This window comes from Corynebacterium sp. ES2794-CONJ1, assembly GCF_025660615.1.
GTDB lineage: Bacteria > Actinomycetota > Actinomycetes > Mycobacteriales > Mycobacteriaceae > Corynebacterium.
On the sequence record NZ_JAOTIM010000002.1, the window covers coordinates 1 to 411,084 of the forward strand.

General features: G+C 53.4%; 354 protein-coding genes, 6 tRNA genes, 1 other RNA gene, 1 pseudogene and 1 CRISPR repeat array. Of the genes and pseudogenes, 102 read left to right on the plus strand and 260 right to left on the minus strand.

What is annotated here, in order from left to right; all coding sequences use genetic code 11:
* Positions 1-690: 690 nt before the first annotated feature.
* From N7326_RS02370 to N7326_RS02385, 4 genes are all read right to left on the minus strand, one after another.
* Positions 691-1,446: an iron ABC transporter ATP-binding protein gene (locus N7326_RS02370; protein ID WP_259077112.1), complete on the minus strand. Its 756-nt coding sequence runs from the start codon at positions 1,444-1,446 to the stop codon at positions 691-693.
* Positions 1,443-2,414: an iron chelate uptake ABC transporter family permease subunit gene (locus N7326_RS02375; protein ID WP_259077113.1), complete on the minus strand. Its 972-nt coding sequence runs from the start codon at positions 2,412-2,414 to the stop codon at positions 1,443-1,445. The genes N7326_RS02370 and N7326_RS02375 overlap by 4 nt, the downstream gene beginning before the upstream one ends.
* Positions 2,404-3,369 carry an ABC transporter permease gene (locus N7326_RS02380; protein WP_259077114.1) on the minus strand — a complete coding sequence of 322 codons (966 nt, stop codon included), beginning with the start codon at positions 3,367-3,369 and terminating at the stop codon, positions 2,404-2,406. The genes N7326_RS02375 and N7326_RS02380 overlap by 11 nt, the downstream gene beginning before the upstream one ends.
* Before the next feature lie 82 nt (positions 3,370-3,451).
* A complete protein-coding gene (locus N7326_RS02385; RefSeq protein ID WP_263088098.1) occupies positions 3,452-4,489 on the minus strand; it encodes a siderophore ABC transporter substrate-binding protein in 1,038 nt (345 codons plus the stop codon).
* A 783-nt stretch (positions 4,490-5,272) separates the two neighbouring features.
* Here N7326_RS02385 and N7326_RS02390 point away from each other — a divergent pair.
* Both N7326_RS02390 and N7326_RS02395 read left to right on the plus strand, forming a co-directional pair.
* Positions 5,273-5,491 (plus strand): hypothetical protein, encoded by a 219-nt coding sequence (locus tag N7326_RS02390; protein ID WP_259077116.1) that lies wholly within the window; start codon positions 5,273-5,275, stop codon positions 5,489-5,491.
* Complete coding sequence (locus N7326_RS02395; protein WP_259289288.1) at positions 5,488-5,913, plus strand: hypothetical protein; 426 nt, start codon at positions 5,488-5,490, stop codon at positions 5,911-5,913. The genes N7326_RS02390 and N7326_RS02395 overlap by 4 nt, the downstream gene beginning before the upstream one ends.
* Positions 5,914-6,506: 593 nt before the next feature.
* Here N7326_RS02395 and N7326_RS02400 read toward each other — a convergent pair.
* The 12 genes from N7326_RS02400 to prfB form a co-directional block, all read right to left on the minus strand.
* Positions 6,507-8,024: a DNA primase family protein gene (locus N7326_RS02400; RefSeq protein ID WP_263088099.1), complete on the minus strand. Its 1,518-nt coding sequence runs from the start codon at positions 8,022-8,024 to the stop codon at positions 6,507-6,509.
* 1 nt (position 8,025) lies between these two features.
* Positions 8,026-8,898, minus strand: a complete 873-nt coding sequence (locus tag N7326_RS02405) for a bifunctional DNA primase/polymerase (protein ID WP_263088100.1) — start codon at positions 8,896-8,898, stop codon at positions 8,026-8,028.
* 3 nt (positions 8,899-8,901) lie between these two features.
* Positions 8,902-9,165, minus strand: coding sequence for a hypothetical protein (locus N7326_RS02410; RefSeq protein ID WP_259289290.1), 264 nt, complete (start codon positions 9,163-9,165; stop codon positions 8,902-8,904).
* 3 nt (positions 9,166-9,168) lie between these two features.
* Positions 9,169-9,498 (minus strand): hypothetical protein, encoded by a 330-nt coding sequence (locus tag N7326_RS02415; RefSeq protein ID WP_259289291.1) that lies wholly within the window; start codon positions 9,496-9,498, stop codon positions 9,169-9,171.
* Entirely contained in the window at positions 9,498-9,704 is a 207-nt protein-coding gene (locus tag N7326_RS02420; protein WP_259289292.1) for an excisionase family DNA-binding protein, read from the minus strand. The genes N7326_RS02415 and N7326_RS02420 overlap by 1 nt, the downstream gene beginning before the upstream one ends.
* 135 nt (positions 9,705-9,839) lie before the next feature.
* Positions 9,840-10,355, minus strand: a complete 516-nt coding sequence (locus tag N7326_RS02425; protein ID WP_259289293.1) for a hypothetical protein — start codon at positions 10,353-10,355, stop codon at positions 9,840-9,842.
* The gene (locus tag N7326_RS02430; protein ID WP_263088101.1) at positions 10,345-11,628 is read right to left on the minus strand and encodes a tyrosine-type recombinase/integrase; all 1,284 of its coding nucleotides are present in this window, start codon (positions 11,626-11,628) and stop codon (positions 10,345-10,347) included. The genes N7326_RS02425 and N7326_RS02430 overlap by 11 nt, the downstream gene beginning before the upstream one ends.
* A gap of 179 nt (positions 11,629-11,807) precedes the next feature.
* Positions 11,808-12,198, minus strand: a transfer-messenger RNA (tmRNA) gene (ssrA, locus tag N7326_RS02435).
* An 82-nt stretch (positions 12,199-12,280) separates the two neighbouring features.
* Entirely contained in the window at positions 12,281-12,775 is a 495-nt protein-coding gene (gene smpB, locus N7326_RS02440) for an SsrA-binding protein SmpB (protein ID WP_259158163.1), read from the minus strand.
* 29 nt (positions 12,776-12,804) lie between these two features.
* Positions 12,805-13,701 (minus strand): permease-like cell division protein FtsX, encoded by an 897-nt coding sequence (gene ftsX / locus N7326_RS02445; protein ID WP_259077124.1) that lies wholly within the window; start codon positions 13,699-13,701, stop codon positions 12,805-12,807.
* Positions 13,702-13,710: 9 nt separating this feature from the next.
* Positions 13,711-14,400 (minus strand): cell division ATP-binding protein FtsE, encoded by a 690-nt coding sequence (ftsE, locus tag N7326_RS02450; protein WP_259077125.1) that lies wholly within the window; start codon positions 14,398-14,400, stop codon positions 13,711-13,713.
* 58 nt (positions 14,401-14,458) lie between these two features.
* Positions 14,459-15,553 carry a peptide chain release factor 2 gene (gene prfB, locus N7326_RS02455; RefSeq protein ID WP_259077126.1) on the minus strand — a complete coding sequence of 365 codons (1,095 nt, stop codon included), beginning with the start codon at positions 15,551-15,553 and terminating at the stop codon, positions 14,459-14,461.
* 47 nt (positions 15,554-15,600) lie between these two features.
* Between prfB and N7326_RS02460 the strand changes: the two genes are divergently transcribed.
* Positions 15,601-16,428: an inositol monophosphatase family protein gene (locus N7326_RS02460; protein WP_259158161.1), complete on the plus strand. Its 828-nt coding sequence runs from the start codon at positions 15,601-15,603 to the stop codon at positions 16,426-16,428.
* A 52-nt stretch (positions 16,429-16,480) separates the two neighbouring features.
* Here the strand turns inward: N7326_RS02460 and N7326_RS02465 are convergent, their stop codons facing one another.
* The 5 genes from N7326_RS02465 to N7326_RS02485 form a co-directional block, all read right to left on the minus strand.
* On the minus strand, positions 16,481-17,605 hold the full coding sequence (locus N7326_RS02465; RefSeq protein ID WP_263088102.1) for a S1 family peptidase: 1,125 nt from the start codon (positions 17,603-17,605) through the stop codon (positions 16,481-16,483).
* Positions 17,606-17,735: 130 nt separating this feature from the next.
* Positions 17,736-18,098 (minus strand): biotin/lipoyl-containing protein, encoded by a 363-nt coding sequence (locus tag N7326_RS02470; RefSeq protein ID WP_259077129.1) that lies wholly within the window; start codon positions 18,096-18,098, stop codon positions 17,736-17,738.
* A gap of 20 nt (positions 18,099-18,118) precedes the next feature.
* Positions 18,119-18,382, minus strand: a complete 264-nt coding sequence (locus tag N7326_RS02475) for a hypothetical protein (protein WP_259077130.1) — start codon at positions 18,380-18,382, stop codon at positions 18,119-18,121.
* A gap of 24 nt (positions 18,383-18,406) precedes the next feature.
* Positions 18,407-19,963 carry an acyl-CoA carboxylase subunit beta gene (locus tag N7326_RS02480; RefSeq protein WP_259077131.1) on the minus strand — a complete coding sequence of 519 codons (1,557 nt, stop codon included), beginning with the start codon at positions 19,961-19,963 and terminating at the stop codon, positions 18,407-18,409.
* A 15-nt stretch (positions 19,964-19,978) separates the two neighbouring features.
* Positions 19,979-21,460 (minus strand): methylmalonyl-CoA carboxytransferase subunit 5S, encoded by a 1,482-nt coding sequence (locus tag N7326_RS02485; protein WP_259077132.1) that lies wholly within the window; start codon positions 21,458-21,460, stop codon positions 19,979-19,981.
* Between the two features lie 332 nt (positions 21,461-21,792).
* Here N7326_RS02485 and N7326_RS02490 point away from each other — a divergent pair, with 332 nt between their 5' ends.
* Positions 21,793-23,412 (plus strand): hypothetical protein, encoded by a 1,620-nt coding sequence (locus N7326_RS02490; protein ID WP_259158160.1) that lies wholly within the window; start codon positions 21,793-21,795, stop codon positions 23,410-23,412.
* Positions 23,413-23,584: 172 nt separating this feature from the next.
* Here the strand turns inward: N7326_RS02490 and N7326_RS02495 are convergent, their stop codons facing one another.
* The gene (locus N7326_RS02495) at positions 23,585-25,048 is read right to left on the minus strand and encodes a hypothetical protein (RefSeq protein ID WP_259289296.1); all 1,464 of its coding nucleotides are present in this window, start codon (positions 25,046-25,048) and stop codon (positions 23,585-23,587) included.
* Between the two features lie 688 nt (positions 25,049-25,736).
* The gene (locus tag N7326_RS02500) at positions 25,737-26,099 is read right to left on the minus strand and encodes a hypothetical protein (protein ID WP_259289297.1); all 363 of its coding nucleotides are present in this window, start codon (positions 26,097-26,099) and stop codon (positions 25,737-25,739) included.
* 304 nt (positions 26,100-26,403) lie between these two features.
* Here N7326_RS02500 and N7326_RS02505 point away from each other — a divergent pair, with 304 nt between their 5' ends.
* From N7326_RS02505 to N7326_RS02520, 4 genes are all read left to right on the plus strand, one after another.
* Entirely contained in the window at positions 26,404-28,338 is a 1,935-nt protein-coding gene (locus N7326_RS02505) for a type I restriction-modification system subunit M (RefSeq protein ID WP_263088103.1), read from the plus strand.
* Positions 28,335-29,543: a type I restriction endonuclease subunit S gene (locus N7326_RS02510; RefSeq protein ID WP_263088104.1), complete on the plus strand. Its 1,209-nt coding sequence runs from the start codon at positions 28,335-28,337 to the stop codon at positions 29,541-29,543. Before N7326_RS02505 ends, N7326_RS02510 begins: the two co-directional genes overlap by 4 nt.
* Positions 29,544-29,545: 2 nt before the next feature.
* Positions 29,546-32,677 carry a type I restriction endonuclease subunit R gene (locus tag N7326_RS02515; protein WP_263088105.1) on the plus strand — a complete coding sequence of 1,044 codons (3,132 nt, stop codon included), beginning with the start codon at positions 29,546-29,548 and terminating at the stop codon, positions 32,675-32,677.
* 493 nt (positions 32,678-33,170) lie between these two features.
* A complete protein-coding gene (locus N7326_RS02520; protein ID WP_259077141.1) occupies positions 33,171-33,341 on the plus strand; it encodes a hypothetical protein in 171 nt (56 codons plus the stop codon).
* A 267-nt stretch (positions 33,342-33,608) separates the two neighbouring features.
* Here N7326_RS02520 and N7326_RS02525 read toward each other — a convergent pair.
* Both N7326_RS02525 and N7326_RS02530 read right to left on the minus strand, forming a co-directional pair.
* Positions 33,609-33,682 (minus strand) — tRNA-Met (locus N7326_RS02525).
* A 124-nt stretch (positions 33,683-33,806) separates the two neighbouring features.
* Positions 33,807-36,782, minus strand: coding sequence for a UPF0182 family protein (locus N7326_RS02530; protein WP_259077142.1), 2,976 nt, complete (start codon positions 36,780-36,782; stop codon positions 33,807-33,809).
* A 249-nt stretch (positions 36,783-37,031) separates the two neighbouring features.
* Here N7326_RS02530 and N7326_RS02535 point away from each other — a divergent pair, with 249 nt between their 5' ends.
* Positions 37,032-37,556: a PPA1309 family protein gene (locus N7326_RS02535; protein ID WP_259289302.1), complete on the plus strand. Its 525-nt coding sequence runs from the start codon at positions 37,032-37,034 to the stop codon at positions 37,554-37,556.
* Positions 37,557-37,583: 27 nt separating this feature from the next.
* A complete protein-coding gene (locus N7326_RS02540) occupies positions 37,584-38,354 on the plus strand; it encodes a hypothetical protein (RefSeq protein ID WP_259289303.1) in 771 nt (256 codons plus the stop codon).
* Positions 38,355-38,370: 16 nt separating this feature from the next.
* Here the strand turns inward: N7326_RS02540 and N7326_RS02545 are convergent, their stop codons facing one another.
* Positions 38,371-39,432, minus strand: coding sequence for a YlbL family protein (locus N7326_RS02545; RefSeq protein WP_259289304.1), 1,062 nt, complete (start codon positions 39,430-39,432; stop codon positions 38,371-38,373).
* Between the two features lie 92 nt (positions 39,433-39,524).
* On the opposite strand from N7326_RS02545, the gene N7326_RS02550 reads away from it, so the two are divergent.
* From N7326_RS02550 to N7326_RS02560, 3 genes are all read left to right on the plus strand, one after another.
* Positions 39,525-40,892: a zinc-dependent metalloprotease gene (locus N7326_RS02550; protein WP_259289305.1), complete on the plus strand. Its 1,368-nt coding sequence runs from the start codon at positions 39,525-39,527 to the stop codon at positions 40,890-40,892.
* A 204-nt stretch (positions 40,893-41,096) separates the two neighbouring features.
* On the plus strand, positions 41,097-42,599 hold the full coding sequence (locus tag N7326_RS02555; protein WP_259077147.1) for an ABC transporter permease/substrate-binding protein: 1,503 nt from the start codon (positions 41,097-41,099) through the stop codon (positions 42,597-42,599).
* Positions 42,600-42,604: 5 nt separating this feature from the next.
* Entirely contained in the window at positions 42,605-43,330 is a 726-nt protein-coding gene (locus N7326_RS02560; RefSeq protein WP_259077148.1) for an ATP-binding cassette domain-containing protein, read from the plus strand.
* Here N7326_RS02560 and N7326_RS02565 read toward each other — a convergent pair.
* Entirely contained in the window at positions 43,311-43,829 is a 519-nt protein-coding gene (locus N7326_RS02565) for a SprT-like domain-containing protein (protein ID WP_259289306.1), read from the minus strand. The genes N7326_RS02560 and N7326_RS02565 overlap by 20 nt on opposite strands.
* An 82-nt stretch (positions 43,830-43,911) precedes the next feature.
* Between N7326_RS02565 and N7326_RS02570 the strand changes: the two genes are divergently transcribed.
* On the plus strand, positions 43,912-44,796 hold the full coding sequence (locus N7326_RS02570) for a hypothetical protein (RefSeq protein WP_259289307.1): 885 nt from the start codon (positions 43,912-43,914) through the stop codon (positions 44,794-44,796).
* A gap of 1 nt (position 44,797) precedes the next feature.
* Here N7326_RS02570 and N7326_RS02575 read toward each other — a convergent pair whose 3' ends face one another.
* From N7326_RS02575 to N7326_RS02610, 8 genes are all read right to left on the minus strand, one after another.
* Positions 44,798-46,846 (minus strand): ATP-dependent DNA helicase UvrD2, encoded by a 2,049-nt coding sequence (locus N7326_RS02575; protein WP_259289308.1) that lies wholly within the window; start codon positions 46,844-46,846, stop codon positions 44,798-44,800.
* Positions 46,839-47,621, minus strand: a complete 783-nt coding sequence (locus N7326_RS02580) for an NUDIX domain-containing protein (protein WP_259289309.1) — start codon at positions 47,619-47,621, stop codon at positions 46,839-46,841. The genes N7326_RS02575 and N7326_RS02580 overlap by 8 nt, the downstream gene beginning before the upstream one ends.
* Positions 47,581-48,657 (minus strand): potassium channel family protein, encoded by a 1,077-nt coding sequence (locus N7326_RS02585; protein WP_259077153.1) that lies wholly within the window; start codon positions 48,655-48,657, stop codon positions 47,581-47,583. Before N7326_RS02585 ends, N7326_RS02580 begins: the two co-directional genes overlap by 41 nt.
* Before the next feature lie 79 nt (positions 48,658-48,736).
* Positions 48,737-52,069 (minus strand): ATP-dependent helicase, encoded by a 3,333-nt coding sequence (locus N7326_RS02590; RefSeq protein ID WP_259289310.1) that lies wholly within the window; start codon positions 52,067-52,069, stop codon positions 48,737-48,739.
* Positions 52,070-52,141: 72 nt separating this feature from the next.
* On the minus strand, positions 52,142-55,390 hold the full coding sequence (locus tag N7326_RS02595; protein ID WP_259289311.1) for an ATP-dependent DNA helicase: 3,249 nt from the start codon (positions 55,388-55,390) through the stop codon (positions 52,142-52,144).
* Between the two features lie 50 nt (positions 55,391-55,440).
* Positions 55,441-56,502, minus strand: a complete 1,062-nt coding sequence (locus N7326_RS02600; protein ID WP_259289312.1) for a TIGR02569 family protein — start codon at positions 56,500-56,502, stop codon at positions 55,441-55,443.
* A 189-nt stretch (positions 56,503-56,691) separates the two neighbouring features.
* Positions 56,692-57,555, minus strand: a complete 864-nt coding sequence (locus N7326_RS02605) for a DUF3152 domain-containing protein (protein ID WP_259077723.1) — start codon at positions 57,553-57,555, stop codon at positions 56,692-56,694.
* A 158-nt stretch (positions 57,556-57,713) separates the two neighbouring features.
* Positions 57,714-57,941: a DUF3107 domain-containing protein gene (locus tag N7326_RS02610; protein WP_259077157.1), complete on the minus strand. Its 228-nt coding sequence runs from the start codon at positions 57,939-57,941 to the stop codon at positions 57,714-57,716.
* 213 nt (positions 57,942-58,154) lie between these two features.
* Between N7326_RS02610 and N7326_RS02615 the strand changes: the two genes are divergently transcribed.
* Both N7326_RS02615 and N7326_RS02620 read left to right on the plus strand, forming a co-directional pair.
* Entirely contained in the window at positions 58,155-59,525 is a 1,371-nt protein-coding gene (locus tag N7326_RS02615; RefSeq protein ID WP_396124721.1) for a DEAD/DEAH box helicase, read from the plus strand.
* 31 nt (positions 59,526-59,556) lie between these two features.
* Entirely contained in the window at positions 59,557-60,849 is a 1,293-nt protein-coding gene (locus N7326_RS02620; protein ID WP_259289313.1) for an Rv3212 family protein, read from the plus strand.
* A 22-nt stretch (positions 60,850-60,871) separates the two neighbouring features.
* On the opposite strand, the gene N7326_RS02625 is transcribed toward N7326_RS02620, so the two are convergent.
* Entirely contained in the window at positions 60,872-61,303 is a 432-nt protein-coding gene (locus tag N7326_RS02625) for a hypothetical protein (RefSeq protein ID WP_259077160.1), read from the minus strand.
* Between the two features lie 719 nt (positions 61,304-62,022).
* Between N7326_RS02625 and N7326_RS02630 the strand changes: the two genes are divergently transcribed.
* The 3 genes from N7326_RS02630 to ybaK all read left to right on the plus strand — a co-directional run bounded on the left by N7326_RS02630 (position 62,023) and on the right by ybaK (position 63,354).
* Positions 62,023-62,283, plus strand: a complete 261-nt coding sequence (locus N7326_RS02630; protein WP_259077161.1) for a WhiB family transcriptional regulator — start codon at positions 62,023-62,025, stop codon at positions 62,281-62,283.
* A 287-nt stretch (positions 62,284-62,570) separates the two neighbouring features.
* Positions 62,571-62,645 carry a 50S ribosomal protein bL37 gene (locus tag N7326_RS09395; RefSeq protein WP_396124722.1) on the plus strand — a complete coding sequence of 25 codons (75 nt, stop codon included), beginning with the start codon at positions 62,571-62,573 and terminating at the stop codon, positions 62,643-62,645.
* Between the two features lie 208 nt (positions 62,646-62,853).
* Positions 62,854-63,354, plus strand: a complete 501-nt coding sequence (gene ybaK / locus N7326_RS02635) for a Cys-tRNA(Pro) deacylase (protein ID WP_259289314.1) — start codon at positions 62,854-62,856, stop codon at positions 63,352-63,354.
* A gap of 45 nt (positions 63,355-63,399) precedes the next feature.
* Here the strand turns inward: ybaK and N7326_RS02640 are convergent, their stop codons facing one another.
* Entirely contained in the window at positions 63,400-64,149 is a 750-nt protein-coding gene (locus tag N7326_RS02640) for an SOS response-associated peptidase (RefSeq protein ID WP_259289315.1), read from the minus strand.
* An 18-nt stretch (positions 64,150-64,167) separates the two neighbouring features.
* On the opposite strand from N7326_RS02640, the gene aroA reads away from it, so the two are divergent.
* Positions 64,168-65,493: a 3-phosphoshikimate 1-carboxyvinyltransferase gene (gene aroA, locus N7326_RS02645; protein WP_259289316.1), complete on the plus strand. Its 1,326-nt coding sequence runs from the start codon at positions 64,168-64,170 to the stop codon at positions 65,491-65,493.
* Between the two features lie 8 nt (positions 65,494-65,501).
* Positions 65,502-66,521: a ribosome small subunit-dependent GTPase A gene (rsgA, locus tag N7326_RS02650; RefSeq protein WP_259077165.1), complete on the plus strand. Its 1,020-nt coding sequence runs from the start codon at positions 65,502-65,504 to the stop codon at positions 66,519-66,521.
* 16 nt (positions 66,522-66,537) lie between these two features.
* Here the strand turns inward: rsgA and N7326_RS02655 are convergent, their stop codons facing one another.
* From N7326_RS02655 to N7326_RS02670, 4 genes are all read right to left on the minus strand, one after another.
* Positions 66,538-67,824, minus strand: coding sequence for a fatty acid desaturase family protein (locus tag N7326_RS02655; protein ID WP_259077166.1), 1,287 nt, complete (start codon positions 67,822-67,824; stop codon positions 66,538-66,540).
* Between the two features lie 19 nt (positions 67,825-67,843).
* Positions 67,844-68,935, minus strand: a complete 1,092-nt coding sequence (locus tag N7326_RS02660; protein ID WP_259077167.1) for a ferredoxin reductase — start codon at positions 68,933-68,935, stop codon at positions 67,844-67,846.
* Positions 68,936-69,152: 217 nt separating this feature from the next.
* Positions 69,153-69,659 (minus strand): DUF6912 family protein, encoded by a 507-nt coding sequence (locus N7326_RS02665; protein WP_259077168.1) that lies wholly within the window; start codon positions 69,657-69,659, stop codon positions 69,153-69,155.
* On the minus strand, positions 69,659-70,069 hold the full coding sequence (locus tag N7326_RS02670) for an HAD family hydrolase (RefSeq protein WP_259077169.1): 411 nt from the start codon (positions 70,067-70,069) through the stop codon (positions 69,659-69,661). The genes N7326_RS02665 and N7326_RS02670 overlap by 1 nt, the downstream gene beginning before the upstream one ends.
* 223 nt (positions 70,070-70,292) lie before the next feature.
* Here N7326_RS02670 and N7326_RS02675 point away from each other — a divergent pair, with 223 nt between their 5' ends.
* The gene (locus N7326_RS02675) at positions 70,293-70,736 is read left to right on the plus strand and encodes a hypothetical protein (RefSeq protein WP_259158103.1); all 444 of its coding nucleotides are present in this window, start codon (positions 70,293-70,295) and stop codon (positions 70,734-70,736) included.
* A gap of 102 nt (positions 70,737-70,838) precedes the next feature.
* Here N7326_RS02675 and secA read toward each other — a convergent pair whose 3' ends face one another.
* From secA to N7326_RS02735, 12 genes are all read right to left on the minus strand, one after another.
* Complete coding sequence (secA, locus tag N7326_RS02680) at positions 70,839-73,409, minus strand: preprotein translocase subunit SecA (RefSeq protein WP_259077171.1); 2,571 nt, start codon at positions 73,407-73,409, stop codon at positions 70,839-70,841.
* 289 nt (positions 73,410-73,698) lie between these two features.
* Positions 73,699-74,364, minus strand: a complete 666-nt coding sequence (gene hpf, locus N7326_RS02685; RefSeq protein ID WP_263088208.1) for a ribosome hibernation-promoting factor, HPF/YfiA family — start codon at positions 74,362-74,364, stop codon at positions 73,699-73,701.
* 141 nt (positions 74,365-74,505) lie between these two features.
* Positions 74,506-75,009 carry a ComF family protein gene (locus tag N7326_RS02690; protein ID WP_259077172.1) on the minus strand — a complete coding sequence of 168 codons (504 nt, stop codon included), beginning with the start codon at positions 75,007-75,009 and terminating at the stop codon, positions 74,506-74,508.
* Positions 75,010-75,285: 276 nt separating this feature from the next.
* On the minus strand, positions 75,286-77,013 hold the full coding sequence (gene lpqB, locus N7326_RS02695) for an MtrAB system accessory lipoprotein LpqB (protein ID WP_263088106.1): 1,728 nt from the start codon (positions 77,011-77,013) through the stop codon (positions 75,286-75,288).
* A 17-nt stretch (positions 77,014-77,030) separates the two neighbouring features.
* Positions 77,031-78,644, minus strand: coding sequence for an MtrAB system histidine kinase MtrB (gene mtrB / locus N7326_RS02700; protein ID WP_396124706.1), 1,614 nt, complete (start codon positions 78,642-78,644; stop codon positions 77,031-77,033).
* The gene (gene mtrA, locus N7326_RS02705; RefSeq protein ID WP_259077174.1) at positions 78,644-79,318 is read right to left on the minus strand and encodes an MtrAB system response regulator MtrA; all 675 of its coding nucleotides are present in this window, start codon (positions 79,316-79,318) and stop codon (positions 78,644-78,646) included. Before mtrA ends, mtrB begins: the two co-directional genes overlap by 1 nt.
* A gap of 119 nt (positions 79,319-79,437) precedes the next feature.
* On the minus strand, positions 79,438-80,106 hold the full coding sequence (locus tag N7326_RS02710) for a dTMP kinase (RefSeq protein ID WP_263088107.1): 669 nt from the start codon (positions 80,104-80,106) through the stop codon (positions 79,438-79,440).
* Positions 80,107-80,134: 28 nt separating this feature from the next.
* On the minus strand, positions 80,135-80,485 hold the full coding sequence (locus N7326_RS02715; RefSeq protein ID WP_259077762.1) for a hypothetical protein: 351 nt from the start codon (positions 80,483-80,485) through the stop codon (positions 80,135-80,137).
* A gap of 79 nt (positions 80,486-80,564) precedes the next feature.
* The gene (manA, locus tag N7326_RS02720) at positions 80,565-81,761 is read right to left on the minus strand and encodes a mannose-6-phosphate isomerase, class I (RefSeq protein ID WP_259077763.1); all 1,197 of its coding nucleotides are present in this window, start codon (positions 81,759-81,761) and stop codon (positions 80,565-80,567) included.
* A gap of 43 nt (positions 81,762-81,804) precedes the next feature.
* Positions 81,805-82,797, minus strand: coding sequence for a hypothetical protein (locus N7326_RS02725; RefSeq protein WP_259077176.1), 993 nt, complete (start codon positions 82,795-82,797; stop codon positions 81,805-81,807).
* A gap of 3 nt (positions 82,798-82,800) precedes the next feature.
* Positions 82,801-84,177 carry a phosphomannomutase/phosphoglucomutase gene (locus N7326_RS02730; RefSeq protein ID WP_259077177.1) on the minus strand — a complete coding sequence of 459 codons (1,377 nt, stop codon included), beginning with the start codon at positions 84,175-84,177 and terminating at the stop codon, positions 82,801-82,803.
* Positions 84,178-84,307: 130 nt separating this feature from the next.
* Entirely contained in the window at positions 84,308-84,736 is a 429-nt protein-coding gene (locus tag N7326_RS02735) for a DUF3499 domain-containing protein (protein ID WP_263088108.1), read from the minus strand.
* 89 nt (positions 84,737-84,825) lie between these two features.
* Between N7326_RS02735 and N7326_RS02740 the strand changes: the two genes are divergently transcribed.
* A complete protein-coding gene (locus tag N7326_RS02740; RefSeq protein ID WP_259077766.1) occupies positions 84,826-85,272 on the plus strand; it encodes a metallopeptidase family protein in 447 nt (148 codons plus the stop codon).
* Positions 85,273-85,445: 173 nt separating this feature from the next.
* On the opposite strand, the gene N7326_RS02745 is transcribed toward N7326_RS02740, so the two are convergent.
* The 3 genes from N7326_RS02745 to N7326_RS02755 all read right to left on the minus strand — a co-directional run bounded on the left by N7326_RS02745 (position 85,446) and on the right by N7326_RS02755 (position 88,363).
* Positions 85,446-85,745: a WhiB family transcriptional regulator gene (locus tag N7326_RS02745; RefSeq protein WP_310470282.1), complete on the minus strand. Its 300-nt coding sequence runs from the start codon at positions 85,743-85,745 to the stop codon at positions 85,446-85,448.
* A gap of 398 nt (positions 85,746-86,143) precedes the next feature.
* The gene (locus N7326_RS02750; protein ID WP_259077179.1) at positions 86,144-87,235 is read right to left on the minus strand and encodes an NDP-sugar synthase; all 1,092 of its coding nucleotides are present in this window, start codon (positions 87,233-87,235) and stop codon (positions 86,144-86,146) included.
* A 165-nt stretch (positions 87,236-87,400) separates the two neighbouring features.
* On the minus strand, positions 87,401-88,363 hold the full coding sequence (locus N7326_RS02755; RefSeq protein WP_263088109.1) for a glycosyltransferase family 2 protein: 963 nt from the start codon (positions 88,361-88,363) through the stop codon (positions 87,401-87,403).
* 108 nt (positions 88,364-88,471) lie between these two features.
* Between N7326_RS02755 and N7326_RS02760 the strand changes: the two genes are divergently transcribed.
* The 6 genes from N7326_RS02760 to N7326_RS02785 all read left to right on the plus strand — a co-directional run bounded on the left by N7326_RS02760 (position 88,472) and on the right by N7326_RS02785 (position 94,425).
* The gene (locus N7326_RS02760; RefSeq protein WP_263088110.1) at positions 88,472-90,049 is read left to right on the plus strand and encodes an LCP family protein; all 1,578 of its coding nucleotides are present in this window, start codon (positions 88,472-88,474) and stop codon (positions 90,047-90,049) included.
* A gap of 31 nt (positions 90,050-90,080) precedes the next feature.
* Positions 90,081-90,752, plus strand: a complete 672-nt coding sequence (locus tag N7326_RS02765) for a TIGR03089 family protein (RefSeq protein ID WP_263088111.1) — start codon at positions 90,081-90,083, stop codon at positions 90,750-90,752.
* Positions 90,753-90,991: 239 nt separating this feature from the next.
* Entirely contained in the window at positions 90,992-92,269 is a 1,278-nt protein-coding gene (locus N7326_RS02770; protein WP_263088112.1) for an ABC transporter substrate-binding protein, read from the plus strand.
* A 119-nt stretch (positions 92,270-92,388) separates the two neighbouring features.
* Positions 92,389-93,411, plus strand: coding sequence for a carbohydrate ABC transporter permease (locus N7326_RS02775; protein WP_259077184.1), 1,023 nt, complete (start codon positions 92,389-92,391; stop codon positions 93,409-93,411).
* Positions 93,404-94,225 carry a carbohydrate ABC transporter permease gene (locus N7326_RS02780; protein WP_259289320.1) on the plus strand — a complete coding sequence of 274 codons (822 nt, stop codon included), beginning with the start codon at positions 93,404-93,406 and terminating at the stop codon, positions 94,223-94,225. Before N7326_RS02775 ends, N7326_RS02780 begins: the two co-directional genes overlap by 8 nt.
* A gap of 5 nt (positions 94,226-94,230) precedes the next feature.
* Complete coding sequence (locus tag N7326_RS02785) at positions 94,231-94,425, plus strand: hypothetical protein (protein WP_259289321.1); 195 nt, start codon at positions 94,231-94,233, stop codon at positions 94,423-94,425.
* A 21-nt stretch (positions 94,426-94,446) separates the two neighbouring features.
* Here the strand turns inward: N7326_RS02785 and N7326_RS02790 are convergent, their stop codons facing one another.
* The 6 genes from N7326_RS02790 to N7326_RS02815 form a co-directional block, all read right to left on the minus strand.
* Positions 94,447-95,682: an HNH endonuclease signature motif containing protein gene (locus tag N7326_RS02790; RefSeq protein WP_259077187.1), complete on the minus strand. Its 1,236-nt coding sequence runs from the start codon at positions 95,680-95,682 to the stop codon at positions 94,447-94,449.
* 137 nt (positions 95,683-95,819) lie between these two features.
* Entirely contained in the window at positions 95,820-96,191 is a 372-nt protein-coding gene (locus N7326_RS02795; protein ID WP_259077189.1) for a hydrogenase maturation nickel metallochaperone HypA, read from the minus strand.
* Between the two features lie 80 nt (positions 96,192-96,271).
* Positions 96,272-96,772 carry a 5-(carboxyamino)imidazole ribonucleotide mutase gene (gene purE / locus N7326_RS02800; RefSeq protein WP_259077190.1) on the minus strand — a complete coding sequence of 167 codons (501 nt, stop codon included), beginning with the start codon at positions 96,770-96,772 and terminating at the stop codon, positions 96,272-96,274.
* Positions 96,773-96,822: 50 nt separating this feature from the next.
* Positions 96,823-98,040, minus strand: a complete 1,218-nt coding sequence (locus N7326_RS02805; RefSeq protein ID WP_259077191.1) for a 5-(carboxyamino)imidazole ribonucleotide synthase — start codon at positions 98,038-98,040, stop codon at positions 96,823-96,825.
* A gap of 56 nt (positions 98,041-98,096) precedes the next feature.
* Entirely contained in the window at positions 98,097-98,558 is a 462-nt protein-coding gene (locus N7326_RS02810; protein ID WP_263088113.1) for a hypothetical protein, read from the minus strand.
* Positions 98,559-98,586: 28 nt separating this feature from the next.
* On the minus strand, positions 98,587-99,561 hold the full coding sequence (locus tag N7326_RS02815) for a biotin--[acetyl-CoA-carboxylase] ligase (RefSeq protein ID WP_263088114.1): 975 nt from the start codon (positions 99,559-99,561) through the stop codon (positions 98,587-98,589).
* A 181-nt stretch (positions 99,562-99,742) separates the two neighbouring features.
* Between N7326_RS02815 and N7326_RS02820 the strand changes: the two genes are divergently transcribed.
* The 6 genes from N7326_RS02820 to N7326_RS02845 all read left to right on the plus strand — a co-directional run bounded on the left by N7326_RS02820 (position 99,743) and on the right by N7326_RS02845 (position 105,613).
* The gene (locus N7326_RS02820; RefSeq protein WP_259077195.1) at positions 99,743-101,383 is read left to right on the plus strand and encodes an acyl-CoA carboxylase subunit beta; all 1,641 of its coding nucleotides are present in this window, start codon (positions 99,743-99,745) and stop codon (positions 101,381-101,383) included.
* 137 nt (positions 101,384-101,520) lie between these two features.
* A complete protein-coding gene (locus N7326_RS02825; RefSeq protein WP_259077196.1) occupies positions 101,521-103,152 on the plus strand; it encodes an acyl-CoA carboxylase subunit beta in 1,632 nt (543 codons plus the stop codon).
* A gap of 44 nt (positions 103,153-103,196) precedes the next feature.
* Positions 103,197-103,418, plus strand: a complete 222-nt coding sequence (locus N7326_RS02830; protein WP_259077198.1) for an acyl-CoA carboxylase subunit epsilon — start codon at positions 103,197-103,199, stop codon at positions 103,416-103,418.
* An 81-nt stretch (positions 103,419-103,499) separates the two neighbouring features.
* Positions 103,500-104,420 (plus strand): ribokinase, encoded by a 921-nt coding sequence (locus N7326_RS02835; RefSeq protein ID WP_259077200.1) that lies wholly within the window; start codon positions 103,500-103,502, stop codon positions 104,418-104,420.
* A 19-nt stretch (positions 104,421-104,439) separates the two neighbouring features.
* The gene (locus N7326_RS02840; protein WP_259077201.1) at positions 104,440-105,072 is read left to right on the plus strand and encodes a Maf family protein; all 633 of its coding nucleotides are present in this window, start codon (positions 104,440-104,442) and stop codon (positions 105,070-105,072) included.
* Positions 105,053-105,613, plus strand: coding sequence for a DUF3151 family protein (locus N7326_RS02845; RefSeq protein WP_259077203.1), 561 nt, complete (start codon positions 105,053-105,055; stop codon positions 105,611-105,613). The genes N7326_RS02840 and N7326_RS02845 overlap by 20 nt, the downstream gene beginning before the upstream one ends.
* Here N7326_RS02845 and N7326_RS02850 read toward each other — a convergent pair.
* Together N7326_RS02850 and N7326_RS02855 are read right to left on the minus strand one after the other, a co-directional pair.
* Positions 105,597-107,942, minus strand: coding sequence for an acyltransferase family protein (locus tag N7326_RS02850; RefSeq protein WP_396124911.1), 2,346 nt, complete (start codon positions 107,940-107,942; stop codon positions 105,597-105,599). The two genes, N7326_RS02845 and N7326_RS02850, sit on opposite strands and share 17 nt — an antisense overlap.
* 187 nt (positions 107,943-108,129) lie before the next feature.
* Complete coding sequence (locus tag N7326_RS02855) at positions 108,130-109,188, minus strand: Cj0069 family protein (RefSeq protein ID WP_263088115.1); 1,059 nt, start codon at positions 109,186-109,188, stop codon at positions 108,130-108,132.
* A 534-nt stretch (positions 109,189-109,722) separates the two neighbouring features.
* Here N7326_RS02855 and N7326_RS02860 point away from each other — a divergent pair.
* The 3 genes from N7326_RS02860 to N7326_RS02870 all read left to right on the plus strand — a co-directional run bounded on the left by N7326_RS02860 (position 109,723) and on the right by N7326_RS02870 (position 113,112).
* Positions 109,723-110,622 carry a sulfurtransferase gene (locus N7326_RS02860; RefSeq protein ID WP_259077206.1) on the plus strand — a complete coding sequence of 300 codons (900 nt, stop codon included), beginning with the start codon at positions 109,723-109,725 and terminating at the stop codon, positions 110,620-110,622.
* Positions 110,623-110,914: 292 nt separating this feature from the next.
* Positions 110,915-112,687, plus strand: a complete 1,773-nt coding sequence (locus N7326_RS02865) for an acetyl/propionyl/methylcrotonyl-CoA carboxylase subunit alpha (protein ID WP_263088116.1) — start codon at positions 110,915-110,917, stop codon at positions 112,685-112,687.
* 71 nt (positions 112,688-112,758) lie between these two features.
* Positions 112,759-113,112, plus strand: coding sequence for a hypothetical protein (locus N7326_RS02870; protein WP_259077207.1), 354 nt, complete (start codon positions 112,759-112,761; stop codon positions 113,110-113,112).
* A gap of 73 nt (positions 113,113-113,185) precedes the next feature.
* Here the strand turns inward: N7326_RS02870 and N7326_RS02875 are convergent, their stop codons facing one another.
* From N7326_RS02875 to upp, 4 genes are all read right to left on the minus strand, one after another.
* Positions 113,186-114,973, minus strand: a complete 1,788-nt coding sequence (locus N7326_RS02875; RefSeq protein ID WP_259077208.1) for an HSP90 family protein — start codon at positions 114,971-114,973, stop codon at positions 113,186-113,188.
* A gap of 49 nt (positions 114,974-115,022) precedes the next feature.
* On the minus strand, positions 115,023-116,438 hold the full coding sequence (locus N7326_RS02880) for an NAD(P)H-quinone dehydrogenase (RefSeq protein WP_259077209.1): 1,416 nt from the start codon (positions 116,436-116,438) through the stop codon (positions 115,023-115,025).
* Positions 116,439-116,574: 136 nt separating this feature from the next.
* Positions 116,575-117,738 carry an amidohydrolase gene (locus tag N7326_RS02885; protein WP_259077783.1) on the minus strand — a complete coding sequence of 388 codons (1,164 nt, stop codon included), beginning with the start codon at positions 117,736-117,738 and terminating at the stop codon, positions 116,575-116,577.
* A gap of 258 nt (positions 117,739-117,996) precedes the next feature.
* On the minus strand, positions 117,997-118,632 hold the full coding sequence (upp, locus tag N7326_RS02890) for a uracil phosphoribosyltransferase (protein ID WP_259158080.1): 636 nt from the start codon (positions 118,630-118,632) through the stop codon (positions 117,997-117,999).
* A gap of 95 nt (positions 118,633-118,727) precedes the next feature.
* On the opposite strand from upp, the gene N7326_RS02895 reads away from it, so the two are divergent.
* The 3 genes from N7326_RS02895 to N7326_RS02905 are packed head-to-tail and all read left to right on the plus strand — an operon-like array spanning position 118,728 to position 121,218.
* A complete protein-coding gene (locus tag N7326_RS02895; RefSeq protein ID WP_259077211.1) occupies positions 118,728-119,009 on the plus strand; it encodes a hypothetical protein in 282 nt (93 codons plus the stop codon).
* Positions 119,006-119,947 (plus strand): C40 family peptidase, encoded by a 942-nt coding sequence (locus N7326_RS02900; RefSeq protein WP_263088117.1) that lies wholly within the window; start codon positions 119,006-119,008, stop codon positions 119,945-119,947. Before N7326_RS02895 ends, N7326_RS02900 begins: the two co-directional genes overlap by 4 nt.
* Positions 119,948-119,985: 38 nt before the next feature.
* Complete coding sequence (locus N7326_RS02905) at positions 119,986-121,218, plus strand: hypothetical protein (RefSeq protein WP_259158077.1); 1,233 nt, start codon at positions 119,986-119,988, stop codon at positions 121,216-121,218.
* Between the two features lie 214 nt (positions 121,219-121,432).
* Here the strand turns inward: N7326_RS02905 and yhjD are convergent, their stop codons facing one another.
* The 4 genes from yhjD to N7326_RS02925 form a co-directional block, all read right to left on the minus strand.
* Positions 121,433-122,518 carry an inner membrane protein YhjD gene (gene yhjD, locus N7326_RS02910; RefSeq protein WP_259077217.1) on the minus strand — a complete coding sequence of 362 codons (1,086 nt, stop codon included), beginning with the start codon at positions 122,516-122,518 and terminating at the stop codon, positions 121,433-121,435.
* Positions 122,519-122,611: 93 nt separating this feature from the next.
* Positions 122,612-123,640 (minus strand): tryptophan--tRNA ligase, encoded by a 1,029-nt coding sequence (gene trpS, locus N7326_RS02915; protein ID WP_259077218.1) that lies wholly within the window; start codon positions 123,638-123,640, stop codon positions 122,612-122,614.
* 82 nt (positions 123,641-123,722) lie between these two features.
* A complete protein-coding gene (locus N7326_RS02920; RefSeq protein ID WP_259077219.1) occupies positions 123,723-123,911 on the minus strand; it encodes a hypothetical protein in 189 nt (62 codons plus the stop codon).
* A gap of 116 nt (positions 123,912-124,027) precedes the next feature.
* Positions 124,028-125,275, minus strand: a complete 1,248-nt coding sequence (locus N7326_RS02925; protein WP_259077221.1) for an MFS transporter — start codon at positions 125,273-125,275, stop codon at positions 124,028-124,030.
* 323 nt (positions 125,276-125,598) lie between these two features.
* On the opposite strand from N7326_RS02925, the gene N7326_RS02930 reads away from it, so the two are divergent.
* The gene (locus N7326_RS02930; RefSeq protein WP_263088118.1) at positions 125,599-127,818 is read left to right on the plus strand and encodes an NADP-dependent isocitrate dehydrogenase; all 2,220 of its coding nucleotides are present in this window, start codon (positions 125,599-125,601) and stop codon (positions 127,816-127,818) included.
* A gap of 60 nt (positions 127,819-127,878) precedes the next feature.
* Here N7326_RS02930 and N7326_RS02935 read toward each other — a convergent pair whose 3' ends face one another.
* The 7 genes from N7326_RS02935 to N7326_RS02965 form a co-directional block, all read right to left on the minus strand.
* On the minus strand, positions 127,879-128,742 hold the full coding sequence (locus N7326_RS02935) for an HtaA domain-containing protein (RefSeq protein ID WP_259077226.1): 864 nt from the start codon (positions 128,740-128,742) through the stop codon (positions 127,879-127,881).
* A gap of 34 nt (positions 128,743-128,776) precedes the next feature.
* Entirely contained in the window at positions 128,777-129,736 is a 960-nt protein-coding gene (locus N7326_RS02940) for an HtaA domain-containing protein (RefSeq protein WP_259077227.1), read from the minus strand.
* 161 nt (positions 129,737-129,897) lie between these two features.
* Positions 129,898-131,079, minus strand: a complete 1,182-nt coding sequence (locus tag N7326_RS02945; RefSeq protein ID WP_259289330.1) for an HtaA domain-containing protein — start codon at positions 131,077-131,079, stop codon at positions 129,898-129,900.
* 42 nt (positions 131,080-131,121) lie between these two features.
* A complete protein-coding gene (locus N7326_RS02950) occupies positions 131,122-131,925 on the minus strand; it encodes a heme ABC transporter ATP-binding protein (RefSeq protein WP_259077229.1) in 804 nt (267 codons plus the stop codon).
* Positions 131,922-132,995, minus strand: coding sequence for a FecCD family ABC transporter permease (locus N7326_RS02955; protein WP_259289331.1), 1,074 nt, complete (start codon positions 132,993-132,995; stop codon positions 131,922-131,924). Before N7326_RS02955 ends, N7326_RS02950 begins: the two co-directional genes overlap by 4 nt.
* Positions 132,979-133,992, minus strand: coding sequence for a heme/hemin ABC transporter substrate-binding protein (locus tag N7326_RS02960; RefSeq protein ID WP_259158177.1), 1,014 nt, complete (start codon positions 133,990-133,992; stop codon positions 132,979-132,981). The genes N7326_RS02955 and N7326_RS02960 overlap by 17 nt, the downstream gene beginning before the upstream one ends.
* Positions 133,993-134,101: 109 nt before the next feature.
* Entirely contained in the window at positions 134,102-136,024 is a 1,923-nt protein-coding gene (locus N7326_RS02965) for an HtaA domain-containing protein (RefSeq protein WP_259289412.1), read from the minus strand.
* Between the two features lie 173 nt (positions 136,025-136,197).
* Here N7326_RS02965 and N7326_RS02970 point away from each other — a divergent pair, with 173 nt between their 5' ends.
* Entirely contained in the window at positions 136,198-136,773 is a 576-nt protein-coding gene (locus N7326_RS02970; protein WP_259077232.1) for a hemin receptor, read from the plus strand.
* Between the two features lie 222 nt (positions 136,774-136,995).
* Here the strand turns inward: N7326_RS02970 and N7326_RS02975 are convergent, their stop codons facing one another.
* The 3 genes from N7326_RS02975 to N7326_RS02985 form a co-directional block, all read right to left on the minus strand.
* Positions 136,996-137,358 carry a DUF3017 domain-containing protein gene (locus N7326_RS02975; RefSeq protein WP_259077233.1) on the minus strand — a complete coding sequence of 121 codons (363 nt, stop codon included), beginning with the start codon at positions 137,356-137,358 and terminating at the stop codon, positions 136,996-136,998.
* A gap of 295 nt (positions 137,359-137,653) precedes the next feature.
* Positions 137,654-138,511, minus strand: coding sequence for a bifunctional methylenetetrahydrofolate dehydrogenase/methenyltetrahydrofolate cyclohydrolase (locus tag N7326_RS02980; protein ID WP_259077234.1), 858 nt, complete (start codon positions 138,509-138,511; stop codon positions 137,654-137,656).
* Between the two features lie 48 nt (positions 138,512-138,559).
* Positions 138,560-140,197, minus strand: a complete 1,638-nt coding sequence (locus tag N7326_RS02985; RefSeq protein ID WP_259077235.1) for a cation:proton antiporter family protein — start codon at positions 140,195-140,197, stop codon at positions 138,560-138,562.
* A 32-nt stretch (positions 140,198-140,229) separates the two neighbouring features.
* On the opposite strand from N7326_RS02985, the gene N7326_RS02990 reads away from it, so the two are divergent.
* Positions 140,230-140,706, plus strand: a complete 477-nt coding sequence (locus tag N7326_RS02990) for a tRNA (cytidine(34)-2'-O)-methyltransferase (RefSeq protein ID WP_259077236.1) — start codon at positions 140,230-140,232, stop codon at positions 140,704-140,706.
* Between the two features lie 58 nt (positions 140,707-140,764).
* Here N7326_RS02990 and N7326_RS02995 read toward each other — a convergent pair whose 3' ends face one another.
* From N7326_RS02995 to N7326_RS03005, 3 genes are all read right to left on the minus strand, one after another.
* Positions 140,765-142,192: a PH domain-containing protein gene (locus N7326_RS02995; RefSeq protein WP_259289332.1), complete on the minus strand. Its 1,428-nt coding sequence runs from the start codon at positions 142,190-142,192 to the stop codon at positions 140,765-140,767.
* Positions 142,189-142,653, minus strand: a complete 465-nt coding sequence (locus N7326_RS03000) for a PH domain-containing protein (RefSeq protein WP_259077238.1) — start codon at positions 142,651-142,653, stop codon at positions 142,189-142,191. Before N7326_RS03000 ends, N7326_RS02995 begins: the two co-directional genes overlap by 4 nt.
* 66 nt (positions 142,654-142,719) lie before the next feature.
* The gene (locus tag N7326_RS03005; protein ID WP_259289333.1) at positions 142,720-145,875 is read right to left on the minus strand and encodes an error-prone DNA polymerase; all 3,156 of its coding nucleotides are present in this window, start codon (positions 145,873-145,875) and stop codon (positions 142,720-142,722) included.
* A gap of 311 nt (positions 145,876-146,186) precedes the next feature.
* On the opposite strand from N7326_RS03005, the gene N7326_RS03010 reads away from it, so the two are divergent.
* The 3 genes from N7326_RS03010 (at position 146,187) to N7326_RS03020 (ending at position 148,952) form a co-directional block, all read left to right on the plus strand.
* Entirely contained in the window at positions 146,187-147,074 is an 888-nt protein-coding gene (locus N7326_RS03010; RefSeq protein WP_259077240.1) for a MetQ/NlpA family ABC transporter substrate-binding protein, read from the plus strand.
* A gap of 172 nt (positions 147,075-147,246) precedes the next feature.
* Positions 147,247-148,278 carry a methionine ABC transporter ATP-binding protein gene (locus N7326_RS03015; RefSeq protein ID WP_259077241.1) on the plus strand — a complete coding sequence of 344 codons (1,032 nt, stop codon included), beginning with the start codon at positions 147,247-147,249 and terminating at the stop codon, positions 148,276-148,278.
* A complete protein-coding gene (locus tag N7326_RS03020) occupies positions 148,275-148,952 on the plus strand; it encodes a methionine ABC transporter permease (RefSeq protein WP_259077242.1) in 678 nt (225 codons plus the stop codon). The genes N7326_RS03015 and N7326_RS03020 overlap by 4 nt, the downstream gene beginning before the upstream one ends.
* 68 nt (positions 148,953-149,020) lie before the next feature.
* On the opposite strand, the gene N7326_RS03025 is transcribed toward N7326_RS03020, so the two are convergent.
* The 4 genes from N7326_RS03025 to N7326_RS03040 form a co-directional block, all read right to left on the minus strand.
* Positions 149,021-149,920 carry a sucrase ferredoxin gene (locus N7326_RS03025; RefSeq protein ID WP_263088119.1) on the minus strand — a complete coding sequence of 300 codons (900 nt, stop codon included), beginning with the start codon at positions 149,918-149,920 and terminating at the stop codon, positions 149,021-149,023.
* A gap of 147 nt (positions 149,921-150,067) precedes the next feature.
* Positions 150,068-150,391: a hypothetical protein gene (locus N7326_RS03030; RefSeq protein ID WP_259289335.1), complete on the minus strand. Its 324-nt coding sequence runs from the start codon at positions 150,389-150,391 to the stop codon at positions 150,068-150,070.
* 1,048 nt (positions 150,392-151,439) lie between these two features.
* Positions 151,440-151,640, minus strand: coding sequence for a type II toxin-antitoxin system RelE family toxin (locus N7326_RS03035; RefSeq protein WP_263088120.1), 201 nt, complete (start codon positions 151,638-151,640; stop codon positions 151,440-151,442).
* Between the two features lie 363 nt (positions 151,641-152,003).
* Positions 152,004-152,171 carry a hypothetical protein gene (locus N7326_RS03040; RefSeq protein ID WP_263088121.1) on the minus strand — a complete coding sequence of 56 codons (168 nt, stop codon included), beginning with the start codon at positions 152,169-152,171 and terminating at the stop codon, positions 152,004-152,006.
* 331 nt (positions 152,172-152,502) lie between these two features.
* On the opposite strand from N7326_RS03040, the gene N7326_RS03045 reads away from it, so the two are divergent.
* Entirely contained in the window at positions 152,503-153,132 is a 630-nt protein-coding gene (locus N7326_RS03045) for an AMIN-like domain-containing (lipo)protein (protein ID WP_259158054.1), read from the plus strand.
* 3 nt (positions 153,133-153,135) lie between these two features.
* Here N7326_RS03045 and N7326_RS03050 read toward each other — a convergent pair whose 3' ends face one another.
* The 4 genes from N7326_RS03050 to N7326_RS03065 all read right to left on the minus strand — a co-directional run bounded on the left by N7326_RS03050 (position 153,136) and on the right by N7326_RS03065 (position 157,446).
* Complete coding sequence (locus tag N7326_RS03050) at positions 153,136-154,677, minus strand: Y-family DNA polymerase (protein ID WP_259077248.1); 1,542 nt, start codon at positions 154,675-154,677, stop codon at positions 153,136-153,138.
* On the minus strand, positions 154,677-155,399 hold the full coding sequence (locus tag N7326_RS03055; protein ID WP_263088122.1) for a hypothetical protein: 723 nt from the start codon (positions 155,397-155,399) through the stop codon (positions 154,677-154,679). Before N7326_RS03055 ends, N7326_RS03050 begins: the two co-directional genes overlap by 1 nt.
* Positions 155,400-155,554: 155 nt before the next feature.
* Complete coding sequence (locus tag N7326_RS03060) at positions 155,555-156,277, minus strand: response regulator (protein ID WP_259158050.1); 723 nt, start codon at positions 156,275-156,277, stop codon at positions 155,555-155,557.
* A gap of 44 nt (positions 156,278-156,321) precedes the next feature.
* Positions 156,322-157,446 carry an ATP-binding protein gene (locus tag N7326_RS03065; RefSeq protein WP_259077251.1) on the minus strand — a complete coding sequence of 375 codons (1,125 nt, stop codon included), beginning with the start codon at positions 157,444-157,446 and terminating at the stop codon, positions 156,322-156,324.
* A gap of 158 nt (positions 157,447-157,604) precedes the next feature.
* Here N7326_RS03065 and N7326_RS03070 point away from each other — a divergent pair, with 158 nt between their 5' ends.
* Positions 157,605-158,696, plus strand: coding sequence for a PspC domain-containing protein (locus N7326_RS03070; protein ID WP_259077252.1), 1,092 nt, complete (start codon positions 157,605-157,607; stop codon positions 158,694-158,696).
* A 79-nt stretch (positions 158,697-158,775) separates the two neighbouring features.
* On the opposite strand, the gene guaA is transcribed toward N7326_RS03070, so the two are convergent.
* Both guaA and N7326_RS03080 read right to left on the minus strand, forming a co-directional pair.
* On the minus strand, positions 158,776-160,353 hold the full coding sequence (guaA, locus tag N7326_RS03075; RefSeq protein WP_259077253.1) for a glutamine-hydrolyzing GMP synthase: 1,578 nt from the start codon (positions 160,351-160,353) through the stop codon (positions 158,776-158,778).
* An 88-nt stretch (positions 160,354-160,441) separates the two neighbouring features.
* Positions 160,442-161,386 (minus strand): LysR family transcriptional regulator, encoded by a 945-nt coding sequence (locus N7326_RS03080; protein WP_259077254.1) that lies wholly within the window; start codon positions 161,384-161,386, stop codon positions 160,442-160,444.
* Positions 161,387-161,585: 199 nt separating this feature from the next.
* On the opposite strand from N7326_RS03080, the gene N7326_RS03085 reads away from it, so the two are divergent.
* The gene (locus tag N7326_RS03085) at positions 161,586-162,557 is read left to right on the plus strand and encodes an EamA family transporter (RefSeq protein WP_259158047.1); all 972 of its coding nucleotides are present in this window, start codon (positions 161,586-161,588) and stop codon (positions 162,555-162,557) included.
* A gap of 117 nt (positions 162,558-162,674) precedes the next feature.
* On the opposite strand, the gene N7326_RS03090 is transcribed toward N7326_RS03085, so the two are convergent.
* Positions 162,675-163,808 carry a GuaB3 family IMP dehydrogenase-related protein gene (locus N7326_RS03090; protein ID WP_259289343.1) on the minus strand — a complete coding sequence of 378 codons (1,134 nt, stop codon included), beginning with the start codon at positions 163,806-163,808 and terminating at the stop codon, positions 162,675-162,677.
* Between the two features lie 79 nt (positions 163,809-163,887).
* Complete coding sequence (guaB, locus tag N7326_RS03095) at positions 163,888-165,405, minus strand: IMP dehydrogenase (protein WP_259158044.1); 1,518 nt, start codon at positions 165,403-165,405, stop codon at positions 163,888-163,890.
* A 322-nt stretch (positions 165,406-165,727) separates the two neighbouring features.
* Between guaB and N7326_RS03100 the strand changes: the two genes are divergently transcribed.
* Positions 165,728-166,093 (plus strand): DUF5319 domain-containing protein, encoded by a 366-nt coding sequence (locus N7326_RS03100; protein WP_396124723.1) that lies wholly within the window; start codon positions 165,728-165,730, stop codon positions 166,091-166,093.
* Between the two features lie 114 nt (positions 166,094-166,207).
* Here the strand turns inward: N7326_RS03100 and N7326_RS03105 are convergent, their stop codons facing one another.
* Both N7326_RS03105 and N7326_RS03110 read right to left on the minus strand, forming a co-directional pair.
* The gene (locus N7326_RS03105) at positions 166,208-167,101 is read right to left on the minus strand and encodes a hypothetical protein (RefSeq protein WP_263088123.1); all 894 of its coding nucleotides are present in this window, start codon (positions 167,099-167,101) and stop codon (positions 166,208-166,210) included.
* The gene (locus N7326_RS03110) at positions 167,102-167,665 is read right to left on the minus strand and encodes a sigma-70 family RNA polymerase sigma factor (protein WP_259077260.1); all 564 of its coding nucleotides are present in this window, start codon (positions 167,663-167,665) and stop codon (positions 167,102-167,104) included. It abuts the gene before it with no gap.
* A 223-nt stretch (positions 167,666-167,888) separates the two neighbouring features.
* Between N7326_RS03110 and N7326_RS03115 the strand changes: the two genes are divergently transcribed.
* Positions 167,889-168,209, plus strand: a complete 321-nt coding sequence (locus N7326_RS03115; RefSeq protein ID WP_259077261.1) for a WhiB family transcriptional regulator — start codon at positions 167,889-167,891, stop codon at positions 168,207-168,209.
* A gap of 43 nt (positions 168,210-168,252) precedes the next feature.
* On the opposite strand, the gene groL is transcribed toward N7326_RS03115, so the two are convergent.
* The 8 genes from groL to alr all read right to left on the minus strand — a co-directional run bounded on the left by groL (position 168,253) and on the right by alr (position 175,079).
* Positions 168,253-169,860, minus strand: coding sequence for a chaperonin GroEL (groL, locus tag N7326_RS03120; protein ID WP_259158036.1), 1,608 nt, complete (start codon positions 169,858-169,860; stop codon positions 168,253-168,255).
* Between the two features lie 33 nt (positions 169,861-169,893).
* Positions 169,894-170,187 (minus strand): co-chaperone GroES, encoded by a 294-nt coding sequence (gene groES / locus N7326_RS03125; RefSeq protein WP_259077265.1) that lies wholly within the window; start codon positions 170,185-170,187, stop codon positions 169,894-169,896.
* A gap of 157 nt (positions 170,188-170,344) precedes the next feature.
* Positions 170,345-171,394 (minus strand): tRNA (adenosine(37)-N6)-threonylcarbamoyltransferase complex transferase subunit TsaD, encoded by a 1,050-nt coding sequence (gene tsaD, locus N7326_RS03130; protein ID WP_259077266.1) that lies wholly within the window; start codon positions 171,392-171,394, stop codon positions 170,345-170,347.
* Positions 171,391-171,867 (minus strand): ribosomal protein S18-alanine N-acetyltransferase, encoded by a 477-nt coding sequence (rimI, locus tag N7326_RS03135; RefSeq protein ID WP_263088124.1) that lies wholly within the window; start codon positions 171,865-171,867, stop codon positions 171,391-171,393. The genes tsaD and rimI overlap by 4 nt, the downstream gene beginning before the upstream one ends.
* A gap of 41 nt (positions 171,868-171,908) precedes the next feature.
* Entirely contained in the window at positions 171,909-172,664 is a 756-nt protein-coding gene (gene tsaB / locus N7326_RS03140) for a tRNA (adenosine(37)-N6)-threonylcarbamoyltransferase complex dimerization subunit type 1 TsaB (RefSeq protein ID WP_259077270.1), read from the minus strand.
* Positions 172,665-172,783: 119 nt separating this feature from the next.
* Positions 172,784-173,260, minus strand: coding sequence for a hypothetical protein (locus tag N7326_RS03145; RefSeq protein WP_259077271.1), 477 nt, complete (start codon positions 173,258-173,260; stop codon positions 172,784-172,786).
* 166 nt (positions 173,261-173,426) lie between these two features.
* Positions 173,427-173,918 (minus strand): tRNA (adenosine(37)-N6)-threonylcarbamoyltransferase complex ATPase subunit type 1 TsaE, encoded by a 492-nt coding sequence (gene tsaE / locus N7326_RS03150; RefSeq protein ID WP_259077276.1) that lies wholly within the window; start codon positions 173,916-173,918, stop codon positions 173,427-173,429.
* Positions 173,919-173,960: 42 nt separating this feature from the next.
* Positions 173,961-175,079, minus strand: a complete 1,119-nt coding sequence (alr, locus tag N7326_RS03155) for an alanine racemase (protein ID WP_259077278.1) — start codon at positions 175,077-175,079, stop codon at positions 173,961-173,963.
* A 189-nt stretch (positions 175,080-175,268) separates the two neighbouring features.
* Here alr and N7326_RS03160 point away from each other — a divergent pair, with 189 nt between their 5' ends.
* Entirely contained in the window at positions 175,269-176,117 is an 849-nt protein-coding gene (locus N7326_RS03160; protein WP_259077279.1) for a dienelactone hydrolase family protein, read from the plus strand.
* Here the strand turns inward: N7326_RS03160 and N7326_RS03165 are convergent.
* From N7326_RS03165 to eccCa, 11 genes are all read right to left on the minus strand, one after another.
* On the minus strand, positions 176,114-176,278 hold the full coding sequence (locus tag N7326_RS03165; protein ID WP_259077280.1) for a hypothetical protein: 165 nt from the start codon (positions 176,276-176,278) through the stop codon (positions 176,114-176,116). The two genes, N7326_RS03160 and N7326_RS03165, sit on opposite strands and share 4 nt — an antisense overlap.
* A 56-nt stretch (positions 176,279-176,334) precedes the next feature.
* On the minus strand, positions 176,335-177,426 hold the full coding sequence (locus N7326_RS03170) for a hypothetical protein (RefSeq protein WP_259077281.1): 1,092 nt from the start codon (positions 177,424-177,426) through the stop codon (positions 176,335-176,337).
* Positions 177,416-177,721 carry a hypothetical protein gene (locus tag N7326_RS03175; RefSeq protein WP_259077282.1) on the minus strand — a complete coding sequence of 102 codons (306 nt, stop codon included), beginning with the start codon at positions 177,719-177,721 and terminating at the stop codon, positions 177,416-177,418. The genes N7326_RS03170 and N7326_RS03175 overlap by 11 nt, the downstream gene beginning before the upstream one ends.
* A 224-nt stretch (positions 177,722-177,945) precedes the next feature.
* Positions 177,946-179,292 carry a phosphoglucosamine mutase gene (gene glmM, locus N7326_RS03180; protein WP_259158031.1) on the minus strand — a complete coding sequence of 449 codons (1,347 nt, stop codon included), beginning with the start codon at positions 179,290-179,292 and terminating at the stop codon, positions 177,946-177,948.
* A 217-nt stretch (positions 179,293-179,509) separates the two neighbouring features.
* Positions 179,510-180,034 carry a 30S ribosomal protein S9 gene (rpsI, locus tag N7326_RS03185; RefSeq protein ID WP_259077286.1) on the minus strand — a complete coding sequence of 175 codons (525 nt, stop codon included), beginning with the start codon at positions 180,032-180,034 and terminating at the stop codon, positions 179,510-179,512.
* The gene (gene rplM, locus N7326_RS03190; protein WP_259077288.1) at positions 180,031-180,474 is read right to left on the minus strand and encodes a 50S ribosomal protein L13; all 444 of its coding nucleotides are present in this window, start codon (positions 180,472-180,474) and stop codon (positions 180,031-180,033) included. Before rplM ends, rpsI begins: the two co-directional genes overlap by 4 nt.
* 331 nt (positions 180,475-180,805) lie before the next feature.
* Entirely contained in the window at positions 180,806-180,943 is a 138-nt protein-coding gene (locus N7326_RS03195) for a hypothetical protein (RefSeq protein WP_259077289.1), read from the minus strand.
* Positions 180,944-180,986: 43 nt separating this feature from the next.
* Complete coding sequence (locus N7326_RS03200) at positions 180,987-181,274, minus strand: WXG100 family type VII secretion target (protein WP_259077291.1); 288 nt, start codon at positions 181,272-181,274, stop codon at positions 180,987-180,989.
* A gap of 794 nt (positions 181,275-182,068) precedes the next feature.
* Entirely contained in the window at positions 182,069-182,383 is a 315-nt protein-coding gene (locus N7326_RS03205) for a WXG100 family type VII secretion target (protein WP_263088125.1), read from the minus strand.
* Positions 182,384-182,500: 117 nt separating this feature from the next.
* Positions 182,501-183,580: a type VII secretion-associated protein gene (locus N7326_RS03210; RefSeq protein WP_263088126.1), complete on the minus strand. Its 1,080-nt coding sequence runs from the start codon at positions 183,578-183,580 to the stop codon at positions 182,501-182,503.
* Positions 183,580-187,227 carry a type VII secretion protein EccCa gene (gene eccCa, locus N7326_RS03215; RefSeq protein WP_263088127.1) on the minus strand — a complete coding sequence of 1,216 codons (3,648 nt, stop codon included), beginning with the start codon at positions 187,225-187,227 and terminating at the stop codon, positions 183,580-183,582. Before eccCa ends, N7326_RS03210 begins: the two co-directional genes overlap by 1 nt.
* Positions 187,228-187,634: 407 nt before the next feature.
* On the opposite strand from eccCa, the gene eccD reads away from it, so the two are divergent.
* On the plus strand, positions 187,635-189,059 hold the full coding sequence (gene eccD / locus N7326_RS03220; protein ID WP_259158023.1) for a type VII secretion integral membrane protein EccD: 1,425 nt from the start codon (positions 187,635-187,637) through the stop codon (positions 189,057-189,059).
* Positions 189,056-190,207 carry a S8 family serine peptidase gene (locus N7326_RS03225; RefSeq protein WP_263088128.1) on the plus strand — a complete coding sequence of 384 codons (1,152 nt, stop codon included), beginning with the start codon at positions 189,056-189,058 and terminating at the stop codon, positions 190,205-190,207. Before eccD ends, N7326_RS03225 begins: the two co-directional genes overlap by 4 nt.
* Here N7326_RS03225 and N7326_RS03230 read toward each other — a convergent pair.
* From N7326_RS03230 to rpsH, 20 genes are all read right to left on the minus strand, one after another.
* Entirely contained in the window at positions 190,204-190,662 is a 459-nt protein-coding gene (locus N7326_RS03230; RefSeq protein WP_263088129.1) for a TIGR02611 family protein, read from the minus strand. The two genes, N7326_RS03225 and N7326_RS03230, sit on opposite strands and share 4 nt — an antisense overlap.
* Before the next feature lie 125 nt (positions 190,663-190,787).
* Positions 190,788-192,107 (minus strand): type VII secretion protein EccB, encoded by a 1,320-nt coding sequence (gene eccB / locus N7326_RS03235; RefSeq protein ID WP_263088130.1) that lies wholly within the window; start codon positions 192,105-192,107, stop codon positions 190,788-190,790.
* Between the two features lie 173 nt (positions 192,108-192,280).
* Positions 192,281-193,135, minus strand: a complete 855-nt coding sequence (truA, locus tag N7326_RS03240; protein ID WP_259077789.1) for a tRNA pseudouridine(38-40) synthase TruA — start codon at positions 193,133-193,135, stop codon at positions 192,281-192,283.
* Positions 193,136-193,233: 98 nt separating this feature from the next.
* On the minus strand, positions 193,234-193,674 hold the full coding sequence (gene rplQ, locus N7326_RS03245; protein WP_259077301.1) for a 50S ribosomal protein L17: 441 nt from the start codon (positions 193,672-193,674) through the stop codon (positions 193,234-193,236).
* Positions 193,675-193,749: 75 nt separating this feature from the next.
* A complete protein-coding gene (locus N7326_RS03250; protein WP_259158020.1) occupies positions 193,750-194,766 on the minus strand; it encodes a DNA-directed RNA polymerase subunit alpha in 1,017 nt (338 codons plus the stop codon).
* A gap of 124 nt (positions 194,767-194,890) precedes the next feature.
* A complete protein-coding gene (rpsD, locus tag N7326_RS03255) occupies positions 194,891-195,496 on the minus strand; it encodes a 30S ribosomal protein S4 (protein ID WP_259077303.1) in 606 nt (201 codons plus the stop codon).
* Positions 195,497-195,519: 23 nt separating this feature from the next.
* On the minus strand, positions 195,520-195,924 hold the full coding sequence (gene rpsK, locus N7326_RS03260; RefSeq protein ID WP_259077304.1) for a 30S ribosomal protein S11: 405 nt from the start codon (positions 195,922-195,924) through the stop codon (positions 195,520-195,522).
* Between the two features lie 3 nt (positions 195,925-195,927).
* Entirely contained in the window at positions 195,928-196,296 is a 369-nt protein-coding gene (gene rpsM / locus N7326_RS03265) for a 30S ribosomal protein S13 (RefSeq protein WP_259077305.1), read from the minus strand.
* 250 nt (positions 196,297-196,546) lie between these two features.
* Positions 196,547-196,768, minus strand: a complete 222-nt coding sequence (gene infA / locus N7326_RS03270) for a translation initiation factor IF-1 (protein ID WP_005519800.1) — start codon at positions 196,766-196,768, stop codon at positions 196,547-196,549.
* A 267-nt stretch (positions 196,769-197,035) separates the two neighbouring features.
* A complete protein-coding gene (locus N7326_RS03275) occupies positions 197,036-197,692 on the minus strand; it encodes a L,D-transpeptidase (RefSeq protein WP_259077306.1) in 657 nt (218 codons plus the stop codon).
* A 161-nt stretch (positions 197,693-197,853) separates the two neighbouring features.
* Positions 197,854-198,648, minus strand: coding sequence for a type I methionyl aminopeptidase (gene map / locus N7326_RS03280; protein ID WP_263088134.1), 795 nt, complete (start codon positions 198,646-198,648; stop codon positions 197,854-197,856).
* 265 nt (positions 198,649-198,913) lie between these two features.
* Positions 198,914-199,459: an adenylate kinase gene (locus N7326_RS03285; protein ID WP_259077308.1), complete on the minus strand. Its 546-nt coding sequence runs from the start codon at positions 199,457-199,459 to the stop codon at positions 198,914-198,916.
* The gene (gene secY / locus N7326_RS03290) at positions 199,459-200,778 is read right to left on the minus strand and encodes a preprotein translocase subunit SecY (protein WP_259077310.1); all 1,320 of its coding nucleotides are present in this window, start codon (positions 200,776-200,778) and stop codon (positions 199,459-199,461) included. Before secY ends, N7326_RS03285 begins: the two co-directional genes overlap by 1 nt.
* A 419-nt stretch (positions 200,779-201,197) precedes the next feature.
* Positions 201,198-201,992, minus strand: a complete 795-nt coding sequence (locus tag N7326_RS03295; protein WP_259077311.1) for a formate/nitrite transporter family protein — start codon at positions 201,990-201,992, stop codon at positions 201,198-201,200.
* A gap of 378 nt (positions 201,993-202,370) precedes the next feature.
* Entirely contained in the window at positions 202,371-202,817 is a 447-nt protein-coding gene (gene rplO / locus N7326_RS03300) for a 50S ribosomal protein L15 (protein WP_259077312.1), read from the minus strand.
* A gap of 3 nt (positions 202,818-202,820) precedes the next feature.
* Complete coding sequence (gene rpmD / locus N7326_RS03305) at positions 202,821-203,006, minus strand: 50S ribosomal protein L30 (RefSeq protein ID WP_259077313.1); 186 nt, start codon at positions 203,004-203,006, stop codon at positions 202,821-202,823.
* A gap of 3 nt (positions 203,007-203,009) precedes the next feature.
* The gene (rpsE, locus tag N7326_RS03310; RefSeq protein ID WP_259077314.1) at positions 203,010-203,627 is read right to left on the minus strand and encodes a 30S ribosomal protein S5; all 618 of its coding nucleotides are present in this window, start codon (positions 203,625-203,627) and stop codon (positions 203,010-203,012) included.
* A 38-nt stretch (positions 203,628-203,665) separates the two neighbouring features.
* Positions 203,666-204,070, minus strand: coding sequence for a 50S ribosomal protein L18 (rplR, locus tag N7326_RS03315; RefSeq protein WP_259077315.1), 405 nt, complete (start codon positions 204,068-204,070; stop codon positions 203,666-203,668).
* A 3-nt stretch (positions 204,071-204,073) separates the two neighbouring features.
* Positions 204,074-204,610 carry a 50S ribosomal protein L6 gene (gene rplF / locus N7326_RS03320; protein WP_259077317.1) on the minus strand — a complete coding sequence of 179 codons (537 nt, stop codon included), beginning with the start codon at positions 204,608-204,610 and terminating at the stop codon, positions 204,074-204,076.
* A gap of 15 nt (positions 204,611-204,625) precedes the next feature.
* Positions 204,626-205,024: a 30S ribosomal protein S8 gene (rpsH, locus tag N7326_RS03325; RefSeq protein WP_259077320.1), complete on the minus strand. Its 399-nt coding sequence runs from the start codon at positions 205,022-205,024 to the stop codon at positions 204,626-204,628.
* Positions 205,025-205,773: 749 nt separating this feature from the next.
* Here rpsH and N7326_RS03330 point away from each other — a divergent pair.
* The gene (locus tag N7326_RS03330) at positions 205,774-208,032 is read left to right on the plus strand and encodes an HtaA domain-containing protein (protein ID WP_263088136.1); all 2,259 of its coding nucleotides are present in this window, start codon (positions 205,774-205,776) and stop codon (positions 208,030-208,032) included.
* Positions 208,033-208,843: 811 nt separating this feature from the next.
* Here the strand turns inward: N7326_RS03330 and N7326_RS03335 are convergent.
* Positions 208,844-209,368 carry a hypothetical protein gene (locus tag N7326_RS03335; RefSeq protein WP_263088137.1) on the minus strand — a complete coding sequence of 175 codons (525 nt, stop codon included), beginning with the start codon at positions 209,366-209,368 and terminating at the stop codon, positions 208,844-208,846.
* Positions 209,365-210,060 carry a DUF3800 domain-containing protein gene (locus N7326_RS03340; RefSeq protein WP_259077324.1) on the minus strand — a complete coding sequence of 232 codons (696 nt, stop codon included), beginning with the start codon at positions 210,058-210,060 and terminating at the stop codon, positions 209,365-209,367. The genes N7326_RS03335 and N7326_RS03340 overlap by 4 nt, the downstream gene beginning before the upstream one ends.
* Positions 210,061-211,876: 1,816 nt before the next feature.
* Between N7326_RS03340 and N7326_RS03345 the strand changes: the two genes are divergently transcribed.
* Together N7326_RS03345 and N7326_RS03350 are read left to right on the plus strand one after the other, a co-directional pair.
* Positions 211,877-214,114 carry an HtaA domain-containing protein gene (locus tag N7326_RS03345; RefSeq protein WP_263088138.1) on the plus strand — a complete coding sequence of 746 codons (2,238 nt, stop codon included), beginning with the start codon at positions 211,877-211,879 and terminating at the stop codon, positions 214,112-214,114.
* Positions 214,115-214,138: 24 nt separating this feature from the next.
* Complete coding sequence (locus N7326_RS03350; RefSeq protein WP_263088139.1) at positions 214,139-215,263, plus strand: hypothetical protein; 1,125 nt, start codon at positions 214,139-214,141, stop codon at positions 215,261-215,263.
* Positions 215,264-215,324: 61 nt separating this feature from the next.
* On the opposite strand, the gene N7326_RS03355 is transcribed toward N7326_RS03350, so the two are convergent.
* The 7 genes from N7326_RS03355 to rplN all read right to left on the minus strand — a co-directional run bounded on the left by N7326_RS03355 (position 215,325) and on the right by rplN (position 221,665).
* Entirely contained in the window at positions 215,325-216,605 is a 1,281-nt protein-coding gene (locus N7326_RS03355; RefSeq protein WP_259077329.1) for an ABC transporter permease, read from the minus strand.
* Entirely contained in the window at positions 216,602-217,351 is a 750-nt protein-coding gene (locus N7326_RS03360) for an ABC transporter ATP-binding protein (RefSeq protein ID WP_310470301.1), read from the minus strand. Before N7326_RS03360 ends, N7326_RS03355 begins: the two co-directional genes overlap by 4 nt.
* A gap of 17 nt (positions 217,352-217,368) precedes the next feature.
* Complete coding sequence (locus N7326_RS03365) at positions 217,369-219,210, minus strand: efflux RND transporter periplasmic adaptor subunit (protein ID WP_263088140.1); 1,842 nt, start codon at positions 219,208-219,210, stop codon at positions 217,369-217,371.
* A 202-nt stretch (positions 219,211-219,412) separates the two neighbouring features.
* A complete protein-coding gene (locus N7326_RS03370; RefSeq protein WP_259158007.1) occupies positions 219,413-220,186 on the minus strand; it encodes an enoyl-CoA hydratase in 774 nt (257 codons plus the stop codon).
* Positions 220,187-220,423: 237 nt separating this feature from the next.
* Entirely contained in the window at positions 220,424-220,978 is a 555-nt protein-coding gene (gene rplE, locus N7326_RS03375; RefSeq protein WP_259077794.1) for a 50S ribosomal protein L5, read from the minus strand.
* Positions 220,978-221,292 carry a 50S ribosomal protein L24 gene (rplX, locus tag N7326_RS03380; RefSeq protein ID WP_263088141.1) on the minus strand — a complete coding sequence of 105 codons (315 nt, stop codon included), beginning with the start codon at positions 221,290-221,292 and terminating at the stop codon, positions 220,978-220,980. Before rplX ends, rplE begins: the two co-directional genes overlap by 1 nt.
* 4 nt (positions 221,293-221,296) lie before the next feature.
* Positions 221,297-221,665 carry a 50S ribosomal protein L14 gene (rplN, locus tag N7326_RS03385; protein ID WP_263088142.1) on the minus strand — a complete coding sequence of 123 codons (369 nt, stop codon included), beginning with the start codon at positions 221,663-221,665 and terminating at the stop codon, positions 221,297-221,299.
* 2,520 nt (positions 221,666-224,185) lie between these two features.
* A CRISPR array of direct repeats spans positions 224,186-225,111; the repeat unit is 37 nt; unit sequence GTTGCAATCCACCTGTCGCTATGAAGCGAATTGAAAC.
* A gap of 253 nt (positions 225,112-225,364) precedes the next feature.
* Between rplN and cas1 the strand changes: the two genes are divergently transcribed.
* Together cas1 and cas2 are read left to right on the plus strand one after the other, a co-directional pair.
* Positions 225,365-226,477: a CRISPR-associated endonuclease Cas1 gene (gene cas1 / locus N7326_RS03390; protein ID WP_263088143.1), complete on the plus strand. Its 1,113-nt coding sequence runs from the start codon at positions 225,365-225,367 to the stop codon at positions 226,475-226,477.
* On the plus strand, positions 226,474-226,752 hold the full coding sequence (cas2, locus tag N7326_RS03395) for a CRISPR-associated endonuclease Cas2 (RefSeq protein ID WP_263088144.1): 279 nt from the start codon (positions 226,474-226,476) through the stop codon (positions 226,750-226,752). The genes cas1 and cas2 overlap by 4 nt, the downstream gene beginning before the upstream one ends.
* Positions 226,753-226,933: 181 nt before the next feature.
* Here the strand turns inward: cas2 and cas6 are convergent, their stop codons facing one another.
* The 20 genes from cas6 to N7326_RS03495 all read right to left on the minus strand — a co-directional run bounded on the left by cas6 (position 226,934) and on the right by N7326_RS03495 (position 256,914).
* Entirely contained in the window at positions 226,934-227,701 is a 768-nt protein-coding gene (cas6, locus tag N7326_RS03400; protein ID WP_263088145.1) for a CRISPR system precrRNA processing endoribonuclease RAMP protein Cas6, read from the minus strand.
* A complete protein-coding gene (locus tag N7326_RS03405; RefSeq protein WP_263088146.1) occupies positions 227,698-228,042 on the minus strand; it encodes a hypothetical protein in 345 nt (114 codons plus the stop codon). The genes cas6 and N7326_RS03405 overlap by 4 nt, the downstream gene beginning before the upstream one ends.
* Positions 228,043-228,110: 68 nt before the next feature.
* Positions 228,111-229,319 carry an RAMP superfamily CRISPR-associated protein gene (locus tag N7326_RS03410; protein WP_263088147.1) on the minus strand — a complete coding sequence of 403 codons (1,209 nt, stop codon included), beginning with the start codon at positions 229,317-229,319 and terminating at the stop codon, positions 228,111-228,113.
* Positions 229,320-229,324: 5 nt separating this feature from the next.
* On the minus strand, positions 229,325-229,867 hold the full coding sequence (gene csx19 / locus N7326_RS03415) for a type III-D CRISPR-associated protein Csx19 (protein ID WP_263088148.1): 543 nt from the start codon (positions 229,865-229,867) through the stop codon (positions 229,325-229,327).
* Positions 229,864-231,450: an RAMP superfamily CRISPR-associated protein gene (locus tag N7326_RS03420; RefSeq protein WP_263088149.1), complete on the minus strand. Its 1,587-nt coding sequence runs from the start codon at positions 231,448-231,450 to the stop codon at positions 229,864-229,866. The genes csx19 and N7326_RS03420 overlap by 4 nt, the downstream gene beginning before the upstream one ends.
* Before the next feature lies 1 nt (position 231,451).
* Positions 231,452-233,836, minus strand: a complete 2,385-nt coding sequence (locus N7326_RS03425; protein WP_263088150.1) for an RAMP superfamily CRISPR-associated protein — start codon at positions 233,834-233,836, stop codon at positions 231,452-231,454.
* On the minus strand, positions 233,836-235,716 hold the full coding sequence (locus N7326_RS03430; RefSeq protein WP_263088151.1) for a hypothetical protein: 1,881 nt from the start codon (positions 235,714-235,716) through the stop codon (positions 233,836-233,838). Before N7326_RS03430 ends, N7326_RS03425 begins: the two co-directional genes overlap by 1 nt.
* A 367-nt stretch (positions 235,717-236,083) precedes the next feature.
* Entirely contained in the window at positions 236,084-237,568 is a 1,485-nt protein-coding gene (locus N7326_RS03435; RefSeq protein ID WP_263088152.1) for a hypothetical protein, read from the minus strand.
* An 848-nt stretch (positions 237,569-238,416) separates the two neighbouring features.
* Positions 238,417-238,797: a siderophore-interacting protein gene (locus tag N7326_RS03440; protein ID WP_259289357.1), complete on the minus strand. Its 381-nt coding sequence runs from the start codon at positions 238,795-238,797 to the stop codon at positions 238,417-238,419.
* A gap of 356 nt (positions 238,798-239,153) precedes the next feature.
* A complete protein-coding gene (locus N7326_RS03445) occupies positions 239,154-241,193 on the minus strand; it encodes a pentapeptide repeat-containing protein (RefSeq protein WP_263088153.1) in 2,040 nt (679 codons plus the stop codon).
* 328 nt (positions 241,194-241,521) lie between these two features.
* Positions 241,522-243,429, minus strand: coding sequence for a Rib/alpha-like domain-containing protein (locus N7326_RS03450; RefSeq protein ID WP_263088154.1), 1,908 nt, complete (start codon positions 243,427-243,429; stop codon positions 241,522-241,524).
* Between the two features lie 318 nt (positions 243,430-243,747).
* Positions 243,748-244,368 carry a DUF4230 domain-containing protein gene (locus N7326_RS03455; RefSeq protein WP_259077351.1) on the minus strand — a complete coding sequence of 207 codons (621 nt, stop codon included), beginning with the start codon at positions 244,366-244,368 and terminating at the stop codon, positions 243,748-243,750.
* Positions 244,369-244,610: 242 nt separating this feature from the next.
* Positions 244,611-245,438 carry an ABC transporter ATP-binding protein gene (locus N7326_RS03460; RefSeq protein ID WP_259158000.1) on the minus strand — a complete coding sequence of 276 codons (828 nt, stop codon included), beginning with the start codon at positions 245,436-245,438 and terminating at the stop codon, positions 244,611-244,613.
* Positions 245,439-245,497: 59 nt separating this feature from the next.
* Entirely contained in the window at positions 245,498-246,550 is a 1,053-nt protein-coding gene (locus N7326_RS03465) for a FecCD family ABC transporter permease (protein WP_259077357.1), read from the minus strand.
* Complete coding sequence (locus tag N7326_RS03470; RefSeq protein WP_259157999.1) at positions 246,547-247,548, minus strand: FecCD family ABC transporter permease; 1,002 nt, start codon at positions 247,546-247,548, stop codon at positions 246,547-246,549. Before N7326_RS03470 ends, N7326_RS03465 begins: the two co-directional genes overlap by 4 nt.
* Before the next feature lie 42 nt (positions 247,549-247,590).
* Positions 247,591-248,538 carry a hypothetical protein gene (locus N7326_RS03475; protein ID WP_259289362.1) on the minus strand — a complete coding sequence of 316 codons (948 nt, stop codon included), beginning with the start codon at positions 248,536-248,538 and terminating at the stop codon, positions 247,591-247,593.
* 52 nt (positions 248,539-248,590) lie between these two features.
* Entirely contained in the window at positions 248,591-250,717 is a 2,127-nt protein-coding gene (locus N7326_RS03480; RefSeq protein ID WP_263088156.1) for a hypothetical protein, read from the minus strand.
* A gap of 24 nt (positions 250,718-250,741) precedes the next feature.
* Positions 250,742-251,746, minus strand: a complete 1,005-nt coding sequence (locus N7326_RS03485) for an iron-siderophore ABC transporter substrate-binding protein (protein WP_259077377.1) — start codon at positions 251,744-251,746, stop codon at positions 250,742-250,744.
* A 203-nt stretch (positions 251,747-251,949) separates the two neighbouring features.
* Positions 251,950-254,232: a YncE family protein gene (locus N7326_RS03490; RefSeq protein WP_263088157.1), complete on the minus strand. Its 2,283-nt coding sequence runs from the start codon at positions 254,230-254,232 to the stop codon at positions 251,950-251,952.
* A 429-nt stretch (positions 254,233-254,661) separates the two neighbouring features.
* A complete protein-coding gene (locus N7326_RS03495) occupies positions 254,662-256,914 on the minus strand; it encodes a YncE family protein (protein ID WP_263088159.1) in 2,253 nt (750 codons plus the stop codon).
* Positions 256,915-257,761: 847 nt separating this feature from the next.
* Between N7326_RS03495 and N7326_RS03500 the strand changes: the two genes are divergently transcribed.
* From N7326_RS03500 to N7326_RS03530, 7 genes are all read left to right on the plus strand, one after another.
* The gene (locus tag N7326_RS03500) at positions 257,762-258,481 is read left to right on the plus strand and encodes an SDR family oxidoreductase (RefSeq protein ID WP_259077383.1); all 720 of its coding nucleotides are present in this window, start codon (positions 257,762-257,764) and stop codon (positions 258,479-258,481) included.
* Positions 258,482-258,513: 32 nt separating this feature from the next.
* A complete protein-coding gene (locus tag N7326_RS03505) occupies positions 258,514-259,155 on the plus strand; it encodes an isochorismatase family protein (protein ID WP_263088160.1) in 642 nt (213 codons plus the stop codon).
* 1 nt (position 259,156) lies between these two features.
* Positions 259,157-260,269 (plus strand): isochorismate synthase, encoded by a 1,113-nt coding sequence (locus N7326_RS03510; protein ID WP_263088161.1) that lies wholly within the window; start codon positions 259,157-259,159, stop codon positions 260,267-260,269.
* Positions 260,266-261,975, plus strand: coding sequence for a (2,3-dihydroxybenzoyl)adenylate synthase (locus tag N7326_RS03515; RefSeq protein ID WP_263088162.1), 1,710 nt, complete (start codon positions 260,266-260,268; stop codon positions 261,973-261,975). Before N7326_RS03510 ends, N7326_RS03515 begins: the two co-directional genes overlap by 4 nt.
* 11 nt (positions 261,976-261,986) lie before the next feature.
* Entirely contained in the window at positions 261,987-262,208 is a 222-nt protein-coding gene (locus tag N7326_RS03520; RefSeq protein WP_259077398.1) for a phosphopantetheine-binding protein, read from the plus strand.
* A 63-nt stretch (positions 262,209-262,271) separates the two neighbouring features.
* On the plus strand, positions 262,272-263,510 hold the full coding sequence (locus N7326_RS03525; RefSeq protein ID WP_259157985.1) for an alpha/beta hydrolase-fold protein: 1,239 nt from the start codon (positions 262,272-262,274) through the stop codon (positions 263,508-263,510).
* Positions 263,511-263,519: 9 nt separating this feature from the next.
* Positions 263,520-267,380 carry an AMP-binding protein gene (locus N7326_RS03530; RefSeq protein WP_263088163.1) on the plus strand — a complete coding sequence of 1,287 codons (3,861 nt, stop codon included), beginning with the start codon at positions 263,520-263,522 and terminating at the stop codon, positions 267,378-267,380.
* Positions 267,381-267,432: 52 nt separating this feature from the next.
* On the opposite strand, the gene rpsQ is transcribed toward N7326_RS03530, so the two are convergent.
* The 12 genes from rpsQ to N7326_RS03590 all read right to left on the minus strand — a co-directional run bounded on the left by rpsQ (position 267,433) and on the right by N7326_RS03590 (position 274,369).
* Positions 267,433-267,711, minus strand: a complete 279-nt coding sequence (gene rpsQ, locus N7326_RS03535; protein WP_259077418.1) for a 30S ribosomal protein S17 — start codon at positions 267,709-267,711, stop codon at positions 267,433-267,435.
* Between the two features lie 2 nt (positions 267,712-267,713).
* The gene (gene rpmC, locus N7326_RS03540; RefSeq protein WP_259077419.1) at positions 267,714-267,944 is read right to left on the minus strand and encodes a 50S ribosomal protein L29; all 231 of its coding nucleotides are present in this window, start codon (positions 267,942-267,944) and stop codon (positions 267,714-267,716) included.
* Positions 267,944-268,360, minus strand: a complete 417-nt coding sequence (rplP, locus tag N7326_RS03545) for a 50S ribosomal protein L16 (RefSeq protein WP_259077427.1) — start codon at positions 268,358-268,360, stop codon at positions 267,944-267,946. Before rplP ends, rpmC begins: the two co-directional genes overlap by 1 nt.
* A gap of 5 nt (positions 268,361-268,365) precedes the next feature.
* Positions 268,366-269,112, minus strand: a complete 747-nt coding sequence (gene rpsC / locus N7326_RS03550; RefSeq protein WP_259077429.1) for a 30S ribosomal protein S3 — start codon at positions 269,110-269,112, stop codon at positions 268,366-268,368.
* Between the two features lie 2 nt (positions 269,113-269,114).
* A complete protein-coding gene (gene rplV / locus N7326_RS03555; RefSeq protein WP_259077431.1) occupies positions 269,115-269,471 on the minus strand; it encodes a 50S ribosomal protein L22 in 357 nt (118 codons plus the stop codon).
* A 3-nt stretch (positions 269,472-269,474) separates the two neighbouring features.
* The gene (gene rpsS / locus N7326_RS03560; RefSeq protein WP_207118735.1) at positions 269,475-269,756 is read right to left on the minus strand and encodes a 30S ribosomal protein S19; all 282 of its coding nucleotides are present in this window, start codon (positions 269,754-269,756) and stop codon (positions 269,475-269,477) included.
* Positions 269,757-269,772: 16 nt separating this feature from the next.
* Complete coding sequence (rplB, locus tag N7326_RS03565) at positions 269,773-270,615, minus strand: 50S ribosomal protein L2 (protein WP_259077437.1); 843 nt, start codon at positions 270,613-270,615, stop codon at positions 269,773-269,775.
* Between the two features lie 23 nt (positions 270,616-270,638).
* Positions 270,639-270,941, minus strand: coding sequence for a 50S ribosomal protein L23 (gene rplW, locus N7326_RS03570; protein WP_259077439.1), 303 nt, complete (start codon positions 270,939-270,941; stop codon positions 270,639-270,641).
* Positions 270,941-271,594 (minus strand): 50S ribosomal protein L4, encoded by a 654-nt coding sequence (rplD, locus tag N7326_RS03575; protein ID WP_259077441.1) that lies wholly within the window; start codon positions 271,592-271,594, stop codon positions 270,941-270,943. Before rplD ends, rplW begins: the two co-directional genes overlap by 1 nt.
* Positions 271,591-272,247, minus strand: coding sequence for a 50S ribosomal protein L3 (gene rplC / locus N7326_RS03580; protein WP_259077442.1), 657 nt, complete (start codon positions 272,245-272,247; stop codon positions 271,591-271,593). Before rplC ends, rplD begins: the two co-directional genes overlap by 4 nt.
* A gap of 33 nt (positions 272,248-272,280) precedes the next feature.
* Complete coding sequence (gene rpsJ, locus N7326_RS03585) at positions 272,281-272,586, minus strand: 30S ribosomal protein S10 (RefSeq protein ID WP_259077445.1); 306 nt, start codon at positions 272,584-272,586, stop codon at positions 272,281-272,283.
* A gap of 817 nt (positions 272,587-273,403) precedes the next feature.
* Positions 273,404-274,369, minus strand: a complete 966-nt coding sequence (locus N7326_RS03590) for a DUF5996 family protein (RefSeq protein ID WP_263088165.1) — start codon at positions 274,367-274,369, stop codon at positions 273,404-273,406.
* Between the two features lie 635 nt (positions 274,370-275,004).
* On the opposite strand from N7326_RS03590, the gene N7326_RS03595 reads away from it, so the two are divergent.
* From N7326_RS03595 to N7326_RS03610, 4 genes are all read left to right on the plus strand, one after another.
* Positions 275,005-275,988 (plus strand): ABC transporter permease, encoded by a 984-nt coding sequence (locus N7326_RS03595; protein ID WP_259077448.1) that lies wholly within the window; start codon positions 275,005-275,007, stop codon positions 275,986-275,988.
* A gap of 4 nt (positions 275,989-275,992) precedes the next feature.
* Positions 275,993-277,015, plus strand: a complete 1,023-nt coding sequence (locus tag N7326_RS03600) for an ABC transporter permease (protein ID WP_263088166.1) — start codon at positions 275,993-275,995, stop codon at positions 277,013-277,015.
* Entirely contained in the window at positions 277,012-278,913 is a 1,902-nt protein-coding gene (locus N7326_RS03605; RefSeq protein ID WP_259077454.1) for a dipeptide ABC transporter ATP-binding protein, read from the plus strand. The genes N7326_RS03600 and N7326_RS03605 overlap by 4 nt, the downstream gene beginning before the upstream one ends.
* Before the next feature lie 266 nt (positions 278,914-279,179).
* The gene (locus N7326_RS03610) at positions 279,180-280,880 is read left to right on the plus strand and encodes an ABC transporter family substrate-binding protein (RefSeq protein WP_259077457.1); all 1,701 of its coding nucleotides are present in this window, start codon (positions 279,180-279,182) and stop codon (positions 280,878-280,880) included.
* Positions 280,881-280,938: 58 nt separating this feature from the next.
* On the opposite strand, the gene N7326_RS03615 is transcribed toward N7326_RS03610, so the two are convergent.
* The 11 genes from N7326_RS03615 to N7326_RS03665 form a co-directional block, all read right to left on the minus strand.
* Positions 280,939-281,490: a DUF421 domain-containing protein gene (locus tag N7326_RS03615; RefSeq protein ID WP_259077460.1), complete on the minus strand. Its 552-nt coding sequence runs from the start codon at positions 281,488-281,490 to the stop codon at positions 280,939-280,941.
* A 230-nt stretch (positions 281,491-281,720) separates the two neighbouring features.
* On the minus strand, positions 281,721-282,911 hold the full coding sequence (tuf, locus tag N7326_RS03620) for an elongation factor Tu (RefSeq protein ID WP_259077461.1): 1,191 nt from the start codon (positions 282,909-282,911) through the stop codon (positions 281,721-281,723).
* A 316-nt stretch (positions 282,912-283,227) separates the two neighbouring features.
* A complete protein-coding gene (gene fusA / locus N7326_RS03625; protein WP_259077795.1) occupies positions 283,228-285,300 on the minus strand; it encodes an elongation factor G in 2,073 nt (690 codons plus the stop codon).
* Between the two features lie 143 nt (positions 285,301-285,443).
* Positions 285,444-285,911 carry a 30S ribosomal protein S7 gene (gene rpsG / locus N7326_RS03630; protein WP_263088167.1) on the minus strand — a complete coding sequence of 156 codons (468 nt, stop codon included), beginning with the start codon at positions 285,909-285,911 and terminating at the stop codon, positions 285,444-285,446.
* 3 nt (positions 285,912-285,914) lie between these two features.
* Entirely contained in the window at positions 285,915-286,286 is a 372-nt protein-coding gene (gene rpsL / locus N7326_RS03635) for a 30S ribosomal protein S12 (RefSeq protein WP_025251882.1), read from the minus strand.
* Positions 286,287-286,563: 277 nt separating this feature from the next.
* Positions 286,564-287,283, minus strand: coding sequence for a hypothetical protein (locus N7326_RS03640; protein WP_259077465.1), 720 nt, complete (start codon positions 287,281-287,283; stop codon positions 286,564-286,566).
* 75 nt (positions 287,284-287,358) lie between these two features.
* Positions 287,359-288,213 (minus strand): sugar ABC transporter permease, encoded by an 855-nt coding sequence (locus tag N7326_RS03645; RefSeq protein WP_396124724.1) that lies wholly within the window; start codon positions 288,211-288,213, stop codon positions 287,359-287,361.
* 29 nt (positions 288,214-288,242) lie between these two features.
* The gene (locus tag N7326_RS03650; RefSeq protein WP_259077469.1) at positions 288,243-289,598 is read right to left on the minus strand and encodes a carbohydrate ABC transporter permease; all 1,356 of its coding nucleotides are present in this window, start codon (positions 289,596-289,598) and stop codon (positions 288,243-288,245) included.
* Between the two features lie 158 nt (positions 289,599-289,756).
* Positions 289,757-291,001, minus strand: coding sequence for an extracellular solute-binding protein (locus N7326_RS03655; protein ID WP_259077472.1), 1,245 nt, complete (start codon positions 290,999-291,001; stop codon positions 289,757-289,759).
* A 319-nt stretch (positions 291,002-291,320) separates the two neighbouring features.
* Positions 291,321-291,971: a potassium channel family protein gene (locus tag N7326_RS03660; RefSeq protein WP_259077474.1), complete on the minus strand. Its 651-nt coding sequence runs from the start codon at positions 291,969-291,971 to the stop codon at positions 291,321-291,323.
* Positions 291,964-293,289: a TrkH family potassium uptake protein gene (locus tag N7326_RS03665; protein ID WP_259289369.1), complete on the minus strand. Its 1,326-nt coding sequence runs from the start codon at positions 293,287-293,289 to the stop codon at positions 291,964-291,966. The genes N7326_RS03660 and N7326_RS03665 overlap by 8 nt, the downstream gene beginning before the upstream one ends.
* Positions 293,290-293,323: 34 nt before the next feature.
* On the opposite strand from N7326_RS03665, the gene N7326_RS03670 reads away from it, so the two are divergent.
* Positions 293,324-294,841 carry an alpha-amylase family glycosyl hydrolase gene (locus tag N7326_RS03670; protein ID WP_259289370.1) on the plus strand — a complete coding sequence of 506 codons (1,518 nt, stop codon included), beginning with the start codon at positions 293,324-293,326 and terminating at the stop codon, positions 294,839-294,841.
* 89 nt (positions 294,842-294,930) lie between these two features.
* Entirely contained in the window at positions 294,931-296,070 is a 1,140-nt protein-coding gene (locus N7326_RS03675) for an HNH endonuclease signature motif containing protein (protein WP_259077480.1), read from the plus strand.
* A 29-nt stretch (positions 296,071-296,099) separates the two neighbouring features.
* On the opposite strand, the gene pulA is transcribed toward N7326_RS03675, so the two are convergent.
* From pulA to N7326_RS03690, 3 genes are all read right to left on the minus strand, one after another.
* A complete protein-coding gene (gene pulA / locus N7326_RS03680) occupies positions 296,100-297,911 on the minus strand; it encodes a type I pullulanase (RefSeq protein ID WP_259289371.1) in 1,812 nt (603 codons plus the stop codon).
* Positions 297,912-297,961: 50 nt separating this feature from the next.
* Complete coding sequence (locus N7326_RS03685) at positions 297,962-299,242, minus strand: DUF4032 domain-containing protein (RefSeq protein ID WP_259077483.1); 1,281 nt, start codon at positions 299,240-299,242, stop codon at positions 297,962-297,964.
* Between the two features lie 90 nt (positions 299,243-299,332).
* On the minus strand, positions 299,333-300,424 hold the full coding sequence (locus tag N7326_RS03690) for an ABC transporter ATP-binding protein (protein WP_259077484.1): 1,092 nt from the start codon (positions 300,422-300,424) through the stop codon (positions 299,333-299,335).
* Positions 300,425-300,700: 276 nt separating this feature from the next.
* On the opposite strand from N7326_RS03690, the gene N7326_RS03695 reads away from it, so the two are divergent.
* The 3 genes from N7326_RS03695 (at position 300,701) to N7326_RS03705 (ending at position 304,499) form a co-directional block, all read left to right on the plus strand.
* Positions 300,701-301,957, plus strand: coding sequence for an ammonium transporter (locus tag N7326_RS03695; RefSeq protein WP_263088169.1), 1,257 nt, complete (start codon positions 300,701-300,703; stop codon positions 301,955-301,957).
* Between the two features lie 168 nt (positions 301,958-302,125).
* Positions 302,126-303,880, plus strand: a complete 1,755-nt coding sequence (locus tag N7326_RS03700) for a ribonucleoside triphosphate reductase (RefSeq protein ID WP_259289373.1) — start codon at positions 302,126-302,128, stop codon at positions 303,878-303,880.
* Positions 303,846-304,499 (plus strand): anaerobic ribonucleoside-triphosphate reductase activating protein, encoded by a 654-nt coding sequence (locus N7326_RS03705; RefSeq protein ID WP_259289374.1) that lies wholly within the window; start codon positions 303,846-303,848, stop codon positions 304,497-304,499. The genes N7326_RS03700 and N7326_RS03705 overlap by 35 nt, the downstream gene beginning before the upstream one ends.
* A gap of 77 nt (positions 304,500-304,576) precedes the next feature.
* Here the strand turns inward: N7326_RS03705 and N7326_RS03710 are convergent, their stop codons facing one another.
* The 13 genes from N7326_RS03710 to N7326_RS03770 all read right to left on the minus strand — a co-directional run bounded on the left by N7326_RS03710 (position 304,577) and on the right by N7326_RS03770 (position 329,741).
* Positions 304,577-308,584 carry a DNA-directed RNA polymerase subunit beta' gene (locus N7326_RS03710; protein ID WP_259077508.1) on the minus strand — a complete coding sequence of 1,336 codons (4,008 nt, stop codon included), beginning with the start codon at positions 308,582-308,584 and terminating at the stop codon, positions 304,577-304,579.
* A 113-nt stretch (positions 308,585-308,697) separates the two neighbouring features.
* A complete protein-coding gene (gene rpoB / locus N7326_RS03715) occupies positions 308,698-312,192 on the minus strand; it encodes a DNA-directed RNA polymerase subunit beta (protein ID WP_259158171.1) in 3,495 nt (1,164 codons plus the stop codon).
* A 276-nt stretch (positions 312,193-312,468) separates the two neighbouring features.
* Positions 312,469-313,395, minus strand: coding sequence for a DUF3068 domain-containing protein (locus N7326_RS03720; protein ID WP_259289375.1), 927 nt, complete (start codon positions 313,393-313,395; stop codon positions 312,469-312,471).
* 110 nt (positions 313,396-313,505) lie between these two features.
* Positions 313,506-317,564 carry a SpaA isopeptide-forming pilin-related protein gene (locus tag N7326_RS03725; RefSeq protein ID WP_263088171.1) on the minus strand — a complete coding sequence of 1,353 codons (4,059 nt, stop codon included), beginning with the start codon at positions 317,562-317,564 and terminating at the stop codon, positions 313,506-313,508.
* A gap of 3 nt (positions 317,565-317,567) precedes the next feature.
* The gene (locus N7326_RS03730) at positions 317,568-318,878 is read right to left on the minus strand and encodes a SpaH/EbpB family LPXTG-anchored major pilin (protein ID WP_263088172.1); all 1,311 of its coding nucleotides are present in this window, start codon (positions 318,876-318,878) and stop codon (positions 317,568-317,570) included.
* Between the two features lie 9 nt (positions 318,879-318,887).
* Positions 318,888-319,808: a class C sortase gene (locus tag N7326_RS03735; RefSeq protein ID WP_263088173.1), complete on the minus strand. Its 921-nt coding sequence runs from the start codon at positions 319,806-319,808 to the stop codon at positions 318,888-318,890.
* Positions 319,809-319,937: 129 nt separating this feature from the next.
* Complete coding sequence (locus N7326_RS03740) at positions 319,938-321,446, minus strand: SpaH/EbpB family LPXTG-anchored major pilin (protein ID WP_263088174.1); 1,509 nt, start codon at positions 321,444-321,446, stop codon at positions 319,938-319,940.
* A gap of 426 nt (positions 321,447-321,872) precedes the next feature.
* Complete coding sequence (gene rplL, locus N7326_RS03745) at positions 321,873-322,259, minus strand: 50S ribosomal protein L7/L12 (RefSeq protein WP_259157964.1); 387 nt, start codon at positions 322,257-322,259, stop codon at positions 321,873-321,875.
* A 100-nt stretch (positions 322,260-322,359) separates the two neighbouring features.
* A complete protein-coding gene (gene rplJ, locus N7326_RS03750; protein WP_259077522.1) occupies positions 322,360-322,875 on the minus strand; it encodes a 50S ribosomal protein L10 in 516 nt (171 codons plus the stop codon).
* 759 nt (positions 322,876-323,634) lie between these two features.
* Entirely contained in the window at positions 323,635-326,163 is a 2,529-nt protein-coding gene (locus tag N7326_RS03755) for a VWA domain-containing protein (protein ID WP_263088175.1), read from the minus strand.
* Positions 326,164-326,288: 125 nt separating this feature from the next.
* Entirely contained in the window at positions 326,289-327,089 is an 801-nt protein-coding gene (locus tag N7326_RS03760; RefSeq protein ID WP_259077525.1) for an LPXTG cell wall anchor domain-containing protein, read from the minus strand.
* Entirely contained in the window at positions 327,089-328,015 is a 927-nt protein-coding gene (locus tag N7326_RS03765) for a class C sortase (protein WP_259077526.1), read from the minus strand. Before N7326_RS03765 ends, N7326_RS03760 begins: the two co-directional genes overlap by 1 nt.
* A 175-nt stretch (positions 328,016-328,190) precedes the next feature.
* On the minus strand, positions 328,191-329,741 hold the full coding sequence (locus N7326_RS03770; RefSeq protein WP_259077527.1) for a SpaH/EbpB family LPXTG-anchored major pilin: 1,551 nt from the start codon (positions 329,739-329,741) through the stop codon (positions 328,191-328,193).
* A 992-nt stretch (positions 329,742-330,733) separates the two neighbouring features.
* Between N7326_RS03770 and N7326_RS03775 the strand changes: the two genes are divergently transcribed.
* The gene (locus tag N7326_RS03775; protein WP_411512287.1) at positions 330,734-331,651 is read left to right on the plus strand and encodes a class C sortase; all 918 of its coding nucleotides are present in this window, start codon (positions 330,734-330,736) and stop codon (positions 331,649-331,651) included.
* 428 nt (positions 331,652-332,079) lie between these two features.
* Here N7326_RS03775 and rplA read toward each other — a convergent pair whose 3' ends face one another.
* The 10 genes from rplA to N7326_RS03825 all read right to left on the minus strand — a co-directional run bounded on the left by rplA (position 332,080) and on the right by N7326_RS03825 (position 337,347).
* A complete protein-coding gene (gene rplA / locus N7326_RS03780; protein ID WP_259077530.1) occupies positions 332,080-332,784 on the minus strand; it encodes a 50S ribosomal protein L1 in 705 nt (234 codons plus the stop codon).
* 172 nt (positions 332,785-332,956) lie between these two features.
* The gene (gene rplK / locus N7326_RS03785) at positions 332,957-333,391 is read right to left on the minus strand and encodes a 50S ribosomal protein L11 (RefSeq protein ID WP_259077532.1); all 435 of its coding nucleotides are present in this window, start codon (positions 333,389-333,391) and stop codon (positions 332,957-332,959) included.
* 407 nt (positions 333,392-333,798) lie between these two features.
* Positions 333,799-334,605, minus strand: coding sequence for a transcription termination/antitermination protein NusG (gene nusG, locus N7326_RS03790; protein WP_259077538.1), 807 nt, complete (start codon positions 334,603-334,605; stop codon positions 333,799-333,801).
* A gap of 240 nt (positions 334,606-334,845) precedes the next feature.
* The gene (gene secE, locus N7326_RS03795; protein WP_259077539.1) at positions 334,846-335,181 is read right to left on the minus strand and encodes a preprotein translocase subunit SecE; all 336 of its coding nucleotides are present in this window, start codon (positions 335,179-335,181) and stop codon (positions 334,846-334,848) included.
* A 210-nt stretch (positions 335,182-335,391) separates the two neighbouring features.
* Positions 335,392-335,464 (minus strand) — tRNA-Thr (locus tag N7326_RS03800).
* Between the two features lie 173 nt (positions 335,465-335,637).
* Positions 335,638-335,710 (minus strand) — tRNA-Trp (locus tag N7326_RS03805).
* A gap of 58 nt (positions 335,711-335,768) precedes the next feature.
* Positions 335,769-335,840: transfer RNA gene (locus tag N7326_RS03810), tRNA-Met, on the minus strand.
* Between the two features lie 34 nt (positions 335,841-335,874).
* A tRNA-Thr gene (locus N7326_RS03815) sits at positions 335,875-335,947 on the minus strand.
* Positions 335,948-336,122: 175 nt separating this feature from the next.
* A tRNA-Tyr gene (locus N7326_RS03820) sits at positions 336,123-336,204 on the minus strand.
* A gap of 111 nt (positions 336,205-336,315) precedes the next feature.
* Complete coding sequence (locus tag N7326_RS03825) at positions 336,316-337,347, minus strand: polyprenyl synthetase family protein (RefSeq protein ID WP_259077540.1); 1,032 nt, start codon at positions 337,345-337,347, stop codon at positions 336,316-336,318.
* Between the two features lie 180 nt (positions 337,348-337,527).
* On the opposite strand from N7326_RS03825, the gene N7326_RS03830 reads away from it, so the two are divergent.
* Positions 337,528-338,787 carry a geranylgeranyl reductase family protein gene (locus tag N7326_RS03830; RefSeq protein WP_263088177.1) on the plus strand — a complete coding sequence of 420 codons (1,260 nt, stop codon included), beginning with the start codon at positions 337,528-337,530 and terminating at the stop codon, positions 338,785-338,787.
* A 106-nt stretch (positions 338,788-338,893) separates the two neighbouring features.
* Here N7326_RS03830 and N7326_RS03835 read toward each other — a convergent pair.
* From N7326_RS03835 to menD, 3 genes and pseudogenes are all read right to left on the minus strand, one after another.
* Positions 338,894-339,591 (minus strand): annotated as a pseudogene (locus tag N7326_RS03835) (demethylmenaquinone methyltransferase).
* Positions 339,592-339,635: 44 nt separating this feature from the next.
* A complete protein-coding gene (locus N7326_RS03840; protein ID WP_259077544.1) occupies positions 339,636-340,100 on the minus strand; it encodes a DUF3592 domain-containing protein in 465 nt (154 codons plus the stop codon).
* Between the two features lie 11 nt (positions 340,101-340,111).
* Positions 340,112-341,743 (minus strand): 2-succinyl-5-enolpyruvyl-6-hydroxy-3-cyclohexene-1-carboxylic-acid synthase, encoded by a 1,632-nt coding sequence (gene menD / locus N7326_RS03845; RefSeq protein ID WP_259158168.1) that lies wholly within the window; start codon positions 341,741-341,743, stop codon positions 340,112-340,114.
* A gap of 175 nt (positions 341,744-341,918) precedes the next feature.
* Here menD and N7326_RS03850 point away from each other — a divergent pair, with 175 nt between their 5' ends.
* Complete coding sequence (locus N7326_RS03850) at positions 341,919-343,868, plus strand: MMPL family transporter (protein ID WP_263088178.1); 1,950 nt, start codon at positions 341,919-341,921, stop codon at positions 343,866-343,868.
* On the opposite strand, the gene N7326_RS03855 is transcribed toward N7326_RS03850, so the two are convergent.
* Positions 343,834-344,856, minus strand: a complete 1,023-nt coding sequence (locus N7326_RS03855; RefSeq protein ID WP_263088180.1) for an o-succinylbenzoate synthase — start codon at positions 344,854-344,856, stop codon at positions 343,834-343,836. The genes N7326_RS03850 and N7326_RS03855 overlap by 35 nt on opposite strands.
* A gap of 45 nt (positions 344,857-344,901) precedes the next feature.
* Positions 344,902-345,045 (minus strand): hypothetical protein, encoded by a 144-nt coding sequence (locus N7326_RS03860; protein WP_263088181.1) that lies wholly within the window; start codon positions 345,043-345,045, stop codon positions 344,902-344,904.
* 223 nt (positions 345,046-345,268) lie between these two features.
* Between N7326_RS03860 and N7326_RS03865 the strand changes: the two genes are divergently transcribed.
* Genes N7326_RS03865 through N7326_RS03875 form a run of 3 tightly spaced genes read left to right on the plus strand, consistent with a single transcriptional unit; the run spans position 345,269 to position 348,302 of the window.
* The gene (locus N7326_RS03865; protein WP_259077548.1) at positions 345,269-346,216 is read left to right on the plus strand and encodes a 1,4-dihydroxy-2-naphthoyl-CoA synthase; all 948 of its coding nucleotides are present in this window, start codon (positions 345,269-345,271) and stop codon (positions 346,214-346,216) included.
* A gap of 13 nt (positions 346,217-346,229) precedes the next feature.
* On the plus strand, positions 346,230-347,372 hold the full coding sequence (gene menE / locus N7326_RS03870) for an o-succinylbenzoate--CoA ligase (protein ID WP_263088183.1): 1,143 nt from the start codon (positions 346,230-346,232) through the stop codon (positions 347,370-347,372).
* A gap of 42 nt (positions 347,373-347,414) precedes the next feature.
* Positions 347,415-348,302: a 1,4-dihydroxy-2-naphthoate polyprenyltransferase gene (locus tag N7326_RS03875; RefSeq protein ID WP_259077555.1), complete on the plus strand. Its 888-nt coding sequence runs from the start codon at positions 347,415-347,417 to the stop codon at positions 348,300-348,302.
* A 5-nt stretch (positions 348,303-348,307) separates the two neighbouring features.
* Here N7326_RS03875 and N7326_RS03880 read toward each other — a convergent pair whose 3' ends face one another.
* Complete coding sequence (locus tag N7326_RS03880; RefSeq protein WP_259077557.1) at positions 348,308-348,607, minus strand: DUF4229 domain-containing protein; 300 nt, start codon at positions 348,605-348,607, stop codon at positions 348,308-348,310.
* Positions 348,608-348,708: 101 nt separating this feature from the next.
* Here N7326_RS03880 and N7326_RS03885 point away from each other — a divergent pair, with 101 nt between their 5' ends.
* Complete coding sequence (locus tag N7326_RS03885; protein WP_259077560.1) at positions 348,709-348,981, plus strand: hypothetical protein; 273 nt, start codon at positions 348,709-348,711, stop codon at positions 348,979-348,981.
* A 40-nt stretch (positions 348,982-349,021) separates the two neighbouring features.
* Positions 349,022-349,351 carry an ArsR/SmtB family transcription factor gene (locus tag N7326_RS03890; RefSeq protein WP_259077565.1) on the plus strand — a complete coding sequence of 110 codons (330 nt, stop codon included), beginning with the start codon at positions 349,022-349,024 and terminating at the stop codon, positions 349,349-349,351.
* Here N7326_RS03890 and ccsB read toward each other — a convergent pair.
* The 16 genes from ccsB to N7326_RS03970 form a co-directional block, all read right to left on the minus strand.
* Positions 349,348-350,271, minus strand: a complete 924-nt coding sequence (gene ccsB, locus N7326_RS03895) for a c-type cytochrome biogenesis protein CcsB (protein WP_263088185.1) — start codon at positions 350,269-350,271, stop codon at positions 349,348-349,350. The genes N7326_RS03890 and ccsB overlap by 4 nt on opposite strands.
* A gap of 70 nt (positions 350,272-350,341) precedes the next feature.
* Entirely contained in the window at positions 350,342-351,925 is a 1,584-nt protein-coding gene (locus N7326_RS03900; protein ID WP_259077571.1) for a cytochrome c biogenesis protein ResB, read from the minus strand.
* 31 nt (positions 351,926-351,956) lie between these two features.
* Complete coding sequence (locus N7326_RS03905; protein WP_263088186.1) at positions 351,957-352,766, minus strand: cytochrome c biogenesis CcdA family protein; 810 nt, start codon at positions 352,764-352,766, stop codon at positions 351,957-351,959.
* Entirely contained in the window at positions 352,766-353,371 is a 606-nt protein-coding gene (locus tag N7326_RS03910) for a TlpA family protein disulfide reductase (protein WP_259077575.1), read from the minus strand. Before N7326_RS03910 ends, N7326_RS03905 begins: the two co-directional genes overlap by 1 nt.
* Positions 353,361-353,969 carry a histidine phosphatase family protein gene (locus N7326_RS03915; RefSeq protein ID WP_259077576.1) on the minus strand — a complete coding sequence of 203 codons (609 nt, stop codon included), beginning with the start codon at positions 353,967-353,969 and terminating at the stop codon, positions 353,361-353,363. The genes N7326_RS03910 and N7326_RS03915 overlap by 11 nt, the downstream gene beginning before the upstream one ends.
* A gap of 34 nt (positions 353,970-354,003) precedes the next feature.
* Positions 354,004-355,311 carry a glutamate-1-semialdehyde 2,1-aminomutase gene (gene hemL / locus N7326_RS03920; RefSeq protein WP_259077577.1) on the minus strand — a complete coding sequence of 436 codons (1,308 nt, stop codon included), beginning with the start codon at positions 355,309-355,311 and terminating at the stop codon, positions 354,004-354,006.
* 77 nt (positions 355,312-355,388) lie between these two features.
* On the minus strand, positions 355,389-356,828 hold the full coding sequence (locus N7326_RS03925; protein ID WP_263088187.1) for a protoporphyrinogen oxidase: 1,440 nt from the start codon (positions 356,826-356,828) through the stop codon (positions 355,389-355,391).
* Between the two features lie 297 nt (positions 356,829-357,125).
* Entirely contained in the window at positions 357,126-358,187 is a 1,062-nt protein-coding gene (gene hemE, locus N7326_RS03930) for a uroporphyrinogen decarboxylase (RefSeq protein ID WP_259077579.1), read from the minus strand.
* A gap of 47 nt (positions 358,188-358,234) precedes the next feature.
* Positions 358,235-360,850: a heavy metal translocating P-type ATPase gene (locus tag N7326_RS03935; protein ID WP_259077582.1), complete on the minus strand. Its 2,616-nt coding sequence runs from the start codon at positions 360,848-360,850 to the stop codon at positions 358,235-358,237.
* A 292-nt stretch (positions 360,851-361,142) separates the two neighbouring features.
* Positions 361,143-363,530, minus strand: coding sequence for a hypothetical protein (locus N7326_RS03940; RefSeq protein WP_259077583.1), 2,388 nt, complete (start codon positions 363,528-363,530; stop codon positions 361,143-361,145).
* 523 nt (positions 363,531-364,053) lie between these two features.
* Positions 364,054-364,596, minus strand: a complete 543-nt coding sequence (locus N7326_RS03945) for a hypothetical protein (protein WP_259077584.1) — start codon at positions 364,594-364,596, stop codon at positions 364,054-364,056.
* 56 nt (positions 364,597-364,652) lie between these two features.
* Positions 364,653-365,657: a porphobilinogen synthase gene (gene hemB / locus N7326_RS03950; RefSeq protein ID WP_259289392.1), complete on the minus strand. Its 1,005-nt coding sequence runs from the start codon at positions 365,655-365,657 to the stop codon at positions 364,653-364,655.
* A 16-nt stretch (positions 365,658-365,673) separates the two neighbouring features.
* Positions 365,674-366,435, minus strand: a complete 762-nt coding sequence (locus N7326_RS03955) for a uroporphyrinogen-III synthase (protein WP_263088189.1) — start codon at positions 366,433-366,435, stop codon at positions 365,674-365,676.
* 14 nt (positions 366,436-366,449) lie between these two features.
* Positions 366,450-367,337, minus strand: a complete 888-nt coding sequence (hemC, locus tag N7326_RS03960) for a hydroxymethylbilane synthase (protein WP_263088190.1) — start codon at positions 367,335-367,337, stop codon at positions 366,450-366,452.
* Between the two features lie 2 nt (positions 367,338-367,339).
* Positions 367,340-368,671 (minus strand): glutamyl-tRNA reductase, encoded by a 1,332-nt coding sequence (locus tag N7326_RS03965; protein ID WP_259077596.1) that lies wholly within the window; start codon positions 368,669-368,671, stop codon positions 367,340-367,342.
* Positions 368,672-368,816: 145 nt separating this feature from the next.
* Positions 368,817-369,053: a glutaredoxin family protein gene (locus tag N7326_RS03970; protein ID WP_259157931.1), complete on the minus strand. Its 237-nt coding sequence runs from the start codon at positions 369,051-369,053 to the stop codon at positions 368,817-368,819.
* 254 nt (positions 369,054-369,307) lie between these two features.
* On the opposite strand from N7326_RS03970, the gene N7326_RS03975 reads away from it, so the two are divergent.
* Entirely contained in the window at positions 369,308-370,396 is a 1,089-nt protein-coding gene (locus N7326_RS03975) for an HAD-IB family hydrolase (RefSeq protein WP_259157927.1), read from the plus strand.
* Positions 370,397-370,484: 88 nt separating this feature from the next.
* Here N7326_RS03975 and N7326_RS03980 read toward each other — a convergent pair whose 3' ends face one another.
* The 4 genes from N7326_RS03980 to N7326_RS03995 all read right to left on the minus strand — a co-directional run bounded on the left by N7326_RS03980 (position 370,485) and on the right by N7326_RS03995 (position 373,203).
* A complete protein-coding gene (locus N7326_RS03980; protein ID WP_003402602.1) occupies positions 370,485-370,586 on the minus strand; it encodes a 30S ribosomal protein bS22 in 102 nt (33 codons plus the stop codon).
* A gap of 554 nt (positions 370,587-371,140) precedes the next feature.
* The gene (locus tag N7326_RS03985) at positions 371,141-371,332 is read right to left on the minus strand and encodes a helix-turn-helix domain-containing protein (RefSeq protein WP_259077602.1); all 192 of its coding nucleotides are present in this window, start codon (positions 371,330-371,332) and stop codon (positions 371,141-371,143) included.
* A gap of 210 nt (positions 371,333-371,542) precedes the next feature.
* Positions 371,543-372,346, minus strand: a complete 804-nt coding sequence (gene proC, locus N7326_RS03990) for a pyrroline-5-carboxylate reductase (RefSeq protein ID WP_259077603.1) — start codon at positions 372,344-372,346, stop codon at positions 371,543-371,545.
* 77 nt (positions 372,347-372,423) lie between these two features.
* Entirely contained in the window at positions 372,424-373,203 is a 780-nt protein-coding gene (locus N7326_RS03995) for a hypothetical protein (RefSeq protein ID WP_263088191.1), read from the minus strand.
* A 212-nt stretch (positions 373,204-373,415) separates the two neighbouring features.
* Between N7326_RS03995 and N7326_RS04000 the strand changes: the two genes are divergently transcribed.
* Positions 373,416-374,366, plus strand: coding sequence for a hypothetical protein (locus N7326_RS04000; protein WP_263088192.1), 951 nt, complete (start codon positions 373,416-373,418; stop codon positions 374,364-374,366).
* On the opposite strand, the gene N7326_RS04005 is transcribed toward N7326_RS04000, so the two are convergent.
* The 3 genes from N7326_RS04005 to N7326_RS04015 are packed head-to-tail and all read right to left on the minus strand — an operon-like array spanning position 374,326 to position 376,836.
* On the minus strand, positions 374,326-375,036 hold the full coding sequence (locus N7326_RS04005) for a response regulator transcription factor (protein WP_259077609.1): 711 nt from the start codon (positions 375,034-375,036) through the stop codon (positions 374,326-374,328). The genes N7326_RS04000 and N7326_RS04005 overlap by 41 nt on opposite strands.
* Complete coding sequence (locus N7326_RS04010) at positions 375,036-376,058, minus strand: sensor histidine kinase (protein WP_263088194.1); 1,023 nt, start codon at positions 376,056-376,058, stop codon at positions 375,036-375,038. The genes N7326_RS04005 and N7326_RS04010 overlap by 1 nt, the downstream gene beginning before the upstream one ends.
* Positions 376,059-376,089: 31 nt before the next feature.
* Positions 376,090-376,836, minus strand: a complete 747-nt coding sequence (locus N7326_RS04015; protein ID WP_259077613.1) for a phosphoglyceromutase — start codon at positions 376,834-376,836, stop codon at positions 376,090-376,092.
* Positions 376,837-377,068: 232 nt separating this feature from the next.
* Here N7326_RS04015 and N7326_RS04020 point away from each other — a divergent pair, with 232 nt between their 5' ends.
* Entirely contained in the window at positions 377,069-378,013 is a 945-nt protein-coding gene (locus N7326_RS04020; RefSeq protein WP_259077616.1) for a S1 family peptidase, read from the plus strand.
* Here the strand turns inward: N7326_RS04020 and N7326_RS04025 are convergent.
* Complete coding sequence (locus N7326_RS04025; protein ID WP_259077618.1) at positions 378,005-379,573, minus strand: DUF885 domain-containing protein; 1,569 nt, start codon at positions 379,571-379,573, stop codon at positions 378,005-378,007. The two genes, N7326_RS04020 and N7326_RS04025, sit on opposite strands and share 9 nt — an antisense overlap.
* A 145-nt stretch (positions 379,574-379,718) precedes the next feature.
* On the opposite strand from N7326_RS04025, the gene N7326_RS04030 reads away from it, so the two are divergent.
* Positions 379,719-380,948, plus strand: a complete 1,230-nt coding sequence (locus tag N7326_RS04030) for a hypothetical protein (protein WP_259077630.1) — start codon at positions 379,719-379,721, stop codon at positions 380,946-380,948.
* Here N7326_RS04030 and N7326_RS04035 read toward each other — a convergent pair.
* Together N7326_RS04035 and mshA are read right to left on the minus strand one after the other, a co-directional pair.
* Entirely contained in the window at positions 380,945-382,414 is a 1,470-nt protein-coding gene (locus N7326_RS04035; protein WP_259077633.1) for a succinic semialdehyde dehydrogenase, read from the minus strand. The two genes, N7326_RS04030 and N7326_RS04035, sit on opposite strands and share 4 nt — an antisense overlap.
* A gap of 5 nt (positions 382,415-382,419) precedes the next feature.
* Entirely contained in the window at positions 382,420-383,637 is a 1,218-nt protein-coding gene (mshA, locus tag N7326_RS04040; protein WP_263088196.1) for a D-inositol-3-phosphate glycosyltransferase, read from the minus strand.
* A gap of 178 nt (positions 383,638-383,815) precedes the next feature.
* On the opposite strand from mshA, the gene N7326_RS04045 reads away from it, so the two are divergent.
* Positions 383,816-385,519 carry a long-chain-fatty-acid--CoA ligase gene (locus N7326_RS04045; protein ID WP_259077639.1) on the plus strand — a complete coding sequence of 568 codons (1,704 nt, stop codon included), beginning with the start codon at positions 383,816-383,818 and terminating at the stop codon, positions 385,517-385,519.
* On the opposite strand, the gene N7326_RS04050 is transcribed toward N7326_RS04045, so the two are convergent.
* Positions 385,516-386,607 (minus strand): UDP-N-acetylmuramate dehydrogenase, encoded by a 1,092-nt coding sequence (locus tag N7326_RS04050; RefSeq protein WP_259289415.1) that lies wholly within the window; start codon positions 386,605-386,607, stop codon positions 385,516-385,518. The genes N7326_RS04045 and N7326_RS04050 overlap by 4 nt on opposite strands.
* A 30-nt stretch (positions 386,608-386,637) precedes the next feature.
* Here N7326_RS04050 and N7326_RS04055 point away from each other — a divergent pair, with 30 nt between their 5' ends.
* Genes N7326_RS04055 through N7326_RS04065 form a run of 3 tightly spaced genes read left to right on the plus strand, consistent with a single transcriptional unit; the run spans position 386,638 to position 388,808 of the window.
* Positions 386,638-387,141, plus strand: a complete 504-nt coding sequence (locus N7326_RS04055) for a DUF2505 domain-containing protein (RefSeq protein ID WP_259077642.1) — start codon at positions 386,638-386,640, stop codon at positions 387,139-387,141.
* Positions 387,142-387,155: 14 nt separating this feature from the next.
* On the plus strand, positions 387,156-387,962 hold the full coding sequence (locus tag N7326_RS04060; protein WP_259077643.1) for a class I SAM-dependent methyltransferase: 807 nt from the start codon (positions 387,156-387,158) through the stop codon (positions 387,960-387,962).
* 45 nt (positions 387,963-388,007) lie between these two features.
* Entirely contained in the window at positions 388,008-388,808 is an 801-nt protein-coding gene (locus N7326_RS04065; protein ID WP_259157910.1) for an LmeA family phospholipid-binding protein, read from the plus strand.
* A 180-nt stretch (positions 388,809-388,988) separates the two neighbouring features.
* Here the strand turns inward: N7326_RS04065 and N7326_RS04070 are convergent, their stop codons facing one another.
* The 8 genes from N7326_RS04070 to lpdA form a co-directional block, all read right to left on the minus strand.
* Positions 388,989-389,516, minus strand: a complete 528-nt coding sequence (locus N7326_RS04070; protein WP_263088197.1) for a hypothetical protein — start codon at positions 389,514-389,516, stop codon at positions 388,989-388,991.
* Positions 389,517-389,783, minus strand: coding sequence for a DUF2516 family protein (locus N7326_RS04075; protein ID WP_259158167.1), 267 nt, complete (start codon positions 389,781-389,783; stop codon positions 389,517-389,519).
* A 98-nt stretch (positions 389,784-389,881) separates the two neighbouring features.
* Positions 389,882-391,177 carry a DUF445 domain-containing protein gene (locus tag N7326_RS04080; protein ID WP_259289401.1) on the minus strand — a complete coding sequence of 432 codons (1,296 nt, stop codon included), beginning with the start codon at positions 391,175-391,177 and terminating at the stop codon, positions 389,882-389,884.
* Positions 391,178-391,421: 244 nt separating this feature from the next.
* Entirely contained in the window at positions 391,422-391,772 is a 351-nt protein-coding gene (locus N7326_RS04085) for a hypothetical protein (protein WP_259077655.1), read from the minus strand.
* A 109-nt stretch (positions 391,773-391,881) separates the two neighbouring features.
* On the minus strand, positions 391,882-392,631 hold the full coding sequence (locus tag N7326_RS04090) for a succinate dehydrogenase/fumarate reductase iron-sulfur subunit (RefSeq protein ID WP_259077657.1): 750 nt from the start codon (positions 392,629-392,631) through the stop codon (positions 391,882-391,884).
* A complete protein-coding gene (locus N7326_RS04095; RefSeq protein ID WP_259157903.1) occupies positions 392,631-394,646 on the minus strand; it encodes a fumarate reductase/succinate dehydrogenase flavoprotein subunit in 2,016 nt (671 codons plus the stop codon). The genes N7326_RS04090 and N7326_RS04095 overlap by 1 nt, the downstream gene beginning before the upstream one ends.
* Before the next feature lie 22 nt (positions 394,647-394,668).
* Complete coding sequence (locus tag N7326_RS04100; RefSeq protein ID WP_259077664.1) at positions 394,669-395,436, minus strand: succinate dehydrogenase cytochrome b subunit; 768 nt, start codon at positions 395,434-395,436, stop codon at positions 394,669-394,671.
* A gap of 375 nt (positions 395,437-395,811) precedes the next feature.
* Entirely contained in the window at positions 395,812-397,227 is a 1,416-nt protein-coding gene (gene lpdA / locus N7326_RS04105; protein WP_259157902.1) for a dihydrolipoyl dehydrogenase, read from the minus strand.
* A 636-nt stretch (positions 397,228-397,863) separates the two neighbouring features.
* On the opposite strand from lpdA, the gene N7326_RS04110 reads away from it, so the two are divergent.
* The 7 genes from N7326_RS04110 to N7326_RS04140 all read left to right on the plus strand — a co-directional run bounded on the left by N7326_RS04110 (position 397,864) and on the right by N7326_RS04140 (position 406,083).
* Complete coding sequence (locus N7326_RS04110) at positions 397,864-398,928, plus strand: alpha/beta hydrolase (RefSeq protein ID WP_259077677.1); 1,065 nt, start codon at positions 397,864-397,866, stop codon at positions 398,926-398,928.
* Between the two features lie 147 nt (positions 398,929-399,075).
* The gene (locus N7326_RS04115; protein ID WP_263088199.1) at positions 399,076-401,082 is read left to right on the plus strand and encodes a prolyl oligopeptidase family serine peptidase; all 2,007 of its coding nucleotides are present in this window, start codon (positions 399,076-399,078) and stop codon (positions 401,080-401,082) included.
* 11 nt (positions 401,083-401,093) lie between these two features.
* Positions 401,094-402,089, plus strand: coding sequence for a dTDP-glucose 4,6-dehydratase (gene rfbB / locus N7326_RS04120; RefSeq protein ID WP_259077815.1), 996 nt, complete (start codon positions 401,094-401,096; stop codon positions 402,087-402,089).
* The gene (gene rfbD, locus N7326_RS04125) at positions 402,086-403,432 is read left to right on the plus strand and encodes a dTDP-4-dehydrorhamnose reductase (RefSeq protein WP_259289402.1); all 1,347 of its coding nucleotides are present in this window, start codon (positions 402,086-402,088) and stop codon (positions 403,430-403,432) included. Before rfbB ends, rfbD begins: the two co-directional genes overlap by 4 nt.
* On the plus strand, positions 403,433-404,296 hold the full coding sequence (rfbA, locus tag N7326_RS04130; protein ID WP_259289403.1) for a glucose-1-phosphate thymidylyltransferase RfbA: 864 nt from the start codon (positions 403,433-403,435) through the stop codon (positions 404,294-404,296).
* Positions 404,297-404,343: 47 nt separating this feature from the next.
* Positions 404,344-405,243 (plus strand): DsbA family protein, encoded by a 900-nt coding sequence (locus N7326_RS04135; RefSeq protein ID WP_259289404.1) that lies wholly within the window; start codon positions 404,344-404,346, stop codon positions 405,241-405,243.
* A 6-nt stretch (positions 405,244-405,249) separates the two neighbouring features.
* Complete coding sequence (locus N7326_RS04140) at positions 405,250-406,083, plus strand: cytochrome c biogenesis CcdA family protein (RefSeq protein ID WP_259077697.1); 834 nt, start codon at positions 405,250-405,252, stop codon at positions 406,081-406,083.
* Positions 406,084-406,267: 184 nt separating this feature from the next.
* On the opposite strand, the gene N7326_RS04145 is transcribed toward N7326_RS04140, so the two are convergent.
* The 3 genes from N7326_RS04145 to N7326_RS04155 form a co-directional block, all read right to left on the minus strand.
* Positions 406,268-406,447 carry a hypothetical protein gene (locus N7326_RS04145; protein WP_259077700.1) on the minus strand — a complete coding sequence of 60 codons (180 nt, stop codon included), beginning with the start codon at positions 406,445-406,447 and terminating at the stop codon, positions 406,268-406,270.
* Between the two features lie 65 nt (positions 406,448-406,512).
* Positions 406,513-407,016 carry a DUF421 domain-containing protein gene (locus N7326_RS04150; RefSeq protein ID WP_259157893.1) on the minus strand — a complete coding sequence of 168 codons (504 nt, stop codon included), beginning with the start codon at positions 407,014-407,016 and terminating at the stop codon, positions 406,513-406,515.
* A 92-nt stretch (positions 407,017-407,108) separates the two neighbouring features.
* Positions 407,109-408,473 carry an MFS transporter gene (locus tag N7326_RS04155; RefSeq protein ID WP_263088200.1) on the minus strand — a complete coding sequence of 455 codons (1,365 nt, stop codon included), beginning with the start codon at positions 408,471-408,473 and terminating at the stop codon, positions 407,109-407,111.
* Between the two features lie 383 nt (positions 408,474-408,856).
* On the opposite strand from N7326_RS04155, the gene N7326_RS04160 reads away from it, so the two are divergent.
* The 3 genes from N7326_RS04160 to N7326_RS04170 form a co-directional block, all read left to right on the plus strand.
* Positions 408,857-410,083: a hypothetical protein gene (locus tag N7326_RS04160; protein WP_263088201.1), complete on the plus strand. Its 1,227-nt coding sequence runs from the start codon at positions 408,857-408,859 to the stop codon at positions 410,081-410,083.
* Positions 410,084-410,144: 61 nt separating this feature from the next.
* Positions 410,145-410,867, plus strand: coding sequence for a hypothetical protein (locus N7326_RS04165; RefSeq protein WP_263088202.1), 723 nt, complete (start codon positions 410,145-410,147; stop codon positions 410,865-410,867).
* A partial coding sequence (locus N7326_RS04170) for a hypothetical protein (RefSeq protein ID WP_263088203.1) occupies positions 410,858-411,084 on the plus strand: 227 nt, incomplete at its 3' end. The genes N7326_RS04165 and N7326_RS04170, both read left to right, overlap by 10 nt.

The following is a 411,084-nucleotide window of genomic DNA, read 5'->3' on the forward strand; positions in this document are numbered from 1 at the left end:
GGTCAAAAACCAAGCAAGCCACACTCACCGGCCACCAAAAACACCACACCATTCACCAACACAACCCAACTGCAATCAAAAAAACAAAAAAACAATTGGCACACTATTGAGTTCTCAAACAACACACGTACGCTCACCAAGAGATATTGGAACCACTGGCTGAAGCGACTCGCTTAAACTTAATAACTTCCTCCGATTTTGTCAAATCGACAGAGTCAAAGTTATTTGCATCTACGCTAAGCTCCTTCAGTTAGGCTCTCGCGCTGACTGTGGATACTTTAGAACACGATGCACTATGGTGCAAATCTGGTCGTCTGTCACCGTAATAAATCGATTTCGTACAGGCCTTTTGCCCCTTTTGGGAAATTGAATACCACCGCATCGACGGGGACTAATTGGCCTGGTTTTTTAGAGGGACTATAGACTATTGAACCCACACATTGACCACTCCGAGGCTCCCCTTTTACCTTCTCCTTCATCGACCGTTGCAAACCTGATCCTCTCCGGCTTCGAGGTTCAACTTATTCAACACCAGGCGGCTCGTGCCGGTAAACACCCTTGTCTCCTACCTGATCTGACGCTAAGAATGAACATACAAGATCTACCTCAGTTAGTCCGGCTCTTCATTACTATCCTCACCAGCCTTATGTCGGGGTGGTTCAGGAATCACGTATGCCTCGAACTCGTGGTCTAGTGATAACAGGCCAAGCGCCCGTCTGGCCCATCTATAACAGTAACTTGAGTATTGAAAATGGAACTGAGAATATCACTGTTAATGACCTCGTCGACTGACCCAAACGCAACAATTTTTCCGCTCTTACAGGCCACCACATAGTCCGCGTAGCGGGCGGCAAAGTTTATATCATGCAGGACAACGATAATGGTCCTCCCTAAAGATTTAGCAGCCCGGTGTAAGTGGCGCATCATATCGACAGAGTGAGCAATATCCAGGTTATTCAAGGGTTCATCCAGCAGAACATACTCTGTCTCCTGCGCCAAAACCATTGCCACATAGGCCCGCTGGCGCTGGCCGCCTGATAGTTGATCCAGGTACCGATTTTGAAGATCCTTGAGGTGAAAAAACTCGATATATTTTGTGATTATCTTTTCGTCGTCAGAGTTTAGCCGACCTTGGGAGTAAGGAAAGCGCCCAAAGCCCACTAGTTGGCGCACCGTGAGTTTGGTGACAAAGTGGTTTTCTTGACGCAGGACAGAAAGGATTTTCGCCAAATCTTTCGACTTAGTGGTGTGGACGTCACAACCACCGACGGTGATCTGGCCAGCATCGCAGTCTAAGAGCCTGCCGATCATTGTCATGATCGTGGACTTTCCCGCTCCATTGGGGCCGATAAGGGCGGTTATCCCGTGCGCTGGAATTTTAGCGGTGATGGGGCCAATAGTGGTTTCCCCCGCGTAGCTTTTGACAACATCTTTTAGCTCAATCACAGCCGACCTCTTCTTAGGATTACTAATAGGAAAACGGAGCCACCCACCAACTCGATGATGATGGAAACTACCCCCTGGGCATTGAAAATATGGCGCAAAATAAAATAAGCACTGGTCAAAACTAGGAAGCTGATACCAATGGCCATAGGATAGATGAGCCGATGATCATAGGTATCTGTGGCCTGATACGCCAACGTTGCTACCAGGAAACCGAGGAAAGTCATTGGCCCCACCAATGCGGTTGTACACGCCATCAGAATTGCTACCAGAACTAGAGTGTAGATAGCGTTTGCCTTATGATTTACCCCTAAGTTTCGGGCCATATCCGGGCCTAAGGATATGACGTTCAAGCGACGCGCGTTGAAAAAGAGCATTCCCGTAGCTACAACGACCAAAGGAATGGCCACCGGGTAAAATTCCGTCTCAGCATTACTAACCGAACCGAAGAGGCGCGCGGTGAGAACATCGAATTCACTGGGAGTTAACATGCGCTGCATGAAGGCGGAGAGGGAACCAAGGCCGCCTCCGATAACCACACCAACTAAGAGCATGGCGTGCATATTGTGGGTACTCCGGGTCAATAGCCAGCTATAAAGCAGTAAACACAGTGCTACCATCACAGCCATTTGCAAGAGGAAATTAGACATAGTCCGAGCTTGGTTGAGCCCGGCTGAGCCTAAGAAGAAAATAGTCGCCGTGTGAATAGTTACGTAAAGAGATTCGAACCCCATTATTGAGGGGGTGAGAATTCGGTTATTGGTCACCGTCTGGAAGGACACCGTAGCCATAGCCTGACACACTGCAACTATGGCCATAGCAATAACGGACTCAAGACGTCGGTTAGCAATGAGCCAAAACTTCTCCGAGCCAAAGGGCATGGGGTTGTTGTAGGCCAATAGACCAAAGGCGCTCGATAAAGCCAATGCCCACACGATTATAAGGACGACTAAGTATCGCTTAGTTGGCACGGGTCGACCTCACGATCAAGATGACAAAGACAACCGCGCCCACCAGTCCGAGGATGACAGCAACGGGCATTTCGAATGGCGCAATGATTGTCCGACCCACCAGGTCACAGAGCGTGACAATGCCAATTCCCAGAAGGCACACCCAGGGCAAGTTGGAACGCAAATCGTCACCTCGGATGAGGGATACAACGTTGGGGACGATCAGCCCGATAAAAGGGAGGGCTCCTACAACTACTGTCACTACGCCGGTGGCTACCGCGATCAGGCCCGTACCGATCAGGAGTAAGCGGTTGTAATCTATCCCCACATTTGTAGCGACGTCTTGACCAAGCCCCACCACTGTGAGCCGGTCCGCGTAGTAGAAAACTCCGATGAGCACGAATAAGACAACCCACAAAACCTCATACTGGCCACTATAAACTGAGGTAAAAGATCCCATGAACCAAATGCCAAGCTGCTGCAGCATCTGCATGGTTAGGGCGAAGAAGCTAGAAACCGCAGACACCACCGCCCCCAGCATGATGCCAATAATGGGAACGATGAGGCTGGAGCGCAGCTGCACCTTGCGCAAAAAGGCAAAGAAAATCATGGTGCCTACAAAGGCAAAGAGTACCGCTACCATCATGCGGGTGAGAACGTTGGCATTGGGGAAGAAAGCGAATGTAGTCAACAACCCCAGCCCCGCCCATTCGGTGGTCCCAGTGGTGGTAGGTTCTACAAAGCGATTTTGAGTGAGAAGCTGCATGACCAGTCCCCCCATGGCCATTGCCGCTCCGGAGAGAACTAGGGCTACGGTTCGAGGCACGCGGGTGGTCATAAACATTTCTCGACCATCGTCATTGCCTAAGATGTCGTACTGCCCCGTACTAAGAGAGAGAACCAAAAGAGCTAATACGACCACTAGGCCAATAAGCAGCTTCATATCAAAAAGCTTGGGGCGGGTTATTGTATCCATTATCTTCAAATCCCGTTGGATAAAAATAAGGCCGGAACTGCCAACGTGGGCATATCCGGCCTTAGCAGCTTATAAAGGTGACTTACTTCTGTGCAGCTTCAAGAGCGTCTGCAATAGCGTTGAGAGTCTCCGTATAAGTAATGATATTTTCGTTGTAGTAGGTATCCTCAGGGGCAACTACTATATGGCCGTTCTTCACAGCTTTTACGTTGTTTAGTGCGGCATTTTCAAGGATGAGCTTCTCGCCGTGAGCAACACCCTCATCAGCACCCACCACCGCGTCACGGTCCATGACGAAGATCCAATCGGGGTTAGATTCCGCGATGGCTTCAACAGAAATGTCATCGCCCTGGTGGTCGTCGGTCGCATTTTCCACCTGAAGCGCAGGGGTTAGGCCTAACCACTCGAATACTGGCCCGAAGTAGCGGCCTTTACCGGGTGCTATATAGCCAATCTCTCCACCGGAGGTGTTAGCAGCCATAACGGTCATGGCAGGGTCATAAGCATCCTTTGCGCGCTTGAGGGCTGCTTTGAAGTCATCAACCAGCTTGGCGGCATCGTCTTCGTGTCCGAAGAGAGTCCCCAGCGCGAGGGTTTGGCGAATGAGTTCTTCATCGAAGGGTTTGCCGTCCCGAGGCTCGAAATCAAGAATCGGAACATCCCCTACTAGACCCTGCATAGCTTCCTGATGCTGCTGGAAGCGCTGGCCGTTGATGACCACATCAGGGCTTGCGACCACAAAGGCCTCTAGGTCCGGCTCCCGGTGTACCTTCAAGTCGGCTTCAACGGTGTCTTTATTAATCTTCCCTTGAAGCGGTTTAGGAATGAGCCCTAGGGGTGCGGCCACGATGGGAACGCCCCAGTTGTCAAGGATTTCAAAGGAGCGGTTGTCCGTCACTGCTACCCGCTTGAAGGGCAGGCTCAGGGTGTGCTCGCCGTTGTTGTCCTCGATGGTGAGAGTGCCCATAGCTTGTTCGTTGGCGCCCTGAGCAACTGAGGCAACTCCGGAGGTAGCGGAACCAGCACCATCTGAGGCATCGTCAGCTGATGAGCATGACGCTACCAACATTGATGCTGATACTGCCGCAGCCACAGCTGCTTTGCGGAAATGTATAGCCATAAAAAAGCTCCTAAGAATCATGCGAAAGTATGCCAAAAGGAGTTTAACTAAAGTTTGGCTTAGTTTCAAAACTTTAGGAAATCCTTACCTATCAAACAAAGGCAGTCCTATGTTAAACAGGTACTAGTTCGCTGTCTCGTACCGCCGGGATCTGCCGCAAGTACGCACGCGAGTCACCTTGCCCCCTTTTTCTATCCCCCGTATCTTTCGTCCTACCGCCTCGACCAGCAGATAAGCTGCAGGGCGCTCCAGGCACCCCTCCACCTCAAAAGCCATCATGATTGGTGCGGTTCGACGGTGGTGTCCGCATTCACTCGTTGCGTATGCCTTCCCCACCTCTTGCTAACCAACCTCTTGTATTTGGGCGGGGGGTAACGGTGTCAGCAATTTAGTTCCACACTGCCTCCCCCGCATATTGGGTAGTGGGTATATACCAAGTTTTGTGTATCGTTACCCAGTCGCCGCGCTCGCGCCATGGTTGATGTGAAAAATAGTCGGCTGTTTTAATGGAGGGACACCAAGACCATTTTAGAGCCATTTTAGGGCCATTTTTGGGACGAATCGGGACGGATTGGGACAATCCCTAAGAGACCATAACCGCAGCTAAAAAGCAAAAAACCCAGCTACTCAAGGTAACTGGGTTTTTCTCCGGTGGAGCCGCCGGGAACTGAACTCCCTCACCACTAAACACCAGGTTAAATGCACAAAATCAGAAACTCCATCCGCTGGTGTTGCGTAACTGTTGCGTAACTCGCGGTAAACACCTCACAGGAAGGCCGCCCAATGACCACCCAACCAAGGGACACAACAACCCTGCAGCGCACTACCAAGCGCCCCAACCTCAAACACAAGATACACCACATCGAACCCAACGGAACAGTGCACGCCCTATGTGGTCGCACCTGGAACCAAGGCAATGGATGCGTGATAGCTGGGCACCAAGAAAAGCTACCGTGCCCCGCCTGCATTGCTGCCCAACACCTCCTAAAGGTCACAGCATGAGCACCGTACCCCTACCAAGACCAGACCAGCCAGACCACTACACCGGAACATGGAACCGCGTGCACGTCCACACCCTTTACCCAGACACAAGTGCTGGAGTCTGGCACTTGTCACTGCCAGATGTTCAAGCAGGAAGCTACTGCACCCAGTTCAACCCTGTAGCGGCCTGTCCGCTCCCCGGGAAAACTCTCCGACTGCGCACCGGAGGGTATTTCATTGTCGAACGTAAAGGCATAACCGTAGGCCGCCTCATGCGCTACCACCAGTTAATTGAGCTGGGTTACCACGAAACCGCGCTACAACCATGCCCAGACTGCCTAACCATGGCCGGGGTTGCTGCTGAGATGATCGGGCAGTCACAATACCCCGTTAAAACACTGTTAAAGCAAATGAAGACACTACCACCCCAACCAGTGCAATAAAACGCCTCAAATCGCGAAATTGAACAGGCAAAACACACCCCGCCCCTAACGCAATCACCGGTGGCGGGGTGTTCTTGCCCCAGCGTTAGACGACACCACTGCGCCCCTGGGGATTTTTGAACCCTAAAAACCTCTTGCACACCTTCCCCACGGCTACGCAGAGCAATGTGCATTGGTGCCCACCCCCAACCCCCAAATACTGGTGCGCGGGCACTGTGAGCTAAGGCCACCTCTCTGGGTAATAGTGCTTTTTCTGTAACCCGTACAGTCTGGGGGACTCTATGCCTTCCGGGGGCTTCAACGCAGAGGGTGGGGGGCACCCCCTCCCCCACCTTCCTGGCACCACAGTGGGCGATGCTGCTGGGTGTGTGTACGGGTCTGGGGTTTTTAGAGACTCACGTCTAAATGTTTTTTACGTCTGACCGTAAAGAACACTGTTCCACCGTTCCGCCTGGTAGTGGTATGTTTTTAACGTGTTCCGGAACTGTTCCAAGTTGTGATCCTTTCTTCTTGGAACAGATGAGGAACAGATGAGGAACAGTTAAAAGATACTCTTTAACCTGGTGGAACACTGGAACATTGTTCCTTTAAGGTTAGTAGTAAAAATCTACAGGCCTTAACTTGATTCCAAGAACAAACCTTGCCCTTTTGCGCTCCTTCTTGGTGCTGTCTGGCAAATCTCGTAGACGGTCATTAATCCGTTGTCCACTAGCCGCGCGCAAATTCCTGCACATCGTGGCTTGGTTAGGCGTATTCCTATAGCCATTCTCCTGGTGCCACCTTGTCCACATTTTGTAGACCTCTGGTGTTCGGACTCTGTCGTTTTCGTTTCCCGTCACCTCCAAACAGTCTTCAATGAATTGGTGTGCTGTGGAGGCGGCATCATGCATGTGGTTAGTCATTTCCGCCATCGTGGTAGGCACTGTAAACCGGCCTGCCTCCTCCAGTCGTTTCAACCCCTCCAGTGCCCAGTTAAAGATGCCGGGCATCTCCTTGGAAAGCTTTGCCCCTAGGTGAGTGTCCTCATTGCCCTCCACGCTGCGTTGTAGTTCGAACATCATAAAGCGGGACACAATAGCCCCGGATGCGTCTACAAAGCGCGGTAGCTCATTGGAGGCGATAACGAACCGGTTGGATAGTTTCCCACTCCAGGGGCTAATACCCTTGCGGTCTACGGTTATTGAGTCTTCCCCAATGATGCCCAACAGCCTTTCTGTCATTACCTGGTTGTTTCCTGGTTTGGCTTCCCTGGCGTCTCCAATAACGACTAAGGGCTTGCCAATGAGTGACCAGGCACCAAAATCACCGCCCAATGAATTGAGCGTGGGGGCAACTGTATTGTTCTTCCCTACCAGTTGTGTAAGTACTCGCTGGATGGTGCCCTTGCCCGCCCTTCGAGGCCCTACCATTAGTAGTGCTTTGTGCATGTCGGTGCGGCCTGAAATGATATACCCGGCAAATTCCTGTAGGCATTTTTCCGCATTGGGGTCATGGGCAAAGGTCTCTGCAAGGAACTGTGACCACACCGGGGTACTGGCATTGGGGTCGTATGCGTAGGGCAGGCAATAGGTGTTGAACAGACGTGGGGTATGCGGGTGCATCTTCCCTGTGGGGATGTGGAATAGCCCATTTTCCATTGCTACGAACTCCCCCGGTTTGCCTGGTAGTTCTCCTGTATCCCCTGCCAGCATGGGCGGGGTGGCGTTATCGGGTACCACGTAATCCACCAGCGACATAAGGGCATCGATGGTGTTATTTAGCTTAGATGACGTTGGTTTCCAGTCCACAAGGGTGGCTTTACCATCGCCCTGGTGTTTTTCATATACAGCGGCGTCTAACACTCTGTATAGGTCGTTCTTGAGTTTTATATGCGGGTTACGACCAAGGACACTTCTTAGCTCCCAGTGTGTGCCTTCGTGTCGCCAAAAATCACCGCGCCAATAGGCAAGTGTAGGAAGGCCGTTTGCTGTGTACAACTCTCTATTTAAGCACTTGGCTACGCGATATGGCTCACTAGGTGATGGGACTTCAAGCGCCCCGGGTTTAGCCTCTATTTCCCTGCGTGCAATGAGTTGCATATCAGTTGGGGCGGGTCTGCTTTGTGCGTTCATATTAGGCCACCTCCTTAGCTACTGCCCTTTGTGCGCTGGTAACTGTGCGCCGCGCCTCCAGCTCTGAGAGTCCAACACCCATTGCGGCGTTGATTAGCTCATCTTCGATACTGTGCCCATCTTCTAGTGCCTTGCGAGCTGCCCAATACAGCGCCTTGTTGCGGTTACCTTCAACAGCCTTAGTAACCACATCTACAAGCCCCTTATGTGATTTATCGCCCTTGTACACGCCCCGGCGCGCCGGGCTGGTGTGGGATGGTTTTAGCGGTTTGAATACGTGGGGTCTTAGCCAGGTGGGCAGTTCTGGCAGTGCTGTTAGTGGGTGCCAGTGGTGGATGTGGTACATCCCGCCGGTGGTGGGGTGAACGCTGGGTGGCATGACCAGATAACCGGCGTGGGTTTTAAGGTCGATGCCTGATGTTGTGGCACCTAGTTGGCCGCGTAAGTCTCTGAGGTAAGGCAGGGTGAACCAAAGGTGCCAGCCACCGGAGCCGGTAGAGATGGTTAGTGTTTCCGGCACATGTCTACCGGCGCATAAGTCTTTCCAGTACTGTATGCCGCCGTTTTTAACGTCAATGTCGATAACGATTACATCAGCTGGGGGACGTGCCCCAATGTTGGCGGTTGGGTGGGCAGTCCACCAGTTAGCTACTTTCTTTGGGTCACTGGTGAAACTTTTGAACCCATTGGGCACAGCTTGCGTTAGGGGGCGTTTACCATCTAGTGGGCCTACTTCCAGCCCGGCGCGTGCCCACCGGAGTGCGCCTACTTTCGGCCATTGTGAGCGTTCCACCTGCCCGAACATGGTAGTATTAGGGTAGCTTTTTATGGCCCCCGCGTATGTCCCTACTGTGGGGGTTTTCTTGTTGCTCATTGTCTATGCACCACCCTGTTGGTGGTTGTGGTCGTGCAGTAGCCAGTGGGCCAACTTCACCAGTTGATCTCTGTCGACCATTGCGCCAACAGTCTTGGTGGTGGACCCGTGCTTAACCAACTCAATTTCTAGCACTTCATCACCTGGGAAGGCGTTGAGCGAGTAGTGCTTGACTGCGATAGTTGCGGTTATTTCGCGCTTATCTCCCCGGTTGAAAGTCAGTGCGAGGGTGTCCCGTTGTACCAGTATTGGTGCTTGGCTTGCCATTGTTTATTCACCCCCTTGAATGCTTGTAAGGCGCGCTGGGTTGTTGAGTCTTAGCCCTCCGGTGTTTGTTGTGGAATACACGGGCATGCCAGTTGTGTAGGTATCCCTGCCTGTGGGCAGTAAAGGGCGGGTGCCGTTTACTTCAACCGGGGCGGGGTGCATCTCCATTAGCCCTGCGTCTAGCAGTTGAGTTTCCACCGCGTCTTGCAGCTCCCCTAGGACGGTAGATAGGGACTCCTGGTTTTCGGTGGTGTCACCAAAGTAACTAACGTCTGTGTATATGCGCACCAGCTCACGGATGTAGATTAAGCGGTCTGCGTTCGTTGTGACCATTAGGCTGCATCCCCCCATGAGTCGGTAGGGATGAGTAGGGCATCTACATCAGCGGGTTTGAGGCGTATCATGCGCCCGTTGCGGTAGGCACGTAGCTTACCCTCAGCGATGTATTTACGCAGTGTGCGTTCTGCTATGTTCACGCGGGCTGATGCCTCTTTGAGCGTGATGAAAACCGCTGCTATAGCGGGTATTTTTTCAAACAAGTTGCGTCTCCTTTGAGATAGCTATGACAAACTATCCCCGGACGCAACTCGCAGGTCTACCGGCCTTTATCTGCATTACACAGTTGATGGTAATAACCGCTTACCACAGCACCATGCGGCCGCTAAGCGCATACTCTAGCACATTGCTGCGCGCTCACAAGCTTGACGCAAGGTCCTGGAATCTATCTCGGTAATCCCGGCGCGCCGCAATTTCACCAGCACGGGAGCCAGCTTAGAGACCCGAACCTTGAACGAGTCGTGACAGCCTAAATTAAAATCACACAGGTAGTCTCCATCCCTCAGGGGAGATGACCGCTTTAGCTTTTCCAGACCTTCGTATCCAAGCATTCCCTCTCCGTATTTTCCGACATCACGGGGATATCTAGCATCATCGGGGTGCATCCAGCATTCCCCCCAGATGTGCCCATATGGGGGGTGGGGAACGTCACTGCCGGGGACCCAGCACAGTGCTCGATTGATATACCGCCCTTCTTCATCTTGGGCTAACCAATGGCGAGGGCTAACACTTGGATCAATCCCTATGAGTTGCACACATTCTTCCCCTGATGCTGCTAACACGAAGCGCACCAGAGGGGTGTCATCTGGCTCTTTAACTAAAATTTCTACCGTCTCAATCCGTTCATCGTTCACTGCTCGCTCCTCCATTAGTATTCATTTCTCCTATCGTGGCACTAACTTTATCCATGAGTGAATCAGTGCGCCCGGCTCTGACTTTCATATACACACCCAAGATGACGGACACATCTTCTTGCCCCAACAGCTTGCCAATCTCTTTCAAGTGCGCGCCCTGTTCTGCCAGCCGGGTAATCAACCAGTTGCGCCCGTTATGGGGCTTAATCTCTGGACTAGCCCCGGCGCGTTCCACAGCACGTTTCAAGATACTTCTAAAACTGGTGTCCATGACCATGGCACCCGTGGTAGTAGTGGTCAGTAGCCGCGCTTTGCGGGTGCCCTTACCCTCCACCAATAGCGTGGGCTGGGTAGGTGCATACTTCTCCAGGTGCTCTACAAACAGTGGCACATCAGTAGCCAAGATAGGCACCTCTCTGAACCCGGCTTGCGTCTTAGGTGGTTGCACAACCATGTGAGTATTGCCGCCGTCTGCAAGACGCCCGGCATTCTGCTTGACTGCCACCACTACCCTAGGCAAGGCACCACCGGGCTGGGCTATGACCTTCACACTATCGAGTTCAACCGCTAGCGCCTCACCAATGCGCAACCCGTGGTGCAACATTAAAGATGCAAGGACGCGATAACGCGCGGGCATGTTGTCGATAATCGCGTTAATCTCCCAGTCTTGCGGCAAGTACTTTTCATTGGGCTTAATCTTCTTCCCTGCCTCTGGAATATCCACCGGGTTGGCGTCCAACAGCTCACGCCTTACAGCCTCAGCACACGCCGCCTTTAACTGCTTATAGGCTTGCTGGTTAATCGTGTGCGCATCTGGGTAGCACCGTTGCACACCATCCCACCAGCGGTACACGTCCTTCTTGGTAAGCTCTGCCAGCCTTATCCCTCTCAAAGAACACACATCCGCATCTGTGGCACCAGCATCACACGGACGGGTTATGCGCACTCGCACCACCCGTCGGTAATTCTGCATAGTCGTGGCGCGCCGGGCTGTTGCGCCCTGTTCTAGTGAGTCGTGGAACTTATCTAGCCACTGCCCAACTGTTTCAGATGCCGCCGCCTCTTTCGCCGCGCGTTGCTCTGGTGGTGTCCATGTCCCTAGTTCGATGAGCCTACGCTCTGCAGCTAACCAGCCCCGGGCGTCTGTACGAGTGGGGAATGAACGGCCGGGGGTATGTCGTTTGCCGTCTGCCCCCGTGTATTGAGCGGTAAACCGGTTGCGGGTTTTGCGCACCGTGCCCCAATCACTACGCGCGCGCCGGGTACCTGCCATGTCTGCCCTTCTTCACTGGGTAATCCATGCGGCAAGCGTTGCGTATCTGTTGCGTAACTGTTGCGTAAACAAGTCGTTTCCTTGCCACTCAATGCCGCTTATGGCAACATAGTATCATGCCTTTAACCAGCCCGGATACAACAAAACCCCCGGTAAATACTTACCAGGGATTTTGCTATCAGTGGAGCCGCCGGGAATCGAACCCGGGTCCTACGTCACCGTATCAGGGCTTCTCCGTGCGCAGTTCGCGCGAGGATCTTTTCTCTGACTCTCCGGCTGTGACGAACAATTCCGGATGATGAGCCGCAGTTACAAGTGAAAGTCCTTATTCACCCCTTGTAACCAAGGGAATAAGCAAGTCTCTCTAGTCGATGCCGGGGTCTGGAACGGAGACGATTCCAGTCCGACAGACACGCAGGTCGCTGGCTATTCTAATTAGGCAGCGAGGGCGTAGTCACGCTGAGAATTCTCGGCGCTTATCAAGTTGCTACGACGCTTACGGTGGTCTCTAGCCTGCACCGGCACGCTTCCCCTGACGTAATGAACGCAGTCGAAACCAAAATCGACCCCGTCGCCCGCTACTTGGGATTGATGCATAATAACTAGCGGGTAGGGTCAATGTTAACCGATCCGTTCCCTAAAGGCTAGCCAGCTAACCCTGAATCCCTTTGATTCGGCGGCCCAAATCGCGCACGATCTCTCGCTCTTCGGTGCGCCGCTTAATATCCTGGCGCTTGTCGTAGGCCTGCTTACCTTGGGCTAGACCCAGCTCTACTTTGAGCCGACCGTCCTTGAAGTACATGCTGAGCGGGATAAGGGTTTTCTTACCATCACGCACTTTGCCCATCAACGAGTCTATTTCACGTCGATGCATGAGCAGTTTTCGGGTGCGTCTGGGCGTGTGGTTGGTCCAATGACCCGCAGAATATTCAGGGATGTGAAGATTGCGCAGCCACACTTCTCCATCGTCAATGGTGGCAAAAGCATCAAGAAGAGAACATTTACCTTCCCGCAACGACTTCACCTCGGTACCAACGAGCACAATGCCGCACTCATAGGTATCTAGGATGGTGTAATCGTGCCGCGCCTTGCGATTGGTAGCGATAACGGGCTGGGTCTGCGACTTCTTCTTATTCTTTTTCGCCATAGTTCACCTATTCTAACGTGTTATGAGTGCTAACTGCGCACATACCAACGCAAGGTAATTTGCGCCGTAATGGCCGCAAAAAGGATACCCAAAAGGCCCACGATTGGCGTAATAGCCCAGATATCGGCGCTCGTGACTCGGGCAATGAGTTGGGCATCGTAAAGCCCTGCCAAAGTGCGATCGACCACCCACACTTTGCCCAAAATAAGCGCAAGCCCCGAAAGGACAGCACCGAAGATAACGGCCACGATCGCTTCGAGAACAAAGGGCGCTTGGGTGTACCAGCGCGATGCTCCCACCATACGCATAATCGAGATCTCCTCCCTGCGGTTGAAGGCGGCGATTTGAACCATATTTACAATAAGGAATATGGCTGCGAGAGCTTGGATGCCCGCAAAGAGGAAGGTTGCATTTCTAATCGCGTCGAGGCTATCGGTTGCTCCACGCAGATCATCGACCTGATCGATGACACCGGCAACTTGAGGAAGCTCACGAACGGGGTCCAAGGGAGTGGTGTCAAGGGGATCGACAAGGCGTATATGTAGTGCTGCGGGTAGCGCGTCGGGGCTCGTTTCCTCAACAAGGAGTGGATCCGAATCCTTAAATAGCTCCACGTAGCGCTTATAGGATTCCTCGCGGGATCGGAAAATCACCGACTCAACCCCCGAGGATTTCTCCAGTTTCTTAAGTACCTGCTGGCAGTTGGGGGAACTGCAGGTGGTATCGGTTGCGGATAATTCATCATCGAACTGCACCATAACTTCCACACGGTCGAGATAAATCTCCTTTGTGCGCTCAGTCATATTGGTTACTAGAAAGCCTGTGGCTAATAGTGCTAGCGAAATAGCAGTGGTGATTATCAGCGCCAAGGTCATCGTAATATTGCGGCCAAGACCGCGGACGGCTTCTCGTAGTACAAATTTCATTGTCGTCTCCTACTGCGCTTCCCCATAGACCCCATGGGCGTCATCGCGTACTAGTGTGCCGAGCCGCAATTCGATGACGCGCCGGCGCATATCGTTGACTGCTTTGGCATTGTGGGTGGACATAACCACTGTGGTTCCCATCCGATTGATTTGATTGAGCAGTACCATAATCCCGTCTGCCGTATCGGGGTCGAGGTTGCCGGTTGGCTCGTCGGCAAGGAGGACCAAGGGCCGGTTGACAAAGGCGCGGGCGATAGCGACCCGCTGTTGTTCTCCGCCAGATAATTCTCCGGGTAATCTGTCCGATTTTGCTGCGAGTCCCACCATTTCCAAGGTTTCAGGTACCAGTTGGCGAATTTTTGCTGGCTTGGCACCGATCACCTCGAGGGCAAATGCGACATTATCGTAGACGGTTTTTTGTTTGAGCAACCTAAAATCTTGAAAGACATAGCCGATCTTCTGGCGCAGTTTGTTGATCTGGGATCCCTTGAGCTTATTCACCTCGAGATCAGCTATTTTGATGGAGCCCGAGCTCACATTAGTTTCGCGGATCATCAATTCTAAAAAGGTTGATTTTCCGGATCCCGAGGGGCCGATCAGGAAGACGAAATCTCCCTTGTGGATATGCACCGATACCCGATCAAGCGCAGGTCTCGTGGACGTTTTATAGGATTTGGTGACGTTATCGAATGTGATCACATGCTCAGCCTACCGAAAGGCCTGTTATTTTTGTAGCCCAGTGAGGTTGATGTGACTCTTATTCGGCCGCCATTCGCCACCGAATCCCCTCCTCGAGGAATTTATCAATATCGCCGTCGAGAACTTTCGAGGGGTCGTTGACCTCAAAATTATTACGCAGGTCCTTGACCATTTGATAGGGATGCAGCACATAAGATCGCATCTGATTTCCCCAACTGGCGTTACCACCAGCGCCGAGAGCATTCATTTCATCGCGCTCTTCTTGACGTTTCAGCTCGAGTAGTTTGGCTTGAAGTACTCGCATAGCTGAGGCTTTATTTTGGATCTGGGATTTCTCATTCTGGCAGGTCACCACGATGCCAGTGGGGATGTGGGTCAGGCGCACCGCAGAATCGGTGGTATTCACGGACTGCCCACCAGGCCCTGAAGAGCGATAAACATCCACGCGTACCTCAGCGTCAGGAATGTCAATATGGTCCGTGGTCTCCACCACGGGAAGAACTTCTACCTCGGCGAAAGAAGTTTGGCGGCGGGCCTGATTATCGAAAGGGGAAATCCGCACCAAACGATGTGCTCCTTGCTCGACCGAGAGCGTTCCATACATATACTCCCCGTGGATGACGAAAGTCGCCGATTTGATACCGGCTTCTTCGGCATAGGATATATCGTATATATCCACGCGATGATCCTTCTTTTCAGCCCACCGGATATACATACGCATCAACATCTCGGCCCAGTCCGCAGCATCAACACCACCGGCTCCCGAGCGGATATTGATCAGTGCCTCGCGCTTGTCATATTCCCCCGATAGCATGGTCTTCACCTCAAGCGAAGCTATTTCTTCACCGAGCGAGTCGAGATCTGCTTGGAGCGCTCCTAGATCCTCACCCTCTTCTTCCATGAGTTCATACATCACCGGGAATTCCTCGAGGCGAGTGCGCAAAGATTCTATTTTTTTAAGCTGACTTTGCACATGCGATAGCGAGGACGTGACCCGCTGTGCCACCTCCGCGTCATCCCACAAGCTCGGGTCGGAGGCCTGCTGCTCCAGTTCGCGCACCCTAGCCGCCATCTCGTCGAGATCCATCACTTTTTCGATCGTCGTTAGGGTGGTCTCGAGCTGAGCCAGTTGAGAGACAATATCAGGGTGCATAAGCAGATAGTTTAACGCGCCTAGCAAAACAAGGCACAATGGGACTTATGACGGATCACAAGAATATGGCCGAGATGATTCCCGCCATCACCAAAACCTTTTGCTTGAGTCACGACACCGATAGCGATCCCACTCTGGCTCAAGCCTTGGTTTATAACGCCGGGCGACTCGCGTGGCGTATCCGAGAAACGGGCCTAAGCATTGGATATAAAAGCAATATCACCGATGTGGTCACCCAAGCCGATCGCGCAGCTGAAGATTTTATCGCGGGCGCTCTGAGCATTTTGCGTCCCGACGACGGTATCCTCGGCGAGGAAGGGAGCAATCGCGTATCGACGAGCGGGAAAACATGGGTGATTGATCCTGTTGATGGTACCTATAATTTCACCTCCAATAGTGATTATTTCTGCTCCGCCTTGGCCCTTAAGGAGGGCGATCGACTCCACTTCGGAGCGGTTCATCGCCCCGCTATGGGATATACCTGGATTGGCGGTAAAGATATTCCGACCAAACGCGATGGACAAGAATTATCTCCTCTTGGGCCTCACCCGCTCCCCGAGCTCAGTTTAGGAACTTATATCCACCCCACCTATCTCGCAGATGACGCGGTGCGAGATAGATGGTTGAAAGTTGCAACCGAGGTAGCCACTATACGAATCCTCGGGGCAGCCTCAATCGACCTTGCTACTGTCGCCGAGGGGGGCCTGGGGTTGTGGATGCAGCATAGCGTGCACGAATGGGATTGGTTACCTGGACTTGCCTTGATCCACGGAGTCGGTGGCACTGGAGTCACCGTCGACGCAGGTGGAGTACTATGGTCGATCGCCGGGCATAGCGAGGCAGTTGCAGCTGCTCAGGCGTTATTGAGCGATTGATAATAGCTGATAAGAAAAAGGGAGCACATAGAATATGTGCTCCCTTTTTAACCTAGGCATTAGGTAGTGTGAAGCCTCGGCCGACCCCGCCTCGGACATTGAGGTCATTGAGAACCGCGTCCATATTGGTAGTAATTGTGGGCTGGAAGAATGGACCTTGGATGGGGGTGTGGCAAGAGAGTTGGTATTGCGGAACTACTCCGCCGGAGACCAAGCCCACGACAGCACCGCCGGCGATCACCGGGGCGCCAGAGTCACCTACGGTGGCACATACCTGACTCATCGAGGTTCTACTATCAGAAACCCATACCCGTCCGCACGTGGTGCCGGTTGCCACACCTGATTTACACACCATCTCGTAGTGCCCAGGTTGCCCGCCCAGACGCTGGGCAGTAACGCCATTATAGGAACGAGTAATTTTGGCGTTTGAGCCGAGCTCAATGACTGAATAATCCAATCCCTTCGAACCATGGGCCACCACGGTCCCAGATCGTCCTACGCGCCACGAGTCGGCATTAACTACCTGGTCACCTACCTTGCCACAGTGGCCTGCGGTCAACGCCACCTGGTGGCCCTTCTCATCGACCCCACTGGCGGTAATCGTGCACATTTGACTCTCGCCAATATATACCGGAGTGGAGGGCCCGTAGAGGGAAAAGCCCTCGCGCTCTGTAAATAAGGAAGCCAAGGGTGTTGCTGGCTGGTCGAACCATGAATTATTAATGCGGTTGAGCACTGGGTGAGGTTTTAAAGCCAGGAACATTGAGAGAGGATCGGAGCGCCAATGGTAATTAGGGCCATCGACTATGGGGCGAAACTCATCCCCCGTGCGTTTTAGGGTCTCATCCCCTAGCTTAAAATCTGGTTGCGGTTGGGCTTGCGGATTCAAATTTTTGGGAATGCCCTTACCGAGAGAATCCATCGCCGCTTGAAAATCTTGAGCCGCGTATTCCGCCTGTTTAAGTTCCCTATTGAGATTGTCCACCGCGCGATCGATATCGGCAACGATAACAGGGTCAATGGGAGGGAGTTCAAGACCGTGAACCTTTAAGTCGGATTGCACCTGCCGCAGGGTCTCCGAAGCTGTGGGGATCACAGCAGCTCCAGCGGGGGCAGTGAGGCCTCCCTGGATTCCCAGGGCTAGGGCCGAGGCTAGAACGAAACGGAAAGCGCGCATAGTGACAAAGATCTCTTTTCGGGGCGGTATGGATACAGGTGAAGCTAAAGAAGTAGGGAAGCTTCGCGGCATTTTCTATCATGCCACGAAACTTCCCTAACTTTCGTATCAACTACCTCAACAGGGGTGACTAGTTGATTTCGACCAGCGGCTGTCCACCTTGGACTGAATCTCCGACTTCTACGCGCACAGCGCCGACCACGCCAGCATTCGGAGCGGTGATCTCTGTCTCCATCTTCATCGCCTCAAGGATGAGCAAAACTTGCCCTTGCTCGATCTCGTCGCCTGGTTCAACCAGAACCTTGAAAACGCTACCGGCAAGAGGGGCCACCACGGCATTAGCGGAGACACCCTGAACAGAAGCATTGGACGGCTCGTTGTGTGCCGTAGCTTGGGAGCCACCAAATACGATGGGGCTCAGGGTGCGCTTCTCTTCTTCAACTTCGACTTCAACGGCATAAGTAATGCCATTGACGGTCACATTCAATTTCATTTTTTCCTCTTCCTAGAGCCTTATTTGGGCCCTGGCATGTGCTGTTGCACGGCCTGACGCCCTTGAGCAGCCCAGGTCCGGTGACGGGAGTAGCGGACCGCTTTGATGCGTCCCTTATTACCTAAGAATGCGCTGACAGCAGCCGCGATAGCGGTGATGACGTCCTCGGGGATAGCGATATCGGAACGCTTACGCAGCTCAGCAATTTCGGCCTCGGCGACGTCGAGGCGCTTGGTTAGCTCTTGAACTAAGCTAGCCAACTCTTGACTATTCATCTCGCTCATTTTCACAATCCTTCTCAGCCGGCATTAAACCGGCATCAGGCCGTGCTTCTTGGTTGGACGATCGACACGCTTATTGGCAAGGACCTCTAAGGCGTGCGCGATCTGCATCCGTGTTTCGGCAGGATCGATGATGTCATCGACGAGGCCGCGGGAAGCTGCCATAAATGGTGTTGCAAAGGTTTCACGGTAGAGGGTGATGAGCTCCTCGCGCTTTGCATCAGGGTCATCGGCCTCAGCGATTTCCTTGCGGAAGACCACATTAACCGCACCTTCGGCTCCCATCACGGCAATTTCTGCAGTAGGCCATGCGAAGACGCAGTCAGCACCGAGATCCTTCGAGCACATGGCAAGGTGAGCTCCACCATAGGACTTGCGAAGCTCAACGGTAATCTTCGGCACCGAAGCTGATGAATAGGCGTAGAGCATTTTAGCGCCGTGGCGAATAATGCCACCATGCTCCTGGGCGACACCAGGCATGAAGCCTGGAACGTCAACCAATGTCAACAGCGGAATATTAAAAGCGTTGCAGAAGCGGATAAACTGCGCGCCCTTATCGGAGGAATTGATATCGAGGACACCGGACATCACATTCGGCTGGTTGGCAACAATTCCGACGGTACGCCCAACGATGCGCGCAAAACCTACGACGATAGACTGGGCAAAGCCGGCCTGTACCTCAAGGAAGTCAGCATGGTCAACAATGCGGGTGATCACGTCGCGGATATCGTAGCTGCGCTTTCCGTCAACTGGTACGATATCGCGAAGCTCTGGATCTGGTTCCACGATCACGTCTGGGTCCACTACAGGTGGTTCCTCGGTGTTATTTTGCGGCAAGAAGCTCAGTAGCTTCTGTGCGATGAGAATTGCTTGCTCATCGTTGTCAGCGACAAAGTGGATATTTCCAGCCTTTGCCATATGCGCATCGGCGCCACCCAGCTGATCAGCGGTCACGTCTTCGCCGGTTACGGACTTGATAACTCCTGGGCCAGTAATGAACATATTGGCCTGGCGCGTCTGAATGATGAAGTCCGTAAGTGCTGGTGAATAAGCTGCACCACCAGCACACGGGCCTGCAATAATGGAGATCTGCGGCACGAGTCCGGACAGCAGGACGTTGTTGTAGAAGACCTTTCCGTAACCTGAGAGAGAATCGATGCCTTCTTGAACACGCGCTCCGCCGGAATCGTTGATGAATACGAATGGTGTGCCGGTTGTAGCCGATGCCTGCATCATTGCAGCCACCTTATTCGACTGGGTTTCGCCGGCCGAACCACCCATAACAGTAAAGTCCTGGGAAGCGATATGCAACGGACGTCCCAGCACTGCGGCGGAACCAGTGACCACACCATCGGCGGGTGCCACTGCCTTATCCATTCCGAAGTGAGTTGTACGGTGCTTTGAGAACATTCCGGTTTCACGGAAGGTGCCGTTATCTACCAGGGCATCGATACGCTCACGGGCAGTCATCTTGCCCTTTGCGCGCTGTTTGTCTTGTTTATCGGCGCCGCCACCTAAGGTGATGCGCTCCCGCTCAGCGGCGAGCTCTTCGAGGCGCTGGGCCATTGTTTTTAATTCAGCCATGTCTTTTTCTCCCTTTTATTCGGCTGGCTCAACGCGAACGGTCTCTGTGCGACCGCCCATGGTGACTCGGTAGGTGATTGGTTCCAGAACAGGCTCGTTCTCGCGCTTCTTCAACTTACTTGGATCCTTGCCCACATTCTTTGGACCTTCTGGTCGAGATTTGAAGAATCCTGGTGCAACACCTGGGAAGAGGGCATTGGTGAGAACGTCCTCATCGGTGCCGTCGAAGCCTTCGAGCGTTTCGGCCTGGCTGCGCAGTTCATCCCACTCTGGCTCGAGTAGATCAGCTGGCCGGCAGGTAATAGCTTCTTTTTTGGTTTGCTTTTCCGCTTGAGCGATGAGTTCGGGATTGCGCTCCCCAATGCACTCACCGTAGTAGCCAAGCATGAGGTCTGCGAACTCAGCGGTCATGACCTTATACCGACCCATGAGTACGTTGAAGACCGCCTGGGTACCCACGATCTGAGAGGATGGGGTCACCAGTGGTGGGAAGCCAGCATCCTCGCGCACGCGAGGTACTTCGGCCATCACTTCGTCGATGCGATCGCCGGCACCCTGGGCATTGAGCTGAGATTCCATATTGGACAGCATGCCGCCTGGGATTTGAGAGAGGAAGATATTGGTATCGACGAGAGTCTTTGACTCGAATTCCTTATACTTCGGACGAATCTTCTTGAAGTGGTCGCGGATATTGATTAGACGATCCATGTCGAGGTCAGTCTCGAAATCGGATCCTTCGAGCATTTCAACGAGGGATTCGGTGGGGTTGTGGCCAGGGCCCAGGGAGAGAGAGGAGATGGCGGTGTCAACAACATCTGCTCCAGCCTCAATGGCCTTCATCAAAGTTACAAGGGTCACGCCGGTAGTCGAGTGGCAGTGCACGTTGATCTGAGTATCATCGCCGTACCTATCCTTGATGCCGCGAATGATTTCATAGGCTGGTTGCGGCTTGAGTAGCGCAGCCATATCCTTGAGCGCGATTGAATCGGCACCCATATCCAGCAGTCGACCGGCTTGCTCGATATAGCCCTCGACGGTGTGCAGCGGGGATACGGTATAGCAAATCGTACCCTGAGCATGCCCACCGACCTTTTTCACGGCCTTCATGGCGCGCTCGAGGTTGCGAGGATCATTGAGGGCGTCGAAAACGCGGAAAACATCCATGCCGTTTTCCTTGGACTTTTCGACGAATTTATCGACCACCATATCTTCGTAGTGACGATAGCCGAGGAGGTTCTGGCCACGCAGTAGCATCTGCAGGCGAGAATTGGGCATGAGCTCGCGGAAGGTGCGCAGTCGCTTCCACGGATCCTCATTGAGGAAGCGGATGCAGGCGTCGAATGTTGCACCACCCCAACATTCAACTGACCAGAATCCTGCCTGATCAATATCGGCGCAGGCATCGACCATGTCTTCGAGGGCCATGCGCGTTGCGAATAAACTCTGATGCGCGTCGCGGAGTGCTACTTCAGTCACTCCAATTTTTCTTGGACTCATACTTAAAGAATCTAGGGTATATGCAGGTTTTTTGCAGTCGAGTTGGGCAGAAATAACGGTGAGTTCATGCCCACTTTTGTCCGTTTGAGTGTGCTGAATCTTCTTATTGGAGATAACTTTTTCTTATATAGGCACGTCTAGGCAGGTATTCTCACCTTTTGGTAACGGGTTTCAAATAAGCAAAACGGGTATATTTGTGGCTAATCTCGCAGTGAATTATGTCCTAGCACACAGTTACTGAACAGCGTTTAGGTGCACTTTTGTACCACATCACGCCAATTCTCTTGAGGCCTATCATCAAAGCGACAACAGTCAACCTAAAATAGAGCACTATGAAACTCTCGACATATCCACTCGCAGCGCTTGGCGCCTCCCTTAGCCTCGTCCTTTCAGGGTGCGCCTCTACCACTCCCCCTGAACCATCAACCGACCCCTCGTCCATCGCCTCTAGTACCATGGACACCGCAGATCCAGACGGACCGCACGCAGCCCCAGACCGGCCACGGGCTCCGCTCAAAGTGCAACAGTCTTCCACCACTAACGCCACGATCTCCGACGTTGATCTCGGCAATACCACCGTCGGAAGTTACAGTGCACCTATTCGAGGCGTGCTAGTGACCCCGACGTCCACCTCCGAGCCCGCTCCTTTGGTTATTATCAGCCACCTCCGGGCTCCTAACTGCGGCGAATCCACGTTTGCGTTTCCCTGCCCTCAAGGCGAGGATGAACATAGATTTGACCGCGGCATGACCTACCTTGGTGAGGCCTATGCTTCACAGGGCTACGCCACCCTCATTCCTGATCTCGGAGCCATCTTCTCCGGCTACGATGTCACCGAACCTTATGACCAAAACACAATGTGGGAAGGAAGCGTGGGCGCGCTACTCGCTGCAGTTAGGGAAGATAATTCTGGAAAGACCCAAACATTCGGTATAGATCTCACCGACAAAATCGATATGTCTACGGTAGGTTTTTTTGCTCACTCAAGGTCCGGAAGCCTCGTAGATTCAGCTGCCACCGTGGTGGGTGGAAGATCTCTGAAATCGGTTTTCGCCTATGCCCCCGCATACGATACCTATGATCTCGAAGCCCTTAACCCAGCTCCCCGCGATATCCCCTACCTCGCACTGAGCGGCGATATGGACCAAGATGTGGGAAAGTCAGCAAACCTTTGGCTCGGTCACTACCTCGATACTCCCCGCACCTCCCCTGCGCTAGCAGCTCACGCCCCGGGACTTGGCCATATGCTCATTAACCGCACCGCAGCTGCCGCTGAGATGGATGATCGCACTGCCTGTGACCTCACAAATTGTGCAGATGCCCCCACCCACGAAGAAATCCTCAGCACCATGAGTATCGACTTCTTCGATGCCACCTTGCGCGGTAAACCCACGAGCCTGCCTCTTAGCGCTTCAGCCCCGTTACCAGAAACTGTTGCGGACACTCCCATCACGTGGCTTGCTCTAAGCCCCGAGCCCGCAGCTTTTATCAACCACACGGAATTTAGTGGCGATAGTACCCCCTGTCATATCGGGGATCCGATGAATCCTATCAAGCCGGACGATCTGTGCCCCATGGCTGATAAAGGAGTGGTAGATATCCTCACTGGAGTTAGCCGCCTGACGAAAGCTAGCACTCAAACTAAAGTAAGCGGTGCTCGAAGCCTCGCTATCACGCTTGCCCCAACAGGTTCGTATACCGAACCCACCACGGTGAATCTCAACCTGCACCTCGCTGATGGATCACTCCACGCTATCGCCCTTGATCCTGAGGATCCAGCGTTGCGCAATCGAGAATCTGCCAATGACAATGGCCGCTATTCACTCGCAACCATCCGAGTGCCCCTCGATGAGAACGTTACCCAATCCACCATCGAACAAATTGATATCCTTGCCGAGGAAAATCCCGTGTACTTACGCGGCATCGCCCTCTCATTGGGAAAGATGGGGTAGATAACGGGGGGGGGAATAACCACGCCACAAGCCCACATAAACAAAACAAGTGAGGCCTTGGGGGTAACTACTTCCCCAATAAAAGGGAGGCGAGGGCAACCATCGATTGAGCTACGGTAGTTGCCTTCGCCTCCTCTTGGCATTTCACCCAAGATAGAATGCTAGAAATGTCCTAGATGCGAATTCCTAAAGTCTGAGCTAGCGCACCTAACTGCGGGAGCATATGAGATAGCGCCGCCATGATTCCGCCTACAACAGCAACGACCGCCAATACGATCCCAGCAATTGCTCCCGCGCCCAGCGAAGACGCTTCTGGATCCTGTTCTGGCTGCTGTCCCGGATCAGCGGGGGGTGCTGGATTCTCTGGGGTCTGCTCTGCAGGTGGGGTTGGTTGATCAGTGGGGGCCTCTTGATCATCTTGGTTAATCCCTGATCGCTTGGCTATTTCAGATTGAAGTTCCTTCAGTCGTTTCTTTAGCTCAGGACTAATCGCAAAGTTATTCGCCTTATCGAAGTCCGCCTTCAGTTCCTCAGCTTGTTGAGTTAAATCAGCATCATCAAGGGTACGCACGGCCTCAAGTGCTGAAGCAAGGTCCGTGAGGAGATCTTGCCGTTCTTTGTCAATAGCCTGCGACGCCTGGATGAACGTGGACTCTAATTGCCGAACTCTCTCGGTCTGGGCCTCGATGCCCGCCACATTATTGGCCCTTTCTAGCGAATTAACCTCCGCTAAGAGACGAGCCGCATCATCAGCAATCTTGGCAAGCTTGATCCACTCGTCAAAGAGAACCTTTCCGCTGTATCCCAGCACGCCGTCGACCACATCATTAAGAGCCTTCTGCAGCGGTGCCGCGACCTCTGTGGCCGTGGGCCCCTGAGGGGTTGCATTTGTTAGGGCATCGGCTTCGAGCGCTTCTTGGGAGACTTGCTGAGCCTGATCAGTCGCCGAGTAGGCGACCTGTGTCACCGTGATACCAGCAAAATCACTGGGAGTAAACGGGCTTCGACCTGAATCTAAGTACTTTTGCGGCACGCCCCAATTAACCACTGCAGCACTCGGAATGCGGAAGATGAACTTCTCGTCACCCTTGTAATTATTCAAGCCTGACTTGGCCTGGCCTAGATTATCCAAACGGTTTTGGATATCCAGCTGTCGATCGGAGGTTGCTTTCAATTCGGTGAAATGTACCATTGCTCGATCAATGATCTCAGCAGCTGAGGCCTCAACTACTGGATCTACGCCGATCGAGCTCACATCCAGATCGCGGGCTCCCTGGAAATCCTCCGCCTGCAGGATTATCATCTCGCGTGCCGCCTGAGCGATCAAAGTTTGGTTCCTGGCATAGAATCTTCCAGCCCACTCATTCGGCGCCTCACGCAGCCAAAATGCCTGAGCACCTTCGGAGTAGTACGAGCGAGCTTTGTAAATTTGGTCGTATAGCTCAAAAGCAGCAGTATAAGACGCCGAATCCGACTTGGGCTCAATGAGAAACTCATTCGGAATCGTGGACCCACCCCGAGCCTGGGCTACCGTGTAGTCGAGGGGCTGAGCCAGGGCAGGTTGACTTATCGTGCCAGCTGCCAGAGAGCTCACAACCGCGAGACTTAAGATGCTATTAAGCACCGCTTTCTTCATGAATGTCCTTTCGTTGCATGATCCCACGACGTTCATTTTTTTCGCGAGAGCACACCCTTAAGAAAGGGTGCATTACTACAAGATACACACATATGTCCGATTTTGCTAAGGTAACCCTAACTAGCTTTGCTGGATCCAGCACTTACCAAGATTTTCAAGGTTGCCGCTGTCGATTACGATGAGATTTGTTGAAGCTACATAGCTCCGAGTGACTTAATCGCAGCGATGCCGCGTTTTCCTTATGGGAGGAAAGGGAGCTACACGGCAGTTTGAATAAGAAGACTTAGCCGAAGGTTACACCTTTACCTACACCCTCTTACCCCGCTCTTAGGACCTCGACACTGCATGGGCAAAACTGCGGACAGTTTAGGCCTTTCCACTGCCATCTACCTAGGTGGGTGGTCGCCGAGAAATTACCGAGAAACGGAATTGCGGCCGTTCATGGTGGGGAGGTCAGCGAGCTAGAGACTGTCGACCTGACCCGAAAAACACTGAAGCCCCCTTCGAAGAGGGGGCTTTAGTGCGATTAGTAGCGGGGGCAGGATTTGAACCTACGACCTCTTAGTTATGAACCCAGCGTTAGGTCTATAGCCATAATTAAAAATGTTGTCGCTGGCAGCCTCCTGTAAACAACGTTTTTACGCATGTTACCGGTGTCGATACAGCAACACTATTAGATTCATTGACTCTAACGAAGAAGAAAAGGACCACTTAGAGCCATGGAGCGCCACTTCAAAGCGGTCCTGTCAACGAAAGGCCCCCTATGCCCACGATCTGCACCAATGTCTACTCGACGACGCGCATATGATGCGAGGACTGAGCGCGATTTGTTGCCGCTTTCGTGTAGCAGCGAACATGGCGGAACGTGACGCGGCCATGGTGTCCACGTCGTCGGGTGTGTAGTTCGTATGGTTGACTTCGACGCAGTGGCGAACCTTTTGGCGCGTTGGTCGACGGGAATGGTGTCGTTATAGAACATGCTGAGCGTGGTGCGCCAGCCGTGGGTGCGGAAGTCCATGTGCAACGACTCGAGGCACAGTTGCAACGTCATCTCCCGATAGAGCGCACGGATGGCTTCTTGCTCCTATGATTGCCCGTTTCACACCCATCCGATTACGCGATATTAGTCCACTCTATAAACCGACAACCCCCACTCCCCAAAAAATAGGCTTACACCACATCCAAAGTTAGAATATGCGAAGAATCATTCACCCTGGCAGCATCGTCATTTCGACCGATTTCTCGATCACATTTTCGGCCTAGCGGGGTGAAGTGTCCACATCGTAGTGGACGATGATTCTCAGTCGTGTTCCGCGTTCAGTGATCAAGCAACAAAAGTAGGAGTCTCAGCCCGCATGACCTCATCAACTTCGCTCACCCAAGCTGTCTGGCAGACAGCAGACACCTACCTGCGCGGTGTCGTGCCCCGCCAGAACTACGGTGACTACATCCTCCCCTTCACCGTGCTGCGCCGGATCGAGTGCCTCCTGGAGCCGACCAAGGCTGATGTGCTGCAGACCATCAAGCACACGAAGTTCCCGGAGAGCATGTGGGAAGCCCTGATTCGCGCTGACCATGGCCTGTCTTTCTATAACACCTCAGAATTGTCGCTGGGGGTGATCGGTGGCAGTGATGACCAAGTTAAACAGGGCATGCTCACTTACTTAGACGCCTTCTCTGACAATGTCCGCAGCATCTGGACCGCCTTTAAGTTCCCGGAGCTGCTGGCCAAACTCGAGGAGAATAACGTCCTGTGGGGTGTTGTCAAGCACTTTGCGGGCATCGACCTTTCCGACGATGCGCTCGGTGAAAACGCCATGGGCAACCTCTTCGAGAACCTCATGTACCGGTCCTTCTCAGAGAACGGGCAGGTCGCCGGTGAGTTCTACACCCCGCGTGATGCTATTCGCATGATGGTGGATGTCCTGCTAGCCAGTGATGATGATAGCCTCCACGGTCAGGCACCCGCACGTACCGTCTATGACCCAACCGCCGGCACCGGTGGTATGCTGCTGGTTGCCAAGCGGGCCATGGAGGAACTCAACCCCCATGTCGAGGTATCTGTCTACGGACAGGAGATGATGGCCGAGTCCCTAGCACTGGGCAAATCCGATCTCATCGTCTCCGGTATTTCACCGGATGCCATCCGCGACGGCGATACCCTGGTCAATGACCGCTACGAGGGTGAACTTTACGACTACGTGCTCGCCAACCCGCCGTACGGTACCGACTGGAAGCGCTCCAAGGGCGCGGTGGAGCGAGAATCCAAGATCGAGGGCTCACGCTTCAGTCATGGTCTGCCGCCGGTCTCGGACGGTCAGATGCTGTTCCTATGCCATGTGGTGCACAAGCTCAAGGAACGCGAGCACGGCACCACCAAGGGTGGACGGGCCGGTGTGGTCACCAACGGCTCACCGCTGTTTACCGGTGGACCCGGATCCGGTCCTGATCAGATCCGTAACTGGCTAATCAACGGCAACTTCATCGACGCGATCATCGCGCTGCCGACGGACATGTTCTACAACACCGGTATCGCCACCTACGTGTGGATTCTGGACAAGAACAAAGAACCTCGGCGTGACGGCAAAATCCAGCTAATCGATGCCACTGGCACCTGGTCGCCCATGCGCAAAGGCATGGGCAACAAGCGCCGTGAGTTCTCTGAGGAAGACCGGAAGTTCATCCTCGGCATTTATAGTGCCTTCGAAGACGCTGATCCGGAGTACTCCAAAATCGTCACCCCTGATGAACTGGGCTTTGTGGATGTTCCCATGTACCGGATCAAGCGCTACTCGGTGTCGGTCACCGATGAGACCGTTGATGCTGCTATGGACCATAAGCAGGCATTCACCGGCCATGAGGCTGCAATCCGGTCCTGTGAAGGGGTGGCGTGGAATGATTTGCCGGCTCATTTGCGCACGGCTGCCAAGGCAGCTGGCCTGAAGATGGGTGTCGGACTGCTCGGCCACATCATGAATGCACTCGCCATCGAGGATGAGCACGCACCGGAGGCTGTTGATCACCGCGGCAACAAAGTCATTGATAAGGCCTCCAAAATCACTGAGCGAATTCCGCTGACTGAGGATGTGGATTCCCACATGGAACGTGAGGTGCTGCCGTTTGCACCCGATTTGGTGTGGGACATGGCTGAGTCCAAGGTGGGCTATGAGATCCCCATGACCAGGCTGTTCTACAAGCCCGAGGAGATGCCCTCACTCGAGGAGCTCGACGCTGAGATCGAGACTGTGCTTGAGTCCATCCGTGCTCGTTTTCAGGAGGTCAAGGAATGAGTTTAAATGCTCGTGAGGTCAGCATCCGCCATTACGCCCATGTAAACCCTCTCACCACCGAGTTTAACAATCTTGAAGATGGAACTGTGGTCGATTTCCTCCCTCTAGAAAATATTTGGTCCACAGAGGGCACGGACTATTCCAGAAAGAAGGCTTGGAAAAAGTCGGAAACTAGCTACACGCAATTCCGGCGAGGAGATGTTCTTGTTCCAAAAGTTACTCCTACAGTTTTTCATGGGCGGTCTATCATTGCCAATACTAAAACTGATATTGGTCTTGCTACTTCTGAAGTGCATGTTTTGCGACCAAAGGAAAACGCAGACGCGAGGTGGATTGTTTACAATTTGCTATCTAGCAAGTTTCTAGATCGCGCGCGCGGTGAAGTCTATGGTGTGGGCGGTCTACAACGAATTTCCGCGGGGTATCTTGGTTCTTACAAGTTGATGGAAACCAACGTCCGTACCCAGCGCCGCATCGCTGACTACCTGGATCGGGAGACCGCCGAGATCGACGCTGCGGTGGCCGACCTAGACAGGTACGTGGAGCTGCTGGAGGAGCGACGAGCCGCGTTGTTGATTAAGGAGACTAAGATCCGGGATTCCGTCCCCTTGACTAACCTCGGCCGTCACGCCCAGGTTTTTCTCGGAAAAACTCTCCAATCAGAGGCGAAGAATGATTTCGATCAATTGACTAGCTACGTTCGGGCCGGGAATATTCAACCAAATGGAGTATTCGCTGGAGAGGAGAAGAAGATGTGGATGTCACCGATTGAGATCGAAACGTATTCCATCGAAGCTGGTGATGTACTTGTCGTCGAGGGTGGTGCTGGATTTGGTAGAAGTTTGACAATGGAACGCGGACTTCCGGGTTGGGGGTTTCAAAACCATGTCATCCGAATCCGCCCCTCTGCTGGCTGGATAGGTAAGTTTCTGGATTACTCGATAAGGGCACATAAAGCCGATGGTCTTATCGACTTAATAGCAATTGGCGCCACAATCCCCGGTTTCTCTTCTGAACGCGCTAAGAAGCTTCCAGTCGCGTTTCTCAACCAAAAAGAGCAGTTGAAGATTGTTCAGTCCCTCGACGAGAAAAATGCAGAAATCGACTCCCTTATCGCCGAATCCACCAAGCTCCGTGATCTTCTGCTCAAGCGTCGTTCTGTTCTTATTACTGAGGTCGTTACCGGCCGGAAGGAGGTTCACTGATCATGGGTATTTCGTCCACGATGGAAAAGGCGTTCGAGGACACCATCGTCAACCATCTTTCCGCCCACGGGTGGCTGACCGGCACCGGCAATGCTGGCGCTAGCAGTAACGCCGGCTGGGACAAGGCCCGGGCACTGTATATCCCTGACGTCCTGCACTGGCTTGAGACCCAATACCCGGAGGAGTTCGCCAAAGCGGTCCCCGAGTCGTCGACTGGTGTGCAGCGTGATGTCCACATCGCCAAGCTCCTGGACCGTCTGACCGAGATGCTGGATAAGGCACCGATCCTCAACGCGCGGACCAAGAAGGTCCAGCACGGGCTGCTCGGTACCCTGCGTAACGGCTTCTCCCACGCCCAGCGTGGCCAGATGAACGCCACCTTCGGCCCGATGGTGGCATTCCATCCTGAAAACCCGCTCTACACCAGTGCTGTCGAGCAAGCCCGTCACAACCGGCTCCGGGTGCTGCGCCAGGTGCCCTTCGATGTCACCGGCACCGACACACTTGATCTGGTACTCACCGTCAACGGTATTCCGGTGGCCACCCTGGAACTGAAGACCGATAACACCCAGGCAGTGCGTGATGCCGTCAAGCAGTACAAGCAGGACCGCAAGCCGACGAAGAACCGGCCCCTGCTCAAGCCTGGCCGGGCACTGGTGCACTTTGCCGTGTCCAACCAGGAGGTCTACATGACCACCGTGCTGGCGGGCCTGGACACCTTCTTTCTGCCCTTCAACCAGGGCAACGACGGTCATGCCGGCAACCCGGTCAACCCAACTGGCTCTGACACCGCCTACCTATGGGAGGAGGTGTTCGCACCGGATCTTTTCCTGCGTATCCTGCGCGACTACGCCTTGTGGGAGCCGTCGTCGAAGGGGAACAAGGGTCGACTGATCTTCCCGCGCTACCACCAGCTGCGGGCCACCGAGAAGGTCATCGACGACATCGCCGAGCGTGCCCGGACCACCGGCAGAGGTGCTGGTGGTCGCTACCTGATCCAGCACTCAGCAGGCTCAGGTAAGACCAAGACAATTGCGTGGCTGGCCCACCGGGCGGGCCGTGTCATCGACATGGCCGGCAAGCCGGTATTCGACTCGGTCATCGTGGTCACCGACCGCACCGTGCTTGATGACAACATCAAGGAGGGCTTGGACCTGCTGCGTGCCTCCGAGGGCCTGGTGGTCAACGTCAACAACGAACTCGGCTCCAAGTCTAAGACGCTAGAGGCGGCTCTTTCTCGGGGTGGGCACATCATCTCGTGCACCATCCAGACCTTCCCGGCGCTGGCGAAGATGATGGAGAAGTCTCCGGCCCTTAGCGGGCGCAACTACTGTGTGATCATGGATGAGGCCCACTCCTCCCAGCACGGTGAGGCCGCCACCCGACTGCGTGAGATCCTCGTTGACGTTGAGGTTCCTGAGGGCGAGGACATCGGCGCTGATGATGTCCTGCTGGCCATGGACAAGGCAGTGACCAACTCCCCGAACTTGAGTTTTATTGCGCTAACAGCCACCCCGAAAGCAAAAACCCTGGCCGCGTACGGAGCTGTGGACCCGCACAACCCTGACCGTCGTGTCGCATTCGATACCTACCAGATGAGTCAGGCCATCGAGGAGGGCTTCATCCTCGATGTGCTGGCCAACTACTCCACCTACCAGATGTTCGCTAGCATCCGTGATGCGCTGGGGAGGGAGGAGACAGTCAACTTCGGTGAAGCGGTCTCCGATATGGTGCGTTTCGTGCGCCTGCACCCGACCTCGATTGCCCAGAAGGTGGAGGTCACCGTCGAACATTTTCGGCGCAACGTCATGCACCACCTGGGTGGCACCGCCAAGGCCATGGTGGTGGCAGCTGACCGGATGTCGGCGGCGACCTGGTCGCACAAAATGAACGAGTATATAGCCAAGCGCGGCTACACGGACATGACCACCCTGGTGGCGTTCTCTGGGTCGTTGACCTACGGAAAGGGAGACGAGGCCATGGAGGTTACCGAGGCGTCGATGAACGGTGTGCGCGATACCGCCGGGCACTTCCGTGAGCATGACGAGGCGAAGGTGCTCATCGTGGCGAACAAGTTCCAGACCGGGTTTGATGAGCCGCGCCTATGTGCGATGTATGTTGACCGAAAGCTCTCCGGTGTGCAGGCTGTGCAAACCCTGTCGCGGCTCAACCGGGTGTTCCCGGACAAGCCCAAGCCGATGGTGGTGGACTTCATCAACGAGCCGTCCGCTATTCTGGAGTCCTTCAGGCCTTATTACCGGGATGCCTACATCGAGGACGAGATCCCCGCTAACGCTTTGGCGGATCTGGGTGATGTCCTGGATGCCGCCGCGTTCTACACCCCGGACGAGCTCGACAAACTGGCCGATGCATACATAGCGCATGAGGATGCCGAAACCCTGCAGGGGCTGGTGGCGCCGATCCGGGCCCGGTGGAATGATCACATGCGTGATGCCCGTCTGAAGCTGGACAAGGAGGCCTACGATACCGGTAAGTCTTTTAGGGCCAACCTCATCAAGTACACCCATGCCTGGGAGTTTCTCAGCCAGATCGTCGATTTCCAGGACGCGCTGCTGCATAAACGGGCGATTGTCGCCGGTCTGCTGGCCAAGAACCTCAACCTCGAGCGTCAGGACGATGACGATGACTATACCGTCGGCATTGAACTGGTGGGAGTCTCCGTCGAGCCGACATCAGACGAACAGGATCTGGAACTGGCCGCATACGACCCCGAGGGGAAGCTGAGGCTGCCAGGCTTTGACGGTCGTCCGGTCGGCAGTCACTCGCCTGTGCAAGCCGCATTCGATGAGGCCGTAGACCAAGTGAACCAACTGCTGGCGAAGGCCGGTCTGGACTCATCAAACCAAGCTGCCGGCAACGCAGTTCGAGCAAGTTACGGCATCTTGGCGGCAGACACCACTGTGCAGGCATTAACGCGGGAGAACGACCCGACACAGGTAGCCGGCACCGACACCTTCAGGAACAAGGGACTCGGGGCCATCGTCACCGCCGCCAGACAGTCCAACGAGGTTTTCGAAGCTGTCACCGCCGATCCGGAGAACCTAGAAAAGTTCCTCGAAGTACTGGCGCACATGCTGGTCGCAGCACGCCAGGATGAGAGGAATAATGCATAGCTGACGTCCGATCTAAGTCACGGGTCCGCGACACAGTTGTGCTAACCGAAGATCCCGATGCGCCGCGCAGTTGCTCACGTCCCTGTAGTCACCGCGCTGAGTAGTACGCACGGCGCCCCACCTTCTGGACAGGCCCCGACTGGAGCGCATTCATTTGCGACTGAGCAACCTGGCCTGCGCCCGTTGGGATCTCGAAAGAGCCGAGATTGCGGTAAAACCGGTTTTCCAGACGCTGGGTGCTGTTCCCTGGCTGCCTACTGCACCATCTCGATGAACTCACAGCTCCCAAGGGGCCGTGGCAGTGGCTCTGGTTCCATCCGCTGCCGCCTCCAATAGCGGTTGCAGACAACGGCGGTTGATATGTCGACTATGCCTTTTTCCGCGGCAAAGCGGCCGACCGGTGTATTGGGAGGCTCTGAGGCCCGCTGATCTCGGCTGACAGGGTCAACTGCTGCGTACCGTCCGTGCCTTCGGCCTGCACGCCGCTGCGTTTTTGCCCAGCGTCGTGTGGTTGGTCATGCCGGTGGGTGCGCTGTTGCAGGTGTTCGGTCTCGCGTCGGTGCCCGAGCAGCGTGGTGATATCGCGGCAGGTGTTTCTAACGGTGCGATTGCCTGCTTCATCCTCGGTCGGCTTTACGTCGTCGGCGTGGCGGTGGCGCTGTGACTCTCCCACGCCTTTGTTATATCCTCGTCGTCCACGCTGGATTCGGCCGCCTTGTCCAGACGAAAACTGCTGTTGAACTTAGCGGGTATATTGACGAAACGTTTGCGTGACAACGCGACAGGAGTGTAATAGGTCACACAACGCGTCGCGGCGCGGCCACCGAGGTTTTTAAACGAGCCAAGAGAACTCCACCGAGACCCTCCAGCACTTCCGAAGCAAAAAAATAAACCCTCGCCAGGCTATGGGCCTGGCGAGGGTTTTCTATAGTAGCGGGGGCAGGATTTGAACCTACGACCTCTGGGTTATGAGCCCAGCGAGCTACCGAGCTGCTCCACCCCGCGCCGAATTGCTTAGATCATATCTGATCTCCGCAACGAGAAACAACTATACCCAGATCATGCGCGCAAAGACAAATCCCCAGTACCTTCCACCTCATGGCAGCAAAAGAGTACTGGGGATCGGCTCCTAGTTGTTCAGGGCTTGGTAGGCAGCTACAGCCTGATCTAACTGATCAAGAGCCCGTCCGTATTCTTCGAAGGACCCGTCACGAGCCGCCTCGAGTCGGCTCAGAGCCTCGTTGATCGCTGTGATTGCTTCCGAAGCATTAGCAGCTCCTGGTACTGGCTTTTCAGCCACCCCTTCACCGCTAGTCTCTTCACCGTCACCCTCGACGGGTGTCTCCGTTATGGGTGCCTTACCCGTCGGCGTCTTGAGAGTTTTTGCTTGGTCGATATCTTGAGCCTCACGTGGGTTGATTCCAACCTGTGCGAGTGCCTCAGAGACTGTCGGGGCATAACCTACCTGGCCGTTATAACTGACGAGTACGCGCAACAACTTGGGGAAGGCGGAGTCTTCTTGCCCCTTGCGCTGAGCGTAGATGGGCTCTACGTATAGGATCTCGCTACCACCCACGGGCAAAGTGAGAAGATTTCCATTCTTAAGCTCGGTAGTAGCCTTCCACAACGACTGGTCACGAGCCACCTGGTCAGAGGACATCAGAACGTCTTGGGCCTGCTGGGGCCCGAGTGTCTGAGTATTGGTAGGCAATACGCGAACGGTGATCTTGCCGTAATTCTCAGGATCCGAGCTCGCCGCCATATGGGCAGCAAGGTATTGGCGATTCAGACCACGGAATGGGGTGATCAACTGGAAGGAGGGTTCACCGGTCTCAGCGTCGGCAGCTACCACGTAGAACGGGGGCTGAGCCTTGCCGTCAATACCTGAGGATGGGTCAGAGGGAACGGACCAGAAGCGGTCATTGGTGAAGAATTCGCGGGCCTCATTGACATGGTAGCGGGCAAGGATGGAGCGCTGAATCTTGAACATATCCTGCGGATAGCGGATATGACTCATGAGTTCATCAGAGATCTCTTCCTTTGGCTTTACGGTGCCAGGGAATACTCCTTCCCAGGCTTTTAGAACAGGGTCATTCTTATCAAATTCGTACAGCTCAACTGAGCCATCATAGGCGTCGACGACTGCCTTCACGGAGTTACGGATATAACCGAGCTCATCATTGACAATCGCGCGGTTGTCCGCTCCCACTCCGGCGGTGGTATCTTGCGTGGTCAGCGACATGCTCACGCGCTGCGCATAAGGAAGCGAGCGCAGAGTTGTATAGCCGTCAACAATCCACTTGATGCGACCGTCGATAACCGCCGGGTAGGTAGTGGAATCGGTGCTCATCCACGGTGCTACCTTGTGTACGCGCTGGCGCGGATCTCGATCGAATAGAATCTTGGAATTCTCATTGACGCGTTCAGACAACAGGATATTGATTTCCCCGTACCGCGCTGCAAATACACCTCGGTTGAAGTAATTACCAATGCCTACTCCACCCTTGCCCTGATAGGTATAAGTGGAGTTGTCCGTATCGTATTCCACAGCCGTATCCGAATTTGATCCAACCACTGCGTAATCAGCCCCATCGACCGCTGATGCAATTAGTGGGCCGTAGTAGATTCGGGGTTCATCGACCACGATGCCAAGTTTTTTGGCATCCTCGTCTGTTGTCTGGAGATCCGAGACGGTATAAACGGGATACCCACCACGAGTTGATCCCACGTCGCGGGCGACCTCATCAACCTTATTTGCGCGCGCGGCCACGAAACCATTGCCGTGAGTATACACAGTGTGTCGGTTGATCCAGTTTCGCTGGTTTTCGCGCAGCGAGTTGGGATCGATCTCGCGGGCAGCCACCACGAAGTCACGTAACTCACCATCGATGACATAGCGGTCCATCGCCAGTGACTCAGGGAATCCGTAGAAGTTTTTGAGCTGCTTATTTTGCGTGAATGTTGGAGAGAGGATCTCTGGATCCAGCAAACGAATATTGGACACCGTCGCTGAGTCGGACGCGACTACTTCTTCACTGGCGCGTTCTGCGCCCCAATCGAGCTTATAGTCCACTTGTTCATCGGTGAGCCCGTAGGCGTAGCGGGTGGCCTCAATATTGCGACCAATATATTCTGATTCTTTTTCAGCGCGGTTTGGGGTCACCGAGAACTTTTCTAACATCAGTGGCCAGGCGCTGCCGATAACAAGGGCGGACAGCAGCATGAGGACTGTCGAGACCGCTGGAATACGCAAATCCTTGAGGAAAATAACGGAGAAGAATGAGGCAGCTACCAGCACTGCTATGACCATTAAGATGATCTTGGCGGGAAGTACCGCATGAACATCGGTATACGACGCGCCCGTGAAGGTTTCATTGGAATTATTCAACAGATCAAATCGATCCAGATAATAGCCCAGTGCGCGCAGGATCATATACAGACCAGCTGTAATCCCCAGCTGGATGCGAGCCCCCATGGTGACGACTCCCGGGGCTCCTGTTTGGGAGTTAGCCAGACGGATTCCCCCGAAGAGGTAGTGCCCGATCAAGGCGAGGAAGAACGAGACAACGAGCAGAATTGACACAGTTCCTAGCATGAGCCGCAGCATGGGGAGGGTAAATGCGTAGAAGCCAAAGTCCATGCCGAATTGCGGATCGGTAACTCCAAAGCTTTGGCGGTTAAGGAAAAGTTGCACAACTCGCCACTGCTGCTGACCGATAAAACCAGCAAAAACTCCGAATGCCAGGGGGAGCACAAATCCGCGCTTAGCAACGAACTGTTCAAGTTGCCGTCGCGCCTCCGCAACAGCATCGTCGACGAAAAGTAAATTCTCGTGGGCTCGGGATTTGTAAGTAATTAATAAGGTAGCTCCTACGAATAAAGCTGCTAGGAGACCGAAGGCAAAAAATAAAGCGATTCTCGTCAGGACAACCTTATTGAACACACTGCGGAAGTCGATAGCCCCGAACCACAGCCAGTCGGCATAGAAGGTGACCGTAATAGGGATCAAAATGCTCAACAATGTACCAATGATGAGCAAGGTCGTCAGGATTTTTGGTGGGCGCCCCGAACGTGGGGTGGACAGTAGGCGATTGGCCAACGCCATCTCCTCAATTCTGTAGAAACTTTGATGATAAGGGAAGTGCTTTCCCACTTTAGTGGAGATCGAGGAGAAACGGCAGATGAGGTAAAGCAGATCTCCCTTCCACCTGTAGGTCCCTGCGCCACCACAGACCACGGATCTACTCCCCCAGGAGCACGATAGAGTGCGCAGCGTATAAGATGAAGAAAGGCGCCTAGGCCGTCCCCGAACTGAATATATACATTTATAACGTGTGAGTTAAGGATTAAGGGTATGAGTGATCAGCACCGAGTAGAATTATCGCAACAAGCTTTAAATAAGGCGATGCTCGAAGCGGTGGATTTTGTCCATGCTGAAGGGTGGGACGCTTCCCCAACCCTCTTTGCTCTTGTGCCTACCAGATTAATCGCCCAATCTGTCGACACTTTCGAGCAGGACGACTCTCCCTTGACTCTCGTGGTCCAAGAAGAGCTTCCCACACATATTCTTCCTGGCTCGATGGAGCTAGGAGATTATCTGTCCAGAATCACCTGGCCAGAGGAAGTTTTAGGGGCCGTTTTAGCCCAGGAAATTAAGTTCCGCGACTCCTCCGATGAAGAGTCCGATGCGCCCCGCCCGGCGCGCCTATTATCGGGTGTCTTAAGAAATGGGGCGCACCAAACCTTACTCCAGATGCGTCCCTCGGCAGAAGAATTAGCCACGAAGGGCCCCTTTGCCGAAGATGACATCGAGTTGCGCGGGGGCGGTTCTATTGCCCCTGGAGTTATCGCTACTCTTTTGGCTGGCTTCGACGATTAACTGTCCTTCTCCTGCGATTGGATCACTATGGTTATTCACACAGCTCCCCTCCCCTTTATGTATAAAAGGTTGCTCGTCGCCACCTGTGGCGCTCTCATGCTCATCTCTGGTTGCAGTGAGTCGTTACCTCACGAGTCCACTGACTCCACTGACCAACCAACATTGCAACCAATACGCACTGCAGTAAAACCAGTTGGGGTTCCCTCTCTCGGGCCGCATACCCAGGGCTCGCAGCATCCCACAACGCATCCCACAACAAAGGCTCAAGCGCCCACCTCACGGGTAGACACCCCGAGTACGCGCACACAGCAACGGGCGCTAAACGGCCCAGTTGAGCGCACTCGCGATGCTTTTTCTACGCTGGCGCCTGACTCTCTTTTCGCCCAATTTGATAGTTGCCAACCCAATGGAGTGAGTGATTCCATGGCCTGCACCGGGCCGGAGGTTGGGCAATTTCAGTTTTTCTCCTCCGACGCCAAGGCTGCCTCAACCACCCAGATCCTGACTGAACTGCGTTCTTCACGCGTGATGTACGATTCCGGCCGCTTTGTGGTGGGCTGGTCCACGGTGGGCAATACCGCGATTATTACGGCAATTGATAATGGTCTCGGCCTTGTTATGCAGCAGATGGTTTCTACTTATGACGTCGATCCTAAGGAAAGAATTTCCACTCTAGGGCTTATTGCCGCGGTAGAATCCCCGCGAAGTCATTCCGTGAAGTCCATCTCTGAGCCCACACCGGAGGCCACCTCCGCGACTTCTAAGTCAATCGCATCTCGGGTGGACCCAGGTAGCTAAGAGGAAATTTTAACCATTATGGACGGTCGGTGCAGCTTATCAGCTCTTTACCGGCGGCAAAGTCATCCATGCGTGCTACGGCATCGGAAAGCGTTGATACTCCCACTACTGTCATGGAGGAATAATTCTCGCCGGTGAGCTCTTCGCAATTGCGCGCCGGGGCTAAGAAGAGTTCAGCTCCCGCAGCAGCGGCGGCTCGGGCTTTGTGCTTGATGCCCCCAATAGGGCCCACCTCGCCCGTATCAGTAATAGTGCCGGTACCGGCCACGTATTTCCCGTGATTGAGTTCACCGGGCGAAAGCTTGTCAATGACAGCGAGGGCGAAAACCATCCCAGCAGATGGTCCTCCAACATCCTCGAGGTTATAGCGCACAGAGATTCCCTCTGCTGACGACGTCACCATATTGACTCCTAAAAAGGGCACGGTCTCGTCGTAGGGATGCGCCCGCAAAGTCAAAGTTTTTGTCAATCTGCGATCCCCGCGCTTGATACTCAGCTCAATGCTATCGCCAGGTTTTTTCGCTCGGACCAGCTGTTGCGCTCCACCTCCAGTGCGTACAGGGACGGAATCGATAGCTAGAATTACGTCATTATCGCGCAGCGTTTCAGCAGCGGCGGAATCAGCAACAATACGCGCGATCTTTACGTCCATAGGGCGCTTGAGATAACGCAGAGCGGCGGTGGTAGCCGCAGATTCAGATGCACTAAAGGCAGCCTCATTGAGCTGTTTTATCTCGTCTTCGGTTTTTCCTTGGGGAAAGATCTGTTCAATGGGGATGAGCGTATCCCCGTGCACGATAAGTCGATTGAGTCCCTGGATGAGCGTCATATTGCTACGTACACTTACTGTGGTCATATCGAGGTGACCCTGAGTTGAGTCCACCTCGGCGCCGTCGATATTGATCACCTCGACCCCGTTGACTTCATCGAGCGTATTAAACGTCGGCCCCTGCCCCTCTGCCGCATAGGGAATAGTCAGGGAATAATTGGTGCCAGGTATATGGTCTAATTGGGCAAGCGTCATGAGAATAACAACCGGGATGGCTCCAAAAGCTAGGGTTCGCGTTCGTCTGCTCACGGTCACTCAGCTTACGTGTAGAAGGTCACTGTTCGCTAACAGCATGTATATAGCGCTAGCGCTTATTGCTTAGATTTCGGTAGGTTAGGGACATGAATAACAGCGGTTTCGGTTTCTCCTTCAACTTCGGCTCCGACGATGATGACAATAATGACCGCCGAGAGAATTCTGGCAATTTCTCTGGCGGCTTAGGCGATATGTTCAATCAGCTCGGCGCTATGCTGTCAGGTTTGGGTAACTCCATGAATACCCCCGACGCGCAGAAAGAGGCCGTGAATTATGAAATGGCCAAGCGCATAGGGATACAACATCTATCTAGCCTTAAGCGCACCGAAAAAGTCAGCAGCGCCCACATCAAAGCGAGCGAAGAATCAGTGCGCCTTGCCGAATTATGGCTGGACGACGCTACCATCCTGCCGTCGGCTTCGGCCCGGGTGGAGGCGTGGTCTGCTGCGGATTGGCTGGAGAAGACGCTCCCGCAGTGGAAGCGTCTCGTCTCCCCCGTTGCCGCCCACAAAAATGAGGCGCGACTAGATACCCTGCCGAGCGAAGCCAAGGATGCCATCGGCCCCATGCTCGCAATGATGAACCAGATGTCAGGCGTTAACTACGGAATGCACTTGGGGCAATCTTTAGGCGATCTCGCTACCCAAGCGCTTTCTGGCTCCGACTTTGGCATACCAGTGGCGGCACCTGGGATCTTGGCGCTTAACCCCTTGGCCATTGAGGAAAGTGCCGCGAACTCAGGGATCCCCGCTCAGGAAGTTCTGGTCTATGTGGCAGCCCGCGAGGCTGCGCGCCAACGACTTTTCCACTCCGTGCCGTGGCTTGTTGAACGCCTAGTATCCTCTGTGGAGGAATATGCTGCTGGACTTGAGATAGATACCTCGCATATTGAGGAGGCCATGCGCGAGATTAATATCGAATCTCAGGATCCGCAGGCAATCCAGGAGGCTATGGCTCGGTTGCAGGATATGGATTTGGAACCGCGTATTTCCTCTCGAAATATCACCGCCACCTCTCGCCTGGAGAGCCTTCTTGCCCTTGTCGAAGGTTGGGTCGATGTGGTTGTACAAGAGGGGCTATCGGATCGGATACCGCAAGCTGCACAGCTCCACAAGCAGTGGATTAACCGCCGACTGACCGGGGGCTCTGCCGAAAATGTCTTCTTTGAGGTCGTCGGTTTTGAGATCGCTCAGCCTCCCACGGATGAGGCCGGTGAACTGTGGCGCAGAGTGACCGTAGCTGTCGGTACCCAGCGCCGCGACGGAGTATGGAAGCACCCCGATTTCCTTCCAACCGCGGATGATATTACGAATCCTGCAGAATTTATAGATTCTCTCCTCGACGATTCTGATTTTAAAGATTTTGATCCTATTGCTGAGATAACGGCACTAGAGAAAGAACGCGAAGAACAATCCTCTCACGAGGATGATCCGGAGAATCCCTCCAATCAATAACCTCCTCTGATAGACCTGTAGTAATAACAGATCTCCTTTGTGCCTACTCGTGTGGGGTAACGGGTGGGCACATATCACTCAATTGCCCTAACATATTAACCAGCACCAAGTAACAGTGCTGTGGCAGCCTGTCTCCTTCCCACCTCATCGTGGGAAGGCGTGGGAAGCTGTCACCCCCTTCCCCTTGTGAGGACACCGACTGCTATGCGCTTTTACGGCGATCTGATTATCGACCACCTCATGATCTCTCTGGGCGCCGCGATTGTTGCGGCTCTGATCGGAGTGGCAACTGGAGTTTGGCTCTCTACACGGCCCAAGATTGCCACTCCCGCTATTGCGGTGGTCAATATTGCGTATACCATCCCATCGATCGCGCTGCTTGGCGTGCTCATCACTGTGACGGGCATTGGCAATACGACGGCGGTTATTGCGCTCGTCGTCTATGGCTTGCTCCCGGTGGTGCGATCAACCTTTGTGAGCATGCGCGCCGTTGATCCAGCTTTAATCGAGGCTGCCAGGGGAATGGGCGCTACGAAGCGGCAGGTTTTTCGCACAGTCACCTTCCCCTTAGCACTGCCGCAGATCCTTGCCTCGATACGCACAATGGTGACCATGACTATCGCGCTGGCTGGTATTGCTTCTTTTGTGGGCGCAGGCGGCTTGGGTGTGGCAATTTATCGGGGTATCACAACCGGTAACCAACAGATGATTGTTATCGGTAGTGCCCTCGTTGCGGCCCTCGCCCTAATATCTGATGCTCTCCTGGCCGCTATACAAAAGGGCCTGACGGGTTCGACTAAAACACGGCGCACCACCACTAAGGGGCTCGTGGCCACTGGGGCTGTACTCATGGTGCTCGTGGCATTCTTTGCAGTCAATCTTGGAGGTGCCCAAACGGTGCGTATTGCTACTAAACCAAATACCGAGAATCTTATTCTGGGTAAAATAATGCAGCGCATGATCGAGGAGAATTCCGATTACTTGGTGTCCATGACCGACGGAGTTGGCGGTGGCACCAGCAATATCCAAAGCGGCATGAAGGCCGGGGACTTCGATATGTACCCCGAATACACAGGAACTGCTTGGCAGGTGATCCTAAAAAATTCGCGCGCTTATGATGAATCTCAGTTCGCCGAACTCAATGATGGGTTGCGCGCCCAGGTCGGCCAAGAGTTCAACCCCATGTTCGGCTTCAATAACACATATTCAATTGCGGTCAATGCTGAACTAGCCAAAAAATACTCCATTAAGACCTTCTCAGATCTCACCCGGGTAGCTCCGTCGATGAGCTTTGGTGCGGAATACGATTTCTATGAGCGTGAGGATGGTTATGACGCTCTCGCGGAATTCTACGGTCTAAGTTTCAAAAACACCGTGGATATGGATAACGGTTTGAAATACCAGGCTATTTTGGATGGCAAGATTGATGCCATCACCGTTTTCACCACTGATGGCCAGCTAACGGATCCGCGCATTGTGGTCCTTGAGGACGATAAAAACTTCTACCCCTCCTATGAGGCGGGAGTTCTTAGCCGTATAGATTTTGTGAGAGAAAATCCCGAGATCGCTCAGATCCTCAGCCCACTGCAGGAACTGATCGATGAAGCGACGATGGCCAACTTAAACAACCAAGTTGAAGTTGAGGGAAAGACTGTGGCTGAAGTTGCCGAAGAATTCGCGGTGAACAACAAATTGATTGGAGCCTAGAAGACATGTCTACCATCCGCTATGAAGATGTCAGCCTTTCATTCGGCGATAATCATTTGCTCACAGACCTCAATCTGGAAATAGCCGACGGCGATTTTGTCAGCATTGTTGGTTCCTCAGGGTCCGGCAAAACCACAATCATGAAAATGATCAACGGTTTAATCCTGCCCGATTCCGGGCGCGTGCTTATCGATGGCGAAAATGTTGCCGACCTCGATTTGGTCGATTTGCGCCGCCACGTCGGCTACAGCATTCAGGGCAATGTGCTCTTCCCCCATCTGACGGTTGAAGAAAATATTGGGTATGTGCTCTCCCTTATGGAGCAAGACCCCGAGGAGATTTCGCAGCGCGTTGGAGATTTGCTGGATACTTTCCAGTTACCCGACGATATACGTGACCGGATGCCTAATGAGATTTCGGGGGGCCAGGCACAGCGGGTGGGAATCGCACGGGCTTATGCCTCGTCACCGAAGGTATTACTCATGGACGAACCCTTTGGAGCAGTAGACGCAATTACCCGCTATCAGCTCCAAAAAGATCTCAAACACTGGCACGAAAAGCTAGGGCTGACCATCGTTTTTATCACTCACGATATCCGCGAGGCTCTCAGTATGAGCACCAAGGTGCTCGTGCTTCACGATGGTGTGATTCAGCAATTCGCTACACCCGCTGAGATTAAGGACCATCCTGCCGAGGGATTTGTCTCCGACCTTATGGATATGAGCGACTGACCGGCTGACGTGCCCACGCTTCTAAGAATCCCTTAGCGCGCTCGGCATAGGGAATCCGATCCGCCCAATGCCAAAACTCGGCTGAATGACCGGAGTGGATAAAAGTATGAGTTAGTTCGTGGGCAATGACAGCATCAAGAACATAATCTGGGACCCCACGGAGACGATCAGAAATGCGAATTTCGCCTGTCAAGCTGGAATATGACCCCCACCTTTTGCGCTGATTTTTTACCCACCTGATCGAAGTCATGTGTGCTCGCGAGTCGAGGTAGCGCCTATTGATCTCGTCAGCTCGCTGTTCTAGATCTGCATCGCTATATCTAGTTTGCTGCTTCGACCGAGTGAGTTTTTCGGTAATTTCTGAGACTATTTTTGCCTCTGCCTGTTCCGATAGGTGGGCTGGGACCCGGACTTCAATGACGCCATCGACCCAGCTTGCACTCACCGTTTTCTTTCGCCGCGCAGATCTGATGACGGTGATATCGGGATTGTCATCCATGACCCAATCTTTCTCTATCGCTTGCTACCCTCTTCTGCCCATTCGAGATGCGCACTGATGAAAGCCGTGATCCAATGGCCATATGACCTCCACTACTCTCACCGATCATAACCTCGACCATCGCGTTAGCGATCGCCTCCTGGTGCTCAGCCCAGGTATAGATATACTCCTTCGTGCCGATTGCGCCGTCCAATGTGGCCTTGACACCTCCAGGGCTGGGATCTTTGATATTACCGAGTTAAGACCGGGAGATCTCATCGCTTTCTTACGTTCTCTGGACCGCCCCCATCACATAAGCGTGATCCACGCTGGTTTGATCAAACTCGGGCTGAAATCGAGCACTGCCTCGATGATTCTCGAAGATCTAACCTACCACGGAGTTTTAGTCGATCCCGTATGGCCCACTGTTTGTCTTGTCGGTCCGGGAAGTCACGGTTTCACCATCGCTTCTGTACTCAAACAAGCGGGTGCTCGCGTTATTGAGGCTGAGGATCACCGCTTTCCTGAGCTTCTTCTCGACTCCGTGGATCGAACCACCCCCTTAATCGTTGCAGGACACTATCAGAGGGGCTCTCATTATGCCAAGGACATTTATAGTTTTCAGACCATCATTCCCATTGAGTTCCTTGGCGGCAGTGCTATAATTGGGCCGCTAAGAATAGATGGTCACGGCCCGTGCCCCGTATGCGGGGATCTCTATGCCACTGAGAAGGACCCCCATTGGGGCTTCCTCCTTGATCAACGCCACACTCCAGGCCGGAACGATCCGATTGTAGAATATAGCGTTGCTGCGCGCTTAGCGGCACTACTCGCCCCAGCATATCCATCACCTGGGATCAAGAATGATCTCCTGAGACCGGGCTTAAAAATAGCGCTCAACCCTTACCGTGGCGCAGAGGATATTGAGGTTGTCGGTCCCCATCGCTCATGCCCCTACTGCTGGGAGCACGCAGGTGAGCGACCATGATTTACTGGGCCAATAATTCCAAGAGATCCGCACCAAATTTCTCGACTGTCACCGGGCCAATCCCAGCAATAGCCAAAAGCTGCTCGTCGGTGGTAGGTCGACGCTCCGCCAAGGCTAATAGCACCGCATCAGAGAAAATGGTGTAGGCGGGGCGCCCCGCTAGCTTTGCCTGCTCTAAGCGCCAACTCCGCAATGTGTGGATGAGCTGATGATCAGCCTCAGAGGGACAGTCCTGACAGTGGCCTAGAATTTTATCATCAGGATCATTTAACGGCACGCCACAAATCTGGCACCTGTGCGCACCTCGCTTAGTTTTTTTCGCAGTCAACGTCGCTGGCTCCGCTACTATGCCATCAAGGAAACGGGTGCGCTTGCGACTTTTACGTCCACCCTCCTGACGTGCATACGACCACGTGTGCACCAGGTGTTCCCTCGCCCGCGTAATACCAACATAGAAGAGACGACGCTCCTCCTCGATCGCTTCCTCTCCCGCTTTCAGAGCGTGACTAATGGGGATAGAACCATCATTAAGTCCCACCAAAAAGACTGCGTCCCACTCCAGCCCCTTAGCGGCGTGAAGCGAGGCCAGAGTCACTCCCCGCATAGAAGGCGGATGTTTGGCATCGGCTCGCTGTTTGAGCTGGCCCAAAAGGCCAACCAAATCTAAGTCGGGAGTGGCCTGTCCTAGTTCTTGGGTCAACTCCACCAAGGCACGCAAAGACTCCCACCGTTCACGAGCTTGCACACCCTGAGGCTCCTGAGTACTAAAGCCCACACCGCTTAAGATAGCAGTCACTAGATGGTGAATCTCGGGCCCACGGTGCTGATCGGGAAGATCCTCACGCTGTGCCGCGCGTACAAGTTGATTGATCGCTTGAATAATCTCAGGCCGCTTGAAGAACTCCTCCCCACCACGTACTTGGTAGACAATGCCAGCCTCAGCCAGTGCCTGTTCAAAGGCGACAGATTGGGCGTTTATACGATACAAAATGGCGATCTCGGCGGGATCTACCCCCTGTGTTAGGAGATCTTTAATAGCGGCAGCAACACCACGGGCCTCTTCTGGCTCACTGTCGTAGGGTCGGAAAACCGGTTCAGGTCCCCGCGGTCGCATACCCTCCAATTTCAGGCGCGTGCCCGCAACACGCCCTGAAGCTTGGGCGATCACCCGGTTAGCAAGAGTGGTGATCTGCGGGGTAGAACGATAATCTCGTTGTAGTTTCACGATGGTGGCATGAGCATAAGTACGGGAAAAATCCAATAGAAAATTCGGGGTTGCTCCCGTGAATGAATAAATTGTTTGGTTGGCATCGCCAACGACCGTGAGATCATCTCGATCCCCTAGCCATGCGTTGAGCACTCGCTGCTGCAGAGGAGTGACATCCTGATACTCATCGACCACGAAACTACGATATTGGCTGCGGAATTCCTCGGCGATGCCACGAGAATTCTCTAGAGCCCCAGCTACATGAACAAGAAGATCATCGAAATCTAGTTCCACGCCCTCTGGCGATATTTTGGACTCCTCATAGAGCTGATAGCACTGCGCTATCTTCTCTGCAGGGTATGGGAGTCTGCGATCGCCCACCCGTGCCGCATAGCTTTCCGGTGGGATAAGGCTGGCTTTCGCCCACTCAATTTCTCCTAAGAGATCACGAATATTTTCTTTTGAAGACTCGATACCAAGGCGGCGCGCTGCTCGGCTAACCTTGGGAAATTTATTATCCAGTATCGCCCAGCGCAGGTCTCCAGCTACCTGAGGCCAAAAATACCGTAATTGACGCAACGCCGCTGCGTGGAAGGTGCGGGCGTGCACGCCACCAATACCCATCAGTTTCAGTCGGTGTGACATTTCCCCAGCTGCCCGCTTGGTAAAAGTGACCGCCATGACCCGCTGCGGACTGACAAAGCCCGCATCGATCATATGAGCTATGCGGTAGGTGATAGTGCGTGTTTTTCCGGTGCCGGCACCAGCGAGAATAGCCACGGGACCACGCGGTGCGGTAGCAGCAACTCGCTGATCAGAATCGAGGTCTTCGAGATTAATCATATTTATTCACCCATTGCTCAATCATCGTCCACGCCACCGTTCCAGGTGCTGGAAGATTCACCGTCTGCCGTCGCACATCCTCCCGAGACAACCATTGAATATCCAATAATTCGCCGTCGGATGGCCACCGCGGTTCTCTATCATCGGTATACGCTTCAAAGCCCAGCATAAGAGATCCGCTAAACGGCCAAGCCTGGCTCATAATATAGTTCGGATGACAAGCAAGGCGCCCAGTCTCTTCGCGAATTTCTCGCAGCACGGCGTCCTCAGCACTTTCTCCCACCTCAATATAGCCAGCAATCAAAGAATAGTAGTGCGGGCGTAGCGCATTGAGCCCCACCAGGATCTTCTCTTCACCCATAAGCTCCAGGCGGCAGATGATTGCTGGGTCGATGCGCGGGAAAATTTCTAGTACGTTACCCGCGACATTTCCACGAGGTCTAGCAATATGTCCGTGGTAGTCCAGGGCTTCGCCGGTGCGCGGGTGGAAACGGAAATTCTCACGCTGCTGTAGTACCCCTAATGCCCGAAGAGCTTGGGGCTGAAAGCACCGCGCCCAGACCAGATATTCTGGTAGCGAATACTCCTCCCGTGCGACCCGCTTGACCGCTATGGCCTCGAAAAAGAAAGCTCCCTCGTAGAGGTGAAGGTCAGGGTGGGGGCAGGGTTCGATACAACCTGCGGTATCAACGAGTGTGCAGCCATGCTCGTCGAATAGAAAGAGTGGAGTGCTGCTAACGATTTTTAAGGTCCTCACTAAATACGCGACGTACATACAGTAGCCGGTCACCAGGTTCCACGGTCTCAGCCTCGAGGGAGTCAAGACGATATAACTCCCCCGAACGAACTACTCCGAGGACTATATCAGCGAGGTGTCGAGGATTCGCCCCTACCTCGTCCTCGGCTACGGGCCGCTCGGCTACGGAGAAACCTTCGTCGGGTGAGAGCAAATCTTCCATCATCTCCACCACTGACGGGGTTACAGTAGCTAGCCCCAACATGCGGCCCGCCGTCTCCGAGGAGATAACTACAGAATCGGCACCCGATTGCTCCAGAAGGTGTTGATTTTCACTCTCTCGCACACTAGCCACGATCCAGGCAGAAGGGGCCAACTCGCGCACCGAAAGCGTCACCAACACCGCAGTATCATCTGTGGAGGGGGCAACTACAATGGCTTTAGCTTTATTCGCTCCCGCTAATTTGAGGACTTCGGAGCGGGTAGCTGACCCGTTGACGGTGACAAGGCCTTTGTTTTCGGCTGCCTCGAGGACTGACCTATCAGTGTCAATCACCACAATTTCGCGGGGGTTTACACCATCGGCGAGCAGTGCTGAGACCGCCGAATGTCCCTTGGTGCCATAGCCAATCACAATGGTGTGGTTGCGCAATTTTTTCCTCCAACGTTGAATTTGCCAGGCCTTACGGGATTCTTCGGTCAACACCGATAAGGTGGTACCAACTAAGAGCACCACGAAGGCGACGCGTAACGGCGTGACAATGAAGATATTAATCAACCGTGCAAATTGCGTCACTGGCGTTATATCGCCGTAACCGGTCGTCGAAAGCGAGACGGCTGCGTAGTAGAGAGCATCGACAAAGGTCAGCTCCTCGGAATACCCATCACGGTCCAAATAGGCCAGCAACGTGACCACGATTATAAGGATGAGGGCGATAGAAAATCGTCTGGCGATGAGTTGAACGGGGCTAACCAGCGTGTTTTTAGGTATACGAATGACGTTGAGCAGAGCGTGCTCAGGCACATCCGCAAGTTGCGGATCAGTTCGGAATCTATCCGGCAAATGGGATGCCATCCCGCTACCTCTCCCTCATCGATGATATTTACACCTCGATTAGTCTACTAGACTCAGCAGTCACACCGACTGCTCCCCCTCAGCCTTTTTCGCGATCTGCCTGACCCGTGGCATTCGCGATCATTGCGGCGATCTCGTGATCCGAGGGTAACTGCTCGAAAGTAATCATGGTTCCAGAGGAAATATAGTAAAACCCGGCGCGCACCTGCTCGAGTGGTAGATCCTTTAGCCGTGCCCACGCTAAACGATAAACTGCTAATTGCAGTCGTGTACTGCGCAACTTTTGTGCGGTCGGAGGGTGCCCAGTTTTCCAGTCCACAACCATATAGCTGCCGTCGTTTTCGCGAAAAATGGCGTCCATGCGGCCGCGGATGACTATTCCATCGATACTCACTTCAAAGGGTTGTTCAACGAAATCGGGGCTACGGTCTGACCATTCAGAAGCCAAAAAGGCTTTTTTGAGCTCCGCTAAGGACTCATCGGGTATATGCTCATCAACGCCCGGCAATTGATCCTCATCGAGCAAACTGGTGGCGCCGAATCTGTTTTCCAACCAGGAGTGGAACGCGGTTCCCCGCTTGGCGTAGGTATTGGGCTTAAACGGTATCGGTCGACGCTGCCGCTTCGCGAATTGCTCAGGGTTTTCACTAAGGGCGACTATATCGGTGGCAGTAAGCTGATCTGATAGAGCTACCTCGACCTCAGTGGTGCTTTGGCGCTCATATTCTCGGATAAGCGCTTGGACATCGCGTTCCCATTGCTCGAAGATCTCGTAGTCCGCGGAATAGGCAGGAACCTTCTCCATAGCCGCGAGTACCAGCTGGGCTGCCTCTTCTTTAACTGGAGTGGTGATTGCCGACGGGAAAAAGCTAGGTTGGTGCTCAATGTTCTCTGGTTGCGCATCGGTATCATTCCCATCAGCCTGCCGCCCCTGCCACCAGTGAATGATATAGTCTGGGTGTTTCTTGGCTAGCTGAGCGAGATGCTCGTAGGGGTCAATGATGGCCTTGCGGCTCGGGTTATGCGAGGCTGTGATGATCAAATATTGTTCACTTCGCGTGAGGGCAACGTAAAAGAGACGAGTATTCTCCTCTTCGGCCCCTTCCTTGAATTCCTGAATATGTCCCTTAAGAGCAGTCTCCAACTGTTTACGATCCTCCACCTCCGTGAGATCTAATACGGGTGAACCTGATTGCTCTGTCTCTTCTTGGGCGTCGCCGCGCAATGTGGAGGGCACCTGCGCTGGATCAGTCAACCAGGTACGTACTCTGGCGCTATAGGTATTAGCATCGGCGTGGAGGACGCTGACATACCGCCATTCCAAACCTTTGGCCTTGTGGACGGTGAGGATTTGCACCCGATCCGTACGAACCGTGACCTCCCCGGGACTAAGCCCGTTATCGTGTTCCCTAGCAAGATCCAAGTAATCCAAGAATTTCGATAGGCTAGCGCCAGGTATCTGTGCATAGCGCGCCACCTCCTCATGGAAGCGCTCAAGATGAACTACTCCGCTAGCCCCGTCAGCGCGGGGATTCTCTCGCGCTAGAACCTCAGTACGTAATCCTAATTCGCTTTCGATCTGGGCGAACAGATCCGGTAGCGGTTGACTAAGAATATTGCGGCGCAAGCGTCTTAAAATGGCGGCGAGTCTTTTTAAACGTCGTAACCCCAGGGGACTAAAACCTTCGGCTTCTCCCAGGTCTGCAATAGCATCCGCAAGCCCGACAATTTCCTCTGGGTTTTCTTTCACCGCTGACGCGATTTGGGTGCGTAGTGCTCTCTCAGCCGCCGATATAGTGGGATCATCATCCACAGCTGGCTCAGGGCGATTCGCTGGGTGCTCGTCTCCGTGCATTCGACCTTTGAGGTTGCGAGCTCGCTGGGCAAGTACCTCAATATCAGCTACTGATAGACCCATCATGGGCGAGCTGAGTATCCGCATAGCAGCCTGGGAATCGAGAGGACGAATCAATATGGTAGCCACAGCAATAAGATCAGCGACCTCCGGAATATCGACTAGTCCAGCGGATCCAAGTATCTCCACTGGAACTCCCCGCTTTTTGAGTTCATGAGAAATGAGATCCATATGCTTGCGTTTGCGCACGAGGACGGCCGCTGTAAAAGGAGAATCTCCACGATTGTGATAGAAATCGGCGAATTTCTCGGCTACTGCCGCACACTCCGCTTCAGGGCTGGGGTAATAGCCTAGTTCCACCACCCCCTCATCAGCGTGCGGGAGTGAGACTAGTGGCTCTACGGAGCGATTCTTTTTCCTAATCGGACCTAAAACGCTCTCACTGATTTCGTTGGCGCACTCAAGAATGCGCGGTGGGTTGCGGAAGCTCATGGTCAGTTGGGCTTTGGGGGCCACCTGGTTGCCACTATGCGCGAAGTCCGTTACAAAACGTTCCAGATTAGCTGCGGTAGCACCACGCCACCCATAAATGGACTGCATGGGGTCTCCCACAGCCGTCACAGCTTGGCCGGCAAAGAGCTCAGATAACAAGACACGTTGAGCGTGGGAGGTGTCTTGGTACTCATCGAGCAAAACGATATCAAAGCGCTTGGCGAGGGAATCAGATACGCGCGGATTTTCGGTGGCTAGTCTGGCGGCAAGCGACATTTGCTCCCCGAAAGTCATGAGGTTACGCTCGGCCAATAGATCCTTGAGCTGCTGCGCCAGAGGAAGATACTGCATCCTCAGGATCTGTGCGTCGCGAAATTTGACCATATCCCCATTGAGGGCATCTCTTTGACGTGGCCCCTTTGGTAATTCCTCAAAAAGGTTAATAAATGGCTGACTTTCCTCAATGATCTGGTTAGCGCTGACCATATGGTTATCTAATTCGCTGACCAGATCCAGAAGAGTTTGAACAGCGGTTGCTGTTTTTCCACCACTCATCAGCTCACCGTCGTAGGCTTCCACCACGGCGTAGGCGAGTTCGAATAATTCGGCCTGAGTAATCATTCTGCTCCCGGGCTCCACGGGAAGTAGGAGCCCAAACTCCCTGATGAGGGATCCAGCGAATGCGTCGTAGGTCGATACTGTGGGGGCGATAACAGAGAGATTTTCAGCGAGGCGCCCCTTGGGATCTAGGGTTTCTAGGTGGGGAAGGTGAGCTAGTTGTCCCAGCCTTGTGCGAATCCGCTGTGATAATTGTTGCGCTGCTTTTCGGGTGAACGTCAATCCGAGCACCCGGGAAGGATCAATAACACCTTGGGCGGCTAACCACACCACACGGGCTGCCATTGTTTCAGTTTTTCCAGCCCCAGCTCCGGCCACGACGAGGAGGGGTTCACGGTTTGCAGAAATCACCGCAGCCTGTTGTGAGGTAGGCGGATGGGCCTGCCCTAATAGCTGCGACAGCTCGTACGGGTCTAGGCGAATATCGGTGCTTCGATTGTCACTCATCGTCTTTGTTCTACTTGCCTGTTCTCTGGTGCGGGTATTGAAAAAAAATATGTCATCGTGGAAGCTACGTCCTCATAGCTGCATACCCGTGGGGGTGGTGGTCAAGTTACCGGTACTGTGGGCAGGGCAAATATTTCTAAGTACGCACGTATCGCACCTCTGAGAGACTCGCGCCTCCAGGTAGGGTCCGCGCAACTTGTCCATCAGTGGTGGGAGTTGATCTGCAAATTCTTGTAAATCGGCCTCTTGTTTTGGCACTTGACTGCGAAATTTGGTGCCCCGTGCACCATATAACTCTACGTAGATGAGGCTCGCACCTTCAATATCCATCCCAGCGCCATTTATGACGCGCCCATTTTCTATCTCCCCCTTGTTCAATGCTAATTGGTAGGCACATAACTGCGGGTTCTTATCTGCATCGGACGTCGAGGGGAGGTTGGATCCAGTCTTGAAATCGTAGATGTGATAGGCCCCGTCGGTGGTCTTTTTTAAGCGGTCGATACGACCTCTTAGGCGAACTCCGGGAAGAACCTCCACGTTCACGGGGATTTCCGCGTATATATCTGCGGCATCATGGCTATTCGTCTCGATCCACGCAGCGGTATGGTCGAGTGTTTCCTGCCACTGTTGGATATGTGTCTCCTCTTGCCACTTTGCGCTATCGCTGATCTGGGGATAAGCAGCGCGCAGCAGTTCTTGGGCTCGATCTTTATCCATCCCACGAGCTAAAGCTTCGGCATAAGCGTGCACAAGGATACCTTTGAGCAGTGCCGGGGAGGTTTCCGAGTCCACGACTAAAGGACCTAGCATTGTCAGCAATGGGCAGTGTAAAGCTCTATCGATTTTAGAAGGTGACAGCGCAGTCACCGTTAGTTCTTTATCGCTACTTATCCCACCACTTCCCCACCACGAAAACGGGTGCGCATCGGCTATGCCAGCGTGGGCCATTCGAGCTAAGTGACGCGCCGCCTGTTCTTTAAAAAAAGCTGGGCGATGAGGATCGATCAGCACTCTGCGCAGTTCGGCCACCACCGTTGGGATCGATAGCAGCGTGGTGCGCCCCATCTCCTCTAAATTCTCGGCACTGGCGGTGGAATCTGCTACCGCTGGTTGGTAACTCTGGTCCGGTTTCGCTGGCGGTTGAGAATCTGGCGTGGACTGCTCCTCGAGCATATCGAGATAGGGCACGAGGAAGCGGGATATTTCCATGACCTCGTCAGCCTCGGGGGCGTCAACGGCGGCGATTACTACCTTTTGGCGTGCACGTGAGGTTGCCATATCAAAAAGGCGCTGTTCCTCGTGGATGCGTTCTTTGATCCGCGAGATAGGAACGCCCGGTTCAATGCCGTCGTCGATGAGATCAACGAGCTCTTCTTGGCCGAATATCCCGCCGGTGACTCCCGTGTTGGGCCAGCTCCCCTCCTGAACTCCGGCGATGATCGTCGTGTCCCACTCGCGGCCTGTGGTGGCGTGGGCAGTGAGCACTGTTACGGCATCGGGTGCGCTCAGGCGTCTATCACGTACCCCGGTAGGAAGCTCCTGTTGGGCTATATGCGCGATAAAGGAATCTATTCCTGCGTGCGGACGACGTTCAGCAAAGTCGCCAGCATAATCGAAGAGCGTCATGACCGCATCGAGACTGCGATCGGCTTGAGATCCAGGCGCACCGCCGCGAAGACTGACAGCCAGAAGGTGGCGCCCTAATCCAGTTGCTTCCCAAATATTCCACAGCACCTCTTCTACTGAACCAGGGCGCCGTGCCTGCTCGAGGATGCTACGGATGTGGCTGAGTATCTCCCATTCACGGGGTGCGAGAACGGTTGTGACGACCTCTTCGAAATCAGCATTTTTTTGGGCGGCATCAGCGCGCAGCAAATCCGCTAATACCTCCATAGCTCTCCGCTGCGGAGTAGAATTATCAAAACTGCTTTCTACAGCGCGCGTATAGCGCAATTCAGCTAGCCGGAGGCCGCGCAAGAGGCGTCGTAAAGTTGCTGGATCGGCACCACCAATTGGTCCGATGAGTAAGTCCTCTAGTTCTTCCAGGCTCACACCATCGCGTGCGGCACGCACGGTGAGCAGAAGCGCTGAAACTAGCGGCTGTTCTCCGAGAACGAGAGCACCTGCATCTGTGTGCACCGGCACCCCAGCCGCTATGAGAGCACGTCTGATGGGATCGACCTCGGCGGAATTGCGCACAATCACGGCTATCTCTTGATTGGGGATTTGGTGGATTAGATTCTCACGCCGCACCACATCGGCTACCACATGACGCAGTTCCTCCATTGACGCTACGACGTTCATCTCGATTCGCCCCTGGCGGTAGTCATCACTGAAGGATTCTCGCGCTAACCTCACTCGATGTGTATCAGTGAGCTTTAGATGATTCTCAGCAGGGAACTCTCTGAGAAAATCTGGCCGTGCACCGCGGAAACGGAAAACCGATTGATGCGGATCACCTGCGATAACAGCGAACGAGGCGCGCGTGGTAAGCCTGTGAATAAATTCTGTAGATTTGGGATCAAGGTGTTGCGTGTCATCAACAAATACGGCATCAAATCCCAGGCTTTCCACATCGTATTCCAAAACCCTACTCACCAGTTCCGAGGCGGATAATTGATGTGTGTTACCCAAGGACATGACCTGTTCATATTCGCGCAGAAATTCCCCTGCGGCCACCCACATGGGCTGTTGGTATCTGCTGCCCAATGAGATGAGGTCACCGGGAGATAGACCGCGTTCAGCAGCGCGTAGCAGGAAATCACGAAGACCTCGAGCAAAACCGACCATGCCAATTGCCTCACGGATATCATCTGGCCATCGGATGCCGCCGTCACGAGCTCGTTCGCCGTCAAGCAATTCTCGAATCACTGCGTCATGTTCGGCACCGCTGATGAGTCTTAAATGCTCATCCATATGATCTCGCACGATGGCGAAGGCCCATGAGTGGACCGACCGAACGATACTCGAAGAACTAGTAAAACTGTGCCCTCTTAGGCGTGCGGTCAAACCAACACGCAATCTCGCTGCGGCTTCTTTGCTTGCCGCTATGACCATCATGGAATCAGGGTCATGACCGCGAATAATGCGCTCAGCAACGGTATCTAATAAAAGCGTGGTGACCCCTGAGCCGCTGGGGCCCTCAAGCCGCCAGATGCCTTGTTGGGCGTTGAAAAGATCGTTGGACCACGAGCGCCGCGGATTATCCGAGTTGGGTGACGTCAACCGAATGTCAGGATTGGGGGGTATCTGATGATAACCTGCATAAATTTCTTCCCCACGACTATTCCGCGATGAGTTGTCGCTATGATCTGAACTCATTAATTCCTACCTTGATCCGCGTCTATTTCATTATCAAGCATATTACTGAGTTAGGTATGGGAAGTGTTCTCGTAAGCCTTTGAGCGCTCACATCGATCGTGCAGGACGGAACACACTCGGGCAAGGTTAGTGCCGGTCTCCTCTGCGGAATCAGAGTGCAATGCATAAATATAAATGCGGTAGAGGAGCGCTCTGAGTAGCAGCTGGTCGAGATGGGGGACGTGGCGATAGCGGTCGAAGATGCGGGGATCGGTGGCATTGAGGATGAGGGCGTCCACCATGACTTGCGCCGCGGTATATCCGGCGGGTCTGAGCATCCCGATAATATCGGTGATAACAGGCGCCTGCGCCCCAGAGTAAATTGTCGTTGCTAGCATATCGGCGTGCGTGACTTGGATCGCAACCTTGTTTCCATCCATATCGAGGATATCGCTCAGAAGTGGGCGTAACTCGGCAAGAAGGGCGATAGCCTCGCGGTGTCGAGGTTGAGATGGGTCGAGTTGGATTAGGTCTTGACCGCGCGTAACAGCGTGATCAGCGAGGGAATAGAGGTCTCGAGCATTGGGGGCGCTAAAGGTTTCTCCACGTGGCACCGTGGCGAGAATGTGGTCGAGTCGCAGGGCTGCGGCGACTGTTTCATCAATACGATCTGTTGGTTCACCATCGACCCATTGAGAGGCACGCCATCCTTTGCTGATAAAGCGACCATCGGAGGAGCGTATGGGACGCACTATTCTCAGCCCCGGTACCCGCAGGTTCTCGCGTATCCGCGATGACCACACTGCCCTCTCGGGGTAGGCCACTCGAGCGAATATAGTGGTGCCTATTTTGAGCCCATAGTCCCAGGCAAGACCCATAGGCTCCGGGGTAATGCCGCTCGGTGCTTGAAATACTGAGCAAATATATCCTGGCACTTCATCTTCGGTTTCGGGCCCAGCCACTGGATTGTCGGAGACAGCAGCATCCTCTTGAGGCTTAATTTTAAGTAGGAAGACCACATTATCTTCGCTTTTATCGCAGCAGGCCGCTGCCTGCTCGCTATCTGTGACAGCGCTGTCGATGACGCTCTTATTAGTAATGTCATCCGGACGGTCGGTGGAGTTATCAGCCATGGGAACTAGCATAATAACCGAATGAGACATCTACCCCCGCTGCAACTCCAGAGCCTCACTCCGCTCCCTTTATATGGGCTTTTAGATCATTCCGTGCCCCTTGGATACGAGAGATATTCGCTCGCCATGAGTTTATGTGGCTCCCGCCTTACTGCAGGAGCAGCACAGAGTACAGCACCAAACCCGAGGCTAGGCGAAAGGATAGGGCCAAGGATTAGGTTTGCATTCGAAGCCATCATCGGGATACACCTCATCCGGGTTGAGCGCATTAAGCTCGGAATTGCTCAAGCTGAGGGTTTGCTGCATCATCACCGGGGCTAATTCATTGGCACCACCGCACGGTGCGTGTTGGCCGTAGCCTATCCCGTGCCCGACTTCGTGATTAAGCAGGTATTGGCGGTATCCACCGAGGTCACCGAGAAATGTTGATGCTCCGCGCACCCACCGTGATTCATTAATGATCACACGGTTGCCGATGCTATTAAAGCACGATGTCTCCATACTAATATCGTTGCCACACGAGCTGTGGGTTGTCTCCACACTGGAGAGCTGGATGCGCAGATCGGGGATCTCCCCCGAGTCTCCTGCAATATGTTCAAAGCGGAATCGAGGGTCGTGGGTCCATCCCTTGGGGCTGGTCAACGTGGCATCGACCATGCTCACAAAAGCATCGTCACCACCGTAGGCTGAGGTGTCCACCCCATCTTCGATTTCTATAACGTAGCGAAATACTGCTTCCTTCCCTTCCCCGGCGGCGGCGCCAGGTTGACCCACCAATCGGTACTTGCCCGAACCTTTCACGCTAAAGGACGGCCCCGGTGGCAGGGCTCCTTCGGCAATTGTGGGCCGCTCGGCACGTGCGGGGTCCGGCCCTTGCCCCAGACCTTGGGTGTGCGAATCGGTATTGGCACTCGTGCCTACGCGCATGGAATTAACCGGGAACACAGTGGTATCGGGGTTAGTAAAAATATCCACTAAAACCCATACTGTGAGTACCGCTAGGACCGGAATCGCATAGGCTCGCCAACCATAGACCTGGGCGAAGCGTACCAGCCGTGGGGTTGACTCACCATGCTCTGGGGAATCGCCCTCATTCGTCCACCCATAAGTGCTTCGAGATGGAGAACGCCTATTTCCCTCCCGACGACCATTATCCCCTTCAGGATGTGGTTCTGAGGAGGGAAGAGTGCGATCACCGTTATCGCCCACGTTTATGCTCCAGCAAAACCAACGCGATGCGCGGTTTGGGTACCAATTTCGACATAGGCGATACGGTCGTTGCGAATAAGGTAGCGGCGCTGCTTATCATCTTCCAGTTCGAGGACACCGGTACCCTGATGGAGGGCCTCCGAAATTTTAGCGACCACTGTGTCGTGATCTTGGGAGCTCGTAATCACGAGCTCACGTGGGGAATCGGAAAAACCAATCTTAATATCCATAATGTGTCCTTCGGTTAACAGTGAAATCAATCGTTTGTGCGGTGCAGTTAATCTGTAGTCCTTCATCTTAGACAGTTTCCCTGCGCGCGTCACCCGAGAACTGTCCCATCAGGACAATCACTATCCCGCTCGGGGCAACCGAGGAGGTGCTGCGATAGCAGCGGGCGGGAGATCAGTCGATGGGGTGCTTAGCTTATGGTGAAGCGGGGTGAAATGAGGTTGTTAACACCGAAACACACTAGTATCAGATGTGTGTCGAAGAAAGAGACCCCCACCTTCCATGCCCTAGGCGTTGCAGCCGAAATTACGCGAGCTCTTGCTGAGCAAGGCATAATCCATACCTTTGCAATTCAAGAGCTCACACTTCCCATTGCCCTCGACGGCCGTGACCTCATCGGTCAGGCACGAACGGGTATGGGAAAGACCTATGGCTTTGGGGTTCCGCTGCTCGATCGAGTCTTTGATGCCGCAGATATCAAAGAATTGGATGGCACTCCGCGAGCCTTGGTAGTAGTTCCCACGAGGGAACTGGCCGTCCAAGTGGGTGATGATTTAGAGAAGGCAGCTCGCTACACCCCCATAAAAGTCATTACCTTATATGGCGGACGCCCGATTGAAGAACAGGAGCGGGCCGTCAAAAAGGGCGTCGATGTGGTTGTGGGGACGCCGGGCCGACTCCTTGATCTATACCAGCGGGGGGTATTAGCCCTGGATGAAATAGCCATTTTGGTGCTTGATGAGGCCGACGAAATGTTGGACTTAGGATTCTTCCCCGATATTGAGAAAATTCTGACGGCGCTCACACACCCGCATCAAACCATGCTCTTCTCAGCAACTATGCCAGGGCCTGTACTCACTTTGGCTCGTACATTCTTAAGTCAGCCCCTACACATTCGTGCTGAGGAGGCGAATGCACAAGCTACACACAGCTCAACCAAGCAGGTTGTTTTCGCCTCGCACCGCATGGATAAGACCGCGTGTATAACCCGCATCCTGCAGGCAAAGGATCGGGGAAGGACGATCGTCTTCACGCGCACCAAGCGCTCAGCTGCCAGCCTAGCTGAGGATCTTGCAGCCCGCGGATTCCTCGTCGGTGCCGTCCACGGCGACCTCAATCAGGCTGCCCGAGAAGCCTCTTTAGCGGCTTTTCGCAGTGGCACAATAGATATCATGGTCGCAACCGATGTGGCGGCCCGAGGTATTGATATCGACGACGTCACCCATGTGATCAATTTCCAAACCCCCGACGATCCCATGAATTATGTTCACCGTATTGGCCGCACTGGTCGAGCAGGCCACAGCGGTACTGCTGTTACTCTCGTGGGCTACGATGAGCTGACGAAGTGGAAACTCATCAACGATGAACTAGCCCTCGATATACCTACCCCACCACAGTGGTTTAGTAACTCTCCAGAACTCTACGAAGCTTTGGATATACCCCAAGATGCAGCCGAACGAGTCGGTGCGGAACGCAAGGTATTCGGGGGTAGGATTCACGCCCAGGCCTCATCACCACGGCGCAAGGGAAGTCGGGGGTCCAGATCGGGGCGTAACTCTCGAGCGCATCGATCCTCGCGCAGCTAAGAAGCTCAACCTGGTCTAAGGAATTCGACTGATGAATCCCCTCAACAAAAGGCAGTGGCGCGAACGCGCGCTGGTACGTTCCCCCGAAGGCTACCCGTTGCAAGCTCGCCGTCTCATTTCCTCGCCCCTTCACTATATAAGTGCGGCCATCATCGCAATAGCAGCACTCAGCCTCGTTATAAGCGCCGTTATTAGTGCGCCGATTAGATCCGTTTCGCTACATCCAGCTAAAAGCTCCTTTGCTGCGCCCGAGAAGACACAAACTCTCGCTAACCAATATGTAGAGCTGCGCAGCATCCCCGATGACTCTTTGGCTCCGGCACCCCTGTTAGTTCAAGGACTGCTGGTGACAACTACAACCATCGACCAAACCAGCATTATTAGCGCGAGCGACCCCGATACAGGTGAAGAGATCTGGAGCTACAGCCGCGATCTCCCGCTGTGTGCTGTCACAGAAGCATGGGATGATATTGTCGCCATCTATCGCAATGGGGCCGGTTGCGGGGATGTGGTGAGCCTTAAAGCGGCAACTGGAACCTATAGTTCAACGCGCTCATCATCCGCACCCATGGACGTATCCGCGTTGGTGTCTAATGACCGGGTCGGTTATATATCCCCTGCACGCATCGACCTGTGGCGCTCCGACCTCGTACGCACCATCGAATATGGCCTCGATCCCACCCCCCACGAACCCGAATTACAACCACATCCGGGCTGCACGATCATAAGCGCCCAAACTCGGGTAAAAAAACTAGCTTTAATCGAGCAGTGCGAGGATCGCATATGGTTAAGAATCCTCTCCACCGAGCCCGAGGAATCCCGCTCTCCTCAAGTCGACGCCGAGTATGAGTTGACTGGAACGAATCCGGCAGTGGTGGGTATAACCGAGGAAACAGCGGCTGTCTATATCGAGCAGCCAGAGCCTCACTATCTGCGTTTTACACTTGAGGCGAAGCTCGTTGCCGACAGCGTGATTGACCCCATTCAACAAACCGGCCCTGGCCCCACCACTGCAGTGATCAGTAATGACTTGCAGCATCATATCGCGTGGTTTGATGGACGGCGTCTGTATATCTTGCATCCGCTCACCCTCGATATCGACTACGTCGTCGACGACGCTTCTGGGCTACCTGCGGATCTCGGCTCGTATATCCTCTACCCCACCGCTGAGGGTTTTGCGGCAGTTGAAAGTGCTGATGGAAACCCCGTACGGAAGATCCAGATCGCAGGTGGTGTGGAATCCTCTCCAGGTGCGCTCGGCGTTGCCGGCCGCAGCATAGTACTAAAATCTCGGGGCGAAGTTCGAATCTATCAGCCAGCCTGAGAGCGGATTAAATATCGCCTCTCTAGTGGGCGAAGCGTTCTGCTGCCCACTGCACCGAGCGTGGGCTAAAGAGCAACCCGAGAGCCATAATAGTGCTCAATGCTGTTACCACGCCCATAAGGATCTGGGAGCCCGTGAACATATAGTAGGACATAAGTAAAAGTAAATTCTCTAGCATGATGACTGGTCCACGGCCCCACCGTAATCCCTTCGCCATTCGGTAAGCACCGACGATCACGGTTCCGAAAATAATAAGGAAGAATAGTGCTGTTCCAAAGGCTACCGAGGTTACTGCATCCGAGGACTCATAGATGATATCGGGTTGACTGGCGCCAGTGAATCCACGGTAGAAAAGAAGGAAGGCATAGCCTATACCGATTAGCGACTGGACGGCCGCGATGGCGGCGGCGATTTTAATCTCCTGGGGGGGCGTGATAGCTGAAGTCGACGTCATGAATTCATGGTACCTAAAGGTGCAGGTCTTACCTCCACTCCGCGGCACCGGGATCACCTCGGTAGAGTTTTGAGATTCGACGGCGGCGATTCGGGCACCATTCTATTGCCTCTGTACAATCCTGTACGCTTCCACAAGCCCGTGTGAGCCTCGTTGAGCCCTACGAAACCTTGAGCAAGTTGTTGATTATTCAACTATATGGGTGCACTCCGACGATTTGACGAAAGTCACGGGAGGTTATCACTTAGCTTTCATTCATATCACCAGTTCACAACTCTAAGATTTCGAGAGTTTTTCAGACAAAAGGAATTCCGGGGTTGGTGTGAGTCGCCAAGAACAGGAGAAAATGAGTGTTTCTAATCACTTTTAGTGGATAAACTCTAGCATTTTAGTGCGGAACGTGACAGTATCAACGACATACCAAAGCACGGGGAGAGTCGTGAGAGTGAAATCCTTGTGCCCAAGCCTTGGAGCTGACCTCCTTAACGGATGGTTGGCTTTCGGACTGTTTTGGGGTAAAAATCCCAAAACTAGACAGCATACACAGACAAGCGCCCACTGCCTGGCTCACCCTCTTAGGGGTATTAGCCAGCGACGTTGCGTTCTGACCATGATGCATACTCTCACCACGTACTAAAACTAATGGAATTTTAGTTTTCTAGGGGTCCCCTAGAAGGCTATATTCCTATGCACTTTATAACGATATAGGAGTAAATACTATGGACTGGCGCCACAAAGCAGTTTGCCGCGATGAAGACCCTGAACTCTTCTTCCCCGTTGGAAATTCCGGTCCTGCCCTAGCGCAGGTAGCAACCGCGAAACTCGTATGTAACCGCTGCCCAGTAACGTCGCAGTGCCTGGCGTGGGCCCTCGAGTCGGGCCAGGACGCCGGAGTGTGGGGCGGCATGAGCGAGGATGAACGCCGAGCCCTCAAGCGCCGCAAGAACCGTGGCCGCGGCCGCGCACGGGTGAATGCATAAAGCACTCCTACCGGTTGGATAAGAACCAGCAATCTCCCCGTTTCTCAAGCCCCCCACCCCCTTTGAAATCATATATGCCCGCGCTAGTTTCGCTAATGCGTAGCTCACTAGCTGGGCATCATAGAGGGCGCCCGCGAGTATGCGTTTAACGGGGAACGACGGATAAGTATTGCAGCCGAGACGGGTACAACCTTTGGGCCTTCGGGCTCGCAGATTAACATCACCACCCGCCAACCAAGTAAACTACGTGCTGTTAACAGCTCTCATTGTGTTAAAGGAGATATTCTATGAGCAAGCGTGGCCGTAAACGCAAGGATCGTCGTAAGAAGAGCGCCAACCACGGTAGGCGTCCAAATTCCTAAGTCACTGCGGTGATTTAAGCGCTTCGATCATAGGCTGCTTCGCGTTCGCTTTATAGTGTGAACGTGGAGCAGCCTTTTACTATGCACTTTATACCCTGCATATTGTGACATTTTATTTCATCACTCGTCCCTTTAGACACTGAGCTTTAGCCTCATTCATTGCTGCTATGTTGAACCTCCTTATATGGGGGTGTAGGAATAGACAGTTATGGCGAAGAAAAAATCTCATGCGGCAACACCCTGTCTTCAGGCCTTAGAAGACGCTGGAATCACCTACACCACCAGCACTTTCGAGGCGGGCAACGACCACTTCGGCGAGCATGCCGTGGCAGCACTGGAGGTAGAGGCTGAGCGGGTCTTTAAAACCCTCGTCATCGACTTAACGGCAGGTAAAGGTCCAAAGCGGCAGTTAGCGGTTGCGTGCCTACCAGTGCCGTATCATCTGAGTTTAAAAAAAGCAGCCAAAGCCTTCGGTGTTCCCAAGGCAACAATGGCCGATCCCCACGACGCCAGTAAGTCCTCGGGCTATGTACCGGGAGGCATATCACCTATCGGCCATAAGAATCCATTGCCTACCGTGGTAGATGAAACCGCACTACTGGCCGATAGTATCTTTGTCTCAGGTGGTCGTCGCGGATTGGATGTGGAAGTAAGGCCGCAAGACCTAGCCACCCTCACGAACGCTAGCTTTGCCGACATTCAGGCATAGCAGATCTAAAGGTCACCGGCCTGGGCATTAGTCCCGTAGAACCTTTTAAAACAACCCCGGATTCTCCAGAAGGTGCGGGCCCTCATTCTTAATATGCCCCACGAGAGGGTTCGCTCGATCGATATGAAGATTCTCGTAGTAGCTGGAGTCAATATTATCGAGTAGTTCCTCAGCGAGAAAGGATGTGGACATACAAGGCTCACCATTAGTCGAGTCTTGTAACCACGTCATATGGTTGACTCGCGGAATAAATAAGGGCATTCTATGGTGAATCTCAGCAACCGGCTCGATAGCCTGCGTGGTGATGATCGTCGTCGATAAGCAATTGTGGTGCGTCTCGTAGATACCGGCCGCCCACATCAGCGTTGTGGCGTGGATATAAAAAGGCTCCTTGTGTTTCCACTCATAGTAGCCATTCATCGGGATGAGGCAGCGCCGCCTAGCAAAGGCCGCTTTAAAACTCGGCTTCTGCGTCACTGTTTCCGCACGGGCATTAAAAAGGGGCGGCCCGCTCGGGGTGCTCTGCCAAGGGGGAATCAGACCCCACCGTGCAGGAAGAAGAGATGCCTTGGCAGTGCCCGCTAGGGTGCTGAGAGCTTGGGGTTTCGGTACGTCCAATCCACTATCAGCTCTTCTCTCTACCCCCGCGTCCCCAATAGCGAGGATAGGGATTATATGCGTAGGCGCTATATTGTAGCGAGCGGGCGGCACCCCGTAGGGTGCCTGTATATTCAATACCCCTCCATGATCAAGCAGTTCCTCAGCCTCGGCAAAAAGCACATATCGACCACACATACCTTTAGTATGGTCTACATGACCTCTTCCGCCTATATTCCAGGAACTTCATGGTGGCGAGCGCCCTCGCCGGGCACACCAGTGCGAGCAACTGTGAGCGTTCCAGGTTCCAAGTCGATGACTAATAGAGCCTTGGTTCTATCTGCTCTTGCCACCGAGCCTTCCCGTATTACAGGCGCTCTTTTAAGCCGCGATACTTCTCTCATGGTGCAGGCACTGCGCAGTTTAGGATGCGAGATTGATCTACAGCCTCATCCCGACGATCCCTCATGCGCTTGTTATTTCATCCGCCCGACCACCCAACTGGTGGGCGGTCCCATCGATTGCGGCCTGGCGGGGACGGTCATGCGTTTTATTCCCCCGATAGCGGCAATGGCCAACGGCAGAGTTTATATGGATGGCGATCCGCATGCGGGCTCTCGCCCTATGGGTGGGGTAATTGCAGGATTGCAACAGCTAGGAGTCAATATTTCAGGCAGCAGCCTCCCGCTTAGCATTGAAGGCAGCGGGGAAGTTGCGGGAGGAGAGGTCACCATCGATGCCTCTGCCTCTTCGCAGTTTGTCTCTGGACTACTCATGGCGGCTCCTCGATACCATCACGGCCTAGTCATTAATCACGCTGGCGGCCCACTGCCCAGCACTCCGCATATTACGATGACGGTTGAGATGTTGCGGGAGGCGGGAGCGGAGGTTGATACCTCAGTAACTCATCAATGGACGGTGCACCCTGGCCCCATCTCGGGTCATGATTGGGAGATTGAGCCAGATCTCTCTAATGCCACCCCTTTTATCGCTGCCGCGATGGTCACGGGAGGGGTCGTGCGCATTCGCAATTGGCCGATTCAATCGACCCAGGCTGGTGATGCGATTCGCTATATCGTTAAACAGATGGGTGCCCGGATCGAATATGCTCACAGCCACTATTCACACGATCTTATCGTGCACGCACCGCCTTTAGGTCAGCTGCGCGGAATTAATCTCGATATGTCAGATATCGGGGAGTTGACTCCAACGGTAGCGGCGATGGCAGCACTGGCAAGCGACACGAGCTCTCTCACAGGTATCGGCCATTTAAGAGGCCACGAAACCGATCGGCTGAGTGCTTTGGCTGATGAAATCAATGGTCTTGGAGGCCACTGTAGTGAGCGCGACGACGGTTTGATCATCGAACCTCGCCCGCTGCGTGCGGGCACGTGGCACAGCTATGCGGATCATAGAATGGCAACGGCAGGAGCTATTATTGGTCTGGTGATACCCGGGGTGCTCATCGACGACATCGATACCACCTCGAAAACTCTTCCCAATTTTGATCAACGCTGGCATGCAATGCTGAAGGGAGAATAAACGTCATAGTGGCTAGGGGTAATGTCTCACGGTCTTGGGATGAGTCAGATGTGCGAGTGCGGCCATCCAAGCGGTCGCGGCCACGCACTAAAGACCGTCCGCGTCACGACGATGCCGAATTTGGAATGGTGATAACCAAGGACCGTGGCCGCTGGGGTGTTGTGCTCGATTCTGCCACCACGCCCGATGAAGCGATCGTGTGCATGCGGGCTCGGGAGATGGGACGAACTCCCGTCGAGGTTGGCGACCGTGTGGGTGTCGTCGGTGATATATCTGGAAAACCCGGCACCCTAGCTCGCATCGTCAAATTAGAGGATCGAAACTCGGTCCTGCGTCGCACGGCAGATGATACAGATCCCTATGAACGCATCGTGGTCGCTAACGCCCACCAGTTACTCATAGTATGCGCTGTAGCCGATCCCCCACCGCGAGCAGGTTTCGTTGAAAGAGCCCTGGTGGCAGCATTTGTCGGCAACTTACAACCAGTCATCTGCCTGACTAAATCCGATCTGGTAGACCCCGCCGAATTCGCTAGCGAATTTGCCTCTCTCGCCGTCCCCGTCGTGATGTGCGGTATCGATGATCCTCTCGAACCTATCGAACGGGTCCTGGACAATAGGATATCCGCACTGATTGGGCACTCAGGGGTTGGGAAATCAACTCTTGTCAATAGGCTCCTGCCCGAGGCTCATCGCGCCACCGGCGAGGTATCGGGGGTGGGTAAAGGACGTCATACGTCGACCCAAGCAGTTGCCCTCCCCTTGGGGAAAAGGGGGTGGATTATTGACACCCCCGGAATTCGCTCTTTCGGGTTAGCACACGTCGACGCCGACACCGTTGTCGGTGTTTTTGAAGATCTAGCGCCTCACGCTGAGGATTGCCCACGAGGATGCACCCACATGGGTCCCCCCGCTGATCCCGAATGCTGCCTCGACCTCATTCCCACCGACTCCCCCGCGGGGCGCCGGGTGAAAGCGGTGCGCAAGCTCCTCCAGGCCCTGCGCTCCAAGGCCGATTGGGAACTTTAGATATGAAGCTTTGGATCTAAGCCCCTAACCCCTTCGTTGTGCGGCGCACTATCACCTTGACAGCCTCGGGAACTGTAGGACGTAATTCTTTAAGGAGTCGTAATCCCACGGTCAATCCGCGTCGAGTACCGCTGTGCTCACCGTGGGTTAACTGGGCTTCAATGTGGGGGTTTTTCGTGAATGCTCTATTCGATCGAACTTCGGGAGCATTATCCTTATCTGCTACTAGGTACTTATTGGGCAGGGTGAGCTTCAAGAGAGTTTTCTGCACCTTAAAAAGCTGCGCTGCAAAGGAATCGACGTTATATGGTAACTGATATTCTTGGCAGATCTCCCGAACCTTTAGGGACGCTTCTGCCAGTCTGTTCGATGGCATATCCGGAAATAGATGGTGCTCAACCTGGTAGTTGAGATTTCCTGACATGACCGTGAGCACTTTACCTCCGTGGAAATTGGCTGATCCCAGCATCTGCCTTAGATACCACTGGTTATGATCTTCATTCCTAAACTGCTCTTTGGTGAAGGTTTCAGCTTCGTCGGGGAAATGCCCACAGAAAATAACAGCATAGGCCCATATATTGCGGATACCATTGGCTACGAGGGCCGCTTTAATGGATTGTTTATAGCCAGGGCCTGATAGTGCCGGGTAAAGAATATAATCCCTCACATTATGTCGGCCAGCCTTACGCGTGGTTTCCCAGAATTTATCCTTAACGTCCGCCCATGTGGCTCGTTTGGTGAAGTAGCGCCCGAGTTCCACATCGTAATAGCCGACAGCCCACTGAAACAGGCTTGCGAGCACTGTATTAATCACGGGCTGGAAGGCAAATAAAGGGCTCCAGGCACGATCGCGGGTCACACGGAGGACTCCGTATCCAACATCATTGTCCATACCGAGAACATTGGTATACGTGTGGTGAATATAGTTATGGGCATGTCTCCATTGAGACGAAGGGCAAACAATATCCCATTCCCAGGTGGTGGAATGAATTTCGGGGTCATTCATCCAGTCCCACTGCCCGTGAAGAACGTTATGACCGATTTCGAGATTTTCTAAAATCTTCGACACGGTAAGCATAGTGGTGCCAGCCCACCAGAGTGGTTTCTTCCTCGGGAAAAGCAGAGAGATTCTTCCTGCAACCTCAAGCCCTCTCTGGATGCGAATCAGCCGCTTAATATAGGCGGCGTCCTTGGGGCCCAAGTCGGACATGATGTCTTTTTTTACCGAATCAAATTTGTGTCCAATGTCGATGATATCGTCATCGCTTAAATGAGCATATGCCTGAATATTGTCGATAGCCATTAAAGGCTCCTTTACTTTTTTAGTGTGCTAGTTCTATATCGCCGCAGGCCACCGAGACGCACGTTCTCAAGCGGGTGCCTGCTTCGTACGCTTCGCCTGTTTTCAAATTGAGAGCCATCCCGGTTTTAAGAGTGCATACGCAGGTCTGACAGATTCCCATACGACAACCAAAGGGAAGACCCACCTGCAACTCTTCAGCGGCCTCTAAGATTGTGGTCGCCCCATCAACACTCAGGCTACGTCCGTTGCCGAAGTCGATCGTGCCGCCTTGGGCGTCCGATTCGCGCGAAAATGTGAAGCGTTCTGTCTTTAGAGTCACGCCCTGGGCGGTTGCCCACTCTTCGTAGGCGTCGAGCATCTTCTCTGGCCCGCATGCATACACCACGCGATCGGCAATATCGGGGCAGAATTCATGGATATGATCGGGGGTAATGCGGCCCTCTGTGGAAGTGATATTAATGTGCACGCGGAATGTTGGATAGCGGCGCGCCAAATCGCGCAATTCCTCCTCGAAGAAGCAGCATTCCTCCGCTCGCACACTGTAGAGCAGATAGGTGTCGCAATGGCGGAGGTGATCCTGTTCGGCGAGGGTGCGCACCATTGAGATTATGGGGGTAATACCGGCACCTGCTCCGATAAATGCCAAAGCGGGGGGTGGTGGATCTTCAAGATGGAAATCTCCTGCGGGAGCGGCTAGGCGCACCACCATCTTCGGTTTAGCCATGCCCACAAGGTGCTGGGAGAGTTTTCCTTTTTCCACAGCTTTGACAGTGATCGACAGCAGACCGTCACCTAGGCTGGGAGCACCTGTCAGTGAATACGACCTCCACACAAATCGTCCGTCGATCTCTACGCCGATACCTATGTATTGTCCAGCGCGAAAGCTCACTGGTACGCCCCAGCCCGGCTTAATTTTGAGATGCACGGCATCAGCTTGTTTATGTGCGCTGACAATCAAACCGCGCAATTCCCGCGTGGACCATAGGGGGTTGAGTAAAACTGCGTAGTCGTCGGGTAATAACGGTGTGGTCAGTCGCTTCAATGCGGAGCGGATACGGCTGAGGCGATCACGGGTGGTTTTTGTACTAGGTGGGGTTGGCAGTTGTTCCATAATGTGGATTTCTGGGTAGATGGCTGGGTAGATGTCAGGGTAGATGTCACAGTGAAAGTCTGAGTGGAGTTGTGAGCGGGGGTAACCTTTCTTCCACTAGGGTGAAAGGTTTTCCCCTCAAAACTTACGCTACCGTAGCTTACCGCACCGTAGGTTATTGTGCAATAAAAATCCCACTGCCATGTATGCAGTGGGATTCTTAATTTATCGATGGTTTCTACAACAGATCGATTAACACCGGCAGCTCGGATGGGTCATACCATGCCATATAATTATCGATAGCATCTCCCACGGCCAATTCCGCGATCTCATCACCAAGATCAGCTTCATCGATCACTTTGATGGCCTTCGCAGTGGCCTCCTCACTACCTGCGGCATCGACGTGAATGGCGGCCAGATCTTCACGGTGAATACGCGGTGGGTCCACACGCACCACAGCCTCCCCCAGGTCAGGATCTGGGTGAAGATTCGCATCGGGAAGATCTACTGAGATCACCACGCGACGGTGCGGATAATATTCCTCGTCATAGAGAGCGAGTAAACGTATAGACGCCCGCGCCGCCTCATCGAAAGCAATCTCCTCAAAATCTTCCTCTTCACCGGATTCATAGCTCTCCCGCAGTGCCGCGGTGACTGCGAAACCGTAGCCCGAACGCACGCTTAAGATTCCGTCCTCTTCCAAAGACCGCAAATAACCGACAGTGGCGGGAATATAGACTCGCACTAGAACTCGCCCTCAAACTTGAAAATACTCTGCAGCTCTACCAAGGTGCGATCAAATTGCTGATAGTAGGATCCCACGAGACCAGCTTCTACGGCACCGCGCACATTGACAATCGAATCGTCGACCATAACGCAGTCCTGCATGGGAATACCAATAGCATCGGCTGCTGCTTGGAAAGCAGCGAAATCAGGCTTCTCCGCCCCAATCTCTCCGGAAAGGACAACGGCATCTACCACACCGGAGCTAGCCAACACACGGATCGGCTCAGCACCGGGGCCGCCTGGATCATTGGAGAGTACGGCCGTCGCGATTCCCTGAGCTCGCAATGCCTTCAGTACATGACGCCAGCGATACTGCTCCTCTTCGGGGCCATCAAGCACCCCCACATAATCCACAATTAAGCCTTGCACGATTAATCTCCACCTCACTTTTTTAAGCCATATCGCTTACAATTAGACTGATCCTATTGTTGCATATATCTAGTAGGATTTTTTAGCACGAGGCATTCAGGGCTCGGGTCTAAAACCCGCCAAGCCCACCACCGCCCATGAATATCCTTACCATTGCTCGATAGGCCTACCACAGCTCGATCATCATTGGTTCCGTGGCGCTCAACCCTACCAAAGGAGCGTCATGTACCATCCTAAACCCGGATTCGCCCTTCTCCAGTGTGCAGAATACGAACCTCGCCGGATCTATCATCCGCCGCCGGTCACACTCCCCGAAGACATAACAACGCACATCAAATGCTCTCTCTACCGAGCGCTTCAATGCGCGTGCGGTCAAAAGCCCATCTCAGTCCTGCGCGCCAGCTCTTACGACGCAGCAGTCATCAGGCATATACGCGCAAAACTAAAGGGACAGCCAACCTCACATACACAGCTCGGCCATATCCAGATCGCCAGCCTCCATTTTTTCCGCAAGAAGGACACCTATCACACCTCCCTCGACGCCCCCGTGCACGTATACGAGGCTTATGGCACCTTTTCAGTCGGCCCTGATCACCGCGCCTTTACTGCCACCGTCAAGAAAGAAGAGGGCACCGCAGTCCGTATCTCCACTCTTCGCGTTATCTGATCTCTGATACCCAAAGGAGCGGGCTGCAACCATCCTGTCTATCAGGGGTTACAACCCGCTCCGCAGGCTGATAATGATCGAGTTCTGTCTGCCGAGTGCGGTCTACGCCTCGGCGGAATCGCGCTGTTCAGCCAGTTGAGCAGCAGCGGCATCAGCTTGGGCCTGGAAGGTGCGCCGGAGCATGAAAAGCTGGCGTACGGTTTCTTCCTTGATGGCATCTTTCATAGCATTAAACATATCGCCTCCCTCTTTTTGGTATTCAACCAAGGGATCGCGTTGCGCCATGGCGCGCAAGCCGATACCTTCCTTGAGGTAGTCCATCTCGTAGAGATGCTCGCGCCATTTCTGGTCAATGATGGGCAGGATGACCTGGCGTTCGAGGTAACGCATCTGCTTGTCACCAGCGACTGTGCTGACCAGCTCTTCAAGAGCTGCATATTGTTCATGAGCATCAGCCAGCACGGCTTCCCGCAGTTCATCTGAACTCAGCTCGCCGGGGCGGCCATACTGGGAGCCTTCGATAAGCGACTGCGGGGTCATCGACGGTCCGTAGAGGGACTCCAGGGCATTCCACAGTGCATCAAGGTCCCAATCCTCAACATAGCCATTGGCTGTAGCGCCATCCACGTAGGCGGAGATAGTTTCGTCAATCATCGCTTGGATATTATCGGCGATATTGGCTGACTCCAGAATCTCGCGACGCTCACGGTAGATGACCTTACGCTGCTCGTTCATGACCTCATCGTATTTGAGGACGTTTTTACGCATCTCAAAGTTCTGGTTCTCAACCTGTGCCTGCGCACCCTTTATAGAGTTGGTAACCATCTTTGCCTCAATAGGGACATCATCGGGAACGTTGAGGCGATTCATCATATTCTCCATGGTCTGCCCGACAAATCGAACCATCAGGTCATCGCGCATAGAGAGATAGAAACGAGTAGTACCTGGGTCACCCTGACGACCCGCGCGGCCGCGCAGCTGATTATCAATGCGGCGGGATTCGTGGCGCTCAGTACCGAGCACATATAAACCGCCCGCTTCGCGTACCTCGTCGGCTAGAGACTCCGAGCGCGTCTTTTGCTTTGCAAGCTCGTCATCCCAGGCGGCTTCGTATTCCTCAGGGGTCTCCACGGGATCCAAACCGCGATCGCGCAGTGCTATATCAGCCAAGATATCGGGGTTACCACCCAGCACAATATCGGTACCACGACCGGCCATATTGGTAGCAACCGTGACAGCACTTGGCAAGCCTGCCTTGGCTACAATTTCGGCCTCTTCAGCATGATGCTTGGCATTAAGGACATGATGCTTCACACCTTTGCGTTGGAGGAGCTGAGATAAATACTCGGAGCGCTCCACTGAGGTGGTACCAACGAGCACCGGCTGGCGGCGCTGAACGCAATCAACGATATCTTCTACCACTGCGGCAAATTTTGCCTCTTGGGTCTTATACACCAAATCGGTCATATCATCGCGGTGCGGTGGCCGGTTAGTTGGAATGGGAACCACGTCCAGCTTATAGATCTGGTGCAATTCGGCTGCCTCTGTCTCAGCGGTACCGGTCATTCCGGCCAGCTTCTCATAGAGGCGGAAGTAATTCTGCAAAGTGATGGTGGCTAAGGTCTGGTTCTCATTTTTGATCTCCACCTTCTCCTTCGCCTCGATAGCCTGATGCATACCCTCGTTATAGCGGCGACCATCAAGCACACGGCCCGTGAAGTCATCGACAATCATGACCTCACCGTTGCGCACGATATAGTCCTTATCGCGGGTGAACAGCTCTTTAGCCTTCAATGCATTATTGAGATATGACACCAACATCGAATTCTCAGGGGCATATAGATTCTCGATACCCAGCATATCTTCGACGAAGGCAACACCCTCTTCACGCACACCAACGGTGCGCTTACGATGGTCGACATCATAATGGATATCCACCTTCATCTTCGGAGCGAGTGCCGCGAACACGTTGTAGTGCTGAGAGGCGCCATCAGCGGGACCTGAAATGATCAGCGGGGTTCGAGCTTCGTCGATAAGAATAGAGTCAACCTCGTCGACGATTGCATAATGGTGGCCACGCTGCACTAAATCGTTGAGGGTATGCACCATATTATCGCGGAGGTAATCGAAGCCGAGCTCGTTATTAGTACCGTAGGTAATATCGGCGTTATAGGCCTCGCGACGCTCGTCAGGGCGCATATTCGAAAGAATGACTCCCACTTCCAGGCCAAGGAAGCGGTGCACACGTCCCATCCACTCGGCATCGCGCTTAGCAAGGTAATCGTTAACCGTCACCACGTGCACGCCCTTACCTTCGAGCGCATTAAGGTAGGCGGGCAATACACAGGTCAGGGTCTTACCCTCACCTGTGCGCATCTCGGCCACTGAGCCGAAGTGCAAAGCCGCACCGCCCATCACTTGCACCAAATAGTGCTTTTGTCCCAAGACGCGCCAAGCAGCCTCCCTAGCAACAGCAAATGCCTCGAGAAGCAGATCATCGACGGTCTCTCCGTCTGCGATGCGACTCTTGAACTCTTCGGTCTTGGCTTTCAACTCCTCATCGGTGAGATCGGAGTACTGTGGCTCGAGAGCCAGCACTTCCTCTGCAATTTTCTGAAGACGCTTAACTTTGCGTCCTTCGCCGATGCGCAGCATCTTAGAAAGTCCGAACACGAGTGAGTTCCTTTACTAGCAAATGGTAAGTTTTAGTGGTTTTTAACCCCTCGCCCACCACGACGAACCGCAGCGAAACTCGGGAATAAAGGTTACCTATATCGTTCCAATAGGCACCTCGCTATTTCTCCGTGACCATTGTACTCACAACAGTTACAAAGCAAGAACCCCAATCATAGATTGGGGTGAAAAATCAAAGACCCTCCGCCGCCTCCCCGAGGGGACCACGGGCGGAGGGCCTGGCTCAACCGCGCACGACCTCGCGCGACCAAGCTCGACCTAGTTTGACCTAGCTCAAGGAGATCAATCCATAATCGAATGCGTGGCGGCGATAAACCACCGACGGGTTACCCGTCTCCTCATTGATGAAGAGATAGAAATCATGACCAACCAATTCCATCTCGCTCAGCGCATCGTCAACGCTCATAGGCTTGGCGGGGTGCTCTTTGGTACGAACGATTTGTCCCGGCTGGATATCTTGGACCTGATCAGCATAAGGATCATGATCATATAAGTCCTCGCGAGTATCCTCTTTGGCGGCTCGCCTCTCAGATTCATTGACCAATCCGGCAACAATCTCGCCAGTGTTCTTAGGGGCACGGTGACCAGATAGGGAGATCGAACGACGTGCCTTCACCTTACGCAGGGAACGTTCCATACGTGAGAGAACCGTTTCCAGAGCAGCGTAGAAGGAGTCCTCTTTCGCTTCAGCTCGCGCAATATGGCCTTTGCCGGTTGCCGTGATCTGGATCCGATCACTCTCGTTGGCGCGGCGTGGGTTGCGCTCGTGCTGGAGCTCCACGTGGAAGAAGGTGAGAGTCGGGTCGAGGCGGGCGATTTTTCCTAACTTGCTCCGCACGCGCTCCGCGAAGTGCTCTGGAACCTCGACATTACGGCCAGTAATTGTTAACTGGACATCGGGGCTCAGGGTATCTTTTTCAGCAGGCGTGGTCATAGTCACGTACCTTCCTGGTCGGCCGCCACCCGAATCTTGTGAAGGATTACTCAAGATAAGGAAAATGTGGCGGGAAGCAACTTCATTATTAATAATACATCGCGTCATAGTCATCGCGCCAAACCTTTTCTGCCTCTGCAGCTAGGCATGACTGAGCGCCAGAACTCCGTATACATTTGCGCCCGCCCAACTCAGAGCATTCACTGAGGCCCGCATTGTAGCTCCTGTGGTCAACACGTCGTCGACCACCACAACATTTCCTTTGAGCTGGCTTTTTAAGGCCACAGCGCGCTGCATATTTCGAGCACGGTGTGTCGCCGAAAGCCCCACCGATTCCTGTGTTGATTCCCTCAAGTACAAACAATCGGCCACCTCCATCCCCGAGGCTTGGCATATGCGCCGCACCGGGTCTCCGCCCCGTTTACGCGCCGAACTGCGCTTCGTGGGCGCCGGCACTAGTATGACCGGCTCCGGCAAATGTCCGCAGACATATAAATACTCAACACTCGCGCGCAGCACAGCTCCGAGGAAAGGAATAGCATCATAACGCCCGCGCTCTTTGATCTGGATAATCGTTCGCCGTCGCACTCCACCGAGAGGCCCCAAGGAGAAAGTAGGCACCTGGGGGTCGATTCGCAAGGACACGGGGCTTGGGATACTCCGAAAGACCTGTTCGCACTCTGAGCACACAATAACCCCTGGGTGCCGGCATCCCACACACTCTTTGGGTAAGAACAGCTCTCTAAGGGGCAAGAGCACCGCGCAGCTCCCAACTTATGGAATTAGCTCACCAGATATTCAACAACCGACCTTCACCTGTAACCATAGTGGTCGCAACCCCGAGTTGCTAAGCATAGTGCCTCTCCGTATTGGGGAATCGGGGGCCCCCGATTCCCCAATATGGAGGAGGGGGGATTACTTCTATTGAGGAATCACCGTCACAGCGCGCTCGCCTTCTAAACCTTGGATCTCGCGCCAATAGGTTGCCGATCCAGTAGTTGACAGCTGCAAGCTTGCGCGGGCGTCGGTGATATATACGGCCGATTGGTTGCTACTGAGATTGACTACCGGCGCTACTATATTGCCGGAAGACAGTGCCAGCGCTGAGGATCCGTCGGGTTCGGCACGCCACACGGGAGTATCACTACCCGAAGTCCCCACATACAGGGTGCCCTCAGGACCCCAATCGAGTGATACCGCTGAACCGCGAGCCACTTGGAGGATCTCATAGCGGTTACTGAGCTTGCGCTCTCCTGCACGCGGGGTGGAAACTGTAGCAATATAAACGTAGCCATCAATAATAAAAGCCGCGCGTACGCCGTTATTAGACAAAGCGAAAGCAGATATATCGGGGCTATTGTCGTTGAGATCGAGATCAGCAATGTCGACGTCGATCAGTGCGCTTTCTTTACTACTCTCCGAACGTGCAATGCGCTTAATAGAATTACCATCTGCCACCACCCACAAGGCTTTGCCCTTATTTTCGAAAGTGGGTTGGGTAAACGTGCGAGCTTCAGCGACGGTGGTCAGGGCTCCGTCAATATCCCCGATGAGCAACTGGGATTGTTTAAGATCGCCAGAGCCATTGGTGCGCACGAGTGCGACAGTTTTGCTCTGGGCGGAAATATTGAAGGATTCAATATCATTGAGTGTGCCTAATGGGCCGGTAACCGGACTTTCTTGGCCAGCAGATACTTGGGAAATGGAGCCACCGGTCAGGGCATACATAGTTGCGGATGAGGCTCGGGCGGCCTGCGGGTTGAATTCAGGGAAATCGTCCACGGTAAGATTGGCGTCTCCCTCGGCAGTCAGCAATGGGACCCCGTCAACATCGAAACGGTACGGTCCCGCGATCCCTGCAGTGGCAAGCGTCCACACGAGCTGGGCAGCGAGTCGGTGACGGGCATCATCATCAAATTCGGCAAAACCGGCGAGCTGATAGATGCCGTTGTCAATCCCGACAAAACTGGCGGTGGCGGGGATTTGATCGAGGACTCCTGGGCTGAGAGCCTTCGAGGGGCCTGCGATAATGAGGCTAATGAGAGCCGATCCCAGAGAGCTGGAGCCGGAATATACCCAGCGTTGGTCGGCGACAAGGGTATCGCCTGCGGGATTGAAGAAGAAAATTGCTTGGGTAAGGTAACGATTGCGCAGTTCAGTACGTTCCACCACAATCTCGTTGGGGCTATTTGAAATTCGCCACTGGCCGTCGACTCGCACCAGTTCAACGTCCGCACGATAGTCGCTACGCTGCGGATTATACGCCCCACCTTCGCTGATGGTGCCTACCACAGTACCGGTAATGGTATAAGAGAGTTTGTTAGTGTCGCGGGCAATATTACTCGACATATCTATGCGATCTAATACCGTAATAATCGGCTGAGGTGCCCACTTTTGGGCAAAGGAGGCGGTGAGATAATGTCGAGCCTGTTGGTAATTTTGGCTGGGATTCGCGCTTGCAGCATAGAAATCACGTACGAGGAGATCAGGTTCACGTCCTAGTATTGGCCCGGGCTCTTGGGTGGGAGTTTGGCTACTAAGACTCCGTAGTGCTTGCGGTTCACTCGTCGAGGGAAGGGTCACACACCCAGTCAACGCGCTGATCGAGACAACTACGAAGATTAGCCCACAGGGATTCTTGACGTACATAAATGAGAACTCGTCTTTCAAAGGTCCGCTACGGCATTTAAGCGTTCGGAGGCATCTGGGATGTCAATGCGAAGGGGTAGTGGGTCTTGACCATAACCCTCACCCGGTAGCTTGGGAATAGTTAAGCGAAAGCATGAGCCAGCACCTGGGAATCCGGTGGCCTCGAGACTGCCACCATGGAGAACCGCGTCCTCATGTGAAATGGCTAAGCCCAGTCCAGTTCCCCCTGAATGGCGCACGCGCGCCGGATCCGCTCGCCAGAATCGATTGAAAACCAAGTCTTCCTGACCGCTCTTGAGTCCAACACCGTGATCTGTCACGGTCACCGATACGGCCTGCGCATTTTCCCCGATCGCTACCGTTACCGGTTTCCCCTCGGAGTGGTCGATGGCGTTTGCTAGGAGATTGCGCAAGATACGCTCGATGCGCCTCGGGTCGCACACCACTTGCACGGGCGCATCGGGAAGATCGAATTCAACGTCCACATGAAGTTCGGTTGCTAGATGCGACGTATATTCATAGGCACCCTTGACGCAGGCCCGCATATCGATGGTCGATTCTGCGAGCTCAGCTACTCCCGCATCATGGCGAGAGATCTCCAGGAGGTCGTTCAACAGTGCCTCGAATTGATCGAGTTCACTGACCATCAGTTCGCTGGCCCGCCGCATTGCGGGACTTAACTCCTCATTATGAGACTGGATCATATCAGCTGCCATGCGCACTGTCGTTAAGGGAGTACGCAGCTCGTGGGACACGTCAGAGGTAAATTGGCGCTGTAGGCTGCCATATTCTTGCAGCTGATCGATTTGCTTCGATAGCGAAGCTGCCATGGTATTGAAGCTCTCCGCCAATCGCCCCATTTCGTGCTCGCCTTCAACAATCATGCGTTCTCGTAGATGCCCAGCGGCAAAGCGTTCAGCAATGCGACTGGCCGCTCGAACTGGTGCTATAACCTGGCGAATTGTTAGCCACGTGATACCCATCATAAGAACCACAAGGACTAGGCCTGCTGCAGCGAAAACGCCGCGCAGTAGTGATAGCGTAGCGCGCTCAGCCTCCATTGATAGCACCAGATAAACCTGCAGATTCGGGATATCAGATTGAGTTGGCGTGCCAATGATCATCGCCCGATAGCTGGTGCCGTCGGCACGCGAAATGGTAGCAAATTGATATGATACTTGGCCTTGGGAAACAAATGATCGCAGCCGTTCCGGGATGCGATACGCCTCCGGGGCAACCACAATTGAATCGTCGGGGCCCTCCACGAGTAGTACTGGCTCGTATGCAGTCTGTGAATCCGGTGAGTTAATCGATCGCGAGGTTAGCGCTGCTCGCGCCGCATTGAGACGTACCTGCACACTTGAGCTTGTTGAGGTTGCCTCGATTTGTTGCTCTACCGCGATCCGCGCTCGCTCGATCTCAGCATCAGCGATATCCAGTTTTGCCTGAATCAGCTTGGAGGTCACTATAGAGACCAAAATATAGGCCAATCCCAGCATTACCACCAAAGAGGACGCCAAGATAGTGGTGATCAGGCGGTATTGTAGCGAGGTGCGCCAGCTTTCGGCGATCCAAAACCGTAGTCGATGGTGATTGCTCCGGAACTTTTTAATAAAGGGTCGTAGCTTCACTAGTCGCCAGTCTTATAACCCACACCGCGCACGGTTAGGACAATCTGCGGATTTTCGGGGTCTTTTTCGATCTTGGCGCGCAAGCGCTGGACGTGTACATTCACCAGGCGCGTATCGGAGGCGTTCCGATATCCCCACACTTTCTGTAGCAATTCTTCGCGTGTGAAAACCTCTCCGGGTTTTGAAGCTAGTTCCGAGAGCAAATCAAATTCCAGGGGTGTTAGGGAAATCTCCTCGCCGCCACGTGTGACGGTATGACCTTTGACGTCAATATAGAGATCCGCGATATGTACAGAGTCATGAGTTTTATCTGCTGCGCCGCGTAAACGAGCGCGCACGCGAGCCACCAGCTCTTTGGCTTTAAACGGCTTGGGGATATAATCGTCCGCTCCCGATTCGAGACCGAGAACTACGTCGACTGTATCGGTTTTGGCGGTCAGCATCACGATAGGCACGGCAGAATCCTGGCGAATTGCACGGCAGATATCGATACCATTCATCCCCGGCAGCATGAGGTCGAGCAGGATTAGATCGGGGTTCTCCCGGTAGCAAGTATCTACCGCCTGAGCACCATCGTTGACTACCACGCTGTCAAAGCCCTCAGCTTCGAGCACTAGCGAGAGCATTTCTGAGATCGCTGGATCGTCATCGACTACGAGAATCTTATGGGCCATCTTCTTCTTTTCCTTCTCACCCCAGCGGCCTGCAGGCGGTGCAGCGAGAATTCAGTTGTTTGGTTGTTGAGCAGATGAGAGGTCGTACCGATAATGTTAGAGCTAAGCGAGCAACAACACTAGTCTCGGGGTTGAGTTTGTGGTCGCATATATTCGGTGAGATTGGTGCAAGCGGGTAGCTTTTCACGGACTTGGGCTTCAACCTCCGCGTGATTGTACTGTCCGTCAATGATCAACCATGGGGAATACCAATTTTCCTGCGCTAATCGTCGATAGGTGGCGGCGGTACGATTTTGCAGACCACGATCGGCCTCATAGCTATCAATCGCACGGTCAGTATCGGTGCGAGCACGGTGGTGAGCGCGCTCATGGGCGAGCTCAGGTGATGTAGCTAATAATATTTGAAGATCAGGTACGGGCAACCCTTGCTCTATGAATTCGAAGGTTGCCACCCACTCTACAAGTGCTTCGTCTAGGCTACGCGCCGCGCTATAGGCAGCGTTACTAGCGACATACCTGTCGAGGATCAATACGCGGCGGGGGTCGTATGCATATGAAGCTATATAGTCTTTGACCTCTGCACGATCGAGAGCGAAAAGTACCGCCATAGCATTAATAGAGTCGGCAACGTCCCCAAGATCATGATGAAGCGCCCGCTGCGCCAGCTGTGCGTGTATGGAGTCTTGGTAGCGGGGGAAAGAGAGGGTGTCTGCATCGAAGGCGTTCCGCAACCGTTTCACCAAGGTATTCTTTCCGGCCCCATCGATACCCTCAATCGCAATAATCATCTAGCGTTCCATTCTCTCCTGGGTTACTCTAGGTCAGCGCCTCAGTATAGACATCGAGATCAAGATCGGTTTCCGCTAATTCGAGAATCGAGCTGGCGCTTTCACGAAGCTCCTCATCACCATGACCGATAAGCTCTCGTATAAAAGGATAGTGTTCTACCACTTCCCCATCGGTATAAGGAGCCGAAGCCCAAATAGCCACGATCGTTGCGGCGGCGAGTCCAATAATGAACTCATCATCACTGCCTTGGTCATCGAGCCCTAGGAGAATTGCATCGTGAATATTGCTCGCGATCTCAGACTCGTCCAGCATAGCAAGCTCGTCAAGGAAAGAAGTGACCACTTCTTCATTGAAGATTTCATGATCCCACGCGTGCATATCAACGTCCTTCCGCATCGAGCTGGTACCTATTTGTATCTTGATTTGTAGTCGTAGTCGATCGCATTATCAAGCCCTTCTAGGCTCGGGCGACAAATACCTGCCCAGACCCGGTCAGCTTAATCTCGCAAGGGTCAGCCGCTGAGATCCACACTGCTTGAGTGGGTGTCAAATCTAGCTCGGCGTCTCCGTTACCAACTGTTATTTCGCCCTGCGTACAAAGAACGATGCGTGGACCGCTCAGAGATACTGTGCGCGTGTCGACGATATCAAAGCGGTGTAAATCGAAGGCATCAAGATTGACCTCGTAGCGCCCGTCACGATCTCTGAGCGTAGGCTCTGCTAGAGACTCAAAGCGCAGCACCTTGACCAATTCTGGAACGTCCACATGTTTAGATGTGAGGCCACCACGCAAGACATTGTCGGAGTTGGCCATGATTTCAACTCCCATCCCACGGCAGTATGCATGGAGATTTCCAGCGTCCAGAAAGATAGCCTCCCCGGGCTGCAGAACGAGATAATTAAGGAGTAAACCACCCAGCACTCCCACATCACCTGGGTAGTGCTCATGGAGATTGACAATATTTCTCGCGGCGTCAACCATCCAGGTATTTTCTTCCACTGGGTGGTTCTCCATGTCCCGGATAAATGCTCGGGCTCGTTCTACGATCGCTGCAATGAGGGTGCGGCGGGCTGGAGCTGGGATGGAGATCCAGGTGGTAAATAGTCCTCTCAAGCCTGTCTCTTCTGGAGTGCTATCATCGTCACCTAATATCGCTAGATAGCGGTCTAGCTCCGGACATGCCAAGGCTTGAAGCAATTCTCTTGTTAATTTCAGCGGTCGGAAGCCCGCCATCGCGTGAAATTCTGTCAGTGCGACTAAGAGTTCCGGTTTTGGTTGTGGGTCGCGGTAATTACGGTGCGGATCACGGATATCGATACCACTGGCATTTTCCCGCTCGAAGCCTTCGCGGGCTTGGTGTGCAGATGGATGCGCCTGCAAAGACAGCGGTTCATTTGCGGCTAGGATTTTCAGCAAATAAGGTAGCTCGCCAGAAAACTTCTCCGCTATATCTACACCTAGATGAGCCGCGGGGTCCTCAGCAATAAGTTCATCCAGTTTCTGCCCGTCGACTCGCGCCGGGAGTGCGGGGTGGGCGCCGTACCAGAGTTCCGCCTCTGGGTGTTTGCTTGGCTCTGTTTCTCCTCTGAGTTGAGCAATGAGGGTTCGTGAACCCCACGGGTACGCCTGGGTGGGAGGATCTAAGGGCAGCATCATAATAGGGTAGGATTCTCCGTCTCGTTAGATGATAAGGATTTTAAAAGTACACGGTAGCAGCATAGGCTCTGACGCTCAGTTGCAATTGAGCTGCGAGACCACGCTCGGTAACACGTTCTGTAACGACCCCGGCGCCCACTTCGTCGGTTGCATTCCACATGATGGTTGTCAGTGTTGGAGCTGTGACAGGATCATCAAGGAACGGGTCATAGAAGATATCTTTGACTGGTCGCTCACGGTTTCTTGCTCTATATCCAGCGGCTAGCTGCATATCTGCGGCTCCCAGAGCCGCACTTACCCGCCCATATGATGTCCACAATGTGGCGATAAGCTGGACTAATTCATAATCGCCTGGTTGCTCTGTAGAAGGTGTTGTATGAATAATGGAACCGGATAGATCCGCTAAAGCTACAGCCGGATTCTCCGTACGGTCGCGTTGAGGTGAACATGCCTGCAACTCGGCATCGATACCATCGGCCAGATCTTTGAATTTCTGTGCGACAATCAGCGCCTCAGAATCCGCCAACTCAAAGAGTGCCATAACTGTACCCGTCAGTCTCATCAGACTCAGACCTTCGTGTGTGGGCACGGTGGGGATGATAATAGCTCCGGGGGCAACGTCGGCAAGCAGCGGAGAGTGGGCATCGACAGCAAGCACCACATCGATCCCTCGGGCGAGCAGCTGATTGACATGGCGCGCGCTGTCGGGAGTATCAAGGCCCCCATTGCTAAGGATGATCACCACGTCCAGCGCGCCAATATATCCGGGAATATGGTCCACTACAACAACAGGGCACGGCAGCGGGTTAAAGAAGCTCACGGCCAATAAGGCGCACTCTCTGGCAACCGAATGGTCAGTCACTATGACCACGCTGCGCGGTCGCATTCCGACGAACGTGGCTAAGGTCGGCCGAGGATTATTCTCCGCTGCCAGCTGGACTCCTTCTTCGATAGCCGATGCGAGTGCGCGTAGATAGGCGCCTTCGTGGGCGATATCGTAAAAGGCGACGGCGAGCGGATCGTAGTCCGACATGTGTTAGCTCCTGATAATCTGAAGGATCTTTGTTACCAGACTATCAACCTCTTGTGCTGTGGGGGCTTCGACATTGAGCCGCAACAGGGGCTCTGTATTGGAGGCACGAATATTGAACCAGGCTGGCGAATCCTTTAAAAAGACGCTAACTCCGTCGAGCTCATCAACCGCAGCAATCCGCTCGGCGAAGGCCTCGAGGACTGCCTGCGTGCGTTGCTGCTGTTCAGCTGCGGAACTCAGGCGAGTATTGATCTCCCCAGAGGCGTGATAGCGATGATATTTGGCCATCATCTCACTCAACGACTGATCGGTGGAACCCAAAGCCGCGAGAACGTGGAGGGCGGCAAGTAGACCGGAGTCAGCATGGAAGAATTCTTGGAAGTAGTAGTGCGCTGAGTGCTCACCACCGAATACAGCTCCCTCATCTGCCATTATTTTCTTAATAAAGGAGTGTCCCACCCTGGTGCGCACTGCTCTCCCCCCGTTTTCGGCGATAATCTCCGGCACCGAACGGGAAGTAATGACATTGTGGATCACGGTTGCTTGCGGGTACCGCTCGAGATAGCGCTCGGCAATAAGTGCACAAATGGCGGAAGGGCTCACTGATTGTCCCTTTTCGTCGATGACAAAACACCGGTCGGCGTCCCCATCAAAGGCAAGCCCGATATCTGCGCCAACCTTCGGAGTAAAAGCTTGTAAGTCCTCGAGATTCTTCGGGTCTAAGGGGTTCGCCTCGTGATTAGGGAAGGTTCCATCGAGTTCGAAGTAGAGAGGTTTAATGTCGATGGGAAGAGAGGAGAAAACCTCCGGCACCGTTAAGCCCGCCATACCGTTGGCTGCGTCTACGGCTACCGTCAGGGGGCGTATATCCTTCAGGTCCACCAGGCCTTTGAGGTAATTGCCGTAGTCCTCGAGACAATCTTCTGTGTCGATGGCCCCTAGAGGACCATGGTAGGGAGGAATCCCTTCGAGCAGCATCTCGGTAATATCGGCTAGACCGGACTCTTGGCCTACCGGTTTCGCTCCAGCGTGGCACATTTTGATGCCGTTATACTGGGCCGGGTTGTGGGATGCAGTAAACATTGCACCAGCTAAATTGTAGTGCCCCGAGTAAAAGTATAATTGATCAGTGGAGCTGAGCCCCACGATCACCACGTCTATACCCTGTTCTGCTGCACCTTCGGCAAATGCACGAGATAATTCAGGGGAGCTAGGACGCATATCGTAACCGATCGCGATTTTCTCCTGGCCCATTGTACGTACGAGGTATCCAAAGGCAGCACCGATATCCTTAACGAGGTGGGCGTCTAGGCTTTCACCGTAGACCCCGCGGACGTCGTAAGCCTTGATCACAGCCTCAATAGATTCCCGGGAGCGCATAACGTGGACCTGATTTCTTAAGACTAGGGCGCGATGACTAATCGCAAGCGATTAAAAACAATCCACCATTCTACGATGCGCAGAGAGTGTGCGCTAGTTCTTCACTAGGCTAAGAATTTTCTGAATCTGCTTAATCCGCGTCGCTGCTCGTGTCTTCGGCATCAGGCACGAGAGATAAGTGAGCTCTGCGCTGTGCTTTTTCGGCAGCCTTTGCTTTACTACGTTTGGCTGGATGGTGTGGAGCCAATTCGGCCCCTGGAGATTGATTGAGTTGAGCCTCTTGTAATAAACCAGATTGCAGCCTGCCTTGTTCTCGGACAGCCTCAGCTAAGGCGGTCAGATCATCTTCGCCAATCTCGGGGGCATCAACGCGCACCATCTCCCAGCCTTTTGGAGCAGTAATTTTAGCGGCGTGTCGCTCGCATAGGTCCCAGGAATGCGGATCGCTGTTGGCAATGAGGGGACCGACATAGGCGGTGGAGTGTGCATAGGCATAGGTCAACGTCGCTACGGCCACCTGACCGCAGCCTGGGCGAGAGCAACGACGAATCTGATTCACAACTGGCAAGTCTAATCCTTTACTTGAGCTTTTTCATCCTACGGCGCGCCCTTAGCATCCAGAAGCTCGATCCCGATACCCTAAACGGTATGCACCAGGGAAAAATTCGACGCGATCGACACGGACATGGCGTTCGCGGTCCGCTTTTGCCGCCCGCGCTGCCCCGATTTCGGAACCGCCGCGAGCTTTTTGATGCTGATATCTTAAACGCCTACGCCCCTTTTCAGGAACACTATTTCGACCAGCTAAGCATGTTAGATATCGCGGTGGACATTATTCCTCGGATGCGGTTGAATACTGATTTTCAGGCCTTTCCACGCGATATCGTGGCCGATGGGCCTGTACCCCTAGCACGCCTGATTTCGGCGGGCGTGGATCGCGACGGCCATGCGACCAGAGCGAGAATTGTGCTTTTCCGCATGCCAATTGAGCAGCGTGTAGATTCGCGTCTAGAACTTAATGAAGTACTGACAACGATATTTCGTCGACTCGTCGCCGAATATCTCAACCTCACCCCGGATGATCTTCCCCTGTGAGGCCTCAAGCACTTTCGACCCCTATAGATAGATATGGGGTACCCCTCGAGATTCTTTGAAGACACCTCAATGGAGAGTTAATAATAGCCCCCTGCCTCGTATACGAGGGTGTGGAGGCTTAAATTGGATGTGTGCACCGTTAGTTCTCTTCACGAGAGCATATGGGGTGGCGTCTAACTAATCTCTCGCTTTAAGCGGCGGCGTTCACGTTCCGAGAGTCCACCCCAAATTCCAAATCGCTCATCGTGGGCGAGAGCGTATTCGAGGCAGTCATCTTTCACTTCACATGCTTGGCAAATACGCTTTGCTTCGCGGGTAGATCCACCCTTTTCGGGAAAAAAAGCTTCAGGATCGGTTTGAGCACACAGTGCCTGTTCCTGCCACTCTTGTTCGATGGCGTCGAATAGAGAATCGAGGCCGAGATCGCGGTGCGAGCGGGGATGAGGCGCGGCGTTGCCAGCGAAATCTTCCACGCCAGCCTCCTTTGCTCATAGTAAATCAATAAGTCTTTAACGGTTTATGCGTATATTCGCCACGCGGAGAGACTTGCGCCTACATAGCACAATTCTTTGCGTATGCGCCGAAGCGAGGCCTGGCAAATAACATACTTGAGATTCAACACGGTGACACAAGATGTCGTCAAGCTAAAGAGCGCATCTCCTGCGAAGCATTTTGATTTATGCAGTTCATAGATCACACACGCCACAGCTTTAACATGCCGGCGCATCGCGGGGGTCACTATGGGGGTACCACATCTTGTGCCTACCCCCAATAATTATCGCAAGTACCCTTAAAAAACACCCGGCCATAGCATCAGGCCATAGCACTAATTAGTGCTCCTCGAATAGGCAGCGCTACTGCAGCGACCGCTCTAACTATCGGAGGAAAAACGAATTCCACCATCAGGAATGACCACTCCGGGCCATACCCGCATCCCCGTTAACAACTCACAGCGGGCACCGATCTGAGCACCCTCACCGATAACGCAACCTTTGATGCGGGCGTTGGCGCCAATATGAGCCCCGTGTGAAATGATCGAATCCTCAATGATTGCACCAGGTTCAATGGTGACTCCATCGAAAACAACCACATCATCTAAACGGCACCCGGCTCCCACTTCGGTACCGCGCCCAATGACTGTGCCACCCAGTAAAAGCGTGCCCTCTCGCACGAGCGCTGAAGGATCAACCAGGGATTCCCCATTTTTACCTGCCAGGAGTGGCGAATAAGCGATTCCGCGCACCAAGTCAGAGGATCCGCGCACAAAATCGTCCGGGGTGCCCATATCTCGCCAGTACGCGGTATCGACAAATCCGTAAAATTTTCGCCCTTGCTCCAAAAGCAAAGGGAAGGTGTCGCGCTCCACACTCACGACTCTATTGGGCGGTATTTGCTCGATGATTTCTTTTTTAAACACATAGCAGCCAGCATTGATCTGGTCTGTTGGCGGGTCTTCAGTTTTTTCTAAAAACTTCAACACTCGACCAGCGGAGTCTGTGGGCACGCATCCAAACGCCCGTGGATCCGACACTCGAACGAGGTGCATGGTGAGATCGGCGTCTTTAGCTCTATGAGCCTCGAGAATGGCCTCCAAATTTGTGCCACCTAAGACGTCACCGTTGAAAACGATGACATTGTCGTGGCGCAGTTTTTCATAGACATTGCGGATACCGCCACCCGTTCCAAGTGGGGTTTCCTCAAAGACATACTCAATCTCTAGACCAAACTCTTCGCCGGTACCGAAATATTCTTGAAAAACCTCGGCTTTGAAGGAGGTTCCTAAGATGACGTGGGTAATCCCTGCGGCCTTAATTCTAGCCAGAAGGTGTGCGAGAAACGGCACTCCTGCCGTTGGCAGCATAGGCTTTGGGGTGTGCGTCGTCAAAGGACGCAACCGGGTACCCTTGCCGCCGACAAGAACAACAGCATCGGTTGTCTCGCCCCATCCCGCCGATCCATCCACGTTCCTCAAACCTCCTCATTGTTCTTCAACGCTAAAAAATTGCATCCGCCCATATCCCAGCAACGCGCGACCACCCGCTGCAGACCGAGCCTTAGACCAAGCACTAGACCAAGCCTTGATCCAAGGCTTGAAAGGAGAAGCCTTTCTAGCGTTATCATGGCTATGCTACCCACCATCGACACCATCGCGGCGGTGACGCGCAGCCTGAACCATAATTATTGATCGCAGCCTTAAACCCAACCACAGGGCAAATCGAATCGGCAGATTTGCGAAACCTGGATGCCGATCAGCTTGGAAGCGATAAGCCGAATCATGGTGTGCTGGCAACATCTTCTCAGGCAATTTGCTTGCCGCATGCCCTACTGCGTGCGTTATTTCGGCGTCGGGGCAAAAGATATTGACATAGCCTGCACGCGCGAAGCGATCGCCTAGATCCACATCTTCCATATACATAAAGTACCGTTCATCAAAACCACCGACCTCTGCAAAGGCATCGAAGCTCACCAGCAAACAAGAACCCGACAGCCACCCAGCTTCTCGCTGCCGATCCATGACTGCATTATTCCGATAAGCTCTACTCCATGGATTATCGGGCCACATAGAGGCAAAGAGGGCATGTCCGATCCCATTAGATAATGTCGGGATCGCACGTGCCGAGGGATACGCCGTCCCATCCAGCTGCCTAATCAGAGGCCCGACAGCAGCCACTTTTTCTCCCCGCTCCCGCGCCTGACGGGCGCAGTTAAGCAGAGCGTCGATGCTACCTGGCTGAAATTCCACATCTGGGTTAGAAATGAGAAAATACTCGCTGTTGATTGCTCTGTGGTTGATATCTCTGTGTTCGGAGCGTTCATCATGTTCACGGCGTTCACGGCGTTCACGAAGCGTGAGCAGATGCTCATAGGCGACGTTTATGGCGCTCCCATAGCCGAGATTTCCGCCAGTGGGCAGGAAAGTGATCCTCGTATTGTCAGCTGCAGCGCGCTCAGGCGCCCCGTCGACAGACCCATTATCGGCCAGAATGAGTTCATAACCGTCGCTTGTGGCCGATTCAAGGGAGTCGATAAATCGCTTCAGATATACCCCTGGGGAAAACGTCACTGTCACTACTGCAATCGGCTCATTCACAAGGCCTAAGTTTAGTGCCCGAACCCGCCCGTCGGGTACTCGCGGCGTGTCGCGTCGGCTAAACTCAACACCATTATTAAATCTCGATCGAGGAAGACTTTAACCACCGTGAGCACCACCCCAAAGCGCCCCGTCCGCGATATCAGCCCCGCCCCTCATTACCTACCCCAAACCGCCCAGCAAGGCCCTGGGGTAGTTAAGGTGCTGCTCGCCTTTATCTCCGCTGCGGTCCTCACAATTTCTGGCGTGGGCTACGCCACTGTGGGGCGTGTGGGAAACTCCGTCGCATCCGCAGGCTCACTCGAACTTGGCGGCGACCAGGGAGTCAAGGAAGAAAAACTCGATGGCGCTATCGATATCCTCCTTGTCGGATCCGACTCACGCACGGATGCGCAAGGCAATCCCCTCACCCCTGAAGAGATCGAGCTACTACACGCTGGCGACGAAGAAGCCGATAATACTGACACCATCATGCTCATCCGCATCCCCAATGATGGGACATCAGCCACTGCGATCTCCATTCCACGAGACACCTATATCGCAGACCCTGAGCTGGGCAATATCAAAATTAACGGTGTGTACGCCGGCTATAAGGCAATCAAACGCACCGAACTCTTTAATGCTGGAATTGTCGACGAGCAAGAACTCGAAAGCCAATCCAAGCAGGCTGGTCGCAATGGGTTAATTGATGCTGTTACTAACCTAGCTGGAGTCACCATTGATCATTATGCGGAAATTGGTTTGCTGGGTTTTGTTTTGCTCACCGATGCTGTGGGTGGAGTCGATGTTTGTCTTAACAATGCCGTCTACGACGAATTCTCTGGCGCCGACTTCCCTGCTGGAGTCCAGACGCTCTCTGGTGGTAGCGGCCTGGCTTTCGTGCGCCAACGACATGGACTGCCCCGAGGCGACCTCGACCGCATCGTTCGTCAGCAAGCGTATATGGCCTCTCTCGTCAATAAAGTTCTCTCTACGGGCACCCTCACGAGCCCGGGTAAACTAGCCCAGCTAGGTCAAGCTGTCACCCGCTCAGTGGTGATCGACGAAGACTGGGATGTGATAAGCTTTGCCACCCAATTGCAGGATCTGGCTGGGGGTAATGTGCGTTTCAATACCATTCCAGTGGCCGATATCGACGGTGTCGGAGACTATGGTGAATCTGTCGTTACGATTGACCCTGACGAGGTCAAAGCCTTTTTCCAGGCGCTTCTTGGTACCGACGAAGAACCGGCCGACCCAGCCGATGCTCCGGCGGCCGACGAGGGTCCCGCTGAGAAAGATCCGACGCCCATCCAGGTACTGAATGCTTCAGCACAGTCCGGACTCGCAGCTGGCGCTGGCGCTTACCTTACCGAACAAGGCTTCACCATTGCCGACGTGGGTAATGCTGAGATAGGCCTCTACGATCGCACCCAGGTAATCACCCGAAACCTCAACGACTCAACTGCCCGCAAGATCGCCAAAGCTCTCGGCGGAGTGCCGGTAGTGGAGGATCCTGAGCTCGCGTATGAGGGGATCGTCGTGATCGCCGGGGGTGACTACTCCGCCCCACTTGGGGAACCGGGTGCCCCCGTGAACAGCAATACCGCAGAGCCAGAAAGCAACGATCCTGGAAGCGTCGTCAATGATGCTGCGGACTCCCCACAGATCGATGCAGGTGGCGATAGCCCACGCTGCGTTAACTAGCCCTTCACCACTAGACCTTCAAGGATCATTTGTGCCGTTACTCAGCCCTCTTATCACAGCCAACCCCGCAATCCCACGTCTGAGTACCTACGACGAGACCACTGGAGCTCGGCTCGACTTTTCTGCTCAAACTCTCGATAATTGGGCTAATAAGGTTGCAAATATGCTTATCGACGAGCTCGATCTCAACGAATCCGAAACAGTTGGCATCGCGCTGCCTAGCACGTGGCAAGCGGTATGCATTGCTCTCGGCTCTATTACGGCCTCGATTCCCTATCGTTTTCTCGACCCACACGAGCCTTTCGCAGACCCGGATGCAGCTGACGTAATCTTTGCGCCTCCACGCTCATTTAGCGCTGAATTCGATGGTGATATTGTCTTGGTCACCAACGACCCCTTTGGCCGCGGGGTGAAGGAAATAGGGAGCGATTTGCCCGTGGGCGCCATTGATTTCGGCCCTACCGTTCGCTACCATGGCGATTCATTCTCACAACCCAGCCCTGACCTGAAAACTCTCGCCCACCATACAATTCCCCACGAGGCTCGTGTGCTTAGTCGAGGGTGGGAAGATGCAGAGGGCTTCAATCAGGCCATCCTTTCCCCCTTTGCGGCATTAGGCAGCGTCGTCCTGATCAATGGCCTGGTGTCAGCTGAGCGGCTGGCCCATATACGGGAGAGCGAAAAAGTCTCTTTAGATCTCTAGGCATATTGAGAAAATGGGGGCAATTCGCGGGGGTAAAGGAACAGAGATCAATTGGGACTATCACTGCTAACCGCTGGACTACTCCAATTAAAGCACGCGCGGCAAAATCCCTGTGTTGGAAAATACACTGATATTCACCCCCAAAATTCACCCCATTACTCGTAATTGGGTGCGCGGTAGGGAGGATGCTCAGTAGATTCTGAAGGAGAGTCTCCCCATCCCCTGGAAAGGCAATACTCATGAATACTCGTCAAAATTTCCGAATCGGAGCGTTTCTTACAGCTCTGGGCGTCGCTGGGTCACTCGGACTCGCCGGCTGCTCTGATGAAACGACCACCACAAACTCCGCCGCCCCCACACCTGCTACCGCTGGCGCCCGTGGGCCGATCACGTATGCGCTTGGCAAATTAGACACCGAACTGCTTGCTCCCATCGTAGATAAATGGAATCAAGCGCATCCCGACGAGCAAGTAACCATGAAAGAGTTAGCTGGCGAAGCTGGTGACCAGCGCGATTTCCTTGTGCAGAACCTACAGGCTGGTAGCGATGATATCGATGTGATGGCGCTGGATGTTATTTGGACAGCCGAATTCGCGGCGAATCAGTGGATTGCACCGCTTGAAGGGGATCTCGCGGTGGATACATCAAAACTGCTGAAACCAACTGTTGACTCTGCGACCTACTTAGGCACCTTATATGCGATGCCCCAGAATACTAACGGCCAACTTTTGTTCCGTAATACCAAGATCGTCCCAACCGCACCCAAAAATTTTGCGGAACTGACCGATTCCTGCGAATTAGCCAGAGACAAGAATGTCGAGTGCCTGACTCTGCAGCTCAAGCAGTACGAAGGACTCACCGTTAACGCAGCTGGCTTTATCGAAGGCTGGGGCGGACATATTCTCAATGAGGATGGTTCTCCTGCCGTCGCCACGGATGAAGCTAAAGCAGGTATGCAAGCGCTTGTCGATGCCTATAAGGACGGCGTGATCGCTAAGAATTCAACATCCACAACAGAGCAAGAAACTCATTTAGGTTTCCTTGCTGGCGAAACCGCCTACGCTATCAATTGGCCGTATATGTACGATATGGCCCAAGACAATGACTCCACGGTCGCGGGTCGCGTGGAAGTTCAACCGCTGGTGGGCAAGTCTGGAGTGGGAGTGTCCACCCTCGGGGGGCTCAATAACGGCATCAACGTCAATTCTAAGCACAAAGAAACAGCGAAGGATTTCATTGAGTTCATCACAAGTGCTGAGAATCAGAGTTATTTCGCAGAGAAATCATTCCCTCCAGTTCTGGCTTCAATCTATGATGATGCCGATTTAATCGCGAAGTATCCTTATCTGCCGGCACTAAAGATTTCCTTAGAAAATGCGGTGCCACGTCCGGCCTCCCCGTTCTACCCCGCTATTTCCAAGGCCATCCAAGATAACGCCTATGCGGCCCTGATGGATGGGAAGTCCGTCGACGACGCCGCGCGCGATATGGAAGCCGCCATTCGGGCAGCAGGTTAGTTGTCCGCTGTGTCGAGGCGTCGGTAATGGCTGCCTAAGCCCTGCTAAGCTATCGCTCAAACCCTGCCCATTCTGGCAGTGTTTGAGCGTTTTAGCACCAAGAAAAAGGACTCTGTCTCGTGGCTCCACCTACGCGCCATGCGGGCCTGCTTGTCGCCCCCGCACTCACCGTTCTCGCTATCGTTATCGGCTATCCGATCATGCGGGCTATCTACCTGAGTTTTCAGGCCGATAAGCACCTCGACCCACAAACTGGTCTCTTTGTCGAAGGAGGGTTTGCTGGTCTACGCCACTACAGTTACTGGATTCAGCAACGGTGCATGCTGCCATCTGGGGAAATAGCGACGTGTCCCCCAGGAGTGCTCGCCACAGACTTCTGGCCTGCCCTCGGCAATACGGTATTTTTTACGGGCGTGACCGTTATCCTCGAAATTCTCCTTGGAATTGCGATGGCGATCATTATGCACCGAGATATACCAGGACGCGCACTGATTCGCGCCGCCGTCCTCATCCCGTGGGCGATTCCAACGGCTGTGACCGCGAAATTGTGGCAATTCATCTTCGCCGACCGGGGCATAGTTAATACGTTCCTATCGACGCCCATCTCATGGACTACCGACCCGTGGGCTGCCCGAACGGCCGTGATCATTGCTGACGTGTGGAAGACTACCCCTTTCATGGCGCTACTCATTCTCGCGGGTCTACAGATGGTGCCCAATGATGTCTACGAAGCGGCCCGCGTAGACGGAGCCACGCGCTGGCAGACTTTCCGCTTCATCACACTTCCGCTAATCAAACCCGCACTGCTCGTCGCTATACTTTTCCGCACTCTCGACGCTCTACGGATGTATGATCTGCCGGTAATTCTCATCTCGCCGAGTGCCAACTCTCCCACCGCAACGATCTCTCAGCTCGTCGTGGAAGATATGCGCCAAAATAATTTCAACTCGGCGAGCGCATTATCGACGATGATTTTCCTCCTAATCTTTGCGGTCGCATTTTTTATGATTAAAGTTCTCGGCGCTGATTTGGGTGGAAGCAAAGCTAAACTGCCCTCCTCTATTGGGGTGTCGGGGACCCCCGACACCCCAATAGAGGAAAGAGAAATAATGACCCCTACGTCAGGAGATTCCCATGCGTAAACATGTTGGCGACTACTTTGGCGTTCTTCTTATCTTGGTGTGGGGTCTCTCCCCCTTTTATTGGATGCTCATCACTGCATTCAGACACAAGGATCACACCTTCGACACCACCCCATGGCCAACGCACGTGACACTTGAGAACTTCACCGAGGCACTCTCTACCGACAAGGGCAACAACTTCTTGGCGGCTATAGTTAACTCTCTTTTTATTTCCGTGATAACCACACTCGTGGCGCTTTCCATTGGAGTTTTTACCGCTTATGCCCTCGCGCGTCTTGATTTCGCAGGTAAAGGGTACGTCACTGGGATCATTTTGGCAGCCAGCATGTTCCCTGGCATTGCCCTCGTAACACCACTATTCCAGCTATTTGGCAATCTGGGATGGCTGGGACAGTATCAAGCTCTCATTATTCCCAATATTTCCTTCGCACTTCCGTTGGCGATTTACACTCTAACCTCTTTCTTTCGCCAACTACCGTGGGAACTCGAGGAGGCAGCGCGTATTGATGGAGCGACGCAAAGCCAAGCTTTCCGTATCATTCTGTTACCCTTAGCTGCCCCAGCTCTGTTTACCACCGCAATCCTCGCATTTATCGCAACGTGGAACGAATTTATGCTGGCTAACCAACTATCGACGAGTGCTACTGAGCCAGTCACGGTGGCTATTGCACGATTCTCCGGTGAGAGTTACTACGACTATCCCTACTCCTCCGTCATGGCGGCTGGTGCCCTAGTGACCATTCCCTTGATCCTCATGGTCCTCGCTTTCCAGCACCGGATCGTCTCCGGTCTGACCGCGGGAGGGGTGAAATAACATATATGCAAAACCCGAATAGGAGGAGAACTTTAGTCCACCAAGCAATTATTGGATTCTTAGCTTTTTTCTCGGTGCTCTTTGTCATTCAGGCCGCATTGAATTTATTGCAACCTGAACCCGCGTTATGGCCTGCGGTCCTGGCACTACTTAGCGTCATCACTACGGTCGTGGCCGTCCGCGCATTCAGCGGCCGCTAGTTTTTCTAAATACTTTAGTTATCAGCTCTTTAGCTGTTCACTATCAATCTCGACCGATTCGAAAAACTCGTGGCAATGACACCGGATATGTCCGCGCGCGTCTCGTAAATCTGAATTTAAAATTCGACGACCCACCGCAGCAAAGCCCTTCTCAATAGCGGGAGCGCGATTAAATCGGAGCGGTTTTCCTTTTCTATGGTGCCCTATGCGTCCCGAATCGACATCGATATCGATTCGCCCATGTACGGTTTGCCGAGGATGGTCGTCGTTGAGTTTATTATGGCGCATGCACAATGGACAGAGATTACGGTTCTCCGTTTTGCCGCCGCCTGCATGCCATACAATATGGTGCATTTGGCAGTGGTTGGCGGTAATCCTGCAGTCGGGATGCGCACAGATCAAATGACTGACCACCTGAGTAAGTCTGTGCTTCTGAGTAGCATAACGCTGCTCAATGGCGATCGGTTCGCTGATCTCGATATGTCCAGACTCTAGACGTGAGGCGATCGCAGCATAGCCCATAGGAGCAAGATAGGTATTAGCGTGGGCCCTTATATCGACAATCACTCCATCACTAGTAACTAAGGTGCCATCGACGTTGCAAGCCTTCTCCGCAAAAGGAATCAAGATGAAGGGCCGATACCGGGGATCAAGAGGATTGCTGTCATCTCGTTGAGGCTGGCTATCCCCTGAGATCAGAGCCATGATCACGCGCGTGCGCGCCTCTTCGAGGGTATAAGCCTCTCCACGGCTTAATATTTCTTTGGCCGGTTGCTCTGTCATATTCTGCAAGAGCGCCGCATGAGCGTCGGTTAATTTGAGCATGGCATAACGCATGCCGTCGTGGTCTGGGATAGCGGAAATTCGGGTGTACTCGCGCCGCGGCTTGTTAGCCTTCTCGTTGAGCTTGTCAACGTACCCGGCAAGATACTCGCGCATTTCATCGGCACTCGAGGAAGAAGATTCGCGAAGGAACTGCCAGCACAATTGTTGGCGATCGATTTCTCGATTGGACACTTTTCTGCAATATTTGGCAATTAGAGACAGTTTACTCATCGAAACTTTTGATTCTAGGGCCCACTGAAGTTGTTCAGGGGTAAAAAATGCGGCGTTCCTAATCAAAAGACTCGCCTCATGTCGAGCCATTCCTAGAAGGCCACTAAGCTTCTCCCATGTTGGTGTTTCTGCTTTGATGCTCAAAAGAAGACCAGCCGCTTGGGTTGCATACTCTGCGTATCGAGATAATGTCGGTGCCATAATATCCACGCTATGGACCGTGTACGTAGGCAACAACAGGAAACCGAAACAGCGGTCAAAACTGTGGATAATTACTCGTGAGCTAGGGCAGTCCCTTGGTGCCAGCCAGTTTCCCTCTACCCGCGCCCATGCTCCTTTTAGTCTTCTATGCGGATGGGACCGCAGATATGGCGACCGTCCAAGTCGATGAAGCTTACCACGAGCTCATTTCCCGACAAGACTATGGTAGGCGAGTCGCAAAAACGGCAATCGAGGTCCTCAAGATCATTTATGTCTACAACTCTAAAATGACCCCGCTCGCATTCGATGGTGGCATCTGTCCACTGAACTTTTAGCTGCGAGCCGCGCATTCGCGTTCTAAAGGTTGTATATACCCAAGCGTTTTCCAGCTTAAAAGGGTCCACACGTCTGAATGCTCCGACGCACACATAGACCGTTTTCACCGTATATCCAGACGTCCATGGCCTGATTGCTTGATAGATGAGGGAGGCATATTCAATCTCGGTCATTGTGGAGCCTCGCTATTCGTGACGACGTGAGCACCTGTAATTTTATTGGGGCGTCGGGGGCACCCGACGCCCCAATAGATCTAGGATCCAAGCAGGCGAGATCTTAGCTGCTCATCTTTTCGTTCCACTTCCTCGCGCATTTCTCGCTGGAATTGGACCATTTTTTCTACAAGTTCGAAGTCATCTACCCCTAGCATTCGTACAGCGAGCAAGCCAGCATTTTTTGCGCCACCAATGGACACCGTTGCCACAGGCACTCCAGCTGGCATTTGGACGATGGACAGGAGGGAATCCATCCCATCTAGAGTATCGAGTGCCCTTGGTATCCCAATGACGGGTAGCGGTGTTGCGGCCGCGACCATGCCGGGTAAATGAGCTGCGCCGCCAGCACAGGCAATAATAACCTTGAGTCCTCGCGTGTGAGCGTGCTCTGCGTAAGCAAGCATCTTGTCTGGTGTTCGGTGCGCTGAGACCACCCCCACTTCGAAGGGGACTGAGAAGTCGGCGAGAATTTTGGCGGCTGGTTCGACTGTAGGCCAGTCTGAATCTGAGCCCATGATAAGGCCAACGAGGGGTTTCATATGCACGTCCTTATGTCATTAAAAGGATTTTCTAAAAGCCTCAACAAATGTTAGTCCATCCAGCTGGCGGTGCTAAGGAAATGAGCTGCATTGCGGGCGGCTTGAAGAACGTCGTCAGCTGAGTCACCTGCGATATTTACATGGCCAAGTTTGCGGCCAGGCCGGTAATCCTTACCGTAGAGGTGGATCTTTGCCGTCGGATACCGACGCCATACTGCCTTCATACGCGCAGTCATGGGCAGATCGGGGTCAGCAGGGGCGCCTAAGACATTGGCCATACCGATCACGGGTGCGGTGAGTTCAGTATCACCCAAAGGATAATCCAGGACCGCGCGCAGATGTTGTTCAAATTGATTCGTGACACACCCATTTTGGGTCCAATGTCCGGTATTATGCGGACGCATTGCTAGCTCATTAACGAGAATTGTAGGCTCAACTGAGCCGTTATCAGTTGCAAAAAGTTCCACTGCGAGCACCCCGGTCACACGTAATTCTGTAGCGATATATTGCGCTAGGCTTTTGATCTCGGAGCTGTGTTTCTCACTCAGCCCAGGTGCGGGCGTGAGGGTTTCGGTACATATTCCGTTCTCTTGTACCGACTGCGAGACCGGCCAGGCTTTGACCTCGCCGCTGGGGGTTCGCGCAACAAGAACTGATAATTCCCGGCTCAGTGCAATTTTCTCCTCAGCCATGAGCTCAACCCCTTCAGCTCTCAGCTTATCCACGAGTTCTTCCAACTCAGTCACAGTTCTGGGAAACCACACTCCATGACCGTCGTAACCACCACGGCGCGCTTTCAGGCAGACCGCACCATTGACTCGGGTGTAGAAGGCGCGGGCGTCGTCACGCGAGGAGATTGCGGCGAAAGGAGGGATGGGGGCGCCCATATCGGAAAGTCGCTGGCGCATAAGTAGCTTATCTTGAGCGTATATGAGTGCGTGCGGTCGGGGCTGTACATCATAACCTTCGTCGAGTAACGAATGGATATAATCGTTGGGGACATGTTCGTGGTCAAAGGTGATCACATCAGTCCCAGTTGCGCTGTTTTGAAGGTCGGTATAGGACAGATAATCGCCAATGTGTAGATCGCGGCTAACCTGGGCTGCCGACGCTTGATCGGTAGCGGCCAGTATGCGGGCGGATAAGCCCAGTTCGATTGCCTCGGTATGCATCATTCGAGCTAGTTGCCCGTCTCCGATGACTAGAATAATGGGCATTCCACTGGCATGGGCAGCGCGGGATGAATCTGCAGGTGTTTGATAGCTCACACCTTGTAACTCTAAACAGCCCGCCTGGTTGCCACAAGCGATTGAGACAAGAATTATTAGCGATGAATAAGGTCCTCTATAACAGCAAAGACGCGGCGCGCTTGGGGTACGTGGGTCATCGAGAATGCACGCTGCTGACCGCGCAGCATCAGCCGAATAGAATTGCGGTGGCGGTCAACAGCCTGAACCTGCTCGATCGGGGCGCTAAAGATGCTGCTAGTCCACCCAGCTTCGCGCAGGAGCAACCTGTGTTCCGTAACGATGATACGACGCCTCCGTAGGGTGACAATTTTAGTAACGAGGCGGAATACTACGACCCCTGCCCACATCAGCACGATGAGGTTTCGAATCTTTGGATCATAAGTTGCACTCAATTCTGGCCGGTCCAAATACCCGATTGCCATCCACGCTAACCCGGTTACAGTAAGAATCTCGAGAAGCGGGAAGAATAGTGCGCTCAGCGGACTCGTTAGATCAATGAAGACGCGCTCCCCCGGCGCCAAACGAATACTCATCATCCCCTTAGTTTAAGGCACAGTGCAGCTATCACTCCCGCAACCGCAAATGTGTTACGTCCCCCGCTGCCAAATGATGGTGCGTGCCCACGCCATCGTCGACAACCAGTTGACCGTCGGCTGCGATCGAGCGCACCACACCCAATATCTCGCGATCCCCTGGGACGATCGCCCTAATATCGCGCCCAATCGTGGCTGATAAGCTCCGGTAATCAGCGAGCAACTTTTCATCACCGCATTCCCACTGCTCTAACCGGCGAACCAGTGCACGGATCACCTTAACCGCAAGGTCATCGCGATCAAAAGGAATAGACTCTAAAGCCAATGACGTTGCATGCTCTACCGGCAATTCACTACGACGCATTGCGGTATTGAGACCAAACCCGATGACCACCGCTGGTTCTTTCCCCAGAGAAACAGCCTCCGCAAGGATCCCGCACAATTTTCGCGCTCCCCCATAGGAGCTCACTGGAATCGCAGCAGCACCAGCACGAAGTCGTTGCGCGATATCTTCGCTTCTCGCAGCGCCACCGCGCTTGGAGCAGGCGAGCGCGGAGTCATCAGTGCTGCCAGGAGCACTAACACCTGCACCGTTATCCTCGCTACTTATTTCTCCATCCTCAATAATGAGATCATTGGGCCACTTGAGTCGAACCCCTGGCCATGCCAGAGCATCGCAAAGGGCCACGCCTACTGCGAGGGGCATGACTCCCAACCGCTCAATGGCTGCTCGATGAGGGCGAATCAGGATGGATGCGGTCAACTGTGCGCCGTAGGGAGCTTCATAACTCCGACCCATACGCCCTCGCCCCGCACTTTGATGATCTGTCAGGCATACCGTTCCACTGGGGGCTCCCTGCTTCGCTAGCTCTACAAGATCGGTATTAGTTGACCCTGTTTTAGCTCGATAAATAAGCGAGGGGATGACTCCGGTGCGGACGAGTTTTTCTTCCAGGTAACCAAGGTTGTAGGGGTTGCGCAGACTAAAGAGATCGGGGGCGTTCATGATTGTCATCCTAATTCCATTGGGGAAATGGGGGTAGCGTTTTTTACCCCCTTTTCCCCAATAGAGGGAGGAAGCTCAAACTGCACGCTGACCTAGGGCATCTCTAGACGCCAACTGACGCTATTTGAAATATGACTTTTGCCCTAGAAACTATCTTCACTTTCCGCTATCATGACCAAACATGACTATTTCCTCACCTTTTCTCGATACAAAATCTCTCCCCGATCTGAGTACCACAGCTGGGAAACTTGCAGATCTTCGCGCTAGACGACTCGATGCCCACACCCCGAGTGGCCAGCACGCAGTTGATAAGGTGCGCTCCCATAATCGCCTCACGGCTCGAGATCGTTTAGATTATTTGCTCGATCCCGGCTCCTTTGTCGAGATGGATCAATTAGCAAAGCACCGTACTACCGCCTTTGGAATGCATTCTAGAAGACCTACTACTGACGGCATCGTTGCCGGCTGGGGCACCATCGACGGACGCGAAGTGTGTATTTTCTCCCAAGATGGCACGGTCTTCGGAGGGGCTTTAGGTGAGGTATACGGGGAAAAGATGTGCAAAGTTATGGAGCTCGCCGTCGCAACTGGGCGGCCCCTCATTGGTCTCTACGAAGGTGCCGGCGCCCGCATCCAAGACGGGGCTGTCTCTCTCGATCTCATCGCTCGAACTTTTTACCACAATATCAATGCTTCGGGTGTTATCCCCCAGATTGCCGTCATTATGGGCGCCTGCGCTGGAGGGAACGCCTACTCGCCTGCACTTACTGATTTTGTTGTGATGGTTGAGGATTCTTCGAAAATGTTTGTCACTGGCCCCGATGTCATTAAAACTGTCACGGCTGAAGATATCACCCAAGAAGAGTTAGGTGGCGCAGACGTTCACATGAGCTTCGCCGGCACCTCACACTACAGTGCGGCCAACGATGAAGATGCCCTCGATTTCGTGGCCGACCTCCTCAGCTATCTCCCGTCGAATAATCGTGACCTCAACACGTCAACAGACCCAAGTGTTGAGACAGGAAGCGTCGCAGAAAATGTCTCAGCCTCAGATCTTGTCCTCGATAGCATCATTCCCGATAGTTCCACTGTGCCCTATGATGTGCGCGAGGTTATTACTACGCTCAGCGATGATGGTGAGTACCTCGAGATTCAGCAGGATCGTGCCCAGAATATCGTTATTGCTTTCGGCCGAATTGAAGGTCAGTCTGTAGGTTTTGTGGCGAACCAGCCAACCCATTTCGCCGGCTGTCTCGATATCGACGCTGCCGAAAAAGCTGCACGCTTCGTGCGCACTTGTGACTGCTTTAATATCCCTATCATTACGCTTGTCGACGTTCCGGGATTCCTTCCCGGCGCCTCTCAAGAACACACGGGCATCTTGCGGCGTGGAGCTAAATTACTCTATGCCTACGGTGAGGCAACAGTTCCAACGATCACTGTCACCATGCGCAAATCATATGGTGGAGCTTATTGCGTCATGGGATCGAAGGGTTTGGGCTCCGATCTCAATATTGCATGGCCTACAGCTCAAATTGCGGTTATGGGGGCAAAAGGGGCGGTTGGCTTTTTATATAGAAAGGAATTGCGAGCTGCCCTACTGCGCGGTCTTAACCCCACAGAGCTGGAGCAATTTCAGCTATCTTTAGAGAAAGAATACGAAGATCACATGCTGAATCCGTATCTTGCTGCCGAACGCGGTCTCGTCGATGCTGTAATTTTACCTTCTGAAACACGCGGCTATATAGCGCGCAATCTGCGTCTACTAGGCACCAAGCACCGTCCGCGCCCAGCCCGCAAACACGGCAATATTCCACTTTAGTGTCGAGATGCCGTGATTTTTATTCATCACAACGGGATGATAGCGAGTTAACAATGTCACCTAGCGTGCTTGTCGCCCTAACTGATCGCCGATCCGATGTTCACAAAAATCGGCTCGAACCTTTAAACTATGGTGTTATGACAGCTGCTAAGACGAATTCTGCTTCAGCATCCAAGCCCGACCTCACCACCACCGCAGGTAAACTCGCCGATCTGCGCAACCGCTTGGCTGAGGCCACTGCCCCTATGGGGCCTGAATCCGTGAAGCGGGTACACGATGCAGGTAAGAAGACCGCACGCGAGCGCATTGAATACCTGCTGGACCAGGACTCCTTCGTCGAAGTAGATGCACTTGCACGCCATCGTTCAAAGAATTTTGGACTAGACGCGAAACGCCCGGTTACCGATGGAGTAGTTACGGGTTACGGCACTGTAAACGGACGAAAGGTTTGTGTTTTCTCCCAGGATGGGGCGGTTTTCGGGGGTGCGCTAGGGGAAGTATATGGCGAGAAAATCGTAAAAATCATGGATCTCGCCATTAAAACTGGTGTTCCACTCATCGGCATCAACGAGGGGGCTGGTGCCCGCATTCAAGAGGGTGTGGTATCGCTGGGTCTCTACTCAAAGATCTTCTACCGCAATACTCTAGCCTCAGGCCTTATCCCCCAGATCTCGCTAATCATGGGTGCCTGCGCGGGAGGCCACGTTTATTCTCCAGCGCTAACAGACTTCATTGTCATGGTCGATAAAACCTCGAAAATGTTCATAACGGGACCAGAGGTCATCAAAACTGTCACCGGTGAAGAGATCACCCAAGAGGAATTAGGTGGCGCTCATACCCATATGGCTACCTCAGGGACCTCACACTATACCGCTGATAATGACGCCGATGCCCTCGATTGGGTACGTGACCTCCTCGACTACCTTCCGTCCAACAACAGAGCTGAAGCCCCGCGCGAGGCCAGCACTAAAATGGAGGGCTCAGTGAGCGAGAATATCACTGCGTACGACCGAGAGTTAGATACACTCATCCCCGATCTACCTAATCAGCCCTACGATATGACTGACGTTATCCGCCGAGTGGTTGACGACGGTGAATTCTTCGAAATCCAGGAGAATTATGCCCACAATATTCTCACTGGTTTTGCCCGTATTGAGGGACGCTCCGTGGGAATAGTGGCAAATCAACCCACCGAATTTGCTGGATGCCTTGATATTAAGGCATCCGAAAAAGCGGCTCGCTTCATCCGCACCTGCGATGCTTTCAATACTCCCATTATTGAATTCGTCGATGTTCCTGGCTTTTTACCAGGAACCGAAGAGGAATACAATGGCATTATCCGCCGTGGCGCTAAATTACTTTACGCCTATGCGGAGGCAACAGTCGGTAAAATTACCGTCATCACCCGGAAATCCTACGGCGGGGCTTACTGCGTGATGGGCTCCAAAGATATGGGTGCCGACCTCGTATTTGCTTGGCCCACCGCCCAAATCGCAGTCATGGGAGCTAAGGGAGCTGTTGGTTTTATCTATCGTAAAGAGCTCAAGCAGGCCCACCTCAATGGCGAGGACGTGGAGGCGCTTGCCGCCCGGTACGAACGCGAGTACGAGGACACCCTTGTGAACCCCTATAAGGCTGCCGAGCGTGGTTTCGTCGATGCAGTTATTCCTCCTTCTCATACTCGCGGAAATATTATTGAAGGCCTCCGCCTTCTCGATCGCAAGGTTGTGACAACACCTGCTAAGAAGCACGGCAATATTCCGCTCTAGGGCCGCAATTGGGTCACTCCGACAAGAAAAGGTAGTACTACCTCATGAACGAAAAATTTGCTGATAAGCCGCTTTTTAAGGTGCTCAAAGGGCAGCCTGACGACCAAGAACTCGCGGCCTTGGCGATGCTCATCGGCTCGCTTGCGAACTCAGCGCGGGACTCACATCAGTGCAGGGAAGTAAATCGCTGGGGAGAAATTGCTGAAGACTCAAGGCCCCACCCAATCTTCAACCCTAATGCATTTCAACATGTGAGCTTCTATTAAGGTCCGTCCCTGAGATCCTAAAGCCTTCGGAGGGTTTGAAATCCTTTTCCGGCTCATTCCTACTAGCTTGGAGCGCGATCTATGAGCGTCGTTGTCATTGGCTCTATTAATGCCGATTTGGCAGTGTCCACCGCTCGCCACCCCACCCCAGGGGAAACTCTGCTCGGAACTGGTGGGAATATCAGTCCTGGTGGGAAGGGAGCGAACCAAGCGGTGGCCGCTGCTCTGCAGGGATCCCACGTTTCTTTTCTAGGGGCGGTGGGCTCTGACGCCTATGCCCCGGTAGCTCTGTCACTGCTGGAGAAATCAGGCGTCAATCTATCGCGTATCCAGCATCATCCTGGCCCCACGGGACTCGCAGTTATCACGGTTGCAGCTGACGGCGAGAATACGATTATCGTCGTGCCCGGAGCCAATGCGGAGGTGTCCCCAGACTATATTCGCGACAATCGTGACATCATTTCGCGAGCCGATATTGTTGTGATGCAGGGTGAGCTGCCATCAGCCACCCTTGAGGCCACCCTATTGGGAGAACGGGGGCACCCACATAAAAACAGTCACCCCCGATTCGTCATCAATCTTGCACCTGTCATACCCCTCGATCGGAGGCTGCTCCTACGCGCCGATCCGCTGATCCTAAACGAATACGAAGCCCAACTTCTTCTCAACCCAGGCTCTATTCCCCAATCAGATCCGGATATTGACCGGCTAATCCAGCAATTGCTAGGTCAAGGTTTTTCCTCGCTGGTCATGACGCTAGGTGCAAGGGGTGTAGAGGTCGTCGATCACAAGCATCGCACCCACATTCCCGCTCCCCCCATTACCCCAATAGATACTACGGGGGCGGGCGATGCCTTCGTTGGTGGTCTCGTTGCCCGCCTAGATCAGGGTGATGATCTTGTTCGGGCCGCGAAATACGCAGTAAGAATTGGTGCTTTTGCCTGCACTCGATTGGGCGCACAGCGATCTTATCCTCACCAAGACGATATTCTGCCCTTCTAGTCTGCGCTAGAATGCGGGTATGAGCTCTTTGTTTATTCTCGCTTCAGCCTCTCCATCCCGTCTTGGAATTCTCCGCGGAGCGAGTATTGATCCAGACGTTCACGTCGCTGATATTGACGAAGATGCTCTGATCGAGAAATTAGCTGATAAGAACCCCGAGCACGTGGTGCAAACACTAGCCACGAAGAAAGCGGAAGCTATCGCACGCCAATTTCCAGAGTCAATAGTTTTAGGGTGCGATTCGATGCTACTTATAGATGGCTTCCTGCAAGGCAAACCTCACAGCATCGACCGGGCCATCGAACGGTGGAAATACCAGCGAGGTAAACAAGCACAACTCCTCACCGGACATTGCCTTCTGAGCCCTCAGGGGCGTTGGGAGGAAGTTACTCAGACTACCATTTATTTCGCTTCCCCCAGTGACCGGGATATTGCGACCTATGCGCGTTCCGGTGAACCCCTTGAATGCGCTGGCGCCTTCACTTTGGAGGCTATGGGGGGATTTTTTATCGACCGTATAGAGGGGGACCCCCACAGTGTTGTGGGGCTCTCTTTAGCCGTCGTCCGTCGAGCTCTTTATGCTTTCGGGATGGACATTAGTGATTTCTGGGCACCCACTTCTAAGGACAGCCATGCATCAACGTCGCTCTAGAAAACTTCCCAGGCTCGCCACGTGCCCGGACTTATTGGCCGAGGATGAGATAGAGCTCCCAGCTCTTTGGCCTATCGAGCTCCCCGCTGATAATATTCGTCATCCTATCGATATCTACTCCGTTATTGAATGTCCTGATTCGCCACTTGGCTGGGCAGAGCTGGCTGAAAATGCCCTCGATGATGCCCTATCACGAAACCCCATGAGAGCACATCACCGAATCACCGCCTATACCTATGCGTGTGCGGCATATGTGGCTAGTCTTAATCGGCTCACCGAACACGGGTGGAAAGGTACTGGTCATATCCCCTTCTCCCATCTACCCAATCAGGGGGTTCTAAGAGCCGTCGCGTGCCTAGCGCGCGCCTCGGAGCTGATCGGGGATTCGGATGGCTATGAGCGCTATCTTCGCTTTTTGCTCGAATCGGACCCGGCCTGCGTGAGCACTTTGATACCCAAACCTTCTCGTGAGGAGTTTCTGCGCACAAAACGACGTCATAGGCCACGTCGACGCAGACCGTCGTTTAAAGATCAGGACTAAGGCGCCAGTCGAGTCCTTTTTCCCACTGGTTACGCGGGTCCGCCGCCGGCTGCAATGGAATCGGCTGCGGCCGCTTCTTCTCGCTTGGTTCCTTAGTTGGGCTTGTCGACGCGGCGGGGGTAGTAGTCGATATCCGCGAAGTTGATGTCTGACTGGAGGTGGCCACGTGCTCCTTCTCAGACATTTTGCGCTCCCCACCAACCTTGTTAACAAGGTCTCCCATTTCTTTCCACAGCAGAGGGGCGAGTGTTAGTGCGAACTCGTCACTGAGGTGGTTAGCGTCTCGGTACATATAGATATTGCCCATCACTGGGGGACAGAATCCATCAGGGCAAAACCAATCAGCAGTATCGATGGCGAGCATATCTGGTTTGTTCAAATACTGCGCAGCTGGATCCTTGGCGCTGTAAATAGCGAAACGATCGCGGCCACATTTCTTGAGATCTTGGGTTTCGGCATAACACTGCGACACGATATCGGCCTGGCCGTCCGGATGGAGGAACCAAGGGTTATCGCGCACCCCCACGAAGGCGAAGCCCTCTTTTTCCAGGAAGCGCCACAAGGTGGGATAACTCTTGGGTACCTCATCGAGACGACGCCCTATCTCAAGGAGCGGTCTGGTCGAGGTAGAGAAGACAATATCGGGGTTTAACTCCTTAAGTTTGTCCACCATAACGTCGTTGAAGGTCTGGCACTCTTTACTAAAAACTCCATCTCGCTCATTGACGAAGGCGGGACATGATTGGCGCACGAGCGGGATGAGTCGAAAACCGTGTTCTTTACCAAGTAGATCCAACGGAGCCATCCACTGTTCAGCATGAGATCCCCCCACCACCACCATGAGTTTTTTGGCTTTTTTGTCCCCGTAAACACAATCCTTTTTGGGGTCGTCAATGACCATGACGGTGGGGTCTTGGCCAATAAAGGACATACACCCATCTCGCCAAGCCGGCGACATGCGATCGGGGAGCACATATGGGTCTGGTTCGACAGGTGCTTGGGGTACTCGTAACATCGATAATGCTGCGGCCCCTGGGTAAAGAACTGGATCGAGATCAGTTGCGCTGAGCGCCTCTACTTCCTGCCGCCACATATTGGGAATATAGAGTGCTGCCGATATACACCCGACTACCCCCAACGCCCCAATAAGGCGGAGGCGAGAGGACCTTGTGTCTCTTAGACTCCTCAGCGCCTGACCCATGCGTTTTTCTCCCCATATAGGTCGCTTGCCCTTTTGCATCAGTGGCTTTTCTACACAATGATGAGTCGCTACAGCTAAAACTAGGCTCACGACAATCACGCCAAGGCCTAGGACTACACCTGGTTTTTCTTCTTTAAGATAAACTGTGGAGATAATAAGTAACGGCCAATGCCACAGGTATAGCGCATACGCAATGCGCCCTAAAAAGCGCATCATAGAGCCAGCGAGGAAGCTGACCCCTGCCCCACCGCTGATAACCACCAGGGCGGCACCTCCGAGCGGGTAAAGAGTAGCAGGGCCAGGAAAAACGTTGGCACCATCAAAAAGGAAACCTGTGCTCAGCACCATCGCTACGCCTACGATGCCGCTGAGCCTTGCGAAGTGAGAATTTAGACGGAGCCTCGAGGCGGTGAGCGCTAGAAGAGCGCCAAGGCTAAGCTCCCACATGCGTGAGAAGGTGGAGTAATAATTGAGCTGTTGATTAACTCCATAGAGATAGCAGGCGTAGCCAAAGCTCATCGAGGTCACCAAAATGAGAAATATCAATACCAACCGCTCATTGACGAGCTGTTTGGCGCGCGTAGCACCCCACCGAGTACTTAGGGCAACCAGGCTACCGAGGGCGATGGCGAATATATAGAACTGCCCTTGCACCGCCATGGACCATAAGTGCTGCAAAGGGCTGACGGTACTGGTAGCCGCGCCGTAACTGGCACCCTGGATAGCTAATTCCCAGTTCTGATAATAGAAAAGACTCGCTTGCATCTGGGATGCGAGGTTAAGGCTGCGTAGCTCAGGGGTGAGAACATAGACGGCTGCCCCCGTGAGTGCAACTACTAGCGCGAGTGAAGGTACTAAGCGTCGGATAGTGCGCCACAGGGGCCAAAACGGATTGGGATCCGCTTGGGGACGGCGAGCATAACGGAGTTGGGCACCGAGAAAGAAATAGCCGGATAGCAGCAAGAATACATCGACTCCGCCGGATACTCGCCCGACAAAGACATGAAAAATGACCACAAAAGTGATAGCTAGACCGCGCAAGCCATCAAGATCATAACGATATTTGCTCGCATCGAGTTGTTCCAACGGTAACCCCACACAATCGCCAGTAGTCTTTTTACGAGCCACGCACGCTCTCCGACAACCGCGAGGCGCGAGCTTTTTTAACTCGTATCATTCTAGTAAAAGAATAGGGCTTCTAATAATTCAGACACCAAAAAACCCGCCCGCGACCTGTTCTTTTTTAAGAAAGGGTACGGGCGGGATGGGGAAGCTCTTCACCATTTCCCCACATAACCGGGGCGGGTAATTTTAATCAGTCATGCAGCGCTTCAACGCGCCCAATAGCTTCCTGGGCTACGAGCTGCTGGATCCCCATATCAAGCTCGGAGGTAAATCCTACGCAGGAGCAGTTAATTTCTCCCAGCACATAAGTGTCCTCGCCGTTTTCTCCATCGGCAAGCATGAAATCAGCGGTCCAAATAAGCGGAATATTATCTCCGCCGAGTTTCTCAGCTATCTCTGGGCGAGCGGCGGCGAACTGATCGACGAGCTCCTGCCATGCCTCCGGTTTATCGTATGTGTACTTAGCACCAGAGAACAGTGTGGCAGAGAAATTGTCCCCGCCGGCGGCTGGCTTTTTGTGCACAACAAAAACTGGGTGGGGTCCTACGAGGAGGATGCGAATTTCTCCTTCGACGATACGGGGCATGAATCGCATATCCACGAGCATGCCGTTGTCGCCGATAATATATTGGTCGCAGAAGTCCATAAAATCGCCCAGTTTATGCACCTCAGTATGGTTGTCTACAGCCTCAGTGCAGCGCACGAGGGTATCAAGCGGCAACGCTGTGCCGGGCTCCACAGTGGCCTGCAACTCGGAATCCTCGAGACGTACGCGCCAGATGCCCGAACCCGTTGACCCTCGATTCTGCTTAAGCACTCGTTCACCATACGAAAGTGAGGTGGGAAAGGTTTCATGGAAAGTAGCGACATCGTAATAAGCTGCGGTATCGGTGGGAACCAAATCGGTGTCTTTAAGTTTGACCAGAGCATCCTTAGCACCATAAGCCATCATCTCCTCAGGAGTGGACATACCGACTAGACCAGCGTCTGATAGCTTAGTCAGAAGCTCAAAATAACCCTTCTCGCCACCAGGGATGCTGCCAGGATTAACCCGAGAGATATAGGCATCAAAATTGGCAAAAATATAATCAAAGAGACCGTCAGCCCACTCAGGTCGATAGAAAACGACCTCAGCATGCCACCCCTTATCCTCAATGGCCTTGACGATGGGCATCGTATCTTTTCGGTGCCCATTAAAGCCCTTGTCAGAGCCTCCTTCAACCTCAAAAACTACAATACTCTTGTGCATATATAACCTTTCATAGCTACCAAGCTCACCGATCATCATTGCATTTATCTACCGCTATCGACTCCCCTTCGAGATCAGTGGTTCTTCATGCTGAAGGCAACGAAGCTTATAGGAGCATGCGCGGACTCTCGGTGACCTTATCTAGTGAGACTAATTTCTAATTGACGCACCCCATCCTTATCTTGAACCAGCCTCAAGAGCTGGAAAGACGTGGGTTGGGCACCTCTTTTAGGCTAACTTAACTGTCGCCATCACGAGCGGTAAAAAGCCTATGGAGTAATCAACACCACATATCTTTTCTTCGGCTCTCCCCCTTGCCGTTGACATTGTTAAGCTTTAATAGAAATTGACAAAGATTAGCATGTTGACACGTGCCCAGCGAGGCGGTTTCTAAGGTCACCGACTGCTTCCGTTCTGATTTGTCGCGGCATATCCTCGAGCTGATTGTGGTGGCTGCGAGATCGATTGCACTATAACCCAGAAATTTTCTTCATTTCCCTTAAATTGTTTATCAGAAAGGTTTAATACTTCATTATGGCCCTGCCCTTTGACCCGTACCCCCCTTTTCGCGAATTCGCGCATCCCGAACGCATAGTCTCCTCATCATGGCTATCGGCTCACTTAGGCACCCCCGGATTATGCGTAATCGAATCTGATGAAGGGAAGAGCTTATATAATATCGGCCATTTACCTGGCGCCATCCGAATTGACTGGGGTGAGGACTTAAATGACCCCCTAGCCCACGACTTTATTAGCAGCGAGCAGTTCGCTCAATTAATGCGGAAAAAGGGTATTAGCCGAGACGATACGGTTGTTATCTACGGCGAAAGATCGAATTGGTGGGCCGCATATACCTTGTGGATCTTTGAGCTCTTTGGGCACCCCGATGTTCGTCTTCTAGATGGCGGACGAGATGCGTGGATTTTAGAAGAGCGCGATATTTCCTTTGATATCCCACACTTACCTGAAAGTGACTACCCTGTGGTTGCGCGCAATGACGAGCTACTGCGGGCATTTGTCGAAGAAGTAGCCCAGGTTGTGACCCAAGATCAATCCCACTCTCTCGTCGTTGATGCCCGGAGCAACAAGGAGTACCAGGGCTTAGAGCACCGGGATGAAGCACTCGACCTCACCGAACGTCAGGGTCATATTCCAGGTGCTGTAAATATCCCCTGGGAAAAAGCCCTTTATGCCAACGGTCGCTTCCGTAAACGCTCGGAATTAGCGAATTTATACCACGATCTTGTAGAAAGAGACGAGATCATTGTCTACTGTAGCGCTGGTAACCGGGCTGCCCTAACATGGTTTGTCCTCAAGTATTTGCTAGGAAAAGAAAACACCCGTCTTTATGACGGCTCGTGGCTGGAGTGGAGCAATATGGTGCGCAAGGAAGTCCGCCGCGGCCCGCATCCCTTCGGCACTGAGACTACCTAATACTCGTTAATCGTGCTGGCCAGTTCAAAGGTGGGTTTCAGTATCGCCTGAAGTGGTAACCCCTTGTACATGATCTCTGTAGAATAGAGATATGCGAAAAGGTGATCTGAGCAACCCTTATCAGGTAAAGTTTTTTCGACAAAACATTTTAAGGGGTGTAAGCGTCGTCCTTTGTCTAGTCATAGGCTGAAAAGGGACGTGACTTACGGCGCAACCCAGCGGGGGATCTCCTCTCGAGCTTTTCAACCACCACAAGAAAATATCCACCTTAGAGTAACCAGGAGTGCTTCACGTGACTGTGGAACAGAAAAAAATCACCAAAGTACTCGTCGCTAATCGCGGCGAGATAGCCATTCGCGTGATCCGCGCAGCTCGTGACGCCAATATCGCAAGCGTCGCGGTGTACGCTGAGCCCGATGCTGATGCACCCTTTGTTTCGCTTGCCGACGAAGCTTTCGCACTGGGCGGACAAAACTCCGCGGAATCCTACCTTGTGATCGACAAAATCCTCGATGCCGCAAAAAAATCTGGCGCCGATGCGATCCACCCAGGCTACGGATTCCTCTCCGAGAACGCAGACTTTGCTCAAGCAGTCATCGATTCTGGTCTGATCTGGATCGGTCCTTCCCCGCAATCCATTAAGGATCTGGGAGACAAGGTGACCGCTCGGCACATCGCTTTAACCGCCGAAGCCCCCATGGCACCGGGAACCAAAGAACCTGTCCGCGATGCACAGGAAGTCATCGCATTCGCGGAGGAATACGGTCTGCCGATCGCTATCAAAGCCGCCTTCGGTGGCGGCGGCCGCGGCATGAAGGTGGCTTATACTATGGACGACGTAGCGGAGCTCTTTGATTCCGCCACGCGAGAAGCCATCGCCGCCTTCGGCCGTGGAGAGTGCTTCGTGGAGCGCTACCTTGACAAGGCGCGCCACGTTGAGTGCCAAGTTCTTGCCGATCAACACGGCAATGTCATCGTCGCAGGTACTCGCGATTGCTCCCTCCAGCGTCGCTTCCAAAAAGTAGTTGAGGAAGCTCCTGCCCCCTTCTTAACGGATGAACAACGCACGCAACTACACGAATCCGCAAAGCGCATCTGCCGCGAGGCTCACTACTATGGTGCGGGCACTGTGGAGTATCTCGTGGGTTCCGATGGACTTATCTCCTTCCTCGAGGTCAATACCCGCCTGCAGGTCGAACACCCCGTTACCGAAGCAACAACGGGACTAGACCTCGTGCGGGAACAGTTCCGCATCGCCGAAGGAAAGCCACTGCATATCACCGAAGATCCTGCGCCGCGCGGCCATGCTTTTGAATTCCGCATTAACGGCGAGGATCCAGGCAATAATTTCATGCCCGCCCCAGGCATCATTACCGCTTATAACGAGCCGTCAGGCCCTGGCGTACGCGTTGATTCTGGTGTGAGGCAGGGCTCCATCATCAGCGGACAGTTTGACTCGATGCTGGCCAAACTAATCGTCTATGGTGAGACTCGGCAAGAGGCGCTCGAGCGCTCCCGGCGCGCCCTGGCGGAATACACCATCGAGGGTATGCCCACCTCCTTGAATTTTCATCGCCATATCGTGGCAAACCCCGCCTTTATAGGCTCTGATGAGGATTTTGATATCTATACCAAATGGATCGAGGAGGAATGGGTCAATCCCCTTGAACCCTTTGCCGATCCCGACGAGATCCCCGACGACGAGGAGTCATCAGCGAGTACCACGGTGGTCGTTGAGATTAATGGGCGCCGCGTTGAAATTGCTATCCCTGCAGATCTGGCCCTCGGTGGCCAAACTCCTCGTAAAAAAGTTCGCAAGCGGCGCTCCAGCGGAGCTAAGACCCAAGCTTCAGGCGATGCCGTTATCGCCCCTATGCAGGGCACCGTCACTAAGGTATCTGTCCACGAAGGCGATGAGGTATCCGAGGGCGATGTGGTGGTGGTACTGGAAGCAATGAAGATGGAAAACCCCGTCAAGGCTCATAAATCGGGAACTGTCACTGGCTTAAGCGTCGAAACTGGCCAAGGTGTCAGTAAGAATGACGTGCTCCTAGAATTGCAGTAGTCCGCCCAGTCCCCTCACGGTATGGGAGGGGATACTCCAGAGGCCCCTAACTGCGGCTAAACTACAAAAGCATGGACGTAATCGAACTCAATGGGGGACGCTTTTATTTGCGCCCGCTTCACGACGACAACCGCATCGATGATCGCCCCGCTCTCGCGCAGATCACCGATAATCCCCAGGAGATTCTCACTAGAGCTCGAAGCTCAGCGAAAGACTATTACTGGGCAATCTGCGAACAAACCCGCGTGGATATGGTAGCTCTCGCTCACTTCGACGGGACTATAATCACCACAACTCCTATCGGCGACCCTGATAGAGTTCTCCCCAATGATCCGGTTCTGCCGGCGATGACCGTTCAGGACGCTGCTGATTTAGGCCGGGAAGTTGTAGCACGCTATATAGACAGTCACAACCACTCAATTTGAGAAAGATCAAGAGAAAAAAAGGGGGTGATTGGATACCACCCCCTCTTTTTTCTATAGGGGGGTAGGGGTACCCCTACTCCCCAATAGAGATATTGATGAGCGCGGAATAAACTTCAGTTGCCCACGTTCGCGCCTGTATATTTAGCGAGTGGCGTCCTGCTAGGAGCGCCTGGATATACAAACCCCTAATGGCATTCGTGATAACCGGCCTCCCCTGAGCCTTGAGCAATTGGTACACAAGTGTCGACTGAGCATTGAGGACAAGCTGGGCGCGAGCGTCGTCAAGCTCGGGTTGTAATTTCTCGAACTGATCAAGTAATCCTGCTAACCCAGAGTCTCCCACCGCTTCGCGAGCATTTTTTTCCAAGACTCCAGCGCCCGCTGCGTCGCGCGGTACAACTAGAACTGGCACGCTTGAAGGATTAAAATTGCGCACAATCACCGCTATGTCTTGGCCCTCCAGAGCCTGCTGGCAGGCGGCAATGAGGGGAAGGAATTGAGATTCATCGCTTGGTGAGAGTTTCTTAAAAGCGCCCACGATATCAGCCGTAGTTACTGTCACAACCGCGTGATCCGGATGATCGAGACGAACCTGCTCAATGATCTCCTGATCGTAGACATACCCGGCGTTAACGACCACCAAATCATTGGCAGCAGCCACGGGCACGATCGCCTGGAATTGATGGTCGGTTGCACAATAGCGCAGCGGACCCTTCGCCATAACTGCACCAAGCGTGAGCCGACCATGCGAGGTTTCCATCGGTACAGCGCGCACGACGAGGTCCCGAGTTTCTCGATCAGTCGTAGCTAGGGCTTTCAGACCCGCCATATGCAGGCTGAGGAAACGTCTAAACTCGTCATCCTCAAGTGAATTCATCCATGCGCGAATAGCTTTACCAATTTGTTCACGGGTGTCGTCTAATAGTTCATCGTCGACGATATCGTCGCGACTCGCTGTGGGCCTGAGATAATCAGTATTACCTACGACGCGCACGAAATATGCCCATTCAGGGACCAGATCGGTGATTTTGGATGACAGTAAGATATTGCGGAGATAAAGCCGATGCCGTGCGCTACTCCCTGGATGAGTGGCGTGGCCATAAACGAAAGCGACCCCGGTGAAACCAGCGATCTCTACGCTCACATCGATGATGGCAAAAGGTTCGAAACCGAAATGCTGCTTACACCATTGCACTTGGCGCCGGCGGGTATCCTCCCACACAGGGATAGGCTCGCTGATGAGGACCTCACCCCCATATACCCCCTCTACCCCAATAGTGACGGGGAGATATTCACCGTAACGGCGCGCGATCTCAGCGATCTGCTGCTTATCAAAATCGGCTTCACCGGGAATTGCTTGCAAAACCACGAGCGTGCCCTGCCGCGGTAGATCGTCACGATCTGCAATAGCTGACACCTCCCACGTGCCGTTCGCATGACCACGCCAACATACGGTTGGAGCGTTATCGCCGTTCTTGGTGTACACCGTGATCTCGTTGGAGACGAGAAAACAGGAAAGTAGGCCGATGCCAAATTGACCCAGATAGTCCGATCGGCGGAGTCCGAATTCGTCGCGCTTCGACGAGCCGCCAATGGTGGCTAGGAGCTGCTTCGCTTGATCCTCGGTGAGCCCAATGCCATTATCGATGACCTTGAGCTCGCGTTTATCCACGATCAGACGGATGGTACCCCCATCATCCCAATGGGGATCGGCAAGGGTACGCGCGTGGATAGCATCGACTCCATTTTGCAACAGCTCCCGAATATACACATTGGAGCTGTTGTATAGATTGCGCGACAGCAGTTCAACCATGCCGCCCAAATCTACTTGGAATTGACCTTGTTCATTCGAGTTGGACACACATACCTCGTCGTGGGGAAGTTGGGGGATCTAGAGTATTTGAATCTTTTTAGCACAGATCGTCGTGCACGATTAATTGGCGCGCAGCTTCGGTGATTGAGCCGGAAAGGGAAGGATAGACTGCGAATGTACTCGCTAACTGGTCAACGGTAAGCTGATTGGTCACCGCCACGGCGATGGGAAGAATCAACTCCGATGCCGTTGGAGCCACCACCACTCCCCCGATAACGATGCCAGAAGCTCTGCGGCAGAAGATCTTGACAAAGCCGTGGCGTAAAGAGCGCATCTTCGCTCGGGGATTTCGCGGGAGAGGGAGGGTATAGGAACGGGCAAAAACTTCACCCGATTCAATATCGTGCTGGGTGACCCCCACAGCAGCTATCTCGGGGCGGGTGAATACCGCGGTAGCTACCGTCTTCAACCGTAACGGGGTTACCCCTTCCCCCAATGCGTGGTAAATAGCGATACGGCCCTGCATAGCTGCCACCGATGCCAGCGGGAACTGATCAGAACAGTCGCCGGCGGCATAAATACCCGAAATATTGGTACGCGATACCCGATCAACTTTGATATGACCAGAAGAGGTCGTCTCTACCCCAAGCTTCTCTAGACCCAGATTTTGGGTATTGGGAATAGATCCTACTGTCATCAAAGCGTGAGAGCCTGTAATCACGCGACCATCTGTTGTACGTACACGCACTCCCGTATCGGTGGCGGTGACACTATCAACGCGAGCATGTTTTTCCAAAGATACGCCGCGTTCTGCGAGCACGGTCTCAAGCACATCAGCGGCGTCTGCATCATCGTGGGGCAGAATGCGATCGCGGGAGGCTACCATTGTCACCTTGACGCCGAGTTCAGCGAAGGCGGATACAAATTCTGCTCCAGTAACCCCGGAGCCGACGACGATCAAGTGCTCTGGGAGGGTTTTTAACCTGTAGATTTGGCGCCATGTAAAGATGCGCTCCCCGTCGGGTTGAGCTTTAGGCAGGATGCGCGGAGTGGTTCCCGTAGCAATAAGGACCAGGTCGCCTTCGAGGGTTTCCTCGCTGCCATCACGTCCGGTCACTTTGACATAATGTCTGGTCTGCTTGGGACTGTAATCATCGAGAACCCCATAGCCGTCGATAATACGTACGCCGGCGGCAGTAACGGCAGCCCGAATATCACTGGATTGCTCACCTGCGAGTTGCTGTACACGCTCGTTGAGAAGAGTGAGGTCCAGGTCCGTTTCGTTGAGGCTATCGCCTAAACCCATATCGTCGGCGCGCCGCATATCGGTCTTGATATTGGCACCGGCGATAAAGGACTTCGAAGGCACGCAGTCGGTAATTACTGCGGATCCCCCGAGGCCCTGCTCTTCGACGAGGGTTATCTGCGCGCCATATTTCGCACCTGTTAAGGCCGCCTCGTAACCCGCGGGACCGCCTCCAATGATGATGATGCGCTTATTAAGACTGGACAAACGTCGTTACCTCCGGCACTAGTGTCGATCGCGCACCTTTAAGGTCGAATATACATAGCGCGCGAGTATGAGAGTTTGCCTAAGACTTAGGCATTTCTCACTTAGTCTAGTGCGAAGCACGGGGAAGTTTCGTTCTTTATCGCTGTTCTTGTTCCAACACACCGGCGAAGAGTTGCACACCGACTGGTATGGACGCTGCGTCTGCCAACATGGTGGCTTTATGTAGATCGCCTGGTGAGTGGGTGCCGTCCCAGCACCCTAGTCGAGCCATCGCACCTGGAACAGTTTGTAAGTACCAAGAGAAATCTTCACCGCCAGCCGATTGGGACACTGGAACCGTGGAGGACCGGTCGCGCATTTGTGCCGCCTTGGTGAATATCTCCACGGCCTCCACATCGTTGATAACGGGGGGAACGCCACGGGTATAAATGATCTCGTGCTCACAACCAGTAGGTGCCAAAACCTGCGCAATGAGTTCTTCAAGCAATGGCTGCAGCTCGTGCCATACTTCGATGCGACCGGTGCGCACGGTACCGCACACGGATCCTGTCTCGGGGATAGCATTGCCCGCTCGACCCGCATGGATTGCGCCGAATACTAAGACGGTGCTCGTCGACGCATCGACGCGTCTGCTCAGAAGGCCTGGTAGGTCAATGACTAATTTAGACAGTGCATAAACCACATCACTAGTGAGATGGGGTCTTGAGGAGTGACCACCTGGACCACTCACTCTGATCTCTACCAGGTCACCCGCGGAAGTGAGCGCACCTACCTTCAAACCTACGGTTCCAGTTCGGATCTTCGGTTCGGCATGAAGGGCGTAGATTCTCTCTACCCCCGACAGTACCCCTAGTTTCACAATCTCGGGGGCACCTGAGCCCATTGCTTCTTCGGCTGGTTGAAAAATGATCCGCACATTGCGCCGCACGAGACCTTGTCGCTGGGCCTCTATAAGAGCCCGAGCGAAGCCCAATGCGACTGTAATGTGTATGTCGTGACCGCATGCGTGCATAATATTGTCGTGGCGCGAGCTATAAGGGGCGTTAGTGTGCTCGTGAATAGGTAACGCATCAATATCTGCGCGAAAGGCTACGCTACCCATCCTAGATTCAGGATCGGCAACAATATCGACTACCAACCCAGTACGCGGGAACAGAGTAGGTTCGAGTCCCCCTTCTCTTAGTTTCTCGGCGATAAAAGCGGTGGTATTGAACTCTTCGTTCGATAATTCAGGATACATATGGACATGGCGTCGCCAGTCCATGAGTTCTTCGTGGTGCTCCTCGCACCATGCGCTCATAAAAGCGTGGAGATTCTGATTATCAGTATCGTTCAAGTTCATCCTCTTTAGTCACCGTTTTTGAGTTGTCTTTACAGGGCGCCTGCACCCTCCTTAATGTAGCCTTAGTGAGCCGAGCTACCAATGTGCGGGTTCTCTTCGGTTGATTCGTGCCCTGGTTAGAGCACAGTGCACACCCCTTGAGAACTAAATCTTGCGGGGTGTGCTACGAAGATCTAGAAGATCTATTCGGCATCGACCTTTGGTAGTGCCAGATAGTTAGAGATCGATATTGCGCGGGCCGTAGAGTCGATCGCCAGCATCGCCTAGACCGGGGACGATATAAGCATCGTCGTTAAGATCAGCATCAATTGTTGCGGTCACGAGGCGCACGGGCAGGCCTGATTGGGCGAGCGCATCGACACCTGCTTGCGCCGAAACCATACAAACAGCAGTGATATCGGTTGCGCCTCGATCATGAAGGATTCGGATGGCGTGCAGCAAAGAACCACCGGTGGCCAGCATGGGGTCTACAACGAAGACGGTGCGGCCCGAGAGATCCTTAGGCAGTGCCTCCAAATAAGGTACTGGCTGGTGAGTGACTTCGTCGCGAGCCAGTCCGATAAAACCAACCTGGGCATCAGGGATCATTTTGAGGGCGGGGTCGATCATACCGAGTCCTGCGCGAATGACCGGGACAATAATAGGAGGATCTTGGAGTCTAGTCCCTTCGGTTTGCGCGACGGGTGTGACGAGCGGAAAGGTTTCGACGGGCAGCAGACGCGACGCCTCGTAAATGAGCATGGCGCCGAGATCTGCAAGTGCGGCACGAAAGCCAGCGTTATCGGTGCGCTTATCGCGCATAATTGACAAGCGAGAAGCTGCTAGTGGGTGGTCCACGGTCAAAATATCCATACCCGTCATCGTAGCCCCTCACCCATACTCACCTCTACTTTTCTCTTGTAGGGCGCCAACGGAACCGAAAGGGAGTAGGTGAAGTCTTAACAAGCATGACCAATACGTTGAATATTGCACCCGAGACTGTGCGCTCGCTCGCCAAAGATGTCCTCGATTTAGCTCAGACTCCCATCCCAGAGCACCTTCTCCCCGGTGAAATATTGCCAGGGGTAGGCGACTATATCACCGCTTTTAATGCTTGCGTGCACGCCCTGGGGTCGCGAGCACAAAACCAAATCCAATACGTAGAGGAAAGCACCGACCGTGCGTTGAAATGGTTGCATACGATCGAAACCGATGACCTCACCCTTGCCGAAAGGTTGGCCCAACAATGATGGACTTTATATCTGAGGCTGAGAAACTACTTCAGCCCCTCAACCCTGCACCACTACCACAGGTCCCCAACTTTGAGAAGGTAGGTCCTTTAGCTCAGGAATTTGGGGTAGAGCCTGCAGTATTCTTAGCGGAGAATGTCAATCTTATTAGAGACACTGTAGAGGCTGGCCAAACTGTGCTGCCAGCCTTAGGTTTAATCAACCAAGCCCGTATAAAATTGCAGCAACTCGCCTGCAAATTCTTCGCCCGTGCTATCGCTTTGCTCAGCCAGGTGGCAGTCCCCAACCCCGCCATCAGTGGACCAGCTCTTACCATGCTCCTGCGGCTGCCAGCGCAATTTCTAACTCAGGCCTACTGTATTCTCGAGCAATTGAAATTAGCATTAAGTCCCTATACCAAGGTTCTTGAGGATGTCTCGCAACGCGGGAAATTTCTAACTCTGAGTACTCAGCGGATGGTGACCAAGGAACTCATTCCAGCCCTTAAAGATGCTTGCAAAGCTGCCGACATTCTCCCACCCACAATCAGCTCGCTCGACTCAGAATCTTCGGGTGAACAAGCACTAAGCTCAACTTCACACTCACCTGACCAGAGCCAGATGAGGGGACATAAAGCTGTAGAGATCGCCCGCAGCGCCATCGGCACTCCATACCAGTGGGGTGGCACCTCACGCCAGGGTTTTGACTGCTCAGGGCTAACCCAGTGGGCTTGGCGACAAGCGGGAGTGGAGTTACCTCGCATTGCTAGCGAGCAAGCCGTGGGACAACCAATTAGTCGCGAAGATCTCGCTCCCGGAGATCTCCTGGTGTGGAGCGGACATGTGGCCATGTACTCTGGCGATGGAATGATAATCGAGGCTGGTAATCCGGTCTCAGAAAATCCCCTCAGGACCACCAATATGGGGATGGATTTCAAGGGCTTCTTCCGCCCCCAATAGATGCACTTTAACCATATAAACGGCTAGGATATATCTCCATGAGTAAAAACGGCATTTTCCCAGTAAAAATCTCTTTGACCGAGGGTGATTTCTTTACCCTGTGGGCTCCCGAATGGCGCGAACACGGAGCGGAGTGGCAAGCCTTCCTTGGAAAGGGCGATGACCTCTTCCTCTTCGAGTCGCCAGCCCATATGCTTATTTTTATTGAAGAAAATGCTAGCCATGACTTGAGTAGCCACCCTAAGTGGGCGGCGTTTAATCACCTCGGTGCCGAGCGTGTGGTTCCCGATGCTAAGCACTACTATGATCTGGTTGGCCTGCCAAAGATTCTCGCCGATCGCCCGAGCTATGAGAATGTTTCTCATGTGGCGCGCACCTTCAAGATCGCCCGCAGCCTAGCTGACGTCATGGCCGCCACAAGTGTGCAGGTATTCTTTTCTTCTCACTCCATCCTGAGCAATGCTGAGCGCGGTGCAGACCATTTCAGCGGTGACGCAGGCGCCTCTGAATGGACAGCTATTGGTCGTGTGGTGCTAACCAACTGGGATAAGGTGGTCGATGCCCTCGATGAAGCCGTCACCATCGCCCCTGATGCCGAGGCTGCGGCTCTCGCCGATGCGGAAGCCCGCGTAGAAGCTGGCCTTGTTGCTGCCGCGGAACTTCTCGAGCAAGAAGAGGCCAGAAGAAAGCAAGAGGCCGAGCGTGTTGACCCTTATGACACCACGGTCTGGGCTGCGGCTGGTATTGATCCCATCAAAATTTCCATCTCCGGGCGTACCGTTTATACTCTGCGTACCTATGTTGAGGCACAGCCAGTATTCTTAGGCAAATATGGAGAAATTTTCACATTCTCCTCCTCCAAAGCCCTGGTCCGCTGGCTAATCGAACATACAGAGCATGACCTCGCTATGGTAGCTACCTGGGAAGATATTATGACCGCAGCCAATGCTGGCACCCTTGAGGTCTCCGTTCATCCCGACAACGTCTACTCATTCAATGGGATCGCCCGCGATATCGCTCAAGGCCCCGAGAGCGTTGATAAGACTCAAGTATTGCAATCCTATGAACTGCTTGCCGACGCCGCCGACTGGGCTCAAGACGATTCACTTAACGCCTTCTTCTTAGCTAACCCTCGCATGCAAGACTATATTTCTTATATTACGGGCGGCACCCGCCAAGTTGGCTATACCCCGACGCCTCCTTATGACGAGCACACCACCTTGTGGACTCAGCTGGAAGAGATGCTTACTAAGCGCTTCTCTCGCTTCTAGTGTCATACTCAAACCCCCACCGCTTCTGAGCAGGTGGGGGTTTGAGTATATCTATCCCCGATGGTGGTTGATATACGCACTCCGGTTGAACAGAGTACCTACCCGGCCTACCGCGGCGGGTACCCCCCATATCTCCAATAGGGTTGGGGGCCAACGCACTACCCCCGCACCCACAAGTTTTTATCTTTGGGGTGCGGGGGTAGTGCGATGGCGATTACTTCTTTTTCAAGAAGAAACTCACGACTCCAGTCACTGCCGCTCCGAGTGCTAAGCCTGAGCCGATTGCGCCACTAGACGATGCTAGTGGAGTAACCTTGACCTGCTCTCGGACACGAATGATAGCTGGAGGTGGTGGATCCAACTTCGCGATAGCAAGAGCTTCCGGCGTCGTGGCTGCCCACGCGCTGCAGTACAAGACGATTCGCCAAATAAAGTAGAAGAGCACCATTACACCGATAATTGGGCCGAAGGTCGCACCTGCGGGGTTGCTCAGGGCATTGGAGAAGAAAAGGGAGCCCAATTGCTTGAATACTTCAAAGGCTAGAGCGCCGATAATGCTGGCATGAAAAGCCGATTTCATGGGAACGGGGCCACGTGGAAGGCGCTTCATGAGCCAGAAGAACACCAGGAAGTTGGCCAAAATACCTAGGGCTAAAGCTACCACTGTAGTCATCCACTGGATCCCGGGGATATCCTCGAGGCCAAGGAATTCGATCAGCTGGGAAGTTAGACCAGAACTGCCGATAACGGTGATGCCAATAGCAACGATCATGAGCACCAATAGTGCAATGAGACGAATAAAATCGTTGAGCTTTGTTTTGAAGAAGTTTTCTTCCTTGATGGGGTAGTTCCAAATCATCGAAATACCCGTGGTGAGATGGAATACCCAGTTCAGGCCGGACCATAGGGCAGTGATTCCGCCGATTCCGAACATGGCACCACGCTGTTCAATGGCGGTGTCGATAATTTCATTGAGGGTTTCCCCCATCTGGCCGGAAACCTGAGCAGTAATGCGCTCGTTGATGTCCGCCAAGAGTTCGGGGCGGCTGGCCAAAACAGTTGCTATACCAGCGAAGATAAGCATGAGTATGGGGAACATACTCAAGACTGAGAAATAGGTAATACCTGCGGCAAACTGGTTTCCCCCGTTTTGGGTATAACGCTCGGTCATGAGCATGACATGATCAAACCAGCCCCATTTGGCACGGTATTTATCCATCAAGCCTTTTTTATCTTCGGTCGCTCGTTCAATCCCATACTCGTCCTCTTTAGTACGGACTGGGTGCTTATTGGTAGCCAAAAATCTGTCTTTTCTCGTTAATAATTATGTGCTCGTGATTGGTCTGTACAGCCCTCTGCGCCTGCGCGCAGTAGGGAGGGTTGGAGCGCTAGTCTACCGCATCCTGGGCAAAAAGCCCACCTTATCGTAGACATCTGCCAAAGTTTGGCTCGCGATTTCGCGGGCCTTCAAAGCACCGTCGGCTAAGATCTTCTCTACCTCCGCTTGGTCATTCATATACATAGCAAATTTCTCCCGCAATGGCCTCACAAATGCTTCCAACGCGGCTGCGGTCTCTACCTTAAGTACCCCATAGCCTTGACCAGCATATCTATCGACAAGGCTTGCCACGCTCTCCCCCGTGAGGGCTGACTGGATAACGAGGAGGTTGGAGACCCCGGGTTTGTTTTCTTTATCGAAGCGAATCTCCCCATCGGTGTCTGTGACTGCACTACGGATACGCTTGGCAGACATCGCTGGATCGTCGAGAAGAGATATGAGACCTTTAATATTGGCAGCAGATTTGCTCATCTTCGAGGTGGGATCCTGGAGGTCATAAATCTTAGCGGACCCTTGGGGAATCATGCCTTCTGGTACAGGGAAGGTGGGCGCATAGCGAGAGTTGAATCGCTCCGCGAGAGTGCGGGTGAGCTCTAAGTGTTGGCGTTGATCTTCACCCACAGGGACGAGCTGGGGTCGATAGAGTAAAATATCAGCCGCCATGAGCATGGGATAGGTATAGAGCCCAGCTGACGTTCGATCTGCCCCGCGCTTGGCAGATTTATCCTTGAACTGGGTCATGCGGCCGGCTTCCCCAAAACCGGTCATACAGGTGAGCACCCACGCCAATTGCGCATGCTCAGGTACGTGCGATTGCACAAAGAGGGTTGATTTGTGCGGATCAATGCCTAAAGCGAGCAGCTGTGCGGCTCCCGCAACCGTGCGGCGGCGTAACTCATCGGGATTTTGATCGACGGTTATCGCGTGGAGATCAGGGATGAAATAGAATGCCTCGTAGTCATCTTGGAGGCCGATCCACTGCTTGAGAGCTCCGAGATAATTGCCCAAGTGGTAGGAATCAGCGGTAGGTTGAATTCCCGAGAGGACGCGTTTCATTGGAGATGCGATGCTATTTTCCGTCATAAACCCATAAGTTTAGCCCACCTGCTTACTGGTACACCACCGCAGGGAAAAAGGGGGCGACCTCGCCTCAACTTCCTAGACCTTATTGCTTACGTGGCTCTTTGATGATAGCTAAGACGATTCCGCTCACCACACCAGCACCGCCGATGCCTAAGCCAATAGATCCCACCATTCCTGCAATATCATGCCCTCCGACGAGAAAATACGAAGCGATCAGCAAGACGACGCCGAGTATAAGAATGACTATGCCGATTGTTTTAGTCGACTGCATGAGAAATATAGCTCCTTTAATCGAAGATGCCCTTGGGTGAAAAAAAGATATACCTACTATCAATTTACCCGAGAAGAGACAAAATAGTGAGCGCACAGTCGGTTGATCGAAGCCACCTAGTCGCCTTGGCGACGTCGCAGCGTAGCTGCCAGAGCCCACACCACGATCGCGAGTGCTCCCAAACCTGCGCCCACGAGCGCGGGCGAGGCATATCCATAACCTGCTGCAATAACCGCACCGCCCATCGAGGCGCCGGCCGCATTCGCAATATTGAGTGCTGAATGGTTTAAAGCACCGGCTAAGGTTTTGGCTTTACCCGCCACATCCATGAGTCGGATCTGCAAACATGGTATGAGCGCAGAAGCGGAAGCGCCGATCACAGCGAAGTTGATAATAGCTGGGATCATCCATGCACTTAAGGCGAAGAAGGACAGCAAGGAGAGCACGATCGCTACAAGGGTGACAAAAATTCCACCCTCTACACTCCAATCGCTCAGCCTTCCACCAGCCCAGTTGCCCACGATCATTCCGACCCCGTAAATGCTTAAGACCAGCCAGATCATGGTTTCGGGAACCCCGGCGCGTTGAGTCATCGTCCAGGATATATAGGTATAAACCGCAAACATACCGCCGAAACCAACAGCACCGATCATAAGTGATAGCCACACCTGCCCGCGCTTGAGGCTGCTCAGTTCTGCTAGCGGTGAAGTAGGCAGCATCTTATTCATATGGGGCATCAGCAGCCACAAGGCCACAACCGTGATGAGCGAGATGACGGTAACGAATACATATGCGTTATACCAGCCATAGGCCACGCCGATTGCTTGCGCGAGTGGGACACCGATAAGGCTTGAGAGTGGGAAGCCCATACCAACAAAGGCAAGCGCTCGTCCGCGGTGTCGCGGGTCCGCCATAGACGTAGTCACCAGGGCGGCGACTGAGAAGAAGGCGCCGTGCGGTAAGGCCGCAATAAAACGCGCTATAACTAAGACCTCAAAACTGGGCGATACGACGGTCATAGCGTTGCCTAAGGTGAAGGCTGCCATGAGAATGAGCACCAGTCGACGTCGCGGCATCATGCCGGTAAAGGCGGTGATAAGGGGAGCTCCCAGCACCACACCAAGGGCATAAGAAGAGATGATGAGGCTGGCTGTTCCTTCGGTCAGGTTGAAGGCCTCAGCTATATTGCGGAGCAGCCCCATAGTGACAAATTCATTTACACCGATGGCAAACCCAGCAAGGCCGAGCGCGATCCATACAATAAGGCGCTGGCGTGTAGAGATCTCGTCTTGGCGGGGAATCACTCGGCGCAGCGGCTTATGTGGCACGGTTCTTCTTTTCTCTTGAGCTGATTGGGTGGTCACGTGAACTTAAGCTACCTGCTTCCTTTCCAGCCCGCACCTTTGCCGGCTCGAAGGTGGTCAAAATAAAAGACGACCGCCCGCTGTGTCCTTCATTACTTTTCTGCACCTAATTTTTATATCCAGGCTCATCGGACTATAGCCGCAATGCCCAAAGTTCCCGATAAGAGATCTGCACTGGTTCTACCCCCGAGAGTCCACGACAAACCTACAGCTAGATATATAAAAAAGGTGAGTTAATCCACATAGATAACAAAATAGGTATTCTTGAGGAGAAAACCCTGAGTAGTTTACTAGCTCACATATCGACAAATCTAAGGAGACTGATGTCAACGATTTTCTGGACCCGCACCGATGAGGCTCCACTTCTTGCCACTTATTCACTCGAGCCTGTGGTACGAGCTTTTACCAAGACAGCGGGCATCGACGTCGTCAGCAGCGATATCTCACTCGCGGGCCGCATCCTTGCCCAATTCCCAGATTATCTCGCTCCCGATCAGCGAGTGGATGATGCACTGGCAACTCTCGGACACCTCGCCACCACTCCTGAAGCCACCATAATTAAACTCCCCAATATCTCTGCCTCTCTCCCCCAGCTCAAAGCCGCTATCAAGGAACTGCAGTCCCAGGGTTTCGAGCTCCCCGACTACCCCGATCATCCGGACAGTGATACCGATCGGGATATCCGCACCCGCTACGATGCGGTCAAGGGTTCGGCAGTCAACCCAGTACTACGCGAGGGCAATTCCGATCGCCGTGCGCCGCAAGCTGTTAAAAATTTCGTCAAGAAAAACCCGCACTATATGGGTACGTGGTCGACTGATTCCAAGACCAATGTGGCCACCATGGAAGCTAATGATTTTCGCCATAATGAGAAATCCGTGGTCATCGAACAGGACGATACTTTAAAAATCCAGGTACGCACTAGCTCTGGGGACGTCGAGGTACTGCGCGAGGAACTTCCTGTTATCGCTGGTGAAGTCATCGATGCTACCTTTATGTCTGCACGGGCCCTCGATGAATTTCTTCTTGCTCAGGTAGCTCGAGCAAAAAAGGAGGGGGTCCTCTTCTCCATTCACCTTAAAGCCACCATGATGAAAGTCTCCGATCCGATTCTTTTTGGCCACGTCGTGCGGGCTTATTTCCACGACGTATTCGAACAATTCGGCGACGAACTTCTCGCCCATGGCCTGAATGGGGAAAATGGTCTAGCCGCTATTTACTCAGGCCTGGAGAACCTCGAGAATGGTCCCGAAATTAGGGCCGCATTCGACAAAGCTCTCGAATTGGGACCCGATGTAGCTATGGTCAATTCTCATAAGGGAATTACGAATTTGCATATTCCTTCCGATGTCATTGTCGATGCCTCGATGCCAGCCATGATCCGCAGTGCAGGTCATATGTGGAATAGTAATGATGAAGAACAAGACGCCCTCGCGATCATCCCTGATTCATCCTATGCGGGCGTTTACCAGTCGGTCATTGAAGATTGCAAGGCTCACGGCGCCTACGACCCCACCACCATGGGTACAGTTCCGAACGTGGGATTGATGGCCCAAAAGGCCGAAGAGTACGGCTCCCATGACAAGACCTTTAGGATGTCAACATCGGGAACTGTGGAGGTTATCTCATCGTCGGGAGAAGTTCTCATCTCCCATGAAGTGGAAGCAGGTGATATCTGGCGAGCCTGCCAGACCAAAGATGCAGCCATTCGCGACTGGGTTCAGCTAGCTGTGGAACGCGCCCGCATCTCCCACACTCCTGCTATATTCTGGCTCGACCCTGAGCGTGCCCATGACCGCGTGCTCACCGAACTCGTCAACACTTACCTATCCGAGCTCGATACCGATGGGCTCGATATCTCCATCGCCTCGCCCGTTGAGGCGGCCCGGATATCCGTCGAGCGTATACGCAGGGGCGAGGACACCATCTCGGTGACTGGCAACGTATTGCGCGATTATAATACGGATCTCTTCCCTATCTTGGAGTTGGGTACCTCAGCGAAGATGCTCTCCATCGTCCCCCTGATGGCAGGTGGTGGCCTCTTCGAAACAGGGGCCGGCGGTTCCGCCCCGAAGCACGTTCAGCAGCTTCAAGAGGAGAATCACTTACGCTGGGACTCTCTCGGGGAATTCCTCGCACTCGCCGAGGCGCTGCGCCATATTGCCCGCACCACCGAGTCCACACCAGCGGCAGTGCTTGCCGACGCCCTCGATAAGGCCACCGAACGCCTCTTAGAAGATGGAAAATCGCCTTCGAGGAAGGTTCACGAAATTGATAATCGCGGCTCCCACTTCTTCCTCACCCTTTATTGGGCTGAGGAATTAGCTGCCCAAGAATCTGATTCCGAGTTGCGCGAGATTTTCACCCCGGTAGCCCGCGAGCTCAAGGAGCACGCCGCAGAGATCGACGCTGCGCTCATCTCTCTCCAGGGTGATCCAGTAGATCTGGGGGGATACTACCAACCCGATGAGGCTACCCTGCAGTCGGTCATGCGCCCGGTAGCAAAATTTAACACCATTATCGATCGCCTCAACTTCTCATAACCCATAAGATAATGACCGCACCGATAGTCGGTGCGGTCATTATTTTGGTCTATGTGGCGTCTAGAACGGCAGCATAATGCCGAAGCGGGGTGCGATTTCCTTCAGGAGGGCGATCAGTGCCCCAATAAAGGCAAGCGCACCAAAAATGGAGCCCACGATGATCTTCGTGCGATTTTCACTCGTGACGAGAGTTTCGCCGCCGTAGCTCTCTACCGGTTTATTCTCTCGATTAATCACGGTGAGATCGGGGCCGTCGAGAGCGACTCCAGGCTTATATGTATCAGAGAGGAAGGCCTGGGTGAAGCCTTCCAGCGTGGTGGCGGTGTCCTGGTTGATAAAGGAATAGCCACCTGCCTCTTTATCCACCAGTGGGGCAGCGAGAGTAAATTGAGCGAGGCGTACCTGTTGACCTGAAATCTGCTTCACACCATCTTTAATTTCACTTCCTGGGGCAGAGGAGAGATCCCCCTTTGTAATATGATCAGCTAGTACCGTCACATTTACTCCCTCCACGAGCAGGGTGATATTGCTCAGCTCGACGTCGAGAGACCAGGTGCGGTCGGCTTGCTGGTGCCCGAAGAAATGCACGCCGCCGTCAAATTTCAGTTCGCCGTTGCCGTCTCGATCGATAGAGGAGCGAGCCGGGTCGAGAGGGAATGAAAATTCATTGGCCTTATCCCCCGACAGCCGGGTAGCGGGACCTGTGACCTCAATCTTTCCCTGGGCGATGATCCCCTCGATATAACGCACCAAACTGCTCCGGAAACCCCACACAAAGGTGCCTTTAACAAGTGGTTGCGAACCATCTTGTTGCTTGACCACGGCCTCGGTTGCCGTAACTGCGGGCGCCACCACCACAGGAGACAATGCCATCATGGTCGCGGTGGTAACACTTAGGAAGCGCTGGGAGGGTGAAAATGACATAGGGTGTCTATCCTTATAGTAGTAACGGGCGTTTTTAGAAGCGGATGAGGCCAGGAGCTAGCGCCTGCAGAGCTGCTGCGAGCAGTCCTACGACACCAACTATTGCCGCTATAACAATACCCACGATGGCGCCGACGCTAAGGGAGGATTCAGGGGTACTCGGATCGCTAGGGTTCGCGTCAAGCTTATCACCTGGCGCTGCGGGTAAGTTATCTTCATAGCCTAGAGAAGCGGTGCTCACTGTGTCGAGACATTGGGGCTGAACCTTAAGCTCAAGGGTGGCGTCGTCGAGCGGAGCCAGCTCATCGTACTGCCCAAGGAAAGCCGTATCGATTCCGCTTACCATGCCAGCCATAGTGCCAGGCTGCGGACGATAGTGCATCCCGGTGACCTTCATCGTTACAGTATTATTCTCTCCCATCACCCACGTGGACGCAGCACCGGCACCGAATTCTTGAGTCCCCACTTGGCGATTGCTACTGGTGAGATCGGACTTTTCGTACTCCGTCATCTCTTTTCCAGGGACATAATAGGAGATATAGCTAGAGCCGGCTGCTGCTTGCCCTCCTTCCACTTTGATATAGGGCGAACGAAGGGTGGTGGCCAACTTGCCCTCGTGAGCAGTGAAGTTAATCTGGGACTTCTTCGTACCTACGACAGCCTCAGAGATCTTCAGCGAGCCATTCTCATCCAGGGTGCCCACTAACCGAGTGGTGGCTGGATCCACATCGAAAAAGAATTGGTACTCGCTGGACGTACGGCGAGCCGCATTGTCACCGACCGCACCCTCGAGGGACCACCGCCCCTGTGCTGGGCCTTGAATATAACTGCGCCAGGTTTGCTTAATGCCCCACTTCAGCGTGCCTTTACTGACAACAAAGCCAGGCTGGGTACACGTAGGCGACACCATTTCGGCACTGTGCGCATTTACGGGATTGAGTAGTGATGCGACCAAGGATGTGGCTGCAACGAGGGCGATGCGGGTACGTGCCATAAGAACGTGAATCTCCTTTTAGTGCTAGGCGCAATGGGCGCGCCACAATTTCTACAGTTACTCTATATAGGCAACCCTAAATTCTCAATACCTCCCACGAGTAGTCCCACTATAGGACCTCATCATTTTGCTGAGCATATCAAGGGCTAATCGCCCGTCTGCTACCCCTGATGTTCCAAGAGGAAAGGTCGGGCAATATCCACGAGCATCTTCCCCACCACCATAATGCTCGCCATAGCCGCGATCACCGCCAACATGGTCGACCACACCTGCCTGATGGACCCAAAGTCAGGGTCGGAACTCCCCTGTTGCTTGTTGTCAGCATTACTTGATTGGGAGGAATCTGCGGAAGGTTTTGGAGCATCGGAAGGACCCTGGGTGTCATCATTACTCGGATCCTCTGGCGCGATCTGCCCGACAGGCGACGTAGGGTTGAGCGTTTTAAGCGCCTCCACCATAGCGGGGCTTAATCGGGTGGGTTTGTTGCGACTATGTGCATACTCGGACGGAAGGCTTTCCTTGCTTAGGTCGCGGCGTAGAGTTGCTGCGGCTGTGGCATCCAAGCAGCGGGGCTGAACATCAAGGCTGACAGTAATATCGTCGAGTTCTGGCCTGTAGTCTTGGTTATAGGTACCGAGGAAGACAATATCGACTCCCTCTATGAATTGCTGCTGCTGCCCGTTGATCTCTCGAATTTGGGTGCCTGGCTGAGGTTTAATTCTCAGATTCTCGGCGCTAAGCGTTATTGTCATGGTGTCATCTGCACCAGGTTGAGAATTGTGGTGATAACTGAAGTCTCGGGAGGTCCCGAAGGTATCTTTACCTTCTACCCGATTAGCGGCAGTGCGATCCTCAGGCTGGTATCGCGTCATTGATTTACCAGGAACATAGAAACCTTCATAGCTTGTTCCCGCCCGAACTTCGCCGTCGACAATGCGGATATAGGGCGAGAGGAATGTTGACGCTAGTGCTCCTTTATGGCCGGTGAAGCTTATTCCACCCGGTGCCGTTTCAATATCGGCAGAGTGAATGCTGCCATCAGGATTGAGAGCTAGGCGGCTCGTGGAGGGATCGATGGGCATGCGGAACTGGAAATCCGCCGCAGATTTTAATGACCCGTTATCGGTCACATTGTCTGTGGTGCTCCAGTCGCCTTTAGCGATAGTGCCGGTAATATAGCTACGCCACGAGGTTTTGATTCCCCACGCTAATGTGCCGCCGGTAATAGACCAGCCTGGGTTCGCACAACTAATTACAGTCTCGGTGGGGGCGGAATTCGCGATTGCAAGATTGTGGCTACACAGTGCTGCGGTTATGGCGGTAGCGGTCACAATGGTCTTCATAATGGGCCCTCTCGGTCAGATCCGAAGGTAGACGGGGATATCCTACTGTAGGAGGCTAATAAATTCAGTGGCAGATGGGGTATGGCAGCGGCGCTTGGGATGCACACTGATCACACCGTTATTGTGCGTGACCTCAATGGGCCACCCGTAGATCGTGCTGAGGGTCTCAGCGGTATAGACGTCGTCCACCGACCCCATAGCCGCGATTGTACCGTTGGCTAGGCAAATAATCTTATCGCAGTAACTAGCGGCTGCGTTGAGGTCATGCAGCACCACCACCACTGCGACACCCGCCGCTCGAGCAATCGCTTGTACCAAACCTAGGACTTGTTCCTGATGCTTAATATCGAGTGCTGCAGTAGGTTCATCTAGCATGATGACAGGAGTTTGCTGCGCCAGCACCCGAGCGAGGGCAACGCGAGCACGTTCTCCTCCCGAAAGAGTAGCAATATCGCGTCCGGCGAGGTGGGATGTGTCAGTCGCACTCAATGCGGCATCAATAATGGCTTGATCGCGCGCCTCATATTCGCTTCCCTCCCACGGCCTGCGTCCCATGGCCACCACATCTCGCACTAAGAATTCGAAAGAGACGCTCACATCTTGGAGCATAACCGCGCGCCGTTGTGCAAGTTCCTTGCTGCTTGCCGACGCTGGGTCGACACCGGCGATATCCACCGTGCCTGTGCGCCGTTCAAGATCACCACAGAGAACAGCAAGCAGGGTCGACTTCCCCGCCCCATTAGGGCCAATAAGACCGGTGACATGGCCAGGTTCAGCGGTAAAGGATATATCGTTTAGAAGGGTGCGGCCGCCAAGATCGAGACTGATATGAGACGCTGAAATCAATGGAGCCCCTTTCTCATCATGCGGCGGAGCAGAATGAAGAATGTAGGGCCGCCGACAAAGGCAGTGAAAATACCGATGGGGAGATCGGCAAAGGCAATCATGGTGCGCGCTGAAACATCGGCAAAGCCGATCAGCGCTGCTCCAGCTGCAGCAGAGGTGGGGATTAAAATTTTATTCTCGGGACCTAAAATGGTGCGCAACACATGCGGAATAATGAGGCCAACAAACCCAATAAGACCTGCAAAAGCCACGGCTCCGGCGGTGAGGACAGTTGAGGCCCCGATCGCGATAATGCGCAGTGTCGCAACATTCACGCCCGTATGCCCCGCGGCGCGCTCGCCGAGCGCCAAGACATCCAGGGTGCGTCCCAAACGCAGAGCCATCACCAGGCCGAGCAAGACTATGGGCGCGACCACGATTACGTGTTTCCACTGGGAGCCATTAAGTGAACCCATTTGCCAGAAAATGATCTGCTCTCGGTTGGCGGTTGGCGCAAGATAAACCATGAAGGAAATGATGGCTCCGCAGACCGCATTGATCGCGATCCCTGTCAATATCAGGTTCACGACCTGAACTTTCCCCTGGGATCGAGCAAGTTGATAGATGACCACTGTCACGATAACAGCAGAGATAAAGGCCGCGAGCGGAACTGTGAAGGTGCCCAGGAGGTTGATATCAAAGACGATGACGAGTCCCGCGCCCACACCGGCACCCGCAGTCACCCCAATAATGGAGGGTTCGGCTAGTGGATTGGCAAAAACGGCCTGCATGAGAGTTCCCGCGACCCCTAAGGCCGCACCAACGAGAAGCCCTAGCACGATACGTGGGAGCCTAATCTCCCATATCACGTTTCCAGCAAGATTATCTTGACCAGGTCCCGCTGCCATCAGCGGTAGTACATCCTTCAACGGAATATAGAATTGGCCCAGGATAAGGGACAGTAAGGATGCGAGAATCACCAAGGCCAGCAGAATCACAGTGGTATATTGTCGCCTCGTGCGCCTGCGGGCAAAGACTTCGTGGCCGCTCTCAGCAATAAGTGGTGCAGCCATATTATTGCTCGGGGGCATAGATCGCCTTTGCCAATCGCAGGAGAGTTTGTCCAGTTAGTGGGCCAAAGGCCAACGATTGTCCATCGGGAAGCGTGACAATACGGCGCTTTTTACCGGCGATCGTTTGTGCCACGCCAGGACGTTGCAGGAGTCCGTCAATGCCACCCGTGGACTCGAGACCACCGCTCATCATCACTATTACTTCGGGGTTAATTTTGGCTAAAGCTTCAGCGTTTGCAGGCTCCGCGTAGGACAGGTTGTACTCAGTACCAAGATCAATTCCCCCAACCCCCTCGATGAGGTCCTTGGCACCCGTGCCCTCACCCATAATGAAGAAAACACCACCGTTGCCGCGAGCATAGAGGAAGACCATTCGCATCGGCTCAGCAGGGATGAGCTCATCAATAGCGGCTTTATCTTTAGCAATTTCCGCCTCGGTGCGCCGCGCTAATTCTTCAGCTTCTTTATTAAGGCCAACGGTGGCACCGAGGGTCATAATATCTTCGGTGACAGATTCGATGGTGCGCGAGGGTTCCATCACCACCGTTGTAATCCCGGCGGCTCTAATTTGATCGATAGCATCGCGAGGCCCAATCGAATGATCCACGATGACGAGAGTGGGCTCCAGAGAAAGCACTGCCTCCACGTTAATAGTATGGCCACCTTGAGTGACCACGGGGAGATCAGCTAAGGACTCTTCGCTAGAGGAAATGGTGCGCCCAATAATATTGTCGCCCAAACCCAATCCTCGCAAGGTCTTGGTATAAGTTCCATAGAGATCAAGTGCCACAATTCGGGAGGTATCGGTGACTTCGACATCGTAGCCATCGGCATCGGTTAATTCCACAGGAAGGTGTGGTTGCGCGGAGTCTGTGACGGGAACGATCTCATCGAAATCAGTAACCGCACTCACTCCCTCGAAACTTCGCGGATCGCTCAAGCTATGTGCCTCAGGAAGCTCCTGACGTAGAGCTGCGTTCGTGTCATAGGCACCTTGTACACCGCACCCAACCAATAGAACTGCTGCAAGGGGCCCGGCAAGGAGTGTGGAAAGACGATGCGATCGTGGGCGAGAATACTGGTCTGAAAAAATCACGTTATCTCCGTTGGTTGACTAAAAAATTTTAGGAGGCGGGGTGACTGATAACTAAGCGGGAGAGGGTGCCCCCTGCAATCACAAATGCCGAAAGCGCCATGAGAGCATACGCAGCAGGAGTAACATCCATGGGTATTCCCGTGACGTCTTGGGTGGAATTCTTGATTTTAAATCGCGACTTGCCCTCGGTGTAACCCTGCGAGTTCAATGCGGCATCCTCCTCACCAAATATCACCTCACCGAGCTGCGTACCATCTAATGGTGTTGAGGAATCAGCACTACCTGAATCGCCAGCTATTGCAGCACTCGCACGTCCCCCTTGACCCGTCGCGCAATTAGCGCCCGGCTTTAGAGTAGCGGAGAAAGTCAAGGGATCGAGATCAATACCTGGTTCGTAGAAGCCCGCGAAAGCGCGCGCTCCAGCCGCAGTCAAAGTGACACGAGCTGCGCCGTTAGCTGAACTATCACTAAGATCAAGCGAATCGAACTGTAGGTTAGCCACGACGACGCGCCCATAATTGCTGACCGTGCCCGAGGTATCAGAAGAGGTCACTGCCGCAACGAGTTGCCCGGTTGAGCCCGTAAATTGTATCTCTGGGTTGGTCAGTTGGAGATTGAGCACCCCTTGGTGGCCTGTGAATTTCACTCCCCCATTAAAAGCAATCGTACCGGTGCGCGCCTGTGGGTCAATAGCACCTGAACGACCGCTGAAGATGAACTGTCCATCCGTATAACGCACACCCGCGAGTGACCATGAGCCCTTGGCAATTGAGCCTGTGATATAGGATTGAAAGGATTTTTTAATCCCCCATCGAGCATCCGCCTGCGCGATTCCGCGAGCATCCGCTGCCTGACAAACCTCGGTATTGTACGTCATGCGCGTGGGATTTGGTGCGCTAGGATCTGACACCCCGCCTGGTGTCACGGTTGTGCCTGATGCTGTACCAGTGCGTTGATTGGTACTCGATTGAGCGGCCTGCTGATTGGGGTTGGCCGGCTGGGTGCGGTTACTATCCTCAAGGCCTGCAAATTTATGCACCGTATCTGTAAAGCGCATGGAATTACACATCAATGTGTGAATGGCCCCCATGGTGTCGTTAAACTCCGAGACCATGCCCATGACTTCACCCGCAGTACCTGAAAAATTACCGTCGATACGCCTAAGTCCGCTGGCGCAGAAATCGCCGCCGCCGGTAGTACCATTTGCTGCAAAGTCGCCTGTACTGGAGTTTTGGCAGGATCCATCCAGTTTAACTGTTCCCGAGGTCGAATCTAAGAGCGATCCTTGTTGATAGGCGTTGAGGAAGAGGGCATCTCCACCAGCGGCGAGCGTCACAGTGCCACCTAGATCAACGATCCCGGATTCGGTATTGACGGCATTATTGAGGGAAATAATAGCGATGGTGACATCATCGCCGCTGATTGGGGCGCCACGCGTAGTTTTCTCCACCTGCGTCATATCGGCTTCGTAAGATTTGTAGTCAGCAATAATTTCGGCCGTAATACCCGAGGCTTTGACTTTGATATCGCTGATCTCCATATCGAGTAAGTATTGAGAGCCGTCCGCTGCTTTATGTCCTTGAAATTTCAGCACCCCTTGCATGGGAATAATCGCCTCACTGGGGCTCTCGATCGTGGCCTTACCAGGAGTAAATACGAAGGCGCTATCAGCCCCGGTCGGGGAGCCAGTAAAGCCAATCCCCGAGCTTTGCTGCCAGCCCCCCTGAGCAATGGGGCCAACAATATATTCCCGAAAACTCTTTTTCACACCCCAGTTCATAGCACAGGTGGTTTGAGCTGCAGCTTCTGGCACCATAGCAGTTGGTGCGCTGAGGAAAAGTAGTCCCAAGAGAGCTGGGATGACGACGAGGCTTTTTGCCGTGCTCCGCACAAGGCCCTTGAAGGGACCATAATATCTGGGAGCAGTACTCACCGGATAACGAGTTGGCATCACTATCGATCTCGTTTCTCCCCACCAGGGATCGAAAAGTATGGGCATAATATGGGCAAAGATTTAGGTTGACATGAGCAAGCTAGCCTCTAGTTAAGCACATATTAAAAATGTGAATATTAGGCTACACTTAGCCCAGTGATTTGACCATTCCCGCTATCGAAGGATTGCTTTTGACTAATCGGCTCCCCTCCACGAGCGACTCCTTTCAATTTCTCTACCCCGACGTGGACCCCCAACAGCCTCTTCCCCTGAGCCTCTTTGAACGCTTCGCCTGCGCTGGTGCACTCGCCCTCTTCAGTTTCGGTTTTATCGTGGGCGATGCAATCGTGCTCGGCGTTGCGTTCTTAGCCACGCTTTTCGCGACCATTGCCCCCGCCCAACGTACGTCACGACGCATCCGCAAAGAGGCCCGCGATCGTTTTCCGCAGTTGGACTGGGCCGAAAAAAATAGTTTTATTCCCCGCAGGCTCGGATTTGTCCTTGGCATCTTCTGGGTAGTTATCGCGGGCTTAAACGCCGCCATTTATTTCCTTATCGGTGACGATCACCGCCTTGTCGGTGCAGGACTGGGTGCTGGTCTCACCTTCCTGCTGATCTGGGTGCTGCCGGGTTTCAGCCCGAGATGGACACAGTCAAAAGATAAGCCTGAACAGCATCCCACCACTGACGCCTCTCAATCGGTTGCCTCCGATGACACAATCACTATGCCCCAAGTAGGAAGTAAAAAGATATCGGCTTCAGATTAGTTCTACCACTTGAAAAATTACATGAACCCGTAGCCTCACTAGCGACATTTCCTGATCGTGGTGGGTCGGGAAGTGTCGGGGAAGATGAAGTATCTACAAAAAGTTCCCCAATTAAAGAACCCTTATCACCGTTCACCACCCCCAATTTCACCCCCAAGTTCCCAATAGGGGGCGCACCCCCATGGAGAGACACTAGGCACGCGGCTTAATTCTTAACTACCTCTAACTACCGAGTGCGTCCACGGACGCGGACAAAAACAGCATGGCAAAGCCCAAACATCCAGTGAATACTGCATCCTTTCCGCGCGAGCGCACCGAGAGGATACCCATCACTCGAGAATCGCAGACTAATCGCAATAAGCTCAGCCACATCATGGCAGCTCCAAGAGCAAATGTGGCGCGGCGCCAGTGTTCGGTATAGGAAAGAAAACCAGACAGGAAAACCAACACCACAAAGAGAGCGATACCAATGCGCTGTAGAAGTGGAGGGACAGAGGACTTTTTCAGATTGGCATCATGGGGGTTGATGAGTAGACGATCGAGATCTTTGATCTCCGCTAGTGTGACGGGGTGTGTCGGTTTCATGGAAAAGACCTCTGATTTCTGCACCACGGCGCGTATGGCGTTATCTGCTGACACGAGCGTGCGCGCCCTCTCTCCCGTGCTGCGCAACTAACCCCAATGTATTCAAAAAGCCTAGTGATCTCAAAACCTCCAAAACCTGATATGCCTGTGTAAGAGCGCTCAGCTGTGCCTCAGAGCTGCGAGTTCGGTCGCTTCTCGACGAGGCGCTCAGGCGCTCAGGCGCCTAAGAGTAGAGCGTAGAAATCACAAAGCAGTCCGAGGGGTCAACGAATTTAAGCGATCGCCTCGTGTAGCCTTAGTTCCCCAAGAGGTGGGATTCGGCTCGTTCGACTACATTGCGCACTAAAAAGGCCCGCGTCAAAGGGCCCACGCCACCTGGATTAGGAGATACATAGCCGGCAACCTTAAGAACCCCTGGGTGGACGTCACCAACGAGGCGACCATCGACTCGAGACACTCCCACATCGAGAACGGCGGCACCGGGTGCGACCATATCGGGGGTTAACATATGCCCCACTCCAGCGGCAGCAACAATAATATCTGCGCGTAGAGTTTCCGCTTTGAGATCCACAGTCCCGGTATGACATAAGGTGACGGTGGCATTGTCTGATCGTCTGGTGAGCATCAGCCCCATGGGACGGCCCACTGTTACTCCACGGCCAATGATAACGACGTGCTTTCCTTGGGTAGCTACCCCAAAGCGGCTGAGCAGGTGGAGCGCCCCGTTGGGCGTACACGGCAGCGGTGCCGGTTCGTTGAGAACTAGTTTCCCTAAGTTAATGGGATGTAGACCATCGGCGTCTTTGGCTGGGTCGATAGCCTCAAGGATGGCGTTTTCGTCGATATGTTTCGGCAGCGGTAATTGCACGATATATCCCGTACATTCGGGATCGTGGTTGAGTTCCTCGATAACTGCGAGTAAGTCTTCGTGGGAGGCATTCGCGGGCAGATCTCGGCGAATAGAGCGCACTCCTACCTCGGCGCAATCGCGGTGCTTCATTTTCACATAGGAGTGTGAGGCGGGATCATCGCCTACGAGGACGGTCCCTAAACCTGGAGTAATTCCCCGCTCCCTGAGCGCGGCCACGCGAGTTTTAAGATCGGCGAAAATTTCATCGCGGTATAGGTTACCGTCAAGTTTGAGAGCAGTCATGGGGGTAATTATTCCATGATTAGGCAGCCTTGTGGGGTGTTCGCTGTTCTAGTTTCCGGCCGCATCAAGCGGGTTGGTCTGAAATTCGGAATCCAGTTCCACCTCAGAACCGTGAAGGGCTCTGAAGGCGACGTCGGCAAGCTCCGTGCCAGCACCCGAGTAGAGGTTAACGCCCGCATCAATGCCCATCTCACGTAACTGTTGAGCACGGTAGCCATATTTCGCGATCGCCGCAGTCTTGATGGTCGAACTTTGCGCGCGCACGTGGGCTAGGGCTTCGATATTGGCACCATGATCGGGCATCGCTAGCACCAGCAGTTGTGGTTCATGGGAACTAGCGCACATGCGAGCCCATAATTCAGGGTCGGTGGCATCGCCATGGAAGACAATATACCCGTGCCGACGCAGCGCATTCACGCGTGACTCGTCGTGTTCGATCCCGGCCACGGTTAACCCATACGCCTCTGTGAGTCGCTTATAGGCACCTGCACCTACGCGTCCCATCCCTAAGATCATGGCGTCAACTCCGCCGACATCAAGGGGACGTTCGCCAGCAGCCAGCTTGGAGGGGTCTCGCTGCGGCAATATATCGACCAAGCGGTCGAATAGCACGTCCATCTTCAATTTCGCTAGGGCATTAAGGACGAAGGAGCCAGCGACTGCCACGGCCATGATCTGCACCCACGCCCCATTGAGAAAACCTCGTTCCACGGCGAGAGCGGCAACGATCAGACCAAACTCCGAATAGTTCGCAAGCGCGCCAGCCGTCAGCAACGCAGTGCGACTCGACATTCCCACTTTGTACAGGATTATCATGAATAATCCTGCCTTGAGAGGGAGCAGTGCTAGGAGGAGACCGGCTAATAATAAACCCTCGATGGAAGGGAAACCACCCAGGCCGATAGCGATAAAGAATCCCACCAGCAGGAGTTCGCGTACACTGGTTAAGGCGGTGAAAAGGCGCCCGGCAATGGGGTGACCGGAGATGACTAAGCCCATGACTAGGGCGCCGAAGCTTCCCGATAATCCGGCGAGTTCGAACAGAGCATAGGCACCAATAGCGGTAGTAACACCTGCGAGAACCAGTAATTCGATCCGGTAAACGCGATCAGGCAACCTACCTACCAGAGGTCTAATGACAGGTAGAGCGACGAGCACGATGGCCCACGGTTGTGGCACTTGTCCGCTCGCTAAAACGAGAAAGGCTACGGCGAAAATATCTTGGAGCACTAAAACGCCGACGGATATTTGCCCAACTCGCGAACGCGCCCGCCCCGTTTCTTCGATGATGGCCATGACAAAGACTGTTGACGAGAATGAAGAGGCCAAGCCGATTATCAAGGCACTTGTCCACCCCGAGGCGAGGAAAACCAAGAAAGGTACTGAGGACAGAACGCCAAACAGAAGTGCAAATACGGCCGTATTAGCTATAACGTGGCCGAGGGCTGTGCCCACAATTCGGATTTTCGTGAGCATTCGAATATCTAAATGCAAACCAATTGTGAATAAGAGAACGGCTACCCCAACTTCCCCCAGTTCTTCAATTCCGGGGATGTGCTCGATTCCGAGAAAGCTCATGAAGAACCCTGCTGCAAGGAATCCAACCAGTGGCGGCAAGCGGAGAGCAGCAGCGCCTAGACCGCCGATGATGGCGATAATCGCGGGAAAGAGGATTTCGGCTGGCATATATTCTTCTCTTAGTCACTAGTATATTGCGTATGTCTCTGCTTCATATCGTCTTCGATCAGCCCTGCATTCCTCCCAATACCGGCAATGCCATCAGGCTCAGCGCGGCAACTGGCGCACACCTGCATGTAGCTGGTCCTCTTGGTTTTAATTTTGAAGATAAAAACCTGCGCAGGGCAGGTTTAGATTATCACGATTTAGCAGTGCTCAGCGTTCACGAGAACCTCGCTGATGTCTTTACCTCCCTCCCCCACGGACGCGTTTTCGCCTTCAGTTCTCATGGCACCACCAATTACGCAGATATCAGCTATCAGCGTGGCGATATTTTACTCTTTGGGCCGGAACCAACGGGGCTTAGCGAGGAGGCTCTCCACCACCCCCGCATAACCGACATCGTGCGCATTCCCATGCTCGCAGGTCGACGCTCCCTCAATCTTGCCAATGCCGCTGCCATTGCCACATTCGAAGCGTGGCGTCAGTTCGGATTTGAAGGCGCAGCCGAATCCTAAAGCTGAGATTTCAGAGCAGGGCGCCGTTATCCTATCCGGCGCCTAGGCTGTGCCTCCCCTATCGGTTCGAAACTGAGAGATAGTGGTTGAGATCTAGTTCAGCCACCTCGGCGATGAGCCCGCGCGCGTCCTGCAGACCCAACTGGCGAGCTTTGATGGTCACGGGGCCAGGAATGATAGCCATGGTCACCGATTCGATCCCAGCGAGACGTTCGAATGGTCCGTGGCTTAGCTCTAGGTGCTGGATATGTCGGCGGTGAGCCATGGCGACACTGCGCCCGATCCGCCCGCGTGTGCTGATTATAAAATCCTCGTTGAGCAGAACATACTGCCTATTCCAGTCGATAGGGGAAACAAACCGAGCTCGTTGTGGGCTGCGATAAATCTCCCACGGCCTCGACGTTTGAGGCCGTATATTATCGAGGTCATCTGCTGGCGATTGTTCTTTTAGATCGGGATTTATGGTATTACCCATGAGAGCGGCAACAACTTTCATCGCTTTTTCTTTATTGCCAATGGGGAGAACAAGCATACCGCGTTCGGCATTGCCATAACCTGCCACAGACACGCGCACCAACCACCAGTCGAGAAGCCGCCAGGTCACTGGTTGCACCATATCAACCGCGTGAGTGCGTTCAGCGTGCAGAGTTTTTCGTTCCAAGTTCAGCAGCCCATAACTGATATTGAGGGTTTCACCATCGCGCTCAACTGTGAAGCGATACGAACGATCAATGATCTGAAAGGCGTTGACTACTAAGGGAAGAAGGAAAGAGAAAATAGCGATCGTAGGTAGTGGCTGAAAAATAAAGAGAGGAATTGTGATCAGCAGTGAGATCAGCGTCGATTTGGAGAGCGCGGCTGCCGTAAGTGACATCCATACAGGTATGGGTGGCACGATAATCTCTGGGGAAAGGGTAGCTGTGTCCTGTGGTGAATTATGGGGAGAAGGTTTATCCTCAGCTCGATCTAGCTTTTCACGAGTAGGCGCTGCGGTGTGTCGGCGGGTTTGCCCGAGCAGCTGGTCTTTGAGCGCAAGCGCGTCAGCGCGCTTGAGATAAGCGATGTCAACATGGCTATTAGTCCCGCCAGCTTGTTCTAATCGCACCGCTGCCAGCCCAAAAATGCGCGCATTGATCGGTTCGAATAATTCAATCGCTTGAATCTTATCGAAGCGAGCACTCCGAACCTTTTTGCGGATAATCCCCGACCGGTAGACCACTTCGGTCCCGTGAATTTCGTAGCTAATCGCTCTCCAGCCCACATAGAGCAGAGAGCCGACGATGACAAGAAACACCATGAGTGCGACGAGTGGTAACAGAACTGCCCGCAGGTATGCCGTATCCCAATTATTGCGCACCATATCAACGAGTTCTCCGAGACTGGAGCCGCCGGCGGTGATAGCAAAGACAGTGGTGGCAACGATGACATCGCCACTTTTAGCCACTGGGGTCAAAGGGTGGAGGCGGTGCTTGTCTATATCGCTCATAGATCGATCATCTTTTCCTTGGCAAATGTGAGCAGGCGCTCGCGCAAGGCTTCGGCGGTCTCGGCTTCTAAGCCAGGAATATAGCTCGCATCATCGCCAGCTGTGACGATATGGATAGTTTTGAGTCCGTATATGCGCTCAAGGGGGCCTTGCAGTACATCAATATATTGCACCCGGCCAAAGGGAATAATGCGTATGCTGCGAAAGAGTCGCCCACTAGCAATGATGATTTCTTCTGAGGTTTCTTGCCATCCAAGAAAGTGCACTTGGCGAGGGATCCACCAGATAAACCAGCAGGTTATAGCCAGTAATGCGAGGGGAACAGCCAGCGCCCATACCCAGTGCTCAAAGAGAAAAAACCACACCAGAGAGGCAATCAGCGCGACGATAAGCCACGGCAGGCGCGAGATATAGCGTACTTTCACTAGATTCGGATGAACAGCATGCAACGATCTCTCCATACCCAATGAGGATACACTTTCTCTCCCTGTCCGCATGCCGCTGTACTGTGCGCGGTGCCCCGTTTCTTAGTGGAAGTCGCGTGAACCAGCGCTGAGTAATTCAGCAGGGGAAAATTCCTCTAGGAGATCAGCACTAATAGAGGCAACTCGGTTTGCGTTGCGCACGATACCGCGCACGATCAGCACGGTGGCAGTACGGGCGAGGACGTGTTGTCGCTTCCAGAGCCCAGGTGTGATCACCACATTGATCAGTCCTGTCTCATCTTCCATACCGATAAATGTGACCTCCCCAGCCGTCGCGGGCTTTTGGCGGTGCGTGACGGTTCCGGCCACTCGAATACGGGTACCGTCAGGGATATTCAATAGCTCAGCGGCGGGAATGATACCCACGCTGTCCAAATACTCTCGAAAGAGCACCATGGGCTGCTTATCATGGGTGAGCCCTGTGGTGGCGATATCAGCTACCGCTAACTCAAAAGCGTTCATTCCAGGTAGACTCGGCGCCTGCAGTACCGAGAGTCCTGGCAACATATCAGATTTTTCGGTGGCCGCTATACCTGCCTGCCACAGAGCTTGCCTGCGTTCAGTTCCAAAAATATCAAGGGCTCCTGCTTGGGCGAGGGCTTCAATATCGCTGGTCTTCACATCCGCCCGGCGCGCCACATCAGCAATTGTGCTGTAAGGGGCATGAGCGACAATATCGGAGACCTTATGGAGCCCCTTGATGGAATTTAGTCCGATCCTTATCCCCCACCCGTCCTCGGTTTTTTCGACGGTAGGCTCCGCACGCGAGGAATTTATGCATACGGGGAGAACCCTGATGCCGTGCCGACGGGCGTCGGCAAGGAGGGATTGGGGAGAATAAAAGCCCATGGGTTGGGCCCGCATGAGTCCCACACAAAATTGGGCTGGGTAGTAGTACTTAAACCAAGCAGAGAAGTAAACCAGTGAGGCGAAGGATTGCGCGTGTGATTCTGGAAAGCCGTAGGCCGCGAAAGCTACGATCTTATTCCATAATTTATCCGCTGTTTTCCCCGTAATCCCGTTGGTTTCTCGTAGGCCCGAATAGAAGCGTTTTTTTAGTGGAGACATTTTCTCTGCTGATCGACGAGAACCCATAGCGCGACGTAAGGCGTCTGCCTCGGTCCCAGTAAAGCCGGCTGCATCCACGGCTATATGCATAAGCTGTTCTTGGAACAGGGGCACGCCTAAAGTTTTGGAGAGAGATTTTTCTAGCACAGGGTGGTCGAAACTGATCTCTTCGACCCCACTACGCCGCCGCAGATATGGGTGCACGCTCCCACCTTGAATAGGGCCTGGGCGTACCAGAGCAACTTCCACGACGAGGTCGAAGAAGCAGCGCGGTTTTAATCTGGGCAGGGTATTAAGCTGGGCCCTGGATTCTACTTGGAAGACTCCTATGGCATCGCCCCGGCTGAGCATCTCGTAGATATTGGGGTCACTTAGATCGAGTTCCCACAGGTTAATCTCATCGCCTGTACTCTCTTTGACCAGGTCAATCATGTGATGCAGAGCTTCAAGCATACCAAGACCTAGAAGGTCGAATTTGACCAGCCCGGCCGACGCGCAGGCTTCTTTATCCCATTGCACGACGCTGCGACCTTTTTTGCGGGCCCATTCTATGGGCACCACGCTAGATATGGGCCGATCACAGATCACCATACCCCCAGAGTGGATGCCTAGATGGCGGGGGTGTCCGCAGAGCTGGTTGGCAAGTGTAGAAACTACCTGTGGGGGTTCGGTTATTCCTTTTGACCAGCTGTCTGAAGCCCCTGGGGCATAGCCTAAGGCGCGAGCGGCGTCGCGGATGGCCCCTTTGTGGCGGTAGCTAATAATATTAGCTACTTGCGCAGCGTTTTCACGCCCATACCGCTCATAGCAGTATTGGATAACTTCCTCCCTACGTGTGGATTCGAAATCGACATCGATATCGGGGGGACCATCGCGGTCGGGAGATAAAAACCTCTCAAAGAGCAGACCTGCGGCTACAGGCTCCACATTGGTAATACCTAGGGCAAAGCACACAGCGGAATTTGCTGCCGAGCCGCGGCCTTGGCACAAGATATTTCGCGTGCGCGCGAAATCGACGAGGTCGCTGACGATCAGAAAATATCCGGGAAATCCTAGTTGTTTAATGACGGAGAGTTCATGGGCGATTTGGGCTTCAGCTTTGTGCCTAATCTCTTTATCTCTAGTGCGATAACGCTGGGGGAAGCGCTCGTGGACCAAGGCTTCTAACCAGCTAAATTCGTCGTGCCCTTCAGGTACCTCCCATTGGGGGAGATTGGGACTAATTAAGGTGAGCTGAAAGGCGCATTCGCGCGCGATGGTACAGGCGTGATCGATATAGCGTCGGTGGTGTGGAGCTAAAACACTTTCGATATGATCACGCGGACGCAGCCACATAGCGCCCATCGCGGCGAGTTGAGGTGCAGCGCTAGAGAGTGCCTGATTACGCTCCAGCGCTTGTTTCGCTTGGGCTACTGGGGCGGCTCCGCTATGAGCCGCACATGCCCGCGTGGTCACAATGGCCGCTAATTCGCCATGGTAGCGAGTATGAAGTGCGTCTAAAAGGGCATGCGCATCGCTATCGGTCGGGCTCATACTCACCACGTATTCGAGGAGGATATTCTCCGCCCCGAAGGCTTGGTAAAGGGTTTCTATCTCTTCGGCCCATTCTGCTGACGCAAGGATATAGCAGTGGCCAGATAGCTGCGTGGCGATGGCTTGAAGATCGGGGTAATGGCAGTGGTCTTTATCCCCCGCCATCTTGGCTTGGGAAATGAGCTCGGAGAGCAACTGGTATCCGCGGGGGTTTTTACAGATCACGGAGAGGATAGCGGTGTCAAGTGTTAATTCGGCACCGAAAACGGTAGCTATTCCATGCGCAGCAGCTGCTTCAGCCATGGCCACTACCCCATAAAAACCATCTCTATCCTGCAAAGATATAGCTTCTACTCCCACTGCTACGGCGGCTTCGATCATCTCTTCTGGAGTGGATGCGCCGCGTAAAAAGTTAAAGCAGCTAGCCGCGTGGAGTTCTACATGAGATCGGGGTGAATAATATTGAACAGGTGTGCTATTTTTTTCCAAGCTTTCGGATTGTAGAGCCCGCAGTTCGCACGCTTCTTTTCCTGATAAATATCGCTCTAAACGTGACCAACTGAGCGGCTTTCCGTGAAAATTTCCTGCTGGGTCCACAAGAAATATATATCATATTTTAGAACATACGTACGAATTTAAGGCGATCCCAAAACTAGACTAAGCTGTACAACCAAATCTGACTAGGATACGCTTCACGCTAGGTTAAGGAGACAGCTTGGTTCAGATCGGCTCACACTCCCCCTTTTCCCCTAAGGAATCGGGTGGGATGCCACCATCTACACATACGCTGACCTGCTTGAAGGCCAGAAACGCGGATGGGCCTCGACTATAACAAGCTGGGTGCAGCAGGCCGTTGCCTTACCTATCCCTCATAAACAAATACTTATCAACCTGAAGGTGATGTCATCATGAATATTTCTCGCATTATCACAGTCTCCACTGCCGCACTCCTAGCCGCCGGCGGTCTGACCGCCTGCTCTAATGATACTGCCACCCCAGGCGGCGAAAATAGCAGCACCACCATCCGCATCGGCACGACCGATGGCACCAAGAAGGTATGGGCCGCTTTAGAAGAGGTAGCAAAGGAAAACGATATCACCCTAGATATTGTTAATTTCTCCGATTACTCAACCCCCAACTTGGCGCTCTCCCAAGATCGGCTAGATGTTAACCTCTTCCAGCACCTGAAATTCCTCGCCGAATATAATGTGGGCAATAATGCCGATCTGGTTCCAGTGGGAGCCACGGAGATTGTTCCCCTCGCGCTTTTCTGGAAGGATCACTCTAGCCTCGATGGCATCGAGGGAGAAACTGTTATCGTCCCCAACGATCCATCGAATTTAGGCCGCGCCATTAACGTCCTCGTTCAGGCTGATCTAGTGACCTTAAAGCCAGCAGCCCAGGGCAGCTTGACCCCCACCGAAGCCGATATCATCGAAAAAGAATCCAAGGTGAAGGTAACGTCTGTGGATGCCGCACAAACTACCGCCGCATACGGCGAAGGTAGGCCAGCAATCATTAATAATTCTTTCCTCGATCGGGCCGGAATTGATCCGAAGCTCGCTATATTCCAGGATGACCCAAATGCACCTGAGGCGGAGCCTTATATCAACGCTTTCGTGGTGCGCGAATCCAAGAAGAATGACCCCACCATTTTGAAACTAGCTCAACTCTGGCATGATCCTCAGGTCTTAGCTGCTAACGCCGAGGACTCTAAGGGCACGTCCGTTCCCGTAGAGAGCACCCCTGAAGCTCTTCAGGCGATACTCCAGCGCCTAGAAGACCAGACTAAATAGTCTCGAGCTCCACATTTTCACCCCTTTTCACCTGATAATCGTTGCGCCTTCTCCCCCCCCCATGCAGGAGCCACGGTTATCACGGTTATCAGGAAGCGACGATCTCCATCGTTACTGGTTAGGGTGTGGGCTGGCATGAAGATTTTTTAACCGAAGCTATCTAAGGACATCCGTGAACGGAACACGTATTGAATTTGAAAACTTGTCTAAAGTTTTCCATTCCAAGAAAAAATCGGGGACGGATATCGTCGCCCTCGACGGGGTTTCCCTTGCTGTCGACGCCGGAGAAATCTTAGGGGTTATCGGTTATTCTGGCGCCGGTAAATCCACACTAGTGCGCATGATCAACGGACTCGATACCCCAACCTCGGGATCTTTGCGGCTCGACGGCACTGAGATTGTGGGTATGCCCGAACGGGAACTGCGGAAACTGCGCCGCAATATCGGCATGATTTTCCAACAGTTCAATCTGATGAAGTCCCGCACTGCCGCTGGCAATATCGAGTACCCCCTCAAACTAGCGGGGGTTGATAAGAAAACTCGCACATCTAGGGTGCAGGAACTTCTCGACTTCGTGGGCTTGAGCGATCGGGGGCATAACTATCCCGAACAGCTTTCTGGCGGGCAAAAGCAGCGTGTGGGTATTGCCCGTGCACTTGCCACCGATCCAGCTCTCTTGCTTGCCGACGAAGCCACCTCCGCACTCGACCCTGAGACCACTCAAGAAGTTCTCAACCTCTTGCGTAAGGTCAATCGCGAACTGGGTATTACCATCGTGGTGATCACCCACGAAATGGATGTCATCCGCTCCATAGCCGATAAAGTCGCTGTGATGGAAAATGGCCGTGTGGTGGAATATGGCTCTACCTACGAGATTTTCTCCCACCCGCACACCGATGTGGCCAAGCGCTTCGTGGCCACGAGTCTGCGCAATACCCCCGATACCATTGAAGCAGATGAGCTGCTCTACCACCCAGGTCGCTTTTTCACGATCACATTATCGGAGAATTCCGGGTTTTTCACTGCTTCCGCCCAAGCGCGCTCCCGAGGGGTAGGTATTGGCATCGTCCACGGCGGCGTGACCACCTTGCAGCATAAATCTTTCGGCAAAATAACCGTGCGCCTTACCGGTGACGACGCTGCTATTGACGATTTTTATCAGCATCTCACCCACACCACCGAGATTGAGGAGATCATCAGATGACCACCACTGTCATAGCAGCCGAATGGTCGCGCCTAAGTGGAACCTTCACTACTGCTATTGCTGATACCCTCGTCATGGTCTTGCTAACCCTGGCCATTGGCGGAACCTTGGGTCTAGCCCTAGGGGTCTTGCTCTATACCAGCCGCGAGGGTGGGATCCTCCACAATAAATTCCTCTTCGGCGCCTTAAATACCCTCGTCAATTTTGTTCGCCCCATTCCGTTTATCATTTTGCTATCTGCTTTAGGGCCACTGACAGTGATCGTGATGGGCACTCAAATTGGGCGTAATGCTGCTATCTTCGGTATGTCTATCGCCGCCACATTCGGCGTTGCGCGCATTGTGGAACAAAACTTGATCAGTATTGATCCAGGCGTTATTGAGGCAGCACGCGCCATGGGCGCTACACCGTGGCAGATTATCACCCAGGTTATTATCCCCGAGGCTCTCGGGCCCTTAATCCTCGGCTATACCTTCATCTTTATTGCTATCGTGGATATGTCTGCGATGGCCGGCTATATCGGCGGCGGGGGCTTGGGCGACTTCGCTATTGTCTATGGCTATCGCGCTTACGATTTTAAGGTGATGTATATAGCGGTCTTTACCATAATTATCTTGGTTCAAATCGCTCAGCTGCTGGGCAATTGGCTGTCGAAGAAAGTGATGCGCCGCTAAAGGCTCGCAGGAAAACCTCCACAGCACTACCCCTATTGAGATAACGGGGGTAGTGCTACTTTATACTCCTAAAGGCGTTGTCTCACCTCAGTAGCCACCCAAATGTCCACGGATTTTGGTGGCTTTGTGCAGGAAATATGCGCATTGTCGACTGTGCGCGCTATAAGTTCACTATCAAAGACACGACCGTCGGCAAGCGTTACCATGGTGTCCACTACCCCCGTTGCCCCAATAGGGAGCGATTCACCTTGGGCGGCCAGATGATTCCGCACCGCCAATTCTGCAACCTGCCCCCGCTTATCCCACAGCCCGCGCCCACGATTACCCTGCAAATAGAGCCGACCCGCTTGAGCTTCCATATAGATGCGTAGAGCATCCTCCTCATCGAAGCGGCCGTAGAAATAACCCCACGGAAAGAGGATCAGACTCGGAGCAAAACGATGCCCGCCGGTGTGACTGCACTCCCAAATATGCCCTTGCGGAAATCGTTCGTAAAGATGGCGCGCTATCGGACGGCCCTTAATCGCACAGCACCGATCCCGTTTGGCGTGCGCGCATACCAAGACCACCGGTTCCTCGACCACCGTGGTGCGACCGCCATTGTGCCCGGGCCCAGAAAAATCGAAATCGAGGAGGTCGCTGATCTGATTGATTTGAGCCATCTCTACGATGCCCGCTGCAACATAGACGATATATATGCGGAATCCACCGTCAGAGTTCACTTGGTGCCCAGCGCGCCCCGGCCGGCGTATGAGCAACACCTGGGGTAATTGGGCGAGGACCTCAGTATCGGCGGCGTTAAAGGTATTGCCATCGAGGATATCTTTACTCCAGCTACCAGGCTTTTCGACGAGGATATAGGTGTGTGCATTCTTCGCGGTGCCTGCTAGCGGCTCGAGGTGGGAATCAGAACACAACGATTGGAGAGGTGGGGGTATAGTAGCGGAAATTTTTTCTCTCAGCTCCATTCTCACAGGGATTAGAAAGAGTAATAGTTCGATGAGCGCTGCCGCCAGACAATGCTGTGAGATTTAGCCTACCCTTTGGTCGAGAGGTGGGTACAGCATCCTTTAAGGAATTTTAGTAAACCTCGTAGAGGGTTAGGTTGCAAGCATTTAAATAAATACAACTGTCATGAGGTTAGGGCGATAATCTCCGAATAAGCCTCCTCCCAATGCCTTGGGGAAGGTTCCTGCCCCGCTGGGGCTAGGTTTCGCGCCATCTCCTCTACCTGGTCGTTGAGTTCTCGGTGCCGCTTTGTTACTTCCGCGTATGTCGGTTCCGCTTGGTTGAGTGTCTCCAGCACGCTGCTCACTGTGCTGCGTAGAATTTCTGGCTTGCGATACATTATTGCGCTCCTTCTCTTGCTCCTGATAGAGCCGATTCAATTCCTCGAAAAGATCTAATTGATCGTTATTCTCATTCTTTTTTCGCGCCATGCCGCTTTCCACATACCAGAGCGGAAGATTTTTCTGGCCTGATATTAACCGACTAACGGCATAGATGTACTGCAATTTTGGATAAGGCCAACAGATTGACCCCTCCTGGTAGCTTAGTAGCACCTAAGAGAGTTGAGAGAGGGGCGCATTTTCACCACGCGCAACCCTCAAAAATCACCACACCAAGGTCACTCCCCTCGATGCGGCAAAGAAGCTTTGCAGAAACAACTACAGGTGAGTTCTAGTTACCGTGGAGAACCAATCGACCAGATAGTGGGCGCGCAAGTTCGACAACGGTTGACGCGCTTGTTCCTACAAGAGAACATTGTTCAGGAGCATCAGGAAGTGAACCTTCAAACAAAGAAATGGTTACGGCTGTCCGAGATTCGGTTACTTCCGATCGAATTCCGTAACAACTTGGAGTTCCAATATTGAAAAAGACTCGTACTTTTTCCCCACCACCAATGACTTCATGAGAGTTCCAGCGTAGTGGAGTTTCGTTTTCCAAACCTTTCCGAGAATCCCAATCCCATACTTGACGAGAACCCGTATCACTTGACAGGTTGGGGTTCGTAGCAGAACCTATCCCTAACCCAATTCCCACAACGCTAAGAAGAGTCAGAAACTACCCCAATAACAGTTGCAATATCAGCAGGAGCCATACTCACGATATGTTTAACACTATTTTCAGACACTTCAACTTCCTTTCGGAGAAGGCAGTTTAAGTTAGGTCAACCTAATAATACGGGGTCAGTAAATAATGTAACCGATGTAGAAAAATAATCTATAGCATTTTTACTACCGTGCCCCCGTGGGGATTGTTTTTAAAGGGGTAGATCGTGCTACATGTCCGCAAACCCCATCTATCGGGCACACAGCACAAGCGAGAAGGTCAGCAGAGAAAACAACGCACTACGCACCCCGACTTGGCCGCATGCCTAGACAAAAAGCCCCTTTGCAGGAATTAACCACTCAAGGGAGCTCGACGAAAACACCTACTGGTGCTTGAGTGACGCTTAACCTCGTGCACGCGCACCTGGGTGCCGTCCTAAAAGTCGTACACCGTAGACCGGTGTCCAATATCAACGACAACAATCACCACGGTATCTTCCACAATATCTGCAACAATACGGCAGTCACCTACACGCCAACGCCGCGACCCCCGCTTATTGGCCGTCAGGGCTTTCCCCCGATCGTGTGGATTATCCAACTGCGCAATCTCACGCAAGAACAAAACCCGTAGCTGCACTGGTCAGTCAAACTTCTTAAAATCCTTCGCTGCACGAGAAGAAAACTCAATCGCCCATGCCGCACTCAAGCTCCAGCTGCTCCCGCGAAATTATCTTTTGTTGGCTGCTGCGAGTTTCTGCCGTTGGGCCTGGTCATGGTCGCCCTCGGGGTCGGTCTCTCGACATTCTGCAGTCTTCTATCCACCTTTACGTCCCGTAGTGGCTAACGTCTTAGGCTCACTGCTACTGGCTTTCGCAGTCGTGCCCTGGGACGCGTAGACGGGGCTTGTGGACTGGGTGACGTAGCCCCGCACCCGCCTAGCCATCGTCAAACGATTAGACATCGACGGCATGCCCTCAGATCGCCCCGCCCCACCATGGGACTAAGCAGCCTTATAGGATTGTTCGTACGCGTCGATAATAGGCACATCTTTTAAGCGCTGCCCCGTCTGCCGTGGCCAATGCCCAGTCTTAAGCGCATGCCTAAAAGCGGTTTCATCCCTGACTGCGGTACCGGGCTGGTCTATGTCTATGTCTATGTCTATGACCATAACTGACGCATATTTTTTAGTGCTCAATACGGCGTACTCGCAGTGCGCAAAGGCTGCGAAGTTTATGCGGTGATAGCGGGCTTCTGGCTAATCGCCCCCGTCTTCGGATCTGTGAGGTGATTATTTTCCTGAGAAAAGCCCCGATCTACTGACCCGTGGAGAACTTCCGCTCCTCTATGCGCTGCGAGCGCGCCCCTTTTTTAGGGTGCTAGCGGGGGTATCGTTAATCCCAGCGCACCTGGCACTCGGTAACTGTTGCAATTTGACAACAATTTAGTGTTTTAAGCTTTTATAATTCCCTTTATTTGGTGCGGTAGTTACAGTTGAGGTTATGAGTAGACCTACGTTGATGCGCACCCTCGTGGCCACAGGCGCGGCAAGCCTAGTAGCTTGTACCAGCGCTTGCGCCCCGCAATCTCCTACCGAGTCCACTGCAGATTTCACCTCGGCCGCTCAAACTGGCACAGCTTTCTCCTCCCCTGCTGCCTCTTCAAGTGCCAGTGCTGGAATCACACCCCTCGGTGAGGCATCTAAAGAAATGCGCACTCAACGCCCTTCGGTCCCCTCCCTACTAGTGCCTCAAGAAGTTCGCATTGGTAGCCACAAGGGATTCGATCGAGTTGTTATCGAATTCGCAGGCACGGGGAAACCTGGTTGGTATATCGACTATGTGGATACTCCCACCCAGCAGGCCTCTGGTCTAGTCGTTGATATTCCAGGTGATAGCTTCCTCAACGTTAATATCGACGGCCTTGTTCTCCCCTTCGAGGTAGGACTCGATTCCGATGCTGTCACCGATCTAGTCAAGGGCCCAGGCCCTATCGTCACCGCGGTAAAACCTTCGGGCACTTTCGAAGGTCGTGGGCAATTTGTCATTGGACTCAACGGTTCTCCAGCCCCCTATTCGGTTGAGGTGCTCGACAACCCCGTGCGCGTGGTCATTGATATCCGTAAACAGTAAGCGTCAATCGTAAGTAGCTTCGACCCGCCACACCCCCGCAACCCACAGCAATAACCATGCCTGTGGGTTGTTGTGCATATCCTCCCCCACTACCTGAAGACGCGCGCCCGAGGCTTCTTGCGCCCACCACTGCCCCAAAAAGGGCCATGGACCAGCCCAATAATGCAAAGAAAATACTTTCTTTCCCCACCGCATCGTGACAGGAGGGGCTGAGAGCATCTGGTCCTTGTCTAGTTCAACCGGCATACCGGCACCGTCAAGAAGCTGGCACCGCGCCGCTGGGTGGAGCACGCGCGCTGGCAAAGGAGCAGGGATGGCATCGCGCCACGATTGTTGATCGATATTCACCGGATCTTCACCATAGGGGGTGAAAATAACACGCTCGGTTACCCCTATTCCCCCAATGAGTGTGGGCTGAACTACGCGATCCACCCCAAGGGTCGATTGCACGCGGCTAATAACCCGCTGACTCTGGTATTCATCGGCCTCATTGCCTAATAAGGTTCGCGGGGCAGGAACTCGGCACTCTACGGGGTCAATGATGATCTCGGTAATACCTAACGCATCATCGTCTTCTCCCTCGGGTGCGTGTGCCGTAATCCATCCAGCAAGTTGCCAGCGCATCCGATCGGCTATCGCTTGTTCGGTCAGTGCTTCGCGCGTCCTCCATATCCGTTCCAGCTGCGTATGACCAATAGTGGCGGTTATTTTGAGACGGACGCATTCATAACCATGCATGCGGAGGGTATCGATAATATTCGCTGCTAGAAAGCGCGCGACAAAGGCCGCGGTATCCACTCGATTGATGGCTTCTTCTGGCCGGTATTCAAGGGCCATATCACTAACTGGACTATCGGGAGCGATCAACCTTTTCTCTGCTGCACACGCAATGCGGTGACAGCGCATCCCCATATGCCCAAAGCGGGTATGAACCGCTGTCCTATCAAGGGCTGCTAGATCGCCGAAGGTTTGCACCCCCATGCTCATGAAAGTAGACACTGTGTGCGCATCGCAGTCGAGGCTCGGCTCGATAGTGAGCAGCGATAACGGATGCGGAGCCAAAAATTCTTGGGAGCATCCCTGCTCGACGGTTTTCCCATAGCGAGCGGCGATCGTAGCGGTAGGGATATCATCTGCAATACCTGCTACGCAGTCAACGCCTTGCCGTGCACTAGCTGCGAGAGCTTTCTCTGTGGCTTTCGCTTCGCTGCCATAAAAGCGGGCGATAGCGTGGGCATTCATTACCACAAGTCCAGGCCGTAATACTTCAACGCTCGCTGCTATTTCATCGAGTGAGGTGGTGATATCAGCAAAAGTTCGCCCCTCTCGCTCCGCATCACCTGCAATAATGGCTGCTTCGGGCACTAGGGCCTGAGCCGCTCGTAGTCGCATCCCTCGCTTCACTCCACGAGCACGAGCGTGGGTATTGCACACTGTCACGCTGTGCTGCTGCGAAATAATGACCGGTTGCATATGCGTGGCCAAGCCACTGATCACTGCTGCTTGCACCGGCCAGTCTGGGAACCATAAAGCTAGAGTGCGCATTAAACGGCATATAGGTGAGGACGGTGGCCGATAGTAATCCGCTTTTCTCTTGCTATTCCCTTCACCGTAGTGGTTACCTGCATATCAATGCTTTTAATACGGCCTGTACCGTATCCAATTCCCCGAAAACCCGTAATCTGGGCGCGAATATCCATCCATGATGTAGGGATATGCGTTCCCAGTACAATAACGGCTGCTTTTCCGTGGCGCACCTTCGCAAGGAAGGGACGCGCTCGACTGGGCGTGAGGGTTGCTTGCTCACTGTTGATAAAGATGGCATCAAGCCCTTCGGCTAAAATGGCGGCGGCTTCCCATATCTGCGCGCCGGGTTCTGGGACGGCAATAATACGATCGAGCTGTCCACCGCTTTCAGATATCCCCGCATAACTTAATTCTGGCCACCCTAGCACTGCACTGAAGAGTCCGGCGCTACTGATATGGGCGAGCATTTCCACAGCAAGCAGTGCTGGTGAATCCATGAGTGCAACGGCTCGCCGTTTTAAACCTCCATGGGGGAAAATATCACGTAAATCAGCACCCAAGGCCACAATCTCCTGCTCGGTATAGGAGTGCTGCTCTGCTTGGGAATGCTCACTGTGCTGGTGGTGATCGGGCTCTAAAACTGGGGCGATCTGAGCCATTTGTGCCCGCAAAGCGGCGATGCGCAGCTCCTTGCTCGGAGCTGTATCACCTTCCACTTTTCGAACACTTGTTTGATTCACATCTTTTATCTAAATACCTTCACTCCGTCTTGTCAAACCCCCACGAAAGCACAGAGCACCCTAGAAAACATCATCTAAGCTGGCTATTTATCTAAAATATGAGAAAAATAAGAGGAAGAAGGGGGTAGTTGCGTCACCATCTACGATCGCTGCTACTAGTCGAGGTGCCGCGACTGCGCCCAGCGCGTTAAGGCATAGCGATTCGACTGCTGGGTCTTGCGCAAAATATTCGACGCATGCGTTTCCACGGTCTTGACCGAAATAAACAGTTCGCGCGCAATTTCCTTATAGGTATAGCCGCGGGCTAAAAAGCGCAGTACCTCTAATTCACGTCTGGTGAGGGCATCGACTACTGGGTCGTTTTTGATAATCTCTCGGATCTCATAAGCAGTATTCTCCCCCGCCAATTTTTCGATGGCGGCATCATATTCGGGGGAATCAATGACCCCGGAACCACTGTGGGCATCGGGGGATACGAAAGCATCTAAGACGAAACCTGCGAGCCTCGGACTAAAGACTGCATCACCGTCATTAACTCGCCGCATCGCGTCGACAAGGTGGGGCCCATCAATTGATTTCGTCACATAACCGCGCGCCCCCGCCCGGATGATCGCAATCACATCCTCGGCGGCATCAGAGACGCTTAAGGCCAAGAACCGCGGAGCGGGATCCATCTCTTTGGCAGCGTGAATAACCGCTACCCCACCCCCATCGGGCATATGAACATCGAGAAGAACAACATCGGGAGTAGTCAGACGGATACCCTCTATGGCATCTGGAACTTTTCCTGCCTCGCCCACAATCTGGACGTGATCACCGATTTCAGCGCGCACCCCGGCGCGGAAAACGGAATGGTCGTCGACAAGAAAAACTTTCATATTTATTATTATCCCTTAAAACTCACCGTCCTTATACCCGGTCGCTATATCGGGTAGATAATCTCCACCTCAGTACCCGTATCCCCCTCCTGTTGCGAGCGAATATTCACCTTCCCACCAGCACGCTCAACCCGGCCACAGATGGAATCGCGAATCCCATGGCGATCCGCTGGAATGTGCTGTGGGTCGAACCCGGGGCCGCGATCGCGGATATAGATATGGATATCATCAAAATTCTCGCAGTAGACATCAATCTCAGAATCGGGAGCATATTTAGCGGCATTGACCATCGCCTCCCGCGCGGCGAGTACCAGTGCTTGCACATTCGGTTCGAGCAACTGATCGTGGCCTACGGTTACTGGCGCGATGCGTACCGCATGGATATCTTCCACCTCCCCGCAGGCACGCTCAATCGCAGTAAATAGAGTGGTATCGGTTTCCGGTTCGAATAACCAGCGCCGTAATTGCCGTTCCTGACCACGTGCCAACCGTATGACCTCGGCCGGAGATTCTGCGTGTTTTTGGATCAATGCGAGGGTTTGTAGCACCGAATCGTGCAGCCTGGCCGCTATCTCGGCGCGCTCAGCACTCAGTATTTTCTCCTCCCGCTCCGCACTCATACGCTGCCATATTCGCACTCCTATTGGGACCATCAAGGCTGCCACCCCTGCGAGTGTTAAGAGCACTGTGCCAATTGCGGTGGGAAAAGTTGGTTCGACGCGCCAGCGTACTGCCCCGATGACCACTCCAGCCAGGATCATGCTGGTGCCGACGACCATGAGAACTAGCGTTATGATCGATTTACCTCGGTCCAGAGCGAACCATGTGATGACGGCGCCGCCTGCAATAAATACTAAAAAGCCAATAGAGCGCGCGCTGTGGATATCTACTAGCGCGCCTAGGACTGTAATCCCCACCAAGCCCCAGGACACCGGAGCTCGAAAACGATCAGGTGGCGGGGGAAGACCTCTGCGCGATTCGGTAGCGATCCACATCAAGATATAAAAAAGCGTGCCGACGTTCACCAGCAGCGACGCTCCGGCAAAACCTAGGCGCACCCATGCCACATTGACTCCGAAGTAGGTGGCTATTCCGCTACATACTCCGCCAATCATCCCACTATCGCGATGCCGATAGAACGTGGGGATAGACATATGTGGTGTAGCCATATTTTTATACTGGCACGTCTATATCTCTCTACGCCATCGGGGTTCTCCCCTATCTTTATTAACCTTTATAGATGCAGGGTTATCGCAAGAGGTGATCTTTAAAAAATCAGGGATGATCCCGATAGACTTTCCCGCTCCCCTGAGCGAATAATGATGGTATGGAATTTTCTCCTTCACATCATTCTTTCTCCGCGTCACCTCAATCTGCCGCGGACAAAGCTCACGAGAATATTCTGCACCACCTGTGTGACAAGAAGCAGTGGGCCGCGTATTGGGCCACCCGCCCCACAATTGCGCACCCGTCCTCAAGCCCTCTCTTAGGGGTATGCGAAGCACTAGGGCGACGCTATCTCATCGATCCCAATGTCGTACGTTTAGCCTTTGTAGCGGCCTGCCTTGGGCATCATAGCACTGGGCTGATTATCTACCTTGCGTGTGCGCTGTGTTTTCCCCGCGGTGGCACTGAGCACGGCGAGGGCCCTATAGATTTAGGCTCAATGAATTCTCTTAGTCGTCCATCGCGCGCGTGGTGGTGGCCTTTAGTGGCGGTGGGACTGGTAATACTGATCTCTGATTCCCCTAACGCTCTTAGCAGCGTTGCGGGCATCTTTATTACCCTTGCTTTTCTCCTTATTACTTTTGCCCGATATTCCACCTATCCTCTACCACCTGTGAGCACACCACCTCCTATGGATTTTTATGCAGACCGCCCCTATGACCCCACCCCTACCGGTAGGTGGAGCCCCGATCCTTTAGGCTCGCAGTGGTATCCCCTCGACGACTCGGCACTTAATTACTCGGTTTCTGATCCCCTCATTACCACTCCCCACCGTCCCGAGCGCAGCGCTTGGCCCATAATCATCCTCGGAATTATCGGGCTCATTATTGTGCAATCAGTGGCGGTATTCGGCGCCTCGCCCTCGTCAGATATGAATATTGGCTCGATTGACGCTGAGATAAAAACCTATGAAGATTTACAGGAGAGTTATTCCACTCACGTAGGCAGTATCGAGCTCGATTTACGCTCTCTTCCTCCTCTCGACCGTGACCGTAACCTAGATTTAAGCACCTCGACAGGAACAATCGAGGTTCTCATCCCCCGCGGTATGAATACCTCAATTTCCTGTTCGGTTAATATTGGGACCTTTCAGTGTCCTGGGTCATCGCAGGTTGAAGGACAGGATAAAGGACCAACCCTTTTTCTTACTGCCACCACCAATATCGGGGAAATCACCATTACCCGCGCTTAAATCTCTGTCACGATAACGCAACGCCACTGAGCTTTTTCGCTTTACTGCGAAAAGTTCAGTGGCGTTGGTGTATGTACTTTTACTCCCACTCAATAGTTCCAGGGGGCTTGGACGTACAATCGAGCACCACGCGGTTGACGTCCGGAACTTCATTGGTAATCCGGGTGGAAATCTTCTCCACAACGTCATAAGGCAATCGCGTCCAGTCTGCTGTCATGGCATCCTCAGAGGATACTGGGCGCAGCACAATGGGGTGGCCGTAGGTGCGACCGTCACCTTGGACGCCGACAGAGCGGACGTCAGCGAGCAGCACCACGGGGCACTGCCAGATATCAGCATCCAGTCCGGCAGCGCTGAGCTCAGTGCGCACGATCAGATCGGCGGCGCGCAGGATCTCCAAACGTTCCTCGGTGACTTCGCCGATAATGCGGATACCTAATCCAGGGCCTGGGAAGGGCTGCCTATTGACGATCTCTTCAGGCAAACCTAATTCGCGGCCCACTGCGCGCACTTCATCCTTAAAGAGCAGACGCAACGGCTCCACGAGGGAGAATTCAAGATCTTCAGGTAGCCCGCCCACATTGTGGTGGCTCTTGATATTTGCGGTACCAGAACCACCGCCAGATTCGACAACGTCAGGATACAGGGTGCCCTGCACGAGGAAATCTACTGCCGAGCCTTTCGGGGCATCAGCAAGCACATGGCTGACGGCGCGCTCGAATGAGCGAATAAATTCATTGCCGATGGCTTTGCGTTTGGCCTCTGGATCGGTGAGCCCGCTGAGCTTGTGGAGGAAGGCCTCGCGCTCATCAGCGGTCACAAGTGTCGCGCCCGTGGCTGCCACGAAATCTGTTTCTACTTGTTCGCGTTCACCTGCGCGCAACAGACCATGATCAACAAATACGCAAGTCAAACGATCGCCAATGGCGCGCTGCACGAGGGCTGCAGCCACCGCGGAATCAACGCCTCCAGAAAGCCCACAGATAGCGCGACCATATTCGCCGATTTGAGCGCGAACACCCGCTATCAGCTCCTCCGCGATATTGGCTGGGGTCCAGTTCTGCTCCAAACCAGCGATCTCAGTCAAAAATCGCACAAGGACTTCTTGCCCATGGGGTGAGTGCATCACCTCGGGGTGATACTGCACCCCGGCCATGCGCTTTGCCTGACATTCAAACGCTGCCACGGGAGCGCCGGCCGAATGGGCCGTGACCTCGAATCCCTCGGGAGCGTGGGAGACCGCGTCGCCGTGGGACATCCACACCGTGTGTATGCGATCGAGTCCGGCATGTAAAACCCCAGATTCCACGGTGATATCGGTACGGCCATATTCCCGATTACCGGTATTTTCTACCACACCCCCGAGGGCATGGGTCATGGCTTGAAATCCGTAGCAGATCCCGAAGACCGGGATCCCTAATTCCATCAATGCGGGGTCGAGTTTCGGCGCCCCGTCAGCGTACACGGAACTAGGCCCACCAGAGAGCACGAGAGCTGCTGGTTTCTTGGCCTTAATCTCGTCGAGGGTGGCGGTATGGGCGATAACTTCGGAATAAATATTGGCTTCTCGCACACGCCGAGCGATCAGCTGCGCGTATTGGGCCCCGAAATCGATCACGAGAACCGGATGATGCTGTGCTTGGGTTTGATTGCTCACGGTTTCACAGTCTAGCGGTTTCCCCTTCAAGATAAAGAATAAAAGGCGATCCCTTAAGCGCACGAATAGCCTCACTATGGAGGAACCGCTATAGCGTGTGGTCTACTTCCTGCGGATTCGACCACGCCCCGGCAAGAGTCGCCCGCAGTGTTTGGATAGCAGGGTAGGCTTCACGCCCTTCGCGTACTGCTGTGAAAATCACTCGCTGCGGATGACCAGGCAGTGCCTTTAATAGGATATTTGCGGGATAATTATGCAGGACCAGTGACGGTAGAATAGCCACCCCCACCCCTTGTGCGACCAGGTTAAGCTGCAGGAGAGGATCAGGGGACTCTAGAAGGGCGGTGGGCATAAAGCCATGGTTGAGGCAGAAATTGCGCTCCCAGTATCCGGCCACCGAGGATTGAGGATTGAGCAGAAAAGGCACCGGGGCTAATTCTTTGAAATCGCGCACATGCGCGCATCGTTTCGCCCACGGCCCGTGCGTGGGGCACGCAAGGACCATATCTTCGTGGTAGAGATCTTCGCGGTGCATACCGGGCGTGTCTAGGGCTGGCATAAATGGAAGCTCTTCGCCGATGATGACATCGACGTGGGCGCTCAGTAGCTGCGCGATGGCGGCATCGACTTCGTATTGGTGGAATTCCAGTTTGAGGTCAGGGTGTTGGACTGCCATGTCGGTGACAATGGAGGAAATCAGTCCCACCAGGGCTGATTGAAAGCTCGCTATTTTTAGATGCCCCCGGATATCGCGTTGATCTTTTAGGGCCGCGGCTGCTTCATCAGCAAGGGTCAGCATGCGGTGACCATAATCTGCGAGGATTTCTCCACGATCGGTTAGGCGAACTCGCCGTCCCGATTTTTCGATGAGAGTATAACCGACTTCTTTTTCCAGCTGTTTGAGCTGCTGGGACACCGCAGAATGTGTGAGCAGGAGAATCTCTGCGACCTCGCTCATGGTCCCTAGACGGCGTAATTCCACAAGCATGCGCAATCGGTACAAATTAGATGCAATACCGCGTCGAATACGCATGGGCGGACTCCTTGTGGGTTTTATAAGGCGGATTGGAACTGTAATTCTGGGCGGGAATATATAGTTTCGCTCGTACGCGCAGTCGTGGTTTTTTGGGTAATTCTCAGGCAAATCCTGGACAATATAAAAGGAACTCTAACATATCTACTCAAAAAACCGTTGCTAGACTAAACCTTTTGCTATCAGCAACAATATTCCTATGAACGTTCTCCCGCGCCTCCACATCATGGCCCCAGCCGCTCGGCGCCCGCGCCTTAGGCCGCTCTCGCTATCTGGAGCGTGGATCGGGATCACTTTTGTGATCCTTGCGATTATCTCCCTGCAACTCGGTTCCGCATTAGCCACCCAACTCTTTAGCGTTGCTGGCACCTGGGGCACCGCTTTTTACCGCCTCGGCATCGCAGGTACCCTACTTTTGGCAATAACGCGACCAAAAATTCTTAAGTGGAATCGCACCCAGTGGACCCACGTCATCGCCCTCGGAATCGCCCTCAGTTTAATGAATGGATTTTTCTATTCGGGTCTAGCCCGTATTCCCCTTGGCACCGCCGTGACTATAGAGTTTCTCGGACCACTCAGCCTCGCTGCTCTCCTCTCCCGGCGCGCCAAAGATTTTCTTTGGGTGGGTCTTGCCGTTGTAGGTATAGGAATTTTCGGCCTGGAATCCTTCTTTTCCTCCGCCTCCCTCGACGGCCTAGGCCTCGTTTTTATCCTTCTCGCCGCATTCTTTTGGGCGCTTTATATTGTGGCTAGCGCAAAAGTAGGTCAGCATATTAACGGCACTGGCGGTCTTGCGGTCGCTCTTATCATCGGTGCGATCCCTGCCGCACCCCAAGGCCTAGCTAATATTTCAACGGTTGTATCTGAGCCAGTCTTTATTGGCTATGCAATTGCCACCGCTCTCTTGGCTTCTCTTATTCCCTATTCTTTAGAATTCATTGCACTGCGCTCGATCCCATCAGCAACCTTCGGGGTGCTGATGTCCTTAGAACCAGTTGTCGCTGCAATTATGGGATGGCTCTTGCTCAAACAGAATATTAGCGCACTCGGCCTCATCGCCATTGCATGCGTTATCACCGCCTCCATAGGAGCGACCCGAACGACCAAAAAGCCGCGCGTCGTCGACGATCAACCCGAAGAACCTATCCATGCTAGGAAAACACCAGCATAAAAGCTCACTCGGGCACTCTACGGTCGTAGAAAAAGCGCCGCCCCTTTTTCTCTAGGTCTTTAGGGCGGCGCTAAGATCGTTTCAATCTCTTCGATATTTTTTTCGCATGGGCTGCTCTTAGACAGCGAGTTCTACCTTCTGGAAACTCTTCAAATCGGCGTAGCCGCATTTCGCCATAGCTCGCTTAAGTCCCCCGACAAGATTTTGCGTGCCCAGTACATCCGTTGTGGGTCCTTGCAAAATCTGCTCCAAACTTGGCCGATCAGCGCCCTCTAAAGGCATGGGCAATTCAATAATCCCGCGCGGGAAACGAGGATGAGCTGCCACTGAAGGCCAGAAGAAGCCGTGACCTGCTGCCTCTTGGGCGGGGGCCAATAACGATCCCAGCATGACGGCATCGGCCCCACAGGCGATCGCGGTGACCATCGTACCCGAGGAATAAATATCCCCCGCGGCAATAATATGGACATACCGGCCACCAGTCTCATCAAGATAGTCGCGCCGGGCCGCAGCCACATCAGCAATAGCGGTGGCCATCGGTGGCTGGATACCTAAGGATTCCCAGTTCGTCGTTACCCCTGAACCCACGATCACACCGACTGCCCCAGTGCGCATCAGGTGTAAGGCAGTGGAATACTCAGATACTCCACCCACGATCACAGGAATATCGAGCGAGGAAATAAATTCCTTCAAATTTAACGGTTCCCCGCCACGGGCCACATGTTCAGCGGAGATGATCGTACCTTGGATAAAAAGCAGATCCGCACCAGCCTCAATAATGGTGGGGGCCAACTCCCGAGCATGTTGCGGAGAAACCCGCACTGCCACAGTGGCACCAGCATCGCGAATTTCCTTGATGCGCTGACTCAATAATCCTTTGCGAAGGGGAGCCTGATGGAGCTTTTGCAACACCGATACAGAGGTGCCACATCCGAAGCCTTCTTCGGCTTCAGCGGCTGCAATGAGCTCGCCTAGTACCGCGTCGATGTCTTCGTGTCGGCCTAATATTCCCTCCGCATTGATAACTCCCATACCGCCGAGGCGATCGAGTTCAATAGCAAATTCAGGGCTCGCGAGCGCATCGGTAGGCTGGTTGATAATCGGCACATCAAAGCTATAGGCATCAATATTCCAACTGGTATCCACATCTTGAGATGAGCGGGTGCGCCTTGAGGGCACAACCTTGATCTCTTCGAGTTGGTAGGTGCGGCGGGCTTCCCGGCCGATTCCAATTTCCACATATTCGCGCATGCGCTCACTCTTTCTCGCTCATCACAATAAAGACCTCGCTATTTTAGCACTGGCTTAGAAAGCTAGGGCTGAAAGGGATTTAGTGATAGTTGGGGGCCTCAACGGTTTGCTGAATATGGTGAGGATGCGATTCCTTGAGCCCCGCTGAGGTGATCTGAACAAATCGAGCTCGGTGCAGATCGCTAATCGACGCCGACCCGGTATAGCCCATCGCGGCACGCAAACCGCCAACTAATTGGTGCGCAATCGATTCGATTGGCCCGCGGAAAGGAACCTGACCTTCGATGCCTTCGGGCACCAATTTATCTTCACTCTTAACATCGGCTTGGAAATAACGATCCTTGGAGAAGGAACGCTTCTCGCCACTGAGGCCACGACCCTGCATCGCCCCCATGGAGCCCATACCACGGTAGCGCTTATATTGCTTGCCCCCTACAACCACCACATCGCCTGGTGATTCCAAGGTGCCTGCGAGCATCGATCCCAACATCACACTGCTGGCGCCAGCTGCAAGAGCCTTAGCAATATCGCCGGAGAACTGCATGCCGCCATCGGCGATAATAGGGACTCCAGCTTTATGCGCTGGAACTGAGGCCTCCATAATCGCGGTAATCTGCGGGGCGCCCACTCCAGCCACCACCCGCGTTGTACAGATGGAGCCAGGGCCGATGCCTACTTTGATGCCATCGGCGCCCGCATCGATCATCGCTTGCGCAGCCTGACGGGTGGCTAGGTTGCCACCAATAACGTCAACGTTTTCACCGAAGGTTTGCTTTACTCGGCTCACCATCTCCAGCACGCCGCGGGAGTGCGCATGGGCGGAATCAACGACAAGCACATCGACGCCGGCGTCGACAAGCGCTCCTGCACGTTCGAAGGATTCCTCGCCCACACCGATACCAGCACCGACAAGCAAACGCCCTGATCCGTCTTTGGCAGCATTGGGGTGTTGCTCAGTTTTTACAAAATCTTTCACCGTAATCAGTCCGGTGAGCTTGCCAGCAGGATCAACGATGGGAAGTTTCTCCACCTTGTGCTTGCTCAGCAATTCCAAGGCCTCGTCCTTGCTCACCCCCTCGGGTGCCACAAAGAGTGGCATAGGCGTCATCACGTCGCCCACCTTACGGGAATAATCGCGTTGGAAGCGGATATCGCGGTTGGTGCAAATGCCCACCAAAATGCCTTGTTCGTCGACTACAGGGAGACCTGAAATGCGAAATTTTGCGCACATCGCATCTACTTCGGCGATCGTCATATCGGGCGTGCAGGTAACAGGATCGGTGATCATGCCCGATTCGGAGCGCTTGACAATTTCCACATGGCTGGCTTGATCCTCGATAGAGAGGTTTCGGTGCAAAATACCCAGCCCGCCCTCACGCGCCATGGCAATGGCCATCCGCGATTCAGTGACGGTATCCATAGCGGCGGAAATAATAGGGATATTGAGTTCAATATTGCGGCTCAACCTCGTCGTGGTGGATACCTCCGAAGGAATTACGTCGGATGCATCCGGCAGGAGCAAAACATCATCGAAGGTAAGCCCCACCAAAGCCACCTTATTGGGATCATCGCCACCGGTTGATACGCGCTGAGTCATAGATATTGTCCTCCTGAGGAACGTGAAAAGGAATATGCGTGAAAATTATAGAGAAGGTTCGCACTGCACAGATATAGCTTGAGCGGCTGCACGAGATGATCCTCGCGCACACTCACAACTAATCAGCTTGCTACTAGCGTAGCGCTTTATACAAACAGGGAGGAAACCCTTGGCCTTATATAAACTTCTCTGTCCTCCACGAGTTCTTCTGATTACTGGAACGTTGCCGCGAAATTGGAAGGAGATAATGGTGAAGCCCCATTAAGATTTGTGCCTTGTAGCGCAGCACCCTAGGGTTTAAAGAGTGAGTGAATACTGGAATATGCCCCGCGACCCATTCGCTGACGACCCCTTCGACCCTGCATCCTTTCTAACCGAAGACGACGAAGCTATTGAGCTGAGTGAGGATGAGAGAATCCTGTTGCAGCGCGAACTCGATATGGTAAAGAAATTTCGCCTTATTTTAGAGCCCACCGGACTCAAGGGTTTAGTATTTTTCTGCGATCACTGTGACGACGAGCATTTTTGCACATGGGATATTGTTGAGGGCAATATGCGATCCACTCTGGCCGGCGAGCTGGCACCCATGCACGAACCCTGCTTATATCCGGATCAAGACGCCTACGTATCGTGGGAATATTGTACTGGCTACCTCGATGGGATGCACCGAGCTGGCCGTCATTCCTAAAAACCGTCATTTTTCACATCCGGTTCAGCTAGCACCGTGACACTAGCACCTGCTATTTTTTCGCACATCGAGACGAGGCTAGACAAGGGCTGAGAGCGCGGGCTTCAAACGGTTCTACGGGCGCACATTCTCCGGTATGACCAGTGGCGGCAAAGGCTGTGCCGGCCTAGGCTCCGCTGGTGTATCGGGTTGTGGAACCGTAGACGAGGCAGGATTATCTGCACTAGGCGATGCGCTCCCCTGCGGACTTGGAGTCACCGTGGTAGCGGGAGAATGTGGTTTGACCGAAGGCTCCGGCGTCAGAGTTACGGTAGTGGTGGTGACCTCCGTAACTGGAGGTGGGGTGACCGTAACCGTAACAGTTCTCTTTTCGATATCGATACGCGCCTGCGCGCGATTCGAATCATTTAGACGCTCGACAATGGAACGGGCTTGCTCTAGTAATTGCCGCGCACCTTCGGTGTCACCTAAATTATTGCGAGAATCAACCTCTTCCAAGGTGGAGGCTAGCTCGACCACAGCAGCTTGATCTGTCGTACCGAAAAGCTGCTGGTATAAGCCATACAGCGGGCTAGTCTCGTCGGCATTGAGAATCGTTATTCCACCGCCGGCGATGATAAGAGTTGCAGCTGCCGCTCCCACCAAACCGGAGGCAATACGGCCAAACTTGTAGCGACGATGACCGAGATCAATGACCTCCGCGGAAGTTTCCTCTGCGAGAGCGGAATCCACCTCAGGGGCAAAAAGATGAGTCGAAATCGGTGGGAAGACGCTAGTGGGATCATCCTGAGCGGGAATTACGCCCAGTTCGCGGACGCTGGGAGCTCGTGGGATATCGCGGTAGATCTCTTCACGGAATGCGAGGAGGTTGCCAGCCAAGTCATCGGTACCATTAGAGGGATCAACGCCTGAAGAAATCGCGTCCACGAATTCATCAGTGGCGCGCAACTCAGTGAAATTCACGTCGCTTGCGCCCGATTGGTCGCCGCGATGACGTCGGGATGTCATTTAGATCGTCTCCTGCTCAATGGCTTTACGCAGAGTCGCAAGCGCGCGGTGTTGCGCGACACGAACTGCACCTGGGGTGCTGCCAATAATTCCAGCGGTTTCCTCCGCTGATAGCCCAACGAAAATTCTCAAAATCAGAATCTCACGCGGCTTCTCACTGAGTAAATCGAGCAATGCCCGCACTCTGTTACTACCTACCTCTAGCAGCGCATATTCCTCTGGAGTTTGGGTATCACAGTGCGTTTCAGGTACCTGCTCTGTGGGATTGGACAGATCCCTGGAATAGCTGCGGTGCGCATCGGCAACCTTGTGAGAAGCAATTCCATAGACAAATGCCATAAAGGGACGACCCTGATCGACGTAGGTGGTCATTGATTTCACTACCGCCAGCAGGATCTCTTGGCAAACATCCTCTGGAGTAGGTTGGCGTCCCCCGGTAAGGCGGGCACGGGTATAGCGCAGAACGAGGGGGTGGACAATCTTGAGCACGCGATCTAAGGCCCGAGTATCGCCAGCGGCGGCTAGGGGAACAAGTTCCGCTAGAGCTGCTTCAGTATCACTCATAGTGTTTGTGTGGCCTTCGGGTCGGAGAGAGGAAGAAAACTAATACATGGTTGACGATCTGCTTCCCTATGGTACCCAGTCTAGATTGCTACTTGGGGTTTGTGAAAAATGTGCGAACCACCTTCTCGCCTTGTCACCACCACGACGGCCTTCGGCAGATGGAACCTTAAGCGCCATAGGTTAGTCCAATTTTCCAATAAGATAGAAAGGAGACGCTTAACCTATGAATCCATTCACAGCCGAAACCAAGACTAAGATTCAGCATCGACCAATCGCTAACGAATGGGAGTGGCAGCATCTAGGCTCTTGTCACGAATTTACTGCCAAGTATTTTTTCAATCCCGAATACGAGCGCGGTGTCGCTAAAAAAGAACGGGAACAGCGAGCTAAAGCCATCTGCGCCCACTGCCCAGTACTTGCGCATTGCCGCGATTTCGCTTTAACTCAAGCCGAGCCCTATGGGATTTGGGGAGGGATGAATGCGGAGGAACGAATGCGCTATCTACTCAGTCACAGGAACAAAGAAGAGGAGCTAGTACCATAAGGGGGACCCTCGTGATTACTAGCTCCACTCGATGTTAACTCTCCTAGTGGCTATGTCCTCCGGAAGGGGTGGACTCAGCAGGCTTTTCCACTATAGAAGCCTCAGTAGTGAGCACCATTCGTGCTACGGACGTAGCATTTACCACTGCGGAATGTGTGACCTTTACAGGGTCAATAATTCCCTGTGCCAGAAGGTCCCCGTACTCCAGGGTCGCGGCGTTGAAGCCGTAGCCATTATCCATCTCAGCGGTGCGCGAGACTACAACGGCACCGTCAAGGCCAGCGTTCTCGGCAATCCAAAAAGCGGGCTTGACCAGAGCATGAGCTAAAGCCATGACACCTACTTTTTCATCACCCTCAAAGTCGTTGGCGTAGGCCTTGAGATCTTGGGCAATCTGCACGAGTACTGAGCCGCCACCGGCGATAACGCCTTCTTGAACAGCAGCGCGGGCGGCGTTAATAGCGTCCTCAACGCGCAGTTTACGCTCGGAAACTTCGGTCTCGGTTGCAGCACCCACGCGAACCACGGCTACGCCACCGGAGAGCTTTGCCAAGCGCTCCTCGGCTTTTTCACGGTCCCAGGTGGATTCGGTTTGGGCGATTTCGCGGCGAATCTGCTCGCGCCGACTCTCCAGTTCTTCGCTGGTTCCCTTACCATCAACAATGATGGTTTCGTCCTTGGTTACCGTGATCCTACGGGCATAGCCTAAGACGTCGAGACCAGAATCCTTTAAGGTCACACCCACCTCTGGATCGATGACCGTTGCGGCTGTCACGACGGCGAGGTCGTCCATGAAGGCTTTGCGTCGCTCTCCGAAATACGGCGATTTTACAGCTACAGCTTGTAGCGTCTTCCGAATAGAGTTCACAACCAAAGCTTGCAGAGCCTCACCTTCAACATCTTCGGCGATAATCAGCACCGGCCGGGAAGCCTCTGCAATCTTCTCCAACAGGGGCAAGAAATCAGGTAGTGAGGAGATCTTATTACGAACCAGAAGGACATAGGTATCCTCCAGAATCGCCTGTTGGGCATCGATATCTGTGATGAAATAGGGCGATAGGTAGCCCTTTTCGAAAGATACACCCTCAGTGACGTCGAGATAGGACTCGATTGACTGGGATTCTTCCACCGAGACGACGCCATCCTTGCCCACTTTTTCCATAGCGGCTGCGACCATATCGCCCACCTCTTCATCGCGAGAGGAGACGGTTGCCACATTAGCTATATCACTGGAGCTTGAGACTTCGGCAGCGCGCTCAAGAAGTTGCTCCACAACGCGCTGCGCACCGCGCTCGATGCCCCTATTCAACTCGATAGGGTTGGCGCCAGCCGCTACGTTACGCAAACCCTCCGTAATGAGAGCTTGAGCTAAAAGCGTGGCGGTAGTTGTGCCGTCACCAGCGATATCATTGGTTTTCACCGCAACCGATTTAACGAGCTGAGCACCTAGGTTCTCAAAAGGTTCTGCGATGTCGATGTCGCGTGCGATGGTGACACCATCGTTGGTGACGGTTGGCGAACCAAAGGCTTTATCTAATACGACATTGCGCCCGCGGGGACCCAGCGTCACCTTCACTGCGTTTGCTAGTGCGTCAACGCCTCTGAGAAGGCCCTCGCGTGCCTCTTGGTCGAATGCAATGAGCTTTGCCATAAGTTTCTAACCTTCGTCTTTTTAAGGTGATGCTTAGTTCTCGATGATGGCAAGAACGTCGCGGGAGTTGAGCAGGAGGTATTCCACACCGTCGTACTTCAGCTCAGTTCCGCCGTACTTGGAGAAGACAACAGTATCGCCTTCCTTGATATCCATTGGGACGCGGTCGGCGCCATCGAGGCGGCCCGGACCAGCGGCGATAACGACACCCTCTTGTGGCTTCTCCTTAGCGGAATCAGGGATGACCAAGCCCGAAGCGGTAGTGGTTTCAGCTTCCTTGATCTGGATCAGAATACGGTCTTCCAGTGGCTTAATATTCACTGCCATGAGAATCTCCCTCGTTCAACTATCAATATTGTTTGTGTCTTGGGGTGCTTTAAAAAAGCAGCCACTTGGCACTCTACCCTCCCAAGTGCTAACCCTTCAAGCTCTTCACACTCGTGAACGCTGACAGCGAACGCTCACCTTATTGCGCTCTCCTTTGCTACCGCGCCAGGAGTGGAATCTCCACCTCAAGGGAGGTATCAGTGCCTACAGTCCACGCTGAGGGCGAAGCAGATTCTACAATCAACTGGCAAGCAAGAGCCGCGATCATCAATCCATTATCAGTACATAATTCGAAGCGCGGAACCCGGAGAGTTATTCCAGCTGATTGACAGCGCTGCGCCGTCAGTTCTCGCAATCTGGAGTTGGCTGCAACCCCGCCACCAAGAAGCAGTACCTCGGCACCAGTTTCCTTGCACGCACGAATAGCTTTAGCGCTTAGAACATCACACACAGCTTCCTGGAACGATGCACAAATATCGGGAATGCTAACCATTCGGTCCTCGCGCTCGGCCTGCTCAACATAGCGCGCCACCGCGGTTTTTAGACCCGAAAAACTGAAATCAAAACGGTGTGGGCCGGTGTGATCGGAGGCCTTATTAAGAGCTCGCGGAAATGCAATAGCGGTGTTATTACCGGTACGCGCTAGTGTGTCAATGACCGGTCCTCCTGGGTAGCCGAGTCCGAGCAAGCGGGCGACCTTGTCATACGCTTCTCCAGCAGCGTCGTCTAAAGTGCTGCCCAACTCCCGCATCGGCTTGCCCACTTTCTCCACTTCCAACAGCTGGGTGTGTCCACCTGACACGAGGAGAGCTACTGCGTGCGGTAAATCGTCGCCTTCCAGATTGGCCACCGCCACGTGCCCACCTAGGTGATTAACCCCGTAAAATGGCACCCCCCACGCAGCGGCGTAGGCTTTGGCAGCAGAAGCTCCCACCAAAAGTGCGCCAGCGAGTCCAGGTCCCACCGTAGCGGCTACCGCGTCGGGTCGGCTGATCCCAGCTTCCGCTAAAGCTTGACGCATCACCGGTTGCATAGCTTCTAAATGCGCACGAGAAGCAATCTCGGGCACGACCCCGCCGAAGCGGGCATGCTCCTGCATGGATGACGCCACCGCATTAGCCAAGATGGTCATGCTGTGATCCTCGCCCAATTCAATAATGCCCACGCCGGTTTCATCGCAGGAAGATTCAATACCTAAAACGATCATGATTGTTCATCCTTTTTCTTCTCCCGCACCATGGTAAATGCATCCGCACCGGAAGGTTGATAGTAGTTTTTACGCACCCCAATTTTCACAAAACCAAAACCTTCATACAGCGATATGGCTGGAATATTGTCGCAGCGAACCTCGAGGAAAATGGGGGCATTTAAGGTTTCGGCGAGATAGACAACATTCTCCATCAAAAGCTTGGCCGCGCCCCGCCGCTGAAAGTGGGGATCTACCCCGATGGTGCGAATCTCAGCCTCGTAGGCACCTGGAGTGCCAAGAAAGGCCAACCCCACGTAGCCTAGAAGCTTTTCTGGTCGCTGCGGATCAACCACGGCGAGATAGCTGGTGAACTCCTGAGCTAGTTCAGCGCGAAAATCCGCTTCAGTCCACGGACTGTCTGTTGGAAACAGTTCTCTTTCCAACTCCACGAGGCGGTCAATATCACCTGAGTATACTTCTCTAAGCTGCACAGATTATTCCGATTCTTAGTGTCCTGGCTGGGTATGGACCATCATATGCGCTTAAAATGTGGCGAAAGAGCTTTCGATAGCGGCACTTTTTTAGGCTCCTTAGCGTCGGGGCGCCGAAGATATAATGGGACCAGCGGCGCTGTCCTGACAGCACCAGATGGCTCTAATCCACTCAGGTCTGCTTGGGCCACCAGATCACGTGCGCCTGCATGGAGATGCACACGGGTGACGCCCTTATAGGCAGCGTTTAAGTGCGGTGCAATGTTCTCAGGGATTGAGAGCAGGTCAATATCTGTGAAACCAAGATCAGATTCCGGCTGTGGCTGCCCTAATTGCTCGGGGCGGCATACCTCTGGGCCCGCTACTGTCTGAATACGCCCCTCCAGGAGGCGGAAAGATGACCAATAAATTTCTTTACGGCGCGCGTCCGTGGCCACCACGATACGCGCAGCAGAGGGGTATTGAGAGAACAGTCGATGAGCCAGGGCCTCATGGCTGGGTACCCCAATTGCTGGAATTCCTAAGGCATCAGCGTAGGCTTGGGCGGTCGCCATTCCTACCCTCAAGCCCGTGAAGGGGCCCGGCCCAGTTCCTGTCACAATGACGTCGAGATCAGCAAAGCTTAAGTCTGCCTCATCTAAAACCTCGAGAGTAGTGGGAACCAGCATCTCATTGTGGGCGCGGGCATCATCAACAATGCGTTCGCTTATCAGAGCTTTTGGCACACCTGATTGATCGGTGCGCACTACTCCCACAACGAGGTTCTCGGTCGCGGTATCTATTGCTAGTACTAACACCAGACTAAGGGTAGTCACCCCCATCGCAGGATGCGAGCCTGTGCCCATTTCACGACAAAAGCCCCAGCTTCCTCTAACAGAGCTGGGGCCACAGGACTAAAATAATATAGTCTCCGAGGTTATTGCGCCGCGATAGTCCACGCGCCAGCAGGACTCTTAACTAATGGGATCATCGCTTGGGCCTGGAATGGTTGGGTCGCTACTTGGCAAAGATCAACAAGGTCGCGGTCAAGACGCTCGGTGCGAATCTCGCCCAGCTGAGAACCCACAAGCATATAGTTGTAGCCCTCCTTGATGGGGCGGCGCGGAAGACCTTGGAGCTCGGACTCGTCTACATTGAATTTTTCAGCAACAGAGGAACGGCTTTCCCCTGGGCATACAATGGCTGCCACTTGGTAGTCCGAACCGTAAACATCATAAGGAGAAATGCCGGTGACGGTAAGACCTGCAGCATCCACAGTCTTGACGGCTTTTTCCAAGGGGCCAACTTGCTCCGTTGCAGCATGGCTGACATAGCTTGCTGTAATAATGCCGGCAAAACCAATGACGATCATCGCAATAGCGACAGCAATAATATTGCGGATAGTTGCAGTCATTTCCATAATGTTCTCGATTATCTCCTGTATACATGCGGTTAGTGCCCCACCGAAGTGGTCTCAGCTCATTGTATTCTACCTACGCGGTGATAGCGCGAACGAAACTCACCCCTAAAAACGACCGTTGGCTCTGCGGCTAGCTGTGGCTCAGTGGCTAGCACTGCACCTAACCAACCATATGCCACCGTATATAGCGAGCTTGAGAGGTGGGATCTTCTACCACGGCGGTCTCGCGATCAAATGAAATAAAGAGATAGCTATCAGCCAATTGCTCAATAAGACCGCCGCCCCATTCGGCCACCACCACAGCCTGATCCAATTCAGTATCTAGATCAAGGGAATCTAGGGCCCCTTGAGCATCCACAGCATGAGGATCCTCACCGAGTAATCGGTAAGCATCAACGTGGATCAAAGTAGGCCCGCCAATTAGCGATCGATGTTCTCTCGCGATGACGAAGGTGGGGCTCGTAATACGGCCCTTTACCTGCATACCACGAGCAAGACCTTGGGTAAACGTCGTCTTCCCGGCACCCAATGGGCCGTCGAGAATAATGACGTCGCCCGCCTCTGCCGCAGCACCGAGTTGCGCAGCGAACTCCTGGGTATCAGCTGCAGTTTCCAGGCGGATATTCCCTGATTGGGGAAAAGTCTTGAGCATTCTTTTAATCTCCTTCGATAGTCACCTTCAACCGGTTATTACTTAGGAACTCGCTTCCCGATAAAGGCGGCTCGTTCGACCCGTTGGACTGCAGATCACTTCGTAATTTATCGTTCCCCACTGCTCAGCCACGTGGTCAACATCGAGAGTATCGGAACCAAACAAAACTGCTGTATCCCCTACAGCTACCCTGTGTTCATTACCGCCAAGATCAATGATGAACTGATCCATGCAAATGCGTCCAATATTCGGGTAAAGGCGGCCATTGATATCTACCTCTAGGCTGCCTTGTAGCCGGCGCGGCAAGCCATCAGCGTACCCAATGGGAATAACTGCGATATAACCATCGGCAGGGGCATGCCACGTATGGGAATAACTCACTCCCTCTCCACGGCTCACCGGTTTAACCACGGATACTTTGGCCTCCCAGCGCATAGCTGGGCACAGCCGCCATTCCGGCATGGGAAAGGGTTTGGCACCGTAGAGTGCAAGTCCTGGGCGGGCCATATCGAAAAGGCAATCGCTTCGGCTCAGTAGAGCAGCAGAATTCGCGATGTGGTTGGTGCCCAGGGTGAGACCATGAGAGCGCCCCAGCGCGATCGCTTTCCGAAAAGCTGTGACCTGCTCATCATTTAAAGGGTCGTCGGGGGTGTCGGCGGCAGCCAGGTGACTCATCATCCCAGTGACATCAACACCCTCGGTTTGATGTAATAGCCGCGCCACCTCGGGTATGTGATCAATAGATAGGCCAGAACGATGCATACCGGTATCAACTTTTATGGTTACCCGCACCGTCGACTGGGTATTTCTTACCCCGCGACGAGCCAAGGCTGCGATCGCTTCGGCCGTTTCGATGGAAAAGACAGCAAGATCGATATCATTTTCAATGGCTTCGACAACAGGCCCCTCCGGGGACCATATCCAACTTAAAATGGGCTGGGTGATGCCGGCTCTGCGTAGCTCAAGGGCTTCTTGGATAGTAGCTACCCCGAATTGGTCGGCACCGTTGGCGCTCATGGTGCGAGCAACTTCGATGCCGCCATGATTATAGCCATTGGCCTTGACCACGCACATCAGTTGCCCAGGAGCGACGAGGTCCTTGAGAGTGTGAGTATTATGGGCGATAGCAGCTAGATCAACAACCACCGAATTAAGATCCATGGGATTTATTGTGCCACTTTCCCTATCCCCCAAGCACCTTCTCCACGGCTAGGGCGCCAGAATATTAATGGCAGCAGCACCTCGGTACCCAGAAGGTTCCCCTCTTCTACCCTTGCTTAATTCGTGATCGAGGGCATATATCACCACGCTATGCCAACACAGCGAGCATTTTCGACTACCCTTGACTTCGTGAGCGTAAATTTAACTAAAAAGATTAAAAAATACTCCCGCAGAGGCCCGAACCACGTACTCGTGGGAGATCTCTCTTATGCAGGTTTACCTGGCAAGGTCTATAGCCCAGCCGAGGGTGAAGCTCTACCTGGCATCGCTTTTGGCCATGACTGGCTGAAAAACTCTCGCCACTACCATGCTACCCTCAGGCACCTTGCTAGCTGGGGAATCGTGGTGGTTGCGCCCGATACTGAGACAGGTATCAATCCTGACCACCAAGGTTTCGCGGCCGACTTGGAAACCGCTCTCCAGGTATTAGTGGGCGTTCGTCTCGGGGCCGGAAATATTACCGTTGCTCCTGGGCGCTTGGGTCTTTTCGGTCATGGCATGGGAGCCGGTGCGGCGGTATTAGCAGCCACTGGTCATGAGGATTTAAAGAGTGTGGTGGCAGCGTACCCCGCTCAAGTATCCCCTGCTGCTGAATTGGCGGCGCCACATGTGCCAGCCTCTGGTTTGGTTATCGGTAGTGGCGATTACCCGGGTCTGGATTACGGAAATGCCCCGGCTGTGGCACAAGCGTGGAAGGACTCCTGTCTCTACCGCGAGTGGGAGGATGCTTCACACACCACTTTGCATGAAAATGCTCACTTCCGTCTCTTCTCTAGTTTGGGGAAAGAGGCTAAGAGGCGTGAGAATATCGTCGGTTTTATCACGGGCTATCTGCTGGCCACCCTCAATGAGGATCGTAAGCTCTCAGGTTTTACAGAGCAGGATGCCGAGGCTACAGGTATGAGAACCTTTGATGCTGCGGAATTAAAAGAACGTGCCGATTTAACTGAACCTCGCGGCCTTGAGATGCCATTTTAAAATCGCACCGGCCTGAGGATACTGCGCGCTTTACCCCTTTGGTGGGAGGGCGCGCTTTTTGTTTCATGCTCGGTGTGCGCTGGTAATTCTTGCTGGTGCTGCGCCCGAATTCGGGCGACCTCTGCTGCAGCTTGAACCATACGTTTTTCAAATTCGCTCATTGCTCGAGAGTTCTCTTCTTGGAATTCTGCAATAAAACGGTCATAACCCATACGAGCTACCAAGATCCAGAGCTATGGAGCCCACGGCCTAGCCCCGAGACTTCGCTGTCTGGTTGAAAAACCGTCTCTGCGTTGCCGGGCTGAATAGTAATTGGGGTCTCCGGGTCGACTGTAGCTCGAGGTGAGGCCTCGATAGGTGAACTCGGTTCAGCCATTGGTGGGGTCTGGTGCTGCGAACTAAGCTCCAGCGTTTCTTCTAAAGGACTAGCAGCCACTGGAGTGGCTGCTACTACCTGGTCTGTAGTTGGCAGCGAGTGCTCTATCATATCTGCCAATACCTCAATAATAGTGTGGCTCGCTTGGCAGAAGGCTTGAGCCGCCACCATAGAGCGGTGGAGATTGGCACCGATTGTATTCATGAGGGACACCACCGGTGAATCCAGATTTGCTGCTGAGAGTAAAAGTCCCCCGCTGGAATCGGTGACCACCGGAGGGTCGGGCTGGGAAGAAGATATTTCCATGGCGCCTGGCACATCACCTCCGGGGTGCATAGCCGTATCCACGCTCTCTAAGAGGTGGCCTAGGATTTCTCCCACTTTTTTATCATGCAGAGTGCAGATGCGAATAATCGCGTGCGCACTAGCCTCAATAGCTTCGCGGCCTTGAGTGACTAGGCTTGCGTAGTCGATCGCTTCGCGAGCTAGATCAGTTCGACTGAGGGTATCTGCTAGGGAACTGCTGAAAGTTTCAAAATCCTCCACCACACTGGCGATCCCGTTGATTGCATGCTGGTGGATGATATCTGCTGCGCGCAAAGCCGCCAGAGAGTGCTCGTTGATATGCTGCGCGGCGGTGTCTGCTGCGGATATGCCTCGATAAGCTGCTGTGAGTTGATGGGCGTGTGTAGTCAAGCCACTCGCGCACAGTTCGGTGTTGAGGTGATGATCTATCTGGTCTATCCCAGAATTGAGAGGTTGGGCGATGCGTATTGCCGCAGCTACAACGCTTGCGGGTTGCCAACTCTCCGCCGAATCGAGGCTGAGACCTAGACGCGACTGCACATTGGGAGCAATATTGATTTTGCCATCGCTTGCCGCAATCAATTGGTGGACTGAGACCATAAAGCGCACATAAAAGCTACTCATCATGAGCTCGCAGTTCTCGGGCTATGGTCTCATCAACATCAACGATGGTACAAGTGTGATCATAAAGGGCGTCTAATTGCTCGGCAACCGTGCGACGTGCCGCTATCCGACGCCGCCAGACTTCTTGGTAGTGAGATCGAAGCTTTTCTATTTCGGGGATAAAGTACTCGCCCAAGGCGTGCGGAAGCACATCGTCGACGGGGGCTTCCGGCAGTAAGTCAAGAGCAGAGTGAGCCGAGGTCGCGCGCTGGTGAATGAGGTCTCTGAGCTCGATGCTGAGTTGTAGATCCCTAGGCATATACTCACTATCCCGCTTTCCTTAGAGGAGCTGGGCTCGCGTATACGCTGATGAATATACTGAGCGCCCAGCCGAAAAGAAATATTTGTTGGCTGGAAGATCAGACTGTTCTCATATACGAGCGGTTCCCTGTGTGAGAGATTTTTTTATTCGCTTCCCCACGCGTCCATCCAAGTGCACGCGAGCCCGAGTTTCGTTTGCGGCTCTATCATATCCGAGCGGTTTTAGGAGACCTGGGCGACCACTGTCGCAAGTTGGCCGGCTATGCGTCCGGCGCTTTCCTTCGTGGCAGCTTCGACCATCACCCGGAAAAGCTCCTCCGTACCGGAGGCTCGGAGGAGAACTCGACCAGTGCGCCCGAGCTCGGCTTCCGCTTCAGCGATAGCCGCAATGACCTTGGGATGGTCGGCGATGACGGCCTTATTAGCCACGGGCACATTGATGAGGACTTGTGGCAGGGTTGTCATAACTTGGGCGAGCTCAGCGAGGCTTTTCGATTGCTCCGCCATGCGGCTCATCAAGGCCAAACCGGTTAGTGTGCCATCCCCCGTAGTGCCGTAATCGGGCATGACAATATGGCCGGATTGTTCGCCACCGAGAGAAAAATTACCCTCATTGAGATCCTCGAGAACATAACGATCGCCTACTTGGGTGGTACGTACGGTGATACCGGCATCCTCCATGGCTATCTTTAATCCGAGGTTACTCATGACTGTTGCTACGAGAGTAGATTTCCGTAGTTCGCCGTCTTCTTTCATAGCCAGCGCTAGGATAGCCATGATCTTATCCCCGTCCACCAGGGCGCCCGTGGCATCGACGGCAAGGCATCGATCGGCGTCGCCGTCGTGGGCTAGGCCTAAATCGGCACCGTGTTCGAGCACTGCAGCCTGTACTTTGTCGATATGGGTTGAGCCGCAATTATCGTTAATATTATAGGAATTCGGCTGGTCATAGATGGCGATGACCTCGGCTCCGGCAGCCTGGTAGGCGTGCGGGGTGACCGTTGAGGCGGCTCCATTGGCGCAGTCGACGACCACCTTGAGACCATCGAGGCGCCGTGGCATAGCTTCAGCTAGATGCGCTAAATAGTGCTCTTTTGCATCGACAGCTTCTTCGATCACGCGTCCAATACCATGACCAGTCGGGCCAGATTCTGGCAGGGACTCCATAGTGCGCTCGATAAGATCTTCGACCTCGTCGGGGAGTTTATGCCCTCCTTTGGAGAAGAATTTAATGCCATTATCCGGCATAGGGTTATGGGACGCCGAAATCATCACACCCATATCAGCTCCATAGAATCCGGTGAGGTACGCCACCGCAGGTGTTGGTAAGACACCGACCCGGAGAACGTCTACTCCTCGGCTAGACATGCCGGCAGCAAGAGCAGCAGCCAACATCTCGCCCGAAACCCGGGGGTCGCGCCCGATCACCGCGGTGGGACGACGTTTTGAGGTGCGGTGCTCTGACGTAAGTACTTCTGCTGCTGCTTGGCCTAAACGCAAGGCCATCTGGGCGGTCAGTGATTCGTTGGCGAGCCCGCGGACACCGTCCGTGCCGAAGAGTCGAGTCATAGGTGAAATAACCCCTTTCCAGGTTTGTGCAATCCTTCTCAGGATAGTCGTGAATATAGAAAGTTCGTAGTTAAAAACCGCGATGATTCGATTCTTTAGTCTCTAAACCAAAAAAATATGGCCACGTTGGCGAAGTTTCCGATAGAGCAGAAGCCGCTCTTCTTTGGAGACCAAAGAAGAGCGGCTTGTGTATATCTGTACTGAAATCGAGCAGATATTAACGCTTGGAGTACTGAGGGGCACGACGGGCCTTGTGCAGACCAGCCTTCTTGCGCTCAACAGCACGAGCGTCACGGGTGAGGAAGCCAGCCTTCTTCAGGGCTGCACGATCCTCAGGGTTGTAGATATTGAGCGCACGGGCGATGGCGAGGCGGAATGCGCCTGCCTGACCGGTGGGGCCACCGCCAACAAGGTTGGCGTGAATATCAAACTGACCATCGCGATCGAGCAAGGCCAGTGGAGCCTTGATCAGCTGCTGGTGCAGCTTATTGGGGAAATACTCCTCCAGGGTGCGTCCGTTGCAGATGAACTGGCCGGATCCCACTTGCATACGAACCCGGACGATGGCGCGCTTACGGCGACCAACGGTCTGAATAGGGCCTTCGTGCAAGACGGGAGCAGCAACTTCAGCCTCAGCTTCGGGAGCAACGGCTTCTCCGATGGTGGTGGTGAATTCCTCAGTCGCTGCTTGAGCTGCGGCGAGGTCGGCTGCTGTGGTGTCGTTTAGATTCTGATCGGTCACTGTGCCACCTGCTTAATCTCGAAGGTCTCTGGCTTCTGAGCAGCGTACGTGTGCTCAGGGCCAGCGAAGACGTGAAGCTTCTTTACGGAAGCGCGGGAAAGACGGTTATGTGGCATCATGCCCTGAATGGATTCCTCGACTACGCGCTCCGGGTGCAATTCCAACGAGCGACCCAGGGTCATGGTCTTCAGACCACCTGGGTAACCGGAGTGGCGATAACGGAACTCGCGGTCACGCTTATTAGAAGAAATATGTACCTTGTCAGCGTTGATGATGATCACATGGTCACCACAGTCAACGTTGGGTGCGAACTGAGGCTTGCCTTTGCCGCGGAGTAGGTCGGCTGCGGTAACAGCCAAGCGACCCAGAACCACGTCAGTGGCGTCGATAACATACCACTTGCGGGTTATGTCACCGCCCTTTGGGTGATAAGTAGACACTTATTGACTCCTTTAAAGTCTGTCTAGAACTGCCAGCCAAAAATATGTGCAACTCCAGAGCTGGAAAACGGACACCTTCTACCGCATTAATTCTGTAGAAGTTTCAACCCTCATTTCAGCCCTCATCACTGGCGGCCGGTGGAGACCCAGTGATATAAGCTTTTTCTTCCGCTCCAAGATTTGACGCTACGTGGCGTTTGTCTTAGCGGCGAGAAGACACACAGAGGGCCAATTCTAGCGGACGTTCCACACCTGGCCAAAATCCTGCACCGATACATAAGGCCATAGAGCCCTGTGCTTTGGTGCAGGATTGAGATGGTCAGCAACAGGTTCAGAGCTTCACGCTCGACCCTTGGGCGGAATTCTCCTCGATTGGGCCTACCACAGCTATCGTCATCGGTTCCGCGCGCTTATTAAGAGGATCACTCTCAATCATCAGGGGTTTGTCGGGAGAGATCTTCGTTGGCATTACTTTTTAAGGGCCTCTACCCTGTAACTGACACATCGCGGTTTTAGGACCAGGAGCTTGCGGCTTGCTTATTAACTTCACCCATACGATCATTACCGGAACGTACGGTTTGTGCGATGGTAGCAAGCACGGTATTGAGTTCGGCAGCAGCCTTGTCCCATTGCAGCTGAGCGTGCTGGTAGGCCGCGGCCGAATCGCCTTCCCAGCTAGCAACCATGGGCTGTATCTGAGATTTCAAGGCATCGAGTAAAGCATTGATGCGAGCTGAGGTGGCCTGAATATCGCCTGAGGCCGCTTCGATTTCGCCGAAGCCGTATTTAATCATATCCATTATTTTTTCTCCTTCAATGAGAATGAGCTGTGCGAAAAGTGGCACGACCTAGAACAATCGCTCTAGAAAACCACTTGGTTAAGGACATAGAGCACGACTGTCATAAAAAGTATCCTTCGTGGGTGATCCCTATCTGCGAGGGGCAGACGGATTCCACTGTCATATACAAGCGGCTAGTTCTGGTAGTTGATTGAGCTCGTGGGGTGCTCATATACCGGAATTGAAACCCTTAACTCCCAGCGCCTTCTCGGCAACTTTGTCCAAGGATGCTGATATGACATCGACTGGAGAGACAATATAAAAAAATCGCCCTCGAAACAGTGACCTATCGTGACATGAGATGGAGTTGAGTTCACTACTACCCTTGAGGATGTTATCGAAAGCCTGAGCTTGAAAAGCAGAGGCCGGTGAGGTGATGGGAAGTAATGTTCTGCTGGTGGTTTCAGCTGCCATATGTCGAAGGAAAACAACATAAACCGCAGGCTCTTTTAAGGTATGAGCTTTATCAGTGGTTAGAGAGCTACAACAACCTCTAATCAGATACAGATACGTGTCTAGATCGAGGCGGGGATCATTGGGGTCTCTAACCAGTGAGCAGCCCGATAGGTTGAGAGGTCGCAAGAATATAATAGGCTCAACAATCGTGCTCTATTAAGTTTTGGTACAACGCAACACCACTAGGTTTTCGTGGTGTTTTATTTCTACTGTGAGGCACGCAGTGTGCCACTACTATGGCTGAACGCGGGGCGAAATATTTAAGCTGCGCAAGCTATGTGGTGGGGAGGCTTAAGCATTTAGAGGTTGAGCCCGCCTCCAACGTTATGTAGTGATTGGGCGTTATCGGCTTCGACATTTTCAAACGCTCGAGCATTGGAGCGGATATTGCCACTGATACTGCTGAGCGCTTTTTGAAGTTCAAGCGCCGAGGTATTCCATCGTTCCATTAAGCCGTCGAAGGCTACTTGAGCGGTGCCCGACCATGATCCGCGTACTGAGTCAACGACTCCGCGGAGCCGGTTGAGCTCGGATTGAACTTCATTATTCGTATCGTCGACGCGGCCGGCTGTAGCGACCATGACGTCTGATTCGGTGCGAAAGAGATTACTCATTCGATATATCCTCCATTGATTGGGGTGGTGGGGGTTCCAACGTGGTTCCCATGGGGTAAAGGCTTAGTGTTACCGAGCCAGATCGCTTGCGGTTTTAAGCACTTACAAAAGATAGGACTACAGCAGCGTCTCTACGGTTCCCTTGGGTGCATCAATTTTTTTTCGCGCTGTCAGGCTTTCAGCAGCCTTGGCGCACACTGCCTGCTGGGAGAGCTTGAGATCGAAACGGGAGTGGCAGCCGAGCGAGTAGATAAAATCGCCTTCAATCCAGACCACCCACTGGGCATGAGATCCATCGCCCGGTTCCTCTATATAGCGAACCTCCCCCTGATGCGGTTGTTGGCTAGGCGGCAGGAGGGTGAACGTGGGGTTTTCTCTTGCCTCTTGCTCCAATTCCTGGCGCACAAACTCAGGATCAGCATCGTAGAGAGGATCAGCGGCTATGAGCACACGCAGATTCTCGTCTTGACCAGTCGCGGTGAGAATATCGGGAGTTTCTCGACGCAACTCAATAGTGAAAGTTGGCGGCAATACGACCGAGATCAAGGCAGAATTCAGCAAATCAGATTCAAAAATTCTCTCTCGATTCCTAGAAGACTCTTCTACCTCTTCGGCTGCACCACGATCGGCCATCGGGTCTTTAGATAAAGTCTCCATCGCAGAGCTAGTAGGAGTTGCTGCAAGGGGGTCGGGAGCCTGGGCGCGTGAGTTATGGAGGATAAACGCTGTTAGCGATCCCAGGCCCAGGAGTGCGATGACCGATAGTATGCTCAGCCCACTCCACATAAGGGCCCTCCTACTGGGCCGCCAGAGGCTCTGAGAACTCGATCTCTTGACTTCACGCTCAGTGGGAATATTCAAAGGATTGGAGCGCTCAGGAGATGTCGGTGGTGGCGAGCTTTTTTGCACTCCGGTCTCATCCAGGGCCACACGTAGCATATCAACTACTCGGCGCGGGGCATCGATCGTCACGGCGATATGGGGCCACGATTGCCCAGCGATAGCACGCAGTTGATCTATGATGGCACTAGTCGCGGTACCATCTATGACTCCGCCGACAGTGAGATCGTAGCGGTAAACTGTATCTGGACCTTCAAAGATGGTGGCAGTATCGAGGACTGTAACGGTTATCTCCACCGTTGGATCGCTGTCTGGTGGGCGTGGGGTGGGGGCACCAGATACGTCATCGTCGTCCATTATTGCTCCTTATCGGTTTCCTGTTCGGGCTCCGCGATATGAATTAATCCGCTATCATGTCCGCGAAGCACCATGGTGGCTCGACCTGGGATCAACGCCCGAGGTTTAATTCCGAGAATGGGACCGTCGTCTTTGTCCGCGTCGAGTATGAGACAGAGAGGGGATTGGTCCTTTAATTCACTCAACAACGGTTGGTAGAGGGCGCGCACTACCCCACCGGACTTCCGAGCGATGATCACGTGAAGGCCGATATCGCGAGCGTGGGGCAGCAATTCAACGAGTGGTTGGAGCAGATAGTCGGCAACAACTTCGAGGTCATCGATGACAAGATAGATGTCAGGGCCTTGCCACCATGAGCGAGCCTTCAACTCTGCTGGAGTGATATCGGCTTCGGGCAATCTAGATTTCAGGGTAACCACCGTTGCCGCGATTGTTTGCTCCGTGCTCGCGCTACTTGCACAGTAGGCAGCAAGCATGTCTTGTTTAATGGTGCCAAGGTGATGACGACGGTGATCGATGAGGACGATGCGCGCTTTCTCTGCTCCCAACTGGCATATGCCACGCATGATTGTGGCCAGTGCTGTGGATTTACCGCTTGCTTGGGATCCGAAGCAGAGTACATGCAGACTGCGGTTGGTATCCCAGGTTATTGGTTCAAGACGGGCGCCACCGATACCGAGGACGATCTCGGTAGTACGAGCATGAGAACCCGTGGCCGGTACCAAGAGTGAATCAAGCGATAAATGCTGAGGGAGCATTTGAAGGGCCCGCACATGATCTTGATCCTTAGTAACGGAGGCAATATGCGCGAGATCTTGGGCAGTAGACCGCGCAAAAAGGATACTCTCAGCTGCGGTATTAAGCCCACGTCCGGGGAGGTCGGGAGTACTTAATTGGGCTTTGCGATCGATGACGGAATCTAAGGCTTCACTGATTTTTAATTCCAAACGATTGGCGATGAGATCTTTGATGGCCGGGCGCAATGCCGTCCATCGCGCCGTGGAGATGACCAGATGCACGCGGGCAGCAAGTCCATCGGCAGCGATGCGGCCAAGTTTGGCTAGAAGATTCTCGTAATCACTACCTACTGTGTGCCAACCATCAATGACGAGGAAGGTATGTTCTGGAGCTGGGGCATCGATAAACCCTAAGACTTCATCGACGATCCGGTTGATCTTCTCCACGTCACCGCGGTGGGCCACGGCCGCACAATGGGGAATTAGGGTGATATCCGAAAGGTCCTTACCTGCCAGATCGAGAATATAGAACCGAATCTGTTTGGTGGAGTGGGTGACTGCAAGGGAGGTAATGATTGTGCGTAAAGCTGTGGTTTTGCCGGTTTGGGGACCTCCAGCCAGGGCGAGGTGCCCTTTGGAACCGGTGAAATCGATAATGAACGGGTCTTGGCGCTGGTGATAAGGGCGATCGATCAAGCCTACAGCGGCATGCAAGAACGGTTGCGGGCCTGCTACCTGGGCAATTGGCAGTTCTTCGGGGAGGGGTGGCAGCCATAAGCGGTGCGCGGAGAGATCGTATTTATGTGCGACTTCTTGGGCACTTTCGATGACGGCGTCGACTATAGTGCCGCGCGGATCTGCCACGTGGAGTTCAACTTTTTCTTCCTGAGGGTACTCCCATCCATCAAAAATTCGAACACCACGACAATCGAGTTGATCGAGATTCTGAGAATAGTCGGGGCGCATCCATGGGCCTGAGATATAGGAGGCTTGGAATTTTTTTAGGCGATCGGCATCGGTTTTCATAAAGCCCGCTCCTGGTTTACTTGGGAGATGGTGGGCATCTGGTACCCCTAATACTTGCCGCGATTCCGCCGCTGAGAAGGTCCGCAGCCCAATCCGGTAACTAAGGTGCGAATCAAGCCCTCGTAGCCGCCCCTCTTCCAGCCGCTGCGAGGCTAGCAGGAGGTGAATATGAAGGGAGCGACCGAGCCTACCAACAGCAACGAAAAGATCCGCGAAATCTGGATGCTGACCAAGAAGTTCGGAGAACTCATCGAGCACAATGACTAATGCGGGGATAGGCTTTAGGGAATCGTCTTTTAAGCAGGCTGCATTATACTCATCAACATTGCTGAATTTCCCTGCAGTACGCAGCAGTTCTTGGCGCCTGTTCATTTCCCCCGATATAGCGTCGTGCATCCGCTCCACGAGTACGGACTCTTCTGCTAGGTTCGTGATCACCGCAGAGGTATGCGGCAGGGTATCCATACCCAAGAAGGTGGCACCACCTTTAAAGTCCACCAATACAAAATTAAGAACCGCTGGAGAGTGAGTGGCTGCTAGGGCAATAACAAGGGTGCGCAATAGCTCCGATTTACCGCTACCCGTTGCGCCGACGCATAATCCGTGCGGGCCCATACCACCATGCGCTGATTCTTTGATATCAATAATCAACGGCGCTCCCGCATCATCGACGCCTACGGGCACCGCTAATCGCCGCGCTCCTCGCGGTTGCCATAATTTCTCCAGCGTTGCGGCAGAAATATCCTCAATACCGAGCAAACTCAAAAAGTCTTGGGAACCGCCACTACCTGCGGCATCGGGGCGTCGATAGGCACTGAGTTTTCGAGCTAGTTGAGTCATTTCCCGCAGACCCATATAGTCAGCCACCCCGAGTGCTTCAGCGCCAGCCTCGGTGTGAGCAACGAGATCTTTGCTTCGTGCCTCGAGGACCAAACCATCATCGTCGGCGAGCTTTTTGAGAGTTTTATCCTGCGAATTCACTGCGATAATTGTGGTCCACGTCCGAGCCGCAACCAGTTCCTTTACCTTCGAGGCAGGCACCTTATTATCGAGGATGAGAATTTTCTCAGCTGCTTTTTCCACCGCCACCGGATGAGTATGCGGCAGCCATTTCGCCCAACTGCGAAAGGTCTCCCCGTGAAGCTCAATCCCTACCGTATCCGGGCCGTGGAAAGTAACGAGGTGAGCCACCACGGCCCGGAGCAGCCCGTGCGCTTGGGAGCCAGATATATCGAGCGCCCGAAAAGCCTGCAACTGCACCACGATGGGCATATCGGGGACTACCGAGAGCGCTTTAACCATATGTCGCACGCTGACTGCGCATACCGGATCTAGATCCTCGATATTTCCTTGGTCGTCCAGTTCGATGGGGGTAGCTAGGGTTGTTTCCCCCAGTCCTATACGTAGCGCTAATGCATCGGGGTCATAAGCGTTACGTTCCCACATCCGGTTAGTGCCCAGAAGGTTCCACAGATCTACTGGTGCGGGATGCTCATGAAGGGCGTTGAGCCGCTGGGCCTGGTGATTGTGTGCCGCTTGGGTACGCAGGGTGCTCAAATGACGCAAATACCTGCGGCGGATTTCATCTGTGTCTTCTCCTGGTTGTGGGCTAAACATCATCAGCATGCCCATGAGCATCATGATGGGGAAAATGAGCATCATTGGGTTGAGGGTGCCGCCATTGATAACCATGAGAGCAACCATGGCGCCGATTGCAAGCACCATTACTAATGGCATAACAATGCGCATCACAGGCATGGGTTTAGGCTTGGTAGCCGCTGGAACAGGGTCTGGGACTAGTGCTTGAGTGGGAAGTGGTGGAATGGCGTCCCGCTCACTAAGGCTGATAGGGGCGACGACGGTACTAAAACGAGGCGGGGCCATGGCGGTCTCCTTAGGACGGGTAGGTATCGACGTTTTCCTCATCGCTTATAGAACGCTCTGTCCTATAAGCGCGATAACCCCTCTAGAAGCCTTGGCAGTACACGAAAGGGCAGGATCCTTATGCGCCCTATCGCTTAAGCGCGCGGACGGCATCCCTACCGTCGCGCTGCATTCTCACCTCACGTGGAAAGCAATCAAAACCTTAGTAGCTCTGCTGTGCGCCCGTAAGGCCCTTGCGAAAATAAACCCCATATCGCACCCCCATTTTCTGAGCATTCTCTCAGCTTGGACCTCGTCTGCTCCCTGGGGAACCGATACGAGCCAACCGCAGTCTAAAACTAAGTACTTTGCCCTTCATTTATCCCTAATTTTCTCCCCCACTTATCCCTAAGGAGTGCGCCCCTAAGATGAATTCATCCCTTCGAGATACCGAGAGTATTCGCAGCTTTATTCGGATTGAACTTGGCGATAATCCTCAACACATCGATCTTTACCTACCGGGTTCGAGTAGCTTGAGCGATATGATGGCAGAGATTTTCCATCTCGCTCATATCCATTCTCACCCAGGGCGTTACCAGGTTCTGACAGCTGCGGGGATCATCCTCGATATGCACGCTCCCCTCAAGTCGCTGGGGCTCAGCCACGGCGATGTCATGATTATCCGCAACGCTACTGCCACGCCTCCCCCATTAGTGCGCGATGCAGCGGAATCTTTAGCGGCCGCCGCCCCGAAAGAGCTCAGAACTGCTCATACCCCTACTTTCGCGGCGGTCAGCGGGGCAGCTAGTCTAGTAGGTGGAGCTTTTCTACTGCCCTTGCCGATTCCGTTAGCGGTCACCTTATTACTCGTAGCCGGAATTTTTGGCAGTATGAGCATATGGGCGAAGCTTCATATAGCTATTCCGCTTATCTCGCTTCTCACCGCTGTATCTGCCCTCATCGCTGTAGGTGGCAGCGAGCTTTTATTGAGCCCAGACTTGCTTGTTGAGGGTATAACTGCCACTGATTTTGCGCGCGGGTGGGCTCTCTCCCTAGCCGCTGCCGCCTTGACAGTCGTTGTGGTAGCCACAGTCATGCAACTGCTCATTCCAGCTCGCGGATATGTGGTTTTCACAGTCGCCTATGCCCTTGGAATATTTTCCTTAGGGTTGGGAGGCCTTGTGTATTCGCCGGGTATCTTGGTTTCGCTTAACCCCACGATGGTGTGGTTAGGTCATGGCTTGAGTGTCTCCATCGTCGTCATGGTGATTATGCTCGCCGCAGGGCCGCAAATATTGGCCAAAATCGCGGGCTTGCGGGTACCTTTACTTCCAACTATTGGGCAGCCGCTTGATATAGCGGATAAGGATTATGAAGAAAGCCCCCTCCGCACTCGACATGCGCGCACCATGTATTCGGGCATGCTGATAGCTATCGGAAGTTGGTTGAGCTTAGCAACCTTAGGCCTGTTGATCCTTGGTCTGCGGGAAATCCTCGATCTGAGTATTTTCCATTTCTGGCTGATATTCGCGCTCAGCTTGGCGCTGATCTTACACGCCCACCGGCATCGTTTTTCCCTTGAAATCTGGGCACTGTGGATACCTGCGCACCTCGCAGGTTTCGCACTGCTTCCGCTAGCGGCTCTGCTCTCAAGTACAAGCTTAAGCATTGTTGCCTTGATATTCGCGCTCATGATGGTGGCGGCCCCAAGTATGGCCGATAAGATCTCTACTCTCGAACCCACGGTGGTGGTGTGGCTAGAGCGCATTGAACTTCTGGCGCTCGCAGCGATCTTTCCCTTAGCACTGCAAACGGCTGGTCTCTTTAGCCTCCTACGAGGTTTGGCTCTATGAAAATAGCCTCCTTTGTTGCCGGTTTAAGTGCATGGGGAACACTCGCAGTCTTGCTCCTTCCATCAGCAGCCGCTGAGTGCGCCCAAGGGGTCCCAGCAAACTCAGCGGCACTGGAACAACAGGCAGCGCTAGCAGACCAGTATCGCCGCGCCCACCTTTTTGCTACCGGTTTTGGCACCCGAGTCGCCGTGATCGACACTGGAGTTAGTACCCATCCACGCCTTCCGAATCTAGCATCGGGGGGCAGTGTCATAGCCGACCCTGAGTCTGGAGATGCTTTAGAAGACTGCGATGCTCATGGAACGGCTGTGGCCGGCATTATTGCGGCACGGTGGGATCAAGACGAGATCGTAGGGGTGGCGCCCGATGCCGGCATCGTCTCTATTAAACAGATGAGCGATCACCGCGATGCTGGTGGCACGTTGGCTACCCTGAGCCAGGCTATAGATGTAGCCGTTGATCAGGGGGTCGATGTGATCAATATTTCTGTGGTCAGTTGTATCCCCCAAGGGCCTTTTTCTGTTGATCTCTCTGGCCTGGAAGCGGCACTCAACCGCGCGGAGGAGGCGAATATCGTGGTGGTGTCCGCGGCCGGTAATCAAGATGCTCAATGTACGCCGGACTCACTTATTGTGCCAGCGGCTATGCCCACCGTAGTCTCAGTTGCGGCTCTTTCGGATCCTTATCATCATGCTGCTTATTCCCTAGAATCCTCCCAACCTCAGGTTGCAGCCCCGGGGAAAGTATTCGCGGCGCTGTCAAATTCGGGAGGCTTTCTCGCGAGCGGAATCGAGCAGTCTGCGTCTTCGGTACAGTCTTTCGAGGGAACAAGCTTTGCTGCCCCGCTCATTAGTGGAACTTTTGCGCTGTTACGCCAGAAATACCCTACCGCGACGGCGAGAGAATTGCGCGAGCTTGTCATATCCAGTGTTGATCCTACTAGCGGCGCCATTGATATCCCGAGGGTCTTAGACTATCGCCTTCCAGAGGATGAAGCATCTTTAGTCAGTTCAACACCACCAGCCGCTCACGCTATCGCCGCACCACGACGCCACCAATCGTCCATTCCCTTGGCTTCGAGCTGGCTCGTGGTACTGGCCAGCCTGATTTTGGTGCTAACCATTGCCTATTCGAGGATGCGAACTTAGATAATATACTGCATCACTGGATCGAGCGCAGGCAAAGCGCCGTAGCTCCACATGGTTACCGCAGTTGAGCCCACCATGATCCAGGCCACTAAACAGATGAGAAAGATGAGAAAGTAGCGAACGATTCGAGGTTTTGAGCGATACCACTGAAAGAATCGATCATAGAGGCCGATAGCCCACCCCAAAAGATGGCCGGCCAAGTGGGACTCGAGGCTAAGTATTCCTATGCCCACGAATACCGTGAGCCATCCCGGCCCTGGAAAAGGAATGGTCACCAGGCCGAGGATGACAACTACCCAGCCCGCAATGAGAACAAGCGGGCGAACCAAGAAACCAAATCGTCGGGTCTTCATTCGCTCGTGGTGGAAAGTTATCGCGTGTATCTTGGCGCGTACCTGATCGCGAGTGGTATGCGGTTTCTCTGGGGTTTCAACCGCAGGCGTTTGAATTGCCATAAAGCGCGCCATTCTCCTTCCCGACGTACGGGGGACTTTAGTTTTCCCGCGTATTGCCAGCAATCATACCGCGATAGTTAGATGTACGGACAGTTTGGGGGGAATTTTCTCCTTTCACCCGCGCGTCACGGGCTTTGTTGCGGAATAACTTCGGAGAGCGCGGCCTCCTGACTCAGCGGAGTCCCCTCAGGGAGCAGGGAAAGCAACTCCCAGCTCATAGGCGTTGTTGAGTCGATGCCGAGCTCTTTTATCATTTCGGGATAGCGAAGTCCATGCCGTTTGCCAGTTTCAGAAATAATATGCACTCCTGAACCGGTATCAACAGCAAGCGCATAGCCTGGCCCGATATAGCTAAGAGTAGAACCCTGCGAGGGTCGATCCACGCGTGATCCGAAAGACGGTGAGAGCATCATATCAGGGTCTCGCTGCCTCGGAATGAGAAGCTGACCTGTGCTATTGATGCACGGCATAAATTCCGCTGGGTCTATGAGGATTGGGCGTGTCGGAGGAAGCGGTATATAGTAACCGACTCTATCGGTATAGTTACGCAGTTCGCTGTTGGGGATTTGGCGATACTCAATCCCTTTGGCCATGATCAATTCTGCCTGGGTTGGGCTCAGTCTTATGATGGTTCCATCCTTTTCACCCCAGTAGTCAAAACCGGTGCCGAGCACGGTGTTGATATCAAAGTCGCGGAAAGGTGGAACTTCGTCGATGGCGTCTATCATGGCATCGGCAGCAAACCACAGTGGTGTGGCATTCTCAATGCCTAAAGCACGCCGCATCATTCGCCCCTCGGGGCTAGTATCTGGCAACAAGGGCAAACGACCCTGTTCGCTAATGAGGAAGTCGCCGGAACTGGTACGGGCTAAGAAAGTTTCCCTATCGACGATCGGTCTTAAAGTCGCGCTCACCCGCTCGCTCGGGCTGAGCATCACCACCAGCATATCCCTGCCCTTGTCTAGGCGTTGATGCGGTGGCTGTATCTCATGGCAAGCGATCGCATCGAAGGTTGGTTGCGAGCCCTGCTGGGGTGCGAAGAGAGCGGGGGCATCTACGATTCCTATGGGGGTAGTTTTGGCTAACCCAAAGAGGGACTGGTCGCTACTACTGACAGGTTCGACAGCTTCTTGCAGGATAAGTCGCGCGGAGGTGAGATTCGCCACCGGGTGCAAATGGTCCTCCATGCGCATATACAGCTGCCCGCTATCGGCGCGAATCAATTCCGCTTGCCCTGGATCGATGGCAGGGCGAAAAAACGCCAAGGCAACCGAGCATATGGCGATTAATACGGTAGCGGCGAGACCAAAGAGTACAGACCGTCGTCGCCTGCCTAGAGGATCATGCAGCATGCGCTCATCACCGAGGATCAGTGCGTGTTCAACGCGGCGCCACAGAAATTTATGCCCAGTAACTTGGGCTTTCGTGGTCGGAGTAACTGCCATCAGAGGTTATTCAAACCTTTCTTATTTTAGGCAGCCAGAATAATTGCCCGTGACCCCCACACGTCGAGCCCCACGCTCTCAGTTAGGCGGTCTGTTCAAATAACCACAGTAGTATCTGTCAGTTTAGTAGATGCTGAGGGCTCCGTGAAGGGCTTTGGGGCCACATTTTCCTATCAATCGAGCTTGACGCGCTTCTGTCTCGTCATATCTGCACGTTCTCCTAAGGCAGAGTCTTCGGGATAATCCACCCCGACAAGGGTGAGCCCACGGGCGGGAGCCACGGGTATTTGTGATGATCGAGAGGATTCTGCAAGCAGCGAGGCAGCAAAACCAGCAGGGCGTTTACCTTCCCCGACAACGAGGCAACATCCCACTAAGGAGCGCACCATGGACCAACAAAAAGCGTCGGCGCTGACATGTGCCTCAAAGGTATGTGGTTCAGTAGGTGTGGAGATATCGTGCCAAGTGAATTCTTGCAAGTCCCTGATGGTGGTGGCACCTTCCCGGAATTTACAAAATGCTGCAAAATCATTAAGTCCCACGAGCTCAGCAGCGGCTTGCTGCATGGCATGGACATCGATATTTTTGGGCCAGTGCGCGGTATCGCATCGCCTAGTGGGTAGCGCACCGCGAGGGTGAGTACTAAGACGATAGACATAATGGCGTCGCAGGGCTGAAAAACGGGCGTCGAAACCTCCGGGAGCATAAGAAGCATCGTGGACACGCACGTCTTCTGGCAGCAGGCGCGCCAACCTCCTGACAAGGTTTTTGGGGTCATGATTGAGACTTCTGGTGTTAAGAGCCTGAGGATCGATATCAAAATGAGCCACTTGGCCGGTGGCGTGAACACCTGCATCGGTGCGACCCGCAACGGTCAGGTTAATGGGGCGTCGCATGATAAGAGCGAGATTATCCTCCAGAACTTTCTGCACTGTACGCAGCGAGGAATCTCCTTGTTTGGCCCACCCGTGGAAGTTCGTGCCGTCATAGGCGAGGTCGAGGCGTATGCGAGTAGTGGGGTTCTCAATCACGCCCTATACCGTAGCAAAGCTAGCTATCAGCAGCGAAAAACCCCACCGAGCAGAGTGGATCTGCACGGTGGGGTTTGTAAAGACTGGGTAGAAAATTACTTCTCTGCCTCGGTCTCCTCGGCCTGAGCTTCCTTGGACGCTGCAGCGCGCGCTGCGCGGTTCGCTTCAGCGGAGACGGTCTCCTCGAGGACGAGGGAGATCTGGCTCATAGGAGCGTTGTCACCCTTACGGTTTTCGAGCTTGATGATGCGGGTATAACCGCCGGTACGCTCAGCAAACTGAGGTGCGAGCTCATCGAAGAGATGAGCAACAACGTCCTTGTTGTTGACGAGCTTGAGCACGTTACGACGGTCGGCAATGCTGCCGGACTTCGCTTTGGTGATCAGCTTTTCCGCGTATGGACGAAGCAGCTTGGCTTTGGCGTCGGTGGTTTTGATTGCGCCGTGGGTAAACAGCTGAGCTGCGAGGTTAGACAGAATGTGCTTCTGATGGCTCGCAGAACCGCCGAGACGGGCGCCCCTCTTTGGTGTAGGCATTTGGTTCTCCTCGTTGACAGGTGTGATTGGGCGCACCCAGCAGATAATTTTTTTAAGCTGGGTACTAAAGGCTATTTACTCGGACTCTTCTGGATCCAAATCAACATAGTCACCGGTTTCGGCGTCGTAGCCTTCAAGCTGCGATGGGTCGAAATCCTCAGGTGAATCCTTCAAGGTCAAGCCCAGATTAGCGAGCTTGATCTTCACTTCGTTTATGGACTTTTGTCCAAAGTTACGGATATCGAGCAAATCGGATTCCGAGCATTCTGCTAGTTCACCCACAGTGTGGATTTCTTGGCGCTTGAGGCAGTTATAAGAGCGTACCGAGAAATTAAGATCGTCGATAGGCATATTATAAGCCGCAATATGCTCAGTTTCTTGAACCGATGGTCCGATTTCCAGACCCTCTGCTGCATCGTTGAGCTCGCGGGCGAGCCCAAAGAGCTCGACCAAGGTCTTGCCTGCCGAAGCGAGAGCGTCACCTGGGGTCATAGAGTTCTTGGTCTCCACGTCGATGATGAGCTTGTCATAGTCGGTACGCTGCGCGACACGCGTTGCTTCGACCTTGTAGCTCACCTTCAGCACTGGAGAATAGATCTGATCCACAGGGATCCGGCCAATCTCATTGCTGGAGCCGAACATGGTGGCAGGAACGTAGCCACGGCCACGCTCCACAACCATCTCGATATTCAGTCGTCCCTGCTCATTGAGCGTTGCGATGTGGAGGTCCGGGTTGTGGATTTCCACGCCGGTCGGTGGCGTAATGCTGCCGGCCGTTGCAACTCCAGGACCTTCCACGTTGAGGTTAATCACAACTGGGTCCTCGGAGTCAGAGGACAATACCAATCCCTTGATATTGAGCAAGATATCGGTGACATCTTCCTTAACACCAGCGATGGTGGTGAACTCGTGCAGCACTCCGTCGATCTTGACGCTGGTCACTGCCGCACCCGGGATGGATGATAGCAGCGTACGACGCAGCGAATTACCAAGCGTGTAGCCAAAGCCTGGCTCGAGTGGCTCGATGGTAAAACGGGATCGAGCGCTATCGATCTTCTCCTCAGTGAGGACTGGACGCTGAGAAATGAGCATGGAACTCTCCTAGATTTGACGCCCACTATATGACGTCGGCGAGGGCGGAAAGGGTAAAAAGTTGAGTGAATCCGAAGATACTTGTATGCGCCCGAGCTGTATTCAGCCCAGGCATATAAAAGTTTTACTTCGAGTAAAGCTCGACGATGAGCTGCTCTTGCAGTGGAACGTCGATCTGAGCACGCTCGGGCAGCTGGTGCACGAGGATACGCAGGTTAGCGGGAACAACCTGAAGCCACGCAGGAACAATTGCGTCGGTCAGGTAGTCCTGAGCCTCTTCGAACCACACCATCTTTTGCGACTTCTCACGAACGTCGATGATGTCGTACTGGGAGACGCGGAAGGAAGGAATATTTACCTTCTTGCCGTTGACCAAGAAGTGGCCGTGGGAGACCAGCTGGCGGGCTTGGCGGCGGGTGCGCGCTAGACCTGCACGGTAAACGACATTGTCGAGACGGGACTCGAGCAAAACAACCAAGTTCTCACCGGTTTTGCCGGGCAGGCGGTTAGCCTCGGCATAATAACGACGGAACTGCTTCTCGAGCACACCGTAGGTGTACTTGGCCTTCTGCTTCTCTTGGAGCTGGAGCAAGTACTCCGACTCCTTGATGCGGTTGCGGCCGGCCTGTCCTGGAGGATATGGACGGCGCTCGAATGCGCGGTCTCCGCCGACGAGGTCGACGCGGAGGCGGCGGGACTTACGGGTTACTGGGCCGGTATAACGTGCCATAGTAAGTTACCTTTTTCCTTTCCTTAAACGCGACGACGCTTGGGTGGGCGGCAGCCATTGAATGGCTGTGGGGTGACATCAGAGATTGACGTAACTTCCAGGCCAGCAGCCTGGAGGGAACGAATTGCGGTCTCGCGGCCGGAGCCCGGACCCTTCACAAAAACTTCAACCTTCTTCATGCCGTGCTCCATGGCCTTGCGGGCAGCATTCTCAGCAGCGAGCTGAGCGGCAAATGGAGTGGACTTGCGGGAACCCTTGAAGCCAACGTGGCCAGAGGATGCCCAAGCGATCACAGCACCAGAGGGATCCGTAATGGACACAATGGTGTTATTGAAGGTGGACTTGATATAAGCGTGGCCTGCAGCCACATTCTTCTTTACGACGCGACGCCCAGAACGGCGTGCATTAGCGCGTGCTTTTGGAGGCATGGATTACTTCTTCTTTCCGGCGATGGTCTTCTTCGGACCCTTGCGCGTACGGGCGTTGGTCTTGGTGCGCTGGCCGCGAACAGGCAGCCCACGACGGTGGCGCAGACCCTGGTAGCAACCAATTTCGATCTTGCGACGAATATCTGCCTGGACCTGGCGGCGGAGGTCACCCTCGACCTTCCAGGTTCCCTCGATAACGTCACGCAGAGCAGCAATCTGCTCATCGCTCAAGTTGTCGGTACGTAGATCCGGGGAGACGCCGGTCTCCTCGAGCAACTGCTTAGCACGGGCGGGGCCAATGCCATAAATATAGGTAAGTGCGACTTCCATACGCTTATTGCGTGGAAGATCTACACCAGCAAGACGTGCCATAGTGGCGGTACCTTTCCGGTTTTTGCGGTGGTTTTCTCCATGCTCGTCCCTGCCAATTAACCCCCTCACCCGGATCGGAAGCCGGGATGAGTAGGGCTTTGAAATAAAAGTGCAAGGCTTTAGCCACCGCGGCCAAAGGTGTGGATGAAAGTCTCACGCTAGAAGGAGCCTGGAGCTATTCCTTTAGGGAATAATGCCCAAAAAGCCCCTGCCACACGTGAAAATTCAGTGAAGCATGAAGGCGAATAGTTTATTTATAGCGGTAAACAATACGTCCACGGGTCAGGTCATAGGGAGAAAGCTCCACTACTACCCGGTCCTCGGGAAGAATACGAATATAGTGCTGGCGCATCTTGCCACTAATATGAGCAAGAACCTTGTGTCCGTTATCGAGCTCAACACGGAACATAGCGTTAGGCAAAGGTTCAACAATGCGACCTTCAACCTCGATAGCGCCTTCCTTTTTAGCCATATCCTCTGCATTTCCCCAGCCTGTCGGCCGGTTCGTTTGATTACCACTGGAATAGCACAGACAATACACATCTGCACCATCTGCCCATAGTACACATACCCTGGATATTTTCCTAACTGACAACGGCGTGTCACCACCACAACCCCGCTAAATATATCCAGAGATACCAAAAGAATACGCGGCTATCCCCATATCGTGAGAATAACCGCGTTCTAGATATTGGCAGTGAGCATTGGGGGGATTCGTTCAGCCCCCACTACTTTCAGCCTAGTAAATGAAGACCGGGTCACCTACCTGTAAGTGATTCCAGAAGGCAATGGCGTCATCGCGGTAGAGGTGAATGCAGCCGTGCGACCAAAGATCAGGATCACCCTCGTGGAAGGCTTGGCCGTTATGGGTGAAGTAAATAGCATAAGGCATGGCGGCATTGTTGAAGACATAGGATACCTCGTCTAGTACCTTGCGGGTCACGCGCAGGTTGCCAGTTTGAGTTTCCCAGCCAGGGGCTCCAGCAGAAATGCGTACATTTCCGCCCTTTACATGTCCATCCTCCTGCAGCCATGCGCGCTCACGGGCGAGATCAACACATACCCGGGCGGTTTTGGGGCAGGGGCCATAGTCGAAAGTGCGCTCGCGCTCTTGGATAAGGCCTGGGAAAACGAAATTCACGGCACCATCGGTTGCGTTTTTAATACCTTCAGCAACCTGGGGATTGAATGTGGCATCTGCGTGACGATATATATTTTGGCGAGTCTGCCAAGCTCCCTCGCGCACGTTGCCGAGAATATCGGAGGAGCCGCCGACAAAGTCTTGGGCACCTGCTGCTGGGGTGGCGGCGAGGCCAAGAGCCATGGTAAAGGCTGCCGCAGCCGAGGCTACGCGGCGTTTCGTCGCCGACTTCTTATTCGTGTGCTGAGAAATCATAGCTACCACTATAACGGTCTGGAAAAGCGAAAGCGAAACTACTCACACTATAGTTGACGAATCCACCATCCCCGCCCCTGGTGAAGCGATCATGGGACTTAGAATATTGGATAATAACCGGGGGAATCGAGGGTCCGCCCCACCCTCATTCCTTATCTGCCTTAATAGCGGGAAGTGAGAATGCGTGGCCCCGCAGCAGTAGCTGCAACAGTATGCTCCCAGTGGGCTGCCCACGTGTCGTCTTCACTCACTACTGTCCAACCGTCATCAAGCACAATTGAATAAGGGCTACCCAGAGTTAACATTGGCTCAATGGCTAGTACCGACCCCTCTACGATCTCTGGGCCTCGCCCCGCCTTGCCTTCGTTGGGCAGCCACGGATCTTCGTGCATGGTGCGACCAATTCCGTGTCCGCCATAGTCAGCCACGATTCCGAAGGAATAACCCCACTTCTGCTCGGCCTTCCGCGTAGCTTTCTCTAGCGCATGTGAAATATCAGTGAGGCGACGACCCGGCACCATCATGGCTATACCCTGGTGGAGCACATACTCCGTGGCCTCATTAAGTGCCTGGATATCGGCGGCCAACTCACCAATGCCGAAGCTAATAGCGGAGTCTCCCACCCAGCCATCGAGTGTGGCGCCGCAGTCAATGGAGACGAGATCTCCTTCGTCCAAGCGCACGTCCGGATGCGGGATACCGTGCACGATCTCTTCGTTAACGGATGCGCAAATAGATGCCGGAAAACCTTCGTAACCCTTGAAAGTGGGAATCGCGCCGTTGCTGCGGATAATATCTTCGGCGATGCGATCGAGCTCCAGCGTACTCATGCCTACGCTCGCGGCGTCGCGCACGGCAGTCAGCGCCTTCCCCACGATTTCGCCAGCAGCCTGCATAGCATCTAATTCGGCTGGGGTTTTGGGTTTGATAATTGTGCGGCGTTTACGAAAGGCCATGAGTATTCCTTGGAAAATAGTCGAAAGGATAAAAGACTGAGGCAGTTATACCTCATTGCCTGCTCCGTGTGGCAGGTACGGCCGCCAGGACTATACCGAGGCGGCGCGGCATGTACATAGCTATAAAGGCCGAAAGCAAGACCGTTCCTCCTTACCTCACTCGCATGAGCAGAGGCTAGTTGAGCTGGTCAAAGCTTTCGGCCTGGTACAAAGGGGACGATTAAGCGTTTTAGGAGCGAGCTTTTCTTAGCGCGTGTGCACTGTTTTAGCGACCGAGGGCCTGAAGCGTGGAAGAGCTGATATCTTCGATACTTCCCTCGGCGTTAATTTTGAGGATCTTCTCGCCGTAGTGCTCAATAAGTGGCGCGGTTTCCTCGCGGTAGACCCCAAGCCTCGTGCGAATTGTTTTCTCATTATCGTCGGCACGGCCACGAGCGAGCATACGCTCAACAACGATATCCTCAGCAACATCTAACTGCACCACTGCATCAAGCTGATGGCCCTGCTTCTCGAGCATGGTATCTAAAAGATCGGCCTGCTCGACGGTGCGTGGGAATCCGTCGAGGAGGAAGCCCTGTGCTGCGTCCTTCTCGTTCAGGCGAGATTCCACCATGCGCGCAGTGAGATCGGTAGGCACCAATTTGCCAGCATCGATATACTGCTTTGCTTCTATTCCGAGTGGAGTTTCTTCGCCGATATTGGCGCGGAACAGATCACCAGTAGAGATATGCGGCACACCCAGCTTTTCGGTGAGGATAGCTGCTTGCGTGCCCTTGCCTGCCCCAGGAGGGCCGAGGAGAACAATACGCATTATTTCAGGAGTCCTTCGTAATTGCTTTGCAGCAGTTGAGATTCAATCTGTTTGACGGTTGTCAGGGCGACCGAAACCATAATGAGGATCGCGGTGCCACCGAAAGGTGTTGAGCCCGATTGAGAGCTCACCCCGAACTCGAGCATGAGGTTTGGCAATACAGCGATGAAGCCAAGGTAGAGAGAGCCCACGAAAAGCAGGCGGTTCATCACATAGGACAGATAGTCTGCAGTTGGCTTGCCGGGACGGATACCAGGGATAAAGCCGCCGTATTTTTTCATATTGTCAGCTTGGTCGTTCGGATCGTACTGAACCGAGACATAGAAATAGCTGAAGAAAATAATGAGGGAGAAGTACAGTACGATATACTGCCACGACGATGGCGTTTGCAGGTACTGAATGACATTGCGCTGCCACCAGTTATCGGGAACCTCAAAGGTATTGGAGTTCACGATCTGGGTAATGAGCACGGGCATATAAATCAGCGACGATGCGAAGATGACCGGGATCACGCCACCCTGGTTGACCTTGAGCGGCAGATAGGTGGACGAGCCACCATACTGACGGCGTCCCACCATACGCTTGGCGTACTGGACGGGGATGCGGCGCTGCCCTTGCTCAACGAAGACCACGCCAACGACCAAGATGATGACTGCGAAGACTACAAGGCCGAAAACGAGTTGCCCTGAGCTGGCGAGAATATTAGCACCATCGGAAGGGAGACGGGTGGCAATACCGGCAAAGATAAGCAGCGACATGCCGTTGCCAACGCCGCGCTCAGTGATCAACTCGCCAAGCCACATCACAAGAATGGCACCAGCAGACATTGTGGTAACCAAAATGATGAGGGTGAAGATATTGCGGTCTTCTTGGAGGACTCGAATACCTGAGCCTAGGAGTTGCTCGCGGTCTGCGAGTGCGACAATACCCGCGGACTGCAGCAGCGCCAGCGCCAAAGTGAGGTAACGGGTGTATTGGTCCATCTTAGCCTGACCCGACTGCCCCTCCTTCTTCAGCTCCTCGAAGCGTGGAATGACTACGGTAAGCAGCTGGACAATAATCGACGCCGTAATATAGGGCATGACACCAATGGCGAAGATCGATAGCTGCAGGAGCGCGCCACCGGAGAAAAGGTTAATCAGGGAATAAACACTCGATGAGTCGGAGGTTAATTCCCTAATGCGCCCCGATATTGAGGCGTAATCTACACCTGGCGATGGAATTTGGGCTCCCACGCGGTAGAGAATAATCAATGCAAGTGAGATGAGGATTTTCTTACGAAGATCCGCATCCTTAAATGCCTGGATAATGGCGGACACTCAGGCCTCCCAGGTATTCGCCGCCGCTAAATATACTCAAAAAATCATCCACTCTTTTTGGCCATAGTCCGTCGATGGAGGCGGTACATGGATCAAACATCAGTGGAGACTTTTCAAGCGATATAGCAGCGCTAAATACTTCGTGCTCGTTGATTAATCTCCCGCGCTTATAGCTTATGACTCTCCTAGCGGCAAACGCTCAAAAGTCGGTGCACTAAGTGCGCGGAAGAAAATGGACAATGTTTGACTTTTGTACTCTACCACCATCTAAAGCCAGCGGCATACTACACTACTCCCCTCATCCCCCTAACGGGAGCAAAGGCAGGGGGTAAACCTCGTTGATCGCCACCGGAAGAACTACTGATCACTCCCGTCTCGACAGTCACACTGAGGTCGCGCCGCTGCCCTTTGGTAGATCCTTATTGGATATGGTCAACATAGCCATCGGGGCCCGCATTAAGCCAGGCATAACCGAGGCCCATGAAAACACCACCGCCGATGAGGTTGCCGATCCAGGCAAATAGCCAGTTCTGGCCTATCTGTGCGGAGGTGAATAGTTCTGGCAGCGGAGAAGATGCAAAGCCAACAATACTCGTCAGCGAGAAGTTTGCAATAACGTGCTCGGTCCCCAGGCCCACAAAGATGGCGATGACAAAGAGAAGCATGCAGAATTTAGCAAGATAGTCTTTCAGCAGCAATGCGCCAATAATGCCCATATTGACCACGAAATTGGCCACAATGCCTTCGATGATCCAACCGACGGGGTCTTTATCTAATTTATGGGAGAGTATCTCCGCCGCTAGATGGGTATCAGTCATATGAGCGAATACATGCGAACGGGAAAGGAGGAATCCCACGATGAGGGCCCCGATAAGGTTGAAGACGGTGCTGAGGACCAAAATGATGGTGGCGTTCTTCGCGGAAATCACGCGGCGGTAGAGCCCAAAACACATATACATCATATTGGAGGTCGTCAGTTCCGCCCCCAATAAAATGATTGCCGCCAGGCCCACAAAGAACAGCATGGCAAAGACTGGTCCACCGAGGCCTGGGGCTAGGGCTTCGACCTTATCCCCCATATGGGCCGCAAAGGCAGTACCGAGGGTGAGATAGACTCCGGCGAGAATGGCGCGAACGGCCAAGCGGGCTGGTGAGTGATTGAGAAGGAGCACTTTTTTTGCTACCGATTTGTCGATCACATCATTGAGCGTCATCCCGTAATCCTTTCACGTCCACGAACTCAGCGAATTCGTGTTTTCTTTAGCGTCAGTACGACCTTGTCGCTCAATTAACGCACGGACGTTAAGAACGATTGACGGCGCACACTAGCTCCTAACTCTAAGTCACCAGGCCCAAAAAGGCAGAAGGGAACCGCCGTGAAAAAAGTCATATAGTCAGCCTTACCCGCCCTGGGATCTTAGGCCAAAACTCTCAGCAGCATGTGCACTTGAAGAAATCATAGGCTGTGGGCCCTTACGGGAGATGAAGAAGGAGAGCTATAGGCACAGAAAACCCCTCCCTCTATGCCACAACAGGATAGAGAGAGGGGTGATCTTTTAAGCGTTAAAACTATAAGGCCAAATTATGCCCTATTATGCTTCGGAGACAGATCCACCAGCTGCTTCGATTTTCTCAACAGCTGACTTGGAGAATTTCTGTGCCTCAATGGTGACCTTGACGGTCAGCTCGCCCTCACCGAGCACCTTTACGGGCTTATTAGCGCGCACGAGACCAGCGGCTACCAAATCGGCGACCTTAATATCTCCGCCTTCTGGGAAGTGCTCCTGCAGATCAGCAACGTTGACTACCTGGTAGATAACCTTATTGTTGTTCTTAAAGCCCTTCAACTTAGGAAGGCGCATGTGGATTGGCATTTGACCACCCTCGAAGCCAGCCGAAACTTGCTTACGAGCCTTGGTACCTTTGGTACCGCGACCGGCGGTCTTACCTTTGGAGGCTTCACCGCGGCCGAGCCGGGTCTTTGCCTTATGTGCACCCTTAGATGGGCGCAGGTCGTGAAGCTTAATTACTTCGCTCATTGTTTACTCCCCTGCCACTTCTTCGACAGTGACCATGTGGCGTACGGTCTGAACCATACCGCGCACGGCACCATTGTCTGGGCGGACGACGGAGTGGCCGATGCGCTTGAGGCCCAAAGCGGCGATATTTTTACGCTGCTTAGGGTTGGCACCCACCAGTCCCTTGTTCTGGGTAATCTTCAGGGCCATGATTTAAGCCTCCTGTCCCGCGCGCTGGCGCAGCATACGAGCTGGTGCGACCTCTTCGAGGGTCTTACCGCGGCGAGCGGCTACCTCTTCGGGACGAACCAGTTGCTTCAAGCCGTCAACGGTAGCGTGCACCACGTTGATAGCGTTGTCGGAGCCTAAGGACTTGCAGAGAATGTCCTGGATGCCCGCGCACTCAAGCACTGGGCGAGCAGCGCCACCAGCGATCACACCAGTACCAGGAGCAGCGGGGCGCATCATAACGACGCCTGCAGCTGCTTCACCCTGGACTGGGTGGGTGATGGTGCCGGCAACCATAGGTACGCGGAAGAAGGACTTACGTGCTTCTTCTGCACCCTTTTGGATGGCTGCTGGGACTTCCTTGGCCTTGCCGTAGCCTACGCCAACCATGCCCTTACCGTCGCCCACGATTACAAGTGCGGTGAAGCTGAAGCGACGACCACCCTTGACAACCTTGGACACGCGGTTGATGGTAACTACGCGCTCAATATATTGCGAGCGCTCATCTTGCTGGTTACGACGATCGTCGCGGCGTCCACCGCGGCGCTCATTCTTATTTTCATCGGCGGAGCGTCCGCCTTCACGCCGTTCACGTCCGGACATTTAGGCGTTCCTTCCGTTGTTGTTATTAGAGATGATCATTAGAACTTCAGACCACCTTCACGAGCTGCGTCGGCCAGTGCAGCAACACGGCCGTGGTACTTATAGCCGGCACGGTCGAAGACGACCTTTTCAATGCCAGCTGCCTTGGCGCGCTCAGCGATCAGCTGACCGACCTTGGCTGCCTTAGCCTTCTTATCGCCCTCAACTGCGGCTGCTTGCTCCAAGGAGGAAGCGGCTGCCAAGGTGTGACCCTTGAGGTCATCGATCACCTGGACGTGCATGTGGCGAGAAGTGCGGTGAACAACAAGGCGTGGAGCCTCAGCGGTGCCACGCAGGTTCTTACGGATACGGTAGTGGCGGCGTGCGCGGGCGATGCGACGGCGGGTGGAAATATCCTTACCTACCGGCAAACGCTTTCCGTTGTTATTTTCGGTTGTGCTCATGCTTTACTTACCCGTCTTTCCGACCTTGCGACGGATCTGCTCGCCTTCATAACGAATACCCTTGCCCTTATAAGGATCATCCTTACGCAGGCGACGGATAATGGCGGCGACCTGTCCAACCTTCTGCTTGTCGATACCGGAGACGGACAGCTTAGTGTTTCCATCAACGGCGAAAGTGATTCCCTCCGGTGCTTCGATCAACACTGGGTGGGAGTAGCCGAGAGCGAACTCAAGGTTCTTGCCCTTAGCCTGTACACGGTAGCCCACACCGAAGATTTCCATCTTGATGGTGTAGCCCTCGGTGACGCCAACCACGAGGTTGTTCACCAAAGAGCGGGACAGACCGTGAAGTGAACGGTTCTTGCGGCTATCATCTGGGCGGCTCACAACAATGTGGCCATCCTCCAGCTGCGCCTTGATCGGCTCAACGATGGTGTGAGACAAGGTGCCCTTAGGGCCCTTAACCTCTACAAACTGGCCGTCGATCTTAACATCGACGCCGGCAGGAACAGCGATGGGTGCCTTACCAACACGTGACATATTCTCGCTCCTCCCTTACCAGACGTAGGCGAGAACTTCTCCGCCTACACCCTTCTCGTGAGCCTGACGGTCAGTCAGCAGACCCTGGGACGTGGATATGATAGCCACGCCGAGGCCGCCAAGAACCTTAGGCAGATTGGTGGACTTTGCGTAAACGCGCAGACCTGGCTTTGATACGCGGCGCAGTCCAGAAATGGAACGCTCGCGGCTTTGGCTGTACTTCAGTTCGAGAGTCAAGGTCTTACCAACCTTGGCATCGTCGACGGTGTAATCAGCAATATAGCCTTCTGACTTCAAGATCTCAGCAATATTTGCCTTGAGCTTGGAGGAAGGCATCGACACGGTGTCGTGGTGTGCGTGGTTAGCGTTACGCACGCGCGACAGCATGTCGGCAATAGGATCAGTCATGGTCATAGATAGAGACCCTTATAGCCTTTCTCGTTGCGGTTCCACGCCACCTTCATCACGTTACCGCACGCTTTTGGCCACTCTCGCCGCCCTCACTCAATAGTGGGGAAGCTCGCTGCTCTTTGGTTGCGGTCGCACAAGGCGGGGGGCCTACAACAATGTAGGTTGAAAAATTGTCTTGGGGAGCTTTTGATGACCACACAGATTATCCAGAAAATAACCTGCTCGGTGCATAAAAGTCCAAGCGATAACGCTACACGCTTATACCCCCACATGCAACAAGAGGCACAAGCCCCCATCGCCCTCGCTTATCGACGCCTCTGCGCACATCTTAACGTCTCGCCCGCTGCTGCCCTCATCCCCGGCCTTTATCCCCGGTGGCTCTGCGGAACGCCTATACGGGCTGGTTTAGCCCGTAGGTTAAGAAACGTAAATAATACGGAATTCCACCGATTGTCTCAGCAGACAATCTTCATACAAGGCTTTAACCGGTAGGCTGTTCGGCTCTTGCACCTCGTGACTGGTGTGCGCTCTTGCTCCCAACTTCCCCGCTGACATCTCAAGTTAGGTAAACCTATCCCAGCCCGCGTATGGTGAGCATCAACCACGATATATATTCACGCCCTACTCGGCTGCAACTGCCACAAGGTATCTCTGCTTTTGCCGCTCTTGTTCACGTAGGACGTGCACTCAACAGTTGCGAGGCGATGATCATATCACTGGTGTGAATTAAAACAGTAGAAAGGACATATGTCTTGAGCGCATTTCGTATCAGCCGTCTAGTGGCCATGATCAGCCTGAGCAGTCTGCTGCCAGTATTCCCAGTAGCCACTGCCACGGCGGCACCCGCTCTCATGGATTCTCTCCGCTGGGGCATCCGCTCGTCTTTTAACTCCTATACCAACGGACCTACCTTCGTCCACGGTGGGGCGACCCAGCCTGACCCGGGAAACTATACTTTCACCTTTCCGCTCAAGGACTATAGTTTCGATGCCACTCGCGAGCATACAGAAGCTCAATTCGAAGGCGAGGTTGTTTACCGGAAATACTGCAATGGCCAAGACGGTAGCGACCTCAATGTGTACTGCGATCTGGATCTGTCAATCAAGGATCCTAAAGTTGTAATAGATAAGGAAGGCTCTTATCTTTATGCCACCGTCTCTTCACGCCAGTATCTAAAGAATGAGGTTTACTCCCCCAATGAACCCGTAGCCATTGGAAAGCTCGCGACCGCTGGAGGTATCTTCGCAGCCAACAAGGCTGAGGGAACTATTTCCTGGGAAGATATTCCCGTCTCCCTTACGGCAGAGGGCGTTAAGACTTTCTCGAATTTCTACCGTGAAGGGGGCTCCCTCGATGCGATTTCCTTCAGTACTCATGGCGAGGGTCAGCGTCTATCCAGCGATCGGTCGAATCTGCGAGCCGAAAGCGGTGAGTGGATATCGCCGAAAGATTATGATTCCGCCCGCCATAATCTTTACCAGCACGGCAACAAAGCACTCGTGGCGGTGACGGGCGAAGGTCTCCACATAGTAGACCCGCAGCTTGGCGATAGGGCTCAATTTGCTGCCCCTCTTGCTACCAATGGAGTCAATGCATTCGATGCGGACCATGGCTATTTTTACTACACCAAGTGGGACCCACATACCCACGATGGATACCGCCAAGGCTTTAGCTCTGACTTATTCCGAGTGAAAGTCACCGCTACCGGCTTCGGCCAAGAGGAACGGCTCGGTAGCACCAACAATCCTATTTTCGCCCTCGCCGTCCACCACCAGACTGGGCGTATCGTAGCAATCAGCGTGGCAGAGAAGCCCCAGTCTTTTGATATTCCAGTAGATGAGCGCACGGCCGAACTGTATATCGTCGATCCTGTCACGGGCACCCTCTCTGCTCCCCTCACCCTACCCAACACTTCAACACTTCTGGGAGCAGCGGTTACTGATGAGACCACGGCCTATGCTCCCACTTTCTTTGCGGGGTTCACGGCACCGCGCCTGCTCAGCATGGACGATGGTTCTTTTATCTACCACAGCTTGGCTGCCCCTCGGCTGAAAGATTCTGATCGAACTTTGCGCAATATCCTGGTGCATATCAATCCAGATGATCCAGCCCACCTAGCCGAGTATCTCCCTGCTTCCACGAGCTATCAGGGCACCCAGGTCCTCGAGGGCATCGCCACTGATGGTGAGAGGATCATTCGGTGGGATAAGAATGACGATGCTCAATATTCTCTCGCGGAGAGTTTGCGCTACCAATCGGGCCGGCTCACCCAAGTACGCAGTCCACAACCAGTAGATTCCGTCGTCGGAATTTCTGGCGCCACCTTCGATAGCCACGGACACCTCGTTGTAGTCGACGGCGTTCATTCGAAGCTCGTCTGGATCAATCCCGATACCTTGGAACGCCTTGAGCAAGAAGGTGACTCCCCGCGAGATTTCAGCATTCGCGATGGCAACGGATTATTCGAGGTCTACCAAGATAACCTGCTCGCACTTTCCGACGGCAGCTTCTTTATCCCCACCTACCGGAAGGGTATCGACGAAAAGTACCAACTCATTCGCCTGCGCGATGAATCCCGCGAGCCCTTGAGCGCCGAAACGGCAGAAGAAAAGGCACTTAATAAGCTCAAAGAGCAGCAACGCATCTCCCTACGTATCGCGCAGAGCACGGAAGAAGAGGTGCGTAATCTGCAGCGGGCCCATATCCAGGCGTTGAAAAATAAGAATGAGGTAGAGGCTAGAAATGTAGCCGCCCGACTCGAACTGGCGATCAATAGCTATAACGAAGCTAAAAAAGCCTACGAGGAAATTTTTGGCCGCCCCTATACCCCACAGTTCCCCGACATGCCGAGTATCCCTGACAACCCCACCCCGCTACCACATCCAGATGATCAGGATTCGTCTGGTTTAAGCGGCGGCGCTATCGCTGGAATCGTTATTGGCGTTCTTGCGATCATCGCGGCAATTATTGGGGTGGCGCAGCACCTAGGATTACTCGCGAGGTTTTTCTAGGTTTTTGGTGGAAAATTGAAACTCTCTCCCAACGGGCCTCTGGTTTTCATATAACCTAGGGTTGGTGTGGGGTCACCCATTCTCACCGGCCTTAACCCCCTAAAGGAGTGGAGGCCCGTGGCGAATAAGCAAAGAATGAGCTCTGGAAGCGCGATCAGCACACCTTCACCAATCTCATACAGCCGTTTTCCACAGGCCCGGGTCCATGCAATCGCTAGCCAAGGATCTCTACGCCTAACCTAGGGGGCCTTCTGACACGCCTGAAGTCAGCCTTCTGGCTAGAGTTCGAAGGCCGTCCCCCTCGCAGTTCTCGCATATCTTAATCATGCACTCGATGAATGTTAAAGGGGGATCCCTAGGGGACAGGCAGGAAGCGCCACCTTACCGCTACTTCTAGGGTTCCATCTCATAGCGACTTAAACTCACGTCACTTGGTGTGAACCCAGATTGGTTGAATCCTTCACCCACGCTGAGCAGGCACAGTGTTAAGACCACGTGCAATGTGCGTTCCTGTTCCCTGGTGAGGGTTGAGCCTCAACGGATTCATTGCGACAGTGCTACGACGAGAGCCCACCTGAAAGCAATCTGGATAGTTCAGCATTCGCATTCAGAAGTTGAATGATGGTCTCGGTTTCTCACAGACCCCAGCCCTGTACACCCTCAACCCATGAGGCCGCTTAGATAACCTCCTAAAATTCTAGGGAGTAGGTATAACGTGTCCGTGCGTGATGCACTTCCCTGAACCTAGATTCGGTGTTATGATTGCCCTAGCTCATCAACCATGCGTTGAAGGAGTATCTGGAGCCGTTCACTATGTGGGCGGCTCTTGCTGTTGCCAAAAGGTATCACATTCCTTTTTAAGCTTCCGACGGCGATGCTCGTGATCGATATAGTATGCAGTAACAAGCAAGGCGTATCGTTCACGCTGTTCTATCACAACGATATAGTCAAACTCTGGCCTGGTGATCACGTAGCGCAGTTGCGAAGATCTCTTGCGGTCAATCCACCAACGAATGTCTGTTTCCTTGGGGAATTCGATATTGAAGATTTCAACGAGAAGTCGGATCCAGCGAATCCGAATGCAGCGATGGGGTTCTATTCTTCGTGAGGCTTCTGATCCTGACCCGCCAGAGATAATATGCCAAAAAATTGCATGACGTCCATCAACTTCGGGGTGCCTGCGGAGACTGACGCTTAGGCCATCTCTTTTCCAAGGAAGCGGACGATCAACTAGATCTGCAAGGAATATTTGGTACAGATTCTCGATATATTCATCGAGGGACATAGATCGTTGATCGAAAGCTGGTCCCGTATGGAAGGGTCGGTGCGGACTCATTTGTGAGCTCGCCACCGATAGATATTCATTTTCGTTTCCGAGGGCAGCGTGCTCTGAATCAGATTAATCCCTGAGCGTTCCCTGATTCTTTCAATCAGATACATTTTAGCTTCACTCGCCGTATCCCCTCGATTTGCGTAATTGATAGCGCCGATTAGTAGATCAGCAAGCTGTAGTAGACCGACTTGGTACGATTCCACAATTTGCATTCGGCGGATATTGCTCCTGCTGAAGTCGTACTCCGCGTTGATGAGTGATTGAGACAGGCGATCGATTTTGTCTTGACCGTTGGTATCTTTTTTATCGAAGTAGACGAATGCCTCGTCGTGGGCGGGGATTGCGTTGCGGATGAGATTAAACATCATGGTGTAATACCAATCGTCGTGCGTCTGACCAAAGCGCGCGTGATCGAGACCGCGCTTGGACGCCACAACGGCTCGAAAGCTCAGGTCATCATCATCAAAGAAGTAGTCAATAATATCGCGGTAGAACCCGAGTTTCGATGGGGAAACCTTCGTCCACTTAAGCTCGAGCGTACCCGGGATCTGGTGCTTAGCTCGGATCTCTCGAAGTCTTACTGCCACCTCGCGCGATCGTGCTGCAGGACAAATTATTGCACCTAAGACCATGTACGGCTGACCATCATTGGGTAAGTGCGTACTCTCATCGCAGTAAATATTTAGTGCAGGCACGACTAACTCCCTCGAGTGGACATTATAAGCAGTTAAGCACAGGCCTGCCTTTTCGGAGCGGCAAGCTCGGCGAGTGTATCGCTAATTAAATATACCGAAGCCTGCTGTGGAGATCTGTGAAGTACCCCCGTGCACATAGAGGCTCCCGTGAAGAACCATAAAAGGGAGTCAGGGATCGTGACTCTCAAACCTTTGAAATATATGCGCACACTAAAGTTTGCGGTCACGGTGATAAAACTTGACCTCTACAACGATGAAGGCTTCCATGTATATCTTTCTGGACCCGGTTGGTCCCTTACATTGCCGACGGTGACAACGAACAACCTTTGAGGTCTCTAACTAGTCGGGCAAGCACTTCGACCTCAAAGTTATGGAGATAAAGGCTCCCGCTCGCCCCGCGGTATATGATTCCCTAAGCCCGCCCCGCCACAGGCTTGAATACTGGATAAAAGCTGGCCACCTTACGATCGATGGAACTCTTACCGGATAGGGACCAGGAGAAAACGGGAGCTGACACGAGCTTCCTGCGAACTCCCCTTCGTATCGCAGAAAAATGGGCCCAGACTAAGTAACTCTTCGCTACTAGGCGATGCCAGCCAGGCACTTGAAAGACGCCGCTTATTTGTCCTCTGGTGTAATCAAGACTCGAAGAGTAGTGCCGAGTCCTGGAAGGATCTTCCCATCGCAATGTCGCCAAACCGTCAAACTGGCAGAGTCGAACTTCACACTTCTATTGAATGCACGCCTGAGATAAAGTTGATTCATAATGACGTTGGGGCAGGTACAGTTTAGAAATATCTAAAGATGGCCCTTACCTACTCGTTCGCTTTTTACAAACCTAGGCGTAGAGATCTTGAGAAGTGCGCTAAGAGGCACTTCTCTCGTGAAGTCTCTGAGCTGGGCAAACAGAAGTATCTAGATATTTTCAACAATGTTTAAGGAGATAAAATTGGCTCGCGTGAAAGTGGGGTGTAAACTCCCTGCTAGGTGCCCACAAAAAATGGGCGGAGTTGCAATCCACCTGTCGCTATGAAGCGAATTGAAACTTAACTGGGGCGAGGGGCACCTCTGACGGAACGGTTGCAATCCACCTGTCGCTATGAAGCGAATTGAAACTTTAGTTTATTCGCATATCGTTACTGAGTCGTATTCAGGTTGCAATCCACCTGTCGCTATGAAGCGAATTGAAACAAACCAACAATGACACAGTGCACTGCCGCTTTCCCGGTCGCAATCCACCTGTCAATATGAAGCGAATTGAAACTTTGGTATCACGTATGTATGAAAGTCGTGATATAACCTGTTGCAATCCACCTGTTGCTACGAAGCAAGGTAAGGTCTTGCGCAGCAGACGGAATTTATATCTCTGACAAAATGGTCGGGCATCGGATCAAATTCCCCTATCCCTTTTCAGTTAGACATCTCTCTGAATACCGAACTCTCCGTTCAAGGCCCGCGATTCTTCTATTCACTTTTATCAGCACACCTTTGTCGCTGAGAGGGAGCCAAGCTCTACGTCTTCCCTCTCCCATTGCTCCGCTCCTATCAGTCCGCCCCGGGGCCCACGCGAGTTTAAAGAGGACCGCGTACGCGGACTAACGGAGTTTTAGCAACACTCCCTGCATTAGTGCAGCCCTCCCGAATTCCGCATTAGTTCCCCGCCCGCTCTCGTACAAAACTTATGGGTACTCGTTTCCTGGACACGACCTGCGATCAGGCAATATTAGGTAAGCCTAATCCTTGTGCTATTTTGGTAGAAATATCCAATACCGCCTAGTCCCGTTTTTCCCTGTTCCCGAAAGGCAAGCAACTCACTGTGCGACTTTTAGCAATATCACGCGCCCTTTTGATCACCAGCACCAGCCTGGCGCTCCTACCACTTCACGCAGTAGCCAGCGAAGTTCCGGTGGAAGAGCTTCGCTGGGGTATTCGTACCAGCTTTAATAATTACACCGGCGGTCCAACCTTTTTAGAGGATGGGGTTACTTTTACCGATCGGACATTCCACTTCCCACTTCAGAGCTACCGTTTTGATTCCGAAACCCAGCGCACTGAGGCGCAATTCGGTGGTGAGGTTCGCTTTCGCAACTATTGTGGCACTAAGGAAAAAGCTCGAGACCTCTCGGCTACCTGCGATCTTGATATGACCCTTCGCAATCCCAAGATAGTTATCGATAACTCAGGCTCGTACCTCGAGGCCACCGTGCGCAGTAAGCAGTACCAGGATAAGAGTTACTATGCCCCGAGCGAGCCAGTAAAGATTGCTCGGCTCTCCACTGCCGGCGGTGCTTTTAAACAAGATACGGGCTATATCAATTGGGAGAATATTCCAACCACGCTCACGACCGAGGGCAATCGTATGTTCTCCGAATTCTATGAACCAGGTCAAGGGCTCGATCCGCTCTCCTTTAGTGCCAAGGGGCAGGGAGCACGGCCTGATTCTGATACTGGTTCGCTAGAGGTCATGCAGCAGAAGTGGCGCTCGCCTGCCACCTATGATCAGCACCATGGTTTGTACCAATTAGGAGATAAGGTTTTGGTATCGGTGGGTGGCCATGGTCTCTATCTCATCAATTCCGACATGAAGCAGATAGCCGAGGTGGATTTCCCATTGTCGCGCCATAATATTGCCGCGTTTGACGCCGTTCACGGCTATTTTTATTTCAGTGAATCCCCAAGCAGATTCGATCGCTTCAGCTCTGTCATTAAAAGAGTAAAGGTCACCAGTTCTGGCTTCGGGCAAATTGAACCCGTTGGCACAACCAAAGGCACTGTTTATAGCATTGGGGTGCACGATACGACTGGCGATATTATTGCCATTTCGGTGGAGAACAACCAATCATCGACCCCTACGGTGGAAAAGATCGGCCACCTCAATATTATTTCCGGCGGCGATACTCCCGCTATCAGCTCCGATATCGTCCTGCCTTCGGCGGCAGAGCTCTTTGCTACGAACGATATTGCGGGTGATAGCCCCTACGCCCCCGGTTTTGCGCCAGAGCCCATGGCCACAGTGCTGCTCAGTATGCCTGATGGCACTTTCGTTTATTCTTCGAATGCGGATATCTATCTCAATGGTGAGAATTCGGCCAAGCGCAAGGCCTTGATCAGCATTGATCCCCGCGCCCGGGAGCCTGAGGCGGTGGCAAAATTCATGCCGGGGTCACAAGAGGATAATTCCAATGAGTCGATGCCGGCTATGGCCAATAATGGGGCCGACATTATCCGCTGGAATAATTTCACCTCAGCCGGTAGCAATCAAGTTCAGCGGCTGATCTATGCCAATCGCGATGTGACGGCGGATCAAGGCTTAGCAGCACGCCCCGATCTCACAGGGTGGGCAGGAGTTAGTTGGGATAGCCAGAATCAGCCAGTCATGTTATCTGGTGAGCGTGGCCAGCTTATATGGTTCGACCCCTCAACTTTCACACCCGTCACTCATGATGGAAAAGAGCGCGTTTTTGATATTCCCAATGGGCGCGAAACCTCCAATAGGTCCCAAGGCAATTTCCTTGCGCTTGCTAACGGATCTTTTTTCGTACCCACTGTGGTGGAAAATAATACCAGCGGGATCGAGCACTATGAGCTGGTGCATATTGTCGATCCCACGCGCGAAGCTCTGAGCACCGAAACCCCAGAGGAAGCCCACCGGCGCGAAATTCGCGAATATAAGCAATTGGCATGGCAGATTTTCACCGATAGCCGCTCTCGCCTGAACGAGGCGCTAGAAAATCTCGCTGCGGTGAATAAAGCAGGCTCTGATACTGAAGTTACTGCCGCTCGTATGCGCGTCGACGAGGCACGACAAACCTATCTCGCCAGCCGCGAGAAGCTCGCTGAACTGTGGCCAGAGAAACTCCCTCAGAATGATGATCTGCTCAATCTCTCTGAGGACGAGACCCCGGCTCCTACCCCGATACCCGAAAGTGAAACCGGACTTAGTGGTGGCGCCATTGCGGGCATCATCATTGCGGTTCTTGCAGCTATTGGGCTCATTGGTGGCTTCATCGCGCAGCATCTCGGGCTGCTGGCTCAGTTCCTCCCGCGTATATAGATCTTTAAGATGAAAGGACATATCATGCACAATTACCGTCATTTATTGTCTGGTGTGGCGCTTGCTAGTGCGCTAGCCACTGGCGCTGCCTTGCTGCCTGCCCCTACTGCTGTCATTCCTCAGGGGATAGCTCATGAGACTAGCGTTGATGGCTATGAGATAGAGACTAGTGATGCCATGCCGCATAAATACTATGTGGACAAGGCTGCTGATAGTGCCCAGTATATGGGCGAGTTGCATACTTTCCACGCCCTAAGCCAATTGCGCCACGTCTATCACACTGCTGCCTACCAGCAAAAATACGCAGATTATACGCAGCGTACCCCGAAGATGAACCAAGCCCACCAATTATCTGAGGATAATTGCTATATCGCCAAGGCTCGGTTGGGTCTTGCGATGATGAAGGTGGAAGGTGATGCTGCAGCTAGAGCTCTTGATCTCAGCAAGGTGGGCTTTGACTTCAACGAGAGTAAACAGGCACTAGAGTTGCTGCGCCAAAGCTCCACAGAGTTACTGGCCCGCCGTGATGCTCTAAAAGCGCAGGATAGCCTCGATAAGCGTATTGCTTTGATCAATAACCGCGAGAAAATCGTCTCCGATGGTGCCAACCGCCTTCGCGATATTATCGGTGACCTCGAGGCAGGCACACCTACTGCAGAGATCTCCCCGTTCGCGGTGGTTAATTACGACATTGCTCAAGGTTTTGTAGATTGCGAATTGGGCTTAAGTACCGACGCCGCGTGTCGGAAGCTCAACAATGATCGCGACGAGAAGCGCTATCCAGGCCACCCGTTAACCGACCATGCTAAGCAGTTGACTGTTACGGTCGTAGATCCGCTGGTTCCTAACACCGGTATGCGCCCCGCTATAGAGCGCGATGCCGAGACAAATCAACAGCTCTTAGAGCTGGCCTACGGAGCACTCCCGAAGGCCAATCACGATCCCGCACCTTCTCACACTCCCTCCCCAGCTCCGCAACCTCCAACGACATCTGCGCAGCCAACCCCTGACCTTGAACCTGATGAACCCGCCAATCCTCAGGATATGGGCGTTGGACGTATAGTGGGCATAGTGGTGGGGGTCATTGCTGGCCTCATCGGTTTGGCAGCGATCGTTATAGCAGCATTCAATCACTTCATCCCCCGCTAATTACTCCTCGCATACGGAATAGAACCCCCTAGGAATTTCTCCTAGGGGGTTTCTGTGGGCTCTATTCGTAGCGCAGCGCTTCGATGGGGTCTAATTTTGCAGCCTTATTGGCGGGATACCAGCCGAAGAATACTCCGATAATTAAACAGAATCCGATGGATACTAGAATGCCCCAGAGCGGAGGAGCAGTCACCCCGCCCATGAAATAGGAGCCGATCATACCCAAGATCGATCCGGTGGCAAGGCCAATAAGTCCACCGATCATACACACGACAATGGCTTCGATAACGAATTGGCGTCGGATATCGCGCCTAGTGGCACCGAGGGCTTTGCGGATACCGATCTCTCTGGTGCGCTCGGTGACGGTAATGAGCATAATATTCATTACTCCGATACCGCCCACAAAAAGCGAGATACCGCCAATCGCGGCGATGGCCGCGCTGATGGTCGAGAGGAAGGTATTGAGAATCGCCAAGCTCTGCGCCCCGTCGAAAACCCGTACGTTGTAGTCGGGGTTGTCCTGGTAATAGGATTCGAAGAAGGATGAGACTTTATCCATAAATTCCGCAGGCTCAATGCGCGGCCCTTTACGCAAAAAGATATTCTGCCAATAGTTCTCCTCACCGGTGAAGTACTCCTGGAGGGAATACGGCATAAGAGCGGCATTTCGCGGGCCGCTGATATTGAAGAGGTTTCCTTCTGCTGGTTTCTGCACGCCAATCACGCTCACACTGACGAAGCTCTCTTCGGATTCAAAATCGAGTGTGGATCCAATAGCGCGCTTAACATTTCCTTTAAAAAGCGCCTGCGCCAGCTGATCTGAAATCACCGCCACAGGACGGCTATTGGCAATATCGTCGGCCGAAATCCCGCGACCCACCTCAACCGGAATATCCCGCAAAGTAGCATAATCTTCATTCACAAAGCTAACGGTTCCGTCCGCGTCTGCTTCACCAGAGTTGAAATTACCAAAACTAGCCGATTGATCACCGATGGCAACACCGGCGAGGTCATCACCCATAACCTGACGAAGGCGCTCGATCATATCTTCGCTAATGCCATCCTCGGGGTCCTCGAGTGGTCCGAAGTAAAAATAAGCGTCTTCCCCGCCGAGCTCTTCGAGCTCTTCTTCGCTTAAAGTGGGCTGGATCTGCAGGGAGTAGTCGGCCGCACCAAGGCTGGCCAGACTGGAATTGGCATTCACTTTCAGAGCTTGCCCGAGGGTAAGAATAGCGATCACGGAAGCAATACCGATAACGACACCTAAAAGCGTCAGCAATGAGCGCAGTTTATTGCCGGCGATATTACTCCATGCGAGTCTCAGCGATTCAAGTACGCTCACTGGTGGTCACCTCGATTTGTGGCCCGTTGGGTTGCCTTAATCAGCTCAGGATCTCGGGGAGCCCTGGGACCGCGCAGCACTCCATCACGCATCGTGACCGTGCGGGTCGTCTCTTTAGCCAGCTCGGGGTTGTGGGTAATAAAGACTATGGTGCGCTGCTGTTCTTGATTGAGGGTATGAAATAAGTCCATCACCATGCGGCCAGTTTTGGAGTCGAGGGCACCGGTGGGCTCGTCGGCAAGAATAAGCGAGGGGTTATTAGCAAGGGCGCGGGCAATAGCGACACGCTGCTTCTGCCCACCCGATAATTCACTCGGCGCGTGCCCTGCGCGGTCGGCCATACCCACCATATCCAGTAAATGCATAGCGCGTTCTTCGCGCTCTTTGCGGGATTCACCTGCGTACATCATCGACATTTCCACATTTTGCCTAGCGCTAATGCGCCCAATGAGGTTGAAGTTCTGGAAAACGAATCCGATGTGTTTACTGCGGTAGCGCGAAGCCTGATCATCGCGAAGATCGAGGACGTCCACCCCTTCGAGCAGGTATTTTCCACGTGTGGGACGATCGAGCATCCCAATGATATTCATCAACGTGGATTTACCGCACCCGGAAGCCCCGACAATGGAAACAAATTCCCCGTCAGCGACGTCGAATTCGCAATTATGCAGCACAGTCAACTCATTCTCGGTATCAGCATTGAAGGTTTTGTAGATGCCTCTCATATCAATAAGCTGCGGCGGCATACTATCGATTTGAGTCATTAATTAACCTTCTCCACTGTGACGTCATCCCCAGATTGCGCGGTGGTTGATGGTGCAGCAGCGGGGTCTTCGGCAACCTCAACCTCATCATCCACATCGGTTATGAAGCGCTGATAGTCACCTAGGATGCGATCACCCGTCTTCACCTCTCCGCCCGTGACCTCATAATCGAAGTCAAGTTCCTTACCCAGGTCGATGCGGCGCTTGCGAATAATATCGGTGCCATCCTCCTTCGCGACAACGAGCACGAAATTTCCGTCGGGACCTTTAAACACGGAGTCTTTGGATACGAGAGGGTTATCGCTGGCTTTTTCGGTAATAATTTTCGCTTTAACAGAGCTGCCTAATAGGAGGCCGTCTCGGTCGCCTATAACCTCAATTTCAATTGGAAAGGTAGGTTTGGAGGAACTAGTTTGTCCAGAACCTGCTGCTTGGGGGTTCATAGCGGTAGAGCCATCGGTGCTAGCAGCCGGTGAAATAAAGGACACGCGACCCTTAAACTTCTTATTCTCAGTAGCGGTGGTGGTGAAATCTACCTCTTGTCCTACCTTTACCTTGGAGATATCGATCTCTTTGATGGTGGAGTGGATAATGAGGCGACGGTCATCGGCCACCATCATCAAGGGACCGGTAGCCGGGGTGCCTTCTTTGGCATCTACGCGGGTGATAATTCCAGATATTGGGCTGCGCACCTCGGCGGAGGCAATATCTACTTGCAACTGCTGATTTGATGCTCCATTGGCCGCACGGCTCGCCCGCGCGGAGCGCATCGCATCATCGATAGCGGCTTGCTGGTTTTGTACCTGGTTATCGACACTGCGCTGTGCTGCGATGACATTGGTCGCAGCATCCTTCTTAGCATCAAAGGCCAGAGCTAGTTCCCGCTGGGCATTCTGAAGCTTTAGATCCACGCCCCCGAGGGTATTATTGAGTAGATTTTGCGCATCGTTGAGGTTACGCAGGCTGGCTAAGAGTCCCGCCGCATTGCTGGCAGTGGTAAGACCAGCGCCCACATAGTTCTCCGGATAGCGCTTCAGTTTCTCCTGCAGGGCTTTTACTAAGGCCTGGGTGGAGGCGATATCAGCATCGAGACGGGCTATCTCGATGGGATCTGTGGCCAGGCCGCGTTGCGAGATCAACTGGGCCAGTTTGGTATTAAGCGCGGCTAGTTCCGCGGTATCGCGGGCCTGGTCTTCTGCGCGATAGAAAATGGTGGTACCGGTGCGAGCCGCCTCAAGTGCTGAGTTTAAAACCTGGTCCCGTGCTGCCTCGACGGCTGCGGTCTGGCCGATAATGCTCGGATCATTGCCTCGATCAACCTGGGAGCGCTGGAAATCATACTCCGCCTGAGCGCGCTGATATTGAGCGTCCGCCTGGCGCAAGGCGGCTTGCGCTGCGGATATTTCCCCGTTGAGGCCATCGTTATTCAGGCCCACAAGCTGATCGTATTGGCGCTGTGCCGCTTGAATTTGGCTAATCGATGCCGCATCTTGGGCAGCTTGCTGCGCTTGTGCAGTAGCAAGCTGGCGCTCAATCTGACTGGTATCCATACGCGCAAGGATCTGGTCTACTTGGACGCGGTCGCCCACTTTGACAGATACCTTATTAACCGGTGCTGCCAGGTTTGTGGTTAGCGCCACCGAGCTTTGGGCTTCGATGGTGCCAGAGATGGATACCTTTTTTGCGTTATCTCGCTTGGAGAGCTCCTGGTAATCAGCTGCACTGATTTCCTGTTTATTGTTGGAGACATAATAGATTCCCCCGCCCGTTGCCAGGGCCAGCGCTAGTAGCACCGAACCTCCGATAAGTACGCTCTTATTTGCTACGGTTGATATGGCCACGATGACTGGCTGACCTTTCTATTGGCTCTATAAAGCGATGTCTCTTCTTATAAGTAATGCTAACAAAGGGATAGCATTCTTGACCACCCTGATTATCCAAAACGGGGTGAGGGCAAACCCTGAGTTATTGACAGTGTTCTTCTCCCCCACCCTGAGGGTTATGTCATCTGAGCGGGAGATTTACGCGCTCTAATCGGTGAGGTTACTGGTGCTTGAATTCCGGGGCGCGCTTATGAGCGAAAGCATCCATCCCCTCTTTTTGATCCGCGGTAGCAAAGAGGGCATGGAAAGTACGTCGTTCAAAAAGCAGGCCTTGCTGCAGTGTGCTCTCATAGGCTGTGTTGATCTGTTCTTTAATGAGGGAGGTTGCAATAAAAGATCGCTCTGCGATCGTGGTAGCGACCTCGAGGGCAGTATCAAGGAGATCGGCTGCGGGAACCACCCGTGCAACCAAGCCTGCGCGCTCTGCTTCCTCGGCATCGATCATTCGGCCGGTTAAACACATGTCCATCGCTTTCGCCTTGCCAACAGCCCGGCTAAGCCGCTGCGAACCGCCCATACCTGGGGTAATGCCGAGATTAACTTCTGGTTGGCCGAACTTTGCGGTATCACTAGCGATAATGAAATCGCACATCATAGCCACTTCGCACCCTCCGCCCAAGGCATAGCCGTTGACCGCGGCAATAATCGGGGTACGCGCAGAGCTTAGGCCATCCCAGCCAGAGAACCAGTTACTGAGATACATCTCAGGTGCGGATTTCGTGGACATTTCCTTGATATCCGCGCCTGCGGCAAAGGCCCGCTCACTGCCAGTGAGCACAATGGCACCGATATTTGGGTCTGCGTCGAATGTGTCTACGGCGGCAACGACCTCCTCCATGAGTTGCTTGTTTAAGGCATTGAGGGCTTTGGGCCGGTTGAAGGTAATCAGTCCGACGCGGCCATGCGTCTCAGTGAGGATGGTTTCGTAGGTCATTGCTGGCTCCTTAAAATGACGTGGGCACAATAAAAATCCCGTGTATGGGGGTTATCCTCAAGGCTAGCGTAGGAGAGCCAGTTGCCTGCAGTAATATTGACCACCTTTTACTCATCTGACTGTGAGGCGATAGGCGACGACAGGTGACGAAAAACAAAACCACCCGCTCTCGTGATTATCACAAGAGCGGGTGGGAAAGTAGTGCTGAGGCGATCTACTCGCCTCAGCACCTTATTGCTACTTCTTGAATGGGAAGCCGAGTTCACGCAGGAGAGCGCGGCCTTCATCATTGTTGGTAGCGGAAGTTACAACGGTGATATCCATACCGCGCTGGCGGTCGACCTTATCAACGTCGATCTCGTAGAACATGGTCTGCTCGGAGAGACCGAAGGTGTAGTTACCATGACCATCGAACTGCTGATCAGAGAGGCCGCGGAAGTCACGAATACGTGGCAGGGCAACAGTGAGCAGGCGATCGAGGAATTCCCACATACGGTCGCCACGCAAGGTTACGCGGGCACCGATGGGCATACCTTCACGAAGCTTGAAGTTAGCAATCGACTTCTTAGCGCGACGCAGCTCAGGCTTCTGGCCAGTAATGGCGGTGAGATCTTCCAAAGCGCCGTTGATCAGCTTGGAATCGCGGGCAGCGTCGCCCACGCCCATATTGACAACAACCTTCACGACACCAGGGATCTGCATGACGTTGTCATAGGAGAACTCTTTATTGAGCTTGGTACGAATTTCCTCGCGGTAGCGGGTCTTAAGACGTGGAGTGTAATCGCTCATGATTAGATGTCCTTCCCATTACGACGAGAGATACGGACTTTCTTGCCGTTCTCATCGAGGCGGTAGCCAACGCGGGTTGGCTTGCCGTCGGAGTCGAGGACCATCACGTTGGAAACGTGAATAAGAGCTTCTTGGGTCACGATTCCGCCGGACTCTGCACCACGCTCTGGGGCAGAGTTTGCTACATGCTTTTTAATGCGGTTAACGCCTTCAACCAAAACCTTTTCGGTCTTAGGATAAGCCTCAATAACCTTGCCTTGTGCGCCCTTATCGGGGCCGGAGATTACGACGACCATGTCGCCCTTATGGATCTTCATAAGATTAAATCACCTCCGGTGCAAGGGATACGATCTTCATGAATTTCTTATCACGAAGTTCACGAGCAACGGGGCCGAAAATACGGGTGCCCTTAGGCTCGTTATCGTTCTTAATAATCACAGCAGCGTTCTCGTCGAACTTGATATAGGAACCGTCTGCGCGACGAGTTTCCTTCTTCGCGCGAACAATAACAGCTTTCACAATCTCGCCAGCTTTAACGTTGCCGCCGGGAGTTGCTTCTTTGACTGTAGCGACAATAACGTCGCCCAGACCAGCAAAGCGTCGAGTGGAGCCGCCGAGGACGCGGATGCACAAAATTTCCCGTGCACCGGTGTTGTCGGCGACCTTCAGACGCGATTCTTGTTGAATCACTAGGGGTCTCCTTGACCTAAATTTTATGTGTGGCAGAGTTCCGGACTGACACACGCGGTCTATGTACTGCTGCCTCCGTTTTTGGCCCCGAGGGGCATTCAAGCCGCCGTTGCCCCGGAATCGGGCATCGCAAGCTCAAACCTATAAAAGGCAACCCAGATAGTAAACCACAAAGATCCAACGGGCGCAAAACGGTAGCACCACATATGGCAACTCAATGACCTGCGCCTTCACAAACCCACTGAGCGCGTGACGACGGTTGTAAGAATGAGGGCCGTAGGGGTGTCCAGACGAACTGCTCAGTGACTACACTGTTGATCCTGCTTCGCATTGGGACTCAAGTGATCGAGCATCTCACTGTAAAATACTATCCGCCATCGATTCGCTCTGGCCCACCTCGATATCGCACTGTCAACTGCGCCATACTGTGGGCGCTAGGCAATCAGCGAGCCCTCCGAGGTGTTTACCTCAAGTATTTACCCCAGTGCCCACACACCCGTCACACCTCAGCGGGGCAACCACATGGCAGATAGTTGCTCATTAAACTGGCGATCACTTCCGCTATACGCTGCGTCTAAGCTAACACCTGCTGCGCGAAATTGTGAAGGTTATTGCCAACCACGTGCACGGCTAAAAACGAATCTGCGCGAAATTATGATCTGGTGTATCACACCCCACCACAAAAACCGTGCTTTGAGACTGGCGCACACGTCATCGCAAGAGCCTGTTTCTCTTCTTGCTTGTCATATTCCACTAACTCCTCGACATTCGCTCGATCGACGAAGTCCCCCTAGGGACGGGCAGATGGGAAAAACCTCAGATTACAAGGCTCTTTGTAATCCGCTGACTTATCGAGCAACCTCACTCCAGTAGGGTCTCCCCACCCCCATTACCTATGGGCAGTTATGATGCTGCGCGCTAAGAGATCGGCAGCCCTGAGCTCACGCTGTACGCGGATTGACGAGCGCACCAACTCCGAACTCTCCTCCACGCTTAGCTACCCAGCCCTATCTGTAAAAACCTGTGTTCGAAAGCGACAGCCTACGCCGTGTTCTCAATTGAGCACAGGTAGCCACCCGGTAACAACGGCAATTAATCTGGTTCGGGCTTCTACCCCACCAGAGCCACCGCCCGATTCGGTGGATAATTGCGAAAACGTGAGGGTGCCCCCTTTCGCAGTTGGACACTGGTGGCGCAGTTGGGATGCCATCTTCTCACTACGGAGGGTATCGCGACGTGAATACTAAAGGTGCGCAGGGAGGAAATCACGTATAAGACCCAACGCAATAATATGTTCATAAGGGTTCACCTCCGGTGCTTTCGTCGAAAATTACCACTCGCGGTGCGTGAAACTTCTCTACATCCTGAGAAAGGGGGAAGGTGATGAGATACCAAATATTTCTTCTTAGAAACTTTTGAACACAACTGACTCGTGTAAATACCTAATATGAATCTGGATATCAGACGGCTGTGCCGCCCCGGTGAATACCGAACCGACTGCCAGTTAAGCGATCACTACTGGTAAATGCAGTACTTATTTAGGATTTTTGGCAAGCGCTACAGCAACGAGTTATTCACCAAACAGTAGTGGCATTCAATAATGCCCACAGAACTTGCTACCCGACCGAAGTACAAGCAAATCAACCCACGCGATCGAGTAACCGCTGAAGGTTAACGCGATCGTTAGGAAAGAACTTTTGACACTGCCGTGGGGGCTTCTCTACGACCCCTACACGTCGCATGCTAGCCCTTATAGCCCCTTATAGCGCTCGACCTCGCACTTAAACCTCGCATGGAATGGATACCTCTTGGTAGCTCCTGGACATACCAAACTTAAGAGCCGACTCCATCTCCAATCAGCCCCCAAAACCCCATTTTTTTCAAACTAACTCCGTGGAGAATCTATCAGTGCACTCCCGAGATGAGAGAACCTTGTCTAAGGATCCACGTGAGAGGTGAACAAAGCACTGAGACTGGTTGAAACTAGCCAAGCCAGCACCAGATGTTCAATGAAGAGCTCATAACCCCAGCTGGCCCGCTGATAACTGGTGTATGGGCGACCCAAAGATCGAACGAAGCACCCTTGAAGTATGAACCTGAAGTGCTGGGTAGAGCGACTCAATAAGAAAGCACCGAGCGTTAGCTCGTGACGCCCATATGTCAGAGAAATAGCCCACCGTAAGTCATCTCGCTTTCGTATCGCGATCTGGATCCAACCAGCACAGATATATTGTAGAATTACCACTAATTCTTCGTCGCAATTATCATTCTAGGGGGACTAAGACGCCTCAACCATAGGAAAAATTCACGTTACACATCTAGTGAAAATGGAGATTTTCTACGCCCAGAGTCGGGCTAATTAAGCAACGCTTAACCGCGCAACCTCAATTCTCGCACGAAGTCTCTGAGCAGCATAAATGGAAAATCTTAGAAGTTTTTTTGGTATTTTGGAGATAAAAGTTGGCTCGCATGAAACGAGGGTGTAAACTCCCAGCTAGGAGCTCACTAAAAATGGGAAGGGTTGCAATCCACCTGTCGCTATGAAGCGAATTGAAACCTTGATTCGGCGGTTTGTCGAAGATGAATAGTGTGTTGCAATCCACCTGTCGCTATGAAGCGAATTGAAACTTCATTTTAACTATGTTTGATTTTACCTCGATCTCCGGTGTTGCAATCCACCTGTCGCTATGAAGCGAATTGAAACTGCAACTGCCTAGCCGCGAACTCCAAACCACTCACAGGTTGCAATCCACCTGTCGCTATGAAGCGAATTGAAACGGGAAAAACAGGTCGGAGCGGTCCTTCCCCGCGGCTTCAGTTGCAATCCACCTGTCGCTATGAAGCGAATTGAAACCCAAGTCGAGTCCTAACACAAAACTCATATCGGCTCCTGTTGCAATCCACCTGTCGCTATGAAGCGAATTGAAACCTTCTCTCGGGTGTCTTTTCTCCAAGGTCATTTACGGTTGCAATCCACCTGTCGCTATGAAGCGAATTGAAACTGGGGCAGTACTAAAAATTCACTTCCTAGCCCTTTTAGTTGCAATCCACCTGTCGCTATGAAGCGAATTGAAACCCGTCAGGTTCTCTAGAAAGCCCCTCAGGTCTTCAAGTTGCAATCCACCTGTCGCTATGAAGCGAATTGAAACTTTACAGATGGGAGGGCTGTAAAGGCCTCCCTTGTTGCAATCCACCTGTCGCTATGAAGCGAATTGAAACAGGGAACAAAGAAGGAACACCCGTAGTGATTTTCCTCAGGTTGCAATCCACCTGTCGCTATGAAGCGAATTGAAACAATGCTATCTTCCCTCATTCCCTCGTGCTTTTGTTGTGTTGCAATCCACCTGTCGCTATGAAGCGAATTGAAACCCGGCGAGATCGGCAGTTGTCCACATTCGTTCCACTTCAAGTTGCAATCCACCTGTCGCTACGGTGCGAGAGGAAACTTGAGTTCAAGACTGTGCTTCACGCAAATTGACCGAGTTACGATCCGCCTAGCGTTGTAGCGGTACCTGAAAAGTTAAAAATCTTTGTAGGCCCAGGATCGGCGATTACCTGAAAGATCTTCAAAATCCTTACGTTCAAGCTATTCGCCATTTAAAATGGCCTTAGCAAATCTACTATCTGGTCTGTAAGTGCGCATATCCTAGAGCGCACGATAGTCACTGTGTACAGTCCTATTTTACAGGGAAGTCAACCATGAACAGCAATGAATTAATGAGCCTGCGAGAGCCTTTCTGCTTCTTGGAAGACTCATTCGAGGGCGCCAGTGAATCACCCTCACGAAATGTACCCGTCGTTAAAACTCTTTATGTCAATCATATGGGGGCGTTGATTAGAAGGAGCCAAGGAAGAATTATCGTCGAAACGGAGGCGGATGAAAACTCGCTTGATTTTCCAGAGGAACACATCCGTTCCATCGTCGTCTTTGGTGCTACTGCACTGACTTCTGGCGCACGGGATTGGGCGCTACGCGAAGGAAAAGATGTCCACTACCTGTCATATCGCGGCTCCTACTTGGGTTCACTCAGCAGTGCGCATTCAATCGCGCGGGGGGATCGCCTTCGACAGCAATTAAGTTTCTGTCAGGACGCTCATCGGTCACTGGAGCTCTCCCGGGAAATACTTCGATCCAAAGTTCACCACCAAATCACTCTTCTCCGTCGGTATAACTATCGGGAAAAATCACGTACCATCGAGCGCAATATCGAGGCTATGGTGGACATGTGTGGAGACATGCGTTTAGCTACTACCAAACAAGAGCTGATGGGTTTTGAGGGATCATGCGCCCGCGTTTATTTTCATTCCCTTAGCCGACTTGCTCCTGAAGAACTTCGATTTGAGAAGCGCACGCGCCGTCCACCTTTGGATATTTTTAATGCCGCCCTGAGTTACGGTTACGCGATTCTGCTCGCCGAGGCGACCAGCGCCCTGATATCAGCGGGTCTGGAACCTGGTCTCGGCGTGTTACACACTGCCAATTCCCAAAATCCACGATTGAGTTTGGCCCTCGATTTTGTCGAAGAGTTTCGGCCCTACGTTGTGGACCTGGTAGTTCTACAACTCACACGACGCAATTACCTCACCAATGATCACGGAGAGGCTTGGGCTAGTAAGCCAGGCGGTGTGCTGTTGAATCGGGAAGGTAAGCGGGTAGTCCTCAATGGCTATGAGAATCGGATGATCCAGGTGCAAAAGGGGGCTATTCCAGCATTTTCGGGCAGTGTTCGCAGAATCATCTACCGGCAAGCTGAGCGGCTCATGCTCAATATCACCGAGAGCGAACCATACCGGAGGATTCTATGGAGATGACTAAGCTCGTCAGCTACGATATTTCTTCCAATAAGAGGCGAAAGAAAGTCGTAACTCGACTGCAGGCATGGGGAGAACGTCTACAGAAATCAGTTTTCCTCGTCTCTGGCGATAGTGAAAAACTAAAAATCCTGGAAAAACAACTGGCCAAGATCATAGATTCGAACGACGATAGCGTGCTTATCCTGCCAATCTGTGAAAACTGCCAGGATTCCACAGCAACCCACGGCACTCTTGATCTACCCAAGGAAACCTCAGCGTGGTACGTGTTATAGAAAATAACCGCGCCAGGTATTCAGCCAGTGTGCAGGCTGACTGCCTTTGGCACATTCAAGCGAGCACATCGCACGCACTTTGCACATAAACCTATAAGCCAAGAGTTGATCCGCCATCTAGGTCTCATGAGGCGCGGCGCAAGCCCAACAAAGGATATCAAATTGGCAAAAATGCCAGAACCTAATCAGGCGGTGTTGGTTGGACGGGTTGATAACCGACGATCTCAATATCCCCAAGGCCTCTGGTCGTATAAGACCCAAGGCCTATATAGGAGGCTAATGACCACAAAGGGGTGAAACTACAGGCCGCAATCTCAGAGTCGAAGTTAAAACTCATTGTTCCTTGAAAGGCTTTAAGTCGATTGATCTTTTTAAGCCTCACACTCGTACTCTTACCTGCTATATCGCTTACCCACGTCGAACTCAAAACCGCAACATCCCAGGTCTTGGCGGTCCCCTCAGGGCTAGCTTCCCAAGCCTGTAAACCTGGACTAGCCCTGCCAAAAATGGCGTTCCACCGGCCATTAAGCGAGTGCAGAACTCGACTCGGTTCTATAAGAGGGGTGCTCTTAGACGCTATCCTGAACGTAGTCGGAGAATGAAATTGCACAGTAATGGCTTTCACAGGTTCGATGTCGACGAGCTCAGATTCCGAGGTGACCGCGCGAAGTTCAGGCTGTTCTACAAACCCAGCCTCGCGGCCCGAAAAATTGAAGACATGTGAGGATTGCCAAGCGCTGATCAGTCTCTGAGCGGCATCATCACCGATTGTTGTCACACGTATTGCGGCAAGTCCCCATGCCACCTGCCGCAGCCGGCCTATAGACCACATTTTGGTTGTGCCACGATGTTCGGTGTCAAGGACAACCGCGAACGCCGCATGAAGAGCGTTGTAGCTCACCTTTTTGACCTCGATCGGGCCAACAAGCAGCTCCCAAACTCGGATCATCCAATTTTCCCTAAGGCAGAACATCCGATCACATAGTTTTCGGCATCTCTCTCGAGAATGAAGGGAAAAAGGAGATCAGAACGCTCAGGCAAGGCCTCACACACCATGCGCGAAACTACGTACACAACTCCTTCCTGAAATTCTGGAAGATTTGTCACCTCGCGCGTTGGTGATACCAGATAGCTCCTAATGGTGAGGCCCTCGTAAGTCAGTAAACCAGCACTTCCTGACCGTTCGACCACCCTCGCGGGCTCTTTAGCTCCTGGAAGCTCGCTTTTCGCTCCGGAATCCTGATCTAAAAGTGTCACGGGATGCGGGGTGAGGTTTACTAGTTTGGACATATAGTTCTCTTTTCTTAAAACAAGTCACTGTTCGAGCGCTGGGAGCACCTAGGTGTTCAGGAACCGATCTAGTGTTTTGCGTCCCTGTCAAATTCAACTTTACGTTCCTCTTGATTCAGCTTCTTTTTATCTGAAGTACAAATGTTGAGGAAGTCTTCTCTAACTCTTTGGATCGCTGGGTCGCTGAGATTCTGGAACTCCGTGATGAGCTCCTGTGTGAGATCCTGTGACGGAACGGTAGACGCCAATCTCGTATATCGTTCCATCATTTGCCTCTTGTCCAATACGCATGATCCATCGATAGAGACTTCGACAAATCCATAGGATAGCGGTTTGGCATAACCTAAGCCGAGCAACGGAGTGGGCTTATTGCTGTGACCATGTGTAGTGCGGTGCCGACTCAGATCTAGTAGCCATAGCAAAGCAGCAGCGTCTCCGCGATCAACATTTTCCATGTAGACCCGAACCGTAAACATCGTGCCCGGCCTGACATAACTGTCAATCTTGAGGTATTCGTCATTATTTGGTCCTTCTTCATTTCTATGATCACGCCAGGGAATATAGAATTTTCGCCCGTTGGGGCACTGGACTCCGTTAGCTCGCTCACGCATATAAAATTCTTCAATTTCAGTGTGCGCGTTACCCAAGGCTGGAAGGGATATTGGGGGATTGTGAACGGCAATTGGATCCTTGTCGCCCTTAGCCCTATGTTTGAGGTTCACTTGAGGGACTGAGAAGGCCAACTGGCCGCGATAAGCAGTCGCACCTTCAGCTTTTCCAGCGTCTTTATGCACCCAACCAAAGACCCGGTCCGCGGCTGATAATTCATCGATCGAAGACGCTGGGAGGTGCGCCCCCAGTCCGCCAGAGCTAAAGAGCTCTTCATGGTCGATGGTCACTTTCTCCGCGTCTTCGGAGTCGACAACGTTAAGGCCTAGGTTACTGAGCCTCGAATTCGTTATCGTCTCATAGGCTGAACGGATAGCACCTTTGAAACTACTGGCAAGCAGGTAAGGCGTTTTTCCATCTCCCGTGGTTCGGACGGTGCGGATATTCTCCTTCTCGCCATATCTAATATCGCTGAGTAAAAGCCTGGTCTTCGCTTCGATTTTTATATCAACCCAGCCACTGATGCTGTTATTGTCAATGAAACCATGAGGATTGGGGCGACGGTCCCCAGCCACGCCACTGCTTTTAGCACTCGTGGCGCGAGGCGGAACGGGAACAAAAGTGTAGTCCACCTTCTCAATAGCTCGCTTAGTCCTTAGTTTTTCCATGTGGATCACCTTTCGGGAATATGTGTAGACGCTAAAGGTCTGAGGGCTAAGTACTTACGAGCTGAGAGATAGGCGTTACCCTCGTCATCCTCGCTCAGATAGTGGCGATGCCTAAGGGAAATATAATCAGCCCCCTTCTGCGATTCCACCGGAACACAGAGAGAACCGATACGAGCTGATGTCAACTTAGTCCACCCCAGCGACTCCACGGCTGCATCGGGGGCCACTTTGCCCCACAGAATGAGGTCGCGATCGACATACTTTTCGGACGAGGTGTTATGTATTGACATAACTCGACCTTGTTGATCCCGCTCACGAATCCAATGGTGCTGAAGTTCCTCGTTGAAAAATACAGCCTCCAGGGCGGTATTGAATTCTTCCTCCACCTCCTCATAGGAGGGCGTCTCCGCCAAGCGAACCCACCCGTTCACACCGGCGCGAATAAAGTAGGCGCTTCTAGGTGTGTACAACCACCCAGTTTGGCACCCTTCGGCATGAGCCTGGGAGGCTAAGCGAGTTAGGAAAACTGCATCATTGTTCGTGCTCATGAGTTCCTCTCTTCCTCTTCCAAAAGATAGAGCTCCCAGAAGGACGTTAATTCATCTAGCATGTTATTCTCAGGAGAATCAGGCTCTGGCTGCAGAAGACCCTTTAGGGTACTCTGCAGACGCTGAGGATTCTCGACCCCCAAGAGTTCTCCTAAGCACATATCGGACTTGAGGATCTCTTCGCAGACAATATCATCCTCATTGACAATAACTCCGCCCGATCCACTGGTTGTGTCAGCCCCAAAACGGAGGAGGCCGTCTTTGAGGTCTACGAGTAGAAGCAGAAGCAGCGCAATTGTTGCGCCAAACGCACACTGTTCTTGGGTACCATTGAAGGAATTTTCATCCATTCTGCACAGCTTCCGGAGAAAATCCACATCGAGGTCGATGCGCATAGGTTTCCAGTTCACATAAGGCTCTAATGTGGTGAAAAGTGCACCATCCATAACATTTCCACTGAACCTGTCAATCGCTGTGCGCGTAATCAGGTCCAAGCGAATAGCACGCGATTTGTTGCCTGAACTCGAGCGAAGTTGTTCTGTAGCCTCTTTAAGGCTCCTCGCGAGCTGGGATTGATCGCAGTCCTTTAGACCCGAGGTAATGGTGGCATATAGATCCCGGTCAAGGTTGGCTTTGGACTCCAAATCATAAAATGTTAGAACTCCTCGATGTCCGCTCTGTTGAGTCTGTGTTTCTGGCCCAGCGCCAAAGAGATATTGGACCGCCCTCAGGCCAGTCTGGGACAGTTGGTGGAGAAAATGATCTGCTACTGGTGTCCCTGTTAAGGTTCTGGCGATTAGTTCTGCGCGTTGACGAAAGACACCTTTGACCGAGGACCCTGGAATAACAAATTGGATCTTGTGCGGATTACCAGGTACGGACTGTGTCAGAGGGACTATATCAGCGACCAGCTTCTGTTGACGAACTCCGCTGAAGAGTGCACCTTCTGCTTCAAAGTTTACTTCAAACTTCAGCATGTGCCGATGGCTCTTGAACTGGGGTGCCGATCGATCGAGCTTTTTCTGAGCAACTTCGTTACGAAGAAGCGCGCGCAAACCTTGAGCCGTAAATGATGTTTCCTTAACTGTTGCTTGCAGAAGTTGAACTCGACCGTGCCCGCTAGAGGCACCTTTGCCAACAGCGAGATCCCCGCTAGAAAGCATCTGGGCGATGGTCTCTAGTTCTTGGAGAATCTCGGGTTCTTCCTCGGGGTTATGAACCTTAGTCAGAGCACGAAACGTAAAGGAGGTTCCCGCTGGGATCATCTCCATACTGTGCAAATGGTGTTCGGCTGTAGCCCCAGTATTCCGATCGATTGAGTTGTGGGTTACAACTTCAACACGAGTTTCACGAGGAGCGACTGAATCGCATAGCGTAATAGGGCTAGTCTTAGCAGACTCGGTGGTGATCTCACGCCCGAGCGCAACGCGCAGGACTCCAGCTAGTGAAGTTCCTGGTATGACCAATCGATTCCGACCATCGCGCATGAGCGGTTGATCAATCACTGCTTCTTCAACGCCGGAGCCGACATGAAGAGAGGAGAGAGTAATTAAATTCCCAGATAGTTCGTATTGTGCTAACACGTTATCGCCTCTGATTCTTTAACTGAAGTGCGCTGGACACCAAGTACCTAACAATTATCTCAACTAGATTCTGTATCAGCGCTTCCTGCCCATCCTGAGAAATACGTTCCAATAGTTCGACACTTGGGGGTGTAGGTGAGTTCTCAGTACTATCTACTAGCTCGAAAAGAACCTTTCTTCCCTCAGCGTCCGTAGGAGCAAGCATCAATTGGCGTAGCTTTTTCGCGGACGTCGGTAAGTTATTCCCGATCCACCGATCGAGAACAACCTTTCGTTCGTGTTGCTGGCTTTCCATACTCAAGGTACGGAGCTGATTCAGCTGCGCAGAAGTGATTGCCTCATAGTGTGGCAAGATGGACTGGACTTGGCTCGTGGGAATAGTTTTTACTTGCGACGCACGATACATCAAGATTTCCCGTATTAATTCCTCGGCAGTTTCTTTCGCGTCACCATGCCACGTATCTTGACCATGGGCACGCGAGAACGACGGACTCGTAGGGCGCACTTGAACTGTACCGACCGTGTAGGTAGGTGACGTGAGGAAATCAGGGTTTATGGCCACTCGTCCGCATCCCTCGACTGTCCGAGCACCTATGCCCTCATTTAGGCGATTAATCGCCGCTGACGTGATGTGTTCAGTTGTTCTCAGCCGAACCGCGCTACCAGCACCTAAACCGACCAAAGAAGGTCGCGGCAACCCCCATGACACCTGCCAGGAATCACGTCGACATATCGATGTCACCAGATCTTGGATCATTTTGCCTTCTCCCTGAGCAGTACTCGCAAGTTCACCTCTGGCGAGCTGCAGGGACCCGGGCTTGAGGTCCATGGCACGAGTCAATTCTCTAATTAAAGCCTCAACGGTTGGCTCAGGGCTACCAGTTGGACTGGTCAGGATCACTTCTGATTCAAGTAGAACAACAAATTCCTGACCAGCTGCGATATCCACCTCCCCTAGAGATTTAGCTGGTTGTTTCTCAGCTACAAATTCGACTGCTAACAGACCATAGTCGTCCTTATGTGAGGTTCCTATGCGGGTGACAGCTGGGAAACTAGGAGTGGTCGATGTCTCACAGTCTCTCCAAACTTCAGCAGCAAATATTACTCCGGCATCGATTGCTCGATACTCAAATAGTTCAGGATCAACTTCTGGGGAAAGGGAAACATGGGTATGCGAAGTCTTAGGCACCTTGGTTTCCAGAAGCCTTTCGTTTCCGGCTGATGTACGATCAGGCGCCAAGTACCCACCAATCAGAGGTTTCAGCTTCGAGTTGACCTCATGTTCGCAGAATTTATTGGTAAGATTTCCCACCGTATCACCTTTAAGTCTGGTCAAAGGTAGAGGCCATGGAACAGTACGAAGCTTTTCCTCCTCACCGATTGCGGGATACGCGTGGGTAACAACTAATTTGCGATCTAGTATATCCGCCTGAGGTATGCGGAAAGCACGCTGCACCAACCCTAGAATCGCCGATCCTGGAATATAATCCGAGGAGTCAACTACAGTACCTTTTTTCTTTGGTTCCACCAGCAAAGGAAGTAACGTGGTGAGATAAATTGTTCCGACTTTTCTCAGCTGCGCTCCCTCTGCGTGACTAGTTCCAAGAGGAAAATCCTCCCAGTCATCTTCATCGATCGGAGGTGCTGGAGGATTCTCGATGTCCTCCACCTGGTACTTTTTTAAATATTCTACCCCCGCACAAAAGGCTTCTGGTCGAGAGGATTTGGGGTCATGAACTTCTAAAGTAAAGGTGAACTCTCCCGAACCTCTCCGCCGCTTTCCACCAATATGCGTTGTCGTTTCTAATGCCGCAACCAGCAGGAATAGTGCAGGCCAATGGTGCGATTCCTTCCACCCTTTGGCGCTAGCTAGCTCCCAATGTCCATACAAAATTTGGCCTGCACGCGCGCGTTCTTCAACGCGTAAACTTCCATCCTCCGTCGTACCAGAATGCAAATCCATTTTGATAGAAGACCGAGTCACCGAGGTGGCTTTACGCAGCTCGCGCAAGGAAATATCTTGGAAAGCTTGTGAGGACAGGAAGTTAGCGTCCAAACTCAAAGGCGCTGTGACTAAATGGGCTGGCTGTGGAGATTTTCGATCTGCCCCTCTGTCACGATAGTTTTTGCCTTGATCCGTCTGGGTTCCGAATAGAAACTCTACCCACGGCATCCAGAGGTTACGGCCAGCCTGATCGTCGAGGGAGCTCGCGATAGAAGTAGCCTGTTCACGCAGAAGCCCCACCATCGTTTTAGCTGGGATATAGGGGAGTCCATTGCTATCGCGAACAATTGATGAATCAATATTCTTGGCTAACCCATGACCTGTGCGAACACTCCAGTCCGACTGAGCCTCGGCTTTTACTAAGATACGTAGTCCGGTCATTAGCTCTTACCCCCATTTTTCCCGATTGTTTCCTGGTACCGCACTTGTTCTAATTCCATAGCTGTCAGGAACATTGGGTTTTCCAATCTGAACACTTCGTCTAGTTCTTTTGGAAGCTCCCCCCCGACCTCTACAGCACGTGCTCGAACACTTCTCAGATAGTTCTTTGCACTCCGAGTATTCGGAGCCTCCACAATGGCGTCGCGAATATCTTGTAAGACACTTTGTGAGGTAGTTTCTTGTGCATCGCCACAAATGTCAATGAGTTTTCGCAAGTCTCCCACCGCATAAACAGTCTGCTGTTTGCCGTCTAAAACTCGCTCAAATCTATCGCCTACAGTCACAAATGGGCTGGCCAGGTAGCAATAACTGGAAAATTCACCAGAACTGGAACCCTCCCTGTTATCAGGGATACTGGCATCCTCCCGTAGTTCATCGAGGCTACGCAGAGAAGGCTCGTAGAGCACGTGCACCGACATGGCAGATTGTCCACGCGTGGTCGCTTTAGTTAGGCTTGTTAGAGATTCCGCCAATTCGACACTGTGGTGGAAAGGATGCTTAACCTTGGTGAGCACGAGACCTGCCGCCATGGATAACCGGCGGGCATCTTGGGGGTTTTTTCGCGCCAGATCGTCCACGGATGAAACGGAGTTATCTGATAAAGATTCGAGATTATTGTCAGAGTTCTCAGCAGTTTCCAAACTGTTGACTCTCTCAAACATCTCCTGGAAAACTTCAGCATCTGGATCTTCAGAGTCAGCGATGAGTTGGAACTGTCGGGTGAGCGCACTGGCAAAATCTAGTGCAATAGCGCCACTGACTTTGACAATGACGTCATCGCCGCCCACCACTAGTGGCAGCACCGATGGTTTCGGTGCATAAGGAGCCACTTCTTTAACCGCTCCCCTGAAGGCTTTCCACGTCAAGGATTCTAATGCTCGACTCAATCGTGCCTGCGCGACGATAAAATCTAGGCCCTCAAATTCTCCTTTCTCATCAACAAAAATATTCCGCAGGTTAGTGAAGATTTTTCCTACTCCGTTACCATCGGCGTGTATAACACCCACCCAACTCGGAGAGTTGCGGCGCTCTGAAGGACCTTCGTCGCGAGGTTCGGCGGGTTCCCCATCGCGCAATTTAGACAGTTTTTCAGCAGTCCAAACAACGTCCTCTTCACTCTTAACCAAACCCGAGAGTAGTTCTTTCTCAAGACGACCCCTTGATTTTTGGACCTTGTTATTCCAACACGACACCTTTGAGCTGACGGCCTCTTCGAGCCCGTATTGTGTTTGGATTGTCGTTGCGGGACCACCTGTGTACGCACATGGTTGGTTGAAGGGGATAGCTACCTCACTCATTACAGGTGGTAGCCGTTTATAGCGTTGAGCTTCGAGTTTGGAATTGGCTTCCGCCAAACGTAGACCGGCATCCGAAAAATCATGGGCTAATGGCTCTGAAAGGCATCCCCAGACATCAATACCAGTGTCCTCGACTTTAAGCTCACTGTCAGACCACCCAGCAGCGCGACTCGTCAACTTGTTGATAATCTTTCGACCAATTTCTCTACTTGGTACGAGAAGATACGCTTTGCCCGAGGCTTTAACCACGTGAGCCACGAAGTTTCTGTTCGTAGCAGCGCTGCTTAGCAACTCTCGAATTCTATCCACCTCGGCGGAAAACTCGACGCCCGGATACGCACGCAAAACTTCACGACAGGCATCTTCCACCCAGTGATAGCCCAACTCCCAGATCGCCGCCGAGGCCGCAACCTGATGGCGCTGTTTTGTGGAGCCGAAGATATAGTTTTGATTAGAACCAGTTTCGATCAGTACCCAGCGCATTCCGCTTTGGACTGGATCTGCTATCACGTCGTTTTGCATAAGCGTTCGAACTTCCTTGATCTCGGGTTTAACGGATAACGGTCTGAGAGATTTTGAGGCCGAAGAACTAAACTAAACTTCCGGTCTCTACTACTAGTACTGCCTATTATTACCTCCGACTAAGGATCTGAAGATGCAGCATTTTTCGCCTCAACCTCTCCTAGACGGACACTCATACTGGATCTATCACTGACATCGGTTACACGCTCAACGCAATGTCATTAGATATTGGCACTTACAGCTGTACTGAAATCTCCATGGGCCTGCAGCACATCTATAGGGAGAGAGGACTAGCCCAAAGGAAACCTGTCACCGCGAGCCCAGATGTTTAGGAATTCTGACTATCTTCCTCTCTATTAAAGTAAAACTAATTTTCCAGCCGCTTTTCCAGCAATCTGTCCAGTTCGTGACAGGTTATCTGGTATAAGTTTCCGGAATCTTGATCAAAGTGCATGAGATGCAAGCGTTTCCAATAATGCGTGGGCGCGGGACGCGGATGGGGTTCTGTGACTACTGCAGGGTGTTTGGACTCAATCTTGGTAATTAGAAGGCCAGCTGCTAGTGCTACAGTCTTAGGCAAGCGGGCACTGAGATAAACTTCGGCATCTGGGAACTCGTCTAGAGTTTCTGCAATGCTAGCGGCCACTATCTCTGTTAGTTGCAGACCTGTAAAGTTGCAAAATCTGTCTTCAGTAGTTTCTTCAGGCGCAGAGGATGGGTTGCGCTCAGCTCCTCTCCGGATATTTTCTCTTATATCGTCGGTATTCACTTCGCCCTTCCTAGGGTCGACGAGATAAGCCCCCATAAAACCAAAGTTATCGGTGCCATTTAGCGACCTCGGGCATACTATACGAATCAGATCATAGTCCTCAAAATCGCCCCATTCGCCAGAAGCCGTAAGACCGAGAGGCCCAGGGCTAACTTTGCCTGCCATGGCTATTATTAGTTTGATTTTCAGCATTCTTCCCATGGAAGAGCTAGCGTTAGGATAATCAGTTATTAAGTTGCTGCGGCAGATCTCCGCCGATTGACTGGAGATACTACTTTCGCTCTTGTCTGAATCCGCGTCCTCGACTGGAATCGCTGATGCATCTGTATTCTTCAAAATCTCGCAGAAATCCGTGCTCTTTCTGCACTTGTTCGGCTTTTCTTCAAGATCGCACCATTTCCACGTAATTGATTCATCGTTTCCAATTTCCTCGAACACGAGCTGATCGCTTCGCGGAAACCATAAATTACCAAGCCTGAATGCAACCGGCCATATCATATCTGGCGCCAAATAAAATGAGGTAGTCTCATCATCGTCATTCGTGGAGCGCTCGAGTTCGAGATACATACTTTCCACAGTGTTTCGAACATTGTATAGGTAGTCTTTCTTGATGTGTTCAGGCGCTTGCTCGGGCGGAGAAAACTTGCGAATAATCGAGCGGAAATCATTGAAACGAAGAGTCAGTTTTCTAATATCAGCTTCATGAGTAGCTATTCTGTCGCCGGGTTGAGCATATAGGTAATACAGTGTCCCAGCATTCTTGTCGAGTCTACGAAGCCTGACAAGTAACCAGATCGCAAGAGCGCCAGTTATAACCACGAAAAAAGTCCAGATGAGGATATTAGGAACTGGAACAATCACCTGTTGGGCAAAAGGCAAAGCTCGGCTTGTACTTTCCTCTGAGGGGCCAACGAAATAGTTCACTATGTATTCAATGACTAGCCCAAGGAAGATAACGAAGCCGGTGGATGATATGGCAAACCACCGGTTGAGCCAACTGCGTCTTCCATGGACTGACTTGGAAGAATGTTGACTCTTCACATCCCCGCCTCCTGGAGCTCCGAGCTGTGCATTCATTTCCACCCTCTCTATCTTTGGACAATATGAGTAGAACTTTATAAGTAATACTTCGCAACAATCTGAACATGCTTACCTCCATTCTACTCACTAAAGATTCACTGCAAAGCGAAATTTTCTAAGAGAAATTTAGGTGACATATGAAATAAAATAAGAAGTTTTCAGATCCAAAATGCAGGAATCCTCTAAAAAACTATTGTCAACGAAATAAAAAACAAAAACCACTAAGAAGAACCTCATGGGTTCCCCATGTCAATAAGTCGGCTGCTCGAAGGCACCTTACCAATGAAACTTGTGACTGGGTTTAAACCACTGGTCACCGGCTAGATAAAGTGTTATAGCAGTGTGCCCTACCCAGGTCTGAGGGCGGGCCAAGAATCGAATCGCGGGGGCAGCAGGGATCAGACATAAGAAGAACGACTACAGTCGGTATACCCTCGAGAGATTAGGGGACAATCTCACCCTGAGATAGCCCAACAAGATCCACCACGGGCGATCATGAAGCGAGGCAATCTGAGGGAGACACTCACTCGCTATCGACGCCTAATCCTAAAGATTCGGATCGATCATTAACGCACGGCTGGCCACTTCAACTACTCTCCGTCACCTTCCCACTCACCCCGTAAAACTGATCGTGTGTGAAATTTTTGGAAATTTTAACCCCACCAAGTAAGTAGCGACTGGCTGGCCATGAAACCTTCATCGCACGAATAAGCTGAAGAAACCTAGCCTTTACAATCAGATTCTCTGCCGCGGTCGAGCAGCGCTTGAGCATCGGGCTGAACCCATTCGATGGCAATATTCGGATGGTCCAGCAGCGGGATTGTGCGATCACTTTTTCGCCATTCCAGCATTCACACCCTGATAGCATGATCGTCAGTCAAGCGACGAGCGAGACAATTGACGTAGGGAAATCCAGCCGCATCGGCGATGAAAATGAAACCTTTCGGCTGTGGATCAGGCAGGTCAAAGGGAGTCGAACCGTAATAGGATGCCTCAAAGGTGTCCCCGGGCTCAAAGGATTGGACCCACAAATATGCCGGCCCTGAAGGTTCGTGGATCAGGAAGTATAGAGTGAACTCACCACTGCGTTTATCAATATCGACGAGAGTATAGCCTCGCATCACTTGTTTAGTGGGTTGATCTGGATGGGCAAACCAGCAGCGAATAAAGTCTCCGCCGCATGGTTGGCACTGCCGAATGAAATCCGGGGAGCTTACCCGTACAGCCTTCATTGTGGGACTGTGGTCCCAGATTCGTAAAACTGTGCACGTAAAATTTTCTACTCGTAGGACCCTCATGATGAGCCCGTATATACTTTTACCTACCTTAGACGCCCCTGCTTAATCTTCTGCTTCGCCGGATTCCTTATATCTACGGTCACCATAGCAATAAAAGACCTCGAGGCTAAGGCTTACCTCAATTATACGACTTTGAGTGGGCTTGTTCGATCACTCATAGTGTGCGCATCCACGTCTCGAGGGGCCTACGTCCGTGGCGCACGCGATCGCAGCACAATGCTGCATCCTTATTTGTTGAGGCATGAGGATGCAGCATGAGCTTTTAGGAGCACGAGCGTTCGATAAAAAATCTAGCGGTAGGATTTGAGGCTGTCCGGCCATTGGGCGTCGTTGAAAACCAAGTACTCTACAACGGGATCAACCTCGAAGACTGGAGGATCACTCACTTCAATTTCAGCGGAATCAAAGCTGGATCCGGTCTCCATCCGAGTAGGTGCCTCTTCAGAGCCGAAAGAGGCCGTGCCTTTAAAGCGAGCCCCTTCGAACTGTGCATCCTTATAAAAGGTAGCTGCATCGAAGATGCTCTCTGCGCTAAAAGTTGCGCCATTAAAGCCAGAGTGGGCATCAAAGGAGGCGTCACGGAAAGAAACCTTCTGGTAGAAGACCGAGTTTAAGAACCATACGCCCTTGGCAAAGCGTGCCCCGTCAAAGATGGTTTCGCCACCGAAGGTGGTGTACTGGAAGTCAGTATGCCCGGTGAACGTGGACGAAACGAAGCTCGCCTTATCGTTGATTTTCGCCTCACCAAAGAAGGTATCGCCAGCAAAGGTCACCCCGCTCAACCACAGATCCTTCTCAAAGCGGGCTCGGGAGAAATTCACATTTCCCCGGAATTGGGCGTTACCGAATCTCACGTCCTCAGTGAAATTAGCCCCGCCGAACCACGCTCCTTGCCTGAATACGGTATGGAAGAAGGAGGCCTCAGCGAGGAATTGGGCATCTGTGAATACGGGATCAACATCGAAAGATGCGTAGTTGAATACAGCTGGGCGAGTAAATGTGGCCCCGCTGAAATCTGCCACCGAATCAAAAGATGCCTGACTGAGATCAACCTCAGAGATGAAATAGGCGTGGCGGAAATCGAAACGGCAATCGGACCAGAGCTGTTCTATTGGCTTGAGCTGCTTCTTCCCCGCTGCAGTTTCGAGGCCACTAGCAGAAACTAGATGCTCGGAGAATACGCCGAAGATCGTTGACTCAACAGCACGCTCTCCATCGGTATCGTCTCCGCGATGACTGCGCAAATAACCACACAAGATATCCACCACTCGCTGTTTATAAGAGCCACCTCGGATATCAGCAACATCTGCAAGGGTATAGATGCCGGCAATGCGAACCTGCGGGGAATCTGAACCTAATTTTTCCATGGCCTCATCGAGACGGCGATCGGTACTCAAACCGTCCTCGGCCAGCTGATTAGTCGCAGAATCGCGGCGCTCCCAATATCGAAAAACGAAATAGGCGCTAGCAACCAGCGCAATAATGGCGTATTTGAAGGTTTCGACTTGAGTAAGAGCCGCAAATTGGTAGCTGGATGCAAGATCTCCCAGCCAGAGCGAGGCCAGTGTGGCATAAAGAAATAAAACGATGACGAGCGAAACTGCGAGCGCACGCAGCACGGATTTATTGGACCAGTGCTTAAGCGCACCCCAAACGTTGGCGATCTCGCGTCCGATTGTGCGCACCAGGGCAGCCATGCGCACCTTATAACTCGGCCAGTTCTTTTGAAAATTTTCGGAGGAATCCTGTAGCTTCTCACTCGCTTCCTGGAATTTTTCGCCTGCCTCGAGCTTTACTTTCTCCGTAGCTTCGGTGAGTTTAGTGGAAGTTTCCTTGAATTTTTCGCTCGCTCCCTCCCTCACCTTTTCTGTGGTTTCGGTGAACTTGGCGGAAGTTTCTTGGAATTTCTCTGTTGCCCCCTCTTTGACTTTTTCTGAAGCTTCAGAAAACTTCTCTGAGGCCTCGTGGAGTTTCTTAGCACCCTCTTGTTTGACAGCATTCAGCTTTTCTTGGGTAGCGGATTGCTGTTGTTCCTCTTCCACGACGCCAGCGTCGAGCTCCTGCTCAATATCGGGTTTTTCTACCTCGACATCTGCGCTCAGCGCCTGATCGTTGTTTACAACCTGCGCCGGGTCAGTACCCTCCTCTGGGGTGTCCAAGGCTTTTAGTTCCACGGTAATGTCACCGTCAATATCAGTTTCTACTGCGGTCACCGTATAGTGGTCCGCCTCAGTACCGGTAGCCTCGAGCGGGGTTTCTGACTCGGGAGTGATTGAGATATCTGCTGGTGTTTTCTGCTCTGGATATTCTTCGCCTGTGTCTTGAGCCATGAGGTCCTCTTTTGTTGGGGGAGAAAATTCTGATACCTCACGATTTTACCGCTCGCAGCCATATTCTGCGCCCGAATAAATACGGAAGCAGGCTAACTACTAACCAGCGCCTAGGAGATAGGCATGCTCAATCCAAGGCATATAGGGAATTGAACAACACTCTGTCGGCTGGCTCACTATCCAATCCGCCCGCGAGAATAAGGTCGGTGAAGTTAAGCCCGGCTGGTTTTCGCCTTAATATATTTGGTAGCGACGGGGTGGGCCACAACCAACCCCATCGCTTTCTGGCACGTCGTTTCCAACAGGCCCCGTGGGCTGAGCCCCTTTTTTAGGAACTCATTCGATCAGCTAGGGTGGGTCCGTCGCAGGTGGCTGGTGTGAATAGCAAGCTGATAAGCCCTGATACCGCCGTCAGTACTGCTAGTCCGCCACGGTTGGCCCGCAAAAAATTACGAACGTCACGGACAAGCGGGTTGTTCTTCTCTAATCGTTCATCTCGTGGAATGTGGACGAACGGCAATGCCGCGGCTAGCCCCAATAATATGGTCACAAGCGCTGGCATGATGATATGAGGATGGGCGGTACACTTGCCTTCCCCGTCGTTGTCACTTGAGCCCTTCTTCGGGCTTTCAGGCACAGGTTCCTTGGAGTTAGTTGGTGTTGGCTCTGCGGTCGGTGTGACACTAGAGGTCGCTGATGTGGTTGGTGCGGGCGAGGCGCTCGAGGTCGCTGTAGCGCTTGGAGCAGGCGTCGCAGTAGGCGTGGTTGTGGAGCTTGGAGCAGCCGTAGCGGTGGGCGTAGCGCTAGGTGTAGTAGATGTACTGGGGGATGGTTCTACAGTCGGAGTCGTAGTGCTGCTCGGAATCGGTGGAATAGCGGTTCCTGACGATGGCGTCGGCAGCGCACTCGGAGCTGGGCTTAACGTTGGAGTGGAGGTGGTGCTGGTAACAGGGGGCACAATCGCCTTACCGAATACCTGCAGCTTCAGCGGCACCTCCTTCTCATCACCAGTTGCCGTGGTGACAACTACCATCAAATCCTTCGTCACACTGACGATATCTCTGGGTGGATTGACTGTAACCGTTCCCGTTGCCTCATCAATGGTGATCCACGAGTCGACATTATTCTTAAACGTGAATGTCGACTGGGCTGGTGGCGCTGAGATTACTGTTGGTTCGATAATAAGTGTCTCTCCAGCTTGGACAACACGATCGTTATAGCTAAGTGAAAACTCTTGCTTTTTCGGCAGGATAATGACGGGAATGACGGCCTTACCGGAATATCCTTCCACCTCTTGTAAATTATCCCTATTCCGGCCAGCACCTGGGCGAGAAGGATCTGAGAGATGGCGGGTCACGAAGGCAAATTCTAAGTAGTCACCTTGTGGTGATGGGACGTACTCGGGCCCGACTGCGACATCGAACTGACTAGTTCTATGACCCGGGATACCACGAAGGGCCGAGTGAGTGACCACTACATCGTCGAGAATATTGTCGGGTGTACCGTTATCAAATGCCTTTATATAGTCGGCGCTATTAGACTTATCCGCCTCGCTGTAATAAGTGAAATACGGGACGGTGTTCGCACCATTACCTGTGATTCCTGCTTGATCGGTATCATCATTAGCTACCCATGGAGTGTAATAATCAAAGTTTGCATAACCGCTAATGGGCGCTGTATGCGTCTGTGCAAAAACCGAAGGGTAGCACACTCCTGGGCCGTTGAGCACGACGGGTGTCGTGATCGCGTAGTTGACCTTGTCATTTGGCTTATTCTGCACGAAGCCATAGGGATCGTTGAAGAGCTTGATATGGCGGTGTCCGTCCCTTATTTGCCCCTCCACCGTGTCTCTGGGTACGACTGAATACTCTTCTTTCTCGTTGCCTACCTCAATTGGCTCGCAACCCGAAAAATTACCCTTATATATCTGCGACTCATCGTAGCGATCAGGATTGCTGATGTGCAGCGCACCTTCTAGGTACTCGCGGCCGTTAATCAGCGAGAATAACTCCAGGTTCTCTGGGATACGATCGCGTGCATCAGGCATATATTTGATATTGAGTTGGGTCGGAGTCGTGAAACGTCCGACCTTGTCGCCGAAGGATATGTCCTTGACCTGTGAAATTGTCTTGATATCGAAATCATTGGCATAGCTAGGTATGGCTGTCAACCCGGCAAGCATGGATATAGCGGTCACAGAGGCAATTGCTCCGCGCCTGATGTGGTGTTGTGTCACTCGACACTTTCCTCTCGTTAAGAAGGTCATAAGAAAACCTTGTGAGATTTCTCACCTTATGCGACGAGGAGTCTGCGTGTCAATAGAAAAATATGGAAAGCTTACCGCATCTATGCTGCATACCTGATATTTTTACTCGTTTGCGTTCAAGGAAATTTTTCACTCACGGGGTTGAGTGCTACGGCAGCCTTTATATATATGCGATCCTCGCTAATGGGTCCTATCTCAACACTCACCACACCAGCCGATGGGAAAAACGCCCTCACTAAGTACAAAGGTGAGGGCGTTTTTCTACAGTCTGCTCTGGCTTACTCTAGACTACTTCCAGGTTACGGTAACTTCGTAGTCTTCCTTGTCTGTATGAAGGAGCAGGGATTTAATATGAGTATCGAGGAGCTGCTCAACGCGCTCCCCGGCGCGCTTGAGGATGCCATGCTCAATGGCCTGAGTTTCTGCCGCTTTACCTTCGACAGTAAGGAAACGGGTCATATCGTCCACGCTGAGCTGGTTGAGGGGATTGTAGCTTTGATCGTAAACAATCACACTGTCGGGGTCGATCTTGGAATCGATGATCTCTACGCGCGGTACTTTCAACGTGACCTGCTTCGCGCTATCACTCATATCAATAGCGATCTGGCTGAAGTCTTTGACCCCCGCTTTAACGGTGCCGTCGTAGGTAATGAGAAAATTCTTGCCCGTAAGTGGAACCGTCAGGCCGTAGATCTGGTGGCCTTCATCTGCAAATTTGCCCACATTGGTAAAGGTATATTCCTCCACAGCTAATTCCGCTATATCTTTGAAAGATGCGGCGATGCCGGTAGACGTTATGGTGGGTTCTTTTTGTTTGAATACCTGGCTTTGTGCATAAAAGAAGGCGGAACCCACAATAAGGAGCAATGTTAAAAGTGCTAAGCCGAGACCTATGAAAAAGCGGCGCATATGAATCCCCGATATTCTTTCTTTTTCTTGTGCGCCATAGCAGACGCGAATAAGGACACAGTACTGGCACAGTATTACTGAGACTGCAGTTAAACTTGAGTTCCATATTACATACGCTTTATATCCGATTTCGACCTACGATAATCGACCATAAAATGAGCGGGCCTTAATGTGCGAGATCTTAAAGTGCCAGTGATGCTGCTCCTTGCACGCCATCTGGTGTGCCCCTTGCTTGCTAGCTCCTATGTGAGGCGAGGAACCACGATTGGGCGCCCACTCTCGGGATCTTTCACCAACCTGCAGTCCAGTTCATATACGCGCTTAATGAGCTCTTCGGTCACCACGTCTTCAACGGGTCCAGTGGCTTGAATTGCTCCGTCTTTCATCACAATTAAATGTGTGGCGTAGCGAAAAGCCAAGGTTAGTTCATGGAGGACCATGACTACCGTCACACCGTGGCGCTGCAAATCGCGAGCGAGGTTGAGCACTTCCACCTGGTGGGTGATATCCAGATAGGTGGTGGGTTCGTCAAGGAGCACTATGGGAGTGTCCTGGGCGAGCACTAAAGCAAGCCAGACTCGCTGGCGCTGACCACCAGAGAGTTCGTCGATACGCTTCTCGCGTAAATCGAGAACGTGGGCACGGCGCATCGCACTTTCTACCGCTTTTTCGTCAGCTTTGGTCCAGCGACCTAGGATATCTTGGTGCGGATAACGTCCACGTGCAATCAGATCGGCCACCACGATCCCATCGGGGGCCACTGGGCTCTGCGGCAGAAGACCCATCTTCCTGGCCACCTCTTTAGCCCCCAAGGAATAAATATCTGCTCCTTCTAGAAGGATGGATCCTTGGGAGGGGATGACGCGCACCAGCGAGCGCAACAGGGTGGACTTACCGCATGCATTGGGGCCAACGATAACGGTCAGTTCACCACGGGGAATAGTTAAAGTGAGATGAGAAATAATGGAATGAGATCCGTAACCAACGGATAGCTCACGCACTTGGAGGGCGCTATCCTTTGCGCTCGGTTGCCCTTCCTCGAAGATTTGCTGTTGATAATTCACGCTCATTGCCTCTTTATATAGATCGCCACTCTCATGGATAATTCTTTTGTCATCGTGCCGTCTGTCTAGGTGCGCCATTGTTGCACCAACAGCCAGATAAGATAGACCCCACCCAATAGTCCTGTGACGACTCCCACGGGTAATTGGGTGGGGGCAAAGAGCCGCTGGGCCAACAAATCGGAGACCATCACGAGGACAGCGCCCATGAGTGCAGCATTACCCATGCCCACCCCAGAACTGCGACTCATGCGCCGAGAGATCTGCGGGGCCGCGAGGGCGACAAAGGAAATGGGGCCAGCCACCGCAACAGCAAGCGCGGTTAAAAGGACACCCACCGCAATTAGTTGATTGCGTCGCACTTCCACCCGCACACCTAGCCCTGTTGCTAGTTCATCTCCACTGATGATGATGCTCAAGGGCCGGCTTAAGAAAAATGCTATGGGAATCAAGGTACCCATAGCTAGCGCAGCAACGCTCACATCGGACCAGGTTGTGGCGTTAAACGAACCCGCCAACCACTGCGCAGCAGTTTGAGCAGCGCTCAGGGAGGCCTTAACGATCATAAGTCCATTGAGGGCTTGCAGAATCGAGGCCATACCAATACCAACAAGGACCAGCCGAATGGCAGAGAGTTTTTTATGCTGCCTAGCAAGCAGATACACAATGCTTGCGGTGGCAACTCCACCCATCGCGGCTCCTACGGCAATCGCGGCCGGGGAGGCCGCAAAGAGAGTGATCATCAAAACCGCACCGGTAGCGGAGCCCACAGTAAAGCCGATGATATCGGGACTACCTAGGGGGTTGCCAGAGAGCTGCTGGAAAATACATCCCGACACTCCCAGACCTGCACCCACTAAAGTGGCGGCAATCACACGTGGCAGACGTTGATCGCGGACGAAGAATTGTCCCAACGGATCCTCGCTCATGCCCACGAGGTTAGCGACCGTTTCACTATAACTCATGGGGTATTCCCCCAAGCTCAGCGCGCCTATCATAGCGGTGGCAATCACCGCAGCAAAGATGGTGCCGACAATTACGGATCGTTTCTCTAACCGAATTCCCTTAAGGGTATAAAACCGGGCATCGGATCGAGTTGGTGCTATCGCTGGCGTACTCATGAGAATGTCTCCAGATTCTTGCCCCGTACAATATAAAGGAATACTGGGCCACCGACGAGTGCGGACATAATTCCAGTTTGGATCTCCAAGGGGGCCACGACCAGACGCGCTGCGATATCGGCAAAGAGTAAGAATACTGGTGCCGCCACGACGCAGGTTGGGATCACAAGACGTTGATCCGCCCCACAGATAGCGCGTGCCATATATGGAACTGCGAGGCCAACAAACATAATGGGGCCGACCGCGGCTGTTGCGGCTCCACATAGGAAGGTCACAGAGATCACGACGAGAGTTCGAGTAAGCCCCACCTTTACACCGAGAGCTTTACCAGTTTCTTCCCCGAGGCTGAGAGCGTTCAGCGACGGTGCGACGAGCAAAGCAAGGAATAGGCCGAGAGCGATCATCCAGCTGATTGTGAGCAGCACATCCACCCCCCGCCCTTCAACGGATCCCGCTGCCCAGAACCGAAATTCATTAAAGGCATTCTGGTTGCTCAATAAGATCATTTGAACAAAGGCAGAAATAGCCATCGATATGGCCACACCAGCTAGTGTCAACCGGGCGGGGCTGACTGAGGCGCGCCCTACCCCACCGAGAACGTAGACACCGATACTGGCTAGTACCGCACCGATGAGTGAAAGCCAGATATAGCTGCCAATCCCTTGAATACCCAAAAATGCTACCCCGGTGACCACGGCCAGGGAGGCACCGGCATTGATGCCCAAGATGCCTGGATCAGCGAGCGGATTGCGGGTTAAGGCTTGCATGAGTGCTCCGGCCACACCGAGTGCTGCACCCACGAGCATCACCACGAGAGTGCGCGGAATTCGTTGATCGATCACAACGGTACGACTGATGGTATCTCCGCGCCCTGATAGCGCCTCGATGACTGCACTTAAGCTCAGAGGATTGGAACCCAGCGCTAAGGAAGCAAAAACCATGAAGACTAGCGCAGCAACGAGGAGCAGAAAACTCAGTCGCCGCCTATGCCTCGTCATAGATATCGCCATATAGCCATAGAGGGGAACGAGATCGCATATTTATTGACGCCTTTGAACCACGAGCCACGCATTAATTGCAGTCATGCCAACAAGGAGGATCGCCAGGCCAACAAAGAATCCCACATATGGGGCCGATGGAGAGCTGCCATTCGCTGCAGCTTGTGCCACATTTTGTTGCTGCTGCTTTTTCTTATCGAAGATTCCAGTGTTGGCAGGTGCTGAGGCTGCGGAGCCGGCGGCATGAGTATCTCCCGAAAACTCAGGGCGCGCAGCGGAATTATCCAGGTTCTGTGGGGCCTGGGCAGCTTGATTAGGCGAAGCCGCTTGAGCGGGGGCATCGACGTACTCGTCGACATAGACTACTTCTTCTCGAGGCTGCGCAGCTTGGCGATTACGTCCACCTGGTTGGGCGGATGCGCGATCTGAATTTCTTGATTGCCCCACGCGCCCCCGGGCGCTTTGGGTGGGGGTGGACTGAGTATTTTGATTAGTAGCGGGTGTCTCTACGGTGGCGGTGACTGTGAAGTAGGAATTGCCCACGCTGGTATAACCTAGGTTTTTCGTTCCTTCGGTGGCTAGATAGCGTAGGTAGTGCTCTCCGGGGGGCAGATCACATGGCACCGAGATGGAGCCTGAGGCGGTACCGCTACTATCGATCTTTTGTCGTGCGATCACACCTTGACCTTGGACGCTCGCATCACCGCCGAAGCCACGCCCGTCATCGATCTTGATATTGACCACTTCACCTGCGGGGTACCCGTTGACTTGGTAGCTCAGCGTCCCGCACTGTTCCACCACAGAGGGGGAAACCGAGGAGGATGTCCCTGGCGTATCAGGTCCTGCACCTCCTGGCGGGATCGCAAGAGCAGTAGGCAGGGCCACGGATACGATACCGCCTGTAACAGCAAGCACACTTACGCCCCAGCGCACTAGGCGGATACGAGATGAGGTGGCACAGTGGGGTACAACAGGGAAGATTGAATTCATAAGATATGTACACGTCCTTTTCGGCTCCAAGTTGATAGGTGAATTGCGATGGTTAGGCATGTTTTCTGCCCGCAGTCAATGAAACTCCTGCTGCAGTCAAAGCAGTGACGATGAGCGAGGCGAGGATTAACACCCAGTCGGTGGGGCCCATGAGCCCGTTAGCTTTAATGACTGGGCGAATGGTATCTGCTTGCGCATTCTGAGGAGCTAGGTCTTGTTGCTGAGCTTCAAGACTTGCAGAAGAACCAAGCCCGAGATCGAGCCATCCAACCAGATTCCCGCCGCGATCGCTGAGGCTGATGGCATAGTCACCATCGGGCAACCCGCTGGTATCCAGATAGACAGTTCCTGACTGATCTACCTGTACCCAGCCGGCGTCGATAGGTTCTTGGCCTGGAAGATCGGGGTAGACATAGAGATTCGCCCACTGTCCCGTCCATAAATCTGGAACCTTGATGGCTAGTTGCTCCCCCTCAACAGTGCCGGTGACATTGCCGGCATTCGAGAAATTCAATTCACCGATGCTTGTTACAGGTGGATCTACTGGTGATATTGGGCGGCTGTCGTAGCTCGGACCTTGTACCCTGTTCGTTGCCGTTGTGGGGGCCACTAAGCTACGGCGACGCACGATTCGGCGAGTAATGATCTCCTGCTCAGTTTCATCTGCACCAGCCGTATCACCCTGTGTGGCTTGATCCTTATTATTATCTTGTTCACTGGGGGCAAGGAATTGAGTGTCGATGGTTTTTTCCAAGGTGGTCAGGCTGTTATTGAGAAGTCCTAACTCCCTAGCGATAACTCCATAAGCACTGGTTGGGGCGGTGGTTGTTGTCGTGGAGCTGATCGCTTTGAACTCATAGCCAACCCAGCCAATAAGCTCACCGCGCTGACCACGATTGCCATTTTGTACCACAAATTTCAACGGTCCCTCGGGAATGTCCTCGTTATTAGGCAGCAGTACACTCCTGGTATCGCTGAGTCTAAACCACTGATCTTTCCACGGAATTCTGGGGGAACCATCGGGGAGGTAGGTGGAAATATACACCCAATCCTCAGGCTGTCCCTCAGGTACCTCGATAATGAGGTCGGTATCGAAGGGGCGAATAGACACCCCGGCGCGATTAGCGGGTATCAGATCGGCCTTGTAATCAATAGGATCAGGGACTCCGTTGGGGCTGTACTCACCGTTGATAAAAGTCAGCGGAATGGACCGAGATATATCGCCACTTTGGAGAGAACCTGATAATACGTTGAGGGTGTGTTCCCCCTCGCTGAGCGGAGTGGGGGTTCCCCACTGCCCGCGGGTGTCTTCGGGCAGCCGCACGCGGTGTGAGAAGCTGCCGTCTGCGTCATTTGTGACAACGATATCCCATACGGTGAGGTTGGGGTGCACCGCAAATTCTTCGAAGTGTTTGATGCCACCGAAGTTAAATTTGATAACAACACGAGCTCCGCCGCCGTTGGGCAATGTATTGCAAAAACCGCGTCCTTCGACCAGCAGCGTATTATTCTCGTCGGGAAATTCCGAGACTATAGCCTCCGGTGAGGCGACAGGTGACTGGCAGGTGGGCTTATCAGATGGTGGTGCAATCCACTGCTGCCCCTCAACCCGAAGCGACGGGGTGACCACGGTTCGGGAAGTATCTCCCTCGACGAGACCAGAAGCGAAGTTAATCGTGAGCATCTGACCCGGGCTGAGATTGAGGGGAAGAGTTTGGGTGACATCAAAAGAACCATCCGGGTCGGCTACGAATTGCCAGAAGATCGTTCGATCTTTGACACCACTTTTGGGGTGGGAGAAGACATCGTCTGGGTCCGGATTGCCGGTATCTGGGCCACCGCGCTGGTACTGGGCAACTACTCCGTCTTTCAGATAATTCAATTTCACCGTAATAGTGGAACCGGTCCCTGCTTGGTTGGTCCACCCTGAACCCTTGATGCGTAGTTTGTCGCCAGATGTGGCATCTCTTTGTACGCTGAGCTGAGCATCATCGACGTCAATATCGATGTACTCGCTCTCGGCCTCGGCATCACTTACTGGCGTAGCCGTGGTTGATTCTTCATTGGCATAGGCCCATTGTGCTGGCGCGATGAGAGCAATAAGCCCCATGCTAAGCCCTACGCTAAGCCCTACGCTAAGCCTCAGTGCTGCGCTGCGGTAGATGGAAGTGTGAGTCATTATGGTCATGACATTTCTACTCTCTTAGACGAGTTTTTCTACGATATCGTCGATCAGGCGATTCATCAGGATCGGGCCGCCTGCGGATGTCCATACGGAGCCATCCACTGGGATGATATGGTCTTGCTGAAAAGCCTCGAGGGCACTAAAACCCGGAATATCTTTAGCTGCGGTAATGGCTTTTACGGCCTCTTCTACCCCAGCGCTACCGCCTGCTTGGGGGTTGTTAACGGCAGAGCCTCCGAGGGTGCCAAAGAATATATAGTCTGCGTCAATATCATGGAGATTCTCCAAGGAAACGGGGTCGGAGTGACCACGCCCTTCGCGATCTTGATTGGGTGGGCGTCGCAATCCAACGTCCTCGAGGGCTCGACCAGCAGGGAGTTCCTTTAAGATCATGGAGGCGCTATTGCCCTGCCAGCGCACAACGCTAAAGGTGGAATCCGCGTAGGCGTCGAGTTCCTTAGATACTTTTTCAGTTTTTTTATCGTAGGCTGTGATCAATTTCTCGCCTTCATCGCTGAGGTTCATGGCGTCTGCAGTGATGCGGAGATTATCGCGCCAATCACCCCCCGCCCAACCGGTATAAACCACTGGGGCGATTTTGTTGAGGGCTGCAATCACAGGCGGATTGTTATTAATGCTGGTGCCGTCGACGAAAATAATATCGGGTTGAGCCGTGGCAATGGCTTCGAAGTTGGGTTGGGCAACATTTCCCAACAGCGGTACGTCACCTGCTATCTCAATAAGATAGTTGGGCAAGGTTGCTTGACCGCGGCCTGCCACCGCTCCGACCGGGGTGATACCCAGGGCGAGGAGGTTATCTAAGGTAGGTTCAGATAGTGCTACCACGCGCTGAGGGGAAAGCGGTACGACAACGTTTTGACCATCGATATCGGTGATAGTGCGATTGGAGGATTGCGTATCCTGCGGCACGTCTTGAGATGAGCACGCTACTAATCCTGGGATCAGAAGGGCTGCGAGCCCCGCTAAGAGGTGGGGACGAAGCATGGATGGCAAGGCGTTCATGGATTCCTTTTTCATAAGCAGGTTGAGAGGGTACACATGATGCGGTCATCATGTAGGCTTAGGTCTTTATCTGCTGGAGAAGAAGACAGCACGAGGGGAATAGGGCCGCAACCCCATTCCCCTAGTGGATCAGTAATCCCGTACCTGGGTCTTCCTTTGATGAGAAGGAAAAACTAGGTAGGAATTTACGATCGCTTGGTGTTTTAGAAAGGCAGGCGGATGCCTAACTGCATCGCAAGGGTGCGTAAACCACCGAGGATCACGGCGAGTATTCCTAGCGATCCGACGATTGAGAGCACGATAGTCGCCCACTCAGGCAGACCGCTTTCGCTAGAGGTCCCATCGTTTCCGCTGGGGGATTGCGGTGGGGTTTGCTCCTTGAGCTTTAAAGCGTAGAAGCCGTCCTGCCGATCGTCGCCGACACCCGCGCGGGCTTTATTTGTCACATAGACGGTACCGTCGGGGCCGACATTCACATGGTTAGCTAAAGGCCCAACTGGAATCTTTGCAACGATATCCTTGGTTGCGGGATCAATAGCAATGAGGTTGCCATCACCACGGTTGGCCACATAAACGCGCTTGTCCACAGGGTTATAAGCGACACCAAGTCCGGTCGCACCAGTACGGATAGTCTGCTTCTTATTTCCGGTGTCCGCATCGAGAATCGTAGTCTCACCGGTTTTCTGGGATGAAATATATAGCTCGTTGCGTTCTGGATCGAGAGCCACTCCGGTTCCGCCAATTAAACCGTCAACCGTGAAGAGCTCAACGTCGTTAGTTTTCACGTTGATCTTTGCCACATGGTTGGAGTTTCGGGCAACGGTATAGAGATAACCCTTAGCCGAATCGAGTTCGAGATCCATCGCGAGTTTGAAATCCTCGGTCAAGGAAATCTCTACTGGATCTAGCTCGAGGTTTGGATCAGCGACCAAGACTTTGCCGTGGTCTCGATCTGCCAGGGAGAAGTACACCTTGCCGGTAGTTTCATCCACAATGGCATCGCGGGGATGCTGTGCGGTACCTACAGGCCATTGCTTTTTAAGTTCCAGTGTTGTTCCGTCATAGGCGGCAATGGCATCCTGGCGGGAGTTTGCAGCCCACAGCAGGTTATTTTCGGTATCGAGGGCGATACCAAAAGCAGCGAAGATACCATTTTCGTCATCGCGGTGAGCAATTTCGACTTCGTCCTTCTTGCTGAGATCCTGAGCATCCAGGCGGTAGAAGACGGAGTCATCAGTGCGATTAGATCCATTAACGATCACTGTATCGGTACGAGAATCATAGACTGACTGGTAGAGACCAGTGGGGAGCATTACTGACTGCTGTTCGTAGTCACTAACATTGAGAGCCGCACTAGGGGCATTGATATTAGTGCCAGCCGAAATAGTGGTTTCGATTCCAGACGAGCTGTAGGTAACAGTTACTGGCTCCCCGAATGGGGCATCGGCGGGGACCATCACATTGTCTATCGCCACTTGGCCGCGATCATCAGCGCTAACAGGAGCACTCAACCAGTTAGCACCATCGGTGCCCACGCGTACGACCTCAGCTCCAAGTGGCAGGTTGGCCACGCTGACAGTCACAGGTGCGCCCTGCGGCGCTCCGTCGCTAACTTCAGCATATGCGGTAGTGACAAGTGTGAGTTCTTTGCTCATGCTGCCAGCGGTGACGACGATTTTGTGAACGCCAGCTAGCGCCTTAGGTTCCGTCATACGCAGGCTAGCTTTGAAAACTCCATCATCGCCCACGGTGAAGGTGCCGAGTGAGAAAGCATCTTCGCCTATGGTGACAGTTGCTTCTTCACCGGCGGTGAAACCGGGTACTTCCATCTTGATGCGGAGCAGGCCAGCTGGTCCATGGCGGTTGTCGGCGGCGTTACCTCGAACTGAAGTGATTTCGGGAGAAGATGTGGGGGCTTCAATGACCTTTGTCATGCAAATGCCATCATCTACGCCGGTGTTATTGACATCGAAGGTGAGGTGAGCAGAAATAGCGGTACCACCATCGGTGCCTCCGAGGACCGAAATGACATGCTGGCCATTTTCCAGGTTCCCAGGTAGGACGACGGAAACATCGAGGTTGCCATCGGCGAACATATCAGCGGGTATTTCTAAAGTATCGGAGCGCCCTTGAAAGCCTTGAAGTCCGGAAGCTTGTGATTGCGCAGCAAGGTCCCACTGTTTATCATTGCTGTCGATTTTCAGCACTAGGAATCCACCAGGGCGAGGGACAACGTCCGTTGCGGTGATACGGACAATATCGCCTGCGCGGAAGTTTTTCGTATCAGCGCCGACAATTTTCAGATCGGTTCCTATGATGCCGCGAGAAGCGCGCGGTTGGACGCTAGCGCACTCAGCATCGTTAGCGAAGGCAGGGGTGCTTGAGACGACTCCGAGACCGGAGCCGAGGAGAGCGGCACTCATGAGTCCTGCCAGAGCGCGTTGGGTGCCACTTATTCTTATTTTATTCATTGAAGTTTTATTCATTGAAGAAAAATTCCTTTGTTTGTAGATACCAAAATTTGTCAGGCGACTTATATAGGTTCAAGAAAATAGCGATCCCACGGTAGTCACCGATAAGTTGTAACTTATATTCAATCTTTCGATTGATATAACCGGTCCTTCGTTGCAAATCCTAAGGTAAGCCACAGCTCAAATCAACGCTTTTTCCCACTTCAAGCCAGCTTCTATGGGTAGATTCAGATACGGGTATCACATGGGAGGTAAATCTATCCTTAGCTAAACCTCTAATTAATGAGGTCACCCTTAGTGGAATGTGGCATGAGAGCTCAAACAGCTCCCAAATGTTAGATACGTCATATAATTTGGACTTGTTTATATGTCCATGCCGGTACGGGGGCGGGATCTACCCCCGTACCCAGTCAGCGAACTAGATGATGACAAGAGCTAGCAGCCTCAGAATGGCAACCGAATACCGAACTGCATCGCTAGATTGCGCAGGCCGCCTATGATCAATCCAAAGATACCCAGGATACTTGTGATGGAGATCAGAACTGTGGCCCACATTGGCAGCGGACCAGAACTCGACATGTCATCGCCTCGTTGCTCCTTTAGCTTGAAGGCGAAGAGTCTATCTTTGGCCTCTGGATCAGCTTGGCTTGCCTTATTGACCGCATAGACAGTGCCGTCAGCGCCGACCGAGATATGGTTCGTATTCATACCGGCGTCCAGACGGGCCACAACCGTATCGGTCTCCGTATCAATCGCTACTACCGTACCTGCCTTGCGGTGAGCCACGTAGATGCGACCATCGCTCGGATTGTAGCGGGCATTCAACGCTGATGCTCCAGTAGGAATCTCGGTAATGAAGTCCATGGTATCGGCGTCGAATACCACGGTATTACCGGTTCCCTGCGCGGTGATATAAAGCTTATTGTTTACCGGATCCAACGCGACACCCGATGCGGATTCCACTAGATCTGAATCCATGCTCTTTGTCGTCACCTGCTTATTCGCCGAGGCGATATCGATCTTGGCAATATTCGGGTTGACCCTCGAAGTGGTATACAGCAAGCCCTTGTCAGCATTAAGAGCAAGTGACATTGTGATGGCAAAATCTGGGCCGAGATCAATGGCTACGGGAGCATCAGCCTCGAGATCATAGATATGAACAGCGCCGGTGGCACGAGAAACCATGGAAACATAAGCCAAACCTGTTTTCTCATCGATAACAACATCGCGTGGATGCGCGGTACTCCCCTCGCTCCACGTCTTCACCAGACTGAGATCGCTTTGGCGATAGACACTGACAGTATCTTGCAGTGTATTGCTCACCCAGACGAGACCACGCTCATTATCTAACCCAACACCAAAGGCTCCACGCACGCTCTCACCTGTGGAATCACGATCTTGAATATCAAGAGTTTGCTCTATCGTGAAGGTCTTAGCATCAATCTTGTAGATCGAAGAATCCTCTCTGCGATTTGCCCGCGTGACAAATAGCTTGCCAGTCTTATCGTTGATGGCACTCTGGTATAAGCCCTTCCCTAGTTCCATCGACTGAGAATCATAGAGTTCCGTGGCTATGAGATCACGAGGGGCATTGACCCGCTCACCGGTGTCAACCGTGTAGTCGCGACCAGCTATGGAGTAGGTGGCCCGCACCTTCTCACGGAATGGTGCGTCGGCAGGAACCATCACTCCAGTTTGCTCCGCTATTCCACCCACGGCGCTTACCGGGGCACTCAACCAGTTCTGCCCCTCCACGCCGACACTCGTAAGTTCAGTGCCGTCGGGGAGGTTGACTACTCGCACAGTAGCTTGGGAGCCTTGAGCGGCATTCTCACTAATCATGGCATATCCAGTGGTCAGCAGACGGAGTTCCTTTGTGGTCGTACCATCGCTCACAGTAAGCATATGCGCTCCTGCAAGAGCACTGCCCACGGGTAGAGTCACGGTAGTTTTTAATACACCCGCAGGATCAACCACGAGATCATCGGGCAGTGTCAGCGCTTGGGTACCGATGCTCATCGTGGGTGTGGCGCCTGCCATCATCCCCTCGACGACGAGGGAAACGCGGATCTCGCCGGCCTTGGCACGTCGAGAGTCCGTGGCATACCCGGTTACACTTTTAATCTCAGGAGATTGGATGGTGAGGGTGCCACACAAACCGTCGTCAGCTGCGGTGTTATCCACAAAGAAGGGGACAGAATAAGACAGTCGTTCGCCCCCTTGCCCTCCACCTAAGACGGTCAGGAAGTTTTGGCCATTAGGAAGATCCTGCGGAAGGACAACGTGGATATCCAATTCGCCATTAGCAAATAGATCGGACGGAACTATTAAGTTCGGGGATTCCGTTTCTGTTCCCGAAATTTCGAGGTTTGATCCCTGAGCCTGATCGGCGCGAACCCAATTATTAGCACCTTTATTAATTTTGATAACCAAAGGGTTTTCAGCGCTGCGAGGGGCGACCCCGCTGGCGGTTAGATGGATGGTATCTCCCGAGCGGAAATTTTTGACATCAGCATTGTCGATGGTGAGGGTCATATCCTCGGGAGCTATATTGCCGGGCGCCTGCACAGAAGCGCAAACCTCGGTGGCAAATGCGGGAGTCGTAGCAACGACGCCGAGCCCAGAGGCCACCACGGTTATACTCATGAGTCCAGCGAGAGCGCGCTGGTGAGCTTTGGGGGCGAGAAGATTCTTCATATAATCACTTTCCGTTTTTTTATTTGATCCATACCTGCAAGTGCAGACCGCTAATCTGTTATCTATAAGGGGCCACATAGCTCGACTTGGGGGGAATAGATTTTCAGCATCACCGTGAGCAGGCTATGGAAACCAGAGGGTGTATCTGAGCATTTTGGGAGATCTGATATCAAGCTCGATATCACCCCCATATACGTAGAAAATCTGTAGAAAATCTTGGGGAGCCAGATGCAGAATTCAACCTTTTGACTGATTTCTCAACCGTACTCTCGGTTGATGATCTTAAGCCGGCCCCACTGGGCTCTCAACGGGGCAAATCCGCACTTGAGGCGATAATGGCACCTCGCGCTGGGTGACGTAAAAGGTGACCAGTCTTTTTGTAAACGCCTAATTGATATGGTTAGCCAAAGCTTTTCAAAAGCCGGATAACCTCACGCGCCCCGATTGATTCTCAAAAAGTTGAATACCTCACAAAAACTCGGGGGTAAAAAAGCAGCACACCCACTAAATGGGCAGTCCATACCCATGACTATCCCTGGCCACCGGCTTGCAATCGAGTAATCATCGGATGATTCAGCCAGAAGGTGGAAAATAATTAGCCTCGATCGCATCGTCGTGCTTTAATGGGTACATCATTTTGGTTAGGCTTAGTTAACAAAAAGTTGTACTACGTTCTAGCTTAAGGCTTCGGCTGGAATGTAGACCTGATCACAAATCGGCTGCACCGGCGACGGCAAAAAGATGAATAGACGCCTGACACTGTCATTTTTCTTTGCACACCGTACTTTTGATTCCCTTAATCCCCTTAATCAGCATTCCTTTAATCAGCGAAAAGAACTCCACAGCTATGCATTCCCCATCACAACATCTCTGTGTCACCGGAGCAGCCGGAGGAATAGGACGTGCCGTCATCGCGCATGCCACTGCTCGCTACCGGGCGATCACCGCCATCGACCAAGACACCGTGGATATCCGCGATGAAGCACGGGTACGTCAGGTCGTTGCCCGCGCCGAAAATCAACACGGCCCAATCGATGCACTCATCCACGTTGCTGGCGTCATGCAGCCCGATCGCTGCTTAGAAGAAGACCATAGCTTCTTTGGCAACCAGAATTTTGAGGTCAATATAGGAGGCACCATCGCTGTAGTCTCACCCATAGCCCAGGCCATGTGCGCCCGGCGGCGCGGAAGCATTGTTGTGGTTTCCTCTAATGCCGCAACGACTCCACGCATCGGGATGGCCAGCTACGGGGCGTCAAAGGCAGCCGTGACAGCCTGGACTCGCACCTTAGGGCTCGAATGCGCTCGCTACGATGTCCGCTGCAATATCGTCTCCCCAGGGTCTACACTCACGCCCATGCTCACCGGTATGTGGCCAGATGGCGTTGATGCAAGCGAGCGCGTCATTGCCGGCACCGCTAGTGAGTATCGCCTCGGAATTCCGCTGCAGAAACTCGCCCAACCTGATGATATTGCCCATGCGTGCCTCTTCCTCGTCTCCCCTGAATCAGCTCATATCACGATGCACGATCTGCGTATCGACGGGGGCGCAACTCTCGACAGCTAGGCTCTACCGGTATCTTGCGATTGGACACTTTAATGGCTATCCCCCAGATTTCTCCTTACGGTCTGCCCCAACCGCCAGCTGTGCGCGCCGCAGGTTGGCAACTCAATGTGTATCGAGCGGCCTTGCTGATTCACGATATGCAAAATTATTTTATCCGCGCCTATCACCCTGATCAGGAGCCCATCCGCACCGTCATAGCCAATATCGCAGCCCTCGCCGATCGAGCTCGATCCCTTGACATCCCCGTCTTTTATTCGGCGCAACCCCCTCGGCAACACCCCCACCAGCGGGGTCTTCTTAACGAGGTGTGGGGAGTTGGAATGCAGACCGCTCATGATGCGGAGATCATCGCCCCCTTGGCGCCAGAAGCAGGAGATCATGTGATTGAAAAATGGCGCTACTCGGCTTTCGAACGGACCTGCCTAGCTGGAGCACTCTCGTACAGTGGGCGCGATCAACTCATCATTACTGGAGTCTACGGGCATATGGGATGCCAAGTCAGTGCCGGCGATGCCTTTATGAAAGATATTCAGCCGTTCCTTATCAGTGACGCCATAGCTGACTTCACCCGCGACGAGCATGAACAAGCACTATTATGGGTGGCCAAGCGGTGCGGCGTTGTTCTTCCTACCCGCCACGTGTTCAAACAATTAGATCCTGCGGGAGGAGAATAATATGCGCAGCTTTATTTTTATTTCACCAGAAGAAAACCTCAGCGCCCACGGGATTGCTCAGAAATTCTCCACCGTGCACGATGGAATTGACTACCTCAATAATGGCGGAGAAATTGTTCTAGGAGCTCTTTCCTTCCACCCTGATCGCACACCCTATCTTTTTGCTCCGGACAGTTTTCAGTTCTCTTCTACCACCCCTACCCTTACTGAGCAGGAATCACTCACCGTCGTATCCGTGACAGATTCTCCTAGCCCTAGCCAGCACTATGAATCAATCAACCGCGCTATTGGTGATATTAAAGCAGGGAAGGTTGACAAGATTGTGCTCTCCCGCGCGCAGCGTTACCACCTCCTTCACGAACCGCACCCCGAGGCCATCCTGGCGCGATATATGCACAGTGCCGGCACCGGCTACGGCTATCTCAGCGCAGTAGGCAACGGCGAGTACTTCGTAGGACCCAGCCCAGAAATTCTCCTCCTCAAGCGCGGTAAAAGTTTCATCTCCTTGCCCTTGGCTGGCACTGCCCCGCGCAGTGAGGACTCTACAATCGATAACCAGCGTGCGGAGTTATTAAAAAACTCGCATAAGGATCATATTGAGCACGCCTATGTTACCGAAGGGCTCCGAGAGATTCTCGCTCCGCTAAGCCGCACGTTGGATATTCCACGCCACCCTTCACTCATTCGCACCACGCATACGTGGCATTTGGGGACCCGTATTCAGGGAGAACTAAAAGAAAATATGACTGCCCTTGAATTGGCCTCTCTATTACACCCCACGGCAGCAGTCAACGGTTACCCAAAAAACCGAGCTCTTGAGATACTCAAAGAGCGTGAACCGGATCGCGGCTTTTATGCTGGCACGGTGGGGTGGTCGGACCGCCATGGCAACGGTGAGTGGCGGGTGGCTATCCGGAGCGCGCTCATTGGTGGACGTGATGTCACCGCGTACGCTGGGGGCGGAATTGTAGCCGATTCGGTAGCTGCGGAGGAACTGGCAGAAACCTCCACGAAGTTGGGGCCGATCCGCGCGGTTCTCAATCTTGGTCCAGAAGTGGTGCATCCCGTGCCCCAAGGACCGCCTCATCAGAGCTCCGAGAAGGACTCGATATGATGACCTATACCCCCTACCCACCAGAGCGCGCCGCGTATTACCTCAGTAGGGGATATTGGACATCCGATACCTTCGCTGATTTCTTTGCGCACCAAGCGCAAAAATATCCACACCACACTGCACTCGTAGCCCAGGACAGTGGAGGAGACATACACCGCTCCAGCTATCTGGACCTCAACACACATATCGAAGCTACCGCCGCCTTTTTCGCCGAAAGTGGAATAAACAACGGCGATTTCGTGGTCGTGCAGCTTCCTAATATCTACGAATTTGCCGTCACTATTGGCGCCCTCTTCCACCTCGGGGCACTGCCAGTATTCGCCCTACCGGCACACCGTGGCCACGAATTACGGCATTTTATTAGTCAGAGCAAAGCTACAGCACTGGTGTGCGCCGCCGAATTTCAAGGATTTAATCACGCGGCACTCGCGGATTCTTTGCGCGAAGAATTTCCTACGCTCACCGTTATCATCGCTAGCCCACATGAGGACCACAGCGACAACCTCTACCTTCACTCCGGCGTGTGGCTCAGTGGTGCTACCTACCCGCGCCACGCTGTCGATGCCTTAGATCTTGCCTTCTTGCAGGTTTCCGGAGGAACCACCGGAACCCCTAAGCTCATCCCTAGGACCCACGCCGACTATCTCTATTCGGTGCGTGAATCCGCTCTCATATGCAGCCTCGACGAGCACACCCGCTTCCTTGTCATTTTGCCGGTGTCCCATAATTTTACGATGAGCTCCCCCGGGGTCTTAGGGGTTTGGCTCAAGGGTGGCACTGTCGTCTTTTGCACCGATCCCTCTCCCTCCACGGCCTTTAAGATTATCGCTCATGAGGCTATTACCATGACCTCATTGGTACCTCCCTTGGCACTCGCATGGCTTGCTGTTCATGCCAACACCAAACCCGATCTCTCTTCGCTGGAGATTCTCCAAGTAGGTGGGGCTAAATTCTCTAGCGCTGCAGCCAGCCGCATCGGCCCAGAGCTCGGGTGTCAGTTGCAACAGGTCTTCGGGATGGCCGAAGGTTTGGTGAACTATACCAGATATGATGATCCACCTGAGCTGGTCACCACAACTCAAGGCCGTCCCATCTCCGCTGATGATGAGATCAGGATCATTGATGATTCTGGCCAACCGGTAGCCCCAGGTGAACCCGGTATTTTGCTAACCCTCGGCCCGTATACCATCAATAGTTATTTCAACGGCGCGGACCCAGATTCCTTTAGCCCAGACGGCTTCTATATCACTGGCGATATTGTCCGCCAACTCCCCACAGGCCACCTGATCGTTGAGGGTCGTTCCAAAGATCAGATTAACCGCGGAGGCGAGAAAATCTCCGCCGAGGACATCGAAAACCACCTCATCACCCACCCCCTGATCCGCGACGCCGCCCTCGTGGGCGTGGCAGATGACATGCACGGGGAGAAAACCTGTGCTTTTATCGTGCGCGAAGTACTCACCACTGACACCGAGCTCAGCACTAGTGGTCCTAGTGGTCCTAGTAGGCCTAGTGGTCTCAGTGCTGCAGAACTACGGCAGTATCTACGCAACCGTGGTGTAGCGAGCTATAAAATTCCCGATTTCTTCGAATTCGCCCAGGAATTTCCACACACCGGGGTGGGCAAAACCAGCCGCAAAGAATTACGCGCTTTAGTACTCAAATATATCCAAAGCACTTCGGAGTCCACACCATCATCAGAGTAAGGAGCACACCAATGAAACTGACCGAGACACAATTAAAAGATGAACTCGCCACAGTTTTAGGCATTTCCCCTGAGATCATCACTGCCGACGCTTTAATGGTTGATCTCGGTCTTGATTCCATGGGGCTCATTATGTTGGTAGAGAAATGGCGAGCCGATGGCTACGAGGTGGAATTCAACGACCTGATTGCTGCCCCCACCTTTGGTCAGTGGCTCGACATTCTCAGCACCTAAAACCACAGGACATATAACCATCGTGCTGCCACTACTAGGCAGCCAAAAAGCTGGGAGTTATCAGTGTTTTATCGCGATGCAGAGATCATCGATGCCTGTGCGACAATGAACAACCCTGCGCACTTTTTATCCCAGCTTCTCACCCAGGGAACCCCACTACATCACCCCACCGGGATCGAGATGACTTTCCTTGTGGATCTCTGCGAGCTTGACCCCGCCTACGGGGTCTCTCCACCAGATGACGTTCATGTATGGATTAATCGCCTGACCGATAAGACACGCCACGCTCACGGGTTGATGCGCCAGGTCCCAGGAACATCCGTGTGGGTCCGCACCTTGACAATTCCCCCAACTGTGCGCGCTTCCTATTGCTTCCGCATCAATGCTGGCCACTATCGCCCTCCAGGGCACAATAATTATCCTCACTTCTTCGACCCCCACGCCCGATTCGGTCATCTCATTTCTGAAGGGAGAAAAGGGCTCTCGCTCATCCGCGGGCGGTCGGCTCCCCCACACCCTATATGGGATGCACTCACGCACCCACACCCGGCGCGCTTCGATTGCTCACCCGAGGGTATCTACTCCTATTTTCCGGCAATCCCTTGTGCTGATTTGCCCCTGCTGATTCTGCTCGACGCCGATATATGGTTTCAGCGTCTCCACCTTGAGGTGGCGCTCGATCAGGCCATCGCGCACGGCATGATTCCTCCGGTTGCTGTTATCGGCCTTGGTTTTTCCTCGCCCGATAAGCGTCGCCAGATGCTCACTGTAAATCCCGAGACTTCGCATTATATTGCTTCCCAATTACCTCTTATGGCCCAGCAATTGGCTAAGACCCGCGGCCATCGCCTCAGCAGCGCCAAGCCTCTCATTGCAGGTCAGAGCCTTGGGGCTTTTCAGGCGCTGTATATAGCTCTTAATTGTGCTGATCTTTTCGGGGCGGTTATTGCGCAGTCACCGTCGCTGTGGTGGCACCCAGGGCCGGAAGCCAGCCCGCGCGATCTAAATAACCAGGTGCTTCCATGGCTGGTCACCGAACTCTATGAGCTGAGCATTCCACAGCGCCTACCCCACTTCTATATCTCCACAGGACTGCGGGAGGATCAACTCCTACCGCATGTTATGTCATTAATAACAGCCCTCGATGACCTAGATTGGCCCCATTCATTTTCTCTTATCGACGGCGGCCATGACCTCGCGTGGTGGCGGGAGACGCTTTTCGACGATCTAAGCGCCGCCCTCAGCGAGTACCCACGCGCCCACCTCGATCCTCGCGCTTTTTCGACTACCTATCCCCGATAAGGACTCATCATGCATTCCCCCACTACCTACATCGCTCTGAGTCCCACGCAGCAATCTATGTGGTTCGCCCATATGCTTGACCCCACCAGCGCGCAGTACCAAACCGCGGAGCTCATTATTTTCGACGGCGAGGTAGATATCGATCTCCTCCGCACGGCCATCACGCAGTGTATTCAATCGGTGGAGGTTATCAATGCTCATTACGATAGTCCGCACCGCGCCGTGCTCCAGCCGAATCCGTGCCAGGTGACCGTGGTAGAGGCGCCCGTTGATTACCCTAGAAAGTTCGCCCGCACCATCATGCTTACCCGGCTTAATGGCGATCTCGTGGGAGAAACACTCACTGCTCACTGGCTGTTTAGGGATCAAGATCATAGGGTGTACTGGCTGGCTCGCTTTCACCATATCTGCTGTGATGGTTTCTTTGTCAATGCTCTTATCCGCTGGATAGCGGATACCTACACCGCCTTCGTCAATCACGCGCACTTACCGTCGTCACCCTTTATTCCTCCTGACTATGTGGCAGCAGAATTCACCCTTGAACCGCCTACTCCGAGTGCGGCGACACGCGATTATTGGAGTGCGACTCCGCTGGTCACCCCACCCCCTTTGCTGGAACCGGCGGGAGATGAACTCATGGTCAGCGCTAGGGCCACTGTAGCTGCTTCGGCGCGCCGATCATTTATGGCTTTAGCGCGCGAGTATCACGCCCAGGAGCTGGAGTTATTATTGGCGAGCTTGGCTCATTATTGCGGTGTGCTCTCAGGCGTCACCGAGCGCATTAGTATCGGGGTCCCCATGATGAACCGCCCCCTAGGACAGGCGCTGGTAAGCCAGGGCCCCTTAGTCAATGTTCTAGGCCTCGACGTTGATCTTCATATCCCGCAGCCTGGAATCGATATCAACGAGGTATCTAAGGCGCTGAGTCTCCTCCGCGCCCATAGTGATATCAGCGCGGCCCAATTGCGAGTGCTTAAAGGGATCTCGGATCCCTATGAGCGTTTTATTGGGCCGCATCTAAATTTCCGGCCCTTTAGCCCGAGGTTTCAATTTGCAACGATCCAAGCACTCCTGGAGACCATTGCCGTGGGGCCGATTAATGATTGCGAATTCATCATTCAGTCCACACCATTAGCGGAATTAGAAATAATTGTCTTGGGTCGCGGCTCCAATAACGCGCACCTTGTTCGCGACCACGCCCAGCGCTTCGCTGAGTTTATCAGCACACTAGATATCTCGGGTGGCCCCCTCTTTGCGGGAAAATCTGTAGCTACGGCGCATGAACGTAGCTCCATTGCTCATCATCAAGGGGATCGCCGAGCCATCGAGTACCAGACCCTCGGAGAGATGATCACCGCTGCCCGCAAGCGATATGGTCAGCTGGATAAACTTCTTGGTACCTTTGACCTCGGTGGGGAAGATCTGCGTTGGCTTAGTGCTCCCGAGGTATGGGCGAGAGTTGATAGGCGATGCGCGGCTCTGCGCAGCTACGGTCTCCAGCCCGGGCATATCGTCGTCCTGCATATAGAACGCGGAATGGAATTCCTTCTTACTGTCGCGGCTCTTGCTCTCATGGGAGTGACGTGGTGCCCAGTAGACCCCACCCTGCCGCTAGCGCGACGCACCTATATGATCGACGCCAGCGGAGCGGACGTGGTAATGTCTGCCACTTCGCTCGATCACCCGATCCCTACTATAAGGGTCACCGATTCCACCTGCTCAGCTCCTACGTCCCCTATCCGATCCCCCCATGCGCATCCACAGTGCGCCTATATCCTTTTTACTTCCGGATCCACTGGCGCCCCGAAGGCGGTAGCAAATTCTCAGGCAGGTATTGTCAATCGACTCAGCTGGATGTGCGAGTATTACCAGATAACACCTGAGGATATTGTGCTGCATAAAACACCCAGTTCTTTCGATGTGTCAGTATGGGAGTATCTCTTAGCTTTTACTCACGGGATCCCAACTGCGATTGCGACGCCACTAGCTCATAAGAATCCAGCCGTCATTGCCTCCCATCTCACTCTGGCGCACGCCACGATTTGTCATTTTGTGCCTGCCGCCCTCACATCCTTTTTAAGTTTCACTCAACACCCCTCGAAAAGAGACCAGTGGGACGCAGCTCGCTTTAATCTGCGCGCCCTTATCTGCTCAGGTGAGGCATTGGAGGCAAGCCTGGCATCTCGCGCTCAGGATTTCTTTGATGCTGATATTCATAATCTTTATGGACCCGCCGAGGCGGCGATTGATGTCACCGCCCATACCTTTACACCGACCGATCATCTGGTCCCCATTGGGGCACCGGTATGGAATACCGATATCCATATTGTTGACCCCTATTTCGCGCCCCTGCCACCAGGCTTTAGCGGCACTGTACTGATTGGTGGCATACAGGTGGGATTGGGATATATAGGGCGCGAAGATCTCACCGCGCAGCACTTTATTACCCTCCCCCACCTGGGCCCCACCACGCTCTATAACACCGGTGACACGGCTTATTGGTTGAATGGGGAGCTGATCTATACGGGGCGAGCAGATAGCCAGGTGAAAATTCGCGGCCAGCGTGTGGAGCTCGCGGAGATCGAGAATACCCTATCGAAGCTCCCCGAGGTGCTCGCCGTGGCGGTCGTTATTGACCACAGCCATGGGGACCCCAAAATTGTGGCTTATTATATTCCCGCTGATCGAGAAGTTCCCGAATTACTCGATCGCCATGCGCGCTCCTTCCTCGCGGAATATATGGTGCCCTCGTTCTATATAGCGCTTGACGCTTTCCCCATGACTCCCAATGGCAAACTAGATACCCAGGCCCTACCAGCCCCCATCCTTGAGCACACAGGTGGCGCAATAATTTCACTCGATCCCACGGAACAGGCAGTCCACAAGGCTTTTGAAGAGGTTCTGGGGCAGCGTGTCAACGATGCTGATCAGAGTTTCTTTTCCCTAGGCGGTCATTCGCTTAGTGCGGTGGACTTAGCGCTGAAATTTCCGCAACTTAGTGTGGCAGATATATTTGCCCACCCCACGATTTCCGGCCTGGCTAAATGTCTGAACTATTCAACAGATGCTGGAGGTTTCGATCCGGTTATTACTCTGCGTCCGCATCACGGTGGGGCAGCTATTTTCTGCTTCGCTCCAGCAGGTGGACTCACCTGGTCCTATTCCCCCCTGGCGCACCTCCTGGAAGAGTACGATCGGCACTCAGGTAGCGGCATTTTTGGGATGCAATCTCTGGGTATTCTCGATACTGCGCACCGAGCAACCAGCATTCAGGCACAAGCGCGAGCTTCACTAGATAAAATTCGAGAGCTGTGGCAGATCCATCATTTTAGCTCTGTCGTGCTTGTCGGCTGGTCGGTGGGTGGCGTTGTGGCTCATGAAGTGGCCTGCCAACTTCAGCACAGCTGGGACGGTGTCGCTATCAGCGGACTCTATCTCCTTGATGCCTACCCTCCTCAGGTATGGCAATCTGTGCCGATCCCCTCTGAGGAGGAGTTATGGGCAGGAGTTCTCGCCATGGCAGGGCTCAAGCGCGCCGATGATACTCCCCTGAGCGCAGCTGAGATCATCGCGGCCATGAGGGATTCCCATGGAGTTTTTTCCCAGTTGCGTGACCACGAAATTGATGGCATTAGGACAATGGTAGCGCACAATGCATCGTTGATGCGTGAGCACACTGCAGGCTTTTACTCTGGGCAAGCGGTGCACTATACCGCGGGGCTAGATCGAGCAACCCGGTTACCGGAGATTACGGTGAGCGCTTGGGATCATCTGATTGAGCACCTGGAGTGCGTTGAGTATCCCGTCAATCATCCAGGGATGGTGGGAGTAGAGGTTCTAAATGACCTGGCTCAGCGGATTTCGCATTAAAAAAAGACCCTGTGAAGATATTTTCTTCACAAGGTCTTTCAACCACACAGATTTAGCGTGCCTTCTCGACGATTTCTACGAGACGGAAGTGCTTATCTTTTGAAAGTGGACGGGTCTCTTCGATGCGAACCAGATCGCCAATGCCGGCAATCTCATTCTCGTCGTGAGCCTTTACTTTCGAGTTGGTACGGATGGTCTTGCCGTAAAGAGCGTGCTGGTGACGGTCTTCGAGCTCAACCACGATAGTCTTCTGCATCTTGTCAGAGACGACATAACCGGTGCGTACTTTGCGTGCGCCCTTTTCCTTCTTGTTCACTTTTGCCTCACTCATAATTAAGCCTCAGCTCCTGGAACTACAGACAGGCCAAGTTCGCGCTCGCGAATGACAGTGTAGATACGAGCAATATCGGTCTTCACTGCACGCAGGCGGCGGTTATTGGTCAACTGACCGGTTGCGGCCTGGAAGCGCAGGTTGAACAGCTCTTCCTTAGCCTCAGAGAGGCGGGTTGCTAGCTCCTCGGCGTTCAGCTCGCGAAGCTCGTGTGCGGGGGTACCGTTAGCCATTAGAACTGGTCCTCCTTCTTAACAATACGAACCTTGCAAGGAAGCTTCTGGCCTGCACGACGCAGCGCCTCAAGAGCGGTTTCCTCATTTGGGTAGCTCATCTCGAAGAGAATGCGACCCGGCTTGACGTTTGCAATCCACTTTTCCACAGGGCCCTTACCGGAACCCATACGAACACCGAGTGGCTTCTGGGTCAGTGGACGGTCTGGGAAGATATTGATCCAAACCTTGCCACCACGTTTGACGTGGCGGTTAATTGCAATACGTGCAGACTCGATCTGACGGTTGGTGATATAGGCGGGCTCGAGAGCCTGGATTGCGTAATCACCGAAAACAATGCGGTTACCGCCCTTAGAAACGCCACTACGGTGTGGACGGTGCTGGCGGCGGTATTTCACGCGCTTTGGAATAAGCATAGGTCTTAGCCCTCCTGCTTCTGCTCAGCGCGCTGACGACGCTGGCCACCGCGACGCGGACGCGCGTTGCGGTCACCGCGGCCACGGCGCTCTGCTGGTGCGTTGATTTCACTCTCGCGACGGCCGCCGACAACGTCACCCTTGTAGATCCACACCTTGACGCCAATGCGTCCGAAGGTGGTGTGAGCCTCGTAGGTGCCGTAATCGATTTCGGCGCGGAGGGTATGTAGTGGAACGCGACCTTCGTGGTAGCGCTCGGTCCTAGACATTTCGGCACCGCCGAGACGACCAGAACATACAACCTTGATGCCCTTGACGTGAGGCTGACGCATAGCGCCTTGGATTGCCTTACGCATAGCACGGCGGAATGCCACACGGTTGGTGAGCTGTTCGGCTACCGACTGTGCAACCAGCTGTGCATTGGCGTCAACGTTCTTGACCTCGAGGATATTGAGGGCAACCTGCTTACGGGTGAGCTTCTCGAGCTCGCCGCGCAGACGGTCAGCCTCGGAACCACGGCGACCGATCACAATACCCGGGCGGGCGGTGTGGATGTCGATGCGGACGCGGTCGCGGGTGCGCTCGATAACAATATCGGCGATACCAGCGCGGTCGAGGGTTTTGGTGAGGAACTCGCGGATCTTGATATCTTCTGCGAGGTACTCTGCGTAATTCTTATCGGCGTACCAGTGGGACTTCCAGTCGGAAGTGATACCCAATCGGAGACCGTGTGGATGGATCTTCTGTCCCACGTTTATGCACCTGCCTTTTGGCTCTCGACAACCACGGTGATGTGGCTGGTGCGCTTGCGGATCGCGAAAGCACGACCCTGGGCGCGAGGCTGGAAACGACGCATGGTGGGGCCCTCGTCAGCATAGGCTTCAGAGATGACCAAGGTGCGTGGATCCAAGCCGAAGTTATTCTCAGCGTTGGCCGCTGCGGAATGAATCACTTTAGCTAGTGGCTCAGAAGCATGCTGGGGAGCGTACTTCAAGATAGCCAGAGCTTCTTCGACTGACTTGCCGCGTACGAGATCGATAACACGACGAGCCTTCATAGGGGTTACGCGGACGAAGCGGGCGGTCGCGCGTGCGGAATTGATTTCGCTCATCGCTTATCGACGTCCCTTCTTCTTATCGTCTTTAATATGACCCTTGAAGGTCTTGGTTGGTGCGAATTCACCCAGTTTGTGGCCGACCATGGAGTCGTCTACGAATACTGGAACATGCTTACGACCGTCGTGAACGGCGAAGGTGTGTCCAATGAAATCTGGGAGAATGGTGGAACGGCGGGACCAGGTCTTGATGACCTGCTTCGTACCCTTTTCGTTTTGAGCGTCTACCTTCGCGAGGAGGTGCTCATCGACGAACGGGCCTTTCTTTAGGCTACGTGGCATCTTTCCTTACCTCCTCTTAGCGCTTCTTGCTCTTATTAGACCGGCGACGCTGCACGATCATATTGTTGCTGTACCGGTTCGGGTTGCGGGTACGGCCTTCCTTCTTGCCCCATGGGGACACTGGGTGACGACCACCAGAAGTCTTACCTTCACCACCACCGTGTGGGTGGTCGACCGGGTTCATAACGACACCACGGACGGTTGGGCGAACGCCCTTCCAACGCATACGGCCAGCCTTGCCCCAGCGCACGTTGATTTGATCAGCATTGCCAACCTCACCAACGGTAGCGCGGCAACGGATGTCGACGCGGCGGATTTCGGAAGATGGCATACGCAGTACAGCGTATTTACCAGCCTTACCGAGCAACTGGATGGATGCACCAGCAGAACGGGCGAGCTTGGCGCCGGCGCCAGGCTTGAGTTCTACGCAGTGGATAACGGTACCAGCTGGGATATTACGCAGTGGCAGGTTGTTACCAACCTTGATATCAGCATTGGCGCCAGCTTCGAGCATCTGCCCCTGCTTGAGGCCCTTAGGAGCCACGATATAGCGCTTCTCGCCGTCTACGTAGTGCAGCAGGGCGATATTAGCGGTACGGTTCGGGTCGTACTCGATATGAGCGACCTTAGCGGGGATACCATCTTTGTCATTGCGACGGAAGTCGATGAGACGGTACTGGCGCTTATGTCCACCACCCTTGTGGCGAACAGTGATGTGGCCGTGTACATTACGGCCACCCTTCTTGGGAAGTGGGCGAACCAGGGACTTTTCCGGGGTCGAGCGAGTGATCTCCTCGAACATGGAAACGGAGCTCTGGCGGCGACCCGGGGTTGTCGGCTTGTATTTACGAATAGCCATAGTTTTTCCTTACCTCGACTCTCTTAAGCGCTCTGGCCGAAGATGTCGATTGTGTCGCTGCCCTCACGGAGCGTCACGTAGGCGCGCTTGGTGGCTTTGCGGGAACCAAAACCGGAGCGAGTGCGCTTGCGCTTGCCCTCTCGATTAATGGTATTCACGGAAGCTACCTGAACGCCGAAGATCTGCTCGACGGCAATCTTGATTTCGGTCTTATTAGCGGTCTTAGCGACGTAGAAAACATAAGTGTTTTCTTCCATCAGACCATAAGACTTCTCGGATACAACCGGTGCGAGGATAATATCGCGGGGATTTGCGATCTTAGCCATTAGTTCTCCTCCTTAACCGCACCCTGGGTGCGGGTGATGAAGGTATTGAGAGCCTCGACGGAGAATACTAGATCATCAGACTTGAGCACATCATAGGTGTTCAGCTGATCAGCGAATAGCACCTGGACATGCTCTAAGTTGCGAGCACTCTTTTGGGCAGTAATATCCTCACGGCCGACGACGAACAATACGTTGCGACGATCGGTGAGACGCTCGAAGAACGTCTTTGCGGACTTGGTTGAAGGGGTTTGACCAGGAACGAGCTCTTCCACCACGTGGATGCGTGCGTTGCGTGCACGATCCGACAGGGCGCCGAAGAGAGCGGCCTTGATCATTTTCTTCGGGGTGCGCTGCGCATAATCGCGTGGCTTAGGGCCGTGCGAAATGCCACCACCGGCGAAGTGAGGTGCGCGGATCGAGCCCTGACGAGCACGACCGGTTCCCTTTTGACGGAAAGGCTTACGCCCACCGCCACGGACTTCACCGCGAGTTTTGGTGGAGTGGGTACCCTGGCGCTTAGCAGCGAGCTGAGCGTTGACTACCTGGTGCAGCAGCGCGATTGAGACTTCACGATCGAAGATCTCTGCTGGCAACTCAACGGTGCCATTGGTGGCACCTTGAGCGGTGTGGACGTCCAATGTTAAATGGCTCATGCGTGTGCACCGCCCTTCACTGCGGTCTTAACGGTCACGATGCCTCCACGGTTGCCCGGGATTGCACCCTTGATCAGGATGAGGTTAGCATCGGCGTCAATCTTCTGAACCTTGAGGTTCTGGGTTGTGACGCGGTCGGAACCCATGCGGCCAGCCATGCGCTTGCCCTTGAAGATGCGGCCTGGGGTAGCGCAAGCACCAATACCACCGACACGGCGGTGAGCTGCTTGGTTACCGTGAGATGCACCCTGTCCGGCAAAGCCGTGGCGTTTCATGCCGCCGGCGAAGCCTTTGCCCTTGGAGGTACCGGTAACGTCGACGAAGGTGGTGCCTTCGAAGATATCAGCGGTGACTTCCTGGCCGACTTCGTAACCAGATACATCATCCATGCGGATTTCGGCTACGTGACGGCGCGGGGTAACTCCGGCCTTGTTGAAGTGGCCGGTGCCTGGCTTGTTTACTTTGCGTGGGTCGATATCGCCAAAGGCGATCTGGATGGCGCTATAGCCATCGATTTCGGGGGTACGAATCTGGGTTACAACGCATGGCCCAGCTTCAACGACGGTCACCGGTACTACGCGGTTCTCTTCGTCGAAGATCTGGGTCATACCGAGCTTGCGGCCCAGAATGCCCTTGATCTCAGTTTCACTCATTATTTATTCTCCGGATGCCAAGAAAGTCGTCGATTACACAATATTCACATCGACGCTGGCCGGAAGATCGATGCGCATGAGCGCGTCGACCGTCTTCGGCGTCGGGTCGAGGATGTCGATGAGGCGCTTGTGAGTGCGCATCTCGAAGTGCTCGCGAGAGTCCTTGTACTTATGGGGAGAACGGATAACGGCATATACGTTCTTTTCGGTTGGCAATGGCACTGGGCCTACCACTCGTGCACCCGTACGGGTGACGGTCTCGACAATTTTGCGTGCAGACGCGTCAATTGCTTCGTGGTCGTAGGCTTTTAGCCGAATGCGGATCTTTTGTCCCGCCACGCTTTCCTCTTCCTCGCTTGTCCCACTTCCACAATGGATTGGTGGGAATCGCTTCATCTTATTCTCTATAACGTTGTCCAGGAGTTCTTGGGATACCTGGGCGCAACGCCAGTTTCTTACTTGATTGTCTATTCCAGACTTGCTAGGAAAATGTCGAACATGTCGATGTGGCTACAAAGCTCACAAACTTTGGCCTTTTCACTAGCCCTCGGGGTACAAGACCCAAGAAGTCAAGCCGGAAGGGATCGGGCGCTAGGTTTTCACCTAGGTGATCACTTACGTACTGCCGCTGTTTATTTGCCATGCATCCACGTCACTTATCCTGGCCTTCAAATAGAACTCGCGTGAGCTCATTCTCCTTGAAGAAACCTCCTAGATGCTTCAGTAATAACAAGGCCGCTAACCCTCGTAAGGAGGATCCGTACCTCTTAAATACTAAAGTCACCTTAAGTGAAGGTGTCATGTTTGCTTTGCCAGCCTCACTGAAACCGCTTGAGGGCGATACCAGTGCACCTGTCAAAGCAACCTGATCATTAAAACATGTATGAAGGAAAGTTGCAAGCTAGATTGCCAATTTGTTTCAGCGCTTAACACACCACCTTTATCACTTCATATCCCCCTTGAATGCCGATCGGCTCCCTAACGTAGCTGCGGCGGCGGAGATTCTATATAACACCGGATGACAGGTCGCGCAATCTACCGCGCAACCTACGAGGTGGAAAATTGTACGAATGGCACAGAAGCCCCCCTCGTGGGTCTATATGCTCGCCAAGAGGGGGGGATTCGGCTACTCTCGTTTTGCTCCTAGGGTAGACCTTTAAGAGTGTAGATCACGCGGGGTGCGGCCATTCTTATAGGCTTCAAGCCTAGAGTCGTCGCATTCTAGTTGGGTACGCGGCCATTTCAAGAGAGTGGCTCCGGCCTCGTAGGTGCTCTGTAAGAAGGCAAGGACTGCAGCGCGAGGATCGGCCGACTGGCGAACTACCTCATAGGGAAGCAGGAATTGCTGGAATTCCTCACTATAATAAGCGCCTTCGGGGGCGATAGCTGCGCGCTCGAATCCTTCGGGCACGGGGTAGGCGTAGGCATAGAATGCTCCCTCATCTCCCCCACCCGGCCAGAAGCCGCAGCTGGATAGTTCGTGCGAATAACCTTCAACCATGACCCAGTCGCCACAGTTGGGCGCGCCGCCCGGGTGGCGGGGGGCGAGTTCTCCACTAAAGCGCGTGCATGCAAGATCAAAGGAACCAAAGAAGAAGTGAACGGGACTGACCTTGCCAATATAGTCGGCACGGAATTCACCGATGAGATTATTCGCCTGCACAAGTTGGTGGAAAAATGCCTCGATTGCGCTCTTATCGTAGGCAGCGTCGGTCTCATTTGTGCGGAAGTCAGGTGCGGGGTCTACTTCGGTTGGGATAGGTCGAATATCGAATGGGACCTCGATCGCCTCCATTGCCTCTGCCACGAGACGGTAGAACGCGGCCACGCTCATGGATTGCAAGGCAAAATGTGCCCGCTTTCCATTTGAGCGACGGAAGTGGATCTCATGGGCGAGAAAGTCGAACTCTATATCAAAGGATCCGTCTTCAAAGGGGATCGCGGATGTACTTAGACCCGCTGGGGTGACATAGAGCGCCACTTGCCACCAGTGATTGACGAGGGGTGCGTAGGCCATGCGGATCTTGCCGATGATTTGTGTCCACATATGAACAGTCGTGCGGGTTTCTTCCCAATCGGCAACTTTGAGCGCAGGCCAGCCGGAGTGGAGAGAGTGGGTCATGATTTAAGCTACTTTCGCGTACGTGATGGATAGGAAAGTTGATAAGTCAACTACTTATAGTTTAAGCCACCCCACACCTCGGCGCCAGCCGCTGCACCGGGGCTTTTAGCACTATGCTCTCGATCACATACACACATCGCCAAAGGATGATGAGAAGTCACTAAGAAGTACCTCCTATGAGATCCAATGAATAAAATTGGATCATCATCACCCGCAGCTCCGCCCTAGACCTCACTACCTAGCCCCGGAAGGATGCTCATCAACCCGATACCACAAAACAACTGGGAGAAGACTTGATTTATCCAGTTCAAGACTAAGAAAACCGGTATTTTTGGCCCCTAAACCTAGCTTCAATAGGGAGAAAATCCAGCAGCAATAATCCTCACATCACCGCTGTGGGGGTAGTGGACGGATCGAATATTATCGAAATTTTTTTAGCTTCTGCGAGCTGTAATTATTAAAAGTCCGCGTAGAGCCGTAAATTATAAGCACAACAATTCCAATAATTTCGCAGGCTCCGTATTCACAATGCCGGAGTAGATGTGGGATACTGTCGTTTTACGCACCAACGCCGGTTTTAAGCCTCCTGGAGAACTTTAAAGCCCTGTGACTTTCGCACGTGATGGAGAAAACCATTGTTCAAATATCTACTGAGGAAAGCAGCTAGCTGGACGCTCATCGTCTTTCTGGCAACAAATATTACTTTCTTCCTAGCGTCGGCCTTCCTCGACCCTCGCTCGAATTATATTGGGCGGAGGCCACCGTTAACCCCCGAGCAGATTGACACACTCCTTGTGCCCTATAATCTCAGCCCCACCATCCCCTTGTGGCAGCGGTGGTGGAATTGGTTAAGCGATATCCTGCTCCACTGGAACTGGGGCTATTCTCCAACTGGATCCCTCGTTAATGATGAAATTAGTTTCCGCATCTGGGTATCCGCTCAACTGATGCTCGTCGCTACCCTCATAACCATCGTCCTTGGAGTGTCGGTGGGCGTGTACACAGCGTCTAGGCAATACCAGCGAGGTGACCGAATCTGGCAGGCTATCTCAATCGTGGCCATGAATGTCCACGTCGTCGTCGCATCGATTATCGTTGTAGCCGCAGCGATTAAGATCAACGACCTAGTAGGAGCTCGTATCCTCTATGTCACCGGGGCCTCGAACCCCAGCGTGGAGGGATTCTTTCCCAAGCTCGTCGATTATGCCCAGCACCTCATTCTGCCAACAATCGCTCTCGTAATTATTGGCTATGCTGGCTACCACTTCATGCAGCGCTCCCTGCTACTCGACAATATTAACGCCGACTATGTACGCACAGCCCGAGCTAAAGGGCTGACAAAGGGACAGGCTATTCGCCGGCACGCATTGCGCACCTCCATCATCCCGGTCGCCACCTCGGTTGCCTTCGCTGTTCCCGGCATCTTTACGGGCGCGGTACTGACTGAAAAAATCTTCGCATGGAACGGCATGGGCGTGTATTTTGTGGAAACCATATCGAAAAATGACGTCCACGGTGCCGTGGCCGTTGCCGCCTTCGGGGCTGCACTCACCGGCGTCTCCGCAATTTTGGCCGATCTAGTCGTCGTTGCCCTCGATCCTCGAGTACGAGTGAGTTAATACCATGAACGATAATAATCAACGCCCCACAGGCGATATCGACGAGGCCACCTCAACGGTGATGCCGCCAGCAAACCTCCACGTCGGTGCAACTGTGCCCCATGGCTCAGAGATTCGTTCCGATGAGAACGAATCCCAACCTAACCTTCCCGAGACACCGGAACTCGTCCGCGGCACCTCCCGTCTCACACTCTACGCACGCCGCTTCATGCGCAATAAGGGTGCGGTCATCGGCTCGGTCATTTTTGGGCTCCTCGCTCTCTTCGCAGCCTTTGGTGGCCTGCTCACCCCGTGGTCGTTTACAGAACCTGATTTCCTTAACCTGTCAAGCGCTCCATCGTCCGAGCACTGGTTTGGCACCACCGACGGTGGCCAAGACCTTTTTGCACAGGCCGCCCATGGTCTGGGACGCTCTCTCATTATCGGCGTGAGTGTTGCACTGTCGACCACCATAATCTCCGCCATCGTTGGTGCCGGAGCGGCCCTTCTCGGCGGCTGGGTAGAAAAGATCATTCTAGCGATTATTCACTTCCTCCTCGCGGTTCCCAGCTTCCTCATTTTGGCGCTGCTGGTTTCTGACTCCGGCGGCGACTGGAAGGTGCTCATCTTCGTCATGATTCTCCTCGGCTGGATGTACTCGGCTCGTGTGATTTGGTCACTATCCATCTCCGTGCGTGAAAACGACTTTGTTCGGGCTGCTCGCTATATGGGCGTATCCAAGTCACGAATTATCGTCCGCCATATGCTCCCCAATATCAGCTCGCTGTTAGTTATCCAATTTGTTCTCGGCACGGTATCGACAGTTATGGGCGAGACTGGGTTGTCCTTCCTCGGCTTAGGTGTCAAACTCCCCGATGTGTCTTTGGGAACCTTATTATCAGGCGGCACCGCCACTGTTCTCACTGCTCCGTGGCAGTTTTATATCCCAGCCACGATCTTGACCCTACTGACGGTCTCGTTAGCGCTTATTGCTGACGGATTGCGCGATGCCATCGATCCCAACTCAAAGTCCGGAGGAAACGCATGAGTTCGCCTAGCTCGTATTCCCTCGAAGGCACAACTGCCTTAAATACCCCAATACTCTCAGTCCGCGACCTTAATGTCTCTTTCCCGTCCGAAGCCGGTGTTGTCAATGCTGTGCGCGGTGTGTCTTTTGACCTCTTTCCTGGTCAAACTCTAGGAATTGTGGGCGAGTCCGGATCGGGGAAGTCGGTCACCTCACTGTCTGTTATGGGTCTCCTTCCGGATTATGCCAAGATTGCAGGCTCGGTTCGTTTCGCCGGTGAAGAACTAATTGGCAAAACCGACAGTGAAATGTCACGGATTCGCGGTAACGGCATCGGTATGATCTTCCAGGATCCGCTCTCGGCACTGACCCCCGTCTTTGATATTGGCACCCAGCTTGTAGAAGCGTTGCAAGCGCACCAAAGGATTTCCAAAGCCGATGCACTCAAGCGGGCCATAGAGTTATTAGATCTTGTCGGTATTAAAGAGCCGCACAAACGGGTGAGGTCCTTCCCCCACGAATTTTCTGGTGGTATGCGCCAGCGCGTGGTCATCGCCCTTGCGATTGCAAATAATCCTCGTGTGCTCATTGCGGATGAGCCCACCACCGCGCTCGATGTCACCATCCAAGCGCAAATCCTCGATGTCATTAAACTCGCCCAACGCGAGACTGGTGCCGCCACTATCATGATCACCCATGATATGGGTGTGGTGGCCGAAACCGCCGATGACGTCCTCGTGATGTACGCGGGGCGGCCTGTGGAAAAAGGTAATGTCTTTGAGGTCTTTGCCCAACCGCGGATGCCCTATACCGTCGGCCTCCTCGGATCAACCCCCCGCCCTGATATTTCCTCAGACGAACCCTTAACACCTATCGTGGGCAATCCCCCCGTGCTCGTGGGACTGCGCGATCGCTGCCAATTCGCCCCCCGATGCCCAGTGGTACAACCACGCTGCCACGAAGAAGAGCCCTCCCTCAATCTCGTGCCAGGAACCCAGGCTCATCAATCGGCTTGCCTTCGCTCTCAAGAGATCCTCGATGGCAGGATCGATGGTGATCGCATGTACCAACTACCCCCACTGAGCCCGGATATTCTTGCTGAAATCCCACGCGACGAACGTCCAGTTACGCTCAGTGTCAAGGATCTTCGCAAGGAATTCCCGCTGACTAAAGGTGCTCTCATTAAGCGCAAAGTTGGCACCGTGAAGGCGGTCGACGGATTGACCTTTGATATTCACCAGGGTGAGTGCATGGCTATTGTTGGTGAATCTGGTTGCGGTAAAACCACAACTCTCCTTGAGATCATGGATCTTGATCCAGCCCACGGCCACGTGATTCTCAATGGTATTGATGCATCATCGATGACACGCACCCAGCGTCGAGAAGCGCGAAAGCAAATCCAGATTGTCTTCCAAGATCCCATGAGTTCGCTCAACCCCCGGTTGACGGTAAAGGAAGTTATCGCTGAACCGTTATATGCGCTCGGCTTCGACGGCGATATTGATCGCCGAGTCCAAGAACTCATGACTTTGGTCGGCCTGGATACCTCCCAAATTGATCGCTTCCCCGGGCATTTCTCTGGCGGTCAACGCCAGCGTATCGGCCTCGCTCGAGCCTTGGCGACCAATCCCAGTGTTATCGTTCTCGATGAACCGGTATCTGCCCTCGACGTTTCGATCCAAGCGGGTGTAATTAACCTTCTTGAAGACCTCAAACGCAAGCTCGGTTTATCGTATCTTTTCGTAGCCCACGATCTCTCTGTCGTGCGCCATCTTTCCGATAGGGTCGCAGTGATGTACAAAGGCCGCTTCGTGGAAGAGGGTGAGGTGGATGATATCTTCGATCATCCGCAACACGAGTACACCAAGCAACTGCTCGAGGCGATCCCCATCCCCGATCCAACGGTTGCGCGTCGATAAAGACTTTGCCCCTGTGGTGTCAGGATTATAAAGTATCAGCAATATACATGAGTACTAAGATCCTGGCACCACCTCTATAGTTTGCTTAGAGAGCGAAAAGGTTTCTGCACGAGGTTGCGGTCGATTGATCCGTCGTATCGCAGTCTCGTGCAGAGATTTTCTTCATCATGAGAAAGGCTCTGGACTCACGGGCATGATAACCCGGTGCCCTCTTGACGTCCGCTTATACCCACCCTCACACGATCAATGAAGGAGATTTTTTCCTTATGAAGAAGAATATCCGCATTGCAACGATGGCTGCGCTATCTGTTGCTGCTCTGACCCTAGGTGCGTGCGCCGACGGTGCCACCACGGGCACTGGCTCCCAATCAGCCTCCGGCCAAGGCTCAGCCGAGTTCGAGATCAAGGCTGCTGGCGATTATAACCCGCTCGAGCGCGATCAGATCAAGGATGGCGGCGAGCTGGTCTTGCCTATCTCAGAAATTCCCGAGCAACTCAATCGTTTCCACGGTAATAGCTCGGCTGATACAACCAGGATCTGGCGCTATTTCAACCCACAGATCGCCCTCTTCGACGGTGATGGCACCTGGCACGCCAATCCCGCCTACCTCACTGATGTCAAGGACGATATCGTAGATGGGAATTTGGTACTCACCTGGGATATTCACCCTGATGCAACCTTCAACGACGGTACCCCCATTGACTGGACCGCCTTTGAGAACACCTGGAAGATGAATAACGGCTCTAACCCTCAGGTGGTTCCTAGCGGCACCGATGGCTATGAGCGCATTTCCGCTGTCACCCGGGGTGACGATGATAAGCAAGTAATCATCACCTTCGATGGCACCTACCCGTGGTGGCAGGGCTTGTTTAACTCGATCCTGCACCCAAAGGTTAACGATCCCGCGACTTTCAATGAGAGCTATATCAACACTCTGCATCCTGAATGGGGTGCCGGTCCATTCATCGTGGACAGCTTCGACCCGAACGCCAATACCGTAACCTTCGTTCGCAATGATAAGTGGTGGGGCGAGACCGCCAAACTTGAGAAGCTGACGCTGCGCGCCATGGAGAATCTGGCAACGATCAATGCCTTCAAAGCTGGCGAGATCGATGCCGCCGGCGTGAGCAGCAAAGACAACCTTGCCACCGCTCGCGGGCTGGGTGATGCTATTGATATTCGTTCCTCGGTACTTACCTCCAATGCTTTGATGATGCTCAACGCCCAGGCACCACAACTGGGCGATATTAAAGTTCGCGAGGCTATTGTGAAGGGCATCGACCGCGCACTAATCTCAGAGATCCGTTTCAATGGTCTGGACTATACTGAGGAACTGCCAGGCTCACTGACCTATTTCACCTTCCAGCCAGGCTACGAAGATAACTTTAGTTCTGTAGGGGCTTTCGACCCAGAAAAGTCTCAAGCGTTGCTCGACGAAGCTGGGTGGGTTGCTGGTAGCGATGGGATCCGCGAGAAGGATGGCCAAAAGTTCAGCATCCGCTACACCATGCTGGGCGACTCCGCAATTGATAAGGCATTTGCCTCTGCTTTGCAGAAGATGATGAAGGATATTGGTGTGGATCTTTCCATCCAAGAGCGCCCATCATCTGATTTCTCCAAGATCATGGCCGCCAAGGACTTCGATCTCTTCTTCCTTAGCTTTAGGTCTTCTGATCCTTTTGGAGCCGCGTACTTCGGTCAGCTCTATAATACCGACTCCGAGCTGAATATCTCGGGCACGGGTTCTGCTGAACTCGATGCCAAGATTGACAAGCTCCAAAAGCTACCCACCGCTGAGGAGCAAATTAAGGAAGCGAATAAACTAGAAGAGGAAGCTTTTGCTACCTACGGTGTTGTCCCTATGTACAACGGACCTCAAATGGTTGGCGTAAAGAAGGGTTTGGCTAACTTCGGCGCCACCGCTTTCGCTGATCTTCCGGTAGAGAATATCGGCTGGGCTAAGTAATAAGATTCTTTTTTAGTATTCTCCTGTCGGCATAATGCCGGCAGGAGAATTTCTCTATTTAGGGGTAGAGATACTCCACACCAGCCACCCCTTTGAGAAGATCGGGATCTACGGGAATACCGACCTTGAAAACTGTAAGGTCCCCGGTTGGTTCTAGAATCATCAGCTGCACCATAGAGAGTGTCGGTATACCTGCTCTGCGTAGTGCAGAGCGAATATCAGAGGGGGATACATGAGTTTTGCGTAGCTGATCGTCGATCATCTCTCCGTTGGCGACGATGACCTGGGGGTGGCTATTGATGACTCGCTTGATATACCGACCGTCGCGGATCATCCCAAAAATGGATTCCATGACCATAAGCGTGCCGAGTCCCACTATTCCCGCCATTAAAGTGGGCGGGTGACCGATAACTGCACGTCCTGCCACCGCTCCAAACATGACAATAACAACGGCATCGAAGGTGTGCATCTTGGAGAGCACCCGGGCTCCAAAAATCCGAACCAATACGATAAAGCCGAGGTAGGTAAAAATCCCCGAAAGAATCACCACGGGGATACGCCAGGGATCGATCGTTAACTGCTCGTACATATAGAGCCTTAATTGGTCCATAAAAACTCAGCTTAGCAGCCTTTGGTATAAGCGCTTGATCAGTTTCATCAAGCCCGTTATGGGCCTGGAAGACATCACCAGCAATCTGAAATCTTAGCCTGGGAGGTTCAGCATTTCTGAGCGTTATAATCTCGCAGAAGTAAATGCCTGTAGGAATGCCAAAAACCGCCCCATCCCCTAAGCGGAGATAAGGCGGTGATTAGTGCGCACCTTTTAGGGTGCGGTGATCATTACTTGATGATCTTGGTAACGCGGCCGGCGCCAACGGTACGGGAGCCCTCGCGAATAGCGAAGCGCAGGCCCTCGTCCATAGCAACAGGCTGGATCAGGGTGACGGACATGTCGACGTTGTCGCCAGGCATAACCATCTCGGTGCCCTCAGGAAGCTTCACAACACCGGTCACGTCGGTGGTGCGGAAGTAGAACTGTGGACGGTAGTTGTCGAAGAATGGGGTGTGGCGGCCGCCTTCGTCCTTGGAGAGAACGTAGACAGAGCCCTCGAACTCGGTGTGAGGAGTATAAGCGCCTGGCTTTACAACAACCTGGCCGCGCTCAACGTCTTCGCGCTTGATGCCGCGGAGAAGAAGACCGCAGTTGTCGCCAGCTTCGGTGTAGTCAAGGAGCTTACGGAACATCTCGATACCGGTAACGGTGGTGGAGGTGCTCTTCTCGCGGATACCGATGATCTCAACATCCTCGTTAACCTTGAGCTGACCGCGCTCGACACGACCGGTGACCACGGTGCCACGGCCGGTAATGGTGAAGATATCCTCGATAGGCATGAGGAATGGCTTGTCGGTCTCGCGCTCTGGGTCTGGGATGGACTCGTCGCAGGCGTTCATGAGCTCAACGATGGACTCGGTCCACTTAGCGTCGCCCTCGAGAGCCTTCAAAGCGGAGATGTGAACGATAGGAGCTTCCTCATCGTAATCCTGCTCAGCGAGAAGTTCGCGAACTTCCATCTCCACGAGCTCGATAATTTCCTCATCATCGACCATATCGCACTTGTTAAGAGCAACGAGGATATAAGGAACGCCAACCTGGCGAGCAAGAAGAACGTGCTCACGGGTCTGAGGCATGGGGCCGTCAGTTGCAGCTACAACGAGGATAGCGCCGTCCATCTGGGCAGCACCGGTGATCATATTCTTGATGTAGTCGGCGTGACCTGGAGCGTCAACGTGAGCGTAGTGGCGCTTCTCGGTCTGGTACTCAACGTGGGAAATGTTGATGGTAATGCCGCGCTCTTTTTCCTCAGGTGCCTTATCAATGGCATCGAAGGCGAAAGCCTGGTTCAGATCTGGGTAAGTATCAGCCAGAACCTTGGTGATAGCAGCGGTAGTAGTGGTCTTACCGTGGTCAACGTGACCAATGGTACCAATATTTACGTGGGGTTTAGTGCGCTCAAACTTGGCCTTTGCCACAGTGTGTCCTCCTGGACTTTTCGTGGTGGCCACGAACCTCGCAGCCACAAAAATTGATGGTGCTGATCCTTCTCACCTCGGGGATGATCTGGCGCTCAGCGATTACTTATGCCAGTTACATGATCCTAAGGTTCCACCGCATTTTTTTCAAACCGCTAGTGAAATCTCGTGGATATAGGATCTACTAGGGTAACGGCCACCTTAAGCCACTTTTAGAATTATATCTAAGAAAAATGACTCAAGGAAGCCACTACCCTAGTTACCCAGATAGCCTCCCATGTACTGGACTTTCAACGGAGGCTACCTGGGTGAGCGTCTAGCTACCGTTGCGCTCCGCGATAATCTCGGCGGATACGCTCGCAGGAACCTCAGCGTAGGAATCGAAAATCATCGAGTAATTGGCACGACCCTGGGTCTTAGAACGCAGGTCACCAACATAACCGAACATCTCCGATAGCGGCACACGTGCCTTAACAACCTTCGCACCGGCGCGGTCATCCATGGCGTTGACTTGACCACGGCGGGAGTTGATATCGCCGATCACGTCGCCCATATACTCTTCCGGAGTGATCACTTCGACGGCCATCACTGGCTCGAGCAGGACTGGCTTTGCCTTAGCAATGCCTTCCTTGAGAGCCTGGGAACCAGCCAATTTGAAGGCCATTTCAGAGGAGTCAACGTCGTGGTAGGCGCCGTCGAGCAGCGTGGCCTTGATATTAACCAAGGGGTAGCCAGCGAGGTAACCGTACTGCATGGCATCTTGGATACCTGCGTCGACGGACGGGATATACTCGCGAGGCACGCGACCACCGGTCACGGCATTCTCGAAAGCATAGGTAGCAGATTGGCCCTCTTCGAGGGTCTCTGGGTCTGGGGTATACGGTTCGAAGGCAACAATGACCTTTGCAAACTGGCCGGAGCCACCGGTCTGCTTCTTGTGGGTGTACTCCACACGATCGACGGCCTTGCGGATGGTCTCGCGGTAAGCAACCTGGGGGTTACCAACGTTAGCTTCCACCTTGAATTCGCGCTTCATGCGGTCCACCAGAACATCTAGGTGGAGCTCGCCCATACCACCGATAACAGTCTGGCCGGTTTCGTCGTCGAGTTCCACGGTGAAGGTTGGATCCTCTTCAGCGAGCTTTTGAATAGCAACGCCGAGCTTCTCCTGGTCAGACTTGGTCTTAGGCTCGATGGATACCTTGATCACAGGATCCGGGAAGTCCATGGACTCCAAGATGATCTGGTTATTGGCGTCGCAGAGGGTATCACCGGTGGTGGTTTCCTTGAGCCCGATGAAAGCGTAGATATTTCCAGCGCGAGCCTGGTCGACAGGGTTCTCCTTGTTGGCGTGCATCTGGAAGAGCTTGCCAATGCGCTCCTTCTTGCTCTTGGTGGAGTTAGCAACCTGGGTGCCAGGCTCCACAATGCCGGAGTAGACGCGCACGAAGGTGAGCTTACCGAAGAAGGGGTGAACAGCGATCTTGAAAGCGAGAGCGGAGAAAGGCTCGTCGATAGAAGGCTTACGGGAGACCTTGGTGGACTCGTCGCCCACAGCGTGGCCGATCACTTCGCCAATATCGAGAGGATTCGGGAGGTAATCAATGACGGCATCGAGCAAAGGCTGAACGCCCTTATTGCGGTAAGCAGTACCGCAAAGCACTGGATAAACCTCAGAAGCAACGGTCAGCTTACGGATCGCAGCCTTGATCTCCTCAACGCTGAGTTCTTCACCGCTGAAGTACTTGTCCATGAGGGATTCATCGGACTCAGCAACAGTTTCGAGCAGCTTCTCGCGGTACTCCTCAGCCTTCTCTTGCAGATCAGCTGGGATTTCCTCGATGGTTGGCTCAGCGCCTGTCTCGACTTTGCCGCGCCAGGTAATAGCCTTCATCTCGAGCAGATCAACAACACCGTCGAAATCATCTTCTGCGCCGATCGGCAGCTGCAAAACCAATGGCTTGGCGCCGAGGCGGTCGATGATGGTTTGCACGGTGTAGTAGAAGTCAGCACCGAGCTTGTCCATCTTGTTGATGAAGCAGATACGAGGAACATCGTATTTAGCGGCCTGACGCCACACCTGCTCGGACTGGGGCTCTACGCCCTCTTTGCCGTCGAAAACGGCTACGGCACCGTCAAGCACGCGCAAGGAACGCTCCACCTCAACGGTGAAGTCAACGTGACCTGGGGTGTCGATGATATTAACCTGATTGCCATTCCAGAAACAGGTCACAGCAGCGGAGGTAATGGTGATGCCGCGCTCTTTTTCCTGCTCCATCCAGTCGGTGGTCGAGGCGCCATCGTGGGTCTCGCCTACCTTGCGGTTGATACCGGTATAGAAGAGGATACGCTCGGTGGTGGTGGTCTTACCGGCATCGATGTGAGCCATGATGCCGATATTGCGGACCTTGTGGAGGTCCTTAAGCACTTCTTGTGGTGCCACGGTATTCCTAACTTATGTAGCTGAAGGGATAATAGTTCTAATAGTAATCCACATATTGGGCGCCTTAATAGCGCCCGCAAGCGTTAAGATTACCAGCGGTAATGAGCGAAGGCACGGTTAGCCTCAGCCATTTTGTGGGTATCCTCACGACGCTTCACAGAAGCACCCAAACCGTTTGCGGCATCGAGGATCTCGTTAGCAAGACGCTCAATCATGGTGTTCTCACGACGCTGACGAGTGAAGGTCACCAACCAGCGCAGGGCGAGAGTATTGGCGCGAGCGGCACGAACCTCAACAGGAACCTGGTAGGTAGCGCCACCGACACGACGGGAGCGAACCTCGAACTCAGGCTTGATATTGCCCAGTGCCTGTTCCAAGGTGAGCACCGGATCGGTGCCGGTCTTTTCCTTGCACTTATCAAGGGCACCATACACGATGCGCTCGGCAGTGGACTTCTTGCCATCAAGAAGGACTTTATTAACCAGCTGGGTCACAACTTCGGATCCGTAGACTGGATCCTTGATAACTGGACGCTTGGGAGCTGCATTCTTACGCATTGTTTACTTCTCCTTCTTTGCGCCGTAACGGGAACGGGCCTGCTTACGGTCCTTCACGCCCTGAGTATCGAGGGCGCCACGGATGATCTTGTAGCGAACACCTGGGAGGTCCTTCACACGACCGCCACGCACGAGCACCATGGAGTGCTCTTGGAGGTTGTGGCCCTCACCTGGGATATAAGCGGAAACCTCGATGCCGGAGGTTAGGCGCACACGGGCGACCTTACGCAGAGCGGAGTTAGGCTTCTTAGGGGTGGTGGTGTACACACGGGTGCACACGCCACGACGCTGAGGGGAACCTTTTAAAGCTGCAGTTTTTACCTTTGCAGTCTTATCATGGCGACCCTTGCGGACCAGCTGCTGAATAGTTGGCATGAACAGTCTTTCTCTTCGATTGATCCTCATCCATCCGGAGGAGGAAATTTCGCTCACTATCTGGAATTTTCTTGACGATTGCGACAATCCCTATATGCCCCTAAACAAACAAAAATAGGGGCTCTTTCCGGGGCCGCTACCGTTTTTCTTGAAGAATCTTGAAGATCTAACTAATTGCTAGAATCCAGGCTCCCAGTAGACACTGGGCAAAATTCCAAGACTCCCACATATGGGACTATTGGAAACTCTAGTCCCACGGACATGGGCTCGTCAAATTCTAAAACCCAGCAATGATCAGTGCCACCGGGTACGCCGCTAGTATCCACGCGGGTGGAAACTGCGGCTCAATCTCCACGCTAGGGGCACGGTAGTGCAAAAAGACCACACCGAAAGCCGGAGCGACGGCAAAGGTAGCGCCCATTAAGGCAGCGGAGAGCATCATAGTATTTTCACGGCCTTTGAGGTAGAAGAATACGAGGAAGAACACAAGGAGGATGGCCCCTGGCACGAACCCACTAAAACGCACTCCCAGTTGGGCGATAAACGCCCATAATAAAGCGGCCACGATGATGGCCACGGCCACTAGCGGACGCGAGCGCACCTTTTTAGACTTCAGCGCTTGGTAGCAAATGATGCACAATACAAAAGCCCAAACAAAACTCTGGGAACGCATATCGATCAGCCGCCCACTACGGGCAAAATCCTCTGCACATTCACTCACAACGCTTAGCCCTAGGGTCAACAAAACAAGGTCCCGCGTAACCGTAAGATGCTCAAGTGCAATAAGGAAACAAAAGGCCAGAAGTGGATAGGCGGCCCAGCTGAGGATCTCAAGGATGATCACAAAAGAAAGATTCCCAAAACTCGCTTGGGCAATATCCGGTACCAAGCGACGCTCGATACCGAGGCTGATCACGTGGAAAAGCAAGAAGATGCTCGCAATGATGAGAAGGCCGCGGATTTTGAGCCCTTTGGCTGCGAAATTACTGGTCATCATAGCCCCTAATCATAGTAATAAAGGGCGCCTTACTTATATATAGTAAGGCGCCCTGAAAAAATCTGTGCGCTATTCTTAGCCTTTGACGGAGCCCGCCATAGACTCCTGATAGTAGCGCTGCATGACGATGAAGAGGATCACGATAGGAATCGAAACGCACACTGCACCAGCAGCGAACCGAGCGAACCAATCGTGGATATATTCCTTCTCCAGCATCTTCCACAATCCAAGAGCTACCGTGTAGTTATCCTGGGTGCGTGCGATTGCCTTTGCCAGCACGAAGTCGAGCCATGGTACCAGGAAGCCAATAATAGCTTGGTAGACAATCATGGGCTTGGCAATAGGCAAAATGATCATATAGAAGACCTGCCACCGCGAGCAGCCATCTAGATAAGCAGCCTCATCCAAGGACTTAGGAATGGTGTCCATATAGCCCTTCATGATGTAGAAGCCCATACCGGAGCCAGCGGAGTAGACGATGATCAAGGCGATATTGGTCATCGAACCACCCGTAAGACCCATGGCCTTCAAAATGAAGTAAATAGCAACGACGGCCATAATGCCTGGGAACATGCCCAAGGTCAGCGCGAGGTTCATATAAACCTTGCGGAACCTAAAGCGCATACGCGAGAGGGAGAACGAGACGATCAAGACGAAGAATACCGAAATCAGCATGGTGAATACCGCGATGACAAAGGTATTGAGGAACATCCTCGGGAAATCGAGAACATCGCGTTCGGTAAAGAGCGCAATATAGTTATCGAAGGTGTACTCCGTGGGGAAGAACGTCGAGGAATAAGGTGCCGTATTCTTATTAAAAGAGTTGGCAAAAATCCAGATAATGGGCATGACCCAGATTATGGAGAGCGTGCCTAATAATGCGTAGCTTAAGATATCCCCCACCCGGCGGGCAGCCCGCTGGTCGGTCATCTTGGCATCAGTGTGATCAAGGGTCTTACTCACTGGAAACCCTCCTCATTGCGGTAAGAGCCGGAACGGCGATAGGTAATTAACGCCACGGTGGACAAAACGATGAAGGTCAAGATACCGATGACGGCACCAATATTGTAGTCGCCCTTGTCCACAGTGAGCTTGTACAACCAGGTAATCAAGAGGTCAGTCTTACCAGCCGAGGCTCCGACTGGGGTCGGATCACCACCGGAGAGCAGGTAGATAACGTTGAAGTTGTTCACATTGGCCGTGAAGGTAGTAATGAGGTACGGGGTCATCACGAACAACATATAGGGCATGGTGACACTGCGGAAGGTCTGCCACCAGCTGGCGCCGTCGAGGCGCGCTGCCTCGTAGAGCTCACCGGGAATATTCTGCAGAATGCCGGTGACCTGCATGATGGTATAAGGAATACCGATCCAAAGGTTGATAACAATCACCGTGACACGGGCCCAGGTGGTATCGGTGAAAAATGGCAGCGCCGAATCGATAAGACCATAATCGAGTAGCAACCGGTTGATAGCACCCTGAGGCTGCAGCATAGAGCGCAGCACCAATAGCGATACGAACTGTGGAACAGCTACCGAGAGCGAGAAAATCGCCCGCCAGAAGGATTTACCGCGGGTGGTACGGCGGTTAATCACCATAGCCAAGAACATGCCCAAGAAGTAGTTCAAGAAAGTAGCGAAGAAAGCCCAGACGAGGGTCCAGATCAACACACCAATGAACAGGTTAAAGTTCACTTGGCCGCCGTCGTTGCTAAATACTTGTCCGAAGTTTTCGAAACCGACCCACTTGAAGTTTTGGGAATTATTGGAATCGAAGCTGGTAAATGCCATCGAAATCATGAAGATCAGTGGCAAGACGGTGAAGATGAGAATGCCGGCAGTTGGCAAGGTCATAAACAGAATAGGTGCATCTGTATTCAGCAGTGCTTTCAGATCGCCCTTGAAGCTACGAGCTTGACCGTAGTTTTCAATCTGTACCTGAGCTTTGAAGGCGCTGCGCAAAGCGATGGTGGCAAACCATAAGAAGGCGAGGACTCCGACGACGGAGACAATGCCGTTTAGCAGCACAACGATCGATGGCTCTGAGGTGACGTAGGTCCAGAAACCGTCTACCTTCACCCGGGTTTGACCGCCCTCGCCACCAAGCTCGGGCAGCGCAGCGATCTTAGAAAAGCCTTTGGTAATAAAGAGAGTGACGCTTAAGATCTCGATGGCCAGCAGCATCACACCTTTGACGTACTGCTTGCGCGCGAGATTGCCTAAACCGAAGACAAAAAGGGATAGCTTGGTGAGGATATCGCCATCGCTCCACGCTTGCCCAATCTTGAACTCGGCTTCTTGGCCGCGGTGCTTCATTGGAATTCTCCTTTGTGAAAAGAGGGGTACTCCCAGCGTCGTCAGTATCTCGATTCGACAAAAGCCCTGAAGCAGATCGTGCTATGGAGGCAGAGCGCTTCAGGGCTTGTTATCAAGTAGCTATCGAACTACTTGGAAGCTAGGAAAAACGTGCAGCCTTATTTGTAGGCGCTGAACCAGGCTTCGGTCTTCTCAGCTGCATTAGCCTCGGTGACCTCACCGTTAGCAAGAGCCTTGCCGAAGTTATCAGCGGGCTCCCAGAAATCGCTCATCTCTTTGAAGGTAGGCTGCAGCACGGAGGCATTAGCAACGGTCTCGAAGAGAGCGACGGCCACTGGATCCTGAGAAATCTCGGGGTCATCAACGAGGGTCTTATCAGCAGGGATCACACCGTTGAGCTGGTAGTGAGCCTTCTGAGACTCGCTGGAGGCGAGGAACTGAGCGAATTTAGCAGCTTCAACCTGGTTCTTAGAGGTTGGGTTATAACCCACAGCCTTAGAACCGGAGAAGGCCTTGATCTGCACATCTGCACCGTTGAGCTTGTAGGTTGGCAGAGCAGCGACAGCGTAGTCATCGCCTAGAGCCTCTTCAGCGGCCTGCGCATCCCAGGCGCCGGAGAAGACCACGTCGACGGAGCCGTTTGCGAGTCCGCCCATGCCGGCGCCATCAGCGTCGTTAATGAAGTTCGGGTTCTTGGCAACGCCTGCGAGGTACTCGGTAACGGCGGCTGCGTTATCGCCGGCCTTAATGCCGTCAGCCTCATCCAGGCCGTCAGCACCAAAGAACGTGGTGCCAGCACCTGCATAGAAGCCTGAGAGGTACCACGAGTTAGAGATTGGGAAGGAAACCTTAGCCTTGTCCAACATGGTGTCGAAGCTCTTGACATCTTCGGTGCTCAGCTTGGACTTGTTGTAGTACATGAACCAGGTATTTGGCTCATAAGGCAGCCCGTAGAACTCTCCATCGCTACCCACGACGGAGTCAGCCAGGGACTTTTCAGCCTGCATATCGAGCTGTGCCTTGCCATCGTCGGACAGTGCGCCAATAGCATTAGCGGCCATCAGCGAGCCGAGCTGATCGTTGGCGAATACGTACACGTCAGCAGCAGCGGATGGGTCCTGGGTCACGGTGGTAGCAGCATCAGCCGAGGACACCACGGAGTTCTTCCAGGTGATATTCAGATCTGGATTAGCCTCTTCATAAGCCTTCTCCATGGACTGTAGCCAGGCATCGGAGTTGGTCTGATCTTCTTGGGAGGTCCATACGGTTAAGGTGATATCGCTGCCGGATGCGGAACCTGCGGCATCATTGGTCGAAGCGTCGTCATTAGAGCAAGCAACCAGGCTAGCGGAGCCCAAGGCCACAGCAATTACTGCTGCGAAGGCTTTGCGAGTGTTCAGCACTGTACAAACACCACTTTCTTGTAGAAGATTCTCTCCACTTTTGAACAAAAGGGAGAACTTTTAAGATATGTGCGATATGCAATGTTCTTTTTCCTACCAAAGGAAAAGGATCCTGCTAAAGCTCAATAATCATATCTAAACACAGCGCACCACCTGAACAAAGACGAAGAAGGCTGTTAGCAGAGCATGAAGGGGGCTTATGCTGTGAATTTAGAATCACGTCTGCTAAAAAAATGAAGATAATCACATTTTGACCCGCAGTTAGTCACAGTAAAGCCCCCTTCCGTCGCCCGAAAAAGCCCACGAAAGGGGGTAGAAATTAGGATGCTGCGAAGCTCTCTAAACTCCTCAGAGCACCAGCAACGATGATGATATCGCCCGACTCGATGCGCTGGCCGGGAACGGGGCGAGTGAACCTACCCCCCTGCTTACGCACGGCCACAATATCGACCCCCTGAGGAGTTTCCTCCACTCTTAAACCCAAGAAATTTACCGGCGGAGCCAATTTGATCATGGAAAAATCGTGATCGAATTCCACATACTCCTCCGCCGCTCCCCCAATCAGATGGGCAATCCTGCGGCCAGTATCGCGTTCGGGGCGAATGGTGTGGTGCACCCCAATCCGTTTGAGTATCTTCTCGTGAGCGTCTCCATCGGCCTTAGCCCACACATTTGGCGCCCCTAAATCTAAAATGGATTGCGCAGCAAGAACACTGGCCGCCAAATCGGATCCGATGGCAATCACGACCCGGCGCGCCTCCTGCACGCCCAATTGCTTAAGGGCCGCCTCATCGGTGCCCGAGCCCACCACGGCATGACTAAGTTTCTCGGTCGCCCGCGCCACCACCTCGCGGTTCATATCGAGGCCGAGCACTTCCACACCCTGCTTTTCCAATTCTTCAGACAATGCCATACCAAAGCGACCTAAACCAATAACCACCACGGATTGGCGCCGAAATAATTTAACCAATGAACGGCCTTTCTTCAGGGAAAGAATAATGTCGCTGCTGGTCGCGGGCTGCCAACGCCGCCACCACGGTAATCGGCCCAATCCGTCCAGCGTACATCAATATAATGAGCACAATCTGAGCGCCTTGGGGCAGGGCTGAGGTGATACCAGTAGACAGTCCTACCGTAGAAAAGGCACTAATGACCTCAAAGACCAATTGATCAGTGGCGAAGTCTGGTGCCAAGACTATTACGATCATAATGGAGGAAAAGACCAGAAATGCCGCTATGGTTACCACGGCCAACGCCTGCCGTAAGGTACGGTCAGGCAATTTGCGACCATAAATAGCCACCTCATCGTCGCCTTTGATCTCTGCGATCAACACAGCAACTAAGACTCCAACTGTGGTTATTTTCACCCCACCGGCGGTCCCCCCAGATCCGCCTCCAATGAGCATCAAAATATTGGTAGCCATGAGTTCATTGGGGTGAAACATCGATAGGTCGATGGAGTTAAACCCTGCCGTACGCGAGCTCACCGAGTGAAAGAAAGCGGAGAAGAGCTTATCCCCTGGGGATAGGTGCGCGAGCGCCCCATTCCACTCAAAGAAAGCCGTCACAATCATGCCAGCGGACAATAGGATGGCCGTGCCATAGAGGGTGAAAATCGTCGTCAAGCTCAGGTGTCCGCGCGTACGCACCCGCTTGGCTAACTCTAGGAGCGTCGGAAAACCCAGACCGCCTAAAATTATGGCTAGCGCGATTGGCCAGAGCATGACTTCGTCGCGGACATACGGCACGAGGTTATCGGAGGCGAGCCCGAAACCAGCGTTATTAAAGGCAGAAATGGCGTGGAAGCTCCCCTCCCAGATAGCGGCCGGAACACCGAGGCCATAGTGGTGATAAAAACGCAAGCTGAGACTCATTGCCACCACTATTTCTACGACGAGCGTAAATCCTATCGTGGCTGCGAGGAGTCCCTTGACTTCACCAAGATGCAATCCCCGGCCCTCTGCGGATGCATTAAGTCTGGAGCGAACCCCCATTCTGCCGGCTATTGCCCACGAGGCTAGGGTTGCCAAGGTCATAATTCCCAGTCCGCCGAGCTGCACGAGGCCGATAATGATAAGTTGACCCAGATGCGTCCAATAAGTGGCAGTATCAACCACCACGAGACCGGTGAGACAGACCGCGGAGGTGGCGGTAAACAAAGAAACTAGGATGCTCGACTCCTCGGTGGCATGCGAGAACGGCATGCTTAGAAGCACCGTACCCAGCACAATGAGGCCCAGAAAAGACTCTGCCACCAAGCGGGCCGGCGACCGTCGAAAACGCCTCATGAATCACATCCTAGTCACTACTAACATGGTATTTATGGAAACGCACAGCGGAAAAAGCTGGCTGGAAAAAGCCACATTTTATCAAATCTATCCCCAATCCTTTGCAGACTCCAATGGTGACGGCATCGGAGACCTGCGCGGCATCATCGACAGGATCCCCTATTTACAACAGCTTGGCATCTCCGCCATTTGGCTCAACCCCATCTTCGACTCCCCCTTCAAGGATGCCGGCTACGATGTGCGCGATTACTACCAGATAGCGCCTCGCTACGGCACCACCAACGATCTCAGCGCGCTTATCGACGCTCTCCACGCCGCAGGTATCCGCCTCCTGCTCGATCTTGTACCCGGCCACACCAGCGATGAACACCCCTGGTTTATCCAATCCTCCTCCCCTGATAAGACCCCTGAGGATGACCGCTATATCTGGACGAACTCATGGTTTGGCGACGCCGATTCTTTGCCTTTCGTCGCCGGAGTAGCTCCGCGCAACGGTTGCTATGTGCTCAACTTCTTCCACTCCCAACCGGCTCTGAACTACGGCTTCGCCACACCGAAGACCCCGTGGCAGCAGCCTACATCCTCTCAGGGGGCGCAGCGCAACCGCGAAGAGATGGCGAAAGTAATCACATTCTGGCTCGATAAGGGTGTTGATGGATTCCGTGTCGATATGGCTGATTCCTTGGTCAAACACGATCCAGATAAGAGCGCAACCATAAGGGCGTGGCAGGAGATCTTCACAAACGTCAAGAAAACGCACCCCGATGCGATCTTTGTTGCCGAGTGGGGAAACCCCAGCCAGTCCCTGGAAGCCGGGTTCGATATGGATTTCTACCTCGATTGGCCGGGGAACGGCTATAACCTACTGGTTCGTGCCGATAACGCTTTCTTCTCGGCCGTGAGCTCGAGAGCAGCCAGCGACTTCATCGACCAGTACCTCCCGCACTACCGTGCCAGCGTCGGCGCGGGCCATTTCAGCCTGATTACGGGCAACCATGACAATCCACGTATCTCCCACTACCTCACCGACGCTGAGTTGCGGCTCTATTTCACTTTCCTGCTCACCATGCCAGGTATTCCGTTTATCTACTACGGCGATGAAATCGCCATGGACTATCAAGATCTTCCTACCCATGAGGGCGGCTATACCCGCACCGGCGCGCGCACCCCTATGCAGTGGTCAACGAAGCCACAAGCGGGATTTAGCACGAACCCAAATACTTACCTGCCCACTTTCGCTAATCAGGGCCCTGAGAAGACGGTGGAGCGACACGAGCAGAATCCCCAATCGCTGCTGCACGTGGTGCGCACCCTGATTAAATTGCGCCGCGATACCCCGGACCTCCACGCCTCAGGGGGTTTAGAATTCCTCTCCGATATCTCCTCCGATCGGGTGCTACGCTATCGCCGCTCATCGGTAGTGGTCACCATCAATATGTCTACTGAGCCAATAGAGATCCGCGATGAAGGCGAGATTCTCTTTGCTCTCAACGCTGACCTAAATTCGGGTAAGTGGTTGCCACCTGCGAGTGCGGTGATCGTCGGCCAGTAAAAACACAGCGTAGTGGGGCGGGAAAAGGTTATCCACAGGGGTCTAAAGCTCGCCGCGCGATAACAGCCGGCTCAGGTTAGGCTGAGGGCATGAGCTACCGCACATGGATCACCGCACAGCGCTCCGGCGCCGCGATGTTGAACCATGTGCGCACGCACTCCATCACACCCGAGGAGCTTGAAGCGGGTGCGGGGATCGATTTAAGCCGCGCAAAACACCTCCATTGGTTGGCACGGCAATTCGATCGTAAGCACTTAGCGCTCGCCGCTCGCTTGGAGCTGAGCGTCGATCAGGTTGATGTGATCAATAAATATATAAAGAAGATCTCAGCATCTATCGATACTCACGTTTTACGCGAGGAATTCATCCGCCGAGCACCCTCCATGCTGCTTCGCGATTTGCGAACTTTCATGACCCGGCGGGTGCGCGAAGAAAACGCCGGGATGGAGAAACCGATGCCGCAGGCACGCTTTTCCATGGGTACCGTCCCCGACGCCCACGGGCGAATCCACTTCTCTGGGTGGTTAAGTGAAGATCGCGCTCACATGCTGCGGGTCAGGCTCGCCGCCGATGCCCGCGCCCTACGCGCCGCACACGAATCACTGACGCTTCTCGACGCCATCGGCCAAGCCGCCATCAACCGCCTTATCACGGGATCACCGGAGAAAAAGCCCATCCACGAGCCCTGTTTTATTCTTCCGCTCGAGGCTGGAACCAGGTATTTTTCCGATGGGCGCATCGCTACCAGTGATGGCGCGACAATTAACCTCAGCCAGTTCATCAACGAGAAGATCGGCACATTCGGCTACGTTATCTGCTGGGGGCTGGATGCCGAAGGTCGCCCAGCACCTGTCAGCTCTGCTCGAATTCAGCGCACCATACAGGGCCGCTACTTTAATCCTTATCAAAAATATATTGCCGCGATTGAGCATCTAAGCTGCGTGCATCCGCGTTGCGATATCGCAGCGATCAGCTGCGATGGACACCATATCGAGGCCCATTGCCGCGGGGGACCGACCACCTACGACAATTTAGCGCCCCTGTGTCGGGTGCATAATCGTCTTAATTGCGACGTGCCAGGGATCAGTTCGAGGCACGGGCGAATCGAGAAAGATCCCAAAACTGGGGTTCCCGGGCTGCGCCGTTCTAAACGCGGAAAGCTCGAATTTCGGACGCACCCCAAAAGCGTCTCCCAGTGGGCACTCGAGTACTACGGAAAGCAATCCTAGAAAGGCCGCTACGCATATCGCTTAGTGGCCTACTCGACACACTCCAAAACCGTTCCACTCAGGGGGCCCACCACATATTCATGGCTTAGGTTTATAGGAGCGGGGTTGTGGAATACCACACCTTGGTTGATATGCACTCGGTAAGCTCCTGAGGTAACAGGGTGTAGCCAGTGCCTATTTTCCCCATTTAGCATAACAATCGCGTGCCGGCCAGGGCCGAAGGCATCGTTAACCCGATAGCTTAGGCGCCGCCCCTCAGCGCTCATGAGCTCCATGAGATACTGCGGATCGTAGGTCCACGAGTACTTTTTACGAAAAGTATTTAGGTGGCGAACAAAACCCGCTTCCTTGGCGAAAAGCTGGGCACGGTCGTAGTCAAATTCGTTGACGGAATCAGGGCTCTTATAGGAATTTTCATCTCCACCCTTGGTACGTAGAAATTCCTGACCTGCGTGAAGGAAGACCATGCCACGCGCTAGGTATTGGGTGAGGGTGGCTAGAGTGTGGCGTTGAGCGATCTCCTCCTCAGGGGCCTGTTCCAAACCGGTGGTACCACGTAGTTTGTCGTACATTGTCCAATTATCATGGGCCTCGTTGTAGACCACTGAGTGACTGGGATCCAAGGGATTGAGGGCGTCAAATAACTTGCGGGCATCATCCCCGCTAGCCCCTGAGATGAAGCCACTGCCAGTGCGGATGAAGTTACTCCCCTTCACCACATCGCGATAGAAATCATTGAACATACCCACACCTGGCATGAGGGCAGCATTGCCCTGATGAGCGCCACGTACCCCCTGAGAGTGGTTGCCCATCTCCCAGCCTTCTCCGATGATAATGATGCCTTCATCCACCGTATCGAGCGCCCGGCGCACGGCGTTCATGGTGTCTACGTCGTGAATGCCCATCAAATCAAAGCGGAATCCGTCGAGGCCAAAGGTGCGGGCCCAGTAGAGAACAGAATCGACGATATATTTACGCATCATCGACCGCTCGGATGCTGTTTCATTGCCACAGCCGGTGGCATTGCAGAATGCGCCTTCACTGGTGGTGCGGAAATAATAGCCTGGAACGGTGAGTTCGAAGGGGTGCCTTTCGGCCTCGTAAACGTGGTTGTAGACCACATCCATGATTACCCGCAGCCCGCGCGCGTGCAGGGCGTCGATGAGTTTTTTCAGCTCGGTCAGCCTCAGCAGTGGGTCGCCGGGGATGGTGGCGTAGGAGCCTTCCGGGGCATTGTAGTTCTCTGGATCATATCCCCAGTTGTACTGGGCGTTGTAGCTGAGATCGCCGGCTTCGTCGACGCTGCCGAAGTCGAAGATGGGCAGTAGTTGGATATGGGTGACTCCGAGGGAGCTGAGGTAGTCGAGCCCTGAGAGGTTGCCCCGTGTGGTGCGGGTGCCAGCTTCGCTGAGGCCTAGGAATGCGCCTTTATGGGTGATTCCATTGTTCGGCCCGATGGTGAGGTCGCGGATATGAGCCTCGTAGATGATCGCGGTGCGCGGATCTGTGAAGCTGTCGAGTCGTTGAGCTGGTCCGAGTAGCGTGTCGACGTCCACAACAACGCCCCGCTTACCGTTGATGGTCACGCTGCGGGCATAGGGGTCCACGCTCGTCGTAGTTGTGCCATTTGGAAAGCTGAGGCCGAAATGGTACTCGGCTCCGTGGAAGTCACCGTGACATATAGTTTCCCACTCCCCGTGATCCCCTTGGGTCATGGGGTAGGCCTCGGAGCGAAGATAGAGGGTAACCGTAGCGGCAGTTGGTGCCCAGAGCCTAAAGGTGGTGGCTGAAGGGGTATACAGGGCGCCAAGTTGTCCGTCGTAGTGGGGGTACTGTCTCACCAATTTCTCCTTGTATTGTTCCTGGATCACTATAACAATTTGCTTCGTGGCTAGCTATCGGAGTCGAGGTGAGTGATATCCATACTGGCTTTCTGCGGTAAATCGATCAGCATCTTCTCATCACGGTGGCCTGGTAGCACCTTGTCGTAGTAGGAGTGAGCGGCCTCGTCCATGGGGATAAAGCGCGCTTGTTCCTGGCTTAAGAAGTAGCGGTGATCGAGGATTTCATGGAAAATCTGTGCCGGCTCGAGCTTATCGGTGAGCTCAGGGGGCATAGCGTGAATGGTGGGCAAATATTCTTCGCTGTACCATGAGCGCGCCGCTTGTTCGATGGGTTGCCCGGGCGCGTAACGACGAATCTCAGAGAGCAATCGGCGAGCCTGCTGCTCTTCAACCTCAAGACCCAAAAGGCTGATGAGTTGGTTGGAGTGGTGGCCGGCGTCCACGCTTTTCGGCCGTGCTGTGATCGTGCCACTCGACCCGGAGATTTGAAATTCTTCGATATCGAAGCCCATTTCGGCGAGTTTTTCTACACGTTCTTTTACGCGCCAGTACTCGCTGGCGGGTACTTCGATTTCCTCGGTGAGTTGGGACCAGAGATCGAGGTAATAGGTTTCGATGGAATTACCCAGGGCGATGGGGTCGATTTGCTCGTCGAGCGTACCCCCTGAGGCGAGGTCCATGAGTTCGCCGATCACATTCACCCGGGCCACCTCGAGATCATGCAGGCGGCGGTTGGTTGACAGTTTGGGCTGGAATTCTCCCGTTTCGGCGTCGACCAGGTAGGCGGAGAAGGTCTCTGCATCGCGCCTAAATAGGGTATTCGACAAAGACACATCGCCCCAGTAGAAATTCAACAGGTGTAGGCGTACCAAAAGGATTGCGAGGGCGCGGATGAGCTTATCGGCCACCGCGGGCTCGAGGGTTTGGGAGAAGATTTCGCGGTACGGGAGAGAAAAGCGGAGGTGTTCTGTGACCAAGGCTGCGGTGAGTTTCTCGCCGTTTTCATCACGTCGCCCTGTGATGACGGCGATGGGGGTGACTGCGGGCGCTTTGACGCGGCGCAATTCGCGCAGCATGGCGTATTCGTGGTGCGCGGTGCGGCGTCCGATTTCTTTAATGGCGGCGATGATACCCCCTGAGAGGGCTTGGGTGGCGTAATCGGTTCCAGTGGCGTCGCCGAGGTGAACGAAGCGTACCACGTGGCGGGAAATGCCGCGGGGTAGGGTCACGACAACGTCGTCGCCCCATTCTTCGAGCGGGGTGCTCCAGGGCAGGGGCAAGAGGCTCGCGGAGTAGGCGGAGCCGTCGATGTGCATATGGCTGGTCATATCCGGATTCTTCCTGTGTATAACAGTGATAGCGCCCGCACCCCCCACCAGGCGTGGGGAGTACGGGCTAAAGGTGAGGGTCTGTCTAGGTTACGCGGGCAGGCGAGTGCCTGTCGACGCGGAGAAATTGTGCTGTCCCTCAGGGGTCACGCGCACGTGAATGGTGGTGCCGCGTGGAGGTGCGATATTAGGAGCTGCGCGGATAACGAGCTGCTTATTGTCGGTGCCCTCGATATGACCGTAAAGGAAGGAATCGGATCCTAGTTCCTCAACGAAGTCGAGGGTGACTGGGATGGTGTCGCCGGAGGCGTCGACAAGCTCGAGGGCCTCGGGGCGGAAGCCAATGGTGATACGACCCTGGTCCTCAGGGGTGATGGCGGCGCGGGTGATATCGGTAATTGGGATACGTGCATTGCCGATGGTGGCCACGTTGCCCTCGAGGGAGCAATCGAGAATATTCATCGCTGGGGATCCAATGAAGCCGGCGACGAAGACATTTGCTGGGGTGTCGTAGAGTTCGCGGGGGCTGCCGACCTGCTGGAGGAAGCCGCCGTTGAGAACGGCAATGCGGTCACCCATGGTGAGGGCCTCGGTCTGGTCGTGGGTGACGTATAGCGTGGTCACACCAAGTTTGCGCTGCAGGGAGGCAATCTGGGTACGGGTTTGCACACGCAGTTTGGCGTCGAGGTTCGACAGTGGCTCGTCCATGAGGAAGACCTGGGGCTTACGCACAATGGCGCGTCCCATGGCCACACGCTGACGCTGACCACCGGAGAGGGCCTTTGGCTTGCGGTCGAGGTATTCGGTGAGGTCGAGGGTGGCGGCGGCTTCGTTGACGCGCTGATCAATTTCGGCTTTGTCCATGCCCGCGATCTTGAGGGCGAAGCCCATATTTTCACGCACGGTCATATGTGGGTAGAGGGCGTAGTTCTGGAAGACCATGGCGATATCGCGCTCTTTGGGGGCGGCGGTGGTCACGTCGCGGTCGCCAATGAGGATGCGGCCGTCGGTGACATCTTCGAGGCCGGCAAGCATGCGCAGGGTGGTGGATTTACCGCAACCGGAGGGGCCGACGAGGACGAGGAATTCGCCGTCGGCGATTTCGAGGTCGAATTTATTAACGGTTGGCGCTTTCGCGCCTGGATAGACCAGGGTGGCCTTATCGAAGGTTACTGATGCCATGGGTGGCGTCCTTTCATCGGCAGGTACGTGCCGAACGATCCGAGTGAAAAAAGCTTCCAGCTACGCCGCTCATGCCTGCTTAGCAGGCCGGCGCGCTATAGTCCAATCTATCCATTTAACCCACGCCACTCAAATATTGGGAGAGTTATCTTCGTCTCCTGCAGATCTGCTGATGCCTGTGTGGGTTTTGACTTATCCCCGCCAGTTTTCTATAGTTCTATAGATAAAATTCTATTGATCTATAGAATTTCTCCACTAGCTGATCAAGGACCCCTTATGGATTCAACAGCAACAGGGGCATGGCTTTTGGTCTCCGCCTCCCTCGTCCTCCTTATGACCCCCGCCCTCGCCCTCTTCTACGGCGGCATGTCCCGCGGCAAAGCGGTCCTTAATATGCTGATGATGTGCTTCGCAGCTCTTGCCATCGTGCCCATCATTCACGTCCTCTACGGCTTCAGCATGGCCTACGGCGAAATCTCCATCCTCGGGTTTGTGGCCAATCCCTTCCACCCCGTGGATTATCTCAGCAGCGTTCATACCCCCACAGCCGAGGGCTACCCCATCATTTTTGATGTCATCTTCCAGCTCACCTTCGCCGTCATTGCCTGCGCAATTATCGCCGGCTCTATCGCCGAGCGCACCCGTTTTCCCGCCTGGCTTGCCTTCATCCCCCTCTGGGTCACAGCGGTCTACTATCCTCTCGCCCATATGGTCTGGGGTCACGGATTTTTGAGCCACTCCACCCACAGTCTCTCCGCATTCCTTTTTGGCACCCACAACGGTGAGGCGATCATCCAGCCCATCGACTTCGCTGGAGGCACGGTCGTCCATATCTCCGCTGGCACCGCAGCGCTCGTCTTGGCCTTACTCATTGGCCCGAGACGCAGCTTCACCAAGCTCACTCACCGCCCCCATAACCTCCCCATGGTCATGTTAGGTACCGGTCTTTTGTGGTTCGGGTGGTGTGGATTTAATGCCGGCTCCGCGCTATCTGCCTCAGGACTGGCCGCCCTCGCATGGCTTAATACCACCGTGGCCGCAGCCGCTGGAGGCCTCGGCTGGCTTGCGATCGAGCGCTTCCGCGACGGTTATGCCACCACCTTAGGCATGGCATCGGGCCTTGTTGCGGGACTCGTCGCCATTACTCCCGCGGCAGGCGCCTTAACCCCTCTGACCTCAATCTTCTTAGGTCTGAGCGCGGGAGTGTTGTCCTCGAGCGTGATCCGCATGAAATACCGTTTGCGTATCGACGATTCCCTCGATGTTGTCGCAGTCCACCTCGTTGCTGGCCTCTGGGGCACGATAGCCGTGGGATTCTTAAGCGCCGATCGCTCCATTGAGCTGGTGATTATTCAGATTCTTGTGGCACTTTTCGCCATGGTTTACGCAGGCGTATGGACACTCATTATTGGTTTGGGCATCAAGCACACCATTGGCTTACGCCTGGACCCGGAGACCGAACACAGTGGCGCGGATACGGTCCACGGAGAATCCGCTTACGATGATGGAGGCGCGAGATTCGCCCATTATTAAGATAATTACATAAATGTAATTAATCCCACTAATCCTATATCTAGGGGGCACACTCCTCGTGAAACCCCGAAAGCCAAGGGGTCAAACCACAATATGTAGGGATTGCAAAGCGACACGCTCCCATATATGGTGGCGTAGCGGGTCGGCAGTGGGCTACATTCTGAAACCATGCTCACTGAATACCTCAACCGCACCGACTGGCGCGTCAACGCCAACGCCAACCAGGACTACTCCCTCGGCGGCATGATCCTCAATACCGCCGGCAAAACTGTAGCCAATTATTGGCTCGACGATATCTTCTCCCCCGCCGCTGCCACCGCGCACCGCGAAGGCGCCATTCATATCCACGATCTCGATATGCTCTCTGGTTACTGCGCTGGATGGTCACTGCGCAACCTGCTAGCTGAGGGTTTTGGTGGGGTTACCGGTGCTATTGCTTCGCGCCCTCCTAAGCACCTATCCGCAGCGCTCGGCCAAGTGGTGAATTTCCTTGGTACCTTGCAAAATGAATGGGCTGGCGCCCAAGCCTTCTCATCTTTTGATACCTATATGGCTCCGTATATCCGCCGCGATAACCTCAGCTATGACCAGGTTGAACAGCTCATGCAGGAATTCATCTTCAACCTCAACGTCCCCTCCCGCTGGGGCACCCAAACTCCATTTACTAATCTCACCTTCGACCTCACCTGCCCTCATGACCTCAAGGATCAGGTGCCCTTTATCGGCGGCGAGCCGTGTGAGTTCACCTATGGTGATCTCGACGCCGAGCGCGATATGATCAACCGTGCTTTTATTGCGGTGATGACCGAAGGCGACGCTGACGGGCGGCCTTTTACCTTCCCCATACCCACCTATAATATTGCGGAAGATTTCGACTGGGAAGCACCGCTGACCAAGGAATTATTCACCATGACGGCCCGGTATGGGCTGCCCTATTTCCAAAATTTCATCAATTCCGATCTCAACCCCGGCGATATTCGCTCCATGTGCTGCCGCCTCCAACTGGATCTGCGCGAGCTTCTCAAACGCGGCAACGGTCTCTTCGGTTCCGCCGAACTCACCGGCTCCATCGGCGTGGTTACCCTCAACTGCGCCCGCTTGGGATATCTCTTTAAAGGACAGCGCCACGAGCTCTTTGATGCCCTCGATGCCCTCATTGATCTCAGCGTAGACACCCTGGAAAAGCGTCGCGCATTTGTCGCCAAGATGCTAGATGCTGGGCTTTACCCCTATACCAAGCGCTGGCTGCCCAGCTTGGATAATCACTTCACCACCATTGGCGTGAACGGGCTCAATGAGCTGGTGCGCAATTATAGTGACGATATCCTCGATATCACCGACCCTGAGGGCAAGCAGTTCGTCATCGAGATCTTAGACCATATCAACGGCCGGCTTACCCAAGCCCAGGAAGACACTGGCCACCTCTATAATCTCGAGGCCACCCCTGCTGAGGGTGCCACCTACCGACTAGCCAAGGAAGATATCAAGCGCTATCCCGATATCCTCCACGCCGGCAGCGCCGAGGAGCCTTATTACACCAATTCCTCGCAGCTACCAGTGGCACATACTCCTGACCCCTTCATCGCCCTCGAGCACCAAGATGAGCTCCAAACGCGGTATACCGGTGGTACAGTTTTGCACCTGTATATGGGGGCCGCGATGAGCGACGGCGAGGCCTGCGCCAAGATGGTCAGGCGCGCACTGGAGAACTACCGACTCCCCTATATCACGGTCACCCCAACCTTTAGTATCTGCCCGGATCACGGCTATATCTCGGGCGAGCACCCACACTGCCCGCGGTGTGAGAAGGACACCGAGATGTGGACGCGCGTTATGGGTTATTTCCGCCCCATGGCCAGCTTCAATATTGGTAAGAAGGGCGAGTTCCATGAGCGCCAGTACTTTAACGAAGCCCTCGTCTAAAAGCCTTCCGGTGGCGGGAATTATCCCGTTTTCCGCCACCGATTGGCCCGGAAATATCACGCTCACCGTGTTCACCCAAGGGTGTCCACTACGCTGCGTCTACTGCCATAACCCTAATCTGCAGCCGCTGACACGTGGCGCACTAAGTTTCGATACCGCCCTCGACCAGGCAGCCACTCGCCGCGCCTTACTCGACGGTATCGTGATTTCCGGCGGAGAGCCCACCTTATCCTCAGGCCTGGGCCCAGCCATCGCGAAAGCCCACCAGGAGGGTTTTGCCGTGGGGCTGCATACCTGTGGCTACTCCCCCGCCGCTATTAGGCGCCTTCTGCAATCCCCGGATTCCACTCCAGATTGGGTGGGATTGGATATTAAAGCGCTGCCCGATGATATGGAATATGTCATCCAACGCCCCGCCCATATTGGCAATCGATGCTGGGAGAGTATGCACTTATTCGACGAGGCCGGCGTGGATATGCAGGTACGCACCACCATCTTCGCCGATAGCCCACTCGAGCACCACCTTAGTACCCTCGCAGAAAAGGTCGAGGGTTATGGCCACGAGTTGGTGATCCAGCATGCTCGCGCCGCCGACGGCTCACCGTTTGTTCTTCACTAAGAATCTTTCGCCTACAGCGCAAAAAAGCACTGCTCCCTCCTTACAGAGAAAGCAGTGCTTTTTTAGCGGTAAATTACCTACATATCGAAGGCTTCATCGAGGGGCACCGATGCTCCGGTGAAATCACCGTAGGAGTCGTCACCGTAGATCGAATCACCATAGGTAGGAATCGAGTACGCCGCATTGCGGGCAGCCTCAGTGGGCTTGACCGCAATATTGCGGTAGCGCGAAATACCCGTACCAGCAGGGATCAGCTTACCGATGATCACGTTCTCCTTGAGACCAATGAGCTTATCGGAACGCTTATTAATAGCGGCGTCCGTGAGCACACGGGTGGTCTCCTGGAAGGACGCAGCCGATAGCCACGACTCGGTAGCCAAGGAAGCCTTGGTAATACCCATGATCTCGCTGCGCAGCTCAGCTGGTTGGCCACCAACGGCCAATGCCTCAGCATTTGCGGCCTTAGCCTCAGCCAAATCAACCAAGGTACCTGGCAGGAATTCGGTGGAACCGGATTCAATGACGGTACCGCGACGCAGCATCTGGCGGATAATGATCTCGATATGCTTATCGTGGATCGCCACACCCTGAGCGCGGTAAACGGCCTGGACCTCGTCGACGAGGTGCTGTTCCACTCCGCGGCGGCCGAGGATCTCGAGCACATCGTGCGGATCAGCGGGGCCGCGCAGCAGGCGGTCGCCCACCTCAACGTGGTCGCCGTCGACAAGCGTGCGCTCGAGGAATGCACCTGGGTTGGAGCTCATAGGAGCCTTGGTATTAGCAAGACCCTGACGCTTCGAGAGCTTCTCGTAGACGATGTCATCGGAGCCATCATCAGGAGTGATGGTAAGCGTATAGAAATTACCCTCATCCTCGAGATGAATGGTGCCAGCAGCAGCGGCAATCGGTGCCCGGTTCTTTGGCACACGAGCCTCAAAGAGCTCCTGTACACGAGGCAGACCACCGGTAATATCGCCACCAACGCCACCTTGGTGGAAGGTACGCATGGTCAGCTGGGTACCAGGCTCACCAATGGACTGGGCAGCCACAATACCAACGGCCTCGCCGATATCCACCTGCTTGCCAGATGCCATGGAGATGCCGTAGCACTTAGCGCATACACCTGTTGCCGTCTGGCAGGTGAGCACGGAGCGTACCTTAATCTCTTCGACACCAGCGAGCACCAGCTTGGATACCAGCGCATCGCTTAAGTACTCGCCAGCCTCAGCGAGAATTTCATCGTCCTTCTTCACCGCAGTTGCTAAAGCGCGGCCCAGGACGGAGGTCTCTACCAAGCTGTGGGCGCCATAACCAATAACGGTGCCCTCGGCGTCCTTTTGAGCCACGGCAACAGGAACCTTGATACCCAGGCGGGTCTCGCAGTCGTCCTCGCGCACAATAACATCCTGTGCAACGTCGACCAGACGACGGGTGAGGTAGCCGGAGTCAGCGGTACGCAAAGCGGTATCGGCAAGACCCTTACGGGAACCGTGGGAGTTGTTGAAGTACTCCAGCACGGACAGGCCTTCACGGAAGGAGGTCTTAATCGGGCGGGTGATATATTCACCGCGCGAGTTCACAACCATGCCCTTCATGCCAGCCAGCGTCCAAATCTGACGCATATTACCAGCAGCACCCGACTTCACGATCATCGGAATCGGGTTGTCATCAGGATAGAGATCCTCGACAGCCTTACCAATCTCATCGGTGGCATTCTTCCACAGCTCCACCAACCGGTCATAGCGTTCGCGCTCCGTCAGAGCACCTTGCTCCCAGTACTTGCGCTCGATCTTATGGGCTTCGGCCTCGTATTTATCGAGACGCTCATCCTTATCGTCGAGCACGAGCACGTCAGCCATGGAGATGGTGACACCGGAACGGGTAGCCCAGTAGAAGCCAGCATCCTTCATCTTGTCCATGGTTTGAGCCACGGTGATCATGGGGTACTTGGCGGCGAGATCATTAATCACATCACCGAGCATGATCTTGTCGGTGCCGCCACCCTTACGAACCATCACACCCTCAAGGTAGGGGTAGTTCCAGGGCAAAAGCTCATTGAAGTAGATACGGCCCAAGGTGGTATCGGCGAGCCAGGTTTGGCCCTTCTCCCACCCGTCGGCGAAGTGCTCCTCTTCAATATCTGCTGGCGGACGCAGGTGAGAGATGCGGACCTTAATCTTGGCCTGCATACCTAATTCCTTGCGGTCATAGGCCATAATGGCCTCGGCCACGCTCGAGTACACGCCCGTTGCTGGACCTTCGGCGGTTGCCGGCTTATAAGCGCCTTGGCCACCGAATTCTTCCTCCGTCTTGTCCATGGTGAGGTAGTAGAGACCTGTGACCATATCCAGACGTGGCATAGCCAGAGGCTTACCGGATGCTGGGGACAAAATATTATTAGAGGCGAGCATAAGCACGCGGGCTTCAGCCTGTGCCTCTGCCGATAGCGGCAGGTGCACAGCCATCTGGTCACCATCGAAGTCAGCGTTAAAAGCTTCACAGGCAAGAGGGTGGAGCTGAATAGCTTTACCCTCAATGAGCTTGGGCTCGAAAGCCTGAATACCCAATCGGTGCAGCGTCGGTGCGCGGTTGAGCATCACAGGGTGCTGCGCAATGGCTTCTTCCAGCACATCCCACACCTCTGGACGCTGGCGTTCCACCATGCGCTTGGCTGATTTAATATTCTGCGCATAATCGTGCTCCACCAGGCGCTTCATCACAAAAGGCTTGAAGAGCTCGAGAGCCATCAGCTTCGGCAGACCACACTCGTGCAGCTTCAACTGCGGACCAACAATAATCACGGAACGACCGGAGTAATCCACGCGCTTACCCAGCAAGTTCTGGCGGAAGCGACCTTGCTTACCCTTGAGCAGATCAGAAAGCGATTTCAGCGGACGGGTACCAGGACCAGTCACTGGGCGACCGCGACGACCATTGTCAAAGAGCGCATCCACGGACTCCTGCAACATACGCTTCTCGTTATTCACGATGATCTCAGGCGCACCCAGATCGATCATGCGCTTGAGGCGATTATTGCGGTTGATCACGCGGCGGTAGAGATCATTGAGATCGCTGGTAGCAAAGCGACCACCGTCGAGCTGCACCATGGGGCGCAACTCTGGGGGGATCACCGGAATGCAGTCGAGCACCATGCCCGCAGGATCATTGCCGGAGCGCTGGAAAGCCGCCACGACCTTCAAACGCTTGAGCGCGCGCATCTTCTTTTGGCCCTTGCCATTATTGATAATTTCGCGCAGCTTCTCGGCCTCGGCATCGAGGTCGAAATTGCGGATCAGGGTTTGGATTGCCTCTGCACCCATACCGCCGGTGAAATAATCCTCGTAGCGATCAACAAGCTCTTCGTAGATCTTGTCATCGATAATCATTTGCTTCGGGGCGAGCTTGACAAAGGTTTGCCAGATCTCGTCCAGGAAATCGATATCGCGCTGTGCTCGCTCGCGGATATGCTGCATTTCCTTTTCCGCCGCGTTTTGCACTTTCCGACGCGCATCTGCCTTAGCGCCAGCGGCCTCTAGTTCTGCGAGGTCCTCCTCGAGCTTCTGGGCGCGCTCGGAGATCTCCGACTCGGCTTCTGCCTCACGGTCTTTCTTCTCCAGCAGCATTTCAGCTTCCAGAGTGGACTGATCCGAATGGCGAGCCTCATCATCAACGCTGGTGATGATATTGGCGGCGAAGTAGATAATGCGCTCGAGATCCTTAGGTGCAAGATCTAGCAGGTAACCCAACCTAGAGGGCACACCCTTGAAATACCAAATGTGGGTGACGGGAGCAGCGAGCTCAATATGGCCCATGCGCTCACGGCGTACCTTGGATTTGGTCACTTCAACGCCGCAGCGTTCACAGATAATGCCCTTGTAGCGCACTCGCTTATATTTACCGCAGGCACATTCCCAGTCCCTGGTGGGGCCGAAGATGCGCTCGCAGAACAGGCCGTCCTTCTCGGGCTTGAGGGTACGGTAGTTGATGGTTTCGGGCTTCTTGACCTCACCTTTTGACCAGCGACGAATATCGTCGGCGGTGGCTAGGCCGATGCGGAGCTCCTCGAAGAAGTTGACGTCGTACACGTAACTCCCTTTCTTAAAAAGTTTTTTTCTTGTGGTGGTGATTCGGTCCGCCCGCCACCCCTACACATGCACACCTTTTTTGGTGCATCTTAGTGGTGGCAGACCTAGCATTCTTAGGCGCTATCGGCGTCGGAACGCTCATCGCGAGAGAGGTTAATGCCCATCGAGGCACCCGCCTGATCGAAGTCATCCTCATCGGAGCCGGACAGTTCCATCGGAGTGCCGTCGGCGGAGAGGACTTCAACGTTGAGGCAGAGTGACTGCAATTCCTTGAGCAGCACCTTGAAGGATTCGGGGATACCCGGATCTGGGATATTCTCGCCCTTCACAATGGCTTCGTAGACCTTCACACGACCCACCACGTCATCAGACTTGATGGTCAAGAGCTCTTGCAGGGTATAGGCGGCGCCATAGGCCTGCATCGCCCACACTTCCATCTCACCAAAGCGCTGGCCACCGAACTGAGCCTTACCGCCCAGTGGCTGCTGCGTAATCATGGAGTAAGGACCAGTAGAGCGAGCGTGGATCTTCTCGTCCACCAGGTGGTGGAGCTTGAGGATATACATATAGCCCACGGCCACGGGGTACGGGAATGGTTCACCAGAACGACCATCAAAGAGGGTGGCCTTGCCCTCGCCATTAACCATGACATCGCCGTCGCGGTTGGGGCGAGAATTGCGCAGCAGACCAGCGATTTCCTCATTGGTGGCACCGTCGAATACTGGTGTTGCCGTCAGCGTACCGGGCTCTACATCGTAGAGATCTTCCGGCAGGCTCTCCATAAGCTGGGCGTTTTCCAACACCTCCGGATCAATCGACCAACCAGCAGCAGCCAGCCAGCCGAGGTGAACTTCGAGCACCTGGCCAATATTCATACGACGCGGCACACCGTGGGTATTGAGGATAATATCCACTGGGGTTCCATCAGGGAGGAAAGGCATATCCTCCTGCGGCAGGATCTTACCCACCACGCCCTTATTGCCGTGGCGGCCGGCGAGCTTATCACCGTCTTGAATCTTGCGCTTTTGGGCAACATAAACGCGAATCATCTCGTTGACGCCTGGCGAGAGATCGTCATCATCCTCGCGGGAGAAGCGACGCACGCCGATAACCTTACCGGTCTCACCGTGTGGCACCTTCATGGAGGTATCACGAACCTCACGGGCCTTCTCGCCGAAGATGGCACGCAACAGGCGCTCTTCCGGAGTCAGCTCGGTCTCACCCTTCGGGGTGACCTTACCCACTAAGATATCGCCGTCGCGAACATCGGCACCGATGCGCACAATGCCGCGCTCGTCGAGATCCTTGAGCACGTCCTCGGAGACATTCGGGATCTCGCGGGTGATTTCCTCAGGCCCAAGCTTGGTATCGCGAGCATCGATCTCGTGCTCCTCGATATGGATAGAGGTAAGAATATCCTCCTCCACTAAGCGCTGGTTGAGAATAATAGCGTCCTCGTAGTTGTGGCCTTCCCATGGCATAAATGCCACCAGCAAGTTCCGACCCAAGGCCATCTCACCGTTATGGGTACCAGGACCATCAGCGAGAACCTGGCCCTTTTCTACACGGTCTCCGATATCAACGAGCGGCTTCTGGTTATAGGACGTTCCCTGGTTGGTGCGCTCGAATTTGCGCAGCAGGTAGGTCTCGCGCGTGCCATCATCTGACATCACGGTGATGAAGTCAGCGCTCATATTCTCCACATAGCCGGTGGCCTTATTGATCACCAGATCGCCGGCATCATAGGCGGCGCGCAGCTCCATACCGGTACCAACATACGGCGCCTCAGAGCGCACGAGTGGCACAGCCTGGCGCTGCATATTCGCGCCCATCAGAGCACGGTTAGCATCGTCGTGCTCAAGGAATGGAATCATGGCGGTAGCCACTGAGACCATCTGGCGTGGGGAGACGTCCATATAGTCAATATCCTTGCCGGATACCACCTGGATATCGCCCTTCTTCAGGCGAACCGTCACGCGCTCTTCGGTAATGACACCATTCTCGTCATATTCGGTATTAGCCTGAGCCACCACGTAGCGATCTTCTTCATCCGCAGTGAGATAATCCACGTGATCGGTGACAACTCCGTCAACGACCTTACGATATGGAGTCTCGATGAAGCCGAAGGCATTCACGCGGGCGTAGGAAGCCAAGGAGCCGATCAGACCAATATTCGGGCCTTCGGGGGTCTCGATGGGGCACATACGGCCATAGTGAGAGGCGTGGACGTCACGGACTTCAATGCCGGCGCGCTCACGCGAAAGACCACCTGGTCCCAGCGCCGAGAGACGGCGCTTGTGGGTGAGCCCTGAGAGAGAGTTATTCAGATCCATAAACTGCGAGAGCTGCGAGGTTCCGAAGAATTCGCGGATCGCGGCAGATACCGGGCGCACGTTAATCAGGGAGGTCGGGGTGATTGACTCCGCATCCTGGGTGGTCATGCGCTCACGAACCACGCGCTCCATGCGGGACAGACCCACACGCACCTGGTTTTGAATGAGCTCACCGACGGTACGCAGGCGACGGTTACCGAAATGGTCAATATCATCGGTTTCTACCGGGATGACCTCACCCGTGGGGCTGGTCATCGAGGTTTCACCGGCATGCAGGCGCACGAGGTACTCAATTGCGGTCGCGATATCCTGCTCGGTGAGGGTCATCAAACCCTCGTTGTCGCCGCCTAAGCCCAGCTTGCGGTTGACCTTATAGCGGCCCACCTTTGCGAGGTCATAGCGCTTGGCGCGGAAGAACGAATTATCAAGCAGCGACTGCGCGAGATCACGCGTAGGCTGCTCACCGGGGCGCTGCTTGCGGTAAATCTCCAGCAATGCCTCATCAGTATTGGAGACACCATCAGATTCCAGCGTGGACATCATCACTTCAGAGAAGCCAAAGCGCTCTTGGATCTGCTCGGTGGTCCAGCCTAGTGCCTTCAGAAGGACGGTGACGGGCTGACGACGCTTGCGATCAATACGCACACCGACCGTGTCGCGCTTATCCACATCGAATTCTAGCCATGCACCGCGAGAAGGGATCACCTTCACTGAGTGCAGCGAACGCTCGGTGGATTTATCGATGGTTTGATCGAAATAAACACCAGGGGAACGCACCAACTGTGAGACCACGACACGCTCAGTGCCGTTGACGATGAAGGTACCTTTTTCGGTCATCATCGGGAAGTCACAGATGAAGACGGTCTGGGATTTAATCTCGCCGGTTTCGTTGTTAATAAACTCGGCGGTGACATAGAGCGGCGCCGAGTAGTTAATATCTTTATCTTTGGATTCGTCAATAGTATTCTTCATCTCTTCAAAGCGTGGTGAAGAGAGGGAGAGAGACATATTGCCGGAATAATCTTGAATCGGGCTCAGCTCTGCGAGGATATCCTCCAGGCCAGAGGTCACTGGGACCCCTTCGCCTAATTCAGCTTGACGTCGTTCGCGCCAATCAGACGCGCCGATCAGCCAAGAGAACGATTCCAGTTGGATATCAAGAAGACCAGGGACTTCAATAGGTTCATTAATTTTCGCGAACGATTTACGTTCGGGAGCCCCTGGTATAGTTGAGTTGAGTGGGCGGGGGCTTGCCAAGATGGGTCCTTCCAGCACCTCACGCGGATGGCGGCCCCGCAATATTGGCCACCACAAACCGCTAGTATTTGAGCAATTTCGGTAATGCCATAAGAAACCTGCTGGTGCTAACACCGAAAGACCTCAACTATCCAGCTTTTTCAAAAAGCCGACCAGCTAAGGTCTGTAAAAAAGGAACAAGTGTCCTAGGGCAAAGGTCAAGTATAGAGCACCGAGGACACCATGTAAAGCCCATGAACAGAGTTTATGGGCAACAAAACCACACTGTAGAGAATTCCTAGCGCTAAAAGCAACTTAGCCGCGCCCGCGGCGGAAAGACCCAATACCACCGGCAATAATCGAGAGGGCACCGAGAGCTGCAAGAATATAGCTAAAAGTCCTCCAAAAATCGCGGCGGGAAATCTCCGACGCAGCCGCGCGAAGGTCCTCTCGATTCTGCTCAGTCATGCGCCCATTAAAATCAAGAAGAATCCCTGCTTGCTCACCATCTGCGTAGCGGTATATATCGGTGATCTGCTCCTCGAGATCAACCACAACCCCGCTCTCGCGATCAACATAGAATACCCGCTCGGCTGCGTGCTCGAGATAAGCCGGCTGACCATCAATCTCTAAGGTGGTGAGCAAACCAGAGCGCTCCGCATTGACCTTCTCCGGGTCAATGATCTGGCGGTAGGCCATCATGGTGCGCCCATCCTCCTCTACCTCAGACTCATAGACGGCAGGGTAGCTAGTAGCCAGAGTCTCATCAAAGACCATATAGCTTGTTTTCTCAGCTGCTGTAGGGAATTTCCACCACACACCGTCAGTATCGGTATCTCGAGGGATTCCCGCTAATTGATCAATCACACGGATAGGGCTCAGAATCTCACCCGTTATACGGTCGAAGGTATAGGTGGAGACTGCTGCGGTATGCAGGCCCTCTAGATCGTCCAGCCCAGTGCGCCGCACTGAGGTGGCGAGCCTAATGGTGGCCGTATCTTCGTCGCTGGGACGAATCAGACTTGCTTCTACCTGTTTTGTCACGGACGCTTTCTCGGTTGCTTCCAGGGTGAGATCAGAAATGGTTGCCTCAGGATCCACCAGGGTCCAGGTATAGCGGGTGGGATCAAGGGGCAGCCTGGCGTCAAAGCGTCCTAGTTGGGCTTGGAGTAATCCGCCGACAAGCAGCGCACAGCCTAAGCCGAGCAGCAGAACACTAAAGATTCGTGACTTTGGAAGCATGTGCACCATCCTATAACACCTTCGAATAATCCCTTGGGAGCGCTTATATGCGGTCATACAATAATGCTCCCCTACCAGTGGAAGGGGAGCATTATATTGAAATTCCTGGTCTAGTTTTTACGGCGATTAAACCACCAGGCGCCACCTAAAAGACCAGCGCCAGCGATAAGGAGCCAGAACACCCCGAAGCCACCCGAGCGCGGTAACTCACCGGTAGTAACGTCAGCTACCTTGATGATATTCGGTTCTGTAACTTCCGCGGCGGGGTTCACTCGCCCCTGAGGTTGACGCACCTTGAGCTGATTCCCGTCAAGGAAAACCTCGAGTTCAACCGGTTGCGCGAGAAGTTGGTAGCCCTGCGGAGCCTTGGTTTCGATCAGGATGTATTTACCCAGACCGATAATGTTCTCGGTCTGGCGCGTATTATCCCCCGCATTGGTCTGGGTGAAGTTGATCGCATCCCCCTGAATTTCCCATGAATCATTTGCCCGATAAACGCTAAACTGCCAATCCTTTTCCAACGGAATAATCGCTGTAGAGGTATCCACCTTTTGAAGCACTAGGCTGGTCAACGGATCCTCTGGAGCCGGAATATCGGCACAGGCATCGTCACGAGCAATCAACCGACTGCCGATTGACACCGTGGCCTCGTTGAAAAGTCCGTGGCCGCCACCGTTTTGGGGGTCACAGATTAAGGTAGTGCTTGCCTTATCCTGCAGCTGAGGCTTATCAAATTCTGCGATCACGAAAAAGGTTTTCGACGCATCAGAGTCCAGATCGAACACATCACTTGGCAGTTTGTGATTATCTGCCGGCCTCATCTGATATGGAGAAGCCGAGTCTTCTCTGATTCCGACGGAAATATTCCTAGCGCTAGGAGAGAAACGAGGTTGATCCACTAGTTTCAATTTCCCGATCTTCGTACTGTCGTTGGGATTAGTAACCTTAACGCGATACTCGATTTCGAGCTTGCCCGACGCATTCTCCCGTGGTCCTCGAAAAACCTCCTTCACCACCAGCGGAGGTAGAGGGAGATCAATGCAAGCTTCAGCTGTGAGATCCTCGGTTGTGCCGGCACCTTCCTTCGCTACAGTAACTTTATTGAAGCCGCCATTTCCACGTCCCCCCGCCGCGCATTTAAGGGAATTCGGAGATACCCCAGAGATGAGCTTCGGCTGGAATCGAAATTGGACAAGCACCCGGAACTCCAATGTCTCACCAGCTCGGACTTTTACCTTGCCCGGCACGTCACCGTGCTGCAGTACTAGCGGTCCGTTGACTGGACTTATCACCGTATTTTTGTTGGTGTCCAGATCGATCAGCACCACTTTAAAAACATCAACGTCTTCGCTAAAACCGAGGTAATCTACGACTGTAAGTTCACGATCAACGTAGATCTCCCGATCTGTGGATACAACTGGGCCATTAGTTTGATTTTCCTCAGCCTTATTATCCACCGTTACCGTGTAAGTGGCCTGGTAGAATGGTTCCCCATTCCCGTTCGGACGCCACGTAATTCTGTTGCCATAAACTTCCTTAGACACCCGCGGCGGAGCGATCTTGAGGTTGACAATGTCAATGCACGCTTCCGCCTCAGCCACCTCCGACTGGCCGTATTCGATACGGGCTTTGTTGTATGCACCATCTCCAGGTGTGGGTTTTGGTTGGCATGCCAATCTAGACGGATTTAGCGCTGCGGCGTCTAATTCGGTATAGACTTTGATCCGGAAAGTCTGAGTAGCTCCAGCTTCGATGACATGGGTGTTACCATTTTCGCCTGGGATCACATATCCTTTGCCATCTCCGGACTTTACTAGGGGTGTTTCGCCTCCAGACTTAACCTGAACCACTTTGATAATCTTCTCAGCCTTGGCGAAATCTGGGGTGTCGTAGAGCAGATATTCGCGGCTAATATTCCGCTTACCCGCTTCAGCTTTATCATTTCGCACCGTCAGGTCGTAGGTGAAAATGTCTACCCCATTCGACTCCGATGCGATTGGGTCTTTCGATACCTCTAACTCAGTTGGATCTGGTTGAGAGACATTCCCCCAATAGGGCACCAAAAATCCATTCCGCGCAAACTTTAAGTCATTCCTTAGCACACTTTCTCGCTCGTTAGTCCCATAGCTGATTTTCATTGGGGTGTTTGGGGGGATTTTCAACCCCAAACGAGTAACGTCTACTGCGCTACTTCCTCTGCCGCTATCAATAAAAAATTTAATACCCTCGGGTGACAGGAATTCAACCTTGGACTTCCCCCGTTGGGAAGTCGATACTCGAATGCCCATTTTATTTCGCGGATCATCAATATACTTACCGCGAGATTTAACTGGGTGAGGAGTTAGGATATAACTGCCGTGATAGTTATCGCTCAGGTCCGTGGTGACCACCCAGTCAGTCGTGTCTAAAATATCGAGGATTTGAAAATTCAAGGCTTTACGGGCGTCTCCCCTGACTATTCCTAAGTCGGGGGGGCCCATCCTTGCATATCGCAAGGGTTCGAAGACACCGAAATTTACTCCGTAAAGCACTCCGCCCTTTGTACCGCCAATCGTAAACTCCTGCGAACGGTAGGATAGGCGAGTGTTTCGATTGTAGGTCGCTGTTTGAACATTTTCCCGGCTATAGAAACGACCTTGCTCACCATAGTTCAGAACTTGGCACTCTCCCCCCCTTGAATTGCTTTGCCGCTCCTGCGAAAAATTTATAGTCGTGTGATCGGGTTTTCGATGGAAAGGAGAACACCACCCTGGGTTGTTTATTATCTTTCTAGATATGCCACCATCTGTCGTTACGTTATCGCTGCCCGTATTAGGGCCTGGGAAACTGGGATTATCGGAACGAGGTGCGACTTCTTTAACTGGGTACCGGTAATCCTCTACCTCCCCGTCTTCGTCCCTAGCACCGAGGAGCTCGGAAGGGAGGTGATCTCTCTCGATGAACTGCTGATATGCATCTCGGCCCGCCGAGACCCGGTCAAAACCGCCGGGTTTTGGTGCTGCAGCAGCTTCTGTATAGCCAGAATCTGTAGGCAAAATCTTCCAAGTTGAGCGCACTTTTGGCCCAAAATCCCGGTAAACAAATTCGAAATTTTTACCGCTCAATCGTCCATTTGTGGCTCTACGCTGGTCATCTACGAGCTGCACGATCACATGGTCTCTATCGGCAGCATTTAGATCAAAGCTGCGCTCGTACTGCATAGGGGTATAAATGTAGTGGTTTCGAGAATCAACTACGTTTCCGGTTGCTTCTTCATAGATATGAACTCTTATGCCTCCTATTTTGGGATCGCTAGGTTTTTCCTGGGCCCCCCTGTCTCGAGACTGGGCTTCCCAAAAGTCCGTTGGAACCCCTTGGAACTCAAAGAATACACGCGGAAAACTGGGGCGGATCCCCGAGTCGTCTACAATCCGCCCGGATACCCTGCGCTCGGTATACTTACGTCCTTTATATTCACCAGTTTTTAGATCAGTGACTGTGTACTCAATCTTGGGGCCAGCCGAGACTGATGATAGCTTGAGGGGCGAGTCGCCGAGTACGCTATCCAAGAATTCACTTGTCAGTAGCTTCCAATGGGCATCTTCTTCGACTCCCATCACCGTATACGTAATAGAGAACTTGTCGCCGCGCTGGATTTCAGTGGGCGTATCCGCATTGGTGGAATCTAGATAAAGACGAAGAACCTGCCCAAACTTTGCATCCTCTTGAGATTGTCCGAACGAATTTTCCAGTTCGTCGGAGGCAAGCTCGAAGATATCACCGCTTGCCTCCGTGTCGCCGAATGAAGCAGAGATAATTTCCTTTACTGGATCGTTATTTCCCAGTTTTTGAATCAGGAGAAAATCGGGGGAACTTTGCAGCTCCGGCACGTTTGTAATCACGCCTTCGAGCGTACGAACAACGAGTCCAGATTCTTCATCTGCTGAGATGGTTCGACTCGTGAAATCAGCGGATAAGTTGCCTTCGCTGTTCTCAGAATTCTCTGCGAGAGACTCTTGTTCGACAAGAGTCGGCTCCCCTTCGATTGAGGCGTCTGATAGCTGAGCAATCTCGGAAGTGCCAGCCATCTCCTCTGCCGATTGAGCAAAAGGAGCTACGGTCACAAGCAACCCAGTCGCTAGCATTGAGGCAAAAAGGGCCTTGCCGTAACGAGATAGAGAGTTTTTCATAAACTAGTTCCTTTTGTAACTACGACGAAGTACTGCAATGCCCACGAGCAAGAGCACCAGTCCAAAGATGGCTATGGGTAGGCTATTGGCCCCTGTGTAGGCTAGATTTCCCGGAATCTTGGGTATCCCCTTTTTGGGATCATTCGGCCTCGGGGGTTCGTCTGGCGACGGAGGATCTTTGGGAATTGGAGGGTTACCTGGTGGGTCAATTGGAGGAATAGGAATAGGAATCGGCACTATTGGAATATTCGGACTACTACACGGCACCTTCACAGACGCCTCATCGGTTGCCACACCATACCGGCCAATCAGATCGAAATCCGGATAACCAGGAGGGGTGATATAGCCGCGGAAGGTGATGCGATTCTTGTTCTTAGAGGCATCGCGCGAGGTCTGGGCTTTGAAGCGCAAACTAAGATGTGCGTCTGGGTTACCCCGTCGAACTTCACTGACCTTGATCAAGCCGCTTTCGGTGAGCGTTACGCGCACGACGTTGTCTGAATCCACGTCGATGATATAGTCCCCACCGTCAAGGCGTACTGGATTCTTGTCATTATGGTAGGTGCCATAATATACATCTTCGCTATCGGGAATATACGTTTGCGATTGCTCGAGCGGTACGGAAATCTTGAATGTGGAAATTCGCCCGTCGCGTCCGGGGGCTGGCAATGTAGTCGACAGCCCGTATTCGAGATCGTCGCCTGGGTTCACACAGCTGAGGTTATTTGATAGCTGACCAGTAATTTTCTGGTCTTTGGCCTCCACTCTCACGCTATACTCCCAACCGCTGCGATCTTGATTGGTGGTAGGCACCGCCACCATAAAGGGAGAAACAACCGTAAAATTCCCGCGAGCTGCAGAATCCACATCCTCGGTGACGTAGTAAAGGCCCAGGTCGAGATTATTAAATCGGGCTATGCCGTCTGCACCGGTGGCTTCACTTACTTTAGGTGTCAGGCGAGAGAACTCTTTTCCCCTCTGGTAAAAGTCCGCTATCTTAAACGATTCTGCCAGGCGCCAGCCGTCGTTGGTGGTGAGATCAACGCCGTTGATCTTCTGCACTGAGAATTTGATCCCTTCCAGTGGATCCAATTTTTTAGGTGCGTTGGGATTCGACGGATCCCCGTATTGCATGATAGGGTCGCCCTCGCTTTTATGAATACTGAGGGAGGCTTTTTGCGAGGCGTCGATAAGCGAAGGCGATGGCCCGCCGTCTGCGGCAACTGCTAGCGGGGTGGTGACCGTCATACAAGCCACCGTGGCCAAGGCGGCAAAGAGTCGGCGGCCTTGGTGGCGTTTCGTTTTCTGTAGCATTCGTTATCCTTAGCCTTCTGCGCTTTCGCTCAGGCCGGTAGTGGTTTCCGCTTTTTTGCTGTCGCGGCGCGCTTTTACAAACTCCCGAATCATCAAAATCATGAAGATGAGTGCTACTGCTAGCGCAACATACATCCACCACTGCAATGGTTGACGAATCGTGTCAATCGTTTGAAATTCTTCTTCATCTACGGGCTCCATGGGCACCCGCTCCGCGTGAACGAGGAAGCGGTGGCTGTTGATGCCGTAGGGGGTACACGTAATAAGTGTTATGAGGTCTTGCCCTGGAACGGGGCGAAGGTTGTCCGTCTCCGTAGGCAAAACTATTTCGGTTTGGCGTACCTGATACTTCATTTTCTCACCGGAAACGTCGAGGTAAATAACATCGCCGACATTGACCTTGATCAGATTATCCCAGAGGGTAGCCACCGATAAACCCGTGTGACCTGTCAGAACCGTATGGTTACCCACTCCGCCCACTGGCAATCCACTGCCGAATAGGTGGCCTATCCCTTTGGATAGAACCGTCTCGGTGGTGCCGTGGTAGATCGGCAAATCAGATTTTATGGATGGGATATATATACGTCCCATCACAGAGGTCAGATTGAGCTGTTCGAGATACTCTTGGTATTCGACGTTATCTTGCGTTACTCGCTGTAACCAGGGGTCCAAAATAGGACCACCTTGCTTCTCAGCGTTCCATTCCCGGGCTCGCTCGATCTCCGCGGCAAGCTCTTGTTCGTCTATGGCACCTACCTGTGAGGTATATGCCTGGACTTGGTGGCTTTGCTGCGAATTTTCATAGATGGTCCCCACCACTGGGTACAGCAGGAGGATGAGACCAATCACGCTGAAGATTACCGAGACTGGGGAGACGCGCTTGCGCGGGGCAGGAGCGTGAGGGGCCCTATGGCGGGCAGTTACAGTCATAGGTGACGCCTTCGGTTTGTTTAAGTTATTTTATATAAGATCGTGAAAAGTGAAGGTAAGGGGCTAAGCGCTTGGGCTTAGCCCCTTTTAGCCTTCAGCTAGCAAATAGCAACGTTTAAGTCTTGAGACTTAGGCGTTATGACGATTGCTATAGGCGGAATAACCGCGTCCAACCAGCAAGAATGCACCACCGGCGAGCAGCAGGTACATGACACCAGCACCACCTGTTAGTGGCAGGTTGAAGCCGCCATTCTTCTTAGTGTCCACAACATCTTGGGATACAAGAGCGACCTCAGCATCGGCCCCCTGTTTGGTTAAGATTTGGAACCGGATCGGTTGGGCTGAAAGTTCATAACCCTCAGGTGCTTTGGTCTCTACCAAGCAATAAGCATCACGAGCATTCTCATCAACGGCTCGGCCGTTGCGGTAGTCATTAGCAAGGAGACCCTTAATCTCAACGTCATTCGTCGCTCTGATTCCTTGGCGAAGTGGCGTTGCGCTGTCATCGATATCGCCATCTTTGGTGCAGACGTACAGAGAGAATTCAGCACCGTCAAGGGGTTGATCATCAGCGTTCTTCTTCACAATGTCTACATTGCCGTAGAAGGACTTAGGATATTCAGAGTCTGGAGGTGTTACAGGAGGAACATTCGGATCCTCTGGGGTCGGAGGCTCTGGTTGGCCATCACGCATTTGAATAACCTTGAACTCGTTGATGATAGGAGCTACATTATCAAGATCGGTATTCTGCTTCACTGTGAAGGTTGGCGTGATAACCAGTTGAGCGGTCTTGTTATTATTCAGGTCATTAAGGCCGGCTTCTGTGAAGGTTATGACCAGGTAGGACTTGTTATCAACACCAGCAACCTCACCCTTGGTTACCTCATACTTGCTACCATCCAGTTGGGCACCAGCAAGCTTAACTGTCAGAGGATTATCACTGGCGTATTCCAGGCGATCAGTGGGGTAGAAGTCAGATACCACGTACTTGGTGTAGTTTTCGCCAGCCGACAGTTGCGAGGTGATCTCGTAGGTCAACTTCTCACCGTTGATCTTGGCTGCCTCATCCTGCACGGTCTTAGAAGCATCGTCCCGCTTGGTATTCTTGGGGTAAACGTGAACTGTCTCCAACCATTTATTGCGGTTAGTTGGATTGGTTGTTGGGAGAGCAACATAGAACGGCTTTTGAGAGATCTGGTGCCCCGCTGGAGCCTCGGTCTCCGTTACTCGGTAGAGACCGATTGGAAGATTCTCCCATTTAGCAACGCCTTTTCCATCGGTTGTCTGCTCAGTTTTGTTAGGGAGAGTCTCAAAGTCAATATCTTGCAGATCTTCGTCGCCCTTGGAAACTTTCTCGGCTTTCTTCCAACCATCATTTGTTGTCAGGTCGATCGAGTCTTTTTTGACCTTTTCAATCTTGAACCTCGCACCCTCTAGGGCTTCGCCCAGATTTGCGGTGTCGATCTCGGTGCCGTTACCCGCTTTACCTGGAGTGTTATTGGAATACTTGTGAATGACCAGGCTGAGGCCATCCTTGGGCGGAATAGGGTAACCCGACTGTGCTACAGCTGTCACGGGCAGGCCGGTCATCAGGCCTGCAGCCAAAGAAATCGCCAAGGCGTTCTTAAGCATTTTCATATAGATATCTTTCTACGAGAGGAGCTCCGACTCCTAAAAGTCCTAAAATTCCAGATAGAAACGAGCTCCCGTGCGGTTGAAATTATAGAGCCAAACCGCTCTCGATAACGATGGGATAAGTCTCGGCGGTTGGCGTCTGCGGGGAATGTTAATACAATCGGGCGCGCCATGTAAAGCTCGCTTTAACTGTCTCCAACCAGAGAAAAACAGTGAAAGTCATTAACTATTAGGAAATACGAATACACTGCTAGAAGGGCTTTTATTCACGAAAATCTACCCTGTCATTTATGGTATATAAACAGGTATTATAAGTACCGGCAATAAAGATTCTCGGCTCTACTTATGATCGCTAAATGTTAACAAAACGAAAAATCCCCACCCAAGTGAAATGTCTCACCTGTGTGGGGAATAAGTAAAGCTGGAAGATTACTTAAGGGTAACCTTTGCGCCAGCCTCTTCGAGCTTAGCCTTAGCAGCCTCAGCGTCGTCCTTGGAAGCGCCCTCGAGGATAGCCTTAGGAGCACCCTCAACGAGTTCCTTAGCTTCCTTCAGGCCCAGGCCGGAGACGAGCTCGCGAACAGCCTTGATAACGCCGATCTTCTTAGCGCCAGCATCCTCGAGAACAACGTCAAATTCGTCCTTCTCTTCTTCAGCAGCAGCGCCAGGAGCAGCAGCGCCAGCAGCAGCAACTGCAACAGGAGCAGCAGCGGTTACCTCGAAGACCTCTTCGAATTCTTTAACGAACTCAGAGAGTTCGATAAGGGTCATCTCTTTGAAAGCCTCGATGAGCTCGTCCTTGGTGAGCTTAGCCATGGTGGTATTCCTTTCGGTGTGGGTGGGACATCCAATAAACCGATATCCCTAAAAAGTGTTTATTTATTTCAAGAAGCAGCGCTTTTACACGCTATGCCTCTTAAGCGTCCTTCTTCTCCTGGAGTGCAGCCGCGAGGCGTGCAACCTGGGAAGCGGGAGCGTTGAATAGGCCTGCAGCCTTTGCCAAGTTGCCCTTCATGGCACCAGCCAGCTTTGCGAGAGTGGTCTCGCGGTTATCCAGCTCAGCGATGGCATCAACCTGAGCGGAGCTCAGGGCGTTGCCGTCCATGTAGCCACCCTTAACAACGAATGCCTTGTTGTCAGAAGCGAACTTCTTCATCACCTTGGCAGCGTCAACAGCTTCGCCCTTAATGAAGGCAATAGCGGTTGGGCCGGTGAAAAGGTCATCGAGGCCCTCAATGCCAGCTTCTTGAGCTGCCAGCTTGAGGAGGGTGTTCTTGGCGACGTTGTACTGGACATCAGCACCGAGAGCTTTACGCAATTCGGTGGTCTGAGCAACACTCAGGCCACGGTACTCCGTAAGCACAAATGCGTCGTGCTCTGCGAAGCTCTGCTTGAGAGCTTTCAGGGCAGCATCATTCTTCGGGTTAGCCATTACTACGCCTCCTTTCCTCTTTATTGATTCAAAGGTTTATCCGCCGGAGCTTTTTCTTTAGAACAAGACAAAAGCCCCGTACAAGAGCACAGGGCGCAACACTTAATTCCCACAAATGGGAAAGAAATGAGCTCTAAAGTGACTCCTGCGTGGGCCGATCTCAAGCGATAAAGCTTTTCGATACTTTCAAGCGCGAACGCTGACCGACGGTCTACGGTGAAACTTGAGCGACAAGCGAGGTTATACTCACCTGCTTTCAAACTTCATCTGGCACTATACCGTACGACCGGGTAGATACCAAACTACCGGTGCGATTTGCATATGTCTTGTACACCTCCAGATCCATACGAAGCAAACAGATAGCAGCCCCCGATTACCCACCGCCGTCGCTGCGCTGACACTGGAAACTCACGGCCGGTGGCTAGGATCGAATACTAGCCAGCTTGACCGAAGTGCTCGGGCAGAAGCGATTGCAGACCCCCGTCCTGTAGCCCACTATAAAAAGATTGCACGCAATATATAAAAAGCGCTTATTTGACCACCCGTGGTTTATCTCGACTGACTGGCCGGATTCTATTGCAGGAATTCTAACGGCGGCGGTCAGTGCAACTAGTTTGATATGGATTGTACGCAACCGTATAAAACCCTTCAACAGACCCCCGGAGTATCTCTGGGTGAGGAGAACCGGGAGGATTTATAGCAAAAGAAAGAGCATATGAAGAGGGGTATTCTTCATATGCTCTGCCAATTATCTGTGCGTTAAGCGCGTCGCTTCGCTAAGAATATTCCACCGAGAATCAGTAGTAGGGATGTGAGGAGCCACGACCACAGGCCCTGTCCACCAGTTTCTGGCAAGGTTCCTGACTGAACATTCATCACTACCAATTTCAGAGTATTATTTTGATCCACCGTCACCACAGTGCCGTCTTTCGCCTCGTCGAGAAGACGGACCTTCTTCGTTTGATCATTAGGATCTTTGTAAACTTCAAAACCGACAGACTCCGGGAAGAGACTATATCCAGACGGTGAGACCGTCTCGATCAGGTAGTACTGACCGAGTTTTAACTCAAAGGAGTAGCGGCCAGATCCAGCAGGATCCTCCGTAATAGTCTCCAGCCCAGCAACGGGGCTATTTCCTGCACTATCGGTTGCGACCATAAATACAGCACCCGCAAGACCTTGCATCTGAGCATCCTGCTTTTCGATCTCCACGATCGCAGGAGACGGTGTCCGTTTATTCTGATACACACACCGAATATGCTCGCCGTTTTCAATACCACGAATCCGCAATCCAAATTCACCGTCATCTGAATATCGCGATGCAGGTAATTCTTGTAGCTGCGGATCATTGCTGTCGTAGCATAAGGCATTTCTCACCTGGGCAGCCGAATCAGACTGTTTGACCAGCTCCCATTCACTTTGCTGCACCTCCGCCACACTGACTTCCGCACGGCTTGTAGTGTCCTCTAGGCCGATACGGTAGAAAACTAAACCGTCTGCGTCGGTCTTTTGGGCACGCGGAGAGTTCAACTGCACACCCGGACCCGTTGCGTCACCCACAATGTCCCAGCCAACACCAGCTTCTGGGTTCTGACCATTTTCATCCAGAATGTGCTTTTCCACGGTCACACTGGCACTACAGGAGACGATCGATCGGAGCGTATCTGGGATCTCATCATAATCGCTGAGCAAAAAATAATCGGACCTATCTGCGTTATTCGCCGTATCGCTGTATCGAGTGAAGCCTGATATCGACTGCAGGTTGTACTCAGAGTCACCATCTAAACCCGTGGTTCCTCTTCCCACACCGATGCCGATTATCTTGGTACCCTGTTCTTTGAGGCGGTTCGCAGAAGCAATTGCGGCTTCCACGCGAATGAAATCGGTCATGGATCCACCCTGATTATTTTCCTCCGAATATTGCGGGAGCCTATTCGTCGTGGGGTTTCCGTCTGTCACGAAGAGAACTGCATCATAAATCGGGCCGCCTGTACGGCCCTCTTGAGCCTTGGATACTTCCATCAAGCCAGCATCCCAGTTCGTACCCTCGTTACTATCGGTGTACTTGCCCCATTCACGGATCTGATCTTTAATTTTTTGCGTTTGACTTGGGTCGTTGAGATCGTAGAGTTCCGGCAGGTTGTCAATATCGGGCCTACCAAACAGCCTATACGGTGGTTTAGCCGGTGAATCAGAACCTAGCGAAAAGATGGAAACGTTACCTCCGGATCCTTCCATGGTATTGACGAGTTTTATCATCGCTCGGGATAGGTCATCAGTTTTCCCAGCTCTCTTAACGGAACCAGAGAGGTCGCCAACGATGGCGAAATTCAGGCCGCACTTTTTCCCTAAGCGTGGGTTCTCCTTGGGGATAATGAAACTTCCGCTCGATGAGCGATGACTGTCCGTTATGCTATAATTCCTCACCCAATTCGACTCATAAGCGCGCATGAATGTTTCTGATTTGTCAGAACCATCACCAGCTTCTATCACCACTCCGGCTTTCAGCTTAGGCGTGAGCTGCGCATAGCTCTGCAGGCGGGAGAGACGATCACCACTATCGGAAGGGCCCGTGCGGACCTTGTCAATGAGGTTATAACCTATGGGCACGGCCACTGGTTTAATCCACACTCTTTCGTTTGTGGGGATCCTTCCCCTTTCTCTGCCCACCGGGATCCTAATATCGCAGAAGCCAGTGAAGTCCGTCGTACAGCTAGCCCAATCTTCATTTACTCTACGCAGGGGTTCTCCGTAGCTTAGCGCCTTCGTCATAGAGGAAACCTGAGATCGTGGGTTACCGCGGTAAACCTGCAAAGTAACGCCAGCTAGTGGACTAAAATACTTCGAGAAACGACTGGCTCCTGCATTAGATGCTGTTTGGCCGTCCCATAATCGGTCGGAACCGGCACGTACTCTAACGATGGCTACTTCACTATCTGGGAGGACTCTTCCCGCAACGGTCCTCGCGCCTTCTAACTGCGTATCGTCATCAGAAGAGGGTACTTGCTCATCGCTATCTTCGTTAATATCGACGTCTTGGGGCTCTACGAACTCACCCTCTTCAGGCGGAGTCTCACCTTCGTCGGTGATTTCTTCAGTCGTTGTAAGTTCGGGCGCGTTGGAGTCGCTGGTTGGGGTTGGTTCGCTCGTAGACACCACAACCTCATCAAGCACTGCCTCACCCCCCACACTCTCGGTGACCTGTTGACCTAAAACCGGGCTGGTCACCCCTATCAAACTACCCGCAGCAACCAACACCGCTACCTTAACCGCTAAACCATTCTTCATTCTGTATCCCTTTTAATATGAACGGATCACGATAACCATCCGCTCGTGCCATGAATTGAGTTTTATAACCACACCAAGGCACTAACAGGTAGAGCATTCCAAGCCCACCTCGTGCCCACGACGTTTTATTGTTGTGAATTTCTTCTCCGATTCACCGCGAGCACCCAAAAGCCCGCAAGAATCAACAGACCAGCCAACCCAACAAGACCAATGACCCCAGCACCCGTCATCGGCAGAGACTTCATACCCTTCACCGGTGGCGCCGGAGGTGTCGTGGTACTAGGGGGAGGCGGTGTATTCGTTACAGGTGGTGGAGGAGTAATTGTTACAGGAGGTGACGGTGGAGGTGTTGGCGTCGGAGTCGGTGGTACTTCAAATTTCGCTGCAAGAGCGAGGTTATAACTCCACTCCCCTTGCTTATCAATAATGGGAATAACGATGACATCTTCTTGTGTCTTGCGGCCACCACCAGCAGGAGGCGTAGCTTTAAAAAGATATACGCCAGGTTTCAAACCACTAAATACCACTGTCCCCTGAGCATTTGTGACCTCGCTATAACTATCACCTTGACCAAGCCTCTTAGCCTGAGTAACACTCAACCGAGCGGCTTTGGTATACCCCTGAGTCGTATTAATCGGATCAGTATCGAGTTTGGTGAGCGTAACCGTATACCCCGCAGACCCCTCCCCAGACAGACCCGAATTAGACGGAATCCTTATTTCAACGGTGATATCACGATCAAGGTCAATGGTATCTGCAGCAGGAGCAGGATTAGCGAAACCAGTCACCGCTGCATGAGCCTGCGGCGAACTCACCCACCCAGGTTCACCGAAACCTATAGTTGCTGCGACAGATAACGCACACGCCGTAGCAAGGGGTACGCCTATCCGCACAATACGTGCAGGTTTAATAAGATACTCGTCCATTACAGTTCGCCTTCATAGTCAATATTGTTGTTGTGATTTAGTTGTTGGAATTTCAAGCGACGTTTTTCATGAATCAACCACCACACAAGGATGAGTAGTCCGAAGATGAAGATCGCGCTGAGCGCATACACCCACCATTGGCGTGCGCCCGATTGGGGGGAGTTCAACAGGGTTCGATCTTCCTCAAGGAGGGGCATTCGTTGTCCGCGTACGAGCAGACGGTGGGTGTTGATCCCGTAGGGCGTACAGGTCACTAGGGTGACCATGTCCTTGTTATCCTCGGCTCTTAAAGATTCGACTTCGTTCGGTAGCACCGTTCGGATCTGGTCAACTTGATATTTGAGCTGATGCCCAGCCACCTGAATGAAGAAGGAATCGCCTTCTTTAACGTTTTTCAAATTGTCAAACAGTGTGGCATTTGGGAGTCCGGTATGTCCGGTCAAGATCGAATGTGATCCCGCACCACCAACTGGGAGATCCGACCCGAATAGATGGCCTATACCCTGCAACAGGGTATCTTTTTGGGTTCCGTGGTAAATCGGGAGGTCTGATCGAATACTGGGAATGGTCAGGCGTGCCATTACGTCTACTGAGTGAAGCTGCTCAAGATAATCCTCATATGCTGGGTTATTTGAGATGAATCTTTCGATCCATGGGTCTAGGATGGGGCCGATTGCACGCTCTTCGTTGTAGCGGTGAGCGTCTTCCCATTCGCGGTCTATAACTGGTGCTGGGATATCTTTGTGTATTTCTGCATACTGAGCAGCTGCGCGACTTTGTTGCCAGTTATTCCATTCTGTGGAAACAACTGGGTAAATGATGATAAGCAGCCCCGAGAGCACGAGAAGTGCTGGCAGTAGGATATGCCTAAAACCTGAAAGGAAACCGTAGGAATTACTACGATCTGGAAGCGAAAGCTGAGTCAATGTGGTTCCCCATATGGCGCAGACCCACCGATATAAATGGTGTGGATACGCTGCTATTTTTCTGAATGAGACAATTGCTGGTGCACCGGGTGAGAAGGGAGCTCGGTGGTGGCGAGCTCCCTTCTCACCTTCAGTGCGTGTGGTTGACGCCTATGGCCTCAACCTTTGACCTGTTTTAGGCCTTGGGTGAGGTGCGTCGAGCTAACCAAGCACCAGCTGCGATAATCGCAGCACCAAAGGCAGCGAGGATACCTACGCCGAAACCACCGGTCATCGGTAGTTCTGGGGTCGTATCTTTTAAGTTCTCAATCTTGCCGCCGTTGATTGGAACCAGATCGCCTTGGATTGACTGAGCCTTGGTCAGTGTGAACTCAATAGGCTCAGCGAGCAGTTCAAAATCAGCTGGGGACTTTGTCTCAACCAAGCAATATGACTCATATTTGTTGGGTTGTCCCGAGTTATCTGTCCAATCGTTGACGTGTAGACCGTTGAAAGTCACCACACCATTGCTGTCCGAGGTTGCAATAGCGTCCGCCTTATTGATCTGTGCGATATCGAGCAGGTCAGCATCCAGCGCGCTCTTCGAGCACTCTTGACCGTTCTTAACACCATAGACTCGGAATTCTGCGCCAGCGAGCTTGTTGTCTGTGTTGCCAGCTTCAACCTTTTCGAAAGTGATACCCGCGTAGTAGGTCTTCACCTTATCGGTTGTCTGAGGCTCTTTATCCTGATTCGTCCCTGGCTTATTTTCGATAACATCCGCGGTGTTTTCAACAACTCCGTTTGTATCGTCTTTGACCGTCGCAGGAATCGTTGCCACAACTTCTTGATTATTCGCTAGCTTGTCTAGGCCAGCAGGTGTGAAGGTAATAGTCACGAGATTTCCGGTTACCGTCACGGTGTAATCAGTACCAGCGGTAAAACCTGCAACCAAGACTGCATCCGCAGCGGGTGGGGTTAATTTCGCATCGAGCTCATCGGTGATGACAAATTTGGTTCGATCCTGCTTGGCACCCACTGCTTGAGCATAGGCTTTGATTGTATAAACAATCGTATCGCCTGCATTCATTCCGGAGTCGACGACTTCCTTAATGGGTTTCTTCGACGAGTAGTTCTTAGGGTATGCAATAGGATTGTAGTTCCAGCTGGTTCCACCTTGACCGGCATTATCCTGTGTCATTGGAATGAATGCGATAAAAGGTTGAGCCTTGCGGAAGGTAACTCCAGCCAGCGTTGGAGTGGTGGTTTCCACCACGAGGTAAGCGCCGAGTTCCAGATTCTCGAACAGAGCCTGACCGGCAACGCCGGCTGCGCCAGTAATGACCTCATCGCCAACCTTGTCTACCTTGCTAAGATCGGCTTCCTCACCGCTGAGGTAATCTGCGACGTTTAGGCCTGCAGCGTTTTTAAGTCCCTCATTGGTTGTGAGGTCAACACCTTTGATCTTGTAGATTGTAAAGCCCGCACCATCGAGGGCTTCGCCCTTGACTTGATCATCAGCGTTACCCGTTGGGGTTCCAAGCGATTCTGGATCTTTTTTCTTGTGCAGGGTCAGTGAGCCGGTTTGAGTGGGGTCAATGAGGGCTGCGCTCGCAGAGGTCGAGGCTCCAGAATTTGAGCCGCCAGTATTGGATTGGGCTAGGGCACCCGGAGCTGATATACCGAGCGAGAGGCCGACGATGGCCGCGAAAGTTACGGAGCGGGCCGTACGGGAATATTTGTGCATGTGAACTGTCCTTAGATCAGTGGATTGAGTGCAAATGTGATCACCCAACGAGAGGAACTTGTGTCTGCCCCTCCTCCCCAACGTCAAACCTGATCTGCATAGTGAGATCGATATGAGCTGCGGTGGAAGGGCAAGGCCGTGGGTAGCATATTAACTACACTCAGGTAGCATATTGGCTACACGTAGCGTAATGTGCTACTTTGTGATGAGAATCACTTATATTTCGGGGGTGTTAACCCGCCTCCTCACCAGCCAAATCCCCTGACAGCATGAGGTTTTAGGATTTCACCACACCGCCCCCCTAACCTGGCCGCTATGGCAGCCCCCCATTGAGGAGAGTGCACACAAACAGGCCAAGACTGTCCACCTTCCCCTGCTATGTATATGCCTCCAGGGCACACCCCCGCCCCTGATCTCAGAGAGTCCAGCAACGTATGCACATATTTCCAACCACCACTGTTCAAAGACGCACAGGGAATAGCTAGAGCACTAGCCTTGTTCATACGAGCTAGATACCAACGCACTCAACGCGTCACTGGTTACCACGATGGTCTTGATGTACCCGTAATTGGCCGCGCACATCGATGTGAACCGAGTACAGATGGCCTTACCGCATCGACGCCAAAGCTCACCTGATATCGGCTCCCCCTCAAGTCGCCGAAGAGTATGGCATATAAATCCAATGAACCCTACGACGAGTACAGCCAGGTCACAGCACGTCAGGAGATGCGTGCAGCCATGAGTGATTGCTGGAACCCACCCCTTGTAGATTTGCACCATGTCAGAGCAATCCACCTGATTTTTCACCATCGCGCACCTTGTCACTGCACGCCGGTATCTTTTTAGCTCTCGGCGCAGCTCATTGTCCTTTTTAAAACTCCACCACCTGACCGCAGATCTACTACCCCACGAGCGGGCATTTAGTGGACAGAGAAAAATATCTAGTGTGAAGCCCTATATTTTTGTCCCTTTATTGGGTAAATTCTTCATATATGGCTCAAATAGCTGCGCACAATGATCCGAAGGCCCGCTCACGTAATGCTTCACCACCAAAAAGAAGCAATGTCAAAATGTTTCTCGCGGTTATATTAATTCTTATCGGAGTAGGCGTTCTGGTTTATCCCGTCGTGGCTACTCAGTGGAATAACTGGCAGCAGCAGCAAGCAGCTGATGAATATGCCAAGTTGGAAAAGGCGGCCCCTCCTGAGGTGCTCGATACCGCATGGGAGGATGCACTCCGCTACAACCTGGAGCGCACAGGCAATTCTGGCTTCACAGACGCGTGGCGGGCTATAGCGGACGAAACCTCCCCGGCATACCAGCAATATCTGCAGTATCTATCGCAATTGTCGGATACTGATGCCATGGGCCAGATCATGATTCCGTCGATCAAGTCAAAATTACCCATCTATCACGGCACTGGACCACATGCCCTTGACCGCGGTGTTGGGCACCTATTTGGAACAGATCTACCGATCGGGGGCGACAATCGCCACTCCGTATTATCCGCACACACTGGGATTCAAACCGCGACCTTATGGGATAACTTAATCAACGTCAAAAAGGGTGAGGTCTTCTATGTCGCGGTATCCGGCCACAAACTGAAATATCAAGTAGATATGATCAAAATTGTAGAGCCTGATCATTTGGATGATCTCGGCCGCGAAAACGGTCGTGATTTTGTCACTCTTGTTACGTGTACACCCTACGGAATTAATAGTCACCGCCTGCTAGTTCGGGGACACCGGGTACCCATGGATAAGGACGAGTCTAAAGTATTCGAAGCCTCTCAAATAGTGTGGCAGTGGTGGATGTGGGCCCTCATAGCTGCCGCAATCATTATCATACTGACACTCTTAGCGTGGCTTATGAAAGGCACTCGACGTGCGGGCAGGCACACCGCACTATGAGCTGATTTTTTTTCCCAGGCTTCTCAGTACTAGCAATAGCCCAGCCTGAACCAGTGCAACCAGAGGTGGCTGATCGCAGTAGCGCATCTATCCCTAGGTCCACTCACATTTATACAAAGCCACATACTCGAGGTACTCCTGAGGGCGGGGACCAGAACCCGCATAGCGGCCTTTTGTCGGTAGCATCGACTCGCCCACACTGCGCTCGATGGTCGTAGCAAGCTCAACGAAATGAGCAAAACTCCCGGGCAGATAACGCTCAACGTTCTCTTAATACATCAGAGTAACCGGGGGCAATGTTGACTAGAGATCACAAGGGCGCCCCCCACTTCACATACAACCCCCTTATGGTCTTAATGGATTCACCATTAAAGCCCTCTCCCCGATCAGGGAGAGGGCTTTAAAACCGAGCTATAGAACTTTAGTTCTTAGCCGAGGTAATTCTTCTGAATGGAGGGATCCACTGGAACACCAGGGCCAGAGGTAGAGGACACGGTGACCCTCTTGATATAAATGCCCTTAGCAGAGGAAGGCTTCAAGCGGTTGATCTCATCAATCAAAGCGCCGTAGTTCTCGGCGAGCTTCTCTGCATCGAAAGAGGCCTTGCCCAAGATAGCATGAAGGTTTGCAGCCTTGTCCACGCGGAAAGAAATCTTGCCGCCCTTAACCTCCGAGATGGCCTTGGCTACGTCGGTGGTCACGGTGCCGGTCTTAGGGTTTGGCATCAAACCACGAGGGCCGAGTACGCGAGCCACGCGTCCGACCTTAGCCATTTGATCGGGGGTTGCGATGGCAACGTCGAAATCGGTCCAGCCGTCGGTGATCTTCTGGATCAGCTCGTCGGTGCCCACGAAATCAGCGCCGGCAGCCTCTGCCTCGGTAGCCTTTTCGCCTGCGGCGAAGACGGCGACGCGCACGGTCTTACCAGTGCCGTGTGGCAAGGAAACAGTACCGCGAACAAGCTGATCAGCCTTGCGGGGATCAACTCCCAGACGGATAGCCACGTCAACGGTAGCGTCGAAGTTTTTTGACGAGGTCTCTTTAACAACCTCGAGGGCCTTCAGTGGCTCGTACAGACGATCTTTGACGATCTTTTCCGCGGCGGCCTTATAAGCTTTGGATGACTTGCTCATGATAGATCCTTCTCTCGATAGATATGAGGATGGTGTGGTGAGTGGGCCGAAGCGAGCCCTTCCACTGTATATACAAATATTTATCACCTCAGCCCTTAGAGGAGGACTCCAGGTGAAGGGTGGTAAGAAAATTTCTAGGGCTTATTCCTACCACCTTTAAAGAGGGAAAGTATTACTTAACCTCGATGCCCATGGAGCGGGCGGTGCCGGCGATAATCTTGGCTGCAGCCTCGATATCGTTGGCGTTGAGGTCTTCCATCTTGGTCTGGGCGATCTCGCGCACCTGATCCATGGTGACGGAAGCGACCTTATCGGTGTGAGGAACACCGGAGCCCTTCTTCACACCCGCAGCCTTGAGCAGCAATTTGGCTGCTGGTGGGGTCTTGAGCTTGAAGTCGAAGGAACGGTCTTCGTAGACGGTGATCTCCACAGGAACAACGTTGCCGCGTTGAGATTCAGTGGCAGCGTTATAAGCCTTACAGAACTCCATGATGTTGACGCCGTGAGCACCAAGTGCTGGGCCAACTGGAGGAGCTGGGTTAGCAGCGCCAGCCTCGATCTGTAGCTTGATCAGGCCGGTGACCTTTTTCTTTTTCTTTGGAGCCATCTTTACTACCTACTTCCTATGTTAACGCTAAGCACCCCTGGTCTTTGAGGAATCCGCAGAACCTACGTGTGGGGGATGTATTACCCAAGATGGTGATGGTAATACCCACTTGCGCCCGGATGCCCCGCGAAGAATTGCCTTTGACGGATTATTCAACGCTCAAAGCCACCGGTTAAAATTTATGGTGTATGCGCATCAAAAGACACGCGGGATACCACTCTACAGGTCAGTGAAATATTTATCAAAGCCCAGCACATATATGCTTTGGCCCCACCATAGAGGCGGGGCCAAAGCGTTGATCTTTTCCCTAGATCACTATACGTTCGTGGCGGTGCGGGGTTGACCAAGTTAACCAAGTTGACCAAGTTGACCAAGTTAACGGAGTTAACTGAGTGAGCCAGAGCGAGTTAGCTAATCTTTTCCACCTGGTCCACATTGACTTCCACTGGGGTTTCGCGGCCAAAGATGGAAACGAGAACCTGCAGCTTTGCATTATCTGCATCGATGGAAGAAATAGTGGCAGATACACCCGCGAGCGCACCGGTGAGGATGGTGACAGCCTCGCCTTCTTCAAAGTCCACGGTCACCGCGGGCTTGGAGGTGTCTAGTGGCATCTCCACCACCATCTCTCCCTCGGCCTCAGCTTCGGCGGCGGTCGCAGCATGAGCAGACTCTTGTGGCATGAGGAATTTAGCAACATCGCGGTGCTTGACCGGAGTGGCATTGCCCTCATTGCCCACGAAGGAAGTCACACCCGGGGTTTCGCGCACCACGGACCAGGCACGATCGTTGATATCCATGCGCACGAGAACGTAGCCTGGTAGCAATTTCCGCTTAACTACCTTGCGCTTACCATCTTTGATCTCCACCGCTTGTTCCACCGGAACCACAATCTCGTAGATCGAATCTTCTACCTCGAGGGTCTGAGAGCGCATATCAAGGTTGGTTTTCACCTTGTTTTCGTAGCCAGAATAGCACTGGATGATATACCAACGGCCGGGTTGCTTTTTCAGTTCGCGGGTAAAAGCACGCAGACGAGCCTTATAATCGCCCTCTTCATGACCGGGGACGTCCGCGCCTTCTGATACGGGGGTTTCACTTAATTCGTCGAGGGACTGCGAGGCAGGCTCTACCAGTTCCGGGGTGGTCTCGGGCAGTTCAACCTCTGCTTCGGCAAATACATCGCCGAAGGTATCTGGAGTTTCATCGCTCATGGTCATCTTCTCGCTTTCAATTGGGCTTTTATATGAGTTGCTATAAAGAGTAATCGTGGGAGCCTACGCCGCAGCTTGATTATCGTGGCGGCGTGTCCCACGTCCCCAGTATGGGGCGGTGTGGGACGGTATGGGAAAAATTATCCCGCCCTCACCTCGAATTGGAAGCTATTTTTTCGCTTCTATTTTTTAGAGGTTACGGCGGGAGAAATATTAGGTTATGTACTACTAAAAACGATCCTAGCGGTGCGTGAGAACCTTCTCAACTCCCAAGCCTGCAAGGAAGTCCACACCAGCGACAAGAGCGGTTAAGGCGATAAGGAAAGCGAAAACAATGAGGGTGTAGTTAACCATCTGACGTGAGGTTGGCCAGATCACCTTCTTCATTTCCGAGCCTACTTCAGGCAGGAAGGAAACAACGGCATTAGCTTTCGAGGAGGTCGGCTCTGCGGCCTCGGCAACTGGCCGCGGTTGCTTTTTCTCATAATCAGCAGTGGAGGTTGTGCTGACACCGGTCAGCTGACGCTTACCCGTAGGGCGTGCGGCACCGCCTGGCGTTGGCTTATCTTCGCTCACGCGACTCTCCTCAAAAAAATTTTATTAGTTGGAAATATATAGAATTCTACGTCGCGTGGATATTCATCCACCCGCAAGAGCTTAACTATATCAAAGATCCACTGCTATCCCATTACTCTCACCCTTACGGGGAGGTCGAGCGCCCATCAGGGCTCTACCGGTGGCATAAATAGAGGCCATGCTTAACAAGGGGTGGGGGCAATAAAAAAGAGCCCCCTGACAGAATCGAACTGTCGACCTTTTCCTTACCATGGAAACGCTCTGCCGACTGAGCTAAGGGGGCACTGCTTCGATGAAACAAACAGATCATGTATCTGTGCTCTTAGTCGCAGCGTGGATCAGATTACAGATATATTAAATTTTTTACAAATTATCCCCATCCTCCCAGTTCAGAGAGGGTTACGGGAGCAAAAAAGCACCAACCTCTTTGAGGGAGGATGGTGCTTTTTCATCTTGCAGGGGCGACAGGACTTGAACCTGCAACCTACGGTTTTGGAGACCGTTGCTCTACCAATTGAACTACGCCCCTATTTATCTTTAGTGATGTTGAAAATAGTACACGATAAAGTGTTTTTTCTTCGTCACCGTAGCGATGGCGAGAATTGAACTCGCGACACAGCGATTATGAGTCGCTTGCTCTACCACTGAGCTACACCGCCATACCTGATTCTTTGGGTTCAAACAAAGAAACAGAGCCCCCTGACAGAATCGAACTGTCGACCTTTTCCTTACCATGGAAACGCTCTGCCGACTGAGCTAAGGGGGCAGATCTCAAGAATAGGATCGATAAAAAGGTAATACCATATCGATCGTCTCGGGAACTGCGAATACTCTAACCCGATCCCAAGCTAGAAAACAAATCGCCTGCTCATCGGATCAAAAATGAAGATAATAAGAAAAACCCCACCGCGTTAGTGAACAAACGGTGGGGTTTGAATCTGTGCCAGGTAGAAGATTCGAACTTCTGTAGGCAATGCCGACGGATTTACAGTCCGCTCCCTTTGGCCGCTCGGGCAACCTGGCGTGCAACACTTTCGTGGTGCGCTTAAGTACCTTACTATATACCCGCTAGCAAACTACAAATCGCCACCTTAACAACCCTATTCTCAAGTTCTCTGGGGAGAACAGCCAACCTTAGCCAACGCGCGCCACTGTAAGGCGCGCTAGCGTGCGCAACGCCTCGGTGGTGGAATTTTGGGGCAATAAATCTAGATTCTTTTCGGCCACCGCCATAAAGCGATGAACATCCGCAAGCGCTTTGTCACGCCCTTTCGACTTTCCCAGTAGTGTCAAGGCGCGGGCGATCTCCTCATCGCTACGCAAAGGGCCAGTAAGAAGGAGGCGTAATTCCTCCCCGATTACAGAATCTTCCTCGAGGGCGTAGAGCACCGGCAAGGTGAATACTCCCTCACGCAGATCCGTCCCCGGCGTCTTACCGGATTGGGAAGAATCAGAGAAAATATCGATAATATCGTCAACGATCTGGAAGATCATACCAATCGCGGAACCGATGGCTTCTACAGCTTTTAGGGTCCTCTCATCGGCACCGGAGTGCAGGGCCCCCAAATAGCCCGCCGCTGCTATGAGAACGCCCGTTTTCTCGTCGATGACCTTCATATAATGATCAACCGCATTACTCTTACCAGCACCGAGAGTTTCTCGCATCTGCCCGGTCACGAGACCACCAAAGGTTTTGGCGAAGTGGGCTACAGTATCGGCCCCTAATTCCGCCATTAGCCGCGAAGCGTGAGCAAGCAGGATATCGCCGGCGAGGATGGCAATCGAATTAGTCCACCGTGCATTGGCCGATTCCACCCCACGGCGTTGAGTTGCCTCATCCATCACATCGTCGTGGTAAAGGGTAGCCAAGTGCGTCATTTCAATAACGATGGCGGCTTTGACGACATCATCGTTCATGGGGTTGGGCCCGTAATTGGAGGCTAGTAACGAAAACATGGGGCGAAAGCGTTTGCCGCCCGCTTTAGTTAAATGCATGACTTTGTCGGTGACAAAATCTTCGCCTTTATTGAGTTCTGCCCGCAGCGTGGCCTCGACTCGAACCATTCCTTCGGCGATTTGCTCGTTGAGAGCATTATCTCCCAGATCGAGGCGTGTACCGATAGCAGAATCACCAGTATGTTGGCGAAGTTCGGCACGGTTGCTCATGCTTTATCTACCTTCTTTTTGTCACAGCCGGTGCGAAGAGTGGTGAGGACAGGAAAGTTAAAGAAATTCTCATATCACCACACCACTTTATCCAACTAACCCCTCAACCGTAGCCGAAACTCGGCCCTTTACATATCCGTGGGGTGGCTAAAGGGCTAGAACCCTTGCAAGAATGGGAACGTGCAAGAAAAAAGGTTAGCAACAGATATTCTCATCATTGGCGCTGGACCCGCCGGATCAAGCGCCGCCCTCTATGCCGCGCGCGCAGGCTATTCCACCATCCTCGTGGACGCCTTAGACTTCCCGCGCGATAAAACCTGCGGAGACGGTCTCACACCGCGGGCTATTACGCAACTAAAAACCCTCGGACTGGCCGAGGAGATCTTAGACCGCTACCACTCCAAGGGATTGAAATTACACGGCTTCGGCGGCGATATCACAGCCCCGTGGCCGGATGGCAGCTTCGGGGATCAAGGCTCAGCGATGCCCCGGCGCGAATTCGATCACCTTCTTTTCACCAAAGCTCAGACAGAGGAAGCGGTTAGCACCATTACCGGGGCTGCGGCTAAAAAAGTGGAGTTCTCCTCCTCGCGGATTAGCCAAGTGGAACTCTCAAACGGAACTATTATTAGCCCGCGCTTCGTCATCGTCGCCGATGGCGTGCGCTCTACTTTCGGAAAATTGCTGGGCAGGACGTGGCATAAAGATAATGTGTACGGGATCGCAGCGCGTTCCTACTGCACAACCGAATATTCTCATGAACAGTGGATTCACTCCCACTTAGAACTCACCAGCCCCGATGGCGTCACCCAACCTGGCTACGGGTGGATCTTCCCCCTTGGTAACGGATATGCCAATGTGGGATGTGGCGCACTATCAACAGAGTCTAGGCCGGCGCAGATCAATACCAAGAAATTGCTCTCCCACTATATTTCTTCCTGCGAAAAAGAATGGGGTTTCGGAGATCCGGAGAATATCGCCTCCGCCCTTCTACCCATGGGTGGATCGGTGTCTAATGTGGCTGGAGCGAACTGGATGCTCATCGGCGATGCCGCCGCTTTGGTTAATCCGCTCAATGGAGAGGGCATTGACTACGGGATGGAATCAGCGGAGTATGCCATTGGAATCCTCGATGAGGCCAAGGATTTTACGCTGATGTGGCCAGATCTCCTCGATCAGCACTACGGTGAAGCTTTCCTCCTTGCGCGAACTGCTGCGAAATTACTAACCTATCCCCGCTTGCTTGATTATCTTGGCCCAATTGGCCTTAGGCGGCCACTGGGCCCGATGCTCATGCCCGCGGCGGCGCGTCTTATGGGTAACCTTGTCACCCCTGAGGATCAAGACCTTATTGCCAGGCTCTGGCGTAGCGCAGGCGCTGCCATCAAACGTTATTCCGCCGCCCCTACCCTGTGGTCGTCGACTGTGCCCACACGCTAGGCCCTGAGTAGATCTAGGTAGGACTGGGTGGCCCTGAGTAGGCCAGGTAGCCCCAGGTAGGCCCTGGGTGGGCCTTGGGTGGGCCTTGGGTGGGCCTTGGGTGATATTAGCTGGCCTCCGCTGGCTTATAGGCGCAATGCAAAGCCACAATGCCAAAGGTGAGGTTAGTCCAAGTACAGTCACTCCACCCGTTGGCATCGATAGCGCTGGCTAATTCCTCCTGCTTGGGCCACGCCCTGATGGTCTCAGCAAGGTATTCATAACTGTCAGGGTTCGAGGACACAACCTTAGCTATCGCCGGTAATAGCCGCATGAGATACTCAATATAGAAGGTGCGGAAAATTGGAAGCGTCGGAGTAGAAAACTCCGCGACCACCAAGCGCCCCCTGGTTTGGTCACGCGTGCCATCTCCCGCAAACCGGCTTGGTAATCGTAGATATTGCGCAGCCCGTAGGAGATAGTCACCGCATCAAAGGTGGCATCGGGGAACGGGAGTGCCATACCATCGCCGCAGACCTTAGGCACGGCCCTCTTCTCTCCGGCAGCTAACATTCCTTGGGAAAAATCACAGGCTATAACCCACGCCCCGGAGCTGGCCAGCTCCTCGGTGGACACAGCGGTCCCCGCGGCGAGATCTAGAACCCTATCGCCTGGGCCAATACCTAAGGCCTGCCTCGTGCGGCGACGCCAGCGGCGGTCCTGGCCGAAACTTAAAACCGTATTGGTGAGATCATATTTCTCCCCCACTTGATCGAACATGCGCGCTACATCGAGGGGTTTTTTATTCATATTTGCCTTAGCCACGCCTTAAAGTCTAACAAGGGCGGATCACGATTGCGCAGCAGCTCTTAGCGCCTGGCTGCTAATTGACGCAAAATGAAACGTCGGAAAGCAAAAAGCAAAGCCGCAATAATGTGCACTACTACCAGCGCACTGAATGCTGGAATAATGGCCAGCGTCCAGGTGCGGCCTTCCACTTTAGCCAGCTCAGGATTAGAACGGGCGTAGGTGATCCATACCCGCTGCCCTACACCCAAACCAGATGGATAAAGCAAACCCGTGCGCGGAGAATGATAAACCCCTTCTTCATCCTGGTATTCAATTGCCGTTTCCAACGCCGATACCGAAGTCACTCGCGCCAGTGCACGGCCTGGATCCTTGCCAATCGCATAATCATTGAGCATGGGGCCGATGAGCATAGCCACGCACCCAATAACAGCCGCGAGATAAATCAGAACTAGCACACGCCTACTCATTCGACGCGCGACAGCCGGATGATAAACGGGGCGACGAGCACTCAAGCGACCAGACATACCGCTTAAGTCTAGTCCCGTGCGCTAAAACGAACCTTCTGCTGCAATTCTTGGTGCATCACCCGGCGCGTATCGCGCACCGTCTTCGCCTCAATGATCTTTATTCCCGGCTGCTCACCGGCATCATCGAGGGCACGCAATAACTCCGCTAAAGAATCGACCCTCTCATAGTCATAGCCATAGGCTGCACTTAACGCTTCGATATCCACCCCGTGGGTTGTACCAAAGGCGAGCTCGAAACCTGGGGCATAGGATTGATCGCCCACCTCAATGGTTTCAAAAATGCCCCCGCCATCATCATTAGCTACCACGATGGTGAAATTCTCGGCTACCGGTGAATAGACGGGAGTAAGCAGCCCCCCACAATCGTGGAGGAAAGTGATATCACCCACCAAAGCCAGAGTATGCGGGGCCCTAATGAGATCGGGTTCGCGCGCCTGTACGGCCAAAGCGATACCGGTTGCCTGCGAGAGATTGCCATCAATACCCGCAGCACCCCGTGGGGTATACAGGTCCACCCCGTCAAAGGGGGCACCGACAAAGGATATATCTCGAACCGGATTGGAGGGTCCGATAAAGAGGGTATCGCCTACCCCAACGGAATCCGCTACCGCTGCGGCCACATGCAACCCTGTAAAGCCGTAGTCGGGGTGGGCGATGGCCTCCCGCACCGCCTCGATGGCGAGCTCGCTGGCGGCGTGGCAGATTTTTATCCACTCTGCACTGACCTCACCGGTCGTTTTAATGCGGCTGCCGCACTGGGCCTCCCGGCGCGCCGGGTTGGTCAGCTGCGCGGTGCGCGAGAGGATAATGAGCTCAATTCTTTCATCGTGAAGCAGATTCATTACGTCGCGGTGCAAGGTGGGATGACCCACCACCACGACTTGTTCTGGCTTAGTTTCCACCACGTACCCATCTGCTGATACGTGGGTGCTATGGAACAGGCTGGCGGCTAGGGGGTGCACTGGGTGATAGGGTGCCGGTGCGGAGGGTTCAGCGATGGTGGGCACGTCTTCGAGCCCAGGGACGCGCCATGCTTCATCACCCGCGATGACGAGGGTGCGCTTGGAGAGGTCAAGAGTAACCTCCCCATGGTCGACTCGTTTAATTCCTCCCTGCACCTTTTCTACCGGGGGTTCCCCGGGAGGCATTGAATCCACCAGGGGCTGGGCGAAATGACAGTTGATATGGACAAAGGTGTGCTCGAAAGCCGTATCGAGGGCGCCGATATCAGCCTGGGTTGAAATGTCGATCGTGGGTTGGCCAAAAATCTGGTGCTGATCAATAGTTTGATTAGCTCCTGTTCCCACCAGATATCGCGGCCGATCGGCTGAGATGATGGCCAGCGGGGTATGGGAATGCAGCGATTCGATCACCGCTGGGTGGCAGTTGGCTACGGCAGAGCCTGAGGTCATGAGCACTCCCACATGGCGGCCCGTGGCGCGCGCCATGCCGAGAGCGAGGAAAGCGGCAGAGCGTTCGTCGATACGCGAATGGATGCGGATATCGCCGCGCGCAATCAACGCTAGAGAGAGGGAGGAATTACGCGAGCCTGGGCAAATCACAATATCGGTGAGGTGCCGCGCTAACTCGCGCGCAATCTCGCGGGCGAGTTCAGGGCTAGAAAGATCCGCATTATTCATGCGATCGATCCTAATGCCCGCAAGCATAAAGGCGCTAACCTCCCCGCAGCTGGTCACATTGAGCCCCATTGTGCGCACGTTAGAGCTCAATTAGCGGCTCATAATGCCGCTCAGCTAGCAGCCTCTTGAGGTTCCTAGCGAATGATCTTAACGGATTTCAATTAATCTTGATCCTATGAATTCATCCGTTTTCCTTCGGTTTCGTCAGTTAGCGCTGGTGGTCATCCTGTTAGGAATTGCCATCATCAGCTTTGGACCGAGTGCACAACCCACCGCCCCGCAACAAGCCCTACCCGACGGCAAAGACTCCACCACGGTGGCGCAGGTTCTTGACTCCCGCCCCGGCGAAGAAACCCTGCCCGCCCTCATTCTCCTCGAATCGACTCAAGGAGCCATCGATCTCCAGGTGGTGGGCCCCTTCGCCGCCGAGCTCGGGGCCCCACCTATTCCCAATAAAGATGGCACAGCCGCATTCATCCCTATGACCGTGCCAGCTGCTAAAGCCGAGGACAATAACGCTCGCATTAAAGACCTCCGCGCCCAAGCTCAGTCTCTCGACCCCTCCATCAAGGCCCAAGTAACCGGGCCTGCGGCAATCCGCGCAGATCTGGCTAATGTTTTCTCTGGCGCTAATTTCCTCCTTCTCGCAGTGACGGGAATTATCGTGGCCATCCTCCTCATTGTGACCTACCGCTCCCCGTGGCTGTGGCTGATTCCCCTGCTCGTGATCGGGGTGGCCGACCGTGTCGCTGCCACCGCCTATACCTGGGTCTTAAGCGCTTTAGGAATGGTGTGGAATGATTCCACTTCAGGTATCCTCTCGGTGCTGGTATTCGGTGCTGGCACCAACTATGCCCTGCTGATTATCTCGCGCTACCGCGATGAACTGACCCGCCACGAGGACCGCTTCGCCGCTATGGCCCATGCGTGGGCGCCGACGGTGAAAACTATTGCGGCGTCCGGGGCAACCGTGATTATCGGCGTGGCCTGCCTGCTTCTTTCTGCTGTTCCCACCACGCGCGGGCTCGGCTTGGCGACGGTGGTGGGGATAATCGTGGCCTTCATTTTCGCGGTATTCGCCCTTCCTGGTATCTTGCTACTTTTCGGGCGGTGGATATTCTGGCCGCGCAGCCCGGGCCTCAACGAAGACAAGCACTCCTCCCTCTGGGATCGGATCGGACAATATGTGGGGCACCAGCCGGTTAAAGTCACAGTGGTCTCGCTGATCTTTCTCTCCCTCGCAAGCCTGGGAGTAGGGGCGATAGAAACCGGCCTGGATCAGCGCAATCAGTTCGTCACAACCCCAGAATCTATTAGTGCCGCCGCAGATCTTGCTCGGGCATTCCCCGATCAAGACGCCACCCCCCTCACCGTTATCACCCAAGAGCCGCAAAAAGTCTCTGAATTACTTCAGAATCAAGGCTATGTGGTGCGCCCTGATCGCCCCGCCGAGCAGTGGAGTGTCTTCAATGTCTCAGGGGCAGATGTCAACGAGGTGCGCGAGGCAGTGCGCGAAACTGATGCACTCGTCGGTGGGGTTGATGCGCAACTCATCGACGCAGAAGAATCCGCCGCTCGCGATCGCATGATCATCTTCCCGCTCATTTTGCTGCTTATCTTCATCGTGCTTGCTGTCATGCTGCGCGCTCTTATTGCACCAGCGGTTATGACCTTCTCGGTGTTGCTCACTAATCTCGCAGCCCTTGGCATAGGCTGGTGGATCTCCACAGCCGTCTTCGGTTTTGAGAAATTTGATAGCTTGACCCCGCTCTATGCTTTCGTCTTTTTGGTGGCCTTAGGTATTGATTATTCGATCTTCCTCATTAGCCGCGCCAAAGAGGAGGCACAGATCTATGGCACTCGTATCGGGGTAATGCGCTCACTGAGTGCCACCGGTGGAGTCATAACCTCAGCTGGTATCCTACTTGCAGCCGTATTCGCCGCTCTCGGAGTACTTCCCCTGGTGGCGCTGGCACAAATTGGCGTCATCATCTTTATCGGAGTGCTGCTTGACACCCTGATTGTGCGCACCATCTTGCTGCCCGCTGTGGTGGAAATTATCGGTGAAAAATTCTGGTGGCCCACTCGGCTTAAAGAAGCTCAAAGCACTCAGTTAGACGCGTGATCCAGAAATCCCGACGGTCAGCTGAGGCTTTAAATTCCGCTACTCGGTCCATATCGGGTTCGAGTAATTCGGTACTCATATGGCCGTCGATCAGCGGGCGTTCAGCGGTGATATCAGCGACAAAAAGCCGCTGGGTTGCCAATCCAGCGGCAGCCGGGGGAACCTCGAAGCCATCGTCGTCATAAAAGACGGGCAAACCGGCGACCGCAGCGATCCCAGCATTCATGCCCACCCCGGTGTCGAGGGCACTAGCGACGGTGATATCAAGGCCGCGGGCACGGTAGAACTCAGCGATTTTTAGAACCGCGCGAGGCCCCCCCAAGGGAGCGGCCTTAACCACAGCTACATCGGCAGCCCGGGTTTCAGCCACATCGTACGGGTCCTCCACGCGCCTTATGGATTCATCGGCGGCCACTCGAACAATAAGTCCACTGCGCAGCAGCAATTCGCGCAGCTCTTTTAACTCAGCGGCACTGCGGCACGGCTGCTCCATATAGTCGAGCGGGCCCAGCCGGTGCGCTGCCTCTAGCGCCTGCGCAACGCTCCAGCCACGATTAGCATCCACCCTGATTTTGGCGTGCGGAACTAACTCACGCACCCGTTGAATGCGCTCGCAATCTTGATCCAGGCTGGTCCCCGCTTCGGCTACCTTCACCTTAATAGTGGTACAGCCCGGGAATTGGGCCAGCACCCCCTCAACCTCCGCGGCTGCAACGGCGGGGATAGTGGCATTGACAGCGATGAGTTCTCGGTTGATAGGTGGTGGTCCCTGGAAGGCCATCTCCATCCCGCAGCGCAACCACTGAACGGCTTCATGAGGTTCATACTCGATAAAGGGTGAAAATTCCCCCCAGCCCTCAGGGCCCTCGATCAGCACTGCTTCACGGTGGTTGAGACCGCGAAAAGCTACCCTCATGGGCAGGCTCACAATATGGGCGCGCTCAATGAGTTCGTCGACTGAGATATCACTGGGAGAAGATACGGTCATGCCCCTTACTATAGCGAGGCAATACTAAGGACAACATCAGTGCCGTTAAGCAGTGTCGTCAAGCAGTGTCGCTAAGCTGAGCCCCCTCGAGTCGGGCCGTGAGGAGACATAGAATCCATAATAGCTCTGAAGTACTCGGATGATCTGGGGCAGGAGAGCCGCGAGCCCGGAGTAGTCAGGAGTAGTCATTTGTGACTACTCCTCCCAAGGCCAAGTCATATCAGCTCACCCCTTGTCGGCAGTAGTGACTTATATAGTCAGCGTTGTCCAGGCACGCTCGTGCTGTCTTTCCTGCCAGCCCTGTTTCTGCTGTCTGTTATGCTCGTCCGGGTGTCGATCTCACCGGTTATATGAGGGGGTGGCGCCCTTCATAGACTTTGGATTAAGCCAGCAACTAGACTACATAGGCATTATGGAGAAAAACCCTGCACCGAGCACCAGCCAACCATTCGACCCAACCCAATGGGCTACCGTCCCAGGTTTCGAAGATTTTACTGATATCACCTATCACCGCCACACCGGCGACGGTCGCGAATACGGAATCGTCCGTATTGCCTTTAATCGCCCCGAGGTGCGCAATGCTTTCCGCCCGCATACTGTCGATGAACTGTACCAAGCTCTTGACCACGCCAGGCGCAGCCCCGATATTGGCACTATTTTGCTCACTGGAAACGGTCCCTCAACCAAGGACGGTGGATGGGCTTTCTGCTCCGGCGGGGACCAGCGTATTCGAGGGCGCTCAGGCTACCGCTATGCCTCGGGAGAAACCGCAGATACCGTCGATGAGGCGCGAACTAAGGTCGAAGGTGGCAGGCTGCATATCCTCGAAGTGCAGCGTCTTATCCGCACCATGCCCAAAGTCGTTATTGCCGTGGTGAACGGGTGGGCTGCCGGCGGTGGTCACTCCCTTCACGTAGTCTGCGATATGACCATTGCCTCACGCCAAGAGGCACGCTTTAAGCAAACCGACGCCGATGTGGGATCCTTTGATGCCGGCTACGGCTCGGCCTATTTAGCGAAAATGGTGGGGCAGAAATATGCCCGCGAAATCTTCTTCCTGGGCCGCACTTATGATGCGGAGACCATGCAGCGCATGGGGGCGGTCAATATTGTGGCCGATCACCAGGACCTAGAAAACGAGGCCATCCAGGTGGGGCGGGAAATCAATTCCAAATCGCCGACGGCGCAAAGGATGTTGAAATTTGCCTTCAACCTCACTGACGACGGACTCATGGGGCAGCAAGTTTTTGCCGGTGAAGCAACCCGCCTGGCCTATATGACCGATGAAGCAGTAGAAGGTAAGGAATCTTTTCTAGAAAAGCGCGACCCCGATTGGTCCTCCTTCCCCTACTATTACTAGATCGCGAATCCCTATGTCTCGTTCTCGCTTGCGCGCCATAACAGTTGATCCAGCTGATCCGCTGCCTTTGATGAGCTCCTTAGAAGAGGCGCTCAGCGGCCAAATGAGCATTCTTCCTTGTGGCCCTGACTTAAGCCAGAACGAGATTTTGCGTGGGCACTGTAGAGTGGGCGCACCCATTGACCCCGAAGTCGCCGTGGTGGTGTCTACCTCAGGGTCCACGGGAACCCCGAAGGGGGCGGAACTTACGCCCGCAAACCTCATCTCTTCCGCCGATGCCACCCATCAATACCTTGGTGGGGAGGGAGCGTGGTTGCTGGCCATGCCCGCACATCATATCGCCGGGTTGCAGGTCTTGGTGCGCAGCATTGTCTCCGGATATGAACCCGAGTTTCTTGATCTCAGCCACGGCTTTTCCATCCAGGAATTTGCCCTAAAGGCCGAGCGCTTGGCGCACTTCCCGGGTCGCATTTATACCGCGCTCACCCCCATGCAGTTGCTCAAAGCCATGGATACCCTCGCCGGTATTGAGGCCTTAAGGCTTTTTCATGCCGTCTTAGTCGGCGGAGCTCCTCTGAGGCGCTCTGATTACGAGGCTGCAGGCCGTCTCGGGATCACCGTGGTACGCACCTACGGATCCTCGGAAACCTCAGGCGGCTGCGTCTACGATGGGCGCCCACTACCTGGGGTCACTATTCAACTACGCGGCGAGCGCATTGCTATCTCCGGGCCGATGGTTGCGCGTGGTTATCGAAATATGAGCGATTCTCCGGCCTTTTTTTCACCCGGCTCGTTCCTCACCTCTGATACCGGTTTTATTGACAATGGCCTATTAACGGTCACCGGCAGGATCGATACCATTATCGATTCCGGGGGGTTAAAAATTCACCCCGAGGTCATCGAGCAGGTGATCGCGAATATCGAGGGTGTCAGCGCCGTGTGCGTCTTAGGGATACCAGATCGACGTCTCGGGGAAGCCATTGTGGCAGCCTATACAGGTACTGCCTCACCAGCGACCATTATTGAGGCCTTCGATGAGATGCCGCGCTGGCAGTTGCCGAAACAGATCACGCGGGTAGAGTCCCTACCACTGAAGGGCCCCGGTAAGATCGATCGCCTTATGGTACGCGAGAAATTTATGCATGATCTGGGCTAACGGGTTTGAATTTCGGTGCGGGCGCGGGCAACAATAGAGTCTATGTCCTCTCCTACATTGCAGCAGTGGTTCCGCGGCGCCCGCCCCAATACCTGGGCTAATGCTTTCGCCCCCGTCATTGCCGGGTCTACCGCCGCGGCAATGGCAGGCAGTTTTAATCTCGGGCGTGCTCTCTTGGCCGTCATCGTAAGCTGGGCTCTCATTGTCGGAGTGAACTACGCCAATGATTATTCTGATGGCATTAAAGGCACCGATGATCAACGTAGCGGCCCTATGCGGCTGGTTGGAAGCGCACTCGCCAGTCCCCACCTAGTTAAGCGGGCTGCTTTTATAGCTTTTGGTATTGCCGGGATCGCCGGTATCACCCTATCGCTATTAAGCGCGTGGTGGCTCATCCTTATTGGGGTGATCTGTATTCTAGCGGCGTGGTTTTATACCGGCGGCACTCACCCCTATGGATATCGTGGTTTAGGCGAAGTAGCTGTCTTTATCTTCTTCGGCCTGGTGGCCGTTTTGGGCACCGAATTCACCCAATCTGGTCGCATCACCATAGTGGGAATTATTCTTGCGGTCAGCATCGGGGCAATGTCTGCGAGCGTCAATCTGATCAATAACCTTCGCGATATCCCCTCTGATAGGTTAACCGGAAAGATCACCCTTGCAGTGCGTTTAGGAGATAGCCGCACCCGGGTTCTCTATTATATTCTCGCCAGCACTCCGGTCATCGGGGCTTTGCTCTTATCCTTTATTGAACCGTGGGCACTTGTGAGTGTGGGCATCGTTCCACTTCTGTGGACAGCGAGCGCGCCGGTGCGCGCACACGCCATGGGCAAAGATCTCATCCCTGTTCTTGCCGGCACGGGCAAAGCGATGATCCTCTTTAGCTTCTTGACGGCGCTCGGACTTATCCTCCCGCAGTGTAGTAGTTAGCGCGCTTAGCGGGAGGCTAGTTCGTCCTGGACCCACTTTTTATAGGCTTTGCGTTGATAGTGCCACTGGGCGACCGCGGTCGTGGCCTTCACCCGCAGCCCTTTGAAGACAAAAACACTCAACGGCATAGCGATCAACAAGGCCAGCATGGCGGAGATAAAAATGGGCACTAGGGCCCCGATCATGGTGGCAATGATTTGAATGAGTGCCGTAAGCAGAATAAAAAGCGCAAGCCTAGCGAGGCCGTATAAGAGGAGGTTTTTCACCGCGGACCGGCGGATCGCTGCATCTGGTTGCTGTGACATATCTTCTAAGACTACCTTATGCCCTCCTCGGGTGATAAAGCAGGTAAAATACAGGCAGACCGTGATTATTCCCCAGATCAACGAGGTGAGTTTTTCTAACCGTGGGCCGCTTTATTCTCTTCTTACTCTTAATCCTGGCTATTTATATTGTGTGGCGGGCCTTCGGCCCCAGCTCATGGCAGCGCACCGTATCAACGGCGAATCCACCGCGAGAAATTAAAGGCCCCGACGACGATGAGGCTTTTCTGTGGGAATTAGAAAAGAAACGCTTTAAGCAGCGCCGCGCCGAGGAATTAGCGGCTCAAGAAGAGGCTGAACGCATCAAAAGAGCGAAGCAGCGGCGGATGGACGGCGACAATCCCGAAGATATATAAAAGCTTTTCTTAACTTAGGCTACCCTTTATAATTGGAGGTATGTCTCGCCCTGAATCTGCGCGCCGCGCGCCGTTGCGTATACCCAACGCTGAGCTCACGCACAGCACCGCCGAGATATTTAAGGTATTAAGCGACCCCACCCGGCTTAAAATCTTGCTCATAGTTGCCAGCAATGCGGGCCAAGAAATATGTGCCCATCACCTCACGGGAGTTTTAGGGGTCTCCGCCCCCACGATCACCCACCATATGAAAAAGCTGATGGCGGCGTCTTTGGTGACGCGCACGAAAAAAGGAAAGTGGGCATATTATGAGCTCGCCCATAACGCCCACTCCGCCAGGCTCATGCCCTTTATCGGCGATTATTTCTAATTGATTCCGGCATAAGAATGCAGCCCGGATACCACTAGGTTGATAAAGAATAGATTGAAAATCATGGTGGCTAGCGCCAGAATATTAATCCACGCCGCCTTGGTATCTCGCCAGCCGGCTGTTGCCCGCGCGTGGAGATACGCTGCATAGAGGATCCAGGTGATAAAAGCGACCGTCTCCTTAGGGTCCCAGCCCCAGAACCGTCCCCAGCTGGCCTCGGCCCAGATGGCTCCTAAAATGATTCCCAAACCAAAAAGGGGAACGGTAATAATAGCCGTGCGGTAGGCTACGGCATCAAGGACTCGTGCCGTTGGTAGTGGCCGGGCTATGGAGCCCAGGAAACCGTGCTCCTGGCCCTTGGGTTGCGCCATCCGGAGCAAATAGAGCACCGACACCACACCGGAGAGCATACCGATAGACCCGCCAATAGAGATGGTACCCACGTGGATGGGCCGCCAGTAGGATTGCAGGATCGGAACCACAGGAGCGGTATCAGCATAGAGCTTGGAACTGGCCAATAGAAGCAGCGCCACCACCGGAGTAATAATCCACGGCCATAGGGCCCGCATCTCTTTTTTGCGCAGGAAAATCGCCGCAATGATCATGGTAAACAGCGTGATCTCGGTGACATATTCGTACAGATTTCCAAAAGGGAATCGGCCCGCGGATATCCCGCGCAAAATCACCGAGGTGGCATGGATAATAATGCCCAGCCATACAACCGCTTGGGTCATACCAGAGAAGGTATCGGCGGAGTTTTTGCTTCGCACCGCTACTGTTTTCGCCTCCCGCTGGGAATCGACAACGGTTTGCGCCTTCATATAGTAAATAACTGACAGCACGAGAGCGAGAATATAGATGCCCACCGCACTAAAAAAGGCGGAATCTGAAAAAGATGCGAGCGTGTAATTAATATTCATCCCGCTTACCTCGTTTCTTGGTCCTTAAACTTGCTGCAACTATAGCCGCCAGCCTACCCAAAGATAAAGCCTAGCTGTCCTCATCCTCCGGCTCAGCGAGCCCAAGAATGCGACGATGAATCCGATAATATTCCTCACCCCACCCGGCGCGATCAGTGCGCGCCAACCCGGCTGTCTCGATAAGGACCGTGCCGTTATCTTGAGGATGCACGCGCACCCAGATGCGGCGGCGCTTGATGGTCACCGATCCAACCAGGGCCGAAAGGAATATTAGAGTGAAAAGGAGAACCCAGATCTGGGTGGGATCGTAGGCTATTTGATAATTGGCAAATTCCTCCGCACCCTCAAAGCGAATGATGGTGCCATCATCGAGGGTAATGTCTTCCCCTTGGGCGAGGTTGACGCGTTCAATTTTTTGTAACTGCCCTGAGCTCATCAAGGTGGGGTCGATGGCGAAGATACTTTGCGATTGTCCGGAATCGAGCCCGTTATCGCCGCGGTAGATATCGATAGCCACCGCCGGATCGCGCATTTCTGGGAAACGGGAGGCCAAGATATCGTTATTCTCCCCGCTCCACGCCGCGGTGGGTGCGAAGAGCCCTTGAATGGTCAGCTGATTCTGCCGGCGGGAAAAGAGATCGTCATACATTCCTACCGGTGGGTCGAAGCGCATCACGCCGGAGGAGAGGAAGAAAGTGGGGTCGTCGGGCCTAAACTGCACGGTTTGGGTGCGTTCTTCTCCATTTGGCCATATCACCTTTATGGTGGGGGCATAGCCATGGCCTTGGAGGTAAATGCGGTCGCCGGCGATTCTTAAGGGGTGATTGACCTCGAGGGTGGTCGATGCCCACGTGGATTCATCGCGGAAAATATCATCACCGATGGCATAGGAAAGATCAGAGCGGAAATTTTCGGCCTGGCCATTGGGTAGATAATCGGCCACAAAATTATGGGCTGTGAAACAAAAGGGGTGAAGCCCAGTACCATCGAAAAGCGGTCCGGCGCGGAAGGAGTCGAAGTTGGCGGTGGCAGTATTACAGAACTGGGAATTGATACCTGGTTTATCGGTGGCGATGATAATAACTTGCCCTTCGTAGTACACCATGCGGCCAATGGCCATGGCGACGAGCATACCCACAAGAGCGATATGGAAGATGAGGTTGAAGAATTCCCGGATATATCCTTTTTCAGCCGCGATACTGCGAATATGGGCGCGATCGTCGGCGGGTGAATACTCAGCAATATTCCAGCCCTTAAGTGCCGCACGTGCCGTTGAGAGGGCTTGAGCTTCTGTTCCTATAAAAACTCCCTGCCCATGCAGAGGTAGCCGGTGCAAATTTTTCGGCGCCCTCGTTGGTGGGGTGCGCATGGCCTGGTAGTGATCAATACTGCGCGGGATGATACAGCCGATCAGGGAAATGGTGAGCAGGACGGCTATGGCTTTAAACCAGGTGGAGGAAAAGACGTCAAATAGTTGTAGGCGGTCATAAATCTCAGCAATGCGTCCGTGCTCGATGAGGTACTCGTCAACATTGGCGGCATTGAGCGAGCGCTGGGGCAAAAGGGCGCCAGGGATGGCGGCGATGGCGAGGAGGCATAATAATGCGAGTGCTGTGCGCATGCTTGTCAGCCACTGCCACGCTTTTTTCACCATGACAACCCTTTCTTATTCATTCTCCGGCTCTCTATAGTAGCAGCGCGTAATTGGAGCTCAGCACTTGGATATAGCTAATGAAAACGGACCAAAATCCACTCAGAAGCGCCAGCCCCGTAAGAATAAGGGCTATACCACCCAGTCGGTGGATGATCACAGCGTGGCGGCTTAAGAAATCGAGGCCCGCCATGGCGCGTACCGAGCCGAGTGCCACAATGAGAAAAGGAATACCTAGCCCTAAGCAGTACGCGATAATGAGGATTACTCCCCGTAAGGCTGTCACCCCTTCGGTGCCAGCCGCGATGGAGATAATGGCCGCGAGACTTGGGCCTAAGCAGGGTGTCCAGCCGAGTGCAAATACTGCCCCGAGGATTGGGGCGCCGATAATGCTAGACCAGTGCCCAGCTGAGAGACTGCGCGTTGTTTGCAGGAATGGTATCTTGCCGAGGAAAACTAGCCCCATGACTATGGTGATAAGCCCGCCGATCCTGCTTAACCACTGATTATTTAAAGCCAAGACTCCAATGAGACCGAAGACGCTGGCAGTAGCTAGAACGAAAATAATCGTGAAACCTGCAATGAACAAGATCGCCGCGAAGGCGATTGTCATCCGCGAGCCTTTGGTTATAACGGCGCGCCCGTGGGCGTCGAAAGTGATATCGCCGCCGACAAGCGCTGCCAGATAGCTGATATACCCTGGTACCAGGGGCAAGACGCAGGGGCTTAAAAAGGAGACAAGTCCCGCTATCATTGCGGCGATGAGACCTGCGATTAAAGGACCTGAACTAATTGTTGTGGCGAAAGATTCCCCGAGGCCTTGGGAGAGAATATTGAGCTGCATTATTCTGATTCCAGGGGCGCAATGGCCTCCATTAATTCTTTTTCGGTGATGGCACGCAAGAATACAACGGCAGGTCGGTGCTGCTTATCAAGGATAATGGTGGTGGGTACCACCGAGGCGGGAATCCCGCCTAATAAGCCCGCCGTTTTAAAGGGTGGATCAAAGATGCTCGGATAGCTAAGGCCATTATCGAGCATAAAATCCTTAGCCAACTGCTTATTATCGCGGATATTGATGCCGAGCACCGTACCCCCCTCTTTAGTGAGGTATTCGTGCACCGTTTGAAGATCGTCGACTTCAGTACGGCAGGGCCCACACCACTGGCCCCAAGCATTGATAACGACGATGTGGCCAGCATAATCTGAAAGCCTTATCTCCGTGTCATCGATGACTGATGGCCCAGTGATATCTGCTATCTGTGCGCGCTCAGATTCAGGATAGGTGATGGTTTTTTGCCCACCGGGTGAGTGGAATTGGAAGGTTCCGCCCACCGCTACGGCGTCTTTTCCAGCAAGGCTATCATCGGCGCAGGCACCAAGCAGCAGCGCTAGTACCCCACCAAGAGCTACCAGTGCGAAAGGATCATGCCTTGTTCTAGATCTCATACGCGGGTTCCGAATAGCGATAGTCGATAAGGACGTCATCACTAAAGACGAGAGAAGTGACGCTCGCAAGATTACAGCGACGCAGTGCAGGGTTGTGCCACAGAGGTTGCTGATTCACGTGGCGCTGCACGCACACAATGGGCAATTGGTGGCTCACTAATACCGCCTCATGACCATGGGCCTGTTCCCGAGCGGAGGTAACGGCCGCCATCATGCGCTCGGCAATCTCATGATAAGGCTCACCCCAACTGGGCTGAAGCGGATTAGTCATTAAAGGCCAATAGCGAGGGTGCAGCAGATCCGAGCGCCAGCTTTTTACTCGCAGACCTTCGAATTGGTTACCGGCTTCTAAAAGGCGCTCATCGATACCCACCTCAACCCCGCTGATGGCGGAAATTGGGGCGGCTGTTTCCTGGGCGCGCTCTAGTGGAGAGGAAAGAATCAGTGAAATATCGTGGCCGGACAACGAGTGTGCCGTCGCGTGAGCCATCGACTCCCCCCGAGCTGAGAGGTGATAATCCGGCAGCCGCCCATAGAGGATTCGCTCCGGATTGAATACTTCCCCATGACGCACGAGGTGCACGATGGTTGTTGTCATAGCTTATGGCCCTTTCTCGTTAATACACTGCAGGCTATGAATTTACCTTATCCGCCGCTGCTGCCGCCTGAGCTGCTGGGATCAGTGCCTTCTCGATGCGCTCAAAATCATCTGCGCTGAGAGCTGCAGAGCAGAACCACGTTTCGAAGACACTCGGTGGCGCATAAACGCCATGTTCTAAAAGAGCGTGGAAGAAAGGAGCGAAACGGAAGGTTTCGGCGGCTTTCATATCTGCGAAATTGTGGCCCTCACCACGAGCAAATCGAACGCTTAGCATGGTAGCGGCACGCTGGATGTGGTGCTCAACTCCGGCCCGATCAAGCGCCTGGGAAATAAGAGAATGCAGCAGATCCGCGTGCTTGGTTACCTTCTCATAGACTGCTGGGGTGGCGAGCTCGAGTGACTTCTTGCCCGCCGCCATTGCGACCGGATTACCCGAGAGTGTGCCCGCTTGGTAGACGGGTCCAACGGGTGCTAGGTGCTGCATAATATCGGCGCGTCCACCGAAAGCTGCAGCGGGCAGGCCCCCTGAGATGACCTTGCCGAAGGTGGTGAGATCGCCCGCTACATGGTCAACCCCGTACCAGCCGGAATAAGAGGTGCGGAAACCAGTCATAACTTCGTCGATAATCAGCACAGCCCCAAATTCATGGCAGAGATCTTTGAGCTGTTGATTGAAATTATTCTGTGGCGCCACCGCCCCCATATTGCCAGCGGCCGCCTCGGTGATCACGCAGGCGATTTGGTGCGGGTGTTCTTCGAAGGCAGTGCGCACTGCCGCGATATCGTTATAGGGGACGACGATAGTATCTTTAGCGCTCGCACCAGTCACCCCTGGTGAATCGGGCAGAGAAAGCGTAGCCACTCCAGAACCGGCGGCGGCTAGCAGTGAGTCCACGTGTCCGTGATAGCAGCCGTCGAATTTGATGACTTTTTCCGCACCCGTGAAGCCGCGCGCTAGGCGTACAGCAGACATGGTGGCTTCGGTGCCGGAGTTGACCATGCGTACTTCTTCAACGCTGGTTCGTTGAATGATCATCTCTGCAAGTTCTACCTCGGCCTCTGTGGGGGCACCGAAGGATAGGCCCTTGGCCATGGCGGTGCTGACAGCGTCGAGGATCTCGGGGTGGGCATTGCCCATGAGCATGGGCCCCCAGGAGTTAACAAGGTCAACGTATTCGTTACCGTCCACATCTACAAGGGTGGAACCATAGGCGCGTTCAATGAAGCGGGTTTGACCTCCCACTGAGCCGAAGGCTCTGACTGGGGAATTAACTCCGCCGGGGATGAGTTTTTCGGCGCGACTCATGAGTTCAGCTGAGCGGGTAGTTTTCTGGGTCATCGTGTTTTCTTTCTGTTTCAAGCTTTTTAGGCCAGTGTAAGCCAGTATTAGCGATTCAATACCAGTTTCAGGCTAGTTTAAGACTCAGCGAGAGCGGGGTTGGGTTCAGCGTTGCCACAGATGGTGTGCGCCACGCCGCGCGCATGAGCAATAACCGCCGGCACCCCCACACCCTGAGCCCACGCACCGGTTGCATAAAGACCCGGGTAGTGCGCCAAGCCCTCAGTGATCGCAGCGACGGTCTCTAGATGCCCCGGCCCGTACACAGGCAAACCTCCGAACCAGCGTTGTACAAAGATTTCGTCGAGCCCTGCCGCAATGCCATCAAAGCCGGTGATTTTCTTGAGATCCGCAAGAGCGTGGTCAACAAGGACACCCTCATCTGCCCGGCAAATCTCATCATCCTTGTAGCGCCCGAAAGAGGCTCGCACTAGAGCGCCTCCGCGGCTACCTAGGTGAGGCCACTTCTTGGAACTGAAAGTGAAGGCTTTGGCTTTAATATCTACTTCATCGGTTGCCACCAGAATCCCGGAATTATCCGGGAGACCCCGATCGCTGGCGAATTTCATCCCGACGACCACCGAGGAAGCCAAGGGGATTGTACTGAAGTGGGGGCTGATATCGGGGGCAATTGTTTTTAATAATAAGGATGTGGTTGGTGCTGGGGTGGCCACCACGACGGCGTCATAATAGCCCTCGCCACCTCCTCGCAGTGCATACCCCCGTGCGGAATCGGTGATGCCGGAGATAAAGGCATCAACGTAGATACGTGCCTGTGACGCCTCTGCAAGCGTTTCGTAGACTTGCGCATAGCCACCTTTAAAGGTCGCGAATACATGGGGGCGGTATCCGCGTTCGTGGTTATTGCGGTTATTGCGCTGGCGTTGGGACAAGATCTTTTCAATGGCCGCCTTGAGACTGATTTTTTCTCCGGCCAACGCCATTTCATCGAAGGTGCGCGCCAACTGCGGCAACGTGGCTCTAATACCAAGATCTTCTGAGCGGGCCGAGTAAACCCCTCCTTGTAAAGCAGATACCAAGCGAGAATTCACGAGTTCGCCGTAGCGCTGACTGATCAGATCTCCGAGTGAAATATCAGGTCCATCCACTTCCCACTCGATCCCGGGCCCCTGGTCCTCTGCATCGATGCGGGCCGCTGTTTCCGCATCGATAAGGTCTTTAATGGAGGTACTCGCAGCTGGAATACCCATGATCGTATCGTCGACCATATCGTGTAGCTGGCCCGCGGCGTAAAACGAAGAGGGAAGCCCGGAGGGATAGACCAAGGAGTCCGCGAGACCGAGTTGCTTGAAGAAGTCCGTAGCGTCCGCGCGGAAATTCAGATAGGCTTCCGCACCCATATCTGTCGGTCCGGAGTGGAAGGGAACCGTATAGAGTTTGCCGCCTATGCGATCCGAGGCCTCGAAGATGTCAACCTCGGTGTCGGGGGCTTCTTGATGTATCTGCCACGCCGTTGTTAATCCAGCCAGTCCTGCTCCGATAATAGCGACACGCACGATATATTCAAGCCTTTCTCTTAGCGTATAGAACCACCACTGTGCTGCCGTCGATCACGTGGGGCTGAAGTATTTCTACGAGCGCCTCTCTTTGACGGCTCGAGGGTTTTTATATGGAACTACCTTGTTTTTCTTGTTTTCCGAAATCACTCTGCGAGCCTTGGGATCAAGGGTGGACTCGCGAATTCTTATAAGTATCTGGCATCCTTGTAATTTGGCCCCATTCTACCTATGAGTGCTCACTGTGGGTGTGCACCTTGAGCGGTACGGTATCCGTGTACCGCATGCACGTGAATATTAGGCATGGGCGTGGATGATATCGACCGCGCGACTGAGCGCTTCTGGTGGGGTATCTGGGAGCACCCCGTGGCCGAGATTGAAGATATGGCCGGTTGCATGACCAGCGGCAATAGCGTGATCTGCTAGGGCAATGATATGCTCGATCTCGGCCTCCACCGCTGTATCGCCGGCGAATAGGAGCGCCGGATCAAGGTTGCCTTGTAGCACCTTTGGGGTGCACATTCTCCGGGCGGCTTGATCGAGCGGTACCCGCCAATCAACTCCCACCACTTCGCTCCCCGCTTCACTCATGGCGCCAAGGATTTCTCCTGTGCCTACGCCAAAATGGATACGCGGTATGCCGGCGTCAGCGATATGCTCGAAAACTTCACGGGAGTAGGGAAGAACAAATTCGCGGTAATCCCGCTCGTTGAGGAAACCGGCCCAGGAATCGAACAGCTGCACCGCATCGACGCCTGCTGCTATTTGGGTATCGAGAAAAGCATTGATGGTGGGCACCAGACGCCGCATAAGTGCATGCCACATATCCGGCTGGTGATGCATCATGGACTTCGTCTTCTCGTGATTACGTGAAGGACCGCCCTCGATAAGATAGCTCGCGAGGGTAAAAGGTGCACCCGAAAAACCAATGAGGGCTTGAGTATGATCGAGCTCGTTGAGGATGATACCAATCCCCTCAGTGAGTTCCGGCACGGAGCCCTCGAGGATAGGAAGCGCCGCTATATCATCAGCACTACGGATCGCTTGATCCATGACGGGCCCTCTACCTGGCACAATTTCCACGCCGACTCCCGCCGCCCTTAAGGGAACCACAATATCGGAGAAGAGAATAGCAGCGTCTACCCCGTGACGGCGTACTGGCTGCATGGTGATTTCAGCGAGCATACTGGGGTTAAAGCAGGAGTCCAACATCGTAGTATTCTCCCGCAGTTTCCGATACTCAGGAAGTGAGCGCCCCGCCTGCCGCATAAACCAGACGGGGCGGTGCGATGGCTTCAGGCCACGAGCAGCCTGCATAAAGGGAGCACTGTCTATATTGCGTCGGCGAGGGGAGATCATATACGAAAGTATGACACAGCCGACAATCCTAGGAAAGTAAGTTTTGCCTAAAAAGTTTTAATCCACATCGACCGCGCTTCGATAATCAAGGATGCTGCGAGCATCAAGATGGTGGCACCCATAGGATGCAAAAGCCCGAGAGCAGCAGCGGTCATAGCAGCGATATTATAGGTCCAGGCTAAAAGAAAATTGTTATTAATGAGGCGATTCATGCGCTTGGCTCCGGTAAAGAGCCACGGTATCGGTTCGGTAAGACCCCTTAAGAGGACAACATTAGCGTCGGTCGTTTCCAGCCCTGCAGGCAGTGGCATACTCGCCATCGCTCCCACCATCACGCCCACATCGGCAGCTCTAAAGCAACGCTTAGCCGAGTCATCGCCGACAACGGCCACTACCCGGCCATGGTTGTGCACACTGCGCACCGTCTGGGGTTTATTTCCCGGCTGGATACCTGCCAACACATGCGATACTCCAACCATATCCCCGTAGCGACGCGCCACCGGATAGGTATCACGGCTGAGCATCATGGTGTCGATGCCCTGATCCTCGAGGGCCTCAATGGAATCATTAGCATCGGGTTTTACCTCATCATGCAATGTAATAACGCCGCGATCTTGCCCCTTCCACCGAACGACGAGCGGTGTGCCCCCAGAGACAGCGGGGGCAGCCAACCGACCCTTGACATCCGAGAGATTACGCGGGCGCCACAGTTTCGCCTCTACGCTACGCATCTCCATGCCCCCATCAGCGGTGCGCATAGGAATCTCTACGACACCCCCGAAGCTACCTTGTTCATCAATATATTGGTGGCTCACCTCGATCAAACTCGGGATAGAATCATCAGAGGACGTATCCCGAGATTCCCGGGCTGCTCGCACCAAAGCCAGCGATACGGGATGTTCACTCTCCATACACAGGGCTCCGGCAACGCGAATCACGAGGTCAGCATTTTCTCCCGCATTCGCGGTAACCGTTTCCACTGACATTTCGCCTTCACTTAAGGCACCCACTCGGTTGAAGATAACCGTGTCCACCATATCGAGGCGACGCACCGTCGCAGAATCTCGAATCAGCACGCCTCGGCGCGCTGCTGCTTCAATTCCCTGACGGGTAGCCACCGACGCGGATACAGCTAGGGATACCGGCGCCACGCACCCCATCATAGAGAGGGCCGTTGCGGTGGCGAGATAGTAATTGTTGGTGAGCAGTGCCCAGATGGAAAAGACAGTCACCGCGCCCATAATTGCTGCTGGAACGAGTAGCGATGCCGAACGGGTAGCGAGAGCATCTGAATAATTTTGATGAAGACCCGAACGCCGAATCCACCGCGCTATTGCTACTAACCAGGTGCGGTGACCCGTTGCGATGGCGCGTACTTTCAGGTTCTTTTCTCCGTTGATGCACCCTGCGTACACGGTACTTTTAACTTTGACATCGAAGTGGCCGATCCCGAGGGCTCGACCGTCGATGGTGGAGGATCCGCCGATAACTATTCCATCAACAGGAATAATATCTCCTGCCGCAACGATGAGGTCATCGCCCACGTTGAGTTTCTGAACTGCAACTTCCTCTTCTTTGACTGCCCCAGTTGTGCGTTGTTTGGTTACCCGCAGGGCCGTCTGGCGGGCAGCGGGAAGATACTCGGCGAGCTCATCAACTAAGTTCTTTCGGGTTTTGCGTGACAGTAGGCGTCCCGCTAGCAGGAAGAGGGTCATCGTACACGCGACATCGAAGAAGAAGACCCCGGAATCATTAGCGGCGGGAGATGCGGTGAGAATTTCTGAACTCACCCGATAGCTCGGGCTCCCTGCCGAACTCAGCAGCATATGCAAGACGGAATAAACATATGCGGCGATAATAGCGAGGGAGCTCGCAGCATCGAGAGCGAACATGCTGCGTCGGAAACCGCCGAGCATCGCCCGGTGGAAGGGGTAAGCGCCATAGGTAACAACAGGAAATGCAATGAGAGCGAGCACCCACTGCCAGTAATCGAATTGCAGGGTCGAATCGTAGCTGATCACTACCACGGGGATGGTGAGCAATAATGAGACGATCAGCCGAGCTTTCGTGATGAGGCTTCGTGCTGTGAAAAGTACATCTGTGGGGTCTTGGGGCTCGATATGCCGATCCGGCCCTTCCAGAAAACCCTCTCTGCGGGCAAGAGCGAAATCCTTCTGCTCTTCTTCGGCGAGCTTGCGCGCCCCCCGTGACATCCGCTGCTGCCGACGACGCTGTCGCAGTTGCGAGCGGGAGATTCTCCCCTCCTCCACATCCGACCACGCCATGCGCCGTCGAATCGAGGAGTCCGTGAGACGAGCAGTAATCCCGTGGCGGGCAAAGACTTGTTCAATAACTTGGATATCGATCGTGCGAATGGCACTCACCCATGCCATGGATGAGGTGTAAACGATGCGTGCCTCAACGCCCTCAATGTCGTTGATGGCTTCTTCTAGCGGTGCTACGGAAGCAGCATTTTCTAATCCCTTGAGCTCGAAGGCAAAAGAGGTGCGTCCACTACTAATGGCAGCGGCCGCCGCCTCTTCGGGGTCGTTGATATCCGAAAGAGTAAATGACGAGATTCCTACTCGCTTTGCTGCTTTCTTCGCCGAGGCGATAGCATCAAGAACCCGTGAATCGATGGCCTTAATATCGTTTTGATCCATAATTTTCCAACCCGTTACTGTCTCACAGCCTATTCAGCGGGAGAAAAAAGCTCCCCATCACTCGGCACCCGACCGACGAAGCCCCAGCTTTCCCAGAGGCACTCCTCACACACTACAGGGTCATGGGGCTGAGTTGAAGATTGACCTCGTGAGCTTCCTTTGGGCGTTCTTTCCTCGGAACTCCGCCTTTCTGAAGCAGGCTAAGAGAAATGAAAAGGCTCTGGGCTGCTATTTCATCAGCAGCTCAGAGCCAAAGTCATCGCCTAATCTTCTGTATTAGGACTTCCTGATCCTAGCGTTGTGGATTAGTGAAGTTCTTCATGAAGGAATCAACGATAGGACGCAGCCATGGGAATGGGCGGGTCCAATCAAAAGGTGCGTGGCGGTTTTGAGGCCAGGTTCCGGCAACAGGACCACCAGGAATCAGAGATACCAGCGCTGCGATAGCGAAAGTCACTGCTGCGGCAATGGCGCCCCCACCGAGAAGGTTAGTCCAGAACTTCGGATCCTTAAGATCGGCGCTACCGGTCTTATCTTGCCCCGGCACTTCGCCTTGAGGAAGCTCAACACTAGGAGCCTCGCCAGGAACAGCGGTCTCCGGCACTACACCCTCAGGAAGCTCAACACTAGGAGCCTCGCCAGGAACAGCAGCCTCTGGCACTACACCCTCAGGAAGCTCAACACTAGGAGCCTCCTCAGGTACAGCGGTCTCCGGCACTACACCCTCAGGAAGCTCAACACTAGGAGCCTCGCCAGGAACAGCAGCCTCTGGCACTACACCCTCAGGAAGCTCAACACTAGGAGCCTCTTCAGGTACAGCGGTCTCCGGCACTTCGCCCTCAGGAAGCTCAACACTAGGAGCTTCTTCAGGTACAGCGGTCGCGGGCTTGGAGTCTGGATCGCGGGGATCGGTTGGCTCACCGTATTTGCCGGTTAGCTCGTCCAGATCATTAACGCCATCCTTATCGGTGTCGGCCAGCTGTGGGTCAGTTCCGATTGCGATCTCTTCGTCGTCGGGAATGCCGTCACCATCGGTATCCACCACGCGATCATCGCGATTAGGGTTGGTGTACTCACCGAAGGCAGATTCATCTTGGATACTGCGGCCTTCGGTCTCATCGAAGCGAACCTTCAGTTCTTCACCGTCTAGGATACCGTCGCCATCCGTATCGTTATTAGTTGGGTTGGTGCTCCCTGGGAAATTGATGCCGTCTGCGTGTTGATCCTTGAAGGGGTTGAAGGTACCAGCAATTTCAGAGAAATCATCAATTCCGTCCTCGTCAGAGTCCTTCGCCTGAGGGTTGGTTCCGAAGTTCTCTTCTACGGGATCCGCTAGGCCGTCACCGTCGGTATCGACGGTTTGTACGTTTGGATCGGTGAAGAAGCGAGGATCGAGGGTAGGGTTCACAAAGGTCTGGCCCGTTGCCTCATCGACGTAGGTACCCAATTCAATACCATCGAGCACTCCGTCTTTGTCGGTATCCCGATCCTTAGGGTTGGTATTGCCCGCTGGACGTGAGGGATCAAATTTGGTCTCGAAATCCGAGAGTAGACCCTTCACCTCAGCGGCGTCACCGATGCCGTCATTATCGGTATCTGCTTCCCAAGGATCAGTATCGTAGTCCTGCTCCTCTTTATCGGTGAGGCCATCGCCGTCCGAGTCAGCTTTGTTTGGGTCGGTAGGTAGGGTGCCCGGAATGCCATCGTCAACGGTTTTATTGCCTCGGACCTTGACCTGCATTTCTTTTCCGTCGGGGATCAGATCTCCGTCGGTATCTGCGTTGTTGGGGTCGGTATTGCCTGCTGGCCACTCCGGATTGAAGGAATGATTCTTGAAGAGATCGTTCGACACGGTTGCGAAGACCTCATCGTAATCGGTAATCCCGTCCCCGTCGGAGTCAACGTTGTCGATCTTGGTACCAATTTCTAGCTCGAAGGCGTCGGGGAGGCCGTCGTTGTCGGTATCCTCACCGTCGGGCAAAGTTAGAGTCAAAGCACCGGAGGTGCTGTCGTTGGGGTCGGTCTTTTCACCGTCGAGCGTTTCGGTCTCCCCGGTGACCTCGTTGTACTTAACCTTAAGCTCCACACCGTCGCTCGTGCCGTCGTTATCGGTATCGGCATCGGCAGGGTTGGTTGAGCCGGGGGTATCAGGAAAATAACCGGTAGGGAATGTTTGATTGTGCGTTCCTAGAACTTCGTCGCCATCCAGGATGCCATCACCGTCGGTATCAGGATTGCCCACTTTGGTTCCGTAGAAGGCCTCATAAGCATCTGGGATACCATCGTTGTCGGTATCGGTCTCGTCATTTGCTCCACCGATAAGGTCGCGAAGGCCTTCGGGGAGATCGTTGATATCTTCCGTAACTGGAGCAGATTCATAAGCTGGCGCTTTTTCGCCACCCTGTGGAGTCTGAGCATCCGGCGTCTGGGTATCTTGCGCTTCAGTATCCGACGCTGGAGCGTCTGCTGCTGGAGCGTCCTGAGACTGCGCATCAGTCTGTGCATCCTGATTTTGAGATTCAACCTGCGCATCAGCTGCTGGGTTCTCCTCAGCAATCACTGGGACGCTCAGGGAGCCTGTTGCGGCTAAGGCGATAATTGCAGCTGCGGAAAGCCCTGTGCGGAATTTGCCAGCACTGAGGTTTTTCCCCGCATTGCGACGGCCATAGGTTTGCGTCATCGTGAACCTTTCTTTCGGAGCGCCTGTATGAGGGCGATATCCGCACCCCGTCTTGGTCGAGCTGGTTGCTCGTGGAGCCAAGCAATCAGTCGACCCTCAGGAGCTCCTGTAGTTAATAAGTTTTCTGTGAAGACCACGGTAACAAATAGGAAATAACTATGCACACCGGCTAAGGCTCTTAGTAATATCATCCCCAGAAAAGGCCGAAGAAACGGACCTCTTTCTTCCACTCACCTATGGTCTGATCTGCGCTTTTGCTGATATGCTACTAGATATTGGGGATCTTATTCACAGCATAATATATTTGTGATACCACTCACGGTTGAAGAGTATTTATATTCAAATGCTTTTTATCAGGACTGGGAGCTCACTAAATACTTAGAAAAATCTTATAGTCATAGCAAAACCCCGCAGTTTCTCACGGCACTGGAGAACACCGTGAGAAACTGCGGGACTCTGATGGGTACTGAAAGGACAATAAGGAACACCGCGGCGGCCTCATCCACCCGCTATATACGCCTTTCTATGACCGAATCGACGATACGGGCGTGGAGTTAGTGTCATCCTCAGCCCAGCGACGCATCTCTTCTCGGCCTAAAAGATAAACCGCTAAGGCTGCTCCCACACCGATAAGAATTTGTAAGCTGCCGTTGATTGCTAACAGCACTAAGGACATAGCACTTGCCTCAGTGACAGCAAAGACAAAAATTCCCCGAACACTGAGATATATACATACATAAATAAGCAATCGTCGGGCCATCGCAGATCGCTTGCCCCGCTGCGACAAGGTGGTCACAAACCACGCAAAGACTCCGACGAGAGCGATAGCAACTAAGGCCGAGAAGCAAATACTGACTATTGCAAGGAGATCGAGCATCGCGGGGCCGGGTTTGAGGCCGGCATCCGAATCCGCATAAGCCTGTTGAATTTGTCGGATAAGAGTATCCCGGTGGATGATAGCGCCCACTGTGGCGATAATTTGGTGGAGAATCTCGATGAGAAAAATGCCGCTTAACAGTTTGATCGCAAAAGCCACTAATTCAGGTTTTGATCCCGGTTCGCTCATAATTCCTCAAAATCTACTCTCGTGGCTCCGCAAGCCAATAAATTTGTCTCTCCAGTTTAAAAGTTACGGAGCTTTTTTGCCGCATCCAACGCAAAATAAGTCAAAATCTGCTCAGCGCCTGCACGTTTAATAGAGAGCAGGGATTCCATCATCACGGCATCGAGGTCGAGCCACCCGTTACTGGCTGCCGCGTGTAGCATCGCATATTCACCCGAGACTTGGTAGGCGGCAACTGGGATAGGTGAACGATCTGCTACCTGCCGTACGATATCGAGATAACTCATAGCTGGTTTTACCATGACGAAATCGGCACCTTCGGCTATATCTAGATCGACTTCAAGCAGCGACTCGCGCGCATTCGCGGGGTCTTGCTGATAAGCGCGCCGATCCCCCACCAGGCTGGAGCCGACGGCTTCTCGGAATGGCCCAAAGAATGCAGATGCATATTTAGCGGAGTAGGCCATAATGGCCACATCATGGTAGCCCGCTTCGTCAAGCCCCTCCCTGATCGCGCGGATTTGTCCATCCATCATTCCCGATGGGCTGATAATATGCGCTCCGGCTCGCGCCTGCGATACCGCCATATCTTTATAACGAAGAAGAGTAGCATCATTATCAACGATCATCTCACCCCACTGATTCTCAGTGAGCACTCCACAGTGACCGTGATCGGTGAATTCATCAAGGCAGGTATCGGCCATAATGAGGATATCATCACCGTATTCCTGGCGGAGCACTGAAATTGCTCGGTTGAGGATGCCATCCGGGTCGCTCGCTTCCGTGCCACGAGCGTCTTTATTACCTTCGTCAGGGACTCCAAAGAGATCAATGCAGCGGATACCACACTCAATCGCTTGGCCGACGACTTCGCGCAAGGAGTCCAACGTGTGTTGATATTGGCCAGGCATCGAACTGATCTCACGAGGTTGAGATAGACCGTGGGCAATAAAGAGCGGGTAAATGAGATCTGCGGGTTGCAGCGTTGTTTCTGCAACGAAATCTCGCATCGTGGCATTAACGCGCAGCCGCCTAGGACGGCGTTGTGGATAGTGGGAGGTCATGATTAAGCCTTCATTATTATTCGAATTTCAACCTTGATCGTACTTGGTCGATGGTGACCCTAACCAGTGCGTCGACAGTGGCAACAGGGGGCATCACTGTGGAGTGTAGTCCGAGCTCCTCGGCCACGGCTAAGGTGCGGGGACCGATACAGCCCACAACACACCGCTGTGGTGGAAGACCGAAACGACTAACAAAATGTCGAGCCATCGATCCCGAACTCAAACAGATTGCCGCGTAGTCGCCTGCCGCCATGATCTCTAGCACCTCTGGTGGGGGCGGTGGTGCCTCCACGGTTCGATAGGCTTCGACGCAGTCCACCTCATATCCCAGCGAGGTCAACCCTGCGGGTAGTTCTGGGCTCGCCAGGTTGCCTCGAGGCAGCAGAACTCTCCCTGCGCCTTGGGGTTGGTGTGTGCCCTGTGCACAAAAGGGAGGAAAAATAGTGAGCAGTCCAGTGGCGTTATAGTGCTGTGCGGGCGGAACTACATCAACCGATTGGCCGAGTTCTTCGAGCGCACGTGCGGTTTTGACGCCGACGGCCGCTATTTTCACTCCATGGAGAGGTAAGGCCTCGCGGCAGGCATCAACAGCATTGGTGGAGGTGAAAATGACCCACTCATATGCGCCTTGTAATGCCTTAGATAAGACCTGTTGATCGCGGGTAGGTTTGATGGCAATCATGGGTACGACGAGGGCGCGCATGCCGTGGTGCTCGATGGCGTTAACCATGTTTTGTGCCTGTCCGAGCGCTCGAGGCACCACGATTGCGGGCATCATAATGGCCTTAAGTCCTAATCGAGGAGCAACGCGGCTCCACGAGCAAAGAGCTTTGCCGCCACCTCTTCGCCTAGGTTCGCAGCCTGATCCACAGCCCCGGTTGCGTGGGCTCGCAGCGTGAGGCCGCCATCGAGTCGGGTAACACTTCCCACAAGAGTGAGAGTATCTGCCTCTAGACGAGCATAGGCGGCCACCGGAGCCGTGCAGCCGGCTTCGAGGTGGGCTAAAACCGCTCGTTCAGCGAGAGCACACGCTGTAGCGGGGTGGTCTGCTAGCTGTGAAATAGCAGCAATAGCGGCCTGATCGTCTGCGCGACATTCGACCGCCAATGCGCCTTGCGCAGGGGCGGGAATAAACTGCTCAGGATTAAAAATATCGGTAGCTTCGTTATTCCTATTGACGCGCGCCAGCCCCGCATATGCTAAAACAACGCCATCGAGTTCCCCAGAGCGCACCTTGGCTATGCGAGTATCAATATTGCCTCGTAAGGGGCGGGTCTGAATATCTGGACGCATCGCCCGCAACTGGGATATACGGCGCGGGGCGCCGGTTCCGATCACAGCGCCTTCGGGAAGGGCTGCGAAATCTAAGCCATCGCGAGCGATGAGACAGTCCCGGACATCAGCGCGCTGAGGAACCACACAATAAAAACGGGGGTCGGGCGCGGTGGGGAGATCTTTAAAAGAATGAACAGCGATATCGCAGTCTCCTCGGGCGAGGGCATCACGCAAGGCTTGGGTGAATACTCCCACGCCGATTCTTTCCACTGGGGCCATATTGACGTCCCCCTGTGTGGTGACAATGCGAAGATCTGCGTGGTACCCCAGTTGATGCAGTGCATCTCGGATATGGCCAGACTGCGTGGTGGCCAGTAGCGATCCTCGGGTACCGATTGTCAACATTTCTAGGCTCCTATTTCCTCATTGAGCGGCATCGCGTCGAGATCGACCGTAATGGATCGACCGGCTGGTGCGACCCCAAAAAGCTCCTGGAGGGCACTTTCGTAGGTGACGGCCCGAGATTCAGCCGCTAGTTGTTTCACGGCCACTGTGGGTTGGTGGAGCAATTTATCCACGACGCGCCGCATTGATCGCTCAACTTCGTGCAGCTCTTGGGCATCGAGCCCACTTGCTTTCGAGCGCAGCCTGGCCATCTCGGATTCAACAAGCTTCGCTCCGTGGCGCCTGAGAGCCGTCACCGCGGGAACGACATCCTTGATCCGCTGCTCAGAGCAGTAGGCTTTGAGTTCCTCCGCAACAATCGCTTGAGCTTGGGCGTCGGAGGGAATAAATCCACGGTCGGATCGAATGGCGTGAAGGCGTTCGATATTGACCAATCTGGCTCCTCTTTCGGTCACCGCATCCTCGATATCACGAGGCAGGGAGAGATCGATAAGAAGCAGCTCTGATTGACGCTGGTCCATGGCAGGGATATCGGCAGCGGTAATGGTGAAGTTTTGGGCGCCCGTGGCTGAAACAGCAATATCAACTTTGCGCAAAGCTTGAGTACGCAGGCCGAAATCAATAACCTCAGCCTCTACCCCTGATTCGCGAGCATGCTCAGCTAATCGCTCCGCGCGCGATTGGGTGCGGTTGGAGATGATGAGCTTGTTAATGCCCAGTCTGCCAAGGTGCGTGGCGGCCAGGGAAGCCATGACACCCGCCCCTAAGACGAGCGCGGTTTTCCCTCGAAAATCCTCCGCCTGCAGATGCCCAAGAGATTGCTCAAAAGCAAAGGACACCATTGAGGCTCCAGCTGCATCAATTTCCGTCTCGGAGTGGACGCGCTTACCCGTATGGAGCGAGGCCTGCACTAGGCCGTGCAATTTCGGGCCAACGCTCTCAGCAGCAATTGAGGCTTGGTAGGCGGAGCGGACTTGACCAATAATTTGCTGTTCCCCCAAGACCATGGAGTCGAGGCCGGAGGTCACCACCATCATATGCTCGGCTGCGGCGTCATCGTAACGCACGTATAGAGAGGAACGCAGTTGGTCGAAATCGACCCCTGAATTGAGCTGGAGAACACTCACAATATCCGAGATTCCACCGTGAAAGGAGGAAGTAACGACGTAGACCTCAACTCGGTTACACGTAGAAATGATCATGGCCTCGGATATTGAGTCTCGAGCCAGAAGCTGGTGAGCCATGCGATCGCGGTGCTCGGGATCAAGACTTAATTTTTCCAGCAAAGAGACGGGCGCTGATTTGTGGGATAATCCCACAACGAGGACACTCATCGCCTGTTATCCCTTCTCTGTTCTCCACGTTCGCTTTGGTGTGCATCGCGTAGCCATCCGCCAAAAGCACGATAGATATCCAACTTTAGATGGATAATTCCTGCATATTTAAGGTTTATTTAACCTTGTCATATCACGCACTTTTTTACAACAAAGCCTTGGCTAAGTCGCTATTGTCCACCTCCCAGCAACTAAATTCCTCATCGTCGATGACCACAACGGGCACCCGATCCGAGAACTCAGCACAAAGCTCGCGATCGGTTTCCACGTCAATGACCAATAATTCCAAACCAGCCGCCTGTACAACCGGACGTATTTGCTCCCGCACCCGCACACACGAGCCACACTGCTTGCGCACCATCAATTCGACCTTCGATGCCATAGATCCTCCCCATTTTTATGCCGCGCTGATGACCCCACGGAATCTTCTTTAAATACCTCCTAGCCTAATACTTTTAGGCTGAGGAAGAGCAGCTGGTTTGTGCTTCCTATGCGCTACACCCCACGGGCTGGTATCAATCAAACTATCAACTGGCTTAGTACAAGGGCTACGGCGGAATATACGTGTGTCTGGCATGATAGATAGTAGCGTTAATCAGCACCTCACCAAGCCCCAAAAGGTAGTGACTACCCGCAATGAATTCCCCTCAACCTGCATCTCATTCAGGCGATGCCCCTTCACCCTCACACTCCGGAAACCCGCAGTGGCACCAGCGACCCGAAGATTTTCTGGCGAGCTGGAGCAGCACGCGCGGCAATATGCGGCGTTTTTTCGAAGAGCAAGCCTTCCCCCCTATCGACGATGAAGCCCAACGAACAGCTGGTGAAGCAGCGGCCGCTCTAGCAGCTAGCGAGCTCTTTGGACTAGAGCTCAGTGACTACGACTCTGGTTTAAAGTCCGTATCTGGAGCATTTGAGGCCGCGGGGCGAGGCAGAAAACAGCAACCGGACCCTACTCACCCGCCTACAGAGCGAGCGGCTGCCTTCTTCGATATCGACAACACCTTAATACAAGGGTCTTCGATGATTGTCTTTGCCATCGGTCTTTTCCGCAAGCGCTTTATTACAGTCGGGGATATCATTCCGATGGTGTGGAAGCAGATTAAATTCCGTGTAACCGGTCAAGAATCTGCGAAGGACGTCGCTATTGGCCGAGAACAGGCACTGGAGTTTATTGCAGGACGAGAGACCGCTGATCTAGTCGAGCTCTGCCGTGAGATCGTCGATTCCCATATGAGCGATCGAATGTGGCCAGGTACTAAGCAGCTAGCCGAAGAACATTTAGCTGCGGGCCACCAAGTGTGGCTCGTCTCGGCCACACCTGTCCAGCTGGGACAGATTCTCGCAGAACGCCTAGGGTTTACTGGAGCCTTAGGCACCGTTGCCGAGGTGGAGGATGGCAAGTTTACGGGTCGACTCGTCGGTGATATTCTTCACGGCCCCGGCAAACGCCATGCGGTGGCGGCATTGGCCACCTTAGAAGGGATCGATCTCAAACAGTGCACCGCATATTCTGATTCGGTTAACGATACTCCCATGTTGTCGATGGTGGGTACGGCGGTGGCTATTAATCCCGATCGCCAGCTTCGCAAGATTTCCAAAGCACATGGGTGGGAAATATATGATTATCGCAGTGTACGCAAGGCGGTGCGCACCTTTGGTGCTCCCGCTCTGATCACAGCCCTGTTTTCGTGGCGAACCTGGAAAGCTCGTCGTCGATCCTAGCTGGTACGGTGACACAGAAAATCCCTGCCCATAAGATTTCACCAATCGTTTCAGGTGATGCCTTGGGGCAGGGATCTTGACAGACGTTTTACTTACCGAGTTTTCTACGCTGCACTCGGGTACGACGGAGCAACTTGCGGTGCTTCTTCTTGGACATGCGCTTGCGGCGCTTCTTAATGACAGAACCCATATCGGTTTCCCTCGCTTACTAGATGGATGTACGTACTTCCGACGTCAGTCTTGCTGGCTCATTGCACGGACTGAATGCTTCCCAGCAGTCCGAAGTGCACTTTCGCCCTGCGGTGTGAAAATCTCAACAAGATACCGCATCCCAGCCATAAAGAGTAACCGTGGCCACCCATGGAGATACGATGCCGCATCCGCGAGAAATTCTCGTGCAAAAGCCTTGCCTGACACGAATGGTGTCAATCATACCGAGCATCAGCCATGAACAAAAATTAAGAGGGCAGTTTCCGCCTTGGGCACTTGGGGTACTTGTTCGGTTATCACACTACCGCGCCAAAGATCGGAGCATGAATCAAACAAGGGATGGAGCCACAGATCGAGCCACGCTTCAAACAAGGGATCGCTCTATAAATCGAACCTCAGGTCATATCTTGGCTGCTGCCGAGGGTCGGGCACTTATCTAGGACGACGAAAATGGCGGTATACAGACTGCATGCGCAGACCTATACACCGCCGTCGGCGCCTTCACAGGCACTGGGTTCACTGAGATATCTGATATTAACCTGCTTCGTAATACGAGGCATTCAGATATTCATTGACCGCTTTTTCGTGAACGCGGAAACTGCGTCCAACGCGAACCGCTGGCAGCTCACCGGAGTGAACAAGCCGGTAAACAGTCATTTTGGATACTCGCATGATTTCTGCGACTTCCGCGACTGTTAAAAAGGTTCCGTTTTCTTCTCTAGCCATAGTTAACCTATACCCTTCAGCGGCGAGCGCGCTGCAGGCTTCCCCTCCTGCAGAACAAAACACGCACGTGCTTCTACGATTCTAGCGTGAACGGTGTGACTGTTGCGAACAGAAGTTAAAAAAAGTACCCCTCGTTTTCATATCAACCTCGCTGAGCACGGTAAAGTCCGACAGCCGAGCCAGCTTGGATTGTCTGTGCAGGGGTATCTATTACCCTAACTCCCCCGAACGCTTCGCACACGCGGCCGTTGCCCGGTAGACCATGCCTCGGAAACCAGACTCTTCAAATTCGCGAATCGCGGCCGTCGTGGCACCACCTGGGGAGGACACATTAGCGCGCAGATGTGCAGGATCTGCGCCCGTCTCACGCAACATGGCCGCCGCACCATCCAGGGCGGTAATACTCAACTCTTGGGCAGCATCGCGGCTTAGACCTAAGGCCACTCCCGCGTCGATCATGGATTCAATCATGAGAAAGAAATAGGCCGGTGAGGATCCACTCATGGCGGTGACAGCGTCGATATCCTGTTCAAGCACTAAGCGCACTCGACCCGTCGCAGAAATGAGTTTTACCACCTCGTTTAGTTGCTCCTGCTCGACAAAGCGTCCCGGAGCCAAGGCAATCATGCCCTTGTTAACCAGCATCGGGGTATTAGGCATTGCGCGGACTACCGGCGCTCCGGCGGACAGAACCTCCTCGATAGCCGCGCAGCTGACCCCAGCCGCCATCGATACCACGGTGGTGGCGTCATTATTGGAGATCACATCAGAGATCTCGTCGGCAATATTCAGGAGCACTTTGGGTTTGACGCACAAAAATGCGACATCTACCCCGTCGACGGCAGCGGCTGGTTCGTCAAACGGGACAATGCCGTATGTTTCAAGCAGAAAGGTTCCCCGCTCCTCCCGCCTATTCGATACGTGAATATCCTTGGGGTTCGTGCCACCCTCGATCAGCCCCGCAATAAGAGCTTCGCCTATTTTTCCGCCACCAACTACTGCTACAGATGTCATGGTTCTACCATGCCAAAAATTTGAAGCAAATGCACTTAAGAAAAACCCCGCCTCTTATCTCAGGCGGGGATGGAAACTTAGAAGCCAACGACTAATAACGGCCCAAAGGTAATGACCAGGCCAACCACGGCTGCCAGCGCCATGGAGAAGATATCGTGTGAGGTGCGCAGTATCTTCACCACCACTACCAGACCTGCGGTTGCGCCGAGCGCAAGTGCCCCGACAACGCTCTTGCTGAAATGACCCCACAGATATTCGAAACCTGCAAAGACGCTGAAGCCAATAATGCTTCCCACAACGACCATGAGGATCACAGAGAGCACCGAGATAGAACGGGTCTCTTCCTCAACGGGAGCCGCTTCCTCTTCTTCAAAGACTGGGGTGGGCTGGCCTTCGACATCATAGCCAGTAGCCGGAGGCTTTTTCTCAGTGAGATCAGCAACCGCCACCTGCTTCTCCTGTGCCGGAAAACCAGAGGTGGTCAGGCGCACGGGTTCATCCTCGCGTACCACCGAGAGGACCACCGTTTCATCTGCGCTATCTGCCTCGTCCTCGGTGTTGACACTGGTATTAACGTTGTCAACAATAACCTCTGGCTCCGTCGACGTTGGAGTTGGGGTAACGTCCTCTGCGACTACCGTGACGGGGGTGTCTTCAGGATCAGGATCGAGGGGTTCCGATGAGTGTTTTGCTTCGGCGGGTTTTGCCTCCACCTTAGGGATGCTGCCGGTTAGTTCGGCGACAGAGACGCCGCCTTCGTCGAGGCTGCGGCGGCGGCGCCGGCGGGTGGGCTCGGCAGCCTCTTCCTTGCCGGCCCTGGCTAGGAGCTCAGCAACTGTAAGCTGTTTCTCACTCATCTTTCATTACCTTCCCAAGTATTCTCGGCTCTAGGTATCTGGGTAGCATAATCCTATAGCCATCTCTAGGTTATTCAACGCGTTATCATGAGCTTGTGCAAGTATAGCCCTAGTTGAGAAACTCTCAGAGGATTATATATTCACAAGAATTTTATCAGCCATAGCCCACCCGTATCGCATATTTTCCCCCGATGCGTCTAGGATATGCGGGTGTGAACGAGCATACGCGGATTAATCTGGGCTTCCCCCGAACCAGTCCAGCCGGGCGAAGTATCCTCTCGGGGGCGGAATTAGCACCGGATTTTCCCCGTTTATGGTGGCAATTTACCGACCCTGAGGATCCCCTCCATATTCTTGACATTGACCTCACATGGCTCGAATCGCATTATCGCTGTGCCTTCGGGACCTCCCGCTGTCACGGAATCTTAAGCGATGCTCCATCCGTGGGCTGCTGCAATCACGGTGCCTTCCTCGCGGATGAGGATGATCGCGTAGCGCTTTTCGACGCTGTTTCTCAGATGCCTGCCCGCTACTGGCAATTGCGCCCTGATACCACCGATGATGTCATTGATGATGTTCATCATCGCCCCGAGCTTATAGAGCCGTGGTTGGAGTGGGATGAATTAGAAAATGAGGAGGGCGAGAACGAGCCCGCTTTAAAAACAGCGATTATTGATGGAGCATGCATATTTGCCAATCGTCCTGGGTGGGCCTCTGGGACTGGATGCGCCTTGCACCAGTGGGCCAGTGCAACCGGTCGAGATCTCACTGTGGTGAAGCCAGAAGTGTGTTGGCAACTTCCCCTGCGCGGAATTGATGCTTACGAGCAGCGGAGTGACGGGCAGGAAATTCTGCGCACCACCATTACTGAGTACACCAGGCGCGGATGGGGCAATGGTGGTGAGGATTTCGATTGGTATTGCACGACCGCACCTGGTTGCCATGAGAACGCCCAACCGCTGTGGCGTAGTTGCCGAGAAGAATTATTGGCTTTGCTTGGCACTGCCTGCTTCGATATTCTCGAAAATCATCTCATCATGCGGGAAAATGCCCGCCTGGAGGCTGAGAAAACCATGTCACCAGAGCTGGTAGAAAGGCTTTTCTATACCCATCCCGCTACTCTTAGGGCTCGAAGCGATAACCCACGCCTCTCACGGTCATAAGGTGAATTGGGTTGCTGGGATCCTTTTCTATCTTGCTTCGAAGCCGCTTGATATGGACGTCGAGAGTCTTAGTCGCTCCCGCATAGTCAGCGCCCCACACTCGCTCAATAAGCAAACCCCTGGTGAGAACGTTACCTGGATTGCACATAAAATATTCGAGAAGCTCGCATTCTTTGGGGGCTAAGGATTGTCTCAAGCCGTCCACTACAATAGAGCGGGTATCAGTATCGAGGATAAGCCTGCTCGTGCCACGCTCTACCTGATCACCACGATCTTCGCTGCGATCTATGCTGCGATCTACGCTGCGATCTGGACCGCGACGCAGCACTGCTTTAATGCGTGCTACTAATTCTTTGGCAGAAAAAGGTTTGGTAACATAATCATCTGCCCCCACCTCGAAGCCGCGGATTTTATCCTCTTCGGAATCTTTTGCCGTCACCATTATGACGGGTACGGAACTCATTTCTCGCAATTCTTTACACACTGCCACCCCAGACATCCCGGGCAGCATGAGATCGAGAAGCACGATATCTATTGCTTGAGTATCACATTCCACCAACGCACTTGGACCATTGGCAGCGTGGATGACCTGATACCCCTCCTTTTCCAGGAGAAAAATCAAGGGGCTTGCTAAGGCCATTTCGTCCTCAACCAAAAGAACTGTAGTCATTATTGCTCACCGCCTCTACCTTCACCTGGAGGAAAGCTCAAAATAAAGGTTGAACCCCTATTCTCTGCAGACTCCACACGTATCTGAGCGTGATGGATATGGGCAATATGCTTAACAATAGCCAGCCCCAGTCCCGTGCCACCCGTCGCCCTGGAACGGGCCACATCGACGCGAAAGAATCGTTCGAAAACACGCTCATGATAGCGTTGCGCAATCCCAATACCTTGATCGCGCACCACAATATCTATTCCCTCATTATTCGAGATGGTACTCACCCATACCGTGGAGCCAGCAGGGGAATAGTGGATAGCATTGGAGATGAGATTAGATAGCGCTGTGGCCAGAAGGCTGGCGTCACAGTAAAGTTTCAGCCCTGGTGCAGTTTCGCTGTTGAGAGAGATGTGGGCATTATCGGCGGCCAATTGGTTGCGCATGAGGGCTAAGGAGATAATCTCATCGAGTGGTTCAAGCTGCATATTGTCTCCCGGACGTGCACTTTGAAGCTGGGAGAGAGCAATGAGTTCGGAGATCATCTCCCCGAGTCGGTGTGCCTCTGCGTAGAGCTGTTGGCTGAAATTTTCTGCCTGTTCCGGCTCGTCAAGGCTATGGCGTAGCGCCTCAGCTAATAAAGCAATACTGCCTACTGGGGTTTTCAATTCGTGGGTAATATTGGCTACCACATCGCGGCGGGCTGCTTCGAGTCGATGATGTTTGGAATCATCGTAGGCGTATATCGCGGTAGCGTTCCCAAGGTCAGAGCGCTCAATATGGAGAATCTTTTCAGCTAGCTGAATGGTGGAACTCCCCTGTCGTCCTATACCCAGCGTATCCAACCCCAACTGACGCGCGAGGTTATTGGCAAAGATGAGGTGGTCATCGGAATCGATAATGAGCAGACCGATGGGGGCTCGCTCTAAGATATCGTGATCATTGGCCACCACACGCTGCGGTGGTGGATTGAAAAAAGCGCGGGCTAAGGCCATCAAGGCCACGCCCGCGCCGAAAGCAAGGAGGAGTTCCATGCCGTACTATCCTCGTGCTTTCAAGGGAGTATTATTTGCCGCCCTGAGCAGCAACGGCAGCAGCACCAGCCGCAGCTGCCTCAGGATCGAGGTAGGTGCCGCCTGGGTTCAGCACGGTGCCTTCAGCATCAAGCTCGTAGACCAGTGGGATACCGGTTGGAATATTGAGACCAGCAATATCATCATCGGAGATATGGTCGAGGTGCTTGACCAAGGCCCGCAGGGAGTTACCGTGCGCAGCAATGAGAACGGTTTCACCCTTCTTCACGCGAGGCAAAATCTCTTCCTCGAAATAAGGAACAAAGCGAGCAACAACGTCCTTGAGGCACTCGGTACGGGGCACTTCATCCAGGTGTGCGTAGCGAGGATCGTGTGCTTGGGAGAACTCGCTATTATCATCGAGTGCTGGTGGTGGGGTGTCATAGGAGCGACGCCACGCCATGAATTGCTCTTCGCCGTACTTTTCCTTGGTCTCAGCCTTATTGAGGCCCTGCAGTGCACCGTAGTGGCGCTCGTTGAGGCGCCAATCGCGCACAACGGGGATCCACAGGCGGTCGCTGGCGTCGAGAGCAATTTGTGCGGTGCGAATAGCACGACGCTGCAAGGAGGTATACAGCACGTCGGGGAGGATATTCTGATCCTTCATGAGCTCGCCGCCGCGCTTTGCTTCGGCCTCGCCTTGAGGGGTCAAGTTGACATCAACCCAGCCCGTGAATTGGTTGGACGCATTCCACTCGCTCTGTCCGTGACGGAGGAGTACTAGTTTTCCATTAGCCATAGCTCTTAGTGTGCCATTAAATGGGCGCAAAGTCAGCTCGAAAAACCAACATGTCGGGCAAATGTGGACTTTTTAACACTTTTACACGATCCCCTAGGAGGGTCCTGAGAGCAGCTCAGCAGAGGTCTCGTAGGTGCGGAAGAAGGAAGCTTGGTGTCCACATATTTCTCGTATGGCATAAGTGCTCTATGATCAAAAACCGCAATCACAAACGGGTGAGAAAGGTTAGAACGTGAAGAAGTCTATCGTGGCCTTAGGCTTAGCCGCCTCTTTGCTCGGCCACGTGCCTGTGGCTCATGCACTGGTGGGTGGAGTAGAAGTCAGTTCCGATGATCCCATTGCTCAGGCAGTCGTTCAGGTTGGGGTATGTACTGGCACGATTATTCATCCGCATTGGGTACTCACCGCGCGCCATTGTGCTCACTCCAGCACGGTTCATCACGGGCTCAACCGGCCATTCAAGGATGACCCCCAGGCCAGGCAGTACCTCGTGGATTCGGCTACGGTTCCAGAATTTGGCGATATTGCGCTTCTGCACATTAGTGAGAATATGGCGGTACCTACCTACCCTGGGCTTTATCCCAAACAAGCCCAGTTCCGCGATCTAGGTATCACCTATGGCTGGGGCGGCGGTACCCTCCACCGGCTCAAAAAAGCTGATATCGCTGTTAAGAGGCTACGCATGGATCCTGCTGGTTTTGGTGGTTCGACCATCGAAGTGCAGTATTTAAATGATGCCTCGCCGCGCCGCGGCGATTCCGGGGGTCCATTGGTGATCGATGGCGCCGTTGCTGGGGTAACCTCGTCAAGTTTTAAGGCGAGCGCCGGCTTCGCGGATTATGCGGAACTTCATCCCCACTTGAAGTGGGTGGAAGACATAATAAAGTCTCACGAAGGTCCTGATAGTGTCCCGCAGACCGAGGATCCTTATGCACCTCACTCTACGGCCCCGTCTGCCCACCCTACGGTTCCGACCACCCACCCTGAGATCCCAACGGCGCCACCAAAAAAACCGACTACTCAGCCCAATACTCCAACTACGCAGCCCAAGCCCCCTAGCTCTCCGCAACCGAAAGCCCCCAGCACACCTGGTATGATCGCCGGCATCATTGCTGGAATCTTGGGGGTACTGGGAGTGATTTTTGGGATTGTGCGCGGACTTTTTCGGCTACCCTAACACTGCCTGGCGCAAAATATCCATAGGGATTGAGCCTTCGGATAGCGCCTTCGCGTGAAACTCCGGAGCGCTCATTCCCGCTGTAGCGGCATCAGCTCGCAGCTCTTGCCATAGGCGCTGCCCCAGTGCGTAGCTGGGCGCTTGGCCTGCCCAGCCGAGGTAGCGGTGTATCTCGAAATCGAGGGCTGATTCCGCCATCGCTACATGACGGCGTAAGAAGGCGCGCGCATAATCATAATCCCACACGCCTCCGTCGGGGTTCTTTTTCTCAAGGTGCACCCCGATATCGAGGACGACGCGAGCTGCGCGCAGACGTTGGGCATCAAGATAGCCCATGCGGTAACCCGGATCGTCGAAATATCCTAGTTCTGCCATTAGTGACTCTGCATACAGGGCCCATCCTTCACCGTGTCCGGAATTCCAGCAGGCGATCCGGCGCCACAGGTTCAAGCGGTCCTGAGCCAGAAGGGCCGTTCCCAACTGCAGGTGGTGCCCTGGAACGCCCTCATGGTACACAGTGGTTAATTCCTGCCATGTATGGAAAGTGTCCTCGCCTTCAGGGACCGACCACCACATCCGACCAGGGCGAGAGAAGTCGGCGGAGGGCTGGGTGTAGAAGATACCCCCCGTGCCAGCTGGGTCAATGCAGGCCTCGATAGTACGCATTAGTTGCGGGATCTCGAAGTGGATGCCAGCTAGATCATTCACGGCAGCGTCGGCTACCCGTTGCATCCACTGCTGCAGGGCCGGAACACCGCGGAGAGTATAGCGATCCTCACGGTCTAGGCGCTCAAAACAGGTGGCGATATCCATATCGGGCCCATAGAGTTCCGCAGCACACGCGTGTTGTTGGGCGATGATGTCCTTGAGCTGCTCGTTTCCCCATTCATAGGCTTCGTCGAGATCAACACGAGCACCGACGAAGAGGTGGCTTAAGAGTTCATAGCGCTCCCTACCGAAGGCATCTGTATGCGGAGCTTGGGGCAACAAATCGTCCTTTAACCACTGCCGCAGAAATGCGAAAGCTTCATAGGCTTTGTTGATATCCTTCTCCGGCCCAAAACCGTTGAAGGTGTCAGCGCTAATCAATGTATCGATTTCAGCGATAACCTTGTGGATTTGACGCTGGGCTGCAACCATTTTGCGATCAGCAGCAAGAGCGAGTGATTGGCGATAGCCTTCAAGCGCTTGGGGAACTTTGCGCAGCCTATCGGCTCGGCCGGTCTCGCCCATTTGCACGAGGGTATCGCGGATATCTTGGATGGGGGAAGCAATATTATTGAGATCTCTTAGGTCCTCGCCCTGCTCAGACATGGCCACTTCTACCCCTAGTCGGTCACGCATGGTGGCCTTGGCTATAGGATCGCCGTCGAGGTGATCCAGCTCGGCCAGCATGCGGGCGGTGCGCTGATATACCTGCTCGTGGTAGTCGGGGCTGTAGTCCTGCAGTTGGTCCTCATAGCCATCAAGTCCCCAGGCACTAGCTAGGGTAGGGATGAGGGCCGCCATATCGTGAACATAGCGATCGGCAGCGAGATCAAGGGGAGTTGAATGCGTCATATCAACAAGTTTAACCCACCTAGTGTATTGGTCGTACACAATGAAAAGGAGTGGATGACTTTCCCGGTGGCGCCTCCCTCACCTGCACGAGTGACGGTGTTACCATGAGGCAGCATTGACCAACTCTTGACCCCGAGGATGCCCCATGTCCCGTTTGCGACGCACCCTTCTTGGTGGTCTGTTGCTTGCGCTGAGTCTCAATACCGGGGTCGCTTATGCCCAGCCTGAGTTAACTAGTTCTTCACCTCGTGGTGAATCTCCGCTTGTGGCCTTAAATCGCGCATTCCTAGAGGCCTTCGAATATCTCAGCGGCGTGGTGCCCATCAGCGTGGAGAAGATCGCCCTGGAACAAGCAGAGGATGCCCCCTACTCCTTCGACTATCTGATATCTGTTCGCAATAACACCCCCTTCACACAGCCCTTCACCCTCGTGGATACTCCCGCTATAAGCCCAGGACTCATGCTCGAGCGGGTACAGCTTCTAGAACCCACAGCAGTTGATCTTCTCGCCACAGAAGAGGGTTATATAGTCGATAGCGGTGATCTTGCACCCTTGTCTAATCGCACTTACCGCATTCGCCTCACTAGCCGGCTTGATTCGCCTGTGAATCAGCTTGAGTGCGGAGCTAAAAATCACGTGGTCCTCACAGTTGGTTTTGGTGTTGAGCTAAGCGCCACTGCGTGCCAGGATATCCCCGAGCCTTACAGTGTGGGGGAGCAGATATATCTCGATGGTGTCGCCTCAGGTTTAGGCGAAGACCATATTTTCTTTGTGGATAACCGCTTCGGTCTCTCCCCCTTTGAGTTCCGCCCCCCTGCCGAGCTCAGCGTGGCTTATCTGGAGGTTTCCTCGTCGGGTGTAGGTTTTTTAAGTGGGCGCTTTGAGAGCGCGCAACTCCCACTGAGCATTCCCGCAGGTCAATCTGCAACAATTCGGGTACATACTGAACCTTTAGCGGCTGCTCCCACCATTGATATTATTGTACGCAATGAAAATGGCGAGGAGATTGGCGGCGCGTTCTTCGATCTCTACCGCTGTTCCCCTGATTACCAGTTGATCCCCGGTACTCAACCATTGCATCTCTTTCCGCTCACCACATCTCCTCTTGCCCCAGAGATCACCTCCGCTAGCTTGGTAAGTGGCCAGTCCTACTGCCTGATCATGACTCAGGAACCCCCAGGGTATGACGTTGATCAGACCAATTGGGGTTTTTCTATTCCGAGCGAAATATCCACCATCGAAATTCCAGCGCGCACAGCCGAAACTCAGACTAAGTCATCCCCTGGCCGCCTCCCCAATACTGGCGGCCAGGGAATTCTTCCGATCATTGCCGTAGGCTTCATCGTGCTCCGAGCCGGGTGGAGACGCCTTTAGAGGATATGCTTACCCCAGCGTAGGACATTCATTAAGAACCCTGCATACCGTTCTCGATCTACCCCTTGAGGCCCAGAGATGGGGAAAAATCGCTGCTCAGCAATGGTGCGAGCCTCGGTATATTTCAATAGCCCGTCATCAGCGTGCCGACGCCCTGTTCCCGACGCTTTCCATCCACCCATGGGAGCATCCACCGAACCAAAGGCAGCAGCAAAACCTTCATTAATATTGACCGTTCCAGACTCTAATTGGCCGGCGATACGCCATCCCGTGCGACTACGAGCAAAGACCGCCGAATTCAATCCGTACTGGGTATCGTTGGCTTTTTTAATGGCAGTCTCTTCATCTGCTACGACCTCGATAGCGATAACCGGGCCGAAGACCTCTTCGCGATATAGCCGCGCACTGTCTGTGACTCCGGTGAGCACAATAGGATCTAGATATGCTGGCCCTAGGTCATCGCGCGGACCACCGTGCAATAAGGTGGCACCATGACTGAGCGCGTCATCTAAGTACTCCATCACATGCGTGCGATGCTCCGCAGATATCAAAGAACCCATATCTTCTTCCCAGCCGCCACCGCCAATGCGCATTTCTTTGACTTTCTTCACAAGTGCGGGAATAAAAGTATCAGCTATATCTTGGTGGACATAGACCCGCTCGATACTGATGCACAACTGACCGGAATTAGAAAAGGCCGCCTCAATGGTGCCGCGGACCGCGCGCGACAGATCGGCATCGGGACTAATAATGAGGGGATTTTTGCCCCCTAATTCGGCCGAAAAACCAATAAGGCGCTCCCCCGCGATCGCCCCGAGGCTACGCCCGGTCTGAGTGGAACCGGTAAACATAAGATAATCAGCGACGCGAGCTATCCGATCGCCCACAATACGCCCAGGCCCAGGAAGGATCTGGTAAAGATCTGGATCTAGGCCTGCGTCAACGAGGAGACGAGCCGCGTAGATAGCGGTCAGCGGGGTTTGGGAGTCTGGTTTTAAAATAACCGCATTACCAGCAAGTAAGGCGGGGATGGCGTCAGAGATCGTGAGGGTAAGTGGGTAATTCCACGGTGAGATAATACCTACGACACCAATGGGTGCATGATCGACGCGAGTTTTGGTCACCATAGGTAAAGCCCCTTGCGCCGCATGCCGCCGCAACAGATACGGGGCTCTTTTGGCATAGTGACGGGCGGTCACCGCAACATCGAGAATTTCATCGAAGGCACTGCGTCGATTCTTTCCCGTCTCCTGTTGGATGAGATCCAATAACTCATTGTGATTGCGCAAAATCAAATCATGCAGGCGCATCATAATGGCTGCGCGCTCTTTCACAGGAACCTGAGCCCACTTGACTTGTGCGTGCTGGGCGACGGCGTATGCGCGGTCGACTGCCTGGGCGTCTAATTCACTGACCTGACCGACGCATTCGCCAGTACGAGGATCTCTCACTTCTAAAGGTGTCATATCTCCTAGCATAGCTCGCTATAAATTCCCGCCAATACCTCGGCCGATTGATCCCAAGAGAATTTTTGAGCATGGATGTGGGCGCGCCGAGCCATCGTGATGCGCAAAGAATCATCATCTAACAGCGTGGCGAGCGCGGTAGCAAAATCAGCCGGATTATGCCCCTCCACGAGGATTCCCGTTTCCCGGTCGCTGACCGTAATGGGCAAGCCGCCCACCTTGGACGCCACCACTGGAGTACCCGAGGCCTGAGCCTCCATGGCAACTAAGCCAAAGGATTCGTTATAGCTCGGCACCGCTACGATATCGGCTGCACGGTAAATACTCACTAATTCTTGCGGCGGCCGTGGCTTGAAAAACCGCACTCGGTGGGCAATGCCACGATCAGCAACCATCGCGTGATACTGCGTCATACTTGCCGCGGCCCCCGAGGCCCCACCGCACAACACGAGATAGAGATCGCGGTGCGGATCGGCATGAATAAGTTTGGCAATCGCCTCAATGAGTACATGGGGCCCCTTGAATTCTTGAAGCCTACCCACAAATGCAACCACTTTGGCATAGAGCGGAATTCCTAACTCCCGGCGCGCCTTCTCAGTATTCCGATCCTCTCCCGGAGTGAAAAGAGTGGTGTCCACGCCTGGGGTCATCACCCTGATCTTGGCCTCGTCGGCGTCGTAGTGGTACACCAAATCCTTCGTCTCTGCAGCAGTATTGACCACCAGGAGATCTGCGTGGTCAACCAATTGCTGCTCACAGATCCGGCGCGCTTCTGACTCAGGAGTATCGGTGAGGGCGCGATCGTGGTTCTTTACCGCGGCTAGGGTATGGGCGGTGTGGACTAAGGGGATGCCAAAGACCTCGCGCAGCAACCATCCAACTTGTCCGGACAGCCAGTAGTGGGAATGGATAAGGTCATAGGAATGATGCTCGCGAATAAAACGCACGATGCCGCTACTAAAGGCCGCTAATTGCGTCGCCATTTCTTCTTTAGCCAGCCCTTCATAGGGGCCAGCTGCGATATTGATCACCCGGAGGCCTGGTGCCACTGTTACGATCTCGCCTTCGCTAGGCCTTATGGCGCGGGTGAATATATCCACGTCAACCCCGCGTTGAGCGAGATTCATCGCGGTATTGAGGATATAAACATTCATCCCCCCGGCATCTCCAATTCCTGGTTGTAGCAGGGGGGAGGTGTGCATAGAAATCATGGCGACGCGCATGACCGTCAAGTGTAGTATCTGTTGACCGCGTTGGGCTTATGGTTTTATATGAAGATTTGGAAGGGAAATAAAATCTGGCGCGTATATGAGGAAAGCGTCATGTTTTATTGTAGAGTGGGGAAAGCAATTATTTCACGACACGGTCACCCGTGCCCCACGAAAGAAGAGGACACTTTCTATGTCTGCTCTCGAAAGCAAGGCCTGGCTGCAGTATTACGGAGACTGGACCCCCCACACTCTGGACTACGAAAACTCGACGCTCGTCGATGTCTATGACAACAGCATTGCTGTTAACGCTGATAAAAATGCGACCAATTTTTTTGGTCGCCGCGAAACTTATGGCGATTTGGATAAACAGGTGCGCTCCGCTGCCGCCGGGCTGCGAGCCCTAGGCGTGCGCGCCGGAGACCGCGTTGCTATCGCACTACCAAACTGCCCGCAACACGTAGCCGCCTATTTTGCGGTTTTAAAACTAGGCGCCACGGTCGTTGAGCATAATCCGTTGTATACTGCGCGCGAACTAGAGCAGCCCTTTAAAAACCACGGCGCTCGAGTCGCAATCGTGTGGGATAAGGTGTGTTCAACCCTGGAGAAGTTGCGCCGTACGACCCCGCTGGAGACTATTGTCTCTGTCAATATGATCCACGCGATGCCTACGCTGCAGCGCTATGCTCTCAAACTCCCCATTCCAGCGATCATTAAAAAGCGCGATCAACTCCATGCCTATGCCCCTAATACCATTCCTTGGAGTGTGCTCACTGGCACTGCGCTCGGCGGCAATGGCGAGGATGTCTTCGATAACGTAGAGGTTACTAAGGAATCAGTAGCTGTGATCCTTTATACCTCTGGCACCACCGGGGCCCCGAAGGGCGCGCAGCTGACCCACGGCAATCTCTTTGCCAACCTTTTACAAGGTAAAGCATGGGTACCAGGCCTAGGCGATCAAGAAGAGCGTCTCCTCGCTGCACTGCCCTTCTTCCATGCTTATGGGCTCACCGTTATCTTGAACCTCTCCGTTTATGTTGGTGGTGAGCTCCTCCTTTTACCTGCACCGCAAATACCGCTGGTGATGCAGATGATTAAGAAGGTTAAGCCCACGTGGGTTCCGGGTGTACCGACCTTGTATCAGAAAATTGCCGAAGCGGCGGAGGCCGAGGGAATCTCCATTTCGGGAGTGCGCAATTCCTTCTCGGGCGCATCCTCCCTGCCGGTGAGTACCGTGGAACAGTGGGAGAAGCTCACTGGTGGTTTGCTCGTTGAGGGGTACGGTCTCACCGAGACCTCACCTGTTTTGGTAGGTAACCCAATGAATCCGAATCGTCGCCCTGGCTATGTTGGGATTCCCATGCCGGATACCGAAGTTCGCATCGCGAACCCCGATAACCTCGACGAAACGATGCCCGATGGTACCGAAGGTGAAGTCCTGGCCCGCGGCCCTCAGGTTTTCGCTGGCTACTTAAATAACGAAGAAGCCACCGCTGAAAGCTTCCATAAAGATTGGTATCGCACCGGTGACGTGGGAATTATGGAAGAAGACGGCTTTATTCGTCTGGTGGCTCGTATCAAGGAAGTTATTATTACGGGCGGTTTTAATGTCTACCCCGCGGAGGTTGAAGAGGCCTTGGCGGAGCACCCCGACGTCACGGATTGCGCCGTTGTGGGGCTACCGCGTGACGACGGCTCCGAATCAGTTGTTGCCGCCATCACCCTCGCCCCCGGCGCCATCTTGGATCCGGAGGGGTTGAAATCCTTCTGCCGCGAGCGCCTCACCCGCTATAAGGTGCCCCGCTCCTTCTACCACTTTGAGGAACTTGCCCGCGACCCGCTCGGCAAAATCAGGCGCCGCGAGGTGCGCGATGCACTCCTCGAGCGCAATAGCTAAATCCCCACCCAAATCGGCTCGGGCTCGAGAATGACCCCAAAGGTCTCCTCGACCCCAGCCTGAATATCGCGGGCGAGGGCCACAATATCAGCGGCCTTCGCATCACCGCGATTAGTTAAGGCCAAGGTATGTTTATCCGATAACCGTGCCGGGCCTGTACCTGGATATCCTTTAGAAAAGCCCGCTCGCTCGATAAGCCACGCCGCAGAAAGTTTATAATGTGTGTCCCCGTGGGGAAAGCACGGCATTGCCTGAGCTTCATCCCCTAAAACCTGGCGTACTACGCGTAGTTGCTGCTCGTCGACAATGGGGTTGGTGAAAAAAGAACCCGCTGACCAGGTATCAAAATCCTTTTCGTTGTAAACCATCCCTTTGCGCGCGCGCAAGGTCAGCACCGCAGAACGCACCAGGTGAGCTGGGCGGCGCGGCTCCTCCTCGCTTTCCTCGATCCCCAATTGGCGAGCCAATTCCCCAAAGCGCACCGGCGCGGAAAGACCATCGGTACGCAGCTGCACAGTAATGGCTAAAACAACGGCTCGGGATGTGAACTTCAAATTAGAATAGCGATAGCTCAGCTCTAAGCTTTCTGCGCTCACCCACTCCCTAATGCCTGTTATACGGTCATAGAGCTCTACCCCGCTCAGGATATCGGCGATTTCTACCCCGTAGGCTCCCACATTTTGCACCGGAGTGGCGCCGGTAGAACCAGGGATTCCGGAGAGACACTCCAGACCACCCAAGCCGGCGGCGATACTCTTGGCCACCACGTCATCGAAGCAGGCGCCGGCCTCAGCATAGAGCTGACCGGTCTCTTTATCGATCCGAACCGTATCACTTTCTACTACCACGGCCACGATTGGTAATTCTCCATCGGCGACGACCAGATTGCTACCGCCGCCAACGATGAGGAAGGGAATGTGGTGGGCGTCGAGAAGCGATACCACGGCCACCACTGAGTCAGAAGTTTGGCAACTGATAGTAGCGCGGGGGCGACCCCCTATATGCAAGGTGGTGAGATCCGCGAAGCTGCGCTGATCAAGCGCAACGCCATCGATGCGGGATAGAGATTCGAGGGTGTCAGAAGGCATACTCACCCTTTAAAGGGTAGTCTTATTGCCATGACAACGCGTAGTGAAAACACTGTAACTATCAATCACGGCGCCGAGAAGGTTCACAAAGCCTATACCAACGCCGATTACTGGGCTCATATTGCAGCCCACCTCTCCCCCGAAGCTGGCGAGGTCCACGAATTCCGTGCCACCGAGTCTGGCGCCGAAATCACCCTCTACGAGGTGCTACCTCTAGAGATTCTCCCTGAGGCCGTGCGTGCGATGATTTCTCAGGCACTCAAGGTTAAGCGTGTGGTCACTGTTGGTGCCCTCAATGCCGCCAACTCTCACCTCGATTACACTGCCGACGTTAAGGGGACGCCGGTAGACTTCCGCGGCACCATTAACCTCAGTGGCGAGGGCGAGATCACCACGCTGAGCTACGCCAATGAAGTGGATGTGAATATTCCTTTTATGGGACCTGCTATTGAACCTAAAGTCGCTGAGGCACTCGCGGAACTTTTCAATAACGAGGCTAAGCTGACCGAGGAATGGATTTCAGCTCATCTTTAAAATCTTTGTAAGTCATGGCATATCACGGGCATAATAAGCGCGCTGATTTCACGACTTCCAAGCCCATCGGCGTTATTACGCGCGGCACCACCGGATTCAACCGGCTGCGCAAATCCGACCGATGGGCTTTTCATCAGCCCGCTATTCGCGCTGCATGCCATCTGACCGATTCCCCCTTAGCTATCGATATTGGGTATGGGGCCAGCCATACGACCACCTGCGAGTGGGCCCGCTGGCTGCGCACAGTTAATCCCGCAATGCGAGTCATTGGGCTAGAAATCGACCCGGCGCGTGTATTACCCCCACGCGATGGCGTGCAATTCGAACAGGGCGGATTTGAATTAGCCGGGCACCGCCCGCAGCTAGCGCGCGCTTTTAATGTGTTGCGGCAATATGATGTGAATCAGGTCCATGCAGCTTGGGATACGGTACTCAGTCGGATCGATCCTCAGGGTTATTTTATCGAGGGTACCTGCGATGAGATAGGCAGATTGGCAACATGGGTGCTGCTCTCGCCACAGGGGCCCCAATCGTTGACTCTAGCGTGGAACCCATGGAGTTTAGATACCCCCTCGGGTATCGCTGAGCGCCTGCCTAAGGTTTTAATCCACCGCAATACCCCTGGCAATAAGATCCATTCACTGCTTAGCGCAGCGGATCGAGCGTGGGATCTAGCGAGTGGTTTCGCCCCCTTCGGGCCTCGAGTGCGTTGGTTTGAAGCTTCCAAGATTTTGCGCTCAGAGAACCCAGAGTTTCAGGTGCCTCGGCCTCGGATGCGCCGGGATAATATCTTATCGGTGCCGTGGCATGTGGTTGAGTAGTGATGGGGTGGAAAATCTTAGGCTTTTCGACCACACTAGTATCTTATGAATAAGGGAAAGCTCGTCACGAGTATTGTCGTCGGAATCCTCGCACTCATTGTGGTGACCTTGGTGGTTGCTGAGGGTGGGATGCGTTGGTTTATCAAAGATCAATTGACGTCTTCCTTCGGCACCGCCAAGGAAGAGACCACCGTGGAACTAGGCTCCTCCCCTCTGCTCCTGGGTTTGGTGCGCGGCGGCATTCCCTATTTGGCAGTCTCTGCCCCCGATACCATCAGTATTAGTAGGATCTCAGGCGCAGCACCGGTCATTACTGGACAGCCCCGCATTAATCTTGAGATAACCGATATGCCGCTGAGCCAAGATCCCGATGCCACTATTGGGGCGCTTAAGATGCATACGGTTCTCAGCGATGATTTCGTCTTAGCGCAGATTCAAAAGGGTATGGCGGAGAACCAGCTGGAAGCTCCGGCAGATAGTGATGATATCGCGGCGCTAGCGCAGGAGTTCCTGCAGCAGATCATCACAGTGACGGGTTTTTCCTCCAATGCCACCGATAACACCTTTGATGTGCAGTTCACAGGCGGTGCTGCGGTGCTGACGTTTACACCGGTCGTTGTTGCAGGTAATTTAACCTTTGAGGCGACAAATGCACAATTATTGGGATTTGATCTCCCCGAAAACCTCACGAATGCCATTACCGAGGCCCTTGATCAAGGTATTGCTCAGGTGGCTGGTCCTCGGATGAAAGTGACCGAGGCTGTGATTACTCCCGAAGGATTGTCCCTTCGCCTCGCCGGTACGGACGTTCCCTTGAAGGATTTACAAGAGCAGGTACCAGCTTAAAGACACCAGCTCAGACATCCCCTCGCTATAATCGAGGGGATTTTTTCCTACTTAGTTCTTGTGCCCAACAGTGTTCCACTGCCGTCACATCCACGGGTGTCACTGCTGCGCATGGAACTAAACCTAGTTGAGGGCGAGCCCTCGCCATCCCGCTTGGGCCTGCGCGACTGTGGGGCTTTCTTAAGAAGGGGCTGCAGACGATGTATCTAACCAGATCATCGCTTGCTCTGGCGATTGAGGGCCCATACTGATGGTGGGCAGATACTTGCTAAAGAGCTCATCGGTGAGCGCGTGTGATTGGGTGGTTCCAGATACCAAAGCATCAATTCCTGCTTGCTTGGCGTGATGTGCCATTGCTTTAAGATCCGCTGGATAAAGTAGTTCTGCTTCCACCATATACGCGATGGTGGTGGGGTGGGAGGCTGCTTCGCGGATCATAATCGCTTCCGTGAGGAAAGCATTGGGGTTTTTATGAACCAATCCCGGATCGGCTACCACTATAACGAGACGTGCACCAAGACTTACCGCCAGTCGGGCTTCGGCTGCCTTGACCAACATATGGTGCTTGCCGCTGGGATAGGCAATAAGCGCGGCACTATCTGACCAAGAACTGTCGATCAATCCAGCGGGGGTGCAGATGGGCTCGCCGCTCGCGGGGATATCCGCAGCTACTATAAGCGGATCAAGATAGGTGGTATAGCGCTTCATCTACCAGTTGCCGGAAATAATATTCTTTATCTGCGGACGTACGTCAAACCAGTACAGGCCCGTCATCACAATACCGATCCACGAGAGGAAAGGCAGGCTCAGGGCCACCGCAAAACTGGAACCACCGAGGATAGCCGCCCAGATCATTTTGGGCTTGCGATCGGCGGCGGTAAAAGCGTCGTCACGCGTAAAGAGCACTTCGACCGCACCAATGAGTGCGCACAGCGCTAAAACCCAGTACACACCCGTAATGGCATAGGAAAGAATTAGTGAAATATATAGCACGCGAGCGCCCTCATTCTTGGCAAAAGAGACAGTCTATCCAAGCCCCAGCGTAGTGGATTCCACGGCCAAAGACCAAGCTCCTAGAAGAGTAGATAAGAAACTGTATAGATGGCGAGGCCCGCAAGAGCACCCACTAAGGTGCCATTGAGGCGGATATATTGCAGATCTTTACCCACCATCAATTCAATCTTTTCGCTCGCCTCGTCAGCATCCCAGCGCTCAATCGTTTCGGAGATGATACCGGTAACCTCGGTGGCATAATTATCGGCAAAGAATTCAGCAATAGACTCAAAACGGCGCTCCACACTGTCGCGGAGGGCCTCATCCGTAGCCAAGCGTTGCCCCCATGTCTGTGCAAGTTCTTCTAATTTCTGACGCAGCAAGGAGTCGGGATTAGAACACGCGGTGATGATCCCTTCGCGGGTATGCTGCCACATCAGCTGCGGGGCATTGTGAATCGGGGTGGAGGACAGGAACTGTTGCTTTAATTCTTCTACTTTCGCAATCAACGTGGGATCTGATTGCAGATCGCTAGCGAAGCGCTCAATAAAATCGCGGATCCCTTGGCGAGCCTCATGATCTTTATCTGCATTGACCGCCCCTGTCCATGTGATGAGCTCGCGGTATACCTTTTCGGCCACGAGATCCCCCACCAGCTCATTGACAAATCGCGGTGCCCATGAGGGGGCGCGTTCGTCTAGGAGTCGCGCGATCAGAGCTTCGCTCCCTAACGCCTTACGATGCAGCCAAGCCACCAATTGATCGACCAGGGGTTCACTGCGCCCTTCGTGATGCAGTTGGCTGAGCACCCGGCCCAGAGGTGGTGCCCACTGCGGTTCGGCGAGCCGGTCGATGAGAGAGTTCTTGATCACCGACTCGGCATCACCTGGATCGAGCGCTGAGATTGCCTTGACAAGAAATTCCGAGATTTTAACTGAAACAGTGCGGGCATTTTTCTCCACACTCAGCCAACGCGCCAGTTGCAGGGGCAGCTGCAAAGCCGCGACTTTCTCCGTAATCAGCGCGGCGTTGAGGAAATTATCGCCTATGAATTCACTTAAGGAACGCCCCACCTGGTCCTTCTTGCGACGAATAATGGCGGTGTGCGGGATCTTGAGCCCCAAGGGATAACGAAATAAGGCAGTGACAGCGAACCAGTCCGCTAAACCGCCAACCATTCCAGCCTCGGCGGCAGCGCGCACGAAGCCAACCCAGACGGTGCCTGGGTTGATAGCGGTGTCATACCATTGGCAGGCTAGGTAGATCAGCCCCGCGAGAATGAGTAAGCCTGTGGCTAGAGCTTTATGGCGACGTAAGTCGATGCGCCGTGTGGCCTCAGCTTCCATGCTGAAGGCCGGAACCCCGGAGAAGCTCATATCATCCCTTTGATTTTCTTGAGAGCTGTGATTGATTTCTTATAATAGCTGCCTGGCTAGGTCGAGAAAACTGATCACAGTCAGCAGGGTTATCAGGCTCGCTAGGATAGCGATAATGATCATGGGTTTATTCATATCGTGGTTGTCCTTTGCTGAAATGCCACGGGAGCCCACTGACAAACCGAAGTGGTTCGCCGGTGAGCTCCCGTAGTGGAGGTGCCCCTAGCAATAACTGCTAGGCGTGCTAGGCTACTCGCCCAGTCTCTTGACGATACTGCCGATTGAAGCGACGCCCGTGGTAGATCAAGCCGAAGCCGATAACCATCATGCTAACGGCCAAGATGGCACCGATCAGCATAAAGAAAGACGCATTGTCCTGGGTGCCGTAGATCTTCGTCGCAAAACCGAAGATTAAGGTTCCAAAACCTGCCACCGAGGCGAGGACGAATCCCATACCGACCCAGGTGCTGGTACGCAGCAATGCCGAGTGGGGTGCGGCATAACTAACTGGCTCGTAACCCTCGATATAATGCATGCGGCTAGATTCTTCGCCATTGAATACAGGGTACTCAGTGGTGTTATTCGCAGCGGACATAATCTGCCTTTCTCTCACGTTCGTCTTCGATCGCCCCACAGCAGGGTGTTATTCTCCAAGCTTAGCAAGCACGCGAGGAGGTTGACCACTACTGCGGGGGTAGGGATCTTTAGGCTTCTTTATTACTAAAGAAGGCGCGAGCGCGCTCTTTGTTAATAGCGGCTACGGCAGTCAGTGGGATTCCCGCTGGGCAGACATCCGCGCATTCTCCATAGAGCGAGCAGTGGCCAAAATTGGTTTCTAGCTCATCGACCATCTTGCGGGCACGACGACCGCGCTCTTCCTTGCCCATCGGCATCAGGGCCAGGTGTACCAGCTTGGCGCCGGTGAACAGGTGCGCTGCACCGTTCGGGCAGGCTGCTACGCAGGCACCGCAACCAATGCAGGCAGCATGGTCGAGGGCGAGCTCTGCCGTCTGATGGTTCATGTGGAGGGTATCAGCGTCAGGAGCCGTACCGGAGTTTACCGAGACGTAGCCACCCTCTTGCATAACGCGATCCAGGGCGGAGCGATCGACGATCATATCCTTGACCACAGGGAAAGCAGCGGAGCGGAATGGTTCAATCTTCAAGGTGGTGCCATCGGCGACATTGATCAGACGCTGTTGGCATGCGGGTTTATTTTGCTCCAAGCCATGAGGGCGACCATTGACCAGGAGGCCGCAGGTACCACAGATACCTTCGCGACAGTCGGAAGCGAACATGAAGGGCTCTTCACCGCGTTCGATTCGCTCAGAGTTCACGTGGTCGAGCAGCTCCAGGATCGACATCTGCGCAACTGCGTCTTCAACAGTGACAGACTCGAAGTGCCCCTCCGCGGTCGGTCCGGCTTGGCGCCAGATTTCTAGATGCAGTTTCATTACTTGTAATTCCTTGTCATCAGAGGGATCGCTTCGAATTCGAGTGGTTCAGCGTGGCGGATGAATTCACCTTCGTGTTCACCCGGAGCCCATGCCGAAACGAAGCACCAATTCTCATCGTCGCGCTCAGCTTCACCCTCAGGCGAGAGGTGATCGTCACGGAAGTGAGCACCGCAGGACTCATCGCGGTCGAGAGCATCGACGCACATAAGTTCACCGAGATCGATATAGTCGGCGACGCGGGCTGCATATTCCAACACCTGGTTGAGTTCATCAGCGCGACCGGTGACGTGCATATTGGCCCAGAATTCGCGACGCAGTGCGCGGATTTCTTCGATGCCCTTCTTGAGACCATCGATTTCACGTGCCACACCGCAATAGCGGTAGAGAATAGCACCGAGCTTGCGGTGATAATACTCAGGGCCGTGAGGATCGTTACCCTTAATATTCATGAGGCGATGGATACGGTCAGCGGCTCGCTGAACGGCAGCTTGAGCCTCTGGGGCATCTGCTGGAAGTCGCTCTTCACCGAGGTGATGGGCGAGGAAATTCGGAACAGTAAACGGAAGGGTGAACCACCCGTCAACGGAAGCCGAGAGTAGAGAGTTTGCACCCAAACGGTTAGCGCCGTGATAGGTCCACGAGCACTCGCCAGCGGCGAAGAGACCCTCGATGGAGGTCATTTCGTTGTAATCGGTCCACAAACCGCCCATGGTGAAGTGGCAGGTTGGAGCGATACGCATAGGTGAGGTGAAGGGATCTTCACCAATGGTCTCTTCGTACATTTGGAAGAGGTTGGAGTAGCGCTCGCGCACTGTATCGGCCCCGAGACGCTCAATCGCATCGCGGAAGTCGAGGTAGGCGGAGTTATGCAGCGGTCCAACACCCAGGCCCTTATTGATCTGCTGCGAAATAGCACGGGAAGCCACGTCGCGGGGAACCAGGTTGCCGAAGGCAGGGTAGCGACGCTCGAGGAAGTAATCTCGCTCGTCCTCTGGGATGGTATTAGGATCGCGATCATCTTTTTCTACCAAAGGTGACCACACGCGGCCATCGTTACGCAAGGACTCCGACATCAGAATGGTCTTGGACTGCCATTCCGAGTTAACGGGCAAACCAGTGGGGTGGAACTGAATGAACGATGGCGATGCGAGATAGGCACCGGCCTCGTAGGCGCGCATGATGGCACCAGCATTCGAGTTAATGGCCAGGGTAGACATATGGTAAACGTTGCCGTAGCCACCAGTGGCAAGAATAACTGCGTGACCGGTATAAGGAACCAGATCGCCGGTGAGGATATTGCGCATCACCAAGCCTTCGCAGCGCTTCTGGCCGTCTTTTTCAGTAACGATCAGATCGACCATCTCGTTGTGAGTGAAGATCTCCACCGATCCGAGATGAATCTGGCGCTGCAAGGAAGAAGCGGTGGACAGCTGCAGCTGCTGACCTGTTTGTCCACGGGTGTAGTAAGTACGGGAGACCTGCACACCACCGAAGGAGCGGGTGGCGAGGGCGCCGCCGTATTCGCGAGCGAAGGGGGCACCAATAGCATTCATATGGTCGATCACGCGGACGGACTCATATGCTAGGCGCCAACAGTCGGACTCACGACACCGGTAGTCACCACCCTTGACGGTATCTTTAACGTGGCGGTAAGCGCCGTCGTTATCGACCTTCTTACCGCGAGCGGAGTTCACACCGCCCTGCGCAGCAATCGAGTGCGCACGGCGAGGGGCGTCATGGTAGGTGAAGACCTGCACCTCGTAGCCGAGCTCACCGAGAGCTGCGGCTGCGGCACCACCAGAGAGTCCGGTACCAACGACGAGGATACGGAATTTACGACGGTTCAGTGGCGAGACCAGCTCCATATGGTCCTTGTGGTACTGCCACATCTCACGGGTGGAAACCCCTTTAGGCTCGTGAGATTCCAGGATGGTACCTGGGCGAACGCCTGGCACGATGGATTCGGGGTGACGGAACTCCGGGCGAGTTACGGTTTCAGAGTTAATGCTCATATGATTTACCTTTTCGTCCTTCTTAGTTCGCGCCGATGAGGCCCAAAGCAATGGATAGCGGAATGGAAATATTACCCACCATCACAGCTGCGGGAACGATATACGACAGGGCCAAGACCACAGCGCGAGTGCGCTTGCCAGTAACACCCAGATCGGAAATTGCCAGCCAAATGCCGTGGCTTAGGTGCAGGAATAGGGTCACCATAGCGATAACGTAGAAAATCGTTACTGGCCAGCGCGAGAAGCTTGCAACCATATTGGCGTAGATCTCACCATGGACGAATACGTCACTACTTGCAGGTTCTACACCAGCGGTGAGGTCAAGGATATGGAAGACAATGAACGCCAAGAGCACGATGCCGGTCACCAGCATGGTGCGGGTGGTGAAGGAGTTCATGCCGCCCATGAGGTTGGTGCGGCGGAATTTTCCGCGGGACTGATTCGAGCGCCTGGTGAGTTCGAAAGCGCCGTAGACATGCAGAATCAGAGCGAGGAGCAAGACACCGCGGAAGATCCACACGAACCAGCCGTGAGGAACCAGCGGATAGAGAATTTCTTTTTGTAGCCAATGCCCGTAAACATCGATGGGGTGGCTTCCGTCTTCGTAGAAGGGCAGGAAGATCTTAAGGTTTCCCACCATGTGGAAAACAACGAAACCTGCGAAAATAAGGCCGGTAATGGCCATAGTTAGTTTTAGCGCCCAGGTTGGGAACTTTGGCCGCTCACGCAGCGGCTTTTCGGTAATTTTACCGTGCGCGAGTGCATCACGGTCAACATTATTAATAGTCATGGCACCTCCAGTGTCACCTCCACTTTATTAGGCGTGACCACAGTTTTACCACTCGCACAGCGTGGAGGTGATTCACCTCACATAGCTAAAAATAGCCTCTCACCTGCAAATTAGGATAGCCTGACCTGTCGCTCACTTCGGGTAGAGCCCCTCGAGCTGGCTTTATAAGAAAGCCACACCCTTAAAATGCTCTTATTGAAAAGCGGTGCATACTGCTTCGACCGATAGATGTCCACCCGTTTGGATTCAATCAAAGGACGGATCTTTTTGTAAGCGTCAAAATGACATTGCGTCACTCAGGCACCAAAGCCCTGTTCGAGTACACATAAAGGGGCGCAATCCTGTGAGATCGCGCCCCTTTATCTAAGAGAACCTTTAAAGGTTAATCATGTGACCCATAGTTCCCTCACAGGCTTCTTTCATCGCCTCCGAAAGGGTGGGGTGCGTATGCACATTGCGCCCGATTTCTTCCGCCGTAAGGTCGAAGCGCTGAGCTAAGGTCAGCTCCGGCAACAGCTCCGAGACATTAGCGCCAACCATATGCGCTCCAAGGAGTTCACCGAATTCACCATCGGCGATGACCTTAACGAAACCAGCCGATTCCGCCAGACCTTGGGCCTTACCATTGGCACTAAAGGGGAAGGTTGCTACCTTGATCTCCCGGTCAGAGAATTTCTCCTTCGCCTGCTCTTCGGTATAACCGAATGAGGCGACCTGGGGGTTGCAGAATGTTGCCCGTGGCATCATCATATAATCACCCAGCTCTTGGGTTGGAGCCCCTGCAATGGTTTCAGCTGCCACCACACCTTGTGCTTCAGCAACGTGAGCCAATTGTAATTTCGCGGTCACATCGCCAATGGCATAAATACCCTTAATATTCGTACGCATGCGCTCGTCAATGGCAATAGCACCACGATCGGTTAATTTCACGCCAGTCTTCTCTAAACCGAAGCCTTCGGTGCGCGGGGCGAAACCAATAGAGACCATGCATCGATCGGCTTTAATGGTATCGGAGGAAGAACCATCTTTAGATTCCACGGACACTTCTACGCCATGGTCCCCGCCGAGATCTTTGATCGCGGTGGTCTTATGTCCGGTAAGGAGCTTGACACCTAGCTTCTTATATTGCTTGGCAATCTCCTTAGACACGTCCTGATCCTCATTAGGCAGAACGCGGTCCATAAATTCCACGATGGTGACATCGACACCATAGTTGGCCAGTACATAAGCGAATTCCATGCCGATAGCACCGGCACCCACAATCACAATGGACTTGAGCTGATCGGCACTTAAGATCTGTTCTTCATAAGAGACAATATTTCCGCCTAGTTCCACCCCAGGCAAGGAACGGACCACGGAGCCCGTGGCTATAATACAGTCATCGAATGTGAGGGTTTCGCCCGCTGCTTTACCCTCAGTAATACGGATGGTTGTGGCATCTTCAAAAGAGCCCAAGCCGTCGATCTCGTCGATCTTGTTCTTCTTCATGAGATAATGCACGCCCTTGACAATGCCTGCAGAAACCTTGCGGGAGCGCGCGTGAGCCACTTGGAAATCAAAGCTAACGTCACCTTCGATACCAAAGGTTTTCTTCTCATGATTGAAGATATGGGCCACTTCAGCATTCTTTAGCAGCGCTTTGGATGGAATACAGCCAACATTGAGGCAGACCCCGCCCCAATACTGCTTCTCCACCACAGCGACTTTCTTGCCGAGCTGAGCTGCGCGGATGGCGGCCACATAGCCACCAGGGCCAGCGCCGAGAACTACTACGTCATAATGTTTAGTCACGCCCACAAGGATACGGAAAATTCCGCTGAATGTCGCCTTTTATGCGGGGAAAATGTTTGACCTCCTCACCTAAAGGGGGTAAAGGCTTTCGAGCGAGACTGGATCTTTGAGGCGCCTGAAGCCTACTAGGGATTAGATGAGACCCAAGATGAGCGCTAGTTCACTCGATGCGGAGGAACCGAAGTGAAGGACGGCTCCGAGGGCGGCGTTGATCTGGACGATAATTTGCTCAATAACATTAATGGGCATGGTGTTCCTTGCCTACTCGAGGGATCATATATTTAAAAAACAATAGCCGATAAGGGCTCAGAGTTCTCAACTAGTACCAGCGCTCAAGCGGCCTTCAGCGTTACATCAACAGCTTTGCCCGCGCCTATATAAGCACTTATAAGTGCTTATAAATGCTTATATCAAGGTATCAGCGCTTATACCTATACCTGCTATCGCTCATCTACACATGTTATTCACTCGAGTATCATAAGCAACTCTAGTAACATTACTGGTGATACTGTTGAGCACTGATGGCGCAACCATTAGCGCAGAAATATCGTCTATTCGCCACGTCTCAGCTAACGTTTGAAGCGCTGACAACGATGATATGAGAAGTAAGCACAAATACGCTCCCAAAGGATCACTATGAAGTACACGTACCGACGCCTTAGCGCAACACTTTTCGCCCTCGGACTCTTAGGCGCTAGTCCTGCCGTGGCCGGCACCATAACCCCAGCGCAGCTCGCCGCCAACGCGGCAACCTCGCAGATCACGGTGGGAACGAATACCAATGAGAACCCGCGCTGGCGGAGTGTCGTTGACGGCGATCGCGTGGTTGAGATGTGGGCAACCTCTCCAGCTATGGATAATCGCTCGATCCCGGTAGTCGTTATCAAAGCCAGTCAGCCCGCACGCCCCACCCTCTACCTACTCAATGGTGGCGACGGTGGAGAGGGACGCGCCAACTGGCTCATGCAAACGGATGCTATCGACTTCTACAAAGAAAAAGATATCAACGTCGTCATCCCCATGGCCGGACGCTTCTCTTATTATTCCGACTGGGTACAGGACGTTCCCCATCTCGGTGGCAAGCAGCGCTGGGAAACCTTCCTCACCAAAGAGCTGCCTGGCCCTATCGAGAACCTCTTAGGCGCAAATGGCAAACGCGCTATTGCCGGAATGTCGATGTCTGCAACATCTGCGCTTCTCTTAGCTGAACACAATCCGGGATTCTATGACGCTGTAGGCGCCTTCTCTGGCTGCTACGCGTCCTCGAAACCTGCACCCACTGGATTTATTGCACTGACTCTCCAACGTGGCCAAGCCACTATCGAGCAAATGTGGGGTCCATGGGGCAACCCCACCTGGATCTATAATGATGCCGTGATTAATGCTGAAGGATTACGCAATTCCGAGGTTTACGTTTCCAACGGATCCGGACTCGCCGGCGCCTGGGATATGCCCACTGGCCCACGTCTGATTGGCCAAGATCCCTTAATCCAGTCCGTCGGTGCCGCTACCACCATTATCGAAGGTGGCGTGATCGAGGCAGCCACCAATGCCTGCACCCACGATCTCAAATCTAAGATGGACAGCTTGAACATCCCCGCGGACTTCAATTTCCGCCCCACCGGCACCCACTCGTGGGGTTATTGGCAAGATGACCTGCGCAACTCTTGGGTAACCTTCGAGCGCGCCTTCAATTCTTAAAAGCTCGAACCGACCATTCGACCCCAGCCCCTGTAGTGAGAAGGGGGCTGGGGTCGAATTTTTCTATCCGTTTGATTGCCGCCCTCCGTCGCGTTGGGTAGCCTGACACTAGCTCTTTACTCGCTCGTCAGAAGGCCCATATCACCTATGAATTCTGTTTCTCCCGCTCACCCACTACCGAATATAAGCACCCAGGAGCTCGAACCTATCGACTCTCCCGAGGCTTTAAGCTGGGTAGCAACTCTGAATGGGCGGGCAGCGAAAGAGGTTGACAAAAAGCTCGCCCGTCGCATCTTAGAAGCCTATGACAATACTGATCGCATCGCATATGTCACCCGCCGCGGTGACTTCCTCTACAATTTCTGGCGCGATTCTCACCATCCCCGCGGCATTTGGCGACGCACCACGCTAGAGAGCTACCGCGACGCTCATACTCAATGGGAAATACTCATAGACGTCGATGCCCTGGCCCACGAGGATGGGGAAAACTGGGTATGGAAGGGCGTGGTCATACGCCGTGAAGCAGACGTGGCTTTAGTCAGCCTCTCTCGTGGCGGCGCCGATGCTGCTTGCGTGCGCGAATTTGATCTTTGCACGCAGAGTTTTGTAAAAAATGGCTTTGTCCTCGATGAGGCTCGCTCCTATCTCTCGTGGATCGACAGCGATAGCTTGCTGGTCAGCACTGATTTCGGACCGGGCTCGCTGACCATATCTGGCTACCCTCGACAGATTCGAGTGTGGCGCCGCGGAGAGGATATCAGCGCTGCCCAAGAACTGTACTCTGGAGAACAATCCGACCTGCTGGTGATGGGGTGGGCCGACCCAACGCCAGGATTTGAGCGGGTTTTTGTTCGCCGCCAAATCGATTTTTATACCTCCACAACCTTTGTCCACACCCCCTCTGGGCTGGAGCCCGTTCCGGTGCCGGGCGATGCCAGCATGAATGTGCGCGAAAATTTCCTCTTTGTGGTTCCCCGCACCGATTTCTGCACCATTCCCGCAGGCGGACTCGGGGTGATCGACTTCGAAGAATTCATGGCGGGTAACCGAGAATTCCATGTGCTTTTTAGCCCCGATGAGCACACGAGTCTGCAGAGCCTCCATTTCTCCCGCTACAAGGCCTATATCACCATCATGCGAGATGTCAGCAGCTCGATTATTGAGATTGATTTGCGCAGCTTTGCCCAGCGCACCTTAGATCTTCCGCAGCTGACAACCGCACGAATAATCTCAGCCGATGAACACGGCGATGAAGTATGGCTGAGCTGTTCCAGCTTTAGCCAACCCGACACCTTATACCGCCAAGGTGCCTCCCTTTTAGAAAAAATTGCCCAAGCCCCCACCTTCTTCGATGCCACGAAAATCGAGACCCGGCAACACTGGGCACGAAGCGCTGATGGTACTCAGATCCCCTACTTCATTGTTGGCGTCTTTGATCAACCGCAACCCAAGCCCACTCTGGTCTATGCCTATGGGGGCTTCGAAGTCTCCCTTACCCCAGCCTATAGCGGGGCACGGGGCATCGGCTGGCTGGAAGATGGCTATTACTTCGTGCAACCCAATTTACGCGGGGGCGGCGAATTTGGCCCTGGGTGGCATAACCAGGCAACAAAGGAGAACCGCTACAAAGTCTACGAAGATCATCAGGCAATCCTCGATGACCTCGTTGACCGCGGTTATAGCCGACCCGAGACCACATTCGTGCGCGGCGGTAGCAATGGAGGCCTATTAAGCGCGGTCGCGCTTACCCACTACCCCGAAAAAATCGGCGGTGCGGTCATACAGGTTCCACTGACCGATATGCTGCGCTATCACACCCTCCTTGCCGGTGCCTCCTGGATGGCAGAATATGGCGATCCTGATAATCCTGAGGAACGCCCCTATCTCCAGGCATACTCACCACTAGAGAACGTGGTTCCGAAATCCGACCAGATCTATCCCCCGGCGCTGGTAACAACCTCCACCCGCGACGACCGCGTCCACCCCGCCCATGCTCGTCTCTTCAGCCACGCCCTCATTCAGGCTGGCCAGGACCTTACCTATTACGAAAACACCGAAGGTGGTCACGCAGGTGCCGCCGATAATGCCCAATCGGCTTTTATGGAGGCACTTGTATACAGCTGGATGAAGAAGAGGCTGCGCGCGGTACGATAAATACTATGAAAATGCTCGTCACTGGCGGCGCCGGTTTTATTGGAAGCAACTATATCCGGCGCACGCTCTCGACTCACCCCCACTACGAGATCACCTGTCTCGATTCCTTCACCTACGCAGGCAACCCCGCTAACCTTGAGGGCCTAGATATCACCACCGTTATAGGAGATATCACCAATACTGAGCTTGTCGACGAGCTTGTTAAAACCCACGATATCGTGGTTCACTTTGCCGCCGAATCCCACAATGACAACTCTTTAGCCGATCCGTGGCCCTTTATTCACACCAATATTATTGGCACCTATACACTCCTAGAAGCCGTCCGCCGCCACCAGACCCGCTATCACCATATCTCCACCGACGAAGTCTTCGGCGACCTAGACCTGCACGACCCGGCGCGTTTTCACGAGCACACCGCTTATAGGCCATCCTCTCCTTATTCCGCGAGTAAAGCCTCAAGCGATCACCTGGTGCAGGCCTGGATCCGCAGCTTCGGCATAGCCGCGACCTTGTCCAATTGCTCCAATAATTACGGCCCCTATCAGCACATAGAGAAATTCATCCCTCGCCAGATCACCAATATTCTCATAGGCCAACCTGCGAAACTCTATGGTTCAGGCACTCAAGTGCGTGATTGGATCCACGTCGATGATCATAATGACGCCGTCAATATGATTATTGATCGTGGCACGATCGGAGAAAGCTACGTTATTGGCGCCGATAACGACCACGTGAATAATAAGCAGGTCATTGAACTGATCTGCGAACTCATGGGTACGGGCAGTTATGAGCATGTCGCCGACCGCCCGGGGCATGATATGCGCTACGCGATTGATTCCACCAAATTGCGCTCCGAACTAGGCTGGGCACCACGCTTTACCGATACCGACACCGGCATGCGCGCAGGCCTGTTGGACACTATTGACTGGTACACCACCCACCGCAGTTGGTGGGAAGGAGATAAAGAGCGTGTCGAGGCCACCTATGCGCGCAAAGGACACTCATGAATATCACCCTCACGCCTATTAAAGATCTAGCCATCATCCACCTCGACCTCCACGGTGATAACCGTGGCTGGTTCAAGGAGAATTGGCAGCGCGAAAAATTTCAGAACCTCGATCTCGCACCGCTGGCTTTAAAATATTTCCGACCCGTCCAACACAATATCTCCTTTAACCAGCGCCCGGGAGTGACCCGCGGCATGCACGCCGAACCGTGGAATAAGCTCATCTCCCTCGCCGCCGGTGAGGTCGAGGGGGCGTGGATCGACCTGCGCGCCGATTCCCCTACCTTCAAAACCCAATTCCACTGCCGCCTAAGCCCCGGCGAAGCTGTCTTCGTACCGCGCGGAGTAGCCAATGGATTTCAGGCCCTCACGGCAACCAGCTATAGCTACCTCGTTGATACCCACTGGTCTCCCACGGCCCACTACAGTTTTACCAACCTCGACGAAATTTCTTGGCCCCTTCCTGTTACCGAAATCTCCGAAAAAGATCGCCACCACCCACCGCTAGATGAGGCGCTACCGGTACCGAATAAGAAGGTTCTTGTCACTGGCGCTGACGGCCAGGTAGCCACGGCCCTGCGTCGTATCCTCCCCGATGCGCACTACCTCACGCGGGCAGAATTCGATATTGAGAGGCCGGCTGCTTCTGGCATCGACTTCACCAAATATTCCACGATTATTAATACGGCTGCCTATACTAACGTTGACGCTTGCGAAACCGACCGCAGAAAAGCGTGGTCTACTAACGCACAGGCAGTGGGGGCACTGGCTGATATTACCCGTGACTATGACCTGTGCCTGGTTCATATTTCCTCTGATTATGTCTTCGACGGCGACACAGCGCATCCTTATACCGAGATGGATATTCCGTCGCCGCTTAATGTCTACGGTCACAGCAAAGCGGCTGGGGATATCGCTGCGGCCCGAAACCCCAAGCACTATATTATCCGCACGTCTTGGGTAGTTGGCGACGGCAAAAATTTCATGACCACCATGGCCACCCTTGCTCGCACAGGGATTAATCCACAGGTTGTGGGCGACCAATTTGGGCGCTTAACATTTGCCAATGAAATCGCTTCGGGTATCGTGCACCTCCTTCATACTCAGGCTCCCTATGGCACCTATAACCTCAGCAATTCCGGGCCGGTGGTGAGCTGGTACGAGATTGCTCAACGAGTATTTTCTCGCTCCGGTCACGATCCCTCACGGGTGAGCCGCTGTACCAGCGCTGAATATCAGGCGGTGGCTCCGAGGCCACAGTATTCTGTATTAGATCTAGCGAAGATTGAGGCCACGGGCTTTTATCCACGCGATTGGCAACTCGCATTCGAGGAGATGATCTAAATGAAGGGCATCATTCTTGCCGGCGGCTCAGGTACCCGCCTCTACCCCATTACCCAAGGCATTTCGAAACAATTGATGCCCATCTATAACAAGCCTATGATCTACTACCCACTCTCAACACTGATGAGTTCGGGCATGAAAGAGATCCTCGTTATTACGACTCCTCTCGATATCGAGCACTTTCGTCGCCTCTTAGGCGACGGCAGCCACCTCGGAATCAGCATTAGCTATGCTATCCAGGATCAACCGCGGGGGCTCGCGGATGCTTTTCGCATTGGCGCTGACTTTATCGGAAACGATGATGTTGCATTAGTGCTCGGTGATAATATTTTCCACGGCTCCCAGCTGACTGAGCGCCTCTCAAGCATCAGCTCAGTTAATGGCGGAATAGTCTTCGCCTATGAGGTCAGAGATCCCCAGCGCTATGGAGTGGTGACCTTTGATGATCAAGGGCGCGCCACCTCCATTGAGGAGAAACCCGCTGCGCCGCAGTCGAATTTCGCAGTGGTAGGTCTCTACTATTACGACAACCGGGTGGTGGAGATTGCGCAGTCCATCACCCCTTCGCAGCGCGGCGAATTAGAAATTACCGCGATTAACCAGGCCTATTTACAGGCTGGTCATCTTAACGTGGTCAAATTGGCTCGAGGTGACGTATGGCTCGATACTGGCACCTTCGATTCCATGAGCGAAGCTAGCTCCTATGTTGAGGTTTTGGAAAAACGCACAGGGATTGTCATCGGATCCCCCGAAGCCACTGCTTACCATCAGGGCTTCATTAGTGCCGAGGAATTAAAGCATCTAGCGCAGCGTCGATACGCGAAATCAGGTTATGGCGCCCTCCTGCTTAATACGTTGAAATAACAGACGCTGATAAACTTGGACAAACCCTAACAGAGAAAGATTCATCCATGGCAACACCTATTCATCCGCCCGCGAAGCAATCGGCTTTCGCCAGCGTATCTCCGGCGATCTGGGCGCTTGTTATTACCCTCATCGCCGTCGCCGGTCTCGCCGGCTATGCCTTAGGCTATAACAAAGGTAGTAGCGAACCTGCCATAGCTCCAGCTGAGACGATCAGCACCACAGCTGCGGCCCCGACGAGCGTCGACCCCAATCCCGCAACTGAGGCTGCTCCTGCTGGTGCTGAGGTTAGTCCTGGTAGCCAGGCTATTGCCCCCAATACGGATAGTGCTACTATCGACGCCACCATGTACGGACCTGGGGCTGAAGTGAAACGCGCTGAGGATATCATGAATGTCCACCGCCGCAATCCAGCCGATCCCTTTGCTATTGGAGCCCTCGACGCACCCGTAGTCATCAGCGAATTCTCCGATCTTGAGTGCCCCTTCTGTGCGCGCCACGCTAATGAGACCCATCCTAAAATTATGCAGGAGTATGTGAATAAGGGATTGGTGCGTATTGAGTGGAATGACTTCCCTATTAATGGTGATCACTCGATCGCAGCCGCTAAAGCTGCTCGCGCTGCTGCGGCTCAGGGTAAATTCCATGAATTCTTAGCCGCCCTGTTCACTGCCTCGCAATCTGTCCCGGGTCACCCCCACAACACCATAGAGAATTTTATGGATTTCGCACGTCAAGCAGGAGTGCCCGATTTAGATAAATTCAAACAAGAAGCGATGGACGCCACCTTCGACGAGGCTGTTGACCAGGCCCGCAGCTATGGGGCTTCTTTGGGAATCACGGGCACCCCAGGATTTGTTATTGGTGGGCAGTTCGTCAACGGCGCTCAACCATTTGAAATTTTCAAACAAGTTATCGACGCCGAGCTAGAAAAGGCTAAGAATTAAACGATCGTGATTGATTTTGGATTACTGGGCGCCTTCCTCGGAGGCGTCCTTGCCTTACTCAGCCCCTGTTCAGCACTTTTACTCCCAGCATTTTTCGCCTATGCATTTAGCGCGCCTGCACAGCTTTTAAGCCGCACAGGGGTATTTTTCCTCGGATTGCTGGCAGTTCTCGTCCCCTTAGGAGCGGGGGCCGGAACCCTCGGGAGCTTTCTGAACACCTACCGTCACGAGCTCATTGTCTACGGGGGCGTCCTCATTTGCATCATGGGAGTAATTAGCTTCTTTGGAGGAGGATTTCGACTAGGTCCTCGAGCTGCAGTCACAGGACGTGGGTATCCAGCGACGTTTTTCCTCGGAGCCATCTACGGCTTCTCGGGGTTCTGCGCCGGCCCTCTCCTAGGTGCTGTGCTCACCACAGCCGTGGTGGGTGGTAGCGCCCTCTACGGAGCGCTCATCCTTGCCGTCTATGCTCTTGGAATGACCGTTCCCCTCATATGTTTAGCGCTAGTATGGGAGCGTTTTGATATGAGTTCACGATCGTGGTTGCGCGGCCGGACGCTGATATGTGGTCCTCTTCGCCTGAATACAATGTCGATGCTTTCCGGGCTTCTCTTTATAGGCATTGGACTGCTCTTCATCTTCAGCAAAGGCACAACGCATCTTCCGTCCGCAATAAGCATTGATACTCAAGCTGAGATTCAAGGATGGATTGTTGTCAACCTTGGTCCCATCTCGGATGTCCTCGTCCTTCTCGGGTGTGCGCTCCTGGTAGCCTTAGGACTGATCATTTATATTCTGAAAAAATCTCCCGCCACGAGCACCAGCGAGCGTGAGAAGTAGAAAAGGAGACATTCCCTTGGGGAAAGTCTCCTTTTTGATGTCCTAATTAGGCAATCAAGGCCAGACCCGCGACAGCCGCACGCTAGCGAAACTCATATTCTCACCAGTCACCTAGCGTGTGCGCTGAATCTTAGGATGTGGGGGAAAACCTAAGTCACCGGGTATATATGGACCTGCCGCATCACTACCGAGGCACGCTGAGGTACCACCAGTTGTGAGCGAGGCGGGGCAGTGCACGGTGCACAATTTTCTCGGTTTTGCCGAATGCGGCAAAACCAATGATAGGAAGCGGGCGATTATTTCCGTGCGGCACACCATAACCATTGCACACAATCGATAGTCTCCGCACTGTAGTCCTATTCATTCTGAACTTAACGGTTTACCCATGACGGGATCGAGCTCTACGGACACTCACAATGTGCTCATTGATCAGTAGAGATTAGTTAATGCGCTTCCATCGCCTCGATTACTGTGGGGGATAACACTGAGCTGACCATTGGATTCCAAGATAACGGCGAATATTTGGTCGAAGCCACCATACCCCGCTTGGCGAATCGCCTGTTCAACTCCGGCAACGCTCAAACGGTGAGTATGGATAACATCGAGTAGCGGCTCACCGTCTCGGACAAGAAGTGCAGGTGGAGAGGTGATAATGCGCCGGATCCTAGAGTTATTGGAGCTTGCTCGTGCAACTACAAACTGCAGGCACGCCAAGAGGCCAAGGGCGAGCAGCCCTTCAGAATATGTCACATCCGTACTGAGAATAATGCTCGCAACAGTCGAGCCGAGAGCCACTGTAATAATAAAGTCAAAAGCATTGAGCTGCGCGAGGGTTCGCTTACCACTCATGCGCAATATGGCAACGATGGTGAAATAGGTCAGCACACCAATAACAAGAATACGAATCAGAGAAAACCAAGAATCAAAGAACATACTCAGCAGTATGGCATATATGCTCAGGGCTATTTATTCGGGTAATAAAAAGGGCGGAGTGTGCGTGCACCCCGCCCTTTCGGTGAAAATCTCTAGATCAGCATCTTCCGACGTTCAAGTAGAGCATTTTCTTCCCTTCGAATGAAAAGGAAGATGATGAAGATCAGAACGGCGAAACCGAGGAAGACCATGAAGGTCACGTCCCAGCCAGCGTATTCCACGAGGTAGCCGACACCAGTAGACGCTAAGGTAGCGCCGAGAAGATAACCAAATAAACCGGTAAAACCTGCGGCGGTCCCGGCGACATTAGCAGGTGATAGATCTAGAGCCTGGAGACCAATGAGGCCTACGGGACCATAGATGAATCCACCGATGAGGGCGACAAATAGCACCATGACCAAAAATGGGGTGCCGACGGGCATGAGCCAATAGCCCGCAATAGATAGGCCAGCACCCGTGGTGAAGAGCAGGATCGAAGCACTGCGATTACCATTGAAAATTTTATCGGACGTCCAACCACACAGAATCGTGCCTATAAATCCGGCGATTTCGAAAGCCCCAAAGCTAATCAATCCGCTGGTGATCGACATATTGTGCACTTCGGAGAGATAGGTAGTCACCCAGTTAAGAACGCCGTAGCGCAAGGCATAAACGAAGACATTACCGATGGCGAGCAGCAGGATGATCTTATTGGTCAAGATATGCTTGAATACCAGTTCACGGGTGGAAATTCCCAACCCATTATTGGTGTCTTCGGCGACTTTAGGCGGGTCATTGCGGTACTCATCAATTGGCGGCAAGCCCACAGCGGTAGGATTATCCCTGATGAGCACAAAGGAGATAACTGCGACGACAAGCGCCACAACAGCGGGTACCCAGAATGCTGCACGCCAGTTTTGCTCAGTAAGGTGCAAACCAAAAGCGACGAGGAAGGGCAGGGCGCCAGCGCCGAGATTATGGGAGGTATTCCACAATGAGCCTTTCCAGCCGCGTTCGTTAGTACTAAACCACTGAACTACAACGCGCCCACACGGAGGATAGCCCATACCCTGGAACCATCCATTGATGAACATAACGGTGGCAAAGATACCCACACTGGCCGAAACCCACGGCACAAAGGCGACGATGAGGTTCATAATGGCCGACAGGCCCAGACCCAACGGAAGGAAGTATCGCGCATTGGAGCGGTCGGAAACCATAGCGCTGAAGAATTTGGATAACCCGTAGCTGATCAATACAGCGTTGGCGATAATGCCGACAGCGGGCTTATCGATGACGCCATTTTCATCAAGAAGCAACGGCGCGATAGTCGAAATATTGTTGCGGATAAGATAAAAGCCTGCATACCCGAGGAAGATTCCCATGAAAACTTGGAATCGGAGGCGGGGATATTTACGGTCGATTTCTGCTTGAGGCAACTGTGGTGCAGCTGGCGGGGTGTGTAGCCATGTCAGCACTGAAATGCTCCTTTACTAGATTGTAGGAGGCGCATTTATTGCAAAATACGTCAGCTTGCGATGAATTAGATATCGCCAAAAAGCCGCACATATTATATGAATAATATTAATGAAAACCTAATAAAAACATGAGTAAAGCCTACGATGTGACTAAAGTCCCCCTCCCACAGGGGCGCTAGCATCCACACACGGACTTCACAATGCGATTCACTGCATAAATCTGGATTAACCCGGATATATCTCCCCATGTATGTGATCAGGTTCGCCTCACACCGACATATCCAAGTCTCTCCCACATTCAGGGAACCGATTGCGCTTATTCGCAGTCCAACGGTTTACATACAGCTACTCTCGCGAAATTCAACGACCGAAGGACTCTAGCTATGAAATTCTTGCCAGTTGGAATACTAGGCGGCTGCCTTACCCTTCTCACCGCATGTACGAACGATGCCCCACAGCTCAACGCCGATTCCACCAACCCGTCCAAGTTGAACGTGGCGACAGCTCCCGCCACTGCACCCGTCACGCAACCGATTACCATAGACCGCTCCGACCCTAGGGGCGAAGACTACCACGAAGCTTTCAGCCATTTTGATCCCAACCTCGTCCTCCATGATTTCTGCGACCGCTTCACCCCCGAGGAACTGGTCAGCATCGGACTACAAGAAGACGAAAGCTCCGAGACAGAGCGGAGCCCTGATGGGTTTTTATCGAGCTGCGACTATAAGCCCTATCCACAAGACCCCAACGTCCTCTATGCGGTCGCGACAAACTTCACACAGCACAACTTATACCACCAACTTAACCGTCTTTTGCTCTTCGAATTCGAAGGACAGGACCCCCGCATCTACTTTCAATCACCCCAAAAAAATGGTGAGTCGAGTGAACTCTTCAATTGCACCGCTGCAACGAGCACCTCTGGAGGCACAGTAAACCTCACAACGAAAGTTTCCAAAAACGCCACTAACCCACATGCGTACTTCAACGATAGTGCCACCACCTGCAAACATTCACACGACAAACTTATCGAGCTGATCAACCTCAGCGGAATAAGGTGGCCGCAACCTGTCATGCAGCCAGTCAATATAGACCCCAACGATCCTGCGTCTGAAGGCTACCAGGAAGCATACGACTATTCAGACCCCAATCTTGTCCCTTATGATTTCTGCGACCGCTTTACTCCCGAAGAATTCGCCAGTATCGGACTACAAAAAGATGAGACTTTTGAAACTAGCAAGTCGCCGAAGACGAAACTCACGGTCTGCCAATTCAAGCCCTTCCCTGAAAACCCAGATATCGTTCACCTCATCGCAACCGACGGAGTACCGTACAAAAAAAATCGCTCAGCTGGCCTTATTCTCGACTTCGAGTTCGAGGGGCGTCACCCCCGCATCTACTTCTTTGCATATTTACCCAATGGGGAGACGGACGAAAATTTTGATTGTAGCGCTGCTACAAGCACTACCAGCGGCACGTTATTCTTCTCGACACTTGTCTACAAAGATTTATTGGACCCTAGTACACCCCTAAGAGATCTCGCCAGTACCTGCAAATATTCACACGACAAACTCATCGAGCTGATCAACCTCAGCGGAATACAGTGGCCATAGCCTCTCCACCACAGCAAGCTAAATCCAATCGCACTCACGATCACAGAAACGCCGAGCACTGATGAACAAACTACCCATCCTCCTCAGCACCACAGCACTCCTTAGTTCTAGCGCGTGCACACCAGATTCTTCTGGGCCAAACGAACCAAAGGAAACTGAAACGGCAACGGTGTCTCGCACTGCAGCTAACACCGCACCCCAAGCACCCCAAGCACCCCAAACCCCCGAGACTACCGCCCCCACCATGCAGCCGGTCGATGTGGACCCCGACGACCCCAAATTCGAAGGCTACCAAGAAGCATACGACCGCTCAGATCGTGACCTTGTTGTCCATGATTTCTGCGATCACTTTAACTCCGAAGAACTCGCTGGCATCGGGCTACGCGCCCACGACAGCTCAGAAACCCAAAGAGACTCTCAATTCAAAGAATCGGTCTGTTCCTTCGATCCCATCCCTGAATACCGAAGCGTCGAATACCAAGTCATGACGGGCCTCCTGTCATACGAGACGCAGCGCAATCTGGGCCAACTCTTGAACTTCGATTTCGAAGGGCGTCACCCCCGCATCTACTTCTACTCAAACTTAACCAATGCTAAAGCAGGCTTCTACATCAGTTGCACTGCAGCAACGAGCACCACTAACGGCACTATAAACTTTACCACCGAAGCGTTCAGCGACGAACTTATCCCTGATGCGCGCTTCAACGATGCCGCTAGCACCTGCCAACACTCACACGACAAACTCATCGAGCTGATCAACCTCAGCGGAGTCCCATGGCCATGATCACCTTCAACCCCACCGCCACAGCAAGCTATACCCAATCGCACTCACGATCACAGAAACGCCGAGCATTGATGAACAAACTCCTCACCTTCCTCAGCACCACAGCACTCCTTAGTGCTAGCGCGTGCACACCAGATTCTTCTGGGCCAAACGAACCAAAGGAAACTGAAACGGCAACGGTGTCTCGCACTGCAGCTAACACCGCACCCCAAGCACC

Coding starts and splice junctions, on each gene's coding strand:
- N7326_RS02995 (WP_259289332.1), bottom strand. CDS start 142,192: ATGAGCGATATAGACAAGCACCGCCTCCACCCTTTGACCCCAGTGGCT.
- rfbA (WP_259289403.1), top strand. CDS start 403,433: ATGAAGGGCATCATTCTTGCCGGCGGCTCAGGTACCCGCCTCTACCCC.
- N7326_RS04080 (WP_259289401.1), bottom strand. CDS start 391,177: ATGAGCTTCTCCGGGGTTCCGGCCTTCAGCATGGAAGCTGAGGCCACA.
- N7326_RS04090 (WP_259077657.1), bottom strand. CDS start 392,631: ATGAAACTGCATCTAGAAATCTGGCGCCAAGCCGGACCGACCGCGGAG.
- N7326_RS02500 (WP_259289297.1), bottom strand. CDS start 26,099: ATGACGTTGCAACTGTGCCTCGAGTCGTTGCACATGGACTTCCGCACC.
- N7326_RS03480 (WP_263088156.1), bottom strand. CDS start 250,717: ATGACTCACACTTCCATCTACCGCAGCGCAGCACTGAGGCTTAGCGTA.
- N7326_RS04070 (WP_263088197.1), bottom strand. CDS start 389,516: ATGAAGCGCTATACCACCTATCTTGATCCGCTTATAGTAGCTGCGGAT.
- N7326_RS03175 (WP_259077282.1), bottom strand. CDS start 177,721: ATGCCTAGGGATCTACAACTCAGCATCGAGCTCAGAGACCTCATTCAC.
- N7326_RS03865 (WP_259077548.1), top strand. CDS start 345,269: ATGGAGAAAAACCCTGCACCGAGCACCAGCCAACCATTCGACCCAACC.
- N7326_RS03105 (WP_263088123.1), bottom strand. CDS start 167,101: ATGACATCCCGACGTCATCGCGGCGACCAATCGGGCGCAAGCGACGTG.
- rpsM (WP_259077305.1), bottom strand. CDS start 196,296: ATGGCACGTCTTGCTGGTGTAGATCTTCCACGCAATAAGCGTATGGAA.
- N7326_RS03060 (WP_259158050.1), bottom strand. CDS start 156,277: ATGAAAGTTTTTCTTGTCGACGACCATTCCGTTTTCCGCGCCGGGGTG.
- N7326_RS03335 (WP_263088137.1), bottom strand. CDS start 209,368: ATGAGTCCGCACCGACCCTTCCATACGGGACCAGCTTTCGATCAACGA.
- N7326_RS04045 (WP_259077639.1), top strand. CDS start 383,816: ATGTCTGCTCTCGAAAGCAAGGCCTGGCTGCAGTATTACGGAGACTGG.
- N7326_RS02845 (WP_259077203.1), top strand. CDS start 105,053: ATGCATCAACGTCGCTCTAGAAAACTTCCCAGGCTCGCCACGTGCCCG.
- N7326_RS03985 (WP_259077602.1), bottom strand. CDS start 371,332: ATGGCTAGAGAAGAAAACGGAACCTTTTTAACAGTCGCGGAAGTCGCA.
- N7326_RS03030 (WP_259289335.1), bottom strand. CDS start 150,391: ATGGCGCGAAAAAAGAATGAGAATAACGATCAATTAGATCTTTTCGAG.
- N7326_RS02655 (WP_259077166.1), bottom strand. CDS start 67,824: ATGGCTATCGACAATATTCAGGCATATGCTCATTTAAGCGATGACGAT.
- N7326_RS02945 (WP_259289330.1), bottom strand. CDS start 131,079: ATGAAGACCATTGTGACCGCTACCGCCATAACCGCAGCACTGTGTAGC.
- map (WP_263088134.1), bottom strand. CDS start 198,648: ATGGCCTTTCGTAAACGCCGCACAATTATCAAACCCAAAACCCCAGCC.
- N7326_RS02590 (WP_259289310.1), bottom strand. CDS start 52,069: ATGAGTGACAATCGAAGCACCGATATTCGCCTAGACCCGTACGAGCTG.
- N7326_RS02410 (WP_259289290.1), bottom strand. CDS start 9,165: ATGGCAAGCCAAGCACCAATACTGGTACAACGGGACACCCTCGCACTG.
- N7326_RS02965 (WP_259289412.1), bottom strand. CDS start 136,024: ATGCCAACTCGTTATCCGGTGAGTACTGCTCCCAGATATTATGGTCCC.
- N7326_RS03605 (WP_259077454.1), top strand. CDS start 277,012: ATGAGTTCGCCTAGCTCGTATTCCCTCGAAGGCACAACTGCCTTAAAT.
- rplC (WP_259077442.1), bottom strand. CDS start 272,247: ATGAGTGAAACTGAGATCAAGGGCATTCTGGGCCGCAAGCTCGGTATG.
- N7326_RS02625 (WP_259077160.1), bottom strand. CDS start 61,303: ATGACGTCGACTTCAGCTATCACGCCCCCCCAGGAGATTAAAATCGCC.
- N7326_RS02990 (WP_259077236.1), top strand. CDS start 140,230: ATGTCTCTGCTTCATATCGTCTTCGATCAGCCCTGCATTCCTCCCAAT.
- rpsG (WP_263088167.1), bottom strand. CDS start 285,911: ATGCGTAAGAATGCAGCTCCCAAGCGTCCAGTTATCAAGGATCCAGTC.
- mshA (WP_263088196.1), bottom strand. CDS start 383,637: ATGCGCGTCGCCATGATTTCTATGCACACCTCCCCCCTGCTACAACCA.
- N7326_RS02980 (WP_259077234.1), bottom strand. CDS start 138,511: ATGACTGCTCTCAAACTTGACGGTAACCTATACCGCGATGAAATTTTC.
- N7326_RS02640 (WP_259289315.1), bottom strand. CDS start 64,149: ATGTGTGGTCGATATGTGCTTTTTGCCGAGGCTGAGGAACTGCTTGAT.
- N7326_RS04060 (WP_259077643.1), top strand. CDS start 387,156: ATGGCATATCACGGGCATAATAAGCGCGCTGATTTCACGACTTCCAAG.
- N7326_RS03520 (WP_259077398.1), top strand. CDS start 261,987: ATGAAACTGACCGAGACACAATTAAAAGATGAACTCGCCACAGTTTTA.
- N7326_RS02620 (WP_259289313.1), top strand. CDS start 59,557: ATGAATCCCCTCAACAAAAGGCAGTGGCGCGAACGCGCGCTGGTACGT.
- N7326_RS03825 (WP_259077540.1), bottom strand. CDS start 337,347: ATGAGCAACCGTGCCGAACTTCGCCAACATACTGGTGATTCTGCTATC.
- N7326_RS02480 (WP_259077131.1), bottom strand. CDS start 19,963: ATGGCTGAATTAAAAACAATGGCCCAGCGCCTCGAAGAGCTCGCCGCT.
- N7326_RS02860 (WP_259077206.1), top strand. CDS start 109,723: ATGGCCCTGCCCTTTGACCCGTACCCCCCTTTTCGCGAATTCGCGCAT.
- N7326_RS03880 (WP_259077557.1), bottom strand. CDS start 348,607: ATGTCACAGCAACCAGATGCAGCGATCCGCCGGTCCGCGGTGAAAAAC.
- N7326_RS03955 (WP_263088189.1), bottom strand. CDS start 366,435: ATGATGCCCGCAATCGTGGTGCCTCGAGCGCTCGGACAGGCACAAAAC.
- N7326_RS03010 (WP_259077240.1), top strand. CDS start 146,187: ATGAATATTTCTCGCATTATCACAGTCTCCACTGCCGCACTCCTAGCC.
- glmM (WP_259158031.1), bottom strand. CDS start 179,292: ATGACTCGACTCTTCGGCACGGACGGTGTCCGCGGGCTCGCCAACGAA.
- rplF (WP_259077317.1), bottom strand. CDS start 204,610: ATGTCACGTGTTGGTAAGGCACCCATCGCTGTTCCTGCCGGCGTCGAT.
- N7326_RS03995 (WP_263088191.1), bottom strand. CDS start 373,203: ATGAGTGAGAAACAGCTTACAGTTGCTGAGCTCCTAGCCAGGGCCGGC.
- N7326_RS03740 (WP_263088174.1), bottom strand. CDS start 321,446: ATGAAAATGCTTAAGAACGCCTTGGCGATTTCTTTGGCTGCAGGCCTG.
- rfbD (WP_259289402.1), top strand. CDS start 402,086: ATGAATATCACCCTCACGCCTATTAAAGATCTAGCCATCATCCACCTC.
- N7326_RS04035 (WP_259077633.1), bottom strand. CDS start 382,414: ATGACACCTTTAGAAGTGAGAGATCCTCGTACTGGCGAATGCGTCGGT.
- N7326_RS02530 (WP_259077142.1), bottom strand. CDS start 36,782: ATGGCGTTGGCCAATCGCCTACTGTCCACCCCACGTTCGGGGCGCCCA.
- N7326_RS02565 (WP_259289306.1), bottom strand. CDS start 43,829: ATGGATGACAATCCCGATATCACCGTCATCAGATCTGCGCGGCGAAAG.
- N7326_RS03370 (WP_259158007.1), bottom strand. CDS start 220,186: ATGACCTACGAAACCATCCTCACTGAGACGCATGGCCGCGTCGGACTG.
- N7326_RS04100 (WP_259077664.1), bottom strand. CDS start 395,436: ATGACTATTAATAATGTTGACCGTGATGCACTCGCGCACGGTAAAATT.
- N7326_RS03430 (WP_263088151.1), bottom strand. CDS start 235,716: ATGCAAAACGACGTGATAGCAGATCCAGTCCAAAGCGGAATGCGCTGG.
- N7326_RS02715 (WP_259077762.1), bottom strand. CDS start 80,485: ATGCACGCGTGGGATCATGAAATCTTCAATGAAGAAGTGGTCACTTCT.
- N7326_RS02570 (WP_259289307.1), top strand. CDS start 43,912: ATGACCTCCACTACTCTCACCGATCATAACCTCGACCATCGCGTTAGC.
- eccB (WP_263088130.1), bottom strand. CDS start 192,107: ATGGCAGTTACTCCGACCACGAAAGCCCAAGTTACTGGGCATAAATTT.
- N7326_RS04030 (WP_259077630.1), top strand. CDS start 379,719: ATGTCCCGTTTGCGACGCACCCTTCTTGGTGGTCTGTTGCTTGCGCTG.
- N7326_RS02585 (WP_259077153.1), bottom strand. CDS start 48,657: ATGGCATCCCATTTGCCGGATAGATTCCGAACTGATCCGCAACTTGCG.
- N7326_RS03025 (WP_263088119.1), bottom strand. CDS start 149,920: ATGGAGCTGAGAGAAAAAATTTCCGCTACTATACCCCCACCTCTCCAA.
- N7326_RS02415 (WP_259289291.1), bottom strand. CDS start 9,498: ATGGTCACAACGAACGCAGACCGCTTAATCTACATCCGTGAGCTGGTG.
- N7326_RS03405 (WP_263088146.1), bottom strand. CDS start 228,042: ATGTCCAAACTAGTAAACCTCACCCCGCATCCCGTGACACTTTTAGAT.
- N7326_RS03860 (WP_263088181.1), bottom strand. CDS start 345,045: ATGACTACTCCTGACTACTCCGGGCTCGCGGCTCTCCTGCCCCAGATC.
- N7326_RS03695 (WP_263088169.1), top strand. CDS start 300,701: ATGGATTCAACAGCAACAGGGGCATGGCTTTTGGTCTCCGCCTCCCTC.
- N7326_RS02710 (WP_263088107.1), bottom strand. CDS start 80,106: ATGATTATTGCGATTGAGGGTATCGATGGGGCCGGAAAGAATACCTTG.
- N7326_RS02630 (WP_259077161.1), top strand. CDS start 62,023: ATGGACTGGCGCCACAAAGCAGTTTGCCGCGATGAAGACCCTGAACTC.
- hemE (WP_259077579.1), bottom strand. CDS start 358,187: ATGATCTCCCCTCGCCGACGCAATATAGACAGTGCTCCCTTTATGCAG.
- purE (WP_259077190.1), bottom strand. CDS start 96,772: ATGAAACCCCTCGTTGGCCTTATCATGGGCTCAGATTCAGACTGGCCT.
- N7326_RS03040 (WP_263088121.1), bottom strand. CDS start 152,171: ATGGTCATAGACATAGACATAGACATAGACCAGCCCGGTACCGCAGTC.
- N7326_RS03855 (WP_263088180.1), bottom strand. CDS start 344,856: ATGACCGTATCTTCTCCCAGTGATATCTCAGTCGACGAACTCATTGAG.
- N7326_RS02730 (WP_259077177.1), bottom strand. CDS start 84,177: ATGCGCTCCCGGGAATCTATTGAGGCTGTGATCAAGGCTTACGACGTC.
- menD (WP_259158168.1), bottom strand. CDS start 341,743: ATGAATAATGCGGATCTTTCTAGCCCTGAACTCGCCCGCGAGATTGCG.
- N7326_RS03085 (WP_259158047.1), top strand. CDS start 161,586: ATGAACGTTCTCCCGCGCCTCCACATCATGGCCCCAGCCGCTCGGCGC.
- N7326_RS03195 (WP_259077289.1), bottom strand. CDS start 180,943: ATGCCAACGAAGATCTCTCCCGACAAACCCCTGATGATTGAGAGTGAT.
- rplX (WP_263088141.1), bottom strand. CDS start 221,292: ATGAAGATCCATAAGGGCGACATGGTCGTCGTAATCTCCGGCCCCGAT.
- N7326_RS02810 (WP_263088113.1), bottom strand. CDS start 98,558: ATGATGAGTATTCGTTTGGCGCCGGGGGAGCGCGTCTTCATTGATCTA.
- N7326_RS02885 (WP_259077783.1), bottom strand. CDS start 117,738: ATGAGCGCATGGTGCGAGGAGCACCACGAAGAACTCATGGACTGGCGA.
- N7326_RS02505 (WP_263088103.1), top strand. CDS start 26,404: ATGACCTCATCAACTTCGCTCACCCAAGCTGTCTGGCAGACAGCAGAC.
- N7326_RS04115 (WP_263088199.1), top strand. CDS start 399,076: ATGAATTCTGTTTCTCCCGCTCACCCACTACCGAATATAAGCACCCAG.
- N7326_RS03940 (WP_259077583.1), bottom strand. CDS start 363,530: ATGACGCAAACCTATGGCCGTCGCAATGCGGGGAAAAACCTCAGTGCT.
- N7326_RS02495 (WP_259289296.1), bottom strand. CDS start 25,048: ATGAAGAAAGCGGTGCTTAATAGCATCTTAAGTCTCGCGGTTGTGAGC.
- N7326_RS02820 (WP_259077195.1), top strand. CDS start 99,743: ATGACTATTTCCTCACCTTTTCTCGATACAAAATCTCTCCCCGATCTG.
- N7326_RS03070 (WP_259077252.1), top strand. CDS start 157,605: ATGGAATTTTCTCCTTCACATCATTCTTTCTCCGCGTCACCTCAATCT.
- N7326_RS02560 (WP_259077148.1), top strand. CDS start 42,605: ATGTCTACCATCCGCTATGAAGATGTCAGCCTTTCATTCGGCGATAAT.
- N7326_RS04005 (WP_259077609.1), bottom strand. CDS start 375,036: ATGACTACAGTTCTTTTGGTTGAGGACGAAATGGCCTTAGCAAGCCCC.
- mtrA (WP_259077174.1), bottom strand. CDS start 79,318: ATGGCCCATAAGATTCTCGTAGTCGATGACGATCCAGCGATCTCAGAA.
- prfB (WP_259077126.1), bottom strand. CDS start 15,553: ATGCACCCTGATATTGTCTCTCAACTGGCTCAGCTCGAGACCACCCTA.
- infA (WP_005519800.1), bottom strand. CDS start 196,768: ATGGCTAAAAAGGAAGGCGCTATCGAGGTTGAAGGTCGCATTGTTGAA.
- N7326_RS03905 (WP_263088186.1), bottom strand. CDS start 352,766: ATGCAGCTCAATATTCTCTCCCAAGGCCTCGGGGAATCTTTCGCCACA.
- N7326_RS03465 (WP_259077357.1), bottom strand. CDS start 246,550: ATGAGTACGCCAGCGATAGCACCAACTCGATCCGATGCCCGGTTTTAT.
- N7326_RS03065 (WP_259077251.1), bottom strand. CDS start 157,446: ATGGCTACACCACATATGTCTATCCCCACGTTCTATCGGCATCGCGAT.
- N7326_RS02555 (WP_259077147.1), top strand. CDS start 41,097: ATGCGCTTTTACGGCGATCTGATTATCGACCACCTCATGATCTCTCTG.
- N7326_RS02600 (WP_259289312.1), bottom strand. CDS start 56,502: ATGGCTGATAACTCCACCGACCGTCCGGATGACATTACTAATAAGAGC.
- hemB (WP_259289392.1), bottom strand. CDS start 365,657: ATGACCTCCCACTATCCACAACGCCGTCCTAGGCGGCTGCGCGTTAAT.
- N7326_RS04110 (WP_259077677.1), top strand. CDS start 397,864: ATGAAGTACACGTACCGACGCCTTAGCGCAACACTTTTCGCCCTCGGA.
- N7326_RS04010 (WP_263088194.1), bottom strand. CDS start 376,058: ATGGAACTCCTCCTTGCTTTCGGCGCGGGCGTGGCCTTGATGGCCTTA.
- N7326_RS03965 (WP_259077596.1), bottom strand. CDS start 368,671: ATGAGTGTCCTCGTTGTGGGATTATCCCACAAATCAGCGCCCGTCTCT.
- trpS (WP_259077218.1), bottom strand. CDS start 123,640: ATGACGGAAAATAGCATCGCATCTCCAATGAAACGCGTCCTCTCGGGA.
- N7326_RS03700 (WP_259289373.1), top strand. CDS start 302,126: ATGCTCACTGAATACCTCAACCGCACCGACTGGCGCGTCAACGCCAAC.
- N7326_RS03475 (WP_259289362.1), bottom strand. CDS start 248,538: ATGAATTCAATCTTCCCTGTTGTACCCCACTGTGCCACCTCATCTCGT.
- N7326_RS03225 (WP_263088128.1), top strand. CDS start 189,056: ATGAAAATAGCCTCCTTTGTTGCCGGTTTAAGTGCATGGGGAACACTC.
- N7326_RS03910 (WP_259077575.1), bottom strand. CDS start 353,371: ATGAGATCTAGAACAAGGCATGATCCTTTCGCACTGGTAGCTCTTGGT.
- N7326_RS03510 (WP_263088161.1), top strand. CDS start 259,157: ATGCGCAGCTTTATTTTTATTTCACCAGAAGAAAACCTCAGCGCCCAC.
- cas2 (WP_263088144.1), top strand. CDS start 226,474: ATGACTAAGCTCGTCAGCTACGATATTTCTTCCAATAAGAGGCGAAAG.
- N7326_RS03360 (WP_310470301.1), bottom strand. CDS start 217,351: ATGCCGCCGCAGCTTATTGATATGAGAGGCATCTACAAAACCTTCAAT.
- N7326_RS03980 (WP_003402602.1), bottom strand. CDS start 370,586: ATGGGTTCTGTCATTAAGAAGCGCCGCAAGCGCATGTCCAAGAAGAAG.
- N7326_RS03720 (WP_259289375.1), bottom strand. CDS start 313,395: ATGCTTCCAAAGTCACGAATCTTTAGTGTTCTGCTGCTCGGCTTAGGC.
- N7326_RS02470 (WP_259077129.1), bottom strand. CDS start 18,098: ATGAAATTGAATGTGACCGTCAATGGCATTACTTATGCCGTTGAAGTC.
- ybaK (WP_259289314.1), top strand. CDS start 62,854: ATGGCGAAGAAAAAATCTCATGCGGCAACACCCTGTCTTCAGGCCTTA.
- N7326_RS03970 (WP_259157931.1), bottom strand. CDS start 369,053: ATGGCATCGAAGGTCGAATTGATGGTGCGCAAGCAGTGTGGCTCGTGT.
- N7326_RS02465 (WP_263088102.1), bottom strand. CDS start 17,605: ATGCGCGCTTTCCGTTTCGTTCTAGCCTCGGCCCTAGCCCTGGGAATC.
- rpsD (WP_259077303.1), bottom strand. CDS start 195,496: ATGGCACGTTATACCGGCCCAGTAACCCGTAAGTCCCGCCGCCTCCGC.
- menE (WP_263088183.1), top strand. CDS start 346,230: ATGTCTCGTTCTCGCTTGCGCGCCATAACAGTTGATCCAGCTGATCCG.
- N7326_RS02790 (WP_259077187.1), bottom strand. CDS start 95,682: ATGGCACCGACATTATCTCGATACGCAGAGTATGCAACCCAAGCGGCT.
- N7326_RS03645 (WP_396124724.1), bottom strand. CDS start 288,213: ATGACCGACCAGCGGGCTGCCCGCCGGGTGGGGGATATCTTAAGCTAC.
- N7326_RS03675 (WP_259077480.1), top strand. CDS start 294,931: ATGAGCTACCGCACATGGATCACCGCACAGCGCTCCGGCGCCGCGATG.
- N7326_RS03165 (WP_259077280.1), bottom strand. CDS start 176,278: ATGAGCGAATTTGAAAAACGTATGGTTCAAGCTGCAGCAGAGGTCGCC.
- N7326_RS02905 (WP_259158077.1), top strand. CDS start 119,986: ATGAGTAAAAACGGCATTTTCCCAGTAAAAATCTCTTTGACCGAGGGT.
- N7326_RS03000 (WP_259077238.1), bottom strand. CDS start 142,653: ATGGAGAGATCGTTGCATGCTGTTCATCCGAATCTAGTGAAAGTACGC.
- rplL (WP_259157964.1), bottom strand. CDS start 322,259: ATGGCTAAGCTCACCAAGGACGAGCTCATCGAGGCTTTCAAAGAGATG.
- N7326_RS02390 (WP_259077116.1), top strand. CDS start 5,273: ATGACCACCCAACCAAGGGACACAACAACCCTGCAGCGCACTACCAAG.
- N7326_RS02535 (WP_259289302.1), top strand. CDS start 37,032: ATGAGTGATCAGCACCGAGTAGAATTATCGCAACAAGCTTTAAATAAG.
- N7326_RS03590 (WP_263088165.1), bottom strand. CDS start 274,369: ATGACCCACTCTCTCCACTCCGGCTGGCCTGCGCTCAAAGTTGCCGAT.
- ftsX (WP_259077124.1), bottom strand. CDS start 13,701: ATGAAATTTGTACTACGAGAAGCCGTCCGCGGTCTTGGCCGCAATATT.
- N7326_RS03250 (WP_259158020.1), bottom strand. CDS start 194,766: ATGCTCATTTCTCAGCGTCCAGTCCTCACTGAGGAGAAGATCGATAGC.
- N7326_RS03915 (WP_259077576.1), bottom strand. CDS start 353,969: ATGACAACAACCATCGTGCACCTCGTGCGTCATGGGGAAGTATTCAAT.
- N7326_RS03610 (WP_259077457.1), top strand. CDS start 279,180: ATGAAGAAGAATATCCGCATTGCAACGATGGCTGCGCTATCTGTTGCT.
- N7326_RS03735 (WP_263088173.1), bottom strand. CDS start 319,808: ATGACTGTAACTGCCCGCCATAGGGCCCCTCACGCTCCTGCCCCGCGC.
- N7326_RS04135 (WP_259289404.1), top strand. CDS start 404,344: ATGGCAACACCTATTCATCCGCCCGCGAAGCAATCGGCTTTCGCCAGC.
- N7326_RS03505 (WP_263088160.1), top strand. CDS start 258,514: ATGGCTATCCCCCAGATTTCTCCTTACGGTCTGCCCCAACCGCCAGCT.
- smpB (WP_259158163.1), bottom strand. CDS start 12,775: ATGGCGAAAAAGAATAAGAAGAAGTCGCAGACCCAGCCCGTTATCGCT.
- N7326_RS03440 (WP_259289357.1), bottom strand. CDS start 238,797: ATGAAGGCTGTACGGGTAAGCTCCCCGGATTTCATTCGGCAGTGCCAA.
- N7326_RS03110 (WP_259077260.1), bottom strand. CDS start 167,665: ATGAGTGATACTGAAGCAGCTCTAGCGGAACTTGTTCCCCTAGCCGCC.
- ccsB (WP_263088185.1), bottom strand. CDS start 350,271: ATGAATATTAATTACACGCTCGCATCTTTTTCAGATTCCGCCTTTTTT.
- rpmC (WP_259077419.1), bottom strand. CDS start 267,944: ATGGCTAACGGTACCCCCGCACACGAGCTTCGCGAGCTGAACGCCGAG.
- aroA (WP_259289316.1), top strand. CDS start 64,168: ATGACCTCTTCCGCCTATATTCCAGGAACTTCATGGTGGCGAGCGCCC.
- hemC (WP_263088190.1), bottom strand. CDS start 367,337: ATGTTGACAATCGGTACCCGAGGATCGCTACTGGCCACCACGCAGTCT.
- N7326_RS02900 (WP_263088117.1), top strand. CDS start 119,006: ATGATGGACTTTATATCTGAGGCTGAGAAACTACTTCAGCCCCTCAAC.
- N7326_RS02485 (WP_259077132.1), bottom strand. CDS start 21,460: ATGAGTCCAAGAAAAATTGGAGTGACTGAAGTAGCACTCCGCGACGCG.
- N7326_RS02855 (WP_263088115.1), bottom strand. CDS start 109,188: ATGCACAAGAGTATTGTAGTTTTTGAGGTTGAAGGAGGCTCTGACAAG.
- N7326_RS03115 (WP_259077261.1), top strand. CDS start 167,889: ATGAATCCATTCACAGCCGAAACCAAGACTAAGATTCAGCATCGACCA.
- N7326_RS04065 (WP_259157910.1), top strand. CDS start 388,008: ATGAATAAGGGAAAGCTCGTCACGAGTATTGTCGTCGGAATCCTCGCA.
- N7326_RS02430 (WP_263088101.1), bottom strand. CDS start 11,628: ATGGCAGGTACCCGGCGCGCGCGTAGTGATTGGGGCACGGTGCGCAAA.
- N7326_RS03090 (WP_259289343.1), bottom strand. CDS start 163,808: ATGCGCGAATATGTGGAAATTGGAATCGGCCGGGAAGCCCGCCGCACC.
- N7326_RS02675 (WP_259158103.1), top strand. CDS start 70,293: ATGTACCATCCTAAACCCGGATTCGCCCTTCTCCAGTGTGCAGAATAC.
- N7326_RS03205 (WP_263088125.1), bottom strand. CDS start 182,383: ATGAGTAATCTCTTTCGCACCGAATCAGACGTCATGGTCGCTACAGCC.
- N7326_RS03145 (WP_259077271.1), bottom strand. CDS start 173,260: ATGACTGCAACTATCCGCAATATTATTGCTGTCGCTATTGCGATGATC.
- N7326_RS02460 (WP_259158161.1), top strand. CDS start 15,601: ATGACGGATCACAAGAATATGGCCGAGATGATTCCCGCCATCACCAAA.
- N7326_RS02575 (WP_259289308.1), bottom strand. CDS start 46,846: ATGATTAATCTCGAAGACCTCGATTCTGATCAGCGAGTTGCTGCTACC.
- N7326_RS02835 (WP_259077200.1), top strand. CDS start 103,500: ATGAGCGTCGTTGTCATTGGCTCTATTAATGCCGATTTGGCAGTGTCC.
- N7326_RS03485 (WP_259077377.1), bottom strand. CDS start 251,746: ATGAACGCCTTGCCATCCATGCTTCGTCCCCACCTCTTAGCGGGGCTC.
- N7326_RS03455 (WP_259077351.1), bottom strand. CDS start 244,368: ATGCGCCGCTTTTTCATAGGTCTCGGCTTAGCACTTTTAACATTGCTC.
- N7326_RS04025 (WP_259077618.1), bottom strand. CDS start 379,573: ATGACGCATTCAACTCCCCTTGATCTCGCTGCCGATCGCTATGTTCAC.
- N7326_RS03690 (WP_259077484.1), bottom strand. CDS start 300,424: ATGGCATCAGTAACCTTCGATAAGGCCACCCTGGTCTATCCAGGCGCG.
- N7326_RS02385 (WP_263088098.1), bottom strand. CDS start 4,489: ATGGCTATACATTTCCGCAAAGCAGCTGTGGCTGCGGCAGTATCAGCA.
- N7326_RS02740 (WP_259077766.1), top strand. CDS start 84,826: ATGCACCAGGGAAAAATTCGACGCGATCGACACGGACATGGCGTTCGC.
- N7326_RS03170 (WP_259077281.1), bottom strand. CDS start 177,426: ATGATGAGTAGCTTTTATGTGCGCTTTATGGTCTCAGTCCACCAATTG.
- proC (WP_259077603.1), bottom strand. CDS start 372,346: ATGACATCTGTAGCAGTAGTTGGTGGCGGAAAAATAGGCGAAGCTCTT.
- N7326_RS03410 (WP_263088147.1), bottom strand. CDS start 229,319: ATGGAAAAACTAAGGACTAAGCGAGCTATTGAGAAGGTGGACTACACT.
- N7326_RS03755 (WP_263088175.1), bottom strand. CDS start 326,163: ATGAAGAATGGTTTAGCGGTTAAGGTAGCGGTGTTGGTTGCTGCGGGT.
- tsaD (WP_259077266.1), bottom strand. CDS start 171,394: ATGATCGTTTTAGGTATTGAATCTTCCTGCGATGAAACCGGCGTGGGC.
- N7326_RS02610 (WP_259077157.1), bottom strand. CDS start 57,941: ATGGATATTAAGATTGGTTTTTCCGATTCCCCACGTGAGCTCGTGATT.
- N7326_RS02475 (WP_259077130.1), bottom strand. CDS start 18,382: ATGAGCGAGATGAATAGTCAAGAGTTGGCTAGCTTAGTTCAAGAGCTA.
- N7326_RS03460 (WP_259158000.1), bottom strand. CDS start 245,438: ATGAGCGTGAATTATCAACAGCAAATCTTCGAGGAAGGGCAACCGAGC.
- N7326_RS02955 (WP_259289331.1), bottom strand. CDS start 132,995: ATGCCCCCGAGCAATAATATGGCTGCACCACTTATTGCTGAGAGCGGC.
- groES (WP_259077265.1), bottom strand. CDS start 170,187: ATGGCAGTGAATATTAAGCCACTGGAAGACCGTATTCTGATCCAGATC.
- N7326_RS03665 (WP_259289369.1), bottom strand. CDS start 293,289: ATGAGGCGTTTTCGACGGTCGCCGGCCCGCTTGGTGGCAGAGTCTTTT.
- N7326_RS03515 (WP_263088162.1), top strand. CDS start 260,266: ATGATGACCTATACCCCCTACCCACCAGAGCGCGCCGCGTATTACCTC.
- N7326_RS02830 (WP_259077198.1), top strand. CDS start 103,197: ATGAACGAAAAATTTGCTGATAAGCCGCTTTTTAAGGTGCTCAAAGGG.
- N7326_RS03640 (WP_259077465.1), bottom strand. CDS start 287,283: ATGATGACCAGTAATTTCGCAGCCAAAGGGCTCAAAATCCGCGGCCTT.
- N7326_RS03020 (WP_259077242.1), top strand. CDS start 148,275: ATGACCACCACTGTCATAGCAGCCGAATGGTCGCGCCTAAGTGGAACC.
- rpsS (WP_207118735.1), bottom strand. CDS start 269,756: ATGCCACGTAGCCTAAAGAAAGGCCCGTTCGTCGATGAGCACCTCCTC.
- rplW (WP_259077439.1), bottom strand. CDS start 270,941: ATGGCTAAGATCGCAAATCCCCGCGATATTATCCTCGCACCGGTTGTA.
- rplR (WP_259077315.1), bottom strand. CDS start 204,070: ATGAGCACAACCGAAAATAACAACGGAAAGCGTTTGCCGGTAGGTAAG.
- N7326_RS03275 (WP_259077306.1), bottom strand. CDS start 197,692: ATGATTTCTCAGCACACGAATAAGAAGTCGGCGACGAAACGCCGCGTA.
- N7326_RS04085 (WP_259077655.1), bottom strand. CDS start 391,772: ATGTCCGCTGCGAATAACACCACTGAGTACCCTGTATTCAATGGCGAA.
- N7326_RS02400 (WP_263088099.1), bottom strand. CDS start 8,024: ATGAACGCACAAAGCAGACCCGCCCCAACTGATATGCAACTCATTGCA.
- N7326_RS03045 (WP_259158054.1), top strand. CDS start 152,503: ATGAGTAGACCTACGTTGATGCGCACCCTCGTGGCCACAGGCGCGGCA.
- N7326_RS03685 (WP_259077483.1), bottom strand. CDS start 299,242: ATGACCAGCCATATGCACATCGACGGCTCCGCCTACTCCGCGAGCCTC.
- rplK (WP_259077532.1), bottom strand. CDS start 333,391: ATGGCTCCAAAGAAAAAGAAAAAGGTCACCGGCCTGATCAAGCTACAG.
- N7326_RS04095 (WP_259157903.1), bottom strand. CDS start 394,646: ATGAGCATTAACTCTGAAACCGTAACTCGCCCGGAGTTCCGTCACCCC.
- N7326_RS02595 (WP_259289311.1), bottom strand. CDS start 55,390: ATGAGTTCAGATCATAGCGACAACTCATCGCGGAATAGTCGTGGGGAA.
- rfbB (WP_259077815.1), top strand. CDS start 401,094: ATGCTCGTCACTGGCGGCGCCGGTTTTATTGGAAGCAACTATATCCGG.
- rpsL (WP_025251882.1), bottom strand. CDS start 286,286: ATGCCAACTATTCAGCAGCTGGTCCGCAAGGGTCGCCATGATAAGACT.
- N7326_RS02920 (WP_259077219.1), bottom strand. CDS start 123,911: ATGCAGTCGACTAAAACAATCGGCATAGTCATTCTTATACTCGGCGTC.
- N7326_RS03935 (WP_259077582.1), bottom strand. CDS start 360,850: ATGGATCAAAACGATATTAAGGCCATCGATTCACGGGTTCTTGATGCT.
- hemL (WP_259077577.1), bottom strand. CDS start 355,311: ATGACCCAGAAAACTACCCGCTCAGCTGAACTCATGAGTCGCGCCGAA.
- N7326_RS02510 (WP_263088104.1), top strand. CDS start 28,335: ATGAGTTTAAATGCTCGTGAGGTCAGCATCCGCCATTACGCCCATGTA.
- cas6 (WP_263088145.1), bottom strand. CDS start 227,701: ATGATCCGAGTTTGGGAGCTGCTTGTTGGCCCGATCGAGGTCAAAAAG.
- N7326_RS02825 (WP_259077196.1), top strand. CDS start 101,521: ATGACAGCTGCTAAGACGAATTCTGCTTCAGCATCCAAGCCCGACCTC.
- N7326_RS03850 (WP_263088178.1), top strand. CDS start 341,919: ATGAATTCATCCGTTTTCCTTCGGTTTCGTCAGTTAGCGCTGGTGGTC.
- N7326_RS02580 (WP_259289309.1), bottom strand. CDS start 47,621: ATGTACGTCGCGTATTTAGTGAGGACCTTAAAAATCGTTAGCAGCACT.
- N7326_RS02660 (WP_259077167.1), bottom strand. CDS start 68,935: ATGGAACAACTGCCAACCCCACCTAGTACAAAAACCACCCGTGATCGC.
- N7326_RS04050 (WP_259289415.1), bottom strand. CDS start 386,607: ATGCCTTCTGACACCCTCGAATCTCTATCCCGCATCGATGGCGTTGCG.
- N7326_RS03490 (WP_263088157.1), bottom strand. CDS start 254,232: ATGAATAAAACTTCAATGAATAAAATAAGAATAAGTGGCACCCAACGC.
- alr (WP_259077278.1), bottom strand. CDS start 175,079: ATGGATCTTAATTCGGTGGTTGTTGATCTAGCTGCTATCGCCCATAAT.
- rplA (WP_259077530.1), bottom strand. CDS start 332,784: ATGAGCAAGTCATCCAAAGCTTATAAGGCCGCCGCGGAAAAGATCGTC.
- N7326_RS03975 (WP_259157927.1), top strand. CDS start 369,308: ATGAATTCCCCTCAACCTGCATCTCATTCAGGCGATGCCCCTTCACCC.
- guaB (WP_259158044.1), bottom strand. CDS start 165,405: ATGACTCAGCGCGTATCAACCGGTGGCGATGATCCCAATAAGGTGGCT.
- rplQ (WP_259077301.1), bottom strand. CDS start 193,674: ATGCCTACACCAAAGAGGGGCGCCCGTCTCGGCGGTTCTGCGAGCCAT.
- tsaE (WP_259077276.1), bottom strand. CDS start 173,918: ATGCTCAAGACTTTTCCCCAATCAGGGAATATCCGCCTGGAAACTGCA.
- hpf (WP_263088208.1), bottom strand. CDS start 74,364: ATGACCACGCCTGCTGAAAAAGATACCCTGAGCCCCGATGTCCAGTTA.
- lpqB (WP_263088106.1), bottom strand. CDS start 77,013: ATGTACGTCAAGAATCCCTGTGGGCTAATCTTCGTAGTTGTCTCGATC.
- N7326_RS03445 (WP_263088153.1), bottom strand. CDS start 241,193: ATGGCTCAAGACACAGGCGAAGAATATCCAGAGCAGAAAACACCAGCA.
- N7326_RS02405 (WP_263088100.1), bottom strand. CDS start 8,898: ATGAGCAACAAGAAAACCCCCACAGTAGGGACATACGCGGGGGCCATA.
- N7326_RS02785 (WP_259289321.1), top strand. CDS start 94,231: ATGCAAAACCCGAATAGGAGGAGAACTTTAGTCCACCAAGCAATTATT.
- N7326_RS03100 (WP_396124723.1), top strand. CDS start 165,728: ATGCCCCGCGACCCATTCGCTGACGACCCCTTCGACCCTGCATCCTTT.
- N7326_RS03730 (WP_263088172.1), bottom strand. CDS start 318,878: ATGCTACAGAAAACGAAACGCCACCAAGGCCGCCGACTCTTTGCCGCC.
- N7326_RS03470 (WP_259157999.1), bottom strand. CDS start 247,548: ATGACGAGGCATAGGCGGCGACTGAGTTTTCTGCTCCTCGTTGCTGCG.
- rplD (WP_259077441.1), bottom strand. CDS start 271,594: ATGAGCCATTTAACATTGGACGTCCACACCGCTCAAGGTGCCACCAAT.
- N7326_RS03650 (WP_259077469.1), bottom strand. CDS start 289,598: ATGAAGCACCGCGGCCAAGAAGCCGAGTTCAAGATTGGGCAAGCGTGG.
- rpsK (WP_259077304.1), bottom strand. CDS start 195,924: ATGCCTCCAAAAGCACGCGCTAATGCACGCCGTTCTGGGCGTCGCGTC.
- groL (WP_259158036.1), bottom strand. CDS start 169,860: ATGGCAAAGCTCATTGCATTCGACCAAGAGGCACGCGAGGGCCTTCTC.
- N7326_RS03230 (WP_263088129.1), bottom strand. CDS start 190,662: ATGGCAATTCAAACGCCTGCGGTTGAAACCCCAGAGAAACCGCATACC.
- N7326_RS02840 (WP_259077201.1), top strand. CDS start 104,440: ATGAGCTCTTTGTTTATTCTCGCTTCAGCCTCTCCATCCCGTCTTGGA.
- N7326_RS04160 (WP_263088201.1), top strand. CDS start 408,857: ATGAAATTCTTGCCAGTTGGAATACTAGGCGGCTGCCTTACCCTTCTC.
- N7326_RS02815 (WP_263088114.1), bottom strand. CDS start 99,561: ATGAACGCCCCCGATCTCTTTAGTCTGCGCAACCCCTACAACCTTGGT.
- N7326_RS04145 (WP_259077700.1), bottom strand. CDS start 406,447: ATGAATAGGACTACAGTGCGGAGACTATCGATTGTGTGCAATGGTTAT.
- eccCa (WP_263088127.1), bottom strand. CDS start 187,227: ATGGCCCCGCCTCGTTTTAGTACCGTCGTCGCCCCTATCAGCCTTAGT.
- N7326_RS03210 (WP_263088126.1), bottom strand. CDS start 183,580: ATGGACGACGATGACGTATCTGGTGCCCCCACCCCACGCCCACCAGAC.
- N7326_RS02515 (WP_263088105.1), top strand. CDS start 29,546: ATGGGTATTTCGTCCACGATGGAAAAGGCGTTCGAGGACACCATCGTC.
- manA (WP_259077763.1), bottom strand. CDS start 81,761: ATGCTGCCCTTAGATCCTCCCACCCAGGCGTACCCGTGGGGTTCACGA.
- N7326_RS02975 (WP_259077233.1), bottom strand. CDS start 137,358: ATGAAACCGACACACCCCGTCACACTAGCGGAGATCAAAGATCTCGAT.
- upp (WP_259158080.1), bottom strand. CDS start 118,632: ATGGATATTTTGACCGTGGACCACCCACTAGCAGCTTCTCGCTTGTCA.
- N7326_RS03080 (WP_259077254.1), bottom strand. CDS start 161,386: ATGCGTATTCGACGCGGTATTGCATCTAATTTGTACCGATTGCGCATG.
- nusG (WP_259077538.1), bottom strand. CDS start 334,605: ATGAGCGATGAAACTCCAGATACCTTCGGCGATGTATTTGCCGAAGCA.
- N7326_RS04015 (WP_259077613.1), bottom strand. CDS start 376,836: ATGGCTAATGGAAAACTAGTACTCCTCCGTCACGGACAGAGCGAGTGG.
- N7326_RS02615 (WP_396124721.1), top strand. CDS start 58,155: ATGAGGTTGTTAACACCGAAACACACTAGTATCAGATGTGTGTCGAAG.
- N7326_RS03770 (WP_259077527.1), bottom strand. CDS start 329,741: ATGCACAAATATTCCCGTACGGCCCGCTCCGTAACTTTCGCGGCCATC.
- N7326_RS03705 (WP_259289374.1), top strand. CDS start 303,846: ATGAGCGCCAGTACTTTAACGAAGCCCTCGTCTAAAAGCCTTCCGGTG.
- N7326_RS02380 (WP_259077114.1), bottom strand. CDS start 3,369: ATGGATACAATAACCCGCCCCAAGCTTTTTGATATGAAGCTGCTTATT.
- rpsE (WP_259077314.1), bottom strand. CDS start 203,627: ATGTCCGGACGTGAACGGCGTGAAGGCGGACGCTCCGCCGATGAAAAT.
- rplV (WP_259077431.1), bottom strand. CDS start 269,471: ATGAGCGAAATCAATTCCGCACGCGCGACCGCCCGCTTCGTCCGCGTA.
- N7326_RS02795 (WP_259077189.1), bottom strand. CDS start 96,191: ATGACCGAGATTGAATATGCCTCCCTCATCTATCAAGCAATCAGGCCA.
- N7326_RS02985 (WP_259077235.1), bottom strand. CDS start 140,197: ATGCCAGCCGAAATCCTCTTTCCCGCGATTATCGCCATCATCGGCGGT.
- N7326_RS02725 (WP_259077176.1), bottom strand. CDS start 82,797: ATGTCGGACTACGATCCGCTCGCCGTCGCCTTTTACGATATCGCCCAC.
- N7326_RS02930 (WP_263088118.1), top strand. CDS start 125,599: ATGTCAACGATTTTCTGGACCCGCACCGATGAGGCTCCACTTCTTGCC.
- N7326_RS03600 (WP_263088166.1), top strand. CDS start 275,993: ATGAACGATAATAATCAACGCCCCACAGGCGATATCGACGAGGCCACC.
- N7326_RS02780 (WP_259289320.1), top strand. CDS start 93,404: ATGCGTAAACATGTTGGCGACTACTTTGGCGTTCTTCTTATCTTGGTG.
- N7326_RS03840 (WP_259077544.1), bottom strand. CDS start 340,100: ATGTCTGGTCGCTTGAGTGCTCGTCGCCCCGTTTATCATCCGGCTGTC.
- N7326_RS03875 (WP_259077555.1), top strand. CDS start 347,415: ATGTCCTCTCCTACATTGCAGCAGTGGTTCCGCGGCGCCCGCCCCAAT.
- N7326_RS03615 (WP_259077460.1), bottom strand. CDS start 281,490: ATGGACCAATTAAGGCTCTATATGTACGAGCAGTTAACGATCGATCCC.
- eccD (WP_259158023.1), top strand. CDS start 187,635: ATGAATTCATCCCTTCGAGATACCGAGAGTATTCGCAGCTTTATTCGG.
- N7326_RS02550 (WP_259289305.1), top strand. CDS start 39,525: ATGAATAACAGCGGTTTCGGTTTCTCCTTCAACTTCGGCTCCGACGAT.
- N7326_RS04055 (WP_259077642.1), top strand. CDS start 386,638: ATGACAACGCGTAGTGAAAACACTGTAACTATCAATCACGGCGCCGAG.
- N7326_RS02540 (WP_259289303.1), top strand. CDS start 37,584: ATGGTTATTCACACAGCTCCCCTCCCCTTTATGTATAAAAGGTTGCTC.
- rpmD (WP_259077313.1), bottom strand. CDS start 203,006: ATGGCCCTGAAGATTACCCAGAACAAGGGACTGGTGGGTGCCAACCCT.
- N7326_RS03295 (WP_259077311.1), bottom strand. CDS start 201,992: ATGACGCTCAATGATGTGATCGACAAATCGGTAGCAAAAAAAGTGCTC.
- N7326_RS03495 (WP_263088159.1), bottom strand. CDS start 256,914: ATGAAGAATCTTCTCGCCCCCAAAGCTCACCAGCGCGCTCTCGCTGGA.
- N7326_RS02940 (WP_259077227.1), bottom strand. CDS start 129,736: ATGGCACGTACCCGCATCGCCCTCGTTGCAGCCACATCCTTGGTCGCA.
- N7326_RS04165 (WP_263088202.1), top strand. CDS start 410,145: ATGAACAAACTACCCATCCTCCTCAGCACCACAGCACTCCTTAGTTCT.
- N7326_RS03760 (WP_259077525.1), bottom strand. CDS start 327,089: ATGGACGAGTATCTTATTAAACCTGCACGTATTGTGCGGATAGGCGTA.
- N7326_RS02935 (WP_259077226.1), bottom strand. CDS start 128,742: ATGTCATTTTCACCCTCCCAGCGCTTCCTAAGTGTTACCACCGCGACC.
- N7326_RS03350 (WP_263088139.1), top strand. CDS start 214,139: ATGCACAATTACCGTCATTTATTGTCTGGTGTGGCGCTTGCTAGTGCG.
- N7326_RS03530 (WP_263088163.1), top strand. CDS start 263,520: ATGCATTCCCCCACTACCTACATCGCTCTGAGTCCCACGCAGCAATCT.
- N7326_RS03725 (WP_263088171.1), bottom strand. CDS start 317,564: ATGAAAAACTCTCTATCTCGTTACGGCAAGGCCCTTTTTGCCTCAATG.
- N7326_RS03425 (WP_263088150.1), bottom strand. CDS start 233,836: ATGACCGGACTACGTATCTTAGTAAAAGCCGAGGCTCAGTCGGACTGG.
- rpsQ (WP_259077418.1), bottom strand. CDS start 267,711: ATGAGTGAGGCAAAAGTGAACAAGAAGGAAAAGGGCGCACGCAAAGTA.
- fusA (WP_259077795.1), bottom strand. CDS start 285,300: ATGGCTCACATCGATGCCGGTAAGACCACCACCACCGAGCGTATCCTC.
- N7326_RS03775 (WP_411512287.1), top strand. CDS start 330,734: ATGGCTCAAATAGCTGCGCACAATGATCCGAAGGCCCGCTCACGTAAT.
- N7326_RS03945 (WP_259077584.1), bottom strand. CDS start 364,596: ATGAGCGAACCGGGATCAAAACCTGAATTAGTGGCTTTTGCGATCAAA.
- rplB (WP_259077437.1), bottom strand. CDS start 270,615: ATGGCTATTCGTAAATACAAGCCGACAACCCCGGGTCGCCGCCAGAGC.
- N7326_RS02895 (WP_259077211.1), top strand. CDS start 118,728: ATGACCAATACGTTGAATATTGCACCCGAGACTGTGCGCTCGCTCGCC.
- rpsH (WP_259077320.1), bottom strand. CDS start 205,024: ATGACCATGACTGATCCTATTGCCGACATGCTGTCGCGCGTGCGTAAC.
- rplP (WP_259077427.1), bottom strand. CDS start 268,360: ATGCTTATTCCAAAGCGCGTGAAATACCGCCGCCAGCACCGTCCACAC.
- cas1 (WP_263088143.1), top strand. CDS start 225,365: ATGAACAGCAATGAATTAATGAGCCTGCGAGAGCCTTTCTGCTTCTTG.
- N7326_RS03890 (WP_259077565.1), top strand. CDS start 349,022: ATGTCTCGCCCTGAATCTGCGCGCCGCGCGCCGTTGCGTATACCCAAC.
- N7326_RS02490 (WP_259158160.1), top strand. CDS start 21,793: ATGAAACTCTCGACATATCCACTCGCAGCGCTTGGCGCCTCCCTTAGC.
- N7326_RS02395 (WP_259289288.1), top strand. CDS start 5,488: ATGAGCACCGTACCCCTACCAAGACCAGACCAGCCAGACCACTACACC.
- rplO (WP_259077312.1), bottom strand. CDS start 202,817: ATGAGCGAAGTAATTAAGCTTCACGACCTGCGCCCATCTAAGGGTGCA.
- N7326_RS04150 (WP_259157893.1), bottom strand. CDS start 407,016: ATGTTCTTTGATTCTTGGTTTTCTCTGATTCGTATTCTTGTTATTGGT.
- csx19 (WP_263088148.1), bottom strand. CDS start 229,867: ATGAGCACGAACAATGATGCAGTTTTCCTAACTCGCTTAGCCTCCCAG.
- N7326_RS02870 (WP_259077207.1), top strand. CDS start 112,759: ATGGACGTAATCGAACTCAATGGGGGACGCTTTTATTTGCGCCCGCTT.
- N7326_RS03900 (WP_259077571.1), bottom strand. CDS start 351,925: ATGGTGAAAAAAGCGTGGCAGTGGCTGACAAGCATGCGCACAGCACTC.
- N7326_RS03200 (WP_259077291.1), bottom strand. CDS start 181,274: ATGGATATGATTAAATACGGCTTCGGCGAAATCGAAGCGGCCTCAGGC.
- N7326_RS03285 (WP_259077308.1), bottom strand. CDS start 199,459: ATGCGTATTGTTCTCCTCGGCCCTCCTGGGGCAGGCAAGGGCACGCAA.
- N7326_RS02770 (WP_263088112.1), top strand. CDS start 90,992: ATGAATACTCGTCAAAATTTCCGAATCGGAGCGTTTCTTACAGCTCTG.
- rplJ (WP_259077522.1), bottom strand. CDS start 322,875: ATGGCTAACCCGAAGAATGATGCTGCCCTGAAAGCTCTCAAGCAGAGC.
- N7326_RS03500 (WP_259077383.1), top strand. CDS start 257,762: ATGCATTCCCCATCACAACATCTCTGTGTCACCGGAGCAGCCGGAGGA.
- N7326_RS03670 (WP_259289370.1), top strand. CDS start 293,324: ATGGAAACGCACAGCGGAAAAAGCTGGCTGGAAAAAGCCACATTTTAT.
- N7326_RS03050 (WP_259077248.1), bottom strand. CDS start 154,677: ATGCGCACTCTAGCTTTATGGTTCCCAGACTGGCCGGTGCAAGCAGCA.